Source organism: Paraburkholderia sp. SIMBA_027 (genome assembly GCF_046535315.1).
Taxonomy (GTDB): Bacteria; Pseudomonadota; Gammaproteobacteria; order Burkholderiales; family Burkholderiaceae; genus Paraburkholderia; species Paraburkholderia tropica.
This window is the reverse complement of record NZ_JAWRWY010000001.1, coordinates 346,030-689,969: the sequence shown is the minus strand read 5'-3', so window position 1 is coordinate 689,969 and position 343,940 is coordinate 346,030. Positions and strand designations below refer to the sequence as shown.

The 343,940-nt window shown below is 66.4% G+C and carries 288 protein-coding genes, 1 rRNA gene and 1 pseudogene; 152 read left to right on the top strand and 138 right to left on the bottom strand.

The features are described from left to right. The first annotated feature begins 205 nt into the window (after positions 1 to 205). The 4 genes from rrf (at position 206) to SB764_RS02905 (ending at position 2,714) form a co-directional block, all read left to right on the top strand. Positions 206 to 319: ribosomal RNA gene (gene rrf / locus SB764_RS02920) — 5S ribosomal RNA — on the top strand. A gap of 624 nt (positions 320 to 943) precedes the next feature. Further along, positions 944 to 1,621, top strand: coding sequence for a CsgG/HfaB family protein (locus tag SB764_RS02915; RefSeq protein WP_065064879.1), 678 nt, complete (start codon positions 944 to 946; stop codon positions 1,619 to 1,621). Between the two features lie 47 nt (positions 1,622 to 1,668). Then, complete coding sequence (locus SB764_RS02910) at positions 1,669 to 2,034, top strand: DUF4810 domain-containing protein (RefSeq protein WP_065064877.1); 366 nt, start codon at positions 1,669 to 1,671, stop codon at positions 2,032 to 2,034. Positions 2,035 to 2,048: 14 nt separating this feature from the next. Beyond that, positions 2,049 to 2,714, top strand: a complete 666-nt coding sequence (locus SB764_RS02905) for a DUF799 domain-containing protein (RefSeq protein ID WP_065064875.1) — start codon at positions 2,049 to 2,051, stop codon at positions 2,712 to 2,714. A gap of 126 nt (positions 2,715 to 2,840) precedes the next feature. Here SB764_RS02905 and rpoD read toward each other — a convergent pair whose 3' ends face one another. The 3 genes from rpoD to SB764_RS02890 form a co-directional block, all read right to left on the bottom strand. Then, positions 2,841 to 4,820 carry an RNA polymerase sigma factor RpoD gene (gene rpoD, locus SB764_RS02900; protein ID WP_065064872.1) on the bottom strand — a complete coding sequence of 660 codons (1,980 nt, stop codon included), beginning with the start codon at positions 4,818 to 4,820 and terminating at the stop codon, positions 2,841 to 2,843. 571 nt (positions 4,821 to 5,391) lie between these two features. Beyond that, a complete protein-coding gene (locus SB764_RS02895; RefSeq protein WP_321942488.1) occupies positions 5,392 to 5,820 on the bottom strand; it encodes a GFA family protein in 429 nt (142 codons plus the stop codon). A 294-nt stretch (positions 5,821 to 6,114) separates the two neighbouring features. After that, a complete protein-coding gene (locus tag SB764_RS02890; RefSeq protein ID WP_110327175.1) occupies positions 6,115 to 6,450 on the bottom strand; it encodes a helix-turn-helix domain-containing protein in 336 nt (111 codons plus the stop codon). 81 nt (positions 6,451 to 6,531) lie between these two features. On the opposite strand from SB764_RS02890, the pseudogene SB764_RS02885 reads away from it, so the two are divergent. From SB764_RS02885 to SB764_RS02875, 3 genes and pseudogenes are all read left to right on the top strand, one after another. Then, positions 6,532 to 7,458: pseudogene (locus SB764_RS02885) on the top strand (hypothetical protein); the annotation flags it as partial. Positions 7,459 to 7,618: 160 nt separating this feature from the next. Beyond that, a complete protein-coding gene (locus tag SB764_RS02880; protein ID WP_065064866.1) occupies positions 7,619 to 7,870 on the top strand; it encodes a hypothetical protein in 252 nt (83 codons plus the stop codon). A gap of 33 nt (positions 7,871 to 7,903) precedes the next feature. Continuing rightward, on the top strand, positions 7,904 to 8,782 hold the full coding sequence (locus tag SB764_RS02875) for an SAM-dependent methyltransferase (RefSeq protein ID WP_410862582.1): 879 nt from the start codon (positions 7,904 to 7,906) through the stop codon (positions 8,780 to 8,782). A gap of 39 nt (positions 8,783 to 8,821) precedes the next feature. Here the strand turns inward: SB764_RS02875 and bcsR are convergent, their stop codons facing one another. The 10 genes from bcsR to SB764_RS02825 all read right to left on the bottom strand — a co-directional run bounded on the left by bcsR (position 8,822) and on the right by SB764_RS02825 (position 24,923). After that, on the bottom strand, positions 8,822 to 9,067 hold the full coding sequence (gene bcsR / locus SB764_RS02870) for a BcsR/BcsP family cellulose biosynthesis protein (protein WP_074983347.1): 246 nt from the start codon (positions 9,065 to 9,067) through the stop codon (positions 8,822 to 8,824). Beyond that, positions 9,068 to 10,660, bottom strand: coding sequence for a cellulose biosynthesis protein BcsG (bcsG, locus tag SB764_RS02865; protein ID WP_065064860.1), 1,593 nt, complete (start codon positions 10,658 to 10,660; stop codon positions 9,068 to 9,070). Between the two features lie 90 nt (positions 10,661 to 10,750). Then, a complete protein-coding gene (gene bcsA / locus SB764_RS02860; RefSeq protein WP_074983346.1) occupies positions 10,751 to 13,378 on the bottom strand; it encodes a UDP-forming cellulose synthase catalytic subunit in 2,628 nt (875 codons plus the stop codon). Next, positions 13,375 to 14,229 (bottom strand): cellulose biosynthesis protein BcsQ, encoded by an 855-nt coding sequence (bcsQ, locus tag SB764_RS02855; protein WP_065064856.1) that lies wholly within the window; start codon positions 14,227 to 14,229, stop codon positions 13,375 to 13,377. The genes bcsA and bcsQ overlap by 4 nt, the downstream gene beginning before the upstream one ends. Then, positions 14,226 to 14,528: a hypothetical protein gene (locus SB764_RS02850; protein WP_110327145.1), complete on the bottom strand. Its 303-nt coding sequence runs from the start codon at positions 14,526 to 14,528 to the stop codon at positions 14,226 to 14,228. The genes bcsQ and SB764_RS02850 overlap by 4 nt, the downstream gene beginning before the upstream one ends. 4 nt (positions 14,529 to 14,532) lie before the next feature. After that, entirely contained in the window at positions 14,533 to 16,395 is a 1,863-nt protein-coding gene (bcsE, locus tag SB764_RS02845) for a cellulose biosynthesis protein BcsE (RefSeq protein ID WP_410862579.1), read from the bottom strand. A 58-nt stretch (positions 16,396 to 16,453) separates the two neighbouring features. Continuing rightward, positions 16,454 to 20,488: a cellulose synthase subunit BcsC-related outer membrane protein gene (locus SB764_RS02840; protein WP_410862577.1), complete on the bottom strand. Its 4,035-nt coding sequence runs from the start codon at positions 20,486 to 20,488 to the stop codon at positions 16,454 to 16,456. Further along, positions 20,470 to 21,804, bottom strand: coding sequence for a cellulose synthase complex periplasmic endoglucanase BcsZ (bcsZ, locus tag SB764_RS02835; protein WP_336751597.1), 1,335 nt, complete (start codon positions 21,802 to 21,804; stop codon positions 20,470 to 20,472). Before bcsZ ends, SB764_RS02840 begins: the two co-directional genes overlap by 19 nt. Before the next feature lie 2 nt (positions 21,805 to 21,806). Beyond that, positions 21,807 to 24,251 carry a cellulose biosynthesis cyclic di-GMP-binding regulatory protein BcsB gene (bcsB, locus tag SB764_RS02830; protein WP_231957739.1) on the bottom strand — a complete coding sequence of 815 codons (2,445 nt, stop codon included), beginning with the start codon at positions 24,249 to 24,251 and terminating at the stop codon, positions 21,807 to 21,809. Positions 24,252 to 24,446: 195 nt separating this feature from the next. After that, on the bottom strand, positions 24,447 to 24,923 hold the full coding sequence (locus SB764_RS02825) for a hypothetical protein (protein ID WP_410862575.1): 477 nt from the start codon (positions 24,921 to 24,923) through the stop codon (positions 24,447 to 24,449). A gap of 36 nt (positions 24,924 to 24,959) precedes the next feature. Here SB764_RS02825 and SB764_RS02820 point away from each other — a divergent pair, with 36 nt between their 5' ends. Then, a complete protein-coding gene (locus SB764_RS02820) occupies positions 24,960 to 25,151 on the top strand; it encodes a hypothetical protein (protein ID WP_065064847.1) in 192 nt (63 codons plus the stop codon). A 251-nt stretch (positions 25,152 to 25,402) separates the two neighbouring features. Here SB764_RS02820 and SB764_RS02815 read toward each other — a convergent pair whose 3' ends face one another. Then, the gene (locus tag SB764_RS02815; protein ID WP_410862572.1) at positions 25,403 to 26,056 is read right to left on the bottom strand and encodes a TetR/AcrR family transcriptional regulator; all 654 of its coding nucleotides are present in this window, start codon (positions 26,054 to 26,056) and stop codon (positions 25,403 to 25,405) included. Positions 26,057 to 26,509: 453 nt separating this feature from the next. Between SB764_RS02815 and SB764_RS02810 the strand changes: the two genes are divergently transcribed. Beyond that, positions 26,510 to 27,178 (top strand): O-methyltransferase, encoded by a 669-nt coding sequence (locus tag SB764_RS02810; RefSeq protein ID WP_065064844.1) that lies wholly within the window; start codon positions 26,510 to 26,512, stop codon positions 27,176 to 27,178. Positions 27,179 to 27,293: 115 nt separating this feature from the next. Here SB764_RS02810 and SB764_RS02805 read toward each other — a convergent pair whose 3' ends face one another. Beyond that, entirely contained in the window at positions 27,294 to 29,549 is a 2,256-nt protein-coding gene (locus tag SB764_RS02805; protein WP_410862570.1) for a TonB-dependent receptor, read from the bottom strand. Positions 29,550 to 30,146: 597 nt separating this feature from the next. On the opposite strand from SB764_RS02805, the gene SB764_RS02800 reads away from it, so the two are divergent. Both SB764_RS02800 and SB764_RS02795 read left to right on the top strand, forming a co-directional pair. Further along, complete coding sequence (locus tag SB764_RS02800; protein WP_410862568.1) at positions 30,147 to 31,307, top strand: 4-oxalomesaconate tautomerase; 1,161 nt, start codon at positions 30,147 to 30,149, stop codon at positions 31,305 to 31,307. 2 nt (positions 31,308 to 31,309) lie between these two features. Beyond that, positions 31,310 to 32,194 (top strand): DUF1932 domain-containing protein, encoded by an 885-nt coding sequence (locus tag SB764_RS02795; RefSeq protein WP_410862566.1) that lies wholly within the window; start codon positions 31,310 to 31,312, stop codon positions 32,192 to 32,194. A gap of 24 nt (positions 32,195 to 32,218) precedes the next feature. Here the strand turns inward: SB764_RS02795 and SB764_RS02790 are convergent, their stop codons facing one another. Together SB764_RS02790 and SB764_RS02785 are read right to left on the bottom strand one after the other, a co-directional pair. Continuing rightward, positions 32,219 to 33,487 (bottom strand): LysR family transcriptional regulator, encoded by a 1,269-nt coding sequence (locus SB764_RS02790; RefSeq protein ID WP_065064840.1) that lies wholly within the window; start codon positions 33,485 to 33,487, stop codon positions 32,219 to 32,221. Continuing rightward, positions 33,484 to 34,185, bottom strand: a complete 702-nt coding sequence (locus tag SB764_RS02785) for a GntR family transcriptional regulator (protein WP_065064838.1) — start codon at positions 34,183 to 34,185, stop codon at positions 33,484 to 33,486. Before SB764_RS02785 ends, SB764_RS02790 begins: the two co-directional genes overlap by 4 nt. Positions 34,186 to 34,523: 338 nt before the next feature. On the opposite strand from SB764_RS02785, the gene SB764_RS02780 reads away from it, so the two are divergent. The 8 genes from SB764_RS02780 to SB764_RS02745 all read left to right on the top strand — a co-directional run bounded on the left by SB764_RS02780 (position 34,524) and on the right by SB764_RS02745 (position 42,033). After that, entirely contained in the window at positions 34,524 to 35,393 is an 870-nt protein-coding gene (locus SB764_RS02780; protein WP_065064836.1) for a gallate dioxygenase, read from the top strand. Then, the gene (locus SB764_RS02775; RefSeq protein WP_065064834.1) at positions 35,390 to 35,749 is read left to right on the top strand and encodes a protocatechuate 3,4-dioxygenase; all 360 of its coding nucleotides are present in this window, start codon (positions 35,390 to 35,392) and stop codon (positions 35,747 to 35,749) included. The genes SB764_RS02780 and SB764_RS02775 overlap by 4 nt, the downstream gene beginning before the upstream one ends. Positions 35,750 to 35,860: 111 nt before the next feature. Beyond that, positions 35,861 to 37,204, top strand: coding sequence for an aromatic acid/H+ symport family MFS transporter (locus SB764_RS02770; RefSeq protein ID WP_074983334.1), 1,344 nt, complete (start codon positions 35,861 to 35,863; stop codon positions 37,202 to 37,204). 169 nt (positions 37,205 to 37,373) lie between these two features. Then, positions 37,374 to 38,477, top strand: a complete 1,104-nt coding sequence (locus tag SB764_RS02765) for a porin (RefSeq protein ID WP_065064830.1) — start codon at positions 37,374 to 37,376, stop codon at positions 38,475 to 38,477. A gap of 614 nt (positions 38,478 to 39,091) precedes the next feature. Next, positions 39,092 to 39,961, top strand: coding sequence for a siderophore-interacting protein (locus tag SB764_RS02760; RefSeq protein WP_410862563.1), 870 nt, complete (start codon positions 39,092 to 39,094; stop codon positions 39,959 to 39,961). Positions 39,962 to 39,995: 34 nt separating this feature from the next. Continuing rightward, positions 39,996 to 40,439 (top strand): Fur family transcriptional regulator, encoded by a 444-nt coding sequence (locus SB764_RS02755; RefSeq protein WP_176081337.1) that lies wholly within the window; start codon positions 39,996 to 39,998, stop codon positions 40,437 to 40,439. 110 nt (positions 40,440 to 40,549) lie between these two features. Further along, positions 40,550 to 41,662 carry an NAD(P)/FAD-dependent oxidoreductase gene (locus tag SB764_RS02750; RefSeq protein ID WP_065064829.1) on the top strand — a complete coding sequence of 371 codons (1,113 nt, stop codon included), beginning with the start codon at positions 40,550 to 40,552 and terminating at the stop codon, positions 41,660 to 41,662. A gap of 77 nt (positions 41,663 to 41,739) precedes the next feature. Continuing rightward, positions 41,740 to 42,033: an antibiotic biosynthesis monooxygenase family protein gene (locus tag SB764_RS02745; RefSeq protein ID WP_065064827.1), complete on the top strand. Its 294-nt coding sequence runs from the start codon at positions 41,740 to 41,742 to the stop codon at positions 42,031 to 42,033. A 73-nt stretch (positions 42,034 to 42,106) separates the two neighbouring features. On the opposite strand, the gene SB764_RS02740 is transcribed toward SB764_RS02745, so the two are convergent. The 12 genes from SB764_RS02740 to SB764_RS02685 all read right to left on the bottom strand — a co-directional run bounded on the left by SB764_RS02740 (position 42,107) and on the right by SB764_RS02685 (position 54,727). Then, positions 42,107 to 43,231 carry a CmpA/NrtA family ABC transporter substrate-binding protein gene (locus SB764_RS02740; protein WP_065064825.1) on the bottom strand — a complete coding sequence of 375 codons (1,125 nt, stop codon included), beginning with the start codon at positions 43,229 to 43,231 and terminating at the stop codon, positions 42,107 to 42,109. 13 nt (positions 43,232 to 43,244) lie between these two features. Continuing rightward, a complete protein-coding gene (locus tag SB764_RS02735; RefSeq protein WP_065064822.1) occupies positions 43,245 to 43,820 on the bottom strand; it encodes an ANTAR domain-containing response regulator in 576 nt (191 codons plus the stop codon). A gap of 409 nt (positions 43,821 to 44,229) precedes the next feature. Then, positions 44,230 to 46,044, bottom strand: a complete 1,815-nt coding sequence (locus SB764_RS02730; RefSeq protein ID WP_410862560.1) for a chloride channel protein — start codon at positions 46,042 to 46,044, stop codon at positions 44,230 to 44,232. A gap of 5 nt (positions 46,045 to 46,049) precedes the next feature. Continuing rightward, on the bottom strand, positions 46,050 to 46,463 hold the full coding sequence (locus SB764_RS02725; protein ID WP_065064818.1) for a MarR family winged helix-turn-helix transcriptional regulator: 414 nt from the start codon (positions 46,461 to 46,463) through the stop codon (positions 46,050 to 46,052). Between the two features lie 106 nt (positions 46,464 to 46,569). Continuing rightward, a complete protein-coding gene (locus SB764_RS02720; protein ID WP_110327135.1) occupies positions 46,570 to 47,775 on the bottom strand; it encodes an HPP family protein in 1,206 nt (401 codons plus the stop codon). 248 nt (positions 47,776 to 48,023) lie between these two features. After that, the gene (locus SB764_RS02715; RefSeq protein ID WP_065064814.1) at positions 48,024 to 48,764 is read right to left on the bottom strand and encodes a hypothetical protein; all 741 of its coding nucleotides are present in this window, start codon (positions 48,762 to 48,764) and stop codon (positions 48,024 to 48,026) included. Positions 48,765 to 48,857: 93 nt separating this feature from the next. Further along, a complete protein-coding gene (locus SB764_RS02710; protein WP_074983323.1) occupies positions 48,858 to 50,381 on the bottom strand; it encodes a response regulator in 1,524 nt (507 codons plus the stop codon). Then, on the bottom strand, positions 50,378 to 51,826 hold the full coding sequence (locus SB764_RS02705; protein WP_183040626.1) for an ATP-binding protein: 1,449 nt from the start codon (positions 51,824 to 51,826) through the stop codon (positions 50,378 to 50,380). The genes SB764_RS02710 and SB764_RS02705 overlap by 4 nt, the downstream gene beginning before the upstream one ends. After that, positions 51,795 to 52,997: an ATP-binding protein gene (locus tag SB764_RS02700; RefSeq protein ID WP_410862557.1), complete on the bottom strand. Its 1,203-nt coding sequence runs from the start codon at positions 52,995 to 52,997 to the stop codon at positions 51,795 to 51,797. The genes SB764_RS02705 and SB764_RS02700 overlap by 32 nt, the downstream gene beginning before the upstream one ends. After that, complete coding sequence (locus SB764_RS02695; RefSeq protein WP_074983395.1) at positions 52,982 to 53,407, bottom strand: anti-sigma regulatory factor; 426 nt, start codon at positions 53,405 to 53,407, stop codon at positions 52,982 to 52,984. Before SB764_RS02695 ends, SB764_RS02700 begins: the two co-directional genes overlap by 16 nt. 19 nt (positions 53,408 to 53,426) lie before the next feature. Continuing rightward, positions 53,427 to 53,783 carry an STAS domain-containing protein gene (locus SB764_RS02690; protein WP_065064807.1) on the bottom strand — a complete coding sequence of 119 codons (357 nt, stop codon included), beginning with the start codon at positions 53,781 to 53,783 and terminating at the stop codon, positions 53,427 to 53,429. A 77-nt stretch (positions 53,784 to 53,860) separates the two neighbouring features. Further along, complete coding sequence (locus tag SB764_RS02685) at positions 53,861 to 54,727, bottom strand: STAS domain-containing protein (RefSeq protein WP_410862555.1); 867 nt, start codon at positions 54,725 to 54,727, stop codon at positions 53,861 to 53,863. A gap of 389 nt (positions 54,728 to 55,116) precedes the next feature. On the opposite strand from SB764_RS02685, the gene SB764_RS02680 reads away from it, so the two are divergent. The 4 genes from SB764_RS02680 (at position 55,117) to SB764_RS02665 (ending at position 59,230) form a co-directional block, all read left to right on the top strand. Further along, positions 55,117 to 55,395: a hypothetical protein gene (locus SB764_RS02680; RefSeq protein WP_124263152.1), complete on the top strand. Its 279-nt coding sequence runs from the start codon at positions 55,117 to 55,119 to the stop codon at positions 55,393 to 55,395. A gap of 484 nt (positions 55,396 to 55,879) precedes the next feature. Then, positions 55,880 to 56,515: a phospholipid-binding protein MlaC gene (locus SB764_RS02675; RefSeq protein ID WP_065064803.1), complete on the top strand. Its 636-nt coding sequence runs from the start codon at positions 55,880 to 55,882 to the stop codon at positions 56,513 to 56,515. 359 nt (positions 56,516 to 56,874) lie between these two features. Next, complete coding sequence (locus SB764_RS02670) at positions 56,875 to 58,788, top strand: AI-2E family transporter (protein ID WP_124261566.1); 1,914 nt, start codon at positions 56,875 to 56,877, stop codon at positions 58,786 to 58,788. 199 nt (positions 58,789 to 58,987) lie between these two features. After that, the gene (locus SB764_RS02665) at positions 58,988 to 59,230 is read left to right on the top strand and encodes a hypothetical protein (RefSeq protein WP_065064801.1); all 243 of its coding nucleotides are present in this window, start codon (positions 58,988 to 58,990) and stop codon (positions 59,228 to 59,230) included. Between the two features lie 361 nt (positions 59,231 to 59,591). On the opposite strand, the gene SB764_RS02660 is transcribed toward SB764_RS02665, so the two are convergent. Beyond that, positions 59,592 to 60,983: an aldehyde dehydrogenase family protein gene (locus SB764_RS02660; RefSeq protein ID WP_410862552.1), complete on the bottom strand. Its 1,392-nt coding sequence runs from the start codon at positions 60,981 to 60,983 to the stop codon at positions 59,592 to 59,594. A 100-nt stretch (positions 60,984 to 61,083) separates the two neighbouring features. Between SB764_RS02660 and ptrR the strand changes: the two genes are divergently transcribed. Then, positions 61,084 to 61,986 carry a putrescine utilization regulator PtrR gene (ptrR, locus tag SB764_RS02655; RefSeq protein ID WP_321865994.1) on the top strand — a complete coding sequence of 301 codons (903 nt, stop codon included), beginning with the start codon at positions 61,084 to 61,086 and terminating at the stop codon, positions 61,984 to 61,986. A 33-nt stretch (positions 61,987 to 62,019) separates the two neighbouring features. Here the strand turns inward: ptrR and SB764_RS02650 are convergent, their stop codons facing one another. Next, positions 62,020 to 62,295, bottom strand: a complete 276-nt coding sequence (locus SB764_RS02650; RefSeq protein WP_110327127.1) for a hypothetical protein — start codon at positions 62,293 to 62,295, stop codon at positions 62,020 to 62,022. Between the two features lie 256 nt (positions 62,296 to 62,551). On the opposite strand from SB764_RS02650, the gene SB764_RS02645 reads away from it, so the two are divergent. Further along, complete coding sequence (locus SB764_RS02645) at positions 62,552 to 63,019, top strand: YaiI/YqxD family protein (RefSeq protein WP_110327126.1); 468 nt, start codon at positions 62,552 to 62,554, stop codon at positions 63,017 to 63,019. Between the two features lie 157 nt (positions 63,020 to 63,176). On the opposite strand, the gene infA is transcribed toward SB764_RS02645, so the two are convergent. The 3 genes from infA to SB764_RS02630 form a co-directional block, all read right to left on the bottom strand. Further along, positions 63,177 to 63,440 (bottom strand): translation initiation factor IF-1, encoded by a 264-nt coding sequence (gene infA, locus SB764_RS02640; protein WP_065064888.1) that lies wholly within the window; start codon positions 63,438 to 63,440, stop codon positions 63,177 to 63,179. 447 nt (positions 63,441 to 63,887) lie between these two features. Next, a complete protein-coding gene (locus tag SB764_RS02635; RefSeq protein ID WP_065064791.1) occupies positions 63,888 to 64,091 on the bottom strand; it encodes a cold-shock protein in 204 nt (67 codons plus the stop codon). Between the two features lie 255 nt (positions 64,092 to 64,346). Continuing rightward, positions 64,347 to 65,930 carry a methyl-accepting chemotaxis protein gene (locus tag SB764_RS02630; RefSeq protein WP_410862549.1) on the bottom strand — a complete coding sequence of 528 codons (1,584 nt, stop codon included), beginning with the start codon at positions 65,928 to 65,930 and terminating at the stop codon, positions 64,347 to 64,349. Between the two features lie 170 nt (positions 65,931 to 66,100). Here SB764_RS02630 and SB764_RS02625 point away from each other — a divergent pair, with 170 nt between their 5' ends. The 3 genes from SB764_RS02625 to SB764_RS02615 are packed head-to-tail and all read left to right on the top strand — an operon-like array spanning position 66,101 to position 67,484. Continuing rightward, positions 66,101 to 66,562 (top strand): MarR family winged helix-turn-helix transcriptional regulator, encoded by a 462-nt coding sequence (locus SB764_RS02625; RefSeq protein ID WP_074983310.1) that lies wholly within the window; start codon positions 66,101 to 66,103, stop codon positions 66,560 to 66,562. 27 nt (positions 66,563 to 66,589) lie between these two features. After that, positions 66,590 to 67,153: an isochorismatase family protein gene (locus tag SB764_RS02620; RefSeq protein WP_110327125.1), complete on the top strand. Its 564-nt coding sequence runs from the start codon at positions 66,590 to 66,592 to the stop codon at positions 67,151 to 67,153. Between the two features lies 1 nt (position 67,154). Continuing rightward, complete coding sequence (locus SB764_RS02615) at positions 67,155 to 67,484, top strand: hypothetical protein (RefSeq protein WP_410862546.1); 330 nt, start codon at positions 67,155 to 67,157, stop codon at positions 67,482 to 67,484. Between the two features lie 95 nt (positions 67,485 to 67,579). Here the strand turns inward: SB764_RS02615 and SB764_RS02610 are convergent, their stop codons facing one another. Further along, entirely contained in the window at positions 67,580 to 69,517 is a 1,938-nt protein-coding gene (locus SB764_RS02610; RefSeq protein ID WP_065064886.1) for an AAA family ATPase, read from the bottom strand. Positions 69,518 to 69,904: 387 nt separating this feature from the next. Between SB764_RS02610 and SB764_RS02605 the strand changes: the two genes are divergently transcribed. Then, on the top strand, positions 69,905 to 70,066 hold the full coding sequence (locus SB764_RS02605) for a DUF1328 domain-containing protein (protein ID WP_065064883.1): 162 nt from the start codon (positions 69,905 to 69,907) through the stop codon (positions 70,064 to 70,066). A 343-nt stretch (positions 70,067 to 70,409) separates the two neighbouring features. After that, positions 70,410 to 71,810 carry a cysteine--tRNA ligase gene (gene cysS, locus SB764_RS02600; RefSeq protein ID WP_410862544.1) on the top strand — a complete coding sequence of 467 codons (1,401 nt, stop codon included), beginning with the start codon at positions 70,410 to 70,412 and terminating at the stop codon, positions 71,808 to 71,810. Between the two features lie 27 nt (positions 71,811 to 71,837). On the opposite strand, the gene SB764_RS02595 is transcribed toward cysS, so the two are convergent. Then, positions 71,838 to 73,304: an MFS transporter gene (locus tag SB764_RS02595; protein WP_074983305.1), complete on the bottom strand. Its 1,467-nt coding sequence runs from the start codon at positions 73,302 to 73,304 to the stop codon at positions 71,838 to 71,840. A 155-nt stretch (positions 73,305 to 73,459) separates the two neighbouring features. Between SB764_RS02595 and SB764_RS02590 the strand changes: the two genes are divergently transcribed. Together SB764_RS02590 and SB764_RS02585 are read left to right on the top strand one after the other, a co-directional pair. Beyond that, on the top strand, positions 73,460 to 74,332 hold the full coding sequence (locus SB764_RS02590) for a LysR family transcriptional regulator (protein WP_065064776.1): 873 nt from the start codon (positions 73,460 to 73,462) through the stop codon (positions 74,330 to 74,332). Positions 74,333 to 74,383: 51 nt separating this feature from the next. Then, positions 74,384 to 75,709, top strand: coding sequence for an MFS transporter (locus SB764_RS02585; RefSeq protein WP_410862542.1), 1,326 nt, complete (start codon positions 74,384 to 74,386; stop codon positions 75,707 to 75,709). A gap of 12 nt (positions 75,710 to 75,721) precedes the next feature. Here the strand turns inward: SB764_RS02585 and SB764_RS02580 are convergent, their stop codons facing one another. Continuing rightward, positions 75,722 to 76,924: a tyrosine-type recombinase/integrase gene (locus tag SB764_RS02580; RefSeq protein ID WP_321904168.1), complete on the bottom strand. Its 1,203-nt coding sequence runs from the start codon at positions 76,922 to 76,924 to the stop codon at positions 75,722 to 75,724. A gap of 163 nt (positions 76,925 to 77,087) precedes the next feature. On the opposite strand from SB764_RS02580, the gene SB764_RS02575 reads away from it, so the two are divergent. Continuing rightward, entirely contained in the window at positions 77,088 to 77,447 is a 360-nt protein-coding gene (locus SB764_RS02575; protein WP_074983301.1) for a glyoxalase superfamily protein, read from the top strand. 37 nt (positions 77,448 to 77,484) lie between these two features. Here SB764_RS02575 and SB764_RS02570 read toward each other — a convergent pair whose 3' ends face one another. After that, a complete protein-coding gene (locus SB764_RS02570; protein ID WP_321902359.1) occupies positions 77,485 to 78,336 on the bottom strand; it encodes a class I SAM-dependent methyltransferase in 852 nt (283 codons plus the stop codon). 71 nt (positions 78,337 to 78,407) lie between these two features. Then, complete coding sequence (locus tag SB764_RS02565) at positions 78,408 to 79,391, bottom strand: LysR substrate-binding domain-containing protein (RefSeq protein WP_321870181.1); 984 nt, start codon at positions 79,389 to 79,391, stop codon at positions 78,408 to 78,410. Positions 79,392 to 79,534: 143 nt separating this feature from the next. Between SB764_RS02565 and SB764_RS02560 the strand changes: the two genes are divergently transcribed. The 8 genes from SB764_RS02560 (at position 79,535) to araH (ending at position 90,097) form a co-directional block, all read left to right on the top strand. Further along, positions 79,535 to 81,286: an IlvD/Edd family dehydratase gene (locus SB764_RS02560; RefSeq protein WP_410862539.1), complete on the top strand. Its 1,752-nt coding sequence runs from the start codon at positions 79,535 to 79,537 to the stop codon at positions 81,284 to 81,286. A 42-nt stretch (positions 81,287 to 81,328) separates the two neighbouring features. Beyond that, positions 81,329 to 82,909, top strand: a complete 1,581-nt coding sequence (locus tag SB764_RS02555; RefSeq protein WP_410862537.1) for an aldehyde dehydrogenase (NADP(+)) — start codon at positions 81,329 to 81,331, stop codon at positions 82,907 to 82,909. A gap of 56 nt (positions 82,910 to 82,965) precedes the next feature. Next, the gene (locus tag SB764_RS02550) at positions 82,966 to 84,324 is read left to right on the top strand and encodes an MFS transporter (RefSeq protein WP_065064761.1); all 1,359 of its coding nucleotides are present in this window, start codon (positions 82,966 to 82,968) and stop codon (positions 84,322 to 84,324) included. 72 nt (positions 84,325 to 84,396) lie between these two features. Continuing rightward, on the top strand, positions 84,397 to 85,326 hold the full coding sequence (locus SB764_RS02545; protein ID WP_065064759.1) for a dihydrodipicolinate synthase family protein: 930 nt from the start codon (positions 84,397 to 84,399) through the stop codon (positions 85,324 to 85,326). A gap of 45 nt (positions 85,327 to 85,371) precedes the next feature. Next, on the top strand, positions 85,372 to 86,301 hold the full coding sequence (locus tag SB764_RS02540) for a Gfo/Idh/MocA family protein (RefSeq protein ID WP_065064756.1): 930 nt from the start codon (positions 85,372 to 85,374) through the stop codon (positions 86,299 to 86,301). Positions 86,302 to 86,369: 68 nt separating this feature from the next. Next, positions 86,370 to 87,374 (top strand): arabinose ABC transporter substrate-binding protein, encoded by a 1,005-nt coding sequence (locus SB764_RS02535; protein WP_065064754.1) that lies wholly within the window; start codon positions 86,370 to 86,372, stop codon positions 87,372 to 87,374. A gap of 44 nt (positions 87,375 to 87,418) precedes the next feature. Beyond that, positions 87,419 to 88,978, top strand: coding sequence for an L-arabinose ABC transporter ATP-binding protein AraG (gene araG / locus SB764_RS02530; protein ID WP_321856053.1), 1,560 nt, complete (start codon positions 87,419 to 87,421; stop codon positions 88,976 to 88,978). Positions 88,979 to 89,086: 108 nt separating this feature from the next. Then, positions 89,087 to 90,097, top strand: coding sequence for an L-arabinose ABC transporter permease AraH (araH, locus tag SB764_RS02525; RefSeq protein WP_321904165.1), 1,011 nt, complete (start codon positions 89,087 to 89,089; stop codon positions 90,095 to 90,097). A gap of 71 nt (positions 90,098 to 90,168) precedes the next feature. On the opposite strand, the gene SB764_RS02520 is transcribed toward araH, so the two are convergent. The 8 genes from SB764_RS02520 to SB764_RS02485 form a co-directional block, all read right to left on the bottom strand. Beyond that, entirely contained in the window at positions 90,169 to 90,894 is a 726-nt protein-coding gene (locus tag SB764_RS02520; protein ID WP_074983290.1) for a FadR/GntR family transcriptional regulator, read from the bottom strand. A gap of 60 nt (positions 90,895 to 90,954) precedes the next feature. Beyond that, positions 90,955 to 91,776 (bottom strand): ATP-binding cassette domain-containing protein, encoded by an 822-nt coding sequence (locus SB764_RS02515; protein ID WP_260400276.1) that lies wholly within the window; start codon positions 91,774 to 91,776, stop codon positions 90,955 to 90,957. Continuing rightward, positions 91,776 to 92,786 (bottom strand): ABC transporter permease, encoded by a 1,011-nt coding sequence (locus SB764_RS02510; protein ID WP_074983287.1) that lies wholly within the window; start codon positions 92,784 to 92,786, stop codon positions 91,776 to 91,778. The genes SB764_RS02515 and SB764_RS02510 overlap by 1 nt, the downstream gene beginning before the upstream one ends. After that, positions 92,786 to 93,952 (bottom strand): sugar ABC transporter substrate-binding protein, encoded by a 1,167-nt coding sequence (locus SB764_RS02505; protein WP_124261525.1) that lies wholly within the window; start codon positions 93,950 to 93,952, stop codon positions 92,786 to 92,788. The genes SB764_RS02510 and SB764_RS02505 overlap by 1 nt, the downstream gene beginning before the upstream one ends. 338 nt (positions 93,953 to 94,290) lie before the next feature. Further along, positions 94,291 to 95,427 carry a galactofuranose ABC transporter, permease protein YjfF gene (gene yjfF / locus SB764_RS02500; protein ID WP_065063804.1) on the bottom strand — a complete coding sequence of 379 codons (1,137 nt, stop codon included), beginning with the start codon at positions 95,425 to 95,427 and terminating at the stop codon, positions 94,291 to 94,293. Between the two features lie 55 nt (positions 95,428 to 95,482). Next, complete coding sequence (locus tag SB764_RS02495; RefSeq protein ID WP_410862533.1) at positions 95,483 to 96,544, bottom strand: ABC transporter permease; 1,062 nt, start codon at positions 96,542 to 96,544, stop codon at positions 95,483 to 95,485. Continuing rightward, positions 96,541 to 98,067, bottom strand: a complete 1,527-nt coding sequence (locus SB764_RS02490; protein ID WP_124261526.1) for a sugar ABC transporter ATP-binding protein — start codon at positions 98,065 to 98,067, stop codon at positions 96,541 to 96,543. The genes SB764_RS02495 and SB764_RS02490 overlap by 4 nt, the downstream gene beginning before the upstream one ends. A gap of 239 nt (positions 98,068 to 98,306) precedes the next feature. Then, a complete protein-coding gene (locus tag SB764_RS02485) occupies positions 98,307 to 99,257 on the bottom strand; it encodes an ABC transporter substrate-binding protein (protein ID WP_373681598.1) in 951 nt (316 codons plus the stop codon). Positions 99,258 to 99,528: 271 nt separating this feature from the next. Here SB764_RS02485 and SB764_RS02480 point away from each other — a divergent pair, with 271 nt between their 5' ends. Next, positions 99,529 to 101,271, top strand: coding sequence for an IlvD/Edd family dehydratase (locus SB764_RS02480; RefSeq protein ID WP_110327113.1), 1,743 nt, complete (start codon positions 99,529 to 99,531; stop codon positions 101,269 to 101,271). A gap of 54 nt (positions 101,272 to 101,325) precedes the next feature. Here SB764_RS02480 and fabV read toward each other — a convergent pair whose 3' ends face one another. Beyond that, positions 101,326 to 102,525, bottom strand: coding sequence for an enoyl-ACP reductase FabV (fabV, locus tag SB764_RS02475; RefSeq protein WP_321870177.1), 1,200 nt, complete (start codon positions 102,523 to 102,525; stop codon positions 101,326 to 101,328). A gap of 278 nt (positions 102,526 to 102,803) precedes the next feature. Next, positions 102,804 to 103,826 (bottom strand): NAD-dependent epimerase/dehydratase family protein, encoded by a 1,023-nt coding sequence (locus SB764_RS02470; protein ID WP_065063816.1) that lies wholly within the window; start codon positions 103,824 to 103,826, stop codon positions 102,804 to 102,806. 95 nt (positions 103,827 to 103,921) lie between these two features. Here SB764_RS02470 and SB764_RS02465 point away from each other — a divergent pair, with 95 nt between their 5' ends. Further along, on the top strand, positions 103,922 to 104,821 hold the full coding sequence (locus SB764_RS02465; RefSeq protein WP_065063818.1) for a LysR family transcriptional regulator: 900 nt from the start codon (positions 103,922 to 103,924) through the stop codon (positions 104,819 to 104,821). Positions 104,822 to 104,830: 9 nt separating this feature from the next. Here the strand turns inward: SB764_RS02465 and SB764_RS02460 are convergent, their stop codons facing one another. Continuing rightward, positions 104,831 to 105,307, bottom strand: coding sequence for an OsmC family protein (locus tag SB764_RS02460; protein WP_065063820.1), 477 nt, complete (start codon positions 105,305 to 105,307; stop codon positions 104,831 to 104,833). Positions 105,308 to 105,516: 209 nt separating this feature from the next. Here SB764_RS02460 and SB764_RS02455 point away from each other — a divergent pair, with 209 nt between their 5' ends. Further along, positions 105,517 to 106,170: a GNAT family N-acetyltransferase gene (locus tag SB764_RS02455; RefSeq protein WP_410862529.1), complete on the top strand. Its 654-nt coding sequence runs from the start codon at positions 105,517 to 105,519 to the stop codon at positions 106,168 to 106,170. On the opposite strand, the gene SB764_RS02450 is transcribed toward SB764_RS02455, so the two are convergent. The 5 genes from SB764_RS02450 to SB764_RS02430 all read right to left on the bottom strand — a co-directional run bounded on the left by SB764_RS02450 (position 106,125) and on the right by SB764_RS02430 (position 112,111). Next, a complete protein-coding gene (locus SB764_RS02450; protein WP_074983274.1) occupies positions 106,125 to 106,673 on the bottom strand; it encodes a GNAT family N-acetyltransferase in 549 nt (182 codons plus the stop codon). The genes SB764_RS02455 and SB764_RS02450 overlap by 46 nt on opposite strands. Before the next feature lie 48 nt (positions 106,674 to 106,721). Then, a complete protein-coding gene (locus SB764_RS02445) occupies positions 106,722 to 107,318 on the bottom strand; it encodes a helix-turn-helix domain-containing protein (RefSeq protein ID WP_065063826.1) in 597 nt (198 codons plus the stop codon). Between the two features lie 61 nt (positions 107,319 to 107,379). Continuing rightward, positions 107,380 to 108,999 carry an EAL domain-containing protein gene (locus SB764_RS02440; protein WP_410862527.1) on the bottom strand — a complete coding sequence of 540 codons (1,620 nt, stop codon included), beginning with the start codon at positions 108,997 to 108,999 and terminating at the stop codon, positions 107,380 to 107,382. Positions 109,000 to 109,269: 270 nt separating this feature from the next. After that, positions 109,270 to 111,093 (bottom strand): diguanylate cyclase, encoded by a 1,824-nt coding sequence (locus SB764_RS02435; RefSeq protein WP_322004987.1) that lies wholly within the window; start codon positions 111,091 to 111,093, stop codon positions 109,270 to 109,272. Positions 111,094 to 111,211: 118 nt separating this feature from the next. Then, complete coding sequence (locus SB764_RS02430; protein WP_065063832.1) at positions 111,212 to 112,111, bottom strand: LysR family transcriptional regulator; 900 nt, start codon at positions 112,109 to 112,111, stop codon at positions 111,212 to 111,214. A gap of 170 nt (positions 112,112 to 112,281) precedes the next feature. Between SB764_RS02430 and SB764_RS02425 the strand changes: the two genes are divergently transcribed. Beyond that, a complete protein-coding gene (locus SB764_RS02425; RefSeq protein WP_410862524.1) occupies positions 112,282 to 113,556 on the top strand; it encodes an MFS transporter in 1,275 nt (424 codons plus the stop codon). Positions 113,557 to 113,663: 107 nt separating this feature from the next. Here the strand turns inward: SB764_RS02425 and SB764_RS02420 are convergent, their stop codons facing one another. Continuing rightward, entirely contained in the window at positions 113,664 to 114,305 is a 642-nt protein-coding gene (locus SB764_RS02420) for an HD domain-containing protein (RefSeq protein ID WP_065063836.1), read from the bottom strand. A 139-nt stretch (positions 114,306 to 114,444) separates the two neighbouring features. Between SB764_RS02420 and SB764_RS02415 the strand changes: the two genes are divergently transcribed. Continuing rightward, complete coding sequence (locus SB764_RS02415; RefSeq protein ID WP_065063838.1) at positions 114,445 to 115,419, top strand: GlxA family transcriptional regulator; 975 nt, start codon at positions 114,445 to 114,447, stop codon at positions 115,417 to 115,419. 518 nt (positions 115,420 to 115,937) lie between these two features. Further along, positions 115,938 to 117,392 (top strand): sensor histidine kinase, encoded by a 1,455-nt coding sequence (locus SB764_RS02410; protein WP_065063840.1) that lies wholly within the window; start codon positions 115,938 to 115,940, stop codon positions 117,390 to 117,392. 103 nt (positions 117,393 to 117,495) lie between these two features. Here the strand turns inward: SB764_RS02410 and SB764_RS02405 are convergent, their stop codons facing one another. After that, positions 117,496 to 117,993 carry an acyl-CoA thioesterase gene (locus SB764_RS02405; RefSeq protein WP_065063843.1) on the bottom strand — a complete coding sequence of 166 codons (498 nt, stop codon included), beginning with the start codon at positions 117,991 to 117,993 and terminating at the stop codon, positions 117,496 to 117,498. A gap of 459 nt (positions 117,994 to 118,452) precedes the next feature. On the opposite strand from SB764_RS02405, the gene SB764_RS02400 reads away from it, so the two are divergent. Then, positions 118,453 to 119,373, top strand: coding sequence for a response regulator (locus SB764_RS02400; RefSeq protein ID WP_260400282.1), 921 nt, complete (start codon positions 118,453 to 118,455; stop codon positions 119,371 to 119,373). Positions 119,374 to 119,499: 126 nt separating this feature from the next. Here the strand turns inward: SB764_RS02400 and SB764_RS02395 are convergent, their stop codons facing one another. Next, positions 119,500 to 121,335, bottom strand: a complete 1,836-nt coding sequence (locus SB764_RS02395; RefSeq protein WP_234775132.1) for a methyl-accepting chemotaxis protein — start codon at positions 121,333 to 121,335, stop codon at positions 119,500 to 119,502. Between the two features lie 262 nt (positions 121,336 to 121,597). Next, on the bottom strand, positions 121,598 to 122,506 hold the full coding sequence (locus tag SB764_RS02390) for a LysR family transcriptional regulator (protein ID WP_065063849.1): 909 nt from the start codon (positions 122,504 to 122,506) through the stop codon (positions 121,598 to 121,600). Positions 122,507 to 122,667: 161 nt separating this feature from the next. Here SB764_RS02390 and SB764_RS02385 point away from each other — a divergent pair, with 161 nt between their 5' ends. The 3 genes from SB764_RS02385 (at position 122,668) to SB764_RS02375 (ending at position 126,394) form a co-directional block, all read left to right on the top strand. Continuing rightward, on the top strand, positions 122,668 to 124,137 hold the full coding sequence (locus tag SB764_RS02385; RefSeq protein ID WP_410862520.1) for a M20 family metallopeptidase: 1,470 nt from the start codon (positions 122,668 to 122,670) through the stop codon (positions 124,135 to 124,137). A gap of 43 nt (positions 124,138 to 124,180) precedes the next feature. Next, complete coding sequence (locus tag SB764_RS02380; RefSeq protein WP_065064188.1) at positions 124,181 to 125,458, top strand: MFS transporter; 1,278 nt, start codon at positions 124,181 to 124,183, stop codon at positions 125,456 to 125,458. Between the two features lie 147 nt (positions 125,459 to 125,605). Next, a complete protein-coding gene (locus SB764_RS02375) occupies positions 125,606 to 126,394 on the top strand; it encodes an FRG domain-containing protein (protein WP_065064190.1) in 789 nt (262 codons plus the stop codon). Between the two features lie 8 nt (positions 126,395 to 126,402). On the opposite strand, the gene SB764_RS02370 is transcribed toward SB764_RS02375, so the two are convergent. From SB764_RS02370 to SB764_RS02355, 4 genes are all read right to left on the bottom strand, one after another. Then, entirely contained in the window at positions 126,403 to 128,103 is a 1,701-nt protein-coding gene (locus SB764_RS02370; protein WP_065063851.1) for a putative bifunctional diguanylate cyclase/phosphodiesterase, read from the bottom strand. 245 nt (positions 128,104 to 128,348) lie between these two features. Next, the gene (locus tag SB764_RS02365) at positions 128,349 to 128,645 is read right to left on the bottom strand and encodes a YciI family protein (RefSeq protein WP_321866013.1); all 297 of its coding nucleotides are present in this window, start codon (positions 128,643 to 128,645) and stop codon (positions 128,349 to 128,351) included. A gap of 30 nt (positions 128,646 to 128,675) precedes the next feature. Further along, positions 128,676 to 129,278: an NUDIX domain-containing protein gene (locus SB764_RS02360; protein ID WP_321902344.1), complete on the bottom strand. Its 603-nt coding sequence runs from the start codon at positions 129,276 to 129,278 to the stop codon at positions 128,676 to 128,678. Between the two features lie 151 nt (positions 129,279 to 129,429). Then, positions 129,430 to 130,404, bottom strand: a complete 975-nt coding sequence (locus tag SB764_RS02355; RefSeq protein ID WP_410862517.1) for a LysR family transcriptional regulator — start codon at positions 130,402 to 130,404, stop codon at positions 129,430 to 129,432. Between the two features lie 174 nt (positions 130,405 to 130,578). Here SB764_RS02355 and SB764_RS02350 point away from each other — a divergent pair, with 174 nt between their 5' ends. From SB764_RS02350 to SB764_RS02330, 5 genes are read left to right on the top strand one after another with little or no spacing between them, the layout of a single operon-like run. Further along, a complete protein-coding gene (locus SB764_RS02350) occupies positions 130,579 to 131,580 on the top strand; it encodes a hydroxyacid dehydrogenase (RefSeq protein WP_321870166.1) in 1,002 nt (333 codons plus the stop codon). After that, positions 131,577 to 132,278, top strand: coding sequence for an RraA family protein (locus SB764_RS02345; protein ID WP_074983252.1), 702 nt, complete (start codon positions 131,577 to 131,579; stop codon positions 132,276 to 132,278). Before SB764_RS02350 ends, SB764_RS02345 begins: the two co-directional genes overlap by 4 nt. Positions 132,279 to 132,331: 53 nt before the next feature. Continuing rightward, positions 132,332 to 133,837 carry an MFS transporter gene (locus SB764_RS02340; protein ID WP_110327101.1) on the top strand — a complete coding sequence of 502 codons (1,506 nt, stop codon included), beginning with the start codon at positions 132,332 to 132,334 and terminating at the stop codon, positions 133,835 to 133,837. Positions 133,838 to 133,861: 24 nt separating this feature from the next. Then, positions 133,862 to 134,800 (top strand): SMP-30/gluconolactonase/LRE family protein, encoded by a 939-nt coding sequence (locus SB764_RS02335; RefSeq protein ID WP_065063863.1) that lies wholly within the window; start codon positions 133,862 to 133,864, stop codon positions 134,798 to 134,800. A 20-nt stretch (positions 134,801 to 134,820) separates the two neighbouring features. Continuing rightward, the gene (locus tag SB764_RS02330; RefSeq protein WP_410862514.1) at positions 134,821 to 136,059 is read left to right on the top strand and encodes an alpha-hydroxy-acid oxidizing protein; all 1,239 of its coding nucleotides are present in this window, start codon (positions 134,821 to 134,823) and stop codon (positions 136,057 to 136,059) included. A 23-nt stretch (positions 136,060 to 136,082) separates the two neighbouring features. Here the strand turns inward: SB764_RS02330 and SB764_RS02325 are convergent, their stop codons facing one another. Both SB764_RS02325 and SB764_RS02320 read right to left on the bottom strand, forming a co-directional pair. Next, positions 136,083 to 136,826 carry an SDR family NAD(P)-dependent oxidoreductase gene (locus tag SB764_RS02325; RefSeq protein ID WP_074983249.1) on the bottom strand — a complete coding sequence of 248 codons (744 nt, stop codon included), beginning with the start codon at positions 136,824 to 136,826 and terminating at the stop codon, positions 136,083 to 136,085. 143 nt (positions 136,827 to 136,969) lie between these two features. Then, the gene (locus SB764_RS02320) at positions 136,970 to 138,358 is read right to left on the bottom strand and encodes an MFS transporter (RefSeq protein WP_065063866.1); all 1,389 of its coding nucleotides are present in this window, start codon (positions 138,356 to 138,358) and stop codon (positions 136,970 to 136,972) included. Positions 138,359 to 138,750: 392 nt separating this feature from the next. Here SB764_RS02320 and SB764_RS02315 point away from each other — a divergent pair, with 392 nt between their 5' ends. Both SB764_RS02315 and SB764_RS02310 read left to right on the top strand, forming a co-directional pair. After that, complete coding sequence (locus SB764_RS02315; protein ID WP_065063867.1) at positions 138,751 to 139,587, top strand: alpha/beta fold hydrolase; 837 nt, start codon at positions 138,751 to 138,753, stop codon at positions 139,585 to 139,587. 252 nt (positions 139,588 to 139,839) lie between these two features. Beyond that, positions 139,840 to 140,382 (top strand): 2,4'-dihydroxyacetophenone dioxygenase family protein, encoded by a 543-nt coding sequence (locus SB764_RS02310; RefSeq protein WP_065063869.1) that lies wholly within the window; start codon positions 139,840 to 139,842, stop codon positions 140,380 to 140,382. A 21-nt stretch (positions 140,383 to 140,403) separates the two neighbouring features. On the opposite strand, the gene SB764_RS02305 is transcribed toward SB764_RS02310, so the two are convergent. Beyond that, on the bottom strand, positions 140,404 to 141,468 hold the full coding sequence (locus tag SB764_RS02305; RefSeq protein WP_065063871.1) for a LacI family DNA-binding transcriptional regulator: 1,065 nt from the start codon (positions 141,466 to 141,468) through the stop codon (positions 140,404 to 140,406). A 260-nt stretch (positions 141,469 to 141,728) separates the two neighbouring features. Here SB764_RS02305 and SB764_RS02300 point away from each other — a divergent pair, with 260 nt between their 5' ends. From SB764_RS02300 to SB764_RS02290, 3 genes are read left to right on the top strand one after another with little or no spacing between them, the layout of a single operon-like run. Next, the gene (locus SB764_RS02300; RefSeq protein ID WP_336751636.1) at positions 141,729 to 142,490 is read left to right on the top strand and encodes an SDR family NAD(P)-dependent oxidoreductase; all 762 of its coding nucleotides are present in this window, start codon (positions 141,729 to 141,731) and stop codon (positions 142,488 to 142,490) included. Positions 142,491 to 142,512: 22 nt separating this feature from the next. Beyond that, a complete protein-coding gene (locus SB764_RS02295) occupies positions 142,513 to 143,658 on the top strand; it encodes a glycerol dehydrogenase (protein WP_321870161.1) in 1,146 nt (381 codons plus the stop codon). A 23-nt stretch (positions 143,659 to 143,681) separates the two neighbouring features. After that, on the top strand, positions 143,682 to 144,644 hold the full coding sequence (locus SB764_RS02290; RefSeq protein ID WP_065063878.1) for a cyclase family protein: 963 nt from the start codon (positions 143,682 to 143,684) through the stop codon (positions 144,642 to 144,644). 57 nt (positions 144,645 to 144,701) lie between these two features. On the opposite strand, the gene SB764_RS02285 is transcribed toward SB764_RS02290, so the two are convergent. Then, positions 144,702 to 145,649: a LysR family transcriptional regulator gene (locus SB764_RS02285; RefSeq protein WP_410862510.1), complete on the bottom strand. Its 948-nt coding sequence runs from the start codon at positions 145,647 to 145,649 to the stop codon at positions 144,702 to 144,704. Between the two features lie 98 nt (positions 145,650 to 145,747). On the opposite strand from SB764_RS02285, the gene SB764_RS02280 reads away from it, so the two are divergent. Beyond that, the gene (locus SB764_RS02280) at positions 145,748 to 146,575 is read left to right on the top strand and encodes an SDR family oxidoreductase (RefSeq protein WP_321902332.1); all 828 of its coding nucleotides are present in this window, start codon (positions 145,748 to 145,750) and stop codon (positions 146,573 to 146,575) included. A 63-nt stretch (positions 146,576 to 146,638) separates the two neighbouring features. On the opposite strand, the gene SB764_RS02275 is transcribed toward SB764_RS02280, so the two are convergent. Both SB764_RS02275 and SB764_RS02270 read right to left on the bottom strand, forming a co-directional pair. After that, a complete protein-coding gene (locus tag SB764_RS02275; protein ID WP_410862508.1) occupies positions 146,639 to 147,307 on the bottom strand; it encodes a type 1 glutamine amidotransferase domain-containing protein in 669 nt (222 codons plus the stop codon). Positions 147,308 to 147,341: 34 nt separating this feature from the next. Continuing rightward, entirely contained in the window at positions 147,342 to 148,511 is a 1,170-nt protein-coding gene (locus SB764_RS02270; protein WP_110327094.1) for an alkene reductase, read from the bottom strand. 130 nt (positions 148,512 to 148,641) lie between these two features. On the opposite strand from SB764_RS02270, the gene SB764_RS02265 reads away from it, so the two are divergent. The 18 genes from SB764_RS02265 to SB764_RS02180 all read left to right on the top strand — a co-directional run bounded on the left by SB764_RS02265 (position 148,642) and on the right by SB764_RS02180 (position 171,959). Then, entirely contained in the window at positions 148,642 to 149,544 is a 903-nt protein-coding gene (locus SB764_RS02265; protein WP_065063886.1) for a LysR family transcriptional regulator, read from the top strand. Positions 149,545 to 149,612: 68 nt separating this feature from the next. After that, positions 149,613 to 150,368 (top strand): DeoR/GlpR family DNA-binding transcription regulator, encoded by a 756-nt coding sequence (locus SB764_RS02260; RefSeq protein WP_074983235.1) that lies wholly within the window; start codon positions 149,613 to 149,615, stop codon positions 150,366 to 150,368. Positions 150,369 to 151,120: 752 nt separating this feature from the next. Beyond that, positions 151,121 to 151,828 carry an energy transducer TonB gene (locus SB764_RS02255; protein ID WP_065063890.1) on the top strand — a complete coding sequence of 236 codons (708 nt, stop codon included), beginning with the start codon at positions 151,121 to 151,123 and terminating at the stop codon, positions 151,826 to 151,828. A 74-nt stretch (positions 151,829 to 151,902) separates the two neighbouring features. Beyond that, a complete protein-coding gene (locus SB764_RS02250; protein ID WP_065063892.1) occupies positions 151,903 to 152,823 on the top strand; it encodes a MotA/TolQ/ExbB proton channel family protein in 921 nt (306 codons plus the stop codon). A 21-nt stretch (positions 152,824 to 152,844) separates the two neighbouring features. Further along, entirely contained in the window at positions 152,845 to 153,270 is a 426-nt protein-coding gene (locus SB764_RS02245) for an ExbD/TolR family protein (RefSeq protein ID WP_065063895.1), read from the top strand. 63 nt (positions 153,271 to 153,333) lie between these two features. Next, positions 153,334 to 153,765 (top strand): ExbD/TolR family protein, encoded by a 432-nt coding sequence (locus SB764_RS02240; RefSeq protein ID WP_124261542.1) that lies wholly within the window; start codon positions 153,334 to 153,336, stop codon positions 153,763 to 153,765. Between the two features lie 8 nt (positions 153,766 to 153,773). Further along, positions 153,774 to 154,985 (top strand): tetratricopeptide repeat protein, encoded by a 1,212-nt coding sequence (locus SB764_RS02235; RefSeq protein ID WP_410862504.1) that lies wholly within the window; start codon positions 153,774 to 153,776, stop codon positions 154,983 to 154,985. Positions 154,986 to 155,245: 260 nt separating this feature from the next. Further along, the gene (locus SB764_RS02230) at positions 155,246 to 155,821 is read left to right on the top strand and encodes a helix-turn-helix domain-containing protein (RefSeq protein WP_065063901.1); all 576 of its coding nucleotides are present in this window, start codon (positions 155,246 to 155,248) and stop codon (positions 155,819 to 155,821) included. 363 nt (positions 155,822 to 156,184) lie between these two features. Continuing rightward, the gene (locus SB764_RS02225) at positions 156,185 to 158,896 is read left to right on the top strand and encodes a TonB-dependent receptor (protein WP_065063902.1); all 2,712 of its coding nucleotides are present in this window, start codon (positions 156,185 to 156,187) and stop codon (positions 158,894 to 158,896) included. Between the two features lie 132 nt (positions 158,897 to 159,028). Then, a complete protein-coding gene (locus SB764_RS02220) occupies positions 159,029 to 160,927 on the top strand; it encodes an extracellular solute-binding protein (RefSeq protein WP_410862502.1) in 1,899 nt (632 codons plus the stop codon). An 8-nt stretch (positions 160,928 to 160,935) separates the two neighbouring features. Continuing rightward, positions 160,936 to 161,991 (top strand): microcin C ABC transporter permease YejB, encoded by a 1,056-nt coding sequence (locus SB764_RS02215; protein WP_065063906.1) that lies wholly within the window; start codon positions 160,936 to 160,938, stop codon positions 161,989 to 161,991. Continuing rightward, positions 161,945 to 163,057 (top strand): ABC transporter permease, encoded by a 1,113-nt coding sequence (locus SB764_RS02210; protein ID WP_065063908.1) that lies wholly within the window; start codon positions 161,945 to 161,947, stop codon positions 163,055 to 163,057. The genes SB764_RS02215 and SB764_RS02210 overlap by 47 nt, the downstream gene beginning before the upstream one ends. Then, a complete protein-coding gene (locus SB764_RS02205) occupies positions 163,057 to 164,700 on the top strand; it encodes an ABC transporter ATP-binding protein (RefSeq protein ID WP_074983382.1) in 1,644 nt (547 codons plus the stop codon). Before SB764_RS02210 ends, SB764_RS02205 begins: the two co-directional genes overlap by 1 nt. Further along, entirely contained in the window at positions 164,697 to 166,133 is a 1,437-nt protein-coding gene (locus SB764_RS02200) for a TldD/PmbA family protein (protein ID WP_110327091.1), read from the top strand. The genes SB764_RS02205 and SB764_RS02200 overlap by 4 nt, the downstream gene beginning before the upstream one ends. Before the next feature lie 89 nt (positions 166,134 to 166,222). Beyond that, a complete protein-coding gene (locus tag SB764_RS02195; RefSeq protein ID WP_321904190.1) occupies positions 166,223 to 167,524 on the top strand; it encodes a TldD/PmbA family protein in 1,302 nt (433 codons plus the stop codon). A gap of 115 nt (positions 167,525 to 167,639) precedes the next feature. Then, the gene (locus SB764_RS02190; protein ID WP_065063914.1) at positions 167,640 to 168,188 is read left to right on the top strand and encodes a GNAT family N-acetyltransferase; all 549 of its coding nucleotides are present in this window, start codon (positions 167,640 to 167,642) and stop codon (positions 168,186 to 168,188) included. Then, on the top strand, positions 168,185 to 168,766 hold the full coding sequence (locus SB764_RS02185; RefSeq protein WP_065063916.1) for a GNAT family N-acetyltransferase: 582 nt from the start codon (positions 168,185 to 168,187) through the stop codon (positions 168,764 to 168,766). The genes SB764_RS02190 and SB764_RS02185 overlap by 4 nt, the downstream gene beginning before the upstream one ends. Before the next feature lie 61 nt (positions 168,767 to 168,827). Next, a complete protein-coding gene (locus SB764_RS02180; protein ID WP_065063918.1) occupies positions 168,828 to 171,959 on the top strand; it encodes a multidrug efflux RND transporter permease subunit in 3,132 nt (1,043 codons plus the stop codon). Positions 171,960 to 172,035: 76 nt separating this feature from the next. Here the strand turns inward: SB764_RS02180 and SB764_RS02175 are convergent, their stop codons facing one another. Continuing rightward, positions 172,036 to 172,608 carry a cupin domain-containing protein gene (locus tag SB764_RS02175; RefSeq protein WP_065063920.1) on the bottom strand — a complete coding sequence of 191 codons (573 nt, stop codon included), beginning with the start codon at positions 172,606 to 172,608 and terminating at the stop codon, positions 172,036 to 172,038. Positions 172,609 to 173,596: 988 nt separating this feature from the next. On the opposite strand from SB764_RS02175, the gene SB764_RS02170 reads away from it, so the two are divergent. Beyond that, positions 173,597 to 174,499 carry a hypothetical protein gene (locus SB764_RS02170; protein ID WP_080180250.1) on the top strand — a complete coding sequence of 301 codons (903 nt, stop codon included), beginning with the start codon at positions 173,597 to 173,599 and terminating at the stop codon, positions 174,497 to 174,499. A 15-nt stretch (positions 174,500 to 174,514) separates the two neighbouring features. Here the strand turns inward: SB764_RS02170 and SB764_RS02165 are convergent, their stop codons facing one another. The 3 genes from SB764_RS02165 to ilvD all read right to left on the bottom strand — a co-directional run bounded on the left by SB764_RS02165 (position 174,515) and on the right by ilvD (position 178,166). After that, positions 174,515 to 175,399, bottom strand: a complete 885-nt coding sequence (locus SB764_RS02165) for a helix-turn-helix domain-containing protein (RefSeq protein WP_110327088.1) — start codon at positions 175,397 to 175,399, stop codon at positions 174,515 to 174,517. A gap of 37 nt (positions 175,400 to 175,436) precedes the next feature. After that, positions 175,437 to 175,994, bottom strand: a complete 558-nt coding sequence (locus SB764_RS02160; protein WP_065063924.1) for a carboxymuconolactone decarboxylase family protein — start codon at positions 175,992 to 175,994, stop codon at positions 175,437 to 175,439. Positions 175,995 to 176,306: 312 nt separating this feature from the next. Further along, a complete protein-coding gene (gene ilvD / locus SB764_RS02155) occupies positions 176,307 to 178,166 on the bottom strand; it encodes a dihydroxy-acid dehydratase (protein ID WP_065063926.1) in 1,860 nt (619 codons plus the stop codon). A gap of 371 nt (positions 178,167 to 178,537) precedes the next feature. Here ilvD and SB764_RS02150 point away from each other — a divergent pair, with 371 nt between their 5' ends. Further along, positions 178,538 to 179,755, top strand: coding sequence for an SfnB family sulfur acquisition oxidoreductase (locus SB764_RS02150; protein WP_181440969.1), 1,218 nt, complete (start codon positions 178,538 to 178,540; stop codon positions 179,753 to 179,755). A 294-nt stretch (positions 179,756 to 180,049) separates the two neighbouring features. Then, the gene (locus SB764_RS02145) at positions 180,050 to 180,481 is read left to right on the top strand and encodes a hypothetical protein (RefSeq protein ID WP_176081389.1); all 432 of its coding nucleotides are present in this window, start codon (positions 180,050 to 180,052) and stop codon (positions 180,479 to 180,481) included. Between the two features lie 51 nt (positions 180,482 to 180,532). Here the strand turns inward: SB764_RS02145 and SB764_RS02140 are convergent, their stop codons facing one another. From SB764_RS02140 to SB764_RS02130, 3 genes are all read right to left on the bottom strand, one after another. Then, complete coding sequence (locus SB764_RS02140) at positions 180,533 to 182,008, bottom strand: APC family permease (RefSeq protein ID WP_410862497.1); 1,476 nt, start codon at positions 182,006 to 182,008, stop codon at positions 180,533 to 180,535. Positions 182,009 to 182,097: 89 nt separating this feature from the next. Next, positions 182,098 to 183,531 carry an LLM class flavin-dependent oxidoreductase gene (locus SB764_RS02135; protein ID WP_065064200.1) on the bottom strand — a complete coding sequence of 478 codons (1,434 nt, stop codon included), beginning with the start codon at positions 183,529 to 183,531 and terminating at the stop codon, positions 182,098 to 182,100. Between the two features lie 5 nt (positions 183,532 to 183,536). Then, a complete protein-coding gene (locus tag SB764_RS02130; protein WP_124263157.1) occupies positions 183,537 to 184,778 on the bottom strand; it encodes an acyl-CoA dehydrogenase family protein in 1,242 nt (413 codons plus the stop codon). Positions 184,779 to 185,095: 317 nt separating this feature from the next. On the opposite strand from SB764_RS02130, the gene SB764_RS02125 reads away from it, so the two are divergent. The 8 genes from SB764_RS02125 (at position 185,096) to SB764_RS02090 (ending at position 194,634) form a co-directional block, all read left to right on the top strand. Beyond that, complete coding sequence (locus tag SB764_RS02125; protein ID WP_183716240.1) at positions 185,096 to 186,655, top strand: sugar ABC transporter ATP-binding protein; 1,560 nt, start codon at positions 185,096 to 185,098, stop codon at positions 186,653 to 186,655. Positions 186,656 to 186,669: 14 nt separating this feature from the next. Then, a complete protein-coding gene (locus SB764_RS02120; protein WP_110327087.1) occupies positions 186,670 to 187,758 on the top strand; it encodes an ABC transporter permease in 1,089 nt (362 codons plus the stop codon). 63 nt (positions 187,759 to 187,821) lie between these two features. After that, entirely contained in the window at positions 187,822 to 188,883 is a 1,062-nt protein-coding gene (locus tag SB764_RS02115; protein WP_065063936.1) for a substrate-binding domain-containing protein, read from the top strand. Between the two features lie 189 nt (positions 188,884 to 189,072). Beyond that, positions 189,073 to 190,164, top strand: coding sequence for an aliphatic sulfonate ABC transporter substrate-binding protein (locus tag SB764_RS02110; protein ID WP_410862495.1), 1,092 nt, complete (start codon positions 189,073 to 189,075; stop codon positions 190,162 to 190,164). Between the two features lie 15 nt (positions 190,165 to 190,179). Further along, entirely contained in the window at positions 190,180 to 191,103 is a 924-nt protein-coding gene (locus SB764_RS02105; protein WP_110327085.1) for an ABC transporter permease, read from the top strand. Beyond that, the gene (locus SB764_RS02100; RefSeq protein WP_322007743.1) at positions 191,100 to 191,867 is read left to right on the top strand and encodes an ABC transporter ATP-binding protein; all 768 of its coding nucleotides are present in this window, start codon (positions 191,100 to 191,102) and stop codon (positions 191,865 to 191,867) included. The genes SB764_RS02105 and SB764_RS02100 overlap by 4 nt, the downstream gene beginning before the upstream one ends. 148 nt (positions 191,868 to 192,015) lie before the next feature. Then, on the top strand, positions 192,016 to 192,834 hold the full coding sequence (locus SB764_RS02095; protein WP_410862493.1) for a YkgJ family cysteine cluster protein: 819 nt from the start codon (positions 192,016 to 192,018) through the stop codon (positions 192,832 to 192,834). Between the two features lie 636 nt (positions 192,835 to 193,470). Next, entirely contained in the window at positions 193,471 to 194,634 is a 1,164-nt protein-coding gene (locus SB764_RS02090) for an aromatic ring-hydroxylating oxygenase subunit alpha (protein WP_176081395.1), read from the top strand. A 93-nt stretch (positions 194,635 to 194,727) separates the two neighbouring features. On the opposite strand, the gene SB764_RS02085 is transcribed toward SB764_RS02090, so the two are convergent. The 5 genes from SB764_RS02085 to SB764_RS02065 all read right to left on the bottom strand — a co-directional run bounded on the left by SB764_RS02085 (position 194,728) and on the right by SB764_RS02065 (position 199,599). Then, on the bottom strand, positions 194,728 to 195,213 hold the full coding sequence (locus SB764_RS02085) for a PRC-barrel domain-containing protein (RefSeq protein WP_231957715.1): 486 nt from the start codon (positions 195,211 to 195,213) through the stop codon (positions 194,728 to 194,730). Positions 195,214 to 195,373: 160 nt separating this feature from the next. Then, positions 195,374 to 195,550 (bottom strand): hypothetical protein, encoded by a 177-nt coding sequence (locus tag SB764_RS02080; protein ID WP_181440967.1) that lies wholly within the window; start codon positions 195,548 to 195,550, stop codon positions 195,374 to 195,376. Positions 195,551 to 195,635: 85 nt separating this feature from the next. Next, positions 195,636 to 196,577: a flagellar motor protein MotB gene (gene motB / locus SB764_RS02075; RefSeq protein ID WP_065063947.1), complete on the bottom strand. Its 942-nt coding sequence runs from the start codon at positions 196,575 to 196,577 to the stop codon at positions 195,636 to 195,638. Positions 196,578 to 196,619: 42 nt separating this feature from the next. Continuing rightward, the gene (gene motA / locus SB764_RS02070) at positions 196,620 to 197,489 is read right to left on the bottom strand and encodes a flagellar motor stator protein MotA (protein ID WP_074983204.1); all 870 of its coding nucleotides are present in this window, start codon (positions 197,487 to 197,489) and stop codon (positions 196,620 to 196,622) included. A gap of 67 nt (positions 197,490 to 197,556) precedes the next feature. Continuing rightward, positions 197,557 to 199,599: a putative bifunctional diguanylate cyclase/phosphodiesterase gene (locus tag SB764_RS02065; protein ID WP_410862490.1), complete on the bottom strand. Its 2,043-nt coding sequence runs from the start codon at positions 199,597 to 199,599 to the stop codon at positions 197,557 to 197,559. A 659-nt stretch (positions 199,600 to 200,258) separates the two neighbouring features. Between SB764_RS02065 and SB764_RS02060 the strand changes: the two genes are divergently transcribed. The 4 genes from SB764_RS02060 (at position 200,259) to SB764_RS02045 (ending at position 205,329) form a co-directional block, all read left to right on the top strand. Next, positions 200,259 to 202,139, top strand: a complete 1,881-nt coding sequence (locus tag SB764_RS02060) for a diguanylate cyclase domain-containing protein (protein ID WP_181440965.1) — start codon at positions 200,259 to 200,261, stop codon at positions 202,137 to 202,139. A 332-nt stretch (positions 202,140 to 202,471) separates the two neighbouring features. Further along, positions 202,472 to 203,170, top strand: a complete 699-nt coding sequence (locus tag SB764_RS02055) for a biliverdin-producing heme oxygenase (protein WP_231957716.1) — start codon at positions 202,472 to 202,474, stop codon at positions 203,168 to 203,170. Between the two features lie 83 nt (positions 203,171 to 203,253). Next, complete coding sequence (locus SB764_RS02050) at positions 203,254 to 204,903, top strand: ATP-binding protein (protein ID WP_183716224.1); 1,650 nt, start codon at positions 203,254 to 203,256, stop codon at positions 204,901 to 204,903. 57 nt (positions 204,904 to 204,960) lie between these two features. Then, entirely contained in the window at positions 204,961 to 205,329 is a 369-nt protein-coding gene (locus SB764_RS02045) for a nucleotide pyrophosphohydrolase (RefSeq protein ID WP_065063959.1), read from the top strand. A 39-nt stretch (positions 205,330 to 205,368) separates the two neighbouring features. Here the strand turns inward: SB764_RS02045 and SB764_RS02040 are convergent, their stop codons facing one another. The 8 genes from SB764_RS02040 to SB764_RS02005 form a co-directional block, all read right to left on the bottom strand. Continuing rightward, positions 205,369 to 205,806 carry a response regulator gene (locus SB764_RS02040; RefSeq protein ID WP_065063961.1) on the bottom strand — a complete coding sequence of 146 codons (438 nt, stop codon included), beginning with the start codon at positions 205,804 to 205,806 and terminating at the stop codon, positions 205,369 to 205,371. Positions 205,807 to 205,880: 74 nt separating this feature from the next. Then, positions 205,881 to 208,337, bottom strand: coding sequence for an ATP-binding protein (locus tag SB764_RS02035; RefSeq protein ID WP_410862487.1), 2,457 nt, complete (start codon positions 208,335 to 208,337; stop codon positions 205,881 to 205,883). After that, the gene (gene glgX, locus SB764_RS02030; RefSeq protein ID WP_410862485.1) at positions 208,334 to 210,511 is read right to left on the bottom strand and encodes a glycogen debranching protein GlgX; all 2,178 of its coding nucleotides are present in this window, start codon (positions 210,509 to 210,511) and stop codon (positions 208,334 to 208,336) included. The genes SB764_RS02035 and glgX overlap by 4 nt, the downstream gene beginning before the upstream one ends. Before the next feature lie 300 nt (positions 210,512 to 210,811). Then, on the bottom strand, positions 210,812 to 211,132 hold the full coding sequence (locus tag SB764_RS02025) for an antibiotic biosynthesis monooxygenase (protein WP_321870136.1): 321 nt from the start codon (positions 211,130 to 211,132) through the stop codon (positions 210,812 to 210,814). A gap of 343 nt (positions 211,133 to 211,475) precedes the next feature. Then, positions 211,476 to 212,792 carry a c-type cytochrome gene (locus tag SB764_RS02020; protein ID WP_065063966.1) on the bottom strand — a complete coding sequence of 439 codons (1,317 nt, stop codon included), beginning with the start codon at positions 212,790 to 212,792 and terminating at the stop codon, positions 211,476 to 211,478. A 13-nt stretch (positions 212,793 to 212,805) separates the two neighbouring features. Then, positions 212,806 to 214,584 carry a GMC family oxidoreductase gene (locus SB764_RS02015; RefSeq protein ID WP_065063967.1) on the bottom strand — a complete coding sequence of 593 codons (1,779 nt, stop codon included), beginning with the start codon at positions 214,582 to 214,584 and terminating at the stop codon, positions 212,806 to 212,808. Positions 214,585 to 214,590: 6 nt separating this feature from the next. Next, on the bottom strand, positions 214,591 to 215,322 hold the full coding sequence (locus SB764_RS02010; protein WP_173816788.1) for a gluconate 2-dehydrogenase subunit 3 family protein: 732 nt from the start codon (positions 215,320 to 215,322) through the stop codon (positions 214,591 to 214,593). 222 nt (positions 215,323 to 215,544) lie between these two features. Continuing rightward, positions 215,545 to 217,080 (bottom strand): methyl-accepting chemotaxis protein, encoded by a 1,536-nt coding sequence (locus tag SB764_RS02005; RefSeq protein ID WP_065063971.1) that lies wholly within the window; start codon positions 217,078 to 217,080, stop codon positions 215,545 to 215,547. A gap of 383 nt (positions 217,081 to 217,463) precedes the next feature. Between SB764_RS02005 and SB764_RS02000 the strand changes: the two genes are divergently transcribed. From SB764_RS02000 to SB764_RS01980, 5 genes are all read left to right on the top strand, one after another. Then, the gene (locus SB764_RS02000; RefSeq protein ID WP_410862482.1) at positions 217,464 to 218,066 is read left to right on the top strand and encodes an ester cyclase; all 603 of its coding nucleotides are present in this window, start codon (positions 217,464 to 217,466) and stop codon (positions 218,064 to 218,066) included. Between the two features lie 509 nt (positions 218,067 to 218,575). Next, positions 218,576 to 219,112 (top strand): spore coat U domain-containing protein, encoded by a 537-nt coding sequence (locus SB764_RS01995; protein ID WP_080180255.1) that lies wholly within the window; start codon positions 218,576 to 218,578, stop codon positions 219,110 to 219,112. After that, complete coding sequence (locus SB764_RS01990; RefSeq protein ID WP_408583662.1) at positions 219,109 to 219,900, top strand: molecular chaperone; 792 nt, start codon at positions 219,109 to 219,111, stop codon at positions 219,898 to 219,900. The genes SB764_RS01995 and SB764_RS01990 overlap by 4 nt, the downstream gene beginning before the upstream one ends. 130 nt (positions 219,901 to 220,030) lie before the next feature. Continuing rightward, complete coding sequence (locus SB764_RS01985; protein ID WP_321891946.1) at positions 220,031 to 222,400, top strand: fimbria/pilus outer membrane usher protein; 2,370 nt, start codon at positions 220,031 to 220,033, stop codon at positions 222,398 to 222,400. Beyond that, the gene (locus SB764_RS01980) at positions 222,397 to 223,356 is read left to right on the top strand and encodes a spore coat protein U domain-containing protein (protein ID WP_231957719.1); all 960 of its coding nucleotides are present in this window, start codon (positions 222,397 to 222,399) and stop codon (positions 223,354 to 223,356) included. The genes SB764_RS01985 and SB764_RS01980 overlap by 4 nt, the downstream gene beginning before the upstream one ends. 57 nt (positions 223,357 to 223,413) lie before the next feature. Here SB764_RS01980 and SB764_RS01975 read toward each other — a convergent pair whose 3' ends face one another. Further along, positions 223,414 to 223,719 (bottom strand): hypothetical protein, encoded by a 306-nt coding sequence (locus SB764_RS01975; RefSeq protein WP_065063976.1) that lies wholly within the window; start codon positions 223,717 to 223,719, stop codon positions 223,414 to 223,416. A gap of 197 nt (positions 223,720 to 223,916) precedes the next feature. Further along, on the bottom strand, positions 223,917 to 224,327 hold the full coding sequence (locus SB764_RS01970; protein WP_065063981.1) for a DUF6632 domain-containing protein: 411 nt from the start codon (positions 224,325 to 224,327) through the stop codon (positions 223,917 to 223,919). A gap of 597 nt (positions 224,328 to 224,924) precedes the next feature. Between SB764_RS01970 and SB764_RS01965 the strand changes: the two genes are divergently transcribed. Beyond that, positions 224,925 to 226,934 carry a TonB-dependent receptor gene (locus SB764_RS01965; protein WP_410862603.1) on the top strand — a complete coding sequence of 670 codons (2,010 nt, stop codon included), beginning with the start codon at positions 224,925 to 224,927 and terminating at the stop codon, positions 226,932 to 226,934. A 52-nt stretch (positions 226,935 to 226,986) separates the two neighbouring features. Here SB764_RS01965 and SB764_RS01960 read toward each other — a convergent pair whose 3' ends face one another. The 5 genes from SB764_RS01960 to SB764_RS01940 all read right to left on the bottom strand — a co-directional run bounded on the left by SB764_RS01960 (position 226,987) and on the right by SB764_RS01940 (position 234,838). Beyond that, on the bottom strand, positions 226,987 to 228,348 hold the full coding sequence (locus SB764_RS01960) for an ATP-binding protein (RefSeq protein ID WP_074983185.1): 1,362 nt from the start codon (positions 228,346 to 228,348) through the stop codon (positions 226,987 to 226,989). After that, complete coding sequence (locus tag SB764_RS01955) at positions 228,345 to 229,007, bottom strand: response regulator (protein WP_065063985.1); 663 nt, start codon at positions 229,005 to 229,007, stop codon at positions 228,345 to 228,347. The genes SB764_RS01960 and SB764_RS01955 overlap by 4 nt, the downstream gene beginning before the upstream one ends. A gap of 106 nt (positions 229,008 to 229,113) precedes the next feature. Next, positions 229,114 to 232,215, bottom strand: a complete 3,102-nt coding sequence (locus SB764_RS01950) for an efflux RND transporter permease subunit (protein ID WP_410862478.1) — start codon at positions 232,213 to 232,215, stop codon at positions 229,114 to 229,116. Continuing rightward, positions 232,212 to 233,354, bottom strand: coding sequence for an efflux RND transporter periplasmic adaptor subunit (locus tag SB764_RS01945; RefSeq protein ID WP_410862476.1), 1,143 nt, complete (start codon positions 233,352 to 233,354; stop codon positions 232,212 to 232,214). The genes SB764_RS01950 and SB764_RS01945 overlap by 4 nt, the downstream gene beginning before the upstream one ends. Before the next feature lie 5 nt (positions 233,355 to 233,359). Next, complete coding sequence (locus SB764_RS01940; RefSeq protein WP_410862474.1) at positions 233,360 to 234,838, bottom strand: TolC family protein; 1,479 nt, start codon at positions 234,836 to 234,838, stop codon at positions 233,360 to 233,362. Positions 234,839 to 235,156: 318 nt separating this feature from the next. On the opposite strand from SB764_RS01940, the gene eat reads away from it, so the two are divergent. The 4 genes from eat (at position 235,157) to SB764_RS01920 (ending at position 240,255) form a co-directional block, all read left to right on the top strand. Next, the gene (eat, locus tag SB764_RS01935; protein WP_065063991.1) at positions 235,157 to 236,578 is read left to right on the top strand and encodes an ethanolamine permease; all 1,422 of its coding nucleotides are present in this window, start codon (positions 235,157 to 235,159) and stop codon (positions 236,576 to 236,578) included. A gap of 19 nt (positions 236,579 to 236,597) precedes the next feature. Continuing rightward, positions 236,598 to 238,007, top strand: coding sequence for an ethanolamine ammonia-lyase subunit EutB (locus SB764_RS01930; protein WP_110327069.1), 1,410 nt, complete (start codon positions 236,598 to 236,600; stop codon positions 238,005 to 238,007). Then, positions 238,004 to 238,816 carry an ethanolamine ammonia-lyase subunit EutC gene (eutC, locus tag SB764_RS01925; RefSeq protein ID WP_183716732.1) on the top strand — a complete coding sequence of 271 codons (813 nt, stop codon included), beginning with the start codon at positions 238,004 to 238,006 and terminating at the stop codon, positions 238,814 to 238,816. Before SB764_RS01930 ends, eutC begins: the two co-directional genes overlap by 4 nt. A gap of 296 nt (positions 238,817 to 239,112) precedes the next feature. Continuing rightward, positions 239,113 to 240,255 (top strand): helix-turn-helix domain-containing protein, encoded by a 1,143-nt coding sequence (locus SB764_RS01920; protein WP_080180260.1) that lies wholly within the window; start codon positions 239,113 to 239,115, stop codon positions 240,253 to 240,255. A 55-nt stretch (positions 240,256 to 240,310) separates the two neighbouring features. Here SB764_RS01920 and SB764_RS01915 read toward each other — a convergent pair whose 3' ends face one another. Continuing rightward, entirely contained in the window at positions 240,311 to 241,225 is a 915-nt protein-coding gene (locus tag SB764_RS01915) for a LysR substrate-binding domain-containing protein (protein WP_110327067.1), read from the bottom strand. A gap of 104 nt (positions 241,226 to 241,329) precedes the next feature. Here SB764_RS01915 and SB764_RS01910 point away from each other — a divergent pair, with 104 nt between their 5' ends. Further along, positions 241,330 to 242,568, top strand: coding sequence for an MFS transporter (locus SB764_RS01910; protein WP_410862471.1), 1,239 nt, complete (start codon positions 241,330 to 241,332; stop codon positions 242,566 to 242,568). A gap of 9 nt (positions 242,569 to 242,577) precedes the next feature. Here the strand turns inward: SB764_RS01910 and SB764_RS01905 are convergent, their stop codons facing one another. Further along, positions 242,578 to 243,234: a TetR/AcrR family transcriptional regulator gene (locus SB764_RS01905; protein ID WP_074983169.1), complete on the bottom strand. Its 657-nt coding sequence runs from the start codon at positions 243,232 to 243,234 to the stop codon at positions 242,578 to 242,580. Between the two features lie 82 nt (positions 243,235 to 243,316). Here SB764_RS01905 and SB764_RS01900 point away from each other — a divergent pair, with 82 nt between their 5' ends. From SB764_RS01900 to SB764_RS01825, 16 genes are all read left to right on the top strand, one after another. Next, a complete protein-coding gene (locus SB764_RS01900) occupies positions 243,317 to 244,444 on the top strand; it encodes an MBL fold metallo-hydrolase (protein WP_410862469.1) in 1,128 nt (375 codons plus the stop codon). A gap of 530 nt (positions 244,445 to 244,974) precedes the next feature. Continuing rightward, positions 244,975 to 246,759, top strand: coding sequence for a methyl-accepting chemotaxis protein (locus tag SB764_RS01895; protein ID WP_410862467.1), 1,785 nt, complete (start codon positions 244,975 to 244,977; stop codon positions 246,757 to 246,759). 319 nt (positions 246,760 to 247,078) lie between these two features. Continuing rightward, positions 247,079 to 249,304, top strand: coding sequence for a TonB-dependent siderophore receptor (locus SB764_RS01890; protein ID WP_410862465.1), 2,226 nt, complete (start codon positions 247,079 to 247,081; stop codon positions 249,302 to 249,304). 188 nt (positions 249,305 to 249,492) lie between these two features. Next, a complete protein-coding gene (locus tag SB764_RS01885) occupies positions 249,493 to 250,449 on the top strand; it encodes a DMT family transporter (protein WP_074983164.1) in 957 nt (318 codons plus the stop codon). A gap of 176 nt (positions 250,450 to 250,625) precedes the next feature. Continuing rightward, the gene (locus SB764_RS01880; protein WP_065064009.1) at positions 250,626 to 251,585 is read left to right on the top strand and encodes a 4-hydroxyproline epimerase; all 960 of its coding nucleotides are present in this window, start codon (positions 250,626 to 250,628) and stop codon (positions 251,583 to 251,585) included. A 5-nt stretch (positions 251,586 to 251,590) separates the two neighbouring features. Continuing rightward, positions 251,591 to 252,748, top strand: coding sequence for an NAD(P)/FAD-dependent oxidoreductase (locus tag SB764_RS01875; RefSeq protein WP_065064223.1), 1,158 nt, complete (start codon positions 251,591 to 251,593; stop codon positions 252,746 to 252,748). After that, positions 252,741 to 253,007, top strand: coding sequence for a 2Fe-2S iron-sulfur cluster-binding protein (locus SB764_RS01870; protein ID WP_074983163.1), 267 nt, complete (start codon positions 252,741 to 252,743; stop codon positions 253,005 to 253,007). Before SB764_RS01875 ends, SB764_RS01870 begins: the two co-directional genes overlap by 8 nt. After that, positions 253,004 to 254,281, top strand: coding sequence for an FAD-dependent oxidoreductase (locus tag SB764_RS01865; protein ID WP_410862462.1), 1,278 nt, complete (start codon positions 253,004 to 253,006; stop codon positions 254,279 to 254,281). Before SB764_RS01870 ends, SB764_RS01865 begins: the two co-directional genes overlap by 4 nt. A gap of 128 nt (positions 254,282 to 254,409) precedes the next feature. Then, the gene (locus tag SB764_RS01860; RefSeq protein WP_065064225.1) at positions 254,410 to 255,201 is read left to right on the top strand and encodes an AraC family transcriptional regulator; all 792 of its coding nucleotides are present in this window, start codon (positions 254,410 to 254,412) and stop codon (positions 255,199 to 255,201) included. Positions 255,202 to 255,413: 212 nt separating this feature from the next. Continuing rightward, entirely contained in the window at positions 255,414 to 256,334 is a 921-nt protein-coding gene (locus SB764_RS01855; protein WP_065064014.1) for a dihydrodipicolinate synthase family protein, read from the top strand. A 200-nt stretch (positions 256,335 to 256,534) separates the two neighbouring features. Then, positions 256,535 to 258,124, top strand: a complete 1,590-nt coding sequence (locus SB764_RS01850) for an APC family permease (protein WP_231957722.1) — start codon at positions 256,535 to 256,537, stop codon at positions 258,122 to 258,124. A gap of 80 nt (positions 258,125 to 258,204) precedes the next feature. After that, a complete protein-coding gene (locus SB764_RS01845) occupies positions 258,205 to 259,797 on the top strand; it encodes an aldehyde dehydrogenase (NADP(+)) (RefSeq protein ID WP_321902742.1) in 1,593 nt (530 codons plus the stop codon). After that, positions 259,790 to 260,812 carry an Ldh family oxidoreductase gene (locus SB764_RS01840; RefSeq protein WP_065064019.1) on the top strand — a complete coding sequence of 341 codons (1,023 nt, stop codon included), beginning with the start codon at positions 259,790 to 259,792 and terminating at the stop codon, positions 260,810 to 260,812. The genes SB764_RS01845 and SB764_RS01840 overlap by 8 nt, the downstream gene beginning before the upstream one ends. A gap of 309 nt (positions 260,813 to 261,121) precedes the next feature. Continuing rightward, positions 261,122 to 261,361, top strand: a complete 240-nt coding sequence (locus tag SB764_RS01835; RefSeq protein WP_373681594.1) for a hypothetical protein — start codon at positions 261,122 to 261,124, stop codon at positions 261,359 to 261,361. Between the two features lie 46 nt (positions 261,362 to 261,407). Beyond that, positions 261,408 to 261,653 (top strand): hypothetical protein, encoded by a 246-nt coding sequence (locus tag SB764_RS01830; protein ID WP_074983153.1) that lies wholly within the window; start codon positions 261,408 to 261,410, stop codon positions 261,651 to 261,653. A gap of 172 nt (positions 261,654 to 261,825) precedes the next feature. Further along, a complete protein-coding gene (locus SB764_RS01825; RefSeq protein WP_065064021.1) occupies positions 261,826 to 262,020 on the top strand; it encodes a hypothetical protein in 195 nt (64 codons plus the stop codon). On the opposite strand, the gene SB764_RS01820 is transcribed toward SB764_RS01825, so the two are convergent. After that, positions 262,010 to 263,008: a LysR family transcriptional regulator gene (locus tag SB764_RS01820; RefSeq protein ID WP_082992194.1), complete on the bottom strand. Its 999-nt coding sequence runs from the start codon at positions 263,006 to 263,008 to the stop codon at positions 262,010 to 262,012. The genes SB764_RS01825 and SB764_RS01820 overlap by 11 nt on opposite strands. A 219-nt stretch (positions 263,009 to 263,227) precedes the next feature. On the opposite strand from SB764_RS01820, the gene SB764_RS01815 reads away from it, so the two are divergent. The 11 genes from SB764_RS01815 (at position 263,228) to SB764_RS01765 (ending at position 278,035) form a co-directional block, all read left to right on the top strand. Further along, complete coding sequence (locus SB764_RS01815; protein ID WP_410862458.1) at positions 263,228 to 264,175, top strand: cupin; 948 nt, start codon at positions 263,228 to 263,230, stop codon at positions 264,173 to 264,175. Positions 264,176 to 265,011: 836 nt separating this feature from the next. Further along, on the top strand, positions 265,012 to 265,641 hold the full coding sequence (locus tag SB764_RS01810) for a hypothetical protein (protein ID WP_410862457.1): 630 nt from the start codon (positions 265,012 to 265,014) through the stop codon (positions 265,639 to 265,641). After that, the gene (locus SB764_RS01805; protein ID WP_410862455.1) at positions 265,611 to 266,246 is read left to right on the top strand and encodes a hypothetical protein; all 636 of its coding nucleotides are present in this window, start codon (positions 265,611 to 265,613) and stop codon (positions 266,244 to 266,246) included. The genes SB764_RS01810 and SB764_RS01805 overlap by 31 nt, the downstream gene beginning before the upstream one ends. Positions 266,247 to 266,492: 246 nt before the next feature. Continuing rightward, entirely contained in the window at positions 266,493 to 269,090 is a 2,598-nt protein-coding gene (locus SB764_RS01800; RefSeq protein WP_065064025.1) for an EAL domain-containing protein, read from the top strand. Positions 269,091 to 269,176: 86 nt separating this feature from the next. Then, a complete protein-coding gene (locus SB764_RS01795; RefSeq protein ID WP_083400879.1) occupies positions 269,177 to 269,476 on the top strand; it encodes a hypothetical protein in 300 nt (99 codons plus the stop codon). Between the two features lie 10 nt (positions 269,477 to 269,486). Further along, a complete protein-coding gene (locus SB764_RS01790) occupies positions 269,487 to 271,211 on the top strand; it encodes a methyl-accepting chemotaxis protein (protein WP_410862452.1) in 1,725 nt (574 codons plus the stop codon). A gap of 404 nt (positions 271,212 to 271,615) precedes the next feature. Further along, positions 271,616 to 272,635, top strand: coding sequence for an alcohol dehydrogenase (locus SB764_RS01785; RefSeq protein WP_110327054.1), 1,020 nt, complete (start codon positions 271,616 to 271,618; stop codon positions 272,633 to 272,635). Between the two features lie 285 nt (positions 272,636 to 272,920). Beyond that, on the top strand, positions 272,921 to 273,727 hold the full coding sequence (locus SB764_RS01780) for an IclR family transcriptional regulator (protein WP_074983138.1): 807 nt from the start codon (positions 272,921 to 272,923) through the stop codon (positions 273,725 to 273,727). 357 nt (positions 273,728 to 274,084) lie between these two features. Beyond that, complete coding sequence (locus SB764_RS01775) at positions 274,085 to 275,173, top strand: phosphotransferase (RefSeq protein ID WP_410862450.1); 1,089 nt, start codon at positions 274,085 to 274,087, stop codon at positions 275,171 to 275,173. A 54-nt stretch (positions 275,174 to 275,227) separates the two neighbouring features. Next, positions 275,228 to 276,445, top strand: coding sequence for an acyl-CoA dehydrogenase family protein (locus SB764_RS01770; RefSeq protein ID WP_183716722.1), 1,218 nt, complete (start codon positions 275,228 to 275,230; stop codon positions 276,443 to 276,445). An 18-nt stretch (positions 276,446 to 276,463) separates the two neighbouring features. Next, positions 276,464 to 278,035, top strand: coding sequence for a class I adenylate-forming enzyme family protein (locus SB764_RS01765; protein ID WP_410862448.1), 1,572 nt, complete (start codon positions 276,464 to 276,466; stop codon positions 278,033 to 278,035). A gap of 27 nt (positions 278,036 to 278,062) precedes the next feature. On the opposite strand, the gene SB764_RS01760 is transcribed toward SB764_RS01765, so the two are convergent. The 6 genes from SB764_RS01760 to SB764_RS01735 all read right to left on the bottom strand — a co-directional run bounded on the left by SB764_RS01760 (position 278,063) and on the right by SB764_RS01735 (position 283,578). After that, on the bottom strand, positions 278,063 to 278,932 hold the full coding sequence (locus SB764_RS01760; RefSeq protein WP_410862446.1) for an SMP-30/gluconolactonase/LRE family protein: 870 nt from the start codon (positions 278,930 to 278,932) through the stop codon (positions 278,063 to 278,065). A 98-nt stretch (positions 278,933 to 279,030) separates the two neighbouring features. After that, positions 279,031 to 280,206 (bottom strand): ABC transporter substrate-binding protein, encoded by a 1,176-nt coding sequence (locus SB764_RS01755; RefSeq protein WP_074983129.1) that lies wholly within the window; start codon positions 280,204 to 280,206, stop codon positions 279,031 to 279,033. A gap of 56 nt (positions 280,207 to 280,262) precedes the next feature. After that, positions 280,263 to 280,970, bottom strand: a complete 708-nt coding sequence (locus SB764_RS01750) for an ABC transporter ATP-binding protein (RefSeq protein WP_065064042.1) — start codon at positions 280,968 to 280,970, stop codon at positions 280,263 to 280,265. Next, positions 280,954 to 281,721, bottom strand: a complete 768-nt coding sequence (locus SB764_RS01745; RefSeq protein WP_410862444.1) for an ABC transporter ATP-binding protein — start codon at positions 281,719 to 281,721, stop codon at positions 280,954 to 280,956. Before SB764_RS01745 ends, SB764_RS01750 begins: the two co-directional genes overlap by 17 nt. Further along, entirely contained in the window at positions 281,714 to 282,712 is a 999-nt protein-coding gene (locus SB764_RS01740) for a branched-chain amino acid ABC transporter permease (protein ID WP_110327050.1), read from the bottom strand. The genes SB764_RS01745 and SB764_RS01740 overlap by 8 nt, the downstream gene beginning before the upstream one ends. Then, positions 282,709 to 283,578 (bottom strand): branched-chain amino acid ABC transporter permease, encoded by an 870-nt coding sequence (locus SB764_RS01735; protein ID WP_065064046.1) that lies wholly within the window; start codon positions 283,576 to 283,578, stop codon positions 282,709 to 282,711. The genes SB764_RS01740 and SB764_RS01735 overlap by 4 nt, the downstream gene beginning before the upstream one ends. Positions 283,579 to 283,870: 292 nt before the next feature. Between SB764_RS01735 and SB764_RS01730 the strand changes: the two genes are divergently transcribed. After that, positions 283,871 to 284,653: an SDR family NAD(P)-dependent oxidoreductase gene (locus SB764_RS01730; RefSeq protein WP_065064048.1), complete on the top strand. Its 783-nt coding sequence runs from the start codon at positions 283,871 to 283,873 to the stop codon at positions 284,651 to 284,653. A 56-nt stretch (positions 284,654 to 284,709) separates the two neighbouring features. Here the strand turns inward: SB764_RS01730 and SB764_RS01725 are convergent, their stop codons facing one another. Then, positions 284,710 to 285,807 (bottom strand): porin, encoded by a 1,098-nt coding sequence (locus SB764_RS01725; RefSeq protein WP_065064050.1) that lies wholly within the window; start codon positions 285,805 to 285,807, stop codon positions 284,710 to 284,712. Between the two features lie 571 nt (positions 285,808 to 286,378). Next, on the bottom strand, positions 286,379 to 287,137 hold the full coding sequence (locus SB764_RS01720) for an SDR family oxidoreductase (RefSeq protein ID WP_321870585.1): 759 nt from the start codon (positions 287,135 to 287,137) through the stop codon (positions 286,379 to 286,381). A 170-nt stretch (positions 287,138 to 287,307) separates the two neighbouring features. Here SB764_RS01720 and SB764_RS01715 point away from each other — a divergent pair, with 170 nt between their 5' ends. Further along, entirely contained in the window at positions 287,308 to 288,255 is a 948-nt protein-coding gene (locus SB764_RS01715) for a GlxA family transcriptional regulator (RefSeq protein WP_343665117.1), read from the top strand. 39 nt (positions 288,256 to 288,294) lie between these two features. On the opposite strand, the gene SB764_RS01710 is transcribed toward SB764_RS01715, so the two are convergent. The 5 genes from SB764_RS01710 to SB764_RS01690 form a co-directional block, all read right to left on the bottom strand. Next, complete coding sequence (locus tag SB764_RS01710) at positions 288,295 to 289,224, bottom strand: HpcH/HpaI aldolase/citrate lyase family protein (RefSeq protein WP_065064056.1); 930 nt, start codon at positions 289,222 to 289,224, stop codon at positions 288,295 to 288,297. Then, entirely contained in the window at positions 289,221 to 290,393 is a 1,173-nt protein-coding gene (locus SB764_RS01705; RefSeq protein ID WP_065064058.1) for a CaiB/BaiF CoA transferase family protein, read from the bottom strand. The genes SB764_RS01710 and SB764_RS01705 overlap by 4 nt, the downstream gene beginning before the upstream one ends. Positions 290,394 to 290,515: 122 nt before the next feature. Further along, positions 290,516 to 292,267: an L-lactate permease gene (locus SB764_RS01700; RefSeq protein WP_074983121.1), complete on the bottom strand. Its 1,752-nt coding sequence runs from the start codon at positions 292,265 to 292,267 to the stop codon at positions 290,516 to 290,518. A gap of 138 nt (positions 292,268 to 292,405) precedes the next feature. Further along, a complete protein-coding gene (locus tag SB764_RS01695) occupies positions 292,406 to 293,344 on the bottom strand; it encodes a LysR substrate-binding domain-containing protein (protein WP_110327046.1) in 939 nt (312 codons plus the stop codon). Between the two features lie 9 nt (positions 293,345 to 293,353). Further along, the gene (locus SB764_RS01690; RefSeq protein WP_183040136.1) at positions 293,354 to 294,286 is read right to left on the bottom strand and encodes a helix-turn-helix transcriptional regulator; all 933 of its coding nucleotides are present in this window, start codon (positions 294,284 to 294,286) and stop codon (positions 293,354 to 293,356) included. Between the two features lie 112 nt (positions 294,287 to 294,398). On the opposite strand from SB764_RS01690, the gene SB764_RS01685 reads away from it, so the two are divergent. The 3 genes from SB764_RS01685 (at position 294,399) to SB764_RS01675 (ending at position 296,652) form a co-directional block, all read left to right on the top strand. Beyond that, positions 294,399 to 295,286, top strand: coding sequence for an SDR family oxidoreductase (locus SB764_RS01685; protein WP_183040137.1), 888 nt, complete (start codon positions 294,399 to 294,401; stop codon positions 295,284 to 295,286). A 303-nt stretch (positions 295,287 to 295,589) separates the two neighbouring features. Then, positions 295,590 to 295,796, top strand: coding sequence for a hypothetical protein (locus SB764_RS01680; RefSeq protein ID WP_065064067.1), 207 nt, complete (start codon positions 295,590 to 295,592; stop codon positions 295,794 to 295,796). A 106-nt stretch (positions 295,797 to 295,902) separates the two neighbouring features. Further along, positions 295,903 to 296,652 carry a glycosyltransferase family 2 protein gene (locus SB764_RS01675; protein ID WP_065064233.1) on the top strand — a complete coding sequence of 250 codons (750 nt, stop codon included), beginning with the start codon at positions 295,903 to 295,905 and terminating at the stop codon, positions 296,650 to 296,652. A gap of 243 nt (positions 296,653 to 296,895) precedes the next feature. Here SB764_RS01675 and SB764_RS01670 read toward each other — a convergent pair whose 3' ends face one another. The 3 genes from SB764_RS01670 to SB764_RS01660 form a co-directional block, all read right to left on the bottom strand. After that, a complete protein-coding gene (locus SB764_RS01670; protein ID WP_110327044.1) occupies positions 296,896 to 297,465 on the bottom strand; it encodes a DsbA family protein in 570 nt (189 codons plus the stop codon). Positions 297,466 to 297,575: 110 nt separating this feature from the next. After that, a complete protein-coding gene (locus SB764_RS01665) occupies positions 297,576 to 299,462 on the bottom strand; it encodes a tannase/feruloyl esterase family alpha/beta hydrolase (protein ID WP_183707326.1) in 1,887 nt (628 codons plus the stop codon). Positions 299,463 to 299,792: 330 nt separating this feature from the next. After that, positions 299,793 to 301,046 carry an MFS transporter gene (locus SB764_RS01660; protein WP_110327158.1) on the bottom strand — a complete coding sequence of 418 codons (1,254 nt, stop codon included), beginning with the start codon at positions 301,044 to 301,046 and terminating at the stop codon, positions 299,793 to 299,795. Positions 301,047 to 301,390: 344 nt separating this feature from the next. Here SB764_RS01660 and SB764_RS01655 point away from each other — a divergent pair, with 344 nt between their 5' ends. Then, positions 301,391 to 303,196 carry a DNA-binding protein gene (locus SB764_RS01655; RefSeq protein ID WP_410862440.1) on the top strand — a complete coding sequence of 602 codons (1,806 nt, stop codon included), beginning with the start codon at positions 301,391 to 301,393 and terminating at the stop codon, positions 303,194 to 303,196. 106 nt (positions 303,197 to 303,302) lie between these two features. On the opposite strand, the gene SB764_RS01650 is transcribed toward SB764_RS01655, so the two are convergent. The 4 genes from SB764_RS01650 to SB764_RS01635 all read right to left on the bottom strand — a co-directional run bounded on the left by SB764_RS01650 (position 303,303) and on the right by SB764_RS01635 (position 308,960). Further along, positions 303,303 to 304,748, bottom strand: coding sequence for a cytochrome-c peroxidase (locus tag SB764_RS01650; protein WP_065064075.1), 1,446 nt, complete (start codon positions 304,746 to 304,748; stop codon positions 303,303 to 303,305). A 211-nt stretch (positions 304,749 to 304,959) separates the two neighbouring features. Beyond that, entirely contained in the window at positions 304,960 to 306,741 is a 1,782-nt protein-coding gene (locus SB764_RS01645; protein WP_321904113.1) for an alkaline phosphatase family protein, read from the bottom strand. A gap of 522 nt (positions 306,742 to 307,263) precedes the next feature. Next, the gene (gene ubiM / locus SB764_RS01640; RefSeq protein WP_110327040.1) at positions 307,264 to 308,460 is read right to left on the bottom strand and encodes a 5-demethoxyubiquinol-8 5-hydroxylase UbiM; all 1,197 of its coding nucleotides are present in this window, start codon (positions 308,458 to 308,460) and stop codon (positions 307,264 to 307,266) included. Between the two features lie 77 nt (positions 308,461 to 308,537). Then, the gene (locus SB764_RS01635) at positions 308,538 to 308,960 is read right to left on the bottom strand and encodes a hemerythrin domain-containing protein (RefSeq protein WP_321891913.1); all 423 of its coding nucleotides are present in this window, start codon (positions 308,958 to 308,960) and stop codon (positions 308,538 to 308,540) included. Positions 308,961 to 309,100: 140 nt separating this feature from the next. Between SB764_RS01635 and SB764_RS01630 the strand changes: the two genes are divergently transcribed. Both SB764_RS01630 and SB764_RS01625 read left to right on the top strand, forming a co-directional pair. Further along, positions 309,101 to 309,238: a hypothetical protein gene (locus SB764_RS01630; protein WP_321856818.1), complete on the top strand. Its 138-nt coding sequence runs from the start codon at positions 309,101 to 309,103 to the stop codon at positions 309,236 to 309,238. Between the two features lie 212 nt (positions 309,239 to 309,450). Further along, positions 309,451 to 310,620 carry an FUSC family protein gene (locus SB764_RS01625; protein WP_410862437.1) on the top strand — a complete coding sequence of 390 codons (1,170 nt, stop codon included), beginning with the start codon at positions 309,451 to 309,453 and terminating at the stop codon, positions 310,618 to 310,620. 153 nt (positions 310,621 to 310,773) lie between these two features. Here the strand turns inward: SB764_RS01625 and acnB are convergent, their stop codons facing one another. Then, entirely contained in the window at positions 310,774 to 313,359 is a 2,586-nt protein-coding gene (gene acnB, locus SB764_RS01620; RefSeq protein WP_124262060.1) for a bifunctional aconitate hydratase 2/2-methylisocitrate dehydratase, read from the bottom strand. A gap of 433 nt (positions 313,360 to 313,792) precedes the next feature. Next, positions 313,793 to 314,176 (bottom strand): ATP-dependent protease, encoded by a 384-nt coding sequence (locus SB764_RS01615; RefSeq protein WP_321870576.1) that lies wholly within the window; start codon positions 314,174 to 314,176, stop codon positions 313,793 to 313,795. A 233-nt stretch (positions 314,177 to 314,409) separates the two neighbouring features. Between SB764_RS01615 and SB764_RS01610 the strand changes: the two genes are divergently transcribed. Further along, on the top strand, positions 314,410 to 315,654 hold the full coding sequence (locus SB764_RS01610) for a DUF1479 domain-containing protein (RefSeq protein ID WP_410862435.1): 1,245 nt from the start codon (positions 314,410 to 314,412) through the stop codon (positions 315,652 to 315,654). A gap of 18 nt (positions 315,655 to 315,672) precedes the next feature. Here SB764_RS01610 and SB764_RS01605 read toward each other — a convergent pair whose 3' ends face one another. After that, positions 315,673 to 316,617, bottom strand: coding sequence for a DMT family transporter (locus SB764_RS01605; protein WP_321902764.1), 945 nt, complete (start codon positions 316,615 to 316,617; stop codon positions 315,673 to 315,675). A 154-nt stretch (positions 316,618 to 316,771) separates the two neighbouring features. On the opposite strand from SB764_RS01605, the gene SB764_RS01600 reads away from it, so the two are divergent. Continuing rightward, entirely contained in the window at positions 316,772 to 317,548 is a 777-nt protein-coding gene (locus SB764_RS01600) for an AraC family transcriptional regulator (protein ID WP_237181817.1), read from the top strand. A gap of 57 nt (positions 317,549 to 317,605) precedes the next feature. Here the strand turns inward: SB764_RS01600 and SB764_RS01595 are convergent, their stop codons facing one another. Beyond that, positions 317,606 to 318,727: an NADH:flavin oxidoreductase gene (locus SB764_RS01595; RefSeq protein ID WP_065064094.1), complete on the bottom strand. Its 1,122-nt coding sequence runs from the start codon at positions 318,725 to 318,727 to the stop codon at positions 317,606 to 317,608. Between the two features lie 149 nt (positions 318,728 to 318,876). Here SB764_RS01595 and SB764_RS01590 point away from each other — a divergent pair, with 149 nt between their 5' ends. Further along, a complete protein-coding gene (locus SB764_RS01590; protein ID WP_065064096.1) occupies positions 318,877 to 319,278 on the top strand; it encodes a winged helix-turn-helix transcriptional regulator in 402 nt (133 codons plus the stop codon). Between the two features lie 160 nt (positions 319,279 to 319,438). Next, positions 319,439 to 320,170 carry an SDR family oxidoreductase gene (locus SB764_RS01585; protein ID WP_110327035.1) on the top strand — a complete coding sequence of 244 codons (732 nt, stop codon included), beginning with the start codon at positions 319,439 to 319,441 and terminating at the stop codon, positions 320,168 to 320,170. A gap of 17 nt (positions 320,171 to 320,187) precedes the next feature. Here SB764_RS01585 and SB764_RS01580 read toward each other — a convergent pair whose 3' ends face one another. Next, positions 320,188 to 320,808: a TetR/AcrR family transcriptional regulator gene (locus SB764_RS01580; protein WP_074983086.1), complete on the bottom strand. Its 621-nt coding sequence runs from the start codon at positions 320,806 to 320,808 to the stop codon at positions 320,188 to 320,190. 162 nt (positions 320,809 to 320,970) lie between these two features. On the opposite strand from SB764_RS01580, the gene SB764_RS01575 reads away from it, so the two are divergent. Then, a complete protein-coding gene (locus SB764_RS01575; protein WP_321904108.1) occupies positions 320,971 to 321,804 on the top strand; it encodes an aldo/keto reductase in 834 nt (277 codons plus the stop codon). A 66-nt stretch (positions 321,805 to 321,870) separates the two neighbouring features. Here the strand turns inward: SB764_RS01575 and SB764_RS01570 are convergent, their stop codons facing one another. The 6 genes from SB764_RS01570 to SB764_RS01545 all read right to left on the bottom strand — a co-directional run bounded on the left by SB764_RS01570 (position 321,871) and on the right by SB764_RS01545 (position 328,847). After that, entirely contained in the window at positions 321,871 to 322,719 is an 849-nt protein-coding gene (locus SB764_RS01570) for a transporter substrate-binding domain-containing protein (protein ID WP_410862432.1), read from the bottom strand. A 28-nt stretch (positions 322,720 to 322,747) separates the two neighbouring features. Next, positions 322,748 to 323,131, bottom strand: coding sequence for a putative quinol monooxygenase (locus SB764_RS01565; protein ID WP_321870570.1), 384 nt, complete (start codon positions 323,129 to 323,131; stop codon positions 322,748 to 322,750). A 62-nt stretch (positions 323,132 to 323,193) separates the two neighbouring features. Beyond that, positions 323,194 to 324,267, bottom strand: a complete 1,074-nt coding sequence (locus tag SB764_RS01560) for an alpha/beta hydrolase (protein WP_322007914.1) — start codon at positions 324,265 to 324,267, stop codon at positions 323,194 to 323,196. A 325-nt stretch (positions 324,268 to 324,592) separates the two neighbouring features. Next, complete coding sequence (locus SB764_RS01555; protein WP_082992198.1) at positions 324,593 to 326,080, bottom strand: efflux transporter outer membrane subunit; 1,488 nt, start codon at positions 326,078 to 326,080, stop codon at positions 324,593 to 324,595. Continuing rightward, the gene (locus SB764_RS01550) at positions 326,077 to 327,303 is read right to left on the bottom strand and encodes an HlyD family secretion protein (RefSeq protein ID WP_336751712.1); all 1,227 of its coding nucleotides are present in this window, start codon (positions 327,301 to 327,303) and stop codon (positions 326,077 to 326,079) included. The genes SB764_RS01555 and SB764_RS01550 overlap by 4 nt, the downstream gene beginning before the upstream one ends. A gap of 41 nt (positions 327,304 to 327,344) precedes the next feature. Further along, complete coding sequence (locus SB764_RS01545) at positions 327,345 to 328,847, bottom strand: MFS transporter (protein WP_410862601.1); 1,503 nt, start codon at positions 328,845 to 328,847, stop codon at positions 327,345 to 327,347. Positions 328,848 to 329,019: 172 nt separating this feature from the next. On the opposite strand from SB764_RS01545, the gene SB764_RS01540 reads away from it, so the two are divergent. After that, positions 329,020 to 329,802, top strand: coding sequence for an IclR family transcriptional regulator (locus tag SB764_RS01540; RefSeq protein ID WP_065064108.1), 783 nt, complete (start codon positions 329,020 to 329,022; stop codon positions 329,800 to 329,802). Here the strand turns inward: SB764_RS01540 and SB764_RS01535 are convergent. The 4 genes from SB764_RS01535 to SB764_RS01520 all read right to left on the bottom strand — a co-directional run bounded on the left by SB764_RS01535 (position 329,794) and on the right by SB764_RS01520 (position 334,784). Then, entirely contained in the window at positions 329,794 to 330,285 is a 492-nt protein-coding gene (locus SB764_RS01535; protein WP_410862429.1) for a pyridoxamine 5'-phosphate oxidase family protein, read from the bottom strand. The two genes, SB764_RS01540 and SB764_RS01535, sit on opposite strands and share 9 nt — an antisense overlap. 98 nt (positions 330,286 to 330,383) lie before the next feature. Then, positions 330,384 to 330,986 carry a UbiX family flavin prenyltransferase gene (locus SB764_RS01530; RefSeq protein WP_065064112.1) on the bottom strand — a complete coding sequence of 201 codons (603 nt, stop codon included), beginning with the start codon at positions 330,984 to 330,986 and terminating at the stop codon, positions 330,384 to 330,386. Between the two features lie 233 nt (positions 330,987 to 331,219). After that, positions 331,220 to 333,121, bottom strand: coding sequence for an FUSC family protein (locus SB764_RS01525; protein ID WP_220033066.1), 1,902 nt, complete (start codon positions 333,119 to 333,121; stop codon positions 331,220 to 331,222). A gap of 163 nt (positions 333,122 to 333,284) precedes the next feature. Then, the gene (locus tag SB764_RS01520) at positions 333,285 to 334,784 is read right to left on the bottom strand and encodes a UbiD family decarboxylase (RefSeq protein WP_183716707.1); all 1,500 of its coding nucleotides are present in this window, start codon (positions 334,782 to 334,784) and stop codon (positions 333,285 to 333,287) included. A gap of 415 nt (positions 334,785 to 335,199) precedes the next feature. Here SB764_RS01520 and SB764_RS01515 point away from each other — a divergent pair, with 415 nt between their 5' ends. Continuing rightward, the gene (locus SB764_RS01515; RefSeq protein ID WP_321870562.1) at positions 335,200 to 336,744 is read left to right on the top strand and encodes a methyl-accepting chemotaxis protein; all 1,545 of its coding nucleotides are present in this window, start codon (positions 335,200 to 335,202) and stop codon (positions 336,742 to 336,744) included. Positions 336,745 to 336,804: 60 nt separating this feature from the next. Here SB764_RS01515 and SB764_RS01510 read toward each other — a convergent pair whose 3' ends face one another. The 3 genes from SB764_RS01510 to SB764_RS01500 form a co-directional block, all read right to left on the bottom strand. Then, on the bottom strand, positions 336,805 to 337,566 hold the full coding sequence (locus SB764_RS01510) for an ABC transporter permease (protein WP_065064119.1): 762 nt from the start codon (positions 337,564 to 337,566) through the stop codon (positions 336,805 to 336,807). After that, positions 337,563 to 338,564 carry an ABC transporter ATP-binding protein gene (locus SB764_RS01505; RefSeq protein WP_110327027.1) on the bottom strand — a complete coding sequence of 334 codons (1,002 nt, stop codon included), beginning with the start codon at positions 338,562 to 338,564 and terminating at the stop codon, positions 337,563 to 337,565. Before SB764_RS01505 ends, SB764_RS01510 begins: the two co-directional genes overlap by 4 nt. 138 nt (positions 338,565 to 338,702) lie before the next feature. Beyond that, on the bottom strand, positions 338,703 to 339,239 hold the full coding sequence (locus tag SB764_RS01500; protein WP_074983071.1) for a GNAT family N-acetyltransferase: 537 nt from the start codon (positions 339,237 to 339,239) through the stop codon (positions 338,703 to 338,705). Positions 339,240 to 339,572: 333 nt separating this feature from the next. Between SB764_RS01500 and SB764_RS01495 the strand changes: the two genes are divergently transcribed. After that, entirely contained in the window at positions 339,573 to 340,640 is a 1,068-nt protein-coding gene (locus SB764_RS01495; RefSeq protein WP_065064123.1) for a purine-nucleoside phosphorylase, read from the top strand. Positions 340,641 to 340,702: 62 nt separating this feature from the next. Here SB764_RS01495 and SB764_RS01490 read toward each other — a convergent pair whose 3' ends face one another. Further along, complete coding sequence (locus SB764_RS01490; protein ID WP_234774983.1) at positions 340,703 to 341,572, bottom strand: LysR family transcriptional regulator; 870 nt, start codon at positions 341,570 to 341,572, stop codon at positions 340,703 to 340,705. Positions 341,573 to 341,772: 200 nt separating this feature from the next. On the opposite strand from SB764_RS01490, the gene SB764_RS01485 reads away from it, so the two are divergent. From SB764_RS01485 to SB764_RS01475, 3 genes are all read left to right on the top strand, one after another. Beyond that, a complete protein-coding gene (locus tag SB764_RS01485) occupies positions 341,773 to 341,958 on the top strand; it encodes a 4-oxalocrotonate tautomerase (protein WP_065064125.1) in 186 nt (61 codons plus the stop codon). Between the two features lie 186 nt (positions 341,959 to 342,144). Beyond that, on the top strand, positions 342,145 to 342,597 hold the full coding sequence (locus SB764_RS01480; RefSeq protein ID WP_410862425.1) for a MarR family winged helix-turn-helix transcriptional regulator: 453 nt from the start codon (positions 342,145 to 342,147) through the stop codon (positions 342,595 to 342,597). Positions 342,598 to 342,607: 10 nt separating this feature from the next. Continuing rightward, positions 342,608 to 343,882 (top strand): MFS transporter, encoded by a 1,275-nt coding sequence (locus SB764_RS01475; RefSeq protein WP_065064129.1) that lies wholly within the window; start codon positions 342,608 to 342,610, stop codon positions 343,880 to 343,882. The last annotated feature ends 58 nt before the right edge of the window (positions 343,883 to 343,940 follow it).

Below are 343,940 nucleotides of genomic sequence, written 5' to 3'. Positions count from 1 at the left end.
GTGGAAGCGCAGTAATGCGTTAAGCTAACTGATACTAATTGCCCGTAAGGCTTGATCCTATAACAGGTGTGTCTTTGCGAGACGCACGGTTGAGAGATCAGTGTTGTGCCGATATAAACAACACAACCCGAATTCAGTACACACTCTTTACGCTTCTTCCAGATTGGCTGTGGCGCCCCGAAAGGCGACGCAGCAACCCGTCATGCCTGATGACCATAGCGAGTCGGTCCCACCCCTTCCCATCCCGAACAGGACCGTGAAACGACTCTACGCCGATGATAGTGCGGATTGCCCGTGTGAAAGTAGGTAATCGTCAGGCTTCTTATGCAGTACGTCCAGAACCCCGGCTTCTCCAGAAGGAGAGCCGGGGTTCTGGCGTTTGGGCGTGGGAAAAACACGTAGCCAGAACGCTCAGGCAGGAACAAAAAAACGGCCGTCCCAAGGGACGGCCGTTTTGCCTTCGACATCTGCATTCTTAGCCCTCCCTGTGCGCAATTGCGCTATCTTCTAAAGGCAATTTCAAGACGACATTAAATCGCTTTAAGAATCAGTGAATTAAAATATTTAAATAGCATCAAATTGCTTATTTGTTGAAGTTTCGCAAAATTCCGTCGATATATACTCGTGGGTAGCTTTTTGCTACGAACTTAAAATAACACGTTATACCGACAAGAATCCGGGGAGCTTCCGCGCACGCGTTCGCGTGCAGGAAGCGCGAAACATGCAACGCCGATGGAATGACCACGCGCGCAGAACTGTACTGCGCCATTCATTTTCGCCGCGAAACGACACACGGCGCGTTCACACGCGCCGTAGCCGCACAGCATCTCATCCAGCGCCGCATCTCGCAGCCGCACTCCAATCTCCTGTCGCTTTATTCGCGCGTGCCGTCCTGTGCACGCGCGTCGTCGTTTCAGTTCCTTCTATTACCCAAGGAGTCTCCATGAAGTTGTCCCTGACCTGCGGCGCGGTGCTCGCCGCTGCTGCGATCGCGGCGCTGAGCGGCTGCGCGACGGAGTCGTCGCGTACCTTGCCGGTTCCTCCCGTTGCGAGCGCGCAGCGTCCGCCCGTCGGCCAGCCGGTGAAGATTGCTGTCGGCAAATTCGATAACCGCTCGGCCTATATGCGCGGCATCTTCTCCGATGGCATCGACCGTCTCGGCGGCCAGGCGAAGACCATTCTGATCACGTCGCTGCAGCAAAGCGGCCGTTTCAACGTGCTCGATCGCGACAATCTCGACGAGATTCGTCAGGAAGCCGGCTTCGCGAAGCAAGTCCAGACGATCAAGGGCGCCAACTACGTCATCACGGGCGACGTCACCGAATTCGGCCGCAAGGAAGTCGGCGACCACCAGCTGTTCGGCATTCTCGGCAGCGGCAAGAACCAGATCGCCTACGCGAAGGTGAGCATCAACGTCGTTGATACCACGACGTCGGAAGTGGTCGCCTCGTCGCAAGGCGCGGGTGAATACAGCCTGTCGAATCGCGAAATCATCGGCTTCGGCGGCACCGCGAGCTACGACTCGACGCTCAACGGCAAGGTGCTCGAGCTGGCGATCCAGGAAGCGGTCAATCACCTGGCCGATCAGGTCGACGCGGGCGCGCTGCGCACCGCGCACTGAGCATCCGCATCCACCGATCAAAACAACTACGCATACGGGGTTTAACCATGAAATACATCGGCACGCTTCGGGGATTGTGTCTGCCTGTCACGGCAGCGACGCTGCTGCTCGCGGGCTGCGCGCCCGCCACGCCGCCGCTCTATCAGTGGACCGGCTATCAGCCGGGCGTCTACGACTACCTGAAAGGTCAGAAGTCGCCGCAGGAACAGATCGACGCGCTCGAGAAGTCGCTGCAGGAAATCCGCGCGAAGGGCAACAAGACGCCGCCGGGCTTCCACGCCCAACTGGGCTTGCTGTACGCGAACGTCGGCAACGACACCCAGGCTATGCAGGAATTCGACGCCGAGAAAAATCTCTTTCCCGAGTCGACGACCTACATGGACTTCCTGATGAAGAAACCGAAGCAACAATAAGCGAGCGCACCGACATGTCCCGAATCCTTTCCCTCAAGCTCTGGCTCGCGGTCTCCGTGCTCGCCCTGCTGTCCGCCTGCGCGCAGCCCGTCAAACACGTGGATTACACGGCGTTCAAGAACGCGCGTCCGCGCACGATTCTCGTGCTGCCGCCCGATAACTCGACGACTGACGTGACCGCGTCGGACAGCATGCTCTCGCAGATGACGTTTCCGCTCGCCGAAGCCGGTTACTACGTGATCCCGGTCGCGGTCATGGAGGAGACGTTCAAGCAGAACGGGCTCACGACGCCGGCCGACATCCAGAAGACCTCGCCCGAGAAGCTGCGCGAGATTTTCGGCGCGGACGCGGCCGTGTACGCGACGATCACGCAATACGGCACGAAGTATCGCGTACTCGACAGCGCGACGGTCGTCACGGCATCGGCGAAACTCGTCGATCTGAAGAGCGGCGACGTGCTCTGGCAAGGCAGCGCGAGCGCGAACAGCAACGAAGGCAACAACAACAGCGGCGGCGGTCTGATCGGCATGCTGGTGATGGCGGCCATCAAGCAGGTCGCGAATTCGCTGACCGACAAGAGCCACGATATCGCGGGCGTGACGAGCTATCGTCTGCTGCACGCGGGTCCGCCGACGGGCCTGCTGTACGGTCCGCATTCGCCGAAGTTTGGCACGGACTGAAGCCGTACGCTGCAATCACGCGGCTATAAAGCGGCAATAACGCAGCCGCAAATAAAAAGGCCCGTCACCGAAGTGACGGGCCTTTTTCATTCCGGCGCGCTCAACTGCCGCGCGGCGGAAAAGCGCTTAGCGCTCCAGGAACGGACGCAGCTTGTCGGCGCGGCTCGGGTGCATCAGCTTGCGCATCGCCTTGCTTTCGATCTGGCGGATACGCTCGCGCGTGACGTCGAACTGCTTGCCCACTTCCTCGAGCGTGTGGTCCGAGGTCGTGTCGATGCCGTAGCGCATGCGCAGCACCTTTGCTTCGCGCGGCGAGAGCGCCTTGAGCGCCTCGTCGATCGCAGCGCGCATGTTCGCATGGATCGCGGCGTCGGCCGGCGATGCCGAACCTGCGTCCTCGATCATGTCGCCGAGCGTGGCGTCGCCATCGTCGCCCACCGGGCTTTCGAGCGAAACCGGCTGCTTGGCGATCTTGAGGATGCCGCGCACCTTCTCTTCGGTCATGCCCATGCGTGCGGCGAGGTCGGCCGGATGCGCTTCCATGCCGGTCTGCTGCAGGATCTCGCGCGAGATGCGGTTCAGCTTGTTGATCGTTTCGATCATGTGCACCGGCACGCGGATCGTACGCGCCTGGTCGGCGAGCGCACGCGTCACGGCCTGGCGCACCCACCACGTGGCGTACGTCGAGAACTTCCAGCCGCGGCGATATTCGAACTTGTCCACCGCCTTCATCAGGCCGATGTTGCCTTCCTGGATCAGGTCGAGGAACTGCATGCCACGGTTCACGTACTTCTTCGCGATCGAGATCACGAGACGCAGGTTGGCCTTGACCATCTCGCCCTTCGCCTGGCGCATCTTCGCTTCGGCGGCCGTCATGCGACGGTTGATCGCCTTGATCTGCTGCAGCGACAGCGAGGCTGCGGCTTCGATTTCGGCGAGCTTGCGCTGTTCGGCCTGAACGGCCGGCAGGCTGCGCTCGAGCGCGGGACCGTACTTCGTCGAGGCGGCGGCTGCGCGCACGCCCCATTCGAGGTCGGTTTCCTTGCCCGGGAACTGTTCGATGAACGTCTCACGCGGCATGCCGCAGCGGTCGACGACGATCGCCAGCACGTTGCGCTCGATTGCGCGGATCGCCGCGACCTGCTCGTGCAGCAGCGTGCACAGGCGGTCGATCGTGCGGGCCGTGAAGCGGATCGGTGCGAGTTCGCTCTGGATGTCGGCGCAGATCTGCATTTCGGCGGCCGTCGCGCGTGCATTGGCGTCGCCGGTGCAGGTCATGGCGTCGAACAGCGTGCGCACGCGCGCGAAGATCGCCAGGCTGTCCGCCTTGAGCTGCGCGAGCAGGGCTTCGTTCGCCTTGGCGTTGTCGGCTTCCGCGTCTTCTTCGCTGTCCGAGTCGTCCGAGTCGTCGTCGTCGCCGGCCTGGGCTTCGACGTCGTCGCTCGAGTCGGCTTCGGCGGCGGGCGCCGGTTCCGCAGCGGCTTCGTCGCTGCCGATGCCGTCGACGAGCTCGTCGATGCGCATTTCGTCGGCCGCGACGCGATCGGCGTCCGCCAGAATGGTCGCGACGATCGACGGGCAAGCCGCGATCGCCTGGATCATTTCCTGGAGGCCGTCTTCGATGCGCTTGGCGACTTCGATTTCGCCGGCACGCGTGAGCAGCTCGCTCGAACCCATTTCGCGCATGTACATGCGCACGGGGTCGGTCGTGCGGCCGAATTCCGAGTCGACCGTCGAGAGCGCGACTTCGACTTCTTCGTCGGCTTCGTCGTCGGCCTGGCGGTCGGCGCGCGAATCTTCGTTCAGCAGCAGCGTGTCGGCGTCGGGCGCCTGCTCGTAGACCTGCACGCCCATGTCGTTAAACGTCGCGACGATGGTTTCCAGCGCGGCCGTCTGCGCGAAGTTGTCGGGCAGGTGGTCGTTGATGTCTGCGTGCGTCAGATAGCCGCGCTCGCGACCGAGCTTGATCAGCGCGCGCATCTGATGCTGGCGCTTTTCGAGTTGCGAGGCGCCGTCCAACGGAGTCGCATCGCCGGTCTTGTCCTTGGAACCGCGGCGGGCGGTGCGGGTAGACGTGGGCGCGTCTTCCCGGTCATGGCTTGTCAATACATTCTCCTCGAAAGGAATTGCCCCACGAGGGCAAAAAGGGTCACGCGCCAGCGGCGTGGCGTCCTGGCGATGACGAAATTGCAGGGGAATGGGCGGGGGCGCGAGGTCCCGCCGAGCGAGCGCCAACACACGACGGCGTGGCGTCCTGGATTTTCGTGCAATGCAGAAAGATCGCGTATGGTAGTGCGTTACGCCATGCGAAGCAACCCGAACGTGGTGTTGGCGCACCGCGCCATAGTCCGCGCCGCCCTTTCGGGGTCGAAGCGCATTCGAAATGGATGAAAGCCGCGTGGGAGACTTCGTTGCCGCATCGCTTTTCTACGTTGGATTTTCCTGTTTGACGTTTCTCTGCGCGTGTGAATTAGACAAGTATCCGGGTTCCCGGTTCTCCGTTTTTCTATCGATGAGCGAAACGGATAGTTGCACGTCGTATCACAATCGCCAGCCGCCGCAATCGTTCCCCGTTAAACCGGTCGCGGCGCTAGCAACCCACACTATATAGAACGTGCTGTGCTCATAACCGTTGACGGGCGCTGATGCCCGTCTTTACGCGTGTTGCGCCCGCCGGTTACGGCGGAAAGGTGTCGTACTGCGGCAGCGTATCGGTGATGTCGTGCCACGGTGCCTTCGAGCCGACAAACAGGTGACCTTGCGGCCGGATCGTGGGCGCGTCGACGAGCGTGCCCATCGTCACGTGCACAAATGCGCCTTCGCGCACCACTGAATAGAGCAGCGAGCCGCACTGGCGGCAGCGGATGTCGTGCGCGGCCTGTGGATCGCCGTAGACGAGCACGTCGGCCTGATCGGCTTCCAGACGCAGCTGCGCGCGCTCGATGCCCGCAAACGGCTTGAACGCCGCGCCGGTCGCGCGTCGGCACTGCGAGCAGTGGCAGTTGAAGGCGTAGCCGAATGCGTCGTTCACGCGGTAGCGCACCGCGCCGCACAGGCACTGCCCGCGCAGCGAGGCGTGGGGCTTGGAGGGGGCGATCTTGTTCATGGCACCCTTTGGCAGGTCGGGCGAGCAAACCCGGCGAAACGTTACGGAACAGCGCAAGCCGGCGCGCGAGGCGTGTGTTTCGCGTTTCCCGGTAACGTGCTGTGGCCCAAAGGTTACCGCTTATGGGGCTTTTCGCGCCGAAATACGCCCTGCGACGCGCATCCCAGACGCCACAAGGCCTCCGAAGCCCTGTTGACCGCGAAAAAAACGTACTTTCCGTCAGATTTTGGCGCCGAAGGGGACCATCGACAGGTGACGTCTCCCAAATCCGGTTACCTCAAGCGCTCGACGCGCTCATCCGGGCCGATCCCGCAGTTCCTTCAAGCCGTTGATCACGACCAGCAGGGCGCGGCCGTGCTCTTCCGAGCCGTCCCACGCCTCGACGATAGCGTTGCGCAGCAGATCGTTATAGGCGCCCGCCTGACGCGCGGCCGCCTTCACACCATAGAAACTGCATAGCTTATTGAATGACGCGCTACGGCGCAGCCTGCGCCCGTTCGAAGCGCGAAGCCGCGAAACGGTAGGCTGGCTGACGCCGGAAAGCCTTGCTATCTCGCTGGATGAGCGGCTATCTGCCGTCAGCCGGCGCAGCAGTTCCTGCACGGGAAAATGAGTGTCTGGGGCTTCCATGTCATGCATTATACCTATACAGTAACGCTTATTGAATTGCTCGCCGAAACTGGCGGGCTGTCTGTATTTCCGAGGATGTCGATGGCGCTCAATCACCTACCCCCCACGTTTTGCTGGTCCAGGATCGGATCGGAGACGGGAGAAGATCTCCCGACGATCGTCCTGCGCAAGGAGTGGGAGCGCAGGCTGGGCGGCGGCCGGTTCCTGTGGGGCATCAATCAGCCGCTCGGCAACAGCGCGCAGGTTGCGGCGTTGCGCACCGGTTCGCTGCTCGCGCTGTTTTCGGCGGCGGCCAGCCGTCCGCGCATGACAGAGCTGCGCCGCGAGGGCGCGCTGGTCTGGAATGCCTGGGTCGATGCGAGCGGGCAGGTGCGTCCGCTGCCGCCGCATGTGTTTGTCACGAGCCGTCTGCGTTTTCCGTCCGGCAAGCCGCGCGATCATCACTACGCGCTGGTGTGCGCGTCGCCGACCGAGCTCACGCTCGGCAGCAGCCTGCGCGTGCAGCCCGAGCGTCTGCGCAGCGTGAGCACGGGCAAGGCGCCGTCGCCGTCGCAGGGCACGGTGGTCGTGGACCGCGCGGAGCGCTCCGGCGCGAAGGCGGCGAACAACGCGGGCGCGGGCGATGGAAAAGCCGCCAAAACCTACGCCGTCGCATTCGGTGTGGAACTGGAAGCGCCGTATTTCGTGCGTCTCGCGCAGCCCACGCGCGTGAAGGCGCGCGACATGGCCGCGCTGCACGACGCCGCGCGCAACGCCGACTTCGACGCCTGGGTCGAGCTCACGCGCCGTCTGCGCAGCGCGCCCGCGCAGCCCGCGCGCGGCGTGACGAGCGATCTGTTCGATCTCGGCGCGAAGGCGCGCGAAGCCGGCGCGCTGCGCGAAGCTGAATTCACGCTCGGCGCGGAAACGTCGCGCTGCCGTATGGAAGCCGCGCAGCCGAACCCGCGCGGCGTCACGCGCGAGCTGTTCGCGCGCGATCTCTTCGATCTGCTGCCCGCCGACTGCGCGCCCGCCCGGCCGCCGCGCGCCGCCCGCAACGACCTGCTGCGCGGCGTGCGCACGCGCACGGTCTCGCGCGGCCCCGCGCAAGGCGACCTGCTGCACGACGTCGCGCAGGGCGATCTGCTGTTTGGCGCCGATCCGGCGCAATCAACAATGGAACTCTTCCATGGCGATACCCACCCATTCGCGCGAGGCCGAAGCCGCCCGACGCTTTCTTGAGGCGAGCCGCAACGTCGACCAGGCGTTCCGCGCCGCGCAGCAGGCCGCGTTCGGCGACCTCGATCCCGCGCGCTCGCACGGCGCGGCGCAGTCGCGTCTGGACTTCGCGCTCGACGAACTCGCACGCGCCGAGGCGCTGTTCGATTCCGTCACGCGCGTGCAGGGGCGGCGGCGCGCGCCCGCATCGTTGGACGCCTGATCGCGCTCGACGCCCATCAGCCGTGAAGCAACGATGACCCGCGAAGCCGCGCAGACCGGCATCGGTCCGATGGCGCTCGTGGCCGTCGAGCAGCGCTTGCCGGCCGAGCGCCGCATCGTCGTCGACGATCTGGCGGCCGCGCTGCTGCCGACACCCGCACGCTGGCTCATTGCGCTGATGGGCACGCGCACCGCGCTTCGGCTCGTCGCGCTGGCCGAGCGTCGTTATCCGGGGCTGTGGGGCAGCATGCTGTGCCGCAAGCGCTTTATCGACGACGCGCTGACGGAAGCGCTCACCGACGCGTCACCGCAAATGGAAGCGTTCGTGAACCTCGGCGCGGGTTTCGACACGCGCGCGTTCCGCCTGCTGCGCGGCACGGGCGTGCCCGCCTGGGAGCTCGATCAGCCGGCGAATATCGACGCCAAACGTCAGCGCCTGTTGCGGCGCTTCGGCAAGCTGCCCGCGAACGTCACGCTCGTGGCCGTCGATTTCGAGCATCTCGCGCTCGACGCGGTATTGGCTGCGCAGGGCTATACGCGCAGCCGCCGCACGTTTTTCGTCTGGGAAGGCGTCACGCAATATCTCGACGGCGCGAGCGTGCACGCGACGTTCGAGATGCTCGGCCGCGCCGCGGCGGGCAGCCGCCTGGCGTTCACATACGTGAGCCGCGATTTTCTGGAAGGAAAAGTGCCGCCGGGGCAGGAGGGTGTGTACCGGCGATTCGTCGCGCCGAGGGCGATCTGGCGATTCGGCATCGATCCCGAGGCGATGCGCGCCTTGCTCGCCGGTTACGGCTGGCGCGTGATCGCGCAGCCGGAGCCCGACGCACTGGCACGCCGTTATATCGCGCCCACCGGCCGCCTGCTGGGCTGCATGCCGATGGAGCGCGTGGTGCTCGCCGAGCGCGTGTAGCTCACGCGGTGCGTCCGGCTGCACACCGTAGCCGCCGTCTTACGTCGGCGTAGCGTCCGGCGAAGATGCGGCCAAAGATGCCGCCAACGGCGCGGACTCCAGCTCGAGCACGGCCGCGACGAGCGGCCAGCGCGCCGCCGCGTCCTGCCAGGCGTCCTGCGCCTGCACGTCGTAGTAGCGATCGGCGTCCACGCCGTCGACGAGCCGCGCGAGCGCGTCGATATCGCTCGGCAGCAGCGGATTGCGGCGCGCGCGCTGCCCGTTCAGCCAGAGTTTCAGCGACATTTACTTGCCCTCCACCCAGACGCCGTCCGGCGTGTGGATCACATAGCCATTCGGCGTCGTCATCGACACGGTGCCTTCGTTCTCGCCCACCATGCGCGTTTGCGGCAGACCGTTCGCGTATTGCGCGAGCGGTTCCGCGCCCGGCGCGAACGGGCTCTTGGCCACCAGATTCGCGAGCAGTTGCGCGAGCGCGAGATAGCTGGTCGGCGTATCGATCGTGACCGGGCCGCCCGCGTGCTCCGTGCCCGCGGGCAAGCCGACGATCTTCACGCCCACCGGCACGTGCACGATGCGCGGCGTCGGAATTTCACGCATGCCCGCGATCTGGTTCTCTTCGCCGCGCAGCGCCGCGCCGTGCTCGGGCACGAACACGATCACGGCCTTGCGGCCCGATTGCGCGACGAGGTCGATCAGCTTGTCGACGTCGCCGAGCAGGGTTTGCAGACGGATCGGATACGACTCCAGGCTCGTGAGCTTGCTGTTGGGCAGGCGGTTGCCGTCGTGCATCGACACCGTGTTGTAGTAGAGCGCGACCGGCCCGCCGCCCGCCGCGAGCCGCTGCTTGTACCAGCGCGCGAGCACGTCGTAGTCGTCGACCAGCGGCGAGTTGTCGAACTCCTTCATGAACACGGGCAGGCCGTCGTTCGACGGAATCGTCACGCCCGGCACGCCGATTTCCTTGAGCACGGTGCCGCGGAAGTCGTCGAAACGGCCGTTGTGGTTGAGCAGCGCCTGCGGCGTGTAGCCGGCCTGCGCAAGCTGCGCGAACAGATGGCATTCGGCCGGCGCCGGATCGTAGAGCGCCTTGTGCGCTTCCTGTCCGCAGGTCGCGCGCAGCACGCGGATCGCGGCCGGGCCGCTATAGCTCGCGCCCGAGCTGAAGTTCTGGAAGATGTAGTCGAAGCGCGAGAACAGCGGGTTGTTGCGCGCCTTCACGACGTCCATGTCGTCCCACGAGAGCGAGCAGATATGCACGACGATGATGTCGAACTGCGCGTTGGCGTCCTGCGTGAGCGGCGTGAAATTCACGTGGCGGCCCGCTTCGTTCGCGCGGAACGCCGCGAGCTGCTGATCGTAGGTGCCGGCCTGCTCGTTGCGCGGCTCGTTGGCGTTGCGGCTGTCGCCATCGGCGTTGTCGCCCGAAGCGCTTTGCGCGAACGCGCTGCTGGCGTTCGCGACCAGCGTGCCCGCGCCGTGCCATATCGGCACCACGACGAGCGCGATCAGCACCAGCGTCGTCACGCGAATCCAGCGGTTGATCAGGAAGTAGAGCAGGATGGCCAGCACCGTGCTCACGATCATCTTGAGCGAGACGAGACGCCCGAGCAGTTCGAGCATGTACGACGGCGTGAAGGTCAGCAGCACGGGGATCTGCGAGATCGCGCGGCTGATCGGCGGCCAGCCCGACTCGTGATAGAACAGCGCGATGCCCGCGAGCACCGCGAGCACGTTGCGCGTGATGCGCAGCCAGCGCACATGCAGCGGCACCAGCAGCGCGGCAGCGAACACGATGTTCAGCAGCCACAGCGGGCTGAATGTGCCCAGTGCGTACAGGTACAGCTTGGCGGCGAAGTAGAGATTCCAGAGGCCCATGGTGTGTCGCGTTCCCGCGTTGCGCGGCTAAATGTCGGTCGTGAGGTCGGTCGTGAGTTCGTACGGTCGATCGTGGCCGACGGGGTCGTATCAGGGCTGGCCGGCCGGGTCGCCCCGTCCGGCTCGCCGCCGCGTGAAGATGTTTTCGAGCGCGTCGAAGAAGGCATCGGCCAGACGCAGATAGCCTTGCCAGCTCAGCATGATCAGCTCGACGAGTCCGTTGAGCGGCGCGTCCTCGGGCGGCACGTCTTCCCAGTCGAGCCACGCATCGGCGCGGCCGAAGGTGCATTCGACGAGACGCCGTTCGCGCTCGATGCTCATGTCCTCGAAACGCACGCCCAGGCGCCGGTCCGCGAGCCGCGCGACCACCGCCGGAAAGTCGTGCTCCACCGCGCCGCGCGCGAGACACACGCTCACGCGCTCGCCCGCGGCGAGCGTTTCGAGGCCCGAGTCCGGCGGCAGCACGAGGCCGAGACCGCCCATCGAATAGTTCTCGGTCTTGCAGGCGAGCGTGCGGCCGTCGGGCAGCGTGAGCATGGCGGGCACGCGCAGCGGAATGCGGTGCGCCACGCGCACCTGGCGCGCTTCCTTCGCCACGCCCACCGCGAGACCGAGCACCGTGAGATTCACGCCGGCCCAGAACAGGTTCATGAACACGGTCGCCGGCTCCTCGCTCTGCCAGATCGTCAGCCGCGCGAGCCCGGCCAGCACGGCGCACACGTTGATGCCGAGCAGCACCAGATACGGCGTCGAGATCGTCCAGTCGAGATAGTCGTGCTCGATGTGGCCGCCCTTGGACGTCACGTTGAACTTGCCGAGCTTCGGATTGAAGAACGCGATCGTGGTCGGCAGCACGATGTACCACGCGAGCACGCTTTCGTAGGCTTCGGCCCAGAACGAATGGCGATAGCGTCCCTGAATGCGCGAGTTCGCGGTCGCCGAAATCACGAGATAGGGCAGCACGTAGGCGAGGATCACGGGCGCCGGCGTGTTGATCACGTGCAGTCCGAAATACAGGTACGCGCAGGGCATCACGAGGAAGATCAGGCGCGGAATCCCGTAGAAGAAGTGCAGCATGGCGTTGCTGTAGCACATGCGCTGGAAGAACGAGAGACCTTTGCCGAGCCACGGATTGTCGATGCGGAAGATCTGCGTCATGCCGCGCGCCCAGCGGATGCGCTGACCGATGTGGCTCGCGAGGCTTTCGGTCGCGAGGCCCGCCGCCTGCACCGTGCGCAGATACGCCGAGGTGAAGCCGTGTCGATGCAGGCGCAGCGAGGTGTGCGCGTCCTCGGTCACGGTTTCCACAGCAAGGCCGCCGATCGACTCGAGCGGGCCGCGCTTGATGATCGCGCACGAGCCGCAGAAGAAGGTCGCGTCCCAGAAGTCGTTGCCGTCCTGGATCAGGCCGTAGAACAGGCTGCCTTCGTTCGGCACGCGATGGAACGTGTCGAAGTTGCGCTCGAACGGATCGGGCGAGAAGAAGTGGTGCGGCGTCTGCACCATCGCGCATTTCGGATCGGCGAGGAACACGCCCACGGTCGTCTGCAGGAACGAGCGCGTCGGAATGTGATCGCAGTCGAAAATCGCGATCAGCTCGCCGTCGGTGAGCTTGAGCGCGTGGTTGATGTTGCCGGCCTTCGCGTGGTTGTGCTCCTTGCGGCGGATATAGCCCACGCCCACTTCGGCGGCGAAGTCGCGGAATTCGTCGCGGTCGCCGTCGTCGAGGATATAGATGCGCAGCTTGTCGCGCGGCCAGTCGATCGTGCTCGCGGCGAACACGGTCGGGCGCACCACCGACAGCGGCTCGTTGTAGGTCGGAATGTACAGGTCGACGGTCGGCCAGTCGGCGGGATCGTCGGGCAGCGCGCCGGGCTTGCGGCGCAGCGGCCACGCGGTCTGCACATAGCCGAACATCAGCACGACCCACGTGTAGACCTCGGCGGCGAACAGCACGTAGCCGACGATCGCTTCGGCGGGCGTCGTGAGGTGCAGCGTCTGCGTGCTGCGCCACCAGACATAGCGGCCCGTCATGAGGATCGAGAGCATCACCATCAGCATGGTCGCGAGACGCCCCGGCACGCGGCGCGCCAGCATCACCATGAGCCACACGAGGAAGAACAGCAGCACCTGCGAGCCGAGCGGCAGCGGCGTGGTGCAGACCGCCACGGCGGCGATGAAGGCGAACAGAAGCAGGCACTGGCGCAGGAACGGCACGCGGTCGAGCGCTTCGGAGAGCTTTTCGAGGCGCGCGCGGATGCCGTCCCAGTCGACGGCGGGCAGGCGCGCGGCCACGGCGTCGCTCGCACGCGCGGCGCGCCGGTAGAGCGGTTCGAGGCGCTTGTCGAGCCAGACGCGCAAGGCGATGCGGTGCGGATGCGGCTGCTTGTGCAGCTTGCGCAGATCGGCGGCCAGACGACGGCGCGCGCGGCGCGGGCGCAGGAACAGGCGCCAGATCCACGCACCGGCGCTGCGGTCGCCGCCCATGTTCAGGCGCTCGACGATGTCGTTGCCGAGCGTCGTGAAGACGAGCGCGGGCCAGTCGCGCTTGCCGGGGCGCGGCGGACGGAAGAACAGGCGCAGCAGCCACTGGCCGCGCGGCGCGTCGGCGGCGAGGTCGAGCTGCGGCGCGCCTACGCGGCGCACGGTGGACCAGATCGCGGCCCAGAACGCGGTCCACCGCGCCGAGAAAAATGCGGCGATGCGCGCGCGACTCATCGCGCCGCTCCCGTCGCGCGGTCGGGCGGCGCGGGGCGTGCGCCTTCGGGCAGGCCGCCGTGGGTGTCGATGGGCGTGCCGGTCGCCCAATGCGAGAGCCAAGAAGCGACGCCGTTCAGGTCGTGCGCCGCCTGCGAGCCCGGCGAGCCGAGACAGAAGTTCGCGCCGCTTGCGAGCGCGGCGGGAATGCCCGTGTCGGCGTGCACGATGTACGGCAGCATGGCCGCGCCGAGCCGCGCGCGCAGCAAGGCGATCAGATCGGTATGCAGCGGCCGCGCGGGCACCACGGCGTTGGCGACGAAGGCGGTGCGCTTGCCCGCGCGCACCAGCGCGGCGCTCAGGCGGGGCAGCGTCGCGCAGGCGGTGGCGTCGGGCGCGATCACGCCGAGCACGAGGTCGGCGGCGGCGATCGCCTGGCGCGCGTGCGCCGACGGCCACGGCGCGCAGTCGATCAGCGCGATCGCGTTGCCCGGCAGATCGACGCGCGCGAGCAGTCTGCGCAGCCATTGCGGATCGGCATCGAGACGCGACGCGCCGTCGGCGGCGCTTTCGTCGACCTCATGGCCGACCTGATCGGGCGCACTGCCCCACGGCAGCACGAGCACCTGGTCGTCGCTTTGCAGCGCGGCGCGCGCCCACGTGTCGCCCGACGCGCTCGCGTCGTGCAGATGCGTGACGAGTCCTTCGCGCGCGCTCTCGCGCAGGCCGAAGTGCAGGCCCAGCACGTTGCGCGGATCGCATTCGACGGCGAGCACGGGATGCGAGCGCGACGCGAGCAGGCTCGCGAGCGCGGCGGTGAAGGTCGTGCGGCCCACGCCGCCGACGGAGGAAACGATGGCGACGGTCTTCATGAGCGCGGCTCCGCGAGCGGAGCGGAGGGGCCGGAGCTGGCGGACACAGCCGGCGTGACAGACTTGGTAGACGAAGCGGCGGACGCCGGCACGGCCGACGGACGGCGCATCGCGACTTCCTTGCGGCGCTTGCCGCGGATCACGAGCGCACCCAGTTGCGGCGGCAGTTCGAGCGGGCGCTGACGCGCCGGTTTGGCCCAGTCGGGCACGAAGCGTCCGAGACGCAGACGCCACGCGAGCCACCAGAGCGGTGCGGCGAGGATCAGCCCCCAGACGAAGTAACCGAAGAAAATATCCATGGCGTTAGCGGTCCTGGGCTTTGAGCGGCAGCGCGGCGCGGCGCGGTTCGGCGCGCGTGGCTTTCGCCCGCGGCGCGCCCTCGGCGGTGGCGGCGGGCGGCGCGTCGTCGAGCACGGGCAGCGCGGGCAGCAGATCGGGGTCCTGCACGGCCTGAGGCGCGGGAGCGGGCGAGGCGGCGGGCGCTGCGGTTGTCACATCGTTCGCAGAAGTCCCGGCCGCCGCCGCCGCAGCGCTCGGCGCCGACGCGGCCCCGCGCGGCGTTTGCGGCGCGTGAATCGCGAGCCAGCCGGAATAATCGGGCGGCGTCTGCGCGTCGATTTCGTCTTCGAGCGTTTCGAGCAGCGCGCCGATCGAATTCGGATCGCCGCAGCGCTGCTCGCCCTGGAACAGCTCCGCGAGCGGATTCTTGAACACGCGCTGCAGCACCGCGTCGGCGTCGCCGAGGCGGCAGGCGAAGAAGAACACGTACAGGCTGTCGCCGGCGGCGGTCGCGATGTCGCCCGCGCGGCGCAACTGACACGCCTTGAGCGCGTCGACGTGCGCGACCTCGGGCATCAGCGCGAGCCGGATCAGCACGCTCGGCAACTGGATCACGCGGCTGCGTTCGACGGCCGCCCGCACCAGCTCGACGAAATGCGCCGCGCCCACGTAGCCGCTTTCCTCGCCGTGCATGACGCCCGCGAGCGCCTGGCGATAGTCGGCGGGCACCGGACGCGAATACACCTGCCCCTGCAGACTGTCGACGATCGCTTCCACCTGCGAGAGCGTGGTGTGACGCGCGATCACGCGGTTCGCGCCCAGATTGAGCATGAGCGACTCGTAGCGCATCGCCACCGCTTCCTCGCGCACGATGATCTTGAGCGCGTTGCCGCATTGCCGCCGCAGCGTGTGGACCTGCTCCGCGAGCGATTCGAGCTGGCGGCTCGTGCCGAAGTCGAGGATCACCGTCGCGGCGACGGCGGTGCGCGAGGCGCCGAGCGCCGCTTCGTTGTCGTCGACGACCTGCCAGGCGGGCGGCAGCACGCGCTCGTTGATCACGGCGTCGCGCGAGACGATCACGCGGCCTTCATCGGGCGCGAGCAGGCCGACTTCGGTCGCCGTTTGCGCGAAGGTGCCCCCATCCACGGTCAGACGGTGATCGAGCGCCGAAAAACGCAGCGGCAGCGACTGGCTGCCGAGCACGGCGTCTTCGGAGCGCCAGAACGCCACTTCCCAATGGAACTGCCCCTGCGTCTGCAGCAGTTGCGCCGCGCCCGCGAAGCGCGCCTGGAAGGCGGTCAGTTCGGGATGCGCGTTGTCGTCGCCGAGACCCGGCGGTTCGGCCAGCAGCAGCACGCCGTAACGATGCTGCGCGCACCAGCTCGCGAGCAGCGCGCCCTGGCGCGCGAGCGCCGCGGCGTCGTGCCAGTCGAAGAAGGCTTCGGCGCCTTCGAGATAGAACTGGCTCGCGGGCGCGGCGCACTGGTTGGCGAGCGCGTCGAGCGCCTCGATCAGCACCTGCGCGCCGTCGCGGCCTTCGAGCGGCGCGAGCGAGCAGACGTTGGCCCAGTGATGCGTCGAGCCGGGCCGGTCGATGTCGATGCCGCGCTCGCGCAGCATGGCCGCGATGCTCGCGCCGTCGCGCGTGGAGAGCACCGTGGCCGGACCTTCGAGCGCGGCGGCGGCGGTTTCCCAGAACAGCGCGTCGCGCGCGGGCGAGGCGTTCGCATAGACGATGTGCACCTGGCCCGAGCCGAGCGCGGCGAGCGCGGGCGGCAGGCCGTCGATCGCCAGCGGCTCGCGCTGCGACAGGCGCGCGAGCAGCGATTGGCGCGGCGCGCGCGCATCGGCGGCCGGGCTTTGGGGAGCGCGGATAGGCTCGTTCATCGGGTCGCCCGGTTCGCGGTGGCGATGACGGTTCGGGTCGAAGTCTTCATACGATGCCTCAATATTCCGAGTATGGCCTGACAGGCGTCGGCGGGTAAGGCACCGGGCCATGCTGCGGCGAGAAGAAATAGCGCAGGTACACCAGGCCCACGTTCGGCGCGTAGTCGCGCGAGCGGTCAAGCCGGAAACGGCCGCCCACCACGAAGTGCGGCGTCACGCGGTATTCGAGCGCGGCTTCCGCCGTGTAGCTGAAGCCGCCGCCCGAGCCGCCGCCGAAGAACGGATCGCCCGCGAGCGCCTGCAGATCGGGGCGCGTCGGGAAATAGGGCGAGCGGTCTTCGTTGGTGAACGACACGCCCACCGAGCCGTCGATTTCCCACGAAAGCTTGCCCCAGCGTCCGGTCCAGTCGAGCGGCAGGCTGAACGACAGATAACTCTGCGGGCTGTAATAGCCGCCGTTGCCGAAGGTGTAGAAGTGCTCGTTCTTCGAATACTTCCAGTAGTTGATCGTCAGGCCGCTCGACACCGACTGGTCGGGCCGCCGCCAGACCGTCCAGTCGTAGCCGCTGCGCACCTTGAATTCCTGGTTGGTCGGCACGTTGGTGCCGGTCAGCAGGCCGAAGCCGAGGCTCGTGAACAGCGTGCCCGGCCCGAAGTCGTGCGCGCCGCGCACGGTCAGGCCGTTGCGCACCACGCCGCCCCAGGTTTCGCCGGTGATCGGATCGCGTCCGCCCGCGTAGGACACGAGGCTGCTCGTCATGGCGCGCCGCGAGAGGTCCACCGACACCGACGCATGCTGGAAGTCGTAGCGATACAGCAGGCCGCCCAGCACGCTCGAGATCGGGAAGCCGATCGGCGTGCTGCCGATGTCGGCGCGCCAGCTCGTATTCGCGCCGCTGAATTCGTAGCCCGCCGCGAGCGCCACGCCGGTGGCGGTCTCGTTGATGGCGGGCACGTTCGCGTTGCTGAGCGCGGGCGACTTGCCGTAGTCGTACACGCCTTCGCTGCCCGCGGGCAGCGTGCCCGCGTTCAGGTAGACCGTGTCGGCGTGGAAGAAATAATGGCCCGAATAACCGTTCGGAATCCGCACGTAGAGCGGCACTTCGGTGGCGTGCAGCTCCGAGATGCCCGGGTCGCCCGACAGATTCGACTGATACCACTCGGTCGCGATCTGCCCCTGACGGCGGTCGTCGAGACCTTGCAGCGCACGCGCGCCCGAGGTCAGACCGTCCGGACCGGCCTGTTCGCCTTCCGCCTGTTCCTGCACGAGCGAGCTGCGATAGAGGCTGGCGGCATCGTTGTAATCGCCACGCGACTGCGCCACGCGGCCCGCCTGGATCGTCACGTCCGAGCGGTCCGGATAGCGCTCGCGCAGCGGATCGATCACGTCCTGCGCTTCCTGGTTGCGCCCTTGCGCGGTGAAGCGCCGCGCGATCGCGAGGCGCGTGTCCACGTCGTCCTCGGGCGTGTCGGCGAGCACGTCGCGCACCAGTTGCGTGGCTTCGCGGTCGCGGCCCATGCGCTCGTACAGACGCGCCACGGTCAGGCGCGCGTCGGCGTCGTCCGGATTGGCCGCGAGCACCTTCTGCGCCGCCGCCAGCGCGCCCTTGTAGTCGCCCTTCGCTTCGAGCAGATCGGCTTCTTCGAGCAGCCAGCGGCGATTCGACTTCAGGCGCGACGGCACCGCGTCGAGCGTGCGCTGCGCGCTGCGGAAGTCGCCGTTGTCGATCTGACGGTCGGTCGCGCGCACGGCCAGACGCAGTTCCTGGTCATCGAGATCGGCGCGCTGTTCGTCGCTCAGGCCCGGCTGCGCGCGCGTGGCGTCGATCCACTTCGACCAGTCGTCGTCGCGGTTGGCGGCGCCCAGCAGTTCGCCGTAGCGCACGCGCGCGCCGTTCGCGCCGCCGTCGGACGGATGCGCGGCGAGCCAGTCCTGCACGAGCTTGAGCCCCTTGTCGGTTTCGCCGAGCGCGATCCACTCGCGGCCCACCGAGGCGAGCATCTGCGGATCGTTGGCCGCACGGGCGTCCGCGGCGGCTGAGTCGAGCAGCGCGCGCGCCTCGTCTTCCTTGCCTTGCGCGATCAGCTGGCGGGCCTGCGCGAGCTTCTTCTGCGCGGCGAGATTGCCCATCAGCTCGCGCATGCCGTCGCTGCGTTCGGCGGCCGGCACGGCATCGAGCTGCGCGGCGGCGCCGTCGATGTCGTCGACGGAATTCAGATACAGCGCCGTCGCGTAACGCATGTCGGGCGCCTGCGAGGCCTTCAGGCCGTCCTCCATCACCTGACGGCCGAGCGCGGGCAGATTCAGGTCGCGATACTGGCGCGCGAGCGTGAAGCGCGTCCAGGCGTCGTCGGGCGTGAGGCGCACGGCGTCTTCGAGCTTGGCGATGGCCGGGCTCTTGCGGTTTTCGGCGAGCAACTGGTCGGCCTGGATCGCCAGCAGTTCGGCGTGCAGACGTTTCAGTTCCGCTTCGGAGCCCGACAGGCGCGGCGCCGTCGCGGTGATCAGCGGACCGATCTCGTTGTCGCGATGGGTTTCGCGCAGCACGGTGACGAGGCTGCGCAGCGCGTCGAGATCGGGCTCCTTCGCCGTCACGAGCGGACGCAGCACGGCCTCGGCCTCGCTCCACTTCTTCTGCGCCATCAGCGAGTCGGCGAGCAGGCGCGTGGCCGTGGCGTTGCCCGGATCGAGCTTGAGCGCCTCGCGCGCGAGCGCTTCGCCCTGCTCGGGCTTGCCTTGCGCATTGGCGTCGCGGGCGCGGCCGATGGTGCCCCAGATGGCCGACGTGTGTTCGAGACTGCGCCACTTGCCGGCGTTGTCGGGATCGAGCTTGATGGCGCGCGCGAACAGGGCGCGCGCCTCGTCCTGACGGCCTTCTCGCAGACGCACGAGGCCGAGCGCGCCGATCGTCTCGCCGTCGTTCGGGCTCGCGCGCTGGGCGGTTTGCAGCGACGCTTCGGCATCCTTGAGATCGCCGCGCGCCAGTTGCGCGAGACCCTGGTTGCGGGCGCGCGCGCCGGGACCGGCCACGCGCACGCGCGACGTACCCGATGAAGCCGACGAGCGCGCCGAACCTGACGAGCCGGTGCCGCTCGACGCCACGTTGTAGGGCTTGCCGTTCGCCGCCGCCGCATTGGCCTGCGCGACGGCCTTCGGCCCGAGCTTCTTCGCGAGGTCGGCGACGGTTTGCTGCGCGTCGGTGTCGTCGGGGACTTCCTGCAGATAGCGCAGATACCAGACGTAATAGGCCGGATCGTCGCGTCCCGCGCTGCCGAGCGCGCGGCGCCAGCGCTCCAGCGCGTCGGCGCGATTGCCGTCCTGACGCTGATAGACGGTGTACAGCAGATTCAGCCCTTCCATGCGCGTGCTGGCGCGGTCGGTCAGCATGTCGCCGAGAATCAGCGCGGCGTCGGTGTCGTTCGGATTGCGCTTCAGACGCGCGCGCAGTTCGTCGATGACCTGCACGCGGCCCGCGTCCGTGCCCGCGACGATACGGTAATAGTCGCGCGCGAGGTCGCCGCGCGGCGCACCGCCCGGGAACAGCTTCTTCATGCGCGCGGCGGCTTCGTCGGACTTGCCCGCGCTGGAAAGCAGGCGGATCTGCGCGAGTTCGTTCTTGTCGCTGGTCGCGACGCGGTAGGCGTCGGACAGCTCCTGGGTCGCGGGCGCGTTCGGCGCGACTTTCTTCAGTTGCGCGAGCAGTTTGGCGGCTTCGGCCGTGTGGTTCGAGCGCAGTTCGATCTCGCCCATCAGCGCGAGCGAGTCGGGCTGCTGCGGATCGAACAGCAGCGCCTTCTGCACGAGACCGCGCGCGACGTCGGGACGGTTCTTCGCCATCCACATGCGCGCTGCCGAGAGCAGTTGCGCGGCCTGCGCGGCGGGCGCGGCGGCGTTCGCGGCGGGCTGGCGCGTGTTCTGGGCGTTTTGCACGATCGGCGCGCTCTGCGCGCGCGCGGCCAGCGGCGATGCGGCGATCAGCAGCGCGAGCATCGAGGCGATGCGGGCCGACAGCCGCGGCGCGCACCGACGCGCGCGCGAGCCGGCGCCGGCGCGCGGCGCTTTCGCGAGGGCGTTCATCGTGCTGCCGGGCATTGAGCCGTCCATGCGGGAATTACGCGGCCTTGCGCATCGAAGCGATAAAGGCCTTGCAGATAGCCGAGGCCGAACAGCATCAGCACGCTGCTGTAATAGCCGGGCGGCGATTTTTGCGCGAGCGTGCGGCTGCGTTGAACCTGCGCATCGGACAGATCGGTGCGGCCGAGTGCTGACAGATACGGCGCGACCGCCGCCGAAAAGCCGCCGTTGCCCTCGTTCGGGCCGGGTTCGCCGGTCTGCGTGTTGACGCGCTCGGGCGGAAAGCCGTGCGCGGCCACGAAGGCCGAGAGCGGCGCGAAGGTCGCGAGCGTCGCGCTGCGCGCCGGGTCGTCGTAAGCGAGCATGCCCGCCCACAGATAGACGCGGATTGCGTTATAGGCGCTTTCGGCGTGCGTGGGTTCGTCAGGGCCGAAATCGCCCTTGTTGCCCCGCGCGCGGTAGACGACCCAGTCGGGCGAAAAGCCCTTGGGCGCGGTGCCGTTGACGAGCTTCGACGAACTGCCGAGCAGCGACTTCCACTCGGGCCGTTCTTTCTCGGGCATCGCGAGCGTGAAGCGGCGCATGACCTGCAGCGGCACATAGCTCGGGTTCAGACGCCACGTGTTCTTGTCGAGCGTGAAGCCGACCGGGCCGGGCAGCACCGTGCGGCCGAGGCCGGGCAGCGCGGCCGTCTCGCGGCGCAGGACGTTGCGCGCCATCACCGTGCCGATCGCCGTGTAGCGGCGCACGTTCCAGAGGCGGCCCGCTTCGAGCAGCGTGTAGGCGATCCAGAGATCGGCGTCGCTGGCGGAGTTGGTGTCGATCACGCCCCACGTGCCGGTTTGCGTCTGCGTAGCGGGGCTGGACGACGCGGCCGACGCAGCCGAAGCCACGACCGGCGCGCCGTTTTCGTCGATGTCGGTGCGCCCCCAGATCCACGCGGGCAAATGCGCAGCGAGATCGCCCTGGGCGAGATTGTTCTCGGTCCACGCGAGGATCTTGTCGAAGGCCGCGCGGTCGTTCGCGACGAGCGCGAAGAAGAGCGCGTACGACTGGCCTTCGGAGACCGTCACCTGGCGCGGCGAACTGGCGTCGATCACGCGTCCGTCGGCGGACAGCAGCGCGCCCTTGAACGCGGTCCAGTCGGACCACGCGCAGGCGGGCGCTTGCGGCGCGGCAGCCGACGTCGTCTTCGCAGCAGGCGTCCTCGCGTTCGCGTTCGCCGTCGCGGCAAGCGCGGACGCGGGCGCGCCGAGCAGCAGCGGCGCGAGCGCGCAGGCGCTGGCCGCGAGCCAGCGTGTGAGGCAGGGCTTGGCCCTCAACCCGGTCGGCACGTTCAGTCTCCGGTGCGGCGGGCAGCCATGCGTCCGAGCGCCCAGAACACCGTCAGCGCGACGATCAGGCCCGCGAGAATCCCGGCCACGGCCATCAGCGACGGATAGCGCGAGATATGCACCCAGGCGCGCGCGTACCAGGGCAGATCGCCGACGAAATAACGCTCGCCCACGCGCAGCCCTTCCACTTCGTTCTGGCGCACCACGGTCAGGTCGCCGTGGATCGCCGCGACCTTGCCGCTGTCGTCGAGCGCGTCGAGCACGTCGCCGAGCTGCGCCGACGACGTACTGGAGAGCGCCACCACGCTGCGCCCCGATTTGAGCGGCGACTCGAAGCCGATCAGCGCCGCCATCGGACCGCCGAGCGTGACGATCGAGCGGCCCGCGGGCCTCGGCTCGTCGTCGTCCTCGGTGCCGCCGAGCCAGCCCGGCCAGCCGCTCTTCTGGTCGCGCGTCGTCACTTCGGTCTTGCCGCGCTCGATCAGCAGCGGCAGATCCTTACCCCATTTCGCGAGCAGGTCGGCGGCCGAGCCCGAGCCGATCACGAGCAGGTCGTCGCCGCTCACGCTGTCGATCTTGCTGGCGGGCACGAGCGTCGCGCGCAGCGCGGGCAGACCGGTCCACTGGCCCATGTGGCCGAGCATCGTCAGCACGGCTTCCTGGTCCTGCGCGTTCGGCGTGTCGGGAATCACGATGGCCGTTTGCGCGAGGTCCGCCATGCGCGTGAACGGATAGCCGCTGTTGGCGAAGAAGGCGAGGTTCGGCAGCGCCGTGTAGTGCGCGAAGCCGCTGAAATCGATCACCGAATCGGGGTCGATGGCGGCGCGCGCCACGTCGGCGGCCGTCGAGGTGCACAGGCCGGTCTTCTGCGAATCGATATGGAACTGGAACTGGAACTGGTTGTTCGAGCCCACGCGGAAGGCCGGGATTTCGATGTTGCTGGCGGCGCGCGCGTCGGTGCCCGAGAGCAGCGGCACGCTGATGCGCGTTTCGTCGGAGGCGCGCGTGACGGGCTTCAGGCGCTGCGAGCGCACGAGCTGGTCGTTGATGCTGACGTTGAGGATCGAATCGTTCCAGGTCGACGGCGCCGTGTAGCGATAGCGGATGTCGAGCGGCACATTGGTGCGCGCCCACGCGTAGAGGTCGGCGGGCACGCGCATGTTCACGCGGATCGCGGGCGGGTTGTAGCCCGACACCTGCAACTGCTGAGGATCGCTCACCAGCTCGCGCATCAGCACGGGGCGGTCGGTCGGCACCCAGTTCGGCGCGTCGTAGGGCTTGCGCGCCGGACCCAGATCGACCGACTGCACGATCACGCTGCTGCCCGCCATGCCGGCCTGGCCGAGCACGAGGGCGTCGGCGGCCTTCTCCAGTTCCTCGGGCGTGCGGCCCGCGAGCACCAGCAGTTTGCGGCCCGACTGCGGATCGGCGGCCGGGTTGTTCATCACGCTGATCGTCGGGCCTTTGATTTCAGGCAACGAGATGCCTTCCGGCACCTGACCCGGCAGCGCGAGCACGACGGCATTGGCGTCGGCGGGCGCCGTGCGCGTGACCGGGAAGCGTGCGCCGCGATAGCTCGCGAGTGCGCCGAGCCACGACGACACCACGCCGGCCGCATGCAGCGTCGGCACGCCCGCGTTGGCGGCGAGCACGAACGGCACGCGCAGCAGGCGGTTGTCGTGACGGTCGAAGAACGGCACCGGCAGCAGCGCGAGGCTGTTGGGCAGATTGATGCCCGCCGTGTTCAGCGTGAGCGTGGTCTGCGGCGCGACGTCGGTCCACAGCGTCGTGTGGTACGGGTCTTCGCAATGATCGAGCGTGTAGTGCGCGATCATCTGCACGCTGATGCGGTTGTAGTCGGTGAACAGGCGCGGATCGAGATTGATCTCGCTCGTCACGAGCTGGCCGGCGCTTTCCTTCACAAGCGGAATGGTCGCGACCACTTCGCCGTTGACGAAGACTTTCAGATGCGAAAGCGGATAGATCAGCGACGGCGAGTACGTATACATGAGGCGCAGCTTTGCGCTCGTCACGACTTCGTCGGTGCGCACGTCGACGTTCATGTAGCCGGTCGGATCGAGGCCGCGCAATTCCATCGGCCCGTACACGCCCATGTCGCGCAGCGAAAACACATGCGTGCGCGGCGGGCCGAGCGGCGCCGGATTGGCGTTGTCGTTGGGCATCGCGACGGTGCCGGGCGCGGTCTGGATCACGGCGGGACCGGCGCCTTGCGCGGACGGGCTCGCCGCAGTCGCGGCGATCGTTGCGTTCGCCACATTCGCAGCGGAGGCCGGCGCGCCGCCGGGCGGCTGAGCATTTGGCGTGCCTGGTGCGGCGGCTTTGCTGGCGGCGGTTGCGGGAGCGGGCTTGTCGGCTGCGAGCAAACTCGATCCCACCAACAGCCCGGCGATCAACGCACCCAGGCGGACATGAACGGAAACTCGCATCGCAAACGGCCCTTTGTCTTATTCGCGACGACTGCCCCCGATTCGCACAGTCAGCCGTCTAGTGATGTTGGCGGTCTCGAAATACCCGCCTTATCCGGGAACAGCGCCAGCGCGTTATTTTGAGATTCGTCGGAGTTTATCTGAGTCTGCTCAATAACGACATGGGATTGAGCACTGTTTATCCAACTTGAATTGTTAAACAACGTCATTGCGTGCCTGGTAGTCGTTTTCGCGCAACGGAAATTGACTCATGCGATTTAAAGCGATACCGATAATCCCTGGTATGACGGCGCTGGATGGCACATTGCGGTTCGCTTTCATTGCGAACCCGAATGAAAAAAGCGCGCGCAGATTGGGGGCAAAGGCGCGAGTATGAGTTTGCCGAATGCGCCATGTGTTTGTCAGATGAATGCCATGCGCGAACGTTTGCGGCGACCGCATGCAGCGTGCCAAACGATTGCGCGGCAGTCTGGCTTGCGCTTCGAGCTTCACCGACCGACGGCGATGCGCGATCTTCCACAGCGCATGAGCGCCGCCAGGTTCGACGGGATCGTGAGCGCAGCCGGCCAGACGAAACGCGGCGCAACAGCGCACATGATTGCGCAAACGATTGCGTACATTGACACGCAAGCGCGGCCCGCATGGCCCGCCCTGAGCCGCTTTCGAGCGCATCCGCGCCGCCTGGCGATCACCGGACAGCCGTGACGCATGCCGCGCGTGTTCGCCGAACGCGGCGAGGTCGGCAAGCGCGAACGCGGCGCGCGACGAACGCCGACTCCGCGCCCCACCATCGCGAACCCGTCAATCTCGTTTCGCGAGTCGATCGGTTCGAGCATGCAGATTCAATTGATTAGCGATCCTGATTGGATGGCGAGGAAAGCGATTCGTTTGATTGCGTAAAACCGGCGATCGAATTCGACGCAGCACACGCTCTGGTTTCGTCGGCGGCGTCCTGGCGTGAATGCCGCAATGAATCGGGAAAAATCATTCAGACGAATCGCGCGTTGCTTGCGGATGCGAATGCGCGCTTGCCGAATTATTTTTTTCGATGCGCGAAGGGCGAATGGCTTCTGCAATACGCCGCGTACAAAAAAGCGCCAAGGTTGGCGAGAACCTTGGCGCTTGTTTTTCAGCCGTTCTTAATCCGTCGATTAATCGACAGGTTTGATCAGCCCGGCGATGGATTCGCGCGCGCGCGCGGCGACATCATTCATATCCGGCGTCTGCCGATAGCTGATAGCGGCAATCAAATGCGTGCCGATCACGGCGCCGAACAGCATGTCGGCCATGCGATCGATATTCACGGGCGCAATACGTTCGCGTTCGATCAGCAATGCGAGCCGCGATTCCAGAAACTGCTTGCTGCGATGAATGCCCTGATCGTAATAGTGCTGGCGAATCTCGGGAAAGGCATTCGATTCGGCAATCACCAGACGGCTCACGGTCACATGCCGCTCGCTCAGCACGTAATGCGCCATTTCGGCGAGTGTGGCTTCGAGCACGGCTTGCGGCGAAAGCGCGTCGTCGATTTCGTGCTGCACGTCGGGGAACGACTCCGCGTCGGCCACCAGTGCGCGAAACAGTTCTTCCTTGGTGGGGAAGAGTTCATAGATCGTGCGCTTCGAGGTTTCGCACACGCGCGCGATATCGGCCATGCTGGTCGCGGCGTAGCCGGACAGCTTGAACAGGCCCTCGGCCGCCTTGAGAATCTGCTCGCGGCGCGCCTCGCGCGTGATCGTTACCGGCCGGCCCCTGCCGCGTGCGACAGGAGGAGCTTCGGCGGGCATAGTGGTATCGGTATCCAAGGGGCACCTTGATGGTAGAACGAGGTTCTCCGCACGCTTCGTACTGCACAGCGAATCCTGCTCGTGCACCAGGACGATGCGCAATGCGTCGCCGGTTCACGGCTGCAAATCCAAAGCATTTGGAGAACAAACGCGTGAATACTATCAAAGATGCTGCATTGAACGGATGAAAACGTCTTTCAATTCCTTGTGAAAGGTTATGTAAGGATAAGTGTGCGCATGACGGCAATTCATCCTTGCCTCAAGCGAAAGCGAATGCCGATTTAATCCGTCACGAAATCCTGCGAAAAAAGCACCGAGTCGCAGCGAGTCGCCGCACAGCGAATACGAATCGGCATGAATGGCGGCTTAGGGTCGCGCGCGAACCTGCGTGCCTCGCGACGACTGCGCTAAGCTTGCCGCGTCCACCCGATTGCACATGCACATCACTGCACGATTTCGAGGAGCGCAGCAATGAACGAGCAAACCTGGCAAGCCGTCGACGACTGGTTCACCGAACGCCTGATCGGCGCCGACGACGCCCTCGACCACGCGCTCGCCGCGAGCGGGAAAGCGGGGCTTCGGTCCATCAACGTCGCGCCGAATCAGGGCAAGTTCCTGCATCTGCTCGCGCGTATCCAGGGCGCGAAACGCATTCTCGAAATCGGCACGCTGGGCGGCTATAGCGCGATCTGGCTCGCGCGTGCGCTGCCGCCCGGCGGTCAGCTCGTGTCGCTCGAATACAGCCCGGAAAACGCGGCCGTTGCGCGTGCGAACATCGCGCATGCGAATCTCGCGGACCGCGTGAGCGTGATCACGGGACTCGCACTCGATTCGCTCGACGCGATGCTGGCGGAGCAGACGGCACCGTTCGATTTCGTCTTTATCGACGCGGACAAAAGCAATAACGCGAACTACCTCGACCGCGTGCTGAAACTCTCGCGCCCGGGCACGGTGATCGTCGCCGACAACGTGGTGCGCCGCGGCCGCATCGCCGACGCCGACGATCACGACGCCGACGTCACGGGCTTGCGCGACTACTTCGACGAGGTGAGCGCCGACAAGCGGCTCGACACCACGGCCGTGCAAACGGTCGGCAGCAAAGGTTGGGACGGCTTCGCGATCACGATCGTCGGCGCTTGAAGGAGCGCGCGCACAATCAGCAACACGCCATCAGTAACGCGCCATAAAAAAACGCCGGGCTGCCTCCGCAGCACCGGCGTTTTTCATGCCTGGGCGAACAGCGCCCGAGGCGGCCTTAGAAGTCCGTCGTCATCGAGAACAGCACCGTGCGCGGCGCACCCATCGTCAGATAGCCGCCGGTCGTCGAGCTCCAGTACGCCTTGTTCGTGAGGTTGTAGACGTCGGCGCGGAAGGTGGTCGGACGGCCGAACACGCTGGTCTTGTAGCGCGCGCCGAGATCCACCGTGTCCCACGCCTTGATCGACAGCGTGTTCGTCGCATTCAGATACTGCGGACCCGTGTGCGTGTAGCGCGCCGAGAACGTCAGCCCCTGCACCCACGGCAGATCGTATTCCGCGCCGAGGTTGAACATGAAGCTCGGCACGCCGATCGGACGATTGCCGTCGTTGGTGCCGGTGTCGAGCTGCACCGCGTTGATGTAGGTCGCGCCCGCCATCAGACGCACGCCCTTGTAGACTTCGCCGAACACCGACGCTTCCACGCCGCGATGACGCTCGTTGCCGTCGGCGACGAAATAGCCGGACGAGTTGGTGTAGGTCTGCGGCTTTTCGAGCTGATACAGCGCCAGTTGCGCGCCGAACTTGCCGCTGTCGTACTTCGCGCCCACTTCATATTGCTTGGTGCGCTCCGGCGCGAGCAGCGCGTTGGCGTTCATCGCCGTGGCCGGCGCCTGGCTGCCCGCGGCGAGCGACTCGCTGCGGTTCGCGTAGATCGCGATGTGCTCGGTCGGCTTGAACACAATGCCGAACAGCGGCGTGGTGATCGAATCGTTGTACGCCTCGGTTTGCAGCAGCGTCGACGACGAATACGCGTTCGAGACGATTTCCTGGTGACGCACGCCCACCGTGAACAGCACGCGGTCGTGGAAGAAGCCGAGCGTGTCCGACGCCGCGACGCTGCGCATCAGGCTCGTCGACGTGAGCGGCGGATTGCCGTCCAGACCCTGCGAGTAGTACTTCGACGGCGGAAACGCCACTTGCGGCGTGTCGTAGAGGTCGGTGTTGAAGCTGCCCGACATGTTCCACGCGGACTCCGTGTGCACGCTCACGATCGACGCACCCGCCGTCACGAAATGGCTCACCGGACCGGTGTTGAAGTGGCCGCGCACGCCGACTTCCGCCGAGGTCGCGTCTTCCTTGCGCGGCACGTACATGCGCGAGGCCGTCGTGAGCGTCGGGTCGGTGTAGTAGGGCGACGAATACTGGCCGCTTTCGGTGCTGTGCCGCGCGCCGCCCGCCACGTAGGCGGTCCAGCCCGGCAGGAAGTCGTATTCGGCGCGCAGGATGCCGACCGTGTCTTCGGTCTGGCTGGCGGACCACGTCTGGCCGTAGTTGTAGCTCGCCGAGGGCACGGCAGGAATCGAGTCGCCGGAGACGTACGCGACCGGACGGCCATCCGACACATGCTGGCGCTGATAGAGGAAGTCGGCTTCGAGACGCAGCTTCTCGCCCCGATAGTCGAGCGCGACGGCCGTCTGGTTGTTGCGGCGGTGCTCGCCGTCGATGCTCGTTTCGCCGTCGCGGTTCGCCTGGTTCACGCGAATGCCGAACTGGTCCTGATCGCCGAAACGGCGGCCGACGTCGACGTGCGTGCCGAACTCGCCCGAGGCGCTGCCGTCGAGCGTGACTTCGGTCAGCGGCTTGTCGTCGGCGCGCTTCAGTTGCAGGTTCACGCTGCCGCCGATCGAGCTGCCGTTCGGCGACGCGCCGTTCAGGAACGCGCTCGCGCCCTTGAACACGTCCACGCGCTCGATGGCGGGCGTTTCCACCATCTGGCGCGGCGTGATGCCGTAGAGGCCGTTGAGCGAGACGTCGTCGCTGTCGAGCTGGAAGCCGCGGATGACGTAGACCTCCTGGAAGTTGCCGTAGCCGTAGGCGGTGCGCACGGCCGGGTCGTTCGAGAGCACGTCCGCGATGGTGCGCGCCTGCTTGTCCTGAATCGCCTTGGCCGTGTAGGTCGTCATGCTGAACGGCATGTCGATGTTCTTCTGCTGGCCGAGCGCGCCGAAATTGCCGCCGCGCGCGACCTGACCGCCGCCGTAAGTCGGCGCGAGGTCGCCGGGCAGGGCGTCTTTGGCCGCCTGCACCTTGACCGTGGGCAGCGTGGCGTTGCTCTTGCCGGCGGTGCTGGCGCCCGTGCTGCTGGCGTCGGCGCTGCCGCTCGTCTGCGCGAACGCGGCGGCGGGCAGGGCGAAGGCCACGGCAATGGCGGCGAGGATGGCGTGACGGGAGGCGGAGACGGCGGGCTGGAACGGCGACTTCGGCGTATCGGCCGCAGCAGGACGCGGCACGGACAAACGGGGTGCGGACATAAAAAAATCGAAACGGTGTAAGTCGTTATTGCCGCGCCGCGATGCCAGCGTGAGTGCGTGGCTCCCGGGCGGTGCTTTGGTCTGGCGAGCGCGCGCCGCCGCGCGGGAGCGCGTGCGGGTGGCCGTCAAAATGTATGCGGATTGTATATGCTAATGAGAACGATTGTTATTCCAAATTACAAAGCGACTGCGCGTATTCGGTGTTTACACAACACTGACGGTGGATTTCAGCGGGGCTACGGCAAGGAAACGTCAGAAATAGAAACAGGGTCGGATATTTAATCTGGCGCGAAGTCGTGATATAGACGCCGCGAAACGCGAGCGCGGGCCGGGCGCCGCTCCGCAAACCTGCATTTCCGAGCAATTTCGGCCCTTCGTCCGCGCCTCAAAAGCAGCCCGCAAGCGCCGCACGAACGGCCTCGATCCCGGCCGCGCTAGCGCGCAACGCGCGTCGCGTACATGGCTCATAAGCAGATTCGATGGCATTCGCCGCCAGTTTCGGTAGTGCGCGCCCGCCCGCGCTCCCTAAAATGAACCGAAGCGCGCCGCGCGTCATGCGGCGCCGTACGATCGACGAGACGAGGAGGGGCGGTAGCAATGAGCGCAGCAGGCAGTCAGCAACCAGGCACGGCAAGCGGGACGGAAAACAGGACGGCAGCGCAGGGCGTCGGCCAGACGCGCATCCGCTGCATGCAGATGCGCGGCGGCACCTCGAAGGGCGCGTACTTTCTCGCCTCCGACCTGCCCGCCGATCCGGCCGCGCGCGACCGCGTGCTGCTCGCCGTGATGGGCTCGCCCGATCCGCGCCAGATCGACGGCATCGGCGGCGCCGATCCGCTCACCAGCAAAGTGGCGATCGTCTCGCCCTCCACGCGCGCCGACGCCGACGTCGACTATCTGTTCGCCCAGGTCGTGGTGGACGAAGCGCGCGTCGACTACGGTCAGAACTGCGGCAACATTCTCGCCGGCGTGGGCCCGTTCGCGATCGAGCGCGGGCTCGTCGACGCACGCGACGGCACGACCGCCGTCGCCATCCACATGCTCAATACCGGGCAGATCGCCGTGGCGAGCGTCTCGACGCCCGGTCGTCAGGTGCAATACGACGGCGACGCGCGCATCGACGGCGTGCCCGGCACGGCGGCCGCGATTCCGCTCGCGTTTCGCGACACGGCCGGTTCGACCTGCGGCGCGCTGCTGCCGACGGGCAATCTCAAGGACACGATCGACGGCGTCGAAGTGACCTGCATCGACAACGGCATGCCGCTCGTGCTGATCCGCGCGCGCGATCTCGACCGCACCGGCTACGAAACGCGCGACGAGCTCGACGCCGACGCGGCGCTCAAGGCGCGCGTCGAAGCGATTCGGCTCGCCGTGGGTCCGCGCATGAATCTGGGCGACGTCAGCGCGCGCACGGTGCCGAAGATGTGCCTGATCGCGCCGCCGCGCGCGGGCGGCGCGATCAGCACGCGCAGCTTTATTCCGCATCGCTGCCACGCGTCGATCGGCGTGCTGGGCGCGGTGAGCGTGGCGACGGCGGCCGTGCTGCCCGGCACGGTCTGCGACGGCATCGCCGAACTCGGCGACGCGAGCGGCGTGAAGCGCCTCGCGGTCGAGCATCCGACCGGCGAATTCACCGTCGAGCTGACGCTCGCGCACGAAAACGGCGCGACCGAGGTGACGGGCGCGGCGCTGCTGCGCACGGCGCGCTGGCTGTTCGACGGCGTGGTGGGCGTGCCGTCCGCCGTCTGGCGCGCCTGATCGTGAACGCGACGCCCGCCGCCTTCGCTCGAGTCGCTTTCGTCGGCTTCGGCGAAGCGGGTGGTGTGCTCGGCGCGGCGCTGGCCGCGCGCGGCGTGAGCGTCTCGATGTACGACCTGCGGCTCGACGCGTTGCGCGAGAAGGCGCGCGCGGCGCAGGTGCGGGCCGCTTCCACGCTGGAGGACGCCATCGACGGCGTGGAGCTGGTCGTGTCGGCGGTGACGGCGCAGTCGGACATGGACGTCGCGCACGCGTTGGCCGAACGTCTCGCGCCGGGCCAGATCGTGCTCGACATCAATTCGGTTTCGCCGCAGACCAAGCAGCACGCGCAGTCGTGCATCGAAGCGGGCGGCGCGCATTACGTGGAGGCCGCGGTGATGGCGCCGGTGCCGCCGTACGGACTCGCGGTGCCGATGCTGCTGGGCGGCGCGCAGGCGCGCGAGGTGAGCACGCGGCTGAACGCGAGCGGCTGGCGGACCGAGGCCGTGGCGGAGCGCGTCGGCGTGGCCTCGGCGGCGAAGATGTGCCGCAGCGTCATGATCAAAGGCATCGAAGCGCTGACCGTGGAATGTCTGCGCGCGGCGCGCAGCTACGACGCGGAAGCCGTGGTGCTTGCTTCGTTATCCGAAACATTGTCCAGAATGCAGCGCGACGCCGATCTCGCGGGCTATCTCGTCAGCCGCGTCGCCGAACATGGCCGCCGCCGCGCGGGCGAGATGCGCGAAGTCGCGCAAACGCTGCGCGACGCGGGCGTGGAGCCGTTCATGAGCGAGGCGTGCGCGCGCTTGCAGGACGGTTTCGTCGAGGCGATGCAGGCGCGCGGCATCGCGTATGACGATCTGGACGCGCCGTTCGACTGGCGCGCCCTGTTCGACCGCCTGCTTTAGTGCGTCTGCGGTAGTGCGTGCGCGCTAACGCGCCTGCGCCGCCATTCTCCCTTCGATCACCCGCACGGCCGGCGCAGCGTCGGCGACCGCCAGACGGATCGCGTCGATCAGCGCGCGCGCGGCGGGCGAGGGCGCGCTCTGCGCCCGCAAGGTCAGGCCGATTTCGCGCCGCGTGTTGTGCAGCGGCACGTCGAGCACCACGAGCTGCCCCGACTCGATCTCATAGTGCAATTGCTGCGCCGACAGCGCCGCGATCATATCCGTGCCCATCAGCAGGCCGCGAATCACGGCGAGGTCGGCGGTCTCGACGGTCGGCATCGGCGGCTTCAGTTTCAGGCGCTTGAACTGCGCCTCGAACAAGCCGCGCGCGGGCGAGTGCACGCGCGACAGAATCCATTGCGCGTTGCGCAGATCGCTCACATTCAGCGCGTTCTGCTGCGCGAGCGGATGACCGCGCCGCGCGAGCACGACCATGTCTTCGGCCATCAGGCGCTCGTTCGTGAGACCGCTCGCGGCGTCGTTCTCGCGCAGCGCGCCGAGCACGAAATCGACATCGCCCGCGCGCAAGCCCGCCACCAGCAACTCGTACGCGCTTTCGTCCGTGACCACGCGCACGCCCGGATGCTGCGCGCTCATGCGTGCGATCGCCGCGGGCAGGATCAGCGTGCGCCCGAGCGGCAGCGCGCCCACCGTCACCGAACCCTGAATGCTGCCGTGCAGGGCGGCGATATCGTCGGGCACGTGGCGCAGTTCGTTGAGTGCGCGGCGCACGTGCAGCAGGAAGGTTTCGCCCTCGGCCGTGAGCTGCACGCCGCGCGGGCTGCGGTGAAACAGCGTGACGCCCGAGCCGCTTTCGAGCACGCGCATCGCGCTGCTCACGGCGGGCTGGCTGATGCCGAACGCGCCGGCCGTGCTCGGCATGTGCCGGTGCCGTGCGAGCGCGACGAACAATTGCAGGCGGCGCGTGTTGAGCAGATAAGCGGGCAGCGTGCCTTCGCCGAGCGCGCGGCGGCGCGTCTGCCGCGCGGCGCACCAGTGCGCGAGTTCTTCGAGTTCGCCGAAGATCCGCGCGCAGCGGTCGAGCACCACGCGCCCGACGGCCGTGGGCAGCATGCCCGAGGGCTTGCGCTCGAACAGCGGCTCGCCGAGCGCGGTTTCGAGTTCCTGCACCGAACGCGTGACGGCCGATTGCGCGCGATAGAGCGCGGCGGCGGCGCGCGTGGCGCTGCCGGTGTCGGCGACCAGGCGGAACGCGCGCAGATGCGCGAGGTTGAGCAGGTCGGGCGCGTTCATGCGGCCCCCGCGATCAGATGCAGATGCTCGACCGAGAGATTGAGACTCTCCTTCGAAATATGCGTGTGCTCTTTCATGAGCGCCTCGACGCGCGCGCCCTCGCCGTTCAGCAACGCGCCGACGATGGCGTGATGCTGGCGGTGCGCGTAGGCGAGCATCATGTATTGCTGCTGGCGCGCGGCGTCGTCGAACACCACCGTGCCCGGCGAGACGAACGGAATTTTCTCGTTCAGGCCGAGCGCCGCGCTGATCGCGTGGCTGTCGGCGGCGGCCACGATCAGCGCGTGAAAGCGGCCGTTGACGTCGGCGTAACGGGTTTCCGCGGCGTTGTCGAGCGCGCCGGGGCGGAAGATGTCGTCGCCTTCGCGCAGGCAGTCCTGCAGCGCGCGCGCGAGCGCCGGGTCGACGCCGCGCTCGGCCACGCGACGCGCGGCGAGCCCTTCGAGCACGCCGCGCACGTCGATGGCGTTGAGCACGTCGGTCACGCTGAAGCAGCGCACGGTGTAGCCGCGCGCGCCCGAGCGCTCGACGAGGCCTTCGGTGGCGAGCACGCTCAGCGCGTAGCGCAGCGGCGTGCGGGAAATGCCGAGCCGTTCGGCGAGCTGCGCTTCGACGAGACGCTGCCCCGGCGCGAGTTCGCCGGAAAGAATGCGCGTGCGCAGCGCCTGCACGATGGTTTGCTGGGTTGTCTCGTTCATGTCGCTATCTTGCGCGCGGCCGGGCGCCCGGCTTGGGGCCCGGCCTTGCGAGTTTGTTCTTTTGGTATCTGTTTCGTTTATGGCGGGCTTGCGCCGCGTGGGTCGGGCACGGTATCCCGAGGTCGGTTCAGGATACCAAAAAGCGTTATGGCGCGCGGGTTTCGGCGCGCCGCCACGCAGCGGAAAATGCAGAAAACCCCTGCTTTCATGCGTATTGGCATCAAAATAGTGGATAACCCTGACTTACCGCCGCACCCTGCGTTCTGTAATTTCGTATCCCAATTGATGGGCTCTTGCGAAAGCGAGAGCGTGAACTGCGGTAATCGAGGAATAACAGCATGGCAAGGATTGTGGGCGGCATCGGTACTTCGCATGTACCGACGATCGGCTTGGCGTACGACAAGGGCAAGCAGAACGAACCTGCCTGGGCGCCGCTCTTCAAGGGGTACGAACCCGTGGCCGAGTGGCTCGCGCAGCGCAAGCCGGACGCGCTCGTGATGTTCTACAACGATCACGCCAACAGCTTCTTCTTCGACTGCTATCCGACCTTCGCGCTGGGCGTGTCGCCGCAGCACGAATTCGCCGATGAAGGCGCGGGCAAGCGTCCGCTGCCCGATATCGCCGGGCATCCCGATCTCGCGATCCATATCGCCGAGCAACTGGTGAACGACGAGTTCGACCTCACGGTGTTCCAGGACAAGCCGCTCGACCACGGCTGCAACTCGCCGCTCTCGCTGATGCTGCCGCACGACGGCGGCTGGCCCACGGCGCTGGTGCCGTTCGAAGTCAACGTGCTGCAGTATCCGCTGCCCACGGCGAACCGCTGCTACCGGCTCGGCCAGGCGCTTCGCCGCGCGATCGAATCGTTCGATCAGGATCTCGACGTGGTGGTGGTCGGCACGGGCGGTCTCTCGCATCAGGTGCACGGCGAGCGCAGCGGCTTCAACAACACCGAGTGGGACATGGAGTTTCTCGACCTGATCGTGAACGATCCCGAGCGGCTCGCGCGCATGAAGCACGTCGATTACGTGCGCCTCGGCGGCGCGGAAAGCGTCGAGACGATCATGTGGCTCGCGATGCGCGGCGCGCTGGCGCCGACGATCCGCGAGGTGCATCGCAACTACTATCTGGCGACCAGCACGGCGATGGCCGTGACGATCTACGAGAACGTCGAATCGGACGAAGACAAGAGCGGAGCCGCGCAATGAATCCGCAACTGATCGGCATCGAGGAACTGACGGGCACCTACCCGTTCGACATTCGCCAGAGCATGAAGGCGATGCGCCTGAACCGCTTCTTCTGGATGATGCGCACGCCCGCCGCGCGCGAACTGTGGCTCAACGACCGTCCTGCCGCCTATGACGCGGCGGCGCTGACGCCGCAGGAACGCACGCTCGTCGACAACACGGACTGGCTCGGGCTCATTCAGTACGGCGTGTGCTTCTTCGTGCTGGAGAAGTTCGCGCGCGTGGTGAAGATCACGAACCTGGGCATGTACGCGAGCATGCGCGGCGAGACGCTCGAAGCGTTCCTGAAAACGCGACAGGTGCCGGACGCCGTCTGATCTCCGCATGGCGCGCGCCGCCCCCACGGCGCGCTGCTGAATCTGCTTCGCAGCACAACTCACGTACCGACGAAGTGCGCGAGCGGGGAAATATTTATCTCGGAGACACGCATGAATTCTGCCGACGCAGTGGATATCAAGGGCTTCATCGACGGACGGCGCATGTCGGGCTGGCAATGGCTCGTACTCGCGCTCTGCTTCCTGATCGTGACGCTCGACGGCCTCGATACGGCCGTGATGGGCTTCGTCGCGCCCGTGGTCATGAAGGAGTGGGGCATCTCGCGCGCCGCCTTCGGGCCGGTGATGAGCGCCGCGATGGTCGGCCTCGCGATTGGCGCGCTGGTCGCGGGCCCGTTCGCGGATCGCATCGGCCGCAAGAAAGTGCTGATCGGCTCGGTCGGCTGCTTCGGCCTCTTCAGCCTGCTGTGCGCCTTCGCCCACACGCCGACGGAACTCGTCGCGCTGCGCTTTCTCACGGGCCTGGGTCTCGGCGCCGCGATGCCCAACTCGACCACGCTGCTCTCCGAGTACGTGCCGTCGAAGAGCCGCTCGCTGCTGCTCACCATCATGTTCACCGGCTTCAACTTCGGCTCGGGCGGCGGCGGTTTCATCGCGGCCGCGCTGATGCCGCACTTCGGCTGGCGCGGCGTGTTCGTGTTCGGCGGCGTGCTGCCGATCCTGTTCGTGCCCGTGCTGATGCTGCTGCTGCCGGAATCGGCGCGCTTCCTGCTGGTGCGCCGCTTCTCCGCCGAACGCATCGCGGCCACGCTCTCGCGCGTCTGCGGCCATCGCTTCGCACAAGGCACGCGCTTCACCTCGCCGGAACCGGCCGTGATCGCGAAAGCGCCCGTGCGCATGCTGTTCTCGGACGGCTACGCCATGAGCACGCTGATGCTGTGGGTCACCTACTTCATGGGTCTGCTCATCATCTATCTGCTGACCGGCTGGCTGCCCACGCTGATCAAGGACGCGGGCCTGCCCGTGGAGCGCGCGGCGGCGATCACCGGCATGTTCCAGCTCGGCGGCACGGTGGGCGCGATCGTCGTCGGTTTCGCGATGGACCGCATGGACCGCAACGTGGTGATCGGCGCGGCGTACCTGCTGGGCGGCGTGTTCATCTTCGCGCTCGGCATGGGCAGCCTGCAGTCGAGCATGCTCACGCTGCTCGTCACCTGCGCGGGCTTCTTCATGAGCGGCGCGCAGACCGGTCTCAACGCGCTCGCCCCGTCGTGCTACCCGACCCGCGCCCGCGCCACCGGCGTGAGCTGGATGCTCGGCTTCGGACGGCTCGGCGGCATTCTGGGCTCGTTCGTGGGCGGCGTGCTGCTCTCGCTCGGCTTCAGCTTTGCGGCGGTGTTCTCGGTGCTCGCCGTGCCCGCGCTGATCGCGGCGGTCGCGATCCTGCTCAACCGGCTCGCGCTGCGCTTCATCAGCGTGCCGGTGGCGGACGCCTGAGCATCGCGCTTCGCCGCACATAACAACAAAGACGTCGCTTCTCGCACCAATCAGAAAGACCGCGGCCGCGAGGCCGCACCCACCGACCGGCCATCAAACGGGGCGGCTGGCGGATACAACATCGATAAACGCTGAACAACACACGACGTTCAATCAGGAGGCTTGGAGAATGGCAAACAATAAGCAGTACAAAAAAATCGTGATCGCGCTGGCGGGGCTGGCGTGCGCCGGATCGGCGCTCGCACAGAGCAGCGTCACGCTGTACGGCATGATGGACACCGGCATCACTTACGTGAGCAACCAGGGCGGCCATCACAACCTCAAGATGGACGACGGCGTGAACGGCCCGAATCTCTGGGGCTTGCAAGGCACTGAAGACCTCGGCGGCGGTCTGAAGGCATTCTTCCAGCTGACCAACCAGTTCCAGGTCGACAACGGCAGCTTCATGCCGAACAAGAGCCTGTTCAGCCGGACGTCGATCGTGGGTCTGAGCGACGAGCGCTTCGGCAAGCTCGCGCTCGGTAACCAGTACGACTTCATGACGGATGCGCTCTATTTCTCGGGCGACGATCCGGCCGAACTCTCGGGCCACTTCTACGACTTCCGCGCGGGCCCGTTCACGAAGCTCGCGCTGCCGAGCAACGCGACCGGCGCGTTCGACTGGGACCGCATGGCCGGTGAAACGGTCAACAACTCGGTGAAGTACACGTCGGCGGTCTACAACGGCTTCAGCGCGGGCGCGATGTACAGCTTCGGCAACGTGGCGGGTTCGATCGGCACGGGCAACGGCCAGAGCTTCGCGCTGAACTACGCGCAGAAGAACTGGGGCGTGAATGCCGCGTACACGAACCTCAAGTACGTCGTGTCGGGCGAAGGCGATGTGAGCGTGCGCAACTGGGGCGTCGGCGGCCATTTCCGCTTCGGCAACTGGATCACGAACGCGCTGTTCACGACGGTGCACAACTCGTACAACGGCGGCTCGGTCTACGAAGGCTCGGTCGGCGCGCACTACTACTTCACGCCGGCGCTGAGCGCGGGCGCGTCGTATATGTACATGAAGGGCAACGACGTCGTGGATAACAACCACGCGCATCAGGTCGCGGCGATCGTCGACTACGCGCTTTCGAAGCGCACGAGCGTGTACGTGCTCGGCGTGTATCAGCGCGCAAGCTCGGGCGGCTACGCGCAGATCAACGGCATGAACAGCTCCGATGGCGCGTCGAGCGGCCAGACCCAGGCTGTCGCGCGCGTGGGTCTGCATACGAAGTTCTAAGCGCAGCGCAGTTTTTTCGCGTGTGAAGGCCGCGTCTTCCGGAAGGGGGCGCGGCTTTTTTGTTGATGTGTGGCGGGTGGCGTCGATCGTTCGGCATCCTGATCGAATATTGCCCGATCAATCCCTGCGCGTGGCCGGGTCTTTCTCCCGCACCCGGACGTTCGCGTGAATCATCGGGCGCAGGCATCGCGCGCACAACCGCATTTTCTTCGCGGTCGATCGGCGTGAAGTGGCCGCCGTCGTCAACCTCGGCGACAACCAACTTATTCCCCTGTCCCCATGAAACGCGGACGCACGGCCAGACCGTCGCCGCGCGTCCGCCTGCGCGTTTGACGCCGCTTGCGTGCCGTGTGCGTGTGCCAGGTCTCACGATAGAGCTTGACGGATTATCGTAAGATATATATCTTAAGATATATATTGTCGCGAAAAGCGACATCGCCCAGCGTAGAAAATCGGGCCGGATGACTCAGGTCGGGCGCTGTTTATGCGCCGACTCCGCCATGCAAGCACGCGCGAGCACGACCGCGCACACACGCGCGCTTCCGGCACACCAACCCGAACCCCGCGAGTGCGGCGCCCCGCGTGCGCCGCGCCACCCAACCGGAGGAACTCCGATGACCGATCACAGCAATCCGAGCAGCAACAGCAGCACCAGCAGCCACAGCAGCCACAACGTCAACAGCGTCGCCGCGGAACGCACGCCCGAGCGCGTGCGCCATGCGCTCAAGCGCCGTCTGCTGCAGGTGGCGCGCGTCGACATGATCACGCCGCATCTGAAGCGCATCACGCTCACGGGCGAGGATCTGCACGACTTCGTGTCGGCGGGTTTCGACGACCACGTGAAGGTCTTCTTTCCCGAGCCCGGCGCGGATCGTCCGGTGCTGTCCGAAGGCGGTCCGGGCACGCCGCCCGCGCCCGGCGAGCCGCGTCCGACGATGCGCGATTACACGCCGCGCCGCTTCGATACCGAGGCGCGCGAACTGGCCATCGACTTCGTGATCCACGAAGCGGGACCGGCCACGGAATGGGCATCGCAGGCGCAGCCGGGTCAGTATCTGGCCGTGGGCGGCCCGCGCGGCTCGTTCGTGATTCCGGACGGTTTCGACTGGTACTGGCTGATCGGCGACGAAAGCGCGTTGCCCGCCATCGCCCGCCGTCTCGAAGAATTGCCCGCGGGCGTGCAGGTCGTCGCGACGATCGACGGCCGCGACGCGCAGGCGCGCTTCGCTTTCGACACACGCGCGAATGTGCAGGAGCAATGGTGCTACGCGAACGAGCAGGGCGAGAACGCGCTGCTCGACGCCGTGCGCGCGACGCGTCTGCCGGACGGTCAGGGCTACGTGTGGGCGGCGGGCGAGTCGGCGGTGATGCGCGCCGTGCGTCAGCATCTCGCCGAGGAGCGCGCGATCCACAAGTCGCGTATTCGCGCGTCGAGCTACTGGAAGCGCGGCGCGACCGGCGTGCACGAAACGCTCGATGATTGAGCGCTCACTCACGCCGATGGAGACCCCGCCGCGCATGAAAGCCACCCGCACACAGACGAATACCAACCCGCAAACGAGCTCGATGGAGCAGCAGCTGCGCAACGCGGGCCTCAAACCCACGTTGCCGCGCATGGACATCCTGCGCGCGTTCCGCGCGGACGATCGTGCGCACGTCACCGCCGCCGAGTTGTATCTGGAGTTTCAGCGCAGCGGCAATGCCATCGGCATCGCCACCGTGTATCGCGTGCTGGCGGATCTCGAATCGCACGGCATCATCAAGCGCGTGCAGATCGGCAACGGCAAGGCGCGCTTCGAGCTGGCGAACACGGGGCGCCATTTTCATATCGTCGATGTGAACGGCGGCGAGATCGTCGAACTCGCCGATCAGGTGCTGCTCGCGCGTCTCGACGAACTGGTGGCGCAAGAGGGCTACCGCATCGTCGATCTGCAACTGAACGTGTACGTGCAGCCTGTTTGACGCAATAGCGCGGCGGCGCGCGCGCTCCGCATCAAATCTTCCTTCGTCCGTGACGAACGCGGCACAATAGCGCCATCGCGGACATCTCGCGTCATGAGGAAGGAAGGTCGATGACTGACACGGTCGATTGCGTCGTGATCGGTGCGGGCGTGGTCGGGCTCGCCGTCGCGCGCGCGTGCGCGCAGCAGGGCTGGGAGACCATTCTCGTCGAGGCGGAAAACGCCATCGGTACCGGCACCAGTTCGCGCAACAGCGAGGTGATTCATGCGGGCATTTATTATCCGCAAGGCTCGCTCAAGGCGCGGCTTTGCGTGCAGGGCAAGCAGCAGCTCTACGCGTATTGCGCGGAAAAAGGCGTGCCGCACGAGCGCTGCGGCAAATTCATCGTCGCCACGCATGACGGGCAACTCGACGCGTTGCGCGCGATTCGCGCCGCCGCCGCCGCCAACGGCGTGGACGATCTGCGCTGGCTCGAACGCGACGCCGCGCTCGCGAAGGAACCCGCGCTCAATTGCGTGGCGGCCCTCGAATCGCCGTCGACTGGCATCGTCGACAGTCACGCGCTGATGCTTGCGCTGCAAGGCGACATCGAAGCCGCGGGCGGCATGCTCGCGTTCTGTTCGCCGCTTGCGGGCGGCGTGGCGAAAGCGGGCGAACCCATTTTGCTCAAAGTGGGCGGCGACGAGCCGATGGAACTGCTCGCGAAACGCGTGATCAACTGCGCGGGGCTTTACGCGCAGCAGGTCGCGTCGGCCATCGAGGGCGTGCCGCGCGAGTCGATTCCGGCGGGCCGCTATGCGAAGGGCAATTACTATTCGCTGGCGGGCGCGGCGCCGTTTTCGCGGCTCATCTATCCGATTCCCGAAGCGGGCGGCCTGGGCGTGCATCTGACCATCGACCTCGGTCATCAGGCGCGTTTCGGCCCGGACGTCGAATGGATCGACAGCATCGATTACACCGTCGATCCGCGCCGCGCGGCGAGTTTCTACGCGGCGATCCGCACCTACTGGCCCGCGCTGCCCGACGGCGCGCTGCAACCGGGCTACGCGGGCATCCGGCCGAAGCTCGCGGATGGCGCGTACGGCGGCGACTTCGTGATTCAGGGCGCGGACGAACATGGCGTGAGCGGGCTCGTCAATCTGTACGGCATCGAGTCGCCGGGACTGACCGCCTCGCTCGCCATCGCCGACGAAGTGATCGCACGGCTACGCGCAGCGGCGTGATAACGTGTCGGGCGCGCGTGCCATGTGTTGATGCGCGCGCGCTTTCATAACAGCAAGCGAACAGTAAGGAGCGAAACGTGGTCTACGAAATGGCGCACATCACGGTGCAGGCGGGCAAGAACGCTGAATTCGAAGCAGGCGTGGCGCAGGCGCTGCCGCTCTTTCATCGCGCGCGCGGCTGCCGGGCGGTCGAGCTTCAGCGCGGCGTGGAAGAGCCGAACCAGTATGTGCTGGTCGTGCAGTGGGAAACCATCGAGGACCACATGGTGCACTTTCGCGAGTCCGACGACTTCCAGGAATGGCGCCGTCTGGTCGGCCCGTTCTTCGAAAAGCCGCCGGTCGTGGGCCACACGGAAGTGGTCGTGAAGTAACTCGTGAAATAACGCTTGCCGATGTGTCTTTAGCGCGGCAAGCCCTCAAGCTCGCCGCGCGTTTGAAACCGGCTCAAGCCTTGATTTCGAATCCATCCACATAGCCCGCCGGATCGGCGCTATCCCACTTGCGCCCGTCGACGAACACGGGCGCGTCGAATGTTTCCGGCACCGCCACGCCAATCGCGGCCGCCGCTTGCCGGTACAACGCCGTCTGATTGATCGCCGCGGCAAGCTGCCGATAATCGTCGCGTCGCGCCATCATCCCCCAGCGTTCGAACTGCGTGAAGAACCACATTCCTTCGGATTCCAGAGGAATATTCACCGTGCCATCCGAGAAGAACTTCATACGCACGGCATCCGGCAGACCTTCGCCTTCGAGCCGTTCCGCGATCAGCGCGGCATCCACGCCCAGCATCTCGGGCCGCGCGAGCCATTGCGCGATTTCCTTGCGATGCCCCGCGCCGTCGAGCCATCGGCAGGCTTCGAGCATCGTGCTGACGAGCGCGCGCGCGGTATTCGGATAACGCGTGACGAAATCGCGCCGGCAGGCCAGCACTTTCTCCGGATGATCGGGCCAGATTTCGCCGCTGCGGATCACCGTGCGTCCCATGCCGCGACGCTGCGCGAGCGACGGCCAGGGCTCGCCGACGCACAGACCGTCGAGGCGTTCCTCCGCGAGCGCGGCCACCATTTGCGGCGGCGGAATCACCACGCTTTCGATGTCCCTGAGCGGATGCACGCCTTGCGAAGCGAGCCAGTAATACAGCCACATCGCATGCGTGCCGGTCGGAAAGGTCTGCGCGAACACGGGCGTGCGGCCGAGCGTGGCGAGCGCGCGCGGCAGCGTGCCGTGTTCCGCGAGCGCGTCGGCGAGACGGTTCGACAGCGAGATCGCCTGGCCGTTGCGGTTGAGCACCATCAGCGCGGCCATGTCGGTCTGCGGGCCGCCGATGCCGAGCTGCACGCCGTAGACGAGGCCGTAGAGCGAATGCGCGGCGTCGAGTTCGCCGGCGAGCAGCTTGTCGCGCAGCGCGGCCCACGAGGGCTGGCGCGAGAGTTCGAGCGTGAGCCCGTGCGCGTGGCCGAATTCGAGCAGCTTGGCGGCGACCACGGGCGCGGCGTCGGCGAGCGGCACGAAGCCGATCTTCAGATGGGTTTTTTCGGGCGGCGCGGCCGCGCGGGTGGATTCGTTCATGACGTTCGACGCTTCAATCCTGCGACCCGGCGGCGGCCACGATCTGGCGCGCGACCTCGGCGAGCTTCAGGCTCTGGTTCATCGCCCGCTTGCGCAGCAACGCGTACGCGGCGGGCTCGGTCAGCTTCTGTTGTTCCATCAGGAGGCGCTTCGCGCGATCGATCAGCTTGCGTTCGGCGAGTTCGTTTTCGGCCTGCGTGAGACGTTCGCGCAACTGCGCTTCCTGCGCGAAGCGCGCCAGCGCGACTTCGAGGATCGGCGCGATGCGCTCGCCCGCGAGACCTTCGACGAGATACGCGGTCACGCCCGCATGCACGGCCGAACGGATCAGCTGCTGATTCGCGTCGTTGCTGAACATCAGCACGGGGCGCGGCGCGGTGGCGTTCATCACGGCGAGCTGTTCGAGCGTGTCGCGCGAGGGCGATTCGGTATCGATGATGATGACGTCGGGCCGTTCGCGCTCGACCACGCGATGCAGCGCCTGCGGCGTCGCGGGTTCGGCCAGCATGTCGTAGCCGAGCCGCGCGAGCGCGTCGCGCAGATCGCCAATCGGCTTGTCGGTATCGGTTACGAGCAGGACGCGCAGCATGGTGTTTCGTGGGTCGTCGGCATGGTGGGGTCGACGGTTGTCGGTTCTTGTCTGGCAAGCCGCGTCGAGGCGGCTTCGCGCGTCAGTGGGGATTCGCCTCTGTTTCAGCAAGGTGCGTGCCAGTTGCGCTGCGGTGCACAAGAGCGGGATATGAAGCGCGGCGCGATGCGAATGCGCGATCACGGTGCATGAGGTGGCGCACCGCAGTAGTGCGCGCGTCGAGGGTGCACAGATGTGGCGCAGTGACGTGAATCGGCACGCTTCGCTCATTTGCAACTAACAGCCAAGCCGGGGCGGTGTGGGCGAGTGGGCCAATGTCTGCGCTCGCCGAAAAACAAAAAAAGCGGCGCTCAACCTCTGCGCCGCTTCTTTGCGTTCACTTCATCCGCGCGACGGGGTTCAGTCGCCCTCAACCCGCTTTGCGCACGGGCGGAAAGCGCCGCTTCGGGTTGCCGATCGCAATGCGCCGGAAGCGCTCCTTCTTCGTCTCCTCTTCGAAGTGCGACAGCGAGAGCTTCACGAAGTCGCTGCGCGAGACGATGCCGACGAGCCGCATCGACTGACGGTCGCTGACCACGGGCATCCGTTCGAGGCCGTGCACGGCGAGACGCGTCGCGATCTGGCGGCAGGTTTCCTCGGGCAGCGCCACGTCGGGCACGCGTCGCGCGAGCAGCTTGCCGAGCGGTTGATCGAGCGCTTGATCGAGCGCGCCATCCACGCCGCCTGCCCGCAATGCGTCGAGCGCCGCGCGATCGACGACACCGAGCACCACGCCGTCGCGGACCACGGGCCACGCGCGGTGCTTCTGCGTCGGACCGAAATAATGCGTGAGCGCGTCGCGCGCGCTGAGGCTCGCATCGATCGATTCGACGTCGCGCGTCATTACTTCGTCGGCGTAATGACGTTCAAGCGGATCGACGCCGTACTCGCGATAGATGTGATAGCCGCGCCGCGCGATCTTCTCGGTCATGATCGAACGCTTCATCACGACGGTCGCGAAACCGTGCGCGACCAGCGTGGCCGCGAGCAGCGGCAGCAGCGCGTTGGCGTCGTGCGTGAGGCCGAAGGCGAACACGATGGCCGTGAGCGGCGCGCCGAGCGTCGCGCCCAGCGTCGCGGCCATGCACACGAGCGGCCAGAGCGCCGGCTCGTTGCCAGGCAGCACGTGGCCGAGCACCGTGCCGAGCCCCGCGCCGAGCATCAGCAGCGGCGCGAGCACGCCGCCCGAGGTGCCCGAGCCCAGCGCGACCACCCACATGATCGCCTTGACGACCAGCAGCGCCACGGCCACTTGCACGACGATATGCTGATGCAGCAGATCGCCGATCACGTCGTAACCGACGCCGAGCGCGCGCGGCTCGATGAAGCCGCCGATGCCCACGACGAGACCGCCGATCGCGGGCCACCACGACCAGTGCAGCGGCAGGCGGCCGAACAGGTCCTCGACCTTGTAGAGCGCGGCGGAAAGCCCCGAGGCGAGCGCGCCGGACAAAAGGCCCGCGATCACGCACGAGAACAGCGCGACCGCTTGCGGCGGACTCGTCTGGAGTGCGAACAACGGCGCGGTGCCGAAGAACACGGCGCGCGTGAATCCGGCCACGGCGCACGCGAGCGCGACCGGCAGGAAACTGCGCGGACGCCATTCGAACAGCAGCAGCTCGACCGCGAGCAGCACGGCGGCGACCGGCGTGCCGAACACCGCCGTCATGCCCGCGGCCGCCCCCGCCACGAGCAGCGTCTTGCGCTCGGCGGAGGTGACGCGCACGCATTGCGCGACGAGCGAACCGAGCGCGCCGCCCGTCATGATGATCGGACCTTCCGCGCCGAACGGCCCGCCGCTGCCGATCACGATGCCCGACGACAGCGGCTTGAGCACGGCCACTTTCGGCGACATGCGGCTCTTGCCGAACAGGATCGCTTCGATGGCTTCGGGAATGCCGTGGCCGCGAATCTTCTCGGAGCCGAAGCGCGCCATCATCCCGACGATCAACCCGCCCACCACCGGCACGACGATCACCCACGCGCCGAGCGTGTTGAGCGCGGGCGAGCGGTCGGCGAACGAAAGCTGGCCGAAGAAGAACAGGTTCGTGAACCCGTGGATCAGGCTCAGCAGCACGAAGGCGGCGAGCGTGGCCAGCGCGCCGATCACCGCGGCGAGCGCGCTGATGCCGGGCAGCCGCGCGTTCGTCGAAAAGTCGCGCTTGTGGGAGTCGTCGGAATGCATGGTCGTCAGAGATCGATTTGCGGAATGGTGAACCGGCCGTCGAGCGTACGCAGCTCGGCGCGATGGAGTTCGGCGAGGCGCGCGAGCAGCGCCTCGCCCGCGGGCAGCAGATGGACTTCCACCTGACGGCGATCGCGCTCGCTCACGCGCCGCTCGACCAGCTCGATCGCCTCGCAGCGCGACACCAGCGCCACCGCGCCGTGATGCTGCGCCTGCAAACGTTCGGCAAGCTCGCCGATGGTCGCCCATTCGCGGCCCGGATAGCCCTTGATATGCAGCAGCAACAGATATTGCAGCGGCGTGATGCCCTCGTTTTGCGCCGCCTGTTCCGAGAAGCGCTCGAAGCGCCGCATCTGGTAGCGGAACTCGGAGAGCTGTTCGAAATCGGTTTTGGCCAGGTCGCGGGTGCGGTGCTTCATCGGGTATCCGTGTGATGACGTTGCGTGGTGCGAATATATCACAACATGATATTTATGATCGAACGAGGCCATAAAACAAGGCCTCGCGTGCATCCGTATCGCGGGGTCAGGCGCTTTCTGGTTGCAGCGGACTGGCCTGGCGATGCAGACCGGAAATCAGGTCGGCCTGCGTGACGATGCCGACGAGCCTTCGTTGGGCGTCGACCACGGGGACGTGATGGTGTCCGCGCCCCGCGAACAGGCCGAGCAGCTCGACGATCGGCGTGGTCGCCGCCACGGTGCGCACGTGCGTCGACATCAGCATGGCGACTTCGAGGCTGTTCGCGTGCGGGCGCAGCGTGGGCAGGATCGCGTAGAGCAGCACGCGCAGCGGATGCAGTTCGGCGCCGTCGTCGGCGAGGTCGGCGCGCGTGACGATGCCCTTCACGTGCTGCTGCGCATCGATCACGGGCAGCGCCTTGACGTCGTGCTGTTTGAGCAGCGTGCGCGCGGCTTCGACGGTCGTTGAGGGCGTGATGCTCACCACGTTGCGCGACATGACGTCGGCGCACGTGAGTTCGCCGAAGCTGCGGGCGTAGGCGCGGATTTCGGTTTCGCGCAGCAGCGCTTCGAGATCGTCGGTGTCGATGTCGAGCAGTTCGTTACGCTCGCGCAGCACGGCTTCGAGATCGGCGCGCGAGATCTTGCCCGCGACGCCGCCGGCAGCGGACACGGGCGGCGCGGCGCCCGCATCGCCCGCGGCGGGCTGCGCCGGTTTTGCGGCGGGCGCGGCGTGCGGATAGCGGTGGCCGGTGGCGGCGTGATAGACGAGCGCGGCGGCGAGCAGCATGACCGATTGCAGCGCGACCGGTTCGAACACGAATTCGTAGCCGAGCGCGCGCACGGCGGGGCCGCCGAGCACGGCCGTGAGCGCGACCGCGCCCGAAGGCGGATGCACGCAGCGCAGCGTGAACATCGCGCAGATCGCCACGCCGACGGCCACGGCGGCCGCCGTCACCGGATCGGGGATCAGCAGCGCGGCCGTCACGCCCACCGTGGCCGACACGAGATTGCCGCCGATGATCGACCACGGCTGCGCGAGCGGGCTGGCGGGCACGCCGAACAACAGCACGGCGGAGGCGCCCATCGGCGCGATCAGATACGGAATGCTCGATGCGTTGCCGAGCAGATGATGCGACAGCGCGCCCGTGAAGCCGATGCCGATCAGCGCGCCGACGCCCGAGCGCAGGCGCTCGCGCCAGCGCAGCGTGTTGGGGTTGGGCGCGAAGCGCGCCAGCCAGCGGAGCAATCTGTAGCGGAACACGGTCGTCATGGCGATCGAGGGGCGGAACGGGCGTCCGGCCGGACGCAGGCTGTCGGAAGTCGGCGATTATATCGCAACGTGATATATATCGTGGGGACCGGTTTTTCCAATTGTCTTGATAGGGCAATTCATCGGATCAAAGCGTTGCCTGGCGAATCGATCAGGAATTCGAACTAAATGGCCGATAAAAAAACGCCGACGCGCAGTGAGCGCGCCGGCGTTTTTATGTGCAGCGGTGCAGGCCGATCAGCGGACGATCAGGCGGCGGGACGTTGCGTCGACGCCATCGGCGGCGGGTTGCCCGGTCGTCCGTTCTGCGGACGGTGGCCGTGGTCGTGGCCGTGGTCATTACCGGCCTGACGGTTTTGCGCCGGAGCGTGATGCGACGCGTTGCGATTTTGCGCTGCGGACACATTGGGCGCAGTCGGCCGATGCCCGGCGTGCTGAGGCGCCGGCGCATGCGCGGGCGGGCGCGGCTGATACGCCGCCTGACGCGCCATCGGACGGCCATGCGGCGTCATTTCCACGTGCACGCGATGCGCGGGCGGTTCGCCGTGCGGCGGCGGTGGCGGCACGAACGCGTTCTGCATCGGCAGATGGCCGTCGTGATGCGCCATCACGTTGCGCAGTTCCGCGCGGCGGTGAATGACCTCGCCGCGCAGATCGCCGCGTCCGTAATAGTGTCGATGACGATGGCCGTCGGAGCCGACGAACCAGATATAGGTCGCGCCGCCGGTGTACACCACGTCGCGGTCGGCCACGACCGACACGTAGGCGTCGTGCGGCTCCGGCACGTAGACCGGCGCGGCTGCCACGACCGGCGGCGGCGGCGCGACGACGGCGACGGGCCGGGCGGGCGTCGCGGCGACGCGCGTGTCGGTGAAGCAGCCGCTGAGCAGCAGGACGCCTGCGAGCGGCACGAATGGCACGAGCGCGCCGAGCGAGGCCATGCGGCGCAGCGGGGGGAAGGCAGTGAGGACGCGCGTTTTGCCGTTCAAACGTTGCTCCGGTGTGGGATGGTTGAAAGCTCATCCGGTTAACGGCAACTTTGAACGGCGTCTTGAGGGTGAAAGGGCGCGCGGGCTGCGCCGTCAAGGCGCCTTGCTGCCCTCGATCTCGCGCAGGATCTCGTCGAACGGCGCGGGCTTGACGAGGTGGCGGTCGAAGCCGGCTTCGGTGGTCGCCTGGCGGTCGCGTTCCTGGCCGTAGCCGGTCAGCGCGATCAGTTGCGCGTGCGCCGTCGCGGGCTGCGCGCGCAGCGCCTTGGCGAGCGCGTGGCCGTCCATGCCGGGCAGGCCGATGTCGAGAATCGCCACGTGCGGCAGGAAGCTTTGCGCGATCGCGAGCGCGGTCGGCCCGTCATGCGCGACGCGCACATCGTGGCCTTCGAGTTCGAGCAGCATCAGCAGCGAGGTGGCGGAATCGACGTTGTCGTCGGCGATCAGCACGCGGCGCTTCGAAGTCGTCGTTTCGGTATCCGAAGCAGGGGCGATGGCGACCGGCGGTGCGGCGTCGGGCGCGACGCTCAAGGGCAGGCGCACTTCGAATTCGGAGCCGTGGCCGACGCCCTGGGAATGTGCGGCGACCGAGCCGCCGTGCAATTCCGCCAGTTCGCGCACGAGCGCGAGACCGATGCCGAGGCCGCCGTCGGCGCGTTTGAGTGCTTCGCGTGATTGCATGAAGAGTTCGAAGACATAAGGGAGTTCGTCGGGAGCGATGCCGATGCCATTGTCGCGTACGCGGATCGCCACGTCGCGCGCGCCCGCGTCGAGCCGCAGGCCGATCTCGCCGCCCTCGGCCGTGTATTTCGCGGAATTCGACAGCAGATTGCTGATGATCTGCGCCACGCGGATGCCGTCGCCGACGATATGAATCGGCCCCGGCGTCATCTCGACGCTGAGCCGCTGCTGCTTCGAATCGAGGAACGGGCGGCTCGTTTCCACCGCGATTTCCACGATCTGGCGCAGGTCGAGCGTGCTCATCTGCAAGGCGATCTTGCCGTGCGAAATGCGCGAGACGTCGAGCAGATCGTCGACGAGACGGCCCAGATGCTCGACCTGACGGCTCGCGATCAGACGCGCGTCGGCGCGTCCGGTGTCGCTCGCGCCGTGACGCGGATCGAGCAGTTCGATGGCGTTGCGGATCGGCGCGAGCGGGTTGCGCAGTTCGTGCGCGAGCGTGGCGAGGAAGCGGTCCTTGCGGCGGTCGGCGTCGCGCAGCGCCTTTTCGGCGGCGTACAGGCGCAACAGCGCGCGCACGTTCGCGACCAGTTCGGCGGGCTCGACCGGCTCGGTCAGATAGCTGTCGGCGCCACCGTCGAGCGCGCGAATCTTGTCGCGCGCCTGCACGGCCGCCGCAGAAGTTTGCAGCACGAGCGTGGAGTTCGTGAGCGGATCGCTCTTGATCAGGCGGCAGACTTCAATGCCGCTGATGTCGGGCAGCTTCACGTCGAGCAGCACGAGCGCGGGTTCGTGCTCGCGCACGGCGTCGAGCGCGGCCTGGCCGGTGGCGGCTTCGATCACGTCGAAACCCACGTGGCGCAGCACGCGCGATTTCACGTAGCGCGCGCCTTCGTTGTCGTCGACGTTGAGGATCAAGGTGGCGGCGGGCGTCATGATGCGCCGTCTCCCGAGGTGGCGCGCTCGGCGGGCGCTTCGCTTTGAGCTTCGGTCGGAGCGGACGGTGCGCCGTCGTGTGCCGCTTCGCCGGTATCGAGCTGCACCGGCACGCTCACATAAAACGTCGAGCCCACGCCCGGTTCGCTTTCCACGCCCACTTCGCCGCCGAGCAGCGCGGCGAGCTTGCGGCACAGCGGCAGGCCGAGGCCCGTGCCCTTGACGCGCTGCTGCAGGCGGTTCTCCACCTGGCCGAATTCCTCGAAGACGATCTGATGATGCTCGGGCGCGATGCCGATGCCGGTGTCGGCGACGAAAAACGTCATGCGCTCGCCGTCCGCTTCGAGCTGTCCGCCCACGCGGATCTGGCCGCGCTCGGTGTACTTGAGCGCGTTCGACACGAAGTTGCGCAGGATCTGCGTGAGCTTCGGCTCGTCGGTGTAGAGGCGCGGCAGCTGCGCCGTGGACGCGAATTCGAGCGAGACGAGCGGCGTGGTGAGAAGCGGCATGAGCATGGTGCGCAGCGCGCCGAACAGATCGGCGGGATCGAACCAGGCGGGCGACACCACGGTCTTGCCCGCTTCGATCTTGGCGAGGTCGAGCAGGTCGTCGACGGTCTCGCCAAGCGTTTCCGCCGACGAAAGAATCAGCTTGACCTGGCGATCCTGTTCCTCGCTCAGATCGCCGTCGAGCCGGTTCAGCAGCAGGTTGGCGAGCGCGCGGATCGAGCTGAGCGGCGTGCGCAGTTCGTGGCTCATGTTGGAGAGAAAGCGCGTTTTCATCATGTCGGCGCGGCGCAGTTCTTCGGCGCGCTCGTCGAGTTCGGCATAGAGCGCGACGACGCCGCGATTGGTCGCTTCGAGTTCCTGCGTGAGACGCGCGAGTTCGTCCTGGCGCTCGCGCAGTTCGTCGAGCGTGGCGACGAGTTCGCGGTTCTGCTGACGCATTTCTTCTAGCGAATCGGATTGCAGCGCCTGCGGTTCGCCCGCGCTCACGCCGCGCACGATGCGTTCGAGTTCGGCGCCGCGCAGCGCGGGACGCTCGGTCGGCAGGGAGCGCGCCATCGTGACGGTCGTGCCGCGCGACGTCGAGTCGATTTCGAAGCGGTCCATCAGGCGGCGGCTGCCGACGATGCCGAGCCCCGTGCCGCCGGGCGAGCGATAGGTGCCGTCGAGCACGGACTCGATTTCGCGCACGCCTTCGCCGCGATCGCGCACGACGATCTCGAAGGCTTGCGGCGTGCTCGTGCTGTCGAAGGCGAACAGCGCCTCGCCGCCGCCTGCGTAGTCGACGGCGTTGCGCGCGATCTCCGAGACGGCGCTCGCGATGCGCGTCTGGTCGAGCGGCGAAAAGCCGAAGCCGGCCGCAAGCTCGCGCGCGCGCCGGCGCGCGGCGACGACGTCCTGGGCGGCCTCAAGCCGGATGCGCAACAGTGGCGTGTTCATGGTTCAACTGTACTCCCGGCTGCGCCTTGACGACGACGACGGTGGCGTCGTCGTTGCGGCGCGAGAAGTCGCGATAAAGCACGGCGGCGATCACCACGGCGGGCTGATGCGCGAGGCCCGGCCACGCGGCCAGATCCCAGCGCGTGCCCACGCCGTCCGAATGCAGGATCAGCATGCCGCTCGCGCGCCACGCGAACTCGAATTCCTGGGTGCCGCGCATCGTATGACCGACGATGCCGTTGCGCGAGACGAGCTGATAGCTGTCGCGCGCCGCGCTCGCGAATCCGGCGGCGGCGCCCATGACAGCAGTTTCCGTGCCGCGCGTGCCAGCGCTGGGCGCGCTGGCAAGATTGGCCGATGCGCGCGGCGAGCCGGGGCCGCTCATGACGGGTTTGTCGCTGCCGAATGCCGCCGCCGAAATATTGCCGGTGCCGCAAAAACTGACCATCGAGCGCGCGAGGTCGAAGCGCGCGAGCGCGAGCGCCGCGCCGCGCGTCGGGCGCAGGGCGGCGTCGGCGAGCGCCATCAGCGCGGCGGGCGCGAGGCCGGCGCGGCGGCGCAGCGTGTCGAGCGCGGCGGTGGCGGCCACGTGCGCTTCGGCACCGTGACCGAGGCCGTCGGCGACCGCGACCGTGAAACCGTGCTGGTCGGCTTGCGCGCGCCAGCCGTCGCCGCAGACTTCCTCGCCCGGATAGGGCACGCACACGCCGCCGATCTCGGGGCCGGAGAGCGGCGCGGCGCGCGTCGCGCCTTGCGCCACCAGCGCGCGCAGCACGGTGCCCTGGCCTGGCTGCGACCACAGCGCGAACTGGTCCGAGAGCCGCTGGATGGCGCCGAGCCCGTTGCCCGGCGTGCCGGCGGTCGAATGGCCGTCGGCGAGCGCCGCGCGCACGTCGCTCATGCCGGGGCCGCTGTCGAGCGCGATCAGCTCCACGCCGTTGTCGAGCGCGCGCACCAGCAGTTCGCCGTGACCCGCGTGCTTGAGGATATTGGTGGCCGCTTCCGTGAGCACGATCGCGAGCCGTCCAGCGCGCGTGGCGTCGAGGCCGGCGAGTTGCGCGGCCTGAGCCGCGCCGCGGCGCGCGAACGCCACGCCGCTTGCGTCGCCGATCTCAAAGGAGCGATGCGTGCCTCCGGCCATGCCGGAGGCGCCGTCTAGCGTACTTTCCATTTCGTGATGGTGACGGTCGTGCCGTTGCCGGGCGACGAGTCGATTTTGAATTCGTCGCACAGGCGGCGCGAGCCGCCAAGTCCCAGGCCGAGGCCGTTGCCGCTCGTGAAGCCGTCCTGCAGCGCGCGGTCGATATCGGCGATGCCGGGGCCGCGGTCCATGAACGTCAGCCGCAGGCCCACGCGCACGCCGGCCGTCAGCACTTCGACGCGCGCGTCGCCGCCGCCGCCGTGCTGGAGCGTGTTGCGCGCGAGCTCGCTGGCCGCCGTCACGAACTTGGTCTGTTCGATCAGCGAAAAGCCGTGAGCGATCGCCTGATCGCGCACGATCTGGCGCAGCCGGACGATTTCCTCGTCCGAGCGCAGGCTCACTTCAGCCACGGTCTGTTCGCTCGCGCCGGTGCCGTTCATGTCGAAAGCAAACGCCATGCTAGACGCGACGCTGCTTGAGCAGCGCCATGCCCTTTTCCACGTTCAGGGCGGTGCGCACGCCGTCGAGCGTGAGCCCCAGTTCGACCAGCGTGATCGCCACCGACGGCTGCATGCCGACCACCACGGTCTGCGCGTCGAGCACCATCGCCATCGCGGCGGTGTTGCTGATCATGCGGCCGATGAAGGAATCGACCACGTCGAGCGTGGAGATATCGATCAGCACGCCCTTGGCCGAGTCCTTGACGATGCGCGCCGTGAGGTCGTCCTGCAGCGCCATCGCGAGACGGTCGTGCATGTCCACCTGGATCGTGACGATCAGGCAGTCGCCCATGCGCAGAATCGGAATGCGGTCCATCGCGCGTCCTCGTATCTATCAGTGCGCGCGCGCCCGTGCGCTCGCGGCGGTCGTGGCGCCCACGCGGTTCGCGTGGTTCAAACGGCGGCCTTCGGCGTGACGATGGTCGAGCCGGTGCGTTGCAGCGCGACCGTGAAGGCGTCGGCGAGCGTGGATTTGGTGGTGACGTTGCTCAGATCGACGCCCAGATGCACGATGGTCTGCGCAATCTGCGGACGGATGCCGCTGATGATGCAGTCCGCGCCCATCAGGCGCGCGGCGGCGACGGTCTTGAGCAGATGCTGGGCGACCAGCGTGTCGACGGTCGGCACGCCGGTGATGTCGATGATCGCGAGACTCGCACCGGTATCGACGATCTTCTGCAACAGGCTCTCCATCACCACCTGGGTGCGCGCCGAATCGAGCGTGCCGATCAGCGGCAGCGCGAGAATGCCTTCCCACAGCTGCACGACCGGTGTCGAGAGTTCGAGCAGTTCTTCCTGCTGGCGCGCGATGATCGCCTCGCGGCTTTTCTGGAAGGCTTCGGTGGTGTAGAGGCCGAGGCCGTCGAGCAGCAGATTGACCGACCAGCTGAGGTCGGCGAGTTCGGCGGGCTCGCTCGCGAACGCCTCGCGCAGCCGCGCGTAGAGCGGCTGCTTGAGCGAGAACACGAAGGTGGCGGTCTCGACCGGCGTGTAGCCCTGACGCGCGCGGTGCGCGGACATGTCGGCGAGAAAGGCGCGCACCGGCTCCCATTCGGGACGCGTCGCGTCGAGCGTGTCGGCGCGCGAGAGCGTGTCGAGAAAAACGTTGAGGAAGGCGGAGAACTGCTCGCGGATTTCGGCTTCCATCGCCAGACCGCGGCGCAGGGCGATCGGCAGATGCAGGCGGATCCAGTCGGCCAGCAGGGCGTCGCGATGCTGATTCAGGACGTCCGCGACGCGGCTCCGATCGGGCGTGGTCATACGATCTCTCCTCTCGTTTTCGGCGGTCTCATTTTCGAGACGAACCGCTGCACCTTACACCATCCACGAGATTGAAGCTATTACGCATCCGGAAAAAGGTTCGCGATCGCAAGCGCCTCGATACGTGCCGCAGCGCACCTTCGCGACACGCCGGGCGTGCTGTAATCACGGGGTTTTTCGCTTTTTCACGCCGTGCTTGTAGTTTTTACAGTGTCGGGGTGTAACGGCGACGAGGAAGCGGGCGCGCGGCTTCCGTGCGGTGGCGCACGCAGGGCGGACGAAGCCGCTTTTCAGCGCTTCGCGGCGGCTCGCGCGCGACCCGATTCGGGCTGGTACGGACATTGCTCCTTATAGCCCGCCACACACAAAAACGAGGAGAGGGGTGCAACATGAAGATCGATCCCGTTTCACGACAGGAATCGACGCCGGGGAGTCTTGCGAGCGGAACGGCAGGGGCCGTGTTTTCCGCATCGGGACTGCCGGACGCGCAATCCGGGGAAGTTCAGGGAGAAGACAGTGTTTCGGGCGGCGTGCTGTCACGTGTGCTGTCACGCCTGTCATGGTGTGTCGCCTGGCTGTTCGGGCTCGAGGCGTTCTTCGCCGAGCCCACGGCGCAAGGCTGGCCGGGCGGCCGGGAGCAGGGTAGTGAGGGGAGGAAGCGCGATTGAGTTGTCGATAAGCGCGCAAACAGGGCCGGCGCGGCGTCAGTCGCGCCGGCCGTCACATGCGGCCACGGTCGATCAGTTTTTATCGACTCTGGTCACGCCGGACAGATGCCGACAGATGCTTTCCACCACGGGGAAACATCTGTAACAAGTTTTCTTCATATGTAACGTAACGTAACAGCGCGCCCCGGATCACGCGCGGCGTTGCGTTACGCTTGCGCACTTCCGCTCTGCAACGCGCTGCTCCGGTTCGCGTTGAGCCGATTTCGTCACCGCCGTGTCGACCGCGGATTTCATCCCGCTTGCCTGCCGTAGCGCGCCCGCTCGCTGCCCGCGTCGCGGCCGCTCCGGCGGCGACCCTTTAGACTGGACGCCAGCGGCCCACGCGCCGCCAACGTGTCGCCAACGCGCGGTTTGGTCGCCGCGCGCCCCCGGGCAGCGTCGCGCACCGGCCCGCTTCCCACGATCGAGACGGACGAGATATCGAATGAAGAAGCTCCTTTTGCTTGTCACGCTGTTTGCCTGCGGGTTCGGCGGCTTCGCCACGGCCGCGCGCGCCGCGCAGGGCGTCGACCAGTCGGACCCGCAGGCGCTCATCAAGACGGCGACCCAGCAGGTGCTCGACGAAGTCCGCTCGCAGTCGATCGCTCCGGGCGATATCGCGCGCATTCGCGACATCGTCGATCGCGACATCCTGCCGTACGTCGATTTCCGCCGCACCACGCGGCTCGCGATGGGGCCGCACTGGCGCACCGCCACGCCCGCGCAGCAGCAACAGGTGATGGACCAGTTCCAGCTCCTGCTGATTCACCTGTACGCGGGCGCGCTCGCGCAGCTCAAGCCCGACCAGCAGATCGAGTATCAGCCGATGCGCAATGCGCCCGGCGACACCGACGTGGTCGTGCGCACGCTCGCGCAGACGAGCGGCAAGCCCGTCGAGATCGATTACCGGCTCTACAAGACGCCGCAGGGCTGGCGGCTCTACGATCTGAATGTGCTGGGCGCGTGGCTGATCCAGACCTATCGCGCGCAGTTCAACGAGAAGATCCAGCAGGGCGGCGTGGACGGGCTGATCCAGTTCCTCAGCTCGCGCAATCAGGAACTGCAGGCGGGCAAGCCCTGATGTTGCGTACCGCGTTTGCGCGCCGCGGCCGTGTCGAGCTGCGCGCCGTCGTCGGCATGCGTTACGCTCACGTCCCGGCGCACGTTCTGCCCGGATGCGCCCGATGACCGCGAAGTATTTGCCAACCCGCGCCAACCCGCGCCAACCCGCCCAAGCCCGCGCGGCTACGATGAAAACCAGACGGGCGCTGCTGCCGCCCGATCCCTTACCGCAACGCTGACCGCATCGCCATGAATTATCCGCAGCCGCCCGACGCGTCGTCTCGCCGACCGTCCGATTCCGCTTCCGACGGTCCGCATGCCGGTTCCGACGGCGCCTCCGAGCGCCTGTCCGACGACGGGTCCGGCCGTCCGTATGTCATGCCCTGGCAGGTGCCGCATCCCGGTTCCGCCGCGGGCCGCCGCAACCGCGTGTTCCCGCCGAGCACGCCCACCATCCACACGCTCGCCTCGGTCATTACCGGCGTGGCGGTAGTCTGCGCACTGTACTTCGGCCGCGCGGTGCTGATTCCGATCACGCTCTCGGTGCTGCTGAGCTTTCTGCTCGCGCCGCTCGTCAACACGCTGCGGCGCGTGCGTCTGCCCGAATTCCTCTCGATCCTGATCGCCGTGCTCGCCACGGTGCTCGCGCTGGCGGGCGTGAGCGCGCTGATCGGCGCGCAGATCGTGCAGCTTGCCGCCGACCTGCCGCAGTATCAGGAAGAGATTGAGCAGAAAGTGCAGACGGTGCAGGAAAAAACCGTCGGCCGCGCCGATTCGCTGATGACGCGCGCCGCCGTCGCGCTGCAACGCGTGACGCCCACGCCGCCGCCCGCGCCGCCGCAGCCGCGCGGGCGCGCCGCGCGCAACCAGCCGCAGCAGCCGATGCCGGTGGAAGTGCACACGCCCGCGCCGACGCCGCTGCAACTCGCGCAGCGCGCGTTCTCGCCGGTGATCGCGCCGCTGGAGACCGGCTTCATCGTGCTCGTGGTGACGATCTTCATCCTGCTGCAGCGCGAGGATCTGCGCGACCGCCTGATCAGCGTGTTCGGTTCCGACGACCTGCACCGCACGACCACCGCCATCAACGACGCCTCCGAGCGCCTGTCACGCTACTTCGTCGCGCAACTGGGCGTGAACGTTTCGGTGGGCGCGGTGCTGGCGATCGGGCTGGCGGGCATCGGCGTGCCGGGGGCGCTGCTGTTCGGCGCGCTCGCGGCGCTGCTGCGTTTCGTGCCGTACATCGGCATCTGGATCGCCGCCGTGCTCGCCACGCTGCTCGCGGCCGCCATCCAGCCGCAATGGACGATGGCGGTGTGGACGCTGATTTTCTTCATCGTCGTCGATGTCGTGGCGGGCCAGTTCGCCGAGCCGATGCTCTACGGCCGCCGCTCGGGACTCTCGCCGCTCGCGGTGGTGGTGGCGGCGATTTTCTGGAGCTGGCTGTGGGGGCCGATCGGGCTCGTGCTCTCGACGCCACTGACGCTGTGCATCGTCACGCTCGGCCGTTACGTGGATCGTTTGAACTTTTTGACCATCCTGCTCGGCGATCAGCCCGCGCTGACGCCCGCGCAGACCTGCTATCAACGTCTGCTCGCCGACGATCCGCACGAAGCACTGCTGCAGGCCGACCGGCTGCTCAACGAGATGCCGCTGATCGACTATTACGAGCAGGTCGTGTTTGAGGGCTTGCGCTTCGCGCGCAATGACGTGCTGCGCGGCGTGCTCCCCGCCGAGCAGATCGCGCGCATCAATCAGGCGCTGCTCGATATCGTCGAGGACCTCGAATCCGTCGACGATTCGCGCCATACGCGCAACGGCAACGGCAACGGGCATGGAAGCAACGGCGCGCGCAAACAGGACGCAACCGAGCTGACGCCGGAGCTGCGCGCAGAGATTCCCGACGACGGCCGCGCGCTGCTCTGCGTGCCGGGGCGCGGCGCATTCGACGACGTCGCGGTGGCGGTCGTCTGCCAGTTGCTCGGGCGCGCGAAGATTCCTAGCACGGCGACCACCTACGAGGAAGTGCGCGCGACGCGCGCGGGCATGGTGGATGCGCAGACGGCAGCGATCTGCGTGGTGTCGCTCGATGCCGCGGAGTCGCCGCCGTACCTTCGCAACCTGGTGCGGCGGCTGCGCGAGCGTGCGCCCGACGCGTCCATCGTCGTCGGTGTTCGCGCCGTGCGCAGGGACGAAGGCATGAGCATCGCCGATGACGCCCGCACGCAACTCGCACCGACGCTGCGCGATCTGGTGGATGCGTGCGGCGTGGCGCTCGCCCAGCGGCAAGGCTGAGCGGCGCACGGATCGACGCGGCGGCGAACTCGACGGCCTGATCGACGGCCTGATCGGCGGCGACGACGAATGTGGCGCGAACGTTGCGATGACTGTGACAAAGTTTGTGACAGTCACGCGCGCGTCACACATTCCCCCGATCATAAGCGGCCCTGCGCCCCTGGTTGCATTCCAGCGGTGCCGATCAAGGAGAGGAGAAGTGCTTAGCCCCCACGAGTTTGCCACGTTGATGCTGATCCGCCACGCGCCGGAGCAGATCGATATGAACCGCCACGAACTCGATATTCTGTTCGAGCGTCAGCTCGTCGCGCTCGAACAGCGCGCCGAAGGCATGCGCCGTCTGTCGCTCACGTCCGCCGGCCGCTCGCTGCTCGAAGCACTCGGCCGCGCCGAACCGCGCCTCGCGCCGTACGAAGAGTCCGGCAGCTACGACGCGCATTGATGCGCATGTCCGGATCGATGCATTGAGCACGCGGCGAACTTCGTTCGTCGTTCGAAATGTCCCTGCGGTTTGCTTCGCTTCAGCTAGCGCTCGATTCTTCCCGCAGCCACCACCCGGGCACGCAAAAAAAAGCGCCGACGGATTTCCCGCAGCGCTGAATACTTCGACTCTGCATGGTCCCTGAATGAACGGGGACAGGGTATGGCACGCGGCGCCGGACCGGCAAGTCGGTCGAGCCGCCGCCGCGCTCCATAAACGGATTAACGGATGAGCCCGCGATTCGGTGCATCAGGACAAACCCGTCCTCGTGCAGGGAATCGCGGCGCACCGTATTTATTCTGCAACGCTGAACGTTCCCCGCTTAGCGGCGGTCGGTCCAGACCGTCTGCACATTGCAGAACTCGTGCATGCCGAAGCTCGACAGCTCGCGTCCGAAACCGCTCTTCTTCACGCCGCCGACCGTCACGCGCGGGTCCGTCGCCACGTCGCCGTTGATGAACACCGCGCCGGTTTCGATCTGTGCGGCCATCGCGTCCGCGCGCTCGAGATCGCGGGTCCAGATCGTGCCGCCCAGACCGAACTCGCTGTCGTTCGCCATCTCGACGGCGTGCTGCGCATCGCGCGCGACGATGATCGAGGCGACCGGCCCGAACAGCTCCTCGCGGAACGACGTCATGCCCGGCTGCACGTCGGCGATCACCGTCGGCTCGTAGTAGTTGCCCGGGCCTTCGACCTTGTGGCCGCCCAGCACGAGACGCGCGCCTTCGGCGAGCGTGCGCTCGACCTGGCCGTGCAGTTCGTCGCGCAGATCGTAGCGCGCCATCGGACCGATGAAATTCGCCTCGTCGCGCGGCGAACCCATGCGCAGCGCCTTCACGGCGGCGACGAAACGCGCCTCGAATTCGGCGGCCACCGGCGCTTCGACGATCAGACGCTTGGCCGCGAGGCAGACCTGCCCCGTGTTGCCGAAGCGGCCCAGCACGGCGGAGCGCACGGCATCGTCGAGATCGGCGTCGGCGAGCACGATGAAGGCGTCCGAGCCGCCCAGTTCCAGCACGCACTTCTTGAGCGCCGCGCCCGCGAGCTGGGCGATGGCCGCGCCCGCGCGCACGCTGCCGGTTACGGCCACGGCGGCGATGCGCGTGTCGGCGATCACCGGCGCGACGTCTTCGGGCGGCAGGTTCAGCACTTCGAACGCGCCGGCGGGCAGGTCGGTGGCGGCGAGCGCGTCGCGCAGCAAATAGGCGCTGCCCATCACGTTGGGCGCGTGCTTGAGGACGTAGGTGTTGCCCGCGAGCAGCATGCTCACCGCGCCGCGCAGCACTTGCCAGATCGGGAAATTCCACGGCATCACCGCGAGAATCGGGCCGAGCGGACGGAATTCCTGACGCGCCGTGCCTTGCAGCACCGGCACGGAAGTCGGCGCGAGCATGGCCGGGCCGTTTTCCGCGTACCACTCGCAGAGCGCCGCGCACTTCTCGACTTCGCCGCGCGCCTGGACGACGGGCTTGCCCATTTCGTCGGCCATCATCAGCGCGAATTCGGTCTTGCGCTCGCGCAGCACGCGGGCGAGCTGCACGAGCACGTTCGCGCGCTGTGCCACGGGCGTGTCGCGCCAGACGCGCGCGGCGGCGGCGGTGCGCGCGAGCGCCGCCTCGACGGCCTCGCGGTTGTCGAACGCGTGGCGGGCGATGACTTCGCCGGTCGCGGGATTGAGCGAGACGGCGTGTTCCGTGCGGGTTGCTTCGGCCATGTTGGGCTCCTTGAAGGGGTGATTGCCTGCAAGGATACGGGCTGGTAATGCTCAGTGAAAGTGAATAATATTGAACAAATTGTTCTCTCGGAGCGAATGCATGGAACTGGCCCAATTGCAGATTTTCAGGGAAATCGCCGACGCGGGCAGCGTGCAGGCCGCCGCGCAGCGCCTGCATCGCGTGCCGTCGAACCTCACCACGCGGCTGCGCCAGCTCGAAGACGAGCTGGGCGCCGAACTGTTTATCCGCGAGAAGATGCGGCTGCGGCTCTCGGCGACGGGCGCGGCGTTTCTCGACTACACGCGCCGCATTCTCGATCTCGTCGACGAGGCGAAGCTCTCCGTGGCCGGCGACGAGCCGCGCGGGGCGTTGCCGCTGGGCTCGCTGGAGAGCACGGCGGCCGTGCATATTCCGCCGGTGCTGGCGGCGTTTCACCGCCGTTATGCCGACGTGACGCTCGATCTTTCGACGGGCCCGTCGGGCGAACTGATCGATCGCGTGATCGAGGGCGAACTGGCGGCGACGTTCGTGGACGGGCCGGTCGCGCATCCCGCGCTCACGGGCGTGCCCGTTTTCGACGACGAACTGATCCTGATTTCAGCCGCGAACCGCGCGCCGATCAAACGTGCGCGCGATGTGAACGGCGCGAATCTCTATGCGTTCCGCTCGAACTGCTCGTACCGGCGCACTTTCGAGCGCTGGTTCGAGGAAGACGGCGCGGCGCCAGGGCGCATCTTCGAATTGGAGTCGTATCACGGCATGCTCGCGTGCGTGTCGGCGGGCGCGGGGCTCGCGCTCATGCCCGCGAGCTTGCTGGAGAGCCTGCCGAATCGCAGCGCCGTGAAGGCGCACCGGCTGCCGGCGGCGTATCGCAAGGTGAAGATCTATCTGGTCTGGCGGCGCGATCTGCGCTCGCCGGCCGTGCAGCGGCTCATCGAGATGCTGGAGGCGCAGCGCAAGGCGGGCACGCAGCCCGAGGAGGCGGAACGCGCGCTGGCTTGAAGCTTGGGCGGGATGCGCCGCGTGGCGTCAACGTCAGCCGTGCTTGGGCGGCAAAGGCTGGTCAAGCCCCGGTTCGGTGGGCGCGGGGACGGCGTCGCCGAACGGCCTCGGCAGGTCGGCGGGCGGCGCGTCTTGCGCGGGGGCGGGTTCGGGCGTTGGGTCCGGCGTGTCGCCGGGTGCGGGCTGATCGCCTTTCGGCGGCAGCGGCTGATCGAGACCCGGCTCGGTGGGCGCGGGTATGGCGTCGCCGATGGGTTTGGGCAGATCGGTGGGGGGCGCGTCGGCGTGCTCGTAGTCTTGCGTGCTCATTGTCTGTCTCCCCGAAGCGGGTGATCGTCCCCGAGAATCCGCAGAGAACGTGCCACCTTCGGCCAGCCGGGCGGATCGGCGGATTGCAAACGCTGCGGCGCGCTCGAAAACGGTAAGCGCTGCGCGCCCGCTTGAAAAATCTGCGCGCGCAGGGCGATCTGGGTCCGGCGTGCTCCGATCCGATATAGTGTCGGCGCGTGGTGTTCCCGCGCCGTGTTCCTGGCCGTAGCGCCTGCCTTCCCGAAATCGAATCCCCATGCAAATTCTCGTCGATGCCGACGCCTGTCCCGCCGTCGTGAAGGACATCCTGTTTCGTGCGGCGCGCCGTGTCGAAATGAACGTGACGCTGGTCGCGAATCAGTATCTGCGCACGCCGCCGTCGCCGTTTATCCGCTCGATTCAGGTGCCTGCCGGTTTCGACGTGGCCGACCAGCGCATCGTCGAGATGGCCGAACCGGGCGATCTGGTGATCACGGCGGACATTCCGCTCGCGGCGGCGGTGCTGGACAAGGGCGCACGCGCGCTCGATCCGCGCGGTAGCTGGTTCACGGCTGAGAATATTCGCGAGCGGCTGACGGTGCGCGACGCGATGGAGCAGTTGCGCAGCGCCGGGATCGACACCGGTGGTCCGGCGCCGTATGCGCTGCGTGACAGCCGGACCTTTGCGGGCCAGCTGGATCGATTTCTCGCGACGGTCGCCACGCCGAAGCGCGGGACGCCATGAATCGATCTGAAGAATGCCGCCGATACTGACGGCACAAACGCAACGTGCCCGCGCCGCGCGATACCAGAAGGTATGCGGGTGAGCGGGCACACGCTGACGACGACCTCGCCCGGGCAATCGCGCCGGGCAGGGCCGTGTGCTACTGCTGGCTAACTGCTTAGCGGCGGCGAGCTTGCGCCGGACGCGGGCCACCGCCCGATGCGTCCTTGTGGCGGAAGTTGATGCGGCCCTTCGTCAGGTCGTAGACCGACAATTCGAGCGTGACGCGGTCGCCCGCGATGATGCGAATGTGGTTCTTGCGCATGCGGCCCGACGCGTAAGCGTTCACGACCACGCCGTTTTCCAGCGTGACGCGATACTTGCTGTCCGGCAGCACTTCGTCGACGACGCCGTCGAGTTCAAGCAGTTCTTCCTTCGCCAAATCCATTCCTCCTGAAATACACAATGCCGCGCTCGAGCGGAGCGCGCTGAGATGCCCTGTGCGAACGCCGTCGGCTCGCTGCGGTTCTTGGCCCGGCTGCCCTGCGCCCGCGATGCTCGCGGACGAACTGTACAGAAGCGCTCGGAAACCGGCAACGGCGAGGCTCACGGCCGCCAAAAGTCAGGCGATCCCGCACCGCGACTCGCGTCCGCCAATGCGTGGGCAACTAGTGCTCGTGATGAGCCAACCGGGAACGCGGAAGAGTTGGCCAGAAGCCAGATTCATCCGCCGGTACGACCATCGGGCGCGTGTGCACACCAGGTGTCCGGGCTGCGGGCGCAGTGAACACAAACGCGGGAACACGCACAAGATACGCGTGGCATGTGACTGCCACGGTCTGAGACAGGGCAATCGCGTCCAGCCAGGGCCGGACGCGATGCTAACACCTTACAGCGGCGTGATGTTCGAAGCCTGGAGGCCCTTCGGACCACGCTTGGTTTCGTAGCTGACCTTCTGGCCTTCAGCCAGGGTCTTGAAGCCCGTGCCACGCACTTCCGAGAAGTGAGCGAACAGGTCGTCGCCGCCCTTGTCCGGGGTGATGAAGCCAAAGCCCTTGCTGTCGTTAAACCACTTGACGGTACCGGTTTCCACTAGAAAATCCTTGAATAAACAAATAAACACACATGCGCCCCGGGAAAGGGCGAATAAAGTATCAAGCAGGAGAGGTCAACGAGAGCCGCTGTTTGACCTCTCACTGATACAAGCGATTGGCAGCGGCAAAAGATGAGCAGACACAGCTGAAAATTTACCTTCCGACATTACACGAATCCGATCGTCCGGTCAAGTATCTCGTATTCGTGCAGTGTCGTGGAGGGACGGAAGCAACGGCATCGATCAGGCGAAGAATCAAGCGGGGCGGGCGATCCGGGCGTCGTGCGGCAGAACGCCGCTCTCGACCTTGAACCCGGCGATCAGCGTATTGAGCGAATTCGCATGCTCGGCGAGCGACGAAGCCGCCGCCGCGCTTTCCTCGACCAGCGCCGCGTTCTGCTGCGTGACTTCGTCCATCTGCGTGACGGCGAGGCCGACCTGCCCGATGCCGTCGCTCTGTTCGCGCGAGGCGGCGGCGATTTCGTGGATCAACGTGGCGACGCGCGTCGTCGACGTCTGGATTTCGGCCATCGCGCCGCTCGCCTCGGTGACGAGTTCCGCGCCGCTCGCCACGCGCCCCGTCGACCCGGCGATCAGCGTGCCGATCTCGCGCGCCGCCGCCGACGCGCGCTGCGCGAGATTGCGCACCTCGCCCGCGACCACCGCGAAGCCGCGTCCTTCCTCGCCCGCGCGCGCCGCTTCGACCGCCGCGTTAAGCGCGAGGATATTGGTCTGGAACGCGATGCTCTCGATCGTGCCGATGATGTCGGTCATCTTCGACGAACTGGCATGGATCTCGTGCATGGTCTGCTCCATGCGCGTGACCGCGTCGCGCCCGCGCACGGCCACGTCGGAGGCGCCGAGCGCGAGTTCGCGCGCCTGCTGCGCGTGGACCGCGTTGGCCTCGACCGTGCCGATCAGCTCCTGCATCGCCGACGCCGTCTGCGCCAGCGACGACGCCTGCTCCTCGGTGCGCTGCGAAAGATCGAGATTGCCGGTGGCGATCTGCTGCGTGGCGGTCGCCATCGCGTTCGCGCCGCTTCGCACCTGCTCCATCGTCGAGCGCAGGCGCGTCTGCATGGCGGCGAGGCTGTCGAGCAGCAGGCCCATTTCGTCGGCGCGATGCGCGGTGACGCGGGTCGTCAGGTCGCCGGCCGCGATCGCCTCGAAATGCGCCATCGCCGCGCGCAGCGGGTCCATCACCGCGCGACGCAGACCGCGCCAGCTCAGAAACGCGATCAGCAGCGCCAGCACGATGCTCGCGCCGCACACCACGCCGAGCGTGTGGAAGCGCGCGCTCGATTGCGCGTCGGCGCGGCGCGCGGCTTCGTCGAGATAGTTTTCGAGCGCGCCCTGGCTAGTGTTCATCGCCGTGTAGAGGCCGATCAGTTCGGCGGCGCGGTGCTCGTCCATCCAGCTCGTGTCGCCGCTGCGGATGGCCGTGATCAGGCGGTCGATCGCGTCGCGCCGCACGGCGCTGCGTTTGGCGTCGAGGTCGTCGGTGAGCGCCTGGAGTTCGGCGGTCTTGGGCAGCGCGCGGAATTGCTGCCACCAGCGGTCCGATTCGGCGAGCAGCATTTGCGCGCGGTCGAGCTGCGGACCGAGTTGCGGCGAATGCGGATTCGCCACCGCCCAGTCGAGACCGAAGCGCGCGCGCGACATGGCCGTGCCCGACTTGCCGAGCGCTACCGCCGACGCGAAATGCACCGCGTACGCATCGTGCTGCGCGCGATTGGTCAGATCCATGCCGATCAGGCTGACAACGCCCATCGCCACCACCAGTGCCCAGAGTGTGACGACCGTCAGCGCGAGTCGCAAATTGATAGTCAGGCTTCTCATTATTGTTCCATATACGAAACATCATGCCGTGTATGGAAAGTATAACGGCACGTTCGCGCCGGAAATTAATCGGCTCCGGTGGGTGTTTACCCTTGGCATGTACCGGACGCCGCCGACAATTTATGCAGTTTATATGTACAGTTTAACTGTACATATGCTAGGCTTCGCCCATGACTACCCGATCCCTTTCGACCTCCGCGGATAGCGCGACCGATCTGCCCGCGCTGGCGGGCGAACTGCGCGTCGCGGTCGGCAAACTGGTCCGGCGCGTGCGCGGTCAGGCGCAGGCCGGCGATTTCACGTCGTCGCAGAAGTCGGTGATCGTGCATCTGGACCGCAGCGGTCCGGCGACGGTTTCCGGGCTGGCGCGCGCCGACGCCGTCAAGCCGCAATCCATGCGGATCACGGTGGCCGGTCTGGAGGCGCTGGGCGTGGTCGAAGGCAAGCCCGATCCCGACGACGGCCGCAAAACGCTCATCGGTCTGACATCCACGTTCCGGCGCAAGCTGCACGCGAGCCGCGCGGCGAAGGAGGACTGGCTCGTGCAGGCGCTGCAGGCGCAGCTCTCGGTGAAAGAGCAGGCCGCGCTCGCCGACGCCGTGAAGCTGCTCCAGCGTCTCGCCGACTTCTAAACGTTCTTCCTCACGCCACGGAAAGCCATGCCTTACACCGCGCTCGACCCCAACACGGCGCTCATCGTCGTCGACTTGCAGAAGGGCATCGTGGGCGCGCCCTTCGTGCATCCCATCGAACCCGTGATCGAGCGGACCGGCGCGTTGCTGCGCGCATTTCGCGCACGCGGTCTGCCCGTCGTGCTGGTCAACGTGGCGGGCGTTGCGCCCGGACGCACGGAGCGGCCGCGCCGTCACGACGTGCTGCCCGAAGGCTGGACCGATTTCATCGACGAACTCGACCGGCAGCCCGGCGATATCGTCGTGACGAAACGCACGTGGGGCGCGTTCGCCCACACCGCGCTCGACGCGCGCCTGAAGGCGCTGGGCGTCACGCAGGTGGTGATCACGGGCGTCGCGACGGGCACGGGCGTCGAATCGACCGCGCGTCAGGCGTACGAACTGGGCTTCAACGTGAGCCTCGCGATCGACGCCATGACCGATGCGCGCGCCGAGGCGCACGCATACAGCATCGAGCACGTCTTTCCCCGTCTGGGCGAAACCGGCGTTGCGCAGGACATCATCGATTTACTCGCCGCGAGGAGCGTCTGAAATGGTTTGGTCACATGTTATTGCGTACTTTTTTGGTGGCGCCTTGCTGTCGAATGCCGTGCCGCACTTCGTGGGCGGCGTGATGGGCGAACCGTTTCAGACGCCGTTCGCGAACCCGCCGGGCAAGGGCTTGTCGTCGTCGACGGTGAATGTGCTGTGGGGTTTTCTGAATCTCGTCGCGGGCTATTTGCTGCTGTGCCACGTGGGCGATTTCGCGATCAAGGCGAACGCCGATGCCGTGCCGTTCGGCCTCGGCGTGCTGCTGATGGGGTTGTTCGGCGCGCGTCACTTCGGCGCGCTGCATGGTGGCAATACGCCGGAAAACCCTTGATTCGAAGCGTTCGAAGCGTTCGAAGCAAATAAAAAAACGCGCCTCGTCACTGACGAGGCGCGTTTTTTATTGTCGACGAAACGTCGAATCAATACTCAAGCCGCCGCGATTTCAATCACCTCGTTCGCTTCGGCGATTGCGGCACTTTTTGCCGCGTGTTCGCGAATCAGGCGATACACCGTTTCGCCCGGCACGGTTTCTTCTTCGAGCAGCCGGTCGGCGATCGCGCGCAATACCGGTTCGTTCGCGCGCAGCAGCGCGAAGCAGGCGTCGTTGAGTTCGTGCAGCAGCGCATTCGCGTGTTCGATCGCGCTTTTCAATTGCAGCCCGGCCACCTGTTGCGGCAACGCGGCGAGACTGAACAGATTGCCGTCGGCGTTAAAGCCGTGCTTCGACACCATGTCGAGCCCGATGCGCGACGCTTCCTGCAAATCCTGCGCCGCGCCGCTCGAGGCTTCGTCGAACATCAGCAGTTCCGCGTTGCGGCCGCCGAGCAGCACCTGAATCTCGTTGCGCATTTCGGTTTCGCGATACAGATACTTGTCCTGCATCTTCGTGATGAGCGCCACGCCGAGCGCGCCGCCGCGCGGCAGGATCGTCACTTCTTCGAGCACGCCGGTGCCGAGCAGCGCGGCCACGAGTCCGTGGCCGGCTTCGTGAATGGCGATGCGCGTGCGTTCGTCGTCGGACAGCGCGCGCTCCGCGCCGTTGATATCGCCGATACGCGCGATCTTGATCGCTTCGAGAAAATGCGCGGCGCCCACGTGGCGATCGCCGGCCTTGCGCGCGACGAGGCCCGCCTGATTCACGATCATCGACAGCGTGGCGGGCGAGAGGCCGGTCGTGAGCCGCGCGAGTTGTTCGAAGTCGATGTCGTCGGTTTTCGTCTTCAGATTGGCCGCGTAAAAACGCAGGATTTCCGCGCGGTCTTCGAGGTCGGGCAGGCGCACGGCGACAGTGCGGTCGAAGCGGCCAGGACGGCGCAGCGCTTCGTCGAGATTGTCCGGATGATTGGTCGCGGCCACGATGATGATGCCTTCGTTCGAGGCAAAACCGTCCATTTCCGCGAGCAACTGATTAATGATGCGGTTGCTCTCCGCTTCGACCGGGCCGCCGCCCGTGTCGGTGCGCTTGCCGAGGCCGTCGGCTTCGTCGATGAAGATGACCGTGGGCGCGTTCTTGCGCGCGAGTTCGAACAGGCGCTTCACTTTCTGGATACCGACGCCGTAATACTTCGCGCTGAAATAGCTGCCGGTAATGGCGATGAAGCTCGCGCCGCATTCGCCCGCGAGCGCCTGCGCGAGACGCGTCTTGCCGACGCCGGGGCCGCCCGTCATCAGGATGCCGCACGGCGCGCGCACGCCCATGCCGGTGAATTGCGCGGGCTCGGTGAGCCAGGCGCGCACGTCGGCGAGCGCCGATTTGGCTTCGCCCGCGCCGATCACGTCGTCGAAGCGCAGCACGGGCGGCTTGCCGAGCAGTTGCGCGCCGCCCGCCATTTCGCGGCGCACGAACCACGCGAGGCCGCCGAGCATGAGCACGGAGAGCAGCAGGCTCAGCGCGTCGCGTATGTGGTCGAAGGTGTCGCCCCAGCGCGCGAGACCGGTGCGCAGGTTGGCGTCGGGTAGCCAGACGAGTTGATAGGGCGCGGCGCCGTCCGGCTTCAGGTCGCCGAGCAGCAGCGCGTTGGAGAACGCGCCGTTGTGATCGGCCACGTAATACTTGTCGCCTTGCAGGGTCGAAACGAGAATCGCGTCGCGGCTGACGCCGATCGCACGCACGTCATGCGCGCGGATATCGCCGAGCATCGCCGACACGTCTTTCTCGCGATGCGTCCACGCGGACGCGTTGTGACGCATGTCGCTCGCCACGCCGCTGAGCGCTTCCGGCTGTGCTTCGGATTGAGACTGCGTGGCCGGCTGCTCATGCCGCCAGTGCAGAAAACCCACGGTTGCCGCGAGCGCGGCCACGGCCGCTGCGCACGCCACATAACGGCCAACGCGTGACCAGAGCGAATTCCTTGCCGGTTTCATCGAACACTCTTCCTGCGCGGGCCCGCTGGCGCGGCGCCCGAAAAACATCGTACGGGAGGGACGGGTGGCGCGAGCGTCTTGCGTGCAAGCGATCGGGCGGGAGGAGGCCGATTGAAAAATCGGAATTCAATCAATTCCGATGAATAAATCGTTAGCAATGCGAACACGACCCTTTTTAATCGCATTTCTCCATTGGCATTATGCCCGCGTTACCGCGTAATCAAAAACCGGGAATGACGCAATAAGCGGTTTCAATCCGCGCTTTTGATTGGCGGCGGCTCGTTGTCGAATGATCTCGAATGGCGGGCACAACGTTTGCGCATGCTTCCGGACCGCCCGCACATAGTCGGGCGCACGGCACAACCCACACCGGACGGAGGTCACATCATGCTGTATTACGCGCTGGTCTTTTTCATCGTCGCGATCATTGCGGCGGCCCTGGGCTTCGGCGGCATTGCGGCAGGCGCCGCGAGTATCGCGAAGGTGCTGTTCTTCATCTTCCTCGTTATTTTCCTCGTCACGCTCGTTATGGGTGTCGTGCGGCGATGAGGGTGTATCCTCGATTTAGTAGTAGTTCGAAGTAATTTGTCGTGACCGTGCGGGCGACGCCAGACGATTGATGTCGTCTAGCGTTGCCCGTTCGCCTGTGCACATCGCGCTCTTGACCATTGAGTCCGTTCGACGTTAGCATCGGCTACATGAATTTCACCGCCTCCTTCCTCGCTTTCATCCAGCGCGCATGTTGTCAGCACATGCCGGGGGCAGGCTGCGTCTAGCGTCGGTACACGTCGCGCTTCACGTCGATTCATGCCAACTGGCCGCCCGTTGAAAAACCGGCGGCCTTTTTGTTTTTCTTTCCTGTTTATCGACACCGTTTAACCGGAGAAACCCGATGCCCCTCGCGCTCTACGACACCTGGTCGCGCGCCTTGCGTCCTTTTACGCCCATTCGAAGCGAGCGCGTGGGGATGTATTGCTGCGGGCCGACGGTCTACGATCACGCGCATATCGGCAATCTGCGGACCTATGTGTTCGAGGACGTGCTGCGGCGCGTGCTCGCGCGTAACGGCTACACGGTGCGGCACGTCGTGAATATCACCGACGTCGGCCATCTGACTTCCGATGCCGACGAAGGCGAGGACAAGATGGAAAAGGGCAGCCGCCGCACGGGCGAGTCGGCGTGGGCCATCGCGCGGCGCTATACGGAAGCCTTTGTCGACGACTGGCGCGCGCTGAATCTGCTGGAGCCGGATGTCTGGTGCCGCGCGACCGATCACATCGCCGAGCAGATCGCCTTCATTGCGGAGATCGAGCGCGCGGGCTACGTCTATCGCACGGACGACGGTCTCTATTTCGACACCGACAAACAGGACGATTACGGCTTTCTCGCGCGTCTCGACCGCGCCGGTTTGCAGGCGGGCAAACGCGTGGCGATCGGGGCGAAGCGCAACATCACCGACTTCGCGCTATGGAAGTTCAGCCCGCCCGGCGTGCAGCGTCAGATGGAATGGGACAGTCCGTGGGGGCGCGGCTTTCCGGGCTGGCATATCGAGTGCTCGGCGATGTCGGCGAAATATCTGGGCACGTGGTTCGATATTCATTGCGGCGGCGAGGATCACATCGCCGTGCATCACAGCAACGAGATCGCGCAGACGCAGGCCGCGCACGGCACGCGCCTCGCGAACTTCTGGTTGCACGGCCACTTTCTGACGCAGCAGGGCGACGCGAAGATGTCGAAGTCGGCCGGCGATTTTCTGCGTCTGCAAACGCTGCGCGATCGGCAGGCGGAGCCGCTTGCGTATCGCTATCTGTGCCTGAGCGCGCATTACCGGAGTACCTTGCAGTTCAACTGGGACGCGCTGCGCGCCGCGCAAACCGCGTTGAATCGCTTGCGTCGGCTGTATGCGGGCTGGCCCGAAGGCGGTGTCGCCGACGCCGCGTACGTCGCGCGTTTCGACGCCGAAGCGAACGACGACCTGAACCTGCCGAAAGCGCTGGCCGTGCTTTGGGATTGCGTCAGGAGCGGCTTGCCGGGCGCGACCTTGCGCGCGACGGTCGATCAGTTCGATGCGGTGCTGGGTTTTCGGCTGCGCGACTGGCGGCCGGTCGAAGCCGAGGTTCCCGCCGAGGTTCAGGCGCTGGTGAACGAGCGCGAGGCCGCGCGCGCGTCGAAAGACTGGGCGCGGGCCGATGCCTTGCGCGCGGCGCTCGACGCGCAGGGCTGGCGTATCGAGGACGGCGCGCATGGGCCGCAACCGGTGCGTCGTGCGCCTCAGGCGGCGATCGATCCGTGAACGGTCAGTGAACGCGAGTGCCGTGCATCACGCCGGCTGCGGATGCAGGCGTCGATGCATCGGCCCGAGCGCGAGCGAACTCAGCACGCAGACGCACAGAATGCCGACCAGCGCGAACATCGAAACGCGAAAGCCCTGCACGTAATCGAGCGCGACGGGATGCGCGCCGAGGTGCGAGAAGAACACGCCGCCGAGCGTCGCCGCGCCCACGGCCGCGCCGATCTGCAAGGTCGCCGTGACCATGCCCGAGGCCACACCCGCGCGCGCCGGGTCGACTTCCGCGAGCACGATGCGCACGACCGACGGCAGCACGAGGCCCTGGCCCATGCCCATCGCGCCGAGGCCGAGGTAGAAGCCCGCGCCGGGCGCGCTCACGCTCGCGAGCGACGCCGCCGCCGCGAGGCCGAGCGCGATCAGCACGAAGCCGAGCGTCAGCACGCGATAGCTGCCGAGGCGGAACACGAGGCGCGGCATCAGCAGCGGACTCGACAGAAAGCCCAGCCCGAACGGCAGGATCGCCACGCCCGAGGCGAGCGGCGTCCAGTGCAGCGCGCCTTGCAGATAGATGCCGTAGCTCAGGAAAAACGCGCTGAGCGTGTAGAACAGAAACGCCAGCACGAGGCCGAGCGCGATCACGGGATTGCGGAACAGCCGTACGTCGAGCAGCGGATCATGACCGCGCGCGAGACTACGCGCTTCGACGCGCAGCAGCGCACCGAGCATCGGCACCGAGGCGGCGAGGCAGATCAGCATCCACGTGGGCCAGCCTTCCTCGCGTCCGCGCGTGAGCGGATAGACCAGCATCAGCAGAAACAGCGACAGCAGCACGGTGCCCGGCATGTCGATACGTGCGCCGCGCGGCGGACGGCTCTCTGGAATGAAGCGCCAGCTGCCCAGCAGCGCGAGCACGCCGATCGGCAGGTTGACGAGAAAGATCGCGCGCCAGCCCAGCCCGAACGGATGCAGGCTGATCAGCGCGCCGCCGCCGAGCTGGCCGATCACGGCCGCCACGCCGAACACGAAACCGTAGAAGCCCATCACGCGTACCTGTTCGTGCGGCGTGAACACGCTGCGGATGGTGGCGAGCACCTGCGGCGCGAGCACCGCCGCGAACAGCCCCTGGAGAATCCGCCCGGCCACCAGCATGGCGCCGGAAGTCGCGAGCCCGCACAGCGTCGAGGCGAGTACGAAGCCCGCCATGCCGATCATGAACATGCGCTTGCGGCCGTAGAGATCGCCGAGACGCCCGCCCGTGATCTGCGCGACCGCGTTGGCGCAGGCGTAGGCGGACACCACCATCTGCAATTGCGCGGCGCTGGCGCTCAATCCCGAGTGGATGGCGGGCAGCGCGAGATTCACGATGAAGTAATCGATGGGCGGCAGGATGGCGCCGACCAGCAGCACGACCAGCGCCCAGCCGTGATGGCTGCGCGCGGCGGCGGCTGAAGTCGGGGCCGCGAGCGGCGGCGCGGCGGCGAGCGAGTCGTCAGTCATGATGAACCTGTATCGAAAGCGGGGGCGGATCGATGGCGACGGGATCGCCGCCGATGACGCCGGAACGAACCGGTATCTTAGGCGCGGCGCATCCTCCAGAAAAGCCGGAATTTGCGGTAGTATTCATCGAGTAATTCGATGGATAGGAGCAAGCCATGCGAGGCTTCGAACTCGACCAGTTGCGCACCTTCACCGTGGTGGCGGAAGCGGGCAGCCTGACGGCGGCCGCGCCGTCGCTGAATCTTTCGCAGTCCACCGTCAGCGACCAGATGCGCAAGCTGGAAGCGCGCGCGGGCGTGCCGCTGTTCGTGCGCAGCAAACGCGGCGTCGAGCCCACGCCCGCGGGTTCGCGCCTGCTCGCACACGCGCGGCGCATCGTGGCGCTCAACGAAGCCGCCTTCGACGAAGTGCGCGGCCAGGCGATCAAGGGCGAACTGCGCGTGGCGATCACCGACTATTTCCGCACGCACGAAGTCGCGGGCATGCTCGCGCGGCTGCGCGAGTGCTATCCGCAATTGAGCCTGCACGTGAGCACGATGAAGAGCACCGAGATCGAACTCGCGCACGCGCGCGGTCAGATCGATCTGGGCGTGGTGATGAACATGTCGATCGGCCCGGTGCGGCCCGCGCAGGGCGATCCGCGCTGGGTGCTGCGTCGCGAGCCGCTGCACTGGGTGGCGTCGCCGACGCTCGCCGAAGCGCTGCCCGAGCCGCTGCCGCTCGTGCTGCTGCCCGGCGACTGCATGCTGCATCAGATCGCCGTGAGCCTGCTCGAAGAACACCGCCGTCCCTTCGTGATGGTGCATAGCGCGTCCGGCGTGGCGGGCCTGCAGTCGATGCTCGCGGCGGGGCTGGGCGTGGGCTGCCTGTGCGCGTCGGCGATCACCGACGGGCTGATGAAGCTCGGCACGCGTCACCGTTTGCCCGCGCTGCCCGAGGCCGTGTTTTCGCTCACGCCGCCGCTGCCCGGCGAACGCGAGACGGTCGCGCAGGCGCGCGAGGTGTTATCGCGGCAATTGCTGGTCTGAACAGCGCGCTGAAATACGCGCCGCGCACCCTGACGACTGAACTTCGAAACCATGCCCCCGAGCCAGGACGCACTGGAACAACCGGCTGAAGCGCACGCCGAAGCACGCGCCAACGCACCGCAAACCTCCGCGCGCGAAGTCCGCCGACGCGTCGCGAGCGCCTCGCTCGTGACGGCGTTCGAGATGTTCGACTTCACCGTGTTCGGCTATTTCGCGGCGATGATCGGCGCGAAATTCTTCCCGGCGGGCGACCCGATGACCTCGCTGCTGCTCGCCGTCGGCAGCTTCGGCGTGGGCGCTTTCATGCGGCCGCTGGGCGCGCTCGTGCTGGGCGCGTGTGCGGACCGCGTGGGCCGCCGCGCCGCGCTCACGCGCACCGTCTGGCTCGCGGGACTCGGCACGGCGGTCATTGCGGTGTGCCCGGGTTATGCGGCGATCGGCGTGGCCGCGCCCGTCGCCGTGGTGCTGGCGCGCGCGCTGCAAGGCTTCGCGCTCGGCGGCGATATCGGCGTGGCGGCGGCGTATCTGATGGAGGCGGGACCCGCCGCGCGGCGCGGCGCGCGCGTGAGCTGGCAGGTCGCGAGCCAGGGCGCGGCGGCGTTGCTCGGCGCCACGTTCGGCCTCGTGCTCACGCATCTGCTTTCGCCGCAGGCGCTCGACGCGTGGGGCTGGCGCGTGCCGTTCTGGTTCGGCCTCCTCGTGCTGCCGGTCGGCGTGTATCTGCGCAGCCGTCTGCATGACGGGGACGACACCGCGCGCGCATCCGCCGCGCCGCCCTTCATCGAACTCCGGCGCGAGCACGCCCGCACGCTCGGCCTCGCGATGCTGATGATCATGGGCCAGTCGATTCCGGTCTACGCCATCGTCTATTTCATGCCCAGCTATGTGATTCGCGTGATGCATCTGCCCGCGAGCACGGGCTTCGCGGTGTCGGCGTCGTCGGCGTTGCTGCTGTTCGCGCTGCCGCCGTTCGTGGGCCGTCTGCTCGACCGCCTGCCGCGCCGCAAGCCGGTGGCGCTCGCGGGCGCCGCGGCCACCACGTTGTTGAGCACGCCCGTGTTCGTGCTGATCGACAGCGCCCGCAGTCTGCCCGCGATGCTGATCGGCGTGGGCCTGATCAGCGTGTCGATGGCGTTCAGCGCGGGCACGGTCGCGCTGCTCGTGCTCGAAGCGCTGCCCGCGCGCGTGCGCGCCAGCGGCCTCGCGCTCGCGCACGCCTTGAGCGTGGCGCTGTTCGGCGGCACGGCGCAATTCATCGTCACGGCGCTGGTGAAGTGGAGCGGCAATCCGCTCGCGGCCGCCTGGTACGTGACGCCCGCGTGCTGCGTGAGCCTGTGCGCGGTGGCGCTCTTCAAGGAACGCCGCGCGCCACGATAGACGTGTTCGCTGCTACCAGTCGATGCGGTGTTTCGCTTCGGTTTCGCGATGGCGGCGGTCGTCGTCGCTATGCAGATACAGGCTCGTCGTGCTGATCGACGCGTGGCCGAGGTTGTCGCGCACCATGCGCAGATCGACGTCGCCATCGGCCATATGCGAGCCCGCGCTGTGACGCAGCCAGTGCGCCGACGCGCTCTCCAGCAGCGCCGCGCGCGCCGTGCCGCCGGCCGCGCGCGCGGGGTCGGCTTCCTGCGCCGCCGCGTCGCGCAGACGTTGCGCCGCGCCCGCGAAAATCCCCTTGACGATGGTGTGCAGCGCCGCGCGCGTGAGCGGTTTGGTCGACTGGCCGATCGGCAGCACGAGCGGCGTCGCTTCGTGCGGCGCGGGCAAGGCGCTCAGGCCGCGCTGCTCGCGATAGCGCGCGAGTTCGGTCATCAGTTCGGCGGTCGCGGGCACGAGACGGCGACGCTCGCCCTTGCCGAGCACGTCGAGCCACCAGCGTTCCTCGCCCGACGCGTCGCGGCGCGCGAAGAAATCGCCCATCGTGTTGATGCCGACTTCGGAGATGCGCAGGCCGCCGAGATAGAGCAGCGTGAGCAGCCAGCGCGCGCGGCCGTGGCGTTCGCGTTCGCGGGCGCTTGCGCGCGGCAGGGCGTCGACATAGGCCTTCACTTCGTCCCAGAGACCGCGTTCGAGATAACGCGTGATGCGCGGCTGCGCGCGGCGCGCGCGCTGGCGTGACAGCGAAAGCGGATTGCCCGCGAGATAACCGGCGCTCACGAGCCACGAAAACAGCGCGTTGAGAATGACCATCGCCTGACGCTGGCTGGCGGCGGACAGCGGGCCGTAGAACGGACGCCAGCGCGGATCGTCGCGCGCGTGCTTGCGGCCGCCGCCCGCGCACCAGCGCGCCGCCGGTTGCGGATCGGCGAGAAAACGCTGATAGGCGAGCAGGTCCTCGTGCGTGAGCGAGGAGAGCGGTTTGCCGAGCTGCACGATGGCCCACAGCAGCAGACGCTCGGCTTCCTTGCGATAGGTTTCGAAGGTCGCCTTCGAGTCGGCGACGCGCGCGAGCCAGGCGCGGATCGCGTCGAGATCGTTGGCCGCCGCGATCTGCATGCGGCCGTTGGCGCGGTTCAGGCCGTCGCGGCCATCGAGATCGGCGGGCAGTTCGAGCGCGTCGAGCGGACGCGGGGCGAGGAGGGCGGTGTGCATGGGTGAAGCGGTGGCGCGGGAGGCAAAAGGCAAAGACGCTGCCGACTATAACGCGGATCGCGCACGGCGACGCGCGTCGCGCCATAATCGTGGCCGCCGGATCGACTTTGCGTCACCGGCAATCAGCCGCTACCAACCGCCGCCAACCGCGATAAAACAAGCGATGAAACTCCTCGCCCCCATTCCCATCCTGCGCATGTTTTCGATCGAGAAAGCCTACGCGTTCTATTGCGACTATCTGGGCTTCAAGCCCGACTGGGAACATCGCTTCGAAGCGGATTTGCCGCTCTACGTGCAACTGCATCGCGACGCGCTCGTGCTGCATCTGAGCGAGCATCACGGCGACGGCACGCCGGGCACGGTGCTGTTTCTGCCCGTGGAGGACATCGAGGCGTTCCATCGCGAGCTGGCCGCGAAGCCTTACGCCTATGCGCGGCCCGGCGTGGAGACGCTGCCGTGGGGCCGCCAGATGCAGATTCACGATCCGTTCGGCAATATTCTGCGGTTCTGCGAGTTGAGCTGAATGCGCGCGATTGCCGTAATCATCCCGATCATCGCGCTTAAACCTTCGCCACCAGAAACGACTCGCCCTTGGCCGGTTTCAAACCGTCGCTGCGTTTCGCGAAATACTGTTCGATCAGATCGGCGGTGCCCACGTGGCTCACTTCGGAGAAACCGGCTTCGCGCGCGAGCGCGAGCATCTCGTCGGGGCGAAAGAAGCTGACGAACGGCGTGCCCGCCGCGCGCGCCCGCTCGTAGACGGCCGCGTGCTGCGAGCGCTCGGGTTCGTCGATGAGATCGAGCGGCAGCGTGAAGGTCATCGCCAGCGTGGAGCCCGGCGCGAGTTGCGCGATCTGGCGCAGCGTGGCGAGATTGGCCTCGCGCGTGAGATACATCGAGACGCCCGTCGAGGCGATCACGGCGGGCTGCCGCGCATCGAAGCCCGCTTGCACGAGCTGTGTCCACCACGATTCGCCCGCCTCGAAATCCACCGGCACGAAACGTAGCCAGTCCTGCTCGCGAAAGCCGAGTTCGATAAGCCGCGCGCGCTTCCACGCCTGCGTGCCCGGTTGATCGACTTCGTACATATGCAGCCATGACGCGATCTCGGGCCGACGCTGCGCGAAGGTGTCGAGCCCCGCGCCGAGAATCACGTACTGCGTCACGCCCGCGCTGGCCTGAGCGGTCACGAGATCCTCGATGAAACGCGCGCGTCCGACGATCGACGCGCGATAGCCGCGCGTGCCCTCGGGATCCATGTCGCCCCGCTTGCGCCAGTGGACGTCGGGCGCGGCCAGTTGCATGCCGAGTTCGTCTTCGAGCACGTGCGGCGCGGCGTCGACCTGCACGTGCAGCGCGCGCCAGAGTGCGACGCGCACGGCGGTGCTGTCGGGGGCGGCGGTGTGAGGCATGGCGTCTCCTTCATGGTCCTGCTGGCTGTGTCAGTGTAGCGAGACTGTCGCAGCGTCGCGCGACGCGTGCATTACGCCGCGCCGCGCGGCCCGTAGATCTCCGCGCTCACCGCGCGCAACGCCTCGATCATGACACCGGCTGCGGGCGAGAGCAGTTTGTCGGCGCGCGTGATGATGCCGAAATCGTCCATCTGGCAATCCATCGGCAGCGGCAGGATCGCGACCATGCCGTGCACCGCGTAGTAGCGCGCGACGTCCTCGGTGAGCACGGCGATCATGTCGCTCTGCTCCAGCACGCGCGTGATGAACAGCAGCGCGGGCGTTTCCACCACGTTCGAGGGCGGCGCGAGGCTCGCGCGCTGGAACATCAGTTCGAAGCGATGGCGCAGCACGCTCGCGAGCGGCGGCACGACCCAGGTGGCGCGCGCGACGTCCGCGAGCGTCAGTGACGTGAGCGGCGCGCCCGGCGCGTTGGCGTTCGTTTCGAGCAGCGGATGCCCCGGCCGCACGACCGCGCAGACCGGCTCGCCCGTGAGCGGCTCGTAGCGCAGCGCGAGCTTGTCGTGCTCGGCGGAGAGACGCCCGAGCACGATGTCGAGCCGGTCCTGCGCGAGATGTTCGAGCAGCACGTTGCTCGCGTCGATCTCCACCGAGATGCGCATGTTCGCGTGCGTGCGCTTGACGGCGGCCACCGCCGCGGGCAGCACGCTCACGCCCGGCGAGGTGATCGCGCCGACCGCCACGTGGCCGAGCCGACCGGCCTTGAGCGCCGTGAGTTCCGCCTGCGCCTGATCGAGACTGCCGAGCACGGCGCGCGCGTGGCGGATCAGCGCGTCGCCGTAAAGCGTCGGCTTCATGCCGCGCGGCATGCGCTCGAACAGCAGCGCGCCGAGCATGTCCTCCAGCTCGCGCAGCAGCTTCGAGGCCGCCGGCTGCGTCATGTTCAGCGCCGCCGCCGCGCGATGAATATTGCCTTCCTCCGCGAGCGCCACCACCAGCAGCAACTGACGGGTTTTCAGGCGCGTGCGCACGTACCAGGGGCTTGTCTCCAGCATGGTGTTTCGCCTCGTTTCCCAAATAGTTTTAAGTGTTTATACCAATGCCGAAAACGATATCGGAAAAGGCAAATATTTCATTAGAAGGTTATCAGAGATCTCCTTAGACTATCTCGAACATTTGGCCCTCACAGAACCTGAGAATGTCGGCAACGAAACCCAAACTTCGCTCCCAAGAGTGGTTCGGCACCACGGATAAAAACGGCTTCATGTATCGGAGCTGGATGAAAAACCAGGGTATTCCCGATCATGAATTCGATGGTCGCCCGGTCATCGGCATCTGCAATACCTGGTCGGAACTCACGCCCTGCAACGCGCACTTCCGCAAGCTCGCGGAACACGTCAAGCGCGGCATCTACGAGGCGGGCGGTTTCCCGGTCGAGTTCCCGGTGTTCTCGAACGGCGAATCGAACCTGCGTCCCTCGGCGATGCTCACGCGCAATCTCGCCTCGATGGACGTCGAGGAAGCGATCCGCGGCAATCCGATCGACGCCGTCGTGCTGCTGTGCGGCTGCGACAAGACCACGCCCGCGCTGCTGATGGGCGCGGCGAGCGTGGACGTGCCCGCCATCGTCGTGACGGGCGGCCCGATGCTCAACGGCAAGCTCGAAGGCAAGGACATCGGTTCGGGCACGGCCGTGTGGCGTCTGCACGAATCGCTCAAGGCGGGCGAGATCGACCTGCATCATTTCCTCTCGGCCGAAGCGGGCATGTCGCGCTCGGCGGGCACCTGCAACACCATGGGCACGGCCTCGACGATGGCCTGCATGGCCGAGTCGCTGGGCGTCTCGCTGCCGCACAACGCCGCGATTCCGGCCGTGGACGCGCGCCGCTACGTGCTCGCGCACATGTCGGGCATTCGCATCGTGCAGATGGCGCTCGAAGACCTGAAGCTCTCGAAGGTGCTCACGCGCGAGGCGTTCGAGAACGCGATCCGCACCAATGCGGCGATCGGCGGCTCGACCAACGCGGTGATCCATCTGAAGGCGATCGCGGGCCGCATCGGCGTGCCGCTCGAACTCGAAGACTGGCAGCGCGTTGGCCGCGACACGCCGACCATCGTCGATCTGCAACCGTCGGGCCGCTTCCTGATGGAGGAGTTCTATTACGCGGGCGGTCTGCCGGCGGTGCTGCGCCGTCTGGGCGAAGCGAACCTGCTGCCGCATCCGGACGCGCTCACCGTGAACGGCAAGTCGATCTGGGACAACGTGCGCGAAGCGCCGAACTACAACGACGAAGTGATCCGCCAGATCGACAATCCGCTGATCGCGGACGGCGGCATCTGCATCCTGCGCGGCAATCTCGCGCCGCGCGGCGCGGTGCTCAAGCCGTCGGCGGCCACGCCCGAGCTGCTCAAGCATCGCGGCCGCGCCGTGGTGTTCGAGAATTTCGATCACTACAAGGCGACCATCGCCGACGAATCGCTCGACGTCGACAAGGACTCGATCCTCGTCATGAAGAATTGCGGCCCGCGCGGTTATCCGGGCATGGCCGAGGTCGGCAACATGGGCCTGCCGCCCAAGCTGCTGCGCCAGGGCGTGAAGGACATGGTGCGCATCTCGGACGCGCGCATGAGCGGCACGGCTTACGGCACGGTGGTGCTGCACGTCGCGCCGGAAGCGGCGGCGGGCGGCCCGCTCGCGGCGGTGCGCAACGGCGACTGGATCGAACTCGACTGCGAGAACGGCCGCCTGCATCTGGACATCAGCGACGAGGAACTGCAACGCCGCCTGAGCGACATCGATCCGGCGGCGGCGCCGGGCGTCGCCGAGCAGCTGGGCAAGGGCGGCTACGCGCGCCTCTATGTCGATCACGTTCTGCAAGCCGACGAAGGCTGCGACCTCGACTTCCTCGTGGGCAAGCGCGGCTCGGCCGTGCCGCGCCACTCGCACTGACGCGCACTGACGCGCACTGACGCATAGGCAAGGACTGCCATCATGACGACGACTCTCACCGGCGAGCTGCTGATCGGCGCGCAAGCGAAACGCGGCGAAGGCGCGGCGTTCCAGGCGATCGACGCCGCGAGCAACACGCCCATCGCGCAACCGGTTTTCCACGGCGCGCGGCAAGGCGATGTCGAACGGGCCTGCGAACTCGCGGACGACGCGTTCGACGCCTACCGCACGCTGCCCGCCGAACAACGCGCGCAATTCCTCGACGATTGCGCGGCGCGCATCGAAGCGCTCGGCGAGCCGCTGATCGAACGCGCGATGGCCGAAAGCGGCCTGCCGCGCGCGCGCCTCGAAGGCGAACGCGCGCGCACCGCGAATCAACTGCGCATGTTCGCCACGCTCGTGCGCAGCGGCGACGCGCTCGACGTGCGCATCGAACCCGCGCTGCCCGAACGCCAGCCGCCGCGCACCGACCTGCGCTTCTGGCGCATCGGCGTGGGCCCGGTCGCGGTGTTCGGCGCGAGCAATTTCCCGCTGGCGTTCTCGGTGGCGGGCGGCGATACCGCGTCGGCGCTGGCCGCGGGCTGTCCCGTGGTCGTGAAGGCGCATCCGGCGCATCCGGGCACCTCGGAACTCGTCGGCCGCGCCATTCAGCAGGCGGTTGCGGCGGCGGGTCTGCCCGAAGGCGTGTTCTCTTTGCTGTTCGACGCGGGCCACGAAGTCGGCAGCGCGCTCGTGCAGCATCCGGCGATTCGTGCGGTCGGTTTCACCGGCTCGCGCGCGGGCGGTCTCGCGCTCGTGAAGCTGGCGGCCGCGCGCAGCGAGCCGATTCCTGTCTACGCCGAAATGAGCAGCGTGAATCCGAACCTGCTGCTGCCGGGCGCGCTCGCCGCGCGCGGCGAAACGCTGGCGCGCGACTACGCGGCATCGACGACGCTCGGCTGCGGCCAGTTCTGCACCAACCCGGGCCTGATGCTCGGCCTCGCGGGCGCGGACTTCGAAGCCTTCGCCACGAACGCCGCGCGCGAATTCAGCGCGGCGGCGGCGGGCGTGATGCTCACGCCGGGCATCCTGCGCGCCTACGAGCACGGCATCGGCCGCCTGGTCGAGCATCCGAAGGTCACGACGCTCGCACGCGGCGCGGCGGCGCCCGGCCGCGCGCAGGCGGCGCTGCTGCGCGTGAGCGCGAGCGATCTGCTGGCGGACGCCTCGCTCGGCGAGGAAGTGTTCGGCCCGAGCAGCGTGCTGGTCGAATGCGCGGACGAAGCCGAACTGCGCGCCGTGCTGCGCCATATCGAAGGCCAGTTGACGATCACGCTGCACGCGGACGCCGCCGACGGCGATCTCGTGCGCGCGCTCCTGCCGCTCGTCGAGCGCAAGGCGGGCCGTCTGCTGGCGAACGGTTTCCCGACCGGCGTCGAAGTGTGCGATGCGATGGTCCACGGCGGCCCGTTCCCGTCCACCTCGGATGGCCGCAGCACCTCGGTGGGCACGGCGGCGATCGAGCGTTTCCTGCGCCCGGTCTGCTACCAGAATCTCGCCGACGGCTGGTTGCCCGACGCGTTGCGCGACGCGAATCCGCTGCACGTGAAGCGGCGTTTCGCAGGCAGGCCCGAGGTCGCCTGAGCGGCAACCGAAGGTCACACGAAGCGCACCGCCGCAAAAAGAATCAAGGAGACAGGATGACGAATTCGCAGGCGCTGAATGCCAGCAACACCGGGGCGCACGCGAGTGGCTCGAGCGAGGAAGAGAAGCACATCGTCGGCCATATCGCGCGCCGTCTCGTGCCCTTTCTCGCGCTCATCTACGTGGTCGCTTACGTCGACCGCACCGTGGTGGGTTTCGCCAAGCTGCACATGAACGCGGCGATTGGCCTGAGCGATGCCGCGTACGGCATGGGCGCGGGTCTGTTTTTCGTCGGCTACTTCCTCTGCGAAGTGCCGAGCAATCTCGCGCTCTCGCGCTTCGGCGCGCGCGTGTGGTTCGCGCGCATTCTCTTCACGTGGGGCGCGATTACGATGGCGATGGCCTTCGTCAGCGGTCCGAAGAGTTTCTACGCGCTGCGTTTTCTGCTGGGCGCCGCCGAAGCCGGACTCTATCCCGGCATTCTGTATTTCCTCACGCACTGGTTCCCGATGCGCCATCGCGCGCGCGTGATCGGCCTGCTGGTGCTCGCGCAGCCGATCGCGGGCATCGTCACCGGTCCGCTCGCGGGCGCGCTGCTGGAAACGCATGGCTTTTTCGGTCTGTCGAACTGGCAGACGCTGTTCGTCGTGAGCGGCCTGCCCGCCGTGCTGCTGTGCATTCCGACGCTGCGCCTGCTGCCCGAATCGCCCGCGCACGCGCGCTGGCTCGACGACCACGAACGCGCGTGGATCGAACGCGCGCTGGCCGCCGATCGCCGCAGCTACGCGCTCGATCCGCATCGCAATCCGTTCGCGGCGCTCAAGGACCGGCGCGTGCTGCTGCTCGCGCTGTTGTTTCTGCCGTTTCCGCTGAGCATCTACGGTTTGTCGCTGTGGCTGCCGACCATCATCAAGGCGTTCGGCGTGACGGATTCGACGGCGGGGCTGCTTTCGGCGGTGCCGTATCTGTTCGCGGTCGCGGGGCTGCTGATCGTGCCGCGTCATTCGGACAAGCGCCGCGAGCGTTACGGCCACATCGTCGTGGTCTCGGCGTTCGCCGCGCTGACGATGGCCGCGAGCGCCTGGTTCCGCACGCCCGCGCTGCAACTCTTTTTCATCTGCCTGACCGCGTTCTCGATCTACTCGATCCAGGCCGTGGTGTGGGCGCTGCCCGGCGAGTTTCTGACCGGCGCGAGCGCGGCCGTGGGGATCGCGATGATCAACTCGCTCGCGAATCTCGGCGGCTATCTCGGCCCGTATGGCATCGGCATCATCAAGGACGCGACGGGCAGTCTCGCCGCCGGTCTGTATTTTCTCGCGGCGACGCTGCTGTTCGCGGTGCTCATGACCTTCGCGGTGCGCGCCGCGCTGCGTCCGCAGCCGCCGGCATCGGGTGCGCTCGCGCGCGAGTCGTAAGCGTGGCCCGATAACGTACACAGCCGGCGTGCCCGCGCGGCACGCCGACATTTTCAAAGCAGGACAGACATCATGACTACGAGCCGTACGCCCCGTTACACGGGCATTTTCCCCGTCGTGCCGACCACCTTCACCGCCACCGGCGAACTGGATCTGGCGAGCCAGAAGCGCGCCGTCGACTTCATGATCGACGCGGGTTCGGACGGCCTGTGCATTCTCGCGAACTTCTCCGAGCAGTTCTCGGTCACCGACGACGAGCGCGAGCTGATCACGCGCACCGTGCTCGAACACGTCGCCGGCCGCGTGCCCGTGATCGTGACGACCACGCATTACGGCACGATCGCGTGCGCGGCGCGCAGCAAGCGCGCGCAGGAACTCGGCGCGGCGATGGTGATGGTGATGCCGCCGTATCACGGGGCGACCTTCCGCGTGCCCGAGCAGCAGATCTACGAGTTCTACGCGCGCGTCTCGGACGCCATCGACATTCCGATCATGATTCAGGACGCGCCCGCGAGCGGCACGGTGCTGTCCGCGCCGTTCCTTGCGCGCATGGCGCGCGAGATCGAGCAGGTCTCGTACTTCAAGATCGAAACGCCGGGCGCGGCGAACAAGCTGCGCGAAGTGATCCGCCTCGGCGGCGACGCGGTCGAAGGTCCGTGGGACGGCGAGGAAGGCATCACGCTGCTGGCCGATCTGCACGCGGGCGCGACCGGCGCGATGACGGGCGGCGGTTTCCCGGACGGCATTCGCCCGATTATCGTGGCGCACCGCGAAGGCCGCCTCGACGACGCCTTCACGCTCTATCAGAAGTGGCTGCCGCTCATCAATCACGAGAACCGTCAGGCGGGGTTGCTCGCCTGCAAGGCGCTGATGCAGGAAGGCGGCGTGATCGACTGCGAACTGCCGCGCCATCCGCTGCCCGCGATGCATCCGGAGACGCGCAAGGAACTCGTCGATATCGCGCGTCGCCTCGATCCGCTGGTGCTGCGCTGGGGCAAGTAAATAATCGGTTCGTGATCCGAAATAAAACAAGGTTGGGAGATCGGTATGAATGCGTCGTACAAGCTGGGCATCGTCGGCGTGGGCAAGATCGCGCGCGATCAGCATCTGCCCGCCATCGCGGGTAACGCGGGCTTCGAACTCGTGGCCGCCGCGAGCCGCAACGCGCAGGTGGACGGCGTGCGCAATTACGCCGATATCGGCGCGCTGCTGGCTGCCGAGCGCGACCTCGACGCCGTGTCGCTGTGCGCGCCGCCGCAGGTGCGCTACGAACAGGCGCGCGCCGCGCTCGAAGCGGGCAAGCACGTGATGCTCGAAAAGCCGCCGGGCGCGAGCGTGAGCGAAGTGGAAGCGCTGCGCGAACTCGCGAAGCAGCACAAGCGCACGCTGTTCGCGACGTGGCATTCGCGCTGCGCGAGCGCGGTCGAACCGGCGCGCGCGTGGCTCGCGGAGCGCACGATCCGCGCCGTGCATGTGCGCTGGAAGGAAGACGTGCGCCGCTGGCATCCGGGTCAGCAATGGATCTGGGAACCGGGCGGCCTCGGCGTGTTCGACCCGGGCATCAACGCGCTCTCGATCGTCACGCGCATCCTGCCGCGCGAGGTGCTGCTGCGCAGCGCGTCGCTGCACGTGCCGTCCGACTGCTCGACGCCGATCGCGGCCGAACTCGATTGCATCGACACCGACGGCGTGCCGGTGCGCGCCGAATTCGACTGGCGTCACGGTCCGGTCGAGCAATGGGAAATCGACGTGGAGACCACCGAGGGCCTGCTCTCGATCTCCGAAGGCGGCAAGCGTCTCGCGATTGCGGGCGAGCCGGTCGAGCTGGGCGCCGAACGGGAATATTCGGCGCTCTATGAACGTTTTCACTGGTTGATCGCGCACGGCACCGACGACGTGGACGTGCGCCCGCTGCGCCTCGTGGCCGATGCGTTCCTGCTCGGCCGCCATATCGAAGTCGAGGCCTTCGGCCACTGAGACATCGTCGCAATCGCCCTATAAACCGCTTCACCACACGCAACAGCGCTATCAGAGGAGACATCAGCATGACCAGCAACATCCGCCGCTTCACCCTTCGCGCCGTGCTCGCGGCCCTGTGCGTCGCGCCGCTCGGCATGAACATGGCGGCGCACGCCGACTCGCCCACCAAGATCGGCTTTCTCGTGAAGATGCCCGAACAGGCGTGGTTCATCAACGAGCAGAAGGCCGCCACGGCGCTCGGCCAGAAGGAGAACTTCTCGGTCGTCAACATCGGCACGCCGGACGGCGAGAAGGTGCTGGCCGCGATCGACAACCTCGGCGCGCAAGGCGCGCAGGGCTTCGTGATCTGCGCGCCCGACGTGCGTCTCGGACCGGCGATTCAGGCGCGCGCGAAGCGCTACAACATGAAGTTCGTGACGGTGGACGATCAGCTCGTCGACTCGTCGGGCAAGCCGCTCGGCAACGTGCCGCACCTCGGCATGTCGGCGTTCAAGATCGGCAATCAGGTCGGCACGGCGATCGCCGACGAAATGAAGAAGCGCGGCTGGAAGCCGGAAGAAGTGGGCGCGCTGCGCATCACCGATTACGAACTGCCGACCGCCAAGCTGCGCACCGACGGCGCGACGGCTTCGCTGATCGCGGGCGGCTTCAAGAAGGAAAACATCTTCGACGCGCCGCAAAAGACCACCGACGACGAAGGCGGCTTCAACGCGGCGTCGCCCGTGCTCGCGCAACATCCGAACATCAAGAAGTGGGTGATTTTCGCGCTCAACGAAGAAAGCGTGCTGGGCGCCGTGCGTGCGACCGAGCAACTGCATCTGCCGGCGTCGGATGTGATCGGCGTGGGCATCAACGGCGCGGGCGAAGCGTTCGCCGAGTTCCAGAAGAAGGCACCTACGGGCTTCTACGGCACGATCGCCGTCAGCTCGACGAACCACGGCAAGGACAGCGCGCAGAACCTCGTCGAATGGATCCGCACCGGCAAGCAGCCGCCCGCCGATACGCAGACCACCGGCAAGCTGATGACGCGCGACAACTGGACGGCTGTGCGCAGCGAACTGGGTATTTAAGGCATCCGTAGCGATACGGAGGCGACGGCAAGGGCAGAGATGCAATGACTGAAACCATGACACAGGCAGATGCCGCGAACGCGGCCGGTACGCGCCAGGCGGGGAATCAACAGGGGAAGCGCGCGTATCTGGAGCTCGACGGCATCACCGTGAGCTTTCCGGGCGTGAAGGCGCTCGACCGCGTGGCGCTCGACGTGCGCGCGGGCGAGGTGCACGGCCTGATGGGCGAGAACGGCGCGGGCAAGTCCACGCTGCTCAAGGTGCTCTCGGGGGTGAACCAGCCGCAGGCGGGCACGTTGAGCCTGAACGGCGCGGAGCAGCGCTTCACGACCACGCGCGCCGCGCTCGACGCGGGCATCGCGATCATCTATCAGGAATTGCATCTCGTGCCCGAGCTGACCGTGGCCGACAACCTGATGCTCGGGCAGTTGCCCAACCGCTTTGGCGTGCTCGACGAGCAGACGCTCGTCAAGCGCGCGATGGCGGAACTTCAGCGGCTCGGCGAGCGCATCGATCCGCGCACGCCGGTGAAAAATCTCTCGATCGGCCAGCGCCAGATGATCGAGATCGGCAAGGCGCTGATGCGCGATGCGCGCGTGATCGCCTTCGACGAGCCGACGAGTTCGCTCTCGGCGCGCGAAACCGAAAACCTCTTTCGCATCATCAACGCGCTGCGCGCGGACGGCCGCGCGATCATCTACGTCACGCACCGCATGGACGAAGTCTACGAGCTGTGCGACCGCGTGACGGTGTTCCGCGACGGCAAGCGCATCGAGACTTTCGATTCGGTCGCCGACCTCGACCGCAATCGGCTGATCGCGGCGATGGTGGGGCGCTCGATCGAGGACGTCTACGGCTATCGCGCGCGCAAGGCCGGTCCGGTGCTGATCGAGGCGAAAGGGCTGATGGGTCCGGGGCTCGCCGAACCCGTGTCGTTCCAGGCGCGGCGCGGCGAGATCGTCGGCTTCTTCGGGCTCGTGGGCGCGGGACGTTCCGAACTGATGAAGCTGCTCTACGGCGCCGAGCGTCCGAGCGCGGGCCACGTCGAACTCGACGGAAAGCGCGTGAATTTCGCCAGTCCGCGCGACGCGGTGCGGGCGGGCGTGGCGCTGTGTCCCGAGGACCGCAAGCAGGAAGGCATCGTGGCGATCGCCTCGGTGGCCGACAACCTGAACATCAGCGCGCGCCGCCATTTCAGCCCCGCGCGCTTCCTGCTCGACGCGAAGCGCGAACGCGCGCTGACCGACGACTACATCAAGAAGCTCGCGATCAAGACGCGCAATGGCGACACCGCGATCGGCACGCTCTCGGGCGGCAATCAGCAGAAGGTGATTCTGTCGCGCTGGCTCGCCGAGCGCATCGAAGTGTTCCTGATGGACGAACCCACGCGCGGCATCGACGTGGGCGCGCGCGCCGAGATCTACAACCTGCTGTACGAACTCGCGGAAGCGGGACGCAGCGTGATCATGGTGTCGAGCGACCTGGCCGAAGTGATTGGCGTGGCCGATCGCATCATCGTGATGCGCGAGGGGCGCATCGCGGGCAGCGTCATGAAGGCCGACGCCTCGCCGGACGAACTGATCAAGCTGGCGTTGCCGCGCTAAACCGCGCAAACACGCATTAACCCCTTGATTGACGTTGTTTTCCGGACGCACGCCGGCTTACGCAACACGCGGCGAAGCGCGCGTCCGATCCGTAACGATGAACCAGAGATGAGTGAAGCCATGCAGCCACAGGGCACGCCTACCGTCAACGAAACCGCCGCGCCGATCACGCCGTCGCGTGCGCGCGCGTGGGACATGATCAACAAGTCGGGCATCGTCGTGGTGTTCGTGGTGCTGTTCGCGGTGCTTTCCGCGACGGTGCCGGATTTCCTCACGACCCGCAATATTCAGGGCCTTTTGCTCTCCGTGACGCTGATCGGCTCGATCGCCGTCACCATGATGTTCGTGCTCGCGCTGGGCGAGGTCGACCTCTCGGTCGCGTCCATCGTGGCGTTCTCGGGCGTGGTCGCGTCCACCGTCATCACGCAGTCGCATAGCGTGATCCTCGGCATCGTCGCGGGCGTGCTCGCGGGCGGCGCCGTGGGTCTCGTCAACGGCGTGCTGATCGCGCGCTTCAAGATCAATTCGCTGATCGCCACGCTCGCGATGATGGAAGCCGTGCGCGGTCTCGCCTTCCTGACCTCGAACGGCGACGCCGTGATGATCTCGGAAGAGCGCTTCTTCGACCTCGGCGGCGGCTCCTTCCTCGGCATCTCGTTTCCGATCTGGAGCAACATCATCGGCTTCGTGGTGTTCGGCTTTCTGCTGAAGAAAACCGTGTTCGGCAAGAATGTGCTCGCGGTGGGCGGCAACGGCGAGGCGGCGCGTCTTGCGGGCTTGCCGGTCACGCGCATCAAGATCACGGTGTTCGTGCTGCAAGGTCTCGTGACGGGCTTCGCGGGCGTGATGCTGGCCTCGCGCATGAGCCTCGGCGATCCGAAGACTTCAGTCGGCCTCGAACTGGGCGTGATCTCGGCGTGCGTGCTCGGCGGGGTGTCGCTCACGGGCGGCGTGGCGACCATCTCGGGCGTGCTGGTGGGCGTGCTGATCATGGGCGCGGTGCAGGACGCCATGAGCCTCATGAACGTCCCCACGTTCTATCAGTACCTGATTCGCGGCGGCATTCTGCTGCTCGCCGTGCTGTTCGACCAGTTCCGCCGCAGCAAGCGGGCAGTCTGAACATGACGCACGGCGGCGCACGCATGAACGCGAACCTGAGCAGCGCAGCTTGCTCAGGTCGTTCAGCTCGCTCAGGTTTCGAGCGCCGCGCCGCCGAGTATGGAATTGGCGTCCTGCCGCGCGTTGTCGAGCTGCACCACGCTCGCCTGGCGCGCGGCCAGCGCGTCGCGATGCTCGATCGCCGTGAGAATCGCCTTGTGACGCGGCAGCGACAACGCGTGCGTGTTCGGATGCCGGCTCGTGAACTTGATCGACTCGGTCAGTGCGAGCGACAGCATGTTGCCGATGTAGGCGAGCATGTCGTTGTGCGTCGCGGCCATGATCGCGCGATGGAATTCGAGGTCGGGTTCGAGCAGATCGGTGGCCGTTTTGGCCTGCTCCATGCGCGCGTAGGCCTTGGCGATGCGCACGCGTTCCTCGTCGGTCGCGGAGATGGCGGCGAGCGCGGCGGCCGCCGGTTCGATGATCTGCCGCACCGTGAGCAGCGCGCGGAAGAACTCGCCCTCGGGAATGCTGTTGACGGTCCAGAACAGCACGTCGGGATCGAGCATGTGCCATTCGTCGCGCGGACGCACGATGCTGCCCACGCGCGGCTTCGACACCACGAGACCCTTGGCCACGAGCACGCGCGTGGCTTCGCGCAGCACCGGGCGGCTCACGCCGTAGGTTTCGCACAGGCTGGGTTCGGCGGGCAGACGCTGGCCCGGCAGCAGCGTGCCGCCGACGATCTGCATGCCGAGTTCCTGCACGATGCGCCCGTGCTGGCTCTTGCGTTTCTCTAGATTGCGGTAATCCATATTCGTCCTGCCGGAAGCCCGGCGAGGGGTTCCGATCAGGCGTCCCCCTGTTGTGAGAGCCTACGGCGCGCTGGTAGCGCGCATGGCCCGATATTCCCGCCGCACGATGTCCATGAGCTCCGCCACCGAAGTGAGCGCGCTCTTTTGTTCATAAGTTACACGGCCACGCTGCATCAACATCACGCGATCCGCGATATCGAGGGTCTGCGCATAGTTGTGCATGATCATGATAATGGATAGCCCGCCTTTTTCCTTCAGACGAAGGATCAGGTCGATGATGAGCCCCGCCTCGCGCGCGCCCATCGCGGCGAGCGGTTCGTCGAGCAGCAGGATTTTCGCATTCGAGTGCACGGCGCGCGCCACCGCGATCGCCTGGCGCTGACCGCCCGAGAGCCGTTCCACCGGCAGATCCACCGACGGCACGTGCACGCCGATATCGTCGAGACATTGCGCCGCGCGCTCGCGCATCTGCTTGTGATCGAGCAGCTTGAACGGACCGCGCCGCACCAGCTCGCGATTCAGGAACATGTTGTGATAGATGCTCAGCGAATTCGCGAGCGCGAGATCCTGATAAACGCATTCGATGCCGAGCGAGCGCGCGTGATCGACGGAACGCAGCAGCGTTTCCCGGCCGTCGATAGAGAGCGTGCCGCCGGTCTGCTGATGAAAGCCCGTGAGGATTTTCACGAGCGTGGATTTGCCCGCGCCGTTGTCGCCGAGCACGCCGAGAATTTCGCCCTTGCCGAGCGTGAGCGACACGCCGTCGAGCGCGGTCACCGCGCCGAAGCGCTTCACGAGCTTGTCGCCGCGCAGCGCGAGCGGCGCGTTGGCCACATCCGTGGCCACGTCCGCGCTGCCCTTGAATGCCTGCGATTCGTCCATCAGCGTGCTCCCCGGCGGCGAATGCGGCCCACGTGGATATTGAAGATCATCGCGGCCAGAATCGCGGCGCCGAGGATGATGTTGAACGTGAACGCGTTGATGCCGATGAGCGTGAAGCCGTCGTTCAGAATGCCGAGCACCGCCGCGCCGATCAGGCCGCCCACGATCGTGCCCGAGCCGCCCGTGAGCGGCGTGCCGCCGATCACGGCCGCCGCCACGGCGAGGAACATGATCTGGTTGCCGCCCGCCTGCGGATCGATCGAGGTGATGCGAAAGCCTTCGAGGATGCCCGTGAAGCCCGCGAGCACGGCGGCCAGCACGAAGTTGCCGAGCCGCAGCCGGTTCACGCGGATGCCGGCCTCGCTCGCGCCGATCGGATTCGCGCCCGCCGCCTGCGTATGCAGACCCCAGCGCGTGTGCCGCAACAGCACGTGCATGACGAAGGCGAGCGCGATCGTCCAGAGGATTTCGCTGTAGCCCCACGCGCCCATGAAGTTCGCGAACCCGGGCGACCCCGGCGTGGCGGCGGGCGTGCCGCGCGACACGGTCAGCGTGATGCCGTTAATGAGGAACAGCGTGCCGAGCGTGGTGACGAAAGAGGGCAGGCGCAGCCACACCGTCACCGCGCCGTTCACGAAGCCGATCACGGCGGCGGCCACGAGCCCGGCGATCACGGCGAGCCACATGGGCGCACCCGCGTCGTTCGCGAACACCATCATGAACGGCGCGAACGCGAACACCATACCCGCCGAGAGATCGATGTCGCCGCCGATCATCAGCATGATTTCGCCGAACGCGATGATCGCCACCGGCGCGATGAACTGCGAGAGGTTGACGAGGCTCGCGTTGGTGAACAGGAAGTCGTGGTTCGCGAATTCGAACCAGGCGGCCAGCAGCACGGCCACGAGCAGGATGCGCAGCTCGGGCGCCCAGTGCGATGCGAACGAAACCCCCGCGCGTTTCGGCGCGCGGGCGGTATCCAGCTTGCGAGGTTCGTTCACCGTATCCATCACGACTTGATCGCGCCGCTCATCGGCACGATTTGCGGCTTGGTGGTCTTGCCTTCATAACGCGTCGAGGTGTTCAGGTACGGCTCGACGGTCGCCTTCGTCACGAACTTCAGACCCGTGTTGATGTTGGCCGGCCCGACGAGGCCGCCCGAGGCGAGGAACACGAACGCCTCCATCACGGTGTAGAAGCCTTGCACGTAGGGCTGCTGGTCGATGGTGAAATCGAGGAAGCCTTCGTGAATGAGCTGGATCGTGGTGGGCAGCAGATCGAAGCCGCCGCCGTGCACGCCCTTCGAAGGCAGATTCGATTCCTTCATCACCTGCGCGACGCCCTGCGTGCTGCCCGCATCGACGGCGAACATGCCTTTCAGATCCTGGTGGCCCAGATAGAACGACTTGATCTTCGAGAGTTCTTCGTTGACGGTCGCGCCGGTGGCGACGGTCTGAATGTCGATCTTCTTGCCGGACTTCTTGATGGCGTCGCTCGCGCCGTCCAGACGCGGCTGGATGTTGAGCTGACCCGGCGTGGCGATGAACAGCGCGACCATGCCGCTGTCGATCAGACTGACGATGCGCTCGCCCATCTGATACCCCGACAGATACAGATCCTGGCCGATATAAGCGAGACGCGGATTGGTCTTGCCGCGCGGTGCGTCGGCGTTATAGGCGAACACCGGAATGCCCGCATCGAGCGCCGCCTGAATGGGCTTGTCGAAGGCGCTCGGATCGACGATCGGCACGGCGATGGCGTCGGCCTTCGCGGCGATCGCCGAGTTCACGGCGCGCACCATTTCGCCCGCGTCGGAGGTGGCCGAGCCGGTCCACTGATAATCCATGCCGAGCAATGAGCAGGCATCCTGAATACCGTACTGCGTGGGCACGAAGAACGGATTCGTCGTGACGTGATTCACGAACACGATCTTCCATTTCTTGTGCGAGGGAAACGCCGCTTCCGCCGCTTGCGCCGACGAAATCAGTCCGCCCGCGCCGCCTGCTGCGCCGAGCAGCGAGAGCGCCGCGCCCAGTCCCGCGCCTTGCATGAGGCCGCGCCGCGCGCTGCTGAACACGCCGCCTGGCGCGCTGTTGTTTGCGCTGTTGTTTGCATTGTCTGCGTTGTCGTTGTTGCCTTGTTTGCCGCTGTGCTCGTCATCCCGTTGCTGCGCCATGTCTTCCTCCGGCTCTCTTCTTCGTGGTCGATGTGGTCGACTGTGCGTCGATCGCGTGCGTGCAGATGCTGGACGGCACCGGGAACTCGCAGACGGTCGGCTTTCACGGCGCAAGCGCGGCGAAAGCACCGAAAGGATCGTGAGCAGGACAGCGGCGCGTGTCGCGTTCAGGCATGTTCGGCAACATGCGTCGTGCGCCGTGCGGTACCGCAAAAAATCTTAGTGCAGCGCTGATGCGCCTCCTAATCCATGTATACCCCTAACTAGTCCGACTATTGGCTTGCAGCGCGCCGGGGCGATCACATGCTGGGACAACACGACGTTCAAGCCAGTGTGTTTCAAGCGCGATGCGGCGGCGGCGGCGCGGCGGCCAGCTTCGCCTGATCGAGCGGCGCGGCCGGTTGCGTGCGTGCGTTGCGCGTGCGCGGCGCGCTGCGTCCGCCGCCGGTCGATTTGCGCCGCGCCGCGTGGCGTTCGGTGGCGCGCTGCATCAGACAGAACGCGCAGAGCAGGGCGCCGATCACGATGCGCGTCCACCACGAACTGAGCGTGCCGTCGAAGGTGATCAGCGTCTGGATCGTGCCGAGAATGCCCACGCCGAACACGGAGCCGATCACGTAGCCCACGCCGCCTGTGAGCAGCGTGCCGCCGATCACCGTCGCGGCGATGGCGTCGAGTTCCATCCCTTGCGCCTGCAAGCCGTAACCCGAGAGCACATAGAGCGTGAACACCACGCCGCCGAGCGCCGAGCAGAAACCGGAGAGCGCATACACGCCGATCTTGGTGCGCGCGACCGGCAGACCCATCAGCAGCGCCGAGCGCTCGTTGCCGCCGATCGCGTAGACGTTGCGGCCGAAGCGCGTGAAATGCGCGATCACGATGGCCGCGGCCAGCATCGCCAGCGCCGTGAGCGAACCGGTTGTGAGCGAGCCGCTGCCGACCGCAATGTTGAATTCGGAGAGCGCGTGAAAGCCGGGGTCGTTGATCTGGATGGATTCGGTCGTGATCAGGAAGCATGCGCCGCGCGCGAGGAACATGCCCGCGAGCGTGATGATGAACGGTTGCAAACGAAAGAAGTGAATCAGCGCGCCCATCGCCGCGCCGTAGAGCGCGCCGCACAGCAGCACGAGCGGCACGACCACGTAGACGGGCCAGTGCAGTTTCTCGGTGCCGACGGCGCACAGAATGGTCGTGAGCGCGACGACCGCGCCCACCGACAGATCGATGCCGCCCGAGATGATCACGAACGTCATGCCGATGGCGACGATCAGCAGGAAGGCGTTATCGACGAGCAGGCCGAACAGCACTTGCAGCGAGAAAAAGCCGGTGTACATCACCGAGCCGAAACCGAACAGCGCGGCGAACAGCACCACGGTCACGACGATGGGCAGCACGCGCGGATCGACGACGCGCGCGACGCCGCGCCGGAGCGCGGCGAGCGGGTTCGAATCAGTGGCTTGCGGAGGGCGGTTCATGCTTGACATCCCCGAAATAGTCCTTGTTTGATGCGGTATTTCATGTGGAGGCCGGTCAGGCGCGCGCCCGGCGGCTCACGGCGAGACGCTTGAGTTGCAGCGCCGCGAAACCGCGCGCGGCCGGCGACTGGATCACGCAGACGCAGAGCACGACTATCGCCTTGACGACGAGCGTCGCCTCGGGCGGCACGCCGATCGAATAGGTGGTGTAGGTGAGCGTCTGGATGATCAGCGCGCCGAGCACCGTGCCCGCGAGGCTGAAACGCCCGCCCGCGAGCGAGGTGCCGCCGAGCGTCACGGCGAGGATCGCGTCGAGTTCGAGCAGCAGGCCCGCGTTGTTGCCGTCGGCGCTGCGCACGTTCGAGCTGATCAGGATGCCGGAGATGGACGCCGTCAAGCCGCAGAACGCATATGCGCCGAACACCACCGCTTGCGAGGACAGACCCGCGAGCCGCGCGGCGACCGGATTCACGCCGATCGAGCGGATGAAGAGGCCGAGCGCGGTGCGGTTGACGATCAGCACGGTCAGCAGCGTCACGGCGATGGCGATCCACACGGCGCAGGGCACGAGCGCGAAATAGCCGCCGCCCGCGTACAGATAGCCCTTCGCGCCGATGGGTATGATCTGGCCGCCCGTGAGCAGCTGCGCGACGCCGCGTCCGGCCACCATCAGGATCAGCGTGGCGATGATCGGCTGCATGCCCACGAAGGCGACCAGCAGGCCGTTCCACATGCCCGCGGCGAGGCCCACGAGCAGCGCCGCGCCGAACGCCACGCCCACGCGCGAGGGGTCGGCGGCCAGCACTGTGGCGGCCGCCGCGCCCGCGATGGCGACCACGGCGCCGACCGAAATGTCGATGCCGCGCGTGGCGATCACGAGCGTCATGCCGAGCGAGACCACCACGAGCGGCGCGGCGCGCATCAGAATGTCGATGGGCGCGCCGAACAGATGGCCGCCGAGCAGCGTGATGGAGAGAAAATTCGCGCGGTGGATCACGTCCACGGCGAACAGCGCGATCAATGTGAGCGCGGGCCACACGAGCGGATGCTTGAGCAGCAGCGAGAGCCACGCGGGCAGCGCACCGCGTTTGGGCGGATCGATGGGCGGCAGGGTCATCGGCGATCTCCGGCGATGAGGTCGTAGACCTCGTGTTCCGAGCGCTTCGCGCCCGCGAGTTCCGCCACCTTGCGGCGGTCGCGCAGCACGGCGATGCGGTCGCTCACGCGCACCACTTCGCTGATCTCCGACGAAATGAACAGGATGCCCAGCCCTTTCGCGCAGAGCGCGCGCACGCGGTCCATGATTTCGAATTTCGCGGCCACGTCGATGCCGCGCGTGGGTTCGTCGAGAATCAGCAGGCGCGGGTTGGTCGCGAGCCAGCGCGCGAGCAGCACCTTCTGCTGATTGCCGCCCGACAGCAGGCCGATGGGCTGTTCGGCGTCGCGCGCCTTGATGCCCAGTTGTTCGATGTAGTCGTTGGCGAGTTCGCGCTGACGCGCGCGGCTGATCATGCGCCACCAGCCGCGCTGCGCCTGTAGTGCGAGCACGATGTTTTCGCGAATCGACAGATCGGCGACGATGCCTTCCTTCTTGCGGTCCTCGGGGCAATAGGCCATGCCGTGGCGCACCGCGTCGCGCGGCGAAGACAGCTTGACGGTCTTGCCGTCGATACGCACGTCGCCCGCATCGGCGCGGTCGGCGCCAAACAGCAGACGCGCCGTTTCCGTGCGCCCCGAACCGAGCAGGCCCGCGAGGCCCAGAATCTGCCCCGGCTGCACTTCGAGATCGAGCGGATTGAGCACGCCGCGTCGCGCCACGCCCTGCGCGGCGAGATAGGGCGCTTGCGCCTGCGCGGCTTCGTTTTGCGTCTCGGCGCGCGGCGGTTCGGGATGCACGAGCCGCTCGCCCGCGTCCTTCAGGCCCACCATCTTCGCGACGAGCGTCTGCACGGGCAGATCGGCTGCGAGATATTCGCCCTCGCGCTCGCCGTTGCGCATCACCGTGATTCGGTCGGAGATCGCGTAGGTCTGCTCCAGAAAATGCGTGACGAACAGAATCGCGATGCCCGACGCCTTGAGCTTGCGCAGCACGTCGAACAGGCGCGCGACTTCGCCTTCGTCGAGGCTCGACGTCGGTTCGTCGAGAATCAGAATGCGCGCGTCCACCGACACCGCGCGCGCGATCGCCACCATTTGCTGCATCGCGATCGGATAGGTGTCGAGCGACTGCGTGACGTCGAGCGAGAGATTGAGTTCGGCGAGCGCCTCGGCGGCGCGACGGTGGATCGACTTCCAGTCGATCAGGCCGCGTTTGCGCGGCTGGCGGCCCGCGAAAATATTCTCGGCGACCGAGAGATTCGGGCAGAGATTGACTTCCTGATAGAGCGTCTGGATGCCCGCCGCCTCGGCCTCCTGCGGCGTGGCGAAACGCACGGCCTGGCCCGCGAGACGGATCTCGCCGGCCTCGGGTTCGTGCACGCCGGTGAGCACGTTGATCAGCGTAGATTTGCCCGCGCCGTTCTGGCCCATTAGCGTGTGAATCTCGCCGGGGAACAAACGAAAATCGACCCGGTCGAGCGCACGCACGCCGGGGAAAGTTCGCGACAAACCGAGGGTTTCGAGTAGGGGCGGGGCGCTCATGGGCAGGAACGGAATGATCCGGAATGATCAGAAGTGCTAATCAAATTCTGCGGATGCTGAAATCGGGCGGCGAGCGGCATTGCGTGTTCAGCGAGCGCCGAAAAAATCCGGGCGCGCATCACGCCATGCACGTGACGCGCGCCGGGCGCGTAACTTCCGCGCTCAATGATCGCTTGCTACCTGGTACAGCCTGCTGCGCTTCAATTTCGCTTCGAACTGGCTACAAACTCGCGTGAAGTTTAGTACTTGCGCGACGGCAGCACTTGCGCCGCCACGTCCATCGGGAACACCGTTTCGTTGGTGACGATGCGTTTGGGCAGCTGCTTGCCCGCGACGATGTCCTTCACCGCCGACATCAGTTGCGGCCCGAGCAGCGGGCTGCATTCCACGTCGACGTTCATCTTGCCCGCGATCATCGCCTCGAAGCCACCCTTGGTCGCGTCGAACGACACCACGCTCACGTCCTTGCCCGGCTTCATGCCGGCTTCTTCCATCGCCTGGATCGCGCCGAGCGCCATATCGTCGTTATGCGCGTAGACCACGTTGATCTTGTTGCCATACGTCTTGGCGAACGCTTCCATCACCTGCTTGCCGCCCGCGAGCGTGAAGTCGCCGCTTTGCGACGCGATGATCTTGAACTTCGGATCGTTCTTGATCACCTCGATCAGACCGGCATGACGGTCGTTGGCGGGCGCCGAACCCACTGTGCCCTGCAACTCGACGATATTGATCGGGCCGGGGTTGCTCTTGTAGTGATCTTCGAGCCATTTACCCGCGCGGCGGCCTTCTTCCATGAAGTCCGAGCCGATCATCGTCACGTAGAGCGACTGGTCTTTCACGTCGATGTTGCGGTCCGTGAGAATGACCGGAATCTTCGCGCGTTTGGCTTCCTGCAGCACCGGCTCCCAGCCCGATTCCACGACCGGCGAGAACGCGATCACATCGACTTTCTGCGCGATATACGAGCGAATCGCCTTGATCTGGTTTTCCTGCTTTTGCTGTGCGTCGGAGAACTTGAGATTGATGCCGGCGTCCTTGGCGGCGGCTTTCACCGACACCGTGTTGGCCGTGCGCCAGGCGCTTTCGGCCCCCACCTGCGCGAAACCGAGCGTAATCTGTTTATCTTCGGCGTGGGCGACGCCCGCGGCCATCGAGAAAGCCGCCGCTGCAGCGACGAGCCCGCTCACCATACGTGTAGCGAATTTCATGCGTGTCTCCGATGTGTAGCTCTGTAGTTTTTTAATTCATGGCGCTACACCCGCGTCCATCACGGCCGGACAGTGTCACGAGTATGTTCGCGCCATCCCACGCCGCCGGTTGGAGACCGGCAGCCGTTCGCCTGCAATTTGAATAGCCAAACTATATGCGACGCTATTTGCGGTTTTTATTAGCGTTTTCCCGATCCTCGCGACTTATATAGTCATGCTATTTATGGGACTTTCTCACTAAGTGGGTCACGCCATGAACACTCGTAAGACGCGCCTGCGCTCAGCCGCGTGGTTCGGCACCACGGACAAGAACGGCTTCATGTATCGAAGCTGGATGAAGAACCAGGGCATTCCGGATCACGAGTTCGCGGGCAAGCCGATTATCGGCATCTGCAATACGTGGTCCGAACTTACGCCGTGTAATGCGCATTTTCGTAAGCTCGCTGAACACGTTAAGCGCGGTGTTTATGAAGCGGGCGGATTTCCCGTTGAATTTCCCGTGTTTTCGAATGGCGAATCGAATTTGCGGCCCACGGCGATGTTCACGCGCAATCTCGCATCGATGGATGTGGAAGAAGCGATACGCGGCAATCCGGTCGACGCCGTCGTGCTGCTGGTGGGCTGCGATAAGACCACGCCCGCGTTGCTGATGGGCGCGGCGAGCTGCGATGTGCCCGCCATCGTCGTGACGGGCGGGCCGATGCTCAACGGCAAGCACGAGGGGCGCGACATCGGCTCGGGCACGGTCGTGTGGCAACTGAGCGAGCAGGTGAAGGCGGGCAAGATCTCGCTGCACGAATTCATGTCGGCGGAAGCGGGCATGTCGCGTTCGGCGGGCACCTGCAACACCATGGGCACCGCGTCGACGATGGCGTGCATGGCCGAGGCGCTCGGCGTGTCGCTGCCGCATAACGCGGCGATTCCGGCCGTGGACGCGCGGCGCTACGTGCTCGCGCAGATGTCAGGAATCCGAATCGTTGAGATGGTGATCGAAGATTTGCGGCTCTCGAAGCTGATCACGCGCGCGGCGTTCGAGAACGCGATTCGCACCAACGCGGCGATCGGCGGCTCGACCAATGCGGCGATTCATCTGAAGGCGATCGCGGGACGCATCGGCGTGCCGCTCGAACTCGACGACTGGACCCGCATCGGGCGCGGCACGCCGACCATTGTCGATCTGCAACCTTCGGGCCGCTTTCTGATGGAGGAGTTCTATTACGCGGGCGGTTTGCCGGCGGTGCTCAGACGTCTCGGCGAAGCGAAGCTGCTGCCGCATCCCGACGCGCTCACGGCGAACGGCAAGACGATCTGGGAGAACGTGCGCGAGGCGCCCAATTTCAACGAGGAAGTGATTCGACCGCTCGGCGAACCGCTGGTGCACGACGGCGGCCTGTGCGTGCTGCGCGGCAATCTCGCGCCGAACGGCGCGGTGCTCAAGCCTTCAGCGGCGACGGCGAAGCTCTTGAAGCATCGCGGACGGGCGGTGGTGTTCGAGAATTTCGACGACTACAAGGCGCGTATCGCCGATCCCGATCTCGACGTCACCGCCGATTCGGTGCTCGTGATGAAGAACTGCGGACCGAAGGGCTATCCGGGCATGGCCGAGGTGGGCAACATGGGCTTGCCGCCCAAGCTGCTCGCGCAAGGCGTGACCGACATGGTGCGGGTCTCGGATGCACGTATGAGCGGCACGGCGTACGGCACGGTGGTGCTGCACGTCGCGCCCGAAGCGCGCGCGGGCGGACCGCTGGCGATCGTGCAGAACGGCGACTGGATCGAACTCGATTGCGAGCACGGCACGCTGCGTATCGATATTACGGATGCCGAAATAACCGCGCGGCTCGACGCCTGGCGCGCGGCGCAACAGCCCTTGCCCGCCGATGGCAGCGGTTATCGCAAGCTCTATGTCGAGCACGTGCTGCAAGCCGACGAAGGCTGCGATTTCGACTTTCTGGTGGGTTGCCGGGGCGCGGAGGTGCCCCGGCATTCGCATTGAGCGAGGCGCCGCGCGGCGCTGACGCGCCGTGCGTACCAACTTTGATCGTGCCGATTAAAGCTGCTGGATACCCGGAATCGCGACGTCGGGGTTGACGTCGGCGGCGTAATCCACGCCTTCGATACCGAAGCCGAACAGACGCAGGAACTCGGCCTTGTAGCCCGCGAAGTCGGTGATCTCGTAGAGATTTTCCGCGCTCACCTGATCCCAGGCGGCCTTCACCTGCGCCTGGATTTCGGGCGCGAGTTCCTTGTAGTCGGCGCGCAGACGGCCTTCGTCGTCGAGCACGGGCGCGGCGTTGTAGAGCGAGTCCTTGTACAGACCGTAGACCTGCTCGATGCAGCCTTCGTGCGAGCCGTTTTCCTTCATCGCGCGGAACAGCAGCGAGAGGTAGAGCGGCATGATCGGAATCGCCGAGCTGGCTTGCGTGACCACGGCCTTGAGCACCGACACGCGCGCGTCGCCGCCGCCATGCGCCGCGAGTTTCTCGCGCATGCCGAGCACCTTCTGGTCGAGATCCTTCTTGGCCGCGCCGATCGAACCGTTCCAGTAGATGTCGTGGGTGATTTCCGCGCCGAGGTACGTGAACGCCGTGGTCTTCGCGCCGGGGGCGAGCACGCCCGCGTCGAGCAGCGCGTCGATCCACATCTGCCAGTCTTCGCCGCCCATCACAGCCACGGTGCCGTCGATTTCCGCCTGCGAGGCGGCTTCGAGCACGGTTTCCTTGACGATTTCCTTGTCGGTGTCGACGCCGCGCATGCGCAGCGTCTGGCCGACCGGCTTGAGCGTCGAGGCGTGCACGTCGCCCGTGACCGGGTGCGTGCGGCGCGGCGCGGCGAGGCTGTAGACGACGAGATCGACCTGGCCGAGATCGCGCTTGATCGTCTCGATCGTGGCGTCCTTCACGGCGGTCGAGAATGCGTCGCCGTTGATCGATTGGGCGTACAGGCCCTGTTGCGCGGCGAACTGCTCGAACGCGGCGGTGTTGTACCAGCCGGCGGTGGCGGGGCGCGTTTCGCTGCCCGCGCGCTCGAAGCACACGCCGAGCGTGGCCGCGCCGCTGCCGAACGCCGCCGAGATGCGCGCGGCGAGGCCGTAGCCCGTCGACGCGCCGATCACGAGCACGCGTTTCGGGCCGTTGGCGATGGCGCCGTTGGCTTTCACATATTCGATTTGCTGGGCCACGTTGGCTGCGCAGCCGGCGGGATGCGCCGTCACGCAAATAAAGCCGCGAACGCGCGGTTCGATAATCATCAGACTTCTCCGTCTATCTCAGGTACTTGCAGGGACGGGGCGCATTGTACGCGAGCCAGCGCGGCGCGGCGCGCGAGGCGGGTGTTTATGGGGGCGTTAGGGGCGCGTTGATGGTGCGTTGAGGGTGCGTTGACGGTGCGTTGAGGGTGCTCCATCGCTTCCCAGCGCTTTCGCGAGCTTTCCGATGCTTGCGCAGGGAAGCCGCGCCAAAACGTGCCGGAACGCGATAGGGCGCGATATCGCTCGACTTGGCGCGATGACAGCGCGATGAAAACCCCTCAATGCCCCGCCGCGAGCGCCGCAACCGGCGCGCCCAGGCAGCCGAGCCCGGCGAGCGTGGCCTCCAGCGCGGTATCGAGCGGCGTATGCGGCTCGCGGCCGAGCGTGCGCACGAGGCGCGCGTTGTCGAGTTCGAGCGTCTCGCGCCACAGATAACGCATCTCCAGCATCTCGCGCAGCGTGGTCGAAAACAGCGCGCCGATCCAGACCAGCGGCCAGGCGAAGGGCTTGCGGCGCGCCGCGAGCCCGTGCCGTTCGGCGACGCGGCAGAGCGCGGCGGCCATCTGCGTGCCATCGGCGTCGCGGTGGCCTTGCATGTGAAAGCGGGCGAACGGCGCGAGTTCGGCGCGCTGTTCGATCAGTTCGACCATCGTGCGCGCCACATCGGGCACGTAGGCCCACGTATGGCCGATGCCCGGCCGCCCCGGCTCGCGCACCGTGCGCACCGGCCGTCCGGGCTGCACCATGCCCTGCGCGAGCCAGCTATTGCCCACGCGCGGACCGAAAAAGTCGCCCGCGCGCACGATGATCGCGCGCGTGCCTTGCGCGGCGGCCGCCTCGATGCGCCGCTCCAACTCCACGCGGATCGCGCCCTTGCGGGTGCGCGGCTGCTGCGGCGCATCCTCGGCGACGCGCGGCAGCGTTTCCGGCCCGAAGTTGTAGACCGTGCCGGGCAGCACGACGGTCGCGCCCACGGCACGCGCGGCGGCGAGCGTGTTGTCGATCATCGGCAGGACGACTTCGGCCCAGCGCTTGTAGCCGGGCGGATTCACCGCGTGGACGATCACCGCGCAGCCCTGCGCCGCACGCAGGACGGCCGCGCGGTCCAGCGCGTCGCCCTCGATCCAGTCGATGCCGTCCGCGTCGCGCGAACCGTGCTCGCCAGCCGCGCCGCCGAGGTTGCGCTTGAGCGCGCGCACCTGCCAGCCCGCGCCGCGCAACTGGCGCGCCACTTCGCCGCCGATGCCGCCGCTCGCGCCCAGCACCAGTGCGGTGCGCGCCGTGTCAGGAATTGCCGCCATTGCCGTTCTCCGTTGTGGATTCGATGGCTGCATTCTGCGCGGATCGGCGATCATAAAAAATTACCGAAGATGGTCGATCGGCTATACATTTCTGTATGGCCTCGAATCTGAACTGGGAACTCTACCGGACCTTCCTCGCGGTGCTCACCGAGGGCTCGCTCTCGGGCGCGGCGCGCGCGCTCGGCATCACGCAGCCCACGGCGGGGCGGCACGTGGTCGCGCTCGAAGCCGCGTTCGGCCAGCCGCTCTTCACGCGCTCGCCCGCAGGCTTTTTGCCGACCGAAGCGGCGCGCGCATTGCGCGGCCACGCCGAAGCCATGCGCTCCACGGCGGCCGCGCTCGAACGTGCGGCGGCGGGGCAAGGCGACGGCATGCGCGGCGTGGTGCGCGTCTCGGCGAGCGAAGTGGTGGGCATCGAAGTGCTGCCGCCGGTCCTCGCGCAACTGCGGCGCACGCATCCCGAACTCGTCGTGGAACTGGTCGCGACCAACCGCGTGCAGGATCTGCTGCAACGCGAAGCGGATATCGCCGTGCGCATGACGCAGCCGCAGCAGGAGATGCTGATCGCGCGGCGGATCGGCGAAACGGAAGTGGGGCTGCACGCGCGCGCCGATTATCTCGACGCCAGCGGCACGCCGCGCACGCTCGCCGACCTCCCGCAGTTCGCGCTGATCGGCTATGACACGGTCACGCCCTTCGTGCGCGAGGCGACGCGCAAGTGGCCGTTCTGGAAGCGCGAGGCGTTCGCGCTGCGCACCGACAGCGACGTCGCGCAGTTCGCGATGATCCGCGCCGGTTGCGGCATCGGCGCGTGCCAGGTCGGCATCGCGCGGCGCGACGCCGCGCTCGTGCGGGTGTTGCCGCGCGCGTTCGCGATCCGCCTGCCGGTGTGGATCACGATGCACGAAGACCTGCGCGGCAATCGCCGCTGCAAGGCCGTGTTCGATGCGCTCGCGAGCGGCCTCGACGCCTATCTTGCGAGCGCGCGGGCGTGATCGCCCGGCTTACGCGTCCGCCTGTACGATGACCGGCTCGCAGCGAATCGGGAAATTGACCGAGTTCGCGACGTAGCACTTCTCATGCGCCGTGTGATGCAGATGTTCGGCGCGCGCGCGGTCGTCGCCGGCGCGGATCGTCACGCGCGGATGCAGCACGATTTCCTTGAAGCGGCCTTCCTCGGCGGTGTCGATCATGGTGCCTTGCGCTTCGTCCACGTAATCGAGCACGGCGATGCCCGCGTCGGCGCACAGATGCAGATACCAGAGCTTGTGACAGGCGCTCGCCGACGCGACGAGCAGATCTTCCGGATTCCAGCGCGCGGCGTCGCCGCGAAACGCGGGATCGGCCGAGCCGGGAATGGCGGGCTTGCCGGCCGATTCGATCAGGTGGTCGCGGTCATAGTCGCGATAGCCGCTCGTGCCGCTGCCGCGATTGCCGGTCCATTGGACTTTCACTGTGTACATGTGTTCGCCGTGCGCCATTGTCGTTCTCCGTGTGGTCGGGTGGCGCTATTGTCTCATCGACGGATGAATCGGTTGGCGTTGAATTATTTAATTCGGATGCCGTAATAATTTGCGCGATAAAAAACATGCGATATTCACGCGAATCGCCACGATTTTTACGGGATTTTTGCTTGAGGCATGCCGGGGCCGACCCTAGACTTCGGTTCAGCACAACGACAGGAGAGGCCATGTCCACGCGCCGCGCCCCGCAAGCTCAAGACGAACGCGACGAGCGCATTGTCTGCACGCCGCCCGGCATGGGCCGTCTGGTGCTGCGGCGCTTCGATCCGCAGCGCGATTCGTGGGAGCAGCTTACGCAACTGTTGCACCGCGCCTTCGCGCGGCTTGCGTCGCTCGGGCTGCATTGCGCGTGCGCGGATCAGGGCGCGGGCGCCACGCGTCAGCGCGCGCTGGCGGGCGATTGTTTCGTGGCGGTGTGCAGCGGGCGGATCGTCGGCACGTTGACCATCGAGGGCCGCGACGGCGCATCGCCTTGCGAGCAGTATCGTTCGCGCGGCGTGGCGTCGGTGCATCAGTTCGGTATCGAGCCGACGTGGCAGAGTCGCGGCATTGGCCGTGCGCTGCTGGCGTTCGCGTCGCACTGGGCCGCCGCGCGCGGCTGCACGCAACTCGCGCTCGACACGCCGTTTCCGGCCGCCGATCTGATTGCGTTCTATCGCGCGCAGGGTTTCAGTCTCGTCGATGTCGTGCGCTTCGCGGGCCGCGGCTACGACAGCGCCGTGCTCAGCAAACCCGCCGCCGCGAATCAGCCGTTCGCGCCGGCGAGGTCCGGCATTCAGCCGTCCACCGGCTGTGCGGGCGTGGCCAGATTGAGCTGGTAGAACGCCGCGTCGAGCCATCGGCCGAACTTGAAGCCGACTTCCTTGATCGTGCCCGAGTGCGTGAAGCCGAGGCGCGTATGCAGCGCGATGCTCGCGGCATTCGTGGCGTCGATGCAGCCCACCAGCACGTGCAATTCCTTTTCCTGCGCGCGGCGGATTAGCTCGCGCAGCAGGCGCTCGCCGAGCCCGAGGCCGCGCGAGTCGCGATGCACGTAGACGCTGTGCTCGACCGTGTACTTGTTGGCCGGGAACGGGCGGAACGCGCCCCAGCTCGCGAAGCCGAGCAGCGTGCCGGCTTCGTCCACCGCGCCCACGACCGGGAAGCCGTTCGCGCGCTTGACCTCGAACCACGTGCGCATCGCTTCCGGCGCGCGCGGCTTGTAGTCGTACAGCGCGGTCGAATTGACGATGGCGTCGTTCAGAATCTCGAGAATGGCGCCCGCGTGCTCAGCCTCGGTGCATTCGATGAACTTCACGCTGTCGCGCGGCGATTCGGTATTCATAAGGATTCCTGTGCAAGCGTGATGAAAATTCGGCGACGCCGCGCCGTGTCAACTGCCGCGCGCGTCGCAAATCGCGACGAGGTAGCGCGCGGGCTGGGAAGCCGGATTGCTGAAAATCAGCGGCTGGTCGAGCCGCATCGCGAGGCAGTCGCCCGCTTCGAGCGCGTGCAACTGATCGCCGAGTTCGACATTCAGGCGGCCTTCGAGCAGCCAGACCTGCTGATGAAACACGTGCTCGCGGCTACCGGTTTCATAGGCCACGCGCGCGCCGGGCGGAAAGTCCACTTCGACGAGCTGAATGGGCGAGGGCCAGTTGGCCGGCGAGAGGCTGCGGCGCGTGTAGCCCGACTGCGGGTCGCGCCATTGGCTCTGGGCGTCGCGGCGCGCGAGCGGTTCGGCGGGCGCGGACTCGCTCGCGCCGCCGAACAGGCTCGCCATCGATACGCCGAGACCCGACGCGAGTTTCTCGAGCACGACCGCCGTGGGACTGGCTGACCCGCGCTCGATCATCGAGATCATCGAACGGCTCACGCCGCTGCGCGTGGCCAGCGCTTCGAGCGTGAAGCCGCGCGCCGCGCGCAATTCGCGCACGCGCTGGGCGATGCGCTCGTTGATGCCGGTGTCGGTCGGGCTGTGTTCTGACATAGTGGACGCATTATCCACTAAGTTGGAATTTGTGGTCAATATGCTGGAAATGAGGCGCGGATCAGGCGCGCGGCGCGGCGTGCGCCGCCGCTTCGTCCTCGCGCTTCGCCGGGGACGGCCCGGACGTCTGCGCGGCCGCGACCCAGCGCGCGAACTCGGCGGCGGGCATGGCCTTCGCGTAGAGCCAGCCCTGCGCGAACTGCACGCCGCGCTCGCGCAGATACTCGGCCTGCTGCTCGACCTCCACGCCCTCGGCGATCATCATCAGCCCGAGCTCGTGCGCGATGCCGATGATGTGCGGCACGATCGCGTTGACTTCCGCGCCGGTCGCGAGCGCGTTGACGAAGGCCTTGTCGATCTTGATGCCGTCCACGGGCAAGTCCTGCAGATACGACAGGCTCGAATAGCCGGTGCCGAAATCGTCGATGAGGATCTTGTGGCCCGCGTCGCGATAGCGTTGCAGCACGGGCGCGGTCTCGCTCGCGTCGATGAACGCGCGTTCGATGCATTCGAACCAGATCTGGTCGCGGTGCACGTCGTGTTTCGCGAAGCCGCTTTGCAGCGTTTGCAGCGCGCGCGAGGAAGTCAGGTCGTCGCGCGTGAGGTTGATCGACACGTGCATGTCGCGGCGCTTCGCGAGCAGCGCGCCCACGCCCTCGAACACCGACTCGATCACGCGGTCGGTGATCGCGTGGATCAGACCGAGCGATTCGGCCATCGGGATGAAGCTGTCGGGCGAGATCACGGTGCCGTCTTCGAGCGTCCAGCGCACCAGCGCCTCGGCGCCCACGCAGCGTCCGCTTTGCAGATCGACGATCGGTTGCAGCCACGCCGCGAACTGCCGCCGCCGGATGCCTTCGAGCAGGGCGCTGCGCGGCGTGCGCAGCTTGCGCCGCCAGCGCAGTACGAGCCAGGTCAGGAAGCCACTCGCAAGCAGCGCGGGCACGGCGAACAGCCTGAGTTGCGCGAGCATGTCGGGGCGCACGCGGTCGGCGGGCTCGTAAGCGATCACCGCAATCGGATAACGGCGCGAGCGTTCGACCACGTAATAGCGCTTTGCGAAAAAGGGCTTGCCGCCCTCGCGCGTGAAGGCGGCCTGCACGAGTTCGGCATTCGCACGCGGCCAGCGCGCGATGATCGTGCCGTCGCCCGATTCGAGCAGCGCGAGTTCGATGGTGTCGTCGAGCGGGACGATGTCGAGATAGAAGCGCGGATCGATCACCACGATATGCGCGCCGAGACGGATGCTCAGCATGCGCAGTTCGTTGCCGCGTTTGCCGATTTCCGAATGCCACGCGCTGAAATCCGCGCCATACGACCATTCGGCCGGCGGCAGCGTGCGCGCGACGTTGCCGTGCAGCGACGAGCAACGGATGGTCTCGCCGTCGGTCCAGGCCACGTTGCGGATGTAGCGGAACTGCTCCTCGGTCTGCCGCAGCGCCTGCAGATGGGCGGGCGTGCACGGCGTGTTGTCGAGACTCGTGAGCGCCCGCAACGCGGCGACGGCGTCGTTCGTGACGAGTTCGGCGCGCATCAGCGCGCGGCGCGAATATTCGTCGACCTGCTGGCGCTGATTGCGCTCGACGACGGCGTCGGACGCATACGTCACCGCCGCGAGCGTTGCCGAGAGGGCAAGCGCCACGAGACAGAACGTCGTCAGCGCGGTCAGTCGTCGTTTCATGCGGGGAGCGCACGCGAGGGAAAAGCGTTGCGCCCGATGTTAGCGGTTTTCGCGTTGGGCCGATGCGGCACTGCGCGCCGAAGCGCGAGCGAGTGCGGGGCGAGTGCGGGGCGAGTGCGGCGCGGGCGATTCAGGCGATTCGTTGCGCATGAATTTGCCCGCGAATGCGCGCGCGAATTCGTGCATGAATGCGAACGCTGAATCGCGCCCTGCGTGGCGCCCCGAATGGTGGAACCGAATGCCGCCTGGGTTCGCGAAGTGACGCCCGCGCTACGCGCCGAGCGTCTGCGGATCGGCGATCACGACGCGGTTGCGCCCGCTTTCCTTCGCGACGTAGAGCCGCCGGTCGGCGACTTGCAGCAGCGGTTCGTAGTGCGCGGGGCCGTCGGCGGGACAGACCGCCACGCCGATCGACACCGTGAACGGAATCGCTTCCGGATGCGCCGCGCTCGCGGGCCCGGCGAGATGTTGCGCGTGCACCTCGACCGCGAGTCGCACGCGCTCGGCCACGGCGCTGGCGGTCGCGAGATCGGCGCCCGGCAGCAGCGCCGCGAATTCCTCGCCGCCGAGACGCGCGGGCACGTCCACGCCGCGCAGGTTCGCGCGCAGGATCTGCGCGAGCAGCGTGAGCACGGCGTCGCCGGCTGCGTGGCCGTAGCGGTCGTTCACGCGCTTGAAGTAGTCGATGTCGAGCATCAGCACGGCGAGCGCGGAGCGATCGGACGCGGCGCCTGCATTCGGCATGTTCGCGTCCTGCGTGTCACGCGTATCGTCGGCGCGCTGCGCGCGTTCGACGGTTTCGGCAAACGCCTCCTGAAAGCGGCGGCGATTCGCGAGGCCCGTGAGCGGGTCGCTGCGCGCGAGCGTTTCGAGCCGTCCGCTCGCCTCCACATAATTGCCGAAGATATTCTTGACGATAAAAAGCGTGCCGACGAGCAGCAAGACCAGCACGGCCCACGCGGCGATCAGCGGGCTGCTGAATACGCGGCGCGCGGCGGCGAGCGTGAGTTCGCGGTCGTCGGTGGCGGCCATCAGCATCCAGTGCGTCTGGCCGATGCGCTGATACAGCAGGTAATCGCCGCGCCGCTCGATATAGCCCGAGCCACGCTGCATCCAGCGCCCGGTGGAGTCGCGCGCGATCTGCAGCAGAGCGAGGCTGAAACGACGCGGGCGTTCCTCGGTGAGCACGCCGTTGCGAAAGTAGACCACGTTGCCGTTATTGTTCAGGAGACCGAATTCAACGGGCGGCGCGTTTTCCAGTACGTCGCCGGGGTCGGCCGTCGCCAGTTGCAGCGAGAGCAGACGCGACTGCGTGATGTCCATGACCACCGCGCCGCGAAAACGGTCGTTCAGATAGATGGGCGCACTGAGCGTGGAGATGGCCTCGCCTTTTTGCAGGCCCGTATAGACCGGCGTCCAGAGCACGTCGCGCGATGGATTGCGGTCGGGAAGCTGGCCGCGATAGTAGTTCATGCTGCTGAAGCGGCGCAGCAGCGCGGGCACGCTCATGCCGTGCTGCTCGGGCGAGATCACGAAGACGCCGTTCGTCGAGATGAAGGCGACGGTGCTTTGCACGGCGTCGGCGTGCTGGCTGATGTCCACGAGCGGACTGATCGCGCGGGCGAGCGCGATGTCGCCGGGCAGGTCGACGTCGTCGCGATGAAAACCGGGCAGCCCCGCGAGCGTCGCGGCGTTGGTGCCGAACACGGGCGGACCGTTCACTTCGCCGGTCGTCTGCCAGGCGACTTGCGTGCTGGCTTGCAGCGCGCGCTGCACGGCGGGGTCGAGCATGCTGCCGCGCGCCTCGGGCGCGGCGGCGAGCACGTGTTCGGCGTAATTACGCAGGAAGGTCAGGCGGCGGCGCTCGGCTTCGATCAGCGCGTCGACGCCCACGGCGCGCACCTGCAGATCGCGCAGACGGCTTTGCAGGTCGTAGCGCGTCATGTTGTAGAGCTGGCGCAGGCCGACGAGCGCGACGAGCAGCATCGCCACGCCAAAGCAGAGCGTGACCACGAGATGCGGCCGCTTCATGATCATGCTGGAGAGAACGCGCACCGGCGTGCGGTTCGCGGTGTCCTGCGCGCTGCGCTGCATCGTGCCCGGCCCCTTCGGAGATGTGCCTGTCTGCGGGAATGCGCGGCGTCAAGCATAGCATCGGGTCGCGGCGCGGGCTTGGTGCGTGACGTGGCCGAACGCGCCCGGCTTGACGGCTTCAGTCGCGTCCGGCGTGCTGCGCCAGCGCGACGAACTGCCGAAGCGTCGCCGAGGTATCGCCTTCGCGCCAGCCGAGCGAGAGCTTCGCGCTCATGCGCACGCCGGTCACGTCAAGATAGCGCACGCCCTTGACCTGCACCTGCGCGATGGCGGCGGGCACGATCGACACGCCGAGGCCCGCCGCCACCAGATTCACGACCGACGCGATCTGCGGCGCGGGCTGCGCGAGCCGCGGACTGAAGCCCGCTTCGGCGCACGCGCGCACGATTTCCTCGTTCAGCGTGATGCCCGCGGGCCCGGGCACCAGCACGAAGGGCTCGTTGGCGAGTGCGGCCAGCGGCAGCCGCCGCCGCGCGGCCAGCGGATGCGCCGAGGGCAGCACGATCTTCATCGGCTCGTCGGGCAGGCGCTGGACCGCGATGCCGTCCAGCTCGGTCAGCGTCGTGCGGCCGGGGCGGAAGAACACGGCATCGTGACGGCCTTCGGCGAGACCTTGCACGAGGATCGGCGTGTTGGCTTCGTCGAGCGTGAGCTGCACGGCGGGGAAGCGCTGCGTGTAACGCTGGATCAGCGTGGGCACGAGCGGATTGAACGCCGCCGAGCCGGTGAAGCCGATGCGGATCTGTCCCGACTCGCCGCGCGCCGCGCGTTGCGCGGCCTGGGCGGCGCGCGTGGCGTCGTCGAGCACGCGGCGCGCCTCGACCAGAAACGCCTCGCCTGCCTGCGTGAGCGCGGCGCCTTGCGGCGTGCGCACGAACAGCTCGACGCCCAGCTCGCGTTCGAGACTCTTGATCTGCTGGCTCAGCGGCGGCTGGCCGATGCCGAGCTTTTCGGCGGCGCGGGTGAAGTTGCGTTCGGCGGCGACGGCCACGAAATAGCGCAGATGACGGAGTTCCATGCGATGCCTCGGGTTCCGGTGGGCGTGCTCAGGCGTGACGCGCGTGACGGATGTGCTGGCGAGCCAGTGCTAAAACATATCGCGTTAGCCAGTTCCATATATTGGACAGTATAACGACGCGGCGGGACAATTTGCCTCGTCATTGCAGCTTGCCGCGAGGCTCCGTCATCATGAACACCCAATTCGCCGCGACGCGCCGCGCGTCGCCGGCCGCTTCATCCGCACCTTCGCCAGCCCCCACCCGCACGGGCGTCGATCCCGGCTCGTCCGCGTACCGGCGCATCAGCATCGCGTTGTTCCTCGCCGGTTTCGCGACGTTCTCGCTGCTCTATTGCGTGCAGCCGCTGCTGCCCGTGTTCGCGAGCGAGTTCCATATCGGCGCGGCACAAAGCTCGCTCGCGCTCTCGCTCTCGACGGGCCTGCTCGCGATCTCGATCCTCTGCGCAGGCGCGTTGTCCGAGCGCGTCGGACGGCGCGGTCTGATCTTCGTATCGATGACACTGGCCGCGCTCTTCAACGTGATCGCCGCGCTCGAACCGTCGTGGCACGGCATTCTGATCGCGCGCGCCTTCGAAGGCTTCGCGCTCGGCGGCGTCCCGGCGGTGGCGATGGCCTATCTCGCCGAGGAAATCTCCGCGGGCGGCCTCGGTCTTGCGATGGGGCTGTACGTGGGCGGCACCGCGTTCGGCGGCATGATCGGGCGCGTCGGCATGAGCTGGCTCGCGGAGCATCTGTCATGGCGCACGGCCATGCTGACGATCGGGGTGATCGACGTGATCGCGGCGCTGGCGTTCTTCGCGCTGCTGCCCGCGTCGCGCCACTTCGTGCGCCGCGCCGATCTGAGCCCCGCGCATCATGTCGCGCTGTGGCGCAAGCATCTGTCCGCATCGACGCTGCCTGCCGTGTTCGCCACCGGCTGCCTCGCGATGGGCGTGTTCGTGACGGTCTACAACTACGCGGGCTTTCGTCTGCTCGCGCCGCCGTTCGATCTGAGCGCGACGCAAACCGGCATGATCTTCTGCGCGTATTTCGCGGGCATCGTGGCGGCGTCGGCGGCGGGCGCGCTCGCGGATCGCTGCGGACGCGCGCCGGTGCTGATCGGCGGCGTGATCGTCGCGGCCGTCGGGCTGGCGCTCACGTTGTCGAGCGCGCTGGCGCTGGTGGTGATCGGCATCGTGGTGCTGACCGTGGGCTTCTTCACGACGCATTCGGTCGCGAGCGGCTGGGTCGGGCAACTCGCGGACGGCGCGAAGGGGCACGCCACGTCGCTCTATCTGCTGGCGTATTACCTGGGATCGAGCGTGCTGGGTTCGTGGGGCGGCTGGTTCTGGCAGAAGGGCCAGTGGCCTTCGGTGGCGGGTTTTGCGTTCGCGTTGCTGGCGGCGTGCGGCGCGCTGGGCATCGTGATCGCACGCAGACAGGCGCTCGCTCGCGCGCCAATCTGAAGCCGCGAATCATAACGAGCATCGCCGATGCAAACAGGCGCGCGCCGGCTTCACCGGCTGCGCGCTTTTTTTATTCACGCGAACCTCACGAGAACTTCACGAGGACTTCACGCGGCCCAAGCCGAACAGCGGATCACGCTGCAGAAGTTGCCTGCGTGGAAATGCGGGTCCTTGTCGGCGAGCACGTCGGCCTTCACGTTGCCGAAGGTCGTCTCGGGCTTGTGCTTGATGCCGTCGTAGAAGGTCTGAATGATGTCTTCCTTGAAATGCGGCGTGCGCGGATGCGCGTGCACCACGGCGTCGCGCTCGGCGTGGCTGTACTCGTGATACGTGAGGCCGAGCACGTCCATTTCGACGCCAGCCGTCACCAGCGCGATCACCGGATGCATGTGCTGAGGGATGCCAGGCGTGGTGTGAAGCGCGATGGACGTCCACACGAGATCGATATCCTGTTGCGAGATGCCGCGCGCGCGCAGGAAGTCGCGCGCCGCGTTCGCGCCGTCCACTTCGAAGCGCTCGTGCGCGCTGCTATGCGCATGCGTGAGGCCGACGTCGTGGAACATCGCGCCCGCATAGAGCAGTTCGCGGTCGAACTTCAATTCGCGCTTGAGGCCCGCGAGCGCGCCGAAGTAATACACGCGGCTCGAATGGTTGAACAGCAAGGGCGATTCGGTATCGCGCACGAATTCGGTGATTTCGCGTGCAAGCTGGCTATCGGGGATGGCAACGTCTGCGAGTTCGAGGCTCATGGCGGGACTCCGTCGGGTGGGTGTGGAAGTCATTGTGGACTGTGCTAGCATTGTCCTGATTCGACTGAGAACGTCGATTTCTGCCATTTCACGCGGAATCAGGACATAGCGCCCGCGTGCCCTCCGGAGCCCGATCCTCATGCCCAGAATCGTCGCCATTCTTGCGCTGCCCGGCGTGCAGCTGCTCGACGTGAGCGGCCCGCTCGACGTCTTCGCCCAGGCCAACACGGAGTCGGGCCGCGCGTTCTACGACCTGCGCGTGATCGCGTGCCGCGCGGGCCCGATCCGCAGTTCGTCGGGCGCGCGTCTGCTGCCCGACGCGGTGGCGGGGCAGACGACGGAGCGCATCGACACCTTGCTCGTCGCCGGCGCGCCCGACGCCGCCACCCAGCAGCTCGCGCCGCGCGTGCGCGACTGGCTGCGTACCACGGCGGCGCGCTCGCGGCGCTTCGGCTCGGTCTGCACGGGCGCGTTCGCGCTGGCCGCGAGCGGCCTGCTCGAATCGCGTCGGCTGACCACGCACTGGGCGTCCGTGGACGCGCTTGCGCAGGCGTGTCCCGGCGTGGTCATCGAGCCCGATTCGCTCTACGTGCGCGACGGCAAGCTGCGCACGGCGGCGGGCGTGACGGCGGGGCTCGATCTCGCGCTGGCGCTCGTCGAGGAGGATCTCGGGCGCGAGATCGCGCTGCGCGTGGCCAGTCAGCTCGTGATGTTCTTCAAGCGGCCCGGCGGCCAGCTGCAATTCAGCCGCAAGGGCGAGACGCAGCCGGCCGGGCGCTCGGCGTTACAGGAATTGCAGCGCTGGGTGGCGGCGAATCCGGAGTTGCCGCATCGCGTGCCGGAACTGGCCGCGCGGGTGAACCTGAGTCCACGCCATTTCGCGCGGCTCTTTCAGGCCGAAGTGGGCGTGACGCCCGCCGCGTGGGTGGAGACGGCGCGCGTCGACGCGGCGCGCGCGCTGCTCGACACGCAGGACGAAGCGCCCAAGCGCGTGGCCGCGCGCTGCGGTTTCGCGAACGCCGACATGCTGCGCCGCGCCTTCCTCAAACACGTCGGCGTGACGCCCGCCGAGTACCGCCGCCGCTTCGCGGGCGGGGTGCACGCGGCGGCATAAAAGGCCGGTTATCGCGAACCTGACCCGTCGCGCATCAAAGCGCCAGCCCGCGCGGCATCCGGCGCGCGGAACGCGGGAATATTTCATACAGAAGGCGACGATCCCGGCGATAATCGCGGAGTTCGAACGGCGCGCGCCGTGGCCGATGCGGCGTGCATGAAGGCGGCGGGCCCGGCCCGCGAGCGAGATTCCGGGGCGCCGCTCGAAGCGGCTCAATGGCGCAATCCGGCACGCAATCGAACTCGCAAGCGAACTCGCAAGCGAACTCGCAGTCAGGCACGCAGTCAATTACGCAATCAGGCAGCAAACGGAACGGGCCGCACGGGGATATCCCGTCAACGGGAGACGCGGCCAGGGCGCCACGCGCGAACGCGCATCGTCGCGCGGCATCACGCCGGGGCGTGCATGATGCGCGTACGGAGCGGGCGCGAAGGTTGCGCAGGAAACGATGTGCGATGCACGCTGAGTCCGCGCCGTGCGCCGTTCAGCAAAAACAAAAACCCACGCGACATATTTTTATGTACTCGATCTTGCCCGCGTTCGTGTCCGCGTTGTTTCTCGGATTCGGCGTGTACGTACTGCTGACGGAAGGCGTCACGCGGCTCTCGGTGCCGTTCGCATCGATGTGCGCGACCACCTTCGTCTGGCAAGGCACGTGGGCATTCCTGTTCCAGACCTCGGACCCCGAACTGGCGGGCGTGCTGGTCAAGTTCGGTTATCTCTTCATCCTGTTCCTGCCCACCACGTTCTATCACTTCGTGATCGAAGTGAGCGCGCGGCGCAGCGAACGGCCGTTGCTGCTCGCGTCGTACGGGCTGAGCGTCGTGCTCGCGATGCTGCTCGCGGTCAGCGACGAAGTCGTGTCGGGCTACGGCACGTTCTTCTTCGGCAAGTATCCGCATGCGGGACTGCTGCATCCGCTGCACGTCGCGCAGACCGTGCTGCTCGCCTTGCGCAGCGGCTGGCTGCTGCTCTCGGCGCGACGCCAGACCGAGGCGCGCGACCGCCGCAAGCTGCTCGATCTGTGCCTGCTGAGCCTCGGGCTCTATGGCGTGGCGGCGACCGATTACGCGGTCAATTACGGCATCGCGTTCTATCCGGTGGGCGCGGTGTTCATCGCCGTGAGCCTCGGTATTCTCGCCGTCACCATCGTGCGCTACGGGCTCATGCGGCCGTATCTGCTCGCCGCCACGGTGGCGCATGAAGTGGCCACGCCGCTCGCGGCCATCGGCATGCATGCGGAGGAAATCGGCAACGTGCTGCCCGAACTCATGCGCGGCTATCAGCTCGCGGTGCAGCACCAGCTTTGCGTCGATGGACTGTATCCGGGGCAGTCGGAACGTTTGTCGACGCTGGCCACCTCGATCCGCCGTCAGGTCGACAGCACCAGCACGGTGGTCGAGATGTCGCTGGCGTCGTTTACGCTCGACCGGCTCGACCGGCGCAGCTTCGAGGCCTTTCCGATCCGCTCGTGCGTCAACGCGGCGCTCGAGCGCTTTCCGTTCCGGCCCGGCGAACGCGAGATGGTGCAGGTCGAGGCCATCGATCCGCAACTGTGCTTTTCGGGCTCCGATTCGCTGGTCGTGTTCGTGCTGTTCAATCTGCTGAAGAACGCGCTGTTCGCGATTCACGCGGTGGGCGCGGGGCGCGTGGAGATCAGCGCGGCGAGCGAGAACGGCTACTGCGTGCTGCGCTTCACGGACAGCGGCCCGGGCATCGCGCCCGATGTGCTGCCGCATATCTTCGAGCCGTTCTATTCGACCAAATCGCACGGCAAGGGCGCGGGCATGGGGCTGGCGTTCTGCCGCCGCGTGGCCGACGCGCTGGGCGGCACGATCGTCTGCGAGTCGGTGCCGGGGCTCGCGACCACCTTCACGCTGCAACTGCCCGAGCCGGGTTCCCCGGCGGACCGCGCGCTGCACGAGTCGCCGGGGAAGCCCCGCCGCACGGCGGGGCAGGACTACGCGGGCTGAGCGTATCCGGCAGTTTCTACCGGATGACCGCCTGCCTCGGTTTCAGACAGCATGCCGCCGCGTTGCCGCTTTCCTGGCGCGGCGAACGAAGCACCGGACGCGCTCAATTCGCGCTGGTCGGCAGAACGAGCTCGTATTCCTTGACGCGCTCGATGATCCCCGGCGGGAAACGGCGAATCCGCTTGTCGGTGCCGGCAAAGAGAATCTGCTGGTAGCCGAGCGAAACGGGCCGTCCGTCCACGCAAAAACGGAACACGAGATAGGCCGAGCATTGGCGCACCTGGAAGGTGTTCATGTAGCAGTCGACGCGCTGAAACGGAAACGTCTCCTGCACATATTCCTGATGCGCGCGCTTCGTCACGAAGACGCCGCCCGCCGCGAGCAGATTGTTATGGATGCATTCGTGGAACCAGCGCTCGCGGCAAATGCCCTGCCACTCGAAATAGCGGGCGAAATACGTGTTCATGAAAGCATTCGAGTCCTTGAGATAAATATCGATGACGTGATGGAAAGTCTTGCTCGGCTTAGCCTCCATGATTTCGTCGGAAAATCCGTTGGCGCCACGGGAGAGCACTGCGGGGATCGATTCACGGGCATTCATGCGATTGACTCCAGATCGGAATGGCCGCTTGCGGCGGCCGCGCATGTCTTCGATGTTTGAAGACATGCCCCCAATTCTGTGCGCGTTCCCCGGCAGCCAATACCGCTGTGGCCACATACTCGAGGCGGCGCTCGAAGGTTTGGCTGGATTGGCGCGCAATGGCGATGCGCGCAAACGTTTTCTGCGCGATCGCGCATGGAGCCGGGGTTGTGGCGTCGGCGCAGCGGCGTGGCCTGGCGCTGGCCGAATGGTTGCCGAGTGCGCCCGCGAGGCCCCATAATCACCGGGCGGCGGCAAGGCGGTGCAGCTTGCCGTAATGCCGGAGCCCGCGCGAGGCTCCTGCCGCCATCGCATCTGTTCTTCGAGCACGAGACGTGAAAGCGCGGCGCATGACGGCGCGTTCACCGAGGCAAATACATGAGTTCCATCGTCAGACAGCCGGTTTTTTACCCCGTATCCGTGGTCTTTCTCGACGACAGCGCGGATTTCCTGCACGCGTTGCGCGGTCTCTTTCCGAACCTGCCCACGCATCATTTCTTCACCTCGCAGCAAGAGGCGCGTGCGTTTATCGAACAGCGCGGCGCGCGCGGCGCGGCCCATAGCCCGATGTCGGGCGAGGCGTGGTCGGAATTCGAAAAGAAAGGCGGCAATGCGCTCGGTCACGACGCGCTCGCCGACGCCTCGCGCTTCGAGGAAGTGGCGGCCATCGTCGTCGATTACGACATGCCGGGCCAGGACGGCCTCGAATTCCTCGACTCGGTGAAGGACGTGAACTGCACGCGCATCCTGCTGACCGGCACCGCCGACGAGTCGCATGCCGTGGACGCCTTCAACGCGGGCCTCATCCACTTCTACCTGAAGAAGTCCGACCCGGGCATGACGCGCAAGCTCGCGCACGCGCTCGCCAACGCGCAGCAGAAGCATTGCGCGGGGCGCGGACATATCGGCGTGCACGGCGTGGGCGCGATCTACGCCGACCGGCGCACCAACGACGCGCTGCACGCGCTCGCGCAGCGCGAACGGCTCGTCGAATACTACTGGCGGCCCGAGCAGAACGCCGTGCTCACGTTCGACGCGTCGGGCAATCCGGGCGTCTTTCTCGCGTGGGACGCGCACGACTGGGACGCGCAATGCGACGTCGTGACCGACGAAGGCGGTCCGTCGGCGCTGCGCGAGGAAATGGAAGGGCGGCGCATCATGCCGGTGTTCTGGCCCAACGAGGCGTACCGTCCGGGCATGGCGCGCGTGGAGTTCGCCGAGCCGCAGCCGCTGCCGGGTTCGCCCGACGCGCACTATAGCTGGACGCGCATCGAAGGCGTGGAGCTCGCGCAGGAGTGCGTGACGTTCGCGCAATGGATGCGTTCGCGGCGCGAGGCATGAGGTATCGATCCGCTCGATGCGGACGATAAAAAAGGCGCACGCCGTGAAGCGTGCGCCTTTTTTTATGGGTGTTTTGCGTTGATCGCGTGAGCGATTCGTGAAGCGCTCACGCGAGACTTAAAAGGCTTAAAACGTTTCCCAGTCCTCATCGCTGCCCGCAGTCGCGGCGACGGGCGAGGGCGAGGAGGCAGGCGAAGCAGCCTTCGTTGCACCGACGCTTTTCGCGCTCGCAGCGAGATTCGGACGCTTCAGCACTTCGTTCGATTTCGCGGTTTGCGGGGCTGGCGTGGCTTGCACGGATTTCGCGGATTTCCCGCCAACCGGCGCGCTGCGAACCGCTTGCGCACCGCGCGCCTGGCGTGCGGGCTGCGTTGGCGTTGTCGGCGCGCTCGCGTGCATCGCCGTCTGCGAGCCGATGCGGAACACCGCCACCACGTCGCGCAAACCGTTCGATTGCGCGGCCATCGACTGCGCCGCCGCCGACGCTTCTTCTACCAGCGCCGCGTTCTGCTGCGTGACTTCGTCCATCTGCGAAACGGCGCGGTTCACCTGCTCGATGCCCGTGTGCTGCTCCTCGGACGCCGCCGCGATCTCGCCCATCAGATCGGCCACGCGGCGCGCCTGCTGGACCACTTCGTCGATCGTCGAACCCGCTTCGTCGACGAGCTTCGAGCCTTCCACCACCTGCGCGACCGACTGCCCGATCAGTTCCTTGATTTCCTTCGCCGCGCCCGCGCTGCGTTGCGCGAGTGTGCGCACCTCGCCCGCGACCACCGCGAAACCGCGTCCCTGTTCGCCCGCGCGCGCCGCTTCCACGGCGGCGTTCAGCGCGAGAATGTTGGTCTGGAACGCGATGCCGTCGATCACGCCGATGATCTGCTCGACGCGCTTCGAGGTTTCCGAAATATCGTGCATGGTCTGCACCACGCGGCGCACCACGTCGCCGCCGCGCGCCGCCACGTCCGACGCGTTGACGGCGAGCGTGTTGCCCTGGCGCGCGTTGTCGGTGTTGTGCTTCACCGTGGTCGTGAGCTGTTCCATGCTCGCGGCGGTTTCCTGCAGCGAAGCGGCCTGCTCCTCGGTGCGCGAGGAAAGATCGAGATTGCCCGCGGCGATCTGCTGCGCGCCCGTGGTGATCGATTCCGCCGAAGTCTGAATGCGCTGCACCGTATCGACGAGCTGACGCTGCATCTGGCTCATCGCATGCAGCAGGCTGCGATCGTCGCCGCTCGCGACCTGCACGCGCGCCGTGAGATCGCCCGAGGCGATGCGCTCGCAAATGTCGGCCGCATAATCGGGCTCGCCGCCGAGGCTCGCGCGGATGCTGCGGATCAGCCAGAACATGCCGAGCGTGAGCGCCGCGCCGATCAGCATCACGAGCGCGAGATTGCGCAGCAGCGAGGCGAAGAAGGCATCGTCGATATCGTCCACGTAGACGCCCGTGAACACGTGCCAGTCCCAGTCGGGCACCACGTCCGCATAGGTGATCTTGCCGACCGGCTTGCTGTGGCCCGGCTTGGGCCAGACGTAGGTGCTGAAGTGATTGCCGCCCGCCGACGAACTCTTGACGATCTCCGCGGCGACCGGCGTGCCGTTCGGATCGGTCATGTTCGCCTGGCTCTTGCCTTCGAGTTCGGGCTTGGGCGGCACGAGCAGCGCGAGCACCGCGCTGTCGTAAATGCCGAAATAGCCGCTCTGGTCCGCGCCGTAGCGCATGCCGCGCAGCGCGGCGATGGCCTGGCGCTTGGCCTCGTCGACGGACAGATGGCCCGCCGCCGCTTCTTTCTGGAAGTAAGCGACCGTGCCGAGCGCGGTCTGCGTCTGCTGCGCGAGCGACGCCTTGCGGTCTTCGAGCATGCCGGTGCGCGTCATGATCGCGTTGACCACGACCAGCACGATGAGGGCGATCCACAACAGCGCGACGATGCTCCACGCCTTCTGTTTCAACGATAGTCGCTTCACGTTTTCCTGATTTCCCGTGCGGCTCCAGATGGAGCGGTCTCCGTTCCGTGGCGGGCCGGCGCGATCGCGTGCGTCGCCGGCGCCAGGTGCATGGCGGGAAGGCGATGCATGGCCGCCTTCCCGACCTGTTTATCGGCGCGCCGGATGGGAACTGAAGGCGCGCGATGCGCCGCGCATGACATTTCGCAAATCGTTTGCGATCTTCCGGATCGGCGCCATTTTTAGGGACGAAACGTTTGCCGTGCCGAATTCGGCGGCGCATTCAGGCAGCCGCTTCGATCGCCTCGATCAGCGCTTTCAACACGCTTTCGATCGCCGACGACAGGCGCCGCTCGCGCATGGTCGTGATGCAGAGGCTGCGCTGGCTCAGCTCGGGTTCGTCGATGGGGCGCGCGACCAGCGCGAGATCGTCGCTCAGATGCTGGAGGCCCGCGAGCGAGAGGCGGCTGCCGAGCGTGATGGCGTTCGCGAGCGCGGCGAATGCATGCAGCGCGCTCGAATTGTTGCTCGTGAGGATCGGTGCGAGCTGGACGCCCTGGCGCGCGCAGCATTCGTCGAGCAACTGGCGCGCGGTGTTGCCGCGTTCGAGCAGCGCGACCGGATAGTCGCGCAGATCGGCGAGCGTGAGCGACGCGCGTTGCGCGAGCGGATGCGCCGGATTGAGCAGCGCGCAGACGCTCGCGCGCGCGGTGTATTCCACGCGCACTTTCGCCGGATCGCCGCCCGAAAACGCGAGGCCGAGATCGACTTCGCCCGCCGCGACCCAGTGCTCGACCTGAGCGGGCGTGCCGGCGCGCAACATGAACTGTACGTGCGGCACGGCTGCGTGATGGCGCGCGAGCACGCTCGGCAGGAACGAGCGCGTGAAGCCTTCCGTGCAGCCGACGCGCACGATGCCGCGTCCGAGCGCCTTGGCGGCGGCGATCTCGGCGAGCACGGCGTCGCCTTCGAGCAGCGCGCGGCGTGCGTGCGCGGCGAGGCGCTCGCCGGACTCCGTGAGCACCATGCCGCGCGGCATGCGCTCGAACAGCGGCGTGCCGACGTCCTCTTCGAGCTTGCCGATCTGGCGGCTGATGGCCGAGACGGCCACGTGCAGCGTCTGCGAGGCGGCGGCGAGCGAGCCGGTGCGCGCGACCTCGACGAAATAGCGCAAGGCGATGCCGTGCAGCATGACGAACTCTCCGGGGATGCGATTGATGGGTGCGTTGCCTTTTCGGCAATGCTATCCGCAAAATTTGAAATTGTTGCGAATTTTTGACGTTCCTAGACTGCTTTCATTCCGCATCCGCGAAACGCTTTGATCGACGCTCGATCGACATGAAAGGAGACTCCGTGAACGCTCACCTCAACGCTCACGTCAAGGCCGATGAAACGTCGGCGCAACGCCAGCAGGCCATCGACGCCGCGCTGCGCCACTTCGATTCCGGCGACTTCCTGCGCGACCTCGAACGCCGCGTGGCGTTTCGCACCGAAAGCCAGAATCCCGCTCAGGCCGATGCGCTGCGCGCCTATCTGAGCGACGAGATCGCGCCCGCGCTCGCGCAACTGGGCTTCACGAGCCGCCTCGCGGCGAACCCGGTGAACGCGCGCGCGCCGTTTCTGATCGCCGAACGCATCGAAAACCCCGCGCTGCCGACCGTGCTGACCTATGGCCACGGCGACGTGGTGCGCGGCTACGACGACCAGTGGCGCGCGGGCCTCGCGCCGTGGCGCGTGAGCGTGGAGGGCGACCGCTGGTACGGACGCGGCTGCGCCGACAACAAGGGCCAGCACTCGGTCAACTTCGCGGCGCTGGCGGCGGTGCTGGCCGCGCGCGAGGGCAAGCTCGGCTACAACGTGAAGGTGATCTTCGAGACCGGCGAGGAAATCGGTTCGCCGGGCCTCGACGCAGTCTGCGCCGCCGAACGCGACGCGCTGGCCGCCGACGTCTTCATCGCGTCCGATGGTCCGCGTGTGAGCGCGCAGCGCCCGACGATCTTCCTCGGCTCGCGCGGCGGCGTCACGTTCGAGCTTCTGATCGATCTGCGCGAGGGCGCGCACCACTCGGGCAACTGGGGCGGCGCGCTGCGCAATCCGGCCGTCGTGCTTTCGCACGCGATTGCGAGCCTCGTCGACCGGCACGGCGCGATTGCCGTCGAAGGGCTGCGTCCGCCGCCTGTGCCCGCAAGCGTGCGCGCGGCGCTCGCCGACATCGAACTGGGCGGCGACGACAACGCGCCTGCCATTGACGCCGATTGGGGCGAACCGGGCCTCACGCCCACCGAACGCGTGATCGCCTGGAACACGCTCGAAGTGCTCGCGTTCAAGGCCGGCAATCCCGATGCGCCCGTCAACGCGATTCCGCCGCGCGCGCAGGCGACCTGCCAGTTGCGCTTCGTCGTGGGCACCGATTACCGGCGCGTGGGCGAGCATCTGGACGCGCATTTCGCGCGGCTCGGCTTTCCGGAAGTGCGGGTGCGCGTGATGCAGACGGCGGCCGCCACGCGTCTCGATCCGGACGACGCGTGGGTGCACTGGGCGCTCGATTCGCTGCGCGCGAGCACCGGCAAGAAGCCCGCGCTGCTGCCGAACCTCGGCGGCACGGTGCCGAACGATGTGTTCGCCGAAACGCTCGGCCTGCCCACGCTGTGGGTGCCGCATTCGTATCCCGCGTGCGCGCAGCACGCGCCGAACGAGCATCTGCTCGGCAGCGTCGCGCGCGAGTCGCTCGCCGTGATGGCGGGACTCTGGTTCGACCTCGGCGCGGATGCGCAGCGGCTCGCGGCGCGTTCCGCGAGCGCTGCGGATCACGCCGTCCGCTAGCCGTCATCGTCACTTTTTGCCTGCGCCGCGCGCGCCCAACATCATGTCCACGAAACGCACGCCCAGTCTCATGCAGCTCGTCGTCGCCACCTCGGTCGGCAACGCGCTCGAATGGTTCGACATCGCCATCTACGGCTTTTTCGCGGTCTTTATCGGCAAGCACTTCTTTCCGGCCGCGAACGAGACCGCCTCGCTGTTGCTGACTTTCGGCGCGTTCGGTGCCTCGTATCTCGTGCGCCCGCTCGGCGGCATGGTGCTGGGCGCATACGCCGACAAACGCGGCCGCAAGGCGGCGCTGATGCTCTCCGTGAGCCTCATGATGCTCGGCACGGCGATCATCGCGCTGGTGCCCGACTACGCGTCGATCGGCGTGGCCGCGCCGTTGCTCGTGCTGGCGGCGCGCCTCGTGCAGGGCTTCTCGGCGGGCGGCGAATTCGGCGCGTCGACGGCGCTGCTGATCGAACATGCGCCGCATCGGCGCGGCTTTATCGCGAGCTGGCAGTTCGCGACGCAAGGGCTCGCGACCTTGCTGGCGGCGTCGTTCGGCTTCGGCCTCGCGAAGACGATGGCGCCCGCCGATCTCGCCGCGTGGGGCTGGCGTCTGCCGTTCTTCTTCGGCTTGCTGATCGGCCCCGTGGGGCTGTATCTGCGACGCTTTCTTCAGGACGCCGAGGACTTCACGCAGGCCGAGCACAGCACATCGCCCGTGCGCGCCGTGCTCGCGCAGCAAAAACGTCTCGTGCTGACCGCGATTGGACTGCTGACCGTGTCGACGGCGGTGAACTATCTGCTGCAATACGTGCCCACGTTCGCGATCCGGGAACTGCATCTGCCGGCGACCACGGGCTTTGCGGCGACCATGCTGGGCGGCGTGATCCTCACGGTGGTCACGCCGTTCGCGGGCCACGTCTCCGATCGCATCGGCCGACGCCGCCAGATGACGTGGATCGCGCTCCTGTTCGCCGTGAGCGCGTACCCCGGTTTCGTGTGGGCCACATCCAGCGGCAGTGCGTTCGCGCTCTATGTGCTGATCGCCTGGCTCGCGCTGCTCAAGTCGATCTACTTCGGCGCCTTGCCCGCGCTGATGGCCGAAATCTTCCCGGCCGCCACGCGCGCGACCGGCATGGCGATCGGCTACAACGTGGGCGTGACGGTGTTCGGCGGCTTCACGCCCGCCATCGTCACCTGGCTGCTGGGCGCGACCGGCGACAAGAGCGCGCCGGGCTACTACCTGATCCTCACGGCGATCATCAGTCTCGGGGCGCTCGCATGGGTGAGCCGCGTGCCGATGGAGCCGCTGCCGCGCCGCGCGGCGGCGTGATGAGCGTGCGTTGCACGCAGCGTGGTTCGTGCACGATGCACGCGCCGAACGCGGACTTCACGCTGTCACCGCCGATGTGTTAGGTTGTCCGACGATGCGCGCGACGGCGCGGGCCAGCGCCCGTGCCGCGCGGCGAGAGGACAGGGCATGCAGACAACCGAACTCACCGACTGGAATCAGTTCATGGCGCTCACCACGCAACTCGACGGGTGGGCGTTTCGCGGGCAACAGAATGCCCAATGGCGGCTGGAAAGCTCGCTGTCACGCTATATGCGCGACTATGTGGGCGACCACGACGAATGGCGCTCGCGCGAGGAACGCGCGATTCGCGTGTTTCGCCGCAAGGCGCATAACTTTCTCGCCCATCCGGCGATTCTCGAAGACGACCTGCGCTGCCTCGCGCTGATGCAGCATCACGGCGCGCCCACGCGTCTGCTCGACTTCACCAAGAGCCCGTTCGTGGCCGCGTTCTTCGCGCTCGAACGCGCGACCGGCGACGCGGCCGTGTATGCGCTCAACACGCCCGCGCTCTGGAATAATCGCGCGCGTCCGAAAACCGATCCCGTCCTCACGCGCGACGTGATCGATCCGCGCGTGCCCGGTCATTTCGAGCGCTATTTCTTCTGCAATACGAATGAAATTCTCTGGTCCGGCGAGCCGACCGAAATGGACGACCGGCTGGTGGCGCAGTCGGGCACGTTCGTGGTGCCGGGTGTGATCGACAAGCCGTTACAGGCGATTCTCGATGGCTACGAGAGCAACGAAGAACTGCTGCATCAGATCGTGCTGCCCGCGCGCATCCGCATGGACGCCATGAAGTGGCTCTACCGGATGAATATCACCAACGCCTCGCTGTTTCCCGGCCTCGACGGGCTGGCGCGCTCGATTGGCGTGGAGCTGGAGATTGTCTGGTCGGGGATGAGTCAGGCGCAATAAAGCGTCGCTTACGCCGGACACACCAGCCCCACTCCCGGCTCCAGCAGATTGCGCAGCGTCTGCAGCGAGACCGGCCGCGAGAACCAGAAACCCTGCGCTTCGTCGCAGCCGAGTTCGCGCAGCCGCTGCGCCTGCTCGGCGGTCTCGATGCCTTCGGCGGTCACGCTCAGTTCGAGCGCGTGGCCCATCGAGATGATCGCGCCCACCAGCGCGTCGCTGCGCGCGTCGGCGCCCATCTTCGCGATGAACGAGCGGTCGATCTTGAGGCGGTTCAGCGGCAGACTCGCGAGCCACGCGAGACTCGAATAACCGGTGCCGAAATCGTCGACGGCCACTTCGATACCAAGCGCGCGCAACGCATGCAGCGTGCGCACGGTGCGTTCGGTGTCGGTCAGCAAGAGACTCTCGGTGATTTCGATTTCAAGCTGCTCGGGCGCGATGGCGGCCTTTTCCAGCGCGCGTTCGATCTGTTCGAGCAGGCGCGGATTGGCGAACTGCTGCGGCGACACATTCACGCCCACCTTCGTGGCGGTGCGCGCGAGGCGCTGCAACTGGCCGGTCTCGCGGCAGGCCGTATCCATGACCCACGCGCCGATCGAGTCGATCAGACCGGCCTGTTCGGCCACGGGAATGAATTCGGCGGGGCTCACGAGGCCATGCACCGGATGCCGCCAGCGCAGCAAGGCTTCGGATTGCAGAATATGTCCGGTCTTCAGGCAGACGCGCGGCTGATAATGCAGAAAGAATTCGCGGGCGTCGATGGCGCGCCGCAGCGCCTGTTCGAGTTCGAGCTGACGCGTGGCGCGCGTTTCCTGCGCGCGCACGAAGCGGCATAGCTGGCCGCGTCCGGCGCGCCGCGCTTCCGACACGGCCACGCCCGCACGGCGTACGAGCGTGGCGGCATCCGCGCCGTCGGCGGGAAAGCGCGCCGCGCCCACGCTCATGGTCGCGCCGCGCGTGGGCTGCGCGCCGTCAGTGCGCGCGAACGCGTCGATCAGCTGCTGCGCGAGCGGGCTCGCATCGTCGCCGTGACCGGGCAGCGCGATCGCGAACTGGTCGCCGCCAATCGAGCCGACCACGCTCTCGCTGCACTCGGCCTGCACGAGCCGCCGCAGGCGTTCGCCCGCGTATTCGAGTACGAGATCGACGCCGTCGGGACCGAGCGCTTCGCGCGTTTTCTGCAGATCGTCGATCTCGACCACGAGCACGGTGAGCGCCGTGTCCGCGCGCCGGCAGCGCGCGAGCGAGAGATCGAGCCGTTCGAGAAACAGATCGCGATTGGGCAGGCGCGTGGCGCGGTCGTGATACGAGACGTACCAGAGCCGCGCCTCGGCCTGCGAGTGACGCGTGGTGTCGACGGCAATGCCGATGTAGTGCGCGTCGAGCGCGCCCGGCAGCGGTGCGAGCGCGAGCGAGACCGGCACGCGCGTGCCGTTGCGCTTGACGTAGGCCCATTCGCCCTGGAATCGCTCGATGCCGTGCGCGCCCTGCGCGCCGTTGGCGTCGTTGAGCGGTCCGGCGCGGCGCACGAGTTCGGCGGGATCGTGCAGGGCGATGAATTTGCGCTGGCCGATCAGGTCCTGCGCGCGATAACCGGTGAGCTGTTCGTACGCGGGATTCACGCGTGCGAAGACGCCATCGGCGCGGCACAGAAACGCGCCGAAGGGCGCGGCAAGAAAGGCCGTTTCGTAGACGGTGGGCGTGCTCATCGAAGTCGCGTGGTCGGTGCCCGCGCGCGCCGCAATCCGTGACTGCGCCGCGCGCCGTGCTTGTGGTTATGCGCTTCATTCAAGCAGGAGCCATGCCACGGCGCGGCGGCATCCGATGCGCGCGCAACGGCCCGATTACGTTCCCGCGCGCGTGGGGGTTACGTAACGCGGCGCGCGTGTCGCGTGACGGCGTTACGTAACATCGGTAACGTCGGTAACGTCGGGCGAGCGTGTGCGCGCGTGTGTTACGACGCCTCGGGAACCGGCAGATTCAGACCGGGCGCGAGCCGCGTGGCCTTGAACTCCGTGACCGCGTAGGTGGCGAGTTCCTGCTGCGCGAACGGATCGGCGGCGAGGATCGTGTCGAGACGCGCGCGATCCATATTCGACGCGACGATCACGCCGCCGTCGCGCGGCAGCTTCGGCCCGGCGGCGATGAAGTTGCCGGCGGCGAACTGCGCGTCGAGATAGGCGCGGTGCGCGGGCAGGGCGTCGTCGATGCGTTCGTGCGAGACGCAATAAGTGAGGGTGACGATGTACATGATGATTCCGTGACAGTGAAGGACAGCGGTTCAGACGGCGCGCGCCCGACCGGCGAGGCCTCGCAGCGCCGCGTACTGCAGCAGCATGATGGTCTTCCCATCCACGATCTCGCCGCGCTCGATCATCGCCAGCGCCTCGCCGAGCGGCAGTTCGAGCACGTCGAGATCCTCGCCTTCCTCCGCGATCCCGCCGCCCTCGCCGGTGCGCAGCGACGCGTCGTATTCGCCGAGATAGAAGTAGAGCTTCTCCGTGACCGAGCCGGGGCTCATGAACGCCTCGAACACCTTGCGCAGATTGCGCGCGCGATAGCCGGTTTCCTCCTCGACTTCGGCGCGGATGCGCGCCTCGGGCGAGGCGTTATCGAGCAGGCCGGCGGCCGTTTCGATCAGCATGCCGTCGTGGCCGTTGACGAACGCGGGCATGCGGAACTGGCGCGTGAGCACGACGTTGCCGGTCGCGGGATCGTGCAGCAGGATGGTCGCGCCGTTGCCGCGGTCGTAGGTTTCGCGGCTCTGGCGCTGCCAGGTGCCGTCGCGGCGCTGGTAGTCGAACGTGACTTTCTTCAGCACGTACCAGTTGTCGGACAGCACGGTGGTATCGACGATGCGGATGCGGTCGCGGGTGGCGGTCATGGGCGTCTCCTGAGGCGGTTTTCCGGCATTTTGGGGGCGCGGCTCGGCGTGCGGGCTGCACGAATCCGGCGCGATCTGCTTCGCATGGTAACGTGCAGACTCGTGCAAATTCAAGAAAATTCGTGCAAATGTGCGGATCGACGCGACGCGCTTATCGCCCCCGATTCGCGCGGCCGCCGGCAGCACCCGCTTTCACACGCCCCTTCGCCGCAGCCGTCTCCGTCGTGCCCGTCACCTCGTCGTGCTGCGCGCGCACGATCTCGATCAGCCGCCGCGCGGCGGGCGACAGATAGTCGTCGTTGCGATGCACGACGCCGAACTCGCGCGTCATCGTCGTGACCGGATTCGGCAGTTCGACGAGCGCGGGCGTGAAGCGGCCCGCCTCCAGATTGCGCCGCGAAATAAAGCTCAGCAGGCCGGTTTCGGCGATCAGGCGCGGCACGGCCGCGATCGAGCTTGTCATCACGGCGGCGCGCGGCGCGGGCAGGCCGTGGGCCGCGAACACCGCTTCGAGCCACTGCCGCGTGGCGACCGATTGCGCGGGCAGCACCCAGCCGCACGCCGACATCGCTTCGAGCGTCGCGCGCTTGCCCGCGAGCGGATGCGTGGCGCTGGCGGCGACCACCACGTCGTCGGCGAGGATGGGGATCTGCACGAGTGCGTCGTCGTGGCTGCCGAGCGGGCCGATCACCACGTCGAGCTGGCGCTTGCGCAAGGCGTCCTGCAGCACGTCGTTCATGCCGATCTGCAATTCCACCACCACCGCGGGCGCTTCTTCGTGCAGCACGCGGCACGCCGTCGGCATGATGAATTCGGCGATGGTGGCCGCCGCGCCCACCTTCACCAGCCCCGAGAGCCCCGCGCCGAGCGTCGCGATTTCGCGCTGCGTCTCGTCGAGCGTGCGTTCGACGAGACGCACGCGCTCCTGTAGCAGCCGCCCGGCGTCGGTCAGGCGGATGCCGCGTCCGCTGCGCTCGAACAGCGCCGCGCCGTAGTTCTGTTCGAGCCGGTCGATGCACTTGGACAGCGCGGGCTGGGTGACGTGCAGCGCCTCGGCGGCGCGCCCCAGATGGCCGAGTTCGGCCACTTTCGCGAAATACATCAGGTCGCGGACCTGCAGATTCATGACCATGGCGACTGCCTTCCGGCGCGCGCGCCGCGAGGAAAATTCATAGCTGACAGGAATGGAAAGATGAAAAATCGAAAATAGACATTATGAGTCGAGGTGTCAACAATGACGACAGGAAGCAGGCGGCCACCGACCAGGCCCCCGCCTTCGAGATCATCAAGGAGACACCCGATGTCGTATCGCATTCTCGTCACCGCGCCGCGTCTGGCGCCCGCGGGGCAGCGCGTGCTGGCCGCCGCCCAGTGCGAGACCGTCTATATCGACGACGCCCAGGACGCCGCGCAGGTCGCGCGCATTCTCGCCACGCAACCCATCGACGCGGTCATCTCGCGCACGGTCGAGCTGAGCGGCGTGGCCATCGCCGCCTGCCCGACGCTGCGCGTGATCTGCAAGCACGGCGTGGGCGTGACCAATATCGACGTCGACGCCGCCACGCAGCGCGGCATTCCCGTTTTCACGACGCCCGGCACGAACACGCATTCGGTCGCGGAACTTGCAATCGGCCTGATGCTGGCCGCGGCGCGCAAGCTCAACTTCTTCGACAGCGAACTGCGCGCGGGCCGCTGGACCCGCACGGGCGACGGCCGTCAACTGCATGGCCGCACGCTCGGGCTCGTCGGTTACGGGCAGATCGGCAAGCGCGTCGCGGCGATCGCGCATGCGCTCGGCCTGCACGTGCGCGCCTTCGATCCGGTCGCGAAGCAGGCCGACGCGCAGCCCTTCGTCACGCTCGAAACCTCGCTCGACGCGCTGCTCGCGCAGGCCGACGTGCTGAGCCTGCATTGCCCCGTCAACGCGCACACGCGCAATCTGCTCGACGCCGAGGCGATCGCGCGTCTGCCCGATGGCGCGATCGTCGTCAACACGGCGCGCGGCGAACTGATCGACGAAGCGGCGCTCGTGGCCGCGCTGCGCAGCGGCAAGCTGGCGGCGGCGGGCCTCGACACCTTCCGCCACGAACCGCTGCCCGCCGACGATCCGCTCGCCGCGCTGCCCAACGTCGTGCTCACGCCGCACGTGGGCGGCTCGACGCCCGACGCGCTCGACGCCGTGGCCGTGTCCGCCGCCGAAACCTGCCTGCGTTTTCTGCGCGGCGAGGCGGTCGATGCCGCCGCCTGCGTGAACGGCGCCGTGCTTCAGAATCCTCACTCAGATCTCAAGGTCATCGCATGAACTCCCTCCAGGACCGGGCCGGCTGGCCCGCAGGTTTCTTCGTCGGCCAGCGCACTTCGCTGCCCAGCGCCGCGCAGATCGAAGCGTTCCGCAGCGTGCCGGTCGCGCACGCGGGCGACTGCATGGGCCGCAGCACGGGCGCTTACGGCCTGAGCGCCTATCACCATTCGGTCACGCTGACGATGTGCGGCCCGGCCATCACGGTGCGCGTGCGTCCCGGCGACAACATGATGATCCACAAGGCGATCGAGCTGGCGCAGCCGGGCGACGTGATCGTCGTCGATGGCGGCGGCGATCTGACCCAGGCGCTGATCGGCGGACTGATGCGCACCTCGGCGCTCACGAAGAAGATCGGCGGCTTCGTGATCGACGGCGCGATCCGCGATCTCGCCGAATGGGCCGAAGGCGGCATGCCGGTCTACGCGCGCGGCCACACGTTTCGCGGCCCGAGCAAGGAAGGCCCGGGCGAGGTGAACGTGCCGATCGCGTGCGCGGGCATGGTCGTGAATCCCGGCGACCTGATTCTCGGCGACGCGGACGGCGTGATCGCCGTGCCGGTCGACCGGCTCGACGCGCTGCTGCCGCTGGTGCGCGCCCACGCGGACAAGGAAGACACGATCCGCGCGACCAACGCGGCGGGCAGCGCGGACCCGGAACGCTTCAACGCGCTGCTGCGCAAGAAGGGCTGTCCGGTTTAAACGACGATCGGTCGAACGCAGCGACACCAAAAAACAAGACAGGAGACAAGGCCATGCAATCGAGCACCCCCGTCGCCGGCGCGCGTGACGTTCATGACGCGCGTACGGCGGCCGATGTGCCGCGTGCCTCGGAGGGCGCGCACGAAGTCCCTCGCGCGTATGCCGCGCCCGAGGCCCACGCGCGCCAGATCTCGGCGCGTCTCGACCGGCTGCCGCCCAGCGCGCCCGTGTGGCTTCTGATTGGCGCGCTCGCGCTTGGCGGCTGGTTCGAGATCTACGACATGTTCCTCACGGCCTATATCGGCCCGGGACTCGTCAAGGCCGGCATCTTCACGAAGACGACGGCCTCGCTGTTCGATCTCGGCGGTCTCGGCGCGTTCGTCGCCGCGCTGTTTCTCGGGCTCTTTATCGGCACGATCGGCGTGGCCTTTATCGCGGACCGGCTCGGCCGCCGCCGCGTGTTCGTCGGGGCGCTGCTCTGCTACACGTTCGCTGCCGTGATGATGTCGCTGCAGGACGCGCCGGGCTGGATCGTGTTCTGGCGCGTGATCGCGGGCGTCGGCGTGGGCGCGGAACTCGTGACCATCGACGCCTACGTCTCCGAGTTCGTGCCCGCGCGTCTGCGCGGCCGTGCCTTCGCCTTCGTGCAGGCGATCCAGTACACGTCGATTCCCACCATCGCGTTTCTGTCGTGGCAACTCGTGCCGATCGCGCCGTTCGGTCAGGACGGCTGGCGCTGGGTCGTGTGGATCGGCTGCTCGGGCGCGGTGTTCGTCTGGCTGATTCGCCTGGGGCTGCCGGAAAGTCCGCGCTGGCTGATCCAGCACGGCCGCGTGGCCGAGGCCGAAGCGATCGTCGCGCGGCTGGAAAAGCGCATCGAGCGCGCGACGGGCAAGCCGCTGCCGGTGGCCCGCGTCGAGCCTGTCAAGAACGTTGCGCATGCAACCGTATCGGCGGAGAACGACAGCCCGTGGAACGCGCGCTATCGTCGCCGCACGATCATGCTGCTGGTGTTCAACTTCTTCCAGTCGATCGGCTATTACGGTTTCGCGAGCTGGGTGCCGACGCTGCTCGCCGAAAAAGGCGTGACGCTCACGCACAGCCTCTGGTATTCGTTTCTGATCGCCATCGCGAGTCCGCTCGGGCCGCTGCTGTCGATGCTGATCGCCGACCGCGTCGAACGCAAATGGCTGATCGTGGGCGCGTCGGCGGCGATGGCCGTGCTCGGCATCGTCTTCGCGCAGCAGCGCGAGCCGATGCTGCTCGTCGCGATGGGGCTGCTGATGACGCTGGCGGGCAACTGCATGACGTTCTCGTACCGCACCTACCAGGCCGAGCTGTTCCCGACGCGCATGCGGGCACGCGCCATCGGCCTCGTCTATTCGGCGAGCCGCATCAGCGCGATGCTCTCGGGCTTCCTGATCGGCTTCTTCCTGCGTCACCTGGGCGTGCCCGGCGTGTTCGCGCTGATCGCCGGATCGATGTTCGTGGTGATGCTCACGATCGGCCTGTTCGGCCCGCGCTCGCGCGGCCTGAGCCTCGAACAGATCTCTGGTTAATCTCGCCTTGCCTGAGGGCACCGCATGTTCTATCTCGATGAACCGCCGCGCGTCGTGCCGACGCGCGTGTTTTCCACGATGCCGGCGAGCTTTCGCCAGACCGGCGTAAGCTCGGCCTGGGCCAACGCCAACAAGGCGGGGCAGAGCGTCGACAGCTTCCTCGAAGGTCCGGCGTTCGACGCGCAAGGGCGGCTTTATGTCGTCGATATTCCGTTCGGCCGCATCTTTCGCATTGAAGGTGGCGAGGGCGGCGGTGAACGCGACTGGACGCTCGTCGCGCAATACGAAGGCGAGCCGAACGGCCTCAAGTTCCATCCGGACGGCCGCATTCTGATCGCCGATTACCGCAACGGCGTCATGCAGCTCGATCCGCAAAGCGGACGCGTCGAGCCGCTGCTGACCTCGCGTAACGGCGAGTCGTTCAAAGGCTGCAACGACCTCGCGATCGCCGCGAACGGCGACATCTATTTCACCGATCAGGGACAGACGGGGCTCCAGGATCCCACGGGCCGCGTCTACCGTCTGCGCGCCGACGGCCGCCTCGACTGCCTGCTCTCGAACGGCGTGAGCCCGAACGGACTCGTGCTCGATCCGTCGGGCCGCGTGCTGTACGTGGCGATGACGCGCGACAACGCCGTCTGGCGCGTGCCGCTGCTCGACAATGGCGGCACCGCGAAAGTCGGGCGCTTCTGCTCGCTGTTCGGCACGAGCGGCCCCGACGGCCTGGCGATGGACGAAGCGGGCAACCTCTACGTCGCGCACGCGTCGCTCGGCCATGTGTTCGTGTTCGCGCCGAACGGCGCGTGCATCGCGCGCGTGAAATCGTGCGCGGGCGAGACGGTGACCAATCTCGCCTTCGGCGGCCACGAACGCAGGCAGATCTTCATCACCGAATCGAAGAGCGGCAATGTGCTGGTCGCCGACGCGATCGCGCCCGGCATCGCCTTGCCGCGCGTGGCCTGATCCGCTGCGAGGAGCGCGCCATGACCGCCGCCTTCAGCCTGAGCGACTATCCGCTCGCCAATCATTCCGCGCCGCGCACGGGCACGTCGCCGCCGATTCCGCGCCGTCTCGCGCGCGTGCTCTCGCTCGCCGACTTCGAAGTCGCGGCGCGCCGCCATCTGCCGCGCCCGATCTTCGCCTACGTGAGCGGCGGCTGCGAAACCGACCGCTCGCTGCGCGAGAACCGCGCCGCGTTCGAGGAGTTCGACTGGGTGCCTCGCGTGCTCGTCGACACCTCGCAGCGCACGCTCGACACGACGCTGTTCGGCCACACCTATGCCGCGCCGTTCGGCATCGCGCCGATGGGCATCAGCGCGCTCTCGGCGTATCGCGGCGATCTGATCCAGGCGCAGGCGAGCGCGCTCGCGAACCTGCCGATGATCATGAGCGGGTCGTCGCTGATCCGCATGGAGGAGATCGCGCAGGCGAATCCGCAGGCGTGGTTCCAGATGTATGTGCCGGGCGAGCCGAAGACGATCGCGGCGCTCGTGGACCGCGTCGCGCAGGCGGGCTTTCGCACGCTGGTGCTGACCGCCGACGTGCCCGTGTCGGGCAATCGCGAGAACAATCTGCGCGCGGGGTTCTCGACGCCGCTGCGTCCCGGCCCGCGTCTCGCGTGGGATGGGCTGACGCATCCGCGCTGGCTGTTCGGCACCGCGCTGCGCACGCTCTGGCGTCACGGCATGCCGCACTTCGAGAACTCGCGCACCACGCGCGGCGCGCCGATTCTCTCGTCGAACGTGCTGCGCGACTTCGGCGCGCGCGACCATCTGAGCTGGGAGCATTTGCGGATGATCCGGCAGCGCTGGCGCGGCACGCTGGTGCTCAAGGGCATTCTCGATCCGGACGACGCGCGCCGCGCCCGCGAACTCGGCGTGGACGGGCTGATCGTGTCGAATCACGGCGGACGTCAGCTCGACGGTTCGATCGCGCCGCTGCGCGCGTTGCCGCGCGTGGTGGCGGCCGTCGACGCGGATTGCCCGGTGATGATCGACAGCGGTTTCCGACGCGGCGGCGACGTGCTGATGGCGCTGGCGCTCGGCGCGCGCGCCGTGTTTATCGGCCGTCCGTTCAATTACGCCGGCGCGGTGGCGGGGCAGGCGGGCCTGCTGCACGCGTTCGCGATCGTCGCGGCGGAAATGCGCCGCAACATGGCGCTGCTCGGCGTGACGCGTGCCGACGACGTCGATGCGAGCCGCTTGCGGCGGCGCGGCGAGTGAGGCGTTGCTGACGCGCGCGGCGCTCAGGTGAGGTTCAGGCCGCCGTCCGAGAGCAGAATCTCGCCCGTCAAATAATCCGAGGCGACGAGCAGCGACACCGCCTGCGCGATGTCCTCGGGGCTGGCGGCGCGGCGCATCGGCGAGCGTTCTCGCCAGAGTGCTTGCGCCTGCGTCCACTGCGCGGTGAGCGGGGTATCGACGAGACCGGGCGCGACGGCGTTCACACGCACATCCGGCGCGAGCGTGAGCGCGAGCAGACGCGTGACGTGGTTCAGCGACGCCTTGCTCGCGGCATAGGGAATCGACGCGCCCTTGGGCCGCACGCCCGCATGCGAACTCACGTTGACGACGCAACCGGCCTTGCCGCGCGCGGCGGCTTCGCGCAGCATCGGCAGCGCTTCGGTGACGAGCCGGAACGGTGCGACCACGTTCACTTCGTTCAATTCCTGCCAGACCTCCGGCGTGGCCGCGGCGAGATCGTCGTGCGGGATCACACGGCTGATGCCCGCGTTGTTGACCAGCACGTCGAGGCGGCCCCTGACCGCAGCGGCTTCGCGGATGAGGCGGGTTCGATCGGCGTCGTTGGCGAGATCGGCTTGCACGTAGGCCGCGTTGCCGAGTTCGCGGGCCATCGCCTCGCCCGTTTCCGCCGAGCTGCGGGAATGCAGGATGACTGAATAACCGTCGGCGTGAAGGCGGCGCGCAATGGCCGCGCCGATGCCGGAAGTCGAGCCCGTGACGAGGGCGACGGGTTGCGGGGTTTTCATCGGGAATGCTCTGGACAAGGCCGGTCGATTCGTATCAGCGGACGATTGTCGGTGATTCGGCGGGTGGTGTCACGCGATGCACACGCACACTCGAATGCGCACGGGCGAGCCGTCGCTCGCCCGCTTTCAGACGGCTTCCAGTCTTATTGCAGATTGCACACCTTGCGCGACACGAGTGCGCGATCGTACGCCGCGAACCATCCGGTCGTCTCGCGCGTGAACAGCGCGGTCAGGAAGAGCGCGATCACCATGAGTCCGGCGATGAAATACAGCGCCGTGTTATAGCCGCTCGCGTTGCCGAGACCGCCGCCCGCGTTGATGAGCGCGCCGATCACGAACGGACCGAAGCCGCCGAGATAGATGCCCACGTTGATGATCGACCCTGCGATGCCGGTCGTGCCCGGTTTGGTCGAATCGAATGCAATCGCGTATACGAGCGTATAAGGCGCATTCAGCGCGAAGCCCGCGAACAGCTGAATCGCGACGAGCGTGCCGAGACTCACCGACGAATACTTGAACAGCAGCATGCCGACCGTCAGCCAGACAAACAGGATCATGAGGCACAGCTTGCGGCCGAGCCGGTCCGAAATCCATCCCCAGACGATCTGGCCGATGCCGCCCGTGATCGTGAACAGCACGCTATACGCGGCCGCTTCCGCGAAGTTGTAGTGCGCGACGAACGCGAGATATTGCGGCAGCCAGAAGCTGATCCCGAAGTAACCGACGATCGCGAGCAGCGAGATCAGACCGATCACCGAGATGTTCGGATTGCGCATCGCGACGCCGAACGAACCGGGAGGCGCGCCCGCGCCGTGTTCGAGATCGGGCGACAGCGGCGGCGTTTCGCCGATGCTCTGGACGTGCGCGTGGAACTGGTCGTAGCGCTTCGCGTTGCAATAGATCCAGTACCACGCGAACACGACGATCATCGGAATCGGAAACAGCAGAAACGCGAGACGCCAGTTCTGCGGACCATACACGCTGAGCAGTCCGCTGATGGCGAAACCGCCGAGCAGCGAGCCCCACGGAAAGCCGGTGTGGTGAATGCCGAGTGCGAGGCCGCGGCGTTCCTTCGACCACCATTCGGCGAGCGACGTGACTTCGATCGATTCACCCGCGCCGCCAAATGCATGCGAGAGCACCTGCATCGCGATGAGCACGCCGATCGAGGCGGTCAGGACGGTCACGCCGGAGAGGCAGGTGAACAGCGTATAGCCGATGACGATCGGCAGATGCCGGTACTTGCGTCGCCAGCCGTGGCCGCCTTTGTCGGCCCAGATCATCGTCGGGATGGCGATCAGCGCCGTCGACATGGTGATGATCGTCGCGTAGAGACCGATGGTCTGCGCGCTCGTGCCGAATTCCTTGGTGATCGACGGCAGCACCGCGAACAGCATGCTGCGCGAATTCGCATCCATCGCGTAGACCAGCCATAGCAGCAGCAAGGCCATCCATGATTGCGGCGCGACCGCGCGCCGTTTTGCGGGTGAGGCGACGCGCGCCGGCGCCAGCCCCTTATCTGCCGTTTCCATACCCAACCTCCTGAATGATCTCTGACGAATCGTGAATTCGCGTGTTGTTTGATTGTTATGAAGCGCTTCAAATGTGGCGGCGGCTAACGCGGCGGATGGGCTCGGTTATGCGTCGATATGAAGCGCTTCAATTGTGATCCTGGAAAAATGCAATTGGTATAGAGGGTTTTCCCTGTGCGTTGGAAATGGCGCGTAATTGATGGGTATTTCTTGACATCTTGAAACGGATGCGCAATTCTGAAAGCGCTTCAAATTTATCCGATAAGTAGCCGTGATGACGAATCGGGGTCGCCCACGCGGCGCAGCGTCAGACGAATTTGTAGCGTTTCATAACCGATCGGGCGGCAAGACGGATGCCGACCCCGGCAACTTATTCCCTGGAGGAGCGTCACATGGCGCAAGCAGAGACGACGCAAGGCCGCGCGTATGCGGTCAACGGCACGGAGCTTTGGGTGGAAGACACGGGCGAGCAGGATTTGCCGGTGATTCTCTGTCTGCATTCGTGCTTTCTCGACAACTCGATGTTCGACGGTCTGGTCGAAGCGGCGGCGGGCAAATTCCGTGTGGTTCGACCGGATTTTCGCGGGCAGGGCAAGAGCCGGTATCACGATGTCGACATCATCACGATGGACGAGTGCGCGGACGATATCGCCGCGCTGATCGACCGGATGGCGCTGCGCGACATCAACGTCATGGCGCAGTCGATGGGCGGCGACGTCGCATTCCGCCTCATCGCGCGCGACCAGGCGCTGTTTCGTTCGCTGATCGTCGCGGGTTCGTCCGCGTGCGGCGAGCCGCCGGGGCAGGGTGCGCAATTCGCACAGTGGGTGGTCGACGCGGGCGAGCGCGGATTCACCGGCGATGTGCTCGAACTGACGATGGCCGTGATGTTCGGCAAGACCACGCGCGCGAATCCCGACAAGCAGGCGCTCGTGGGCTTCTGGCGCGAACGCATTGCCGCGCTGCCGAAGACGTTGCGCCCGGCGATGAAGGGCGTCATGCACCGCGAGACTTCGGTGCCGCTGCTGGCGTCGATCCGCATTCCGGTGCTGATCATCAATGGCGAAGAAGACATGCCGCGTCCGCCCGCCTGGTCGGACGAGATGAAGCGCGAGCTGCCGAATTCGCGCCTGATGCGGCTCGCGAAGATCGGCCACAGCCCGACGCTCGAAGCGCCGGACGTGGTGCTGCCCGCGATCGTCGACTTCTTCACGACGCCGCGCGTCTGAAAGCGCGGGTCGGCGCGGTGCAGCGCCGTCGTTCGCAGCGCGCTCGCGATGCTCGTGCGCGGGCCGCACGGCCGACGGCGAGGCGGCAGCCGATTCAGGCCGTCATCACGCCGCCGATTTTTCGTTGCAAATATGAAGCGCTTCAAATAAACTTCACCGAGTTCTTTTCGCATCATGCGGATTGGGTTAGGTTAAATATGAAGCGCTTCATATTCACTCTCTTGCGATTTACCCGTTAATTCTGGAGTCTTTATGTCGTCACTACTCGAACGCCGGCCCGACGAGCAGGCCATTCCGTATGCGCTGCCGCAGGTTCCGTTCATGTCGCCGGACCTCGTGCACCTTGGCGTGCTCGATCAGTGGTTGAAGGACGACGCGCTGTGGGTGCCCACCACGGCGACGGTCTCGTTCAAGCCGCTGCTGCTCAGCGCGAGCCAGGGCTATTACGTGAATCTGCTGCGCGTGCGGCAATCGGGGGTGTTGTCGCGGCACCGGCATACCGGCCCGGTTCACGCGATCGTGCTGAAGGGGCGCTGGTACTACCTCGAACACGACTGGATCGCGGAGCAGGGTTCGTACGCGCACGAGCCGGCCGGCGAGACGCACACGCTGTACGTGCCGGAAGGTGTCGACGAGATGATCACGTGGTTCCACGTGACGGGCGGCTACACCTACGTGGACCCGCAGGGCGTGGCCGTGGGTTACGAGGATGTGTTCACGAAGATCGAGGCCGCGACGCGCCACTACGAAGCGTCGGGCCTCGGCGCCGACTATGTGAAGCAGTTCATCCGCTGATCGGCCGGCCTCGGCGCGGGCTCAGGCCTTTCGCGCCGCGCGCTTGCGTGACGGCGCCGGACGCGCCGGTGCCTTCCCGAGGCTTTCGCGCAGCACGATTTCGCAGGCAACGGTAGCCGGATCGTCGAATTTGCGCTGCTCGGCCATGCCGACGATACGGCGCGCCGCGAGTACGCCGATTTCCTTGGTGGGCACGCGGATGGTGGTGAGCGGCGGATTCATGAGCGCGGCGAGTTCGATGTCGTCCATGCCGGTGATCGAGAGATCTTCCGGCACACGCAGGCCGAGCACGCCGCATTCGTACATCGCGCCGATCGCTTGCAGGTCGGTATGGCAGATGAGCGCCGTGGGCCGCTGCGCCATGGCGGCGAGGCGGCGCACCGCGTCGCGGCCGCCTTCGAGCGAGAACGGTTCCTCGATCACGCAGTCTTCCGTGAGTTCGAAGCCCGCCTCGCGCATGGCGTCGGCCGTTCCGGCCACGCGTTGCACCGCGCGCGGATTGTTCGCGCGCGTGCCGCACACCACGGCGATGCGCTCGTGGCCGCGCGCGAGCACTTCGCGCGTCATGTCGTAGGTGGCTTGCCGGTTGTCGAAACCGATGCACTCGCCGTAACGCGATTCGCCGATCTGCCAGGTCAGCACGAGCGGGATGCGGCGCTGGCGCATGAGGTCGAACACGCGGTCTTCATGCGAGGTGCCGACCAGCACGACGCCGTCGACGCCGCGTTCGACCACCGCGCGCACCACGTCGTATTCGCGCTCCGGCTTGTATTCGTGGATCGCGAGCACGACCTGGTAATTGAGGCCCCAGAGCGTTTGCTGAAGCGTTTGCAGCGAGTCGACGAACGCCGGGTTGTACATCGTGGGATAGATCGCGCCGATCGTGTGCGTCTTGCGCGACGCGAGCGCGCGCGCCGCGCCGTTGCTCACATAGCCGAGCTGCTCGACCGCGCGCTTCACCAGGGCGAGCGTCTTGGGCTTGACCTGGTCGGGGACGGAGAGCGCACGCGACGCACTTCCCAGCGACACGCCGGCAAGTTTCGCGACGTCTTCGAGGGTCGGGCGGGGCGGATCGGATTTCGTCATGGAGTTCGGCGGCGCCAGCAAGGAAACAGTCGTTCACTATTGTGCCTTACGGGTAAACGTTCGTGTTGACAAACCTCAAACCGGACTCAATAATTGAAGCGCTTCAAATATGGATTGATCGAGCAATGTGCGAATAATCGCGCAGGAGAAACGAGGCGATTCAATTCATGCGAACAAAAAATGAAGCGATTCATATTCGACTTGAAATACATGCCGCGTGGGCCGCGAAGCCGGCGCGGCCGGACGAATGGAGGAGACGCATGAGACATCAGGATCGCGTGGTGCTGGTCACGGGCGCGCTGGGCGGCATCGGTTCGGCGATCGTCGAGCGCTATCTGGCGGAAGGCGCGCGCGTCGGGATCGTCGATCTCGACGCGGCGGCGGGCCGCGACCGGGCCGCCGGATGGACGCGTGCCGGCGGCCGCGTGCATTTCGCCGCCGCCGACGTCGGCCGCTACGACGACTGCGCGCGCGCACTGGCCGAAGTGTCCGCCGAACTCGGCGACGTCGACACGCTGGTGCTCAACGCCGGCATTTCGCCGAAGCACAACGGCGCGCCCAGACGCATCTACGAAATGAGCGAAACGGAATGGGCGCGCGTCGTCGACGTGAACCTGAACAGCGCATTTCATTTCAGCCGCGTCGCGTCGCCCTCGATGGTCGCGCGCGGATTTGGACGCATCGTGACCATGTCGTCGGTGGCGGGCCGGGCGTACCTCGATATCGTCGGCGCGCATTACAGCGCCACCAAGGGCGCGCTGATCGCCTTGACGCGCCACCTAGCGGGGGAGCTGGGGCCGCACGGCATCACCGTGAACGCGCTCGCGCCCGGGCGCATCGACACGCCTCTGCTGCGCACGGTTTCCGGCGATGCGAATGCGGCGGTGGTCGAGGCGACGCCGTTGCGCCGCCTCGGCACGCCCGACGAGGTGGCGTCGGTGAGCGCGTTTCTGACCTCGGCGGACGCGAGCTTCGTCACCGGCCAGGTGATCGACGTCGCGGGCGGCTGGTTGATGACCTGATGGCCTGTCCTGGGAGCGCACCATGTTGAGAACCGTCGGTTTCCCCGGCCAGTACACCCAGGGCCCGGGCGCGCTCGATGCGCTCGGCGAGCAGCTTGCGCGCGCCGGCTTCGCGCGCGCCGTGGTGCTGTGCGATGCGGCCGTCGGCGAGTCGCTGTGGCCGCGCGTCGACGCCTCGCTGCGTCGCGCCGGACTCGACGCGCATCGCGCGATGTTTCCGGGCGAATGCACGAAAGGCGCGATTGCGGATCTCGCGAACCGCGTGCGTGCGTTCGTGCCGGACGTCGTCGTCGGGCTGGGCGGCGGCAAAGCGATCGACTGCGCGAAAGGCGTGGCGATGGCGCTCGGCGCGCAGGTTGCCGTCTGCCCGACGATCGCCTCGAACGATGCCCCGACGAGCCGCCTGATCGTGCTCTACGACGACGATCATCGCGTGGTCGGCGTGGACTATCTGAGCCGCAATCCCGTGCTCGTGCTGGTCGATACCGACGTGATCGTGCGCGCGCCCGTGCGTTTTTTCGCGGCGGGCATCGGCGACGCGATCAGCAAGCGGTTCGAGGCGGCGCAATGCTGTGCGTCGGGCGGCCATAACTCGTTCGGCACGCCGCCGCTCGATACCGCGCTGCGCCTTACGAACATGGTGTACGACGTGCTGATGAGCGATGGCCGTGCGGCCTGCGCGGCCGTCGCCGCGGGACGGCTCGACGCGACGGTCGAACGCGTCGTCGAAGCGACCGTGCTGCTGAGCGGCGTCGGATTCGAAAGCGGCGGCTTGTCGCTCGCCCATGCGCTGATTCGCGGGCTCACGGCGATCCCGTCGATTTCGTCGATGCTGCATGGCGAGCTGGTCGCGTTCGGCACGCTCGTGCAGATGGAAGCCGAAGGACAAAACGATCAGGATATCGAAGCATTGATCGAATTGCTTGTGGCGGTGGCGCTGCCCGTGACGCTGCGCGAGCTGGGCCAGCGCGATGCGCTCACGCAGGCCGAGCGGGACACGATTGTCGACGCCACGCTGGCCGCCGCGTACAGCCGCCACATGACGCCGCCGCTGACGGCCGGGCGCCTTGCGCGCGCGCTGCACGACGCGGACCGGCGAGGCGAAGCGGCGCTGCGGCGACGCGCCGCCACCACGATTGCGCCGGTCGACGCGCCCGGCCTCGTATGACACTCACACGGAAGGAGACATCGATGGAAGCCAGAAACGTACCGCATGTGAGCGAACTGCTCGCGAATTCGCCGAAAAACTGGGGCAAATGGGGCCCCGAGGACGAGGTCGGCTCGCTGAACTACCTGACCGCCGCGCAGATCCTGAAGGGCATCGCAACGGTGCGTCAGGGCAAGACCTTCACGCTGCAGGTGCGCATGGGCGACCCGGACGGCGATCCGGTCTGGCCGGGCCGCCAGGGCGCGAAGCGGATGAGCGTGATGGATCGCGGCCACTACAACTGCGGCAAGGGGCCGGTTTTCCCGGGCTCGTATCAATACGCCGACGACGTGATGTTCATGTATCTGCAAGGCTCTACGCAGTACGACGCGCTCGGGCACGTCTGGTACGACGATCAGATCTGGAACGGCTACGACGCGGATACGACGATCGGCGGCCTCGCCAAAGCCAGCGTCTGCCCGATTGGCGAGCGCGGGGTGGTGGGGCGCGGCGTGCTGATCGACATCGCGCGCCATCGCGGCAAGGACGTGCTCGATCCGGGTGAGACTTTCACGCATCGCGATCTGCTCGACGCGGCGCAAGCGCAGGGCGTGACGATCGAGAAGCGCGATATTCTCGTGATCCGCACCGGCTGGATCGGCTCGTTCTACAAGCGCGACCGCGCGGAGTTCTACGCGAATTTCAAGGAGCCGGGCCTGACTTATAGCCCGGAACTCGTGCAGTGGTTTCAGGACATGGAGATTCCGAACCTCGTGACCGACACGATCGCGAACGAAGTGACGACCGATCCGGTCTCGGGCGTCGATCTGCCGCTGCACAATGCGCTGATGCGCAATCTGGGCATCGCGCTGACCGAGATCGCGCAACTCGACGCGCTCGCCGACGATTGCGCGCAGGACGGCCAGTACGCGTTCCTGTACACGGCGGCGCCGCTGAAGGTCGTGGGCGGCACGGGCGCGCCGGTTAATCCGATCGTGATCAAGTAGGCGCGCGTTCTTGCGTTGCGTGTGTTTGCGCGGCCTGCACGGGCTGCGCGATGCCGTTCATGGTGCTGCGCCGCTTTCTTCCCGCTCCGCCCGCACCACCTCCATCAACGCCCGCAACCCCGCGGGAATATGCCGGTTGCCCGGAAAGTACAGAAACAACCCAGGTATCGCCGGACACCAGTCTTCGAGCACGGCCACGAGCCGCTTGCGCGCCAGCGCGTCGCGCGCGTAAGGCTCCGGCACGTAAGCGATGCCGAGCCCGTCGAGCGCGGCTTCCACCATCAGCGTGTTGCTGTCGAGCGTGAGCGCGCCGGGCGGATCGATCGCGACCGCCTCGCCATGTCGCGCGAATTCCCAGCGATAACGCCGCCCGCCCGGCAGCCGCTGGCGGATGCAGCGATGCGCCTGCAAATCGCCGGGCAGCGCCGGACGCCCATGCTTGCGCAGATAGCGCGGCGAGGCCACGGCGAGAAAGCGCAGATCGTCGCTGATGCGCACGGCGATCATGTCCTTGTGCACGGCCTCGCCGAGCCGCACGCCCGCATCGAAACCCTCCGCGACGATATCGACGAAACGTCCCTCGGACACCAGATCCAGCTCCATCTGCGGATACTGCGCGAGAAAGCGCGGCACGACGGTTTGCAGCAGATGGCGGATCGCGCCGTCGCTGCCGTTGATGCGCAGCGAGCCGCGCAGCGCCTCGTCGTCGCGCGCCACGTCGTCGAGCGCGTGATCGAGTTCGCTGAGCACGGGCCGCAGGCGGCCGAGCAGCCGCTCGCCCGCTTCGGTCAGCGAGACGCTGCGCGTGGTCCGGTGCAGCAATCGCACGGACAGCGTGTTTTCGAGCCCGCGCATCGCGTGGCTCAGCGCCGAGCGCGACACACCGAGTTCGCCCGCCGCCTGCACGAAACTGCGCCGCGCGGCGACCGTCATGAACGCCTGGAGATCGGCGAGCGTCGGCTTGCCCGGCGGTTTGCTGGTCGCTTTGCTGGTGGACTTGCGCATTGGTGAATTTTCCTCAACACGAGATGCCGATTGGCGGGGCTTCTGCGACGAATCATACCGCTCTAGCATGAAGCCAACATTCATCGACGGAGCGCAACATGACGAAGAACTGGCTGATTACCGGCGCGTCGAGCGGCCTTGGGCGGGGCATGACGGAGCGTCTGCTGGCGCGCGGCGACGCCGTGGTCGCGACGCTGCGCAAGCCCGGCGCACTCGACGATCTGCGCGAGCGATATGGTGAGCGTCTGCACGTTGTCGAACTCGATCTGACGCGACTCGACACGCTGCGCACCGCCGTGGCGCACGCGTTCGCGGCGCTGCCGCGCATCGACGTGGTGGTGAGCAACGCGGGTTACGGCCTGTTCGGCGCGGCGGAGGAACTCGACGACGCACGCATCGAGCAGCAGATCGCGACCAATCTGACCGGCTCGATGCAGTTGATTCGCGCGGCCGTCCCGCGTCTGCGCGAGCAGGGCGGCGGGCGCATCGTGCAGGTGTCGTCGGAGGGCGGTCGCATCGCCTATCCGGCGTTCAGCGCGTATCACGCGACCAAGTGGGGCATCGAGGGTTTCGTCGAAGCGGTCGCGCAGGAAGTGGCGCCGTTCGGTATCGACTTCGTGATCGTGGAGCCGGGCGCGACGCGCACGAATTTCGGCGCGGGCCTCGATCGCACGCAGCCGATGCGCGTCTACGACGCCACGCCGGTGGGCGAGATTCGCCGCGCGCTCGACGCGGGCTATTTCGAATTCGCCGATGCGGCGAAGACCGTCGACGCCATGATCGCGACGATCGACAGCGCGTCGCCGCCTTTGCGTCTCGCGCTCGGGCGCTCGGCGTACGAATCGATTCGCGCGTCGCTGATCCGGCAGGTCGAGGCGCTGGAAGCGCAGAAGGACATCGCGCTATCGGTGATGGAGAAAGCGTGAACGGCGAGCGTTGGCGCTCGCCGTTCATTTGACGTTGATACGCTTGCGCGTGGATGCGCCCGCTTACTTGAGCAGATCGCGGATCGCTTCGCCCACGCCGGTCGCCGATTGCGGATTCTGGCCGGTCACGAGCTTGCCGTCGACGGCCACCGTGCGCGTCCATTCCGCGCCCGGCTGCATCTGCGCGCCGCGCTGCGCGAGCGTGCTGGAAAGCAGGAACGGCACGACCTGCGTGAGGCCGACGGCTTCTTCCTCGGCATCGGTGAACGCGGCGACCTTGCGGCCCGCGACGAGATAGCGGCCGTCGCTGAGCGTCACGTTGACCAGCGCGGCGGGACCGTGGCAGACCGCGCCCACCACGCCGCCCGCTTCCCACACGGCGCGCGTTTTATCGTTGACGGCCGCGCTGGTCGGGAAGTCCCACATCGCGCCGTGGCCGCCCGCGAAAAAGATCGCGGAAAGCGTGCTCGGGTCGACATCGGCGAGCGCTTTCGACTGCGCGATCGCGGCGCGAAAACGGGCGTCGTTCCAGTAGCGCGCGTTCACGGGATCGTCGAGATCGAGGCCGTCGACGGGCGGCTCGCTGCCCTGGATCGAGGCGAATTCGACCGGAATCCCGGCGGCTTCGAGCACGGCGAGCGGATGCGTCACTTCCGACAGATAAAAGCCCGTGGGATCTCCACCTTCGCCCTTGCTGCCGTGGCTGGTCATGACGATAAGAACCGGTTTCATGTCGATGCTCTAAAGAATGTGAGTGTGGGGAAAATCAGGCCGTGACGTCGTGCGCGGCTTCGTTGGCGCTGTCGTGCGCGGCGTCGCCCGTGTAATGCGGATAGTCGGTGTAGCCGTGCGCGTCGCCGCCGTAGTAGGTGCTTGCATCGACCTTCGCGATGGCCCAGCCGTGGCGGAAGCGCTCGACCAGATCCGGATTCGCGATATACGGCGCGCCGAACGCGGCGAGGTCGATCGTGCCGCTGGCAAGCAGCGCGCTGGCCTTCTGGAAATCGAGGCCGCCCGCGAGGATCAGCGTGGCGCCGCTTGTGCCGCTCGCTTCGCTGCGGTACGTCGCGCGGAAGCGTTCGAGAAAACCGGCGGGCATGGCGGGCGCGCCGCGGCTGGCCTGATCCATGATGTGCACGTAGGCGATGCCGCGCGCGCCGAGTTCGCGGGCGAGATAGAGGAAGGTGTCCGCTTCGCCGTCGAAGTCGCCGAGTTCGTGCAGTCGGCCAAACGGCGAGAGCCGGATGCCGACGCGCTCGCGCCCGATGCGCGCAATGCAGGCGTCCACCACGGCGAGCGCGAAGCGCGCACGGTTTTCCACCGTGTCGCCGCCGTAGGCGTCCGTGCGGTCGTTGACCGCGCCGTTGATGAACTGCTCGACCAGATAGCCGTTCGCGCCGTGAATTTCGACGCCGTCGAAACCGGCGTCCACGGCATTCTGCGCGGCGTTCGCGAAGTCCTCGATCACGCGCGCGATTTCGTCGAGCGTGAGCGCGTGCGGCTTGCTCGCGGTTACGAAGGCGGGCTGGCCGTGCTCGTCGTAACCGAACGCGGAACTCTTCGCGGCCTGCGCGGTGGTCGAACTGACCGGCGCCGCGCCGCCCGGTTGCAGCGAGACGTGGCTCATGCGGCCCACGTGCCAGATCTGCGTGAAGATCGTGCCGCCGAGGTCGTGCACCGCATCGGTCACGTCGCGCCACGCGGCCACCTGCGTGTCGTTCCAGATGCCGGGGCAATCGACGAAACCATTGCCTTCGGGGCTGATCGGCGTGCCTTCCGTGACGATCAGGCCCGCGCTCGCGCGCTGCGCGTAGTAGCGCACGGTGGCGGCGTTGGGCACGTTGCCGGGCGCGCGGGCGCGCGTCATCGGCGCCATCACCACGCGGTTGCGGAGCGGGCGGCCCGCGAGATCGTAGGCATCGAAAAGTGTCGTCATGGTGCTGGCTGTCCTTGGCTGCGGCGTGCGCGCGTCTTCGAAACAACCATTGTGAGCGCCGTGGATTCCTTTTCCTAGCTGGTGCAATGGAATATCATTTGTGAACTAAATTCTGGAATCAAACGTTCACATGGACAGTCGAAGCGGCGAAATGCGGGTGTTCACGCGCGTGGTCGAAACCGGCAGTTTTTCGGCGGCGGGCAAGACGCTGGAGCTCACGCCTTCGGCGGTCAGCAAGGTGATCAGCCGCCTCGAAGAACGGCTCGGCGTGCTGCTGTTTCAGCGCTCCACGCGGCATCTCGCGGTGACCAACGAAGGGCGGCTGTTCTACGACAGCTGCGTGCGCATTCTCGACGACATCGACGAAGCCGAGCACGGCATCGCCGAGGGCATCACGGCGCCGCACGGCGCGCTGCGCATCAACGTGTCGATTCCGATGGGCACGCATTACATCGTGCCGCTGATGCCGCTGTTTACCGCGCGCTATCCCGGCATTCGCGTCGATCTCTCGTTGACGGACGCGGTGGTGGATCTGCAACGCGAACGCGTCGACGTGGCCGTGCGCACGGGGCCGTTGTCGGATGCGAATTTTCATGCGCGCAAGCTCGGGTCGACGGGACGCGCGGTGGTGGCCGCGCCGCGTTATCTCGAAGCGCACGGCGTACCGCAAGCGCCCGAAGATCTCGCGGGCCATCGCTGTTTCAACTTCAACTTTCGCCGCGCGATGGACGAATGGCCGTTTCGCATCGACGGGCGCGTGTTTCACTTTCCCGTGCGCGGCGACATCCTCACGAACAACGGCGCGACGATGCGCCAGATGACGCTCGAAGGTCTCGGCATCAGCCGTCTGGGCCTCTTTCATATCAAGGACGATCTCGCGTCGGGACGCCTCGTCGAACTCCTGCCCGACTACAACCCGGGCGACATCGAGGACATCCACGTGATCTTCAGCAATCAGCGTCATATGACGGCGCGCGTGCGCGTGTTCATCGACTTCCTCGTGGAGACGCTGAGTCCCAGACTGGAAGCTTGAGTTGCAGGCGTGAAGCACCGCGTGCTACCGTGCACGTTCGTGAAATTACAAGAAAATTCGTGCAAATCATGCTGACGAGTCAACGCAAGAAAGCGATTCTCGATGCACTCGAACGCGACGGCCAGGTGCTGGCGGGCGCGCTGAGCGTGGAGTTCGGCGTGTCCGAGGACACGGTGCGGCGCGACCTGCGCGAACTGGCCGCCGAAGGGCGCTTGCAGCGCGTGCATGGCGGCGCGTTGCCCGCTTCGCCGGCCGTTGCGCCGCTCGCGCAGCGTCAGGATATGGATGTGGCCGCGAAGCAGCGCGTCGCGCGCAAGGCCGCCGCGATGATCGAGCCGGGGCAGGTCGTGATCGTCGATGGCGGGACCACGTCGGCGCTGCTGGTGCAGTGCCTCGCGCCCGATCTGCAGGCGACCGTGGTCACGCACAGTCCGAGCGTGGCCGTGGCGCTGGCGGCGCATCCGTCGATCGACGTCGTGCTGATCGGCGGCAAGCTCTACAAGCATTCGCTCGTGGCAGTGGGCGCGGCGGCCGTCGAGGCCATGTCGCACATACACGCCGATCTCTACTTCATGGGCGTGACGGGCGTGCATGCGAAGGCGGGGCTGAGCACCGGCGACTTCGAAGAGGCCTACGTCAAGCGCGCGCTGGCGCAGCGCGCGGCGGAAACGGTCGTGCTGGCGTGCGCGTCGAAGCTCAACACGGCGTCGCCGTATCGCATCGGCGAACTCGATCTGGCGCAGACGCTCATCGTCGACGCGGGCGCGGATGCGCGGCTCGTGAAGCCGATCGAAAAGGCGGGCTTGACGGTGGTGAAGGCGTAACGTGTGTTTCGAGCCTGAAAACAGGCTCGAAACGTTCTATCAGGATGCCGAAGTAAATTGGAGTGACGGCCGAACGTCGTAAAGTCATCCTGATTATTTGGCGCGAATTCAACGCCAGTCGAATAACCCTTCGTGTTGCGAAATAAGCGAGAAAATCACCGGTTTCACACCGGCAATGGGCATTTAATTACAAATACTTTACATATTTCGCTTTTACACGCCGAAATCCTTTTAATGCACCAATATGTGGCGTTTTAAAGCCATCGCACCAGTTTGATTCATTTCGCTTAAATTGAAATACAAAAGAAATGTTCATTCTGCTATTTGTAAGATATCGCATTTCCTGCATTTAAATTTAAAGCGGGTCAATATCCAGGACGCGCTCCGGGCGGGATTTGTGGCGATTTAGAGTGATTTTTCTAATTTCGGTAATCTCCCATCAAAAAAAGTTTACTGAGCTTTTTTTTACTTGCTATCGTTCAGTCCGCCACACGCGTTACTGAACTTCGACACACGTTTGTCACCGCGCCATGCGTGAGGATGCTGTCGAAGCGCCGGAAATGACGCGATGCCGCAGACCGCTTCCGTGCCAGCGCATGAATCGGGTTTCCCACAACGGATCCCGATGCCATGCATGCCATTCGGACTGCGAAAGAAACACCTGACTTGATGCAACGCCCGCGCCGGATCGGCGCCGGCGTTGCTGCACAGCGGAAAGTGGGCGCAAGACGCCCGAGGGAGCGAAGGTGGTGATGAAAGGGGAAGTCGGTTTGCAATCGGCGGGCGCCGCGCTGCAACGGCCCGCGCGGCCTCGCGAGTTCGGCCGCAAGCAGCAGAACCCGGTGCGCCGTTTTGGCGGCATCGCGATCGTCCTGTTGCTGCACATCGTGCTGATCTACGCGTTGATCAACGGTCTTGCGACCAAGGTCGTGCAGGTCATTCAGCATCCCATCGAAACGAAGATCATCGAGCCGGTGAAGCCGCCGCCTCCGCCGCCGCTGCCGACCGTGCAGCTGCCGCCGCCGAAGTTCACGCCGCCGCCGCCGCCGTTCGTGCCGCCGCCCGAGGTGCCGGTGCAGGCGCCGCCGCAGGCCACCATCACGCACGCGGCCACGCCGGTGCAGAGCGCGCCCGTGACGGCGCCGCCCGCGCCGCCGGCTCCGGTAACGGCGCCGGCCAAGCCGGTGAGCCACGAGGTGGGCGTGGTGTGCCCGAACTCGGACCAGATCCGTTCGTCGATCAAGTATCCGCAGGAAGCGCAGGAAAACAACGTGACGGGCGATGTGCTGATCGAGTTCGTCGTCGACGCGCAAGGCCATATCACGAACGAGCGCGTGGCGAAGTCCGCCGACGACGACAGCCTCGATCGTGCGGCATTCAACGCGGTGAAGCAGTTCAATTGCATTTCGCAGGGGCAGCCGGTCCGCGTGCAGGTGCCGTTCTCGTTCAACCTCAACTGAGGCGCGGGCGGCAGCATTCGGGTGGCGATTCATTAGTCACGATTCACAAGTTCAACGATTGAACTGGAGCAGGCATGAAGAAGCGTTCTTTCGCCGCACTGGCGGCCAGCATGTTGTTCGCCGTAGCCACGGTCGACACCTTTGTTGCACCTACGCTCGCCAATGCGCAAGCAAGCGACACGAGCGCCACGGCTTCGGCCGGCGCAACCGCAAGCGCGCCGGCCACGGCCGCCACGGCGCCCGCGCCGGTCCCGGCAGCGGACCAGCCGCCGCCGCCGCCCGCCACGTCCGAGACCGTGAGCAACCCGTATGGCCTCGGCGCGCTGTGGAAGAACGGCGACTTCGTCGCGCGCTTCGTGCTGCTGCTGCTCGTGATCATGTCGATGGGCAGCTGGTACATCATGATCACCAAGTTCATCGAGCAGGCTCGTGCGAACCGCCGCGCGAAGGTCGCCGACGACCAGCTCTGGAACGCGCCCACGCTCGCCGACGGCGCGAAGCAGCTCGAAGAAACCTCGCCGTTCCGCTTCATCGCCGAAACGGCCATCGAAGCGGGCGAGCATCACGACGAAGCGCTGCTCGAAGCGGTCGACCGCAACACGTGGATCGACGTCTCGGTCGAGCGCGCCATCACCAACGTCTCGAACCGCCTGCAGGACGGCCTCGCCTTCCTCGGCACGGTCGGCTCCACGGCGCCGTTCGTCGGCCTGTTCGGCACGGTCTGGGGCATCTATCACGCGCTGACCGCCATCGGCATCGCGGGCCAGGCGTCGATCGACAAGGTCGCGGGTCCGGTGGGCGAAGCGCTGATCATGACGGCCATCGGCCTCGCGGTCGCGGTGCCGGCAGTGCTCGGCTACAACTTCCTCGTGCGTCGTAACAAGGCCGTGATGGAGCGCGTGCGCGCCTTCGGCGCCCAGTTGCACGCAGTCCTGCTCGCCGGCGGCAAGCGTGGCGCGCGCGCCGCGTCGCGCGCCGTCGCGATGGCCGAATAATCCCGTCGAACGAGGTACGCCATGGCCATGAGCGTGGGGCAGGAGGACGGCGACGACGAAGTCATCTCCGCCATCAATACGACGCCGCTCGTCGACGTGATGCTGGTCTTGCTGATCATCTTCCTGATCACGATTCCGGTGGTGACGCATACCGTGCCTGTGCAGCTGCCCAAGCAAACGGTGCAGCCGCTGCAGACCACGCCGAAGAGCGTCGAGATCGCCATCAATCGCGACGGCAACTTCTTCTGGAACGAGTCGCTCGTCGACGCGCCCACGCTGCTCGAACGCCTGAAAACGGCCTCGCAGCAGACGCCGCAGCCGGAAGTGCACGTGCGCGGCGATCAGGGCACGCGTTACGAGTTCATCGGCCGGGTGCTCACGTCGTGCGAGCGCGCGGGTATCGCGAAGGTGTCGTTCATCACGGAGCCGCCCGCACGCGGCGGTTGAGCGCGATGAGCGGGTTCCATCCGCCGGTTTGAGGGCGGGGGTTTCATTGAGCAGGGGAAAGTCATGGGTATGAACGTGGGGTCGGGCGGTGGCGGCGGCGAGCCGGAAGTGATGGTGGACATCAACACCACGCCGCTCATCGACGTGATGCTGGTGCTGCTGATCATGCTGATCATCACCATTCCGATCCAGATGCATTCGATCAAGATGAATCTGCCGGTGGGCAATCCGCCGCCGCCCGCCACGCAGCCGCAGATCGTGCAGATCGACATCGACTTCGACGGCACCACGACGTGGAACGGCCAGGCCGTGCCCACCGAGGCGGACCTCGAATCGCGGCTCGCGCAGGCGGCCGCGCAGCCCGATCAGCCGGAGATTCACGTGCGGCCGAACCGGCTCGTGCCGTATCGCGACGTGGCGGCCGTGATGGCCGCGGCGCAGCGCGAAGGCGCGACGAAGATCGGCCTGATCGGCAACGAACAGTACATGCAGTGAGGAACGACGTGGCGCGTATTTCCCGACGATTCAGACAGGCCGTGCTGGCCGCCGCGCTGGGCGGCGCCGGCGTGTTCGGCGCGGCGCCGTTCGCGATGCAGGCCGCGCAGGCGGCGCCGACCTTGCGTCCCGAAGTGGCGAAGCCGCTCAACGACGCGCAGACGCTCTATCGCGCGCACCGCTACAGCGAGGCGCTCGCGAAGATCGCGCAGGCGGCCGCCGTGCCCAGCCGCACCGACTACGAGACCTTGATGGTCGAAGAGATGCGCGGCGCGGCAGCGGCGGCGGCGGGCGACAACGCCACCGCCGAGCGTGCGTACGAAACGCTGCTCGCGGGCGGCCAGGTGAAGGGCGAGGACGAGCAGCGCACGGCGGCCGCGCTCGCCGGGCTGTATTTCCAGCAGAAGGATTACGCGAAGGCGATCCGCACCGCGCAGCGCTATCAGAAGGCGGGCGGCACCGATCCGCAGATGCAGACGCTGCTGATCGAGGCGTATTACCTCTCGGGCGACAACGCGGGCGCGCTCGCGTTGCTGCGTTCGAGCGTCGATGCGCAGGTGCGCGCCGGTCACGCGCCCGAAGAAGCGCAGTTGCAGCTGCTCGGCACCGTCGCGCAGAAGGCCAACGATCAGGCGGCTTATCGCGGCGCGCTCGAAAAGCTCGTGGCGTATCACCCGAAACCCGCTTACTGGGACGACCTGATTCACGCCATCCGCGCGAAGCCCGGTTATCTCTCCGCGCTCGATGTCGACGTGTACCGGCTGCGTCGCGCCGCCGGTTCGTTGTCGGGCGCGAACGACTACATGGAATTCACGCAGCTCGCGATCATGGCCGGGTCGACGGCGGAAGGCAAGCAGGTCGTCGATCAGGGCTTCACGAGCGGCGTGCTCGGCCACGACGCGCAGGCGGACCGCGAGCGTCGGCTGCAGGCGCTCGCCGCCAAACGTGCGAGCGCGCCCGCCGATCCGCAGAATCCGCTTTCGCCGTTCGATCTGGGCTTCAATCAGGTGTTCGCGGGGCAGCAGCAGGCCGGTTTCTCGGCGATGGACGCGGCGCTCGCCAAGGGCGTCGATCATCCGGATATGGCGCGTCTGCGGCTTGGCGAGGCGTACTACTTCGCGGGCCAGAAGGCGCGCGCGGTAACGGCCTTCAAGGCGGTCAAGGGCAATGACGGTTCAGCCGATCTCGCCCAGCTCTGGCTGCCGATTGCGGCGAAGTAATCGCGATAGCGGCGCGGTGAGGTAATCGCGCTGTTATCTCGTTGTTATATCGTCGTTATGACGATGTAATTGCATCACCGTAATTGGGCGCGATCCGCACCAATTGCAGGCGTTTTACGCAGTACGTTTCTCTCGTTGTGCGTTCAAACCGTTCGAAATAAAAAGCGGCTCGTTTTTTGGGGCGAGCCGATGGAGGTGTCGCGCCATAAAAAGAGGTTCGATCTAATCAAACAAATTTTGACGCGTTATTTTGTCTTGCTATGGTTTCGCCACTTGACGAGAAGGCATACGTTGCAGCAACCACCGGCCGCCGCATTCGCGCCCTGCGTCAGCGCCTCAGGCGCACGTTGCAGGAGACCGCGGAGCTGGCGGGAATATCCAAGCCTTATCTCTCGCAGGTGGAACGCGGGCGCGCCACGCCGTCATTGCGCTCGTTGATCGGCATCGCGCGGGCGCTGGGCGTCACCTTGCAGTACTTCATCGAAACACCGGCGGAAGAGCAGGTCGTGCGCCGCGCCGAGCGCCTGAAGTTTTTTGGTTTCACCGGGTCGGCGAATCAGTATGGCCGGCTGACGTCGACGGGCGGCGACCGCAAGCTCGACGCGCAGCTCGTGAAGATGCCGGCCGGCGCACAACGTTTCGACGTCGTTGCGCAGGCAACGGAAGAGTTCCTGTATGTCATGAGCGGCGAAGTGTCGCTTACGCTGGAAGATACGACGTTCGTGCTGCGCGCGGGCGACACCGCACATTTCGAATCGGCGGTGCCGCACGCGTGGGCCAATCCCTCGGATACGGAAAGCGTATTCGTCTGGGTGGGGACGCCGAAGCTGATTTGAGAAACGCCGTTGCAACAGAAAAAAGCGCTTCACGGCAATACAGAAATATTAGTAGTCCAAATGTAATGTGAAGACTTCACCCGCGCGGCGCGCAAGCATAAACAGGGGTTGCCGCGCGGGACAGAAGGCGTCCGCAAAGAAAGACGTAGTGCTGTGATTGCGTGGCGCACATGCTTTGAAAGCCGTTAGCAGTCCGATTTCAAAAGGGGTTTGGGTGAATCGCCGCGCCGGATGCAACCGCGCCGTCGGGGCGATTCGCACAATGGGCGCGACGCGACAGCGTCGTCAATCGACGGCGAGGTTCACAAGACCTCGCCCCGCGTGACGCAAGTGGGCGTGACTGACGAGTGAGAAGGGGAAAAAGTGAAACAGAGGGTTTTGGCGCTAGCCATCAAAAGGATAATCTGGGCTGAAGTCGCACTATCGGCGGCCATTGCGGCGCCGGCATTCGCACAAAGCCAGCCTGCCGCCACGAGCGGCGCGACCGCCGCCGCGGCGGCCACGGGTGCGTCCGACGCTGCGGCGTCGACGGCGCCCTCGGCTTCGTCGTCGACGACGACCAAGGCGAACGGCGACAACGTCGCGCAGCTCAAGAAGTTCGAGGTGACCGGCTCGCTGATCCGCCAGTCCGACAAGACCGGCTATCAGGCGGTGCAGACGATCACGCCGCAGCAGATCCAGAATTCGGGCGCGACGAGCGTCTCGGACTACATGCGCACGATCTCGGCGAACTCCGCGAACAGCTGGGGCGAGTCGAACGACGACAGCTTCGCGGCCGGCGGCGCCGGTATCGCACTGCGCGGCCTGAGCGAGAAGTACACGCTCGTGCTCGTGGACGGTCAGCGTGTCGCGCCGTACGGCTTCGCCGTGAACGGCACCGACACCTTCTTCGACCTTAACGCCATTCCCCTGAACGCCGTCGACCGCATCGAAGTGGTCAAGACCGGCGCCGTGTCGCAATACGGTTCGGACGCTATCGCGGGCGTCGTGAACATCATCACGAAGCACGACTTCCAGGGCCTGCAACTGGACGGCAGCTACGGCGGCGCCACGCAAGGCGGCGCGGGCACGACCAAGTTCGGCATTCTCGGCGGCTTCGGCAATCTCACGAGCGACCGCTTCAACGTGACCGCTACGGCGAGCTACTACAAGTCGAATGGCTTCACGCTCGCCGACCGCGACACCACCGAAAACCAGGACTTCAGCAACAAGGGCTTCGGCGGCTCGGTCCTCTCGCCGTCGTACTGGCTGAACCCGACCTCGGGCCTCGCGGAAGCCGTCGGTCCCTGCGGCGGCGTGGTCCAGCCGTACGGCAGCAACATCATCGCGTCGAACACGGGCGCGGCCTCGGGCGGCACGGTGTGCGGGCGCAACACGGCCGAATCGGGCTCGATCGATCCGTGGACCGAGCGCTGGAACGCCAAGGTTCACGCGGACTTCAAGGTCAACGACAACACCACGGCCTGGGCCGACCTCTGGGAAAGCAACATCAAGACGGTCACCAACGACTTCACGTCGTACCTCGGCAACAAGACGGTCTACGACCCGGCCACCGGCACGCTCTCCGCATGGCAGGCCGTGGTGCCGGCCAGCAACAAGTACAACCCGTACGGCACCGACGCGACGATCTTCACGTGGCTGCCGAACACGGTCTCCGATACCACCGAAGCGAACTTCTACCGCGCGGCGATGGGTATCAAGGGCAACTTCTCGGTCTCGAAGGAAGACTGGGATTGGGCGTTGTCGTACGGCCACTCGCAGAGCACGGTCACGAACACCACGACGGGCCAGTTGAGCGTGGCGGGCGTGGAGAACATGCTCGCGAACGGCACCTACGACTTCGCGAATCCGTCGGCGACGCCTAACGGCCTGAACGGCGTGTTCACCGACACCAACAACATCGCGGTGTCGAAGCTCGACGTGGTGGACGCCACGCTGTCCACGCCGAACCTGTTCCACATCCCGACCGGCGACGTGGGTCTCGGCCTCGGCAGCCAGTTCACGCACCAGAGCGAGCGTATCAACCAGGGCGCGAACACGATGGACGGCTCGGTGCTGAGCCCGGCGCTGCAGACCGTCGACGGCGAGCGCAACGTCGCGGCCGTGTACTACCAGGTCGACGTGCCGCTCTGGCAGCACATCCTGACCTTCAGCCAGTCGGGCCGCTACGACCATTACAGCGACTTCGGCGGCGCGTTCTCGCCGCGCTTCGCACTGCGCTTCCAGCCGATCCAGCAGTTCACGATGTACGGTTCGTACAACCGCGGCTTCCGTGCGCCGAGCTTCGTCGAGAACACCAACTCGACCAGCACGGGCATCTCGCCGGTCGGTCCGAATGGCGCGGATGAAACCGTCGTCACGACCGGCAACACGAAGCTGCAGCCGGAACGCACGAAGAACTACAACATCGGCTTCCAGCTCTCGCCGGCCCGCGGCACCGATGTGGGCTTCGACTTCTACAAGATTCACGTGGATAACGCGATCGGCGCGGTGGTCGACCCGAGCAAGACGGTCTACAACTCGGACGGCTCGATTGCCTACATGGTCGAGCCGTACCAGAACCTCGGTTCGTTCGACACGTCGGGCTTCGAAACCACCTTCAGCCAGTCGATCAACACGCAGATCGGCCGCTTCACGCTGTCGGCGGACTGGGCCTACGTCTGGCACTTCAAGATGGACGGCATCGGCGGCAGCACGGGCACGATCGACGGCGCAGGCAACGACTCGACGCTCGCGCAGCCGTTCGGCGGCTCGTTCCCGCGCTGGAAGGGCACCACGGATCTGTCGTGGAACTGGCACAAGTGGAATGCGACGCTCGACTGGCAGTACGTCGGCCCGTATTCGGATGCGCTGGGCTACAACTACTCGACGGGCTCGTACAGCCAGTTCAACCTGAACGTCGCGTACTCGGGCTTCAAGCACTGGACCATCTACGGCGGCATCAACAACATCTTCAACAAGGCGCCGCCGTACGATCCGCTCTGGCTCGGTTCGATCGACCAGACCGGTTACGACCAGTCGCTGTACAACTACGTGGGCCGTTACCTGCAGATCGGCGCAACGTACAAGTTCTAAACGCAGTGGGCTAGCAGCAAGGGCCGGGCAACCGGCCCTGTCCTCACGAAGGACGCATCAAGGCCGCGGCGCGCGCATCACCTGCGCGCGCCGCGTGCCGCAACGCAAACCATGCGGACAGAAAGACCGAAGATGAGACTGACGAAGTGTGCGCGCGTCGTGGCGGCAGCCCGCGCAGCGCTTGCAGCATGCACGCTGGGGGCGGCGTTCGCCGGCGCCGCGCAGGCGGCCACGGCCATCGCGCAGTACGACTCGCCCAAATACCCGGCCAACTTCACGCATTTCGATTACGCCGATCCCGACGCGCCCACCGACGGCACGCTGAGCTTCCAGAATTTCGATCAGGCGCAGAGCTACGACTCGCTCAATCCCTTTCTCGTGCGCGGCTCGCCCGCACCGGACATCAAGAACTTGATGTTCGACACGCTGATGCAGCGCAGCTGGGACGAACTCGCCTCCGAGTATCCGCTGATCGCGCAGAGCGTGGACGTCGCGCCCGACCTCACGTCGGCGACCTTCCATATCGACCCGCGCGCGCGCTTCTCGAACGGCGACCCGATCACGGCCGCCGACGTCAAGTATTCGTTCGACACGCTCACGAGCCCGCAGGCCTCGCCGCTGTTCAACGCGCAGTTCGAAGTGATTCGCGACGTCGTGGTGATCGACCCGCATACGGTGCGCTTCGATTTCCGCCGCGCCGAACGCGACGCGCCGCTGATCGCGGGCGATCTGCCGGTGTTCTCGCCGAAGTGGGCGAAGAAGGCCGACGGCACGACCATCGCGTTCAACCAGCTCTCGAACGTGCCGCCGATCGCGAGCGGCGCGTATCTGATCGAGTCGCGCAAGAACGACAAGCAGATCATCTACCGCCGCAATCCCGACTACTGGGCCGCCGATCTGCCGACGCGGCGCGGCATGTACCGCTTCCAGCGCATCGTCTTCAATCTGTATCTCGACCTGTATACGCAGCTCGAAGCGTTCAAGGCCGGCGACGCCGACGTGCACGTGGAGTACAGCGCCACGCAATGGGCGCGCAAATACGTGGGCAAGAATTTCCGCAACGGCATGCTCGAAAAACGCGATTTCGCGACGAGTCCCGCGCAGTTCCAGGGCATGCTGATCAACACGCGCAAGGACCGCTTCAAGGACGTGCGCGTGCGTCATGCGCTTTCGCTCGCGTTCGATTACGACTGGATGAACCGCATGATGTTCTACGGTCAGTACACGCGCCTGAAGAGCTATTTCGACGTGAGTCCGTTCGCGGCCACGGGCCTGCCGTCGCCGCAGGAACTCGCGCTGCTGGACCCGTATCGCGCGAGTCTGCCGCCCGAGGTGTTCGGCCCGATGATGCAGTTGCCGAACACGCTGCCGCCCAATTCGCTGCGCGGCAATCTGCGCGAGGCGCGCGATCTGCTCGCGCAGGCGGGCTGGCACTATCGCGACGGCGCGCTGCGCAACGCGGCCGGCGAGCCCATGACCGTCGAGATCATCGACGACGAGCCGGGCATGGACCGTCTGATCCTGCCGTACACGCAGGCGCTCGGCATGCTCGGCATCCAGGCGCATCTGCGCGAGATCGACAGCGCGCTGTATCAGAAGCGTATCGACAATTTCGATTACGACATGACCACCTACATCTACGCGCCCACCACGATTCCGGGCGCGGAACTGGTGCGCCGCTTCGGCAGCGCGGCGGCCAGCCAGGTGGGATCGGAAAACTATCCGGGCGTGCGCATGAAAGTGGTCGACAAACTCATCGACGCCGTGCAGAAAGCCAACACGCTCGCCGATCTGGAAACGGCCACGCATGCGCTCGACCGCGTGCTGATGAACGAATACTTCCTCGTGCCCGAATACTACGCGCCGAACGAGCGCATCGCCTTCAAGACCACGATCGGCCGGCCGGCCATTTCGCCGCTGACCTACGTGCCGGAAGAGTGGACCATCGACTACTGGTACCGCAAACCCGGCGCGCCCGATCCCGCGCGCGCGGGCGGCGCTTCGTCCACCCACACCGCCGCCGTGCAGTAAGGAGCCGCATGTACGCCTATATTCTCAGACGTCTTTTGCTGATGGTGCCGACGCTCATCGGCGTGGTCACGGTCACGTTCATCGTCACGCAGTTCGTGCCGGGCGGTCCGGTCGAACAGGTGCTCACGCAGTTGCGTCACGGCAGCGGCGCGCGCGGCGGCGAAGTGGGCGCGGGCGGCGGCGGGTATCACGGCAGCCAGGGCGTGGACCCGCAGCAGATCGAGCAGATCAAGAAGCAGTTCGGCTTCGATAAACCGCCGCTCACGCGCTACGTGATGATGCTCAAGGACTACGCCACCTTCGATCTCGGCCAGTCGTACTATCAGCACGCGAGCGTGTGGCAGGTGATTCGCGAGAAGCTGCCGGTGTCGATCTCGCTCGGCTTGTGGACCGTGATCCTCACGTATCTGATTTCCGTGCCGCTCGGCATTGCGAAAGCCGTGCGCAACGGCTCGCGCTTCGACACCGTCACGAGCGTGCTGGTGCTCGCGGGCTACGCGATCCCCGGCTTCGTGCTCGGCGTGCTGCTGCTGATGATGTTCGGCGGCGGCACCTTCTGGCAGGTGTTTCCGATGCGCGGCCTCACCTCCGACAACTTCGACGACCTCAGCGCGATCGGCAAGGTGCTCGATTATCTGTGGCACATGGTGCTGCCGGTCACGGCTTCGGTGGTGGGCAACTTCGCGATCGTCACGATCCTCACGAAGAACACCTTCCTCGAAGAAATCGGCCGCCAGTACGTGCTGACCGCGCGCGCGAAGGGCGCGCCCGAGCGCGACGTGCTCTGGAAGCACGTGCTGCGCAACGCGGCGATTCCGCTCGTCACCGGTCTGCCCGCCGCATTCGTGGGCGCCTTTCTCAACGGCAACCTGCTGATCGAAACGCTCTTTTCGCTCGATGGCATGGGGCAGCTTTCGTACGACTCGGTGATCCGCCGCGATTACCCCGTCGTGCTCGGCTCGCTCTTTCTGTTCACGCTGATCGCCCTCGTCACCAAACTCATTGCCGATGTCTGCTATGTCCTCGTCGACCCCCGCATCCAGTTCCACCGGCTGGACCGCTGATTCCGCCACGCTCGCGCACGCGCAGCCGGTTTCGCCGTGGCGTCGCACGTGGCTGCGTTTTCGCTCGCAGCGGCTCGGTTACTGGAGCCTCGTGATCTTCATGGTGCTGTTCGTCGTCAGCCTGTTCGGCGAAGTGCTCTCGAACGACCGGCCGCTCATGGTGCGCTATGACGGGCACTACTATTTCCCGATCGTGAAGGATTATCCGGAGACCTTGTTCGGCGGCGATTTTCCCGCGCAGACCAATTATCTGGATCCGTACATTCGCTCGAAGCTGACCTCGCACGGCAATTTCGCGGTCTATCCGCCGAATCCGTACCGCTACGACACGATCGACTATTTCGCGGCACGTCCGTATCCGGCGCCGCCGTCGTCGAGCAACTGGCTCGGCACCGACCAGTTCGGCCGCGACGTGGTCGCGCGCCTGCTGTACGGCTTCCGCCTCTCGGTGCTGATGGCGTTCGCGCTCACGGTCTCGGGTGTGCTGCTCGGCGTGCTCACGGGCGCGGTGCAAGGCTTCTACGGCGGCCGCACCGACCTGATCGGCCAGCGCCTGATCGAGATCTGGAGTTCGATGCCCGATCTCTATCTGCTGATCATCTTCGCGTCGATCTTCGAGCCCACGCTGTGGCTGCTGTTCATCCTGCTGTCGATGTTCGGCTGGCTCGTGCTGTCCGATTACGTGCGGGCCGAATTCCTGCGCAACCGCTCGCTCGACTACGTGAAGGCCGCGCGCACGATGGGCCTGACGAACTGGCAGATCATGTGGCGTCACGTGCTGCCGAACAGTCTCACGCCGGTCATCACTTTTCTGCCGTTCCGCATGAGCGCGGCGATTCTCTCGCTCACGAGTCTCGACTTCCTCGGCCTCGGCGTGCCGCCGCCGATGCCGAGCCTCGGCGAGTTGCTGCAGGAAGGCAAGAACAATCTCGACGCGTGGTGGATTTCGATTTCGGCGTTCGCGGCGCTGGTCATCACGCTGCTGCTGCTGACCTTCATGGGCGACGCGCTGCGCAATGCGCTCGACACGCGCGCACGCGGCTCGGCATTCGGCGGAGGCAAATGATGAGCGCACCGTTGCTGGATATTCAGGACTTTTCGGTGCGCTTCGGCGACAAGCTCGCCGTGCGCGATCTGAGCCTGTCGATCGCGCGCGGCGAACGCGTCGCGCTGGTCGGCGAATCGGGCTCGGGCAAGAGCGTGACGGCGCTGTCGATCCTCGGCCTCGTCGCGCAGGCGGAACTCGGCGGGCGCATGCTGCTCGACGGCGTCGATCTGCTGCAACAGAGCGAGCGCCAGATGCGCGGCATTCGCGGCGGCGACATCGCCATGGTGTTTCAGGAGCCGATGACCGCGCTCAATCCGCTCTTCACGATCGGCAAGCAGATCGCGGAAAGCCTGCGCCTGCACGAAGGTCTGCGACCGAATGCGGCGCGCGCGCGTGGCATCGAACTGCTGCGTCGCACCGGCATTCCCGAGCCGGAGCGCCGCATCGACAGCTTTCCGCACCAGCTTTCGGGCGGTCAGCGTCAGCGCGCGATGATCGCGATGGCGCTCGCGTGCCGTCCGCGTCTGCTGCTCGCCGACGAACCGACCACGGCGCTTGACGTGACCGTGCGCCAGCAGATCGTCGATCTGCTGCTCGAATTGCAGGAGCAGGAAGCAGCCGCGCGCGGCATGGCCGTGCTGCTGATCACGCACGATCTGAATCTCGTGCGCCGCTTCGCGCAGCGCGTGGCGGTGATGGAAAAGGGCGTGCTGGTGGAAACCAACACGACCGAGGCGCTGTTCTCGAATCCGCAGCATCCGTACACGCAGCGTCTGCTCGACAGCGAGCCGTCGCGAGCGGTGCAGCCGGTCGCGCCCGACGCGCCCGTGATTCTCGACGTGAAAGATCTGGCCGTCGATTACCGCACGGCGGGCAAGGGCTGGCGCTCGCTGTTCGGCGGCGACGCGTTTCGCGCCGTGCACGAAGCGAGTCTCACGCTGCGGCGCGGTGAAACGCTCGGCGTGGTCGGCGAATCGGGATCGGGCAAGTCCACGCTGGCCTCGACGGTGTTAGGCTTGCAGGGCGCGGCGGAGGGCGAGATCCGTATCGACGGGCAACCGCTCGCGGCGCTGCGCGGCGCGGGCGAGCGCCTGTCGCTCTACAAGCGCATGCAGGTCGTATTTCAGGATCCTTTCGGTTCGCTCTCGCCGCGCATGACGATCGAGCAGATCGTCGGCGAAGGGCTCACGGTGCATCAGCCGCAACTGAAGGGCGAGGCGAAGCGCCGCCGCATCGGCGGGCTGCTGGAGGAAGTCGGGCTGCCGGCCGAGTCGATGCTGCGTTATCCGCACGAATTCTCGGGCGGCCAGCGTCAGCGCATCGCGATTGCGCGCGCGCTCGCGGTCGAACCCGAGATGATCGTGCTCGACGAACCGACCAGCGCGCTCGACGTTTCCATCCAGAAACAGGTGCTGGCGTTGCTCACGGACCTGCAAAAGCGGTATCGTTTGAGCTATCTGTTCATCACGCACGATCTCGCGGTGATGCGCGCGATGGCGCATCGCGTGATCGTGATGAAAGCGGGGCGCATCGTGGAGCAGGGCGACACGCTCGCGGTGCTCGACGCGCCCACGCACCCCTATACGCAGTCGTTGCTCGCGGCATCGATGCTGGCGAATCCGGCATCGGCCTCCGCCGCGCTCAAGGAGAACATTGCATGATCGATGAAAGCTGGACGTTGGCCGTACGCGGACTGCGCAGTTCGGCCGATTTCTGGTCGGTACGTTTCGTGGACGAACGCAAGGACGATCACGTCGTGCGCAACGACGTGGCGCTGCCGCTGCGCATCGCGCGCGAGCGCGGCGCGATGGTGACGGCCTGGGCCGGCGCGGGCGCGGGCTACGCGGCCACCGCGGACCTCACCGCAAGCGGTCTGCAACGCGCGCTGGAGATCGCCACGGCGCGCGCGCAGGCGAGCGCGGCGCACGCGCTGATCGACCATCGCGAGGTCGCGCGGCCCGCGCAAAGCGGCGAGTATGTCTCGCCGAACGCGCAGGCGGCGCTGCCGTCGCGACGCGAATGGCTCGACCGCCTCGCGCACGAATGCGCGGCGGCGAAGCTCGATGCGCGCATCGTCGAGCGCCAGGCGGGCATGGAAGTCACGCAGTGCGACCAGCTCTATCTGACGAGCGACGGCGTGCGCATCGAACAGCGTTTCCGCTTTCTGATGCCGGCGCTGTCCGTGGTCGCGCACGACGACGGCGACACCCAGGAGCGCACGCTCGGCGGCCACTACGGCTTGCTCGCGCAGGGCGGCATGGAAATTCTCGCGCGCTACGGTTTCGACGGCGCGGGCGCGCGCGTCGCGAACGAGGCGCTGCAACTGCTCGCGGCGCCGAACTGCCCCACGGGCAAGCGCGACCTGCTGCTGATGCCCGACCAGATGATGCTGCAGATTCACGAGTCGATCGGCCATCCGCTCGAACTCGACCGCATTCTCGGCGACGAACGCAATTTCGCGGGCTGGAGCTTCGTGAAGCCGGAGATGTTCGGCAGCTATCAGTACGGCTCCGAACTGCTCAACGTGACCTTCGACCCGGACACGCGCGAGGAAGCCGCCGCCTATGCCTTCGACGACGACGGCAGCGCGGCCAGCAAGGAATATCTGATTCGTGCGGGCATGCTGGAGCGTCCGCTCGGCGGCGCGCTCTCGCAGCAGCGCGCGGGCCTGCCCGGCGTGGCGAACTCGCGTGCGGCGAACTGGAACCGGCCGCCGATCGACCGCATGGCGAACCTCAATATCGAGCCGGGCGACCAGTCGCTCGACGCGCTGATCGCGGGCGTCGAGCACGGCATTCTGATGAGCACGAACACGTCCTGGTCGATCGACGATCATCGCAACAAGTTCCAGTTCGGCTGCGAGTTCGGGCAACTGATCGAAAACGGCAAGCTCACGGAGATCGTCAAGCGGCCGAGCTATCGCGGCATTTCCGCGAGCTTCTGGCGCAGCCTCGCGGCAGTGGGCGACGCGTCCACGCGCGCGGTCTACGGCACGCCGATGTGCGGCAAGGGCGAGCCCGCGCAGGTCATTCGCGTGGGCCACGCTTCGCCGGCCTGCGTGTTTTCCAACGTCGAAGTGTTCGGAGCCGCCTGATGACCGATTTGCTTTTTGCAGGCTCGGATGCCGCCGCTGCTGCCACGCGTGCGCCGGGCGCCTCGATCGACTGGCACGCGCATTTCGCGATGCTTGCCGACGCCATCGAGCGCCAGCGCCAGCCCGGTGAAACCGTGCTGAGCGCGTTCGCGGGCGAGCAGTCCGATTTCATCCGCTTCAATGCGGGCAAGGTGCGCCAGAGCGGCCAGGTGGAGCAGGGGCGTCTGACGCTGCGGCTCGTGCACGGCGCGCGTCAGGCCTATTCCACGCTCGACCTGAGCGGCGACGCGAACGCCGACGTGCGCCACACGGCCGAGGCGCTCGCGGCGCTGCGCGAAAGTCTGCTCGACGCGCCCGACGATCCGCACGTGCTGTTCGACACCACCTCGTGGTCGCGCAGCACGCGCCGCAACGGCAAGCTGCCGCAACCGCAGGCGCTCGTCGAACGCGTCGCGCAATGCGCGCAGGGACTCGATTTCGTCGGCTTCTACGCGGGCGGCACGCTCTCGCGCGGCTTCGCCTCCACGGCGGGCAGCCGCGGCTGGTACGAAGTGGAGAACTTCAATTTCAGCTGGTCGCTGTATCAGCCGAACGGGCGCGCGATCAAGACGCGCTATGCGGGCGACAACTGGGACGACGCCGTGTTCGCGGCCAAGGTGAGCGAAGCGGCCGCGCGCCTGCCGGTGCTGCTGCGCGCGCCGCGCGTGCTCACGCCGGGCGGCTATCGCGCGTGGCTCGCGCCGGCGGCGCTGTCCGAGTTCGTGCAGTCGATGGCGTGGGGCGGCTTTTCGGCGCGCGCCCAGGCGGCATCGACGAGTCCGCTCTACAAGCTCAACACGGGCGCGGTCGCATTCGATTCGCGCGTGGCGTTGACCGAGTCGCTCGAACTCGGCATCTCGCCCGCCTTCAACGACGACGGCTATCTGCGCGCGAGCGTGCCGCTGATCGAGGGCGGCCGTGGCGTGGGCCAGTTGACGAGCGCCCGTTCGGCGCGCGAGTACGGGCTCGAACCGAACGGCGCGCTGCCGCAGGAAATGGCCACGACGGTGTCGATGGCGACCGGCGACCTCGCGCCCGAAGACGTGCTCGCGCGTCTGGGCACCGGGCTCTACATCGGCAATCTCTGGTACGTGAACTTCTCGGACCGCATGAATTGCCGCCTGACCGGCATGACGCGTTTCGCGACCTTCTGGGTGGAAGACGGCGAGATCGTCGCGCCCGTCGACGCCATGCGTTTCGACGACAGCCTCTACGGCCTGCTCGGCGACCGCCTGGAAGCGCTGGGCGCGCAGTCCGAACTGCTGCTCTCCGATTCCACCTGGGGACAGCGCGCGACCGGCGGGGTGCAACTGCCGGGCGCGCTCGTGAAGTCGTTCGAACTGGTGTTGTAGCGCGCAGGGTTGGAAGCGGCGCGCACGAGGGCGCGCCGCAGAAAGCAGCGAGGCAGCGAAACTGGAAAGCGCAGTACGGAAGTGCAGCAAAACGTAAAACAACAAGGATGCACAGATGTCGAATAACGCAAATCCGCAGACGGGCGGGCCGCTCGTGCTGCGCGGCATAAGAGAGCGAGACGCGGAGCAGTTGCACGCGCTCATTTACGCGCCTTCGATGGCGCACGGCGATCCGCAAACGCCGTTTCGCACGCTGGAATCCACGCGCGAATGGATCGCGAAGCGCACGCCGCAACTGATCATGATCGGCGCATGGATGGGCGAGGAACTGGTCGGCGAAGGCCAGGTGCAGGTCGGCCGCATGCGCCGGGCGCACGTCGCGGAAATCGGCGTGGGCGTGCACGGCGACTGGCAGCGGCGCGGCGTCGGCTCGCGGCTCATGGCCGAGATGCTCGATCTCGCCGACAACTGGCTCGGCCTGCGCCGCCTCGAACTCAAGGTGTTCGTCGACAACGAGGGCGCCATCGCGCTCTATCGCAAGTTCGGCTTCGAGATCGAAGGGCGGCTGCGCGGCAACATGCTGCGCGACGGCGCGTACATCGATTCGTTTCTGATGGGGCGTCTGCGTGCGCCGCTTCCCTACATCGACAGCGAGGCATCATGAATCTTCCTCACGATGCGGCGGCGCAACGCGCCGCGTTCGCGAAAGCGCTGCGCGTGCGCGCGGCCGAACCCGACGACAGCGAGGCGATGGCCGCGCTCATGAACCTGCCGGGCGTGCGTCCCGGCACGCTCTCGCACGGCTATCGCACGGGCGAGGCGGTGCGCGCGTGGCTGGCGACCCAGAAGGCCGACTCGATGATGATCGTCGCCGAATACGAAGGGCAGATCGTCGGGCAGTCGGAACTTCGCGCGTACGACGGGCGGCGCTCGCATTGCGGCTCGATCGGCATTTCGGTGCACGACGCGTATCATGGGCGCGGGGTGGGCTCGCTGCTGCTCGCGGGGCTGCTCGACGCCGCCGACAACGCGTTCGGGCTGCGCCGCGTCGAGTTGCAGGTGTTCGCGAACAATACGCGCGCGCTCGCGCTCTATCGCAAGTTCGGCTTCGTGGTGGAAGCGCGCGCACGCGGCGACGCGATCCTCGACGGCGCGCTGCACGACGTGCTGCACATGGCGCGGCTCGTCGAAGCACCGGTGTTCGCGCCGCCGGTCGTCACGGACGGTCCGCAAGCGCCCTGAGCCCGCGCGGCCCCTTGGGCCATCCAAAGCCCCTTCAGCCTATTCAGCCAGGACGCCTCGCGTGCCCTTCTTCTTTATCGACCGGCCGGTCTTCGCGTGGGTGATCGCGCTCGCCGTCATGGTGGCGGGCGCGCTCGCCATCACGCAGTTGCCCATCGCGCAGTACCCGCGTCTCTCGCCGCCGCGCATCGTGATCGTCGCGCAGTATCCGGGCGCGTCGGCGCAAACCGTGGATGACAACGTCGCGAGCATCATCGAGGAAAGCCTCGATGGCGCGGACGGCATGCTCTACTACGAAACCAGCAGCGACGGTCTCGGCAATCTGGAGATCGACGTGACCTTCGCGCCCGCCACGAATCCCGACATCGCGCTCGTGGACGTGCAGAACCGCATCAAGCAGATCGAGGCGCGTCTGCCGCAGGCGGTGGTGCAGCAGGGCGTGAACGTGGTGAAGGCGTCCAACACGTTCCTGATGCTGGTGGCGCTCACCTCGACGGACGGCTCGCGCGACTCCGCGCAGCTCGCCGACTATCTGAACCGCTACGTGCTGCGCGAACTCAAGCGTGCGCCCGGCGTGGGCTCGGCCGAGCTGTGGGATTCCGACGAAGCGATGCGCATCTGGCTCGATCCGTACCGGCTGCGCGAATACGGGCTCGCGGCGAGCGACGTGACCACGGCGATTACCGCGCAGAACGCGCCCGTGACGGCGGGCACGATCGGCGATGCGCCGTTCGCGGCAGGCCAGCAGACCAATGCGTCGGTCGATGTGAAGGGTCAACTGGATACGCCCGAGCAGTTCGGCGAGATCGTGCTGAAGGCGAAAACCGACGGCTCGATCGTGCGTCTGCGCGACATCGCGCGCGTGGAAATCGGCCGCAGCGATTACTCGTTTTTCTCGCGCCTGAATGGACGGCCCGCCGCGACGGTCGGCATCCAGCTCGGCCCGCGCGGCAACGCGCTCGAAACCTCGGACGCGATCCGCGCGCGCCTTGCCGAACTCTCGAAGCGCATGCCGCCCGGCATCGCCGTGGAGATTCCGTTCGACAGCGCGCATTTCGTGCGCGTGGCGATCCGCGAAGTGGTCATCACGCTGCTCGAAGCCATCGTGCTGGTGTTCTGCGTGATGTGGCTGTTCCTGCGCGATCTGCGCGCGACGCTCGTGCCCACGGTCGTGATTCCGGTCACGCTAATGGGCGCGTTTCTCACGCTCTACATGGGCGGCATGTCGATCAATGTGTTCACGCTGTTCGGCCTCGTGCTCGCGATCGGCATTCTCGTCGACGACGCCATCGTGGTGGTGGAAAGCGTGCACCGTGCGATGCACGAAGAAGGCTTGCCGCCGCGCGAAGCCACGCGCCGCGCGATGTCGCGCATCGGCGGGGCGATCGTCGGCGTGACGGCGGTGCTCACGGCCGTGTTCGTGCCGATGGCGTTCTTCACCGGCAACGTGGGCGGCATCTATCGTCAGTTCGCCGTGTCGATGATCGCGTCGATGCTGGTGTCGTCGTTCATGGCGCTGTCGCTCACGCCCGCGTTGTGCGCGAGCATGCTCAGAAAGCCGAAGCATATCGAAGCGCACGGCACGTCGCGGGTGGCGCGCGTGTCGCGCGGCTATCGCGGCATCGTGATCAAGCTGCTGCGCCGCAGCCGCCGCGTGCTCGCGATCTACGCGGTGCTGCTGGCCGCGGGCGCGTGGCTCTACTGGCAGATGCCCGAAGGCTTTCTGCCCGCCGAGGACGAAGGCCAGTTGCAGGTCATGATCCAGTTGCCGGCGGGCGCCAATCAGGCGCGCACGCTCGACGTGTTGCAGCGCACGGAGCAGATTCTGCGCAGCGAAAGCGCGGTCGAAAACGTCACGGGCGTGGTCGGCTGGAGCTTCGCGGGCAGCGGCCAGAACGTGGGCATGGCCTTCGTCGATCTCAAGGACTGGGACCGCCGCTCGATCAGCGCGCAGGCGCTGCGCGACCGCCTCAACGAGAAATTCGCCACGATCCTGGACGGCGACGTCGAGGCGACCTTGCCGTCGCCGGTGCCGGGCATCGGCCACTCGGAGGGCTTCACGTTCCGGCTCGAAGATCGCGGCGGCGTCGGCATGGACGCGCTCAAGGCCGCGCGCGGACAGTTGATCGACGCGGCCACGAAAAGTCCCGTGCTGGCGGGCGTGCATTCGGAGGATCTGCCCGATGCGCCGCGCGTCGATCTCGACATCGATCGCGCCAAGGCCTACGCGTTCGGCGTGCCGTTCGACCGTATCGCCGATCTGCTGAGCACCACGTTCGGCTCGACCTACGTCGACGATTTTCCGGCGGGCGGACGCATGCGTCGCGTGATCGTGTCCGCCGATGCGAACGCGCGCATGGCCGACCGTCAGTTGCTCGATCTGCCGGTGCAGACCAGCACGGGCGCGACCGTGGCGCTGTCGTCGCTGGCGAGCACGCGCTGGACGCGCGGTCCGGTCATGCTCGCGCGCTACAACGGCTATCCGTCGCTCGACGTGAGCGGGCGCGAATCGCACGGCCACAGTTCGGGCGAGGCGATGGCGGAAATGGAGCGGCTCGCGCTCGATCTGCCCGAGGGCGTGGCCTACGAATGGACCGACACCGCGTTCGAGCAGATCGAAGCGGCGCGCGACACGCCGCTGCTGCTCGGGCTTTCGGTGCTCGCGGTGTTCATGGTGCTCGCGGCGCTTTACGAAAGCTGGATCACGCCGCTCGCGGTGCTGCTGGTCGTGCCGCTCGGCACGCTCGGCGCGGTCACGGCGATGCTGCTGCGCGGCCTGCCCAACGACATCTACTTCAAGGTGGGGCTCGTGACGGTGGTCGGGCTCACGGCGAAGAACGCGATCCTGATCGTGCAGGCCGCGAACGCGCGGCGCGAGCGCGGCATGCGGGTGGCGACGGCGGTGGTGGCGGGTTGCGCGGAACGTCTGCGTCCGATCGTGATGACCTCGGCGGCTTTCGTGCTCGGCGTGGTGCCGCTCGCGCTCTCGCACAGCGCGGGCGCGGAGAGCCGTCATTCGATCGGCACGGGCGTGCTCGGCGGCGTGCTGGCGGCGACGGCGCTCGGCCTCGTGTTCGCGCCGGTGCTCTATTGCGCGGTGGCCGCGCGCTCGCCGGTACGGCGCGCGCCCCGTTCGCGACGCGGACGCGGTGCGGCGCGTGGCGAAGCGGTGTTCGAGGAAAACGCGCAGTAAGGCGGTTGGTAAGACGCGATCATCGGGACGCATGAAGGTGCGCGAACCGGCGTGCACCCGCGCATGATCGACGCGCCTAGAACAGCCGCGGCGTGCCGACCCAGACCAGCACCGCTTCGTCGTCGCGCGCGTTGGTCCAGCTATGCGGCACCGTCGATTCGTAGTGCGCGCTGTCGCCCGCGCCGAGCACGAACGACTTGCCTTCGAGCGTGATGGTCACTTCTCCGCTGAGCACGTGGACGAATTCCTCGCCCGCGTGCGTGGTCACTTCGCTCGGCCGCTCGCCCGGCGGCATGCGCACGAGAATGGCTTCGAGCTGGCGGCCGCCCGACTGATTCGACAGGCGTGCGAACAGATCGGCGGAATCCGCGAAGGCGAAGTACTGCAGATCCTTGCGGCGGCGCACGCAGCCTTCCTCGGTCGGCGTATCGACGAAATAGCTGACCGGCACGCCCAGCGCTTTCGCAATGCTCACGAGCGAAGTGATGGACGGGCTCGCGTGATCGCGTTCGACCTGCGAGAGAAAGGGTTTCGATAGCTGCGAGACGGTCGCGATGTCGTCCAGCGTGCGCCCCTGGCGCTGGCGCAGCGAGCGGATCTTGCTGCCGACGGAGACGACGTTCTGGGTTTCGACGGTTTTCGATGCCATGTTGGGGGCGAGTCGTTGGAATGGGTGCGAGAAGAGGCTTGCCGCTATGCCGGCGCGCTAGCGGTAATGATTTGTCTGATGGATGCGAATGCCGGAGCATTCGATGTGGATTGTTGCGCGGAGTGTTGAAAAAACTGCGTATTCCGGCTGGATTTCCCCGCTGCGAATCAATTCGCTTCTCCATCGATTTCGTTCTAGTAAATGTGCGCGTGAAAACCCGCCGCCGCGCATTAGCGAAAATGGGCGATGTCGTGTGCATCGCATCACTTCATTGGTGTCCCAAGCATAACATCGCCATTTTTCTGAGGGTATCGGAGTTTGTTTCTTATTCTTTCCCTTACATGTGAGCGATGTAAGACGCGCGCCCCGAAACGCACGCTGAGCGCCACATTGCGCATTATTCGGCGCAGACTGAATTAGAAGGGCGCAGTGCGCGCATAAATCGGCGATTCAGGCGAGACGAAATCGCTTCTGAATGGCGCCCGGATTAGCATGAATTCCGCATGAATCTCGTCCGATTCCGCGCCTAATGCCCGCGACTGTGTTCCAGCGCACGTTGATCGGTAATTCGATGTGACGTCGCGGTCATATTCAGACTGATTTTTATTCTGCGCGATGCGGGTGCGACGGCGCGCAACGGCGATCGCTCGCGATCGCAACATGGGGCGTCATCCAGATCCGCCATCGTGGCCGAATCCGCCGATTGATCTTCACGGCGAAGCGGCGCATATTCGTTTCCACTTTCTCGCCCATCCTCCCTCGCGCATTCGCGCACCTGACGCAACGGCACGCCAATTGCGTGCCTTCGCCACTCGCCATCCGCCGCACCTGGCCTTCGGGCCGCGGCGGCCCTGAAAGCTTTCGAAGCCCTAGCACGTCCATGTTCAACGAACCAGGTCGAGGCGCCCCCGGTCCGAGACAGTGTCCCCACTGCGGAAACCGGCTGAATGCGCCATTAATATTTTGTCCCCATTGCGGCACGAATCAATTGTCCGGCGCGATGCGCGGTTCGGGCGCGGAGCCCGAGCGGCCGCGCGTGGCCGCGCAGCGTTTTCCGGCTGAACGCAGCGCGGTGCCGGCGGGTTTCGGCCGCGAACGCTATTACGCCGATTACGACGGCTATCGCGCGCACGGAGGGCACGGCTCGCACGGCGGCCACGCAGCGCACGGCGCGCGCCGCTCGCGTCTGCCGCTGTATGCGTTCGGTGCGGTCGCGCTCGTGGCGACGGCGCTGACCGGCTATGTGATTTCGCATCGCGACAGCGGGTCCGGTGCCGGCTCGGGTCCGATAATCGGGCAGACGGTGGAAGGCACAGTGTCGTCGCAGCAGAACGATGCGACGCCGTCTTCGAAGACCGTGGGCGCGATCCATGCCGCGCCGCCGACGGCGCCTGCGCATCGCGATCCGGTCTCGCCGCGCGCCGCGCCCGCGCTCGCCGCCGTTGCGCCCGGCGCGATCCAGAATGCCGCCGTGGACGCGCACGCAGCGGCCGGAAAAGCGGCGGCGCAGAACGGCGGCACGGCGACGCGTGGCGACGTCGCGCGCAATCTCGCGACGGCGCGCACGAGTCTCGACAAGAACCGTTTGTGGCCTGCGCGCCGCGCGATCATGAGCGCGCTCGCCGAGCAGCCGGGCAACGCCGACGCGCAGCAGATGAAAGCCGATCTGCTGGCGCGCGAGCAGGAGCGCGACGCCTTGCTCGGTTACGGCCGGCTCTGCGCGCGCGAGGGCAAATGGTCGTGCGCGTGGCAGAACGCGGGCCATGCGGTGACGATCGACGCGTCGAGCCAGGAAGCGAAACGCCTGCTCGCGCGCGCCATCGCGGCGCAAGGCGCGGGCACGGCGGGTCATATCGATGCGGGTTCGCCGGGACCGGACGACGATCAGTAAGCGCGAGGTAGCGCTTCAGTGCGCTTGCGCGTCGCTCGATTGACCGGAACGCGCCGCGTGTTGGGCGAAGAGCCGCGCGTGGCGCGCTTCCGTCGCTTCGTCCACGGGAAACAGACACTCGATGCGCAACTCCTGCGCGGCCACATGCTGCGGCGTGCCGAGCGTGCTCACCAGCGAGAAGTAGCGCAGCACCTCGCCCGCGTGTTTCAGCCCGATCGGCACCATCGGCAGATCCGGCGCGGCGAGGCGCGCGGGCGGGCTGTTCCAGTCGCGCGGCACGTCCGGATACGCGAGCAGTTCGTCGAGCAGCCGCTGCGTGCCGCCGTCGATCACGTGTCCCACGGCTTCGCGATGCACGCGTTGCAGCAGGCTGCGCGCGACGCGTTCCCAGTCGTCCACATGCGGGCGCAGGCCGTGCGGATCGAACATCAGATGCAGCATGTTGCGCGGCCCCGTGCGCGCGGCCATGTCGATGAAACAACCGAACAGGCGCGGCGCGGCGTCGTTCGTCATCAGCACGTTCCAGTGACGGTCCATGACGATGGCGGGAAACGGTTCGTGCTGGTGCAGCACGCGTTCGAGCGCGCGCGTCACGCCCTGCATGGCCTCGGCGTTCCACGGCGCTTCCGGATAGAGGGGCGCGTAGCCCGCCGCGAGCAGCAGTGCATTGCGTTCGCGCAGCGGCACGTCGAGCGTTTGCGCGAGCGTGAGCAGCGTGTCGCGGCCCGGTACGCTGCGCCCGCTTTCGATGAAGCTGATCTGCCGCTGCGAGATGCCCGCGTCGAGCGAGAGATCGAGCTGGCTCACGCCCCGTGCGTCGCGCCAGTAGCGCAGCAGTGCGCCGAGCGGCGTACCGGTGTCGCGCGGCGAGCCGGACGCAACGGGACGGGTGGCGTTCATCGTTTTCCCCAGAGTGAGACGAACGAATATAGCCGGTTCAGCGCGTATTCGTCCGCCAAATGAAGGCCTCGAATGGCGCTTCGAGCGGCGGCTGCGTGACGCTGCCGGTGTAGTTCGTGATCGTCGACGCGGCCACGACGGCGATGACTTCGAGCACCTGTTCCGCGCGGAATCCCGCATCGAAAAAACGCTGCTGATCGGCGTCGTCGATGCGGCCGCGACGCTCGATGAGCGTGCGCGCGAGTTGCGAAAGCGCGGCCAGGTTGTGGTCGGCGGGCAGCGCGCCGTCGCGCATGGCATCGACGTCGGCGCGCGTGACGCCGGCTTCCAGCGCGAGCGCCGAATGAAACGCGACAGCCCATTCGCAGGCGTTCGTGACCGCGTTGGTCAGCAGCAGCGTCTGGATTTGCAACTCGCTCAAACTGCTCGCATGCACGCGCTGAAACAGGCCAATGAAGCCGTTGATCAGCACGGGCGAAGCGGCCATCGTGGCGGCGATGTCAGGAATCCGACCGAATGCCTGCTGAAGTTGCGTGAGCGCGGGGCGCGAGGACTCGGGGGCGGTGTCGAGCGTGAGGACGGGATAACGAGACATGATGGCTCCTGGCTGTCGAGGTGTGGCAGCGCCATCCACCGTGGATGACGCGACAGCCCAAGCGTAGTGGCGCGTGTGCGGCGCGCCAATGACATGCGATGTAATCGCTCGCGTCGTGAAGGCGCGTTTTGCGCGGTGTCGCCGAGTCTTGGCGCAGTGAGAAAGGGCCAGGCAACACCGGTTCGCGCATCCGTGTTGCACTTACGCCTGGCGCGCCGAGCGCAAGCGCAGATGCAAACCGACGCGCGAAAAAAAAGCCGCTCCGAAGAGCGGCTTTTTCATCAGCGAACGATCCACGAAGGATCGGCCAGCTTAGTCTTCGAGCTGAGAAAGGTCGCGCACGGCGCCCTTGTCGGCGGACATCACGAGCTTGGCATAGGCCTTGAGCGCGGCCGAGACCTTGCGCGGACGCGGCAGCACCGGCTTCCAGCCCTTCGCGTTCTGCTCTTCGCGGCGGCGCGCGAGTTCCTCGTCGGACACCAGCACGTCGATCGTGCGGTTCGGAATGTCGATGCGGATCTTGTCGCCGTCGCGCACGAGGCCGATCGCGCCGCCCGCTGCCGCTTCCGGCGAGCAGTGGCCGATCGAGAGGCCCGAGGTGCCGCCCGAGAAACGGCCGTCGGTCAGCAGCGCGCAGGCCTTGCCCAGACCCTTCGACTTGATGTAGCTGGTCGGGTAGAGCATTTCCTGCATGCCGGGGCCGCCCTTCGGGCCTTCGTAGCGCACGATCACCACGTCGCCGGCCTTGACCTTGTCGGCGAGGATGTTCGCGACCGCTTCGTCCTGCGATTCGGTCACGTGCGCCGTGCCTTCGAACACGAGGATGCTGTCGTCCACGCCCGCCGTCTTCACCACGCAGCCGTCGAGCGCGATGTTGCCGGTCAGCACGGCGAGGCCGCCTTCCTTCGAGAACGCGTGCTCGTACGAGCGGATGCAGCCTTCGGCGCGGTCGGTGTCGAGGCTCGGCCAGCGCGTGTTCTGGCTGAACGCGACCTGCGAGGGCACGCCCGCCGGACCCGCCATGTAGAACGTCTTCACGGCTGCGTCGTCGGTGCGCACGATGTCCCACTGGTCGAGCGCGTGCTTGAGCGAAGGCGCATGCACGGTCGGCACGTCGGTGTGCAGCTTGCCGGCGCGGTCGAGTTCGCCGAGGATCGCCATGATGCCGCCCGCGCGATGCACGTCTTCGATGTGGTACTTGTTCGTGTTCGGCGCAACCTTGCAGAGCTGCGGCACGATGCGCGAGAGGCGGTCGATGTCGCGCATCGTGAACTCGATGCCCGCTTCCTGCGCGATCGCCAGCAGGTGCAGGATCGTGTTGGTCGAGCCGCCCATGGCGATGTCGAGCGTCATGGCGTTCTCGAAAGCCTTGAAGCCCACCGAGCGCGGCAGCACGCGTTCGTCTTCCTCTTCGTAGTACTGGCGCGCCAGTTCGACGATGCGATGACCCGCGCGCTTGAAGAGCTGTTCGCGGTCCGCGTGCGTGGCCACCACCGTGCCGTTGCCCGGCAGCGAGAGGCCCAGCGCTTCGGTCAGGCAGTTCATCGAGTTGGCCGTGAACATGCCCGAGCACGAACCGCAGGTCGGGCACGCCGAGCGCTCGACTTCGGCCACTTCGGCGTCGCTGTACTTGGTGTCGGCGGCGATCACCATCGCGTCGATCAGGTCCAGCTTCTTGACTTCGATGGCCTTCGTGACCGGGTTCGCGAGCCGCGTCTTGCCCGCTTCCATCGGGCCGCCCGACACGAAGATCACGGGGATGTTCAGGCGCATGGCGGCCATCAGCATGCCCGGGGTGATCTTGTCGCAGTTCGAGATGCAGACCATGGCGTCGGCGCAGTGCGCGTTGACCATGTACTCGACCGAGTCGGCGATGATGTCGCGGCTCGGCAGCGAATAGAGCATGCCGTCGTGGCCCATCGCGATGCCGTCGTCGACCGCGATGGTGTTGAATTCCTTGGCGACGCCGCCGGCGGCCTCGATCTCGCGCGCGACGAGCTGGCCCAGATCCTTCAGGTGCACGTGGCCGGGCACGAACTGGGTGAACGAGTTGACCACCGCGATGATCGGCTTCTGGAAGTCTTCGTCTTTCATGCCGGTGGCGCGCCACAGGGAGCGCGCCCCCGCCATGTTGCGGCCGGCGGTGGAGGTTTTGGAACGGTATGCGGGCATCGTGGGTGCTATGAAAAGGTCGAAAAGGTCGCAGGAAAACAGCGGGCCACGGGAATAAAGGCCCTTCGCGCGCCCGTGCGGACAACCTTTTGAGCTGCGCTTTGGGCAAACTCAGCGATTATCCCACACCCGCAGCAGGGCCGCCCGGGCCGCCCGCCGGGGCGTTTTGCGGGGCCGCCGCCTGCTTTCCGGCGGATTTGTTCCTGATTTGCCGCCCGCTGGCCGCTCGTGCCGGAAAGCGGATTAGTCCCGCGCGGAATATCGATGTGCCAATCGCTCGGTTGGGCCGCGCCGGGCGCGCTGCTAGATTGGCTGCGCATGCCTTGCGTATGCCTTCCTTCAACGATCGATCTCATCACGCGGAGCCCTCCATGGCAGAGACCGGAGACCAGGCCGCGCGCACGACCGCGCGCGTTATCGCCGACGACAACGAAGCGCTCGACGCCGCGCGCGAACTGGCCGTGCGCCTCGCCGAAGGCGCCGCGCAGCGCGATCGCGAGCGGCGGCTGCCGCGCGAGGAAATCGAGTGGTATTCGCAGTCGGGCCTGTGGGGCATCACGGTGCCGAAGGCCTACGGCGGCGCGGGCGTCTCGTTCGTCACGCTGACCGAGGTCTTCAAGCTGATTTCGGCCGCCGATTCGTCGCTCGGACAGTTGCCGCAGAACCATTTCGGTCTCGTCGATGTGATCGCGCTCACAGGAACCGAGGAGCAAAAGCGCTTTTTCTTCGGCGAGGTGCTGGCGGGCAAGCGCTTCGGCAACGGTTTCTCCGAAAAAGGGACGAAACACGTGCTCGACCTGAAGACGCGCGTGCTGCGCGACGGCGACGACTACGTGGTCAACGGCACGAAGTTCTATTCGACGGGCGCGCTGTTCGCGCATTACGTGCCGGTGCTCGGCCTCGATGCGGACGGGCGCGGCTGGCTCGCGTGGATCCCGCAGGGCACGCCGGGCCTCGCGATCACCGACGACTGGTCCGGCTTCGGCCAGCGCACCACGGCGAGCGGCACGATCACGCTGGACAACGTCCGCGTGAGCGCCTCGCACGTGTTCCCGGCGCACCGCGTGTCCGATTTGCCGACGCTGAACGGCCCGGTTTCGCAGATCCTCCAGGCGGCGATCGACGCGGGCATCGCGCGCGCCGCCGTCGACGACACGCTGACCTTCGTGCGCGAGCGCGCGCGTCCGTGGGTCGACAGCGGCGTCGAACGCGCCAGCGAGGATCCGCTGACGCTGCGTGAAATCGGCCATCTGCATATTCAGCTGCATGCGGCCGAAGCGCTGCTGGAGCGCGCCGCGAGGCTGTTCGACGCGATCGCCGCGCAGGACGCGATCAGCGAGGACGACGTCGCGCGCGCCTCGGTCGCTGTGGGCGAGGCGAAGGTGCTGACCACCGAAGCCGCGCTGCTGGCGGGCGAAAAGCTGTTCGAGCTGTCGGGCACGCAGTCGACGCTGGCCGCGCACAACCTCGACCGCCACTGGCGCAACGCGCGCACGCACACGCTGCACGATCCGGTGCGCTGGAAGTATCACCTCGTCGGCAATTACTATCTGAACGGGAAAAAGCCCGCGCGGCATGCGTGGAATTGAGCGGCGCGCAAAAAGGATGAGCGCGCTGTAGTCAAGCGGACGTCGCGACAACGGCACACGCGGACGGCTCGACCGTCGCGTGTGCCGTTTGCTTTTTGGGCATTGGCGCCGCTCCGCCGCTGCCGCCGGATTGCCGGGTTTTCCCGGGACGGGCGGCCCAGGGCGATTTTCCGCCGTGGCGGTAGAATGGGGGCGCCCCAATATTGCCTGACGCCCCGTTTTCAGCGGCTGCGGCCGAGATCCGGCCCGCGCGATTGCCGTTGAAACCCGGCCGCCGGCGCCCATTTATTCGTCGTGAATTCGCGTATTCCTGACCCCCTCCCGCCTGCGTGGCCGTTTCCGCCGAGCCGCGATGTCTCTGGCCGAAGCTTCGGCCAGCTCGTCGCGCTGCGCTATCGCGGCGCGGACGTGTGGCTCTGGCGTTGCCGCTGCGGCGGCCACGTGAGCGCGCGGCTCGATGCGGTGGAGAGCGGCGAGACGCGCGATTGCGGCTGCCGCGAGCAGCGCCAGATCTGGCGCTCGCGCCCGGGTTCGCCGTCGCTGAAGGGCGGCGAGGTGTTCGGCCAGTTGACGACCGAGCGCTACGCGGGCGACGGCGTCTGGGTGTGCCGCTGCGAATGCGGCAACGAAGTCACCGTCAGCGCCGGACGCCTGCGTCTCGGTCAGGCGCGTTCTTGCGGACGCTGCACGGGCGTATCGGGCCAATCCGGCTCGTCAGGCGCTTGAACTAGCGCCAGGCGCTCAGCCTGAGCGCCCGAAAAAGCCCGCTAGCCGATTTCAAGCCGCCGACACGCCGCGTGCATCGGCGAGCGTCGCGGCTGCTTCGCGCGGCGCATCCGCATCGGCGAATTCCGCTTCGATGTCGCGCAGCCGATGCGGCGCGAGCACCCGCAAGGCCAGAAACCACCCGAGCCCCGCCGCGAGCAGCGCGCCGAACACATAGGGCAGCACCGCATACACGCCCGGCGCGGCCGGATAGATGCTGCCGACGAACGGAATGCCGATCAGCACGATGGCCGCCGCGCTGATCGCCACATGGCGCGCTTTGAGTTCGCCGCGACGGCGCAGGAAGCAGGGCGCGGCGACCGCCACGATCACATAAGTCAGCAGAAAGCCGAACGTGGCGACTGTGCTCAGATAGCCGTAGGCATCGAACAGCGACGTGCCCGCGAACTGGAACGTCACCGCCACGATCAGCGACAGCACCACGAGCAGCGTGACCGCGACGTGCGGCGTGGCGTTGCCCGCGTGCGCGCGGCCCGTCGCGGCGTGCAGCAGGCCCTGGCGCGCGAAGGTGTAGAGCAGCCGCGCGGCGGCGTTGATCGACGAGAAGAACGCGGCGAAGAAACTCAGCGCCACGCCCGCGTCGATCAGCACGCCGAGTGCGCCCAGATGAATGCCGTGTGCGACTGCCGAAAGCGGCGCGCTCGCCTGGTCGAGCGGCGTGGCCGCGCCCTGGAACAGCGCGACGAGCCCGTACGAAGCGGCGAGAAACAGCGCCGCCGGGCCGAGAATGCTGACGATCACGGCGCGCGGAATCAGGCGGAACGGCTCGCGCGCTTCCGCGCCGAGCGCCGTCACGCTCTCGAAGCCCGTGAAGCTGAAAAAGGCGAGCACCATGCCGAGCCGCAACTGATCGGGCTTCACGGCGGTCAGCGCGAGCTGATGCGTATCGACCCAGCGATGCTGCGCGAACAGCGCCGCGACGATCACGAACAGGATCAGCGCCACGGTGCTCAGCTCGATGCACAGCGTGGTGCGCGTCGAGAGCCGGATGTCGCGCCACGTGATGAACCACGCGCCCAGCGTCACGAACACGGTGATCCCGACCGTGACCGCGAGCCCCGCGCCCGAGGCCACGCCGATATCCTTGAACAGCACCACGATCTCGTTGACGGTGCCTTGCAGAATGCCCGCCGCGCCCACGCCATAGGCGATCAGCAGCGACCAGCCCGCGACCGCGCCCCAGATCGGGCCGAGACCGCGCGCGGCATAGGTGTAGAGCGCGCCGGGCGAGGCCGTGCGCTTGGCGAACTGCGTGATGCTCCAGGAGGCGAACAGCAGGCCCACGGTCGCGAACAGATAGGCGAGCCAGGTGCCGTTGCCCGCGGTGGCGAACACCGCCGGGATCAGGAGGCCCGCGCCGCCCGCCGCGCCGACGAGTCCAATCGATTGCGCAATTAATTCGGATAGCGAAAGATATCCGCGACGCAAGGTGCCGTCGCGCGCCGACGTGGCCGCGAGTTCAGTCATGGGTGAGATCCGGTGTGTGGGGTGAATCGGAATGAGGCGCGCCCGGCGGGAATGGCGCGGGCGCGCCCGGTTTCGTGGATGCGGACAGGTCAGGCCGTGACTTCGTTCTGCACGCTGGCGTCGGCGGAGTTGGCAGACTGTTCGGCGGCTTCGCGCTTCACGCGCTCGATGTCGCGATACTGTGCGGCGGGATGATCGTCCGGCAGACGCGCCTGCGCGCCGAACAATTTCTCGCGCAGCGTGCCGGGCGCATAGGCGCGCGGATACACGCCGCGCCGCTGCAATTCCGGCACGAGATGTTCGACCACGTCCTCGAAGGTTTCGTGCGCGACGGCGTAGGCGAGATTGAAGCCGTCGACGTCGGTGGCCTCGACCCATTGCTGGAGAATGTCGGCGACCGTGGCTGGCGAGCCCACGAACACGGGGCCGAGTCCGCCCACGCCGCCCCAGCGTGCGAGTTCCTCGATGGTCCACGCCTTGTCGCCGCCCGCGAGATGCTCGACGGCGGACACGATCGCGTTGGTTTCCACGCGCTTGACGGTATCGGTCGGCAGATACTGGCCGAAGTCGATGCCGGTCCAGCCCGACATGAACACGAGCGAGCCGTCGTACGACACATGCCGCTGATACGCCTCGAACTTCGCCTGCGCCTTGGCGTCGGTTTCGTCGACGATCACGGTCACGAGGTTGTAGATCAGCACCTGGCGCGGATCGCGGCCCGCGAGCGCGGCCTGGCGGCGCACGTCGGCCACGTAGTCGCGCAGCAGCGTCTGCGTGGGCGCGGCCACGAACACGCATTCCGCGTGTTCGGCGGCGAAGCGCTTGCCGGGGCCCGACGCGCCCGCCTGAAACAGCACCGGCGTGCGCTGCGGCGACGGCTCGCACAGGTGATAACCTGGGACTTCGAAGTATTTTCCCTTGTGCCCGATTTCGTGCACGCGCTCCGGATGCGTGAACACGCGGTTCTCGCGGTCGCGCACCACGGCGCCGTCTTCCCAGCTGCCTTCAAACAGCTTGTAGAGCACTTCGAGATATTCGGCTGCGACCGCATAACGGTCGTTGTGATCGCGCAGGCCGAGCTGGCCCACGTTCTTCGCGCCGCTTTCGAGGTACGACGTCACCACGTTCCAGGCGAGCCGCCCCTTGGTGTGATGATCGGCCGTGGACAGCCGGCGCGCGAATGTGTACGGATGCTCGAAACTCGTCGACGCCGTAATGCCGATACCCAGATGCTCCGTCACCATCGCAATGGGCGCGGCGAGTTGCAGCGGATCGTTGACGGGAATCTGCGCGGCCTGATGCAGCGCGTGATAATTGCCGCCCTTGTAGACGTCGTAATAGCCGATCACATCGGCGATAAAGATCGCATCGAACATGCCGCGCTCGAGAATCTTCGCGAGATCGGTCCAGTATTCGAGGTCCTTGTATTGCCACGAGCGGTCGCGCGGATGCGTCCACAGTCCCGGCGACTGGTGGCCCACGCAGTTCATTTCGAAGGCGTTCAGGCGGATGGTTTTACTCATGACGTTCACTTGCTCCCACGGCCCGGACCGTTGCCGATCTGCCAGACGAAGGGCGGCTCGGTGCCGTTGATGGCCCAGTCGCCGACGATGCGCGCCTTGTAGACGAGCGGATTGTGCGACGACACCGTGCGCGCATTGCGCCAGTGCCGGTCGAGCGCGAGGCGCGTGCTGGTGGCCGACGCGCCGAGCGCGTCGAACAGATGCGTGGCCGCACGCAGCGCGAACTCCGACGCCGTGAGCTGGCTTTGCGCGGAGGCGATTTCGGCTTCGACATTGGCGGCGTGCTCGGCGGCGTCGTCGTCGCCGAAGCGCGCCTCGTAGGCGCGTTGCGCGGGCTCGGCGGCTTGCAGCGCGACGGCGCGCGCGCCATAGGCCCACGCAGCGATCTCGCCGACCACCTGCTGGATCTGCGCGTCCTCGCTCACGTGCGGCGCGTTGCCGTGGCTGTAGACGCGCTTGCGCGTGCGCACGAGTTCGGCGGCATCACGCTGCACGGCTTCGGCGATGCCCGCGAGCGTCGCCACGTGAAAGAGCTGGTAGAACGCGGTCTGATACTTGAAGCGGCGCGCGAAGTCGATCACGTTGCGCGGCTCGACCACGGCGTCGTTGAAGCGCGTGGTGCCGCTGCCGGTGGTGGTCTGGCCGAAGCCGTCCCAGTCGTCCTCGCGCACCACGCCGGGCTGATGCGTGCTGACGGCGGCGATCACGTCGCTGCCGTCGGCTTCGCGCTGCGCGTAGACGTCGATCCAGTCGGCGTAGATCGTGCCCGTGCTGTAGTACTTCGCGCCGTTCACGACGAAGCGGCCGTCGCGTTGCGAAACTTTGGTCTGCACCTGGCCGACGGCCACTTCGCCGACTTCAGACCACGCGCTGCCCACGATCTGCCCGCTGGCGAAGCGGTCGAACCACGCGCGCTGATCGGCATCGGGCGGCACGTTGAGCCAGTCCTCGACGAAGGCGAAATGCGCGCGCAAGGCTTGCGGCAGATTCGAATCGGCGGCGGCCAGTTCGATCAGCAACTGGAACAGTTGCGGAATCGACGCGCCCGCGCCGCCGTCGCGCACGGGCAGGCGCACCGCGCCGAAACCGGCGTCCTTTAGCGCGGCGATGGCCTCGTGCGGCAGGATGCGTTCGCGGTCGCGTTCGGCCGCGCCGCGCGCGATCTCGGCGAAGATCGGGCGAAAGCGCGCGGCGAGCGTTTCATAGTCGGTGCCGGTGGAGAGCGTGGCGTCGTGAGGGTGCTGAATGGGAGCGGATCGCGGTGTCGTCATTGTGTGTTCCTCCGTGTTTCTCCATCGGGCCGCGGCCTCGAATGGCGTGAAGGGCCAGTATAGAAATGCGTGTCGCGGCGCTCCAATAACGGATTCTCGAATCGATATCGGCTGCGCGCATTTGTGCTGATTGCATCGCGTCATAACGGAGAAAAGCACGTAAAAACAGAGGTGGCGGCGTGCGTCCGCCTTATCGGCGCTGGGCGGATCAATATGAGCATCGCTTCGTTGGGCCGGCCTGCGCGTCTCGCTACGATGACGCCATCCCTTGCCCGCGAGACCGATACGACCGTATGTCCGCTCCCCGAATTTCCGCGCCGATTTTTTCCGCTCGCGCCATCGACAAGCGCTTCGGCGCGACCGTCGCGCTTTCGCATCTGGACTTTTCGATCGGCGCGGGCGAAGTGGTCGCGCTGATGGGCGCGAACGGCGCGGGCAAATCGACCTTCGTGAAGATCGTGAGCGGCGTGCAGGGCGCCGATGCGGGCGCGATGCAACTCGACGGCCGGCCTTACGCGCCGGCTTCGCCGCTCGCCGCGCGCAAGCTCGGCGTGGCGACCGTGCATCAATCGATCGCGGATGCCGTGGTGCCCACGTCGTCGATTGCCGACAATCTGCTGCTCGATGAACTGTGCGGCGGCGTGTCGGGCGGCGTTCAAAGTGGTGCTCGAAGTGATGTTAAGAGTGGCGGACGAAACTGGTGGGCGCCGCGTGGCGCGCGTCGTGCGCGCGCTCGCGAACTGGCCGCGCGCGTGGGTCTCGATGCCGATCTCGACGCGCCGCTCGGCACGCTCGCGCTCGCCGCGCAGCAACGCGTGGTGCTGGCGCGCGCGCTGGCGGCGCGGCCGCGTCTATTGATCCTCGACGAGCCCACGGCGAGTCTCTCTGCCGCCGAGGCCGCGCGACTGCACGCGCTCGTCGATACGCTGCGCGACGAAGGCGTGGCCGTGCTGCTGGTCTCGCATCGGCTGGCGGACTTGCGCCGACTCGCGACGCGCGTGGCGGTGTTGCGCGATGGCCGCGTCGTGGCGCAACAGCCCGCGCCCATCGACTTCGACGCGGCGCTGGAAACGATGATCGGCCGCCCGCTTCCGCCCGCCAGAATTGATTCGGATGTCGAAATAAATAACACCAGGCCGATTCTTCAGTTAAATCAACTGCGCCTCACCGATCGCACCGCCGCCTTCGACCTCGACGTGCGCGATGGTGAAATCGTCGCTGTCGTCGGGCCGGTGGGCGCGGGCAAGTCGCGGCTCGCGCAGACGATCTTCGGCGCGTCGCGTGCCTTCGCGGGCGAGATGCGGCTCGACGGCGCGACGTGGCGTCCGCGCACGCCCGGCGACGCGATCCGCGCGGGCGTGTTTCTCGCTGGCGAAGACCGCTGGCGCACATCCTTGTTTCCCGACGCCGTGCCGTTCGCCTCGATTGCGGGGACGCTCGGCTTTCCGTTTTTGCCGCGCTGGAGCCGGGGCGTGTTCGTCTCGCGCGAGCGAGAACGGGCCGCCGCACGCGCGGCGATCGACGCGTTCGGGATTCGCTGTTCGGGCCCGGACGACCGTCTGCCGCGTCTTTCCGGCGGCAATCAGCAAAAGGTGCTGCTTGCGCGCTGGCATGCCGAACCCGCGCGCGTGCTGCTGCTCGACGAGCCGTTTCAGGGCGTGGATGCGGGCGCGCGCGCCGATATCGCGGCCACGCTGCGCCGCGAAGCGCCAGGCCGCGCGACGCTCGTATTCGTGAGCGATCTCGAAGAAGCGCACGAGGTCGCCGACCGCATCGTGTACTTCGATCGGGGCGCGCTCGACCGGGGCGCGCACGAAGCCCTGCACACCGCCGAAGCCATCGAATCGTCATAACACCTCAAGCGACCATGAAAAGCGCCGCCACTCCGCTCGTCACCGATCCCTCCACTTCGCTCGCCGCGCCTGCTCATTCGGGCGCCTCGTCGTCAAGCGCGCCGCTATCGCGCCGCCTGCTCGTGCTGCTCGAACGCAGCGGCCTGCTGCTCGTGCTCGCCGCGATGGTCGTGCTGTTCACCGCGCGCGAACCCGCGTTCCTGAACGTGGCGAATCTCTTCAGCATCCTGCAGGCGGTGTCGATCGTCGCGCTGCTCGGCATTGGCGTAACGATCACGCTGGCCGCGGGCGGCTTCGATCTTTCCGTGGGCAGCGTGGCGGCATCCGCGCAAATGGCTGCGAGCTATGTGCTGGTCGTGTGGCACGGCAACGCGTGGGAAGCCGCCGCCGCGTGCCTCGCGCTGGGCGTGGCGGCGGGGCTGTTCAACGGCGCGCTCATCACGCGGCTGCACGTGCCCGATCAACTCGCGACGCTCGGCACGCTGTTCCTGCTGGCGGGCCTGCAACTGATTCCGACGGGCGGACGCTCGCTCGCCACCGGCACGATCCTGCCCGACGGCACCGAAGCGAGCGGCACGTTCCCCGACGCCTTTCTCGCGCTCGGCCGCGCGCGCTTCTTCTTCGACGTGGTGCCCGCGCCCGTGCTGGTGCTCGCGGCGCTCACCGTGCTGGTCTCGGTCGTGATGGCGGCCACGCGCTGGGGCCGCGTGATCTACGCGATCGGCGGCAACGAAACGGCGGCGCGGCTCGCGGGTGCGCCTGCCGCGCGCTATCGCGTGGCGGCGTATGTGGCTTCGGGCGCGCTGGCTTCGCTGGGCGGCTTGCTGATCGCCGCACGCGTGGGACGCGGCGACGTCAGCGCGGGGCATTCGCTGTTGCTCGACGCCGTGGCGGCCTCGCTCGTCGGCTATGCGGTGTGGGGCGCGAAGCGGCCCAACGTGCCGGGGACGGTGATCGGCGCGGTGTTCGTGGGCGTGCTGCTCAACGGCCTGACGATGTTGAACGCACCGTACTACCTGCAGGACTGCATCAAGGGCGCGTTGCTGGTGGTGGCGCTGGCGTTCACCTTCAGCATCGGCCGAAAAAACGACGCGCGCGCCTGAAATTCGGGGTCTGCCAGGCGTCTTCCGACACATAGAAAAAACCTGAAAAACAAGAGGAGCAATATGAACAAGTCGATGTCCCGTACCGCGCGCTTCGCCATCGGCGCCATCGCGTTGAGCGCCGCCGCGCTGTTCGGCGCCGCATCCGCCGACGCCGCCACGCTCAAGGGCGCGCCGCCGCCGTTCGACAAAGGCGGCGTGAAGATCGCGCTCGTCAACTATCTCTCGGAAGGCGACTTCTTCCAGGCTTACGAGGCGGGCGCGCAGAAGCAGGCGAAGGCGCTCGGCATCGATCTGCGCATTTACGAAGGGCGTCAGGACGCGGCGCAGCAGCGCGACCAGATCCAGCAGGCGATCAATCTGGGCGTGTCGGCGATCATCGTCAATCATGGCTTGCCGGAGTCGCTCAAGGACGTGGTGCAGCAGGCGCTCGACAAGGGCATCAAGGTCGTGGCGTTCGACGTCGATCTCGCCAATCCGAAGATTCCGCAGATCGAGCAGAGCGATCACGATCTCGCGACGCTGCTGCTCGGTCAGGCCGTGAAGGACAACGGCAACGCGTTCTCGGCGGGCTATGTCTACGTGGCGGGATTCGCGCCGCTCGATCGCCGCGACGCCGTGTGGCAGGCGTTCAAGCAGGCGCATCCGGGCGTGCACGAGCAGGCGCGCTGGGGTACGGTCGACAATCCGATCGCGCAGTCGGTGGCGAATCAGGCGGCGGCGGCTTATCGTGCGCATCCGGACATTCGCGTGGTGATCGCGCCGTACGACGAGTTCGCGCGCGGCGCGAGCCTCGCCGCCGACGAAGCGAACGTCGCGAGCAAGCTGCGCATCTACAGCGCCGATATTTCGACCGCCGACATCGAGGCGATCCGCGCGCCGGGCAGCGCCTGGGTGGCGACGGCGGCGACCAATCCCGCCGTGGTGGGCGCGGTGTCGGTGCGCGCGGCGGCGCTCGACGTGGCGGGGCAGCCGCTCGCGCATCACATCGTCGTGAAGCCGACGCTCGTCACGCGCGACGACCTCGTGAAAAACGACATCCACACGATTGCCGAACTGGGCGTCAAATTCCCGGCGTTCCGCGTGAGCGACGCGGCCACGGCGGCGTGGATTCCGGTGGACTGAGCGCGCGGGTTTTCCGCGATTTTTTCGACGACTCTTCCCGCGGTCTTCCCGGCCGCGCGGATATTCCTTTCGCTGCTTACGATCTGAGCGATTGTTGGTTCGTTCTAGCGTCCGCGCTTCTTATGCTTGGCGAATTCGGGAGGCACACCACGTGCCTCCCCATGCAGCCAGACAAACAGGGGAAAGCCGATGCGAGACCACACGACCACCATCTTCACCGATTCGAAGCCGACCACGCGCGAATCCCAAAGCGGGCACAAACCGCTCTGGCGCCGTTTGACGACGACGCTGCGCGCCGTCGCGGCGTTCGCGCCGCTGGCGCTGTTCGCCGCCACGGCCACGCCCGCACAGGCCGCGAGCGCCGCGCCCGCCGAACTCAAGCTCGATTACGCGTATTACTCGCCCGAAAGTCTCGTCATCAAGCGCAACGGCTGGCTCGAACAGGCGCTCGCGCCCGATCACACACAGGTGCGCTGGGTGCTGAGCCTCGGCAGCAATCGCGCGCTCGAATACCTGAATAGCGGGGCGGTCGATATCGGCTCGACCGCCGGTCTTGCAGCCGTGCTCGCGAAGGCCAACGGCAATCCGATCAGGACCGTCTATATCTTCTCGCGCCCCGAATGGACCGCGCTGGTCGTGCGCAAGGACTCGCCGATCAAGACGCTCGCCGATTTGAAGGGCAAGAAGATCGCCGCGACCAAAGGCACCGATCCCTATCTCTTCACGCTGCGTGCGCTGCACACGGCGGGCCTCACGCGCGACGACGTGGAGATCGTCAATCTCCAGCATCCCGATGGCCGCACCGCGCTCGTGAACGGTCAGGTCGACGCGTGGGCGGGGCTCGATCCGCACATGGCCGCCGCGCAGATCGACAACGGCGCGCGCCTGCTGTATCGCAACGTCGACTTCAATACGTGGGGGTTTTTGAACGTGCGCGACGATTTCCTCAAGCAGTATCCGGACACTGTGGCGCGCGTGCTCAAGGTGTATGAACGGGCGCGCGTGTGGATCGGCGAGCATCCGGACGAAGCGGCGCAGATCATCGCGGACGATTCCAAGGTGTCGCTCGCGGTCGCGAAGCTGCAACTGAGCCGCAACGATTTCAGCCAGCCGCAGCCGGGCGCGAAGCAGATCGAGGCGCTCGAAGCCGCCGCGCCGATTCTCACGCAGGAAAACCTCGTGAAACCGGGCACGAACCTGAATCAGGTGATCGAGTCGCTGATCGATACGCACGCGTCGGAGTCGGCGCTGGCGTCGGCGCAGCGTCAGTCGGCGCAATAGAAGGGGATCGCCGCGATGGCCATCGACGAGTTGAGCGCGCCCGCGCTTTCGCGGCCTGCCGCTGCGTCTGCTGTATCCAGCTTGCCCGCGACGCGCGAGCGGCAGGACGGCTTGCTTGACGACGCGTCTGCGCAAGCACCGTCTGCGCAGGCAAGCGAAACGGCCGCTGCGCCGCGTCGCTGGCGCATCGCGGGCGTGCTGCTGCCGTTCGCGTTTCTCGCGCTGATCGAGGCGCTTGTGCGCGGCGGCGTGCTGCCCGACAACCTCGTGCCCGCGCCCAGCGAAATCGCTCAGGCGCTCTGGCAACTGGGCGGCTCGCGGCTCGCGCTGCACATCGCCGCGAGCACGGCGCGCGTGGCGGTCGGTTTCGGCTGCGGCGCGGCGCTCGCCATCGCAGTGGGTGCGGCGATGGGCCTGAGCCGTCGGCTCGACGCGCTGCTCGACCCGAGTTTTCAGGCGCTGCGCGCGATTCCGTCGCTCGCGTGGGTGCCCGTGCTGCTGCTGTGGATGGGCATCGACGAAGCGCCGAAGATCACGCTCGTCGCGATCGGCGCATTCTTTCCCGTGCATCTGAGCGTGGTGTCCGGCATCCGCAACGTCGACCGCAAACTCGTCGAACTCGGCGCGGTCTACCGGCTGCCGCCGTGGCGTCTGTTCACGCGCATCCTGCTGCCCGCCGCGCTGCCGCAGATCTTCACGGGCCTGCGCACGGGGCTCGCGGTGGCGTGGATGTTCGTGGTCGCCGCCGAACTGATCGCAGCCACGCGCGGCCTCGGCTATCTGCTCAGCGACGGCCGCGAAACCGGCCGTCCCGACATCGTGTTCGGCGCGATTCTGCTGCTCGGCCTGTTCGGCAAGCTCACGGACAGCGCGATGCGTCTGCTTGAAACCCGCGTGCTCGCGTGGCGCGACACCGTCCACGAAGGAGCGCGCGCATGAACGCCCCGGCTTTGCTCGATCTCGACATCCGCAACAAACGTTATGGCGCGCGGCCGATTCTCGACGCGCTGCGACTCACGCTCGCGCCCGGCGAGGTGGTCGCGCTGCTCGGCCCGAGCGGTTGCGGCAAGAGCACGCTGCTGCGCATCGCGGCGGGGCTCGATCGCGATTACACGGGCGCGGTCTCGCTCAATGGCGAGGCGTTGCGCGCACCGTCGCCGCTCGCGGGCGTGATCTTCCAGGAGCCGCGCCTGCTGCCGTGGCTGCGCGTGGCGGACAACGTCTGCTTTCCGGATCGGGCTCGCGGCGCGGCGGCGGCCCGCGCGGCGGCGCTGCTCGAAGAAGTGGGCCTGCACGCCGATGACGGCGCGCGCTGGCCCAAGCATCTCTCGGGCGGCATGGCGCAGCGTGTGGCGATCGCGCGCGGCCTCTACACGCAGCCGCGTCTGCTGCTGCTCGACGAACCGTTCAGCGCTGTCGACGCGATGACGCGCATGCGTCTGCAAGACCTGTTGCTGACGCTCGTGCAGGCGCACGACATGGCGGCGCTCGTGGTCACGCACGATCTCGACGAGGCGCTGTATCTCGCCGACCGCGTCGTGCTGCTGGAACCGGCGAAGGGCGCGGCCACGCGCGCGACGAGTCACGTTTACGCCGTGACGCAACCGCGCGCGCAGCGCCGCGAGCAGGGCGTGGACCGCGCGTTGCGCGCGCGTCTGCTCGAACGTCTGGAGGCATCGGTGAAGGCGCCGCTCGCCGCTTGAGGCGATCCGGATCGACATCGACATAGCAACCGCCGTGACGCGCTTACAGCCTTTCGTAAGGCGCACGCGCTAGGATGGGCTGCCTGGGTGCGGGCTCGCGCGACGTTTCTCGTTGCGCGGGCCGCGCCGGTCCCCGCAGTCAATCACGATGTCTACCCACTTTTCCTGCACGATGTGTGGCCACTGTTGCCACGATCTGCGCATTCCTCTGAGTCTGGCCGAGGCGCGCGTCTGGTTGCGCGACGGCGGCGACGTGCAGCTCTTCTGCGAAGCGCTGCCGTGGCTCGACGAACCGCCCGCCGACGACGGCTATGCCGCGTACAAACGCGCGCGCTCGTTCGCGGCGATGAGCGGCACGCTGCCCGTGCGTATCGTGCCGATGGTGGTGGCCGCTTTCGACGGTCCGTGTCCGAACCTGCTGCCCGATCTGCGCTGCGGCGCTTACGATCACCGGCCGCGCGTGTGCCGCATCTATCCCGCCGAAGTGAATCCGTTCGTGCCGTTCGCACCGTCCGCGAAGGGCTGTCCGCCGCCAGCGTGGGAGTCGCGCTATCCGGTATTCGAAATCGGGGGACGTTATGTCGATGAGACGGTGCAGGCCGATATCGCGCTGCGCCGCCATTCGGATGTGGCCGACGTGCCGGCCAAGCGCGCACTCTGCGACGAACTCGGCGTGCGCATGGCGGCGCTCGGCAACGAGGGTTTCGTGATCGTCAAGCCGGGCAGCGAAGCGATGGATGCGGCGATTGCCGCCGCGCTCGACGCCGCGAATGCGTCGATGCAAAACGCGGCGCAGAACACGCTTCAAGCGGCCGACGCATTCGCAACCGGCGTCTCATGGACGCTGATATCGAACCGCCAGGCCACGCGCGATGCGCTCGCTTGCGTCGACGCGCTGAGCGCGCCGCCCGCAGCGTTGCCGGTGCCCCAGCACTACCTGGGGTTTCATCCGGCGAGCGAAGCGTGAATGTGTCGAGCGTGTCGAACGTGGCGCAGCTAAAGCGCCGCGTGCGGCGCGCTCAACACCACACCACGCGATCGTAGTCCACCGTGCGGCGATAGATGTTCTTGCCGCGCCAGCTCGAAAATTCCATATAGGCACATTCGAGCACCAGGATCCAGTTGGTCACGCCCATTGCCATTCCCCATTGTTGGTTTGAATGCAAGGCCAGTCTAGGGGCGAGCCCCTCTCGACGAAGCGCCGAGCAAAACCGGTTTGTCCGGTCAGTTCGGGCATTCATGCCGGGTGCCGCGCCGCCCCGGCTTCTTGACTGCATGTTGCGCCGCAACTCCGGTACCTGAAAAGGTCCGCGCGCGAAGCTGTTGCGCTTTGCACACAGCGCGCGCCGTCGATTGAATTGTGGGGATGTCGCGCGAGTGTGGATGCTGCATGCGCAGGGTCGCGCTTTCATACGCGGCGTTCCGTGCGCTGGCCGACGTAATTCGGCGAAGTCCGGCGGCATGAACGCACCGGCTGCGTGGCACGCGGCATGCAATCGTCGCAGCGGTTAGACTGCCGCTGTGACGCGCTGGCCCTTTTTTCGGCGGCGCGTCCGCAACGCAACATCGATCCCGTTTTCACGCTGAAAAAATTGCCGATCCCATGCTGAAAAATCTTTGGTACGTCGTGGCTGCGTCGACCGATCTGCGCGACGCGTTGCTGCCGGTCACGCTGCTCGGCCATCGCTTCGTTGCGTTTCGCGACACCGAAGGCCGGGCGCGTCTGCTCTCCGATATCTGCGTGCATCGCGGCGCGTCGCTCGCGGCGGGCCAGCGCGTGAACGGCGAGGTGCAATGCCCGTATCACGGCTGGCGTTATGGCGGCGACGGCGTCTGCACGCATATTCCGGCGCAGCCGCAGGCGCGCATTCCGGCGCGGGCGCGTGTCGACGGTTATCCGGTCGTCGAGCGTCACGGCTGGATCTGGGCCTTTCTCGGCGATCTGCCCGAAGCCGAACGCCCGCCGCTGCCGCCGCTCGCCTGGGCCGACGACGCCAACGTGCGCGTGATTCACGGCACCTTCGACTGGGACGCGAACTGGGAGCGCATCGTCGAGAACGGCCTCGATTTCGCGCACGCGCCGTTCGTGCACGGCACCTCGTTCGGCGCGCCGGATCGGCCCGAGATCGACGCGTTCGAAGTGAGCGCGCCCGATGCGTGGAGCGGCCACGCGAAGCTCGTGATGCAGCGGCCCGTGCGGCGCGGCTTGCTGCGCCGTCAAGCGACCGGCGAGCACGTGGAAGTCGTCACGCAAACGGGTTTTCATCTGAGCGGGCCGTGCGCGACGCTCGAACTGCAGCTGGGGAACGGCTGGCGAATCTATATCGTGTCGGCGCATGTGCCGGTGGATGCGCTGCATACGCGCACGTACTGGATGATGGGGCGCACGTTTCTGAAGACGCCGTTGCTCGACGCGCGGTTTCGCGCGCGCAATCTGCGTATTTTCAACGAGGATCACGCGGTGTTGCGGCGCGTGCGTCCCGAGTGCGTGCCGGATGGCTGGCAGAGCGAGGTGTCGGTGAAATCGGATGCCTTGCAGATCGCGTTCCGGCAGCGCGTGCGCGCGCTCGAACAGCGCGGCTGGCTTGCGGCGCCGCCGGGTTCCGGCGAGGCGGCGAGCGAAGTGGAAAACAGACTGGAGAACAAGCGCGCGATCAACGTGATCGCTTGTCCCGCGCGTCGTGATGTGTCGACGTGGGCGCTCGACGGGGCACTGACGCCTGTCATACCGATTGCGTCAGTTTCAGACGCGAACGCAGCAAACTAACTCACGCAATCAAACAGCAACATCACGCACGAGCGCATCGAAAAACAGCGCCCGCGCGTGAACGAACCGAATGCACTACGTCATCAGACGCGATCAGTGATGCCCGATGTCGTCGCGCGGCGGCACCACGGGTTCGACGCCTTCCCAGTACGGCTCGCTGCCGTAATAGGCGTGCACGGTGCTGCCCCACTTGGCGTCGGCCATCGCGGGCCAGTGATCCTTGTCGAAGCCCGGCGCGTTACGCACGCGTTCGGACGACACATTGAGCAGGAAACACTTGCGGCTCGTATCGAGCGTGAGCGCGCCCCACGGAATGGCGAGCAGCTTGTCGCCGATACCGAGAAAACCACCGCTTGAAAGCACTGCATAGGCGACGCGTCCGCCTTGCACGTCGAGCATGATCTCCTTGATCTTGCCGATTTCTTCGCCATCCGAACTGAGTACGCGATTGCTGTCGAGCGTGCTCGCGGCCATGATGTCGGGGCCGGGACCGGCGGCCGTTTCGCTGCCCTTGCCGACGATGCGCGCGCCCTGGCTGCCTTGGCTCGTGGGCATATTGCTGGGGGTGAAGGTGGGCATGATCGCCTCCTGTGAAGGACTACGTTGAGTTCGGCCGGCGCGTTCGCGATGCTGCGTGACGCCGCCGGCCGTCGTACCTTCACTAGAGCAATGCCCGTGCCGCGGATTGCGCGGTTTTCTCAGCGCCGCGCTCGCTTCAGGGCAGGATTGAGCACCTCGTTCAACTCACCGACGGCTCGCCTTCGCCCGGATGCTTGCCGGGGCGATCGGCGGGCGACTGCTTGCGGTCGCGGTCGTCGCGCTCGGGCATCTTGCTGTGCGCGTTGTCGTTGTGCTGGGCGGGCGCGGGGTGGCGCGGATCGTCGGGTTGCGGATTACGCGGATCGGTTGCAGTCATGGTGTCGCTCCCATCGAAGTGGACGCTTTCGCAGCGCAAAGTCCGCGCCCGCCGCGCGCGCTCACACTCACACCGCGCTCGCCCGCTACGACGCCGTCCCCGCTTTTTGCCCCGCCACGTTGTAGCGGTGCGCATCTTCGAAGAACGCGCGCTCGGCGGCCTGATTCATCACGAGGATGCTGATGCGGCGGTTCAGCGGACTGTCCGTGCTGCCTTTGTCGAGCGGCAGCACGTCGGCGAGTCCGCGCACCTGCAGCAGACGGTCCTCGGCCAGATGACCGGCCACCAGCGCGCGCCGCGCCGCGTTCGCGCGTTCGCTCGACAACTCCCAGTTCGAGTAGCCCGCGAGGCCGCCCGAATACGGGACCGAATCGGTATGGCCCGCGATCGACACGCCGCTTGCCGTGTCGTTGAGCGCGCTGCCGATCTCGACGAGGATCGCGTACGCGTAGTCTTCGAGCTTCGCGCTGCCGGTGGCGAACATCGGGCGCTTGAGCGAATCGACGAGTTCGATGCGCAGACCTTCGTCGGTGATCGTCACGCGGATCTGGTCTTTGAATGCGCTCAGCGCGGGCTTTTGCTCGATCAGTGCCGAGAGTTTCGCCTTCAGTTGCTGAAGACGCGCCTTGTCGGCGGCGTCGGCGGGCGCGAGCGCCACCGGCACCGCGCGCGTCTGTGGCGGCTGGGCTTTCGCGCCGCCCACGGCGGGCAGCTTGTTCGACAAATCGTGGCCGCCGCCGTTGATGACGCTCGGGCTCGGATTGGCCGAATTCGGCTTGCCGCCGAGCATGCTCGACAGCGGCGTGTTGAAGTACTTTTCGATGCCGTCGCGGTCGTACTGCGAAGTGGAGCCGAGCAGCCACATCAGCAGGAAGAAGGCCATCATCGCCGTCACGAAGTCGGCATAGGCGATCTTCCACGCGCCGCCGTGATGCGCGTCGTGGGCGCCGCCTTTCTTCACGCGGCGTATCACGGGCGCGGGTTTGCTGCTCTCGCTGTCTTGCGCGGCGCGCTGTCTTTGCGACATGTCGTGTTCTCCCCGGTGTTGCGGTGTCTCTGTGCGCCGCGCTTACGCGGGCTTCGGCGTCTTGGTGGCGCGCACGGTTTCGTCGAGTTCCTTGAAGCTCGGACGGTCGGCGGTGAACAGCACCTTGCGGCCGAATTCCACGGCCACCGGCGGCGCATAGCCCGCGAGCGAGGCGAGCAGCACGGCCTTCACGCACTGAAACGGCTTGGTGGCGGCGCGGCCCTTGGCGTTGAGCAGATCGGCGATCGGGCCCACGAAACCGTAGGCCAGCAGAATGCCGAGGAAGGTACCCACGAGCGCGCCCGCGATCATCTCGCCGAGCACGGCGGGCGGCTGGCCGACCGAACCCATCGTGTGCACGACGCCCATCACGGCGGCCACGATGCCGAAGGCGGGCAGGCCGTCCGCCATCTTCTGGATCGCGTTGGGCGCGACCGAGACTTCGGCGTGGTGCGTGTCGAGTTCCTCGTCCATCAGGTCCTGCATTTCCATCGGGTTCACGTTGCCGCCCGACATCATGCGCAGATAGTCGACGATGAAATCGAGCAGATGATGATCGGCCAGCACGCGCGCGTACTTCTGGAAAATCGGGCTGTTCTCGGGCGCTTCGATATCCGCTTCGAGCGCCATCATCCCTTCCTTGCGGGCCTTTTGCAGCAGTTCGTAGAGCAGGGCGATCAGTTCGAGATACTGCGCCTTGGTATAGCCGCCGCCCTTGAAACAGGTGGGCAGCGCCTTGATGGTCTTGCCGAGCGTGGACTTGGGGTTGCTCACCACGAACGCACCCATCGCCGCGCCGAAAATACACAGGAGTTCGAACGGTTGCACGAGCGCGGGCAAATGGCCGCCCACGCCGACGAAGCTCCCGATCACCGATCCGAGGACCACGATCCAGCCGATTGCGACAAACATGATGTTTCCCTTGCTTCCTTGAGTGTTGAAACGGACCCGACGGCCGCGCGCGACGCCTGCGCAACGTCTACGCGGCGTCTTGCGCGAGCGCGTTGGCGCGGTCCACGTTGAGCAGCGCGTCGATGTCCCGCGCGGCCATTGCCTTGCCGAAGTAATAGCCCTGTGCGTACTCGCAGCCCTTCAGACGCAGCATGCGAGCGAGTTCCTGGGTTTCGACGCCCTCAGCCACGGTGGCCATGCCGAGATTCGAGGCCAGCGCGACGATGGCGTCGACGATCTTCGCGCTTTCGCTGCACGTCGCCATCGAGAGCACGAACGAGCGGTCGATTTTGAGCTTGTCGAAATGCAGTTCGTGCAGATGCTGCAGGCTCGAATAACCGGTGCCGAAGTCGTCGAGCGACATGCTCAGCCCCGCGCCGCGAAATTGCGCGAGCACGGCGCGCGCGATATCGAAGTCGCACATCAGCGCCGACTCGGTGATCTCGATCTCCAGACGCTCGGGCGGAAAGCCTTCGTCGGCGAGAATCGGCAGCAGCAGCGACACCAGTTGTTCGTCCTTGAACTGCGCGGGCGAGATGTTGAAAGCGAGGCGATAGCGCTCGGGCCAGCGCAGCGCGTCGCGGCAGGCGCGGCGCAGGATCGCCGCCATGAACACGGGCGCGATGCCCATCTGCTCGATCAAGGGGACGAACAGATCGGGCGGCACCCAGCCGCGTTCGGCGTGATGCCAGCGCGCGAGGATTTCGAAGCCGGCGGTCTGGCCGTCGGCGAGACGCACGAGCGGCTGATAGTACGGACGGATCTCGCCGCCCGCGAGCGCGCGGCGTACGTCCGATTCGAGCGTGGCCTGCTCGCGCAGTTCGTCGTCCATCTTTTGCTCGAAGAAACGGTACGTGCCTTTGCCTTCGCATTTGGCGCGGTACATGGCGATGTCGGCGGCGCGCAGCAGGTCGTCGGCATCTTCGCCGTCGCGCGGGCAGCACGCGATGCCGATGCTCGCGTCCACGTTCAGACGCACGCCGTCCACGTCGATGGGCGCGCGCACGGCGGCCAGCAGACGTTGCGCGAGTTCGCGCGCGACATCGGCCTGTTCGTCGTGCGGGGCGAGGGCGAGCACGGCGAATTCGTCGCCGCCAAGACGCGCGACGGTGTCGCGCTCGCGCACGTTGCGGCGCAGCCGCGCGGCGATTTCGCAGAGCACGGCGTCGCCGGCCGCGTGGCCGTACAGGTCGTTTACGGGCTTGAAGCGGTCGAGGTCGATCACGATCACCAGATAGCCGCTGCCGCGACGGCGCGCCTGTTCGAACGCGGCGCCCATCTCCGCCGCGAGCAGGCGACGGTTGGGCAAGCCGGTGAGCGGATCGTGGCGCGCGAGCGCCTGGGCGTGCGCCTCGGCGGCGCGCGTGGCTTCGTGTGCGTCTTTCAGTTCGCGCGACCGCGCGCAGAGCGCGTCGAAGGCCTTGGCCATCGCGCCGATTTCGTCGGTGCGTTCGAGGTCGGGCAGCGTGTGAATCTCTTCGCCGCGAGCGAGCCGCACGAGCGAATCGGTGATCGTGAGCAAGGGCTGCAGCATCGTGCGCTCGACATGGCGGAACAGCGCGACGCCGAGCAGCAGCGTGAGACAGGCGATCGCGAGCGCGGCTTCGAGCGTGCGCTTGACGAGCTGGCGCGCGTGGCGAGCCGCATCGTGAACGCCGAGCGCACGTTCGTCGCCGGCCGTTTTCAGGCTGTCGTCGCGCAGGTTGCGCAAGTCCGTTTCGCGCAGGCCCTGGCGGTCGATCAGCACGAGGCGCGCGGGCACGGCCCGCACGTTGTCGAGCGCGTGCGCGGGGCGTTCGTTGCGTTCGCCGAGTTCATCGCCGTTGCGATCCGCGTAACGATCCTTGAACGCGTGTGCGGCCGGTTCCGGTTCTGTGGGTTCGGCATGTTCGAGCGCATGGTTCACGGCGAGCAACTGACTCGTGAGCAACAGCGTTTGCGCGGTGAACAGCACGATGAAAATGCCGATGTGCAGCTTCGTGCGCGTGCGGATCGAGCGGCGCAATGCAGCGCTCGCGCTACGCAGCGGCCAGGCATCGCGCGCCTGAGGCGCTCGGGACGCGGGCTTCATGGTGTGATCCATAGGCGTTCGTCTCGATGATCCTCAAGCGCGGCAGGTGCGCTGGCGCGCAAGCAGTCGACGCGTGGCGAAATTGGTGGCGGCGCCGATGCCATGACCGCGCCATGCAGCGGCACGGCGTGCGCGCGGCGAGGCGCTCGCACGGGCCGCCGATGTGCGGCTGCCCGCGAGGCGCGCGGCGCTGGCCCACGAAGGTGGCGAAGTCAATTTTGCAGCCTGAGTCAGTGATCTCATGATGATTGCGCGAACATGAAGCTTGGCCATTTTTACGGCGGCGCCGCACGTTGCTGAAGTCGTCTTACGATATTTTTTTCGGGGGTGCGATCATCGTGAATCAGGTAATTAATCAGGTATCCGTATCAATGGAGATAAATTGCCGAGCGCCGCGAAGCGCAGCCATGTCGCGCGCCGCGCTTGATGCGGATATACCCGCATGCGCGCGGCATGGCGGCATGGCGGCATGGCGTCGTGCTATCCGGGCGCACGGGCGTGCGCTTTTTATTCAGTATTTACCGGGGAAAATAGCGGAAAGCGAGACGTCGCACGCCGCCGCGCGCCGGGGTCAGGTTTGGCGCGCGCTTGCCGTTAACGTGTATCGAGAACCGACCGAGGCGTCGCGCGTGCCGCGCTCGCCACTGCGAGACACCGACATGATTACTGCTCCGCTTCCGCTCGACGAGGACGTCCGCCTGCGCGCGCTGCAACGGCTCGATATCCTCGACTCCGAACCGGAGGAGGCGTTCGACCGCATCGCGCGCCTCGCCGCGCGGGCGTTTCGCGTGCCGATCGTGCTGGTCTCGCTCGTCGACGAAGACCGTCAGTGGTTCAAGTCGCATTACGGCATCGCCGCCTGCGAAACGCCGCGCAGCATGTCGTTCTGCGCGCACGCGGTGTTGAGCAAGCGCCCGCTCGTGGTCGAGGACGCGCTCGACGACGAACGCTTTCTCGACAATCCGCTCGTGCTGGGCGCGCCGCATATCCGTTTCTATGCGGGCGCGCCGCTGCGTCTCGCCGACGGTCAGGTGGTCGGCACGCTCTGTCTGATCGATACCGCGCCGCGCGCGTTCGAGATCGCGGACGTGGAAACGCTCGCCGACTACGCGCAACTCGTCGAGCGCGAACTCGAAGTGCGTCGCAAGCTGATCCGCTCGCGCACGGCGCACGAACGCGACCGCCGCTCGCTCGCGATCAGCGAGGCGCGCTTCACGACCGTGTTCCGGGAAACGCCGATCGGCAACGCGCTGGTCGCGCTCGACGGCCGCTTTCTCGACGTCAACCAGACCTTTTCGGAGATCACGGGCTACGACGAGGCATCGCTGCGCAAGCTCACCTTCGCCGACGTCACGCATCCCGCCGACGTGGCCGCCGACGTGGCGCTCGCGTCCGAATTGCTCGCGGGCAAGCAGTCGACCTATACGACCGAAAAGCGTTACGTGCGTCCCGACGGCACGGCGATCTGGGTGAATCTCGCCGTCACGCTGCTGCGCGACGCGGCGGGCGTGCCCGCGCATTTCATCGCCGCCGTGCAGGACATCGACAGCCGCAAGCGCAGCGAGGAAGCGCTGCGCAACTATCACGCGGAACTCGAGGAACGCGTGCGCGAACGCACCGCCGAACTGCGCCGCAGCCGCGACGCGCTGCAGACCATCACCGACAATCTGCCCGTGCTGATCGCCGTGGTGGACCGCGAACTGCGTTATCGCTTCTACAACGAGACGTTCAAGCGCGTGCTCGGGCCGCGCGCGCCGGGCGAGGTGGGGGCGAACGTGGCGCAAACGCTGCGGCCCGACGTGCTCGCGCAGTTGCAGCCATACTTCTCGCGTGCGCTCGCGGGCGAACGCGTGACGTGCAGCGAGGTGCGGTATCGCGAGGACGAGGAACGCGTCTGGTGCACGACCTATATTCCGGCGAAGCGCGACGGCGTGGTGACGGGTTTTTACGTGATGTCGCACGACGTGACGGAGCAGCGCCGCACCGAGCAGCATCTGCGCGAGCGCGCGCTGGTCGATGCGCTCACGGGGCTCGCGAACCGTCGCGCGCTCGATGAGGAACTGGCGGCCATGCACGCGGGAACGTGCTGCTTCGCGGTGTTTTTCGTCGATCTCGACGGCCTGAAGGGCATCAACGATCGTTACGGCCACGATGCCGGCGACGCGCTGTTGCGCGAGGCCGCGCAGCGGCTGGGCGCGACTGTGCGCGCGGGCGATTTCGTGAGCCGTCTCGGCGGCGATGAATTCGTGGTGGTGAGCCGCGGCGTGGCCGACGCGCGCGACGCCGGGCGCATCGCGCAGGCGATCTGCGGCGCGCTCGCCCGGCCGTTCGTGACGGGCGGCATGCGGGTGGAGGCCAGCGCGAGCGTGGGCGTGGCGATCCACGATGCGAGCGTGGCGGCCGCCGATCTGCTCGCGATCGCCGATACGGCGATGTACGAGGCCAAGCGCGCCGGGCGCAATACCTGGCGGCTCGGCGGCGCGCCGGTGGCGGAAGCGGGCGGCGAAGCCGGACGCTCGCCGGTGGTGTCGCTTTCGTAGTTTCCGCTTTCGTCGTTTCGAGTCGCGTCGCGCGACGCTCTTCGCGCATGTTCCCCTGTCGCCTGTCTTTCACACGCCTTCACGCTGCGCCCGCCCGGGCACAAAACCTGCGCATCTCCCCACCGACGATCTGCTGACGCGCTTGCGTGCGTCCACGCACGATCGTGCCGGCAGCGCGATAATTGGGGCGCGCCAGACACGCAAGGCCGCGTCGCGCCGGTATGATGCAGACCCCAATGCAGACCGATGCCGCCGGCGATCATCGCCCGAATGTCATCATGCTTGGCCGTTGTTGTGCTTGTTTTGCTTGTCTCGCTTATCAGGACCCGACCGTGACCGCTATCCGATCCGCCACCGAATCCTCGTTCGTCGATGTCCTCGGCGCTCTGCGCCTCGCAACCGCCGCGCGCCACGAGGCCGTCGAGCGGGCGATGCCGCTCGCCGTGGGCGCGCCCTCGCTCGCCCATTACCGTCTGCACCTCGAAGTGCTGCGCGACTGGCTCGCGCCACTCGAAGCGTGGCTGCAGCGTTTCGCCGACGGCCCGCAGGACGCCGCGAGCCTGCCGCAAATCGCGCGTCTGACGCTGATCGAGCGCGACCTCGCACATCCGGCGCTGCGTCCGCAGGACACGACCGACGAACTCGCCGAAGCCCGCCTTCACGCGCAATCCGGCGTGCGCGCCGTGCCGCCCGTCGTATCGGCGGTATCCGCCGCGCTCGCCGCCGACGCCGCGTGGCGCTGGGGCGCGTGTTACGTGATCGAAGGCTCGCAACTGGGCGGCGCGGTGCTGCTGCGCAAGCACGCGCCGGCCTTCGCGCCGCATCCGCTCGACTATCTGAGCGGCGACGGCAACGCGCCCGGTCCGCGCTGGCACGCCTTCGTGGCGGCCATGCGGCGCGAAGTGCATACGCCCGTCGCGGTCGACCGCGCCTGCGCGGGTGCGCGCGCCGCTTTCGACCGGCTCATCGCGCTGCTGCCGCCATCGTCGCTGGACACCGTCGCGCCCGCCGCGCGCGTGGTCGCGGCCTGAGCGCTGCCGGGCGTCGACGCATCATGCGCGAGTCCGCTGCGGGGCCGATGGCCGGGTCGATGGCTGATTCAGTGGCCGATTCAATGACAGCGTCCGCCGCGCCGGAGACCGGCGCGCTGCTCGACGTCGCCGACATCTTCGAGGCGCTGCCCGACGCCTGGCTGATCCTCGACGCCGAGGCCACCGTCGTCGCGGCCAACCGCGCCTATCTGGCGCTCGTCGCGTGCGAGCGCGAAGCTATCGTCGGCCGCTCGATCTACACGATCAACCAGGCGGGGTCCACGGCACAGCGCGAGGCGCGCCGCCAGTGGCTCAAGAGCCTGCTCGCCGACGGCGCGCCAGGCGAAAGCCGTCTTGCGCCGCCGATCCGCTACGACCTCGCGCTCGGCGGCAACGGCGCGCTCGTGCCGCGCTACTGGCAGGTGCGCGCGACGCTCATGCGCACCGCGCGCGGCGAGGCGCTCTACGGGCTTTGCGTGCACGACATCACCGAACGCATGGAAGAGGAGGCGCGCGAGCAGCGCGAGCGCGCCAAGCTGCGCTCGCAGGCGCGCCTGCGACAGGTGCTGGTGGACGAAGCCAACGAGCAGTTGCGCATGCAGCAGGAACAGCTTCAGCACGCGCTGGCATTCGCGAGCGTGGGCGCGTGGGAACTGCAGACGCGCACGGGCGTATTCACCTGCAACGAGCAGTTCAAGACGCTGCTGGGTCTGCCGGGTGTGGCAACCATCACCGAACGGCGGCTGTTCGAGGAACTGATCGACGAGGAACATCGCGAGCGCGTGCGCAGCGCGTTCGACGCCGCGCGCCATACCGATACGCCCGTGGAAGTCGATTTCCGCGTGACCTGGCCGAACCGGCAGCGACGCTGGATTCTGTTGCGCGCCACGCGTCCGCGCGGCAGCGAAACCATCGAGTACAGCGAGCAGGAGAACGCGCCGCCCGCGGCGGTGTCGATCATCGGGCTCGCGCTCGATATTTCGATGCGCAAGGAGTCCGAGCTTGAACATCAGGCCGCCGCCGTGACCGAGCGCGCCGCGCGCGAGCGCAGCGAAGAGGCCACGCGCGCGATGGATCATTTCGTGGCGGCCGTGAGCCACGAACTGCGCTCGCCGCTGGGCGCGATCCAGTCGTGGGCGACGCTGCTGCAACGCTCGGCCGACGTCACGCACATGGCGCGCGCGGGTACGGTCATCGAACGCAATGCGCGTCAGCTCGCGCTGATGGTCGACGACCTGCTCGACAGCGGCGCGATCGCCACCGGCAAGCTGTCGATCGAACTCGCGCCCGTCGATCTGGGCGCGCTCGCGGGCAATATCGCCGAGGACATGCGCATGCGCATCGAGGAAAAAGGCGTGCGCCTCGTCGCCGACGACCTCGATTCCTGCGTCGTGATGGCCGATGAAAAACGCGTGCGCCAGGTCATCTGGAATCTCGTGTCGAATGCGCTGAAGTTCACCGAGGCGGGCGAGATTACGGTGAGCGTGCGCGTGCACGGCGAGCACGCCGAGCTTTGCGTGCGCGACACGGGGCGCGGCATCGGCGCCGACGTGCTCGAACGCATTTTCGAACGCTTCTATCAGGCGGCCGGCAGCGGACGCGTGTCCGGACTCGGGCTCGGACTATGGCTCGCACGCAGCATCGTGCGCCTGCATGGCGGCTCGATTCGCGCGCATAGCGACGGTGTGGGCAAGGGCGCGACGTTCGTGGTGACGATGCCGCGGTATCGGTGAAAGCGCTGAATGCAGCGGTAAAATCGCCGCACCGCATTGCTCCCTGACGCCACCGACATGAACGATTCCACTTCCACGCCGCTCGACGCGCTCATCAAGCAGGTGCTCGCGTTTCGCGAGGCGCGCGACTGGCAGCAGTTTCATACGCTGCGCAATCTGATCGTGTCGACCAGCATCGAAGCGGGCGAGTTGCTCGAAACCATCCAATGGAAAGACGATGCGCAGATCGCCGCCATGCTAGCCGATCCCGCCGCGCGCGCCCATCTCGAACAGGAATGCGCGGACGTCTTCATCTACTTGCTGCTGACCGCGCACACGGCGGGGTTCGATCTCGTGAAGGCGGCCGCCGACAAGGTGCGCGTGAACGAAACGCGCTATCCGGTCGAGAAAGCGAAGGGCAACGCGAAGAAGCATTCCGATCTGTGAGGACCGGCGCGCACGTCAATGCGCAATTCAGCGCGACGATCAGCGCGAATAAGGCGGCGGCTCGTTGAGCACGGCCCAGAAGACGCCGAGGTCGTTGATCGCATCCATGAAGTCGTCGAACTCCACGGGCTTCACCACGTAGGCGTTGACGCCCAGATCGTAGCTGCGCAGCAGATCTTTTTCTTCGCGCGACGAGGTCAGCATGACCACCGGAATGCGCCGCAGATGCGCGTTCTCGCGCACGACCTTCAGCACTTCGTGACCGTCGAGCTTCGGCAATTTCTTGTCGAGCAGAATGACGGCGGGGTTTTCGTCGAGGCGATCGGCCCACTGACCTTCGCGGCGCAGGTAGTCGAGCGCTTCCGCGCCATCGCGCAGCGCAACCACCGGGTTCGCAAGGCGCGCTTTTTCAAGCGCGATCAGGGTGAGCTCGATATCGTTCGGATTGTCTTCCACGAGCAGAATGGGTCTTAGCACGACGGTATCCTCTTTCTCCGGCGCCTCTAGGCGCGTTGGGTAGGGCAGGGTTGCAGGTTGATCGGTGAGCGCGGCTAGTCCGGCTTGCGCACGTTGCGAAACGGTTGCGCGCCCGGCGTGACCGACGCGAGCCGCGCGACGGCCGCCGCCGCCGATTCTCCATTTTTCGCGGCGCTTTTCACACCCTCTTGCGCAACGCTTCGTGCGGATTGCGCGGAGTGCGCCGCCTGTGCGGATGGCGCGAGCGCCACGCGCGGGATCGCGAACGACACCATGGTGCCCACGTTCAGTTCGCTCGTCGCCCACGCACGGCCGCCGTGGCGTTCGACGATCCGTTTGACACTAGCAAGTCCGATGCCCGTGCCCTCGAATTCCTCGACGCGATGCAGGCGCTGGAACACGCCGAACAGCTTGTCGACATAGCGCGCGTCGAAGCCCACGCCGTTGTCGCGCACGAACACGATGTCGTAATCGGCGAGATCGCCTTCGCCCGGCGCGCAGCCGATTTCGATCAGCGCGGGCGCGTCGTCTTCCGTGCGCGTGCTCGTGAACTTCACGGCGTTGTCGATCAGATTGCGCAGCACGACGTGCAGCAGCACGGGATCGGCCGTGAGCGTGCAGAGCGTGGCGACGCGCCAGTCGATTGCGCGCGCGGGATGTTCGCGCTGCTGATCGGCGATCAGTTCCTTGACGAGCCGGTTCAGATCGACGGCTTGCTTGTGCAGCGCGGCGCGCCCCATGTGCGAGAACGCGAGCAGATCGTCGACGAGCTTGCCGCCGAAACGCGCCGACGCCGCGATGCGCTCGACGAAATGGCGTCCGCGCGTGGAGAGCGCGTCGGCTTCGGTTTGCGCGAGCAGATCGGCGAATCCGGCGATATGGCGCAGCGGCGCGCGCAGATCGTGCGAGACCGTGTACGAGAAGCCTTCGAGTTCCTCGTTCGCGCGGCCCAGTTCGAGCGCGAGCTGCGCGAGTTCTTCGGCGCGGCGCAGCACGATGTCGAGCAGCGCGGCGCGGAATTCACGGGCGATTTCGATTTCGGCGGCGCGCCATGGCAGCGAGCGTTCGCGCACGATCTCGGTCCAGACGTCGAAGCTCGCGCGCGGCGAGAGCGCCTGCGCGGGCGTCGTTGCCGTGCCGGACGGCGCGAGCTTCGTGCGCGGATCGCCGGCCCACTTGAGCGCGCGCACGACCTCGGGACGGAACCAGATCACGTAATTGCGAAAGAGCCGCGAGATCGACACGGCGAGCATGCCCGCCGCGTCGTGATGAAACGCGGTGCCTGTCTCCTGCGCGAGTTGTTCGCTCGCGTAGACGTCGCCATGCTGATTGTCGAGCCAGTTGAGGATCTGCTCGATCTGTGTTTTGTCGGGCGTGACGCCCACCGTGACGATGCGTCCGTCGAACACGATGGCCGCGCCGCTCGCGCCCGTGAGCGCGAGCAGTTCGTGCGGCTCGGCCGCGAGCGCGCTCACGAAGTGCTCGCTGTTGGCCATGCTCGCGAGCAGGCGCGAGAGACGGCGGCGCAGCGCGAGTCCGTACTCGGCCTGAGCGCCGTCCTCGCGCGCCTCGATCTGCAGCGAGAGCATCTGCGCGATGTGCTCGCAGGCGGCGCGCACTTCGAAGGCGGGCAGGCGCGCGCTGGCGTGATGGCAGGAAATCAGGCCCCAGAGTTTGCCGCGCACGACGATCGACATCGACATCGACGAACCGGTGCCCATGTTCTTCATGTACTGCACGTGCACGGGCGAAACGCTGCGCAGCGACGACCACGTGAGATCGGTCGGTCGGCCCGTGGCCGGATGCAGCGGCGGCACGAGCGGCACGCTCGCGTAGTCGGCGTCGGCGATCAGACGGATGCGGTTCTGCACATAGAGCGCGCGCGCCTGGGCCGGAATGTCGGCGGCCGGAAAGCGCTGATCGAGATACGAGGCGTAGCCGGGGTCCAGCGCTTCGGCGATCACGTGGCCGTTGCCCGCTTCGTCGAAACCGTATACCAGCGTGCGTCCGTAGCCGGTGATGCGCTTGACTTCGCCGGCGGCGAGGCGCGCGAGTTCCTCGACGCCCGGGCTCGCTTGCAGCGCGTGCAGGAAGGTGCGCACGAGCGGGTAGAGCGAGGAGAACACGTCGCCGTTGCCGAGCGCCGGTTCGAGTTCGACGATGGCGACGCCGTCGTAGCGATGCGCGACCACGGCGAGCGGCGCGCGTTCGCCGCCGCGTGGATCGTCGATGGTGCCGACGAGTTGCGGCGCGCCGTCCGAGCCCGGCGCGGCCAGCGCTTCGCGCGCGGCTTGCGCCGCCGGTTCGCCGACGAGCCGCGCGAGCGGCGCGCCGACCAGCGCGTCGGCCGTGGTGCCCGCGAGCGCGCCGCAATTGGCGCTGAGCTGCACGATGCGGCCCGCGTCGTCGAGACTCGCCAGATAGCCGTGGGGCTGGATGCTGCCGGGCAGGTGGATCGGCTCGCGCGCGCAATCGGTGGGCGGATTGTCTGGCGGTTTGTTCGACGGATTGGTGGACGGATTCACGCTCATGCGGTCAGGTCCTCTTCGAGCCGCTCGAACACGCGTTTGGTCGCGCCGCGTGCATGCAGCGCGAACAGCAGCAGCGAGCGGCCCGTGACCTGATAGACGTCGCCGGCCTCGAATTCGGGCAATTCGTCGCGCACGGGCATGTTGGTGTCGATGAGGCAGCTCCACTGGTCGTTGCCGGGCACCGAGGGCAGCGTGAAATCGACCACGTCGTGATAGGCGTTGAGCACGATGAGGAGCGTGGCGTCGGAGGCGAGCCGCATGATGCCGCTGGTCTGCGAACGGCCGTCGATCAGCATGCCGAAGCAGCGCATCTGCGCATCGCCCCATTGCTCGTCCGTGAGCGGCACGCCCGCGGGCGAGAGCCATTCGACGTCGGTGACGCCGAGCGCCTCGTTGTGCTCGCCGCTGAGAAAGCGATTGCGGCGCAGGACCGGCAGCGCGCGGCGCAGCGTGGTGAGCTTGCGCACGAAGTCGGTGAGCGCGCGGCCTTCGTCGCCGATGCCGTCCCAGTCGACCCAACTGATCGCGTTGTCCTGGCAGTAGGCGTTGTTGTTGCCCTGCTGCGTGCGCCCGAATTCGTCGCCGGCCAGCAGCATCGGCGTGCCTTGCGAGAGCAGCAGCGTGGCGAGGAAATTGCGTTTCTGGCGCTCGCGCAGCGCGCGGATCTCGGCGTCGTCGGTCGGGCCTTCGGCGCCGCAATTCCACGAGAGATTGTCGCCGTGGCCGTCGCGGTTTTCTTCGCCGTTGGCCTCGTTGTGGCGATCGTTGTACGAGACGAGATCGTGCAGCGTGAAGCCGTCGTGCGCGGTCACGAAGTTGACGCTCGACCACGGACGGCGGCCGCGCCGGTTGAACTTGTCGGCGGAGGCGGCGAGGCGCGTGGCGAGGTCGGCGGCCTTGCCTTCGTCGCCTTTCCACCAGGCGCGCACGGTGTCGCGAAAGCGGTCGTTCCACTCGGCCCAGCCGGGCGGGAAGCCGCCCACCTGATAGCCGCCGGGACCGCAGTCCCACGGCTCGGCGATCAATTTGACGCTGGCGAGAATCGGGTCCTGGCGGCAACTGTCGAGAAAGCCGCCGCCTTCGTCGAAGCCTTCGGGTTCGCGTCCGAGGATGGTCGCGAGGTCGAAGCGGAAGCCGTCGACGCCCATTTCGAGCACCCAGTAACGCAGGCTGTCCGTGACCATCTGCAGGACGCGCGGATGCGAGAGATTGAGCGTGTTGCCGGTGCCCGTGTCGTTGATGTGATAGCGCGGATTGTCGGGCAGCAGACGATAGTACGAGGCGTTGTCGATGCCGCGAAACGACAGCGTGGGCCCGAGCTCGCTGCCTTCGGCAGTGTGGTTGTAGACCACGTCGAGCAGCACTTCGAGCCCCGACTGGTGAAGACGGTCCACCATGTTCTTGAACTCGTCGATCGAACCTTGCGCGCCGACCGAATAGCGCGGATCGGGCGCGAAGAAGCCGATCGTGTTGTAGCCCCAGTAGTTCGTGAGGCCGCGTTCGAGCAGATGCGAGTCGTTCACGAAGGTCTGGATCGGCATCAGTTCGACCGACGTCACGCCGAGTTCGCGGATGTATTCGAGCACCTTCGGATGCGCGAGGCCCGCGAAGGTGCCGCGCTCGTCCTCGGGCACGTCGGGATGGCGCATCGTGTAGCCGCGCACGTGCGTTTCGTAGACGATCGCGCGTTCGCGCGGCACGCGCTCGCGCAGCGGGTGATGCCAGCTGAAGGTCTGATCGACGACGCGGCAGCGCGGCACGTAGCGGGCGCTGTCACGCGTGTCGAAGGACAGGTCGGCGTCGGGATGGTCGAGCGTGTAGCCGAACACGGATGGATCCCATTTGAGCGCGCCCACGTGCGCCTTCGCGTAGGGATCGAGCAGCAGCTTGTTCGGATTGAAGCGATGGCCGGCCTGCGGTTCGTAGGGACCGTGCACGCGGTAGCCGTAGATCGCCCCCGGTTGCAGGTCCGGGACGAAGACGTGCCAGACCTCGTCGGTGTATTCGGGCAGCACGATGCGCTCGATTTCGCGCAGGCCCGTCGCGTCGAAGAGGCAGAGTTCGACCTTGGTCGCGTGCGCCGAAAAGAGCGCGAAGTTGACGCCGCGTCCGGTCCAGGTCGCGCCGAGCGGAAACGGTTGGCCCTCGGCGATGGCAGTGGCGGTCTTCTTCATGGGCTCTCGTGGAGGGGCGGCGCTGACGCTTGCCTGGTGGGCGGAGGGCGGTCGATCGGTCGGTCGTTCAACCGAAGAGAAGAGGAAGCAAGGTCCGGGCCAAGGGGGATGAGGCCGGGGATGCGCGTGGGCGCGGGGATCTTGACTGGTCGGCGGGGTGGTGGTGCCCCGCTTTGTGTAAGTTTGGCCGGGTGGGTGTGAAGTTTTTAGCCGATTTTTTTGGGGCGCGTGCGGCGTGTGTGCGGGCGCACGTGGTCCGGCGTGGTTGCGCGTGGTTGCGCATGGTTGTGTCGCGCGCGCTTATTTCACCGTCTGGACGACTTCGAAACCCTCGAATTCCGGGTGGCTCAGGTAGAGCGGCCGACTCTCGCTCGCGTTGCCCGCATTCCGGTGCGCTGCGCGGAAGGCGTCCGAACGTGTCCAGTCTTCAAACGCGCCATGGTTCGCCCAGATCGTGTGGCTCGCGTACAGCGTGTGGTCTTCGCGCGTTGGACCCTTCAGCAGGTGGAATTCTATGAAGCCCGGGACCGTCTTCAGGTGCGTTTCGCGGTTCTTCCAGACTTCTTCAAAGGCCGGTTCCGATCCCAGCGCGACTTTGAAGCGGTTCATGGCGATGTACATGGGTTTCCTCGGCTGTGGTTGGCGGTTGCTTTCTCGCTTTGATTATAGGGATCTTGGCTTGGGGTGGCGTTGAACTGGTTTTCTTGTCGGTCTGCAAGCGTCGCCCCTGTGCGGGGCGGCACCTACTTTTCTTTGCAGCGGCAAAGAAAAGTAGGCAAAAGAAAGCCGCTCACACCGCCAGTGTGACGCCGTCCGCAAACTGCCGTTTATGGGGAATGGTGTAGGAGCGTCCGGCTTCTCGCACCCTTGCACTGAGTGACAAAGCCGTCATCCATCCAGCGGCGCTGCGCGCGCCGTGAGGGACACCGGCAAACCCTCGGTTTGCCGGTGTTTGCTGCTTTTTTTACCGCTTCGCTTCCAGGCCCATCTGCGCCCGTACGCGCTTCACATCATCCGCGCTCACTGCGCTTGCGTGATTGCCCCACGCCGATCGGACGAAGGTCGCGAGTTGCGCGACTTCGTCGTCGTCGTAGCGCCAGGCGAACGGCGGCATCGCCAGCGGCGCCGGCGCCGATGCCGTCGACGGCAGGCGCGAGCCCGCCAGAATCACCGCGATCAGCGAGTCCGGATGCTCGGCCAGCACCGACGGGTTGTTCGCCAGCGACGGAAACACACGCGCCGCGCCTTCACCGTTCTGGCGGTGGCAGGCCGCGCAGCTGTCGATGTAGATGCGCGAGCCCACGTCGTTCGCGTGGCCCGTCATGATCGCCGTGAGCGTCGCGTCGTCGGCCTTGTAGGCGGGCGCGGCCGCGTCCGTCGAAGCCGGCGTCAGACTCTTCAGGTACACCGCGATCGCGTGCAGGTCGGCATCGCTCAGATGCTGCGTGCTGTGCTCGACCACTTCTCCCATCGGACCCGTCACGGCCGAGTGCGCGTTGCGGCCCGTCTTCAGCAGCGCCACGATGTCCTCTTCCTTCCAGTCGCCGAGGCCCATGCCCTTGTCGCCGCGCAGATTGACCGGCGCGCTGCCGTCGATCTTCGCGCCGCTCAGGTAGCGCGCGCTCAGCCCGCTCAGGTCGACTTCCTGGAAGCCCACGCCGCGCGGCGTGTGGCAGGTGCCGCAGTGCGCGAGGCCTTGCACGAGGTACGCGCCGCGGTTCCATTCGACGCTGTGCGCGTCGTCGGACTTGAAGCGCGCGTCGTCGTGGAAGACGCGGTTCCAGTACGCCAGCGGCCAGCGCAGGTTCAGCGGCCACGGAATGTCCGCGGGCGTGTTCGGCTGCGGCGAGGCGGCGACCTGGTTCGTGAAGTACGCGTACAGGTCCTTCAGGTCGGCGTCGCTGACCTTCGCATACGACGTGTACGGCATCGCCGGATACAGATGGCGGCCCTTCGGCGTCACGCCTTCGCGCATCGCCAGCACGAAGTCGTCGAAGCTCCAGTCGCCGATGCCGTGCGCCTTGTCCGGCGTGATGTTGGTCGAATACACGGCGCCCAGCGGCGTCGCGAGCGGCACGCCGCCCGCGAACGGCGCGCCGCCCTTGGCGGTGTGGCAGGCCATGCAGTCGCCCGCGCGCGCGAGGTATTCGCCGCGTGCGGCGTTGCCCGGCGCGGCGAGCGCCTGCGGGTCGATGGTCACGGCGGGCTTCGAGCGGCTGCCGGCCCACAGGCCGCCCACCACCACCACGACCGCGACGAGTGCTACAGAAAGTTTGCGCATGTCGTGTGGCTCCTCAAACCTGGACCATCGGGCCGGGGTTCTTCAAATAACGTTCGCGGATATTCGCCGCGGCCCAGTACGCCAGACCGCCGACAAGGCCGGTCGGGTTGTAGCCGATGCCGTGCGCGAACACGCTCGCGCCCAGCACGAACACGTTCGAGACGTCCCAGCTTTGCAGGTACTTGTTGACCACCGAGGTCTTCGGATCGGCGCCCATCGACGTGCCGCCGTTCACGTGCGTGCTCTGGTACGCGCGCGTGTCCCAGTGCGCGCCCGGCTTCAGAATGCGGCCCGAGATGCTCTTCGGGTTCATCTGGCGGCCGATCTCCATCATCTTGCCGGCCACGTATTCCGAGGCGCGCAGATCGTTGTCCTGCCAGTCGAGCGTGATGCGCAGCAGCGGCTCGCCGTAGGCGTCCTTGTAGGTCGGATCGAGGTCGGCGAAGCAGCCGCGATACGCCATGTTGCTGATCTGCGATTCGATGCGGCCCGTGTGCAGGAAGTTGTCCGCCACGGCCTGCTTCCACTCGCCGCCCCACTTGGGCGTGCCCTTGGGCAGCGGAATGCCGCGCACCGGACCGTTACCGGTCTGACGACCCCAGATGATGCCGCCGCCGATGAAGCCGAGCTTGCTGTGATCGAAGTTGTCCGCGTTGAACTCTTCGATCGCCTGACCGCCGCCGCCCGCGCCCATGAACTGGTTGATGTAGACGTCCTTGTCCCAGAACATGTTGACGCTGTTGAGCACCTGGTAGCAGAAGTTGCGGCCCACGGTGCCTTCGCCGGTATCGACGTTGTACGGCGTGCCGATCTTCGACGACAGCATCAGACGGATGTTGTGCAGCTGGAATGCGCCCAGCACGACCATGTTGGCGGGCTGGAAGACTTCGTTGCCCTGAGCGTCGATATAGGTGACGCCGATGGCCTGCTTGCCGTCCTTGTCGAGTTCGACGCGCAGCACGTGCGAATTCACGCGCAGTTCGAAATTGGGCTTGCGCAGCAGCGCCGGAATGATGGCGGTTTGCGGCGAGGCCTTCGAGTAGTTCAGGCAGCCGTAGTCGCTGCAGAAGCCGCAGAAGTTGCACGGGCCGAGCTGGCAGCCGTACTCGTTCGTGTACGCGCCCGAGGCGTTGCCCGCGGGCAGCGCGAACGGCTTGTAGCCGAGTTCGCGCGCGGCCTTCGCGAACAGACGTCCGGTCGGGTGATCGGGCAGCGGCGGCAGCGGGAATTCACGCGAGCGATACGCTTCGAACGGATTGCCGCCTTCTTGCGGCTTGCCCTTGATGTTGCCCGCGCGGCCCGAGGTGCCGCACACATATTCCCAGCGGTCGAAATGCGGTTCGAGTTCGTCGTAGGTCACGCCCCAGTCTTGCAGCTGCATGCCTTCGGGGATGAACTTCTCGCCGTAGCGTTCCTTCACGCGGCTGTAGAGACGCAGTTCTTCCGGCGTCACGCGCGACTGTACGCCCGACCAGTGCGTGCCCGCGCCGCCGACGCCTTCGCCCGGTTTGAACGAGCCGATCTGACGATAGGGCAGGGCCGTGTCGTTCTTCGTGTGACGCGTGGTGACGGTCGTCTTCGAGAGATTCTGCAGCAGCGCGTTGCGCGCGGAATACTTGATCTCGTCGACGATCTGCGGATACGCGAAATTCGGAATCGTGTCGCGGCCGTCGCCGCGTTCGAGCGCGACCACATCGAGGCCCGCGCTGCACAACTCCATCGCCATGATCGAGCCGGTCCAGCCGAAGCCGACGATCACGGCATCCACGGCCTTCTTTTTCACTGTTGCCATATGTTTTTAACCTCGCTTTCCGTACTGGCTGACCGGGCCATACGGATAGGGTTTCGATTCGCTGACCCACTCGACGTAATCCGCGCGCGCGCCCGGATAGCCGATCATCTTCCACGCGCCCATGTCCTTGTTGCCGCCGTACATCGGGTCGCCGAAGAAGCCTTCCATGGTGTTCTTGAGCAGGAAGCCGCTGAAGAACGACTTGACGTTGAAGTCGTCCTGGATCTTGCCGCCTTCGACATCCTTCAGGAATGCGATCTGTTTTTCCTTGTCGAGCTGCGCGAAGGTCTTGCCGCCGAAATGCGCCTTGCAATAAGCATCGATCGCGCGAATGCCGAGGCGATATTGTTCCTTCGGCGTGAGCTTCGACTGATAGCCGAACTCGGGCGCGCCCTTCTGGAAGGGGCCTTGCATATACCAGCGCGAAGCGTCGCCGTAACCGGTTTGCAGTTGACGGTCGATGTATTGCGGCACGCCCAGTTCGACGGCGCCGGGGCCGATGTGATCCTTCGGGATCAGGCAGTCGCACGCGGCGTTCACGAAAGCCCATTCGTCGGGCGTGAAATAGCCGGGCTGATAGTTTTCCTGGGCGGGGGTGTCGGGCGGCGGCGCGGAGCGCTTGATGTCGTCCGCGGTGGGACGCAGCACGGCGGAGGCCGTGCCGACGGCGGCGACGGGTACGATCGCAATCGATCCTTTGAGGAACGAGCGGCGGCCCGCCTTGTCAGGCGATGTCATGATAGGGGGACTCCAGCGAGTGGCGTGGGGTGCGTGCAGTCGGCGGCGTGGCGGTGCAGCGCTGCGCAGGCCGCGATGACGCGCGTGTGTTGCTAGTGGGTGCTGCCTGGGTGCTGCCTGGATGTTGCCTGGTTAAAACGAAGCTGATGCGTGGCGTTCAATACAGCCGATCCGGCGCGGCGCGTTTCCCGGACTGCCGGAAACGCGCCACGCCAGTCCGCATCAAGCGACGCGGAAAACCTGCACGGTGCTGCTGAGCTTGCTCGACTGCGTGTCGAGCGCCTGCGCGGCGGCCGTCACCTGTTCGACGAGCGCGGCGTTCTGCTGCGTGACTTCGTCCATCTGCGTGACGGCGGTGTCGACCTGCTCGATGCCGCTTTGCTGCTGCTCCGACGCCGAAGCGATCTCGTTCATGATCGCGGTGACGCGCTCGACCGCCGTATGCAGTTCGGACATCGTCGCGCCCGCCGACGACACGAGATTCGTGCCGTGCGAAACGGTCTCGACCGAGTTGGCGATCAGATCCTTGATCTCCTTCGCCGCCGCTGCCGAACGTTGCGCGAGCGAGCGCACTTCGCTCGCGACCACGGCGAAGCCGCGGCCCTGCTCGCCGGCGCGCGCCGCTTCCACAGCCGCGTTGAGCGCGAGAATATTGGTCTGGAACGCGATGCCTTCGATCATCGCCGTGATGTCGGAGATCTTGCGCGAGCTGCCTTCGATCTCGTCCATCGTGTTCACGACTTGCTGCACGACTTCGGTGCCGCGCGCCGCGACGCTGGCGGCGGTCTGCGCGAGGTCGCTGCCGGTGCGCGCGTTGTCGGTGTTCTGCTTCACCGCCGAGGTCAGCTCGTTCATGCTGGCGGCCGTTTCCTGCAGCGACGCGGCCTGTTCCTCCGTGCGCGCGGACAGATCGATCATGCCCGCCGCGATCTGGCGCGTGGCCACCGACACGGACTCGCTGCCCGAGCGCACCGCGCCCGTCACGCCGCCGAGTTCCTTGCGGGTCTTTTCGATGCTTTCCAGCAGCGTGCCCATTTCGTCGTTGCGGTTGGCGCGCACGGTCTGGCTCAGATTGCCGCCCGAAATCTGCTGGAGGCTGTCGAGCGCATAGTTCAGCGGCGTCATGATCGCGCGGCTCAGCATGATCCAGCCGAGACCGGCGGCCACGAGACCGAGCACCACCATCACGGCGCTGATCGTCGAGAACATGTAGAAGTTCGATTCAGCCTGCTCGTAGCGCGTCTTCGCGTTCTCGTAGAGATGCTTCTTGACCTCGTTGTTCGCGGCGCTCATCGCGCTGTAGAGATCGGAGAGCTGCGTCATCGCGATGTTGTCGGCCGTTGTCTTGTCGCCCGATTGCAGCGCCTTCGTGAAGGCCGACACCGCGTCGCGCATATTGGTGCGGCGCTCGGTGGTCTTCTCGATCAGCGGCAGTTCGTCCGGCTCGTGCGGCATCTGCTGGAACTTGCTCCACCACTCGTCGGAGTTCTTGAAGAAGCCCGCTGCGCGCTGCAGCTGGTCGGGGACCGTGGGCGCTTCCGGATGCAGCGCCACGCGGTCGAGCACGAGACGCGTGCGCGCGATGTAGATTTCCGCGTTGTCGATCGCCGTGGATTCGGCGAGCTTGTTGCGATAGGTATCGCGGTTCGCGCTGTTCGCCTTTTCCGTGCTGATGAAGCCCAGTACGCCGGAAACGGTGAGCAGGGCGGCGAGAAGTGCGAAGGTGAGCGCAATCCGCGCTCTGATCGTAAGTGTCATGCGTCTGTACCGATTTGACCAGGGAGGACGTGGCGCGGCGAACAGCATCTACGGCGGCTGATCTGACGCGGGCGTCTCCTCCTTATCGACATTCGTCTGACCATATTTAGGGCAAAGCTAAAATATTTTTAAGGAACTACTGAAATTCCTTTGAAATCAGGCTGTAAGAAAGGCGCTCGAAAGCGCCGAGGCACGCCAGGCAAGGCTTCCCGAGGACGCAAACGTTGTCGAACGGTCGTGCGGAACTTGCCGAGTCTTTCGCTATCTTTCTGAAGTTTTTGAAAATCCTTCCATCGACGGACTCATTATCAAAGGCCGCGGCGGTGCGCAGAATGACGTCACTGCACCGCGAGACGCACCTCGCCCACGACCTGGAGCCCATCATGAAGACGCCTATCCGCTCGTTTGCCCGCTTGTCTACCGCTGCCGTCGCAGCCGTTTTCGCCGCTTCGCTCGGCGTCGCCGCGCCCGCGAGTGCTGCGAGTGCCGCGAGTGCCGCGATTGCCGCGATTGCCGCGGGCGGCGAACTTGCGCAGCCGCGCGAACTGATCGTCGACGGCAGCCTGCCTCCGCAGCAGCGCGACCAGCAGATTCATGCCGCGCGTCTCTACGACACGTTCTGGAGCACGGGCGACGAAGCTCAGGCGCGCGCCGCGCTCGCGCCGGATTTCACGGATCGCACGTTGCCCGCGGGACGTCCACAAGGCGTGGCGGGTCCGCTCGCGGCGTCGAAGGTGTTTCATACAGCAGTGCCCGACGTGCACGCCGACATCGAGCAGATGGTCGTGGCCGGGGACCGCGTGGTGACGCATCTGCATTTCACGGGGCACTTCACCGGCACGTTCAACGGCGTGCAGGGCAAGGGACAACCGGTGGATTTCATCGCGACGGACATCTATCGCATTCGCGACGGCAAGATCACCGATAACTGGCATATCGAAGACAATCTCACCTTTCTGCAACAAGTGGGTGCAGTGGCAAAGTGATGGCGCGCAAAGCGACAGGGTAAAGCGATGCTGAATGAGTGCTGAAGCGGCGCAAATGTAAATACTCACTGCGGCACGAAAACCGGGTTTATCTAATACGCGATGCGATTTAAATAGCATCGCGTTTTTTATGATCGAATGCGCTGGTTTGGTCTTTAAAGAAATCCGCCGAGTAAGCGTTTTAAGCGCGCAATATGCGTTCCCGACAATATCCGTAATAGCCCTTGCTGCAAGGAACATCATGAAAGCGCCGTGGCGTCGTGCGCGCCTCGATAACGCATCGGTTGCGCATAATGTCGCGCGTAAGTTCTACTGATATCGATTAAACACGCATTAAGTGAGGCAGGTCTTACTGAGCTTATCTGCATCGCATGTGCAAACTGTAACAAAATGTAATTACGTTAAAGGTAAAGTGACGTTCTTCGTATAAATTCCTTATCGAATCCGTTTTTCTTCCCCGTTTTCCGATGTGATTCGCTCACGCGGATTGGCATGCAGGAGCAAGGTCGATGAAACGCAAAAATCTCCGTTCCGCCGCGCTCGGCTTGGCGCTTGCAGGCTTGCCCGTGGTGCCTTTCGTGCCGCTGGCCGACGCCGCCGTGTATTCCAACGGCACCGCCACGGCCACCTTCAACGTCACGCTCACGCTGCAGGCGAACTGCGCGATCGCCGCCAATCCGCTGGCCTTCGGCACGAACGGCGTGCTGTCCACGGCCATCAACCAGCAGACCACGCTGAGCGTCACCTGCACGAACACGACGCCCTATAACGTCGGCCTCGACGGCGGCAACGTCACCGGGTCCACGGTCGCGAGCCGCTTGATGGCGGGCACGGCCACCGGCAACACCACGACCACCGTCGGCTTTCAGCTCTATCAGGATGCGGGCCGCACGACGATCTGGGGCAACACGCAGGGCACCAACACGGTGGCCGGCACGGGCACCGGCTCGGCGCAAACGCTCACGGTGTACGGCCAGGTGCCGGCGCAAACCACGCCGAAACCGGACACCTACCAGACCACGGTCACCGCGACGGTCTACTTTTGAGCGCGCGCCGGGCGGGTTGTGCCGCGTTCGCGGCGGCGTGGCTGTGGGCGTTCGCAGGCGGCGCATTCGCGGCCACGTTGCAGATCTCGCCGGTGACGATCGAGTTCTCCGCGAGCGAGAACGCCACCGGACTCACGCTGCGAAATCCCGGCGATACGCCGCTTTACGGCCAGGTGCGCGTGTTCCACTGGACCCAGGCGGACGGCGACGACGTGCTCACGCCCACCGCCGACGTCATCGCCAGTCCGCCGCTCATCGAGATCGCGCCGCATGGCGATCAACTCGTGCGGCTCGTGCGCGTGAATCCGGCAGGCGCCGCGAATGTGGCGAACGCGGCGAGCGGCGCGAGCGCGCCCGCAACGGCGGAGAACGCGAACGCCGAACTGAGCTACCGCCTGCTGATCGACGAATTGCCCGCGCCGGGCACGGCGAACGCGGACGGCGTGACGATCCGCCTGCGCTATTCGGTGCCGGTGTTCGTCGAGCCGCGCGGCGGCATGGCGCCGCCTGCGTTGACGTGGCGGCTCGTGCACGGCGCGCACGGTTATGCGCTGCGCGCCGACAACGCAGGCCAGCGGCGCGCGCAGATTTCGGCGGTGCAGCTTTTCGACGACTCGGGCCATAGCTGGGACGTCACGCACGGGCTGCTCGGCTACGCGCTCGGGCATCAGGGCCGGCAGTGGAGCGTGCCGGTGCCGCCCGACGCGAGGATCGGCCGCATGAAGGTGCGCGCCACGGTCAACACGCAGCCGGTGGAAGGCGCGGTGGCGATCGAGCAGGGTGGATGAGCGCGTTTCGCGCGATCAGGGCAGGGAACGGCTGCGTGCCGCTCGGGAGGCGCGCGCGGGTCGCAGTGAAGGAGGAGGCCGTATGTCGCCGCAAGGCGCGGGCCGGAAGACATGAAACGAACGACGCAGAATGAAACGAATTCGAGGCGCGTCCCGTCATGGCCGGGCGAGGCGCATGGCGGTCGTGGCGGCCGCCGTGGCGTTCGCATTCCTCAGCGCCGCTGCGCATGCGCAGGGGCAGTTGATCAACGCGGGCGCGCAGGACACGCGTGACCTCTATCTCGAAGTCGATGTGAACGGCCAGCGGACGACCCAGATCGTTCATTTCCGGCAACTGGGCGGGCATCTGTTCGCGAGCGGCCAGGACCTCGACGCCGTGGGCGTGGACACGGCGCAACTGCACATCGCGCCCGATGCGAGCGTCGATCTCGACTCGCTGCCGGGTCTGCGTTATCGCTACGATCCCACGCGCCAGAGCCTCGATCTGCAGATTCCGAACGCCATCCGCAAGCCCTTCCAGTTCGACACGCGCGATGTCGCGGCCACGCCGAACGCCACGTCCGCGCGCGGCCTCGTGTTCAACTACGACGCGTTCGCGCAGACCGGCTCGGCCAACGAATTCGCGCTCTGGAGCGAGGAGCGCTACTTCGATCCGCACGGCGTGTTCAGCAACACGGGCGTGGCGTACTTCTATCGCGACCGCGACGAGTACGTGCGCTACGACACCTCGTGGAGCATGTCGAATCCCGCGAATTTGAGCACCACGCAGTTCGGCGACACGATCACGTCCTCGCTTGCGTGGACGCGCGCGATCCGCATCGCCGGCTTCCAGTGGCGCAGCAACTTCGCGCTGCGCCCCGACCTCGTGACGTTTCCCGTGCCCGCGCTGCCGGGCAGCGCCGTGGTGCCGACTTCGGTCGATCTGTACATCAACAGCGTGCGGCAGTATTCGGGCACGGTGCCGAGCGGGCCGTTCATCATCAACGATGTGCCGGGCATCACGGGCGCGGGCCAGGCCACGGTCATCACGCACGATGCGCTCGGCCGCACGATTTCGGCCTCGGTGCCGCTCTACGTGGATACGCGGCTGATGGCGACGGGCCTGTCGAGCTATTCGTTCGAAGCGGGCTTTTTGCGCCGCAATTACGGGCTCGATTCGTTCGATTACGATTCGCGGCCCGCCGTGAGCGCGTCGTGGCGTCATGGCGTGAACGATCACCTCACGCTCGAAGCGCACGGCGAAACCACGCCGGGTCTCTTCAACGCGGGCGGCGGCGCGTTGTTCGGACTCGGCACGGCGGGCGTGCTCAACGGGTCGGTGTCGGGCAGCGTGGGCAAGCTCTCGGGCACGCAGTTGAGCATCGGCTATCAGTTCGTGTCGCCGCGTTTTTCGATCGACGCGCAATCGATTCGCGCGTTCGGCAATTACGGCGATCTCGCCGCGCGCGACGGCACGCCCATTCCGACCACGACCGACCGCGTGACGCTCGCGATTCCCTTCCTGCGCAACCAGACGTTTTCGGTGAGCTATATCGGCTACAAGATTCCCTCGGCGCCGGTTTCGCAGATCGGCTCGGTGTCGTGGACCTTCAACTTCGGCAATCTGGTGTCGCTGAACCTGAGCGCGTACCAGGACTTTCGTCAGCGCGATTCGCGCGGCGTGCTGCTCTCGGCGAGCATCGGACTCGGCCACAACACGTCGATCAACGCGACCGTCGGCCGCCAGGACGGCGCGTCCACCTGGAACGTCAACGCGCTGCAGCCGCCCGATTACAGCGGCGGCTGGGGCTGGGGCGTGCAGAACGGCGGCACGGGCTCGACGCAGTTCCGCCAGGGCCAGCTGCAATATCTCGGCCGCTACGGCGAAGCGACGGCCGCCGTGCAGCAGGTGGGCAACCAGACGATCGGCTCGCTCGACCTGACCGGCTCGCTCGTGCTGATGGACGGCACGGTCGAACCCGCGCGCCGTATCGACGACGGTTTCGCGCTCGTGTCGACCGATGGCGTCGCGGGCATTCCCGTGCTGCACGAGAATCGCGTGATCGGCTTGACGGACGGCGGCGGCCATCTGCTGATTCCCGATCTCAACGCGTATCAGCACAACGAGCTCGCCATCGACACGATGAATCTGCCGGCCGACGCGCGCATCGCCGACACGTCGAAGGACATCGTGCCGCAAGCGCAATCGGGCGTGCTCGCGCATTTCACGGTGACGCGTTATCGCGCGGCGTCGATCATCGTTCACGACGCCGACGGCAAGCCCTTGCCCGCGGGCGCGCGCGTGCATCACGTGGAAAGCGGCCACGACACCATCGTGGGTTACGACGGCATCACCTTCGTCGACGGACTGTCATCGGACAACCATCTGCAGATTCAAAGCGGTGACAGGCATTGCGAAGTTGCGTTTGCGTGGCAGGCCGGCAAGGGCGAGACGCTGCAAACCATCGGGCCGCTGGTGTGTCCGCTGTCGGGCGCCGGTGGCGCGGGAACGCCGCCATGAGACGTCTGTTGATGATGCTCGCGCTGTGCCTGACGCTTGGCTTCGCGGCGCGCGGCGCACACGCCGAGGCGTGCACGGCGACGGCCACGCCGGTGTCGTTCGGCAACGTGAGCCCGATCGCGGGCACGACGTTCACCACCACGAGCACGATCAGCGTGACCTGCACGTGGTCCGCCATCACGCTCACGCCCGATGTGCTCGTGTGCCTCAACCTCGGCGGAACGAGTCCGCGCGCGCTCACGAACGGCACGAATTCGATGAACTACGACCTCTATCGCGATGCCGGTCACACGCAGATCTGGGGATCGATTTATTCGAACGGCACGCCGATCTCGCTCACGATGAGCAAGCCGAGCGGGACCTCGTTGAGTACGACCGTCACCGTCTATGGACAGATCGCGTCGGCGCAACCGACGGTGCCGACCGTGAACAATGCGAGCACGGTCTATACGCAGAGCTTCGGCGGCAATACGACGTCGATCAATTACGGCTTCTACACACTGATCGCACCGACCTGCGCCACGCTGACCGCGACGCAAGGCACGTTTGCGTTTTCGTCGACGGCCACGGTCATCAACAACTGCAACATCAGCGCGACGAATGTGGCGTTCGGTTCAGCGGGCGTGCTGAGTTCGGCGTTGCGCGCGAACGGCTCGATCACGGCGCAATGCACGAACGGCGATGCGTTCAAGATCGCGCTCAACAGCGGTTCGAGCGGCAATGTCGCGGCGCGCACGATGGCGCGCTCCGGAGGCGGCGGATCGGTGAGTTATCAGCTCTATCTGGATTCGGGCTATAGCAGCGCGTGGGGCGACGGCACGGGGAGCACCGCGACGGCGGCCGGAACGGGAAGCGGGACGCAGCAGGTGTTCACGGTGTACGGGCGCGTGCCGTCACAGACCACGCCCGCGCCGGGAAGCTACAGCGACACGATTACGGCGACGATCTATTTTTGAGCGGATGGGGCCGGATAAGACGCGGATCGCGACACGCGCGGCGGCGTCTGCGGACCGTTAAAACGTCACCGTCCAGAATGCCCGCGACGACCGCTGCGAATCGAACTGCACCGCCGACGCCAGCTGCATGGCCGGCGCTTCGGATTGCGAGACCAGATACGGCTCGCCGTGCAGACAACTGACCGCGGGCGCAGTCGCGCTCACACCCTCGCTCGCGCTGATCAGACAACTCTGCTGCACGACGAGGCTTACAACCATGGAGGAGGCCGGCACGGGTTCGGCGCCGCCGGTTTGGGCGAGCAGCGCGAAGCCGAGCGCCAGGCCGAAGGCCAGCGCGGACCGGAGGTAGGGAAGGCGGGACATGTTCGGAAGCAATCGGGTAAATCGGACGAGCCGGGCGAATCGGACGATGCGCGCCCCGGCGTCTCGATACGCGGCGGCGCGAGATGTCGCGCGCCGCCGCGCGGTGCTGGTACGGCATCTATCTGTTTGTCGGCATGCCGGCCCGAAAGTTGAGCACTGCGGCAATTCGCTGCGCTGCCCGCGCGCGGCGGGGCGCTTCAGACCGGCTCCCCGGCCACGGCGCGCGCGCGGGACGGCGCGGCGCGCGGCGTCAGCCAGGCCAGAACGGCGGCGATCGCGAACAGCGCGGGAACATCGCCGAGCAGATGGCCGCGATGTTCCGGCGCCATCAGCGACTGCACGGCCATGATCGCGCCATGCACGACGCTCGACCAGATCGTGAACCAGATCAGGCTCAAATTCGCCAGCGGATCGCGCGCGGCGCGCACGAGAAAAACGCCGAGCGTCGCGTAAATGCCGACGATCATCGCCTGATAGTCGGAGTGCCCGGTGTGCCAGGCCCAGCCGGCGGGCCAGACGATCATCAGCGGGTAGAGCGCGAATATTGCGATCGCACCCGTGACGAGCAGCACGCCGCGCAGATAGCGCAGGCGGTTGCGTGGATCCATGGCGGTCTCCTCGGGGCATGACGGCGGCCCGATGGCGCCACTATGCCTCTCCGTACACGCGCTTGCAAGCTTGCAGCGCAGCGGTAAACCCCAGGATCGTCGCGCATCGTGGCGGTATTTGTTCGCATTTGTTCTTCAATGCTGCGTCGGCAGGAAAGCAGGGAGCGCGTCTGTCTTTCGCCTGGCTGTCGAAATAATTCTTCACAATCGGCAATGTTATAACGTAACATTCGCATCGGCTTTCACAGCACTTTCGATTTTCTTCGCTGCGCGGCGGTCGCCGACCACGGGGTTTCGCGACCGCGTTGCGCCTCACGGGCGCTTCATCGCGCGTCTTATTTCAACGATCCGACAACGACGCAAACAAGAATCATCGTGGCCACCTTCTTCCAGTCCGACGCGTCCTCGAAGCCGCGTTCCGCGCGCCTGCGCGCCCAGCCTCGCGGCGCTTTCGCTTGCCCTTCGCGCGTGGAATCGCTTGCGGAGCGTCTTTCGCAGATCGCGCGTCTGCGCCGCTTCACGCCTTTCGCCCCGTTCGCGCAGCTTTCGCACCTCACCCGCCTCACGCCGCTTTCACTGGCGCTCGTGAGCGCGCTGGTGCATGCGCAGACGTCGAACGCCAACAGCGACGCCTCGACGACAACCGGCAGCACGCTCGCGCCGGTGTTCGTCACCGCCAATCCGCTCGGCGACAGCGACCTGATCTCGCCCGCTACCTCGGTCGGCGGCGACGATCTCACGCTGCGCGCGGCCAATTCGCTCGGCGAAACGCTCAACGGACTACCTGGCGTCTCGACGACCACCTACGGACCGATGGTCGGTCGCCCGATCATCCGCGGCATGGACGGCGACCGCATCCGTCTGCTGCAAAACGGCGTGGCCGCCTACGACGCTTCGTCGCTCTCGTACGATCACGCCGTGCCGCAGGATCCGTTGTCGATCGAGCGCGTGGAAATCGTGCGCGGCCCGGCGGCGCTGCTGTACGGCGGCAACGCGATCGGCGGCGTGGTCAACACCATCGACAACCGCATTCCGCGCGAGCCGATCCAGGGCGTGACGGGCGCCATCGACGCGAGCTACGGCGGCGCCAACGACGCGCGCGCGGGCGCGGCGCAGGTCGAGGCGGGCAACGGGCAGTTCGCCTTCCACGTCGACGCCTTCGATCGCGACACCAGCAATCAGCGCATTCCCGGTTACGCGCATTCCGCCGCGCAGCGGGCGGCCGACGGCGGCGCCGACGAGCCCTACGGCAGCATCCCGAACAGCGACGGCCGCTGGCACGGCGGCGCGGTCGGCACCTCCTACACGTGGGCCGACGGCTACGCGGGCATTTCGTACAACGGCTTCCAGAGCGACTACGGCTCGGTCGCCGAAGACGACGTGCGTCTGCGCATGCATCAGGATCACGTCGCCGTGGCGTCGGAAATCCGCAATCTGAGCGGGCCGTTCAGCCAGCTCAAGTTCGATTTCGGCTACACCGATTACGAGCATCGCGAAATCGACAACGGCGAAGTGGGCACGACGTTCCGCAATCACGGCTATGAGGCGCGGCTTGAGGCGCGGCACAAGAAGATCGGGCCGCTCGAAGGCGCGATCGGCGTGCAGGTGAGTCAGAACACGTTCTCGGCGCTCGGCGACGAAGCGCTCGTGCCGACCACGCAAACCACCAACATCGCGCTGTTCGGTCTCGAAGAATGGCAGGTGACGCAGCGCCTGAAGCTCAGCGCGGGCGCGCGTCTCGAACACGTGAAGCTCGATCCCACGCCCAACGGCAACGAGCGCTTCGCCAACGCGCAGGGCCGCGACTTCAACGCGGGCAGCGTCTCGGCGGGCGCGCTCTATCAGCTCGCACCGGCATGGTCGCTGGCGGGCAATATCGCGTACACGGAGCGCGCGCCCACGTTCTACGAGCTTTACGCGAACGGGCCGCACGACGCGACCGGCCAGTATCTGATCGGCAATCCGGATGCGCAGAAAGAGAAGGCGGTCTCGACGGATCTGTCGCTGCGCTTCGAGCGCGGCCCGAACAAGGCGAGCGCGGGCGTGTTCTACAGCCGCTTCCGCAACTATCTGACCGAGTACAACACGGGCCGCCTCGTCGACGATGACGACGAAGTCGTGCCCGCCGGCACCGACGACGCGCTCAACGAAGCCGTCTATCGCGGCGTGCGCGCGGAGTTCTACGGCGTGGAGCTGGACGGCAAGTGGCGCGTGTTCGCGAAGGGCGCGCATCGCGTGGACGTGGCGTTCACGGCGGACTACACGCACGCGCGCAATGTCGATACGGGCGCAGCGCTGCCGCGCATCGCGCCGCTGCGGGCGACGCTGGCGGCCGATTACGGCTACGGTCCGTTCGGCGCGCGCGCGGAACTCGTGCATGCGTGGGCACAGCATCGCGTTCCCGAGGACGATCTGCCGACCGGCGGTTACACGACGCTCGGTCTGATTCTCACGTACAAGTTCCGCGTCGGTCCGACGAACTGGCTCGCCTATGTGCGCGGCGACAATCTGACGAACCAGGACGTGCGCTACGCGAGTTCGGTCGTGCGCGACATCGCGCCGGAAGGCGGGCGCAGCGTGATGGTGGGATTGCGCTCGACGTTCTGACGCGCTGGGCCTGGCCGCGCGCGCGACGTCGAACGCAACGTCGAACGCAACGTCAGGCGCGCACAGCGGCCAGGCTTTCCTGCGCGCGCAAGCCGTCGACGGCGGCGGTCAGGCCCTGGCCGCCGGAGTTGTTGCGCAGCACGAGCGTGAGATCGTGACGCTGCGCGATGCGCATCGCGATCGACAGCCCGAGGCCGCTGCCGGTGCCGGGCACGTGATTGCCGCGATAGAAGCGGTCGAGCACGCGGCCCAGGTGTTCTTCGGGAATGCCCGGCCCGTTGTCGACGACCTCGAAACCCAGGCGCTCGCCCGTGCGCGTGAGCACGAGGTCGATGCGCCCGCCGGGCGGCGTGTAGCGGATCGCGTTGTCGATCAGATTGTTCAGCAGCGTGGCGAGACCGTGCGGATCGGCGGCCACGTTGCAGGCGTCGTCCTCGGTCACGGGCGGGCGCACTTCCAGCCCGAGATCGATGTGCTTGTCCTCGGCGAGCAGCGAGAAGTCGCCGATCGCCTGCTCGCTCAGGCGGCGCAGACTCACGGCCGCCACTGGCAGTTCCGGCTGCGCGTCCTCGCGCGCGAGCGTCAGCAATTGCTGCACGAGGCGGATCAGGCGGTTCAGGCGCGTGGCGATGCGCTCGGTCGTTTGCGGCTCGCCCGTGAGCGTGCCGTCGCGCAGCGCGGCCTGGAGTTGCAGCTTGAGCGCCGCGAGCGGCGAGCGCAATTCGTGCGCGGCGTCGGCGATGAAAGTGCGCTGCGCCTGCGACGCCGTATTCAGACGCGCGAGCAGGTCGTTGAGCGCTTCCACGAGCGGGCGCAATTCGATCGGCACCGAGCCGTCGAGCTTGAGCGGTCCGAGCATGGTCGACGAACGCGCGGCGAGCAGCGCCGACAGCGCGCCGACCGGCGCGAGGCCGCGCGCCACCACCAGCAGCACGAGCACGATGGCGACCGGCACCAGCAACGCGAGCGGCCAGAGCGTATGCAGCGCCAGTTGCAGCGCGAGCTGTTCGCGCACGGAGATCGGCTGCGCGACCTGCACGAAGCGGTCGGCCTGTTGCACGCCGAAGGTGCGCCAATGCGTTTCGGCGCGCTCGATCACGTGAAAACCCACGGGATTGCGCGGCAGCGGCGGGTCTTGCGTCGAGTGATAAATGGGCGCGCCGTCGCGGTCCCAGATGTCGATGAGAATGCGATCGTCGGCGATGCCCTGCATGTCGGGCTGTTGATCCTGCGCCGCGCCGTGGCCCGTGCGCAGGTTCAGCGGCAGCGACAGCGCCACCGCGCGCAATTCATAGTCGAACAGTTCGCTCGCCTCGTTGCGCGCCGTGTGAAAGATCGCGAGTCCCGCGATTGCCGAGGCCGCGGCGAATCCGCAGATCAGCCAGCCGAGCAGCCGCCGCCGGATCGAATTCATTCGGCCCTCTTGAGGCGATAACCGACGCCGCGCACCGTGACGATCTGTTCCGCGCCGATCTTGCGGCGCAAGCTGTGCACGTGCACTTCGATGGTGTTGCTGCCCACTTCTTCGCCCCAGCCGTAGATGCGTTCTTCGAGTTCGGCCTTGGTGAACACGCGCGCGGGTTCTTCGATCAGCACGTGCAGCAGCGCGAATTCGCGCGGTACGAGCGCGACCGGCGCGCCCGCCTGGGTGACTTCGTGCGCGGCGGGGTCGAGCGCGAGGTCGCCGTGCGTGTAGACCGGCTGCTTGCGGCCGGTGCGCCGGCGCAGCAGCGCGCGTACCCGGGCGGCGAGTTCGTCGAGATCGAAGGGCTTGACGAGGTAATCGTCGGCGCCCGCGTCGAGCCCGGCTACGCGGTCGGTCACGCTGTCGCGCGCGGTGAGGATCAGCACGGGCGCTTCGCCGCCGCGCTTGCGGTAGGCGGCGAGCACGGTCACGCCGTCTTTCTTCGGCAAGCCGAGGTCGAGCAGCACGAGGTCGTAGACGTCGTTGGCGAGCGACAGCTCGGCCTCGCGGCCGTCCTTGGCCCAGTCGACCGCATGGCCTTCGCGGCGCAGCGTGTCGAACACGGGTTCGCCGATCATTTCGTCGTCTTCGATCAGTAGCAGACGCATCGTGGGGCTCCAGTTCGCTTGAATGCGCAGTGGGTGGTGCGGCGTGGCGTGCAGCGCGATGAGCGATTGTCCCTCATTCGGTGCGCTTTCGTCGCGCTTTCGCCGCTCATTCGTGTTCCGGCTTCGTGACGGCGCGGGTGGGGCCGTCCGGCTTGCCGTCGGACTTGCCGCCGCCGAGCAGCAGGCGCAGCAGCGCGGGCAGCACCAGCAGCACCAGCGGCATCTGCACGATCAGCCCGGAAATGATCGCGACGGCCAGCGGTTGCTGCATCGCGGAACCCTGTCCGAGCGCGAAGGCGAGCGGCAGCAGCGCGAGAATCGCGGCGATCGTCGTCATCGCGATCGGGCGCAGGCGATTGCGTCCGGCGGCCTGCAACGCCTCGTCGAGCGGCAGGCCGTCGTCGCGCACGAGGCCCTGGAATTCGGAGACATAGAAGATCGCCACTTCGGTCACGATGCCGATGATCATCGTCATGCCCATCATCGCCGAGATATTGAGCTCGATGCCCGTGATCCAGAGGCCGACGAACACCGCGCCGGTCGCGAGCAGCGGCATGGCCATCACGGCCAGCGCCACGCGAAAGCGTTCGTAGAGGAACAGCAGCAGCCCGAACACCAGCGCGACCGCCGCGCCGAACACGGCCATCAGCCCCTTGAACGCGATCTGCTGCTGCTGATACAGGCCGCCGAGTTCGTAATAGACGCCTTGCGGCAGCAGCGCGGGATCGGCCAGCGCGTGCTGCACGTCGGCGATGGTCGAGCCGAGATCGCGGCCGTCGATGCGCGCCGTCACGGCCACCATGCGCTTGAGATTGTCGCGGCTGATTTCGGGCTGGCCGCTCACGTGCACGGGCGCGGCGACGCGCGACAGCGCGAACATATGGCCGTCGGGCGCACGCAGCGGCAGGCGCGCGAGTTCGGTGTCGGTCATCTGCAGCGCGCCTTGCGCACGCACGCGCACGCCGATGCTCTTCGGCCCGCTCTGGTACTGCGTGGCCACGTTGCCGTCGAGCAGATCGGCGACCTGCTGCGCGATCGCCTGCGGGTCCATGCCCTGCGCGGCGGCCGCGTCGGGACGAATGCGCAGGTCGATGGCGTCGCCGGCGGGATTGATGCCGTCGTTCACGTCGACGATGCCGTTGATCTTGCCGATGCGCGCGGCCACTTTCTGCGCCGTGGCGTCGAGCACGGTCTGGTCGTCGGAATAGATCTTGATCTGCACGGGCTGCGGCACGGCCGTGAGGTCGCCGATCAGGTCTTCCATGAGCTGCGCGAGTTCGACGCTCACGCCCGGCACCTGGGTGTCGACTTTCGAGCGGATTTCTTCCATCACCGTGTCGATCGGCTCGCGGTTGCCCGACTTCAGGCGCACGAAGAAGTCGCCCTTGTTCGGCTCGTTGAGGTCGCCGCCGAGGCCCGCGCCGGTGCGACGCGAATAGGTCGCCACGTTCGGATTCGCGCGGATGATCGCCTCGATCTGTTGCATCAGGCGGTCGGTTTCCGTGATCGAGGTGCCGGGGCGCGTGTGGTAGTCGAGCACGAAACCGCCTTCGTCCATCGACGGCATGAAACCGCTGCCGACGCGCGTGAAGGCGAGCGCCGACAGAGCCGCGAGCGGCACGATCAGCGCGAGCACCCAGACCGGACGCAGGCTCACGCGCGCGACGAGGCGCGCATAGCCGCGGTTGAGCCACGCGGCGAAACGCGTCTCGCGATGTTCTTCGGCGTCTTTCGCGGTGAGCCAGCGGTCGCACAGAATCGGAATCGCGAGCCACGTGACGAGGAAGGAGATGAAGAGGGCGCTGGCCATCGTCACCGAAAGCGCCTTGAAAAAGGCCCCCGTCACGCCCGAGAGAAACGCGAGCGGCACGAAGATGATCAGCGTGGCCGCCGACGAACCCGCGAGCGGGCGCGTGAATTCGAGCGCCGCGCTCATCACGCGGCCATGAAACGCGTGCGCGCCCGCTTCGCGCATGCGCCGCGCGATGTGCTCGATCATCACGATGGCGTCGTCGATCACGAGACCGACGGCCGCCGCCATGCCGCCGAGCGTCATGATGTTGAAGCCCATGCCGAATACGTCGAGCAGCAGGATGGTCGCGGCCATCACGATCGGCACGAGCGCGACGGCGATCAGCGTGATCTTCACGTTGCGCAGGAACACGAACAGCGTGAGCGCGGCGAGCACCACGCCGATCATGATCGCATCGCGCACGCTGGTGGCCGAGGCGACCACGAGTTCGCTCTGGTCGTACCAGTTCGCGAGCTTTACGCCGGGCGGCATCTGCGTGTCGAACGCGGCGAGCCGGTCGCGGATCGCCTGCGCCATCGCCACGCTGTTCGCGCCGGGCTGCTGGTACTCGTTGACCAGTACGGCATCCTGACCGTCGGCGGTCACGCGGATCCACTGCGGCACGGTGCCTTGCGTGACCGTGGCGATGTCGCCGAGGCGGATCTGATTGCCGGCGTTCGTCGACACCACGACGTTCTTCAGCGCGTCGAGTCCGCCGAGCGCCGCATTGGCGACGACGAGATAGAGCTTGTCGTGATCCTCGATGCGGCCCGTGGCCATCAGCACATTGCCCGCGCCCACGGCGCGCGAGACGTCGGCGACCGAGAGCTTGTACGCCGCGAGGCGCTGCGGATCGACGGCCACTTCGAGCTCGTCGCGCGCGCCGCCCGTCACGTCCACGCGCGCGACGCCCGCCACCGACGACAGCAGCGGCCGCAACTGGAACTGCGCGAGATCGTAGAGTTGCGCGAGCGACTGCTTGTGCGAGGTGAGGCTGTACGCGAGCACCGGAAACACGGTCGGATCCATGCGGCGCACCTGCATGGAAGTACCGGGCGGCAGCGTCGCGAGGATCTCGGCGATGGCCGACTGCGCCTGCAGCGTGGCCTGCGCCATGTCGGTGCCCCAGTCGAAATTCAGCGAGATTTCGGCCGCGCCGCGACTCGTGCGCGATTCGACGTCGCGCACGTTCGGCACGCGGCGCAGCGCTTCTTCGACGGGCATCGTCACGAGCGTCGCCATCTGCTCGGCGGGACGGTCGCCCGCATCGAGCGAAATCACGGCGCGCGGAAACGACACGTTCGGGAACAGCGAGATCGGCAAACGCAGCGCGGTCAGCGCACCGGCGACGGCGGCGAGCGCGATCACGAACAGCAGCGAGCGGCGATGCCGCTGCATCCATTGGCTGAACGTCATTGCGCGTCGCCTTGCTTCGTCTGGGCGAGGCGCACGGCCATGCCGTCTTCGAGTTCGTCGTTGCCGCTGACGACGAGCGCGCGCGCGGCGTCGAGCGGACCGTCCACGCCGTAAGCGTTGCCGTGCTCGACCTTGACCGTGACGTTGACGCGCTGCGCCTTGTTGCCGGGCGCGATCTGATAGACGTAGTGGCCGCGATCGTCCTGCAGCACGGCCGCGCGCGGCACGTTCCACCAGATGCCGGTTTGCGTGTCGATATCGGCGCGCACGCGCGTGCCGGGCAGGAAGGCGGTGCCCGCGAGCGGCACGTTGGCGCCGACGTTGACGAGCTGGCTCTGCGCATCGATGGCCGCGCCGACCAGCACGATGCGTCCTTGCGCTTGCAGACCGTCGAGCGTGGGCGCGAGCGGTCGCAGCACGACACGGTCGCCCGCATGCAGCGTGAGCGCTTCGGCGGGTTCGACGCCGAGCGAGACGTTCGCCGCGTGGGCGTTGGCCGGGTTGTCGGCGACGAGTTGCGCGAGCGCGGCGCCCGCCTGCACCTGGTCGCCAGGCGCGGCCGTGAGTTGCGCGATCACGCCGGCGACCGGCGCCGTCACCGTATTCTCGCCCGCGGCAATGCCGGTGGCGTGCTGCGCGGCGAGTGCCTGCTGCGCGTCGTCGAGCGCCTTTTGCGTGGCGGCCAGTTGCGATTGCGTGGCGAGGCCGTCGCGATAGAGCGACTGCGTGCGCGCGAGTTCGCCGCGCGCGAGCGTGGCCGAGCTTTGCGCCTGCGTCCAGGCGATCACGGCGTTCGGATCGGCCTGCACGACGAACAGCGGCGCACCGCGCGCGACGGTCTGGCCCGGCTGCACGAGCACGCGCGTCACGCGCGCGAGATACGGCAGGCTGACCGTGGTGGCGTTCGCGGCGGCCGCGGCGACGGTGCCGTAGGCGACGAGCGTCTGCGAGACCGCGCCGCGCGTCACGCGCACGGTCTGCACGGCGGCGGAGGGCGCGGGCGTGTCGGCGGCGGCGGGGGTGTTATCGGCGTGGGCGGCGGTGAGCAGCGTCGCGCCGATGGCGAACGCGGCCACGGCGCAACACGCGCAGGCGGTGGCACGCAGCGGCGTGCGGGAGAAAAATCGACGGTCGGCCATGAGGTTCAACGGGCAACGGTGAGAGTGGTGGGGGCGCTGCCGGTTTGCTGCGCGGATGCGGGTGCGGGGGCGCGCGTCGGCGCGGATGAGCCGTATGGATCGGGAATCGCACTGCCGAGCAGTGCCTGAAGACCGATCCGCTGTTCGGCGAGCGCCTCGCGCGCGGTGGCGGCGTCGAGACGCCGCGTGAGCGCCGCGCTCTGCGCATCGACGTACTGGCCGAGCGCGATGTCGTGCCGCGCGTAGGCGTCCTGCGCGTGGGCGGCGGCGCGTTCGAGTTCGGGCAGCGCGGCTTCGTCCTGCGCGAGCTGCTGCGCGGCGATCGCATCGTCGGCACGCAGATGCGCGATATCGGCGGCAGCGGTGTTCAGACGCGTCTGGTATTCGTCGGCGAGCCGCTGGCGCGTGGCCTGTTCGATGGCAATATTGCCGCGATTGCGATTGAACACGGGCAGCGTGAGATTGATCGCGAAGCCGCTCGTGTAGATCTCCGACGTATCGCGCTGACGCGTGAAGCCCACGGAAAGGCTCGGAAACTGATTGAGGATCGCCGCGCGATATTTCTGCTCCTGCGCTTCGTAACCGGCCTGCAGCGCGATGAGATCGGGGCGACGCTGCGGCAGCGCGGCGACGGCGGCGTCGAGCGTGGCATCGGCGAGCGGGGCGGCGTCGCGGTCTTGCGCCGCGTCGGCGAGCGGCAGCGTGACATCGGGCGCGAGGCCGAGCAGCGCGTTCAGATCGTGATGCGTCTGCTCGCGCGCGCGCAGCAGATCGGCGTATTGCTTGCGCGCGTCCTCGCTGGCGGTGAGCGCGGCGCTCGCGCTATCGGCCGTCACGTTGTGCTCGCTCGCGGCGTGCGCGATGCGTTCGTAACGCGTTTGCGTGAGGTCGGCCTGCTTCTCGAGCAGCGGCAGCGCGTCGTTCTGGAAGCGCGCTTTCACGTAAAGCTGCTTCGCCTGCGCGATCACCTGCCACTCCTGCCAGAGCAGGCCGAGGTCGGTCTTGCGCACGGTGGCGTCGGCGGATTGTTTGTTGGCGCCGCGCGTGACGATCGCCATGACGTCCATGCTCAGACCGTAACTGAACGCGCGCGACAGACCGAGCGCGCCCGGATAGTCGCTCGACACCGCGATTTGCGGATCGGGCAGCAGACCCGCGGAAAAAGCCTGCGCCTGCGCGATGCCGAGATCGTCGCGCGCGAGCTTCAGATCGGGATTGTTCGCGACGGCGAGCATCGCGACTTCTTCGATGTCGAAGCCATCGGACGGATCGAAACGCTGCGCGGCCAGTTCGGGCAGCGGCATTTTCGCCGGGTCGATCTGGAGGCGGCCGAGGGTGTCCTGCGTCGTCATCGACGCGGCGGCGGGCAGCGGCTGCGCGCGATAGAGCGTGCAACCGCTCAGCGCGCCCGCGCATAACGCGGCGACGGCGAGCAGGCAATGCATGCGCAGCGAGCTGGCGCGGAACGGCGGGCGAGACGGCATGGGGTTCTCGATGAAACTGCGCAGTCGCATCGGTGAGACGAACGGGCTGCGCGGGTGGATTGCGTGTGTCGGGATGCGGCGCGCCTTGTGGCGGTGGCGCGGCAGGTTGGTGGGGATTCTGGCGGGGAAACCCTTAGCGCCGCCTTAAGGGGCGGAGCACCCCCATGGAAAGTAGGCTTTTTGTAATAATTACAGATTGCCGAATTTCGATAACACGTCGATTTATGACTCTCTAGCATGGCTCGAATCAGGTCGCACGGGTGGCCTGCTTCGCCGGTCGCGGGCGCGCCCGCCCGGCCTTCACGAGGAGAGAACACCATGCAGGCAGAGTCGAAAAGCAGTGCGGGCGCGCCCGCGCTCAAGCAGACGCTCGGCACCTGGCAGCTTTGGGGGATCGCGGTTGGACTGGTGATCTCCGGCGAATATTTCGGCTGGAGCTATGGCTGGGCGAGCGCCGGGACGCTCGGCTTCGTCGTCACCGCGCTGTTCGTCGCGGCGATGTACACCACCTTCATTTTCAGCTTCACCGAACTCACCACCTCGATTCCGCACGCGGGCGGCCCGTTCGCCTACGCGCGCCGCGCCTTCGGTCCGGCCGGCGGTTTTCTCGCGGGCGCGGCCACGCTGGTCGAGTTCGTGTTCGCGCCGCCGGCCATCGCGCTCGCTATCGGCGCGTATCTGCACGTGCAGTTTCCGGGGCTCGAACCGAAGCACGCGGCCATGGGCGCGTATCTCGTCTTCATGGCGCTCAATATCGTCGGCGTGCAGATCGCGGCGACCTTCGAACTCGTCGTCACGCTGCTCGCGATCTTCGAACTGCTCGTGTTCATGGGCGTGGTGTCGCCGGGCTTTTCGTGGGATCACTTCCTGAAGGGCGGCTGGTCGGGCGCCGATCATTTCTCGATGGGGTCCTTCCACGGCATGTTCGCGGCGATTCCGTTCGCGATCTGGTTCTTCCTCGCCATCGAAGGCGTGGCGATGGCCGCCGAAGAAGCGAAAAACCCCAAGCGTTCGATTCCGATCGCCTACGTGGCGGGCATTCTCACGCTCGTCGCGCTGGCGGTCGGCGTGATGGTGTTCGCGGGCGGCGCGGGCGACTGGACCAAGCTCGCCAACATCAACGACCCGCTGCCGCAAGCGATGAAATACATCGTCGGCGAACATAGCGGCTGGATGCACATGCTCGTGTGGCTCGGCCTGTTCGGCCTCGTCGCGTCGTTTCACGGCATCATCCTCGGCTATTCGCGGCAGATTTTCGCGCTCGCCCGCGAAGGCTATCTGCCCGCGTGGCTCGCCAAGGTGCATCCGCGCTTCAAGACGCCGTATCGCGCGATCATCGCGGGCGGCGTGATCGGCATCGCCGCGATTTACAGCGACGAGCTGATCCAGTTCGCCGGCCAGACGCTCACGGCCAATATCGTCACGATGTCGGTGTTCGGCGCGATCGTCATGTATATCGTCAGCATGGCCGCGCTGTTCAAGCTGCGCCGTCAGCAGCCGCGCATGGCGCGTCCGTTCCGTGCACCGCTGTATCCGTTCTTCCCGGCGTTCGCGCTGCTGGCGGCGCTCGTCTGTCTCGGCGCGATGGTCTGGTACAACCAGCTCGTGGCGCTCGTGTTCGTGGTGTTCCTCGCGCTGGGCTATGCTTATTTCCTGGCGACCGGCGCACAGCGCGCGGCGGCCTCGGAAGCGGGCCCGGCGCTGGAAGCCGAAACCTCGGGCGCGCTGCTCGAAGAGTGACAGCGGAGGAATCAGGCAGATGTCGTACACGGAGACGATCGGTCCGCGCACGTATCGGTTCGCGGACCTCAAGACCCTGCTCGCCAAGGCGAGTCCGCTGCGCAGCGGCGACCAGCTCGCGGGCGTGGCGGCGGCGAGCGAGGAGGAGCGCGTGGCCGCGAAGATGGCGCTCGCGAACGTGCCGCTCAAGACTTTCCTGAACGAGGCGCTGATTCCGTACGAAAGCGACGAAGTCACGCGCCTGATCGTCGACACGCACGACGCGCAGGCGTTCGCGCCCATCGCGCATCTGAGCGTCGGCGACTTCCGCAACTGGCTGCTGTCGCCGCAAGCCGACAGCGCCATGCTCGAACGCATCGGCCCCGGCCTCACGCCCGAGATGGTCGCGGCGGTGTCGAAGCTGATGCGCAATCAGGATCTGATCGCGGTGGCGAAGAAGCGTCCCGTGATCACGCGCTTTCGCAACACGGTGGGGCTGCCGGGGCGCATGTCGGTGCGTCTGCAGCCCAATCATCCGACCGACGACGTGAAGGGCATCGCCGCGTCGATGCTCGACGGCCTGATGTACGGCTGCGGCGACGCGATGATCGGCATCAATCCCGCCACCGACAGCCTCGCGGCCATCGTCAAGCTGCTCACGATGATCGACGGATTTCGCGAGCGTTATCGCGTGCCGACGCAATCGTGCGTGCTCACGCACGTCACCAACACGATCGCGGCAATCGAAAAAGGCGCGCCCGTCGATCTGGTGTTCCAGTCGATCGCGGGCACCGAAAAGGCCAACGCGAGTTTCGGCATTTCGCTCGCGCTGCTCGCCGAGGCGCGTGAGGCGGCGCTTTCGCTCAAGCGCGGCACGGTCGGCAACAACCTGATGTACTTCGAAACGGGGCAGGGCAGCGCGCTGTCGGCGAACGCGCATTTCGGCGTCGATCAACAGACCTGCGAGGTGCGCGCCTACGCGGTGGCGCGCCGCTTCGATCCGTTCCTCGTGAATACGGTGGTGGGTTTCATCGGCCCCGAATATCTCTACGACGGCAAGCAGATCATTCGCGCGGGTCTCGAAGATCATTTCTGCGGCAAGCTGCTCGGCGTGCCGATGGGCTGCGATATCTGCTACACGAATCACGCGGAAGCCGATCAGGACGACATGGACGCGCTGCTCACGCTGCTGGGCGCGGCGGGCATCAATTTCATCATGGGCATTCCGGGCGCCGACGACGTGATGCTCAACTATCAGAGCACCTCGTTTCATGACGCGCTGTACGTGCGCGATCTGCTCGGTCTGCGCCGCGCGCCCGAGTTCGAGGAATGGCTCGAAACGATGGAAATCGCCGATGCGAAAGGCGCGTTGCTGCCCGCGTCGGCGCGCGTGCCGCTGCTGGCGGGTGCGCACGAATGGATCGGCGCGGGCACGGAGCTGGGCGCATGAGCGACGCCGTCGAAAAGAATCCGTGGGGCGGGCTGAAGGCGTTCACGAACGCGCGCATCGCGCTCGGTCGCGCGGGCAATGCGCTGCCCACGGCGCCGCTGCTCGCGTTCAATCTCTCGCATGCGCAGGCGCGCGACGCGGTGCATCAGCCGCTCGACGCCGACGCGCTGCGCCGCGAACTCGAAAGCGCGGGTTTCGCGACGCTCGGTGCGTCGAGTGCCGCGCCCGATCGTCAGCATTATTTGCGGCGTCCCGATCTCGGTCGGCGGCTGTCGGACGAAAGCCGCGCGGCGCTCGCGCAAGCGGGCGGCGACGGTGAAAAACCCGACGTGGTGTTCGTGATCGGCGACGGACTTTCGGCGTTTGCGGCGGCGAAGCAGGCGCTGCCCTTGCTCAACGCCATGCGCACGCGACTCGATGCGGATGCCGACGCCGATACCTCACGCGGCTGGCGCATCGGTCCCGTGGTGGTGGCGAGCCAGGCGCGTGTCGCGCTCGGCGACGAGATCGGCGAATTGCTCGGCGCAAAGCTCGTGGCGATGCTGATCGGCGAGCGGCCGGGCCTCAGCTCGCCGGACAGCCTCGGCGTGTACCTCACGTGGGCGCCGAAAGTGGGCTGCCACGACGCGCTGCGCAACTGCATCTCCAACGTGCGGCCCGAAGGTCTGCCGCACGAGGCCGCCGCGCACAAACTCCACTATCTGATGACGCATGCGCGCCGCCTGCAACTCACGGGCGTCGGCCTCAAGGACGATAGCGACGCGTTGCTGCCCGATGTCGCTGATGGCGCACGGATCGGGTCGGTGTGACCCATCGAATCGCTGCGTTCGGCCTTGCAGGTTTGCATGATGCGCGCGTCCTGTTCGTCGACAAGGACTCGCCAGAATCGTGCGTGTCCTCATGGTTGCACCGGATTGGTGCGCGTGGTGCGCCGTGCGAAAAATGAACATCCACTGAACAGACGCGCGCGCACACTGTGCCGCCGAGGCGCACGCGCAGGCATCCCGCGCGGCCCGGCTGCATGAAATCGGGTCCCGACGATCTGGCGCGGGTTTTGCATCATCACCCGATCGTTTTGACAGAAAGTGCGCGCAAGGAGGCACCCATGAACCACGCGGCCACGCTCAGCAAGCGGCCGGATGCTTGCCGGCTCGCGTCCCAGGCGGTCCCTGCGGCAGAAATCATCGCGGATAACCTCGCGGACAACACCGCCGAAAACACGCGCTGTTCCGCGCAAGGCGCCGACGCGCCGGCGGGCCGCGCGGTCGTGAGCGTCGCGCACGACGCCGACGAGCAGGCGCGCAACCTCGTCGGCTGGCGGCAGACCTACGACCAGCTCGCGGCGGGCCGCTTCGTCGGTACGCTCACCGAAATCCCGCTCGACACCATGAAGGTCTTCTGCGAGACCACGAGCCACACGCTGCGCCAGGCGTGCGAAGTGCGCGGCGACGCATACTGGTTCGGCATTCCGGCCACGCGCGGACAGCAGGCGCGCGTCGATGCGCAGCCCTTCGGCGCGGAAGCCTTCGCCATGCGGCCGGGCAACGTCGAATTCGAATTGCTCACGCCCGCGCAGTTTTCGATCTACGGCGTGGTGGTGCGCGGCGAGGTGCTGCGCCATTACGCGCAGACCGTGGAAGGCGTCGCGCTCGACGCGCGTCTGCCGCACACGCCCATCGTGCAGGCGGGCGCGGCGCGCCTCGCGCATCTGTGCGCGGTGCTCGAACAGCGTCTCGACGATCACGATGATGACGCTCGCCACGACGCCGATGGCGACCGCGCGCGCAGCGCTTGCACGCCGCTGTCCGACGCCGAACGCAACGACGTGCAGGCCGAATTGCTCGCCGCGCTGTTCGACGCCTGCGCGCGGCACGGCAACGCGGATGACGCCGAAAGCGCCCGGCAAACGCCTGAGCAGGCATCGCGGCGTCGCTGGATCGTCGCGCAGGCGCGCGAGTACGTGCTTGCGCATCGTTCGCGTCCGGTTGGCGTGCCGGAGTTGTGCGAGCAGTTGCTCGTGAGCCGCCGCACGCTGCAATACTGTTTTCAGGACGTGCTGGGCATGGCGCCCGCGACCTATCTGCGCGCGCTGCGCCTGAACGGCGCGCGCCGCGATCTGTGCGGACGCGAGGCCGGATCGGTGCAGGACGTGGCCGCGGCGTGGGGCTTCTGGCATCTGAGCCAGTTCGCGACCGACTATCGGCGCATGTTCGGCATGCGGCCTTCGGAGGCGTTGCGCGCGTCGTGATCCGGATAAATAGTATGGATCGCGAAATGTATTTATCGACTCGACAGCCCGGCGATCAACCTGCCGTTGCCGCCGCGCGCGCGAAGGCCGCAAAACGCAGCGCGCAACGCGAAGGATCGTGCGTGCGCCACGCGATGATCTGGTCGAGCACGGGCGCGTTGATCAAGGGCACGTAGGCCACATCGGCCATTTTCAGCGACGCTGCGAACGCGGGCACGATGGCGACGCCCTGGCCCGCCGCCACCAGCGCAACGAGCGCGGCGACCTGGCTCGCGCGCGGACCGAGACGCGGCTCGACGCCCGCCTGCGCGCAAAGCCGGTGCAGCGCCGTGTTGAGCACCGACCCCTGACCCGGCGGCCACGCGATAAAACTTTCATGCGCGAGCGCCTCGAATGCGACGGCCGCGCACGCGGCGTACTCGCTGTTCGCGGCCACGGCGGCGACCATCGGCTGGCGCGCGACGGTCAATTGCGCGACGGCGCCATCGGCTTGATCGGCATTGTCGGCATGATCGGACGCGGCCCAGCCGAACGCGATGTCGAGCACGCCCGACTCGATCTGCCGGGGCTGTGCCGTGCCGGCCACCTCGCGAAACGTGAGCGCTACGTCGGGCGCCTCGCGGCTGAACCCGCGCACGATGGCGCTGAACGCGGGCGACATCGGAATCGAACTCGTATAGCCGATCGCCAGCCGTCCCGCCGTGCCATGCGCGAGGCGCTGCGCGGACACTTCCGCCTGCTCCGCGGCCTCGATCACCTGACGCGCGTGTTCGAGGAATTGCGCGCCCTCCGGCGTGAGCGTGACCGCGCGCGTGGAGCGCTCGAACAGACGGATGCCCAGCTCGTTTTCGAGCGACGCGATGTGCCGCGTGAGCGGCGGCTGGGCGATATGGAGGCGCTCGGCGGCGCGTCCGAAATGCAGTTCGTCGGCGACGGTCACGAAGTAGCGCAGGCGGCGCAGGTCGAGCATGCTGATTTTTCCGGTATCAATCGCGACGGATTCGGTATTGGCGCGCGCGGCGCGGGATTGCGAGACTGATTGCTCTCTGAATCAGGCGGGAGCGATCGTCGTCCATGAATGGCCAGCATGACAAGTCTTTGCGCGCGGCATTTTTTCTCTGCGGCTGCGCGGCGTTTCTCAATCTCTACGCGACCCAGGGCATTCTGCGCGAACTCGCCGCCACCTTCGGCGTGAGCGCGGAGCGCGCGGGGCAGGGCGTGAGCGCCACCACGCTGGCCGTCGCCATTATCGCGCCTTTCGTCGGCACATTAGCCGGGCCGTTCGCGCGCCGGACGGTGATCGCGCTCGCGGCGTCGTTGTCGGCGCTGCCTGCCTTGTGGGTCGCGCATGCGGGCAGTTTCGCGTCGTTTCTGGCCGCGCGCTTCGCGGTGGGGATGCTGATGCCGTTCGTGTTCGCGATCTCGGTGGCGTTCATCGGCGAGCTGTTCACGCGCGAGCAGTCGGCGGAAGTGAGCGCGTTGTTCGTCGCAGGCACCACGCTCGGCGGCTTTGCGGGGCGCTTCATCACCAATGCGTGCGCGGCGGTGCTCGGCTGGCGTTACGCGCTCGATATCGTGGCGCTGTTGAGTCTGGGCGCGGGCGTGGCGATTTATCTGTGCTTGCCGCGCGTGGCGGTCAGTGCGCGTGCGAGAACCGGTGTGAACAGTCAGGTCGAAGCACGCGATACACGCCACGCGCCCTCGCGCCTCGCCTTGCTCACGCGCCGCCCGCTGCTGGCCGCGTTTGGCTTCGGCGCCTGCGTGCTCGCCTCGCAGGTCGCGACGTTCACGTTCGTGGGCTTGCGGCTCGCGCAGCCGCCGTACGGCTTCGGCACGGTGCAGATCGGCGCGCTCTACGCCGTGTTCCTGCTCGCCGTGGTGGTCACGCCGCTCGCGGGCCGCTTCGCGCGCCATCGCTCGCCGCGCGAACTCGCGCTCTACGCGGCGCTGCTCGCGCTGCCCGCCGCGGGACTCACGTTCGCGCACGGTTTGCTGCCGATCCTCTGCGGTCTCGCGCTCGGCTCCACGGCGGTGTTCGTCGAGCAGGCCGCCGCGAATGCCTTTATTTCGCAGACGGCGGGCGCCGCGCGCTCGACGGCCATCGGCGTGTATCTGTCGTGCTACTACCTGGGCGGCAGTCTCGGCTCGATCCTGCCGGCATCCGCGTGGCGACAGTGGGGCTGGGCGGGCTGCGTGGCGTTCGTGATGGTGGCGCAGGCGATCGCGGGCTGGCTCGCGTGGCGCTTCTGGCGCGATCCCGCACGCGCCCGCGCGATGGAAAAGCGCATGCCCGCCGTGCTCGATGGGCGATAAAAGCGCGCGTTACTTTGTGTCCGATGAACGCGCCGGGCGGGCATAGCGCGCGAGAAACATATCGGCGGCGCTTTGCGCAACGTGATCCTGCTCGGCGGCGCTGAGCGTCGGCTGCCCCATCGTCACCTGCGGCCAGAATGCGAATCCCTTCACCAGCGCATGCAATTGATGCGCGGCAAACAGCGGATCGAAGGGCGCGCCGTCCGCGTTGCCCAGACGCGCATCGGCGGCCGCCGCGCGGATCCAGATCGTCACGTCCTCCTCGCGCTCGCCGATGCGCGCGACCATGTCCCGCGCGCGCTCCGGCGAGTGAATGCCCGCCGCGAGCGCCACGCGCACGAGCGCGAGAAACGACGCGTCGCTCATCAGCCGCAGCTTGCGGTGCAGCAGTTCGAGCAGTTGCGCGCGCAACGGCGCGTCGGCGCGATAGGCGGGCGCGGCGCCCGTGAGCGCGGCATCCCAGAGCCGGTGCAGGATGGCCGCGAACAGCGCTTCCTTGCTCGGAAAATGGTTGTAGACGGTGCGCTTCGACACGCTCGCGCGCGCGGCGATGCGGTCCATGCTGGTGGCGTCGTAACCGGCGGCGAGAAATTCCTCGATGGCCGCTTCCAGAACGGCGGCGCGTTTCCGGTCGGTCAGGCGTTGTGGGGTGTCGGCGGTGCTCATGAGGGAATTTTACACCGGGCAGTTTACTTTTCTCCCGAATAAACTACACTAGCCAGTCTACTTTTGTCTTCAGGACGCCGACATGGCTTCGATCCCCGATTTTCTCGGCCGCACGCTCGGCTTCGCCGCCGCGAAGCGTTCGCGCACGCTCGCGAACGGCTCCACGCAGCACGACGGCGCGCGCTTTCGCAATGTGCGTCCGCGTCCGCAGGAAAGCCTCGCGAAGAGTCTGCGCATCATCTGGAACGTGCTGTTTCGCAAGCCGGGCGGTACGCTGCCGTCGGCGGCGCTGCCCGTCGACGCCCTGAGTCGCGCCGATCTGCACGCCGCGCCCCACGGCAGCCTCTGGCGTCTCGGCCACTCCACGATGCTGATGAAGCTGCGCGACGAATTCTGGCTGACCGATCCGGTGTTCGGCGAGCGCGCCTCGCCCTTCAAGCGGCTCGGGCCGAAGCGCTTTCACGCGCCGCCCATAGACCTGGCCGACCTGCCGCCGCTGCGCGGCGTGATCCTCTCGCACGATCACTACGACCATCTGGACCGCGAAACCGTGCTCGCGCTGGCCGCGAGCACGGGCGTGTTCCTCACGCCGCTCGGCGTGGGCGACCGGCTGATCGAGTGGGGCATCGACGCGGCGAAAGTGCGTCAGTTCGACTGGTGGCAAAGCGCGAGCATCGCGGGCGTGACCTTCACGTCCACGCCCGCGCAGCACTTTTCGGGGCGCAGCCTGTTCGACGGCAACAGCACGCTGTGGTGCTCGTGGTCGATCGCGACCGACGATCTGCGCGTGTTCTTCAGCGGCGACACGGGGTATTTCGACGGTTTCCGCGAGATCGGCGAGCGCATGGGGCCGTTTGACGTCACGCTGATCGAAACGGGCGCGTACGACCCGCAATGGCCGTATGTCCACATGCAGCCCGAGGAAACCGTGCAGGCGCATCTGGACGTGCGCGGGCGCTGGCTCGTGCCGATTCATAACGGCACGTTCGACCTCGCGATGCATCGCTGGCAGGAACCGTTCGAACGCGTGATGGGGCTCGCGGCCGCGCGCAGCGTGATGCTGGCGACGCCGCGCATGGGCGAGCGTCTGCATCTCGCCGATCCGCAGCGCGGCGAGCGCTGGTGGCGCGAGGTGGCCGAGGAAGCCGCCGCGACGAAGCCGCGCTCGCGCGTCTGGCCGTGCCGCGCGGCCGGCGACGCCAACTCGTAAAAGGCGGGCTGGCCGCGCGCGCAAAGCGCGGCGGGCGGGAGCAGGGGGGACGCCCCGGCGCGCTCGCGCCGCCTGGGCGGCGGCCGTGAGGCTGCGCGTTCGCCGGTCGTGCCGCTGCGGCTCGCCGGGCAAGGCCCTCGGTGGTTTATCGTGACGCGCAACGCTCTGGACGGCGCGGCGGCCCGCATGCCGCGCCGGCTCCCCTGTCTGGCCGGCGCGGGCGTGTCGGTCCGCCTTTCGCAATGCCTGGGCGCGAACGCCGAAGCGTCCCCCGTTCTTGCTCCCTGCGCCGCATGGCGCAAGGCCTGAGGAGCTTACCGGATGCGCATGCGCGGACTTGACCGTGCGTCTCAGTGCATGTCGGTGCGTCTCGATGCGCCTCAAGATGTGTCTCAAGCCCGCCGATTTCCGTGGCTCGAATCCGCGCCGGGGCTGAAAGCCGATCGTCGGTCTTTTTGTTATTTTTGCAACGAAGGCTTAATTATTGCCGCAGAGAGTCGACATACAGTCGGTCACCCCATCGGCTTCTTATGTCATTTCTCTCTCATCTGAAAATCGGCCCGCGTCTGTCGGCGGGCTTCGCGGTCGTACTGCTTCTTCTCGGTGCCGTCGGCGGCATCGGACTCCTCCAGGCTTCGCGCATCTATGACGGCACGCTCGCACTCGGCGACGACTGGCTGCCGAGCGTGCAGACGCTGGGCCGGCTGCGCTCCGTCGCCGACGACGTGCGCCGCACCTCGCTGCGCTCGCTGCTCGCGGTCGACGCCGCCGACAAAGACGCGCTGCGCACGCAGCACGCGCAGTTCATCACGGATTTCGCGGCGACGCTCGACGCCTATTCGAAGCTGGTTTCGTCGGCCGAGGAACGCCGTTGCTACGACGAGATCAACGCTGCGTGGACGGCCTATCTCGACCACGACAAGCAGTTGCAGACGCTGGCCGACGCCGGCGATTCCGGCGCCGCCGATGCGCGTGCGCTGGCGTCCGGCGCGTCCGCGAAGTCCTTCGCCACGGCGCAGTCGCTGATCAACGACGACATCAAGCTCAATCAGCAAGGCGCCGAGGCCGAGGTCGCGCGCGCCAAGTCGGCGTATGCGGGCGCGTTCGCCTGGACGATCGGGCTGATCGCGCTGGCAATCGCGCTCGGCATTGTCATCGCGCTCGTCATCACGCGCTCGATCACGGCGCCGCTCGCGCGCGCGGTCAGCGTGGCGGAAACGGTGGCGCGCGGCGATCTCACGGCGCGTATCGACGTCACGGGCAACGACGAGGCGAGCCAGTTGCTGTCGGCGCTGCGTCATATGAACGAGCGTCTCGTCGATCTGGTGGCCCGCGTGCGCACGGGCAGCGAAGGCATTGCGACGGCGGCCGCGCAGATCGCGGCGGGCAACACCGATCTGAGCCAGCGTACCGAGGAACAGGCGGCATCGCTCGAAGAAACGGCCGCGAGCATGGAAGAGCTCACGGCGACCGTGAAGCAGAACGCCGACAACGCCACCCAGGGCAACACGCTCGCGGGCCAGGCGTCGAGCACGGCGACGCGCGGCGGCGAAGTGGTGGGCCGCGTGGTCGATACGATGCGCGGGATTTCGCAAAGCTCGGAACAGGTCGCGCAGATCATTTCGGTGATCGAGGGCATCGCGTTCCAGACCAACATCCTCGCGCTGAACGCAGCGGTCGAGGCCGCGCGCGCGGGCGAGCAGGGCCGCGGTTTCGCGGTGGTCGCAGGCGAGGTGCGCACGCTCGCGCAGCGCAGCGCGACGGCGGCCAAGGAGATCAAGGATCTGATCGCGACCTCGGTCGAGCGCGTGAACAACGGCACGGCGCTCGTCGACGATGCGGGCCGGACGATGAGCGAAATCGTGCAGTCGGTGCGCCGCGTGGCCGACCTGATGGGCGAGATTACCGCCGCGTCGGGCGAGCAGCGCACGGGCATCGAACAGGTCAGCCAGGCCGTTTCGCAGATGGACGAGGTGACGCAGCAGAACGCGGCGCTCGTCGAAGAGGCGTCGGCGGCGGCGCAGTCGCTGTCGACGCAGGCCGGCGCGTTGCGCGAGCTGGTGTCGGTGTTCAAGGTGTCGGGGGCGGCGGCTTCGGCGGTTTCGATGACGTCGACGACAGCCGTGCGTGCGCCCGCCGCCGTGGCTGCGCCGGCGGTCAAGCCGGTATCCGCGAGTCCTGCTGCCGCGAAGCGCCGCGCGACGCCCGCGCCGCGCGCAGCGGCTAGCGAGCCCGCGCTGCGTCAACCGGCGCCGCGCGCCGAGCCGGTGGCCGCCGCCGCCGCCACCTCGGACGACGATTGGGAAACGTTCTGATCGGCGCGTCCTTCGCGTGAGGCAGTGAAAAACGCCCGGGCTATGCCGGGCGTTTTCGTTTCCATCGCGTGATCGACGACATCGCGCACGCCAGTCGCGCCGCCTGCGCGCCCGATTAGCCCCCAAAACCCCGCTTACGCGCGCGTCTACATGCAAATTGCATTACAGCCAATCGTAAGTGTTGGTTTTTTGTAAAGAACTATCAAAAGCCAGGACCCTTTGCTAATATGCGCGCCTTATGTAATGCGAATCAGTCTCATTGACGTTTAGATTCTTTAGCGTTAAACCGGGGCGGGAGACGCCTCGAACACTGGCCGATATGAACAATCACGAAACCGCACGCCGTAGGGGCCAAAAGCTGCCCCGTCCTTTGCAGATCGCAGTCTGGCTGACGTTTGCCGCCGCCGCGCCATCCGCGTTTGCCCAGACCGCCACGACCGCGAACGACAGCGCCGCCGCGCCGGCCGGTGCGAGCGCTGCGGCCAGCGCCGCCGCGACCGCCACAGGCGCGGAGAAGGCGTTGCCCGCCGTCAACGTCAACGCGGCCGCCGTGGTCGACTCGCCGTTGCATCTGGCCACGCCGGTTTCGAGCGGCGCGCTCGGCACGCGTTCGCAGCTCGACACGCCGTTCTCGACCACGGTCGTGACGGGCGAGGATCTCGCCGACCGCCAGGCCAACAAGCTCGGCGATGTCTTCGCGGGCGACGCCTCGGTCACCGACAACAGCAGCGCCTATAGCGCGTGGGCGACCTACATCACGGTGCGCGGCCTGCCGATCGACTGGCAGAACGGTTTCAAGATCGACGGCAATCCGTTCATTTCGTATGGCATCACCATGCCGTACGAAAACCTCGAGCGCGTCGAACTGCTCAAGGGCGCGGGCGGTTTCATGTACGGTTTCGCGCAGCCGGGCGGCGTGGTCAATTACGTGACGAAGAAGCCGGGCAAGGACCCAGTCACGAGTTTCGACATCGGCTATCGCATGGACGGCGTGCTCAGCCAGCACGCCGACCTGAGCCGCCGCTTCGGCCCGGACGGCATGTTCGGCGCGCGCATCAACTACACGCACGAACAGGGCAAGACCTATAACGCGGGCGATATCAACCGCAATTCGGTGGCGCTCGCGCTCGACGGTCAGCTCACGCGCGACCTCGACATCTATTTCAACGCGATCTACCAGACGAGCCGTTCGAGCGGTCAGACGCCGGCGATCTATATTCCGTCGAGCTACGTGGGCACGAGTCTGCCCGCGACCATCAGCGGCGGCTCGAATCTGCTGAACAGCGCCGGCCAGCATCTGAACACCAACCTGCAGCTCTACACGGCGGGCGTGAAGTATCAGATCACGCCGGACTGGACGTTCAACACGTCGGCGAGCTACAGCAAGTCGGCGCGCGACCGCAACGAAAGCACGCTCACGCTGCTCAACCAGTCGGGCGACTACTCCGACTATCGCTGGAACGGCGACGAAGGCCACCAGGACATCTACTGGCAAGGCGCGTTCGAAGGCAAGGTGAAGACCGGTCCGTTCACGCATCAGATCGTGGCCGGTGCGTCGATCCAGCATCAGACCAACGACTACAGCACGGCGGCGGGCACTGCGGGCGGCACGCTCGGCGCGGGCAATCTCTACGTGCAGAACCCGTATGCGTTCTACTCGGGCAGCGGCCTCGACAAGTACCGGGCGAGCGAGATCAACCAGAAGGCGCTGTTCCTGAGCGACACGATGCAGATCACGAGCCGCTGGTCGCTGCTCGCGGGCCTGCGTTATACGAACTACGATCAGGAGAGCTTCTCGGAAGCGGGCGGCACGACCTCGTCGTACGGCAAGAACGGCGTCGTCACGCCGACCTTCGCGCTGATGTACAAGCTCGAACCGGAAACCACGCTGTACGCGAGCTATGTCGAATCGCTCGAAGCGGGACAGGTTGTTTCGGATATCTACGCAAATGGCGGATCGGTGCTCAATCCGCTGCGCTCGCGTCAGTATGAAGTGGGCATCAAGAGCGAGCACGCGCGCTGGAGCGCGAACGCGGCGCTGTTCCGCATCGAGCGCGGCGCGTCGTATGCGAACGACCAGAACGTGCTGATGCAGGACGGCAACTCGATCTACGAAGGTCTCGAAGCAGGCGCGAGCGTGCGTCTGGGTCGTAGCTGGCAAGTCGCGGGCGACATCATGCTGCTCGATACGTGGTACGCGAAGGGCCAGACCTATAACGGCAAGCGCGTCGCGGGCGCACCGCAATTCACTGCGGCCACGCGCGTGACGTACGACGTGCCGTACGTGCCGGGCCTGCAACTCGGCGTCGATGCGAAGTACACGGGCAACACCGAAGTGCGTCCGGCCGGCGATCTGGAAACGGGTGGCTACCTGCTCGTGAACGTCGGCGCGAACTACGTGACGCGCATCGGCGGCCACGACGTGACGCTGCGCGCGGCGCTCGACAACATCACGAATCGCCGCTACTGGATGTTCCAGTACGACAGCTACATCGCGCCGGGCGATCCGCGCACGATCAGCCTGAACGCGAAGATCGACTTCTGATCGTCGCGACCTCATAAACGGCACGCTCTCGTTGCCGTGACCCCGCAGGCCACCCCTGACGCAGCATCCGGATGTTCCGGCTGCGTCGCGGGTGGCCTGCTGCTTTGCGCACGGACTGGCTCTATGTGCCGATGATCGCGCGCGTTAAGATACGCGCGTCGAAAAAATAAAGCATGGGCGAGACAGGAATGAGAAAGCATGTCGATGGGGCGGCCGTCGCCATCATGGTGACGCTGTGCTTCATCTGGGGTACGCAACAGGTCGCGATCAAGGCCGTGGCCGGCGACATCGCCCCGATGCTGCAAGTGGGCCTGCGTTCGGGCGGCGCGGCGGCGCTCGTGTGGCTGTTCAACCGTTTCGTGCTGCGCGAGCGCTGGCTGCCGGGCGTGGCGCTGCGCTCGGGGCTCGTCGTCGGCGTGCTGTTCGCGTTCGAATTCCTCTGCGTCGCCGAAGGGCTGCGCCTGACCAACGCCTCGCACATCGCCGTGCTGCTCTACACCGCGCCGATGTTCGCGGCCATCGGCCTGCATATCAAACTCCCCGACGAACGGCTCGCGCCCCTGCAATGGGCGGGCATCGCGCTCGCGTTCATCGGCATCGCCGTCGCGTTTCTCGGTCCGGCGCTGCTGGGCGGCGGCCTGTCCGCGCCCGGTCTGCCCACGAATCCCAACTGGCTGTTCGGCGATCTGCTGGGCCTGCTCGGCGGCGCGGCGTGGGGCCTGACCACGGTGGGCGTGCGCACGACGCGGCTCAGCGAAGCGCCCGCCACGCAGACGCTCTTTTGCCAGCTCGCCTGCGCATTCGTGCTGCTGATTCCGTTCGCGCTGTTCACGGGGCAGACCGCGTTTCATGGCACGCCGCTCGCGCTCGCGAGCCTCGGTTTCCAGACCGTGGTGGTGACGTTCGCGAGCTATCTGACCTGGTTCTGGCTGTTGCGCCGCTACTTCGCCGCGCGGCTCGGTGTGCTCTCGTTCATGACGCCGCTGTTCGGCGTCGTGCTCGGCGTGGTGGTGCTGCACGAGCACGTCGACGCCGCTTTCATCGCGGGTTCGGTGCTCGTGCTGACCGGCCTGCTGGTCGTGAACAGCCAGGCGTGGCTGCGCCAGCTGTTCGGGCGCGGATCGCGAGCGCGCGCGGGCGTCTAGGGCGTCTAAAGCGAAAGCGAAGGCAAACAGCCGACCACGCGCCAGGGTTGTGCCTGGCTTGACCGGGCGAGCCACGCGCGACGCCCGCGCATCGATCGCGCGCTATGCCGAAATCGTCATTGCCGGCGGGCCGTTGCGACAAGACGGCCACGCGGGCGGCACCTACGATTGACGGCATGAAAACCCTCTCCGTCATCGATTCCCATACCGGCGGCGAGCCCACGCGGCTCGTGACCGAAGGCGGCCCCGAGCTGGGCCGCGGACCGCTCGCCGAGCGCCTCGAGATTTTCCGCCGCGACTTCGACCGCGTGCGCGCAGGCATCGTCTGCGAGCCGCGCGGCTCCGACGTGATGGTCGGCGCGCTGCTCTGCGAGCCGCACGATCCGGCCTGTTCGGCGGGCGTCATTTTCTTCAACAACGTGGGCTTTCTCGGCATGTGCGGACACGGCACGATCGGCCTGATCGTGTCGCTCGCGCACATGGGCCGCATCGCGCCGGGCGTGCATCGCATCGAAACGCCGGTGGGCAATGTCGAAGCCGAACTGCACGCCGACGGCAGCGTGACCGTGCGCAACGTGCCCGCGTATCGCTACCGCACCCACGTGCCGGTCGACGTGCCTGGCCTCGGCCGTATTCATGGCGATATCGCGTGGGGCGGCAACTGGTTCTTCCTCGTCGCCGATCACGGCCAGTCGCTCGACTTCGCCAACGTCGAAACGCTCACGAATGTGTCCTGGGCGATTCGCCAGGCGCTCGAAGCGAATGGCATCACGGGCGAGGGCGGCGCGCTGATCGACCATATCGAACTGTTCGCCGATTCGACGACGCCGGGCCTCGACAGCCGCAACTTCGTGCTGTGCCCCGGCAAGGCGTACGACCGCTCGCCGTGCGGCACCGGCACGAGCGCGAAGATCGCCTGCCTCGCCGCCGATGCGGCGCTTGCGCCGGGCGCCGTGTGGAAGCAGGAGAGCATCGTCGGCAGCGTGTTCGAGGCGAGCTACGAAAGCCACGAAAGCGGCAGCGATCTCGCGCCCGGTTACGTGCGCCCGAGCATTCGCGGCACGGCGCACGTGAGCGCGCAGGCGCAGCTCATTTTCGCCGACGACGATCCGTTCGCATGGGGCATTCGCGCGTGATGAACATGGCAGCATCGCGTCCCGATGTCGTGGTGGTGGGCGCGGGCATTGTCGGCGCCGCGTGCGCGCACGAACTCGCGCGCGACGGCGCGAACGTGCTCGTGATCGACCGCGCGGGCATCGGCGGCGGCGTGACGGCGGCGGGCATGGGCCATCTCGTCGTGATGGACGATACGCCCGCCGAGTTCGCGCTTTCCGCGTGGTCGCGGCAGTTGTGGCTTGATCTTGCGCCGCGTCTCGATGCGCGTCAGGCGTTCGTGCGCTGCGGCACGCTCTGGGTCGCCACCGACGACGAGGAATACGAACTGGCGCAGTCGCGTCAGGCGGCGCTCGTGCAGCAGGGCATCGCCTGTCACATGCTCGACGCGAAACAGGTGCGCGAAGCCGAACCGTCGCTGCGTGAAGGCTTGCGCGGCGGCATGATGGTCCCCGACGACGCCGTGGTTTACGCGCCGTCCGCCGCCGCGTGGCTGCTCGCGCAACCGGTGAAAGGGCGCATCGCGTGCCGCCTCGATACGCGCGTGGCGCAGCTGAACCGGCAAGGCGTCGTGCTCGCCGATGGCGAAGTCATCGCGACCGGCGCGGTGCTGCTCGCCAATGGCCTGCAAGCCGCCGAACTGCTGCCCGGCTTGCCGATGCAGGCGAAGAAGGGTCATCTGCTGATCACCGACCGTTATCCGGGCGCGATACGCCACCAGATTCTCGAACTCGGCTATATCAAGAGCGCGCACAACGCGACCGGCACCTCGGTGGCGTTCAACGTGCAGCCGCGCCCGACCGGTCAATTGCTGATCGGCTCGTCGCGGCAATTCGACAGCGAAGATCCCGCCATCGAGCCGGAGATTCTCGCGCGCATGCTGCGCCGCGCCGCCGAATATCTGCCGCAGTTGCCGTCGTTGAATGCGATACGCGCGTGGACCGGTTTCCGTCCGGCGACGCGCGACGGCTTGCCGCTGATCGGCCCGGCCGGTCCCTTCGCGCGCGACGACGGTCATCCGCAGACGTGGCTCGCGACCGGGCACGAGGGACTGGGCGTGACCACGGCGCTTGCGACCGGCAAGCTGATCGCCGCGCAGATGCTCGCTGCGCGCGACGCATTGCCGATCGACGCTACACCGTATTGGCCCGCGCGGTGCGCGACGCAAGGAGCCGCTCATGTCTGATTTCGTCGTGCTCGACGTGGATGGCCGCAGCGTGCGCGTGGCGGCGGGCAGTTCGGTGGTCGCGGCGATCGCGCTCGCGACGCGCGATGGCGTTGTCGCGACGCGCCGTTCCGTGACCGGCGCGCTGCGCGGGCCGTTGTGCGGCATGGGCGTGTGCCAGGAGTGCCGCGTGACGATCGATGGCGTCGCGCATCGGCTCGCGTGCCAGACCGTGTGCGCCGAGGGCATGAATGTGGTGACGGCAAGAGGCGCGCAATGAAGTTCGATATCCTGATTATTGGTGCGGGGCCGGCCGGTTTGCAGGCGGCCCGCGTGGCCGCCGAGGCGGGCAAGCGCGTGGGCATCGTCGACGATAACACGCGGCCCGGCGGACAGATCTGGCGTCAAGGTCCGGCGCATTCGCCGACGGGCGAGGCGCGCGCGGTCATCGACGCGGTGGAGGCGTTCGTGCGGCGCGGCAGCGTGGTCCGCTTGAGCGGCACGCGCGTCGTGCAGGCGCCCGGCGTGCGGCAATTGCTGGTGGAAGACGCGCAACGCGGCTACACGATCGATTACGACAAGCTGATCGTCGCGACCGGCGCGCGCGAGCGCTTCCTGCCGTATCCGGGCTGGACGCTGCCGGGCGTGACGGGCGCGGGCGGTTTGCAGGCGCTCGTGAAGGGCGGTTTGCCGGTTCGCGGCGAGCGCATCGTGATCGCGGGATCGGGGCCGCTGCTGTGGGCCGCCGCCGTCACGGCGCGCGAGCAGGGCGCGCGCGTGCTGGCGATCGTCGAGCAGGCGCCGCCGTCGGCGGTGCGGCGCTTCGCGGCCGGGCTCGTCCACACGCCTGCGAAATTGATGCAGGCGGCACGCATGCGATTCGATCTGCGCGCGACGCCGTATTTCTGCGGTGCGCACGTGGTCGAAGCGATCGGCGAAGACAAACTCACGCGTGTGCGCATCCAGCACGGCGACAAGACGATTGCGCTCGATTGCGACCGCCTCGCCTGTGCGTATGGCCTCGTGCCGAATACGCTGGTGGGCGCGGCGCTCGGTTGCCGGACCACGGAGGCGCAGGGCATGGCCGCGCTCGCCGTCGACGACTGGCAAGCGACCTCGCTGCCCGACGTCTATGCGGCGGGCGAATGCACGGGCGTGGGCGGCATGGAGCTGGCGGCGCTCGAAGGACGCATCGCCGCGCACGCCGCCGTCGGCGAGCAGGACAAGGCGCGCGCCTTGTTTGGCGAACGCGCGCGCTATCGCGCCTTCGCCGCGCGGCTGCACGATGCGTTCGCGCTTGCGCCGCATCTGCGCGCGCTCGCGGCGCCCGACACCGTGCTGTGCCGCTGCGAGGACGTGACGTACGGCGAGGCCGCGCAGCACCATTCATGGCGCGATGCGAAACTGCATACGCGCTGCGGCATGGGGCCGTGTCAGGGCAAGATCTGCGGCGAGGCGGCGGCGTTCTGCCTGGGCTGGCCGCGCAACGGCCAGCGTCCGCCGTTCTCGCCCGTGCGTATCGGGACCTTGCTGGAAGTGTCGTCGCAGGCGTAACGCGCCGTTTCATGCGATATCGAATCACGGGCGGCGCGCGCGAGTGCGCCGCCCGATTTTCGTTTCAGATGCGCAAGCGTGCAACGGAAGGGCATAATCGTGCGGATCACGACTCGCCGCTCATCGCAATGCCCGAACTCGTTCTGCCCGCCGCCCTCGAAAACACGACGCTGCCGCAGATGGTGGCGCATTTCGCGTTGCTCGAACCGCTATTCGACGCCATGCCCGACGTGGTCTTCTTCGTGAAGGATCACGATGCGCGCTATGTGATCGCGAACGTTACGCTCGCCGCGCGCTGCGGTTTCAAGGACAAACGCTCGCTGCTCGGCAAGACCGCGGCGCAGGTGTTTCCCACGCGCTTCGGCAGCAGCTATACGGCGCAGGACGAAGCCGTGGTGCGCCTGAACAGCCGCTTCATCGATCAACTCGAATTGCATCTTTATCCGGGGCGTCAGCCGGGCTGGTGCCTCACGTCGAAGGTGCCGCTGCACGACGCGCACGGACGCGTGCTGGGCGTGGCCGGCATTTCGCGCGATCTGCAGGCGGCCGAAGGCACGCATCCGGCGTATCAGCGTCTGGCGATTGCCGCGAAATACATTCAGGACAATTACGCACAGCCGCTCAAGCTTTCGCATCTGGCCACGCTCATCAATATGTCGGTGGCGCAAATCGAGCGCTATTTCCACAAGATTTTCCATCTCACGCCGCGCCAGATGCTGCTGAAAACGCGGCTCGATGCGGCGTCCGAATTGCTCGCGAGCGAGCTGAGCATTACCGATATCGCCACGCGCTGCGGTTATAACGATCACAGCGCATTCACGCGTCAATTCAAGGCAACCGTGGGCCTCACGCCGAGCCAATATCGCGCGCTGCTGCATCCACAGGTTGCGCAAACCGGCGACGCCGCCGAAAAAGTTTAATGACCTAAGCGCGAAAAATACGGGTTGTCCCGGATAGCGAAAATGCACCCGAATGAGGCGTCGATGCACGTGTTCGGGACTGCGCCGCGATTGTGCTGATTTCGTCTCTTTGCGTCGCGAAAGGTCTCAAGCCTCGATCATTCTGGATAGCGATACTTCTTCGCATCGCCACACGGGTTGGCGCGATTTTTCAAACGAAGGAGATTGTCACTGTGAGCCGTAACGCTATCCAATGGAGCGGTGTGTTTCCCGCCGTCAGCACGCAATTCAAGGCGGACTTCTCCGTCGATATCGAAGCGACGCACCGCGTGGTGAGCAACCTCGTGAAGGACGGCGTGTCGGGCCTCGTGGTGTGCGGCACGGTCGGCGAAAACACGTCGCTCAACACGTCCGAGAAAATGGCCGTGATCGAAGCTGCGCGCGATGCCGCCGGCGGCAAGGTGCCCGTGATCGCGGGCGTGGCGGAATTCACCACCGAGTTCGCGCGCCAGACCGTGCGCGAAGCGCAGCGCGTGGGCGTGGACGGCGTGATGGTGATGCCCGCGCTGGTCTACTCGGCCAAGCCGCATGAAACGGCCTCGCACTTCCGCGCCGTGGCGTCGAGCACGGACCTGCCGGTGATGGTCTACAACAATCCGCCGATCTACAAGAACGACGTCACGCCCGACGTGCTGATCGCGCTGCAGGACTGCGAGAATATCGTCTGCTTCAAGGACTCGTCGGGCGATACGCGCCGCTTCATCGATCTGCGCAACGCCGTGGGCGACCGCTTCGTGCTGTTCGCGGGCCTCGACGACGTGGTGGTCGAAAGCGTGGCCGTGGGCGCGGAAGGCTGGGTCTCGGGCATGTCGAATGTGTTCCCGAAAGAAGGCGAGACGCTGTTCCGCCTCGCGAAGCAAAAGCGTTTCGACGAAGCGCTCGCGCTGTATCGCTGGTTCATGCCGCTGCTGCACCTCGATGCGCGTCCGGACCTCGTGCAATGCATCAAGCTGTGCGAAGAACTCGTCGATCGTGGCAGCGCGCTCACGCGTCCGCCGCGCCTCGCGCTCGAAGGCGACGCGCTCGCGCACGTGCGGTCCGTCATGAAACAGGCGCTCGCCACGCGTCCGCAACTGCCGGACGTCGGTCTGTAAGTCCCCTTGCGCGCCGCGTGGGCGCGCTTTCTCTTGCCGCGCGCCTCTCGCGTTTCCATTCCTCTTTTGCGAGTCCGGCGGCGCGCGGCACCGACCGCGCCGCGTGCCCACACAACAACGGCACGCCGGCGCTGCGCCTCATCCCTTAACGAGGAGACACGGCTATGTCCACTCAAGGCAAGCTGCGCGGCGCGCTGCCCATGAGCGATGCAACGCGCGAGCACACCGGCGAAGGACGCTTCAAGAAGCAGCTCTCGCTCACCGATCTGACCTTCATCGGCCTCGGCGCCATTTTCGGCTCGGGCTGGCTGTTCGCCGCGAGCCATGTGTCGGCCATCGCGGGACCGGCGGGCATCGTGTCCTGGCTCATCGGCGGCTTTGCGGTGCTGCTGCTCGGCATTGTGTATTGCGAACTCGGCGCGGCTTTGCCGCGTGCGGGCGGCGTGGTGCGTTATCCGGTGTTTTCGCATGGTCCGCTGCTCGGTTACTTGATGGGCTTCGTCACGCTGATTGCGTTTTCCAGCCTGATTGCAATCGAAGTGGTGGCCGCGCGTCAATATGCGGCCGCATGGTTTCCGATGCTGAGTCAACCGGGTTCGGGTAATCCGACCACGATCGGCTGGCTCGTGCAACTCGCGCTTTTGGGCCTGTTTTTCAGGCTCAATTACAAAAGCGTGAAAACTTTTGCGCGCGCGAATAATCTCATCAGCATTTTTAAATTCATCGTGCCGATTTCGGTGATCGGCGTGCTGTTCACGTTTTTCAAACCCGCCAATTTGAGCGTGCATGGATTTGCGCCGTTCGGCATGTCGGGTATTGAAATGGCGGTGTCGGCGGGCGGCATCATCTTCGCGTATCTCGGTCTCACGCCGATCATTTCGGTCGCGAGCGAAGTGCGCAATCCGCAACGCACGATTCCCGTCGCGCTGATTCTTTCGGTGCTGCTTTCCACGCTGATTTACGTGCTGCTGCAACTCGCCTTCATCGGCAGCATTCCGACCGCGATGCTCGAGAGTGGCTGGGAGGGCGTGAGCAAGGCGTTTTCGCTGCCGTACCGCGATATCGCGCTCGCACTCGGCGTGGGCTGGCTCGCCTATATGGTGGTCGCCGACGCGGCGATTTCGCCGAGCGGTTGCGGCAACATCTACATGAACGCGACGCCGCGCGTAGTGTATGCGTGGGCGAAGACCGGCACGTTCTTCCGCGTGTTCACGCGCGTCGATGAAGCGTCGGGCATTCCGCGCGCCGGCCTGTGGCTCACGTTCGCGCTCGCGGTGTTCTGGACGCTGCCGTTTCCGTCGTGGGAAGCGCTCATCAACGTGGTGTCGGCGGCGCTGGTGTTGAGCTATGCGGTGGCGCCCATTTCCGTCGCCGCGCTGCGCCGCAATGCGCCCGATATGCCGCGCCCGTTCCGCGTGAGCCGCTTCGGCCTCGTCGGGCCTGTGTCGTTCGTGATCGCCGCGCTGATCGTGTACTGGTCGGGCTGGAGCACGGTGTCGTGGCTGCTGGGTTTGCAGATCGTGATGTTCGTGATCTATCTGGCGGCAGGACGTTTCGTGCCGACGCGCGAATTGAGCCTGCGCGAACAGGTGCGTTCGTCGGCGTGGCTGATCGCGTTCTATGCCGCGATGATCGTGTTGTCGTGGCAGGGCAGTTTCGGCGGCGTGGGCGCGCTTGCGCATCCCTACGACACGCTGGCCGTGGCGATCGCGAGCCTCGGTATTTACTACTGGGGCGCGAATACGGGCGTGCCGGGCCACAAGCTCCAACTCGACGGCGACGATCAGTGAGCACGCATCGAGCGTAATTTCCCTTTCCATCGATTCAAAATCGGGCCGCGTCGGCCCGGTTGCTTTTTGCAGGGACCACCATGACGATTACTGGCCAGTCGCTGATTGGCGCGACGAGCGTGTTCGGCACGCAGGGCGCGTTTCATGGCGTCGATGCCCGCACGGGTGTGGCGCTTGAACCCGCCTTCGGCGGTGCGACGCAGGACGATCTCGAACGCGCGTGCGCGCTCGCGGACGCGGCCTTCGACACCTTCCGCGAAACGCCGCTCGACACGCGTGCGCGTTTTCTGGAAACCATCGGCGAGCAGATCATGGCGATCGGCGACGCGCTGATCGAACGCTGTATGGCGGAAACCGGTTTGCCGCGCGCGCGGCTCGAAGGCGAACGCGCGCGTACGGTCGGCCAGTTGCGTCTCTTTGCCAACGTGTTGCGTCACGGCGATTTCGTCGATGCGCGCATCGATCCGGCGCAACCCGATCGCAAGCCGATGCCGCGTGTCGACCTGCGTCTGCGTAACGTGGCGATCGGGCCGGTGGCGGTGTTCGGGGCGTCGAATTTTCCGCTGGCGTTTTCGGTGGCGGGCGGCGATACGGCGTCGGCGCTCGCGGCGGGATGCCCCGTGATCGTGAAGGCGCACGGCGCGCATCCGGGCACCTCGGAACTGGTGGGCCGCGCGATTCAGAAGGCGGTGCAGCAGTGCGCGCTGCCTGAAGGCGTGTTCTCGCTCGTGTTCGACAGCGGCCTGTCGATGGGGCAGGCGCTCGTGGCCGATGCGCGGATCAAGGCGGTCGGCTTCACGGGCTCGCGCGCGGGCGGCGTGGCGCTCATGAAGATCGCGAATGCACGCGCGGAACCGGTGCCCGTATATGCGGAGATGAGTTCGATTAATCCGGTCGTCTTGCTGCCGCATGCGCTGACCACGCGCGGCGCGACGATTGCGCAGCAGTTTGCGGCGTCGCTCACGCTGGGCGCGGGGCAGTTCTGCACCAATCCGGGTCTCGTGCTCGCGGTGGACGGCGACGCGCTGCGCGCGTTCGAACGCGCGGCGGCCGACGCGCTCGCGCAGTCGACTGCATCGACGATGCTCACGCCCGGGATTCACGCGAACTACGCGAAAGGCGTGGAGCGCCTCGCGACGCATGTCGATGTCGAGCAACTCGCGCGCGGCAAAACGGGCGGTCCTTTCGACGCGCAGGCCGCGTTGTTCGCGACCCCATCACAAGCGTTTCTCGCCGATCCCGCGTTGCGCGAAGAAGTGTTTGGCCCGGCGTCGCTGATCGTGCGCTGCGGCGATCTCGACGCGCTGCACGGCGTGCTGAAAGCGCTCGAAGGCCAATTGACCGTCGCCGTGCATCTGCACGGCGACGACCGCGCCGCGTGCCGCGCGCTGCTGCCGACGCTCGAACGCAAGGCGGGCCGTATACTCGCCAATGGTTTCGGCACGGGCGTGGAAGTCGGGCATGCGATGGTACATGGCGGCCCGTTCCCGGCGACCTCGGACGCGCGCACGACGTCGGTCGGCAGTCGCGCGATCGAGCGTTTCCTGCGGCCGGTTTCGTATCAGGATCTGCCCGACGACCTGCTGCCCGACGCGCTGCGCGACGCCAATCCGCTGACGCTCGCGCGGCGTATCGACGGTACGCTTCATTGCGAGGAACATCAGGATGACTGATCAATCCGACGACGTGGTACTTTCGCTCGACGCGCTGTTCTCACTTGCGCGTAAGGCGCTGATGCATCACGGCGTGTCCGAAGCGCACGCGGACGCCATCGCGCGTGTCATCACGCAAGGTCAGCGCGACGAGTGCCATTCGCACGGCATCTATCGCCTGCTCGGCTGCGTGCGTTCGGTGAAGAGCGGCAAGGTCGATCCGCGTGCCGAGCCGACCCTGCGCGACGTGGCGCCCGGCGTGCTCGCGGTCGACGCGCATTATGGTTTTTCGTTGCTGGCCTTCGAAACGGGCCTGCCCGTGCTCGCGGAGAAGGCTCGCACGCAGGGGCTCGCGGCGATGGCGATCAATCGCTGCTTCCATTTTTCGGCGCTCTGGCCCGAGGTCGAAGCCATCGCCGCGCAGGGTCTGGTGGGGCTCGCGATGAACCCGAGTCATAGCTGGGTCGCGCCCGCGGGCGGCACGCGCGGCGTGTTCGGCACCAATCCGATCGCGTTCGCCTGGCCGCGCGCCGAAGGCCATCCGTTTGTGTTCGACTTCGCCACGAGTGCGATCGCGCGCGGCGACATCGAACTGCACGCGCGCGAGGGTAAGCCCATTCCTTCGCACTGGGCGATCGACAGCGCCGGGCAACCGACCACCGACGCACGCGCGGCGCTCGACGGCGCGATGCAGACGTTTGGCGGCCATAAAGGATCGGCGCTGGCGGCGATGGTCGAATTGCTCGCGGGCGCGCTGATTGGCGACCTCACGAGCATGGAGTCGCAAGCCTTCGATGGCGGCGCGGGCGCGAGTCCCTGCCACGGCGAACTGGTGATCGCGATCGATCCGCGCCGCTTTCTGGGCGACGATTACGCGGCGGGCGAGGCGCGTGCCGAGCGTCTGTTCGACGCCGTCGTGGAGCAGGGCGCGCGCTTGCCTTCGCAACGCCGTTTCGAAGCGCGTGCGCGCAGCGAACGCGACGGTGTGCGCATTCCTTCCGCGCTGTATCGCGATGTGATGAATCTTTTTGATTGAATGAAGTTTTAGCAAAAGCAGCAGAAAAAAGCGCGTGCGATCCGAGGCACACGCGCTTTCGGTCGCAATGGCCCATTCAATTGACGATACCGCCGATTGTGTGAATTTATCGGCGAATTCGCGCCTGTTCCGGTTGCGCCGCAGCGTTGCACTTTTTATGTGCATGAACGCCGCGGCACGCGAATTCGAAAACTGTCCCCTTTACATTGGCGACACTCAAGGTTAATGCTTATTGCGGTGCAGCAAAATGCTGCCTACACTGAGCTTGACCGCCTATGGATTCGGAAGTTTTCGAAAGGAGGGCGTGCCATGATCACGTCACAGATGTCGATGCTGGAAGCGTCGCCGAAGCTACATGTTTTCGAGCAGGAAGGGGGCTGGCATTGGGGCATTACGGTCCCCAGGTCGGCGGGCAGCGGCTTCAAGGTCATTGCCTATAGCGAAACGTCATTCAACGGCGAGACCGAGGCTCGCCGCGACGGCAATCGTGCGCTCGATAGTCTCCCTGCCGATCTCCCTGCTAGTGCGGCATTTGCGTTCATGCCTTAATGCGCGGATCGTTCTACACTGAAACCCGGTGAACGGGAGAAACGGTATGAACCCGCGTGACGAGAAGGACACACGTTGCAAGCACTACGCCATGCGCCGCCTGACGCGGGCGATGCAGCGGCTCACCCATGCGCAGGACGGCATGGAACGCACGATGGCGCGGCGCTGGGTCAATGCGTGGAGCAGCGCCGTGGGCGAGCGCTCGATGCGGCGAATTACGCCGCTTCCGGGTACCGCTTTAACGAGTTCCGTTCCGCCGCGTGAATCCACGCATTTGCGCCGCGTGTCGTAATGCTTGAGTGGCTGAATGGCATTCGCATTGCAGCCTGCATCATCGTTTCGGGTTGAAATATGAAACAAAACGCATATTTCGTTGACTGATGCTTCATTGAAGCGATATTGTCATACTTTAGACATTTTTCGCTTCACCCTTGGCTTCTGCAGATTATGAAATCACTCACGCCATGAGCGTGAATGTGGACGGTGTCGACTACACCGGTAAGTGGCGCGTGATGACCGGCTCGGTCATCGTGTATTTCGCCAATGAAATCAAATTCGCCCCGCACGGCGCAAATCGGCCCGAGCAAATCGCTCGCTGGCTATTGACCGACCTGTGCAAAAAAATCGAGTCGCGCAAACGCAAAGGGATCAAACGCTGATTCTTTGCGGCGCATTGGCGTCGGCGGTTTTTGCGTGCTCTTTTGCGTGCTCCTTCGCGTCCCAATAGCCTTCGCGTTTGAAAATCGCCGAATAGAAGTCGATAAAGGCGCGCACTTTCGACGACACCGTCCGCTTGCGCGGATACACCGCCCAGACCGCCGGCGCATGCTTCGTCGGCTGCGCTTCCCATTCCGGCAGTAGCCGGATCAGTTTGCCTTCCCGCAATGCGTCGCCGACGGCCCACGTCGGCAGCAAGGCAATGCCGCGTCCTGCCATGGCGAGATCGAGCAGGGCTTCGGTGTCGTCCACGCGCAGCCTGCCGTTCAATGCAACCGTCACCGATGCCTCGCGCTGACCGTTCGCCGCATTGGCGTGCTGCACGAGCAGCCAGCGGTCGTCCGCCGCGAGTGAAAAACGCAGCGCGGCGTGCGCGGCCAGGTCGGCGGGCGTAGCGGGCGCGCCGCATTGCGCGAGATAAGCGGGGCTCGCGCAGACAATGCGCCGATGCGCCGTCAATTGCCGCGCCATCAATTGCGAATCCGGCAGCGCGCCAATGCGAATCGCGAGATCGATGCCCGAGTCGATGATATTGACCACGGTATCGGTCATCACGATATCGACGTCGATCTTCGGATACCGGTCCATGAATTCCGGCAGATGGCGCACGACATGACGGCGTCCGAACGAGCGCGGCATGGTCACGCGCAACAAACCGCGCGGCGAGCGATTCAGCGACGAAGCGATTTCACGCGCTTCGTCGAGATTGCGGATCACACCGATCGCATGCTCGCGAAACACGCGGCCGCCTTCGGTAAGCACGAGACCGCGCGTCGAACGATTGAATAGCGCAATGCCGAGATCGCGTTCGAGCTCGGTGATATAGCGCGACACGGTCGACGTCTTGACCTCGATGCGGGCCGCCGCTTTGCTGAAACTGCCCAATTCGGCAGCCGAAAGGAATGCGCGGATTGCGCCGAAATAATCCATATGCGTGCGGACGTGTTGATGGCTTTGTTGTGCAGTGTAAGAGAAAACGCGCTGGTGCCGGGTTTCACGCGCTTTCCGCAGTGATCGACTTCCGGTTATCCCTTTTCTGCAAAGCTCATTTCCCATGCGCGCCGTTCCCGCACACGGCTGCGGCTTCTAAAGTCCATTCACGCTGCACGATTCGCTCGCCGAGCGATGGACATTTTCAGGAGCCTTATCATGCTGGACAAAACCGCACTTTCATCGCTTGCATTCGACGACGATACGATCACGCGCGACGCGCAATTTTTCGAATACACCTCATCGGCGAATCCGATTGGCGCGAAGCTGATTTCGCGCGTGCCTTATCGTTCGTTTGCCGCCTCGCTTTACGACGATGGTCCGACGCGCATCGTGCCACTCGATGTGTCCGCGGAATTGGGCTGCGATTATCCGGCCACCGGTCCGGGCTTGATGGCGAGTTTTCTGCGCATCGTTGCGGGCGACACGCTCACGGTCGATCCGAACGCGACTTCACAGGTGTTCTACGTACTCGATGGCGCAGGGACGATTGCGCAAAACGGCACGGCATTTTCATTCAGCAAAGGTGACTTCTTTGCGCTGCCGGGCGGCGGACAGGCCGTATTGTCGGCGCAGTCGACGGCGCGCCTTTATTACGTGAACGACGCCCCGCTGCTCGCTTATCTCGGCGCGAAGATCGACGTGGCGCGTTTTACGCCGACGCTGTATCCGGCTGCGCGGGCTCAGGCCGAGCTCGCGAAAGTGGCCAGCGCGCCGGGCGCCGCGCAGCGCAATCGCGTGAGCGTGCTGCTCGGCAATCGCCATTTTCCGCAGACGCGCACCGTCACGCATTCGCTGTGGGCGATGTTCGGCATGATCGCGCCGCACAGCGTGCAAAAGCCGCATCGTCATCAGTCGATCGCGCTCGACTTCATTCCGGCATGCGAGCCCGGCGTATATACGCTCGTGGGGACCGAGATCGACGAGCAAGGCCGGATTGTCGATCCCGTGCGCGTGGACTGGACGCCGGGCATGGCGTTCATCACGCCGCCCGGTTATTGGCATGCTCACTTCAATGAATCGGATTCGCCCGCCTATGTGATTCCGCTTCAGGATGCTGGACTGCAAACGTATTTGCGTTCGCTCGATATTCGTTTCGCGCGTTGATGAATGAAAAGTAGACAGTTTGCACGGCGTTTAAGTGCATGCTGCGATTGTTTGGACTGCGCGATGCTGGGTTGATCCTGCTGGCGTGCCGGCTGGGTATTCGCAAGGTTACGTTCGATGTGGCGGTGACACGTTACGCCCACGACGTAACGCGGCGCGATGCCTGACCGTCACGCCTTTTTTCATGTGATGCACGATACGCCGCCGGCTAAGGGGCGCGCGCTTGCATCGCGTCGATGGTGTTGTTTCCTTTGCTAACGAATCGCGCGTGTAAATCGCGCAAAAACGTTGGCGTGGAATTTGCAGATTTCGAGCGCCGATTCTGCCATATTCGAGCGCAGCGTTACCACGCCGACGCTCCACCATTCTTCCAGGCGACGCGTATCCACGCGCAATCGGGACAGCAGAAATAGTACGCATCGACCGTATTTGAAAAACCGATCAGCGGTTTTCCGGGGGCACTGATTACACCTTTGACCAATCAGGACGCGAGTTCATCGCGAAAGGACTAATCATGGCTCCCTTCAAACACACGCTTGTTGCATCGGCGAGCGCACTCCTATGGTGGTCGCTGGCGCCGTCGGCTTATGCCGGCGATGGGACGACATCGTCGCCGCCTGCTTCCATGCAAGGCAGCGGATGGAATGGCGTCTGGCAGTTCGGCCCCGGCTATGCATGGGCCGGTGGCGACGGTATGAGCGGCGGCTGGACCGGGACCGGTGGCGGGTATGGCGGCGGCTCGGGCAGTTATGGCGGTTCGGGGGACGGGGGAAGTGGGAGTGGGTCGGGCAGCTGGGGTGGCACGGGAGGGGACGGTGGCTGGAGCGGTGGTTCCAGTGATGGTGGCCATGGCGGTAGCGGTGGTGCCGGTGGCACTGGCGGTAACGGAGGCAGCGGAGGCAGCGGCGAAGGTGGTCACGGTGGCTGGGGCGGTGGTTCCGGCGACGGCGGCCATGGTGGTTCAGGCGGTTCAGGAGGCTCAGGTGGTTCAGGAGGCTCAGGAGGCTCAGGAGGCTCAGGTGGCTCGGGTGGAACTGGCGGCAACGGTGGTAGCGGTGGTCCCGGAGGAAGTGGCGGAAGCGGAGGCTCAGGCGGCTCCGGTGGTAACGGTGGCACTGGCGACGGTAGTCACGGCGGCTGGGGCGGTGGTTCCGGCGACGGCGGCCATGGCGGCAACGGTGGTTCCGGAGGCAACGGTGGTTCCGGCGGAAGTGGTGGCACCGGCGGTTCTGGCGGTTCAGGAGGCACCGGCGGTAACGGAGGCACCGGGGATGGCGGTCACGGCGGTTGGGGTGGCGGCACGGGTGGCACCGGCGGCACCGGCGGTTCAACCGGCACCGGCGGCCACGGCATCTCCGGCGGCTCCGGCAACGCCGGTCACGGTGGCACGAGCATCGGCTCGGGCAACGCTGGCGGCACGCAATCCACAGGCGGCTTGCTCAGTCCGCTCGTCGATCTCGTCGTGAACGTTGGCGCGGTCAGCGTGCCGGTGGTGCCGATCACAATCGGCAACAACAGCGGCAGCGGCAATGGGAACGGCGTGAACAACGGCGCATCGAGTGGTTCGCATGGCGGCTCGGGCGGTGCATCGGGTGCTCAGACGGGCAGCGGCGGCCTGTTGTCTCCGGTGACGAACCTGCTTGGCGCGCTCACGGGCGGTGCGACGACGACCAACGTCGTTTCGTCGAGCGGCAACACGCACGGCGGATCGAATAGCGGACCCAATAGCGGATCGAGCGGCAACACGGGAGGCAACACCGGCGGCGGCAGTTCGCACGGCTCGACGTCATCGGGGGGCACGTCCGGCACGTCGAACCCGACAGCGCCGTTGACGAACCTCGTCGGCACGCTGACCGGCGCGCTCAAGGGCGCGGGCGGCAACAGCAGCAGCGGAGCCGGCGGCACGAGCACTGGCGGCACCGGGTCCGGCGGCTCATCCGCCACCTCAACGCTCGCTCCGCTGGCCAATCTGCTCGGCGGTCTGACAGGCGGCGCGCCGGGCGGCTCATTGGCTGGCTCATTGGGCGGCAGCAGCAACACCGGCAGCAGCAACGGCCCGAAGAAACACTAAGCACGCAAGACGCATCCAAGCCCGAGCGCCCGGCCTCATCGACACCGGGCGTACCCCAACCCGTCCCGCAGCACCACGCGGCGACGGGCTTCTTCATTCCGTCGGCAAGCCGCTCCCACCCTCCAGCACGACCGTCCTAATCCCGGATTACCTCCGCGACCTTGATTTAAGTCAACTCAATCTCCGCGCCCGCCTGCTACGTTCGCCATATCTCAAAAAGACAACAAACGCGGTACGGGGCGCGACATGCAACACCACACGCTGGACGTCGAAATAGGACGTCTTCTTTCCGGGCCGCTGCTCGCCTGCGGGCCCGACGTGCCTATCCGCGAAGCCGCGCGCCGCATGGCCGAGCACCGTTGCAGCGCGATCGTCGTGATGGATCACGGCGAGCCGGTCGGCATCTGGACCGAGCACGACGCGCTCGCGAGCGCCGCGCACCGCACGCATTCGGCCGACGCGCGTCTCGTCAACGCACTGATCGACGAACCGCTGCCCGAGCCTCCCGACGATCCCGCCGACGAACCGGCCAATCGCCCGATCCGCACTGTCATGAGCCAGCCGGTGCGCGCGCTGCCCGCGAGCACGCCCGCGCGCGAGGCGGCGGCGTGCTTCGTGCGCGAGGGCATCCGCCACGGACTCGTGATCGACGACAACGGCCACGCACTCGGTCTCGTCACACAGACCGATCTGGTCATGAGTCAGGGCCCCGAGTGTTTTCTGCAACTGCGTACGCTCGGCTGCGCGAAGCCGTCGAAGCCGCATTGCATCGACGCTGCCGCGCCGTTCGCACAAGCGCTCGCGCGCATGCGCGAAGAGCGCCTGAGCGCGATCGTCGTGTGCGCCGCCGACGGCAGCCTCGGCATCCTCACCGAGCGCGACGTGGTGCGCGCGATCGGCGAAGGCGCGCGCGAAGACGGCGCCACGGCGGGCACCTTCGCGAGCTGGCCGCTGCGCTCGCTGCCGCACACGCGCAGCCTCTATTCCGCGCGCCAGTATCTGCTCGACAACCGCATGCGCCACGTGGGCGTGCTCGACGACGCGGGCCAGTTGTGCGGCCTGCTCGGCCTCGCCGACATCCTGCGCGACATGGAGCACGAATACGTGCGCGAACTGCAGGCGGCGCTGCGCGAACGCGACGACGCGCTGCTCGCCTCGCGCGCGAATCTGCGTCTCGCCGATCAGGTGGTGGAATCCACGCTCGACGGCGTGATGATCACCGACCTGCAAGGCACGATCGAGCGCATCAATCCGGCGTTCACGCGCCTGACCGGCTACACCGAAGCCGACGCGCTCGGCCGCAACGCGCGCCTGCTCAGCTCGGGCCGCCAGGGTCCGGCGTTCTACGCGGGACTGTGGGAAAGCATCGAAACCAAGGGCCACTGGAAGGGCGAAATCTGGAATCGCCGTAAAGACGGCACGCCCTACCTCGAATACCTGACGATCTCCAGCATTCGCGACACGCAAGGCCTGTGCACGCACTACGCCGCGATTTTCGCCGACATCACGCAGCGGCGCGAAAATGAGGCGCGCCTCAGTTATCTCGCGACGCACGACGCGCTCACCGGTCTGCCCAATCGCACGCTGTTCACCGAGCGCATCGCGCTGGCGCTCGCGCGCGCGCGCCGTTCGAGCAAACGCGTCGCGGTGATGTTTCTCGACCTCGACCGCTTCAAGCTCATCAACGACACGATGGGCCACGGCGTGGGCGACGAAGCGCTGTCCGTGATCGCGCGGCGTCTGCGCGAATCGGTGCGCGAAACCGACACGGTGGCGCGACTGGGCGGCGACGAATTCACGCTGCTGATCGAGGATATCGACGACATCCGCCACGTGGGCCGCATCGCCGAAGCGCTGCTCCTCAGCGTGGGCGCGCCGATCCGCACCGGCGAGCAGACGCTCTTCGTCACGCCGAGCATCGGCATCAGCATGTTTCCCGACGATGCGCAGGATTCCGGACGCCTCTTGATGCAGGCCGACCGCGCGATGTACGAAGCGAAAAGCGCGGGCAAGAACAATTTCCAGTTCTTCGCCGCGCCGATGACGTCGAGCGCGATGGAGCGCATCCAGCTCGAAACGGAATTGCATCGCGCGATCGACGGCAACGAATTCCTGCTGCATTACCAGCCCGAATTCGACGTGCGCAGCGGCCGCCTCTCGAACGTCGAAGCGCTGATCCGCTGGCAACATCCGCAGCGCGGCCTCGTGCCGCCCGACCAGTTCATTCCGATTGCCGAGGAGTCGGCGTTGATCGTGCCGATCGGCGCGTGGGTCCTGCGCGAAGCGTGCCGCCAGGCGCGCGCGTGGCTTGACGAAGGCTTCGAATTCGGGCGCATCTGCGTGAATCTGTCCGCGCGCCAGTGCCTGCACGACGGCTTTCTCGCGCAGCTCGCCAACATACTCGGCGAGACCGGCTTGCCGGTTAACCGTCTGCAACTCGAACTCGTCGAGAGCATGGCGATGACGTCGAGCCACGGCGGCACCGAAGCGCTGCTGCACGAACTCGCGGCGCGCGGCATCAGTCTCGCGATCGACGATTTCGGCACCGGTTATTCATCGTTTCGCTATTTGCAGTCGCTGCCCGTCGACACGCTCAAGGTCGACCGCTCGTTTCTCGCGGAGGTCGGCGAAAACCGGCCGCTCATGCGCGACGAGGGCAACGGCTCCATCGTGCGCGCGATCGTGGCGATGGCGAAGTCGCTCGGCGTGTCGGTCGTCGCCGAGGGCGTGGAAACGCCGAACCAGTTGCGCTTTCTGCGCGAGATCGGTTGCGAGCGCGCGCAGGGTTTTCTGCTCGCGCGTCCCGCACCGGCCGCGCGCATGCCGCGTGCGTTGCCCGCGTGATCGACGCTGATCATGCCTGCCGGCGCGCGCGTGCAGGATGCCGCCCAATGCCTCGTTGAGGCGCACCTTTTGATTGGAGAAAGACCGTGACCACCAACGATGAGATGCTGCTGCGCTCGATGACGGCGCTCGTCAGTTCGCATGGCAAGGCCATTTCGCGCTTCGGCGCGAGCGTGGTCGTGATGAGCAAGTTCGCGGAAGCCGTGTTGCCGCAACTGTCCACGCAACAGGTCGAACGCACCGTCGAGGCGTTTCGCATGCTGATCGGCGAGGCGCTGGACGTGGCCGACAACGCCGTGTTGCCCGGCGACTATCGCGCCACGCTGCTCGAACAGAGCAACGTGCTGTTGAACCGTCTCGGCGGCAATGCCGCGGCGTCGCATTGAAGGAGGCGTCATGCGCAATCTGACGATACGCGCCGGCTTGCTCGCGGTGCTCTGCACGTTCGCGGCGATGCTGGTGATCGGGGCGGTGGTCGGCGTCGGCATGATCGGCCGCGCGGACGATGCCGCGAACCGCGTGAACCTCGCGGCGGGGGCGGGTGCGCTCGCCGATGCGATCGGCGGCCACTCGGCGCGCGCGCAGGCGACGCTCGCGCGCGCCTATGCGGCGCTGAAGGAGCAAAACGATACGTCGGCGCGCGACACCGCGCTTGCTGCCGCCCGCGATCTCGTCACCCAGGCCGCGCACGATGCGGAGACGCTGCGCGCCAATGCGCCCGCGGCCGAGGCTTCGTCGGGCAGCGCATCGGATTCATCGACGAATACCGCTTCGAACACGGCTTCGAGCGTCGCATCGGACACCGCCGCAAGCGCGCAATCGGCGCGCCGTGCAGCCGTGCTCGACGCGCAGGCCGCCATGAACACCGTGCTCACGCGTGCCGCCGACGCGCTGCAAACCGGCGACACCGCGGCCTACGCCACGCTCGCGACGGGCGAGATGGCCCAGACGGGCACGCAACTCGCCGCGAGCATCGCGGCCTTCCACGCCGACAAGGACGCCGCCGTGCGCGCCACGCTCGCGCGAGGCGAGCGCGAGCACGACTGGGTCATGGCGATGGTGGCGGTGGGCCTCACGGGCGCGCTCGCGCTCGTCGTCGTCACGCATCTCGCGCTGCGCAGGCTCGTGACCGCGCCGCTGGCGGTCGCCGTCGAAGCGCTCAACCAGATCGCGGCCAACAACCTCGCGGTGCCGATCGCCACGGGCGGGCGCAACGAGATCGGCCAGTTGCTCGATGCGATGCGTCGCATGCAGGAAGGCCTCACGCTCACGGTGAGCAACGTGCGCGCGTGCTGCGATGCGATCAACACGGGCGCGCGCGAAATCGCGGCGGGCAATCTCGATCTGTCGAGCCGGACCGAGCAGCAGTCGGCGTCGCTCGAACAGACGGCCGCGAGCACCGAGCAACTGACCGCGACGGTGCGCCAGAACGCCGAACACGCGAGCGAGGCGAGTTCGCTGGCGGCGCGCTCGGCCGAGGTCGCGCAGCGCGGCGGACGCGTCGTCGAAGAAGCGATGGAGACCATGGAGGCGATCACGCGCAGCTCGGGCAAGATCGCCGACATCACCGGCATCATCGACGGCATCGCGTTCCAGACCAATATTCTCGCGCTCAACGCGTCCGTGGAAGCCGCGCGCGCGGGCGAGCAGGGACGCGGCTTTGCGGTGGTCGCGGGCGAAGTGCGCAACCTCGCGCAACGCAGCGCGGCCGCGGCGCGCGAAATCAAGTCGCTGATCGACGAATCGGTCGAGGACGTGCGCGGCGGCCGTGCGCGCGTGACCGAGGCGGGCGCGACGATGGCGGAAGTGGTGGCGTCGATCGAGCGCGTGTCGGGGCTGATGAAGGAGATCGCGTCGGCGACCGTCGAGCAGAGCGCGGGCATCGAGCAGGTCGAGCAGGCCGTGACGCAGATGGATCAGGTCACGCAGCAGAACGCGGCGCTCGTGGAAGAGGCGGCTGCGGCGGCCGGTTCGCTGGAGCAGCAGGCCAACTTGATGGCCGACGCGGTGGCGACGTTCCGCCTGCGCTCCGATGGCGCGATGAGTGCGCGTGCGCGTCAATGGACGAGCGAAGCGGCGATCGAGTCAGCCGGAGAGGCGCAGCCGGAGTTTGCGGCGTAGGGCGCTTCGTGTTGTCGACGGTGGTGGGCGGCAACCCGGTATCGACGCGCCGCCGTCTCTAACGGCACGCTGCGCATGCGCATGCAAGGCATGGGCGCCGACTCGGGCGGCGAGCGACGCGCAGATGATCGTGTGAATAAATTAATCGGATTCCTGATTAATTGACGGCGCTCCCGCAGCCCTTGGCGAAGTGGTCGTGATCGAACCCTATTCCACTCTCCACGTGGAGATATTTGCTAAATATGGCTTGAATCTGTTCAGCAAGCCGACGCGCGACGCCGTCAAACCGCCAAAAACGCTGCCATGGCGGCCATCCACGCGGCCTGTCACCCTCGATCCGCGTATCCTCGATCACTTGCCAACCGGCACATCGCGGCCATTCCTTCCCGATCGAGGAGCAACGTATGCGAACGATGCAGGCAGTGCAGGTGACGAAAGCGGGCGGTCCGCTCGAACTCGTCGAGCGCGAGGTTCCGGCGCCGTCCGCGGGCCACGTGCTGATCAAGGTGCAGGCGTGTGGTATCTGCCATAGCGATTCGATGACGAAGGACGGCCTGTGGCCGGGGCTTGCGTATCCGCGCGTGCCGGGCCACGAAATCGCGGGCGTGATCGAGCAACTTGGCGCGGGCGTCGAGGGCTGGCAACCCGGGCAGCGCGTGGGCGTGGGCTGGCACGGCGGCCATTGCGGCCATTGCGAGCGCTGCCGCCACGGCGACTTCGTGCTGTGCCAGACGGCCCAGGTGCCCGGCATCAGCTACGACGGCGGCTACGCGCAGTACATGGTCGCGCCGCAGGAAGCGCTCGCGCGCATGCCCGACGACCTCTCCGACGTCGACGCCGCGCCGCTGCTTTGCGCCGGCATCACCACCTTCAACGCGCTGCGCAACAGCGGCGCGCGCGCGGGCGACGTGGTGGCGATACTCGGCATCGGCGGCCTCGGTCATCTGGGCGTGCAGTTCGCGCGCAAGATGGGTTTCGTCACCGTGGCCATCGCGCGCGGCCAGGACAAGGCGCCGCTCGCGAAAGAACTCGGCGCGCATCACTACATCGACAGCCAGGCGCAAAACGTCGCCGAAGCCTTGCTCGCGCTCGGCGGCGCACGCGTGATGCTCGCGACGGTCACGAGCGGCAAGGCGATGAGCGCGGCCATCGGCGGTCTCGGGCTGAACGGGAAGCTGATCATGGTGGGCGTGTCCGAGGAGCCCGTCGAGGTGCCGATCACGCAGTTCATCATGGGACGCCATTCGGTGCAGGGCTGGCCTTCGGGCACGGCTGCGGATTCGCAGGAAACGCTCGCATTCAGCGCGATGTCCGGCGTCAAGCCGATGATCGAGGAGTATCCGCTGGAGCGCGCCGCCGAAGCGTACGAGCGCATGATGAGCGGCAAGGCGCGCTTTCGTGTGGTGCTCAAGCCAGCAAGGTAAGCAGGATGACTAAGTAATTTTATGACGCGGCCGGATGGTTCATGCGGCCGCGCGCCGGATTTTTCCGGCGGCGCGATCCGGCTCACGCGCCCGCATCACCACCCCGCGCATTGGCTTGTCACCTTCCCGCATCGCATTCCCGCCCGGCCGCCCAGGCCGCCGCCGTACGCCAGGGTTCCCCACCCATTGACGCGCGCCGTCGATCCTGCGATACAGCATATAATTCCGCGAACCCAAAACCGTGCCCGTGCTCGCGGCACGCGCGCCCACTTCATTCTTATCGCAATGTCCGATACCGCGCCGAAGCCGGCTCGCAAAAGCGCCCACAAGGAAGATCGTCATTTCGTGACCGCGCTGGCCCGCGGGCTCGACGTCCTCGCCTGCTTTCGCGGCGGCGACACTTCGCTGACCAATCAGGAAATCGCACAACGCTGCAAGCTGCCGCGCTCGACCGTCTCGCGTCTGACCATGACGCTCACGAAGATCGGCTATCTGATCCACCTCGAAGACACCGGGCGTTATCGGCTCGGCACGGCGTGTCTGGCGCTCGGCAGTTCGATGCTCGCGCGTCTGGATGTGCGCAAGATTGCGCGGCCGATGATGCAGGAACTCTCGGAGTTCTCGGGCGGCACGGTATCGCTCGGCGTGCGCGACCGGCTCTCGATGCTCTACATCGAAAGCTGCCGCAGCACGGCGGCGCTGGCGCTCACGCTCGACGTGGGTTCGCGCATTCCGCTGGCCACCTCGGCCATCGGGCGCGCGTGGCTCGCGGCCGTGGCGCCGCGCGAACGCGACGACGTCATGGAGCAGATCCGCGAGCTCGACGACGTGGCGTGGCCGCACGTGCGGCGCGGCATCGAGCAGGGCGTGCGCGATCACGAGACGCTGGGCGTGACGTGTTCGTTCGGCGACTGGCAGAAGGATGTGAACGGCATTGCGCGTGCGTTCGAACCGGGCGGCGGCTTGCCGGTGATGGCGATCAACGTGGGCGGTCCGTCGTTTTCGCTCACGTCCGAATTTCTGCTCAATGAGGTGAAGCCGAGGCTGGTGCAGATGATCGGACAAATCGAAGCGGCCGTGGCCGGACGATAAGCACTCAAGCCGGCTGTAAAGAAACGCAAGCGCGACGAGCGGCTTGCGTTTTTTTTCGTCTGAATCGCGGTTGAATAGTTCGATATCCTGATCAAATTGGAGGCGATAATCTATTTGAAAGGCGCTCGTGCGGAGCCGAGCCGTTCCGCTGTCAACCCATGCCGATTGAATCTCCAGCGCGCTTCGCACTGGGGTTTTTCCCGAGCCAATCGCGCTTCATAGATCTTTACACACCGCTGCCGCACAGGCTAGCATTTCTGCAATGCAGAATTCACACCTGCTTTGCAGAATTTTCATGCGGCGTCAATCGGGCGGATCTGCGTCCCAAAGCGCCGCGGATGGAGGCTGCCCGAACCCATGAGTATCGATCTCCAGTCGAGCTTCAGCGGCACGCGCCCCGTCGCGGACGCGCATGTCTTCGACGTCGCCCGTCTCGCCACATGGATGCGCGAGCATCTGTATGATTTTGCCGGCGGCGTTCACGTCGAACAGTTCAAGGGCGGGCAATCGAATCCCACGTTTCTGCTCGATGCGGGCGGCGCGCGCTATGTGCTGCGGCGCAAGCCACCCGGCGTGCTGCTGCCGTCCGCGCATGCCGTCGATCGCGAATACCGCGTGATTCGCGCGCTCGCACAGACCGACGTGCCGGTCGCGAAGGCGTACGCGCTGTGCGAGGACGCGGCGGTGATCGGCTCGCCCTTCTATCTGATGGAGTACGTGGAGGGCCGCATCTTCTGGGACGCGGCGCTGCCGGGCATGACGCCGCAAGCGCGCGGCGCGATTTACGACGAAATGAATCGCGTGATCGCCGCGTTGCATTCGGTCGATCCCGACGCGATCGGTCTCGGCGATTACGGCCGCGCGGGCAATTACATCGAGCGTCAGGTCGCGCGCTGGACCAAACAATATCGGGCCTCGGAGACGGAGCGCATCGAGGCCGCCGATCACCTCATCGACTGGTTGCCGAAGCATCTTCCGGCGGGCGACGAACGCCGCATCGTGCATGGCGATTACCGGCTCGACAACGTGATTTTCGACGCGCGCGAGCCGCGCATCCTCGCCGTGCTCGACTGGGAATTGTCCACGCTCGGCCATCCGCTCGTCGACTTCGCGTATCACTGCATGATCTGGCATATGCAGGCGGGCGCGCGGTGTGGCCTGATCGGACTCGATCTCGACGCGCTCGGCATTCCCGGGGAAAAAGCCTATTTGCTGCGCTATTTGCAGCGTGTCGCGCGCGTCTCGCGCGACGACGTTTCCGAAGTCGATTGGGGCTATTACCTCGTCTTCAACATGTTCCGGCTCGTGGGCATTCTGCAGGGCGTGATGGCGCGCGCGCTGCAAGGCAACGCGTCGAGTGCGCTCGCACTCGAAACGGGCAAGCGCACGCGTCCGCTCGCGGAGCAGGCGTGGGCGCTCGCGCGCGAAGTCGATGCCATGCGCTAGCGCGGCGCGAGCCTCGCGCGACATTCAACCGGTCAATCCAGCGGAAATCAGCTTATGAACTTCGAACATTCGAGCAAGGTGAAGGATCTGCAGGCGCGGCTCACGGCCTTCATGGATCAGCATGTGTATCCGGCGGAGGAACAGTTCGCGGCCGAAATGGACGCGGCGCGCCGTGCGGGCAATCCGTGGCAGCCCGCGCCCGTGATGGAAAAACTCAAGGACAAGGCGCGCGGTGCGGGACTGTGGAATCTGTTTCTGCCTGCGCACGAATCCGAGGGCGGCCTCACGAATCTGGAATACGCGCCGCTGTGCGAAATCATGGGGCGCTCGGCCATCGGCGCGGAACCGTTCAATTGCTCCGCGCCCGACACCGGCAATATGGAAACGCTGCTGCGCTACGGCAGTGAGCCGCAAAAGCGCGCGTGGCTCGACCCGCTGCTCGACGGCACGATCCGCTCGGGTTTTGCGATGACCGAGCCCGCCGTGGCCTCGTCGGATGCGACCAATATCGAAGCACGCATCGAGCGTGACGGCGACCATTACGTGATCAACGCGCGCAAATGGTGGACCTCGGGCGCAAATGATCCGCGCTGCAAGATCCTTATTTTCATGGGTAAAACCGATCCGCACGGCGAGAATCGTCATCAGCGCCAGTCGATGGTGCTGGTGCCGCTCGATACGCCCGGCGTCACGGTGCTGCGTCATCTGCCCGTGTTCGGCTACGACGATGCTCCGCACGGTCACGCCGAAGTGCTGTTCGAAAACGTGCGCGTGCCGGTCACGAATGTGTTGCTCGGCGAAGGTCGCGGTTTTGAAATCGCGCAAGGGCGGCTCGGGCCGGGTCGCATTCACCACTGCATGCGATTGATTGGCCGCGCCGAACGCGCGCTCGAAGCCATGTGCAAACGCACCACGAAACGCACGGCATTTGGCCGCGCGATTGCGGATCAGGGCGTCACGCGCGAGCGTATTGCGAATGCGCGTATCCTCATCGATCAGGCGCGTTTTCTGGTGCTGCACGCGGCATGGAAAATGGACGGCGTGGGCAACAAGGCGGCGCGCAAGGAGATTGCGATGATCAAGGTGGCCGCGCCCGCGATGGCCTGCCAGGTGATCGACTGGGCGATTCAGGCGCATGGCGGCGCGGGTGTGAGCGACGATTTCGGTCTCGCGCGCGCCTACGCGAGCGCCCGCACGATCCGCCTCGCGGACGGCCCGGACGAAGTGCATCGCAACGCCATCGCGAAGATGGAACTCGCGAGCTATCTCTGATCAGCGGAGCACCACGACATGACTTCCACAGCAGCGCTCGACCAGCCGCCGTTCGAAAGCATCGGCGAGCAGATCCGCAGATGGGCGCGCGAGCAGGGCGATCACGCGGCGCTCGTTTGCGACGGCACGGTTTACAGCTACGCCGAATTCGACGCGATGATCGATCAGTGCGCGAGCGCCTTGCAGCGCGACGGCGTGAAGCCCGAAGACGTGGTGGCGATCTGCGCGAACGCGTCGCCGTGGTACGCGGCAGTGTTTCTCGGCGCGTTGCGCGCGGGCGCGGCGGTCGCGCCGCTGTCGCCGGCTTCGCATTCGGACAGCCTCGCGGGCATGATCGACAATGCGGGCGCGCGCGTGCTATTTCTCGATGAGCCGGTGCAGCGCGCGCTGGACGGCGCGGCGAAAGCGCCGGCCGTGCGCCGCGTGAGGCTCGACGCACAGACCGGGAACGCGGCGTTCACGAGCCTCGACGCATGGCTCGCCCCGCGTGGCCAGGCACCGCGCGACGTGCGCATCGAGCCGCAGTGGGCATTCAACATCATCTATTCGTCGGGCACGACGGGCATGCCGAAGGGCATCGTACAGTCGCACGCCATGCGCTTCGCTTATGCGCTGCGCAGCGTCTCGCGCGGTTATGGTCCCGAAGCCGTTACGCTGATTTCCACGCCGCTCTATTCGAATACCACGCTCGTGAGTTTCTTTCCGACCTTCGCGCTGGGCGGCACCGTCGTGCTGATGCCGAAGTTCGAGACGAAGCGTTACCTCGAACTCGCGCAGCAGCATCGCGCGACGCACACGATGCTGGTGCCGGTTCAATATCAGCGCTTGCTAGCGGAACCGGAATTCGATCGCTACGATCTCTCGAGTTTTATTTCGAAGTCCTGCACGAGTGCACCGTTCAATGCCGCGCTCAAAGCCGACGTGGTGCGGCGCTGGCCCGGCAGTCTCACCGAGTTTTACGGCATGACGGAAGGCGGCGCGTCGTGCGAGCTGTGTGCGGACGAGTTTCCCGCCAAGCTGCATACGGTCGGCAAGCCCATGCCTGGGCACGAAATGCGTTTGATCGACGCGGCGGGCGAGGAGTTGCCGCCGGGCAGCATCGGCGAAATCGTGGGGCGCTCGCCGACCATGATGACGGGCTACTATCGCCAGCCGGAGAAGACCGTTGAAGCCGAATGGCACGACCGCGACGGGCAGCGTTTCATCCGCACCGGCGATATCGGCCGCTTCGACGAGGACGGTTTTCTCGTGCTCATGGACCGCAAGAAGGACATGATTATTTCGGGCGGCTTCAATATCTATCCGAGCGATCTGGAGCAGGTGCTGCTCGGCCATCCGGCGGTGATGGAAGCGGCGGTGGTCGGCGTGAGTTCGCAGCGTTGGGGCGAAACGCCTGTCGCTTTCGTTACGCTGCGTGAAGGTAGTGGCGATGGCGCGACATCGGACGCCATCGCCGCGTGGGCCAACGAGCGCCTTGGCAAGATGCAGCGGCTTGCCGAAGTGGTGGTGGTCGAGGCGCTGCCGCGTAGCGCGATCGGCAAGGTGCTCAAGCGCGAGTTGCGCGATACGTTCGGGACGTCCGCGCATTGAGCGTTCGAGGGTTTGCGTAAGCCGCGCTCAGGGCAAGCCGGCGTGCGGCACGTCCACGCGCACGGCGAGGATGCGGCCCGCGCGTCGCGCGCCGTTCTCGGCGCCGATGCCGGGCGCGGCGCACAGAAACAGCGTGTGGCCGTCCTCGCCGCCGAGCGTGCACGCGTAGCATTGCTCGTCGCCCATCGCAATGCTGTCGACGATGCCCGCGCCTTCTTTCATGCGCAGCACGCGATTGCCGCGTGCGTCCGCCACCCACACCGCGCCTTCGGCATCGAGGCAGAGACCATCGGGATAGCTGCCGGCAAGGTCCGCGAACACGCGGCGGCGTGACAGCGCACCGTTGCCTTCCACATCGACATCGAATGCGCTGATGCGCTGCCCGAACGTTTCCGCGACGATCAGCGTGCGGCCATCGGGCGTGAGCGCCATGCCGTTCGGAAAGCGCAATTCGCGCGCGGCCACGCGCACGCTGCCGTCGGGTAGCACGCAGAGCAGATCGGTGGCGCGCTCCGGTTCGTCTGCATAGAGATTGAAGCCGAAATTGCCCACATAGGCGCGCCCGGACGGATCGACGAGCATGTCGTTGCACGGGCCCGGCACGTACTTCGAGAGATTGGCGTAGACGCGCGTCGCGCCGTTTTCGTTGCCGTTTTCTATCGCCAGTACGGTGCAATCGTGCATCGATACGGCCAGCATCGTGCCATCCGGCAGCCAGCCGAGTCCGCTTGGCGAATGCGGCACATGTGCCACCGATTCGAGCCGGCCGCTCGCGTCGGCGCACAGCACTTCGTGGCGAAAGAAATCGGAAAACCACAGCTTGCCCGCGTGCCAGCGCGGCGCTTCGGCAAAACACAGTCCTTCGACGAATACCTCGGGCGTTCTGGTGTGCGTCATGGAATCCTCGCGAGAAAAAAAACCGGCGCCGCGCTTGCGCGACGGCGCCGTTGCTTCATGCCGGTCGATTCAGTTCAAGGCGATGCGGTTCAATGCGATCACTTCGCCGAAGCGACCGAGTCGGGCAGCGCCTTGATGTTGCCGTTCTCGACCACGGCCACCACGGCGCGGCCCATCGTGATGCCGCCGCGCGCATCGACGCCGGTGAGGCCATGCGGATTGTTCTGCGGCGAGAGCGATTTCAGCGCCTGATCGTAGGCCTTGCGGATCGCGGCGGCGTCGGTCGTCGTGCCCGCGATCTTCATCGCCTGCGCGGTCGCCCACACGGCGGTGTAGTTCAGCGACGCTTCCTGCGTCGGCAGACGGCCCGCATGCGTCTTCGTGAAGCGCGCGACAAAGGACTTGGCGTCGGGCGAGGGATCGTCGCCGATCGGCATCACGCCAATCGAGCCTTCGAGCGCGCCGTAGCCGCCCGCGATCTTTGCGACTTCGTCGAGCTTGGCCTGGTCCATCACCGCGAAGCCGCCCTTGAAGCCGAGTTCGCGCGCCTGGCGAATGATCAGGCCCGTAGGTTCGGACGGGCCGCCCACGAAGATGACCTTGGGCTTCGCGGCCAGCACGCGGCTCACGCCGCTGTAGAAGTCGGTGGCGCGGTTGTACGAGAGCGGATTGTCGGCGACGACCTTGCCGCCCGCGGCTTCCCACGCGGGCTTGAATGCCGCCGTCCATGCCTTGCCGTAATCGGTGTCGGTGCTCGCGATGGCCACTTCCTTGCCGTACTTGCTCATCTCGTACTTCACGAAAGCAGGCGTGTACGAAGTGAATTCCGGCGGGATGCGGATCGTCAGCGGATTGCCGCGCGCGGCGAGCTGCGGCACGCTCGTGTAGGCGAGCAACAGGAGATTCTGCTGCGCGTTGATCGTCTGAACGGCGTAACAACCGCCCGAGTGCGGCACCAGCACGACCGGCGCGCTGTATTCCTGCGAAAGACGGCGCGCGTTGATGGCCGTTTCGCTCGGGTTGTACTGGTCGTCGAGCGCGACCACGTCGACCTTCACTTTCTTGCCGCCCACGACGAGCCCGGCCTGATTGATTTCGGCCACCGCCATCTGCATGCCTTCGAGCACGTTCTGCCCGTATTTGGCGGCGCCGCCGCTGAGCGGCCCCGAAAAGCCGATATGCACGGTGCTCTCCTGCGCCATCACGGGCGAGGCGACGATGAGCGAGGCGGCAAAGGTGGCGGAAAGCGCGAGGCACAGCTGCTTGACGATCATGTACGTGTCCTTGAGGGAGGGGCTATCGTTGAATGCGCGGGGCGAGCGTCGCGGCCTTATCCGCCCACATAGGCGCGGCGCACGGCTTCGTTGCCCGCAAGACTGTCGTAGTCGCCTTCGAGCACGATGCGGCCCGACTCCACGACGTAAGCGCGATGCGCGATCTTCAGCGCCGCGTGCGCGTTCTGCTCCGCGAGCAGCACCGTGGTGCCCGCGCGATTGATGCGCTGGATCACCTCGAAAGTCTGCTTGACGACGAGCGGCGCGAGGCCGAGCGAGGGTTCGTCGAGCAGCAGCACGCGCGGACGGCTCATCAGCGCGCGGCCGATGGCGACCATCTGTTGCTGACCGCCGCTCAGCGCGCCGGCCGGATCGTCCTTGCGTTTGACGAGATCGGGAAAGAGGCCGAATACGTCGTCGAGCCGCGTGCGATTGCCCGCGCGGTCGCGCCGATGCGGATACGCGCCGAGCATCAGATTCTTCAGCACCGAGAGCGCGGGAAACAGCTTGCGTCCCTCGGGGCAGTGGATCACGCCCGCGCGCACCACCTCGGCGGGACGCTTGCCGACGAGGTCGACGTCCTTGAGCCGGATACGCCCGGCGCTCGCGCGCGTGAGCGCACTGGCCGCGCGAAAGATCGAACTTTTGCCCGCGCCGTTCGCGCCGAGCAGCACCACGAGTTCGCCTTCGTCGGCGCGCAGATTGATGCCGTGCAGCGCGCGAAAGCTGCCGTAGTCGAGGCTCACGTCATTGAACGTCAGCATGGTCGCTCCCGAGATAGGCGTCGATCACCGCCTGGTTCTTGCGGATTTCGTCGGGCGTGCCCTCGGCGATTTTTTCGCCGTGGTCGAGCACCATGATCTTGTCCGCGAGATTCATGATCATGCTCATCTTGTGTTCGACGAGGCACACCGTCATGCCGCGCCGCGCGATCTTGCGGATCAGCGCCGCGAGGCCGTCGGTCTCCTCGGGATTCACGCCGCCCGCCGGTTCGTCGAGCAGCAGCACGGTCGGGTCGGTGGCCAGCGCGAGCGCAATCGCCACGCGCTTGCGCTCCTCCTGCGTGATGCCGCCCGCGGGCTTCGTTTCCAGATGCGCGAGTCCCACGAAGTCGAGCGATTCGCGCGCCTTGTCGCGGCACAGGCGTTCCTCGTGCTTGCAACGCGCGGTGCGCAGCAGGGCGTCCCAGAGATTCGAACGCGTGCGCAGACGGTGGCCGACGATCAGGTTCTCGAGCACCGAAGCCGTCTCGAACAGCGCGGTCGTCTGAAACGTGCGGGCCACGCCGAGCCGCGCCATCTGATCGGCGCGCAGGCCGGTGACGTCCTGACCGCGCAGCTTGATGCTGCCCGTGCTCGGCCGGTACATGCCGCTGATCAGATTGAAGAACGTGGTCTTGCCCGCGCCGTTCGGACCGATGATCGCGTTGATGCGGGCTTCGTCGATGCGCGTGCTGACGTCGCTGACCGCAGTCAGACCGCCGAAGTGTTTCGAGAGTGAAGCGATTTCAAGCATGGCCGTCTCCGCTGGACGTGGCGCGGCGCGTTCGCGCGGGCGCAACATCGCGCGTGGCGAGGCGGCTGCGCACGCTCTGATAAAGACCGACGAGACCGCGCGGCAGGAAGATCAGCAGCACGATCAGCAAGGGGCCGAAGACGAGAAAGCGATAGTCCTGCATGAACTGCAGCGACTGCGTGAGCCACGGCAGCGCAATCGCGCCGAGCAGCGGACCGGCCAGCGTGCCGATGCCGCCGACCACCACATACATCGTCATGTCGAAGGTATGGCCGATGTTGGCGAGATCGGGGCCGAGAAAACGCACGAAGCCCGCATAGAGGCCGCCCGCAATGCCCGCATAGAACGTCGAGATGAGGAACGCGAGCATCTTGTTGCGCATGAGGTCGATGCCGAGCGCCTGCGCGAGATGTTCGCTGTTGCGGATCGCCACGAAGGTATGGCCCACGAGTGAATTGACGATGCGGTGCATGATCCACATGCCCGCGGCGAGAAACGCGAACGTGAGGTAATAGAGCGCGCGCGGATTCTCGAAGGAGATCGGTCCGATCGAAGGCGGCGCGGCGATGCCGATGATGCCCACCACGCCGTGCGTGAGGCTGTCCCATTTCTCGATCGCGAGAAAGATGATGTAGCCCACGCAGAGCGTGAAGATCGCGAAGTAGTTGCCTTTCAGGCGCAGCGAAACGAGGCCGACGAAAAAGCCCAGCACGACGCTTACCACGCCCGCGAGTGCAAACGCGATCCAGAACGGCACCTGGTAATCCACGGTGAGAATGCCCACCGTGTACGCGCCCACCGCCATGAAGCCGCCGTGCGCGAGATTGAACTGGCCGGTGTAGCCGGTGAGCAGATTGAGGCCGATCGTCGCGAGCGCGAAGATGAAGGCCGTCGACATGACCGTGAGCGAATAATCGGAGCGCACGAGAAACGGCAGGGCGAGGCCGATCACGAACAGCGCGAGCCAGCCCAGATTGCGCGTAGGCATCATGATGCGCGCATCTCCCTCGAAAAGAGCCCTTGCGGGCGCAGCGACAGGATCGCCACGAGCAGGACGAATGCAATCAGGTCCTGGTAATCGGGCGAGACGTAGAAGGCGCTGAAGCTTTCCGCGAGCCCGATGATCAGACCGCCCACGACGGCGCCGGGCACGCTGCCCATGCCGCCGAGAATGATGATCACGAAGGCTTTCAGGATCACTAACTGACCCATCGCCGGATAGATCAGGTTGATGGGCGCGTAGAGCGCGGCGGCCACGGCGGCCAGCACGCCCGAGAGCGCGAAGGTGGCCATGCCCACCTTGCGCGGATCGATGCCCATGAGCGCGGCGCCTTCGCGGTTCTGCGCCACGGCGAGGATGGTCGAGCCGGCCACGGTGTGATGCAGGAACAGTTGCAGCGCGAGCACGAGGCCGAATGCGCCTGCGATGATCAGGAGCCGTTGGATGGGCGCGATCACGCCGCCCCATTCGAGCACGCCGGGCCATGGCGGCGACATGCGATGAAAGTCGGTGCCCCAGAGCGCCTGCGCGCCCGCTTCGAGAAACAGCATGAGGCCGATGGCGGCGATCATCGGCGCGAGTTCGGGCGCGTTGCGCAGCGGATGAAAGACGAGGCGTTCCGCGAGCACGGCGAGCACGCCCACGCAGAGCGCGGCGACCACCATGGCGCTCCAGTAGCCGAGGCCGAAGTGCGTCGTGAGGAAGAAGGCCGCGAAGGCGCCGACCATGTAGAACGCGCCGTGCGCGAAGTTGGGCACGGCCATGATGCCGTACACGAGCGTGAGGCCCAGCGCGACGAGGCTGTAGATGCCTCCGAGCGTCAAACCGTTGAGCACCTGCTGCAAAAACAGATCCACCGTGACCTCCGTGTGCGTCGATCGCCAGCACTTCGTGAGCGCTCATTTGGCAATGAATTCTGCAATGCAGTCAGCCTGGGGAAACTACCAGACCGATTCGCAAAGCGTGCTGATTTGCCGGATTGCTATCTCTAATAGATAAATTCTGCGATACCGCATCGTAAAAACAAGCGTGATTCGCCCGATTGACGCTCAGGGTTCATCTCTATAAATTCTGCAATGCAGACGTAAATTCTGCATTTCGGGCAATTCAGAACAAACCGGTAACGCTCACATCGAGAGGTGAAGGACGATGCGATTCAAGGACAAGGTGGCCCTCGTGACCGGCGCAGCCAGCGGAATCGGGCGCGCGACGGCACAACGGCTGTATGACGAAGGCGCGTGCGTCGCGCTCGTCGACTGGAACCGCGACGCGCTCGCCGAGGCCGCCGCGCAGTTCGACGCGGCGCGCGTCTGGCACGGCGCGCTCGACGTCGCGCGCGAGGACGAGGTGGCCGCGTGCGTCGCGCAGGTGCGCGAGCGTTTCGGCGAAATCGACGCGCTCTGCAATATCGCGGGCATCGCGGGCGGCGATTATTCGATCATCGCCGAAACCGATACGGCGGTATGGCAACAGATCCTCGGCGTCAATCTCATGGGCGTCGTGCATTTCACCAAATGGACCTCGCAGGCGATGATCGCGCGCGGGCAAGGGGCGATCGTCAATGTGGCGTCGGTGGCCGGCGTGCGCTCGGGCGCGGGCGGTAATGCCTATAGCGCTTCGAAGGCCGCCGTCATCAACCTCACGATGACGAGCGCCTGCGATCTCGCGCCGTGGGCGATCCGCGTGAACGCGGTCTGCCCCGGCCTGATCGAGACCGGCATGACCGCGCCCGTGTTCGACCGCGCACGCGAGCTCAACAAGATCGATCGGCTCGGCTACCGTTGCGAGCTGCGCCGTCCAGGCCGCGCGGCCGAAGTGGCCGCGGCGATTGCGTTTCTCGCCAGCGACGACGCCAGCTATATCACCGGCCAGGCGCTGCCCGTCGACGGCGGCAACACGGCTTCGCTGAATCTGCCCGGCATGAAAGTCTGAGCGCTGCGCGGGGTCTCGAAGCGCGCTCCGCGATGCGTTCGCGGAGCGCGCCGCGATCAGAACATATGGCGGATGCCGATGCTCGTGCCGACGGTCGAGCCGGTCACTTCGTTGAGCGCATTGTTGATCGACAGGCCCGTGTGCATGTTGCCGTGATTGTTCACGTAGCCCACCTGGCCGTAGAGCGTGGTGCGCTTCGAGAGGAAATACTGCACGCCGGTCGCGGCGAGAAGCGAATGATTCGAGCCTTCGTTGCCGTCGTGCGTGTACCAGACGCCCGCGTTGACGCTCAGGTACGGCGTGAAGAAGTAGCTCGCGCCGCCCGAGTACACGCTGTTGCTGAAGGAGCCCGCGACCTTGTAGAGCGCATAGGACGCGTACACGCTGAGGCTGTTTTCGAAACGGTAGCTCGCGCCGAGCGTGCGGCCCACGAATTCGACGGTGCTGGGCACCGGCGTGCTGGTCGCGCTGCCGCCCGCGTTGCCGTTGTAGAGCGCACCGGTCAGCGTGAGGCCGCCGAGGTGATAGCGCAGGCTCGCCGAATACTGGCGGCCCGCCTGGAAGTCGCCCGCCGTGCCGCCGAGCGCGAGCATGCCGGCCGCTTGCAGGCCGTAGATTTCCGGCGAGGTGTAGGTCAGCGAATTGCTGTTGAACAGACCCGTGACGTAGACGTTGTTCACGTAGCTCACGAGGCCGCTGCCGAAATACGACATGCCGCGCGGGTCGGTGTCGTAAAGCGAGAGGAAGAACGGCGAGAATTGCAGACCGGCCTTGACCGTGCCGTACGCGCTGCTCATGCCGACCCACGCCTGGCGGCCAAACATGTTGCCGTTCGAATTGTCGAAGCCGCCGTTGGCCACGCTGATGCCGCTCTCAAGGGTGAAGATCGCGCGCATGCCGCCGCCCAGATCCTCGGTGCCGCGCAAGCCGAAGCTCGATCCCGTCATGCCGCTGTCGGTGAAGGAGAACTGGTGACCCGCGTTTTGCCCCGTCGTCGTGTTGAGCGTATGGCTCGTGTAAAGCAGCGAGCCGTCGACGATACCGTACAGCGTCACGCTGCTCTGCGCCTGCGCGGCGCCCGCCACACCCAGCAGACCCGTGGCCGCGACCCCGGTCGCAAGCAGTTTTTTGCGTAGCGTATTGCGTTTGGACATTTTGGAATCCTGATTGTCTGAATGGATTTGGGATGCGGCAAAACAGCGGGATTCGAACGACTTCTTTCGCGGTACGTCAGGGCACACGGACGCGGCGTGCGAACGCCGTCCATGCGCGTGGCGGTGGATGCCCGTGGGGGCGCCGCCGGCGATGCGTCACGCGGACGCCATCACGGGGATTGTTGCGGTGAAGCGGGAAGGGATGCCGTGCGGGCGAGGCCAGTTGAGCGGGCGCGATCGTGTCGGCGCGGCGCGAAACTGTGGCGGATTGCAGGTTGATGCAGCTGCTCGTTCACCGATTGCCTCTCCGTAAACCCGATGGGCTTGCAACGTCATCCACAGGGATGTCAGACGTGATTATTTTTGTACGGTCGTACGGAAAGTGTCACCCTGGGGGAAACGTGGGGTGCGTTGCGGCAAAGGCGAAAGATGCGGTAAGGCGGGGGTGATGGCGGGGTGTTGGCGGGGTGTTGGCGGGGGGGATTGATGCGCCGCGCGCGCTGATCGGCGAGTTGATCGACGTCGCTTTTTGACGTGATTTTCGTCGTGCGCGCGCGGTGCGGAAACGTTTTTAAACCGGCAGCGGGTCGTCCACGACGGCCTGATTGAACTGCGCGATGAAGCCGTGTTCGTTCACGCCGGGGTTCGCGCGGAACGCCTTCGCGGACTCCACCAGTACTTCGGTTTGCGCCTCGGGCAGCGCGGCCAGCGTTTCGGCGATGAAGGCGTCGAGCGGCATCGCGCGCGGGTCGCCGCTCTTGCGGATCAAATCGGTGTCCACCCACGGCGGCGCGATTTCGAGCACGCCCACGCTGGTGTCGCGAAGCACGAAGCGCTGCGAGAGCGTGTACGAATGGATTGCCGCCTTGGTCGCCGAATAGAGCGCGGTGGCCGCGAGCGGCACGTAGGCGAGCACCGAACTGTTGTTGATGATGGTTGCCTCGCGCTGCTGCTTGAGATGCTCGATGAAGGCGGCGCTCACGCGCACCGGGCCGAGCAGATTGGTCTCGATCATGCGCACGGCCTGGGCGTCGTCGAGTGCGCCGCCCGCGTCGTCGAACGGCATGATGCCCGCGTTGTTGATCACCACGTTCAGCGACGGATGGCGCGCGATCACCTGCTGCGCCACGGCGCGGATCTGCGCGGCGTCGTTGATGTCGAGCTGCACGGTGTCGATGCCCGGGTTCGCGCGCGCCACCTCGTCGAGCAGCGCCTGGCGGCGACCCGCGATGATGACCTGGTTGCCGAGCCGATGGAACGCTTCGGCGAGACCGCGTCCGATGCCCGAGGTGCCCCCCGTGATGAAGATCGTGTTGCCGGTGGTTTTCATGATCGTCTTTCCTTGTCGGATGAAGTTGGAGCCAGCGCGCTGTCGAACCCGTCCCATGGCGCGATGTCTTGCTGCCATTCTGGTCCGGATTGACCGTGGCCGAAATGACGTATAGGGTAGTGATTCAGGACATAAGAAAAAAACCACGGCCATACGGCGAGGAGCGGGTCATGCATCGCATCGGTTATCTGCTGTGCGACGGTTTTCAGGTCATGGCGATCGCCACGCAGACCGTTTTCGAATTCGCGAACGAAGCGGCCGGCAACGCGTTCTACACGTTAGAAAACTATTCGATCGCGGGCGGCGAAGTGCGCTCGTCGTTGGGCATGAGCGTGCGCACGCTGCCCGCGCCGCCGCGCCGGCAGATGGATACGTGGATGGTGGCGGGCGTGATCGATCCGGTCGCCAAGCCGGCCTCGGAGGAGGCGCTCGCGTATCTGCGCCGCGCGAGCGCGCGCGCGCGGCGCGTGGCGGGCATCTGTACGGGCGGCTTCGTGCTGGCCGAGGCGGGCTTGCTCGACGGGCGCCGCGCCACCACGCACTGGGCGATCGCGCGCGAGATGCAGGCGCGCCATCCGGCGGTGCGCGTGGAAGAAGACCGCATCTATATCGTCGATGGCACGGTGTGGACCTCGGCGGGCATGACGGCCGGTCTCGATCTCGCGCTCGCGATGGTGGAGAAGGATCTGGGCGCGGACGTGGCGCGCTCGGTCGCGCACAAGCTCGTGATGCATCAGCGCCGCTCGGGCGGGCAGTCGCAGCATTCTGAAATGCTCGACCTCGCGCCCAAATCGGACCGCATTCAAAACGCGCTGGATTATGCGCGGCGCAATCTCGGCTCGCCGCTGACGGTGGAGACGCTGGCCGAGGCCGTGCATCTGAGCCCGCGTCAGTTCAGCCGCGTGTTCACCGCGGAAACGGGGCAGTCGCCCGCGCGCGCGATCGAGGGATTACGGCTCGAAGCGGCGCGATTGATGATCGAGCAGAGCGCGCATCCGCTCGATACGATTGCTCGCGAAACCGGCTTTCGCGACCGGCGCCATATGCGCGAGGCGTTCATGCGCGGTTTCGGCGTGCCGCCGCAGGCGGTGCGGCGCGAGGCGCGCGCGGCGGGGTGAGGCCATGAAGCGGCGCGGCGAACGCGTGCCGCCGGTGCGTCAGGCGTCCGCCATCGCCAGCACGCGTTGCGCCATGCGCACGTTGGCGAAATCGACGAGCTTGCCGTCGAGCGAGACTGCCGCGAGCCCGGCGGCTTGCGCCGCCTCCAGCGCTTCGATCGTGCGCCGCGCGTCGCGCACTTCGTCGTCGGTCGGCGAGAAGGCGGCGCGGGTCGGGTCGATCTGCGAAGGATGAATCACCTGCTTGCCGTCGTAACCCATCGCGGCGGCCTTCAATGCCCACGCGCGCGTGAGCACGGCGTCGCGGAACGCGCCGCACGGACCGTCGATGGCGCGCAGACCGAAGGCGCGCGCGGCCACCAGCAGACGCATCATCGGATAGGTCCAGAGATCGAGCGCGGTCGTGCTGTAGTGGCCGTCGTCGGTCTTCGCGGTGTGCGCGTAGCCCGCGTGCGCGCCGCCGATCTCCACCGTGCGCGCGCCGATCGACGCCGCGAAATCGCCCACGCCGAAATGCAGCGCCACGAGCCGTTCGCTCGACGCGGCAATGTCGTCGACGCAGACGAGACCGCGCGCCGTTTCAATCAGCGCTTCGATGGCGAGGGGACGATGTTCGGCGGCGCGCTCGCGCAGCCGCCGCTCGACTTCGTGCACCGTCGCGATGTTTTCCACCTTCGGCACGAGCACTGCATCGAGGCGGGCGGCGTCGCGCACGAGCGTGTCCACTTCGTGCACGGCGATACCGTGCGCCGTCGTGTTGATGCGCACCGACACCCACTTGCCCTGCCAGTCGAGCGTGTTGAGCGCCTGAACCGCGCCGTCGAGCGCTTCGCGTTTCTTGTCGAGCGGCACGGCATCTTCGAGATCGATGAACACCGCGTCCGCCGCACTCGCCGCCGCCGATTGCAGCATGTTTTGCCGATGCCCAGGCACCGCGAGCACGGTGCGCGTCACGCGCGGCGCGTTCATGCTTCGCTCCGTTGCGCGGCGCGTTCGGCAAGCTCCGCGAGAATGGATTCGGTGTGCTCGCCCACGGCGGGCACCGGACCCATCACGGGCTCCACGCCCGCGATCGTCACGGCGGGCAGGAACATGTCCATCGCGCCGCGCTCGGTGTCCACGCTGCGATAACGATCGCGCTCGACGAGTTGCGGGTGCTCCAGCAGCGCCTCCACGTCGTTCATCTTGCCGTTGGCGATCGCGGCGCGGTCGAGCCGCGCGAGCACTTCGTCGCTCGTCCACGCGGCGAAGCGTTCGGTGATGCCGCGTTCGAGCGCGTCGCGATTCGCGAGGCGCAGCGAGTTCGTCACGTAGCGCGGATCGGTCGCGACGCTCGCGTCGCCGAGCACGACCTCGCAGAAGCTGCGCCATTCGCGTTCGTTCTGCACGCCGAAGAACACCGTCTTGCCGTCGCCGGCCGCGAACGGTCCGTACGGCGCGATGGTCGCGTGGCGCGCGCCGCTGCGCGGCACGGGTTCGCCGCGTCCGCGCGTGTAGTAGGCGGGGTAGCTCATCCACTCGGTCATCGCGTCGAACAGCGAGACTTCGAACGCCATGCCGCGGCCCGTGCGCGCGCGCTGATGCAGGCCCATCAGGATGCCGTTGAGCGTGTACATGCCGGTGGCGATGTCGGCGATCGCGAGGCCGCATTTCGAGGGCGTCTCGGGCGTGCCGTTGATCGAGAGGAAGCCGGTTTCGCACTGCACGAGCAGGTCGTAGGCCTTCTTGCTGCTGTACGGGCCGCCGCTGCCGTAGCCTGAAATATCGCAGGCGATCAGGCGCGGGAAGCGCTCGACCAGCGACTTCGCGTCGAGGCCCTGACGCTTCGCCGCGCCCGGCGCGAGGTTCTGGATAAACACGTCGGCGCGCGCGAGCAGCGCTTCGAGCGTCTCCTGACCTTGCTCGTCCTTGATGTCGAGCGCGAGGCTTTCTTTCGAGCGGTTGGTCCAGACGAACTGGCTCGACAGCCCGTCCATCGCGGTGTCGTAGCCGCGCGCGAAATCGCCCGCGCCCGGACGCTCGATCTTGATGACGCGCGCTCCCCAGTCGGCGAGATGGCGGCTGGCGAGCGGCGCGGCGATAGCCTGTTCGATCGAGACGACCGTGATGTCGGCGAGCGGGAGAGCGGAGTTATGCATGACGTCGGGTTTCCTTGCTAGTGTGCGGCGCGGCGGCTTGCGCATCGATGAATCACGCGGGCCGCGCGACGCGAAATACGGGTCTGGCTATACAGCGTGAAAATGATTTGCGACAACGTGCCTTACGGCACCATCCAGCCGAGCAGCGGCGTGGACTGCGCCCAGACGAGCAGGCTCAGCGCCGCGATCATCAGCACGGTCCAGCCCGCGACGCGGCGAAACAGCATGCCCTCGCGGCCGACGAGGCCCACCGCGACCGCGCCCACGGCGAGGTTCTGCGGCGAGATCGCCTTGCCGACCACGCCGCCCGAGGTGTTCGCGGCGGTGAGCAGAATGTCGGAGAGGCCGGTGTGATGCGCGGTCGTCAACTGGAGCATGCCGAACAGCGCGTTGGCCGAGGTGTCGGAGCCCGTGAGCGCGGTCGCGAACCAGCCGAGCACCGGCGAAACCGGCGCGAAGGCGGTGCCGGCGCGCGCGGCCCAGATGCCGAGCGTCACGATCTGCCCGGAGAGATTCATGATGTACGCGACGCCCACGACGCAGCAGACCGTGAACACGGCCCAGCGCAGTTCGTGCAGATTCTTCACATACGCGCGGGCGGCGGTGCGCACGTCGAGCTTGAGCAGCGGCACCGAGAGCGCGCCCGCGATCAGCACGATCGAGCCGGCGGACAGCAGCCATTCGAATTTCGCGTTGACGGCGGACACGGCCGCGCCTTTCGGATCGACGACATGCAGGCCGGGCCACGCGAACGCCGAGGTCAGCGCGCCCATCGCGTGTGCCACGAAACCGATCTGCGTGGCGGCGACGACGAGAATCACGGCGGCGTAGGGCGCGAGCGCGCGCAGCACTTCGGCGGTGGAGTCGCGCGGGGTGTCGGCGAAAGCGTGACGTTGCGTATGTCCTTGCGTCGTGTGTTGCGCGGCGGATTCGAACGACGCGCCGCCGCCCGTCATCGGCATGGCGAGCGCGCCGCCTTGCAGGCCCGCGCCACGTGCGTCGCGCGCTTCATGCGCGGGTTGCGCGCCGCCACCGGCCGCGGCGAGATCGCTGCGCAGCACCGCCGGCGACCACAGACGCAGAAACGCGATCGATGCGCCCGCGCAGAACAGCGCCGCGACGATATCGACGAGTTCGACTGGCAGCGCCATCGAGCCCGCGAACTGCGCGAACGCGAAAGCAAAACCGGCGACTGCGGCGAGTGGCCAGACTTCCTTGAGTCCGCGCCGGCCGTCGAGAATGAACACGAGCATGAGCGGAATGAACAGCGAAAGCAGCGGCGCCTGGCGTCCGACCATCACGCTGATGTCGTGCACCGGCAGGCGCGTGATCTTGGCGAGCACGGTGATCGGCAGGCCGAGCGCGCCGAACGCGACCGGGCTGGTGTCGGCGAGCAGGCAGACGGTCGCGGCCTTGATCGGCTCCACGCCGAGCGAGATCAGCAGCACGGCGCAGATCGCGACCGGCGCGCCGCCGCCCGCGAGTGCTTCGAGCAGCGCGCCGAAGCAGAACGCGATCAGCACGGCCTGCACGCGCTGATCGGGGCTCACATGGGCGAGTGCGCGGCGCAGCACGTCGGCGTGGCCGCTCGCCTGGGTGAGCTTGAACAGCCAGATCGCGTTGATGCCGATCCAGATGATCGGGAAGAAACCGATGGCCGCGCCTTCGAGCGCGCCGCTCACGACCTGGCCGCCGGGCATGCCGTAGACGAACGCGGCCACGATCATCGACACGATCAGCGAGGCGAGCGCGGCCCAGCGCGCGGGCAGGCGCAGCACGCCGAGCAGCACGAACAGGGTCAGGAGCGGGAGGGCCGCGAACGCGGCGGAAGCCGCGACGGAATGCGCGACCGGATCGAATATCTGGGTGTACATGCGTCTCCTTCGAACGCCTCACGGACGTTTTCTATCGAATCGAAGGAGACAATCTAACCGCCGGCGCGCGCGTCGTGAAATACCGATTACGGCTATCGGGTATAGGTGTAGCCTATAGTAACGCTGTCAGAGCCGGGTTCAGCGACGCGAGCGGGGCGCGGATCGGCCCGGCAGCACGCCCGCCCAGACGCCGCTTTCCACGAGTTCGGCGACGAGCTGCTCGACCGTTTTCTGGATCGCCAGCGAGGCGGCGCTGGTCGGCAGCGCATTGGGCACGCACAACGCCACGGCGCGCGAGATTTCGGGTTCGACGAGGCGGTGGATCAGGTGCTGATCGGCGCTGCGGCCGAATGCGTCGGACGAGACCAGGGTGACGCCGCCGCCCTGGCGCGCGATCGCGAGCATGGTCGGCAGCGAGTCGATGTCGGCGACCACTTTCGGCTCGATGCCTTCGCGCGCGAAGGCGCGCTCGATCAGCAGACGCAGGCCGTTCGCGGCGCTCGGCAGCACGAGCGGCACGTCGGCGAGACGCCGCAGCGGCACGTCCGCGCCCGCGCCGATGCCGTCGATTTCGCCGAACACGTACAGGTTTTCTTCGAACAGCGGCCGCACGGCGATACCGCGCGTTTCGGCTTCGCGAAACAGGATCGCCATGTCGAGGCGGCCGTTCGCCATCAGCTCGGCAAGATAGCCGCTCATGCCCTCGACGATATGCAGCCGGATGCCCGGGTAGTGGCGCCGCACGTACTCATAGAGCGGCAGCGCGAACACCACGGCCACGCTGGTCGGCAGGCCGATGGCGACCTGGCCCGATTCGGTGCCTTTCACCTGCACGGCGAGCGGGATTTCCTCGACCTGGCGCAACACGTCGCGCGCGCGCAGATAGAGCGCGCGGCCCGCCTCGGTCGGCTGCACGCCCTGATGGCTGCGCAGCAGCAACTGGCTCTTGAGTTCGCCTTCGAGGTTCGCGACCTGCTGGCTCAGCGACGGCTGCGCCACGCACAGCCGCTCGGCCGCCTTGGAGAGACTGCCGCAATCGACGATCGCGACGAAATACTTGAGTTGCCGGATATCCATAGGCCTAGCTTATCGCACGCCGGGCTCCGCCGTCATGTGTGTCGCGTCGTCGCTGGTGGATGGCGCGGTCGATGTCTCGGTCGAGGAATCGGGCGAAGATTCCGCCGAAGCCGCCTCTTCGATCAGCGCCCGGATGCGCGCGTTCGTCTCCGCGCCGAGCGGGTTGTAGACCAGCATGTGCAGATCCGGGCGGCCATCGACGGCAAACGCCGACTGCTCCATCTCCACGAGACCGAGCGTCGGATGATGCAGGCGCTTCACGCCGTGCGCCTCGCTTTGATCGTGTACTTCATGGCTGCGCCAGAGCGCGTCGAATTCGGGGCTCAGGCTGCACAGTTCATCGACCAGCTCTCCGACGGCGGAGACGAGCCCGGCGCGCGCGACATCGGCCCGGAACGCGCCGACCACGAAGCGCGCGACCGCCTCCCAGTCGTGCTGCTTGGCGCGCACGTCGGGATTGCAGAACAGAAAGCGCAGGATATTGCGCTGGCCGGGCGGCAACTTGCTGTAATCGGTCAGCACGATGGCGGCGGCGCGGTTCCACGCCACCACGTCCCAGGTTGCCGTCTTGATGATGGCCGGGCTGTATTGCAGCGAATCGAGCAGCCGTTGCAGACGCGGATTCACACCCTCGACGGGCCGGTAGCGCACTTCCGGCGGCCGTCCGAGACCGAGCATGAAAAGGTGCTCGCGTTCAGGTTCGGTGAGCATCAGCGCGCCCGCGATGCGATCGAGCACTTCGGGCGACGGCGCGCCGCCGCGCCCCTGTTCGAGCCAGGTGTACCAGGTCGGGCTGATATGCGCGCGCTGCGCGACTTCCTCGCGGCGCAGGCCGGGCGTGCGGCGGCGGCCGCTGAAGCCGAAGCTGGCGGGATCGAGCCGCGTGCGGCAGCGCTTGAGAAAGTCGCCGAGCGAGGCGACCGAGGCAACGTGGGGAGGCATGTTCGCAGCGATCCTCGCTATCCTGTTAATCATCTTAATATGATGATCTCACTACTTTAACGGTATAGATAAACGGCAGATAGTACGCGTTCCACGACCCAGGAGTAGCAACATGCGTATTTTTCTGACCGGCGCGACCGGCTTTATCGGCTCGGCGCTCGTGCGCGAACTCATCGACGCGGGCCACGACGTGCTCGGCATGACGCGTTCCGATGCGGGTGCGCAGGCGCTCGAACAAGCGGGCGCGCAGGTGCATCGCGGCACGCTCGAAGATCTCGACAGCCTGCGCCACGGCGCGGCGCAAGCGGACGCGGTGATCCACACGGCGTTCGATCACGATTTCTCGCGTTTCGTCGAGAACTGCGAAAAGGATCGCCTCGCGATCCGCGCGCTCGGGTCGGCGCTCGCGGGCTCGAACCGTCCGCTCATCATCACGTCGGGCACGGGCGTCGGCAGCGGTCAGCACGGCGAGCCGGCCAGCGAGGACGTGTTCAACGCGACCCATGCGAATCCGCGCATCGCTTCCGAACTGACGGGCCAGGAACTGCTCGATGCGGGGCTCGACGTGCGCGTGCTGCGTCTGCCGCAGGTTCACAACCCGTACCGGCAAGGGCTCATTACGCCGCTCGTCGCGGTGGCGCGCGAGAAGGGCGTGTGCGCCTGGGTGGGCGACGGCCAGAACCGCTGGCCGGCCGGTCATCTGTCGGACGTGGTGCGGCTCTATCGCCTCGCGCTCGAAAAAGGCGCGCCGGGCGCGCGCTATCACGCCGTCGGCGAAGAGGGCGTGTCGAGCCGCGCGATCGCCGAGTCGCTTTCGCGCGCGCTCGGATTGCCGACGGCGTCGATTGCGCCCGCCGAAGCGGCGGCGCATTTCGGCTGGATGGCGATGTTCGTCGGCATGGACATGCCGGCGTCGAGCGCACTCACGCGCGCGCGGCTGGGCTGGCAGCCGGTTGGCCCGACGCTGATCGCCGATCTCGACGAAGCGCGTTTCGTGTAACGGAGGATTGGGCGCGGCGTGCGCAATGCTCACGCTAATGCCTGGTAATTAGTTCGGCATGCTGATCGATTGATTGCGATCTGAACGCCGGATTTTCAGGTGCGCCGTGCCGCTCATGCGGGCACGGCGCACGACCTCGTCCGCATTCGGGAGAATCCTTACCAATACTTTCTACGTATTGCGAATTATCGGAGTCAGGCGCGGAAAGAACGCGTAACACAGCGTAAACAAGCTGCGATTGAATTCTGCAAGCATACCGGCCAGCTTGTTGCTTTATTTCGTTGCCTGAAGAAGAGAGTTTTCATGAAGAAGTTGCTGGCGCTGGCAAGCGCAATTGCAGTGGCGGCCGCGCTGGGCGGTTGCTGCCTGTGGCCGTTCTGTGGTCCGGGTGCGTGGGGTCCGGGTGGTGGTCCCGGCGGCGGTGGCGGTGGTGGATTCGGCGGCGGCCCCGGTGGCGGTGGCGGCCCGCACGGCGCGATCGTCGTGCCGCACGCGAGCACGTTCGCCTGATCGACCCGAAGCCTGAAGCGCGCATGACGGACCGCCGCGTTGCCGTGGCCGGTGCGTCGCGCGCGCATCCTCCGATATGGCAGTCACGCAGGATGTTGAGGATAACTTGAAAGCATCGCAGCTAGGCGTAGCGATCATCACCCTGAACGCCGGAAAGCATCTGGCGGAGTGCCTGCAATCCGTGCGCTTCGCCGACGAAATCGTCGTGATCGACAGCGGCAGCACCGACGACACCCTGGAGATCGCCCGCCAGCACGGCGCACGCGTAATCGAAGCGGATTGGCCCGGTTTCGGCGCGCAGAAGAATCGCGCGATCGATGCTTTGTCGACGCCGTGGATTCTGTCCATCGACGCCGACGAAGTCGTCACGCCCGAACTCGCGCAATCGATTCGCGAGGCGATCGCGCAACCCGATCAGGTCGTGTATGCGGTCGATCGGCTGTCGAGTTTCTGCGGTCAGTGGATCTATCACTCGGGTTGGTATCCGGACTGGATTCCGCGTCTGTTTCCGCGCGACGTGGCGCGTTTTTCGACTGACCTCGTGCACGAGCGCGTGGTGTACGACGCACCGTCTCGCCGTCTCACGGGCAAGCTGATGCATTACTCGTACGACGATGTCGAAAGCGTGCTGCGCAAGATGGATCTGTATTCGACGCTGGGCGCCGAGCAGCGGCGCGCGTCGGCGAAACGCAGCAGTGTGAGCAAGGCGCTCGGGCGCGGCCTGTGGGCGTTCATTCGCACCTATGTGCTGCGGCGCGGCTTTCTCGATGGCCGCGCGGGTCTCGTGATCGCGGTGTACAACGCCGAAACGGTTTATTACCGCTTCCTGAAGCTCGCGCGTCTCGGTACGCCGTAACGCGTGGAAAACGGCGGTCGATGTGAGTCGATCGCCGTTTTTTTGACGTCACATTCGCAACTAACGGCCAATCGCGCCGTGCGTTGCCCAGTCAGATCCCACGCGAAAAGCATCATGCCCGAACGCACCGCAAGAGCTTGCAGTGCGTCCGGTAGTGCGTCCGGTCATGCGGTCGGTCGTGCGTTCGGCTCCGACCGCGAATGCCGTCGGTTTTCTTGACGCGTCAGCGTGAAAAGCAGCGCTTTAACGCAGGCGCTCGGCCCACGCAGCGACCTCATCGCCGCTGCTGATTTTCGGATCGACCAGCCCGTCGATCATGAAGGTCGGCGAAACGTGGATGCCATTTTGACGCGCGTATTTCGCGTGCCATTTCACTTCGGTGTCGAGGCCGGGAATCGCGAACGCCTCGCGCAGCGCGAGGCCGCTATAGCGTTCGAGGCGCGCGATGATGTCGTTGGGCGTCGCGTCCATGTTGGGGCCGCCGCAATGGCGTTCGAATTCGAATTCCTCGCGATGCGCAGCCACCGCGGCCATCACCGCTTTCGCGCTTTCCTTGCCGCCCGGCAGCGTCGACGCCGCCAGAATGCAGCGCACGATCACGCCCGAATACATATGCCACGGCTGCGATTGCAGGCGGATCTTGATCGTGATCTTGTCGGCGCCCGCGGTGTCGAGCAGGGCGTCGAGCTTGCCGAACGCGCGCACCGAGTACGGGCAGGTCGGTTCGAGAAAGACTTCGAACACGCGCGGGCCGTGGCCCCAGGCGAGCGGATCGGCACGCCACGTGGGCGCGGAAGAAGCGGGTTGCGTCATGGTTTCGGATTCCGGTTGAGGATGAGTGATGTCACGCGACGAGTACGCGGCGTGCGAGCGACGTGCAAACGACGTGCACGCGGCCTGAAAACCGCGCACGTCGCGTACCGTCAGGGTCTGGATTGCGGCAGCGGGAAAAGCGTATCGTCGCGCACGACGTACTGCTTCTGGAAGCCCGGACGCAGCATGAACGCGCCGTACCAGTCGATCGAAGCGGGCTCCTTCACGGGGCTCGCCGCGGGACCGTAGCTCGACGCGAGTTTCGGGTCGCCCTTGCCGAGATAGTGCGCGATCTGCGGGAACGGATAGATCGGACGGCTCGCGAGCGCCGGCTGATTCGGGATCGCCACGGGAGGCAGGGCCGCGTGCGCGCCCATGCCGCCGCCGCGTCCGTCGCTGCCGCCTTGCGGGCCGTCCGTCTGCGGGGCGCCATGTGCGGTGCTAGTGGCCGAAGCCCCCGAGGCAGCGGAAGCACCCGAAGCCCCCGGCGGCGGCCCGAAGCCGCCCGCGCTCGCGGCGATACGATCCGCGTGCAGGCTCGCGGGCGCGGTGCCGCGCTCGACCCATGCCATCAGCGGGCTCAGCGTATCGACTTGCGCGAAGCCGTCGCCGCCGCCGCAGTGGCCCACGCCCGGGATCATGAAGAGGCGCAGGAAACGGTCGGTCGCGGCCACGCCCAGCTCGGCCTGCACGGCGCGATAGTAGGCGATGGAGATCATCGGCGCGATCGAGAAGTCGGCCCAGCCGTGCCACATGATGAGCTTGCCGCCGCGCGCGGAGAACGCGTGCAGATCGGGATTGGTCGCGTCGTTGAGCGGATGCAGTTCCTGCATGCGCGCGAATTGGGCGGTCGTGAACGGGAACGTCGTCGCGCTCGATTCGGCCTGCGACGGCGCGAGATTGACCACCGGCACCATGCTCGCGAACAGCGATTCGGACATCACGCGCGAGTTGGCGTCGCGCGGCACGAACGAGCCCCACATCAGTTCCGAGCCAGGTTCGAGGCCGCCCGGCAGGAAGCGATGACCGGCGGCGTCGGTCGGGCCCGTGTAGATTTTCTGCGCCACCGACCATTCGGCGGGCGTGAGGCAGTGCGCCGTATCGGCCGCGCCGGTCTTGCACGCAACCCAGCCTGGCTGCACGCGGCACGCGCGCGGATCGCTGAGCAGGCCGTCCTTGACGCCGTCGAGCGTGTCGCAATGTGCGATCACCGCATCGTGCAGCACGCGCAGCTTCGGCGCGAGCAGGATCGGCTTGCCGTTGCTGTCGCGATTGGCGGCTACGGTCCACGCGTGGAAGAACGAGTTCTGGATCTGGAACAGCATCGCGGGCGCGCCCGCCGAAATGCCGTCGAAGTCCTCGGGATAGCGCTGCGCTTCCATCAGCGCTTCGCGGCCGCCGTCCGAGCAGCCGGAGAAATACGCGTAACGCGGTGCGACGCCGTAGAACGCGCGCATCAGCGCTTTCGAGGCGAGCGCGGTCAAGTGATTCGCGCGATAAGCGAAATCGATGCGCTTTTGCGGATCGGCCGCGAACGCGCCTTCGTCGGGCGCACCCATGCGGCCCGTGTGGCCCATGTCGGTGGCGGCGACGGCGAACTCGCCGTCGAGCGCGGGACGGCAATCGCCCGCGTTGCCGATGCTCGCGTTGATCTGGCCGCAGAGCCCGCCGCAACCGGCTTGCAGATAGCGTTGCGTCCACTTTTGCGTCGGCAGGTCGAGCTTGAAGCCGATCGACGGCGCGATCGTGCCGCTCACTTCGCAGAACTCGCCTTGCGCGGTGTTCACGCGTTTCGTTTCGATGGCCACGGCGGCGCCGACGGCGACATCGAGCTTCGTCTGGGCGAGCGCCTCGCAGCTTTGCACGGGCGCGACCACGGCCAATGTCGTGCCGGGATCGGCGAAGGCGGGCGCCGCGCGCAGCAGCGCCAGCCCCGCGAGCAGGAGGAGCGCAACGGCGAACGCGGCCGCGCGACGGGAAAGCAGAGTTAAGGACATGGCGTTCATGGAGAGAAACGGTGGGCACTCGCGTGCCGGAGGACGGCGCGGCGAACGGGCCGCCGCGAATTCAGGAACCGTGTTCTTAGCATTTTTTTCGATTCGATGGCGCGGGTTCGGCGGCGCGATTATGACAATCGATGACCGGATAAGCAGAAAGCATGGCGCGCTGAATGTCGATGCAGCGGCGCGGCAGGAGTCTCCGGCCAGGCGCGTGCGCGATTTTCCGGCGTGGCGCAAACGCAGATCGAGCCTGGCATGTGGGTGGATTTCAATCGCGCTATTTGATTTGGCATGCTTAGCAGTGTGCCCGGGATAGGCCGCCCACACTCAACCTCGTCCGCCGCGCATCGTCGCCGCATAAGCGATGAGTCCGAGCAGCGGGCCGGGCACGAGCAGCCACGTCGCGTCGAGTCCGATCTGGCCGAACAGCGCGGTCGTGGCCGCGATCGACACGACCGTGATCGCGAAGCCGATCGAATTCGAGATCGCCAGCGCGCCGCCGACCGCGCCCGGCGGGCACGCTTTCGCGGCGAGCGCCGAGAACTGCGGCGAATCGGCGATCACCGTCGCGCCCCACGCGAGCAGCAGCGCGCCGAGCGCCACGGGCGGCAGATGGCGCCAGGCGAGCGAGAACGTCAACGCGCACGCACCCGACATCGCCAGCGCGCCCAGCGCGACCTTTGCGCTGCCCGCGCGGCGCGACAACGATCCGCCGATCCAGGTGCCGAGCGCCCCGATGCCGATGATGCAGAACGCCACGCCCGAGACGCCGAGGCGCGGAAACGTGGCCGCGAGCGCGGTGCGCGAAACCAGCAGCGGCACCGTCGTCCAGAACGCGTACAGCTCCCACATGTGGCCGAAATAGCCGAACGTCGCCGCGCGAAACGCGCGAATCCGGAACATCGACCACGCGCTCGCGGCGATGGGCGCGCGGTGCGCATCGTCATCGGCACGATCCGGCTGCGCGCGGGCGCGCGTGTACGGCCCGTCGCCGAGCGAGCCGACAAGCACGGCGCCGACCAGCGCGAGCGCCGACGACGCCGTGATCACGAGTTGCCAGGGAAAGCCCGCGCCGGCGAAGCGCATCGCGTGCGGCAGCGCCGTGCCGAGCGTCAACATGGCGACGAGCTGTGCGAGCGCCTGGCCGGTTTTCTCGGGCGCCCAGCTCACGATCAGCTTCATGCCCATCGGATAGATCCCGGCGAGAGTCACGCCCACGCAGAAGCGCAGCGCCGCGCCGCTGATGAGACCGCCCGCGAGCCACGCGAAGGCGAGATTGAAGCCTGCGCCCGTCACCGAGCTCAGCACGAAAATGCGGCTGGCGGCGTATCGGTCGGCGGCGCCCGTCGACGAGATCGTCAACGTGCCGAGAATGAAGCCGATCTGCACCGCGTTCGTGAGCCAGCCGATATCGGCGGCCGTGGCATGCCAGATGCGCATGAGATCGCCGGCGGTGCTGTTGGCGCTGAACCAGAGCGAGGTGCCGAAAAGCTGCGCGATGGCGATGGTGCCGACGGCGCCCGGCAGACGCGGCGCCTGCCGGCGATTCCCGTGGCGTTTGCGGGCGAGGGCGGTGTTCATGGTGAGGCGCGTGCGATGATTGTTCATCATAGCGAGCCCGGCAGGCGGCGAATGGCGTTTTTGTCGGCGATTCACCAGACAAATGCGCCTGGAGCACAGGTCGAGCGCAGGTCAAGCGCGTCCAGATTACGTCTTGAAGAACGCGGCATCGCTTTATAAAATTCGACCCGCACTATTCGGCGACGACATCCAATTGCGCGAATACGTCCCCGTTCCCCCGGCTTTTCCGCCAATTAACTTTGGGGCCGAGACCCGACAATTTTCATATTGCGGGGGCTATGCTCACCACCGATCGACCTGCGGTTGCGTCGATCGTCAATTTTCTTAGCGTTATCGAGGCGGATATGTCTAGCAGCAGTATTGCGATCACCGACGAACTCGTCGCTGAAATCGCGGACCGGATGGCCGAAGACGGCCAGACGGTGTCGCCCGTGGCCATCTGGTCGGAAGTCCATACCGGCTCCGTGGTCTCCGTCGCCGCGTCGCTGCGCAAGTGGCGCGAGGCGCGTGCGCCGCGCGTGCCGCAGGTTTCCGAGCGCCCGGCCTTGCCCGACGCCGTCACCGAAACGATGCGCGACGCGCTCGACCGTCTGTGGACGTCGGCGCAGGACGAGGCCGAGCGCGCCGTGACGCGCCGTCTGGCGTCGATGCGCGAGCGCGTCGAAGACGCGTGCAACGAGCGCGACGACGCGCTCGCCGAGTTGCAGAACACCGTCCAGGAACTGGATTCGCTGCAAGTTCAGCTGGACCGCATGACGAGCGCCTACGAAGCGAAGGTCGACGCCGGCAGCGGACTGGACGAGGACATCGCACTGGCCGTGCAGCGCACCGACGCCGCCGAAAAGCGCGTGCAGGAACTGACCGAGCGCGTCAACCTGCTCGAAGCGGAACTCGAGCAGGCCGCGTCGGAATTCGCGGCCGAGCGCGCGGCGCGTGAAGCCGCCGAGGCCGAAGTGGTCCGCCAGACCGAAATCGCCGCGGCAGCGACGGCCGCCGCGCAGCAGATCGTGGCGGAGCAGGCGGCGGCAGCGGAACGCGCGGCAGCCGAGCAGGCCGCGGCGCAAGCGGCGGCGGAACACGCGGCTGCGGAAAAGGCCGCTGCGGATCAGATCGCGGCGGAGCAGGCGGCTGCCGAACAGGCCGCTGCAGAGCAGGCGGCAGCGGAACAAGCCGCCGAGCAGGCAGCGGCGGAACAGGCCGCGGCGGAACAAGCAGCAGAACTGGCCGCAGAGCAAGCCGCAGCCGAACAGGCAGCCGCACAACAAGCCGAACCCGCCGTCGATAACGAAGCCGAGCGCGCCGCGCTGGAAGCCGCGCACGCGGAAACGGTCGCGCGTCTGGAAGGCGAGCTCGAATCGATCCGCGCCGCGCTGCAAGTCGAGCAGGAAGCCCACGCCGCGCGTCGCGACGAAGTCAGCAGCGTGCAAGCCGAGCGCGATGCCGCCGCCAGCGAACTGCAGAACGTGCAGACGCAGGTCGCCAGCCTGACCGAAGAGCGCGACGCCGGCGCGACCGAAATCGCGCGTCTGTCGGCGACCGTGACGGAAGCGCAGGAGCGCGCGGCCGAACTGTCGCAACTCGCGGAAAACGCGGCAGCCGAAGCCGCCGCGAACGCGGAAGCGATCGCGAAGGCCGAGCAGGCGGTGAAGGACGCGCAGGAAGCGCATGAGGCGCTGCAGGCGCAGGCACAAGCGCAGGCCGAGGCGCAGGCCGAGGAAGCTCAGGCAGCCGCGTCGGCGCCGCAGGAAGCGCAGCAAGCAGCGCAGCAGGACACGGCGGCCATCGAAGCGCTGGAAACGCTGAAGGCCCAGTTCACGCAGGAAGCGCAAACGCACGCCGCCGCGATCAACGAAGCGCGCGACAACCTCAAGAAGTGGGCCGACTACGCGAACGGCCTCAAGCAGCAACTGATCCAGTCCAACGAGCAGATGATGCTGATCCACGCACGCGGCGTGGGCGAAGCATCGCTGAGCCGCCGCCTCGCCGGCGAGCTGAGCCAGCTCAAGCCGGATCACGAGTTGCTGCGCAAGGAGTTCCAGCAGCGCGTCATCGTCGAGGCGATCAGCGCCCAGCTCGAAGCACAGGGCTATCGCTACGACGCGTCGACGGGCGCGGTCACGAAGCTGAACGCCGAGAACGCATCGGCCTGACGCTTTGGACGCACGCACCGGCGAGCCTGGCCGGTCGACAAAACAAAAAACGCGCGGATCGCTCCGCGCGTTTTTTTTCGCCTCGTGCCAATACCGGCAGCCGCGCTCACTTCGCCTTGTAGCCGTCCGTGAGCGTGCCGATGAACGCGATGATGTCCTGGATATCCTGATCGGACATCGCGGGCTGATCGGTCGGCTTGCGGTCGAACGGCGCATCGGCGTAATCGACGTTGCCTTGCCACGCCTTCGGAATGTCGTTGTACATCTGCACCTTGCCCGAAGCGTCGCGCGGATAGATCTTGCCCGGATCGGTATTGCGCAGGTTGTAGAAGTCCATCACCTGCTTCAGATCGTGATAGACGCCGTTGTGGAAATACACGTGACGAATTGCGCTGTTGCGCAGCGTCGGCGTGAGGAACATGCCGCAATACTGCGTCTGCTTCGCGAGGTCCTGGCGGATCGGCCCGCACAGTCCGAGGTCGAAGAATTTCGGATCGCGATTCGCTTCCAGGCGCGGATTGCGCGGCACGCCGAGCGCTTCGTACTGCGTGTCGGTGAAGAGCGGCGGCAGGCCGTCCGAGGTCGGCTGGCTCAAGTGGCAACCGGCGCAATTCGCCTTCTTCGAATCGTTGAACAGACGCAGGCCGCGCAGTTCCGCGTGCGTGAGCCGCGCCTTGCCTTGCAGCCAGTCGTCGTATTTGCTCGTGAACGCGTGGAAATCCGGTTCCTCGAATTCGAAGCGGCCGACCGCGAACATCGCCTCGGCGGTCAGCAAGGTCGGGTTGTCGAAGATGCGCGGGCCGAACAGTTTGCGGAAGGTGTCCGAGTACGACGCGTGCGCGAGCTTCGCGGCGACCGTGGCGGCATCCGGGTTCGCCATTTCGGTCGGATTGAGCAGCGGCCCGAGCGCCTGGCGCTGATACGAATCGGCGCGACCGTCCCAGAACAGGCCGCCCACCGGCACCATGGCGACGGTCGTGGGCGTCGCGCCCGCGACCTTGTCGGCGCGCTGCGTGCCCTTGGCGGCCTGGGCGAGCGCGTTGAAGTCGGGCGGCGCGGCGGCGTCGGCGGCATCGGGGCCGATGCTGAACGGCGCCTGGCGATACAGATACGCGAGCGAGGGCGGTGGACGATAGCTCTGGCGATCGAGATTCGGGCCGCCCAGTTGGGCGTCGAGATCGTTCGGCGGACCGTAGCCACGCGTCGCGCTATGACACGACGCGCACGACTGCTTGCCCGACGCGGACAACGACGTGTCGTAAAAAATCTGCTTGCCGAGTTTCGCGACCGCGCTCAGCGGCGCCTGCGGCGGCAACACGAGCTGCACGGGATGCGGATTGGCGCCGGTGAGGTCTTCCACCGCGTCGCCCACGGCGGCGGGCATGCGTTCGGGATAGGCGAGCGCGTAGCCGGCCAGCCCGGCGAGCGCGAACAGCGCGACCGCGCAGCCGGTCAGCAGGCGCGTGCGGCCGCGTGTCCGGCTGGCGCCGGGCGGCCCCTTGGGCGCGGAGGACTCGGCGGAAGGGGACGGACGGTACGGTTGCGTTGACATAGACGAGTGATGAGCGATGCCCGCGAGGCCCGGCGAACCTGCGTGCATGCCGGGCGCTGTAAAGAGGAACAAGCCAGGAAAAAAGCATCGATCCGACCGTGGCCGGACCGATGCGCAAGAGCGTCCCCACACTGCGTCAAGCGATGCAGGCAGGTCGGGACGCCCGTCGATGGTCAAACAAACATTGCGCCGGACGCGACCGGTGCGACGCTTAGAGCGACGGCCCGGTGATCGCAGCGGGCGCCGACGAGAGCTGCGTGCCCTTGTTCGAGTCGAGATACAGCGGCGCGATCGGCGACGTGCTCGCGAAGTTGAACAGGTTCATGATGCTGCCCGCGTTCGCGTCGTTCGAGCCCTGGCCGATGCGCGCGCCGCCGAGCCAGTTGTCCTCGATGAAGCGCACGACCGAGGACTGTGTGACCACGGTGGTGCCGTCGACGAAATTCGCCTTGGCGTACGGCGAGATCACGAGGAACGGAATGCGCGTGCCCGGACCGCAGCGGCCATTCACGGCGCCGCCGTTCACGCCCGCGCCTTGCACCGCGCCCGTGGCGTTACACACGCCCGCGCCGTTGAGCTGGTCGGCGCCCGTCACGGCCGTCTTGGTCGTCTGGCCCGTCGTTTCCGCCGAGGTCGAGTCGAACGAGGAGGTCGTCGGCGCGATGTACTGGTGGTCGTACCAGCCGTCCGAGTCGTCGTAGGTCACGATGACCGCGGTGTTCTTCCAGTCGGGCTGCTGCTGGAGGAAGTTCACCACGCTCGTCACGAACGACTGTTCGTCGAGCGGGTCGGAGTTGCCAGGGTGGGCGTCGGCGACCGCCGGTGCCTTCAGGAAGCTCACCGACGGGAAGTTGCCCGCCTTGACCGCCGTGAAGAAGTCGTTCACGTCGTACTGGTGATGCACGGGCGTGGCCGTGTTGTCGAGCGGATCGGTGTAGCCGATCGCCGCCACCGACGACGGACGCGTATGCGCGAGGTTCTGCGTGCTCGTGTAGTACTGGAACCACGCGTGATGCTGCACGTAGTCGTTTTCGCTCGCGCCGAGCACCGACGAATACGTCGAGCGGTTGCAGCCCGTCGTGCCGTTCGCGTTCACGGTCTGCAGATTGAAGCCGCCCATGAAACCGCCCCACGTGACGCCGCTCGAATTCAGCAGATCGCCGATGTTCTTCGAGGACATCGCCGCCGTCGTGCTCGAACCGGCCGCGACCGTGCAGGCGTCGCCGGTCGGGTCGAGGTCGCCGACGAGCGTCCAGCCGCCTTGCAGGTCGTACACCACGTCGGTCGACGGGCTCGTCGTCGCGCTGCCCGTGACGACCGCGCCGCTCGACGTCACCACGGCGCCGTTGTGCTGGCCCGAGATCACCGAGATCGCGCCCGGCGTCGACGGACCGTAGGTGTCCGTGTACGCGTTGTCGCTCATCGCGAAGTGCTGCGCGTAGTTCCAGAGCGCGGTCACGGTGTTGCCGTCGAAATAACCCATCACGAGGCCCGGCTCGCCGAACGTGTTCGCCGAACCCACGGCGTTATTGCCGGTGTTCAGCGGATACAGATCCATCTTCCCGTCGTCGGCGGCGAGCTGTTCCGGCGTGTAGTTGTGGTTCTGGCTTTCCGTGGCGGCCTGCGAACGGTCGAGGCGGAACGGATTGATGTTGGTCCCGCTCGGGTTCTTCGTGTTCGCGACGGTCGGGTTGCTCGTCAAGAGCGCGGTCGTGAGACCGTTGACGGTCGGCGTGCCCGCGGCTGCCGTAAACGTCGGCTCGCCTTCGGGGTTCTGCGCGTTCGGATAGGTGCCGAAGTAATGGTCGAAGGACTCGTTCTCGCCGAAGATGACCACGAGGTGCTTGATCGGCGTGCTCGTCGCGAGCGCGTCTTGCGGCGAGGCGGCCGCCGTCGTCGAGCTGGACGGCGTGTTGTTGCTGCTGCCGCAGGCCGCGATGGTCGCGACCGCCGCAGCGAACGAGATGGATAGCAAAGCTTTTCTGTGTTGCATTTCGCGCGCTCCTGGATTTTAGTATGGCGCTTCGTCTTATTGGGTTGAAAGCAAGCAGGGGGACGATCGCAATATTCGCAATCGGGATTCTTTGAGGCGCCGTCAAAGTGGGCGCATTGAATCATTCGAGTGTGAAACTTTTATAAAGAATTCCGAATATCCGGTAGGCGGTTTTCGGCGATTATTGCAGTCGATGCAGGTAATGAAGACGTTTGACGCCCGGCAGGAATCGGGCAATTGAAAGCCGGCGGCGAGCGGCTGGCGGGCAGGGGTTTACAGCGTGAAAAGCACAACGCGGTCGTCGAGGGCCGCGTTGCTTTGAATTAACTCGTTGATAATCAGGTTCTAATTTCTTAATTCGACGCTGAAATAAATCGTAAAATTACTGTTATTAATTTATTGAAATATTTCGATCGTATTTCGTGCGTATTTCGTTTTGCTTTTATTGACGGCGGACCTTTGCCGTTTTTGAAACCGGCGCGTGGGCGAGCGCCGGTAATTTTTCGTCATCCAATGTGCTGATTATCCGGTCAGCGAAGCGGCCACGGCTTTGCGGAACGGCGCGAGATGCGAGGCCGCGCGCAGCATGACGTTGCGCGCGAGGCGCGCGGGCAGCGTGCCGTTGGTGTAGATCTCGGTGATCAGGCGCGTGGCCAGAAACAGCGGCCGCGTCGCGCGCCGATGGCGGCTCTCGTAGCGGCGCAACACGTTCAGCGCGCCGATATCGCCGCCTTCGCGCAGCGCGGTCGTCAGGCACTCGCAAAGCGTTTCGACGCTCGCGAGGCCGAAGTTGAAGCCGTGCGCCGTGACCGGATGCATGCCCACGGCCGCGTCGCCGATCGCGGCAAAACGCGTGGCCGCGAAGCGGTCCGCGTAGACCGAAACGAGCGGATAGAGATGGCGCGTGCTGACCAGTTGCATCGCGCCGAGCCGCCGTGCGAAACGCCGTTCGAGATTCGCGCCGAACGCTTCAGCATCGAGCGCCGCGAGCGCGCTGATTTCGTGCGCGGGCAGCGTGAGCACGACCGACGACTGATGCGCGCCGCTCGGCGCATGCGCGTTCATCGGCAGCAGCGCGAGCGTCTGGCCGTAGCCGAACCACTCCCAGGCCGCCTCGCGATGCGGCAGCTCGTGCGTCATGCGGCAGACGAGCATGGTCTTGCCGAAGTCGTGCAGATCGGCGGCGATGCCCATCATGCGGCGCGTCGCGGAAAAGCGGCTGTCGGCGGCCACGACCAGCGCGCCCGTCAAGACCGTGCCGTTGTCGAGCGTCACGCGCGCCGCTTCGGCGCCGGTGTCCACGGCGCTGACCGCTTCGCCCGCGATCACCGTGACATCGCCGTGCGTGGCGATGTTCGCCTGCAACGCGTCGAAAGCCGCCTGGCGGATGACCTGGTTGGCGACCAGCCAGCCCAGCTCCGCATGCTCGCGCGAGTCGCTGCCGATTTCGAGCGCATGCGTGGAGAGGCCGTTGAAGATTTTCGCGGCGCGCATCGGCGAGCGGGCGTCGGCGTCGATACGCTCCCACAGGCCGAGTTCGCGCATCAGGCGCACGGAGGGTTGCGTGAGCGCGATTTCGCGGCCGTCGAAGGCGGGCGCGGCGATCACGTCGAGCGGCTGTTGCTCGACGAGCGCGATGCGCAGGCCGCGGCCGCTGAGCGCACGCGCGAGACAGAGACCGACGGGGCCGCCCCCGACGATGATGACATCGTGATTCATGGACCTGTTCTGCGGAGGGAGTGAGCGGAAAGGAAACAGCGATGCGCCGGAGCGCGGGCACGAAAGCGCGGCGCGCGTCAGACGACCGGCGCGACGCCGGTCTCGCGCATGTGGCCGATCATCATCGAATCCATGGTCTTGACGTGAAACGCGAACCACTCGCGCAATTCGCCGATCAGCCGCCGGCCGAGATCGAAGCGCGCGTTCTGGGCGATCTCGTCGCGCACGAGGCCGGCGACGTGCAGCGCGTGGCGATGCTGGCCCGCATGGCAATGGCGCGGCCCGAATTCGAGCGCCTCCATCCAGCGCTCTTCCTGCGCAAAATGCTCGCGCGTGTGCGCGATCCACGCGTCGAGCGCCTCGACGAGCGCTGCGTCCGGTGCATCGTGCGCGAGGTCGAGCAGACGCACGAATTCGGTGTGCATGGCGTCGGTGACGGGCTCGCCGAGTTGCAGCTCGGGAGGCAAAAGCGAGGGAGAAGACGCGACGGGCGAGGACATGAGGTGGGGCGGAGCGAGCACAACGGCTGTCTCGGGGAAATTATCAAGATAGCAAGGCGGCGCAGTTCGCTCGATGATCTCGCGCAAGGAGGCGGGCTGCCGAGGCTGCGGCAAATGGGTTCGCGCGACTGCGCGAAAGCATGGGCACGTTCCTCGGCGCGACCTTGCGCGCCGCCCATGCGATTCAACTCGATCCGGCGATGCAGGCGTGCAGGCGGCAGGTGCTGCACGTTCTGCGCAGGGCATCGGGAAGCATCGACACGCCCGCGTTATTTTGACCAGATATCATTCGGGAAAACCCGAGCCGCGCGCCGCACGTCGTACCCTCGACACAGGCGCTCGCGGCTTTGGGGACTGTCTCGCCGTGCGTGCGCAGGACCGGAGATCCCGGTCGGGCGGCGCATCCGGCGTCCCCTCATCGCCGGGCTTCGCGCCCGGACGTCGGATACGGCCACAAGCCGGATGCCGACACGCACGGATATCGTCGACCATGATCGCCGCCGCCTGTTCACGCGCCTTCAACCGCGCGCTGCTTCACGACCCCGAATTCGCGCGTCTACGCGGCGCCGCACGCTCCACGCTCGCGAGCCTGCTCACCGCGAGCCTTGGCGTGCCGTGGGCGCTCCAGCACCATCAGACCGCGACGCTTGCCGTCCCCGCCGCACTGTTCGCGATGATCGCGCCGCTGTTTCTGCGCGAGGCGCGGCTTTCCGGCTGGCTGGTGTCGCTGCTGATCTTGTGCGGTTGCGCCTGCGCGGCGTTCGCGGCCGCCGCCACGGTCGCCGCGCAACCGATGTGGCGCGACGCGGGCTCGCTGCTTGTGGTGTTCGTCGGCATGTTGTGCCAGTCGCTCGGCGCGCGCGCGGTGGGCGCGGCGTTGCTGACGCTGGTGGCGTTTTACCTCGGCCTGTATCTGCATCCGGTGGATGCGCGCCTCGCGGAGATGCTGACCGGCATGGCGCTCGCGCCGTTCGTCGTCGCGTTCGTGGGGCGCGTGGTGATTCCGGTCGAGCGTGTGGAGGCGGCGTCGTCGCGATCGCGCGCGGCGTTCGTGCGCGGCGTGCCCGCGAGCGTCGCGGCGGCGAAGGCGCGCATTGCATTGGCGCTGCGTCTTGCCGCCGATGTGCTCGTCACGGGGCGGCCTTCGCGGCGGCCGTTGAGCGAGTTGCTCGCACATCGGCTGCACCGGCTCGCGTGGCGCCCGGCGCTGGTCGCGACCGTCGCGGCGTTGCTGGCGATGCTGGCGGGCAGCGCGTTGTCGGCGGATCGCGCGATGTGGGCCGTCATCAGCACCTTCGTGGTGTTTCTCGGCACGACCTCGCATCAGGGCACGCGCGCCCGCGTGATGAAGCGCATCGCGGGCACGCTCACGGGCGCGGCGGCGAGCGTGCTGCTCATTGGCCTCTGCGGCCACGAGCCCTGGCTGCTGGTGGCGGCGACGGCCTTATCGGTGTTCGGCTGGGCCTATTACATTCTTCACGCTTATGCGCGCGGCGTCTTCTTCATCACGATGCTGGTCGGGCTCGTCTACGGGCAACTGGGTTTCGCGATCGTGCCGCTCGCGCGCCTGCGTATCGAGGAAGTGCTGGCCGGATGCGTCATCTCGCTCGTCGTGGCGATGCTGCTGATGCCGTCGGCGAGTGCGCCCGAGCGGGCGTGACACTGCACCTGAATCCGCGCGATCCACAAAAAAATAGCGCCGCAGGCCTGGAGCCTGCGGCGCTATCGGCATGCCGCTAAAACGCAAAACTGAAGAGCCGGACGACGGCGCGAATCTGCGTTTCCGCTATCGCGCCGTAGCCGCTCGTCGCGTTTAGATCTGCACGCTGTCGGCGACTTCCTTGAAGTCTTCGATCTTGTCGAAGTTCATGTACTGATAGATCTTGTCGCCGTTGGCGGTCAGCACGCCCATGTCGGCCATGTACTCTTCCTTGGTCGGGATCTTGCCCAGACGCGAGCAGATCGCCGCCAGTTCCGCCGAGCCGAGGTACACGTTCGTGTTCTTGCCCAGACGGTTCGGGAAGTTACGCGTCGACGTCGACATGACCGTCGCGCCTTCGCGCACCTGTGCCTGGTTACCCATGCACAGCGAGCAGCCCGGCATTTCGGTCCGCGCGCCAGCCGTGCCGAACACGCCGTAGTGGCCTTCTTCGGTCAGCTGCTTCTGGTCCATCTTGGTCGGCGGCGCGACCCACAGCTTCACGGGGATGTCACGCTTGCCTTCGAGCAGCTTCGACGCGGCGCGGAAGTGACCGATGTTGGTCATGCACGAACCGATGAACACTTCGTCGATCTTCGCGCCGGCGACGTCCGACAGCGTCTTCACGTCGTCCGGGTCGTTCGGGCAGGCCACGATCGGCTCATGCACGTCGGCCAGATCGATTTCGATGACGGCGGCGTATTCCGCGTCTGCGTCCGGCTGGAGCAGTTGCGGGTCGGCCAGCCACGCTTCCATCGCCTTGATACGGCGTTCGAGGCTGCGCGGGTCTTGATAGCCTTGCGCGATCATCCACTTCAGCAGCGTGATGTTGCTGTTGAGGTACTCGATGATCGGTTCCTTGTTCAGGTGCACCGTGCAACCGGCAGCCGAACGCTCAGCCGACGCATCCGACAGTTCGAACGCTTGCTCGACCTTCAGGTCGGGCAGGCCTTCGATTTCGAGAATGCGGCCCGAGAAAATGTTCTTCTTGCCTTGCTTGGCGACCGTCAGCGTGCCTTCCTTGATGGCCCACAGCGGGATCGCGTTGACGAGGTCGCGCAGCGTGACGCCCGGCTGCATCTTGCCCTTGAAGCGGACCAGCACCGATTCCGGCATGTCCAGCGGCATCGTGCCGGTGGCGGCCGCGAAGGCGACCAGACCCGAACCTGCCGGGAAGCTGATGCCGATCGGGAAGCGCGTGTGCGAGTCGCCGCCGGTGCCGACGGTGTCGGGCAGCAGCATGCGGTTCAGCCACGAGTGGATCACGCCGTCGCCCGGACGCAGCGCGATACCGCCGCGCGTGCTGATGAAGTTCGGCAGCGTCTGGTGCGTCTTGACGTCGACGGGCTTCGGATAAGCGGCCGTGTGGCAGAACGATTGCATGACGAGGTCGGCCGAGAAGCCGAGGCACGCCAGGTCCTTCAGTTCGTCGCGGGTCATCGGGCCCGTGGTGTCCTGCGAGCCGACCGAGGTCATCTTCGGTTCGCAGTACGTGCCCGGGCGCACGCCCTGGCCTTCCGGCAGACCGCAGGCGCGGCCAACCATCTTCTGCGCGAGCGAGAAGCCCTTGCCGCTGTCGACCGGTTGTTGCGGCAGACGGAACAGCGTCGACGGCTTGAGGCCGAGCGCTTCACGCGCCTTGGCGGTCAGGCCGCGGCCGATGATCAGCGGAATGCGGCCGCCGGCGCGCACTTCGTCGAACAGCACGTCGGACTTGACCGTGAATTCGGCGATCACGGCGCCGTTCTTCAGCGCCTTGCCTTCGTACGGACGCAGTTCGACCACGTCGCCCATTTCCATCTGCGACACGTCGAGTTCGATCGGCAGTGCGCCGGCGTCTTCCATCGTGTTGTAGAAGATCGGGGCGATCTTGCCGCCGAGGCACACGCCGCCGAAGCGCTTGTTCGGGATGAAGGGGATGTCTTCGCCCGTGAACCAGAGCACCGAGTTGGTGGCCGATTTACGCGACGAACCCGTGCCGACCACGTCGCCGACGTAGGCGACCAGGTGACCCTTTTCCTTCAGCGATTCGATGAACTTGACCGGGCCGCGCTTGCCGTCTTCTTCCGGCGTGATGCCGGGACGGGCGTTCTTCAGCATGGCGAGCGCGTGCAGCGGGATGTCCGGGCGCGTGGTGGCGTCCGGCGCCGGCGACAGGTCGTCGGTGTTGGTTTCGCCCGTGACCTTGAAGACCGTGATGGTCAGGCTTTGCGGGACTTCCGGACGGCTCGTGAACCATTCGGCGTCGGCCCAGCTTTGCAGCACGGCCTTGGCGTTTGCGTTGCCCTTGTCGGCGAGTTCCTTGACGTCGTGGAACTGGTCGAACATCAGCAGGGTTTTCTTGAGCGCGTCGGCGGCGACGGTGCCCACGGCCGGGTCGGCCAGCAGTTCGATCAGCGGGGCGATGTTGTAGCCGCCGAGCATCGTGCCGAGCAGTTCGGTGGCGCGCTCGCGCGAGATCAGCGCGCAGGCGGTGTCACCCTTGGCGACGGCGGCCAGGAAGCCGGCCTTCACGCGCGCGGCTTCGTCCACGCCGGCCGGCACGCGGTTGGTGATCAGATCGACCAGCGTGGCCTCTTCGCCTGCGGGCGGATTCGTCAGCAGTTCCACCAGCTCGGCGGTTTGCTGAGCCGTGAGAGGCAGGGGGGGGATGCCGAGCGCGGCGCGTGCGGCTACGTGAGCACGAAAGTTTTCAAGCATGGGGGACCTGCTGTATTGCGTTTCAGGGGAAGGCGTTCCAGACACGCCGAGGCTATTCCGGGCACTACCACTACTTTGACCGCGATTCTAATCGCTGTGCCGTCTATCGTCAAATGTCTTATGTCTTATATAAGAGTTGATCGGCGGAGCGGTTGGCGATGAGGGGCCGCGCGTGGGGCGGCGGGCGGGAGCGTGCGATTTGTTCGATTTGCGATAGATCGCTGTTTTAGCGGGATTTTTCTGTTGTGCGGACGAATTCAGGTGGATTCGTCGCGCGCGCCGCAAGGCAATCCGGGCCCGATTTTAGAGCGGAATCCGGAAAGGACATTTACCGGATGGGCATGTTATTCCACCATGTGAGAAGTGAGGCGAGGCGGTCGAAATCGCGTCTGAAAGTCACGTAAGGTTTGCTGCGCGACGGCCTCCGCCATGCTCAGAGATCGCCGCGCACTTCGCCGGTGCCGAGCGCGGTCCGCTGGCGGTTGACCTCCGCCCAGAGTGCGTCGCTTTCGTCGTCGCGCAGCACGATGATCCAGTCCAGTTGCTCGCCGGTCACGCCGAAGTATTCCTGCAATTCCTTGCGCACGGCTTCGATGAATTGCGCATATTCCGGCGTCGCCTGGGCTTGTGCGTGCAGCGCGTCGTACTCGGCGTCGTCCGCGCCGCCGCCACGCTCCTCGATGTAGTCCGTGAGCCATTGGTCGCGCTCGCGGTCGTAGTCGGCCTCGGCGCGCATCGCCTGCACGGCCGTGTAGAAGTCCAGTTGGGCAAACGCGGCAATCGCCGCTGTCGTGGCCGCGTCGAATGTCGTGGTCATGGTGTATCTCGTGGTTGAATGCGCCGCTTGAACAGCATCGCAAAGACAGTATCGGCTGCGGGAAACGTGTCGAATCCCCTCGGTCCGTGATACTACCTCGCGGCCTTGCCGGAAATGAATAACACCCCGCAATATCCGCGCCGGATCGCGCCCCGGCGTCACGCGCTTTCGCTTCGTTCGCCGCTCACGTAAGCTAGGGCCGATAAAGACGACAACACAACACGGAGACGCGCATGCCCCTGCAGATCGACGACCTCCCAGGCGCCATTCGCGCCGCAAAGAATGAACTTCGCGAGCGGCTGCCCAACTATCGCGAGGTGTTCGCCGAAGTCGAGGCGGACATGATCGCGCAGGCCGAGCGCATCGCGGCGCTGCGCGAGCGCGGCGAGCCGGTGATTCCCGAGATCCGCTTCGACGATATCGCGGCCGGCCGCGTAAGCGTGGAGCAGATCGCGAACGTGAAAACGCGCGGCGCGTGTGTGATCCGCAACGTGTTCGATCGCGCGCGCGTCGAGCAATGGGACCGCGATATCGCCGACTATGTCGAGCGCAATCGCCTCGACAAGAAGCTCGAAAACCGCGCGGAGGATCGATACTTCGGACAACTGGCTTCCAGCAAGCCGCAGATTTACGGCGTGTACTGGTCGAAGCCGCAAGTGCTGGCGCGCCAGTCCGCGGAACTCACGCAGGCGCGCGTTTTTCTGAACCGGCTCTGGCGCAGCGAAAGCGAAGGGCGCGTGCATTTCGATCCCGACCGCGTGCCGGTTTACGCGGACCGTTTGCGCCGGCGTCCGCCGGGTTCGGAATCGCTGGGCTTGTCGGCGCATTGCGATGGCGGCTCGGTCGAGCGCTGGATCGAGCCGAATTTCCGCAAGGTCTATCGCGAGGTGTTTTCCGGCAACTGGCGCGCGTACGATCCGTTCGACGCGGCCTGGCGCACGGAGGTCGAGGAAATCGCCTCGCCCGCCGTGTGCTCGATGTTCCGCACCTTCCAGGGCTGGACCGCGCTGACGCAGCAGGGGCCGGGCGACGGCACGCTGCAACTCGTGCCGATCGCCAGCGCCATGGTCTACATCCTGCTGCGCGCGCTGCAGGACGATATCGCCGACGACGACCTCTGCGGCGCCATGCCGGGCCGCGCGCTGTCGATCAAGGCGGCGTATCACGCGCCGCTGTTCCGCGCGCTTTCGTCGATCCCGCTGATGCAGCCCGGCGACACCGTGTTCTGGCACAGCGACGTGATTCACGCGGTCGAGGACGCGCATCGCGGCAGCGGTTACAGCAACGTGATGTATATCGCCTCGCTGCCCGCGTGCGCGAAAAACGACGCTTATTTACGGCGTCAACTGCCGAGTTTCATCGATGGAGAAAGTCCGCCCGATTTTCCCGCCGATCATTTCGAAGTGGATTTCACCGGCCGCGCGAGTCTCGACGATCTCACGGCGATTGGGCGCGCGCAAATGGGCGTCGGGCTGTAAATCGCGCGTCGTCACGGCTCAGTCGCAGGACGGTTCGCGCGGCATCGTGGCCACGCGCCGCACCGGCAACGGCGCGCGCCACGTCTGCGCGAGCAGCACGCCCGCGAGCGCCACGCCGCCACCGAGCAGGTGATACGCATGCAGCCGCTCGCCGAAACAGCCGACGGCCAGCACCGCCGTGAACACGGGCAGCAGATTCATATACATGCTGCAGCGGTTCGGGCCGAGATGCTTCACGCCCTGCATCCAGAAGAACGGCAGCACGACCGAGGCGAGCGAGCCCGCGTAAGCGATCAGCGGCAGGCTCGCGCGATTGGGCAGCGCATCGGCGAGCGGCAGGCGCAACATCAGGATCAACATGACGAGCAGCGCCGCGATCGCCTGAAAATAGGTCGATTGCCACGACGGCAAGCCGACGTGCCAGCGCCGCAGCAGCACGCCATAGAGCGCGTAGGCGGCGCCCGCGCCGAGCATCAGCAGATCGCCGGGGTGGACGCCGCCCGCGAGCAGGGCGGGCGGATTGCCGCCGGTGATCAGCCAGACGAGACCCGCGAACGACAGCACGCCGCCCGCCGCCATGCCCGTGGTCGGCGTTTCGCCGAGCAGCGCGACCGAGAGCAGCATCGTCAGCAGCGGCACGAGCGCGGTCATGATCGCCATATTGGTGGCCGTGGTCGTTTTCGCGGCTTCGTAGGAGAGGCACTGGAACAGCGCCATCGCGAGCAGGCCGAGAAAAGCGAGCTTCGGCAATTGCGGGACGATGGCGGCGCGGTTGCGCCAGGCGGCGGCCGGCACGAAAAGGCTCATCAGCGCGACGGCGAGCACGAGACGCCAGAAGGTGATCGCGTAGGGATCGATGGTGTGCGCGGACAGGCGCGACACCATGACGTTGCCGGACCACAGTGCAATCGCGACGATCGGGAACAGCGAAGGGAGCGCGGAGCGCGAAGAGGGAGCAGGCATGCGGGCCTCGTGGTTCAGGGGGGGCAGCGGTGGAAGGAATCAGCGAGCCCCGAGCATGCGCGTCGTGACGGTGGTCTGTCTCGCGCTAAAATGGCACGATCTGTCGTGAAACTGCCAACTCGGTTTTCAACCGGTTTTTCACCCCCTCCCGCCGATGCCCGCTATTCCGCCGCCGGACGTCCACGTCCCGTTCGAAGACACGCCCATGCCGCTCGCGGCGCTCGCCGCCGACTATCCGCACGGCGCGTTCGTCGCCACGCATCGGCATCGGCGCGCGCAACTGCTCTATGCGATCGAGGGGGTGATGCTGATCGAGGCGCAGGCGGGCCGCTGGGTCGTGCCGCCCACGCGCGCGGTCTGGATCGACGCCGGGCTCGAGCACACGGTCCGCATGAGCGGCAACGTGCGCATGCGCACCGTGTTCGTGGAGCCGCATGCGGCGCCGGATCTGCCGTATGGCAGTTGTGTCATCGCCGTGCCGCCCTTGCTGCGCGAACTGATCCTCGGCGCCGTGGACGTGCCGTTCGACTACGCGCACGGCAGCCGCGACGATCTGCTGATGCGCCTGCTGCTGGCCGAACTCACGGTGATCCAGCGTCTGCCGCTGCATTTGCCGTGGCCCGAGGACGCGCGTCTGCGCAAGCTCTGCGATGCGATCATCGACACGCCCGACGCGCCGCACGAAATCGCGCCCTGGGCGGCGCAACTGGGCATGGCCGAGCGCACGCTGCATCGTGCATTTCAGCGCGAAACCGGCATGACGCCGGGGCGCTGGCGACAGCACGCGCGGCTCTTTCTCGCGCTGGAGCGGCTTGCGAGCGGCGAGAAGATCGTCGCGGTCGCGCTCGATCTCGGCTACACGAGTCAGAGCGCGTTTGCCGCGATGTTCAAGCGGCATTTCGGCATTGCGCCATCGGAGTTTTATCGATGAACGCTCTGCCGGACATGGCCGCGTGGCGCGTTGTTGCTGCTGTCGCTGCGCCGTCGATTAAACCAGTTCGTGCAGCGAAGCCGGTTCGAAACCGCGCAGCCCGTCGACATCGCCCGAGCGCACCTTGGCGGCCCACGACGCATCGGTGATCAGCGCGCGGCCCACGGCGATCAGATCGAACTCGTCGCGTTCCATCCGCTCGACCAGGCGGTCGAGTCCGACGCTCGTCGAGCCTTCGCCGCCGAACGCGCCCATGAAATCGCCCGAGAGACCGACCGAGCCGACGCTGATCGTGGCCGCGCCCGTCAACTTCTTGGCCCAGCCCGCGAAATTCAGGCCGTTTTCGCCATCGACTTCCGGGAATTCCGGCTCCCAGAAACGGCGCTGCGAGCAATGCAGCACGCTCGCGCCCGCCGCGACGAGCGGTTCGAGCCATTGCGCCATTTCCTGCGGCGAGGGCGCGAGGCGCGCCTTGTAATCCTGCTGCTTCCACTGGCTCAGGCGGATCACGATCGGATAGTCGGGGCCGACGGCGGCGCGCACGGCCGCGATGATTTCCGCCGCGAAACGCGCGCGTTCGCCGATGCTCGGGCCGCCGTAGCGGTCGTCGCGCCGGTTCGTGCCGGACCAGAAGAACTGGTCGATCAGATAGCCGTGCGCGCCGTGCAGTTCCACCGTGTCGAAGCCGAGGCGTTTGGCGTCGGCGGCCGCTTGCGCGAACGCGGCGATCGTATCGGCGATATCGGCGTCGCTCATCGCCACGCCGCGCTCCACGCCCGGTGCGTCGAGACCCGAGGGGCTTTCGACGGGCGCGTCCGGCGTCCAGTCGGTGAGGAAGCTTTTCACCGCGCCCGTGTGCCAGAGTTGCGGGCCCATGCGGCCGCCCGCTGCGTGCACTTCGTCGATCACGTGCTGCCAGCCCGCGAGCGCCGCCTCGCCGTGGAAGAACGGAATGCCCGGATGGTTACGCGACGCGGGGCGGTTCACGACCGTGCCTTCCGACAGGATCAGGCCGACGCCGCCTTCCGCGCGACGCCGGTAGTAGGCCGCGTTCGACGGGCCGGGAATGCCGTCCGCCGCGAACGAGCGCGTCATCGGCGCCATGACGATACGGTTCGGCAGCGTCAGCGAGCCGACCGAGAAAGGTTGAAACAGGACATCGGTTGCAAACGAAGACATCGGGTGGGGCTCCGTGGAGGTCAAGGGCATGCGCGCATGCCGGTCTGATTTGCGGCTGAATCCCGCAGCACCCCGAATGGTATATTCCGGATACCTGGCGTCAAGAACGCACTTTGTTTCGCCTAGGTATCCTCGAGGAAACCTGCCCCATGCCGCCCTTGCCGCTCAAGCCCGATTGCCGCCAACATTTTTCCGTCGACTGTCCGAGCCGTCTGCTGATCGACCAGATCGCGGACAAATGGTCGATGATGATTCTGACCGTGCTCGACGCGGGCCCGATGCGTTTCAACGCGATCAAGCGCCATCTGGAAGGCGTTACGCAGAAGGCGCTGACGCAATGTCTGCGCCGTCTGGAGCGCAATGGTCTGGTGTCGCGCCGAGTGATTCCAGTGTCGCCGGTCGCGGTCGAATACGAGATCACGCAACTGGGGCGTTCGCTGCAAGGGCCGTTCAGGGCGCTCTATGCATGGACGCTGCACAACCTCGACGCCGTCGATATCGCGCGCGCGGCATTCGACGCGCGCGCTGCCAGCGAAGTGAGCGAAAGGTAAGAGGGCGCGTCAAACGCCCCTCTGGTGCCCTGGCGGCTTGTTCCCCCTCCCATCCGGTTTCGGAATTCGGTGTAGTATTCAGATACTCATTAGAATCTGAAAATCTGAAGCGGCGCAGGCCTGCGAAACGCGGGAATGCGGCGTGAATCGGGAGTGAAACATGACAGCGCAACTCAAGGGCCGACGCGTGGTGATCGTCGGCGGTACGTCGGGCTTCGGTTTTGAAGTGGCCCGCATGGCGCGCGATGCCGGTGCGCAGGTCGTCATCACGGGCCGCGATGCGCAGCGGCGCGACGCGGCGCTGGCCGCGCTCGCCACGCCGCAAAACACGGTGAGCGCGCTCGCGCTCGATATCGCCGACGAAGCCGCGCTAGCGGATTTTTTCGCGCGCATCGAACCGTTCGATCATCTCGTCTCGATGGCGGGCGGCGCAATGGGCGGCGGCTTTCTCGAAGCGCCGCTCGAAACCATTCGCCAGGCCGTGGAGGAGAAGTTCTACGCCAATCTGCGGCTCGCGCGTCACGCCGCGCCGCGTCTGCGCGAGGGCGGCAGTCTCGTGTTTACGGCGGGATCGGGCGGCCGGGCGCACAACGCGTCGGGCGCGATTGTCGGTAACGACGCCATTCGCACTTTGGTCGAAGGGCTTGCCGTGGAACTGGCGCCGCGCGCTCGCGTGAATGCGGTCGCGCCCACCTGGACGCGCACGCCGCTCTGGCGCAATCTGCCCGCAAGCGACGTGGACGCCATCGAGCAGCGCTTCACCTCGCTCATTCCGCTCGGGCGCACCGCCAAAGTCGAGGAAGTGGCCGCCGCGTATCTCTTTCTCATCGGCAACGGTTTCGTGACGGGCCAGACGATTGCCGTCGATGGCGGCGTCACGCTCGTTTCCTGAGCGCTTCTTGCGCGTGCTCAGCGCTTCGTGCGCTTGCTTGCGGGAGCGGGCGCGGCGCTTGCGCCAAACACGCCTTGCAGCGCCACACGCAATAAATCGCCCGAAGTGGGCTGGCTGACGAAACTCATCGCGGGCGCGTAGGTCAACTCGAACACGAGCGCGCCGACCGTTTCGGGCGAGAGCGTGGTGCCGGCCGAAGTGGAAGTCAGCGCGAGCAGCCGCTCACCGAGTGCGCGCCATTGTGCGCGCAGCACTTTTTCCTGGGCTTTGCGAAACGCGCTGGCCGGTTTGGCGTGGCGCGCGTATTCGACGATCAGCGAAGGCCAGTTGCCGGTGCGCGACTGCTTGTCGGACCAGCGCGCGAGGCGTTCGATGGCATCGTCGAGCGTGTGCGCGTCGTGCAGCGCCGCGAGGATGGTGGCGAGGCTTGTCTTGCCGTGCGCATCGAGCACGTCGAGAAACAGCGCTTCCTTGCCGTCGAAATTCGAATAGACGGCGCCTTTGCTGTAGCCGGCTTCGTCGGCAATGCGTTCGAGCGAGGTGGCTGCATAGCCGTCGCGCGCGAAGAGCATCTGCGCGACGCCGATAAGCTTCTCGCGCGTCTGCGCCTGGCTTTCTTCACGGGTCATGCGGGGCATGGGCGGATTCCTTCGCAAGTGCGCTCGGCTGGCCGGTACGCGGATACCCATCGGTATGCGAGGGTATCCGGAGACCGCGGTAGGCGGTTTGTTTTTGGCACGCGGGACGTGCGGCCCGCGCGGCTGCACGCATTTTACCAAGGACGTTTCAAGGAACTTTTCATGACAGTCAATCCGGCGCCTCTCATCAAACTGGCCAACGGCGTGGAGATGCCGCAAACCGGTCTCGGCACCTGGCCGCTCGACGACGCCGGCGCGGCGAAAGCCGTGGCGAGCGCCCTGCAGGTCGGCTATCGGCTGATCGATACGGCGGAAAACTACGCCAACGAAGTGGGGGTGGGCGAAGGCATTCGCGCGTCGGGCATCGCGCGCGATTCGATCTTCGTCACCAGCAAGTTCAATCGCCAGTGGCATAGCGTGAACGGCGTGCGCGAGGCCTGCGAGGCGAGCCTCAAGCGCATGGGTCTCGACTATCTGGACCTGCTGCTCGTGCATTGGCCCAATCCCGATCAGAACCGCTACGTGGAAGCGTTCGAAGGGCTCGTGCGACTGCTGGAGGCGGGCAAGGTGCGCGCAATCGGCACGTCGAACTTCAAGCCCGAGCATCTGCAGCGTCTGTTCGACGCGGGCTTCGTGCCGCACGTGAACCAGATCCAGCTCGATCCCTGGCACGCGCGCGACGATATCGTGGCGATCCATGCGGAGCGCGGCATCGTGACGGAAACCTGGAGCCCGATCGGGCGCGGCGGCGACTTGCTGGCGGAAGAAGCGATCGTGTCGATCGCGCGGCGTTACGGGCGCACGCCCGCGCAGATCGTCCTGCGCTGGCATACGCAGCGCGGCTTCGTGCCGGTGCCGAAATCGGCGGACCCGGAACGTCAGGCGCAGAATCTCGACATCTTCGATTTTCGTCTGAGCGACGAGGAGATGACGGCCGTGAGCGCACTCAAGCGCGACGAGTCGGACATGCTCGACGCCGACGTGTTCGGCCACTGAGCATGCGCCGTTAAAGAGGCAGCGCGACGGCTTCGTGCCGGTCGCGCTGCGTCGTTTTGAAGCGCGTCAGTCGCCCGGCTGCGCGACGCTCGCGCCATCCACATGATGACGCGCGAGCGCCTCGGCCACGAAACCCGATTTCTCCATCTCGCCCGCGAATTGCGCGACGCAGTTCGCGGCGTCGTCGCCTTCGTTCTTGCGCACGCCCATTGCCTGGCGGATCACCATGAAGCGTCCGTCGAGCAGATGCAGTCCGCTGCCGGACGCGGCTTCCTGCGCGAGTTGTGGCTTCACACCGGCGAGCACGTCGATGTGCTGTTTCTGAAACGCGTCGAACACGGCCGACGACGGCGAAATCCGCACGAGCGTCGCATGATGCAGCGCGCGCGAAAGATAGAGATCGTAGGCGCTGCCGCGGCTGACCGCGATGCTCACGCCGGGCTGGTCGACGTCGGTGCTGCGCGCGATCGGCGAGCCGTCGCGCACCGCGTACGCGCCTTCGATCAGCACATAAGGCGCGGTGAAATGAATGTCCTCGCCGCGTTTGGGATCGATGGCGAAGAAGCCCACGTTGGCGCGTCCGCTCACGACATTGTCGAGCGAGGCGGCCGCGCTCGTCGCCGTGACGAGTTGCACGCGTGCGCCCAGACGCCGCGCGAGTTCGCCCGCCAGATCGACGGAGACGCCGACCGGCTCATGCGTGTTCGCATCGAGCGCGGCCAGCACCGGATTGCCGATGTTGATCGAAGCACGCAAGGTGCCGTCCGGCGCGAGGCTGCGGGCCGCGTTCGTGCAGGCGTCGGCGTTGGCGTTGGCGTTGACGTTTGCATCGTCCGTTGCCGCGACGGCGCTCACGCTGGCGAAGCAGAAAAGACCGGCGATCAGCGACGCGCCAGCGGCTTTGAATGCGTTCATCGGTTTATCTCAGTGGGCAAGGCGTCATTTACGGCATGACATGATGCAGACGCTCGTCGAACGGACCGCCGAGTATCGGTTGCAGCGTCTCGCGCAGCGTGCGCACATAAGGACGCGAAACGAACGCATCATAAGCCGTTTGCGATTTCAGCACTTCCACAAGCGTGAAATGATTTTCCGCGCCGGTTTGCTGAAGGATGTCGATGCTTGCGACGGCCGGGTCCTGTTTGGCCTGCGCTTCGAAGGCGCGCAGCGCAGGCAGGGCGTCGGGCACTTTCGGCGGTTCGATATCGACGTGAACGACCGCATAAACCGGATCGGCGGCGAGCGTTTCGGACTGCGCCGCGCTTGCGGCATTCGAGAACAGGGCAACAGCGGCGAAAGAAGCCGCGGCAAGTACAGTGAATTTCATTGCGGTAATCAAGTGCATGTCAGGCAGGCACGGCGACGCGCCGCGCCTGCCTTTCATCGATATCAGTTTGCGGCGTTCGCTTCGGCGAGGCCGCGCAACAGGGCGGCGTGGAAGCGGTCGGGCACCTGCATTTGCGGAGCGTGACCGGCGTCGGGAAATTCCACGAGCTGAACATGCGGAATGACGCTGGTCGCATGATGCGCGAGCGCGGGGTAATTGCCGAGCGTCGGCCGGATGGCCGCCGGAGCGTATTCCTTGCCGATGGCCGTGGTGTCCTTATCGCCGATCATCAACAGCGTGGGCGGCTGGAGATGCGAGAGTTCGTAATAAACCGGCTGCGTGAGAATCATGTCGTAAAGCAGCGCAGAATTCCACGCCACGCTCGCGCGCTGCGGGCCGCGATACATGCCGGCAAGCATCTGCACCGAAGGCTCGTAGGCGTCTTTCCATTGCCCCGCGAAATAGGTGTTTTTCTCGTAGTTGCGAATGCGCGCGGCCGACGTATGCAACTCGCGTTCGTACCATTGATCGACGGAAACCGGCGGCACGCCTTTCGCGCGCCAGTCTTCGAGACCGATCGGATCGACGAGCACGAGTTGCTGCGTTTGCTCGGGCCACGTGAGCGCATAGCGGATCGCGAGCATGCCGCCCGTCGAATGGCCAATCATGATCGGATGGTCGACGCCCAGCGATGCCAGCAGCGCGTGCGTATTGAGCGCGAGTTGCTGGAAGGTGAATTGATAGTTGTCGGGCTTGCTCGATTTGCAGAAACCAATCTGGTCGATGGCAATCACGCGATAGCCCGCTTCACTGAGCACCTTGATGGTGGGCGCCCAGGTGGCCGAGCAATAGTTCTTGCCGTGCAGCAGGACGGCGGTGCGGCCATTCGCTTTGGCGGCGTCGGGCGGCACGTCCATATACGCCATGTTGAGCGTCTGCCGTTGCGACGTGAACGTGAAGGTCTTGACCGGATACGGATAGTCGAAGCCTTGAAGTTCAGGGCCGTAGACGGGGCCGTCCTGCGTTTCGGCCGCGCCGGATGCCGCAGCGCTGTCCTGAGCCAATGCGCAATGGCTGGCGGAGAAGGCGAGTGCCGCTGCTATCGCCAGCGGCATGAATTGACGAAGCACTTTCATTCTTGTTGATCGACGTGACGAAGAGAGAGAAAGAGAGCGTGCGACGGGCGCGAATACTTCGCGCGTATCGATAGCAGCCTGATATTGTCGGCCACGCGTGTGAATTCGGGAATGTGTCCCGACATTGAAAGATTCTTCAGCTATTTTTGAAAATAATGCTTTCAATGCATTACGTGTAAGCTGAATCGAATAAAAAGCATAGCGATAAAAAAGCCCCGGCGAATTCCGGTCGCCGGGGCTGCAAACGAGGCTGGCGCCTCGGCTATCACACCTGGGTGTGTGAAGTCTTTCGTGTCGGTTAAAACGCTTTAAGCGTCAATGGAAATCAGCCCGCCGCCGACCACCCGCCGCCCAGCGCCTTGTACAGCGCCACGAGTTGTTCGCGCAGCGCCATGTCGGCCTGGGCGAGCGTGTCTTCGCCGCCGAGCAGCGCGTCCTGCGCGGTATCCACCTGCAGATAGCTCGAACTGCCTTGCTGATAACGCTGCGTGGCCGCCGTGAGCGCGGTGCGTTCCTGATCGACGGCCTGCGCGAGTTCGCTGCGGCGGCGCTGCGTATTGCCATACGCGGTCATCGCGTTATCGACGTCGCGCCACGCTTGCAGCACGGTCTTCTGATACGCGATCGCGGCTTCGCGTTGTTGCGCGCGGCGCAGCTTGAGCGTGCCGCGCAGACGCCCGCCTTCGAAGATCGGAATATCGATGCTCGGCCCGATCGAGAACGCGCGGCTCGCGAGACTGAACAGATTGCCGAATTGCAGCCCTTCGGTGCCGACGCTGCCGGTCAGACTCACGTCGGGATAGAACGACGCCACGGCCACGCCCGTTTCGGCGGTCGCCTGATGCAGACGCGCCTCGGCTTCGCGAATGTCCGGACGACGGCGCAGCAGCGCAGAAGGCAAGCCCGCCGGCACTTGCGGCGGCAGCAGCGGCAGCGCGGCGACGGGCGCGAGTTCGTCCTGCAGCGCGCGCGGCGGTTGCGCGAGCAACAGGCCGATAGCGTTGATGCTCTGCTGTTCCGTGGTTTGCAGATCCGGCACGCGCGCGGCGATCGCGTCGCGCGTGGCCTTCGCGCGTGCCACGTCGAGCGTATTGCCGATGCCGTTTTCGTACTGGTTTTCGACCAGTTCGAGCGCGTGCGTGGCGCTGTCGAGATTGCGGCGCGCGATGGCTTCGCGTTGTTGCGCGCCGCGCAGCGTCATGTAGTCGGCGGCGAGTTCGGCGAGCGCGTCGAGCGCCACGCCCCGGCGCGCTTCTTCGGCGGCGACGGTGCCCGCGTCGGCGGCTTCCACGGCGCGGCGCACGCGGCCGAACAGGTCGAGTTCCCACGACGCCGAGAGGCCCGCGCCCCAGTCGTCGTATTCGAGCGGCGCGCCGGGCGGATGCGTGACGAGCGTCGAGGTGCCCGTCGAGCTGATGCGATCGTGCGCCTGCGACACCGACGCGCCCACGCTCGGCATGCCCGCCGACGCCGTCACGCGCCGCGCCGCCTGCGCCTCGATCACGCGTTCGCTCGCGCTTGCGAGGTCGAGGTTCTGCTTGACGAGGCGCTGCACGAGGCTGTCGAGTTCGGGGTCCTGGAAGCGCGTCCACCAGGTTTCGTCGATGGCGCCCGTGGTCACGTCGCTGGTGCCGTCGCCGGGCGTGAGGTGCCAGACCGAGGGCGGCGGCGTGTCCGGTTTGGGCGGCTCGAAGCGCGGGCCGACCGTGCAGCCGCCGACGAGCGCGCCCAGCATGGCGATGGCGCCGATCACGCCCGTCTTGAGCGCAAGCGGCCGCGCGCGAGGTTTGAGCTTGTCGAAGGCCATGCTCATGCTCCCGCTCCGTCCGCGTCGCTGGTGGCTTGTGCGGCTTGCGCGGCGCTAGTGTTGCCGGCGGCGCTGGCATCGCTTGCATGATAGGTATCGCGCAGCTTGCCCACGACATCGGCGTTATCGGTCAGCACGGTGGTTTCGACCGACATGCCCAGGCGCAGCAGATCCGCCTTCGGCTGGTCCGGCGCGAACACGATTTTCACCGGCAGACGCTGCACGATCTTCGTGAAGTTGCCCGTGGCGTTGTCCGGCGCGATGGGCGCGAACACGGCGCCCGTCGAAGGCGGCACGCTGTCGACCACGCCGTTCAGATCGATATCGTAGGCATCCACATGCACACGCACGTGCTGGCCCGGCTGCATATGCTTGAGCGCGACCTCGCGATACTGCGCTTCCACATACATGCCCTTCACGGGCACGAGCGCCATCAGCGCCGCGCCCGGGCTCACGTAATTGCCGGGCTCGACGGCGCGCTCGCCCACCACGCCGTCCATCGGCGCGACGATGCGCGTGTAGCTCAGATTCAGTTGCGCTTGCGCGAGCGCGGCTTCGTCGGCGTGCACGGTGGCGATGGCCGCTTCGTGCTGCGCCTTGAGCAGATCGAGCTGATGCTGCGCCGCGCTCACGGCCGCGCGCGCCTGCGCCAGTTGCGCGCTCTGTTCGCGCAAGGTGGCATCGGCGGCTTCGGTGTCCTGCTTCGAGCCCGAGCCGAACGCGGCGAGGTTGCGATAACGCGTGGCGTTCGATTGCGCGAGCGCGAGGCGCGCCTCGATCTGCTGGACCTGGGCGCTGTTCTGCGCGATCACGTCGGGCTGGCGCGCGACCGATGCCGACGCGTCGTCGACCTGCGCGCGGTCGCGATCGAGCTGCGATTGCGCGCGCTCGACGGCGGTGCGGTAGTCGCGGTCGTCGAGCGTCGCGAGCAACTGGCCCGCGTGCACGCTCTGGTTGTCCTGCACGCTTACGCTCGCGATCTGTCCGGCGACGCGCGGTGCGATCGTCGTGTAGTGCGCGGTGATGCGCGCGTCGTCGGTCCAGACGTTGGCGCTCGGCGCGTAGATCTTCCAGCCGGCGACACCGGCAAACAGCGCCACGATGGCGATGCCGATGACGAGCGGCACGCGGCTCTTTTTCGGCGGAGTTTCCTTGTGCATTTCTTTGTGCAACGTTTGAGGCGCGGACGGCTTGGCCGCTGCGGCAGCGGGTTGGGTCATATCGTTCATGGGTAAATCGGTAGCGTTAGACGTGTGGGTTCGACGCGTCGTTATTTCCTCAGGAGTGCGATGCGCGGCGGATGCGTGCGTTCGGGCAGCACCAGCAGCACGACGAAAATGAGCGTGGCGACGCCCGCGAGCAGCAGATAGTCGTCGCTGACGACCATCACGGCGCGCTGCACGTCGATGGCGTGCGCGAAGCCCGCGAGGCTGTCCGCGCCGCGTTGCGCGCCATCGGCGAGCAGCGGCGGCAGATGCTGCGGATCGAGTCCGCCGTTCGCCTGCACGATCGAAAAGCGATGCGTGCCCGCGCTTTCAAGCAGACGCGTGGCGTGCAACTGGCCGCGAAAACGCGCCATCAGCGTGAGCAGGCACGCGCCGATCACTTCGCTCAAGCCGCGCGGCATGTTCACGAGCGACGAGGCGAACGGGCCTTCCTGCGGCACCAGCGCGTTGGTCGCCATCATCAGCAGCGAGAGCACCACGCAGGCCTGACCAAAACCGGAAACCGCCTGCCACAGATAGAACTGCTCCCGGCTCCAGGTCGAATCGAGCTGGCTCGAACCGATGCACGCAGTAATCAGGCACAGCAGGCCGAGTCCGTTGATCCAGCGTGCGTCGATCCATTCGATATCGAGCAGATGCACGACGAGCGGCAGAAAGATCAGTTGCAGCGCGGCCACTTCGGCCATCACGGTCCAGATCTGCATGGGCCGGAAGCCCTGTACATCGGCGAGATACTCGGACGGCACCGTCGAACTCGACATCGCCACGATCACGAAGCAGAACAGCGTGAACACGCCATACGCGAAGTTGCGGCGCTTGAGCAGTTGCGGGCGGAACAGCGGAATGGTCTGCCGGCATTCGTTGATGACCAGCAGCGGCAGCGCGATCGCGCTGATGAGCGCCAGCGTGCAGATGAACTTCGACTGGAACCAGTCGAGGCGGCTGCCGTGCTGGAGCATCGTCGTCAGCGCGCCGAGTCCGACGATCACGAGCAGGGTGCCGGGCCAGTCGTACTGGCGCAGGCGCTCGTAATGCGGCGGATCCTGCGGCATGCCGTACCAGACGCACAGCGCGGCGATCGTGCAGAGCGGGATCGCTTCGAAGAACACGAATTGCCAGCCGACCACGTCGGTCCACAGCGCGGACACGGCGGCGCTCAGGTTCGGGAAGAAGGTCGCGGTGAGCGCGTAGCACGCAAGCCCCCAGAGGCGGATGTTCGGCGTGAGGTACTTGAGCGCCGTCGTCATCAGCAAAGGGATCGTCAGGCCGTGCGCGAAGCCTTCGACGGCGCGCAGCGCGTAGAAGCAGGCTTCGTTGGGCGCGAGCGGCAGCAGCGCGGTCGCCACGCAGTTCAGCGCGATCGCGAACAGCACCATGCGCTTGAGCGTGACCGCCGCCGACCAGCACGGCGACAGCGCCATGCCGATCACCATGCCCGAGAGATAGAGGCTCTCGATCCAGATGCCGGGGTCGTGGCCGATGCCGAGCGCGCCGCGCACGTCGATCATCGCCGCCGAACCCACCTGATCGTTGAATTCGGCGGACATTGCTGCCACGATGACGCCGCCGAGCCCAATTAAGGGTTTTTTGTCCAAAATCATTTCCTTCTAACAACACGCTTGGGCGCTGCCACGCCTTGCGTCGATAATGCGAGTAACCGCAATGCGGTGCAATGTATCACAATATGGTTATTCGGTGCGATGACACCTCAGTGAGAACATGGTCAAGAAAAACGAAGTGACAGGAGCGGCCCAGGAGGAGCGCGACGACGCGCGTTCGGGCATTCAGGTGATCCGGCGCGCCGTGGGCGTGCTGCGCGTGCTGGCCGAGCAGGGGCGCAACGGCCTGAGCCTCGGCGCGATCGCCACGCGGGTGGAGTTGCCGCGCTCGACGGTGCAGCGCATCGTCGGCGCGCTGGAGGACGAGGGCATGGTCGCGCCCGCGCCGGCGGGCGGCGGCTTCTGCCTCGGCCCGACGATGAGCGTGCTGGCGCGCGGGCTCGACGCCGATCCGGTCGAGGCGTTCCGCAGCGAGATGAACCGCCTGCTCGCCGAACTCGACGAATCGGTCGTGCTGACCACGCTTGCCAACGGCCGCGTGCTGGTGCTCGAAGCGTTCAGTTCGCCGCGGCCGCTGCGCGTGGTGCTGCCCAAGGTGCTCGAAGTCGACATGTTCACGAGCGCGCCGGGCAAGGCCATGCTCGCGATCCTCGCGGACGGCCCGCGCGAGGCGCAGATCGCCGCCGCGCCGAACGCCGTCGATCGCGCCGTGCTGGATGAGGAACTGGCGCAGGCGCGCCGCGACGGCTACGCGATCGAAGAAGACGTGCCGTTCGAGGGCATTTCCGCGCTCGCCATCGCGCTCGAAATGGGCGGCAAGCCGTACTCGATCACCGTCACGCTGCCGACCGGGCGTTTCGCGGCGGAGCGCGACGCCATCGCCGAGGCGCTGCTCGAAAGCGCGCGCTCGCTGGCGCGGCGCATTTCGGGCGCGTCAGCGTGAGTGCGGGCCTGAGGGTTGGGCTGATGAGTTGAAGGCTGCGCCAGCGTCGCCCGCGTGGCGTTCCCACGTCGTCTTGCTGCCGAACGTCGTGCGGTTGTCGGTGAGCTTGAGCCGCAGCAGATGAATGCGCCAGAGCGGCGCCGCCATGCCCTGCGCAAACGGAAAGCGCGCGTGATAGAGCGCGAGACCCGCGCGGCGCTCGGTTTCATCCTCGACCACACGCGCGAGGCCGTAGAACTGCACGCCGACGATCTCGTTCACCGCCGCGGGCTGGCCCGCGACCGTGCCCGCGACATGGCAATTGGCGAGCAGCATGCGCGCGTGCTGGGTGTCCAGATGGCCGAGCAGGGCGAAGCTCGCGGTGTCTTCGTCGAAGGCGAAAAAGGCGTTGGCGGCCCACGGCACGTCCTGGCTGCACACGGACAGCGACAGCACGTGATGCGCGCGCAGGACATCGACGATGGCGGACGGCAAGGCGTTCATGCGTGCGGGCTCCGGCGGGATCGAGGGCAAATCAGGCAAATTCGGCAAATTCGGCAAATTCGGCAAATCGTGCGAGGTCGGCGTTGGCGCGGCGTGGCTTACCACGCGAGTTCCTGTTCGGCGTCGAGCGCCGCGACGGTTTCGCCCCAGCGCGGCTGCGCCTTCGATTCGAAGCCGAGCAGACCGACCGCGCGCGCGGCGCTGTGCGTGATGATCGCGTCCACCGTCTGCGGGCCGGCATAGAGCGCGGGCACGGGCGGAAACACGATCGCGCCGTATTCCGTCACCGCCGCCATGTTGCGGATCTGGCCCAGATGCAGCGGCGTTTCGCGCACCATCAGCACGAGACGGCGGCGCTCCTTGAGCGTGACGTCGGCGGCGCGCGTGACGAGGTTTTCGGTCACGCCGTTCGCGATGCAGGCCAGCGTGTTCATCGAGCAGGGCGCGACGATCATGCCGGCCGTGCGGAACGAACCGCTCGAAATCGCCGCGCCGACCGCGCCGGTCGGATAGAACACGTCGGCCATGTCGATCACGTCCTGGCGCGAGAGCGTGGTTTCGTGTTCGCGCGTGAGACCGGCGGCCTTCGACATGACGAGGTGCGATTCCGCGCCCAGTTCGCGCAGAATCTCCAGCACCTTGACGCCATACATGAATCCGGTGGCGCCGCTGATTCCGACTACGACTCGTGGCTTTTGCATGATGTGACTCTCCAGTGTGCGTGTTGAGGAGCGGAGCGGGTCCCGCTGCGTGGCGGCTGGACGGCTTCCGTCGATAAGTGAAGTATGCGAGTTCTCAATCAGAAGATCGATACACTCGAACGGGCGAATTTAATAAGTTATAACGTATGGATAGGGTGTGCCGGATCGCTCTGGAATGTGCGGCGGCGGCACGGCATCGGCGTCTGTGCCGTTCCATGTCGCGCCGCGGGCGATCACTGCGGTTCGCGAAGCGTGCGGGTCAGCGCGTCGATTTCGTCGTGCAGGAATACGGCATGACGTTGCGGCCAGCGCGGCGACGCATCGCCGTCCAGATGGAGCCGGAGCACTTCGAGCCACTCCTGCGCGAGCACGTAATCCTCGAACAGCGTGGCCGCGTCGACGACGGGCGGGGCGTCGCGTTCGCCCGCCGCTTCCTGCTCCCAGCAGGCGTTCAGCAGCCGGTAAGCGAGCCGTTGCGTGGCCGCCGCCGCGCTGCCGAGCGTGCGCGAGAGCGGGGCGTTGCGCTTCAGCGCGGGCGCATCGGCTTCGAAGACCTGTTGCAGCGTAATGGTCTGATGTTGCAGATCGCGTCGCGCTTCGAGCGCTTCGGGCGCGGTGACGGCGCCGTGCGACAGACAGCGCAGCACGCGCTGGGCGGCGGCGAGCGTGCGGGCCATTTCGCTGCGCAACTGCCGATGCGCGGAACGGCGCACCGTGAAGTGGAACACCGCGAGCGCGACGGCGCAGCCGATGGCCGTATCGAGCGCCCGCGCGCTGAACAGATGCGTGATGGCCGGAAAGCCCTGGCCGCCCGCCGCGATTGTCAGCGCATTCGCGGTGATGAAGATCGCGGCGACGGCGTACTGCAGCACGACCCAGATCTCGATGGCGAATTGCAGCAGGCCCACGGCCGCCGCGATCCAGAGACCTTGCGGATGGGCGGCGAGCACGGCCCACGCGAGGATCAGACCGGCGAGCGTGCCGAGCACGCGATAACAGGCGCGCCGGAACGTGCCCGGCCAGCCATAGGCCTGATTGAGCACGACGACGACGGCCGCCATGCCCCAGTACGCGCGGTCGAGCCCGAGCGCCACGCCGATCCCGCCCGCGATCAATGTGGCCACGCCCACGCGCGCCGCGAGCAGCAGCGGATTGGACCAGGGTACGACGCTCTCGCGCAGCGACGCGAACGCCGTGCGGCGGCTGAGCGGAAATCGGGCGGCAGCGGAAGGCGCGTCGGGCAGCGGCGCGTGGCTCGCCTCGTCGCCGAGATGGCGCGCCTCGCGCGCAAGTTGCAGGCATTCGGCGCGACGGGCGTCCTGAGCGCCGGTTTCCGTCAGCAACTCGGAGAAGATGCGGTGCAGGCGGCGGCCTTGACGGCGCAAGGCGTCGAGCACGGGGTCGCCTGGCGTGCCCGATGAACGCTGCGAGGACGATGAAGATTGCCAGGTGACGAGCGTGGTCCACGCGTCGTCGAGTGCGCGCGCGGCGCGGTGGCGGGCCACGACGCGTTTCGCGGCATCCTGGCTCTCGGCGAAAGCGGCCACGGCTTCGGCCGCGCTGGCGATGGCCGCTCGCTCCGGCCCGCGCCGATCAAGCAGCGCACCGGCCATGTGCGCGAGCCACGAGACGATGCCGCCGCACAGCACGTACAACCCGCTGTGGATCGGATCGGCGCCGCCGGCCGCCATGCCGGTGCCGCTCGCGCAGGCCAGCGCGAACATGTACGCGCCCGGTGGCCCGATATGCAGCGAATTACAGACGAAGGTGGCGAGCGCCGCGATCAGCGCGACCACCACGACGGCCAGCACGGCATGCGGGGCGACGCAGATGCCGAGCGAGACCACCGCCGCGAGCGCGAAGGCGATCGCGGCCAGATGCACGGCCCGGTTTCGATAAGGACGATCGCTGCCGTACAGCGCGGTGAAGGAGCCGATCGTGGCGAGCAGCCCGGCATGAATGTCGCCGGCGAACCAGCCGGCCATCACGGGGATGCCGCAGCACAGTCCGGCGCGCACGGCGAACGGGAAGCGCCGCTTCGCGGCAGGCGAAGCGAGCAGGGAAAGCAACGCGCGCAGCGCGACGAACGGCTGGCGTAGCAGGGCGGCGATGCCTGAGGGTGAGGGAGTCTGCATGAGATCGACCTTGTTCAGTCGTGCGCCGGTCACGATGAGGGCGGCTGCGCGTACGCGGCCGCGGTTCGATGCGATCGATTGATCGAGGGACAGCCGCTCCCGACCGGACGATGCCCGGTCAGGATACGACAGGAGGGGTTCAGCGTGCGTTTCGGCGCGCGCTTCAGTTGCCGTTGAAGCCTGGCAGGAAGCGGTTCACATCGACTTCGAGGAACTTCGAGCGCTCGAACTCGTGCTTGAGCTTGAACGGCACCGTGCAGTCGAAGATCGTCTTGCAGCTCGTGCCCACTTCCGGAATGCTCGGGCTGAACGCGGGCGTCTGCGACGGGTCGAGCGGATGGCAACGCACGCCGGGAATGCTGATGGTGTCGACATCGCCCTGAAAGCGCGTCTGCATGGCCCACAGCACGTCGTCGGTGTCGAAGATATCGACGTCTTCATCGACGAGCATCACGTGCTTCAGTTCGGGGAACGCCGCGAACGCGAGAATCGCGGCCTGGCGCTGGCGGCCCTCGTCGACCGCCGCCGACTTCTTGAACTGCATCACCGCGAGCAGCTTGCCGCCGCCCGAATTGTGCGCGTAGACGTTGAGCAGCTTGCCCGGCATCGCGCGCTCGACCATCTGCAGAATGCTCGCCTCGGTCGGAATGCCCGCCATGTTCACGTGCTCTTCGCCGGGGCCCATCGTGGTCTGCAGAATCGGGTTGAGGCGGTGCGTGACGGCCTTGACCTTGATGACCGGCAGCTCGTCCTTCGCTTCACCGGTGTAACCGGGGAATTCGGGCATGGCCTTGCCGGTGTCGGTGTTCTGGTCTTCGCGCTGGCGCACGTTCGGCAGCAGTTCGCCTTCGATGACGATCTCGGCATGCGCAATGGCGCGCGCATTGATCGTCAGACACTGCGAAAGTTCGACCGGACGGCCGCGCAGCGCGCCCGCAATCTTCAGTTCGTCGTAGCCGAGCGGCGTGGTCGGCGGCTCGAAACATGCGGCCACGTAAATCGCCGGATCGACGCCGATGCTCACCGAAATCGGCAGCGGCTTGCCGGCGGCTTCGGCCTTCATGCGGAAGGCGTCGATATGGCGGCCCGGCGTGAGCCACATCGTCAGCTCGTCCTTGCTCTGCACGCACAGACGGTGAATCGTCACGTCGTGCTCGCCGGTTTCCGGATCGGCCGCGTAGCACAGGCCCATCGTCAGATAGGGACCGGCGTCTTCGGGCGTGTTGGTCGGCGCGGGGAGCAGCGTACGCAGATCGAAGCCGGGTTCGTCGGCGCGATGCACGATTTCCTGGCAGAACGCGCGGCCCGGTTCGGCGAGCACCGGTTCGATCGGATGCTGCACGGAATCCTTCAGCAGAAAGCCGAGCTTTTCCGGTTCCGCGCCGAGCAGACGCGCAACCCGCTTGCGCGAACCCAGCATGCCGATGGCGACGCGAAACGCCGGGAAGCCCTTGACGTTGTTGAACACCATCGCGGGGCCGCCGCGTTTGGTCGGACGCGCGGTCGTGCCGCCCGCGCCGACGTAGCGATAGACGCCGGACAGTTCGGCTTCGGGGTCGACGGGTTCGTTCGTTTCGACGTATTCGCCTTCGTGCTGCTTGAGCAGTTCGATGGCCGAGCGCAGGTCGGTCACGTTGGCGGCGGTGAGAGTCGGTTCGCTCATGTTCGTTTCTCCAGAATGGCGGGTTGTGCTGGACACGTGGACTGCTGCGTCCTTCCGTGGAGAAAAGTATGCAGTTTGCGATACGAAAGATCGATATACATAGACCGTCAATTTTAATAAGTGAAAACTTATGGAAAGAACGGTTGCGAAAAGCGGCTGCAAGACAGCTGCGAAGCGGCCCATCTGATTGGCGCGCGTTGCGTTGCGAGTTGTTTATCGGGCGGTGACGGCGCGGTCGGGCTGGCGCTTCGGCCCATCAAGGCGTTCGCGGTGTGAGGTGTTCCGGAGTCGCCGTGATGGCGGGCGCGACGCGCGCCGCTTTCCCTTCAGTGCTGAATGCATCGGTCGATATCCCCGGCATGGAGCCGAAATCTGACTGGCTCTGCACGATAAATAACGGGAGACATCGAGGAACATGCGCAATCTCAGCTTCAAGGCGACGTTATGGAGCACCGTTGCCGTGGTGTGGTTCAGTCTGCTCACGCTTTCGGTCATCAATTCGATCGCGACCCGCAATCTGATGATGGACGACCGCGTGACCTCGCTGCGCGAGCAGGTTCAATCGGCAGTCAGCATCGTTCAGGGTTACGAAAAGGCGGCGCGCGAGGGCAAGATGCCCGTCGCCGAGGCGCAAAGCCGCGCGCTCGCGCAATTGCGCTTTATCCGATACGGCACGAGCGGTTACTTGCTCGTGGTGGATTCGTCGATGCTGCAATTGCTGAATCCGGTCAAGCCGGAATTCGAAAACAAGATCAACGATCTCGTCGACGAAACGGGCAAGCATTTCACCGCTGAAATCATTCAGCACGATCGCGACGGCACGCACACGACGACCTATCGTTTTCCGAAGCCGGGCGAAACGCGTACGCAGCCCAAAATCGCCTATGGCCAATATGTCGAAGCGTGGGATTGGCACGTCTATACCGGCGCGTATGTCGACGATATCGACCGCGAGTTTTATCTGCATCTCGCGTATGGCGTGGCCATTGTTTGTGCCGTGGGCCTCGCGGTCACGCTGGTGTTTGGTCTGATCATTCGCCGCGTCAATGGCCAGCTCGGCGGCGATCCGCAATTCGTGGCGGGCGTGTGCGAGCGCATTGCACAAGGCGACCTCACGATGCGGCTCGACGTGCGGCCCGATCAGGCGCATAGCCTGATGGCGTCCGTTCACGCGATGCAGCAACGCCTGCGTCTCGCCATCGACGCCGTGAAGCTGTCGGCGGGTTCGATTGCCGGGGCCACCAACGAAATCGCCACCGGCAACGCCGATCTTTCCGCGCGCACCGAAGCGCAGGCCGCCGCGCTCGAACAGACGGCGGCGAGCATGGAGGAACTGACTTCGGCCGTACGCCAGAACTCGGGCAACGCGGAAACGGCCAGCGAATTCGCGTCGCAGGCGCAGCAGATCGCGCGCGAATGCAGCGCGGCGGTGTCGAGCGTGGTCGACGCGATGTCGCGTATCGACGATAGCGGACTGCGGATTGGCGAAATCATCGGCATGATCGAAGCCATCGCGTTTCAAACCAATATTCTCGCGCTCAACGCGGCGGTCGAGGCGGCGCGCGCGGGCGAACAGGGACGCGGATTCGCCGTCGTCGCGTCCGAGGTGCGTTCGCTCGCGCAGCGTTCGTCGGCGGCGGCGAAGGACGTGCGTGGCGTGATCGAATTGTCCGCGTCGAATGTGCAGCAAGGCAACGCGTCGGTGGCGGTCGCGGGCGACGCAATGCAGCGCGCGCATGCGTCGATCGAACGCGTGGCGACGCTGATTGGCGAGATCGCGTCGGCTTCGCACGAACAAAGCCGCGGCATCGATCAGATCAATCAGGCCGTCACGCAAATGGATCAGGGCACGCAGCAGAATGCCGCGCTGGTCGAACAGGCTGCTGCGGCCGCCGCTTGTCTGCGCGACGAAGCGCGCAAGTTGTGCGATGCAGTCGAGACGTTCAGAACGCAGGCATAAAAAAACGCCAGCGCGCGTGAGCGGCTGGCGTTTCTGATCCGGCGACTTCGCGCGCGATGCCTAGTTTTTCAGGCGATAACCGGTCTTGAAGATCCACGCGGTAATCGCGAGGAACAGCGCGAGAAAGGCGGCGGTCATGCCGAGACTGACGCCGACCGCCACATCGGCGAGCCCGTAAAAACTCCAGCGAAAACCACTGATCAGATAGACGATCGGATTGAACAGCGTGATCACGCGCCACGCCTGCGGCAGCATATCGACCGAATAGAAACTGCCGCCGAGAAACGTCAACGGCGTGATGATCAGCAGCGGCACGATCTGCAGCTTTTCGAAATTGTCCGCCCAGATGCCGATGATAAAACCGAGCAGACTGAACGTGACCGCCGTGAGCAGCAAAAACAGCATCATCCAGAACGGATGCTGGATTTGCAGCGGCACGAACAGCGCGGCGGTGGCGAGAATGATCAGTCCGAGCAGAATCGATTTGGTGGCCGCTGCGCCCACATAAGCGATGACGATTTCGAAATACGATACGGGCGCCGAGAGCAACTCGTAAATCGTGCCGGTGAAGCGCGGAAAATAAATCCCGAACGACGCATTCGAAATACTTTGCGACAGCAGCGAAAGCATGATCAGACCCGGCACGATGAACGCGCCGTAGCTCACGCCATTCACTTCCTTGATGCGCGAACCGATCGCGGAACCGAACACGATGAAATAGAGCGACGTCGAAATGACCGGTGCGACGATGCTCTGCATCAGCGTGCGCCGCGTGCGCGCCATTTCGAAACGGTAGATCGCGCGGATGGCGTAGAGGTTCATCGTGAGGTCTCCTGGTCCTGGCCGCTTTCGGCAGACGTAGCGGATGTAGTGGCCGTGCCGCGCGCGGCAGCCGCCGCGTCCTTGCCGACGAGACTCACGAAGATGTCCTCCAGCGAACTCTGGCTTGTTTTCAGATCGGTAAAGCCGATGCCGGCATCGCCCAGGCTCTTGAGCAGCGCGATGATGTCGTTGCGCTCGTTTTCGGCGTCGTAGGTATAGGTGAGTTCGGCGCCGTCGTTGCCCAGTTCCAGACGCCACGCGGCGAGCGCGGCCGGAATGGCGGTGAGCGGCGTATCGAGTTGCAGCGTCAACTGCTTGCGGCCGAGCTTGCGCATGAGCACGTCCTTGCGCTCGACCAGCATGATTTCGCCCGCATTGATCACGCCGATGCGGTCGGCCATTTCCTCGGCTTCCTCGATGTAGTGCGTCGTGAGGATGATGGTCACGCCGTTGGCCTTGAGGCCGCGCACGAGTTCCCACATATCGCGGCGCAGTTCGACGTCCACGCCGGCGGTCGGTTCGTCGAGAAACAGGATCTGCGGCTCGTGCGCCAGCGCCTTCGCGATCAGCACGCGGCGTTTCATGCCGCCCGACAGCGTGAGGATCTTGTTGTTGCGCTTTTCCCAGAGCGAAAGATCGCGCAGCACGCGCTCGACATAAGCGGGGTTGGGCGGCTTGCCGAACAGACCGCGGCTGAATGACACGGTGGCCCAGACGGTTTCGAAGGCGTCGGTCGTGAGTTCTTGCGGCACGAGGCCGATCAGCGAACGCGCGGCGCGATAGTCCGTGACGATATCGTGACCGGCGACGCGCACGCGGCCTTCGCTCGGATTGACGATGCCGCAGACGATGCTGATGAGTGTCGTTTTGCCCGCGCCGTTTGGCCCGAGCAGCGCGAAGATTTCGCCGCGACCGATATCCAGATTGATGTTCGAGAGCGCGCGGAATCCCGTTGCATAGACTTTCGAGAGATTCTCGATGGAGAGGATCGTTTGCATGTGCGTGACATTACCAGAATCGGCGCCGGAGCATGGCGGGCGGCGAACGCGCGGGCACGTGCGCCGTTCCGTCGGGCCGATTGGTGTGCGAATCGTGGCTGGTCCGCGCCATTGTTGGCGTGGCCGGAATAATGCGGGCTAGTCGGTGGCGAGTCGCGCGTAAAGCATGAAGTCGCCGGGCGTGCCGCGAACCATGCGATAGCTGCGCAGCAGGCCTTCGTGGCGGAAACGGGCGCGTTGCAGCACACGCGCCGAGCGCGCATTGCTGCTCAATACCGTGCCCTGGACGCGGATAAAGCCGTACGCATTGAACGACCAGGCCGCGACCGCATTGCAGACCGCGCTGGCGATACCCTTGCCCCAGTGCGAGGGCGCAAGGTCGTAGGCAATTTCGGCAGTGTGGTTCACGTCGGAAATCGTGTGGAAGCCGATCGTGCCGATCAGCTTTGCGTCGTCGTCGCTAACCATCGCGAGGCGTCGCACCGATTGCGTCGCGGTCGATTCGAAAGCGTCGAACATCGGCAGGAGATCGGCTTGCGAGCGCAGATTCCAGCTCGTGTGCTCGACCACATGCGGTAACGACAGATACGCGTACCAGGCGTCGATGTCGGCGCGTTCGAGTTGCCGTAGCGAAATGCCGGGATAACCGGACACGGGAGGCGATTCGATTTGCATGAAGACTCACGAAAATGGGAGCGTGGGTTTTAAACGAATCAGCCGTGATGAAATGGCCCACTTTGATTGATCGATTGTCGGCGATTTACGCACCGGGGTCGAGTGGCACGCTATGCGTAACGATTGCGGCCACTGACATGCTTCACCTTCAAATTCCTGACTGCTTGCCAACAGAATTATTTATCGGCTTATACTGAGCGTCGCCTGAATGGCTTTCGCGGCTTTCACTTCGGGTCCCACGCTGCACGCCAGTAAAACAAGACCTTAATCGACAAAACGGCACGCGATTCACGTTTCGCAACCGCAGTTCTTACCTCACAGGTGGGGCCTCCTATGCTTAATCGTGCTTTTTATGCAGTGCTTTCATCGTGGCTGGTGGCGGGCGCAGTCGCTGCACCGGCTATCGCCCAGGCCGACGACAGTTTCGCGCAGGACGACGGCGGTTCGCACGGCCGTCCGGTCAAGGTGATGATCATCTCCATGTTCGGCCCCGAAGGCCAGGTGTGGCTCGATCATCTCGGTCCGTGGCAGGACATCACCGTGGCGGGCTTGTCGCCCGATTATCCGGCGGTGCATTGCAATCGCCAGGATGTCTGCGTGATGACGACGGGCATGGGTCACACGAATGCCGCCGCGTCAATCATGGCGCTGACGTTCTCGCCGCGTTTCGATTTGCGTCACACCTATTTCATGGTGGCGGGCATCGCGGGCATCGATCCGCAACAGGGCACGGTGGGTTCCGCCGCGTGGGCGAACTGGCTCGTCGACTTCGGCATTCAGTGGGAAATCGACGGACGCGAAATTCCGGCGGGCTGGAATACGGGTTATCTCGGCATCAACACGACCGACCCCACGCAGAAGCCGCCGCTCGATTACCGCACCGAAGTGTTTCAGCTCAATCCGGCGCTCACGAATGCGGCTTTCGCACTGTCGCGCAACGTCACGCTTAGCGATAACGCGCAGGCGCAGGCGGCGCGCGCCAAATACAGCTATGCGCCGGCGAATCGTCCGCCGACCGTGATCCAGTGCGATACGCTCGCGGGCGATACGTGGTGGTCGGGCACCGACATCGGCGAGCGCGCGCGGCAGTGGACAAAGATTCTCACCGACGGCAAGGGCACTTATTGCACGACGCAGCAGGAAGATAACGCCACTTACGAGGCGCTCAAACGCGCGGCGGCGACGCATCGTGTCGATCTCAATCGCGTGGCGGTGCTGCGCGCCGGTTCGGATTTCGATCGGCCCTATGCGGGGCAAACAAGCGCCGATAATCTGCTGAATTACGCGGCGCAGGGCGGCTTTACAATCGCCATCGATAATCTGTATCTCACCGGCAATCCGCTGGTGCAGGATATCGTCAAGCATTGGGGCGAATGGCGCGACGGCGTTCCGCAGCGCTAAGCCATTTGCTGCTGCGCGTAGCGTTCGCGAAGCGTAATCGTGAACGCTATGCGTGCGTTCGGTTATGACGCCGACAAATGCTTGACTAAGAAATCGATGGCACTCCGTAGCATGGCCGTGGGCCGCAACTCGCGCGAATGGACGAGATGCATCGGCGTATGTACGTGGCTCCATTCGGGCAGTACCGGCACGAGGCGGCCTTCGGCGAGATCGTTTTCCAGCAGCAGGTCCGGTTGCAGCACGATGCCCGTGCCGCGCAGGGCCGCGGCGCGCAACGCTCGACCGTCGTTCGCAGTGAAGCGACCTTCCACCGGCACATGGCAGATCTGCTGATCGGGACCGACGAGCGCCCAGAAAAACTCCTTCTTTTTCCAGTAGGCGAGGCCGAGGCAGGCGTGATCGCGCAATTGCGCAGGCGATTCCGGCTGGCCGTGGCGTTCGAGATAGGACGGCGCGGCGGCGAGCACGCGTCGATACGCATGCAGCGGATGCGCGACGAGATCCGCGCTGTCGAGTTCGCCGATATGAATCGCGAGGTGATAGCCCTCGCGCATCAGATCGACCGGTGCATTGTCGAGCGTGAGATCGACGCTGACTTCGGGATGCCGTTCGAGATAATCGGCGAGCACCGGCGCAAGTTTTTCGCTGCCGAAGCTGACCGGCGCGACGATTTTCAGTCGGCCGCGCGGACTGCTGCGCAATTCGGCGGCGCTGGCTTCGGCCTGTTCGAATTCGTGCAGCGCGCGTTTGCATCGCTCGTAATAGAGCGTGCCGATTTCCGTGAGCTTGTGTTGACGCGTGGTCCGATGCAGCAGCCGCGCGCCAAGTCGCTCCTCGATCTCTCGCACGTGTCTCGCGGCCATGGTCGCGGTGACGTTGCTCAGTGCGGCCGCCGCGGCAAAACTTCCGGATTCGACGACGCGGACGAACATTTGCATTCCCGCTAATTTATCCGCCATGCGCATCCCCGTTTGATCGTGCAATTGATACTGCACTTGCTGCCGTATTCAATGCCGCATTCCAAACTGCGCGGTTTGGAGTATCCCAACCCGTAGCCCGTTTATCCATGCTTCGCGCTTCCCGATAATGACTGCGTCCGCGTCGATGGAACGCGGTAAAAAACGGAGTCATTATGCCTATCCTTCGAATTGAAATGCATCCGGGCAAGACGCTCGAACAAAAGCGCGAACTCGCAAGCGGCATTACGCGTGTGTTCGTCGAAACCTTGGCGTGTCCGCCGGAGGTCGTCGAAATCGTCTTTAACGAAATCGAAAAGGACGCGTGGGCGGTCGGCGGAAAACTGAAATCCGATACGTGATGTGAGTGCATCGGCATTCGCCGGATAAATGGCTTTCCGTGGGTGAGGAAGGCCATTTTTCGTTTGGGAGCCGAGGCTGCGCGTTCACTTTACGATTTTCTTACGCACAAACCGGAGGTCGTCGGGCATCGACTAGATATGAAGTTTAACTTTGTAGTTTGGCTTCATATCTTCTAGAATGCGTGCATGACTTCCTCACATGACGAACCGGTTTCCGAACTGGCCGGCGCGCTGGCCGGCGACCTGCGCGCGTTGGTCGGCAAGCTGCGGCGGCGCATGCGCGAGCAGGGCAGCGCGGGCGATTTCACGCCGTCGCAGATCGCCGTGCTGCTGCGGCTCGAACGCGACGGCGCCGCCACCGTGTCCAGCCTCGCGCGCGCCGAAGGCATGCGCCCGCAGTCGATGGGCACGATCGTCGCCGCGCTGGAGGCGCTCGGGCAGATCGAGGGCGCGCCGGACCCCGCCGACGGCCGCCAGACGCTCTGGTCGCTCACCGAGACCTTCCGGCGCTCGGTGCGCGCGAGTCGCGCGGCGCGCGAGGACTGGCTCGGCCACGTGATCCACGCGCGGCTCTCCGCCACCGAGCAGACACAGCTCGCGCGCGCGGTGCTGCTGCTCAAGCGCCTCGTGGACGAGTGAGGCCGCACGCATGAGCCAGCCGCAAGATTCCCAGGGCGCGACCGCGCGCGCCGAACCGGCGACCGGCATGTTCCGCTCGCTGCGCAGCTTCAATTACCGCGTGTGGTCGGCAGGCGCGCTGGTGTCGAACGTCGGCACGTGGATGCAGCGCACCGCGCAGGACTGGCTCGTGCTCACCGGCCTGACGCATCACAGCGCGGCGGCCGTGGGCATCGTCATGGGCCTGCAATTCGGGCCGCAACTGCTGTTTCTGCCGTGGTCCGGCTATGCCGCCGATCACTTCGATCAGCGTCGTCTGCTGATGTTCACGCAGGCTACGCTCGGCACGCTCGCGCTGCTGCTCGGCCTGCTCACGATCACGGGCACGGTGCAGCTCTGGCACGTCTACGTGTTCGCGTTTCTGTTCGGCAGCACCACGGCGTTCGATTCGCCGGTGCGCCAGACCTTCGTCTCCGAACTGGTCGGCGACGCCGATCTCGCCAACGCCGTCGCGCTCAACTCCACCTCGTTCAACGCCGCGCGGATGATCGGGCCGGCCGTGGCGGGCGTCGTGATCGCGTCGGTGGGCGTGGGCTGGGCGTTCGTGCTCAACGGACTGTCGTTCATCGCCGTGCTGGTGTCGCTCACGCGGCTGCGCACCCGCGATCTGCGCCTGCGCGCGCGGGCGAAACCGGCGAAGGGCAGCCTGGTGGCGGGGTTTCGCTACGTGTGGTCGCGCCCGGACCTGAAGGCGATCGTCGTGATGCTGTTCCTGATCGGCACGTTCGGCCTGAACTTTCCGATCTTCATTTCGACGATGGCGGTGCGCGTATTTCACGCCGATGCGGGCGGCTACGGTCTGCTCTCTTCGCTGATGGCGGTGGGCACGGTGTCGGGCGCGCTGTTCGGCGCGCATCGCAGCCGGCCGCGCTTCGAGTCGCTGCTGATCGCCTCGGCGGTGTTCGGTGTCGGTTGCGCGCTCGCGGCGATTGCGCCGAGCTACGGCTGGTTCGGCGCGGCGCTGGTGCTGATCGGCGTGGCGGCGCTTACGGTCACCACCGAGACCAACAGCCTGATGCAGCTCTCGACCGAACCGTCGATGCGCGGCCGCGTGCTGGCGATCCGGCTCGCGGTGGCGCTGGGCGGCACGCCGATCGGCGCGCCCATCGTCGGCTGGGTGGCCGATCACCTCGGGCCGCGCTGGGCGCTGGTGGTGGGCGCCGCGTCGGGCATCGCGGCCGCGGCGGTCGCGGCGCGGGTGATGTGGCGGGAGAAACGGCGGGAGGGCGCGCGGGAGGAGGAATAGGCCATCTGCCGAATGTCTAGCCAGGATCGAAATCAAGCCCCCGCATGGGCAATATCGA

What these genes read in the sequence shown, in the direction of transcription:
- SB764_RS02915 (WP_065064879.1), top strand. Translation starts at nt 944, where the DNA reads ATGAAGTTGTCCCTGACCTGCGGCGCGGTGCTCGCCGCTGCTGCGATC.
- SB764_RS02910 (WP_065064877.1), top strand. Translation starts at nt 1,669, where the DNA reads ATGAAATACATCGGCACGCTTCGGGGATTGTGTCTGCCTGTCACGGCA.
- SB764_RS02905 (WP_065064875.1), top strand. Translation starts at nt 2,049, where the DNA reads ATGTCCCGAATCCTTTCCCTCAAGCTCTGGCTCGCGGTCTCCGTGCTC.
- SB764_RS02895 (WP_321942488.1), bottom strand. Translation starts at nt 5,820, where the DNA reads ATGAACAAGATCGCCCCCTCCAAGCCCCACGCCTCGCTGCGCGGGCAG.
- SB764_RS02890 (WP_110327175.1), bottom strand. Translation starts at nt 6,450, where the DNA reads ATGGAAGCCCCAGACACTCATTTTCCCGTGCAGGAACTGCTGCGCCGG.
- SB764_RS02880 (WP_065064866.1), top strand. Translation starts at nt 7,619, where the DNA reads ATGGCGATACCCACCCATTCGCGCGAGGCCGAAGCCGCCCGACGCTTT.
- SB764_RS02875 (WP_410862582.1), top strand. Translation starts at nt 7,904, where the DNA reads ATGACCCGCGAAGCCGCGCAGACCGGCATCGGTCCGATGGCGCTCGTG.
- bcsR (WP_074983347.1), bottom strand. Translation starts at nt 9,067, where the DNA reads ATGTCGCTGAAACTCTGGCTGAACGGGCAGCGCGCGCGCCGCAATCCG.
- bcsG (WP_065064860.1), bottom strand. Translation starts at nt 10,660, where the DNA reads ATGGGCCTCTGGAATCTCTACTTCGCCGCCAAGCTGTACCTGTACGCA.
- bcsA (WP_074983346.1), bottom strand. Translation starts at nt 13,378, where the DNA reads ATGAGTCGCGCGCGCATCGCCGCATTTTTCTCGGCGCGGTGGACCGCG.
- bcsQ (WP_065064856.1), bottom strand. Translation starts at nt 14,229, where the DNA reads ATGAAGACCGTCGCCATCGTTTCCTCCGTCGGCGGCGTGGGCCGCACG.
- SB764_RS02850 (WP_110327145.1), bottom strand. Translation starts at nt 14,528, where the DNA reads ATGGATATTTTCTTCGGTTACTTCGTCTGGGGGCTGATCCTCGCCGCA.
- bcsE (WP_410862579.1), bottom strand. Translation starts at nt 16,395, where the DNA reads ATGAACGAGCCTATCCGCGCTCCCCAAAGCCCGGCCGCCGATGCGCGC.
- SB764_RS02840 (WP_410862577.1), bottom strand. Translation starts at nt 20,488, where the DNA reads ATGCCCGGCAGCACGATGAACGCCCTCGCGAAAGCGCCGCGCGCCGGC.
- bcsB (WP_231957739.1), bottom strand. Translation starts at nt 24,251, where the DNA reads ATGCGAGTTTCCGTTCATGTCCGCCTGGGTGCGTTGATCGCCGGGCTG.
- SB764_RS02825 (WP_410862575.1), bottom strand. Translation starts at nt 24,923, where the DNA reads ATGCGCTCGAAAGCGGCTCAGGGCGGGCCATGCGGGCCGCGCTTGCGT.
- SB764_RS02820 (WP_065064847.1), top strand. Translation starts at nt 24,960, where the DNA reads ATGCCGCGCGTGTTCGCCGAACGCGGCGAGGTCGGCAAGCGCGAACGC.
- SB764_RS02810 (WP_065064844.1), top strand. Translation starts at nt 26,510, where the DNA reads ATGAACGAGCAAACCTGGCAAGCCGTCGACGACTGGTTCACCGAACGC.
- SB764_RS02805 (WP_410862570.1), bottom strand. Translation starts at nt 29,549, where the DNA reads ATGTCCGCACCCCGTTTGTCCGTGCCGCGTCCTGCTGCGGCCGATACG.
- SB764_RS02800 (WP_410862568.1), top strand. Translation starts at nt 30,147, where the DNA reads ATGAGCGCAGCAGGCAGTCAGCAACCAGGCACGGCAAGCGGGACGGAA.
- SB764_RS02790 (WP_065064840.1), bottom strand. Translation starts at nt 33,487, where the DNA reads ATGAACGCGCCCGACCTGCTCAACCTCGCGCATCTGCGCGCGTTCCGC.
- SB764_RS02785 (WP_065064838.1), bottom strand. Translation starts at nt 34,185, where the DNA reads ATGAACGAGACAACCCAGCAAACCATCGTGCAGGCGCTGCGCACGCGC.
- SB764_RS02780 (WP_065064836.1), top strand. Translation starts at nt 34,524, where the DNA reads ATGGCAAGGATTGTGGGCGGCATCGGTACTTCGCATGTACCGACGATC.
- SB764_RS02775 (WP_065064834.1), top strand. Translation starts at nt 35,390, where the DNA reads ATGAATCCGCAACTGATCGGCATCGAGGAACTGACGGGCACCTACCCG.
- SB764_RS02770 (WP_074983334.1), top strand. Translation starts at nt 35,861, where the DNA reads ATGAATTCTGCCGACGCAGTGGATATCAAGGGCTTCATCGACGGACGG.
- SB764_RS02765 (WP_065064830.1), top strand. Translation starts at nt 37,374, where the DNA reads ATGGCAAACAATAAGCAGTACAAAAAAATCGTGATCGCGCTGGCGGGG.
- SB764_RS02760 (WP_410862563.1), top strand. Translation starts at nt 39,092, where the DNA reads ATGACCGATCACAGCAATCCGAGCAGCAACAGCAGCACCAGCAGCCAC.
- SB764_RS02755 (WP_176081337.1), top strand. Translation starts at nt 39,996, where the DNA reads ATGAAAGCCACCCGCACACAGACGAATACCAACCCGCAAACGAGCTCG.
- SB764_RS02750 (WP_065064829.1), top strand. Translation starts at nt 40,550, where the DNA reads ATGACTGACACGGTCGATTGCGTCGTGATCGGTGCGGGCGTGGTCGGG.
- SB764_RS02740 (WP_065064825.1), bottom strand. Translation starts at nt 43,231, where the DNA reads ATGAACGAATCCACCCGCGCGGCCGCGCCGCCCGAAAAAACCCATCTG.
- SB764_RS02735 (WP_065064822.1), bottom strand. Translation starts at nt 43,820, where the DNA reads ATGCTGCGCGTCCTGCTCGTAACCGATACCGACAAGCCGATTGGCGAT.
- SB764_RS02730 (WP_410862560.1), bottom strand. Translation starts at nt 46,044, where the DNA reads ATGCATTCCGACGACTCCCACAAGCGCGACTTTTCGACGAACGCGCGG.
- SB764_RS02725 (WP_065064818.1), bottom strand. Translation starts at nt 46,463, where the DNA reads ATGAAGCACCGCACCCGCGACCTGGCCAAAACCGATTTCGAACAGCTC.
- SB764_RS02720 (WP_110327135.1), bottom strand. Translation starts at nt 47,775, where the DNA reads ATGACGACCGTGTTCCGCTACAGATTGCTCCGCTGGCTGGCGCGCTTC.
- SB764_RS02710 (WP_074983323.1), bottom strand. Translation starts at nt 50,381, where the DNA reads ATGACGCCCGCCGCCACCTTGATCCTCAACGTCGACGACAACGAAGGC.
- SB764_RS02705 (WP_183040626.1), bottom strand. Translation starts at nt 51,826, where the DNA reads ATGAACACGCCACTGTTGCGCATCCGGCTTGAGGCCGCCCAGGACGTC.
- SB764_RS02700 (WP_410862557.1), bottom strand. Translation starts at nt 52,997, where the DNA reads ATGGAAAGTACGCTAGACGGCGCCTCCGGCATGGCCGGAGGCACGCAT.
- SB764_RS02695 (WP_074983395.1), bottom strand. Translation starts at nt 53,407, where the DNA reads ATGAACGGCACCGGCGCGAGCGAACAGACCGTGGCTGAAGTGAGCCTG.
- SB764_RS02690 (WP_065064807.1), bottom strand. Translation starts at nt 53,783, where the DNA reads ATGGACCGCATTCCGATTCTGCGCATGGGCGACTGCCTGATCGTCACG.
- SB764_RS02685 (WP_410862555.1), bottom strand. Translation starts at nt 54,727, where the DNA reads ATGACCACGCCCGATCGGAGCCGCGTCGCGGACGTCCTGAATCAGCAT.
- SB764_RS02680 (WP_124263152.1), top strand. Translation starts at nt 55,117, where the DNA reads ATGAAGATCGATCCCGTTTCACGACAGGAATCGACGCCGGGGAGTCTT.
- SB764_RS02675 (WP_065064803.1), top strand. Translation starts at nt 55,880, where the DNA reads ATGAAGAAGCTCCTTTTGCTTGTCACGCTGTTTGCCTGCGGGTTCGGC.
- SB764_RS02670 (WP_124261566.1), top strand. Translation starts at nt 56,875, where the DNA reads ATGCCCTGGCAGGTGCCGCATCCCGGTTCCGCCGCGGGCCGCCGCAAC.
- SB764_RS02660 (WP_410862552.1), bottom strand. Translation starts at nt 60,983, where the DNA reads ATGGCCGAAGCAACCCGCACGGAACACGCCGTCTCGCTCAATCCCGCG.
- ptrR (WP_321865994.1), top strand. Translation starts at nt 61,084, where the DNA reads ATGGAACTGGCCCAATTGCAGATTTTCAGGGAAATCGCCGACGCGGGC.
- SB764_RS02650 (WP_110327127.1), bottom strand. Translation starts at nt 62,295, where the DNA reads ATGAGCACGCAAGACTACGAGCACGCCGACGCGCCCCCCACCGATCTG.
- SB764_RS02645 (WP_110327126.1), top strand. Translation starts at nt 62,552, where the DNA reads ATGCAAATTCTCGTCGATGCCGACGCCTGTCCCGCCGTCGTGAAGGAC.
- SB764_RS02630 (WP_410862549.1), bottom strand. Translation starts at nt 65,930, where the DNA reads ATGAGAAGCCTGACTATCAATTTGCGACTCGCGCTGACGGTCGTCACA.
- SB764_RS02625 (WP_074983310.1), top strand. Translation starts at nt 66,101, where the DNA reads ATGACTACCCGATCCCTTTCGACCTCCGCGGATAGCGCGACCGATCTG.
- SB764_RS02620 (WP_110327125.1), top strand. Translation starts at nt 66,590, where the DNA reads ATGCCTTACACCGCGCTCGACCCCAACACGGCGCTCATCGTCGTCGAC.
- SB764_RS02615 (WP_410862546.1), top strand. Translation starts at nt 67,155, where the DNA reads ATGGTTTGGTCACATGTTATTGCGTACTTTTTTGGTGGCGCCTTGCTG.
- SB764_RS02610 (WP_065064886.1), bottom strand. Translation starts at nt 69,517, where the DNA reads ATGAAACCGGCAAGGAATTCGCTCTGGTCACGCGTTGGCCGTTATGTG.
- SB764_RS02605 (WP_065064883.1), top strand. Translation starts at nt 69,905, where the DNA reads ATGCTGTATTACGCGCTGGTCTTTTTCATCGTCGCGATCATTGCGGCG.
- cysS (WP_410862544.1), top strand. Translation starts at nt 70,410, where the DNA reads ATGCCCCTCGCGCTCTACGACACCTGGTCGCGCGCCTTGCGTCCTTTT.
- SB764_RS02595 (WP_074983305.1), bottom strand. Translation starts at nt 73,304, where the DNA reads ATGACTGACGACTCGCTCGCCGCCGCGCCGCCGCTCGCGGCCCCGACT.
- SB764_RS02590 (WP_065064776.1), top strand. Translation starts at nt 73,460, where the DNA reads ATGCGAGGCTTCGAACTCGACCAGTTGCGCACCTTCACCGTGGTGGCG.
- SB764_RS02585 (WP_410862542.1), top strand. Translation starts at nt 74,384, where the DNA reads ATGCCCCCGAGCCAGGACGCACTGGAACAACCGGCTGAAGCGCACGCC.
- SB764_RS02580 (WP_321904168.1), bottom strand. Translation starts at nt 76,924, where the DNA reads ATGCACACCGCCCTCCTCGCCCCGCGTCCGCTCGACGCGCTCGAACTG.
- SB764_RS02575 (WP_074983301.1), top strand. Translation starts at nt 77,088, where the DNA reads ATGAAACTCCTCGCCCCCATTCCCATCCTGCGCATGTTTTCGATCGAG.
- SB764_RS02570 (WP_321902359.1), bottom strand. Translation starts at nt 78,336, where the DNA reads ATGCCTCACACCGCCGCCCCCGACAGCACCGCCGTGCGCGTCGCACTC.
- SB764_RS02565 (WP_321870181.1), bottom strand. Translation starts at nt 79,391, where the DNA reads ATGCTGGAGACAAGCCCCTGGTACGTGCGCACGCGCCTGAAAACCCGT.
- SB764_RS02560 (WP_410862539.1), top strand. Translation starts at nt 79,535, where the DNA reads ATGTCGGCAACGAAACCCAAACTTCGCTCCCAAGAGTGGTTCGGCACC.
- SB764_RS02555 (WP_410862537.1), top strand. Translation starts at nt 81,329, where the DNA reads ATGACGACGACTCTCACCGGCGAGCTGCTGATCGGCGCGCAAGCGAAA.
- SB764_RS02550 (WP_065064761.1), top strand. Translation starts at nt 82,966, where the DNA reads ATGACGAATTCGCAGGCGCTGAATGCCAGCAACACCGGGGCGCACGCG.
- SB764_RS02545 (WP_065064759.1), top strand. Translation starts at nt 84,397, where the DNA reads ATGACTACGAGCCGTACGCCCCGTTACACGGGCATTTTCCCCGTCGTG.
- SB764_RS02540 (WP_065064756.1), top strand. Translation starts at nt 85,372, where the DNA reads ATGAATGCGTCGTACAAGCTGGGCATCGTCGGCGTGGGCAAGATCGCG.
- SB764_RS02535 (WP_065064754.1), top strand. Translation starts at nt 86,370, where the DNA reads ATGACCAGCAACATCCGCCGCTTCACCCTTCGCGCCGTGCTCGCGGCC.
- araG (WP_321856053.1), top strand. Translation starts at nt 87,419, where the DNA reads ATGACTGAAACCATGACACAGGCAGATGCCGCGAACGCGGCCGGTACG.
- araH (WP_321904165.1), top strand. Translation starts at nt 89,087, where the DNA reads ATGAGTGAAGCCATGCAGCCACAGGGCACGCCTACCGTCAACGAAACC.
- SB764_RS02520 (WP_074983290.1), bottom strand. Translation starts at nt 90,894, where the DNA reads ATGGATTACCGCAATCTAGAGAAACGCAAGAGCCAGCACGGGCGCATC.
- SB764_RS02515 (WP_260400276.1), bottom strand. Translation starts at nt 91,776, where the DNA reads ATGGACGAATCGCAGGCATTCAAGGGCAGCGCGGACGTGGCCACGGAT.
- SB764_RS02510 (WP_074983287.1), bottom strand. Translation starts at nt 92,786, where the DNA reads ATGGATACGGTGAACGAACCTCGCAAGCTGGATACCGCCCGCGCGCCG.
- SB764_RS02505 (WP_124261525.1), bottom strand. Translation starts at nt 93,952, where the DNA reads ATGGCGCAGCAACGGGATGACGAGCACAGCGGCAAACAAGGCAACAAC.
- yjfF (WP_065063804.1), bottom strand. Translation starts at nt 95,427, where the DNA reads ATGAACCGCCCTCCGCAAGCCACTGATTCGAACCCGCTCGCCGCGCTC.
- SB764_RS02495 (WP_410862533.1), bottom strand. Translation starts at nt 96,544, where the DNA reads ATGACCCTGCCGCCCATCGATCCGCCCAAACGCGGTGCGCTGCCCGCG.
- SB764_RS02490 (WP_124261526.1), bottom strand. Translation starts at nt 98,067, where the DNA reads ATGAGCGCCCCGCCCCTACTCGAAACCCTCGGTTTGTCGCGAACTTTC.
- SB764_RS02485 (WP_373681598.1), bottom strand. Translation starts at nt 99,257, where the DNA reads ATGGTGAGCGGGCTCGTCGCTGCAGCGGCGGCTTTCTCGATGGCCGCG.
- SB764_RS02480 (WP_110327113.1), top strand. Translation starts at nt 99,529, where the DNA reads ATGAACACTCGTAAGACGCGCCTGCGCTCAGCCGCGTGGTTCGGCACC.
- fabV (WP_321870177.1), bottom strand. Translation starts at nt 102,525, where the DNA reads ATGATTATCGAACCGCGCGTTCGCGGCTTTATTTGCGTGACGGCGCAT.
- SB764_RS02470 (WP_065063816.1), bottom strand. Translation starts at nt 103,826, where the DNA reads ATGGCGGCAATTCCTGACACGGCGCGCACCGCACTGGTGCTGGGCGCG.
- SB764_RS02465 (WP_065063818.1), top strand. Translation starts at nt 103,922, where the DNA reads ATGGCCTCGAATCTGAACTGGGAACTCTACCGGACCTTCCTCGCGGTG.
- SB764_RS02460 (WP_065063820.1), bottom strand. Translation starts at nt 105,307, where the DNA reads ATGGCGCACGGCGAACACATGTACACAGTGAAAGTCCAATGGACCGGC.
- SB764_RS02455 (WP_410862529.1), top strand. Translation starts at nt 105,517, where the DNA reads ATGTCCACGCGCCGCGCCCCGCAAGCTCAAGACGAACGCGACGAGCGC.
- SB764_RS02450 (WP_074983274.1), bottom strand. Translation starts at nt 106,673, where the DNA reads ATGAATACCGAATCGCCGCGCGACAGCGTGAAGTTCATCGAATGCACC.
- SB764_RS02445 (WP_065063826.1), bottom strand. Translation starts at nt 107,318, where the DNA reads ATGTCAGAACACAGCCCGACCGACACCGGCATCAACGAGCGCATCGCC.
- SB764_RS02440 (WP_410862527.1), bottom strand. Translation starts at nt 108,999, where the DNA reads ATGAAACGACGACTGACCGCGCTGACGACGTTCTGTCTCGTGGCGCTT.
- SB764_RS02435 (WP_322004987.1), bottom strand. Translation starts at nt 111,093, where the DNA reads ATGCAGCGCAGCGCGCAGGACACCGCGAACCGCACGCCGGTGCGCGTT.
- SB764_RS02430 (WP_065063832.1), bottom strand. Translation starts at nt 112,111, where the DNA reads ATGGAACTCCGTCATCTGCGCTATTTCGTGGCCGTCGCCGCCGAACGC.
- SB764_RS02425 (WP_410862524.1), top strand. Translation starts at nt 112,282, where the DNA reads ATGAACACCCAATTCGCCGCGACGCGCCGCGCGTCGCCGGCCGCTTCA.
- SB764_RS02420 (WP_065063836.1), bottom strand. Translation starts at nt 114,305, where the DNA reads ATGAGCCTCGAACTCGCAGACGTTGCCATCCCCGATAGCCAGCTTGCA.
- SB764_RS02415 (WP_065063838.1), top strand. Translation starts at nt 114,445, where the DNA reads ATGCCCAGAATCGTCGCCATTCTTGCGCTGCCCGGCGTGCAGCTGCTC.
- SB764_RS02410 (WP_065063840.1), top strand. Translation starts at nt 115,938, where the DNA reads ATGTACTCGATCTTGCCCGCGTTCGTGTCCGCGTTGTTTCTCGGATTC.
- SB764_RS02405 (WP_065063843.1), bottom strand. Translation starts at nt 117,993, where the DNA reads ATGAATGCCCGTGAATCGATCCCCGCAGTGCTCTCCCGTGGCGCCAAC.
- SB764_RS02390 (WP_065063849.1), bottom strand. Translation starts at nt 122,506, where the DNA reads ATGCTGCACGGCATCGCCTTGCGCTATTTCGTCGAGGTCGCGCGCACC.
- SB764_RS02380 (WP_065064188.1), top strand. Translation starts at nt 124,181, where the DNA reads ATGTCCACGAAACGCACGCCCAGTCTCATGCAGCTCGTCGTCGCCACC.
- SB764_RS02375 (WP_065064190.1), top strand. Translation starts at nt 125,606, where the DNA reads ATGCAGACAACCGAACTCACCGACTGGAATCAGTTCATGGCGCTCACC.
- SB764_RS02370 (WP_065063851.1), bottom strand. Translation starts at nt 128,103, where the DNA reads ATGAGCACGCCCACCGTCTACGAAACGGCCTTTCTTGCCGCGCCCTTC.
- SB764_RS02365 (WP_321866013.1), bottom strand. Translation starts at nt 128,645, where the DNA reads ATGTACATCGTCACCCTCACTTATTGCGTCTCGCACGAACGCATCGAC.
- SB764_RS02360 (WP_321902344.1), bottom strand. Translation starts at nt 129,278, where the DNA reads ATGACCGCCACCCGCGACCGCATCCGCATCGTCGATACCACCGTGCTG.
- SB764_RS02355 (WP_410862517.1), bottom strand. Translation starts at nt 130,404, where the DNA reads ATGAATCTGCAGGTCCGCGACCTGATGTATTTCGCGAAAGTGGCCGAA.
- SB764_RS02350 (WP_321870166.1), top strand. Translation starts at nt 130,579, where the DNA reads ATGTCGTATCGCATTCTCGTCACCGCGCCGCGTCTGGCGCCCGCGGGG.
- SB764_RS02345 (WP_074983252.1), top strand. Translation starts at nt 131,577, where the DNA reads ATGAACTCCCTCCAGGACCGGGCCGGCTGGCCCGCAGGTTTCTTCGTC.
- SB764_RS02340 (WP_110327101.1), top strand. Translation starts at nt 132,332, where the DNA reads ATGCAATCGAGCACCCCCGTCGCCGGCGCGCGTGACGTTCATGACGCG.
- SB764_RS02335 (WP_065063863.1), top strand. Translation starts at nt 133,862, where the DNA reads ATGTTCTATCTCGATGAACCGCCGCGCGTCGTGCCGACGCGCGTGTTT.
- SB764_RS02330 (WP_410862514.1), top strand. Translation starts at nt 134,821, where the DNA reads ATGACCGCCGCCTTCAGCCTGAGCGACTATCCGCTCGCCAATCATTCC.
- SB764_RS02325 (WP_074983249.1), bottom strand. Translation starts at nt 136,826, where the DNA reads ATGAAAACCCCGCAACCCGTCGCCCTCGTCACGGGCTCGACTTCCGGC.
- SB764_RS02320 (WP_065063866.1), bottom strand. Translation starts at nt 138,358, where the DNA reads ATGGAAACGGCAGATAAGGGGCTGGCGCCGGCGCGCGTCGCCTCACCC.
- SB764_RS02315 (WP_065063867.1), top strand. Translation starts at nt 138,751, where the DNA reads ATGGCGCAAGCAGAGACGACGCAAGGCCGCGCGTATGCGGTCAACGGC.
- SB764_RS02310 (WP_065063869.1), top strand. Translation starts at nt 139,840, where the DNA reads ATGTCGTCACTACTCGAACGCCGGCCCGACGAGCAGGCCATTCCGTAT.
- SB764_RS02305 (WP_065063871.1), bottom strand. Translation starts at nt 141,468, where the DNA reads ATGACGAAATCCGATCCGCCCCGCCCGACCCTCGAAGACGTCGCGAAA.
- SB764_RS02300 (WP_336751636.1), top strand. Translation starts at nt 141,729, where the DNA reads ATGAGACATCAGGATCGCGTGGTGCTGGTCACGGGCGCGCTGGGCGGC.
- SB764_RS02295 (WP_321870161.1), top strand. Translation starts at nt 142,513, where the DNA reads ATGTTGAGAACCGTCGGTTTCCCCGGCCAGTACACCCAGGGCCCGGGC.
- SB764_RS02290 (WP_065063878.1), top strand. Translation starts at nt 143,682, where the DNA reads ATGGAAGCCAGAAACGTACCGCATGTGAGCGAACTGCTCGCGAATTCG.
- SB764_RS02285 (WP_410862510.1), bottom strand. Translation starts at nt 145,649, where the DNA reads ATGCGCAAGTCCACCAGCAAAGCGACCAGCAAACCGCCGGGCAAGCCG.
- SB764_RS02280 (WP_321902332.1), top strand. Translation starts at nt 145,748, where the DNA reads ATGACGAAGAACTGGCTGATTACCGGCGCGTCGAGCGGCCTTGGGCGG.
- SB764_RS02275 (WP_410862508.1), bottom strand. Translation starts at nt 147,307, where the DNA reads ATGAAACCGGTTCTTATCGTCATGACCAGCCACGGCAGCAAGGGCGAA.
- SB764_RS02270 (WP_110327094.1), bottom strand. Translation starts at nt 148,511, where the DNA reads ATGACGACACTTTTCGATGCCTACGATCTCGCGGGCCGCCCGCTCCGC.
- SB764_RS02265 (WP_065063886.1), top strand. Translation starts at nt 148,642, where the DNA reads ATGGACAGTCGAAGCGGCGAAATGCGGGTGTTCACGCGCGTGGTCGAA.
- SB764_RS02260 (WP_074983235.1), top strand. Translation starts at nt 149,613, where the DNA reads ATGCTGACGAGTCAACGCAAGAAAGCGATTCTCGATGCACTCGAACGC.
- SB764_RS02255 (WP_065063890.1), top strand. Translation starts at nt 151,121, where the DNA reads ATGAAAGGGGAAGTCGGTTTGCAATCGGCGGGCGCCGCGCTGCAACGG.
- SB764_RS02250 (WP_065063892.1), top strand. Translation starts at nt 151,903, where the DNA reads ATGAAGAAGCGTTCTTTCGCCGCACTGGCGGCCAGCATGTTGTTCGCC.
- SB764_RS02245 (WP_065063895.1), top strand. Translation starts at nt 152,845, where the DNA reads ATGGCCATGAGCGTGGGGCAGGAGGACGGCGACGACGAAGTCATCTCC.
- SB764_RS02240 (WP_124261542.1), top strand. Translation starts at nt 153,334, where the DNA reads ATGGGTATGAACGTGGGGTCGGGCGGTGGCGGCGGCGAGCCGGAAGTG.
- SB764_RS02230 (WP_065063901.1), top strand. Translation starts at nt 155,246, where the DNA reads ATGGTTTCGCCACTTGACGAGAAGGCATACGTTGCAGCAACCACCGGC.
- SB764_RS02220 (WP_410862502.1), top strand. Translation starts at nt 159,029, where the DNA reads ATGAGACTGACGAAGTGTGCGCGCGTCGTGGCGGCAGCCCGCGCAGCG.
- SB764_RS02215 (WP_065063906.1), top strand. Translation starts at nt 160,936, where the DNA reads ATGTACGCCTATATTCTCAGACGTCTTTTGCTGATGGTGCCGACGCTC.
- SB764_RS02210 (WP_065063908.1), top strand. Translation starts at nt 161,945, where the DNA reads ATGTCCTCGTCGACCCCCGCATCCAGTTCCACCGGCTGGACCGCTGAT.
- SB764_RS02205 (WP_074983382.1), top strand. Translation starts at nt 163,057, where the DNA reads ATGAGCGCACCGTTGCTGGATATTCAGGACTTTTCGGTGCGCTTCGGC.
- SB764_RS02200 (WP_110327091.1), top strand. Translation starts at nt 164,697, where the DNA reads ATGATCGATGAAAGCTGGACGTTGGCCGTACGCGGACTGCGCAGTTCG.
- SB764_RS02195 (WP_321904190.1), top strand. Translation starts at nt 166,223, where the DNA reads ATGCTTGCCGACGCCATCGAGCGCCAGCGCCAGCCCGGTGAAACCGTG.
- SB764_RS02190 (WP_065063914.1), top strand. Translation starts at nt 167,640, where the DNA reads ATGTCGAATAACGCAAATCCGCAGACGGGCGGGCCGCTCGTGCTGCGC.
- SB764_RS02185 (WP_065063916.1), top strand. Translation starts at nt 168,185, where the DNA reads ATGAATCTTCCTCACGATGCGGCGGCGCAACGCGCCGCGTTCGCGAAA.
- SB764_RS02175 (WP_065063920.1), bottom strand. Translation starts at nt 172,608, where the DNA reads ATGGCATCGAAAACCGTCGAAACCCAGAACGTCGTCTCCGTCGGCAGC.
- SB764_RS02165 (WP_110327088.1), bottom strand. Translation starts at nt 175,399, where the DNA reads ATGAACGCCACCCGTCCCGTTGCGTCCGGCTCGCCGCGCGACACCGGT.
- SB764_RS02160 (WP_065063924.1), bottom strand. Translation starts at nt 175,994, where the DNA reads ATGTCTCGTTATCCCGTCCTCACGCTCGACACCGCCCCCGAGTCCTCG.
- ilvD (WP_065063926.1), bottom strand. Translation starts at nt 178,166, where the DNA reads ATGCCCGCATACCGTTCCAAAACCTCCACCGCCGGCCGCAACATGGCG.
- SB764_RS02150 (WP_181440969.1), top strand. Translation starts at nt 178,538, where the DNA reads ATGGCAGAGACCGGAGACCAGGCCGCGCGCACGACCGCGCGCGTTATC.
- SB764_RS02140 (WP_410862497.1), bottom strand. Translation starts at nt 182,008, where the DNA reads ATGACTGAACTCGCGGCCACGTCGGCGCGCGACGGCACCTTGCGTCGC.
- SB764_RS02135 (WP_065064200.1), bottom strand. Translation starts at nt 183,531, where the DNA reads ATGAGTAAAACCATCCGCCTGAACGCCTTCGAAATGAACTGCGTGGGC.
- SB764_RS02125 (WP_183716240.1), top strand. Translation starts at nt 185,096, where the DNA reads ATGTCCGCTCCCCGAATTTCCGCGCCGATTTTTTCCGCTCGCGCCATC.
- SB764_RS02120 (WP_110327087.1), top strand. Translation starts at nt 186,670, where the DNA reads ATGAAAAGCGCCGCCACTCCGCTCGTCACCGATCCCTCCACTTCGCTC.
- SB764_RS02115 (WP_065063936.1), top strand. Translation starts at nt 187,822, where the DNA reads ATGAACAAGTCGATGTCCCGTACCGCGCGCTTCGCCATCGGCGCCATC.
- SB764_RS02110 (WP_410862495.1), top strand. Translation starts at nt 189,073, where the DNA reads ATGCGAGACCACACGACCACCATCTTCACCGATTCGAAGCCGACCACG.
- SB764_RS02105 (WP_110327085.1), top strand. Translation starts at nt 190,180, where the DNA reads ATGGCCATCGACGAGTTGAGCGCGCCCGCGCTTTCGCGGCCTGCCGCT.
- SB764_RS02100 (WP_322007743.1), top strand. Translation starts at nt 191,100, where the DNA reads ATGAACGCCCCGGCTTTGCTCGATCTCGACATCCGCAACAAACGTTAT.
- SB764_RS02095 (WP_410862493.1), top strand. Translation starts at nt 192,016, where the DNA reads ATGTCTACCCACTTTTCCTGCACGATGTGTGGCCACTGTTGCCACGAT.
- SB764_RS02090 (WP_176081395.1), top strand. Translation starts at nt 193,471, where the DNA reads ATGCTGAAAAATCTTTGGTACGTCGTGGCTGCGTCGACCGATCTGCGC.
- SB764_RS02085 (WP_231957715.1), bottom strand. Translation starts at nt 195,213, where the DNA reads ATGCCCACCTTCACCCCCAGCAATATGCCCACGAGCCAAGGCAGCCAG.
- SB764_RS02080 (WP_181440967.1), bottom strand. Translation starts at nt 195,550, where the DNA reads ATGACTGCAACCGATCCGCGTAATCCGCAACCCGACGATCCGCGCCAC.
- motB (WP_065063947.1), bottom strand. Translation starts at nt 196,577, where the DNA reads ATGTCGCAAAGACAGCGCGCCGCGCAAGACAGCGAGAGCAGCAAACCC.
- motA (WP_074983204.1), bottom strand. Translation starts at nt 197,489, where the DNA reads ATGTTTGTCGCAATCGGCTGGATCGTGGTCCTCGGATCGGTGATCGGG.
- SB764_RS02065 (WP_410862490.1), bottom strand. Translation starts at nt 199,599, where the DNA reads ATGAAGCCCGCGTCCCGAGCGCCTCAGGCGCGCGATGCCTGGCCGCTG.
- SB764_RS02060 (WP_181440965.1), top strand. Translation starts at nt 200,259, where the DNA reads ATGATTACTGCTCCGCTTCCGCTCGACGAGGACGTCCGCCTGCGCGCG.
- SB764_RS02050 (WP_183716224.1), top strand. Translation starts at nt 203,254, where the DNA reads ATGACAGCGTCCGCCGCGCCGGAGACCGGCGCGCTGCTCGACGTCGCC.
- SB764_RS02045 (WP_065063959.1), top strand. Translation starts at nt 204,961, where the DNA reads ATGAACGATTCCACTTCCACGCCGCTCGACGCGCTCATCAAGCAGGTG.
- SB764_RS02035 (WP_410862487.1), bottom strand. Translation starts at nt 208,337, where the DNA reads ATGAGCGTGAATCCGTCCACCAATCCGTCGAACAAACCGCCAGACAAT.
- glgX (WP_410862485.1), bottom strand. Translation starts at nt 210,511, where the DNA reads ATGAAGAAGACCGCCACTGCCATCGCCGAGGGCCAACCGTTTCCGCTC.
- SB764_RS02025 (WP_321870136.1), bottom strand. Translation starts at nt 211,132, where the DNA reads ATGTACATCGCCATGAACCGCTTCAAAGTCGCGCTGGGATCGGAACCG.
- SB764_RS02020 (WP_065063966.1), bottom strand. Translation starts at nt 212,792, where the DNA reads ATGCGCAAACTTTCTGTAGCACTCGTCGCGGTCGTGGTGGTGGTGGGC.
- SB764_RS02015 (WP_065063967.1), bottom strand. Translation starts at nt 214,584, where the DNA reads ATGGCAACAGTGAAAAAGAAGGCCGTGGATGCCGTGATCGTCGGCTTC.
- SB764_RS02010 (WP_173816788.1), bottom strand. Translation starts at nt 215,322, where the DNA reads ATGACATCGCCTGACAAGGCGGGCCGCCGCTCGTTCCTCAAAGGATCG.
- SB764_RS02005 (WP_065063971.1), bottom strand. Translation starts at nt 217,080, where the DNA reads ATGACACTTACGATCAGAGCGCGGATTGCGCTCACCTTCGCACTTCTC.
- SB764_RS02000 (WP_410862482.1), top strand. Translation starts at nt 217,464, where the DNA reads ATGAAGACGCCTATCCGCTCGTTTGCCCGCTTGTCTACCGCTGCCGTC.
- SB764_RS01995 (WP_080180255.1), top strand. Translation starts at nt 218,576, where the DNA reads ATGAAACGCAAAAATCTCCGTTCCGCCGCGCTCGGCTTGGCGCTTGCA.
- SB764_RS01985 (WP_321891946.1), top strand. Translation starts at nt 220,031, where the DNA reads ATGAAACGAATTCGAGGCGCGTCCCGTCATGGCCGGGCGAGGCGCATG.
- SB764_RS01980 (WP_231957719.1), top strand. Translation starts at nt 222,397, where the DNA reads ATGAGACGTCTGTTGATGATGCTCGCGCTGTGCCTGACGCTTGGCTTC.
- SB764_RS01975 (WP_065063976.1), bottom strand. Translation starts at nt 223,719, where the DNA reads ATGTCCCGCCTTCCCTACCTCCGGTCCGCGCTGGCCTTCGGCCTGGCG.
- SB764_RS01970 (WP_065063981.1), bottom strand. Translation starts at nt 224,327, where the DNA reads ATGGATCCACGCAACCGCCTGCGCTATCTGCGCGGCGTGCTGCTCGTC.
- SB764_RS01960 (WP_074983185.1), bottom strand. Translation starts at nt 228,348, where the DNA reads ATGAATTCGATCCGGCGGCGGCTGCTCGGCTGGCTGATCTGCGGATTC.
- SB764_RS01955 (WP_065063985.1), bottom strand. Translation starts at nt 229,007, where the DNA reads ATGCGTCTGCTACTGATCGAAGACGACGAAATGATCGGCGAACCCGTG.
- SB764_RS01950 (WP_410862478.1), bottom strand. Translation starts at nt 232,215, where the DNA reads ATGACGTTCAGCCAATGGATGCAGCGGCATCGCCGCTCGCTGCTGTTC.
- SB764_RS01945 (WP_410862476.1), bottom strand. Translation starts at nt 233,354, where the DNA reads ATGGCCGACCGTCGATTTTTCTCCCGCACGCCGCTGCGTGCCACCGCC.
- SB764_RS01940 (WP_410862474.1), bottom strand. Translation starts at nt 234,838, where the DNA reads ATGCCGTCTCGCCCGCCGTTCCGCGCCAGCTCGCTGCGCATGCATTGC.
- eat (WP_065063991.1), top strand. Translation starts at nt 235,157, where the DNA reads ATGCAGGCAGAGTCGAAAAGCAGTGCGGGCGCGCCCGCGCTCAAGCAG.
- SB764_RS01930 (WP_110327069.1), top strand. Translation starts at nt 236,598, where the DNA reads ATGTCGTACACGGAGACGATCGGTCCGCGCACGTATCGGTTCGCGGAC.
- eutC (WP_183716732.1), top strand. Translation starts at nt 238,004, where the DNA reads ATGAGCGACGCCGTCGAAAAGAATCCGTGGGGCGGGCTGAAGGCGTTC.
- SB764_RS01920 (WP_080180260.1), top strand. Translation starts at nt 239,113, where the DNA reads ATGAACCACGCGGCCACGCTCAGCAAGCGGCCGGATGCTTGCCGGCTC.
- SB764_RS01915 (WP_110327067.1), bottom strand. Translation starts at nt 241,225, where the DNA reads ATGCTCGACCTGCGCCGCCTGCGCTACTTCGTGACCGTCGCCGACGAA.
- SB764_RS01910 (WP_410862471.1), top strand. Translation starts at nt 241,330, where the DNA reads ATGAATGGCCAGCATGACAAGTCTTTGCGCGCGGCATTTTTTCTCTGC.
- SB764_RS01905 (WP_074983169.1), bottom strand. Translation starts at nt 243,234, where the DNA reads ATGAGCACCGCCGACACCCCACAACGCCTGACCGACCGGAAACGCGCC.
- SB764_RS01900 (WP_410862469.1), top strand. Translation starts at nt 243,317, where the DNA reads ATGGCTTCGATCCCCGATTTTCTCGGCCGCACGCTCGGCTTCGCCGCC.
- SB764_RS01895 (WP_410862467.1), top strand. Translation starts at nt 244,975, where the DNA reads ATGTCATTTCTCTCTCATCTGAAAATCGGCCCGCGTCTGTCGGCGGGC.
- SB764_RS01890 (WP_410862465.1), top strand. Translation starts at nt 247,079, where the DNA reads ATGAACAATCACGAAACCGCACGCCGTAGGGGCCAAAAGCTGCCCCGT.
- SB764_RS01885 (WP_074983164.1), top strand. Translation starts at nt 249,493, where the DNA reads ATGAGAAAGCATGTCGATGGGGCGGCCGTCGCCATCATGGTGACGCTG.
- SB764_RS01880 (WP_065064009.1), top strand. Translation starts at nt 250,626, where the DNA reads ATGAAAACCCTCTCCGTCATCGATTCCCATACCGGCGGCGAGCCCACG.
- SB764_RS01875 (WP_065064223.1), top strand. Translation starts at nt 251,591, where the DNA reads ATGGCAGCATCGCGTCCCGATGTCGTGGTGGTGGGCGCGGGCATTGTC.
- SB764_RS01870 (WP_074983163.1), top strand. Translation starts at nt 252,741, where the DNA reads ATGTCTGATTTCGTCGTGCTCGACGTGGATGGCCGCAGCGTGCGCGTG.
- SB764_RS01865 (WP_410862462.1), top strand. Translation starts at nt 253,004, where the DNA reads ATGAAGTTCGATATCCTGATTATTGGTGCGGGGCCGGCCGGTTTGCAG.
- SB764_RS01860 (WP_065064225.1), top strand. Translation starts at nt 254,410, where the DNA reads ATGCCCGAACTCGTTCTGCCCGCCGCCCTCGAAAACACGACGCTGCCG.
- SB764_RS01850 (WP_231957722.1), top strand. Translation starts at nt 256,535, where the DNA reads ATGAGCGATGCAACGCGCGAGCACACCGGCGAAGGACGCTTCAAGAAG.
- SB764_RS01845 (WP_321902742.1), top strand. Translation starts at nt 258,205, where the DNA reads ATGACGATTACTGGCCAGTCGCTGATTGGCGCGACGAGCGTGTTCGGC.
- SB764_RS01840 (WP_065064019.1), top strand. Translation starts at nt 259,790, where the DNA reads ATGACTGATCAATCCGACGACGTGGTACTTTCGCTCGACGCGCTGTTC.
- SB764_RS01835 (WP_373681594.1), top strand. Translation starts at nt 261,122, where the DNA reads ATGATCACGTCACAGATGTCGATGCTGGAAGCGTCGCCGAAGCTACAT.
- SB764_RS01830 (WP_074983153.1), top strand. Translation starts at nt 261,408, where the DNA reads ATGAACCCGCGTGACGAGAAGGACACACGTTGCAAGCACTACGCCATG.
- SB764_RS01825 (WP_065064021.1), top strand. Translation starts at nt 261,826, where the DNA reads ATGAGCGTGAATGTGGACGGTGTCGACTACACCGGTAAGTGGCGCGTG.
- SB764_RS01820 (WP_082992194.1), bottom strand. Translation starts at nt 263,008, where the DNA reads ATGGATTATTTCGGCGCAATCCGCGCATTCCTTTCGGCTGCCGAATTG.
- SB764_RS01815 (WP_410862458.1), top strand. Translation starts at nt 263,228, where the DNA reads ATGCTGGACAAAACCGCACTTTCATCGCTTGCATTCGACGACGATACG.
- SB764_RS01800 (WP_065064025.1), top strand. Translation starts at nt 266,493, where the DNA reads ATGCAACACCACACGCTGGACGTCGAAATAGGACGTCTTCTTTCCGGG.
- SB764_RS01790 (WP_410862452.1), top strand. Translation starts at nt 269,487, where the DNA reads ATGCGCAATCTGACGATACGCGCCGGCTTGCTCGCGGTGCTCTGCACG.
- SB764_RS01785 (WP_110327054.1), top strand. Translation starts at nt 271,616, where the DNA reads ATGCGAACGATGCAGGCAGTGCAGGTGACGAAAGCGGGCGGTCCGCTC.
- SB764_RS01780 (WP_074983138.1), top strand. Translation starts at nt 272,921, where the DNA reads ATGTCCGATACCGCGCCGAAGCCGGCTCGCAAAAGCGCCCACAAGGAA.
- SB764_RS01775 (WP_410862450.1), top strand. Translation starts at nt 274,085, where the DNA reads ATGAGTATCGATCTCCAGTCGAGCTTCAGCGGCACGCGCCCCGTCGCG.
- SB764_RS01770 (WP_183716722.1), top strand. Translation starts at nt 275,228, where the DNA reads ATGAACTTCGAACATTCGAGCAAGGTGAAGGATCTGCAGGCGCGGCTC.
- SB764_RS01765 (WP_410862448.1), top strand. Translation starts at nt 276,464, where the DNA reads ATGACTTCCACAGCAGCGCTCGACCAGCCGCCGTTCGAAAGCATCGGC.
- SB764_RS01760 (WP_410862446.1), bottom strand. Translation starts at nt 278,932, where the DNA reads ATGACGCACACCAGAACGCCCGAGGTATTCGTCGAAGGACTGTGTTTT.
- SB764_RS01755 (WP_074983129.1), bottom strand. Translation starts at nt 280,206, where the DNA reads ATGATCGTCAAGCAGCTGTGCCTCGCGCTTTCCGCCACCTTTGCCGCC.
- SB764_RS01750 (WP_065064042.1), bottom strand. Translation starts at nt 280,970, where the DNA reads ATGCTGACGTTCAATGACGTGAGCCTCGACTACGGCAGCTTTCGCGCG.
- SB764_RS01745 (WP_410862444.1), bottom strand. Translation starts at nt 281,721, where the DNA reads ATGCTTGAAATCGCTTCACTCTCGAAACACTTCGGCGGTCTGACTGCG.
- SB764_RS01740 (WP_110327050.1), bottom strand. Translation starts at nt 282,712, where the DNA reads ATGATGCCTACGCGCAATCTGGGCTGGCTCGCGCTGTTCGTGATCGGC.
- SB764_RS01730 (WP_065064048.1), top strand. Translation starts at nt 283,871, where the DNA reads ATGCGATTCAAGGACAAGGTGGCCCTCGTGACCGGCGCAGCCAGCGGA.
- SB764_RS01725 (WP_065064050.1), bottom strand. Translation starts at nt 285,807, where the DNA reads ATGTCCAAACGCAATACGCTACGCAAAAAACTGCTTGCGACCGGGGTC.
- SB764_RS01720 (WP_321870585.1), bottom strand. Translation starts at nt 287,137, where the DNA reads ATGAAAACCACCGGCAACACGATCTTCATCACGGGGGGCACCTCGGGC.
- SB764_RS01715 (WP_343665117.1), top strand. Translation starts at nt 287,308, where the DNA reads ATGCATCGCATCGGTTATCTGCTGTGCGACGGTTTTCAGGTCATGGCG.
- SB764_RS01710 (WP_065064056.1), bottom strand. Translation starts at nt 289,224, where the DNA reads ATGAACGCGCCGCGCGTGACGCGCACCGTGCTCGCGGTGCCTGGGCAT.
- SB764_RS01705 (WP_065064058.1), bottom strand. Translation starts at nt 290,393, where the DNA reads ATGCATAACTCCGCTCTCCCGCTCGCCGACATCACGGTCGTCTCGATC.
- SB764_RS01700 (WP_074983121.1), bottom strand. Translation starts at nt 292,267, where the DNA reads ATGTACACCCAGATATTCGATCCGGTCGCGCATTCCGTCGCGGCTTCC.
- SB764_RS01695 (WP_110327046.1), bottom strand. Translation starts at nt 293,344, where the DNA reads ATGGATATCCGGCAACTCAAGTATTTCGTCGCGATCGTCGATTGCGGC.
- SB764_RS01690 (WP_183040136.1), bottom strand. Translation starts at nt 294,286, where the DNA reads ATGCCTCCCCACGTTGCCTCGGTCGCCTCGCTCGGCGACTTTCTCAAG.
- SB764_RS01685 (WP_183040137.1), top strand. Translation starts at nt 294,399, where the DNA reads ATGCGTATTTTTCTGACCGGCGCGACCGGCTTTATCGGCTCGGCGCTC.
- SB764_RS01680 (WP_065064067.1), top strand. Translation starts at nt 295,590, where the DNA reads ATGAAGAAGTTGCTGGCGCTGGCAAGCGCAATTGCAGTGGCGGCCGCG.
- SB764_RS01670 (WP_110327044.1), bottom strand. Translation starts at nt 297,465, where the DNA reads ATGACGCAACCCGCTTCTTCCGCGCCCACGTGGCGTGCCGATCCGCTC.
- SB764_RS01665 (WP_183707326.1), bottom strand. Translation starts at nt 299,462, where the DNA reads ATGTCCTTAACTCTGCTTTCCCGTCGCGCGGCCGCGTTCGCCGTTGCG.
- SB764_RS01660 (WP_110327158.1), bottom strand. Translation starts at nt 301,046, where the DNA reads ATGAACACCGCCCTCGCCCGCAAACGCCACGGGAATCGCCGGCAGGCG.
- SB764_RS01655 (WP_410862440.1), top strand. Translation starts at nt 301,391, where the DNA reads ATGTCTAGCAGCAGTATTGCGATCACCGACGAACTCGTCGCTGAAATC.
- SB764_RS01650 (WP_065064075.1), bottom strand. Translation starts at nt 304,748, where the DNA reads ATGTCAACGCAACCGTACCGTCCGTCCCCTTCCGCCGAGTCCTCCGCG.
- SB764_RS01645 (WP_321904113.1), bottom strand. Translation starts at nt 306,741, where the DNA reads ATGCAACACAGAAAAGCTTTGCTATCCATCTCGTTCGCTGCGGCGGTC.
- ubiM (WP_110327040.1), bottom strand. Translation starts at nt 308,460, where the DNA reads ATGAATCACGATGTCATCATCGTCGGGGGCGGCCCCGTCGGTCTCTGT.
- SB764_RS01635 (WP_321891913.1), bottom strand. Translation starts at nt 308,960, where the DNA reads ATGTCCTCGCCCGTCGCGTCTTCTCCCTCGCTTTTGCCTCCCGAGCTG.
- SB764_RS01630 (WP_321856818.1), top strand. Translation starts at nt 309,101, where the DNA reads ATGGGCACGTTCCTCGGCGCGACCTTGCGCGCCGCCCATGCGATTCAA.
- SB764_RS01625 (WP_410862437.1), top strand. Translation starts at nt 309,451, where the DNA reads ATGATCGCCGCCGCCTGTTCACGCGCCTTCAACCGCGCGCTGCTTCAC.
- acnB (WP_124262060.1), bottom strand. Translation starts at nt 313,359, where the DNA reads ATGCTTGAAAACTTTCGTGCTCACGTAGCCGCACGCGCCGCGCTCGGC.
- SB764_RS01615 (WP_321870576.1), bottom strand. Translation starts at nt 314,176, where the DNA reads ATGACCACGACATTCGACGCGGCCACGACAGCGGCGATTGCCGCGTTT.
- SB764_RS01610 (WP_410862435.1), top strand. Translation starts at nt 314,410, where the DNA reads ATGCCCCTGCAGATCGACGACCTCCCAGGCGCCATTCGCGCCGCAAAG.
- SB764_RS01605 (WP_321902764.1), bottom strand. Translation starts at nt 316,617, where the DNA reads ATGCCTGCTCCCTCTTCGCGCTCCGCGCTCCCTTCGCTGTTCCCGATC.
- SB764_RS01600 (WP_237181817.1), top strand. Translation starts at nt 316,772, where the DNA reads ATGCCCGCTATTCCGCCGCCGGACGTCCACGTCCCGTTCGAAGACACG.
- SB764_RS01595 (WP_065064094.1), bottom strand. Translation starts at nt 318,727, where the DNA reads ATGTCTTCGTTTGCAACCGATGTCCTGTTTCAACCTTTCTCGGTCGGC.
- SB764_RS01590 (WP_065064096.1), top strand. Translation starts at nt 318,877, where the DNA reads ATGCCGCCCTTGCCGCTCAAGCCCGATTGCCGCCAACATTTTTCCGTC.
- SB764_RS01585 (WP_110327035.1), top strand. Translation starts at nt 319,439, where the DNA reads ATGACAGCGCAACTCAAGGGCCGACGCGTGGTGATCGTCGGCGGTACG.
- SB764_RS01580 (WP_074983086.1), bottom strand. Translation starts at nt 320,808, where the DNA reads ATGCCCCGCATGACCCGTGAAGAAAGCCAGGCGCAGACGCGCGAGAAG.
- SB764_RS01575 (WP_321904108.1), top strand. Translation starts at nt 320,971, where the DNA reads ATGACAGTCAATCCGGCGCCTCTCATCAAACTGGCCAACGGCGTGGAG.
- SB764_RS01570 (WP_410862432.1), bottom strand. Translation starts at nt 322,719, where the DNA reads ATGAACGCATTCAAAGCCGCTGGCGCGTCGCTGATCGCCGGTCTTTTC.
- SB764_RS01565 (WP_321870570.1), bottom strand. Translation starts at nt 323,131, where the DNA reads ATGAAATTCACTGTACTTGCCGCGGCTTCTTTCGCCGCTGTTGCCCTG.
- SB764_RS01560 (WP_322007914.1), bottom strand. Translation starts at nt 324,267, where the DNA reads ATGAAAGTGCTTCGTCAATTCATGCCGCTGGCGATAGCAGCGGCACTC.
- SB764_RS01555 (WP_082992198.1), bottom strand. Translation starts at nt 326,080, where the DNA reads ATGAGCATGGCCTTCGACAAGCTCAAACCTCGCGCGCGGCCGCTTGCG.
- SB764_RS01550 (WP_336751712.1), bottom strand. Translation starts at nt 327,303, where the DNA reads ATGAACGATATGACCCAACCCGCTGCCGCAGCGGCCAAGCCGTCCGCG.
- SB764_RS01545 (WP_410862601.1), bottom strand. Translation starts at nt 328,847, where the DNA reads ATGTCCGCCGAATTCAACGATCAGGTGGGTTCGGCGGCGATGATCGAC.
- SB764_RS01540 (WP_065064108.1), top strand. Translation starts at nt 329,020, where the DNA reads ATGGTCAAGAAAAACGAAGTGACAGGAGCGGCCCAGGAGGAGCGCGAC.
- SB764_RS01535 (WP_410862429.1), bottom strand. Translation starts at nt 330,285, where the DNA reads ATGAACGCCTTGCCGTCCGCCATCGTCGATGTCCTGCGCGCGCATCAC.
- SB764_RS01530 (WP_065064112.1), bottom strand. Translation starts at nt 330,986, where the DNA reads ATGCAAAAGCCACGAGTCGTAGTCGGAATCAGCGGCGCCACCGGATTC.
- SB764_RS01525 (WP_220033066.1), bottom strand. Translation starts at nt 333,121, where the DNA reads ATGCAGACTCCCTCACCCTCAGGCATCGCCGCCCTGCTACGCCAGCCG.
- SB764_RS01520 (WP_183716707.1), bottom strand. Translation starts at nt 334,784, where the DNA reads ATGAGCGAACCGACTCTCACCGCCGCCAACGTGACCGACCTGCGCTCG.
- SB764_RS01515 (WP_321870562.1), top strand. Translation starts at nt 335,200, where the DNA reads ATGCGCAATCTCAGCTTCAAGGCGACGTTATGGAGCACCGTTGCCGTG.
- SB764_RS01510 (WP_065064119.1), bottom strand. Translation starts at nt 337,566, where the DNA reads ATGAACCTCTACGCCATCCGCGCGATCTACCGTTTCGAAATGGCGCGC.
- SB764_RS01505 (WP_110327027.1), bottom strand. Translation starts at nt 338,564, where the DNA reads ATGCAAACGATCCTCTCCATCGAGAATCTCTCGAAAGTCTATGCAACG.
- SB764_RS01500 (WP_074983071.1), bottom strand. Translation starts at nt 339,239, where the DNA reads ATGCAAATCGAATCGCCTCCCGTGTCCGGTTATCCCGGCATTTCGCTA.
- SB764_RS01495 (WP_065064123.1), top strand. Translation starts at nt 339,573, where the DNA reads ATGCTTAATCGTGCTTTTTATGCAGTGCTTTCATCGTGGCTGGTGGCG.
- SB764_RS01490 (WP_234774983.1), bottom strand. Translation starts at nt 341,572, where the DNA reads ATGTTCGTCCGCGTCGTCGAATCCGGAAGTTTTGCCGCGGCGGCCGCA.
- SB764_RS01485 (WP_065064125.1), top strand. Translation starts at nt 341,773, where the DNA reads ATGCCTATCCTTCGAATTGAAATGCATCCGGGCAAGACGCTCGAACAA.
- SB764_RS01480 (WP_410862425.1), top strand. Translation starts at nt 342,145, where the DNA reads ATGACTTCCTCACATGACGAACCGGTTTCCGAACTGGCCGGCGCGCTG.
- SB764_RS01475 (WP_065064129.1), top strand. Translation starts at nt 342,608, where the DNA reads ATGAGCCAGCCGCAAGATTCCCAGGGCGCGACCGCGCGCGCCGAACCG.